422 protein-coding genes, 4 tRNA genes, 1 other RNA gene and 1 pseudogene (2 of these 428 cut by a window edge) are annotated in these 452,472 nt (G+C 64.2%); 205 read left to right on the top strand and 223 right to left on the bottom strand.

All coding sequences use genetic code 11. From position 1 onward, the window contains the following. From dnaJ to QXZ85_RS09005, 7 genes are all read left to right on the top strand, one after another. Nucleotides 1–969: the 3' portion of a molecular chaperone DnaJ gene (gene dnaJ, locus QXZ85_RS08975; protein ID WP_315702228.1), read on the top strand. Its footprint begins 159 nt before the window's first position; only the last 969 of its 1,128 coding nucleotides appear in the window; its start codon lies beyond the left edge, outside the window; the stop codon is at nucleotides 967–969. A 207-nt stretch (nucleotides 970–1,176) separates the two neighbouring features. Further along, entirely contained in the window at nucleotides 1,177–1,779 is a 603-nt protein-coding gene (locus tag QXZ85_RS08980) for a class I SAM-dependent methyltransferase (RefSeq protein ID WP_315702227.1), read from the top strand. 126 nt (nucleotides 1,780–1,905) lie between these two features. Beyond that, a complete protein-coding gene (locus QXZ85_RS08985; RefSeq protein WP_316173964.1) occupies nucleotides 1,906–2,484 on the top strand; it encodes an NAD(P)H-dependent oxidoreductase in 579 nt (192 codons plus the stop codon). A 7-nt stretch (nucleotides 2,485–2,491) separates the two neighbouring features. After that, nucleotides 2,492–3,202 carry an orotidine-5'-phosphate decarboxylase gene (gene pyrF, locus QXZ85_RS08990; RefSeq protein ID WP_315702226.1) on the top strand — a complete coding sequence of 237 codons (711 nt, stop codon included), beginning with the start codon at nucleotides 2,492–2,494 and terminating at the stop codon, nucleotides 3,200–3,202. A gap of 22 nt (nucleotides 3,203–3,224) precedes the next feature. Next, the gene (locus QXZ85_RS08995) at nucleotides 3,225–3,527 is read left to right on the top strand and encodes a DUF1330 domain-containing protein (RefSeq protein WP_315702225.1); all 303 of its coding nucleotides are present in this window, start codon (nucleotides 3,225–3,227) and stop codon (nucleotides 3,525–3,527) included. Between the two features lie 68 nt (nucleotides 3,528–3,595). Further along, entirely contained in the window at nucleotides 3,596–4,414 is an 819-nt protein-coding gene (dapB, locus tag QXZ85_RS09000; RefSeq protein ID WP_315702224.1) for a 4-hydroxy-tetrahydrodipicolinate reductase, read from the top strand. Between the two features lie 21 nt (nucleotides 4,415–4,435). After that, on the top strand, nucleotides 4,436–5,059 hold the full coding sequence (locus QXZ85_RS09005; protein WP_315702223.1) for a 2,3-bisphosphoglycerate-dependent phosphoglycerate mutase: 624 nt from the start codon (nucleotides 4,436–4,438) through the stop codon (nucleotides 5,057–5,059). 54 nt (nucleotides 5,060–5,113) lie between these two features. Here QXZ85_RS09005 and QXZ85_RS09010 read toward each other — a convergent pair whose 3' ends face one another. Further along, complete coding sequence (locus QXZ85_RS09010; protein WP_315767680.1) at nucleotides 5,114–6,013, bottom strand: bifunctional helix-turn-helix domain-containing protein/methylated-DNA--[protein]-cysteine S-methyltransferase; 900 nt, start codon at nucleotides 6,011–6,013, stop codon at nucleotides 5,114–5,116. Nucleotides 6,014–6,070: 57 nt separating this feature from the next. Continuing rightward, nucleotides 6,071–6,604, bottom strand: coding sequence for a DUF2244 domain-containing protein (locus QXZ85_RS09015; RefSeq protein WP_315767679.1), 534 nt, complete (start codon nucleotides 6,602–6,604; stop codon nucleotides 6,071–6,073). Nucleotides 6,605–6,626: 22 nt separating this feature from the next. Between QXZ85_RS09015 and nth the strand changes: the two genes are divergently transcribed. The 4 genes from nth (at nucleotide 6,627) to QXZ85_RS09035 (ending at nucleotide 10,810) form a co-directional block, all read left to right on the top strand. Then, entirely contained in the window at nucleotides 6,627–7,430 is an 804-nt protein-coding gene (gene nth, locus QXZ85_RS09020; protein WP_315702220.1) for an endonuclease III, read from the top strand. Between the two features lie 208 nt (nucleotides 7,431–7,638). Further along, nucleotides 7,639–8,691 carry a type III polyketide synthase gene (locus QXZ85_RS09025; RefSeq protein WP_315702219.1) on the top strand — a complete coding sequence of 351 codons (1,053 nt, stop codon included), beginning with the start codon at nucleotides 7,639–7,641 and terminating at the stop codon, nucleotides 8,689–8,691. Further along, a complete protein-coding gene (locus tag QXZ85_RS09030) occupies nucleotides 8,688–9,191 on the top strand; it encodes an isoprenylcysteine carboxyl methyltransferase family protein (RefSeq protein WP_315702218.1) in 504 nt (167 codons plus the stop codon). The genes QXZ85_RS09025 and QXZ85_RS09030 overlap by 4 nt, the downstream gene beginning before the upstream one ends. Next, complete coding sequence (locus QXZ85_RS09035; RefSeq protein WP_315767677.1) at nucleotides 9,188–10,810, top strand: DHA2 family efflux MFS transporter permease subunit; 1,623 nt, start codon at nucleotides 9,188–9,190, stop codon at nucleotides 10,808–10,810. Before QXZ85_RS09030 ends, QXZ85_RS09035 begins: the two co-directional genes overlap by 4 nt. Here QXZ85_RS09035 and QXZ85_RS09040 read toward each other — a convergent pair. Both QXZ85_RS09040 and QXZ85_RS09045 read right to left on the bottom strand, forming a co-directional pair. Further along, nucleotides 10,739–11,500 carry a sulfate transporter family protein gene (locus tag QXZ85_RS09040; protein WP_315702216.1) on the bottom strand — a complete coding sequence of 254 codons (762 nt, stop codon included), beginning with the start codon at nucleotides 11,498–11,500 and terminating at the stop codon, nucleotides 10,739–10,741. The genes QXZ85_RS09035 and QXZ85_RS09040 overlap by 72 nt on opposite strands. 88 nt (nucleotides 11,501–11,588) lie before the next feature. After that, on the bottom strand, nucleotides 11,589–14,078 hold the full coding sequence (locus QXZ85_RS09045) for a heavy metal translocating P-type ATPase (protein WP_315767676.1): 2,490 nt from the start codon (nucleotides 14,076–14,078) through the stop codon (nucleotides 11,589–11,591). A 53-nt stretch (nucleotides 14,079–14,131) separates the two neighbouring features. Here QXZ85_RS09045 and QXZ85_RS09050 point away from each other — a divergent pair, with 53 nt between their 5' ends. Further along, on the top strand, nucleotides 14,132–14,407 hold the full coding sequence (locus tag QXZ85_RS09050; RefSeq protein WP_315702214.1) for a metal-sensitive transcriptional regulator: 276 nt from the start codon (nucleotides 14,132–14,134) through the stop codon (nucleotides 14,405–14,407). 20 nt (nucleotides 14,408–14,427) lie between these two features. Here QXZ85_RS09050 and QXZ85_RS09055 read toward each other — a convergent pair whose 3' ends face one another. After that, entirely contained in the window at nucleotides 14,428–15,381 is a 954-nt protein-coding gene (locus QXZ85_RS09055; RefSeq protein ID WP_315767674.1) for a YiiX/YebB-like N1pC/P60 family cysteine hydrolase, read from the bottom strand. A gap of 195 nt (nucleotides 15,382–15,576) precedes the next feature. Between QXZ85_RS09055 and QXZ85_RS09060 the strand changes: the two genes are divergently transcribed. Continuing rightward, on the top strand, nucleotides 15,577–16,992 hold the full coding sequence (locus QXZ85_RS09060) for a flavin monoamine oxidase family protein (protein ID WP_315702212.1): 1,416 nt from the start codon (nucleotides 15,577–15,579) through the stop codon (nucleotides 16,990–16,992). 8 nt (nucleotides 16,993–17,000) lie between these two features. Here the strand turns inward: QXZ85_RS09060 and QXZ85_RS09065 are convergent, their stop codons facing one another. The 8 genes from QXZ85_RS09065 to infC all read right to left on the bottom strand — a co-directional run bounded on the left by QXZ85_RS09065 (nucleotide 17,001) and on the right by infC (nucleotide 24,558). After that, complete coding sequence (locus tag QXZ85_RS09065; protein WP_315742543.1) at nucleotides 17,001–17,945, bottom strand: MBL fold metallo-hydrolase; 945 nt, start codon at nucleotides 17,943–17,945, stop codon at nucleotides 17,001–17,003. Between the two features lie 36 nt (nucleotides 17,946–17,981). Further along, the gene (locus tag QXZ85_RS09070; protein WP_315702210.1) at nucleotides 17,982–18,758 is read right to left on the bottom strand and encodes a sulfite exporter TauE/SafE family protein; all 777 of its coding nucleotides are present in this window, start codon (nucleotides 18,756–18,758) and stop codon (nucleotides 17,982–17,984) included. Beyond that, on the bottom strand, nucleotides 18,755–21,163 hold the full coding sequence (gene pheT, locus QXZ85_RS09075) for a phenylalanine--tRNA ligase subunit beta (RefSeq protein WP_315807186.1): 2,409 nt from the start codon (nucleotides 21,161–21,163) through the stop codon (nucleotides 18,755–18,757). Before pheT ends, QXZ85_RS09070 begins: the two co-directional genes overlap by 4 nt. A gap of 18 nt (nucleotides 21,164–21,181) precedes the next feature. Beyond that, entirely contained in the window at nucleotides 21,182–21,601 is a 420-nt protein-coding gene (locus QXZ85_RS09080) for an endonuclease domain-containing protein (RefSeq protein WP_315702208.1), read from the bottom strand. Nucleotides 21,602–21,699: 98 nt separating this feature from the next. Continuing rightward, nucleotides 21,700–22,782 (bottom strand): phenylalanine--tRNA ligase subunit alpha, encoded by a 1,083-nt coding sequence (pheS, locus tag QXZ85_RS09085; protein WP_315761528.1) that lies wholly within the window; start codon nucleotides 22,780–22,782, stop codon nucleotides 21,700–21,702. A gap of 194 nt (nucleotides 22,783–22,976) precedes the next feature. Further along, nucleotides 22,977–23,336, bottom strand: a complete 360-nt coding sequence (rplT, locus tag QXZ85_RS09090) for a 50S ribosomal protein L20 (RefSeq protein ID WP_315702206.1) — start codon at nucleotides 23,334–23,336, stop codon at nucleotides 22,977–22,979. 72 nt (nucleotides 23,337–23,408) lie between these two features. Next, the gene (gene rpmI / locus QXZ85_RS09095; protein ID WP_008539890.1) at nucleotides 23,409–23,609 is read right to left on the bottom strand and encodes a 50S ribosomal protein L35; all 201 of its coding nucleotides are present in this window, start codon (nucleotides 23,607–23,609) and stop codon (nucleotides 23,409–23,411) included. A gap of 409 nt (nucleotides 23,610–24,018) precedes the next feature. After that, complete coding sequence (gene infC / locus QXZ85_RS09100) at nucleotides 24,019–24,558, bottom strand: translation initiation factor IF-3 (protein WP_315703136.1); 540 nt, start codon at nucleotides 24,556–24,558, stop codon at nucleotides 24,019–24,021. Between the two features lie 333 nt (nucleotides 24,559–24,891). Between infC and QXZ85_RS09105 the strand changes: the two genes are divergently transcribed. Then, nucleotides 24,892–25,677, top strand: a complete 786-nt coding sequence (locus tag QXZ85_RS09105) for an alpha/beta hydrolase (protein WP_315807185.1) — start codon at nucleotides 24,892–24,894, stop codon at nucleotides 25,675–25,677. A gap of 7 nt (nucleotides 25,678–25,684) precedes the next feature. On the opposite strand, the gene queG is transcribed toward QXZ85_RS09105, so the two are convergent. Both queG and QXZ85_RS09115 read right to left on the bottom strand, forming a co-directional pair. Continuing rightward, complete coding sequence (gene queG / locus QXZ85_RS09110) at nucleotides 25,685–26,869, bottom strand: tRNA epoxyqueuosine(34) reductase QueG (RefSeq protein WP_315703135.1); 1,185 nt, start codon at nucleotides 26,867–26,869, stop codon at nucleotides 25,685–25,687. Beyond that, nucleotides 26,818–27,510: a glutathione S-transferase family protein gene (locus QXZ85_RS09115; protein WP_315702204.1), complete on the bottom strand. Its 693-nt coding sequence runs from the start codon at nucleotides 27,508–27,510 to the stop codon at nucleotides 26,818–26,820. The genes queG and QXZ85_RS09115 overlap by 52 nt, the downstream gene beginning before the upstream one ends. A 373-nt stretch (nucleotides 27,511–27,883) precedes the next feature. On the opposite strand from QXZ85_RS09115, the gene QXZ85_RS09120 reads away from it, so the two are divergent. After that, nucleotides 27,884–28,690, top strand: coding sequence for an undecaprenyl-diphosphate phosphatase (locus tag QXZ85_RS09120; RefSeq protein ID WP_315702203.1), 807 nt, complete (start codon nucleotides 27,884–27,886; stop codon nucleotides 28,688–28,690). 30 nt (nucleotides 28,691–28,720) lie between these two features. Here the strand turns inward: QXZ85_RS09120 and QXZ85_RS09125 are convergent, their stop codons facing one another. Then, nucleotides 28,721–29,689, bottom strand: a complete 969-nt coding sequence (locus QXZ85_RS09125) for a complex I NDUFA9 subunit family protein (RefSeq protein ID WP_315702202.1) — start codon at nucleotides 29,687–29,689, stop codon at nucleotides 28,721–28,723. Nucleotides 29,690–29,886: 197 nt separating this feature from the next. On the opposite strand from QXZ85_RS09125, the gene QXZ85_RS09130 reads away from it, so the two are divergent. The 9 genes from QXZ85_RS09130 to ptsN all read left to right on the top strand — a co-directional run bounded on the left by QXZ85_RS09130 (nucleotide 29,887) and on the right by ptsN (nucleotide 38,771). Then, nucleotides 29,887–29,973: transfer RNA gene (locus QXZ85_RS09130), tRNA-Leu, on the top strand. Nucleotides 29,974–31,069: 1,096 nt separating this feature from the next. Further along, nucleotides 31,070–31,528: a hypothetical protein gene (locus QXZ85_RS09135; protein WP_316173969.1), complete on the top strand. Its 459-nt coding sequence runs from the start codon at nucleotides 31,070–31,072 to the stop codon at nucleotides 31,526–31,528. A gap of 246 nt (nucleotides 31,529–31,774) precedes the next feature. Continuing rightward, nucleotides 31,775–32,389, top strand: coding sequence for a ribonuclease D (locus QXZ85_RS09140; protein WP_315702200.1), 615 nt, complete (start codon nucleotides 31,775–31,777; stop codon nucleotides 32,387–32,389). A gap of 128 nt (nucleotides 32,390–32,517) precedes the next feature. Next, a complete protein-coding gene (gene lptC, locus QXZ85_RS09145) occupies nucleotides 32,518–33,261 on the top strand; it encodes an LPS export ABC transporter periplasmic protein LptC (protein WP_315742551.1) in 744 nt (247 codons plus the stop codon). Between the two features lie 70 nt (nucleotides 33,262–33,331). Beyond that, complete coding sequence (locus tag QXZ85_RS09150) at nucleotides 33,332–33,985, top strand: LptA/OstA family protein (RefSeq protein WP_315750869.1); 654 nt, start codon at nucleotides 33,332–33,334, stop codon at nucleotides 33,983–33,985. A 329-nt stretch (nucleotides 33,986–34,314) separates the two neighbouring features. Then, on the top strand, nucleotides 34,315–35,304 hold the full coding sequence (lptB, locus tag QXZ85_RS09155) for an LPS export ABC transporter ATP-binding protein (protein ID WP_315750645.1): 990 nt from the start codon (nucleotides 34,315–34,317) through the stop codon (nucleotides 35,302–35,304). A 427-nt stretch (nucleotides 35,305–35,731) separates the two neighbouring features. Continuing rightward, a complete protein-coding gene (rpoN, locus tag QXZ85_RS09160) occupies nucleotides 35,732–37,360 on the top strand; it encodes an RNA polymerase factor sigma-54 (RefSeq protein WP_315742555.1) in 1,629 nt (542 codons plus the stop codon). Nucleotides 37,361–37,457: 97 nt separating this feature from the next. Next, nucleotides 37,458–38,057, top strand: a complete 600-nt coding sequence (hpf, locus tag QXZ85_RS09165; RefSeq protein ID WP_315702195.1) for a ribosome hibernation-promoting factor, HPF/YfiA family — start codon at nucleotides 37,458–37,460, stop codon at nucleotides 38,055–38,057. A 252-nt stretch (nucleotides 38,058–38,309) separates the two neighbouring features. Then, nucleotides 38,310–38,771 (top strand): PTS IIA-like nitrogen regulatory protein PtsN, encoded by a 462-nt coding sequence (ptsN, locus tag QXZ85_RS09170; RefSeq protein WP_315702194.1) that lies wholly within the window; start codon nucleotides 38,310–38,312, stop codon nucleotides 38,769–38,771. 56 nt (nucleotides 38,772–38,827) lie between these two features. Here ptsN and QXZ85_RS09175 read toward each other — a convergent pair whose 3' ends face one another. The 10 genes from QXZ85_RS09175 to QXZ85_RS09220 all read right to left on the bottom strand — a co-directional run bounded on the left by QXZ85_RS09175 (nucleotide 38,828) and on the right by QXZ85_RS09220 (nucleotide 48,062). After that, on the bottom strand, nucleotides 38,828–39,850 hold the full coding sequence (locus tag QXZ85_RS09175; RefSeq protein ID WP_316173973.1) for a hypothetical protein: 1,023 nt from the start codon (nucleotides 39,848–39,850) through the stop codon (nucleotides 38,828–38,830). 308 nt (nucleotides 39,851–40,158) lie between these two features. Further along, the gene (locus QXZ85_RS09180) at nucleotides 40,159–40,644 is read right to left on the bottom strand and encodes a GNAT family N-acetyltransferase (protein ID WP_316173975.1); all 486 of its coding nucleotides are present in this window, start codon (nucleotides 40,642–40,644) and stop codon (nucleotides 40,159–40,161) included. Nucleotides 40,645–40,778: 134 nt separating this feature from the next. Continuing rightward, nucleotides 40,779–41,042: a DUF1150 domain-containing protein gene (locus QXZ85_RS09185; protein WP_315702191.1), complete on the bottom strand. Its 264-nt coding sequence runs from the start codon at nucleotides 41,040–41,042 to the stop codon at nucleotides 40,779–40,781. Nucleotides 41,043–41,103: 61 nt separating this feature from the next. Continuing rightward, entirely contained in the window at nucleotides 41,104–41,529 is a 426-nt protein-coding gene (locus tag QXZ85_RS09190; RefSeq protein WP_315702190.1) for an Hsp20 family protein, read from the bottom strand. Nucleotides 41,530–41,661: 132 nt separating this feature from the next. Next, nucleotides 41,662–42,759: a sn-glycerol-3-phosphate import ATP-binding protein UgpC gene (locus tag QXZ85_RS09195; RefSeq protein ID WP_315702189.1), complete on the bottom strand. Its 1,098-nt coding sequence runs from the start codon at nucleotides 42,757–42,759 to the stop codon at nucleotides 41,662–41,664. Between the two features lie 123 nt (nucleotides 42,760–42,882). Continuing rightward, nucleotides 42,883–43,731: a sn-glycerol-3-phosphate ABC transporter permease UgpE gene (ugpE, locus tag QXZ85_RS09200; protein ID WP_315702188.1), complete on the bottom strand. Its 849-nt coding sequence runs from the start codon at nucleotides 43,729–43,731 to the stop codon at nucleotides 42,883–42,885. Nucleotides 43,732–43,734: 3 nt separating this feature from the next. Continuing rightward, nucleotides 43,735–44,616, bottom strand: coding sequence for a sn-glycerol-3-phosphate ABC transporter permease UgpA (gene ugpA, locus QXZ85_RS09205; RefSeq protein WP_316173977.1), 882 nt, complete (start codon nucleotides 44,614–44,616; stop codon nucleotides 43,735–43,737). A 155-nt stretch (nucleotides 44,617–44,771) separates the two neighbouring features. Continuing rightward, a complete protein-coding gene (ugpB, locus tag QXZ85_RS09210; RefSeq protein WP_315702186.1) occupies nucleotides 44,772–46,094 on the bottom strand; it encodes a sn-glycerol-3-phosphate ABC transporter substrate-binding protein UgpB in 1,323 nt (440 codons plus the stop codon). Between the two features lie 192 nt (nucleotides 46,095–46,286). Further along, complete coding sequence (locus tag QXZ85_RS09215; protein WP_315702185.1) at nucleotides 46,287–47,489, bottom strand: CaiB/BaiF CoA-transferase family protein; 1,203 nt, start codon at nucleotides 47,487–47,489, stop codon at nucleotides 46,287–46,289. A 147-nt stretch (nucleotides 47,490–47,636) separates the two neighbouring features. Further along, complete coding sequence (locus QXZ85_RS09220; RefSeq protein ID WP_315702184.1) at nucleotides 47,637–48,062, bottom strand: organic hydroperoxide resistance protein; 426 nt, start codon at nucleotides 48,060–48,062, stop codon at nucleotides 47,637–47,639. Between the two features lie 165 nt (nucleotides 48,063–48,227). On the opposite strand from QXZ85_RS09220, the gene QXZ85_RS09225 reads away from it, so the two are divergent. Beyond that, a complete protein-coding gene (locus QXZ85_RS09225) occupies nucleotides 48,228–48,686 on the top strand; it encodes a MarR family transcriptional regulator (RefSeq protein ID WP_315767671.1) in 459 nt (152 codons plus the stop codon). Between the two features lie 12 nt (nucleotides 48,687–48,698). On the opposite strand, the gene QXZ85_RS09230 is transcribed toward QXZ85_RS09225, so the two are convergent. The 3 genes from QXZ85_RS09230 to QXZ85_RS09240 all read right to left on the bottom strand — a co-directional run bounded on the left by QXZ85_RS09230 (nucleotide 48,699) and on the right by QXZ85_RS09240 (nucleotide 49,660). Then, the gene (locus tag QXZ85_RS09230) at nucleotides 48,699–48,935 is read right to left on the bottom strand and encodes a GIY-YIG nuclease family protein (RefSeq protein ID WP_315767670.1); all 237 of its coding nucleotides are present in this window, start codon (nucleotides 48,933–48,935) and stop codon (nucleotides 48,699–48,701) included. Nucleotides 48,936–49,107: 172 nt separating this feature from the next. Beyond that, nucleotides 49,108–49,183, bottom strand: a tRNA-Ala gene (locus tag QXZ85_RS09235). 66 nt (nucleotides 49,184–49,249) lie between these two features. After that, nucleotides 49,250–49,660, bottom strand: a complete 411-nt coding sequence (locus QXZ85_RS09240) for a TIGR02300 family protein (RefSeq protein ID WP_315702181.1) — start codon at nucleotides 49,658–49,660, stop codon at nucleotides 49,250–49,252. Between the two features lie 150 nt (nucleotides 49,661–49,810). Here QXZ85_RS09240 and aroA point away from each other — a divergent pair, with 150 nt between their 5' ends. From aroA to QXZ85_RS09295, 11 genes are all read left to right on the top strand, one after another. Further along, complete coding sequence (gene aroA / locus QXZ85_RS09245; RefSeq protein WP_315702180.1) at nucleotides 49,811–51,148, top strand: 3-phosphoshikimate 1-carboxyvinyltransferase; 1,338 nt, start codon at nucleotides 49,811–49,813, stop codon at nucleotides 51,146–51,148. Next, nucleotides 51,145–51,783 (top strand): (d)CMP kinase, encoded by a 639-nt coding sequence (cmk, locus tag QXZ85_RS09250; protein ID WP_316173979.1) that lies wholly within the window; start codon nucleotides 51,145–51,147, stop codon nucleotides 51,781–51,783. Before aroA ends, cmk begins: the two co-directional genes overlap by 4 nt. A 249-nt stretch (nucleotides 51,784–52,032) precedes the next feature. Then, nucleotides 52,033–53,742, top strand: coding sequence for a 30S ribosomal protein S1 (gene rpsA / locus QXZ85_RS09255; protein WP_315742567.1), 1,710 nt, complete (start codon nucleotides 52,033–52,035; stop codon nucleotides 53,740–53,742). Between the two features lie 230 nt (nucleotides 53,743–53,972). Continuing rightward, entirely contained in the window at nucleotides 53,973–54,953 is a 981-nt protein-coding gene (gene sppA, locus QXZ85_RS09260; protein WP_315702177.1) for a signal peptide peptidase SppA, read from the top strand. 170 nt (nucleotides 54,954–55,123) lie between these two features. Then, nucleotides 55,124–55,435 (top strand): integration host factor subunit beta, encoded by a 312-nt coding sequence (locus QXZ85_RS09265; protein WP_315702176.1) that lies wholly within the window; start codon nucleotides 55,124–55,126, stop codon nucleotides 55,433–55,435. A gap of 67 nt (nucleotides 55,436–55,502) precedes the next feature. Further along, nucleotides 55,503–55,898, top strand: coding sequence for a lipopolysaccharide assembly protein LapA domain-containing protein (locus tag QXZ85_RS09270; protein WP_315761512.1), 396 nt, complete (start codon nucleotides 55,503–55,505; stop codon nucleotides 55,896–55,898). A gap of 60 nt (nucleotides 55,899–55,958) precedes the next feature. Further along, the gene (locus tag QXZ85_RS09275; protein ID WP_315702174.1) at nucleotides 55,959–56,618 is read left to right on the top strand and encodes a phosphoribosylanthranilate isomerase; all 660 of its coding nucleotides are present in this window, start codon (nucleotides 55,959–55,961) and stop codon (nucleotides 56,616–56,618) included. Further along, nucleotides 56,615–57,832 carry a tryptophan synthase subunit beta gene (gene trpB, locus QXZ85_RS09280; protein ID WP_315702173.1) on the top strand — a complete coding sequence of 406 codons (1,218 nt, stop codon included), beginning with the start codon at nucleotides 56,615–56,617 and terminating at the stop codon, nucleotides 57,830–57,832. The genes QXZ85_RS09275 and trpB overlap by 4 nt, the downstream gene beginning before the upstream one ends. Continuing rightward, nucleotides 57,829–58,665, top strand: coding sequence for a tryptophan synthase subunit alpha (gene trpA / locus QXZ85_RS09285; protein WP_315702172.1), 837 nt, complete (start codon nucleotides 57,829–57,831; stop codon nucleotides 58,663–58,665). Before trpB ends, trpA begins: the two co-directional genes overlap by 4 nt. Before the next feature lie 93 nt (nucleotides 58,666–58,758). Further along, the gene (gene accD, locus QXZ85_RS09290) at nucleotides 58,759–59,697 is read left to right on the top strand and encodes an acetyl-CoA carboxylase, carboxyltransferase subunit beta (RefSeq protein ID WP_315702171.1); all 939 of its coding nucleotides are present in this window, start codon (nucleotides 58,759–58,761) and stop codon (nucleotides 59,695–59,697) included. Beyond that, on the top strand, nucleotides 59,694–61,037 hold the full coding sequence (locus QXZ85_RS09295; RefSeq protein WP_315702170.1) for a folylpolyglutamate synthase/dihydrofolate synthase family protein: 1,344 nt from the start codon (nucleotides 59,694–59,696) through the stop codon (nucleotides 61,035–61,037). Before accD ends, QXZ85_RS09295 begins: the two co-directional genes overlap by 4 nt. A 2-nt stretch (nucleotides 61,038–61,039) precedes the next feature. Here the strand turns inward: QXZ85_RS09295 and QXZ85_RS09300 are convergent, their stop codons facing one another. The 9 genes from QXZ85_RS09300 to QXZ85_RS09340 all read right to left on the bottom strand — a co-directional run bounded on the left by QXZ85_RS09300 (nucleotide 61,040) and on the right by QXZ85_RS09340 (nucleotide 74,519). Beyond that, nucleotides 61,040–62,104 carry an ATP-dependent DNA ligase gene (locus tag QXZ85_RS09300; RefSeq protein WP_315767669.1) on the bottom strand — a complete coding sequence of 355 codons (1,065 nt, stop codon included), beginning with the start codon at nucleotides 62,102–62,104 and terminating at the stop codon, nucleotides 61,040–61,042. A 97-nt stretch (nucleotides 62,105–62,201) separates the two neighbouring features. Continuing rightward, nucleotides 62,202–62,522: a thioredoxin gene (gene trxA, locus QXZ85_RS09305; protein ID WP_315702168.1), complete on the bottom strand. Its 321-nt coding sequence runs from the start codon at nucleotides 62,520–62,522 to the stop codon at nucleotides 62,202–62,204. Nucleotides 62,523–62,621: 99 nt separating this feature from the next. Continuing rightward, nucleotides 62,622–66,098: a double-strand break repair helicase AddA gene (gene addA / locus QXZ85_RS09310; RefSeq protein ID WP_315750639.1), complete on the bottom strand. Its 3,477-nt coding sequence runs from the start codon at nucleotides 66,096–66,098 to the stop codon at nucleotides 62,622–62,624. Continuing rightward, a complete protein-coding gene (gene addB / locus QXZ85_RS09315) occupies nucleotides 66,092–69,277 on the bottom strand; it encodes a double-strand break repair protein AddB (RefSeq protein ID WP_315750637.1) in 3,186 nt (1,061 codons plus the stop codon). Before addB ends, addA begins: the two co-directional genes overlap by 7 nt. 1,076 nt (nucleotides 69,278–70,353) lie before the next feature. Then, a complete protein-coding gene (locus tag QXZ85_RS09320) occupies nucleotides 70,354–71,076 on the bottom strand; it encodes a nucleotidyltransferase family protein (protein WP_315702165.1) in 723 nt (240 codons plus the stop codon). A gap of 158 nt (nucleotides 71,077–71,234) precedes the next feature. Next, entirely contained in the window at nucleotides 71,235–71,546 is a 312-nt protein-coding gene (locus tag QXZ85_RS09325) for a PilZ domain-containing protein (RefSeq protein WP_315702164.1), read from the bottom strand. A 125-nt stretch (nucleotides 71,547–71,671) separates the two neighbouring features. Continuing rightward, on the bottom strand, nucleotides 71,672–73,153 hold the full coding sequence (locus tag QXZ85_RS09330) for a M20 family peptidase (RefSeq protein ID WP_315742574.1): 1,482 nt from the start codon (nucleotides 73,151–73,153) through the stop codon (nucleotides 71,672–71,674). Nucleotides 73,154–73,288: 135 nt separating this feature from the next. Beyond that, nucleotides 73,289–73,825, bottom strand: coding sequence for an inorganic diphosphatase (ppa, locus tag QXZ85_RS09335; protein ID WP_315702162.1), 537 nt, complete (start codon nucleotides 73,823–73,825; stop codon nucleotides 73,289–73,291). Between the two features lie 184 nt (nucleotides 73,826–74,009). Beyond that, nucleotides 74,010–74,519, bottom strand: coding sequence for a GNAT family N-acetyltransferase (locus QXZ85_RS09340; protein WP_315702161.1), 510 nt, complete (start codon nucleotides 74,517–74,519; stop codon nucleotides 74,010–74,012). A 62-nt stretch (nucleotides 74,520–74,581) separates the two neighbouring features. Between QXZ85_RS09340 and QXZ85_RS09345 the strand changes: the two genes are divergently transcribed. From QXZ85_RS09345 to QXZ85_RS09360, 4 genes are all read left to right on the top strand, one after another. Next, a complete protein-coding gene (locus tag QXZ85_RS09345; protein ID WP_315750886.1) occupies nucleotides 74,582–74,860 on the top strand; it encodes a hypothetical protein in 279 nt (92 codons plus the stop codon). Then, nucleotides 74,860–75,267 carry a thiol-disulfide oxidoreductase DCC family protein gene (locus tag QXZ85_RS09350; protein ID WP_315750635.1) on the top strand — a complete coding sequence of 136 codons (408 nt, stop codon included), beginning with the start codon at nucleotides 74,860–74,862 and terminating at the stop codon, nucleotides 75,265–75,267. Before QXZ85_RS09345 ends, QXZ85_RS09350 begins: the two co-directional genes overlap by 1 nt. 110 nt (nucleotides 75,268–75,377) lie before the next feature. Beyond that, on the top strand, nucleotides 75,378–76,454 hold the full coding sequence (locus tag QXZ85_RS09355; RefSeq protein ID WP_409977688.1) for a YeiH family protein: 1,077 nt from the start codon (nucleotides 75,378–75,380) through the stop codon (nucleotides 76,452–76,454). Between the two features lie 6 nt (nucleotides 76,455–76,460). Continuing rightward, nucleotides 76,461–77,366: a LysR family transcriptional regulator gene (locus QXZ85_RS09360; protein ID WP_315702160.1), complete on the top strand. Its 906-nt coding sequence runs from the start codon at nucleotides 76,461–76,463 to the stop codon at nucleotides 77,364–77,366. 376 nt (nucleotides 77,367–77,742) lie between these two features. On the opposite strand, the gene typA is transcribed toward QXZ85_RS09360, so the two are convergent. Then, nucleotides 77,743–79,569 carry a translational GTPase TypA gene (gene typA / locus QXZ85_RS09365; RefSeq protein ID WP_315702159.1) on the bottom strand — a complete coding sequence of 609 codons (1,827 nt, stop codon included), beginning with the start codon at nucleotides 79,567–79,569 and terminating at the stop codon, nucleotides 77,743–77,745. A 284-nt stretch (nucleotides 79,570–79,853) separates the two neighbouring features. Next, nucleotides 79,854–80,615, bottom strand: a complete 762-nt coding sequence (locus tag QXZ85_RS09370; protein WP_316173982.1) for a Crp/Fnr family transcriptional regulator — start codon at nucleotides 80,613–80,615, stop codon at nucleotides 79,854–79,856. Between the two features lie 175 nt (nucleotides 80,616–80,790). Between QXZ85_RS09370 and QXZ85_RS09375 the strand changes: the two genes are divergently transcribed. After that, nucleotides 80,791–81,165, top strand: coding sequence for a response regulator (locus QXZ85_RS09375; protein WP_315702157.1), 375 nt, complete (start codon nucleotides 80,791–80,793; stop codon nucleotides 81,163–81,165). A gap of 242 nt (nucleotides 81,166–81,407) precedes the next feature. On the opposite strand, the gene QXZ85_RS09380 is transcribed toward QXZ85_RS09375, so the two are convergent. Together QXZ85_RS09380 and QXZ85_RS09385 are read right to left on the bottom strand one after the other, a co-directional pair. After that, a complete protein-coding gene (locus QXZ85_RS09380; RefSeq protein ID WP_315761496.1) occupies nucleotides 81,408–82,982 on the bottom strand; it encodes an alkaline phosphatase D family protein in 1,575 nt (524 codons plus the stop codon). A 195-nt stretch (nucleotides 82,983–83,177) separates the two neighbouring features. Next, complete coding sequence (locus QXZ85_RS09385; protein ID WP_315703132.1) at nucleotides 83,178–84,527, bottom strand: TAXI family TRAP transporter solute-binding subunit; 1,350 nt, start codon at nucleotides 84,525–84,527, stop codon at nucleotides 83,178–83,180. Between the two features lie 355 nt (nucleotides 84,528–84,882). Between QXZ85_RS09385 and QXZ85_RS09390 the strand changes: the two genes are divergently transcribed. After that, the gene (locus QXZ85_RS09390) at nucleotides 84,883–85,185 is read left to right on the top strand and encodes a 4a-hydroxytetrahydrobiopterin dehydratase (protein ID WP_315702155.1); all 303 of its coding nucleotides are present in this window, start codon (nucleotides 84,883–84,885) and stop codon (nucleotides 85,183–85,185) included. A 96-nt stretch (nucleotides 85,186–85,281) separates the two neighbouring features. Next, entirely contained in the window at nucleotides 85,282–85,680 is a 399-nt protein-coding gene (locus tag QXZ85_RS09395) for a YkvA family protein (RefSeq protein ID WP_315765837.1), read from the top strand. Nucleotides 85,681–85,820: 140 nt separating this feature from the next. Here QXZ85_RS09395 and QXZ85_RS09400 read toward each other — a convergent pair whose 3' ends face one another. The 3 genes from QXZ85_RS09400 to QXZ85_RS09410 all read right to left on the bottom strand — a co-directional run bounded on the left by QXZ85_RS09400 (nucleotide 85,821) and on the right by QXZ85_RS09410 (nucleotide 89,573). Continuing rightward, the gene (locus QXZ85_RS09400; protein WP_409977482.1) at nucleotides 85,821–86,966 is read right to left on the bottom strand and encodes a TAXI family TRAP transporter solute-binding subunit; all 1,146 of its coding nucleotides are present in this window, start codon (nucleotides 86,964–86,966) and stop codon (nucleotides 85,821–85,823) included. 68 nt (nucleotides 86,967–87,034) lie between these two features. Further along, nucleotides 87,035–88,054 (bottom strand): hypothetical protein, encoded by a 1,020-nt coding sequence (locus QXZ85_RS09405; protein WP_315702152.1) that lies wholly within the window; start codon nucleotides 88,052–88,054, stop codon nucleotides 87,035–87,037. A gap of 544 nt (nucleotides 88,055–88,598) precedes the next feature. Continuing rightward, a complete protein-coding gene (locus QXZ85_RS09410) occupies nucleotides 88,599–89,573 on the bottom strand; it encodes an NADPH:quinone oxidoreductase family protein (protein WP_315702151.1) in 975 nt (324 codons plus the stop codon). A gap of 447 nt (nucleotides 89,574–90,020) precedes the next feature. Here QXZ85_RS09410 and QXZ85_RS09415 point away from each other — a divergent pair, with 447 nt between their 5' ends. The 6 genes from QXZ85_RS09415 (at nucleotide 90,021) to QXZ85_RS09440 (ending at nucleotide 96,692) form a co-directional block, all read left to right on the top strand. Continuing rightward, a complete protein-coding gene (locus tag QXZ85_RS09415; RefSeq protein WP_315702150.1) occupies nucleotides 90,021–90,632 on the top strand; it encodes an invasion associated locus B family protein in 612 nt (203 codons plus the stop codon). Between the two features lie 126 nt (nucleotides 90,633–90,758). Next, nucleotides 90,759–91,970: a 23S rRNA (adenine(2503)-C(2))-methyltransferase RlmN gene (gene rlmN, locus QXZ85_RS09420; RefSeq protein ID WP_315702149.1), complete on the top strand. Its 1,212-nt coding sequence runs from the start codon at nucleotides 90,759–90,761 to the stop codon at nucleotides 91,968–91,970. Between the two features lie 126 nt (nucleotides 91,971–92,096). Further along, nucleotides 92,097–92,582 (top strand): hypothetical protein, encoded by a 486-nt coding sequence (locus tag QXZ85_RS09425; protein ID WP_315728075.1) that lies wholly within the window; start codon nucleotides 92,097–92,099, stop codon nucleotides 92,580–92,582. A 120-nt stretch (nucleotides 92,583–92,702) separates the two neighbouring features. After that, the gene (locus tag QXZ85_RS09430; RefSeq protein WP_315702147.1) at nucleotides 92,703–93,494 is read left to right on the top strand and encodes a phosphatase PAP2 family protein; all 792 of its coding nucleotides are present in this window, start codon (nucleotides 92,703–92,705) and stop codon (nucleotides 93,492–93,494) included. Nucleotides 93,495–93,608: 114 nt separating this feature from the next. Then, the gene (argG, locus tag QXZ85_RS09435) at nucleotides 93,609–94,946 is read left to right on the top strand and encodes an argininosuccinate synthase (RefSeq protein WP_315702146.1); all 1,338 of its coding nucleotides are present in this window, start codon (nucleotides 93,609–93,611) and stop codon (nucleotides 94,944–94,946) included. 219 nt (nucleotides 94,947–95,165) lie between these two features. Continuing rightward, the gene (locus QXZ85_RS09440; protein ID WP_315728073.1) at nucleotides 95,166–96,692 is read left to right on the top strand and encodes a malonyl-CoA synthase; all 1,527 of its coding nucleotides are present in this window, start codon (nucleotides 95,166–95,168) and stop codon (nucleotides 96,690–96,692) included. 68 nt (nucleotides 96,693–96,760) lie between these two features. On the opposite strand, the gene QXZ85_RS09445 is transcribed toward QXZ85_RS09440, so the two are convergent. After that, nucleotides 96,761–97,621: a sulfite exporter TauE/SafE family protein gene (locus QXZ85_RS09445; protein WP_315728070.1), complete on the bottom strand. Its 861-nt coding sequence runs from the start codon at nucleotides 97,619–97,621 to the stop codon at nucleotides 96,761–96,763. A 127-nt stretch (nucleotides 97,622–97,748) separates the two neighbouring features. Between QXZ85_RS09445 and QXZ85_RS09450 the strand changes: the two genes are divergently transcribed. The 10 genes from QXZ85_RS09450 (at nucleotide 97,749) to QXZ85_RS33735 (ending at nucleotide 109,050) form a co-directional block, all read left to right on the top strand. After that, nucleotides 97,749–98,648 carry a LysR family transcriptional regulator gene (locus QXZ85_RS09450; protein WP_315702143.1) on the top strand — a complete coding sequence of 300 codons (900 nt, stop codon included), beginning with the start codon at nucleotides 97,749–97,751 and terminating at the stop codon, nucleotides 98,646–98,648. A 413-nt stretch (nucleotides 98,649–99,061) separates the two neighbouring features. Further along, the gene (sdhC, locus tag QXZ85_RS09455; RefSeq protein WP_315702142.1) at nucleotides 99,062–99,460 is read left to right on the top strand and encodes a succinate dehydrogenase, cytochrome b556 subunit; all 399 of its coding nucleotides are present in this window, start codon (nucleotides 99,062–99,064) and stop codon (nucleotides 99,458–99,460) included. Between the two features lie 20 nt (nucleotides 99,461–99,480). Next, complete coding sequence (gene sdhD, locus QXZ85_RS09460) at nucleotides 99,481–99,855, top strand: succinate dehydrogenase, hydrophobic membrane anchor protein (RefSeq protein ID WP_315703131.1); 375 nt, start codon at nucleotides 99,481–99,483, stop codon at nucleotides 99,853–99,855. Between the two features lie 3 nt (nucleotides 99,856–99,858). Continuing rightward, complete coding sequence (sdhA, locus tag QXZ85_RS09465; protein WP_316173985.1) at nucleotides 99,859–101,694, top strand: succinate dehydrogenase flavoprotein subunit; 1,836 nt, start codon at nucleotides 99,859–99,861, stop codon at nucleotides 101,692–101,694. 48 nt (nucleotides 101,695–101,742) lie between these two features. Then, on the top strand, nucleotides 101,743–102,525 hold the full coding sequence (locus QXZ85_RS09470; protein ID WP_315702140.1) for a succinate dehydrogenase iron-sulfur subunit: 783 nt from the start codon (nucleotides 101,743–101,745) through the stop codon (nucleotides 102,523–102,525). 140 nt (nucleotides 102,526–102,665) lie between these two features. Then, the gene (locus QXZ85_RS09475) at nucleotides 102,666–104,813 is read left to right on the top strand and encodes an ATP-binding protein (protein ID WP_316173987.1); all 2,148 of its coding nucleotides are present in this window, start codon (nucleotides 102,666–102,668) and stop codon (nucleotides 104,811–104,813) included. A gap of 205 nt (nucleotides 104,814–105,018) precedes the next feature. After that, nucleotides 105,019–105,843 carry an FkbM family methyltransferase gene (locus tag QXZ85_RS09480; RefSeq protein WP_315767753.1) on the top strand — a complete coding sequence of 275 codons (825 nt, stop codon included), beginning with the start codon at nucleotides 105,019–105,021 and terminating at the stop codon, nucleotides 105,841–105,843. An 88-nt stretch (nucleotides 105,844–105,931) separates the two neighbouring features. After that, nucleotides 105,932–106,417 carry a pyridoxamine 5'-phosphate oxidase family protein gene (locus tag QXZ85_RS09485; RefSeq protein WP_315728068.1) on the top strand — a complete coding sequence of 162 codons (486 nt, stop codon included), beginning with the start codon at nucleotides 105,932–105,934 and terminating at the stop codon, nucleotides 106,415–106,417. Further along, nucleotides 106,417–106,635 (top strand): hypothetical protein, encoded by a 219-nt coding sequence (locus QXZ85_RS09490; protein WP_315703129.1) that lies wholly within the window; start codon nucleotides 106,417–106,419, stop codon nucleotides 106,633–106,635. Before QXZ85_RS09485 ends, QXZ85_RS09490 begins: the two co-directional genes overlap by 1 nt. Nucleotides 106,636–108,015: 1,380 nt before the next feature. Next, nucleotides 108,016–109,050 carry an OmpA family protein gene (locus tag QXZ85_RS33735; protein ID WP_409977471.1) on the top strand — a complete coding sequence of 345 codons (1,035 nt, stop codon included), beginning with the start codon at nucleotides 108,016–108,018 and terminating at the stop codon, nucleotides 109,048–109,050. Nucleotides 109,051–109,170: 120 nt separating this feature from the next. Here QXZ85_RS33735 and QXZ85_RS09500 read toward each other — a convergent pair whose 3' ends face one another. Continuing rightward, nucleotides 109,171–109,605 (bottom strand): hypothetical protein, encoded by a 435-nt coding sequence (locus QXZ85_RS09500; RefSeq protein ID WP_315728064.1) that lies wholly within the window; start codon nucleotides 109,603–109,605, stop codon nucleotides 109,171–109,173. Nucleotides 109,606–110,033: 428 nt separating this feature from the next. On the opposite strand from QXZ85_RS09500, the gene QXZ85_RS09505 reads away from it, so the two are divergent. The 3 genes from QXZ85_RS09505 to QXZ85_RS09515 all read left to right on the top strand — a co-directional run bounded on the left by QXZ85_RS09505 (nucleotide 110,034) and on the right by QXZ85_RS09515 (nucleotide 112,313). Beyond that, nucleotides 110,034–110,588, top strand: a complete 555-nt coding sequence (locus tag QXZ85_RS09505) for a fasciclin domain-containing protein (RefSeq protein WP_315702135.1) — start codon at nucleotides 110,034–110,036, stop codon at nucleotides 110,586–110,588. Nucleotides 110,589–110,859: 271 nt separating this feature from the next. After that, nucleotides 110,860–111,504, top strand: a complete 645-nt coding sequence (locus QXZ85_RS09510) for a cytochrome b/b6 domain-containing protein (protein ID WP_315702134.1) — start codon at nucleotides 110,860–110,862, stop codon at nucleotides 111,502–111,504. A 23-nt stretch (nucleotides 111,505–111,527) separates the two neighbouring features. After that, complete coding sequence (locus tag QXZ85_RS09515) at nucleotides 111,528–112,313, top strand: molybdopterin-binding protein (protein ID WP_315702133.1); 786 nt, start codon at nucleotides 111,528–111,530, stop codon at nucleotides 112,311–112,313. Between the two features lie 216 nt (nucleotides 112,314–112,529). Here the strand turns inward: QXZ85_RS09515 and QXZ85_RS09520 are convergent, their stop codons facing one another. Further along, nucleotides 112,530–113,717 (bottom strand): YbfB/YjiJ family MFS transporter, encoded by a 1,188-nt coding sequence (locus QXZ85_RS09520; protein ID WP_316173989.1) that lies wholly within the window; start codon nucleotides 113,715–113,717, stop codon nucleotides 112,530–112,532. A 215-nt stretch (nucleotides 113,718–113,932) separates the two neighbouring features. On the opposite strand from QXZ85_RS09520, the gene leuB reads away from it, so the two are divergent. Then, on the top strand, nucleotides 113,933–115,045 hold the full coding sequence (gene leuB / locus QXZ85_RS09525; protein WP_316173990.1) for a 3-isopropylmalate dehydrogenase: 1,113 nt from the start codon (nucleotides 113,933–113,935) through the stop codon (nucleotides 115,043–115,045). A 251-nt stretch (nucleotides 115,046–115,296) separates the two neighbouring features. Here the strand turns inward: leuB and QXZ85_RS09530 are convergent, their stop codons facing one another. Both QXZ85_RS09530 and QXZ85_RS09535 read right to left on the bottom strand, forming a co-directional pair. Next, nucleotides 115,297–115,668 (bottom strand): hypothetical protein, encoded by a 372-nt coding sequence (locus tag QXZ85_RS09530; protein WP_315702130.1) that lies wholly within the window; start codon nucleotides 115,666–115,668, stop codon nucleotides 115,297–115,299. Between the two features lie 243 nt (nucleotides 115,669–115,911). After that, the gene (locus QXZ85_RS09535) at nucleotides 115,912–116,712 is read right to left on the bottom strand and encodes a hypothetical protein (RefSeq protein ID WP_315702129.1); all 801 of its coding nucleotides are present in this window, start codon (nucleotides 116,710–116,712) and stop codon (nucleotides 115,912–115,914) included. 114 nt (nucleotides 116,713–116,826) lie between these two features. Here QXZ85_RS09535 and QXZ85_RS09540 point away from each other — a divergent pair, with 114 nt between their 5' ends. Then, entirely contained in the window at nucleotides 116,827–117,861 is a 1,035-nt protein-coding gene (locus QXZ85_RS09540) for an aspartate-semialdehyde dehydrogenase (RefSeq protein WP_315742596.1), read from the top strand. A gap of 33 nt (nucleotides 117,862–117,894) precedes the next feature. Beyond that, nucleotides 117,895–118,437 carry a TIGR00645 family protein gene (locus QXZ85_RS09545; protein ID WP_315702127.1) on the top strand — a complete coding sequence of 181 codons (543 nt, stop codon included), beginning with the start codon at nucleotides 117,895–117,897 and terminating at the stop codon, nucleotides 118,435–118,437. 47 nt (nucleotides 118,438–118,484) lie between these two features. Here the strand turns inward: QXZ85_RS09545 and QXZ85_RS09550 are convergent, their stop codons facing one another. Further along, complete coding sequence (locus tag QXZ85_RS09550; protein WP_315729964.1) at nucleotides 118,485–119,129, bottom strand: carbonic anhydrase; 645 nt, start codon at nucleotides 119,127–119,129, stop codon at nucleotides 118,485–118,487. Nucleotides 119,130–119,233: 104 nt separating this feature from the next. Between QXZ85_RS09550 and QXZ85_RS09555 the strand changes: the two genes are divergently transcribed. Next, nucleotides 119,234–120,112 (top strand): CoA ester lyase, encoded by an 879-nt coding sequence (locus QXZ85_RS09555; RefSeq protein ID WP_316173993.1) that lies wholly within the window; start codon nucleotides 119,234–119,236, stop codon nucleotides 120,110–120,112. Nucleotides 120,113–120,130: 18 nt separating this feature from the next. Here the strand turns inward: QXZ85_RS09555 and QXZ85_RS09560 are convergent, their stop codons facing one another. The 5 genes from QXZ85_RS09560 to QXZ85_RS09580 form a co-directional block, all read right to left on the bottom strand. Further along, a complete protein-coding gene (locus QXZ85_RS09560; protein WP_315729963.1) occupies nucleotides 120,131–120,484 on the bottom strand; it encodes a cytochrome c in 354 nt (117 codons plus the stop codon). Nucleotides 120,485–120,522: 38 nt separating this feature from the next. Then, nucleotides 120,523–120,942: a hypothetical protein gene (locus QXZ85_RS09565; protein ID WP_315702123.1), complete on the bottom strand. Its 420-nt coding sequence runs from the start codon at nucleotides 120,940–120,942 to the stop codon at nucleotides 120,523–120,525. Between the two features lie 118 nt (nucleotides 120,943–121,060). Then, on the bottom strand, nucleotides 121,061–121,852 hold the full coding sequence (locus tag QXZ85_RS09570) for a hypothetical protein (protein WP_315702122.1): 792 nt from the start codon (nucleotides 121,850–121,852) through the stop codon (nucleotides 121,061–121,063). A gap of 73 nt (nucleotides 121,853–121,925) precedes the next feature. Next, nucleotides 121,926–122,531: a 3-isopropylmalate dehydratase small subunit gene (gene leuD, locus QXZ85_RS09575; RefSeq protein ID WP_315702121.1), complete on the bottom strand. Its 606-nt coding sequence runs from the start codon at nucleotides 122,529–122,531 to the stop codon at nucleotides 121,926–121,928. Nucleotides 122,532–122,654: 123 nt separating this feature from the next. Then, the gene (locus QXZ85_RS09580) at nucleotides 122,655–123,053 is read right to left on the bottom strand and encodes a metallopeptidase family protein (RefSeq protein ID WP_315702120.1); all 399 of its coding nucleotides are present in this window, start codon (nucleotides 123,051–123,053) and stop codon (nucleotides 122,655–122,657) included. A gap of 129 nt (nucleotides 123,054–123,182) precedes the next feature. Here QXZ85_RS09580 and QXZ85_RS09585 point away from each other — a divergent pair, with 129 nt between their 5' ends. The 3 genes from QXZ85_RS09585 to QXZ85_RS09595 all read left to right on the top strand — a co-directional run bounded on the left by QXZ85_RS09585 (nucleotide 123,183) and on the right by QXZ85_RS09595 (nucleotide 125,054). Then, on the top strand, nucleotides 123,183–123,509 hold the full coding sequence (locus QXZ85_RS09585) for a hypothetical protein (RefSeq protein ID WP_315702119.1): 327 nt from the start codon (nucleotides 123,183–123,185) through the stop codon (nucleotides 123,507–123,509). Between the two features lie 357 nt (nucleotides 123,510–123,866). Then, nucleotides 123,867–124,139, top strand: coding sequence for a hypothetical protein (locus tag QXZ85_RS09590; protein WP_315728062.1), 273 nt, complete (start codon nucleotides 123,867–123,869; stop codon nucleotides 124,137–124,139). 285 nt (nucleotides 124,140–124,424) lie between these two features. Continuing rightward, entirely contained in the window at nucleotides 124,425–125,054 is a 630-nt protein-coding gene (locus QXZ85_RS09595; RefSeq protein WP_315729994.1) for a hypothetical protein, read from the top strand. 90 nt (nucleotides 125,055–125,144) lie between these two features. Here QXZ85_RS09595 and QXZ85_RS09600 read toward each other — a convergent pair whose 3' ends face one another. Both QXZ85_RS09600 and leuC read right to left on the bottom strand, forming a co-directional pair. Next, nucleotides 125,145–125,363: a hypothetical protein gene (locus tag QXZ85_RS09600; RefSeq protein ID WP_315702117.1), complete on the bottom strand. Its 219-nt coding sequence runs from the start codon at nucleotides 125,361–125,363 to the stop codon at nucleotides 125,145–125,147. Between the two features lie 194 nt (nucleotides 125,364–125,557). Then, nucleotides 125,558–126,964 carry a 3-isopropylmalate dehydratase large subunit gene (gene leuC / locus QXZ85_RS09605; RefSeq protein WP_315702116.1) on the bottom strand — a complete coding sequence of 469 codons (1,407 nt, stop codon included), beginning with the start codon at nucleotides 126,962–126,964 and terminating at the stop codon, nucleotides 125,558–125,560. Nucleotides 126,965–127,208: 244 nt separating this feature from the next. Between leuC and QXZ85_RS09610 the strand changes: the two genes are divergently transcribed. Further along, complete coding sequence (locus QXZ85_RS09610) at nucleotides 127,209–127,346, top strand: hypothetical protein (RefSeq protein WP_315702115.1); 138 nt, start codon at nucleotides 127,209–127,211, stop codon at nucleotides 127,344–127,346. Here the strand turns inward: QXZ85_RS09610 and rplS are convergent. The 8 genes from rplS to ffh form a co-directional block, all read right to left on the bottom strand. Next, on the bottom strand, nucleotides 127,336–127,716 hold the full coding sequence (rplS, locus tag QXZ85_RS09615; protein ID WP_315702114.1) for a 50S ribosomal protein L19: 381 nt from the start codon (nucleotides 127,714–127,716) through the stop codon (nucleotides 127,336–127,338). The genes QXZ85_RS09610 and rplS overlap by 11 nt on opposite strands. A gap of 107 nt (nucleotides 127,717–127,823) precedes the next feature. Further along, nucleotides 127,824–128,597 (bottom strand): tRNA (guanosine(37)-N1)-methyltransferase TrmD, encoded by a 774-nt coding sequence (trmD, locus tag QXZ85_RS09620; RefSeq protein WP_315767661.1) that lies wholly within the window; start codon nucleotides 128,595–128,597, stop codon nucleotides 127,824–127,826. Nucleotides 128,598–128,661: 64 nt separating this feature from the next. Then, nucleotides 128,662–129,321, bottom strand: a complete 660-nt coding sequence (locus tag QXZ85_RS09625) for a hypothetical protein (RefSeq protein WP_315702112.1) — start codon at nucleotides 129,319–129,321, stop codon at nucleotides 128,662–128,664. 36 nt (nucleotides 129,322–129,357) lie between these two features. After that, nucleotides 129,358–130,038 carry a hypothetical protein gene (locus QXZ85_RS09630; RefSeq protein ID WP_315702111.1) on the bottom strand — a complete coding sequence of 227 codons (681 nt, stop codon included), beginning with the start codon at nucleotides 130,036–130,038 and terminating at the stop codon, nucleotides 129,358–129,360. Nucleotides 130,039–130,188: 150 nt separating this feature from the next. Then, nucleotides 130,189–131,283 carry a zinc-binding alcohol dehydrogenase family protein gene (locus QXZ85_RS09635; RefSeq protein ID WP_315702110.1) on the bottom strand — a complete coding sequence of 365 codons (1,095 nt, stop codon included), beginning with the start codon at nucleotides 131,281–131,283 and terminating at the stop codon, nucleotides 130,189–130,191. 114 nt (nucleotides 131,284–131,397) lie between these two features. Further along, a complete protein-coding gene (gene rimM, locus QXZ85_RS09640; protein WP_315702109.1) occupies nucleotides 131,398–131,985 on the bottom strand; it encodes a ribosome maturation factor RimM in 588 nt (195 codons plus the stop codon). Between the two features lie 126 nt (nucleotides 131,986–132,111). Further along, complete coding sequence (rpsP, locus tag QXZ85_RS09645; protein WP_315702108.1) at nucleotides 132,112–132,444, bottom strand: 30S ribosomal protein S16; 333 nt, start codon at nucleotides 132,442–132,444, stop codon at nucleotides 132,112–132,114. 168 nt (nucleotides 132,445–132,612) lie between these two features. Continuing rightward, nucleotides 132,613–134,163 (bottom strand): signal recognition particle protein, encoded by a 1,551-nt coding sequence (gene ffh / locus QXZ85_RS09650; RefSeq protein WP_315702107.1) that lies wholly within the window; start codon nucleotides 134,161–134,163, stop codon nucleotides 132,613–132,615. Between the two features lie 413 nt (nucleotides 134,164–134,576). Here ffh and QXZ85_RS09655 point away from each other — a divergent pair, with 413 nt between their 5' ends. Next, the gene (locus tag QXZ85_RS09655) at nucleotides 134,577–135,569 is read left to right on the top strand and encodes an MBL fold metallo-hydrolase (RefSeq protein ID WP_315729957.1); all 993 of its coding nucleotides are present in this window, start codon (nucleotides 134,577–134,579) and stop codon (nucleotides 135,567–135,569) included. Between the two features lie 185 nt (nucleotides 135,570–135,754). Here the strand turns inward: QXZ85_RS09655 and QXZ85_RS09660 are convergent, their stop codons facing one another. Together QXZ85_RS09660 and QXZ85_RS09665 are read right to left on the bottom strand one after the other, a co-directional pair. Next, complete coding sequence (locus tag QXZ85_RS09660) at nucleotides 135,755–136,477, bottom strand: SIMPL domain-containing protein (RefSeq protein WP_315702105.1); 723 nt, start codon at nucleotides 136,475–136,477, stop codon at nucleotides 135,755–135,757. After that, nucleotides 136,474–137,223 (bottom strand): GyrI-like domain-containing protein, encoded by a 750-nt coding sequence (locus QXZ85_RS09665; protein ID WP_315702104.1) that lies wholly within the window; start codon nucleotides 137,221–137,223, stop codon nucleotides 136,474–136,476. The genes QXZ85_RS09660 and QXZ85_RS09665 overlap by 4 nt, the downstream gene beginning before the upstream one ends. Nucleotides 137,224–137,403: 180 nt before the next feature. On the opposite strand from QXZ85_RS09665, the gene dapF reads away from it, so the two are divergent. Then, nucleotides 137,404–138,270 carry a diaminopimelate epimerase gene (gene dapF, locus QXZ85_RS09670; protein WP_315767660.1) on the top strand — a complete coding sequence of 289 codons (867 nt, stop codon included), beginning with the start codon at nucleotides 137,404–137,406 and terminating at the stop codon, nucleotides 138,268–138,270. A gap of 5 nt (nucleotides 138,271–138,275) precedes the next feature. Continuing rightward, a complete protein-coding gene (mtaB, locus tag QXZ85_RS09675; RefSeq protein WP_315702102.1) occupies nucleotides 138,276–139,544 on the top strand; it encodes a tRNA (N(6)-L-threonylcarbamoyladenosine(37)-C(2))-methylthiotransferase MtaB in 1,269 nt (422 codons plus the stop codon). A gap of 161 nt (nucleotides 139,545–139,705) precedes the next feature. Here mtaB and QXZ85_RS09680 read toward each other — a convergent pair whose 3' ends face one another. After that, nucleotides 139,706–140,512, bottom strand: a complete 807-nt coding sequence (locus tag QXZ85_RS09680; RefSeq protein WP_315729956.1) for an RNA pseudouridine synthase — start codon at nucleotides 140,510–140,512, stop codon at nucleotides 139,706–139,708. A gap of 50 nt (nucleotides 140,513–140,562) precedes the next feature. Here QXZ85_RS09680 and ftsY point away from each other — a divergent pair, with 50 nt between their 5' ends. Then, nucleotides 140,563–141,510 carry a signal recognition particle-docking protein FtsY gene (gene ftsY / locus QXZ85_RS09685; protein ID WP_315702100.1) on the top strand — a complete coding sequence of 316 codons (948 nt, stop codon included), beginning with the start codon at nucleotides 140,563–140,565 and terminating at the stop codon, nucleotides 141,508–141,510. Nucleotides 141,511–141,624: 114 nt separating this feature from the next. Beyond that, complete coding sequence (locus QXZ85_RS09690) at nucleotides 141,625–142,227, top strand: septation protein A (RefSeq protein WP_315702099.1); 603 nt, start codon at nucleotides 141,625–141,627, stop codon at nucleotides 142,225–142,227. Between the two features lie 119 nt (nucleotides 142,228–142,346). On the opposite strand, the gene QXZ85_RS09695 is transcribed toward QXZ85_RS09690, so the two are convergent. The 5 genes from QXZ85_RS09695 to ccmA form a co-directional block, all read right to left on the bottom strand. Then, complete coding sequence (locus QXZ85_RS09695) at nucleotides 142,347–142,949, bottom strand: DsbE family thiol:disulfide interchange protein (protein ID WP_315702098.1); 603 nt, start codon at nucleotides 142,947–142,949, stop codon at nucleotides 142,347–142,349. Then, entirely contained in the window at nucleotides 142,946–143,125 is a 180-nt protein-coding gene (ccmD, locus tag QXZ85_RS09700) for a heme exporter protein CcmD (RefSeq protein ID WP_315702097.1), read from the bottom strand. Before ccmD ends, QXZ85_RS09695 begins: the two co-directional genes overlap by 4 nt. Before the next feature lie 4 nt (nucleotides 143,126–143,129). Then, entirely contained in the window at nucleotides 143,130–143,906 is a 777-nt protein-coding gene (locus tag QXZ85_RS09705) for a heme ABC transporter permease (protein WP_315702096.1), read from the bottom strand. Nucleotides 143,907–143,993: 87 nt separating this feature from the next. Then, entirely contained in the window at nucleotides 143,994–144,662 is a 669-nt protein-coding gene (gene ccmB / locus QXZ85_RS09710) for a heme exporter protein CcmB (RefSeq protein ID WP_315729955.1), read from the bottom strand. Nucleotides 144,663–144,786: 124 nt separating this feature from the next. Next, entirely contained in the window at nucleotides 144,787–145,392 is a 606-nt protein-coding gene (gene ccmA / locus QXZ85_RS09715) for a heme ABC exporter ATP-binding protein CcmA (protein WP_315702094.1), read from the bottom strand. Between the two features lie 223 nt (nucleotides 145,393–145,615). Between ccmA and acnA the strand changes: the two genes are divergently transcribed. The 3 genes from acnA to QXZ85_RS09730 all read left to right on the top strand — a co-directional run bounded on the left by acnA (nucleotide 145,616) and on the right by QXZ85_RS09730 (nucleotide 150,278). Continuing rightward, nucleotides 145,616–148,333 carry an aconitate hydratase AcnA gene (acnA, locus tag QXZ85_RS09720; RefSeq protein ID WP_315767658.1) on the top strand — a complete coding sequence of 906 codons (2,718 nt, stop codon included), beginning with the start codon at nucleotides 145,616–145,618 and terminating at the stop codon, nucleotides 148,331–148,333. A gap of 157 nt (nucleotides 148,334–148,490) precedes the next feature. Continuing rightward, nucleotides 148,491–149,255 (top strand): DUF1223 domain-containing protein, encoded by a 765-nt coding sequence (locus tag QXZ85_RS09725; protein WP_315767657.1) that lies wholly within the window; start codon nucleotides 148,491–148,493, stop codon nucleotides 149,253–149,255. Nucleotides 149,256–149,909: 654 nt separating this feature from the next. Continuing rightward, nucleotides 149,910–150,278 (top strand): DUF2794 domain-containing protein, encoded by a 369-nt coding sequence (locus QXZ85_RS09730; protein WP_315702091.1) that lies wholly within the window; start codon nucleotides 149,910–149,912, stop codon nucleotides 150,276–150,278. 62 nt (nucleotides 150,279–150,340) lie between these two features. Here QXZ85_RS09730 and QXZ85_RS09735 read toward each other — a convergent pair whose 3' ends face one another. The 4 genes from QXZ85_RS09735 to QXZ85_RS09750 all read right to left on the bottom strand — a co-directional run bounded on the left by QXZ85_RS09735 (nucleotide 150,341) and on the right by QXZ85_RS09750 (nucleotide 155,438). Further along, a complete protein-coding gene (locus tag QXZ85_RS09735) occupies nucleotides 150,341–150,961 on the bottom strand; it encodes a GNAT family N-acetyltransferase (protein ID WP_315767656.1) in 621 nt (206 codons plus the stop codon). A 122-nt stretch (nucleotides 150,962–151,083) separates the two neighbouring features. Beyond that, nucleotides 151,084–151,875, bottom strand: coding sequence for a Bax inhibitor-1/YccA family protein (locus QXZ85_RS09740; protein WP_315702089.1), 792 nt, complete (start codon nucleotides 151,873–151,875; stop codon nucleotides 151,084–151,086). 258 nt (nucleotides 151,876–152,133) lie between these two features. Further along, nucleotides 152,134–154,704, bottom strand: coding sequence for an ABC transporter permease (locus QXZ85_RS09745; protein ID WP_315702088.1), 2,571 nt, complete (start codon nucleotides 154,702–154,704; stop codon nucleotides 152,134–152,136). Then, entirely contained in the window at nucleotides 154,701–155,438 is a 738-nt protein-coding gene (locus tag QXZ85_RS09750) for an ABC transporter ATP-binding protein (RefSeq protein WP_315702087.1), read from the bottom strand. Before QXZ85_RS09750 ends, QXZ85_RS09745 begins: the two co-directional genes overlap by 4 nt. A gap of 55 nt (nucleotides 155,439–155,493) precedes the next feature. Here QXZ85_RS09750 and QXZ85_RS09755 point away from each other — a divergent pair, with 55 nt between their 5' ends. The 12 genes from QXZ85_RS09755 (at nucleotide 155,494) to QXZ85_RS09810 (ending at nucleotide 169,727) form a co-directional block, all read left to right on the top strand. Continuing rightward, the gene (locus QXZ85_RS09755; RefSeq protein WP_315703128.1) at nucleotides 155,494–156,126 is read left to right on the top strand and encodes an arylesterase; all 633 of its coding nucleotides are present in this window, start codon (nucleotides 155,494–155,496) and stop codon (nucleotides 156,124–156,126) included. A gap of 210 nt (nucleotides 156,127–156,336) precedes the next feature. Beyond that, the gene (gene thpR / locus QXZ85_RS09760; protein WP_315702086.1) at nucleotides 156,337–156,873 is read left to right on the top strand and encodes an RNA 2',3'-cyclic phosphodiesterase; all 537 of its coding nucleotides are present in this window, start codon (nucleotides 156,337–156,339) and stop codon (nucleotides 156,871–156,873) included. 144 nt (nucleotides 156,874–157,017) lie between these two features. Continuing rightward, the gene (zapE, locus tag QXZ85_RS09765) at nucleotides 157,018–158,199 is read left to right on the top strand and encodes a cell division protein ZapE (protein ID WP_315742607.1); all 1,182 of its coding nucleotides are present in this window, start codon (nucleotides 157,018–157,020) and stop codon (nucleotides 158,197–158,199) included. Nucleotides 158,200–158,441: 242 nt separating this feature from the next. Next, nucleotides 158,442–159,410 carry a malate dehydrogenase gene (mdh, locus tag QXZ85_RS09770; protein ID WP_315702084.1) on the top strand — a complete coding sequence of 323 codons (969 nt, stop codon included), beginning with the start codon at nucleotides 158,442–158,444 and terminating at the stop codon, nucleotides 159,408–159,410. 140 nt (nucleotides 159,411–159,550) lie between these two features. Continuing rightward, nucleotides 159,551–160,747: an ADP-forming succinate--CoA ligase subunit beta gene (gene sucC / locus QXZ85_RS09775; RefSeq protein WP_315702083.1), complete on the top strand. Its 1,197-nt coding sequence runs from the start codon at nucleotides 159,551–159,553 to the stop codon at nucleotides 160,745–160,747. Nucleotides 160,748–160,752: 5 nt separating this feature from the next. Next, nucleotides 160,753–161,229 carry a DUF1579 family protein gene (locus tag QXZ85_RS09780; protein ID WP_315702082.1) on the top strand — a complete coding sequence of 159 codons (477 nt, stop codon included), beginning with the start codon at nucleotides 160,753–160,755 and terminating at the stop codon, nucleotides 161,227–161,229. Between the two features lie 228 nt (nucleotides 161,230–161,457). After that, nucleotides 161,458–162,342: a succinate--CoA ligase subunit alpha gene (sucD, locus tag QXZ85_RS09785; protein WP_315702081.1), complete on the top strand. Its 885-nt coding sequence runs from the start codon at nucleotides 161,458–161,460 to the stop codon at nucleotides 162,340–162,342. 137 nt (nucleotides 162,343–162,479) lie between these two features. Further along, a complete protein-coding gene (locus QXZ85_RS09790; RefSeq protein ID WP_315742608.1) occupies nucleotides 162,480–165,437 on the top strand; it encodes a 2-oxoglutarate dehydrogenase E1 component in 2,958 nt (985 codons plus the stop codon). Between the two features lie 130 nt (nucleotides 165,438–165,567). After that, nucleotides 165,568–166,806 carry a 2-oxoglutarate dehydrogenase complex dihydrolipoyllysine-residue succinyltransferase gene (gene odhB / locus QXZ85_RS09795; protein ID WP_315702079.1) on the top strand — a complete coding sequence of 413 codons (1,239 nt, stop codon included), beginning with the start codon at nucleotides 165,568–165,570 and terminating at the stop codon, nucleotides 166,804–166,806. A 65-nt stretch (nucleotides 166,807–166,871) separates the two neighbouring features. Further along, nucleotides 166,872–167,618: an SDR family oxidoreductase gene (locus tag QXZ85_RS09800; RefSeq protein ID WP_315702078.1), complete on the top strand. Its 747-nt coding sequence runs from the start codon at nucleotides 166,872–166,874 to the stop codon at nucleotides 167,616–167,618. Nucleotides 167,619–167,668: 50 nt separating this feature from the next. Beyond that, complete coding sequence (lpdA, locus tag QXZ85_RS09805) at nucleotides 167,669–169,072, top strand: dihydrolipoyl dehydrogenase (protein WP_315728057.1); 1,404 nt, start codon at nucleotides 167,669–167,671, stop codon at nucleotides 169,070–169,072. Between the two features lie 124 nt (nucleotides 169,073–169,196). After that, complete coding sequence (locus QXZ85_RS09810; protein ID WP_315728055.1) at nucleotides 169,197–169,727, top strand: hypothetical protein; 531 nt, start codon at nucleotides 169,197–169,199, stop codon at nucleotides 169,725–169,727. 19 nt (nucleotides 169,728–169,746) lie between these two features. Here QXZ85_RS09810 and QXZ85_RS09815 read toward each other — a convergent pair whose 3' ends face one another. Together QXZ85_RS09815 and QXZ85_RS09820 are read right to left on the bottom strand one after the other, a co-directional pair. Next, complete coding sequence (locus QXZ85_RS09815) at nucleotides 169,747–170,337, bottom strand: DUF4337 domain-containing protein (RefSeq protein ID WP_315702075.1); 591 nt, start codon at nucleotides 170,335–170,337, stop codon at nucleotides 169,747–169,749. Between the two features lie 92 nt (nucleotides 170,338–170,429). Continuing rightward, nucleotides 170,430–171,422, bottom strand: coding sequence for a tyrosine recombinase XerC (locus tag QXZ85_RS09820; protein WP_315761766.1), 993 nt, complete (start codon nucleotides 171,420–171,422; stop codon nucleotides 170,430–170,432). A gap of 111 nt (nucleotides 171,423–171,533) precedes the next feature. Here QXZ85_RS09820 and QXZ85_RS09825 point away from each other — a divergent pair, with 111 nt between their 5' ends. Beyond that, nucleotides 171,534–173,744, top strand: a complete 2,211-nt coding sequence (locus QXZ85_RS09825; protein WP_315767653.1) for a primosomal protein N' — start codon at nucleotides 171,534–171,536, stop codon at nucleotides 173,742–173,744. A gap of 237 nt (nucleotides 173,745–173,981) precedes the next feature. On the opposite strand, the gene QXZ85_RS09830 is transcribed toward QXZ85_RS09825, so the two are convergent. Beyond that, on the bottom strand, nucleotides 173,982–174,518 hold the full coding sequence (locus QXZ85_RS09830; RefSeq protein WP_315702072.1) for a septal ring lytic transglycosylase RlpA family protein: 537 nt from the start codon (nucleotides 174,516–174,518) through the stop codon (nucleotides 173,982–173,984). Between the two features lie 653 nt (nucleotides 174,519–175,171). Here QXZ85_RS09830 and QXZ85_RS09835 point away from each other — a divergent pair. The 5 genes from QXZ85_RS09835 to QXZ85_RS09855 all read left to right on the top strand — a co-directional run bounded on the left by QXZ85_RS09835 (nucleotide 175,172) and on the right by QXZ85_RS09855 (nucleotide 180,328). Continuing rightward, complete coding sequence (locus QXZ85_RS09835; protein ID WP_315702071.1) at nucleotides 175,172–175,732, top strand: F0F1 ATP synthase subunit delta; 561 nt, start codon at nucleotides 175,172–175,174, stop codon at nucleotides 175,730–175,732. Next, nucleotides 175,732–177,261, top strand: a complete 1,530-nt coding sequence (gene atpA, locus QXZ85_RS09840) for a F0F1 ATP synthase subunit alpha (protein WP_315702070.1) — start codon at nucleotides 175,732–175,734, stop codon at nucleotides 177,259–177,261. Before QXZ85_RS09835 ends, atpA begins: the two co-directional genes overlap by 1 nt. A gap of 159 nt (nucleotides 177,262–177,420) precedes the next feature. After that, nucleotides 177,421–178,299 carry a F0F1 ATP synthase subunit gamma gene (locus QXZ85_RS09845; protein WP_315702069.1) on the top strand — a complete coding sequence of 293 codons (879 nt, stop codon included), beginning with the start codon at nucleotides 177,421–177,423 and terminating at the stop codon, nucleotides 178,297–178,299. 96 nt (nucleotides 178,300–178,395) lie between these two features. After that, nucleotides 178,396–179,826, top strand: a complete 1,431-nt coding sequence (atpD, locus tag QXZ85_RS09850; RefSeq protein WP_315702068.1) for a F0F1 ATP synthase subunit beta — start codon at nucleotides 178,396–178,398, stop codon at nucleotides 179,824–179,826. Nucleotides 179,827–179,920: 94 nt separating this feature from the next. Then, nucleotides 179,921–180,328 (top strand): F0F1 ATP synthase subunit epsilon, encoded by a 408-nt coding sequence (locus QXZ85_RS09855; protein ID WP_315729953.1) that lies wholly within the window; start codon nucleotides 179,921–179,923, stop codon nucleotides 180,326–180,328. A gap of 87 nt (nucleotides 180,329–180,415) precedes the next feature. Here QXZ85_RS09855 and QXZ85_RS09860 read toward each other — a convergent pair whose 3' ends face one another. The 11 genes from QXZ85_RS09860 to obgE all read right to left on the bottom strand — a co-directional run bounded on the left by QXZ85_RS09860 (nucleotide 180,416) and on the right by obgE (nucleotide 191,310). Next, nucleotides 180,416–180,922: an RNA pyrophosphohydrolase gene (locus tag QXZ85_RS09860; RefSeq protein ID WP_315742610.1), complete on the bottom strand. Its 507-nt coding sequence runs from the start codon at nucleotides 180,920–180,922 to the stop codon at nucleotides 180,416–180,418. Between the two features lie 61 nt (nucleotides 180,923–180,983). Further along, nucleotides 180,984–181,490: an RNA pyrophosphohydrolase gene (locus tag QXZ85_RS09865; RefSeq protein WP_315729951.1), complete on the bottom strand. Its 507-nt coding sequence runs from the start codon at nucleotides 181,488–181,490 to the stop codon at nucleotides 180,984–180,986. A gap of 78 nt (nucleotides 181,491–181,568) precedes the next feature. After that, a complete protein-coding gene (locus QXZ85_RS09870) occupies nucleotides 181,569–182,783 on the bottom strand; it encodes a divergent polysaccharide deacetylase family protein (protein WP_315767651.1) in 1,215 nt (404 codons plus the stop codon). Between the two features lie 176 nt (nucleotides 182,784–182,959). After that, nucleotides 182,960–184,342: a S41 family peptidase gene (locus QXZ85_RS09875; RefSeq protein WP_315702063.1), complete on the bottom strand. Its 1,383-nt coding sequence runs from the start codon at nucleotides 184,340–184,342 to the stop codon at nucleotides 182,960–182,962. Continuing rightward, a complete protein-coding gene (locus tag QXZ85_RS09880) occupies nucleotides 184,339–185,721 on the bottom strand; it encodes a murein hydrolase activator EnvC family protein (RefSeq protein ID WP_316174000.1) in 1,383 nt (460 codons plus the stop codon). Before QXZ85_RS09880 ends, QXZ85_RS09875 begins: the two co-directional genes overlap by 4 nt. Nucleotides 185,722–185,752: 31 nt before the next feature. Further along, the gene (gene rlmH / locus QXZ85_RS09885) at nucleotides 185,753–186,235 is read right to left on the bottom strand and encodes a 23S rRNA (pseudouridine(1915)-N(3))-methyltransferase RlmH (protein WP_316174002.1); all 483 of its coding nucleotides are present in this window, start codon (nucleotides 186,233–186,235) and stop codon (nucleotides 185,753–185,755) included. A 48-nt stretch (nucleotides 186,236–186,283) separates the two neighbouring features. Beyond that, nucleotides 186,284–186,640, bottom strand: a complete 357-nt coding sequence (gene rsfS / locus QXZ85_RS09890) for a ribosome silencing factor (protein WP_315702060.1) — start codon at nucleotides 186,638–186,640, stop codon at nucleotides 186,284–186,286. A gap of 278 nt (nucleotides 186,641–186,918) precedes the next feature. Beyond that, nucleotides 186,919–187,518 (bottom strand): nicotinate-nucleotide adenylyltransferase, encoded by a 600-nt coding sequence (locus QXZ85_RS09895; RefSeq protein ID WP_315703127.1) that lies wholly within the window; start codon nucleotides 187,516–187,518, stop codon nucleotides 186,919–186,921. A gap of 100 nt (nucleotides 187,519–187,618) precedes the next feature. Further along, nucleotides 187,619–188,908: a glutamate-5-semialdehyde dehydrogenase gene (locus QXZ85_RS09900; RefSeq protein WP_315728046.1), complete on the bottom strand. Its 1,290-nt coding sequence runs from the start codon at nucleotides 188,906–188,908 to the stop codon at nucleotides 187,619–187,621. A gap of 69 nt (nucleotides 188,909–188,977) precedes the next feature. Further along, on the bottom strand, nucleotides 188,978–190,120 hold the full coding sequence (proB, locus tag QXZ85_RS09905) for a glutamate 5-kinase (protein WP_316174004.1): 1,143 nt from the start codon (nucleotides 190,118–190,120) through the stop codon (nucleotides 188,978–188,980). 119 nt (nucleotides 190,121–190,239) lie between these two features. Next, nucleotides 190,240–191,310 (bottom strand): GTPase ObgE, encoded by a 1,071-nt coding sequence (gene obgE, locus QXZ85_RS09910; protein WP_315702057.1) that lies wholly within the window; start codon nucleotides 191,308–191,310, stop codon nucleotides 190,240–190,242. Nucleotides 191,311–191,499: 189 nt separating this feature from the next. On the opposite strand from obgE, the gene QXZ85_RS09915 reads away from it, so the two are divergent. Beyond that, nucleotides 191,500–192,417 carry a DMT family transporter gene (locus tag QXZ85_RS09915; RefSeq protein ID WP_316174006.1) on the top strand — a complete coding sequence of 306 codons (918 nt, stop codon included), beginning with the start codon at nucleotides 191,500–191,502 and terminating at the stop codon, nucleotides 192,415–192,417. 80 nt (nucleotides 192,418–192,497) lie between these two features. Here the strand turns inward: QXZ85_RS09915 and QXZ85_RS09920 are convergent, their stop codons facing one another. Together QXZ85_RS09920 and rpmB are read right to left on the bottom strand one after the other, a co-directional pair. Continuing rightward, nucleotides 192,498–193,757: a DUF2235 domain-containing protein gene (locus QXZ85_RS09920; protein ID WP_315702055.1), complete on the bottom strand. Its 1,260-nt coding sequence runs from the start codon at nucleotides 193,755–193,757 to the stop codon at nucleotides 192,498–192,500. Between the two features lie 590 nt (nucleotides 193,758–194,347). Next, nucleotides 194,348–194,656, bottom strand: a complete 309-nt coding sequence (gene rpmB / locus QXZ85_RS09925; protein WP_315702054.1) for a 50S ribosomal protein L28 — start codon at nucleotides 194,654–194,656, stop codon at nucleotides 194,348–194,350. A 582-nt stretch (nucleotides 194,657–195,238) separates the two neighbouring features. Here rpmB and QXZ85_RS09930 point away from each other — a divergent pair. From QXZ85_RS09930 to QXZ85_RS09950, 5 genes are all read left to right on the top strand, one after another. Next, nucleotides 195,239–196,048, top strand: coding sequence for a DUF3108 domain-containing protein (locus QXZ85_RS09930; protein ID WP_315703126.1), 810 nt, complete (start codon nucleotides 195,239–195,241; stop codon nucleotides 196,046–196,048). Between the two features lie 420 nt (nucleotides 196,049–196,468). Beyond that, on the top strand, nucleotides 196,469–200,017 hold the full coding sequence (locus tag QXZ85_RS09935; protein WP_315761459.1) for a helicase-related protein: 3,549 nt from the start codon (nucleotides 196,469–196,471) through the stop codon (nucleotides 200,015–200,017). 84 nt (nucleotides 200,018–200,101) lie between these two features. Continuing rightward, on the top strand, nucleotides 200,102–200,329 hold the full coding sequence (locus QXZ85_RS09940) for a S4 domain-containing protein (protein ID WP_315702052.1): 228 nt from the start codon (nucleotides 200,102–200,104) through the stop codon (nucleotides 200,327–200,329). Between the two features lie 162 nt (nucleotides 200,330–200,491). Next, a complete protein-coding gene (fdxA, locus tag QXZ85_RS09945) occupies nucleotides 200,492–200,830 on the top strand; it encodes a ferredoxin FdxA (RefSeq protein WP_315702051.1) in 339 nt (112 codons plus the stop codon). A gap of 502 nt (nucleotides 200,831–201,332) precedes the next feature. Continuing rightward, on the top strand, nucleotides 201,333–202,172 hold the full coding sequence (locus QXZ85_RS09950; protein ID WP_315702050.1) for a CarD family transcriptional regulator: 840 nt from the start codon (nucleotides 201,333–201,335) through the stop codon (nucleotides 202,170–202,172). Between the two features lie 128 nt (nucleotides 202,173–202,300). On the opposite strand, the gene QXZ85_RS09955 is transcribed toward QXZ85_RS09950, so the two are convergent. Continuing rightward, nucleotides 202,301–203,191 carry an AraC family transcriptional regulator gene (locus QXZ85_RS09955; protein ID WP_315702049.1) on the bottom strand — a complete coding sequence of 297 codons (891 nt, stop codon included), beginning with the start codon at nucleotides 203,189–203,191 and terminating at the stop codon, nucleotides 202,301–202,303. A 135-nt stretch (nucleotides 203,192–203,326) separates the two neighbouring features. On the opposite strand from QXZ85_RS09955, the gene QXZ85_RS09960 reads away from it, so the two are divergent. Then, complete coding sequence (locus QXZ85_RS09960) at nucleotides 203,327–204,082, top strand: SDR family NAD(P)-dependent oxidoreductase (RefSeq protein ID WP_315702048.1); 756 nt, start codon at nucleotides 203,327–203,329, stop codon at nucleotides 204,080–204,082. A gap of 30 nt (nucleotides 204,083–204,112) precedes the next feature. Further along, nucleotides 204,113–204,907, top strand: a complete 795-nt coding sequence (locus QXZ85_RS09965; protein ID WP_315702047.1) for an N-acyl homoserine lactonase family protein — start codon at nucleotides 204,113–204,115, stop codon at nucleotides 204,905–204,907. A 68-nt stretch (nucleotides 204,908–204,975) separates the two neighbouring features. On the opposite strand, the gene QXZ85_RS09970 is transcribed toward QXZ85_RS09965, so the two are convergent. Both QXZ85_RS09970 and QXZ85_RS09975 read right to left on the bottom strand, forming a co-directional pair. Next, the gene (locus QXZ85_RS09970; RefSeq protein WP_315703125.1) at nucleotides 204,976–206,355 is read right to left on the bottom strand and encodes a M48 family metalloprotease; all 1,380 of its coding nucleotides are present in this window, start codon (nucleotides 206,353–206,355) and stop codon (nucleotides 204,976–204,978) included. A 125-nt stretch (nucleotides 206,356–206,480) separates the two neighbouring features. After that, complete coding sequence (locus tag QXZ85_RS09975; RefSeq protein WP_315702046.1) at nucleotides 206,481–207,263, bottom strand: thermonuclease family protein; 783 nt, start codon at nucleotides 207,261–207,263, stop codon at nucleotides 206,481–206,483. Between the two features lie 198 nt (nucleotides 207,264–207,461). On the opposite strand from QXZ85_RS09975, the gene QXZ85_RS09980 reads away from it, so the two are divergent. The 3 genes from QXZ85_RS09980 to QXZ85_RS09990 all read left to right on the top strand — a co-directional run bounded on the left by QXZ85_RS09980 (nucleotide 207,462) and on the right by QXZ85_RS09990 (nucleotide 210,385). After that, nucleotides 207,462–208,685, top strand: coding sequence for an ABC transporter substrate-binding protein (locus QXZ85_RS09980; RefSeq protein WP_315728042.1), 1,224 nt, complete (start codon nucleotides 207,462–207,464; stop codon nucleotides 208,683–208,685). 80 nt (nucleotides 208,686–208,765) lie between these two features. Further along, on the top strand, nucleotides 208,766–209,560 hold the full coding sequence (locus tag QXZ85_RS09985; RefSeq protein ID WP_315702045.1) for an enoyl-CoA hydratase: 795 nt from the start codon (nucleotides 208,766–208,768) through the stop codon (nucleotides 209,558–209,560). A 63-nt stretch (nucleotides 209,561–209,623) separates the two neighbouring features. Beyond that, the gene (locus QXZ85_RS09990; protein ID WP_315767645.1) at nucleotides 209,624–210,385 is read left to right on the top strand and encodes a VOC family protein; all 762 of its coding nucleotides are present in this window, start codon (nucleotides 209,624–209,626) and stop codon (nucleotides 210,383–210,385) included. 86 nt (nucleotides 210,386–210,471) lie between these two features. Here QXZ85_RS09990 and QXZ85_RS09995 read toward each other — a convergent pair whose 3' ends face one another. The 3 genes from QXZ85_RS09995 to rplU all read right to left on the bottom strand — a co-directional run bounded on the left by QXZ85_RS09995 (nucleotide 210,472) and on the right by rplU (nucleotide 211,979). Continuing rightward, nucleotides 210,472–211,068 (bottom strand): GNAT family N-acetyltransferase, encoded by a 597-nt coding sequence (locus tag QXZ85_RS09995; RefSeq protein ID WP_315702043.1) that lies wholly within the window; start codon nucleotides 211,066–211,068, stop codon nucleotides 210,472–210,474. A 134-nt stretch (nucleotides 211,069–211,202) separates the two neighbouring features. After that, complete coding sequence (gene rpmA, locus QXZ85_RS10000; protein ID WP_315702042.1) at nucleotides 211,203–211,472, bottom strand: 50S ribosomal protein L27; 270 nt, start codon at nucleotides 211,470–211,472, stop codon at nucleotides 211,203–211,205. A gap of 123 nt (nucleotides 211,473–211,595) precedes the next feature. Further along, nucleotides 211,596–211,979, bottom strand: a complete 384-nt coding sequence (rplU, locus tag QXZ85_RS10005; RefSeq protein WP_316174009.1) for a 50S ribosomal protein L21 — start codon at nucleotides 211,977–211,979, stop codon at nucleotides 211,596–211,598. A gap of 304 nt (nucleotides 211,980–212,283) precedes the next feature. Between rplU and QXZ85_RS10010 the strand changes: the two genes are divergently transcribed. The 3 genes from QXZ85_RS10010 to QXZ85_RS10020 all read left to right on the top strand — a co-directional run bounded on the left by QXZ85_RS10010 (nucleotide 212,284) and on the right by QXZ85_RS10020 (nucleotide 214,966). Further along, complete coding sequence (locus QXZ85_RS10010; protein WP_315761455.1) at nucleotides 212,284–213,417, top strand: ROK family protein; 1,134 nt, start codon at nucleotides 212,284–212,286, stop codon at nucleotides 213,415–213,417. A gap of 569 nt (nucleotides 213,418–213,986) precedes the next feature. Further along, nucleotides 213,987–214,646 (top strand): outer membrane protein, encoded by a 660-nt coding sequence (locus tag QXZ85_RS10015; RefSeq protein ID WP_316174011.1) that lies wholly within the window; start codon nucleotides 213,987–213,989, stop codon nucleotides 214,644–214,646. A 230-nt stretch (nucleotides 214,647–214,876) separates the two neighbouring features. Next, nucleotides 214,877–214,966, top strand: a tRNA-Ser gene (locus QXZ85_RS10020). A 143-nt stretch (nucleotides 214,967–215,109) separates the two neighbouring features. Here QXZ85_RS10020 and QXZ85_RS10025 read toward each other — a convergent pair. Beyond that, nucleotides 215,110–215,589: an SRPBCC family protein gene (locus QXZ85_RS10025; protein ID WP_315742625.1), complete on the bottom strand. Its 480-nt coding sequence runs from the start codon at nucleotides 215,587–215,589 to the stop codon at nucleotides 215,110–215,112. Continuing rightward, complete coding sequence (locus tag QXZ85_RS10030; protein WP_315702038.1) at nucleotides 215,573–215,923, bottom strand: metalloregulator ArsR/SmtB family transcription factor; 351 nt, start codon at nucleotides 215,921–215,923, stop codon at nucleotides 215,573–215,575. Before QXZ85_RS10030 ends, QXZ85_RS10025 begins: the two co-directional genes overlap by 17 nt. A 106-nt stretch (nucleotides 215,924–216,029) precedes the next feature. On the opposite strand from QXZ85_RS10030, the gene QXZ85_RS10035 reads away from it, so the two are divergent. The 3 genes from QXZ85_RS10035 (at nucleotide 216,030) to QXZ85_RS10045 (ending at nucleotide 218,532) form a co-directional block, all read left to right on the top strand. Next, nucleotides 216,030–216,671: a dihydrofolate reductase family protein gene (locus QXZ85_RS10035; RefSeq protein WP_315702037.1), complete on the top strand. Its 642-nt coding sequence runs from the start codon at nucleotides 216,030–216,032 to the stop codon at nucleotides 216,669–216,671. Between the two features lie 305 nt (nucleotides 216,672–216,976). After that, nucleotides 216,977–217,696: an AraC family transcriptional regulator gene (locus tag QXZ85_RS10040; protein WP_315702036.1), complete on the top strand. Its 720-nt coding sequence runs from the start codon at nucleotides 216,977–216,979 to the stop codon at nucleotides 217,694–217,696. A gap of 71 nt (nucleotides 217,697–217,767) precedes the next feature. Next, a complete protein-coding gene (locus QXZ85_RS10045; protein WP_315702035.1) occupies nucleotides 217,768–218,532 on the top strand; it encodes a sulfite exporter TauE/SafE family protein in 765 nt (254 codons plus the stop codon). Between the two features lie 101 nt (nucleotides 218,533–218,633). Here the strand turns inward: QXZ85_RS10045 and QXZ85_RS10050 are convergent, their stop codons facing one another. Both QXZ85_RS10050 and QXZ85_RS10055 read right to left on the bottom strand, forming a co-directional pair. Continuing rightward, a complete protein-coding gene (locus QXZ85_RS10050; protein WP_315702034.1) occupies nucleotides 218,634–219,611 on the bottom strand; it encodes a hypothetical protein in 978 nt (325 codons plus the stop codon). A gap of 313 nt (nucleotides 219,612–219,924) precedes the next feature. Beyond that, nucleotides 219,925–220,950: a hypothetical protein gene (locus tag QXZ85_RS10055; protein ID WP_316174013.1), complete on the bottom strand. Its 1,026-nt coding sequence runs from the start codon at nucleotides 220,948–220,950 to the stop codon at nucleotides 219,925–219,927. A gap of 521 nt (nucleotides 220,951–221,471) precedes the next feature. Here QXZ85_RS10055 and QXZ85_RS10060 point away from each other — a divergent pair. Both QXZ85_RS10060 and QXZ85_RS10065 read left to right on the top strand, forming a co-directional pair. Continuing rightward, nucleotides 221,472–221,978 (top strand): YchJ family protein, encoded by a 507-nt coding sequence (locus tag QXZ85_RS10060; protein ID WP_315702032.1) that lies wholly within the window; start codon nucleotides 221,472–221,474, stop codon nucleotides 221,976–221,978. Nucleotides 221,979–222,867: 889 nt separating this feature from the next. Beyond that, nucleotides 222,868–223,068 (top strand): hypothetical protein, encoded by a 201-nt coding sequence (locus QXZ85_RS10065; protein WP_315807161.1) that lies wholly within the window; start codon nucleotides 222,868–222,870, stop codon nucleotides 223,066–223,068. Nucleotides 223,069–223,179: 111 nt separating this feature from the next. Here QXZ85_RS10065 and QXZ85_RS10070 read toward each other — a convergent pair whose 3' ends face one another. The 8 genes from QXZ85_RS10070 to QXZ85_RS33740 form a co-directional block, all read right to left on the bottom strand. After that, the gene (locus QXZ85_RS10070) at nucleotides 223,180–224,421 is read right to left on the bottom strand and encodes an O-antigen ligase family protein (RefSeq protein WP_316174015.1); all 1,242 of its coding nucleotides are present in this window, start codon (nucleotides 224,419–224,421) and stop codon (nucleotides 223,180–223,182) included. 126 nt (nucleotides 224,422–224,547) lie between these two features. Next, the gene (locus QXZ85_RS10075) at nucleotides 224,548–225,522 is read right to left on the bottom strand and encodes a glycosyltransferase family 2 protein (protein ID WP_315702029.1); all 975 of its coding nucleotides are present in this window, start codon (nucleotides 225,520–225,522) and stop codon (nucleotides 224,548–224,550) included. Next, nucleotides 225,519–226,736: a glycoside hydrolase family 16 protein gene (locus QXZ85_RS10080; RefSeq protein WP_316174017.1), complete on the bottom strand. Its 1,218-nt coding sequence runs from the start codon at nucleotides 226,734–226,736 to the stop codon at nucleotides 225,519–225,521. Before QXZ85_RS10080 ends, QXZ85_RS10075 begins: the two co-directional genes overlap by 4 nt. Beyond that, complete coding sequence (locus tag QXZ85_RS10085) at nucleotides 226,733–228,988, bottom strand: glycosyltransferase (protein WP_316174019.1); 2,256 nt, start codon at nucleotides 228,986–228,988, stop codon at nucleotides 226,733–226,735. The genes QXZ85_RS10080 and QXZ85_RS10085 overlap by 4 nt, the downstream gene beginning before the upstream one ends. Next, nucleotides 228,985–230,046, bottom strand: a complete 1,062-nt coding sequence (locus QXZ85_RS10090) for a glycosyltransferase family 2 protein (RefSeq protein ID WP_315761408.1) — start codon at nucleotides 230,044–230,046, stop codon at nucleotides 228,985–228,987. Before QXZ85_RS10090 ends, QXZ85_RS10085 begins: the two co-directional genes overlap by 4 nt. Nucleotides 230,047–230,050: 4 nt before the next feature. Beyond that, nucleotides 230,051–231,172, bottom strand: a complete 1,122-nt coding sequence (locus QXZ85_RS10095) for a glycosyltransferase (protein WP_410052715.1) — start codon at nucleotides 231,170–231,172, stop codon at nucleotides 230,051–230,053. 181 nt (nucleotides 231,173–231,353) lie between these two features. After that, nucleotides 231,354–232,088: an FkbM family methyltransferase gene (locus QXZ85_RS10100; protein ID WP_315702025.1), complete on the bottom strand. Its 735-nt coding sequence runs from the start codon at nucleotides 232,086–232,088 to the stop codon at nucleotides 231,354–231,356. 40 nt (nucleotides 232,089–232,128) lie between these two features. After that, complete coding sequence (locus tag QXZ85_RS33740) at nucleotides 232,129–233,289, bottom strand: glycosyltransferase family 4 protein (RefSeq protein ID WP_315759765.1); 1,161 nt, start codon at nucleotides 233,287–233,289, stop codon at nucleotides 232,129–232,131. A 422-nt stretch (nucleotides 233,290–233,711) separates the two neighbouring features. On the opposite strand from QXZ85_RS33740, the gene QXZ85_RS10115 reads away from it, so the two are divergent. The 3 genes from QXZ85_RS10115 to QXZ85_RS10125 are packed head-to-tail and all read left to right on the top strand — an operon-like array spanning nucleotide 233,712 to nucleotide 237,117. After that, complete coding sequence (locus tag QXZ85_RS10115; RefSeq protein WP_315702023.1) at nucleotides 233,712–235,169, top strand: lipopolysaccharide biosynthesis protein; 1,458 nt, start codon at nucleotides 233,712–233,714, stop codon at nucleotides 235,167–235,169. A gap of 18 nt (nucleotides 235,170–235,187) precedes the next feature. Next, entirely contained in the window at nucleotides 235,188–236,108 is a 921-nt protein-coding gene (locus tag QXZ85_RS10120; protein ID WP_315742638.1) for a glycosyltransferase family 2 protein, read from the top strand. Between the two features lie 7 nt (nucleotides 236,109–236,115). Continuing rightward, entirely contained in the window at nucleotides 236,116–237,117 is a 1,002-nt protein-coding gene (locus tag QXZ85_RS10125) for a glycosyltransferase family A protein (protein ID WP_315702021.1), read from the top strand. Nucleotides 237,118–237,156: 39 nt separating this feature from the next. On the opposite strand, the gene QXZ85_RS10130 is transcribed toward QXZ85_RS10125, so the two are convergent. Then, nucleotides 237,157–238,629 carry a polysaccharide deacetylase family protein gene (locus tag QXZ85_RS10130; RefSeq protein ID WP_315742640.1) on the bottom strand — a complete coding sequence of 491 codons (1,473 nt, stop codon included), beginning with the start codon at nucleotides 238,627–238,629 and terminating at the stop codon, nucleotides 237,157–237,159. A gap of 460 nt (nucleotides 238,630–239,089) precedes the next feature. Between QXZ85_RS10130 and QXZ85_RS10135 the strand changes: the two genes are divergently transcribed. The 3 genes from QXZ85_RS10135 to QXZ85_RS10145 all read left to right on the top strand — a co-directional run bounded on the left by QXZ85_RS10135 (nucleotide 239,090) and on the right by QXZ85_RS10145 (nucleotide 242,954). Then, the gene (locus tag QXZ85_RS10135) at nucleotides 239,090–240,274 is read left to right on the top strand and encodes an acyltransferase (RefSeq protein WP_315742642.1); all 1,185 of its coding nucleotides are present in this window, start codon (nucleotides 239,090–239,092) and stop codon (nucleotides 240,272–240,274) included. Nucleotides 240,275–240,607: 333 nt separating this feature from the next. After that, nucleotides 240,608–241,645 carry an acyltransferase gene (locus QXZ85_RS10140; RefSeq protein WP_315702018.1) on the top strand — a complete coding sequence of 346 codons (1,038 nt, stop codon included), beginning with the start codon at nucleotides 240,608–240,610 and terminating at the stop codon, nucleotides 241,643–241,645. A gap of 193 nt (nucleotides 241,646–241,838) precedes the next feature. Beyond that, the gene (locus tag QXZ85_RS10145; RefSeq protein WP_315702017.1) at nucleotides 241,839–242,954 is read left to right on the top strand and encodes an acyltransferase; all 1,116 of its coding nucleotides are present in this window, start codon (nucleotides 241,839–241,841) and stop codon (nucleotides 242,952–242,954) included. 124 nt (nucleotides 242,955–243,078) lie between these two features. On the opposite strand, the gene QXZ85_RS10150 is transcribed toward QXZ85_RS10145, so the two are convergent. Next, a complete protein-coding gene (locus tag QXZ85_RS10150; protein ID WP_315702016.1) occupies nucleotides 243,079–243,843 on the bottom strand; it encodes a metallophosphoesterase family protein in 765 nt (254 codons plus the stop codon). A gap of 642 nt (nucleotides 243,844–244,485) precedes the next feature. Between QXZ85_RS10150 and QXZ85_RS10155 the strand changes: the two genes are divergently transcribed. From QXZ85_RS10155 to QXZ85_RS10185, 7 genes are all read left to right on the top strand, one after another. Continuing rightward, the gene (locus QXZ85_RS10155) at nucleotides 244,486–245,022 is read left to right on the top strand and encodes a hypothetical protein (protein ID WP_315702015.1); all 537 of its coding nucleotides are present in this window, start codon (nucleotides 244,486–244,488) and stop codon (nucleotides 245,020–245,022) included. A gap of 64 nt (nucleotides 245,023–245,086) precedes the next feature. Next, entirely contained in the window at nucleotides 245,087–247,363 is a 2,277-nt protein-coding gene (locus QXZ85_RS10160) for a polysaccharide biosynthesis tyrosine autokinase (protein WP_315702014.1), read from the top strand. A gap of 8 nt (nucleotides 247,364–247,371) precedes the next feature. Then, nucleotides 247,372–248,094 (top strand): hypothetical protein, encoded by a 723-nt coding sequence (locus QXZ85_RS10165; protein ID WP_315767635.1) that lies wholly within the window; start codon nucleotides 247,372–247,374, stop codon nucleotides 248,092–248,094. A gap of 179 nt (nucleotides 248,095–248,273) precedes the next feature. After that, nucleotides 248,274–248,438, top strand: a complete 165-nt coding sequence (locus QXZ85_RS10170) for a hypothetical protein (protein ID WP_316165443.1) — start codon at nucleotides 248,274–248,276, stop codon at nucleotides 248,436–248,438. A 559-nt stretch (nucleotides 248,439–248,997) separates the two neighbouring features. Then, complete coding sequence (locus QXZ85_RS10175) at nucleotides 248,998–249,603, top strand: sugar transferase (RefSeq protein WP_315702012.1); 606 nt, start codon at nucleotides 248,998–249,000, stop codon at nucleotides 249,601–249,603. Between the two features lie 216 nt (nucleotides 249,604–249,819). Then, nucleotides 249,820–250,038 carry a hypothetical protein gene (locus tag QXZ85_RS10180; protein ID WP_315702011.1) on the top strand — a complete coding sequence of 73 codons (219 nt, stop codon included), beginning with the start codon at nucleotides 249,820–249,822 and terminating at the stop codon, nucleotides 250,036–250,038. A 269-nt stretch (nucleotides 250,039–250,307) separates the two neighbouring features. After that, nucleotides 250,308–251,027, top strand: coding sequence for a transglutaminase-like cysteine peptidase (locus QXZ85_RS10185; RefSeq protein ID WP_315702010.1), 720 nt, complete (start codon nucleotides 250,308–250,310; stop codon nucleotides 251,025–251,027). Nucleotides 251,028–251,345: 318 nt separating this feature from the next. Here the strand turns inward: QXZ85_RS10185 and QXZ85_RS10190 are convergent, their stop codons facing one another. After that, nucleotides 251,346–252,737 carry an O-antigen ligase family protein gene (locus tag QXZ85_RS10190; RefSeq protein ID WP_315767633.1) on the bottom strand — a complete coding sequence of 464 codons (1,392 nt, stop codon included), beginning with the start codon at nucleotides 252,735–252,737 and terminating at the stop codon, nucleotides 251,346–251,348. A 54-nt stretch (nucleotides 252,738–252,791) separates the two neighbouring features. Continuing rightward, nucleotides 252,792–253,901 (bottom strand): polysaccharide biosynthesis/export family protein, encoded by a 1,110-nt coding sequence (locus QXZ85_RS10195; RefSeq protein ID WP_315702008.1) that lies wholly within the window; start codon nucleotides 253,899–253,901, stop codon nucleotides 252,792–252,794. Between the two features lie 770 nt (nucleotides 253,902–254,671). On the opposite strand from QXZ85_RS10195, the gene QXZ85_RS10200 reads away from it, so the two are divergent. Then, entirely contained in the window at nucleotides 254,672–255,043 is a 372-nt protein-coding gene (locus tag QXZ85_RS10200) for a hypothetical protein (RefSeq protein WP_315742647.1), read from the top strand. On the opposite strand, the gene QXZ85_RS10205 is transcribed toward QXZ85_RS10200, so the two are convergent. Continuing rightward, entirely contained in the window at nucleotides 254,955–256,208 is a 1,254-nt protein-coding gene (locus QXZ85_RS10205; RefSeq protein ID WP_315742648.1) for a hypothetical protein, read from the bottom strand. The two genes, QXZ85_RS10200 and QXZ85_RS10205, sit on opposite strands and share 89 nt — an antisense overlap. Nucleotides 256,209–256,434: 226 nt before the next feature. On the opposite strand from QXZ85_RS10205, the gene QXZ85_RS10210 reads away from it, so the two are divergent. The 3 genes from QXZ85_RS10210 to QXZ85_RS10220 all read left to right on the top strand — a co-directional run bounded on the left by QXZ85_RS10210 (nucleotide 256,435) and on the right by QXZ85_RS10220 (nucleotide 258,211). Next, nucleotides 256,435–256,713, top strand: a complete 279-nt coding sequence (locus QXZ85_RS10210; RefSeq protein ID WP_315702005.1) for a hypothetical protein — start codon at nucleotides 256,435–256,437, stop codon at nucleotides 256,711–256,713. A 355-nt stretch (nucleotides 256,714–257,068) separates the two neighbouring features. Continuing rightward, the gene (locus QXZ85_RS10215; RefSeq protein WP_315702004.1) at nucleotides 257,069–257,275 is read left to right on the top strand and encodes a hypothetical protein; all 207 of its coding nucleotides are present in this window, start codon (nucleotides 257,069–257,071) and stop codon (nucleotides 257,273–257,275) included. Between the two features lie 111 nt (nucleotides 257,276–257,386). After that, a complete protein-coding gene (locus tag QXZ85_RS10220) occupies nucleotides 257,387–258,211 on the top strand; it encodes an NAD-dependent protein deacetylase (RefSeq protein ID WP_315702003.1) in 825 nt (274 codons plus the stop codon). 15 nt (nucleotides 258,212–258,226) lie between these two features. Here the strand turns inward: QXZ85_RS10220 and QXZ85_RS10225 are convergent, their stop codons facing one another. Continuing rightward, complete coding sequence (locus QXZ85_RS10225) at nucleotides 258,227–258,400, bottom strand: hypothetical protein (protein WP_315702002.1); 174 nt, start codon at nucleotides 258,398–258,400, stop codon at nucleotides 258,227–258,229. 103 nt (nucleotides 258,401–258,503) lie between these two features. On the opposite strand from QXZ85_RS10225, the gene QXZ85_RS10230 reads away from it, so the two are divergent. From QXZ85_RS10230 to ipdC, 3 genes are all read left to right on the top strand, one after another. Next, on the top strand, nucleotides 258,504–259,196 hold the full coding sequence (locus QXZ85_RS10230; protein WP_315702001.1) for a DUF2848 domain-containing protein: 693 nt from the start codon (nucleotides 258,504–258,506) through the stop codon (nucleotides 259,194–259,196). A 648-nt stretch (nucleotides 259,197–259,844) separates the two neighbouring features. Beyond that, nucleotides 259,845–259,949 (top strand): BA14K family protein, encoded by a 105-nt coding sequence (locus QXZ85_RS33745; RefSeq protein ID WP_409977483.1) that lies wholly within the window; start codon nucleotides 259,845–259,847, stop codon nucleotides 259,947–259,949. A 382-nt stretch (nucleotides 259,950–260,331) separates the two neighbouring features. Continuing rightward, the gene (ipdC, locus tag QXZ85_RS10235) at nucleotides 260,332–261,969 is read left to right on the top strand and encodes an indolepyruvate/phenylpyruvate decarboxylase (protein ID WP_315702000.1); all 1,638 of its coding nucleotides are present in this window, start codon (nucleotides 260,332–260,334) and stop codon (nucleotides 261,967–261,969) included. 59 nt (nucleotides 261,970–262,028) lie between these two features. On the opposite strand, the gene QXZ85_RS10240 is transcribed toward ipdC, so the two are convergent. The 3 genes from QXZ85_RS10240 to QXZ85_RS10250 form a co-directional block, all read right to left on the bottom strand. Beyond that, nucleotides 262,029–262,418, bottom strand: a complete 390-nt coding sequence (locus QXZ85_RS10240; RefSeq protein WP_409977473.1) for a VOC family protein — start codon at nucleotides 262,416–262,418, stop codon at nucleotides 262,029–262,031. A 35-nt stretch (nucleotides 262,419–262,453) separates the two neighbouring features. Continuing rightward, nucleotides 262,454–262,873, bottom strand: a complete 420-nt coding sequence (locus QXZ85_RS10245) for a hypothetical protein (protein WP_315767632.1) — start codon at nucleotides 262,871–262,873, stop codon at nucleotides 262,454–262,456. Between the two features lie 342 nt (nucleotides 262,874–263,215). Then, nucleotides 263,216–264,382 carry a hypothetical protein gene (locus QXZ85_RS10250; RefSeq protein ID WP_315701997.1) on the bottom strand — a complete coding sequence of 389 codons (1,167 nt, stop codon included), beginning with the start codon at nucleotides 264,380–264,382 and terminating at the stop codon, nucleotides 263,216–263,218. Between the two features lie 368 nt (nucleotides 264,383–264,750). On the opposite strand from QXZ85_RS10250, the gene QXZ85_RS10255 reads away from it, so the two are divergent. Continuing rightward, nucleotides 264,751–265,371: a LuxR C-terminal-related transcriptional regulator gene (locus tag QXZ85_RS10255; RefSeq protein WP_315703122.1), complete on the top strand. Its 621-nt coding sequence runs from the start codon at nucleotides 264,751–264,753 to the stop codon at nucleotides 265,369–265,371. A gap of 103 nt (nucleotides 265,372–265,474) precedes the next feature. On the opposite strand, the gene QXZ85_RS10260 is transcribed toward QXZ85_RS10255, so the two are convergent. From QXZ85_RS10260 to QXZ85_RS10270, 3 genes are all read right to left on the bottom strand, one after another. After that, a complete protein-coding gene (locus QXZ85_RS10260; RefSeq protein ID WP_315728035.1) occupies nucleotides 265,475–265,720 on the bottom strand; it encodes a hypothetical protein in 246 nt (81 codons plus the stop codon). A gap of 329 nt (nucleotides 265,721–266,049) precedes the next feature. Further along, a complete protein-coding gene (locus QXZ85_RS10265; protein WP_315701995.1) occupies nucleotides 266,050–266,439 on the bottom strand; it encodes a response regulator in 390 nt (129 codons plus the stop codon). A gap of 443 nt (nucleotides 266,440–266,882) precedes the next feature. Further along, entirely contained in the window at nucleotides 266,883–267,602 is a 720-nt protein-coding gene (locus QXZ85_RS10270) for a Crp/Fnr family transcriptional regulator (protein WP_315728033.1), read from the bottom strand. Between the two features lie 807 nt (nucleotides 267,603–268,409). Here QXZ85_RS10270 and QXZ85_RS10275 point away from each other — a divergent pair. The 8 genes from QXZ85_RS10275 to QXZ85_RS10310 all read left to right on the top strand — a co-directional run bounded on the left by QXZ85_RS10275 (nucleotide 268,410) and on the right by QXZ85_RS10310 (nucleotide 277,457). Then, nucleotides 268,410–269,054, top strand: coding sequence for a histidine kinase (locus tag QXZ85_RS10275; RefSeq protein WP_315701993.1), 645 nt, complete (start codon nucleotides 268,410–268,412; stop codon nucleotides 269,052–269,054). Nucleotides 269,055–269,322: 268 nt separating this feature from the next. After that, on the top strand, nucleotides 269,323–270,855 hold the full coding sequence (locus QXZ85_RS10280) for a flagellin (RefSeq protein ID WP_315742653.1): 1,533 nt from the start codon (nucleotides 269,323–269,325) through the stop codon (nucleotides 270,853–270,855). Nucleotides 270,856–271,331: 476 nt separating this feature from the next. Then, nucleotides 271,332–274,088: a hybrid sensor histidine kinase/response regulator gene (locus QXZ85_RS10285; protein WP_316228788.1), complete on the top strand. Its 2,757-nt coding sequence runs from the start codon at nucleotides 271,332–271,334 to the stop codon at nucleotides 274,086–274,088. Between the two features lie 28 nt (nucleotides 274,089–274,116). Continuing rightward, nucleotides 274,117–274,590, top strand: coding sequence for a chemotaxis protein CheW (locus QXZ85_RS10290; protein ID WP_315732664.1), 474 nt, complete (start codon nucleotides 274,117–274,119; stop codon nucleotides 274,588–274,590). Nucleotides 274,591–274,630: 40 nt separating this feature from the next. Next, entirely contained in the window at nucleotides 274,631–275,011 is a 381-nt protein-coding gene (locus QXZ85_RS10295) for a response regulator (RefSeq protein ID WP_315701990.1), read from the top strand. A 104-nt stretch (nucleotides 275,012–275,115) separates the two neighbouring features. Further along, nucleotides 275,116–275,991, top strand: coding sequence for a protein-glutamate O-methyltransferase CheR (locus QXZ85_RS10300; RefSeq protein ID WP_315701989.1), 876 nt, complete (start codon nucleotides 275,116–275,118; stop codon nucleotides 275,989–275,991). 17 nt (nucleotides 275,992–276,008) lie between these two features. Then, nucleotides 276,009–276,332 (top strand): PilZ domain-containing protein, encoded by a 324-nt coding sequence (locus QXZ85_RS10305; RefSeq protein ID WP_315701988.1) that lies wholly within the window; start codon nucleotides 276,009–276,011, stop codon nucleotides 276,330–276,332. A gap of 489 nt (nucleotides 276,333–276,821) precedes the next feature. After that, entirely contained in the window at nucleotides 276,822–277,457 is a 636-nt protein-coding gene (locus QXZ85_RS10310; RefSeq protein WP_315701987.1) for a response regulator transcription factor, read from the top strand. Between the two features lie 54 nt (nucleotides 277,458–277,511). Here the strand turns inward: QXZ85_RS10310 and QXZ85_RS10315 are convergent, their stop codons facing one another. From QXZ85_RS10315 to QXZ85_RS10325, 3 genes are all read right to left on the bottom strand, one after another. Continuing rightward, complete coding sequence (locus QXZ85_RS10315) at nucleotides 277,512–281,138, bottom strand: PAS domain S-box protein (RefSeq protein ID WP_316174026.1); 3,627 nt, start codon at nucleotides 281,136–281,138, stop codon at nucleotides 277,512–277,514. After that, nucleotides 281,119–281,532, bottom strand: coding sequence for a response regulator (locus QXZ85_RS10320; RefSeq protein ID WP_315765762.1), 414 nt, complete (start codon nucleotides 281,530–281,532; stop codon nucleotides 281,119–281,121). Before QXZ85_RS10320 ends, QXZ85_RS10315 begins: the two co-directional genes overlap by 20 nt. 101 nt (nucleotides 281,533–281,633) lie before the next feature. Next, a complete protein-coding gene (locus QXZ85_RS10325; protein ID WP_316174029.1) occupies nucleotides 281,634–282,404 on the bottom strand; it encodes a GntR family transcriptional regulator in 771 nt (256 codons plus the stop codon). A gap of 106 nt (nucleotides 282,405–282,510) precedes the next feature. On the opposite strand from QXZ85_RS10325, the gene araD reads away from it, so the two are divergent. Both araD and QXZ85_RS10335 read left to right on the top strand, forming a co-directional pair. Continuing rightward, nucleotides 282,511–284,250 carry an L-arabinonate dehydratase gene (gene araD / locus QXZ85_RS10330; protein ID WP_316174031.1) on the top strand — a complete coding sequence of 580 codons (1,740 nt, stop codon included), beginning with the start codon at nucleotides 282,511–282,513 and terminating at the stop codon, nucleotides 284,248–284,250. A 216-nt stretch (nucleotides 284,251–284,466) separates the two neighbouring features. Beyond that, on the top strand, nucleotides 284,467–285,186 hold the full coding sequence (locus QXZ85_RS10335) for a ribonuclease activity regulator RraA (protein WP_315701982.1): 720 nt from the start codon (nucleotides 284,467–284,469) through the stop codon (nucleotides 285,184–285,186). Nucleotides 285,187–285,281: 95 nt separating this feature from the next. Here the strand turns inward: QXZ85_RS10335 and QXZ85_RS10340 are convergent, their stop codons facing one another. The 6 genes from QXZ85_RS10340 to QXZ85_RS10365 form a co-directional block, all read right to left on the bottom strand. Then, the gene (locus tag QXZ85_RS10340) at nucleotides 285,282–285,842 is read right to left on the bottom strand and encodes a flavin reductase family protein (protein WP_316174032.1); all 561 of its coding nucleotides are present in this window, start codon (nucleotides 285,840–285,842) and stop codon (nucleotides 285,282–285,284) included. 44 nt (nucleotides 285,843–285,886) lie between these two features. Then, nucleotides 285,887–286,588: a 2-phosphosulfolactate phosphatase gene (locus QXZ85_RS10345; RefSeq protein ID WP_316174034.1), complete on the bottom strand. Its 702-nt coding sequence runs from the start codon at nucleotides 286,586–286,588 to the stop codon at nucleotides 285,887–285,889. Between the two features lie 14 nt (nucleotides 286,589–286,602). Continuing rightward, complete coding sequence (locus QXZ85_RS10350; protein ID WP_315742661.1) at nucleotides 286,603–288,702, bottom strand: S9 family peptidase; 2,100 nt, start codon at nucleotides 288,700–288,702, stop codon at nucleotides 286,603–286,605. Nucleotides 288,703–288,711: 9 nt separating this feature from the next. Next, on the bottom strand, nucleotides 288,712–289,917 hold the full coding sequence (locus QXZ85_RS10355) for a pyridoxal-phosphate-dependent aminotransferase family protein (protein WP_315742662.1): 1,206 nt from the start codon (nucleotides 289,915–289,917) through the stop codon (nucleotides 288,712–288,714). A gap of 139 nt (nucleotides 289,918–290,056) precedes the next feature. Then, nucleotides 290,057–290,782 carry a thermonuclease family protein gene (locus tag QXZ85_RS10360; protein ID WP_315701977.1) on the bottom strand — a complete coding sequence of 242 codons (726 nt, stop codon included), beginning with the start codon at nucleotides 290,780–290,782 and terminating at the stop codon, nucleotides 290,057–290,059. Between the two features lie 150 nt (nucleotides 290,783–290,932). Further along, nucleotides 290,933–292,657, bottom strand: a complete 1,725-nt coding sequence (locus QXZ85_RS10365; protein WP_316174036.1) for a hypothetical protein — start codon at nucleotides 292,655–292,657, stop codon at nucleotides 290,933–290,935. Nucleotides 292,658–293,095: 438 nt separating this feature from the next. Here QXZ85_RS10365 and QXZ85_RS10370 point away from each other — a divergent pair, with 438 nt between their 5' ends. Next, nucleotides 293,096–293,959, top strand: coding sequence for a caspase family protein (locus tag QXZ85_RS10370; RefSeq protein ID WP_315701975.1), 864 nt, complete (start codon nucleotides 293,096–293,098; stop codon nucleotides 293,957–293,959). 67 nt (nucleotides 293,960–294,026) lie between these two features. Here QXZ85_RS10370 and QXZ85_RS10375 read toward each other — a convergent pair whose 3' ends face one another. Further along, the gene (locus tag QXZ85_RS10375; RefSeq protein ID WP_315701974.1) at nucleotides 294,027–294,944 is read right to left on the bottom strand and encodes an efflux RND transporter periplasmic adaptor subunit; all 918 of its coding nucleotides are present in this window, start codon (nucleotides 294,942–294,944) and stop codon (nucleotides 294,027–294,029) included. A gap of 1,700 nt (nucleotides 294,945–296,644) precedes the next feature. Next, nucleotides 296,645–296,905: a hypothetical protein gene (locus QXZ85_RS10380; RefSeq protein ID WP_315701972.1), complete on the bottom strand. Its 261-nt coding sequence runs from the start codon at nucleotides 296,903–296,905 to the stop codon at nucleotides 296,645–296,647. A 708-nt stretch (nucleotides 296,906–297,613) separates the two neighbouring features. Here QXZ85_RS10380 and QXZ85_RS10385 point away from each other — a divergent pair. The 3 genes from QXZ85_RS10385 to QXZ85_RS10395 all read left to right on the top strand — a co-directional run bounded on the left by QXZ85_RS10385 (nucleotide 297,614) and on the right by QXZ85_RS10395 (nucleotide 299,633). After that, a complete protein-coding gene (locus QXZ85_RS10385; RefSeq protein WP_315767625.1) occupies nucleotides 297,614–298,588 on the top strand; it encodes a L,D-transpeptidase in 975 nt (324 codons plus the stop codon). A gap of 447 nt (nucleotides 298,589–299,035) precedes the next feature. Then, nucleotides 299,036–299,317: a type II toxin-antitoxin system RelE/ParE family toxin gene (locus QXZ85_RS10390; RefSeq protein ID WP_315701970.1), complete on the top strand. Its 282-nt coding sequence runs from the start codon at nucleotides 299,036–299,038 to the stop codon at nucleotides 299,315–299,317. Nucleotides 299,318–299,327: 10 nt separating this feature from the next. Then, nucleotides 299,328–299,633, top strand: a complete 306-nt coding sequence (locus QXZ85_RS10395; RefSeq protein ID WP_315701969.1) for a HigA family addiction module antitoxin — start codon at nucleotides 299,328–299,330, stop codon at nucleotides 299,631–299,633. Nucleotides 299,634–300,424: 791 nt separating this feature from the next. Here the strand turns inward: QXZ85_RS10395 and QXZ85_RS10400 are convergent. The 3 genes from QXZ85_RS10400 to QXZ85_RS10410 form a co-directional block, all read right to left on the bottom strand. Beyond that, complete coding sequence (locus tag QXZ85_RS10400) at nucleotides 300,425–301,249, bottom strand: PhzF family phenazine biosynthesis protein (protein ID WP_315701968.1); 825 nt, start codon at nucleotides 301,247–301,249, stop codon at nucleotides 300,425–300,427. Between the two features lie 739 nt (nucleotides 301,250–301,988). Continuing rightward, entirely contained in the window at nucleotides 301,989–302,897 is a 909-nt protein-coding gene (locus tag QXZ85_RS10405; RefSeq protein WP_409998193.1) for an NAD(P)-dependent oxidoreductase, read from the bottom strand. A gap of 6 nt (nucleotides 302,898–302,903) precedes the next feature. After that, nucleotides 302,904–303,725: an N-acyl homoserine lactonase family protein gene (locus QXZ85_RS10410; protein ID WP_315701966.1), complete on the bottom strand. Its 822-nt coding sequence runs from the start codon at nucleotides 303,723–303,725 to the stop codon at nucleotides 302,904–302,906. Nucleotides 303,726–304,087: 362 nt separating this feature from the next. Here QXZ85_RS10410 and QXZ85_RS10415 point away from each other — a divergent pair, with 362 nt between their 5' ends. The 4 genes from QXZ85_RS10415 to QXZ85_RS10430 all read left to right on the top strand — a co-directional run bounded on the left by QXZ85_RS10415 (nucleotide 304,088) and on the right by QXZ85_RS10430 (nucleotide 310,637). After that, on the top strand, nucleotides 304,088–305,608 hold the full coding sequence (locus tag QXZ85_RS10415) for a caspase family protein (protein WP_316174217.1): 1,521 nt from the start codon (nucleotides 304,088–304,090) through the stop codon (nucleotides 305,606–305,608). Between the two features lie 187 nt (nucleotides 305,609–305,795). Continuing rightward, the gene (locus tag QXZ85_RS10420) at nucleotides 305,796–306,425 is read left to right on the top strand and encodes an OmpA family protein (protein ID WP_315742708.1); all 630 of its coding nucleotides are present in this window, start codon (nucleotides 305,796–305,798) and stop codon (nucleotides 306,423–306,425) included. A gap of 139 nt (nucleotides 306,426–306,564) precedes the next feature. Beyond that, a complete protein-coding gene (locus QXZ85_RS10425; RefSeq protein WP_315767624.1) occupies nucleotides 306,565–307,482 on the top strand; it encodes an efflux RND transporter periplasmic adaptor subunit in 918 nt (305 codons plus the stop codon). Next, on the top strand, nucleotides 307,482–310,637 hold the full coding sequence (locus tag QXZ85_RS10430; RefSeq protein ID WP_315701963.1) for an efflux RND transporter permease subunit: 3,156 nt from the start codon (nucleotides 307,482–307,484) through the stop codon (nucleotides 310,635–310,637). Before QXZ85_RS10425 ends, QXZ85_RS10430 begins: the two co-directional genes overlap by 1 nt. Nucleotides 310,638–310,656: 19 nt before the next feature. Here the strand turns inward: QXZ85_RS10430 and QXZ85_RS10435 are convergent, their stop codons facing one another. Together QXZ85_RS10435 and QXZ85_RS10440 are read right to left on the bottom strand one after the other, a co-directional pair. Next, complete coding sequence (locus QXZ85_RS10435; RefSeq protein ID WP_315701962.1) at nucleotides 310,657–312,153, bottom strand: glycosyltransferase family 39 protein; 1,497 nt, start codon at nucleotides 312,151–312,153, stop codon at nucleotides 310,657–310,659. 483 nt (nucleotides 312,154–312,636) lie between these two features. After that, complete coding sequence (locus QXZ85_RS10440) at nucleotides 312,637–313,311, bottom strand: Crp/Fnr family transcriptional regulator (protein WP_315701961.1); 675 nt, start codon at nucleotides 313,309–313,311, stop codon at nucleotides 312,637–312,639. A 197-nt stretch (nucleotides 313,312–313,508) separates the two neighbouring features. On the opposite strand from QXZ85_RS10440, the gene QXZ85_RS10445 reads away from it, so the two are divergent. Further along, a complete protein-coding gene (locus QXZ85_RS10445; protein ID WP_316174038.1) occupies nucleotides 313,509–315,548 on the top strand; it encodes an AsmA family protein in 2,040 nt (679 codons plus the stop codon). A gap of 186 nt (nucleotides 315,549–315,734) precedes the next feature. Further along, nucleotides 315,735–318,215: an adenylate/guanylate cyclase domain-containing protein gene (locus tag QXZ85_RS10450; RefSeq protein WP_316174039.1), complete on the top strand. Its 2,481-nt coding sequence runs from the start codon at nucleotides 315,735–315,737 to the stop codon at nucleotides 318,213–318,215. 39 nt (nucleotides 318,216–318,254) lie between these two features. Here the strand turns inward: QXZ85_RS10450 and QXZ85_RS10455 are convergent, their stop codons facing one another. Continuing rightward, the gene (locus QXZ85_RS10455; protein WP_409977769.1) at nucleotides 318,255–318,716 is read right to left on the bottom strand and encodes a MarR family winged helix-turn-helix transcriptional regulator; all 462 of its coding nucleotides are present in this window, start codon (nucleotides 318,714–318,716) and stop codon (nucleotides 318,255–318,257) included. A 271-nt stretch (nucleotides 318,717–318,987) separates the two neighbouring features. Between QXZ85_RS10455 and QXZ85_RS10460 the strand changes: the two genes are divergently transcribed. The 5 genes from QXZ85_RS10460 (at nucleotide 318,988) to fahA (ending at nucleotide 324,603) form a co-directional block, all read left to right on the top strand. After that, nucleotides 318,988–320,625 carry an FAD-dependent oxidoreductase gene (locus tag QXZ85_RS10460; protein ID WP_315761755.1) on the top strand — a complete coding sequence of 546 codons (1,638 nt, stop codon included), beginning with the start codon at nucleotides 318,988–318,990 and terminating at the stop codon, nucleotides 320,623–320,625. Nucleotides 320,626–320,634: 9 nt separating this feature from the next. Beyond that, nucleotides 320,635–320,874 (top strand): DUF2783 domain-containing protein, encoded by a 240-nt coding sequence (locus tag QXZ85_RS10465; protein ID WP_315701957.1) that lies wholly within the window; start codon nucleotides 320,635–320,637, stop codon nucleotides 320,872–320,874. A gap of 10 nt (nucleotides 320,875–320,884) precedes the next feature. Next, nucleotides 320,885–321,844 (top strand): MBL fold metallo-hydrolase, encoded by a 960-nt coding sequence (locus QXZ85_RS10470; protein WP_315701956.1) that lies wholly within the window; start codon nucleotides 320,885–320,887, stop codon nucleotides 321,842–321,844. After that, nucleotides 321,841–323,187: a homogentisate 1,2-dioxygenase gene (gene hmgA, locus QXZ85_RS10475; protein ID WP_315731333.1), complete on the top strand. Its 1,347-nt coding sequence runs from the start codon at nucleotides 321,841–321,843 to the stop codon at nucleotides 323,185–323,187. Before QXZ85_RS10470 ends, hmgA begins: the two co-directional genes overlap by 4 nt. Nucleotides 323,188–323,328: 141 nt before the next feature. Further along, nucleotides 323,329–324,603 carry a fumarylacetoacetase gene (gene fahA / locus QXZ85_RS10480; RefSeq protein WP_315731335.1) on the top strand — a complete coding sequence of 425 codons (1,275 nt, stop codon included), beginning with the start codon at nucleotides 323,329–323,331 and terminating at the stop codon, nucleotides 324,601–324,603. A 77-nt stretch (nucleotides 324,604–324,680) separates the two neighbouring features. On the opposite strand, the gene QXZ85_RS10485 is transcribed toward fahA, so the two are convergent. After that, nucleotides 324,681–325,157, bottom strand: a complete 477-nt coding sequence (locus QXZ85_RS10485) for an Lrp/AsnC family transcriptional regulator (protein WP_316174040.1) — start codon at nucleotides 325,155–325,157, stop codon at nucleotides 324,681–324,683. Between the two features lie 121 nt (nucleotides 325,158–325,278). Here QXZ85_RS10485 and hppD point away from each other — a divergent pair, with 121 nt between their 5' ends. Continuing rightward, nucleotides 325,279–326,397, top strand: coding sequence for a 4-hydroxyphenylpyruvate dioxygenase (gene hppD / locus QXZ85_RS10490; protein ID WP_315701952.1), 1,119 nt, complete (start codon nucleotides 325,279–325,281; stop codon nucleotides 326,395–326,397). 30 nt (nucleotides 326,398–326,427) lie between these two features. Here the strand turns inward: hppD and QXZ85_RS10495 are convergent, their stop codons facing one another. The 5 genes from QXZ85_RS10495 to QXZ85_RS10515 all read right to left on the bottom strand — a co-directional run bounded on the left by QXZ85_RS10495 (nucleotide 326,428) and on the right by QXZ85_RS10515 (nucleotide 333,409). Next, nucleotides 326,428–327,741: a hemolysin family protein gene (locus QXZ85_RS10495; protein ID WP_315731339.1), complete on the bottom strand. Its 1,314-nt coding sequence runs from the start codon at nucleotides 327,739–327,741 to the stop codon at nucleotides 326,428–326,430. Nucleotides 327,742–327,904: 163 nt separating this feature from the next. Next, a complete protein-coding gene (locus QXZ85_RS10500) occupies nucleotides 327,905–328,918 on the bottom strand; it encodes an MBL fold metallo-hydrolase (protein ID WP_315701950.1) in 1,014 nt (337 codons plus the stop codon). A gap of 81 nt (nucleotides 328,919–328,999) precedes the next feature. Further along, the gene (locus tag QXZ85_RS10505; RefSeq protein WP_315701949.1) at nucleotides 329,000–330,031 is read right to left on the bottom strand and encodes an amidohydrolase family protein; all 1,032 of its coding nucleotides are present in this window, start codon (nucleotides 330,029–330,031) and stop codon (nucleotides 329,000–329,002) included. A gap of 182 nt (nucleotides 330,032–330,213) precedes the next feature. Next, nucleotides 330,214–332,151: a carbohydrate porin gene (locus tag QXZ85_RS10510; protein ID WP_316174042.1), complete on the bottom strand. Its 1,938-nt coding sequence runs from the start codon at nucleotides 332,149–332,151 to the stop codon at nucleotides 330,214–330,216. Nucleotides 332,152–332,593: 442 nt separating this feature from the next. Beyond that, on the bottom strand, nucleotides 332,594–333,409 hold the full coding sequence (locus tag QXZ85_RS10515) for a creatininase family protein (RefSeq protein WP_315731345.1): 816 nt from the start codon (nucleotides 333,407–333,409) through the stop codon (nucleotides 332,594–332,596). Nucleotides 333,410–333,494: 85 nt separating this feature from the next. On the opposite strand from QXZ85_RS10515, the gene QXZ85_RS10520 reads away from it, so the two are divergent. The 6 genes from QXZ85_RS10520 (at nucleotide 333,495) to QXZ85_RS10545 (ending at nucleotide 338,277) form a co-directional block, all read left to right on the top strand. Continuing rightward, the gene (locus tag QXZ85_RS10520; RefSeq protein WP_315731342.1) at nucleotides 333,495–334,514 is read left to right on the top strand and encodes an ABC transporter substrate-binding protein; all 1,020 of its coding nucleotides are present in this window, start codon (nucleotides 333,495–333,497) and stop codon (nucleotides 334,512–334,514) included. A 25-nt stretch (nucleotides 334,515–334,539) separates the two neighbouring features. Continuing rightward, nucleotides 334,540–335,352: an ABC transporter ATP-binding protein gene (locus QXZ85_RS10525; protein ID WP_409977475.1), complete on the top strand. Its 813-nt coding sequence runs from the start codon at nucleotides 334,540–334,542 to the stop codon at nucleotides 335,350–335,352. Nucleotides 335,353–335,390: 38 nt separating this feature from the next. Further along, nucleotides 335,391–336,176, top strand: a complete 786-nt coding sequence (locus QXZ85_RS10530) for an ABC transporter permease (RefSeq protein ID WP_315701946.1) — start codon at nucleotides 335,391–335,393, stop codon at nucleotides 336,174–336,176. Continuing rightward, nucleotides 336,176–337,159, top strand: coding sequence for a 2-hydroxyacid dehydrogenase (locus QXZ85_RS10535; RefSeq protein ID WP_316165469.1), 984 nt, complete (start codon nucleotides 336,176–336,178; stop codon nucleotides 337,157–337,159). The genes QXZ85_RS10530 and QXZ85_RS10535 overlap by 1 nt, the downstream gene beginning before the upstream one ends. A gap of 95 nt (nucleotides 337,160–337,254) precedes the next feature. Beyond that, nucleotides 337,255–337,851 (top strand): AprI/Inh family metalloprotease inhibitor, encoded by a 597-nt coding sequence (locus tag QXZ85_RS10540; protein ID WP_315703117.1) that lies wholly within the window; start codon nucleotides 337,255–337,257, stop codon nucleotides 337,849–337,851. 108 nt (nucleotides 337,852–337,959) lie between these two features. Then, entirely contained in the window at nucleotides 337,960–338,277 is a 318-nt protein-coding gene (locus QXZ85_RS10545) for a hypothetical protein (RefSeq protein WP_315701944.1), read from the top strand. Nucleotides 338,278–338,321: 44 nt separating this feature from the next. Here the strand turns inward: QXZ85_RS10545 and QXZ85_RS10550 are convergent, their stop codons facing one another. From QXZ85_RS10550 to QXZ85_RS10590, 9 genes are all read right to left on the bottom strand, one after another. Next, on the bottom strand, nucleotides 338,322–339,035 hold the full coding sequence (locus QXZ85_RS10550; RefSeq protein ID WP_315701943.1) for a hypothetical protein: 714 nt from the start codon (nucleotides 339,033–339,035) through the stop codon (nucleotides 338,322–338,324). Nucleotides 339,036–339,194: 159 nt separating this feature from the next. Continuing rightward, on the bottom strand, nucleotides 339,195–341,084 hold the full coding sequence (locus tag QXZ85_RS10555) for a multicopper oxidase domain-containing protein (RefSeq protein ID WP_316174044.1): 1,890 nt from the start codon (nucleotides 341,082–341,084) through the stop codon (nucleotides 339,195–339,197). A gap of 94 nt (nucleotides 341,085–341,178) precedes the next feature. Beyond that, nucleotides 341,179–341,478: a hypothetical protein gene (locus QXZ85_RS10560; protein ID WP_316174046.1), complete on the bottom strand. Its 300-nt coding sequence runs from the start codon at nucleotides 341,476–341,478 to the stop codon at nucleotides 341,179–341,181. A 155-nt stretch (nucleotides 341,479–341,633) separates the two neighbouring features. Then, entirely contained in the window at nucleotides 341,634–342,344 is a 711-nt protein-coding gene (gene radC, locus QXZ85_RS10565) for a RadC family protein (protein WP_315701941.1), read from the bottom strand. Between the two features lie 84 nt (nucleotides 342,345–342,428). Then, nucleotides 342,429–342,956, bottom strand: a complete 528-nt coding sequence (locus QXZ85_RS10570; protein WP_316174048.1) for an alpha/beta hydrolase — start codon at nucleotides 342,954–342,956, stop codon at nucleotides 342,429–342,431. Beyond that, nucleotides 342,905–343,732: a hypothetical protein gene (locus tag QXZ85_RS10575; RefSeq protein ID WP_316174050.1), complete on the bottom strand. Its 828-nt coding sequence runs from the start codon at nucleotides 343,730–343,732 to the stop codon at nucleotides 342,905–342,907. Before QXZ85_RS10575 ends, QXZ85_RS10570 begins: the two co-directional genes overlap by 52 nt. A 439-nt stretch (nucleotides 343,733–344,171) precedes the next feature. Continuing rightward, the gene (locus tag QXZ85_RS10580) at nucleotides 344,172–344,975 is read right to left on the bottom strand and encodes an intradiol ring-cleavage dioxygenase (RefSeq protein WP_315701938.1); all 804 of its coding nucleotides are present in this window, start codon (nucleotides 344,973–344,975) and stop codon (nucleotides 344,172–344,174) included. A gap of 152 nt (nucleotides 344,976–345,127) precedes the next feature. After that, on the bottom strand, nucleotides 345,128–345,952 hold the full coding sequence (gene map, locus QXZ85_RS10585) for a type I methionyl aminopeptidase (protein ID WP_315701937.1): 825 nt from the start codon (nucleotides 345,950–345,952) through the stop codon (nucleotides 345,128–345,130). 88 nt (nucleotides 345,953–346,040) lie between these two features. Further along, nucleotides 346,041–347,360: a mechanosensitive ion channel family protein gene (locus QXZ85_RS10590; RefSeq protein WP_315701936.1), complete on the bottom strand. Its 1,320-nt coding sequence runs from the start codon at nucleotides 347,358–347,360 to the stop codon at nucleotides 346,041–346,043. 220 nt (nucleotides 347,361–347,580) lie between these two features. Here QXZ85_RS10590 and QXZ85_RS10595 point away from each other — a divergent pair, with 220 nt between their 5' ends. Then, nucleotides 347,581–349,374, top strand: coding sequence for a potassium/proton antiporter (locus QXZ85_RS10595; protein ID WP_315701935.1), 1,794 nt, complete (start codon nucleotides 347,581–347,583; stop codon nucleotides 349,372–349,374). Between the two features lie 16 nt (nucleotides 349,375–349,390). Here the strand turns inward: QXZ85_RS10595 and QXZ85_RS10600 are convergent, their stop codons facing one another. Both QXZ85_RS10600 and mepA read right to left on the bottom strand, forming a co-directional pair. Then, a complete protein-coding gene (locus tag QXZ85_RS10600) occupies nucleotides 349,391–349,915 on the bottom strand; it encodes a hypothetical protein (RefSeq protein ID WP_315701934.1) in 525 nt (174 codons plus the stop codon). A gap of 110 nt (nucleotides 349,916–350,025) precedes the next feature. Continuing rightward, nucleotides 350,026–351,024, bottom strand: coding sequence for a penicillin-insensitive murein endopeptidase (gene mepA, locus QXZ85_RS10605; RefSeq protein ID WP_315701933.1), 999 nt, complete (start codon nucleotides 351,022–351,024; stop codon nucleotides 350,026–350,028). 482 nt (nucleotides 351,025–351,506) lie between these two features. Between mepA and QXZ85_RS10610 the strand changes: the two genes are divergently transcribed. Then, the gene (locus QXZ85_RS10610) at nucleotides 351,507–353,732 is read left to right on the top strand and encodes a putative bifunctional diguanylate cyclase/phosphodiesterase (RefSeq protein WP_315729938.1); all 2,226 of its coding nucleotides are present in this window, start codon (nucleotides 351,507–351,509) and stop codon (nucleotides 353,730–353,732) included. Nucleotides 353,733–353,792: 60 nt separating this feature from the next. Here the strand turns inward: QXZ85_RS10610 and lepA are convergent, their stop codons facing one another. After that, complete coding sequence (lepA, locus tag QXZ85_RS10615; protein WP_315701931.1) at nucleotides 353,793–355,604, bottom strand: translation elongation factor 4; 1,812 nt, start codon at nucleotides 355,602–355,604, stop codon at nucleotides 353,793–353,795. 115 nt (nucleotides 355,605–355,719) lie between these two features. Here lepA and QXZ85_RS10620 point away from each other — a divergent pair, with 115 nt between their 5' ends. Beyond that, a complete protein-coding gene (locus QXZ85_RS10620; RefSeq protein ID WP_315761341.1) occupies nucleotides 355,720–357,324 on the top strand; it encodes a glycosyltransferase family 39 protein in 1,605 nt (534 codons plus the stop codon). A gap of 62 nt (nucleotides 357,325–357,386) precedes the next feature. Here QXZ85_RS10620 and QXZ85_RS10625 read toward each other — a convergent pair whose 3' ends face one another. From QXZ85_RS10625 to QXZ85_RS10645, 5 genes are all read right to left on the bottom strand, one after another. After that, nucleotides 357,387–357,716: an HPr family phosphocarrier protein gene (locus QXZ85_RS10625; protein WP_315701929.1), complete on the bottom strand. Its 330-nt coding sequence runs from the start codon at nucleotides 357,714–357,716 to the stop codon at nucleotides 357,387–357,389. Next, on the bottom strand, nucleotides 357,713–358,114 hold the full coding sequence (locus QXZ85_RS10630; RefSeq protein ID WP_006611446.1) for a PTS sugar transporter subunit IIA: 402 nt from the start codon (nucleotides 358,112–358,114) through the stop codon (nucleotides 357,713–357,715). Before QXZ85_RS10630 ends, QXZ85_RS10625 begins: the two co-directional genes overlap by 4 nt. Before the next feature lie 132 nt (nucleotides 358,115–358,246). Next, nucleotides 358,247–358,771, bottom strand: a complete 525-nt coding sequence (locus QXZ85_RS10635; RefSeq protein WP_315761338.1) for an HPr kinase/phosphatase C-terminal domain-containing protein — start codon at nucleotides 358,769–358,771, stop codon at nucleotides 358,247–358,249. After that, entirely contained in the window at nucleotides 358,768–360,576 is a 1,809-nt protein-coding gene (locus QXZ85_RS10640; RefSeq protein WP_315701927.1) for a sensor histidine kinase, read from the bottom strand. Before QXZ85_RS10640 ends, QXZ85_RS10635 begins: the two co-directional genes overlap by 4 nt. Before the next feature lie 114 nt (nucleotides 360,577–360,690). Continuing rightward, nucleotides 360,691–361,392 carry a response regulator transcription factor gene (locus QXZ85_RS10645; RefSeq protein ID WP_008966744.1) on the bottom strand — a complete coding sequence of 234 codons (702 nt, stop codon included), beginning with the start codon at nucleotides 361,390–361,392 and terminating at the stop codon, nucleotides 360,691–360,693. Between the two features lie 214 nt (nucleotides 361,393–361,606). Here QXZ85_RS10645 and QXZ85_RS10650 point away from each other — a divergent pair, with 214 nt between their 5' ends. Together QXZ85_RS10650 and QXZ85_RS10655 are read left to right on the top strand one after the other, a co-directional pair. Next, complete coding sequence (locus QXZ85_RS10650; RefSeq protein WP_315767743.1) at nucleotides 361,607–362,347, top strand: HugZ family protein; 741 nt, start codon at nucleotides 361,607–361,609, stop codon at nucleotides 362,345–362,347. A 400-nt stretch (nucleotides 362,348–362,747) separates the two neighbouring features. Continuing rightward, nucleotides 362,748–364,364 carry a phosphoenolpyruvate carboxykinase gene (locus tag QXZ85_RS10655; protein WP_316174054.1) on the top strand — a complete coding sequence of 539 codons (1,617 nt, stop codon included), beginning with the start codon at nucleotides 362,748–362,750 and terminating at the stop codon, nucleotides 364,362–364,364. A gap of 145 nt (nucleotides 364,365–364,509) precedes the next feature. On the opposite strand, the gene QXZ85_RS10660 is transcribed toward QXZ85_RS10655, so the two are convergent. Then, entirely contained in the window at nucleotides 364,510–365,331 is an 822-nt protein-coding gene (locus QXZ85_RS10660) for a thioesterase family protein (RefSeq protein ID WP_315701925.1), read from the bottom strand. A gap of 98 nt (nucleotides 365,332–365,429) precedes the next feature. Then, nucleotides 365,430–367,943 (bottom strand): glycogen/starch/alpha-glucan phosphorylase, encoded by a 2,514-nt coding sequence (locus QXZ85_RS10665; protein ID WP_315701924.1) that lies wholly within the window; start codon nucleotides 367,941–367,943, stop codon nucleotides 365,430–365,432. 241 nt (nucleotides 367,944–368,184) lie between these two features. Between QXZ85_RS10665 and QXZ85_RS10670 the strand changes: the two genes are divergently transcribed. After that, nucleotides 368,185–368,646, top strand: coding sequence for a GNAT family N-acetyltransferase (locus QXZ85_RS10670; protein WP_315701923.1), 462 nt, complete (start codon nucleotides 368,185–368,187; stop codon nucleotides 368,644–368,646). A 209-nt stretch (nucleotides 368,647–368,855) separates the two neighbouring features. Continuing rightward, a complete protein-coding gene (locus tag QXZ85_RS10675) occupies nucleotides 368,856–369,287 on the top strand; it encodes a hypothetical protein (RefSeq protein ID WP_316174056.1) in 432 nt (143 codons plus the stop codon). A gap of 48 nt (nucleotides 369,288–369,335) precedes the next feature. On the opposite strand, the gene QXZ85_RS10680 is transcribed toward QXZ85_RS10675, so the two are convergent. After that, nucleotides 369,336–370,085, bottom strand: coding sequence for a DUF2865 domain-containing protein (locus QXZ85_RS10680; protein ID WP_315703115.1), 750 nt, complete (start codon nucleotides 370,083–370,085; stop codon nucleotides 369,336–369,338). Nucleotides 370,086–370,338: 253 nt separating this feature from the next. Next, a complete protein-coding gene (gene pyrE / locus QXZ85_RS10685) occupies nucleotides 370,339–370,902 on the bottom strand; it encodes an orotate phosphoribosyltransferase (RefSeq protein WP_315701921.1) in 564 nt (187 codons plus the stop codon). 193 nt (nucleotides 370,903–371,095) lie between these two features. Here pyrE and QXZ85_RS10690 point away from each other — a divergent pair, with 193 nt between their 5' ends. Continuing rightward, on the top strand, nucleotides 371,096–371,722 hold the full coding sequence (locus QXZ85_RS10690) for a glutathione S-transferase family protein (RefSeq protein ID WP_316165494.1): 627 nt from the start codon (nucleotides 371,096–371,098) through the stop codon (nucleotides 371,720–371,722). A 360-nt stretch (nucleotides 371,723–372,082) separates the two neighbouring features. Here QXZ85_RS10690 and QXZ85_RS10695 read toward each other — a convergent pair whose 3' ends face one another. Beyond that, nucleotides 372,083–372,991, bottom strand: coding sequence for an amino acid ABC transporter substrate-binding protein (locus QXZ85_RS10695; RefSeq protein ID WP_316165497.1), 909 nt, complete (start codon nucleotides 372,989–372,991; stop codon nucleotides 372,083–372,085). Between the two features lie 167 nt (nucleotides 372,992–373,158). After that, nucleotides 373,159–374,058: a LysR family transcriptional regulator gene (locus QXZ85_RS10700; protein WP_315701918.1), complete on the bottom strand. Its 900-nt coding sequence runs from the start codon at nucleotides 374,056–374,058 to the stop codon at nucleotides 373,159–373,161. Nucleotides 374,059–374,226: 168 nt separating this feature from the next. Between QXZ85_RS10700 and QXZ85_RS10705 the strand changes: the two genes are divergently transcribed. Next, nucleotides 374,227–374,859: an RraA family protein gene (locus tag QXZ85_RS10705; RefSeq protein WP_315701917.1), complete on the top strand. Its 633-nt coding sequence runs from the start codon at nucleotides 374,227–374,229 to the stop codon at nucleotides 374,857–374,859. Between the two features lie 82 nt (nucleotides 374,860–374,941). On the opposite strand, the gene QXZ85_RS10710 is transcribed toward QXZ85_RS10705, so the two are convergent. The 4 genes from QXZ85_RS10710 to QXZ85_RS10725 all read right to left on the bottom strand — a co-directional run bounded on the left by QXZ85_RS10710 (nucleotide 374,942) and on the right by QXZ85_RS10725 (nucleotide 381,122). Next, on the bottom strand, nucleotides 374,942–375,577 hold the full coding sequence (locus QXZ85_RS10710) for a LysE family translocator (RefSeq protein ID WP_315761330.1): 636 nt from the start codon (nucleotides 375,575–375,577) through the stop codon (nucleotides 374,942–374,944). 969 nt (nucleotides 375,578–376,546) lie between these two features. Next, nucleotides 376,547–377,086, bottom strand: a complete 540-nt coding sequence (locus tag QXZ85_RS10715) for an NADPH-dependent FMN reductase (protein ID WP_315728927.1) — start codon at nucleotides 377,084–377,086, stop codon at nucleotides 376,547–376,549. A 27-nt stretch (nucleotides 377,087–377,113) separates the two neighbouring features. Continuing rightward, on the bottom strand, nucleotides 377,114–380,197 hold the full coding sequence (polA, locus tag QXZ85_RS10720) for a DNA polymerase I (RefSeq protein ID WP_316174058.1): 3,084 nt from the start codon (nucleotides 380,195–380,197) through the stop codon (nucleotides 377,114–377,116). Nucleotides 380,198–380,237: 40 nt separating this feature from the next. Continuing rightward, nucleotides 380,238–381,122 (bottom strand): LysR family transcriptional regulator, encoded by an 885-nt coding sequence (locus tag QXZ85_RS10725; protein WP_315767610.1) that lies wholly within the window; start codon nucleotides 381,120–381,122, stop codon nucleotides 380,238–380,240. A gap of 100 nt (nucleotides 381,123–381,222) precedes the next feature. Here QXZ85_RS10725 and QXZ85_RS10730 point away from each other — a divergent pair, with 100 nt between their 5' ends. Next, on the top strand, nucleotides 381,223–382,191 hold the full coding sequence (locus QXZ85_RS10730; protein ID WP_315767609.1) for a quinone oxidoreductase: 969 nt from the start codon (nucleotides 381,223–381,225) through the stop codon (nucleotides 382,189–382,191). Nucleotides 382,192–382,207: 16 nt separating this feature from the next. On the opposite strand, the gene QXZ85_RS10735 is transcribed toward QXZ85_RS10730, so the two are convergent. Then, nucleotides 382,208–383,260 (bottom strand): acyltransferase family protein, encoded by a 1,053-nt coding sequence (locus QXZ85_RS10735; RefSeq protein WP_315767608.1) that lies wholly within the window; start codon nucleotides 383,258–383,260, stop codon nucleotides 382,208–382,210. A 152-nt stretch (nucleotides 383,261–383,412) separates the two neighbouring features. Here QXZ85_RS10735 and QXZ85_RS10740 point away from each other — a divergent pair, with 152 nt between their 5' ends. The 6 genes from QXZ85_RS10740 (at nucleotide 383,413) to QXZ85_RS10765 (ending at nucleotide 390,300) form a co-directional block, all read left to right on the top strand. Continuing rightward, nucleotides 383,413–384,732, top strand: coding sequence for a UDP-glucose/GDP-mannose dehydrogenase family protein (locus QXZ85_RS10740; RefSeq protein WP_315701910.1), 1,320 nt, complete (start codon nucleotides 383,413–383,415; stop codon nucleotides 384,730–384,732). Nucleotides 384,733–384,849: 117 nt separating this feature from the next. Further along, a complete protein-coding gene (gene hrpB / locus QXZ85_RS10745; protein ID WP_315701909.1) occupies nucleotides 384,850–387,324 on the top strand; it encodes an ATP-dependent helicase HrpB in 2,475 nt (824 codons plus the stop codon). Nucleotides 387,325–387,491: 167 nt separating this feature from the next. Continuing rightward, the gene (locus tag QXZ85_RS10750; protein WP_315703114.1) at nucleotides 387,492–387,989 is read left to right on the top strand and encodes a TIGR02281 family clan AA aspartic protease; all 498 of its coding nucleotides are present in this window, start codon (nucleotides 387,492–387,494) and stop codon (nucleotides 387,987–387,989) included. Between the two features lie 112 nt (nucleotides 387,990–388,101). Further along, the gene (locus tag QXZ85_RS10755; protein ID WP_315701908.1) at nucleotides 388,102–388,350 is read left to right on the top strand and encodes a nucleotidyltransferase family protein; all 249 of its coding nucleotides are present in this window, start codon (nucleotides 388,102–388,104) and stop codon (nucleotides 388,348–388,350) included. Then, the gene (locus QXZ85_RS10760) at nucleotides 388,340–388,699 is read left to right on the top strand and encodes a DUF86 domain-containing protein (protein ID WP_315701907.1); all 360 of its coding nucleotides are present in this window, start codon (nucleotides 388,340–388,342) and stop codon (nucleotides 388,697–388,699) included. Before QXZ85_RS10755 ends, QXZ85_RS10760 begins: the two co-directional genes overlap by 11 nt. A gap of 101 nt (nucleotides 388,700–388,800) precedes the next feature. Further along, nucleotides 388,801–390,300, top strand: coding sequence for a phosphomannomutase/phosphoglucomutase (locus QXZ85_RS10765; RefSeq protein ID WP_315701906.1), 1,500 nt, complete (start codon nucleotides 388,801–388,803; stop codon nucleotides 390,298–390,300). A gap of 21 nt (nucleotides 390,301–390,321) precedes the next feature. Here the strand turns inward: QXZ85_RS10765 and QXZ85_RS10770 are convergent, their stop codons facing one another. From QXZ85_RS10770 to QXZ85_RS10780, 3 genes are all read right to left on the bottom strand, one after another. Then, nucleotides 390,322–390,831: an Lrp/AsnC family transcriptional regulator gene (locus tag QXZ85_RS10770; RefSeq protein ID WP_315701905.1), complete on the bottom strand. Its 510-nt coding sequence runs from the start codon at nucleotides 390,829–390,831 to the stop codon at nucleotides 390,322–390,324. A gap of 189 nt (nucleotides 390,832–391,020) precedes the next feature. Next, nucleotides 391,021–391,956 (bottom strand): NAD(+) diphosphatase, encoded by a 936-nt coding sequence (nudC, locus tag QXZ85_RS10775; RefSeq protein WP_316174062.1) that lies wholly within the window; start codon nucleotides 391,954–391,956, stop codon nucleotides 391,021–391,023. A 3-nt stretch (nucleotides 391,957–391,959) separates the two neighbouring features. After that, nucleotides 391,960–392,379 (bottom strand): HIT family protein, encoded by a 420-nt coding sequence (locus QXZ85_RS10780; protein WP_315742299.1) that lies wholly within the window; start codon nucleotides 392,377–392,379, stop codon nucleotides 391,960–391,962. A gap of 162 nt (nucleotides 392,380–392,541) precedes the next feature. On the opposite strand from QXZ85_RS10780, the gene ffs reads away from it, so the two are divergent. The 6 genes from ffs to QXZ85_RS10810 all read left to right on the top strand — a co-directional run bounded on the left by ffs (nucleotide 392,542) and on the right by QXZ85_RS10810 (nucleotide 396,508). Then, nucleotides 392,542–392,638: signal recognition particle sRNA small type (ffs, locus tag QXZ85_RS10785), an RNA gene on the top strand. 110 nt (nucleotides 392,639–392,748) lie between these two features. After that, nucleotides 392,749–394,650 (top strand): DNA polymerase III subunit gamma/tau, encoded by a 1,902-nt coding sequence (locus tag QXZ85_RS10790; RefSeq protein ID WP_315742301.1) that lies wholly within the window; start codon nucleotides 392,749–392,751, stop codon nucleotides 394,648–394,650. A gap of 13 nt (nucleotides 394,651–394,663) precedes the next feature. Continuing rightward, nucleotides 394,664–394,984 carry a YbaB/EbfC family nucleoid-associated protein gene (locus QXZ85_RS10795; protein WP_315701901.1) on the top strand — a complete coding sequence of 107 codons (321 nt, stop codon included), beginning with the start codon at nucleotides 394,664–394,666 and terminating at the stop codon, nucleotides 394,982–394,984. Nucleotides 394,985–395,011: 27 nt separating this feature from the next. After that, nucleotides 395,012–395,611: a recombination mediator RecR gene (gene recR / locus QXZ85_RS10800; RefSeq protein WP_315701900.1), complete on the top strand. Its 600-nt coding sequence runs from the start codon at nucleotides 395,012–395,014 to the stop codon at nucleotides 395,609–395,611. A gap of 21 nt (nucleotides 395,612–395,632) precedes the next feature. Beyond that, nucleotides 395,633–396,058, top strand: coding sequence for a hypothetical protein (locus QXZ85_RS10805; protein WP_315701899.1), 426 nt, complete (start codon nucleotides 395,633–395,635; stop codon nucleotides 396,056–396,058). 66 nt (nucleotides 396,059–396,124) lie between these two features. After that, the gene (locus tag QXZ85_RS10810; protein WP_315701898.1) at nucleotides 396,125–396,508 is read left to right on the top strand and encodes a hypothetical protein; all 384 of its coding nucleotides are present in this window, start codon (nucleotides 396,125–396,127) and stop codon (nucleotides 396,506–396,508) included. Here the strand turns inward: QXZ85_RS10810 and QXZ85_RS10815 are convergent. The 3 genes from QXZ85_RS10815 to QXZ85_RS10825 form a co-directional block, all read right to left on the bottom strand. Next, nucleotides 396,498–397,892, bottom strand: a complete 1,395-nt coding sequence (locus tag QXZ85_RS10815; protein ID WP_315728924.1) for an AmpG family muropeptide MFS transporter — start codon at nucleotides 397,890–397,892, stop codon at nucleotides 396,498–396,500. The two genes, QXZ85_RS10810 and QXZ85_RS10815, sit on opposite strands and share 11 nt — an antisense overlap. A gap of 148 nt (nucleotides 397,893–398,040) precedes the next feature. After that, on the bottom strand, nucleotides 398,041–398,283 hold the full coding sequence (locus tag QXZ85_RS10820; protein ID WP_315767606.1) for a GIY-YIG nuclease family protein: 243 nt from the start codon (nucleotides 398,281–398,283) through the stop codon (nucleotides 398,041–398,043). Between the two features lie 92 nt (nucleotides 398,284–398,375). Then, complete coding sequence (locus QXZ85_RS10825; RefSeq protein ID WP_315701895.1) at nucleotides 398,376–399,584, bottom strand: DNA recombination protein RmuC; 1,209 nt, start codon at nucleotides 399,582–399,584, stop codon at nucleotides 398,376–398,378. Between the two features lie 179 nt (nucleotides 399,585–399,763). Here QXZ85_RS10825 and def point away from each other — a divergent pair, with 179 nt between their 5' ends. From def to QXZ85_RS10845, 4 genes are all read left to right on the top strand, one after another. Then, complete coding sequence (def, locus tag QXZ85_RS10830) at nucleotides 399,764–400,291, top strand: peptide deformylase (protein WP_315701894.1); 528 nt, start codon at nucleotides 399,764–399,766, stop codon at nucleotides 400,289–400,291. A gap of 176 nt (nucleotides 400,292–400,467) precedes the next feature. Further along, on the top strand, nucleotides 400,468–401,415 hold the full coding sequence (gene fmt, locus QXZ85_RS10835; protein WP_315742307.1) for a methionyl-tRNA formyltransferase: 948 nt from the start codon (nucleotides 400,468–400,470) through the stop codon (nucleotides 401,413–401,415). Between the two features lie 122 nt (nucleotides 401,416–401,537). Beyond that, nucleotides 401,538–402,275, top strand: coding sequence for a tRNA pseudouridine(38-40) synthase TruA (gene truA, locus QXZ85_RS10840; protein ID WP_315763900.1), 738 nt, complete (start codon nucleotides 401,538–401,540; stop codon nucleotides 402,273–402,275). Nucleotides 402,276–402,437: 162 nt separating this feature from the next. Beyond that, nucleotides 402,438–404,495 carry a methyl-accepting chemotaxis protein gene (locus QXZ85_RS10845; protein WP_316174067.1) on the top strand — a complete coding sequence of 686 codons (2,058 nt, stop codon included), beginning with the start codon at nucleotides 402,438–402,440 and terminating at the stop codon, nucleotides 404,493–404,495. A 31-nt stretch (nucleotides 404,496–404,526) separates the two neighbouring features. Here QXZ85_RS10845 and dapE read toward each other — a convergent pair whose 3' ends face one another. From dapE to rpmH, 10 genes are all read right to left on the bottom strand, one after another. Further along, entirely contained in the window at nucleotides 404,527–405,693 is a 1,167-nt protein-coding gene (gene dapE, locus QXZ85_RS10850) for a succinyl-diaminopimelate desuccinylase (RefSeq protein WP_316174068.1), read from the bottom strand. Between the two features lie 65 nt (nucleotides 405,694–405,758). Beyond that, nucleotides 405,759–406,604 (bottom strand): 2,3,4,5-tetrahydropyridine-2,6-dicarboxylate N-succinyltransferase, encoded by an 846-nt coding sequence (dapD, locus tag QXZ85_RS10855; RefSeq protein ID WP_315742312.1) that lies wholly within the window; start codon nucleotides 406,602–406,604, stop codon nucleotides 405,759–405,761. 274 nt (nucleotides 406,605–406,878) lie between these two features. Beyond that, complete coding sequence (locus QXZ85_RS10860) at nucleotides 406,879–407,571, bottom strand: pyrimidine 5'-nucleotidase (protein WP_316174070.1); 693 nt, start codon at nucleotides 407,569–407,571, stop codon at nucleotides 406,879–406,881. Between the two features lie 201 nt (nucleotides 407,572–407,772). Next, on the bottom strand, nucleotides 407,773–408,837 hold the full coding sequence (locus QXZ85_RS10865) for a DUF1036 domain-containing protein (protein ID WP_315701887.1): 1,065 nt from the start codon (nucleotides 408,835–408,837) through the stop codon (nucleotides 407,773–407,775). Nucleotides 408,838–408,917: 80 nt separating this feature from the next. Then, nucleotides 408,918–409,814: an acetylglutamate kinase gene (gene argB / locus QXZ85_RS10870; protein WP_315701886.1), complete on the bottom strand. Its 897-nt coding sequence runs from the start codon at nucleotides 409,812–409,814 to the stop codon at nucleotides 408,918–408,920. A gap of 70 nt (nucleotides 409,815–409,884) precedes the next feature. Next, nucleotides 409,885–410,256 carry a DUF423 domain-containing protein gene (locus QXZ85_RS10875; RefSeq protein WP_315701885.1) on the bottom strand — a complete coding sequence of 124 codons (372 nt, stop codon included), beginning with the start codon at nucleotides 410,254–410,256 and terminating at the stop codon, nucleotides 409,885–409,887. Beyond that, nucleotides 410,253–410,912 carry a ribosome biogenesis GTP-binding protein YihA/YsxC gene (gene yihA / locus QXZ85_RS10880; protein ID WP_315701884.1) on the bottom strand — a complete coding sequence of 220 codons (660 nt, stop codon included), beginning with the start codon at nucleotides 410,910–410,912 and terminating at the stop codon, nucleotides 410,253–410,255. Before yihA ends, QXZ85_RS10875 begins: the two co-directional genes overlap by 4 nt. A gap of 129 nt (nucleotides 410,913–411,041) precedes the next feature. After that, nucleotides 411,042–412,910, bottom strand: a complete 1,869-nt coding sequence (gene yidC, locus QXZ85_RS10885; RefSeq protein ID WP_315701883.1) for a membrane protein insertase YidC — start codon at nucleotides 412,908–412,910, stop codon at nucleotides 411,042–411,044. Between the two features lie 23 nt (nucleotides 412,911–412,933). Continuing rightward, complete coding sequence (gene rnpA / locus QXZ85_RS10890) at nucleotides 412,934–413,317, bottom strand: ribonuclease P protein component (RefSeq protein WP_315701882.1); 384 nt, start codon at nucleotides 413,315–413,317, stop codon at nucleotides 412,934–412,936. A 31-nt stretch (nucleotides 413,318–413,348) separates the two neighbouring features. Beyond that, nucleotides 413,349–413,483: a 50S ribosomal protein L34 gene (gene rpmH / locus QXZ85_RS10895; protein ID WP_006609582.1), complete on the bottom strand. Its 135-nt coding sequence runs from the start codon at nucleotides 413,481–413,483 to the stop codon at nucleotides 413,349–413,351. A gap of 400 nt (nucleotides 413,484–413,883) precedes the next feature. On the opposite strand from rpmH, the gene QXZ85_RS10900 reads away from it, so the two are divergent. The 3 genes from QXZ85_RS10900 (at nucleotide 413,884) to QXZ85_RS10910 (ending at nucleotide 416,470) form a co-directional block, all read left to right on the top strand. Continuing rightward, on the top strand, nucleotides 413,884–415,359 hold the full coding sequence (locus QXZ85_RS10900) for a HAMP domain-containing sensor histidine kinase (protein ID WP_315701881.1): 1,476 nt from the start codon (nucleotides 413,884–413,886) through the stop codon (nucleotides 415,357–415,359). Nucleotides 415,360–415,703: 344 nt separating this feature from the next. Continuing rightward, nucleotides 415,704–415,780: transfer RNA gene (locus QXZ85_RS10905), tRNA-Arg, on the top strand. A gap of 489 nt (nucleotides 415,781–416,269) precedes the next feature. After that, nucleotides 416,270–416,470 (top strand): hypothetical protein, encoded by a 201-nt coding sequence (locus QXZ85_RS10910; RefSeq protein ID WP_315742317.1) that lies wholly within the window; start codon nucleotides 416,270–416,272, stop codon nucleotides 416,468–416,470. A gap of 130 nt (nucleotides 416,471–416,600) precedes the next feature. On the opposite strand, the gene QXZ85_RS10915 is transcribed toward QXZ85_RS10910, so the two are convergent. The 3 genes from QXZ85_RS10915 to hpxZ form a co-directional block, all read right to left on the bottom strand. Beyond that, the gene (locus QXZ85_RS10915) at nucleotides 416,601–417,005 is read right to left on the bottom strand and encodes a recombinase family protein (RefSeq protein ID WP_315742319.1); all 405 of its coding nucleotides are present in this window, start codon (nucleotides 417,003–417,005) and stop codon (nucleotides 416,601–416,603) included. A 101-nt stretch (nucleotides 417,006–417,106) separates the two neighbouring features. Beyond that, complete coding sequence (locus QXZ85_RS10920) at nucleotides 417,107–418,009, bottom strand: DUF3891 family protein (protein WP_315742321.1); 903 nt, start codon at nucleotides 418,007–418,009, stop codon at nucleotides 417,107–417,109. 5 nt (nucleotides 418,010–418,014) lie between these two features. Further along, a complete protein-coding gene (gene hpxZ / locus QXZ85_RS10925; RefSeq protein ID WP_315701843.1) occupies nucleotides 418,015–418,485 on the bottom strand; it encodes an oxalurate catabolism protein HpxZ in 471 nt (156 codons plus the stop codon). Between the two features lie 417 nt (nucleotides 418,486–418,902). Between hpxZ and QXZ85_RS10930 the strand changes: the two genes are divergently transcribed. Continuing rightward, a complete protein-coding gene (locus QXZ85_RS10930; protein ID WP_315701842.1) occupies nucleotides 418,903–419,796 on the top strand; it encodes a LysR family transcriptional regulator in 894 nt (297 codons plus the stop codon). Between the two features lie 187 nt (nucleotides 419,797–419,983). Here QXZ85_RS10930 and QXZ85_RS10935 read toward each other — a convergent pair whose 3' ends face one another. The 19 genes and pseudogenes from QXZ85_RS10935 to QXZ85_RS11025 all read right to left on the bottom strand — a co-directional run bounded on the left by QXZ85_RS10935 (nucleotide 419,984) and on the right by QXZ85_RS11025 (nucleotide 434,552). Continuing rightward, complete coding sequence (locus QXZ85_RS10935) at nucleotides 419,984–422,155, bottom strand: CDC48 family AAA ATPase (RefSeq protein WP_315701841.1); 2,172 nt, start codon at nucleotides 422,153–422,155, stop codon at nucleotides 419,984–419,986. A 24-nt stretch (nucleotides 422,156–422,179) separates the two neighbouring features. Continuing rightward, on the bottom strand, nucleotides 422,180–422,737 hold the full coding sequence (locus QXZ85_RS10940) for a hypothetical protein (RefSeq protein ID WP_315701840.1): 558 nt from the start codon (nucleotides 422,735–422,737) through the stop codon (nucleotides 422,180–422,182). A gap of 40 nt (nucleotides 422,738–422,777) precedes the next feature. Further along, nucleotides 422,778–423,293, bottom strand: a complete 516-nt coding sequence (locus QXZ85_RS10945; RefSeq protein ID WP_315701839.1) for an Hsp20/alpha crystallin family protein — start codon at nucleotides 423,291–423,293, stop codon at nucleotides 422,778–422,780. Then, the gene (locus tag QXZ85_RS10950) at nucleotides 423,290–423,622 is read right to left on the bottom strand and encodes a gas vesicle protein (RefSeq protein WP_315701838.1); all 333 of its coding nucleotides are present in this window, start codon (nucleotides 423,620–423,622) and stop codon (nucleotides 423,290–423,292) included. The genes QXZ85_RS10945 and QXZ85_RS10950 overlap by 4 nt, the downstream gene beginning before the upstream one ends. Nucleotides 423,623–423,634: 12 nt before the next feature. After that, the gene (gene gvpJ / locus QXZ85_RS10955; protein ID WP_315701837.1) at nucleotides 423,635–424,243 is read right to left on the bottom strand and encodes a gas vesicle protein GvpJ; all 609 of its coding nucleotides are present in this window, start codon (nucleotides 424,241–424,243) and stop codon (nucleotides 423,635–423,637) included. Continuing rightward, nucleotides 424,230–424,502 (bottom strand): gas vesicle protein GvpG, encoded by a 273-nt coding sequence (locus QXZ85_RS10960; protein WP_315701836.1) that lies wholly within the window; start codon nucleotides 424,500–424,502, stop codon nucleotides 424,230–424,232. Before QXZ85_RS10960 ends, gvpJ begins: the two co-directional genes overlap by 14 nt. Before the next feature lie 192 nt (nucleotides 424,503–424,694). Next, nucleotides 424,695–425,423, bottom strand: coding sequence for a GvpL/GvpF family gas vesicle protein (locus tag QXZ85_RS10965; RefSeq protein ID WP_315763925.1), 729 nt, complete (start codon nucleotides 425,421–425,423; stop codon nucleotides 424,695–424,697). A gap of 48 nt (nucleotides 425,424–425,471) precedes the next feature. Continuing rightward, the gene (locus QXZ85_RS10970) at nucleotides 425,472–425,831 is read right to left on the bottom strand and encodes a hypothetical protein (RefSeq protein ID WP_315701834.1); all 360 of its coding nucleotides are present in this window, start codon (nucleotides 425,829–425,831) and stop codon (nucleotides 425,472–425,474) included. Between the two features lie 141 nt (nucleotides 425,832–425,972). Further along, complete coding sequence (locus QXZ85_RS10975; RefSeq protein ID WP_315701833.1) at nucleotides 425,973–426,293, bottom strand: hypothetical protein; 321 nt, start codon at nucleotides 426,291–426,293, stop codon at nucleotides 425,973–425,975. 1 nt (nucleotide 426,294) lies between these two features. Continuing rightward, the gene (gvpN, locus tag QXZ85_RS10980) at nucleotides 426,295–427,320 is read right to left on the bottom strand and encodes a gas vesicle protein GvpN (protein ID WP_316174073.1); all 1,026 of its coding nucleotides are present in this window, start codon (nucleotides 427,318–427,320) and stop codon (nucleotides 426,295–426,297) included. Further along, complete coding sequence (locus QXZ85_RS10985) at nucleotides 427,317–427,943, bottom strand: hypothetical protein (protein WP_316228789.1); 627 nt, start codon at nucleotides 427,941–427,943, stop codon at nucleotides 427,317–427,319. Before QXZ85_RS10985 ends, gvpN begins: the two co-directional genes overlap by 4 nt. Before the next feature lie 84 nt (nucleotides 427,944–428,027). Further along, nucleotides 428,028–428,246, bottom strand: a complete 219-nt coding sequence (gene gvpA, locus QXZ85_RS10990; protein WP_123176516.1) for a gas vesicle structural protein GvpA — start codon at nucleotides 428,244–428,246, stop codon at nucleotides 428,028–428,030. A gap of 202 nt (nucleotides 428,247–428,448) precedes the next feature. Next, on the bottom strand, nucleotides 428,449–428,859 hold the full coding sequence (locus tag QXZ85_RS10995) for a response regulator (RefSeq protein WP_315742334.1): 411 nt from the start codon (nucleotides 428,857–428,859) through the stop codon (nucleotides 428,449–428,451). 1 nt (nucleotide 428,860) lies between these two features. Beyond that, a complete protein-coding gene (locus QXZ85_RS11000; protein ID WP_315701829.1) occupies nucleotides 428,861–430,330 on the bottom strand; it encodes a PAS domain S-box protein in 1,470 nt (489 codons plus the stop codon). Nucleotides 430,331–430,427: 97 nt separating this feature from the next. Next, a complete protein-coding gene (locus QXZ85_RS11005) occupies nucleotides 430,428–431,243 on the bottom strand; it encodes a GvpL/GvpF family gas vesicle protein (RefSeq protein ID WP_315765537.1) in 816 nt (271 codons plus the stop codon). Next, nucleotides 431,230–432,633 (bottom strand): sigma-54 dependent transcriptional regulator, encoded by a 1,404-nt coding sequence (locus tag QXZ85_RS11010; RefSeq protein ID WP_315742336.1) that lies wholly within the window; start codon nucleotides 432,631–432,633, stop codon nucleotides 431,230–431,232. The genes QXZ85_RS11005 and QXZ85_RS11010 overlap by 14 nt, the downstream gene beginning before the upstream one ends. A 445-nt stretch (nucleotides 432,634–433,078) precedes the next feature. Continuing rightward, the gene (locus QXZ85_RS11015; protein WP_315701826.1) at nucleotides 433,079–433,762 is read right to left on the bottom strand and encodes a helix-turn-helix domain-containing protein; all 684 of its coding nucleotides are present in this window, start codon (nucleotides 433,760–433,762) and stop codon (nucleotides 433,079–433,081) included. 166 nt (nucleotides 433,763–433,928) lie between these two features. Continuing rightward, entirely contained in the window at nucleotides 433,929–434,252 is a 324-nt protein-coding gene (locus QXZ85_RS11020) for a c-type cytochrome (RefSeq protein ID WP_315728922.1), read from the bottom strand. 88 nt (nucleotides 434,253–434,340) lie between these two features. Next, nucleotides 434,341–434,552 (bottom strand): annotated as a pseudogene (locus tag QXZ85_RS11025) (hypothetical protein). A 161-nt stretch (nucleotides 434,553–434,713) separates the two neighbouring features. Here QXZ85_RS11025 and QXZ85_RS11030 point away from each other — a divergent pair. Together QXZ85_RS11030 and QXZ85_RS11035 are read left to right on the top strand one after the other, a co-directional pair. Then, the gene (locus QXZ85_RS11030) at nucleotides 434,714–435,760 is read left to right on the top strand and encodes a zinc-dependent alcohol dehydrogenase family protein (protein WP_315765535.1); all 1,047 of its coding nucleotides are present in this window, start codon (nucleotides 434,714–434,716) and stop codon (nucleotides 435,758–435,760) included. A gap of 261 nt (nucleotides 435,761–436,021) precedes the next feature. Next, a complete protein-coding gene (locus QXZ85_RS11035; protein WP_315765533.1) occupies nucleotides 436,022–437,272 on the top strand; it encodes a cyclin-dependent kinase inhibitor 3 family protein in 1,251 nt (416 codons plus the stop codon). 20 nt (nucleotides 437,273–437,292) lie between these two features. On the opposite strand, the gene draG is transcribed toward QXZ85_RS11035, so the two are convergent. Both draG and QXZ85_RS11045 read right to left on the bottom strand, forming a co-directional pair. Beyond that, entirely contained in the window at nucleotides 437,293–438,189 is an 897-nt protein-coding gene (gene draG / locus QXZ85_RS11040; protein ID WP_315765532.1) for an ADP-ribosyl-[dinitrogen reductase] hydrolase, read from the bottom strand. Nucleotides 438,190–438,199: 10 nt separating this feature from the next. Next, nucleotides 438,200–439,042, bottom strand: a complete 843-nt coding sequence (locus QXZ85_RS11045; protein WP_316174078.1) for an NAD(+)--dinitrogen-reductase ADP-D-ribosyltransferase — start codon at nucleotides 439,040–439,042, stop codon at nucleotides 438,200–438,202. Between the two features lie 249 nt (nucleotides 439,043–439,291). On the opposite strand from QXZ85_RS11045, the gene QXZ85_RS11050 reads away from it, so the two are divergent. The 3 genes from QXZ85_RS11050 to QXZ85_RS11060 are packed head-to-tail and all read left to right on the top strand — an operon-like array spanning nucleotide 439,292 to nucleotide 440,081. Further along, nucleotides 439,292–439,489: a hypothetical protein gene (locus tag QXZ85_RS11050; RefSeq protein WP_316174080.1), complete on the top strand. Its 198-nt coding sequence runs from the start codon at nucleotides 439,292–439,294 to the stop codon at nucleotides 439,487–439,489. Between the two features lie 50 nt (nucleotides 439,490–439,539). Continuing rightward, nucleotides 439,540–439,788, top strand: coding sequence for a hypothetical protein (locus tag QXZ85_RS11055; protein WP_316174082.1), 249 nt, complete (start codon nucleotides 439,540–439,542; stop codon nucleotides 439,786–439,788). 56 nt (nucleotides 439,789–439,844) lie between these two features. Further along, on the top strand, nucleotides 439,845–440,081 hold the full coding sequence (locus tag QXZ85_RS11060; RefSeq protein ID WP_315701817.1) for a hypothetical protein: 237 nt from the start codon (nucleotides 439,845–439,847) through the stop codon (nucleotides 440,079–440,081). On the opposite strand, the gene QXZ85_RS11065 is transcribed toward QXZ85_RS11060, so the two are convergent. The 4 genes from QXZ85_RS11065 to QXZ85_RS11080 form a co-directional block, all read right to left on the bottom strand. Then, nucleotides 440,066–440,623, bottom strand: coding sequence for a PAS domain-containing protein (locus QXZ85_RS11065; RefSeq protein WP_315701816.1), 558 nt, complete (start codon nucleotides 440,621–440,623; stop codon nucleotides 440,066–440,068). The two genes, QXZ85_RS11060 and QXZ85_RS11065, sit on opposite strands and share 16 nt — an antisense overlap. Nucleotides 440,624–440,946: 323 nt before the next feature. After that, a complete protein-coding gene (locus QXZ85_RS11070) occupies nucleotides 440,947–441,897 on the bottom strand; it encodes an aldo/keto reductase (RefSeq protein WP_316174084.1) in 951 nt (316 codons plus the stop codon). A 237-nt stretch (nucleotides 441,898–442,134) separates the two neighbouring features. Beyond that, on the bottom strand, nucleotides 442,135–443,265 hold the full coding sequence (locus tag QXZ85_RS11075) for a TAXI family TRAP transporter solute-binding subunit (protein WP_409977839.1): 1,131 nt from the start codon (nucleotides 443,263–443,265) through the stop codon (nucleotides 442,135–442,137). A 480-nt stretch (nucleotides 443,266–443,745) separates the two neighbouring features. Then, nucleotides 443,746–446,193, bottom strand: coding sequence for an acyltransferase family protein (locus tag QXZ85_RS11080; protein ID WP_315765529.1), 2,448 nt, complete (start codon nucleotides 446,191–446,193; stop codon nucleotides 443,746–443,748). Between the two features lie 527 nt (nucleotides 446,194–446,720). Between QXZ85_RS11080 and QXZ85_RS11085 the strand changes: the two genes are divergently transcribed. Beyond that, the gene (locus tag QXZ85_RS11085; protein ID WP_315765528.1) at nucleotides 446,721–448,247 is read left to right on the top strand and encodes an FAD-dependent oxidoreductase; all 1,527 of its coding nucleotides are present in this window, start codon (nucleotides 446,721–446,723) and stop codon (nucleotides 448,245–448,247) included. A 152-nt stretch (nucleotides 448,248–448,399) separates the two neighbouring features. Here QXZ85_RS11085 and QXZ85_RS11090 read toward each other — a convergent pair whose 3' ends face one another. The 4 genes from QXZ85_RS11090 to QXZ85_RS11105 form a co-directional block, all read right to left on the bottom strand. Continuing rightward, nucleotides 448,400–450,424 (bottom strand): YgiQ family radical SAM protein, encoded by a 2,025-nt coding sequence (locus QXZ85_RS11090; protein WP_315701811.1) that lies wholly within the window; start codon nucleotides 450,422–450,424, stop codon nucleotides 448,400–448,402. A gap of 84 nt (nucleotides 450,425–450,508) precedes the next feature. Next, the gene (locus QXZ85_RS11095; protein WP_315728918.1) at nucleotides 450,509–451,228 is read right to left on the bottom strand and encodes a hypothetical protein; all 720 of its coding nucleotides are present in this window, start codon (nucleotides 451,226–451,228) and stop codon (nucleotides 450,509–450,511) included. A gap of 180 nt (nucleotides 451,229–451,408) precedes the next feature. After that, complete coding sequence (locus QXZ85_RS11100) at nucleotides 451,409–451,885, bottom strand: J domain-containing protein (protein ID WP_315701809.1); 477 nt, start codon at nucleotides 451,883–451,885, stop codon at nucleotides 451,409–451,411. After that, nucleotides 451,882–452,220: a Rieske (2Fe-2S) protein gene (locus QXZ85_RS11105; RefSeq protein WP_315742354.1), complete on the bottom strand. Its 339-nt coding sequence runs from the start codon at nucleotides 452,218–452,220 to the stop codon at nucleotides 451,882–451,884. The genes QXZ85_RS11100 and QXZ85_RS11105 overlap by 4 nt, the downstream gene beginning before the upstream one ends. Nucleotides 452,221–452,462: 242 nt before the next feature. Here QXZ85_RS11105 and QXZ85_RS11110 point away from each other — a divergent pair, with 242 nt between their 5' ends. Next, nucleotides 452,463–452,472, top strand: partial view of a hypothetical protein gene (locus QXZ85_RS11110; RefSeq protein WP_315728930.1) — the 5' portion only. It continues 821 nt past the right edge of the window; 10 of the gene's 831 nt are visible here — the first part of the coding sequence; it begins with the start codon at nucleotides 452,463–452,465; its stop codon lies beyond the right edge, outside the window.

Genomic DNA, 452,472 nt, shown 5'->3' on the forward strand with positions numbered 1-452,472 from the left:
GCCTACGAGGTGCTGCGCGACGCCGACAAGCGCGCGGCCTACGATCGCTACGGCCACGCTGCATTCGAGCAGGGCGGCATGGGTGGCCCGCACGGTTTCGGTGCCGGTTTCGCCTCGTCATTTTCCGATATTTTCGAGGACCTGTTCGGCATGGCCGGGCAGCGCCGCGGCACCGGGCGCGAGCGCGGCGCCGACCTCCGTTACAATATGGAGATCACGCTCGAGGAGGCCTTCCAGGGCAAGACCGCGCAAATCGAAATTCCCGTGTCGGTCACCTGCGAGTCGTGCTCGGGCACTGGAGCCAAGGCAGGCACCAAGCCCAAGACCTGCGGCATGTGCGGCGGCGCCGGCCGCGTTCGCCAGGCGCAAGGCTTCTTCACCTTGGAGCGGACCTGTCCGGGCTGCCAGGGCCGCGGGCAGATGATCGAGGATCCCTGCCCGTCATGTTCGGGCTCCGGCCGCGTCACGCGCGACCGCACTCTGTCGGTCAATATCCCGCAGGGCGTCGAGGACGGCACGCGAATCAGGCTGGCGGGCGAAGGCGAGGCCGGCGTCCGCGGCGGACCGCCGGGCGACCTCTACATCTTCCTGTCGCTGACACCGCACGAGTTCTTCCAGCGTGACGGCGCCGACCTGCACTGCCGCGTGCCGATCTCCATGGTCACTGCGGCGCTCGGCGGTGAATTCGAGGTGCCGACGATCGACAAGGGCAAGACCAAGGTCAAGATTCCTGCCGGGGCCCAATCGGGTCGTCGCTTCCGCATCGCGGCAAAGGGCATGCCGGTGCTGCGCTCGCGTCAAACCGGCGACATGTACGTCCAGATCGTGGTCGAGACGCCGCAGAATCTCACCAAGAAGCAGCAGGAACTGCTGCTTGAATTCGAGAAACTGTCGTCTGGCGAGACCCACCCGGAGGCTGCCGGCTTCTTCGCCAAAGTGAAGGACTTCTTCGGTACGCGCGCCACTTGAAGCGCGTGCTCATCGGCTCAGTCGTTGCACCGGCAGGTATAGGTGCAGCGCAACCGCTTAGCCGCCTGCAAATAATTTGCAGGGACCCGCGGAGCCGCGCCGCTTGGCCGAGCGTTACGGTTCAGCTTGACCGCCTCGCCTCCGCCCTATACGTCTTTGTGACTCTTTTCTGACATCGCCGTGAAGACGGTCCCGTCTGGTACTGAGATGCCTCTCCCCTCGTCCGTGCGTGCGTCGAAAAAGCCTCTTCGTCTGGACGACGAGGTTCGATTTCTCCGCTCCTGGATCGAAAAACCTCTGCACATGGGTGCAGTCATGCCATCGGGCCGGTTTCTCGCCCGTACGATGGCGCAATACGTTGACCCGCACGCGTCGGGGCCGGTCGTCGAGCTCGGGCCCGGCACGGGCGCGATTACCAATGCGCTGGTCGAGCACGGCATCGATCAAAAGCGCTTGGTGCTGATCGAGTACAATCCCGGTTTTTGTGCCCTGTTGCGCGACCGCTACCCGCAGGCGCGGGTGGTCCAGGGCGACGCCTACACCTTGCGAGACACGCTCTGGAACGTCCTGGCGGCGCCGGCCTCGGCGATCGTGTCCGGGCTGCCGCTGGTGACCAAGCCGATGCTCACCAGGCTGAAGCTGATCCGCGATGCCTTTGCGGCATTGGCGCCGGGCTCGCCCTTCGTCCAGTTCACCTATTCGGTGGTGCCCCCAATCCCGAAATCATTGCCCGGCGTGACCACGGAAGCCTCGGAACGGATCTGGATGAATCTTCCGCCGGCCCGCGTCTGGGTGTATCGCAAGGGCTGACGGACCTATCCGCCGCTGGTGCCTGGTTCTGACATTCGTATCATTCGCGGCGCGCGGTTAGAGTAAAGCAGCGAATGTCAGACGCGCCACACGAGTCGTGGCGGGTCGCTCATGACCCACCCGAACATGACCGCACTGAAAATCCTCATCATTCCCGGCTCGGTGCGATCAGGCTCGCGCAACGTCAAGCTGGCGGCAGCCGCGGCTGATCGGCTCCACCAGGCCGATGTCGATGTGACCCGCATCTCGCTGGCCGACTATCCGCTGCCAATCTACGACGCGGACCTGCAGGGGATGTCAGGCGTGCCGAGGCATGCGCTGAACCTCAAACGCATGATCGCCGCACATGATGGTGTCCTGTTCGTCACCCCCGAATACAACGCATCGATCCCGCCGCTTCTGAAGAATGCGATCGATTGGGTGAGCCGGATTGCAGAACCGCATGAGCGCGGCAGCGGGGTGTTTCGCACACGACCCTTTGCCATCGCCGCAGCATCCGAAGGCGGGCTTGGGGGCGCTCGTGCGCTGGCCGCCTTGCGGCTGATCCTGACGGCATGTCATGCCAGCGTGATCCCCAACCAGCTTGCGCTATCCTTTGCCGATCAGGCCTATAACGAGACCGACCGCTTGAAGCAGCCTCAAGATGTCGATGCGCTCGATGCGCTGGTCCGGCAACTGATCGCGTTTGCACAACAGATGAAGTGAGATGGGCATGGCACACCAGATTGCACCGCGTGACCGACTGATCGTCGCGCTCGACCTGCCTGGGCTGAGTGAGGCAGAGGCCATGATCGCCCGCCTTGGCGACAGCGTGAGCTTCTACAAGGTCGGTTATCAGCTCGCCTTCGCCGGCGGCCTTTCGCTGGTGCCGAAACTCGCCGCAGGCGGCAAGAAGGTGTTCGTTGACCTGAAGCTGCATGACATCGGCAACACGGTGATGCATGGCGTCGAAAGCATCGCCAGGCTCGGTGCGACCTTCCTGACCGTCCATGCCTATCCGCAGACGATGAAGGCCGCGGTCGAGGGCCGTGGCGGATCAGGCCTGAAGATTCTCGCCGTCACCGTCCTGACCTCCTATGACGAGGCCGATCTCGCTGCGGCTGGCTACCGCGCCGGGGTTTCGGAGCTGGTGGAGATGCGCGCGCAGCAGGCGCAGTCGCTCGGCGTCGATGGCCTGGTCTGCGCGGGGGAAGAGGTGAGCGGCTTGCGTAACATTGTCGGCAATCGGCTCTGCCTGGTTACCCCCGGCATCAGGCCGGCTGGCGCCGCCGTCGGCGATCAGAAGCGCGTCATGACGCCCGCGCGCGCCATCGGAGCCGGCAGCGATTACCTCGTCGTCGGCCGTCCCGTGATCGGCGCGTCCGATCCCAAAGCGGCGGCGGAGGCCATTCACGCCGAGATCGCCGAGGCGCTCGGTCGGTAACGACAAATCGAAGGAGAACGAGATGGCGAAGGCCTATTGGATCGCCCGCATCGATGTGCACAACATGGACGGCTACAAGGAGTACGTCGCCCAGAATGGCGCCGTGTTCCACAAATACGGAGCCAAGTTCCTGGTCCGTGGCGGCAAGTATGAAACCAAGGAAGGCACCTCGCGTTCGCGCAATGTGGTGATCGAGTTCAAGGACTACGACACCGCGCTGGCCTGCTACAATTCGCCCGAATATCAGCGTCTGGTTGCGATCCGCGCCCCGCATTCCGAGGGCGATCTCGTGATCATCGAGGGCTATGACGGGCCGCAGCCCTGACCTCGCACCCGGTCGGGTTGCCGCCGCCGCCTGCCACGGGGTATAGCCTTCAGCAGTGAGGAAATGACATGTCCAAGATGCGGTTGATTGTTGCTGGTGCCGGCGGCCGGATGGGCCGCGCGCTGGTGCGTGCGATTGCTGAAACCGACGGCGCGGTGTTGACCGGCGCGCTGGAGGCGCCCGGTTCCGAGCTGATCGGCAAAGACGCCGGCATGCTCGCCGGCCTGCCCGCCAACGGCATTAAGCTGTCCGCCGATCTGTGGGCGCTGTCGGGCGAGGCCGATGGCATCCTCGACTTCACCGTGCCGGCGGCGACCATCGCCAACGTCGCCATCGCGGCCGAGCGCGGCATCGTCCATGTCATCGGCACCACCGGCCTGTCGGCCTCCGACGACGCCGTGATCAAGAGCGTCACCAAGCGCGCCGTGGTCGTGCAGTCCGGCAATATGAGCCTCGGGGTCAATCTGCTCGCCGCGCTGGTCAAGCGCGTCGCGCAGTCGCTCGACGACAGCTTCGACATCGAAATCCTGGAGATGCACCACAAGGCCAAGGTCGATGCGCCTTCGGGCACTGCCTTGATGCTCGGCCGGGCCGCGGCCGCTGGCCGCGGCATCGACCTGGACCAGCATTCAGCACGGGGACGCGACGGTTTCACCGGGGCACGGCGCACCGGCGACATCGGCTTTGCGTCCTTGCGCGGCGGCACCGCCGCCGGCGATCACAGCGTGATCTTCGCAGGCGCCTCGGAGCGGCTGGTGCTGGCGCATCACGCTGAGGATCGGATGATCTTCGCCCACGGCGCGCTGAAGGCGGCGCTCTGGGCCCATGGCAAGCCGCCCGGCCACTACTCGATGGACGACGTGCTCGGCCTCAAGAATCTGTTCTAATCAATATAAGTGGATCGAAGAATGAGCGAACGTCTCCTGGTGCTGGTGCGCCACGGCCAGAGCGAGTGGAATCTGAAGAACCTGTTCACCGGCTGGAAAGATCCGGATCTGACCGAGCAGGGCGTGTCGGAAGCCAAAGAGGCTGGACGCAAGCTCAAGGCTCACGGCCTGACGTTCGACGTCGCCTTCACCTCGGTCCTCCAGCGCGCTCAGCATACGCTCGATCTCATTCTTGCAGAGCTCGGCCAGACCGGGCTCAAGACACAGAAGGACCTCGCGCTGAACGAGCGCGACTATGGCGATCTCTCCGGGCTCAACAAGGACGATGCGCGCAAGAAATGGGGCGAGGAGCAGGTGCACGTCTGGCGCCGCTCCTATGATGTGCCGCCGCCCGGCGGTGAGAGCCTGAAGGACACGCTGGCGCGCGCCCTGCCTTACTATGTGCAGGAGATCCTGCCGGGGGTGCTGCGCGGCGAGCGCACGCTGGTGGCGGCCCACGGCAATTCGCTGCGCGCGCTGATCATGGTGCTGGAGAAACTGTCGCCCGAGGGCATCTTGAAGCGCGAACTCGCGACCGGCGTGCCGATCATTTACCGGCTGAACGCGGACTCGACGGTCGCCTCCAAGCTCGATCTGGCGTCATAGGCGACCGGTTCGATGAGCGCGGCGGCGCGCGGAATTTGCGCGCCGCAGGGAGAATTAGTTGACGCCAACCTGCCCGGCTTCCCAGCCCAGCATCGCCTTCTTTCGTGTGAGACCCCAGTGATAGCCGGTCAGCGCGCCGCTCTTGCCGAGCGCGCGATGGCAGGGGACCACGAAGGAGATCGGGTTCTTGCCGACTGCCGCGCCCACCGCCCGTGACGCCTTCGGCGCCTGCAGCCTGTTGGCGATGTCGGAATAACAAACCGCGCGGCCCATCGGGATCTTCAAGAGCGTCTCCCAGACCCGCACCTCGAAGTCGGTGCCGATCAGGACGACGCGCAGCGGCTGATCCTGCCGCCACAGGCTGGTATCGAAGATTCGCTGCGCCAATGTCGCCGTGCCCGCCGGGTCCTCGACATAACTGGCGCGTGGCCAGCGGCTCTTCATGTCAGCCAGTGCCGAGGCCTCTTCGCCTGGATCGGCAAAGGCGAGCCCGGAAAGACCACGGCCGGTGGCCATCACCAGCGCCGTGCCGAACGGCGAGGGATGAAAGCCGTAACGCATGGCCATGCCGGAGCCACCGCTCTTCCATTCCCCCGGCGACATCGCCTCATGCGTGACGAACAGGTCGTGCAGTCGCCCCGGCCCTGACAGCCCGGAGTCGAGTGCGGCATCCAGCACGCTGGCCGAGCCCTTGAGCAGGCCCTTGGCATGATCGAGCGTCAAAGCCTGCATGAAGGCTTTCGGGGTCAGGCCGGCCCAGCGGCGGAACAAATGGTGCAATTCGTCCGGGGTGACGCCGGCAGCGTCGGCCATGTCCTCGATGGTTGGCTGCCGCCGCCAATGTTCCGAGATGAACGCGATCGCGCGGCGCACGGAGTCATAATCGCGCAGCGCGGCGGGCTGCTGTGGCCCCGGCTTGGCCAGGGCTTGGTCGTGGATCGCAAAGGTCATCATGGCGCTCAATCTAAGGCGGCCAGGGGTCCCGCTCCACCCGATTTCCGATCTTCCCGTTCAGATCGGGTTGTAGACCGGACCCCGCCGTGCCGCCTGCAGGGCGGCGGTCAACGCCTTGGCGAAGCTTGTCTTTTCGTTGGGACCCAAAAAGCTTCCGATCGCGACCCGTTGCCCCCTGGAGACCAGATAGAGGTACTCGACCCCGAACTCCTCATGGACGATCTGGTCGAGCTTGACCCAGAGCGGATTGAACGTCCATTCCATGACGTGGCCGCGATGGCTGACCCGCCGCAGCCGCAGCTCGGAGGGGGTGACCGAGACCTCCTCATAGGCGCGGGCGCGGCGGAAGTTGACCTTGAAGGCCCAATAAATCGCGAGCGCGTCGAGGCCGAAAAAGCCGAGGATGGGCCAGGCTCCCGTCAGCCAGGAGGCGACGCCGCCGACGAAGCTGACGCCGCTGACCACCACCATCAGCACGACGAAGCCGGTTCGGTTGAGCGAGCGGTGCGGGGTCAGCAGCGCCGAGAACAGCTCAGTCTCGGCGGGATCCGGTACCTGCTCCTGGTGCGCAAAGGCATTGCCTGCAGTCATGGCGGATCAGTATACCCAGAACATGGCCAAAATCACCCGTCCCCAACGCGCCAACGCAGTGCCGGTTCGTTCCGCACCCAAGAAGGCCCTCAAAACCGCCGTGAAGGGCACAAAGGCAAAAAAGCCAGCGAAGTTGCCGAAGACGGCGCCGGCTTCCAGGCCCGCGAAAAAGTCCCTGAGAGCGCCGAAACCCTGGACCCCGGCGGAGGTGCGCGAGGCCTTCAGCCGCTTCGCCAACGCAAATCCGGCGCCAAAGGGCGAACTCGAGCACCTCAATCCCTTCACCTTGCTGGTTGCGGTCGTGCTGTCGGCGCAGGCGACGGACGCCGGCGTCAACAAGGCGACGCGGCCGCTCTTTGCCGTGGCCGACACGCCGCAGAAGATGGTCGCGCTCGGTGAAGAGCGGTTGCGCGACTACATCAAAACGGTCGGGCTCTATCGGACCAAGGCCAAGAACGTCATCGCACTATCCGAGAAGTTGATCAGAGATTTCGGCAGCGAGGTGCCGCGCACGCGCGCGGAGATCGAGTCGCTGCCCGGCGCCGGGCGCAAGACGGCCAACGTCGTGCTCAACATGGCGTTCGGCGAGCGGACGATGGCGGTCGATACGCATGTGTTTCGGGTCGCCAACCGCACCGGGCTCGCGCCGGGCAAGACGCCGCTCGAGGTCGAGCTCGGCCTGGAAAAAGCGATCCCGGCCGAGTTCATGCTCCATGCCCATCACTGGCTGATCCTGCACGGCCGCTACACGTGTCTCGCCCGCAAGCCGCGTTGTGAGGTCTGCCTCATCAACGATCTGTGCCGCTGGCCGGAGAAGACCGTTTGAACACGACGGCGCGATCGGAGCGCCACCACAGCCCATGAAACGGTGACTTCAAATCGGCGGCATCGGGCGCTGTCTCACCACGGGCGGGCCACATCGGTGCCCCCATTTGAAATTGAAATGCACTTGCCGATGGACGCGAGTGGCATGTGACATGATCGGCGCCGCCACTCGTTGAGGTTGATCGGAGTTGGAGGAAGGACCCCGTCGCATGAACAACACCGCCGCACTCGTATCACTTGCGACCGCGGTCCCGCCGCATCGATTCCAGCAGCAACAGGTGATGGAAGCCGCGCGCGACGTGCTCGCGCCGCGCTTTCCGCAATTCGATACGCTTGCCAGCCTGTTCTCCAACACCGGAATCCGCCATCGCTTCGGCGTCAAGCCGATCGAATGGTACATGGAGCGGCGTGGTTGGCCGGAGCGGACGCAAGCCTATCTGGAGGGCGCGGAAGCGTTGTTCGTCGACGTCGCGAACAAGGCGCTGATGCAAGCCGATCTTGCGGCGTCCGAGATCGACACGGTCGTGACCGTCAGCTCGACCGGCATCGCCACGCCGACGCTGGAAGCGCGCGTGGCGCGGCAAATGGGCTTCCGCCCCGATATCTCGCGCGTTCCCGTCTTCGGGCTCGGTTGCGCCGGAGGCGTATCCGGTCTGTCGATCGCCTCACGGCTCGCCCAGGCGCGGCCCGGCACCAACGTGCTGCTCGTGACGTTCGAGCTCTGCACGCTTGCGGTCCGCCATGACGAATTGACCAAGGCCAATATCGTCGCGCTCAGCCTGTTCGGTGACGGTGCCGCTGCGGCGGTACTGCGCGCCGGCGACGGCGGCGCCACGCGAGTGGAGGCGACCGGCGAGAAGTTGTGGCCGGATACGCTCGACATCATGGGCTGGAGCGTCGACCCCGAAGGGTTCGGCGTGATCTTCCAGCGCACGATTCCGGATTTCGTGACCGAGAACATGGGTCCGGCCGTCACCGAGATCCTCGAAGGAATGCAGCTTGCGCCTCACGATGTCGATCGCTTCGTCTGCCATCCCGGCGGCTCGAAGGTGATCACCGCGTTGGAACGGGCGCTGTCGCTGGATCAGGGCACGCTGGATCACGAGCGGGACATCATCGCCGACTACGGCAACATGTCGGCCCCCACCGTGCTGTTCGTGCTGGAGCGTGCCCGTAACAGCGGACTGCCGCGACGCTCGCTGCTGACGGCGCTTGGCCCCGGCTTCACCGCCAGTTGCGTCTCGTTACGGCACGCCGCATGACGATCGCCTCCTTCATCCTTGCGCTCGTCACCATGCAGCGGCTCGGCGAGCTCGTGCTGGCCCGCCACAATACGAGCCGTCTGCGTGCACGCGGTGCGATCGAGGTCGGCGCCGGCCACTATCCGTTGCTGGTCTCGATGCACGGAGCCTGGCTGATCTCGTTATGGGTCCTGGGCCATGACCAGCCGGTGGATCCGTTCCTGCTGCTGGCCTTCATCATGCTTCAGGCCATGCGCTGGTGGGTGCTCTCGACCCTGGGTCCGCGCTGGACCACGCGGATCATCGTGCTGCCCGGTGCGCCGCTCGTCACCGGTGGGCCGTACCGATATATGTCGCATCCCAACTACGCCGTCGTCACCGCCGAGATCGCAGTGCTGCCGCTTGCCCTACATCTGCCGTGGCTCGCGCTGATATTCACGCTCTTGAACGCGGCCATGCTGGCGGTTCGGATCCGAGCCGAGCAGCAGGCGCTTGGGGAGATCGGGGGGCGGGTCGCATGAGCAGCCAGTCCGCGTCGCAGCCGACACCGGCCGTTGCCACATGGCTCGGTTTCCTGCTGATGTGCCTGGGCATGTTCATGGCGATCCTGGACATCCAGGTGGTCGCGACCTCGCTGCCGACCATCCAGGATGCGCTCGGCATCTCGCCGGAGGCGATGAGCTGGATCCAGACCGCCTATCTGATCGCGGAAGTGATCGCGATCCCGCTCACGGGCCTGCTGACGCGCGTGTTCAGCCTCCGCTGGCTGTTCGTCGGTGCAGTCGGCCTGTTCACGCTGGCCTCGTTCGGTTGCGCGCTCAGCGCCAGTTTCGGCATGCTGCTGAGCTTCCGCGTGCTGCAGGGCTTCTCCGGTGGCCTCCTGATCCCGGCGGTGTTCTCTGCCGTGTTTCTGCTGTTTCCATCGCGCCTGCATGCGGTCGCCACCACGATCGCCGGCGTCGTCGCGGTCTTGGCGCCGACCATCGGCCCGGTGGTCGGCGGTTACATCACCGACACCTGGTCGTGGCCGTGGCTGTTCCTGATCAATGTCGCGCCAGGCATTGTCGCGGCATCGGCCACGCCGCGCCTGTTGCCGCGCCAACCGACCGATTTTGCCGAATTGTCCAAGCTCGACCTGCCCGCCTTGGCGTTGCTGGCGCTGTCGCTGACGAGCCTCGAGATCGGATTGAAGCAGGCGCCCGAGCGCGGCTGGCTGTCGCCGAACTGCCTCGCATTGCTGGTGCTGAGCGGCTCGAGCCTGGTCCTGCTGGTTCAGCGCACGCTGCTGTCGGAACATCCCATCGTAAGGATCGGGAGTCTGCGGCGGCGCGGCTTTGCGGCCGGGTGCGGCTTGAGCTTCTGCCTGGGCGTCGGGCTGTTCGGATCGGTCTATCTGATGCCGGTGTTCCTCGCCTTCGTGCGTCACCACTCCGCCTTCGAGATCGGCACGATCATGCTGGTGACCGGCGTCGCGCAGCTGCTCGCTGCACCATGTGTGACCCTGCTGGAGAGCCGGGTCGATGCGAGAGTCCTGTCGGCATTCGGCTTCACGCTGTTTGCGGCCGGACTCGCCATGAGTGCGTTTCAGCCGCGTACGGCGGATTACGCCGAGATGTTCGGACCGCAGGTGATCCGCGGCATCGGGATCATGTTCTGCCTGCTGCCGCCGACGCGGATTGCGCTTGGTGACCTGCCGCAAGCGGAGGTCGCCGATGCGAGCGCGCTGTTCAACCTGATGCGAAATCTGGGCGGCGCCATCGGCATCGCGCTGATCGACACGATCATCTATGGCCGCGTCAGCATTCATGCGACCGATCTTCGCGATCGTTTGATCGCCGGCGATGTCACGGCGGCCAAGGCGATCGGATTGCCACCGGAGCTCCTGCTCCACCGCCCTCCGGGACCGCCCGATGCGGCCACCATCGCTTATGTCCGGCCGCTGGTGGAGAAAGCCTCGCTGGCGCTGTGCGTCAACGAGGCCTGGGCCCTGCTCGCGGGCGTATCGCTATTCGCTCTGCTGATCCTGCTATTTGCGCGCGAGCGCGAAGTTGCCGGCGAGGCGCCGGTATCAATCGCGCTGGAATCCCGTCACGCTGCGGCGTCGCGACGGCTCGATCAGCTCGGGTCGCGACCCAGATAGCCGCTTGTGCATGTGGACCATGAAGGCCATGCCGAACAGCGGCGTGGCGAGATTGACGATCGGGATCGAGACGAAGGCGGCAATGATCAGGCCGGCGGTGAACACCGTCGCCGCGTTGTCGCGCCGCATCGCCTTGGCCTCTGCAGGCGGCCGAAATCGCATTGCCGCCAGCTCGAAATATTCGCGGCCGAGCAGCCAGGCGGCGGCAATGAAGAAGATGACGAAGCCCGCGCCCGCCAGGAACACGAAAGGCAGTGCGATCAGATAAACCAGGATGGTGAGGCTTGCGGCCTTCAGCCCCTCTTGGATTGCGAGACCGAACGGCAGCGCGACGCCGGGGCGTTCCGCGGGATAATATTCGCGCTCGACATGCTCGGCCACCTCATCGACGAACAGGCTTGCCACCAGCGAGGTGATCGCCGGCATCAACATGATGCCGCCGAACACGACGCCGAATCCGGCCGCGATCGAAATGATCCAGGCCAGCGCGTCGAGCGAGGTATGCGAATGGGGGCCCAGCATGCCTTCCGCCCAGCCTTCGCCAGCGGTGGCCAGCCAGCTCAGGAGCCGTTGCAGGCCGATCGCCAGCACGGTCACGAGGACAAGCGCAAGCCCGACCGATCGCCACAGGATCGAGCGCATCGGCGGCGACAGCATCTGCGAAAACGCCTTGATGGCAGCATCGATCATGGCGGTTCAACCCCTTCGAAATCCAGCGGAAGAGGTAACGATGCCGGCCTGTTTCGACAAGGCCGGTATCGGTGTCGCCAGCTCCAACTTAGAGCTTCACGCTGCGCAGCCGCAGCGCATTGCCGACCACGCTGACCGAAGACAGCGACATCGCTGCGGCGGCAATGATCGGCGAGAGCAGGATGCCGAAGGCTGGATAGAGAATTCCCGCCGCGATCGGGATGCCGGCTGCGTTGTAGATGAAGGCGAAGAACAGGTTCTGGCGGATGTTGCGCATCGTCGCCGCTGAGAGCTTGCGCGCCCGCGCGATGCCCCCGAGATCGCCTTTCAGCAGCGTGACCCCTGCGCTCTCCATCGCGACATCGGTCCCGGTGCCCATGGCGATGCCGACATCGGCCGCGGCCAGCGCCGGCGCATCGTTGACGCCATCGCCGGCCATGCCCACGATCTTGCCGGCTGCGCGCAGCCGCGCGACCACGGCGCTCTTCTGATTCGGCAGCACCTCCGCTTCCACCTCGGTGATCCCGATCCTGCGCGCGACGGCGGTGGCGGTCGTCCTGTTGTCGCCGGTCAGCATGATCACCTTGATGCCGTCGGCGGCGAGCGCTTTCAGCGCATCCGGCGTCGACGCCTTGATCGGATCTGCAATGGCGAACAGTGCTGCCGGCTTTCCGTCGATCGCCATGACGATGACCGTGGCCCCTTCGCTTCGCAACCGCTTGCTCTCGACGCCGAGCGCATCGCTGACGATCCCAAGCGAGGCGAGATAGGTGGCGTTGCCGAGTACGATCGATTTGCCGTCGACCGAGCCCTGTGCGCCTTTGCCGGTCGGCGCGTCGAAGCCGCTGACCTCGCCGAGCGGCAGGTTGCGCCCCTTTGCATGTCGTACGATCGCATCCGCGAGCGGATGTTCGCTGGCGCGCTCGACGCTGGCGGCGAGCCGCAGCACCTCGCTCTCGTCGAAGCCGGATGCGGTCACGATCGCCGTCACCTTCGGCTTGCCTTCGGTCAAGGTGCCGGTCTTGTCGACCACGAGCGTATTGACCTTCTCCATCCGCTCCAGCGCCTCGGCATTCTTGATCAGAATTCCGGCCTGCGCGCCGCGCCCGACGCCGACCATGATCGACATCGGCGTCGCAAGCCCAAGCGCGCAGGGGCAGGCGATGATCAGCACGCTGACGGCTGCCACGAGGCCGTAAGTGAACCGCGGCTCCGGCCCAAATGCGTACCAGGCGGCGAAGGCGATGATCGCGGCCGCGATCACCATCGGCACGAACCAGCTGGCCACCTGATCGGCGAGCCGCTGGATCGGCGCGCGCGAGCGCTGCGCCTCGGCGACCATCTGGACGATCTGCGACAGCAGCGTGTCCCGGCCAACCTTGTCGGCGCGCATCACGAAGCCGCCGGACTGGTTCATGGTGCCGGCGATGACGTGGGCGCCCTCCTCCTTGGTCACCGGCATCGATTCGCCGGTCACGAGCGATTCGTCGAGCGTCGAGCGGCCGTCGAGAATGGTGCCGTCGACCGGCACCTTCTCGCCCGGGCGTACGCGCAAGCGATCGCCGACCTGCAATTGGTCGATCTCGATCTCGTGGTCCTGACCGTCCTCGCTTACGCGCCGCGCCGTCTTCGGCGCGAGCTGCAGCAGGGCCTTGATCGCGCCCGAGGTGGCTTCGCGCGCGCGCAGTTCCAACACCTGTCCGACAAGCACGAGGACGATGATGACCGCGGCCGCCTCGAAATAGGTCGCAACCGCGCCGCCGTGATCGCGGAACGTCGCCGGGAAGGCTTGCGGCGCCATCGTTGCAATCGCGCTGTAGACATAGGCGACCCCGGTCCCCATCGCGATCAGCGTGAACATGTTGAGGTTGCGCGTCTGCAGCGATTGCCAGCCGCGCACGAAGAACGGCCACCCGGCCCACAACACCACGGGGGTTGCGAAAGCGAACTGGATCCAGTTCGACCAGAGCGGGTCGACCAGGCCGTGGCCGCCGCCGAGCAGATGCCCGCCCATTTCCAGAATGACAACGGGCACGGTCAGCAAGCCGCCGATCCAGAGCCGTCGGGTCATGTCGACGAGCTCGGGATTCGGTGCGCTGTCGAGGCTGACGGTCTCCGGCTCCAGCGCCATGCCGCAGATCGGGCAGCTTCCCGGGCCGACCTGCCTGACCTCAGGGTGCATCGGGCAGGTGTAGATGGTGCCGGCCGGCATCTCCGGCGGAGGCTCTTTCTTCTCGAGGTATTTGGCGGGGTCGGCGGCGAATTTGGCGCGACAGCCGGCGGAACAGAAAAGGAAGGTCTGGCCGCGATGGTCGAAGCGGTGTTTTGACGTCGCAGGGTCGACGGTCATCCCGCAGACCGGATCCAGCGCTTTTGCGTTGGTGTCGGAATGATCATGCCCATGACCGCCACAGCAACCCGCACTGGCAGCCGCCGTTTCAGTCACGGCATGATTGCTGCAGCAGCTCTTGGCGACCGCCTCGGTTTGTACGGTTTCCGGCGCTGGCGCCTTCGATCCGCAGCCGCAGGTCCCGGAAGCGGCAATGGCTCCTGAATGCGTGTGTTCGCTTTCCGACATCGGTGTCCAACTCCGGGCTTGTAACCGCTACCCCGTAGGGGTATATAGGCCGAATGCGGAAGGACATCAAGATATCCTGTCAGAAGCGGTTGAGCCGGATCGAAGGGCAGGTCCGCGGCCTGTCCAAAATGGTCGAGGACGATCGCTACTGCATCGACATCGTTACCCAGATCTCGGCGGTCCGGGCTGCCTTGCGCCGCGTCGAGGAAGAGATCTTGCGTGATCACGTCGCCCACTGCGTCGAGCACGCGATCGCCTCGGGCGACAAGACCGATCAGCGGCAGAAGATCGCGGAATTGATGGATGTCATCAGCCGCTCCGATCGGTAGCGGTGAGGCCACGCCTGAGGCTAGACGACCGCTTTGTGCCGTCCGGTATCCTCGCGGGAATTTGCCCTACGAGCAGGCCATGCACGGTCACGCTCGACCGCCTTCGCGGCCAGGTTTATTTGCTCAGGCGTAGCCGGCGCTTCCGGGTCAAGCGCTTCAGGAACCAGCGACGGCGTTTCGACCATTTCTGGAAACACACCGAATTCGCCCGCTACCTCCGCGAGCGGCTTCTGCTTGTCCGCCCAGTGCAGGGCCGTGTAGTCGAATCCGTTGATGATGGTCGGCTTGACGATCTCGAAATAGGGCGAGATGTCGAAGTCGCGCGGCATATAGAGCGAGGAATCGCGGATGTGCAGGATCTCGCGCTTGGCGCGCCTGGATCCCGCGCGGGTGATCTTCGGCAGGATCGGATAGCGCACGGCATCGAAGGCCTGCGCAATCAGCGCCGAGCAGATCATTTTTGTTGGATCGCCGGAGCCGAGCGCGATCATGCGCCGACGCCAGCGTTGGGGCACCGGCAGCGGAACCAGATAGCGCATCAGGTCGATGATGTTCTTGGTGTCGTAGCCGAAGCCGATGCGATTGATGGCGTAGCGGCACACCGTGTGCCGGTCTTCGAATGTCAGGCCGACCGGCCGGCAGATGCGCGTGTGGTAGGTGACGTATTTCGACAAGGGCGCCGAAATGACGCCTTCATCGACATAGGCCTCGACCAGCACATGCGGTTCGCCATCGGGTTCCGCCGCACCATCGATCGGTCCGACATAAAGCGCCGCATGCGACCAGGTCGACTGCGTCAGATATTTGATGATGCCGGAGATGCGGCTGTTGCCCTCGACGAGCAGCACATCGCCGGGTTGGACGTCCTTGCGCAGATTGTCCGGATCGCTCGGCGTGAACGGCTCGTAGCCCGGCACCTCCTTCTGCAGGTACGCGGCAATCAGCTTGCCGATCTGATCGAGCACGACGCCCATGACGGTCAATCCCCCCGGAAGGCCTCGGTCGGCCGCTTTTCCCTGTGTGTATCATGGTCGACTGCGGTTGCCATTTGGTTCATGTTCAGTGTGACATCAATCATGGTTGATTCACTATGATGGTTGCCGCACCGCGCCTGATGCGGCAGAGTTCTCGCTACAATCCTGTTTTTCCAATCTTTCGGAAACCATGACATGACTTTCACGCGCCGCGGCTTTCTCTCCGCATCCGCGGCGCTCGCGGCGACGCCATGGCTCGACCGCGGCGCTGTCGCCGCGACGCCGCCGCGCGATGCCGATATCGTCGTGATCGGTGCAGGTGCGGCCGGCATCGCTGCGGCGCGGCGGGTGCTGGCGGCCAATCGCAGGGTGCTCGTGCTTGAAGCCGCGAACCAGATCGGTGGGCGCTGCAGTACCGATACCAGGATCTTCGGCGTACCTTTCGATCACGGTGCGCGTTGGCTCTACAATCCTGACGGCAATCCGCTGGCGAAGCTCGGGCGTGCGGCCGGGCTCGACGTGATGGCTGCTCCTGTCGGGCACAAGATCCGCGTGGGCCGCCGCAACGCGCGGGCCGGTGAAACCGAGCAGTTCCTGGCCGCGCTGGTTCGCGCCAAGCACGCGATCGACGAGGCCGGCCGCAGCAAGCTCGATACCTCCTGTGCTACTGCCTTGCCGAAGGATCTCGGTGATTGGACCGCGACGGCGGAGTTCGTCCTTGGACCTGCTACAGCGGCCAAGGACTTGAACGAGCTCTCGGCCATGGACAAGGCGCGGGCGCAGGACCGCAGCGCGGCGCTTGCGTGTCGCCAGGGGCTCGGCACGCTGATCACCAAACTTGGCGAGCAGCTGCCGTTGGCTCTATCGACTCCCGCCACGCGCATCGTATGGACCAATCGCGAGGTCTGGGTGGAGACGCCGTCGGGTCGCGTCACCGCGCGTGCCATCATCCTGACGGTCTCGACCAATGTGCTCACCTCTGGCGCGATCAAGTTCACGCCCGAACTGCCGAAGCGGCAGCTCGATGCCGCCGCCAAGCTCAGTCTCGGCAGTTACGATCGCATCGCGCTGCAGCTTGCGGGCAACCCCCTCGGTCTGTCGCGCGACGATCTCATGATCGAACAGAGCAGCTCGAAGCGAACCGGCCTTTTGTTCGCCAATATCGGTGGCTCGTCGCTCTGCACGATCGATGTCGCCGGATCCTTTGGCCGCGAGCTGTCGGCACAAGGCGCAGCGGCGATGGTCGCCTTTGGCAAGGAGTGGCTGGCGAAGCTGTTCGGCAGCGACGCCGCTGCTGCGGTGCAGGCCTCCGCCGTCACGCGCTGGAATGCCGCGCCAACCATCCTCGGCGCGATGTCGGCGGCTGCACCCGGGGGACAGGGCTCGCGCAAGATCCTGAGCGAGCCGCTGGGTCCGTTGTTTCTGGCCGGTGAAGCTACGCATGAAACGATGTGGGGCACGGTCGATGGCGCCTGGGAGTCCGGCGCGCGTGCCGCCGAAGCCGCTCTGCGCAGGATTGGTGCGCTTAGGGATTCCGAGCCGGCCGAAGCGCCGGAACCAAAGCGGTCACGTCGTCGCGGCTCGATCCGCTCCGCATCGCCACGCAACTAACCGCCCGCTCACACCGGCAGCTTGAGCTCCATGAGGTCCTTGGCCACGATAATACGGCCGGAGAAGCTTGCCTTCACATCGCGCGTCCAATCGTCATCGGTGATGTCGGGGTCATCGCCCGGCACGAGGTGACTCAGCACGAGCGTCTTTACACCGGCTGCGGCGGCGATGCGTCCGACATCGGCGGTGGACGTGTGACTGTCCATCAGATGCTTCTTCAACGTGGCCCCGTTCTTGGTCTTCAGCACCAGACGGTCGACTGCCGGTACGTAGAGACATTCATGGACCAGCACATCGGCGCCCTTGGCGAACTCGGCCAGCTTGGGATTGTAGGCAGTGTCCGAGGAGAACACGATCACCCCATCCGGCGTCTCGAACTTGTAGGCAAAATTGTCCGTAATCGGCGGATGCGGCGTACGAAACGCGGTCACGGTCACATCGTCCGTCTTCAGCACCACACCATCATCGGTGATGTCTTTGGCGATCAGGAGCGGACGCGGATCGGGGCGGCCTTCGTCATCGATCCGGGTCTCGACGTCGAACTTGTTCAGCTCCCAAAAGTTGCGCGTCATCGCTTCAAGTCCCTTCGGCCCGAAGGAGCGGATCGGAGCGGATAGCCCGGCCGCCCACGCATTGTAGAACAAGTTGCCATATTCCAGGTTGTGATCGGAATGGTGATGGCTGATGAGGATATATTTCACCGAAGGAAGCGGGACGCCCGCGGCCACGAGCTGACGGCTGACGCCCATCCCGCAATCGATCACGAACGGCGTGTTGTTGACGACGACGAGATTGGCGGGGTTGGAGGCGCCGATGCCGACGCGCGGTCCGCCTTTGGTGCCGAGGAAGACGATGCGCGTGCGCGGCTTTGTGGTTTGCGCAAGCACCGAAGGCGCCGCCAGCGTACCGGCTGCGCCGAGCGCAAGGGTCAGCACGCCACGCCGATCGATCATGATCTCCTCCTCGGTTTTGTTATGTCGAGGAGAACACTAGCGACGGCCCAGCACCCCGTCGAGAGCCGGCAATCCAAAGACGACCGCCAGCGCGATCAGCGCATAGCAGATGGCGCGAAATGCGCGCTCGCTGGCACGCCCGAACAACGAGGCGCCGAAGAACACGCCGAGCGCATAGATCGGTCCGACCAGGAGCGACAGCTTCAGCGAATCCCAGGTGATCAGCCCGCTCACCGCATAGCTCGCCATCGAGAACAAATCGGAGGCGCCGAAAAACAGCAGGATGTTCGCGCGTGCAGTTTTCGACGCGATCGGCCGCCCGAGCCAGTAGCCGACGATCGGCGGCCCACCGGTCTGCGCGAGCCCGCTGCAGAAGCCGGACACGCTCCCCACCGCGACGGCCAGGGCCGGATGGTCCTTGCCGCGATAGCGCCAGCCCGACAGCAGCAGCGCGAGCAGCGCTACGACGAAGCCGGATATGATCCAGCGCGTCGTGACCGGATCGAGCCGGGTCAGGAAATAGGTGCCGACGGGCACGCCGACCAGGGCGCCCGCGACCATGACGGCCGTCGCCCTGCGGTCGGCATCTTTCCAGGCGTTGGGAACGAGCGGCGCGGCGGATACGAAGTCGATGACGAGCAGCAGCGCGGCAACGAGCTGCGGCCCCGCGACGCTGCTCGCGAGCGGCATGAAGATCAGCGCCGCGCCGAAGCCGGAGAAGCCGCGCGCCGTCGCGGCGATAAGGGCGATGACGCAGAGCGCCAGCGCGGCCGAGGCGCTGACATCGTCAGGGATGAGCCCTGAAAGGCTCATCCGCGCAAGACGCCGCCGGTCTTCTTCGCAACCTCGGCCGTGATCTTGGCGGCCACGGCATCGATCTCCTCGTCCGTCATGGTCTTCTCGCGCGGCTGCATCGTCACAGCGATCGCGATCGACTTCTTGCCGTCCTCGATGCCCTTGCCTTCGTAGACGTCGAACACCGTCACATTCGTGATCAGCTTCTTGTCGACGCCCTGCGCGGCGCGCACGATGTCACCGCCTTTGACGGCGCGATCGACGATGAACGCGAAATCGCGCGACACCGGCTGGAAGGCCGAGAGCTCGAGCACCGGCTTGGCGCGGGTCGGCCTCTGCTTGGCTGCCGGAATACGATCCAGAATGACCTCGAAGCCGACCAGTGGACCATCGGCCTTGAGCGTCTCGAGCGTACGCGGGTGGATCTCGCCGAAGGTGCCGAGCACGTTCTGCGGCCCCATCTGGATGGTGCCGGAACGTCCGGGATGCAGCCAGCTCGGGCCGCCGGGCACGATCTGCAACGCCGCCATCGGCGCGCCGGCGGCGGCTAGCACCGCGAGCGCGTCAGCCTTGGCGTCGAAGGCGCTTGCGGTCTGTGATCCGCTCCAATGCCGTCCAAGCCCTGCGGAGGAGGCGACGCCGCGACGGACGCCGCTCGCCGCCACGAACTGATCCTCGGGCCGATCACCCTTGAAGATCTGTCCGACCTCGAAGATCGCGCTATCGCCGATGCCGCGATCCGCATTGGCCTGCGCGGTCGCGATCAGGCCGGGCATGAGGCTCGGGCGCATGTCGGAGAGATCGGCGGCAATCGGATTGGCGACCGCAAGCTCCGCCTTGCCGCCGCCGAACAGTTCGGCCGCCGGCTTGGAGATGAACGACCAGGTGACGGCCTCGACCATCCCTCTCGTAGCCAGCGCTCGTTTGGCGCGGCGGGTCCGAATCTGGATCGGCGTCAGCACCGGTTTGCGCGGCGCGTCGCCGCGCTCGAACGGCGTCTCCGGGACCTTGTCGACGCCGACCATGCGCACGACCTCTTCGACGATGTCGGCCTTGCCGTGCACGTCACTGCGCCAGGAGGGCACCGCGATCTTCACCACCGGACCCGATCCCGCCAGCATGAAGCCGAGATGGCCGAGGATGCGGCGCATCTCCGTCAGCGGCACGTCGATGCCGGCCAGCCGCTTCACCTCGGTGAGCGGGAAATCGATCACGCGCTCGTCGCCGAAAGGATTGCCGACGACGACGTTGTCCGATGGCGTGCCGCCGCAGAGCTCAAGGACGAGCTTCGTCGCCAATTCCAGCCCCGGCACCATGAAGGCGGGATCGACGCCGCGTTCGAAGCGATAGCGTGCATCCGAATTGATGCCGAGCTTGCGGCCGGTCTGGGCGATGTTGATCTCGTTCCAGAGCGCCGATTCGATCAGCACGTCGGTGGTGGTCTCGTCACAGCCGGAGGCTTCGCCACCCATGATGCCGGCCAGCGACTCGACGCCCGTGTCGTCGGCGATCACGCACATGCCGCTGTCGAGCGTGTAGGTGCGGCCGTCGAGCGCCAAGAGCGTCTCGCCGTCGCGCGCGCGGCGCACGACCAGATTGCCTGTCACCTTCTTGGCGTCGAACACATGCAGCGGACGCGCGCGATCGAAGGTCATGAAATTGGTGATGTCGACCAGCGCGTTGATCGGTCGCAGCCCGATCGAGGTCAGGCGCTGCTGCAGCCATTTCGGCGAGGCGCCGTTCTTGACGCCACGCACCAGCCGCAGCGCGAAGCCGGGGCACAATTTCTCGTCCTCGACCGTGACCTTCACCGGGCAGGGGAATTCGCCCTTGATCGGCTTGATCGCGGGCTCCTTCAGCTTGCCCATGTCGGCCGCGGCGAGGTCGCGCGCGATGCCATGCACGCCGGTGCAGTCCTGCCGGTTCGGCGTCAAATTGATCTCGAGCAGAGGATCGCCGAGCCCGGCCCACTCGGCGTAGGGCTTGCCGATCGGAGCGTCCGCCGGCAGCTCCATGATGCCGTCGTGGTTCTCCGAGATTTCGAGCTCGGCCTCCGAGCACAGCATGCCGCGGCTCTCGACGCCTCTGATGGTGCCGACCGAGAGCGTGATCTTCTTGGCGGGGATATAAGTGCCGGGCGGCGAGAACACCGAGACGAGGCCCGCGCGCGCGTTGGGCGCGCCGCACACGACCTGCACCGGCGCTGCGCCGTTACCGGTATCGACCATGCAGACGCGCAAACGGTCGGCGTTCGGATGCTGCTCGGCGGAGATGACGCGGGCGATCGTGAACGGCGCGAGCAGCTTCGCCTTGTCCTCGAGATGCTCGACCTCGAGCCCGATCATGGTGAGCTTGTCGGCGAGCTTCTCGACCGGCTCATCGGTGTCGAGATGGTCCTTCAGCCAGGACAGCGTGAATTTCATGGCTCTTTTCCCGCGAAGTCAGTCCTGTTCCCTCCCCCGCTTGCGGGGGAGGGTCAGGGTGGGGGCTCTGGCTGCGACGGCAGCCGCGATGGTTTCGAGAACGCCAGCGCGATTGCTCATCACGTCGTTGTTGGCGAAGCGCAGGATCTGAAATCCTTTCGCTTCGATCACTGCGGAGCGTGAGGCGTCGCGCTGTTCGGCTTCGGTCGAGAAGTGCTGTCCGCCGTCAAGCTCGATGACAAGGCGCGCGGCGTGGCAGACGAAGTCGGCGATGTAACGGTCGATCGGAACTTGCCGACGAAAGCCTGCGCCGAGGAGGCGATGATCACGCAGCTCCGACCACAATAGTCGTTCGGCGTCGGTCGAATTTCTGCGGAGTGCCCGTGCATTCGATCGAAGCTTGGGGGATACGGTCCAGATGGGCTTCTCATCATCCATCGACACCTCCGCTGCGGAGATACCCCCACCCCAGCCCTCCCCCGCAAGCGGGAGAGGGAGCCGCAGCGCCCGATTGGAGATATCGAGGCCGCCAACGTTCACGAGCTCAATCCCCCCGCGAGCGTCGGCACCTCGAGCGGCTTGAAGCCGTAATGCGACAGCCAGCGCACGTCGCCTTCGAACAGTTGGCGCAGGTCGCTCATGCCGTATTTCAGCATCGCGATGCGGTCGATGCCCATGCCCCAGGCGAAGCCCTGGTACTCGTCCGGATCGAGCCCGCAGGCCCGCAGCACGTTCGGATGCACCATGCCGCAGCCGAGAATCTCCAGCCAATCCTCGCCCTCGCCGAAGCGGATCTCGCCCTTGTCGCGGCGGCACTGGATGTCGACCTCGAGCGACGGCTCGGTGAACGGGAAGAACGACGGCCGGAAGCGCATGTTGATGTGATCGACCTCGAAGAACGCCTTGCAGAACTCGTGCAGGATCCATTTGAGGTGACCGAGATGCGAGCCCTTGTCGATGACGAGGCCTTCGACCTGGTGGAATTGCGGCGTGTGGGTCGCATCCGAATCGATGCGATAGGTGCGGCCCGGGCAGATCACGCGGATCGGCGGCTTCTGGGTCAGCATCGTCCGCACCTGCACGGGCGAGGTGTGGGTGCGCAGAAGCATGCGCGAGCCGTCCGCCTTCGGATTGAAGAAGAAGGTGTCGTGCATCTCGCGCGCCGGATGGCCTTCCGGGAAGTTCAGTTTGGTGAAGTTGTAGTCGTCGGTCTCAATATCCGGACCTTCGGCGATGGCGAAGCCCATGTCGGCGAAGATCGTGGTGAGTTCGTCCATCACCTGACTGAGCGGATGCACCCTGCCCGCCTCCGCCGGCGCATCCTGCAACGGCAAGGTGACATCGATCGTCTCGGAGGCCAGCCTTGCGTCCAATGCGGCTGATTTCAGCACCTCGCGCCGGGCGGCGAGCGCTTGCGTCACCTTGTCCTTGGCGAGGTTGATCGCCGCACCTTGCGTCTTGCGCTCTTCGGGCGACATCTTTCCGAGCGTCGCCAGCAGCGCCGAGATCGAGCCCTTCTTGCCGAGAGCGGCGACGCGCACCGCTTCGAGCGCAGCTTCGTCGCCGGCTGCGGTAATCTGCTTGAGGATCGAAGTTTCGAGATTGGCAAGATCGGACACAGGTTGATCTCCGCGAAAAAGCGGCTGGTTGTCGCCGCGCGGGCGGCAGGGGTCAAGGTCAATTCGCCGCGTGAATGACGGTCGCGATGCACGCCTGGCGATGCCCGGCGCTCATCGGACTGAGACGGTCACAAGAATGCAAAAAGCGGCCGATCATCTCGGCCGCTTTCAGCGCTACTTCTCACACAGGAGAATCAGGCAGCCAATGCGGCCTTGGCCTTCTCGACGATCGCCTGAAAGGCCACCGGCTCGTTGATCGCGAGATCCGACAGCACCTTGCGATCGACGGTGATGCCGGACTTCGCGAGACCGTCGATGAAACGGCTGTAGGTCAGCTCGAACGGCCGCACGGCGGCGTTCAGGCGCTGGATCCAGAGCGCGCGGAAGGTGCGCTTCTTGCGCTTCCGATCGCGGAACGCGTACTGGCCGGCCTTTTCGACGGCCTGCTTGGCGGTGCGGATCGTGTTCTTGCGGCGGCCGTAATAGCCCTTGGCGGCCTTGAAGACTTTCTTGTGCTTGGCGTGGGCGGTCACACCGCGTTTGACGCGAGACATGACGGAAATCCTTGATCAATAGTGAGTGTGGGCCGCGCCCTGCGCGGCCGGCGGATCGGAAGCAGTTGGCCGTCAGGCGTTCGGCAAGAAGTACTTCTTGACGTTGTCGCCGTCGGTCTTGAACAGCACGCGGGTGCCGCGCAGCTGCCGGATCTGCTTCTTGGTCCGCTTGATCATGCCGTGGCGCTTGCCGCGCTGGGCGTGCATCACTTTGCCGGTGGCCGTCACCTTGAATCGCTTTTTGGCGCCGGATTTGGTCTTCAACTTGGGCATTTGGCTCTCCTTGATGCCAACAGCAAGCCGCCCGCTAAAGCGGCGCCGTCTGGCGAAAATGCTCGTTAGAGCGTTGACCGTGCTCAGGTTTTCGGAAAAAGCCGAAGCCACCCGCACAAAAGCATCGCCACGGCAGCCCTTGATCAGCCGGGCGATGAAGGCTGCGCTTATGGCAGAGACAAGGCCGATTGGCAACGCTGGAGAGCCGGAATCAGCGAATTTGACCCGACGTCGGCTCCGTGCACGGCGAGAGACCATGGTGTCCCCGCACCGCCGTGGTTCGTCTCCGCCTTTGGCATCGACTTGCCCGGACGATGCGAATGCCGCCCGCGATTAACCTCTCGTTAGGCAAAAGCCCGCCAAACGCCGTGGCGGGCTCCTCAAGCTGTCGTGCAGGTGGGCGCCGGCTTTAGCGCGGCGCCAGCACCATCACGACCTGCCGACCTTCGAACTTGGCGTCCTGCTCGACCTTGGCAAAGGCGGCCACGTCCGCTTTGACTTTGTCCAGGAGCTTGGTGCCGATCTCCTGGTGCGCCATTTCGCGACCGCGATAGCGCAGGGTGATCTTGACCTTGTCGCCCTCCTCGAAGAACCGCTGCATGGCGCGCATCTTCACGTCGTAGTCATGGTCGTCGATCATCGGCCGGAGCTTGATCTCCTTGATCTCAACGACTTTCTGCTTCTTGCGGGCTTCCGCAGCCTTCTTCTGCGCCGAATATTTGTACTTCCCGTAGTCCATGATCTTGCAGACGGGAGGGCTGCTGTTCGGCTGAATTTCCACCAGGTCCATGCCGGCTTCGGCGGCCATCTTGATGGCGACCATGGTCTCGACGGTACCGTGGTTTTGGCCGTTCTGATCGATCAACTGGATCTGCGCATTGCGAATCTCATCATTGGTGCGCGGCCCGTCTTTGGTGGCAGCGGGCGGAGCTCTATTGGGACGGCGAATGGGTACTTCTCCGAAGTTGTGGAAGAGGGGCATTACTTTGAAGGAAGAAGCCGTAAGGGGCAAGACAGCTCACGGCTCCGGCGTGAAATTTCGCGCCGAGCGGTGCAGCTTTGCCGCCAAACGAGACCGAACTCGACATCCGCGCCTGCGCGCCGGCGAGGTCGGGCATCTCCCCCCAGAACCGGCCGCCGAATATCCGCAAATTCGGAGACGGTGCTGGTTCCGGTGGCGACATAGAGTGCGAAGTCGCGTTTCGCAAGCAGGACGGTCGCCGCGGCGTTGACGGATGGTTGAGGTTCGCCCACACAAACGCCCGATAGCGGGGTGCGATCCATGACCATCACGGCGGAAGCCAACGAAACGCCTGTCTTCATCGAGGTCGGTACGGGCCAATCGTCGCGCCGGATCGCGGTCCGTGCCCGTGAGGGCAAGGGGCCGGGCCTGTTCTGGCTCGGTGGCTTCCATTCCGACATGAAGGGTACCAAAGCCTTGGCGCTCGACGCCTGGGCAGCCGAGCAGGGCCGCGCCTGTGTGCGCTTCGACTATTCGGGCCACGGCGAATCCGGCGGTCAATTCGTCGATGGGACCATCGGTCGCTGGCTCGAGGAGAGCGTTGCCGTGTTCACCCGGTTCTGCCGGGGTCCCCAGGTCGTGATCGGCTCATCCATGGGCGGCTGGCTCGCGCTTTTGCTCGCCCGCGAACTCGCCAAGCGCGCCGGCGAGCCGACCGTGGCGGGACTGGTGCTGATCGCGCCGGCGCCGGATTTCACCGAGGAGCTGATGTGGAAGGGATTTTCCCAGGCGGTCAGGCAGGAGATCGAGACCAAGGGCGTCTGGCTGCGGCCGTCCGAGTATGGTGACCCCTACCCGATCACGAAGACGCTGATCGAGGAGGGCCGCGACCATCTTCTGCTGGGCAGCGCGATCAATGTCGGCTGTCCAGTGCGGATCCTGCAGGGCGCCCAGGATCCGGATGTGCCCTGGCAGCATGCCTTTGCGCTGGCGCATCGCCTCCCCGCGGACGATGTCGTGCTCACGATGATCCAGGACGGCGATCACCGGCTGTCGCGGCCGCAAGACATCGCGCGCATCCTGGCCGCGGTCGCCGAGATGGGTTGAATCCAGATCACACGGCGAGTCGCCATTCCTGGCGCACGCCCTCGTCGGTCTCGCCAGCAAGTGCCATCGCCGCGTGCCGATCGAAGCTGGTGCGATCGAGCTGGGCCAGGGCCCAGACGGCCGCCCCGCGCACCAGCGGGCTGGCGTCGTTCAGGAGCGCTTCGGCCGTTGCCGCGAGCGCGGCGTCACCGGAATTGCCGATCGCAATCAGGACGTTGCGGATGAAGCGGTCGCGTCCGATCCGCTTGATCGGCGATTTCGTAAAGAGGGCGCGGAACGAGGCGTCATCGAGCGAGGCCAATTCGGCCAGCGCCGGTGCACGCAAGCCGTCGCGGGCGGCCAGCTTGGCCTCGCGCCCTTCCCTGGCGAATTTGTTCCAGGGGCACGCGGCCAGGCAATCGTCGCAGCCGTAGATGCGATTGCCGATGCTCTTGCGGAATTCGCGCGGAATCGGGCCTTTGTTCTCGATGGTGAGATACGAGATGCAGCGCCGCGCATCGAGCCGGTAGGGCGCCGGAAACGCTGCCGTCGGGCAGATGTCGAGGCAGGCGCGGCAGGAGCCGCAATGATCGATCTCCGCCGCGTCGAATGGCAATTCCAAGGTGGAATAGATGGCGCCGAGGAACAGCCAGGAGCCGAAGCTGCGGGAGACCAGGTTGGTGTGCTTGCCCTGCCAGCCGAGTCCGGCGGCCTGGCCGAGCGGCTTTTCCATCACCGGCGCGGTGTCGATGAACACCTTGAGCTCGCAGGGGGCCGTCGCGATCAGCCAGCGGGCCAGCGCCTTCAGCCGCTTCTTGATGATGTCATGATAGTCATCGCCGCGTGCATAGACCGAGATGGCGCCGCGGGAGCGGGCCTGAAGCACGGCAAGCGGATCCTCGTCGGGGCCGTAATTCACGCCGAGCATGATCACGCTGCGCACCTCGGGCCACAGCGTCTGCGGGTCCATCCGCCGCTCGGGGTCACGTGCCAGCCAGTCCATGTCGCCATGGGCCCCGGCGGCGAGGAATTCCTGGAAGCGCCGGGCGCGTTCGGGCGTCGGTTCCGGCCGCGCGATGCCAATGCAGTCGAAGCCAAGCTTGTGAGCCTCGGCCGCAAGCTTCGCCTTGAGATCGCGGCCGGGAGGAGCAGGCGCCGGGTTCAGAAGTCGAGGTCCACATAGGTCCGCGACGCCGGCACGCCCGCCAGCCAGTCGCTCAGCAGCGGACGGAACGACGGGCGGGACTTCACCCGCGCGTACCACGCCTTTGCTGCGTCGTCCTCGATCCATGGCACGTCGCCCAGATAGTCGATCGCCGACAGATGCGCGGCAGCCGCCAGGTCGGCATAGGTCAGCCGGTCGCCGGCGAGAAAATTGCGCCGCTGTGCCAGCCAGCCGATATAGGCCAGATGATAGCGCACATTGGTCTTCGCGGCGCGAATCACGTCGGTCGAAGGCGGCCCGCCGCCATCCTCCTCGCTCATGAAGCGCTTGTAGATGCGCTCGGTGACCAGAAGGTTCGAGGCCTCCTCGAAGAACTTCTCGTTGAACCAGCCCATCAGCCGGCGCACCTCGATGCGTTCGGCCGTGGTGGTCGGCAACAGCCTGCGATCCCCCATCTCCGGCCCGCATGTCTCGTCGAGGAACTCTGCGATGACGCTGACGCCGGGTACCGGCGGCAAGCCCTCGACGGATAATACCGGCGTGGTTCCGGCGGGATTCAGCGTCAAGAAGGCTTCCCGCCGCTCCCAGGCGCGCTCCTCAACCAGCCGCAGGTCGAGACCATATTCACCGAGCACGAGGCGGACGAATCGCGAGTGCGGGCAGAAGGCATGGTGAAAGAGCGTGTACATGGAGCCTTTGACTAGATGGCCGCGCTTAACGAAGCTTCAACCATTCGGCGTTTGCGGCGGGTTCGCTGAGAGGGTCCGAGCTTCGAAACGACGTCCTGCAGATCCGATTCGGAGCATTAGCGCATGGTCGGCAAAAGTGTAAGCAGTTGGGCGGCTGGCCAAAGTGTGACCACAGGGAACGGTGTATCCCCAGGCAAAGCTGGCGGTGCCTGCATGCTCTTGCAGCCGCGCATTTCCGATTCGTGCTCGCGCGCCGGGCTTTTTGGATTGCGAGCGGTGGCCGAATAAGCGAGAAGGACGCGCTTTTCGCGGATCTCGCCGCATTGTCGGCGCATGTCGGCGGCGAGCGAGCCGGCAATGACGGACCAAATTCATGATGTCAGATACGCTGCGGGCGGTGCTTCTCGGGATCGTCGAGGGCGTCACCGAGTTCCTTCCGGTCTCGTCGACCGGCCATCTCCTGCTGGCGGAGCGCTTCTTCGGGCTGGGCGAGGACGGGTTCTGGAAGAGCTTCGCGATCCTGATCCAGCTCGGCGCCATCCTGGCCATCGTCGCGCTGTATTTCTTCAAGCTATCGCGCGTCGCCATCGGCGCCCTGTCGAACGCGGACGATCGCCGCTTCATCATCGGCGTGCTGGTGGCGTTCATGCCGGCCGTCATCATCGGCCTCATCGCCGGCAAATACATCAAGGCGGTGCTGTTCGATCCCTGGGTGGTCTGCTTCACGCTGATCGTCGGCGGTGCAGTCCTGCTGTGGGTCGATCAGATCGATCACAAGCCGCGCGAGCATGACGCCACGCGCTATCCGCTGATGATGTATCTGTGGATCGGCGTCGCGCAGTGTCTCGCCATGATTCCCGGCGTGTCGCGCTCGGGCGCGACCATCGTCGCCGCGATGCTGCTCGGCGGCGACAAGCGCTCGGCCGCTGAATTCTCGTTCTTCCTGGCGATCCCGACCATGATCGGCGCCTTCGTCTACGACTTCTACAAGAGCCGCGCCGAGATGACGACCGACCATATCGGCCTCATCGCGATCGGCTTCGTGGTGTCGTTCATCACCGCGATGATCGTGGTGAAGACGTTCCTCGAATACGTCACCCGTCACGGCTTCGTGCTGTTCGCCTGGTGGCGCGTCATCGTCGGCACGCTCGGACTGATCGCGCTGGCGCTGGGGATGTAAGGCGCTGCGTGGCGGGCTGCCCGCCGCGCCTCAGGCGTTCTTGCGCTGGAACTGGCCGGCGGGACGGAAGCGCCAGAGATATTGCGGGGCGATCGCCTCGAGCGAATCGGGCGTGATGCCGAGGCCCTGCAGGGTGCGCCCCTCAGCCGTGGCGGTTTCCGAGACGACGTTGTCGTGGCGCAACAGCTCGACCTGGTCCGGCGTCAGCTTCAGCGCGCCCGGCGCGAATTGCAGGAAGGCGGCCTGGAGTTTCGCCAGCCCGAACGGCAGCGACACCAGAGCGCGCTTGCGGTCGGTGATGTCGAGGATGATCTCGATGATCTCGCGGAAGCTGAGCACCTCCGGCCCGCCGAGCTCGTAAGTGGTCCCTGCCCTCGCCTTGCCGTCGACGGCATCCGCGATCGCGGTGGCGACATCGCCGACATAGACCGGCTGCATCCGGGTCTGGCCGCCGCCGATCAGCGGAAGGAATGGCGAGATCCGCGCCAGGCCGGCGAAGCGGTTGGTGAAGTCGTCCTCGGGACCGAACACCACCGAGGGCCGCATGATCGTTGCCGTCGGCAGCGCGGTCAGCACCGCCTTCTCGCCGGCGGCCTTGGCGCGCGCGTAAGCGGAGGCGGACGCCTCGTCGGCGCCGATCGCCGAGACATGCACCAGCTGCGCGCCCGCCCCGGCTGCCGCCTTTGCGACTGTCGCCGCCCCCTCCGCCTGCACCGCGTTGAAGGTCTGGGCGCCGCTCTCGGTCAGCACGCCGACCAGGTTGATCACGGCATGCGCGTCGCGCATCGCCGCGTCGACCGAGGCCGGATAACGCAGATTCGCCTGCACGGCGTGGATCTGGCCGACCCGGCCCAAAGGCTGCAGGTGACCGGCCAGCTCGGGGCGGCGCACCGCGACGCGGATGCGGTAATCGCGCTTGGCGAGCGCCCGGACCACGTGGCGGCCGAGAAAGCCCGAACCGCCGAAGACCGTGACGAGGGTGTCGAGATTCGATGCCATGGGAATCGTCCTGGGATGTCCTGCGGAGGGGCGTCATTTGGCGGGCGTAGCGTCCGCCGCTTCGCCGCGCTGTATAGCGTATCGCCGCGGGACGGGAAACGTGGGGCGTGATTTTCCGCGCATCTCGGAAAAATCGTCACAAAAATCGCATCCGCGGTTTGACAAGCGCGCCCCCGATCCGTACTAACCGCCCCCATGCCCAGGTGGCGGAATTGGTAGACGCGCTGGCTTCAGGTGCCAGTGGCTTAACGGCCGTGAAGGTTCGAGTCCTTTCCTGGGCACCACGCTTCGCTCTTCGAGCTACGCGTGGTGCGGCGAAGCTGGATTTTCGCCGGTCGCGAAGCGGCGTCCGTAGCGCCCTAGGCCCAGCGAGCCCCCTACCCCGATTTAACCTGTCAAACAGCTGTTCTTGTCATTCCGGGGCGCCGCGCCAGCGCTGAACCAGGAATCCATGTCGTATCCCGCTCTGTGTCCAATGGATTCCGGGCTCGCGCTGCGCGCCCCGGAATGACATGGCGTTTGTCGAAAGATCATCCCGGACACGGACTCTCGTTCTCGCGGCGCAATCTGCGTCCGAGCTTTGCCAAGCTATCCCCCTCAACGGCGAGAGGGCACAGGGAAGGCCGGATGTTTGGCCAACACCCATGGCCCGCCTGCAAACAAAAAGCAGGCGGCAGTCACCACAGGTGGGCCGCAACAACCGGCCTTCCCTGTGCGATGGTTTTAACGCTTATACGCGCTCTCCCCGGGGACCGGCTGTCTTGCCCCCGTCGCCCATGATGCTCGTCGAGTTGCATCACGCGCTTGGCGTCAGCACCGGGACGCCAGGACCACACGATTTCACGTCCGTCGCCATATCGGTCGTCTTGCGCGAAGCGCGCCCGACATCGCAACGTCCACCGCATCCCGCGCTCAACGTTCGTGACGATCGCGAAGCGCCCCTCTCTCAAGAGCGCGGGACGGCGACTAACATCGTTCTGATTTGCCCGACACGACAAGCCGCACAGCCTGCGACAGAGTGGCACGACGGGCAGTTTGCGGATGGGTGATATGCACGAGCACGACGCGTAGTTACGTATCGGAGGAGGTCATCGCTGCCGCTTTCGACAACTGATTTCATGCGATCATCAATCCCCTGCACATGTTAGCTCGAACTGAGTTCGAGGTGCAATTCGTGACAGAGAAGGAGTTGTTTCCTGTCCTTGAAGAGCTTCGAGGAGATGCGCTTGCTTCGTCGTACGTGACTGCGTGGCGGTGTCGGCGCATGTCAGCGGCGCACAGCGCTGCTCTTGCTCTGTCGAGCTAACAAGAGAAACTTGGATTTGATCTGTGCGAACAATCGTGGTGGGATGAAGCCATAGCTGAACGTGCCGGGCCGGCTTGGAAAGCGGCGTCAAGCCGACCTTCGGCGCAGGCGGCGCCTATGTCGAGACGGTTAGCCGGACGACCTTCACGAGCTTTCGTCACCGGCTGTATCGTAAAGGCAATGCCGGGACGGCGTATCTCGCCATGACCCCGAACTACAAGATCGACGACATGAAGAGGTTCGAAGCAACGATACGGACGATCATGGCAGATCGCTCCGTCATCCTGATCGGCGACAAGACGAAACGGACGTGTCCGCTCCAGCCGGCCGCCCTGGAGAACAACCCGACCGGTGTCCAGGTGTCCGCTCAGATCGTCGGCGCGACAATGGCTGATCTTCAGGCGGCGAAGCGAATCGAGATCTCCTTTGACGGGATTGGACGTGTGGAGCAGGACGTCGCGATGGGATTGCAGTTCGATCTCGCCGGCGACCGGCGCAAGATCGGCATCGCTGCGCGGTCTTGCGTCAGGTGAGCCGCCGATAGATGCTGGCCGGCCGGCCAAGACCGCGGGTTCCGCCGGCGGGCCGTCTCGCCTTGCGACGCGCTCGGGCTTGCGTCCAGTCCGCCGGACTGGCATTCGGAGGCCGGCACGCGGCCAATCCGCGGCGTTTGCCGGATAGTTACCAGTGCCGGGCTTAAGTCCGCGCATCAGCGCTTTTACGCGGCGTCGGTCTGGCTCATCGCGTCCGACATCGATTCGACCGAGGTTTTGAAACACATGACCGTACGCCTGCACCGCGGCGACCTGCCCGATCTGTCCCGTTATACCACCTCGGTTGCGATCGACACCGAGACCATGGGCCTCAACCCGCATCGCGACCGGCTTTGCGTGGTGCAGCTGTCGAACGGGGACGGCACGGCCGACGTGGTGCAGATTCCGAAGGGGCACACCGATGCACCGAATCTGAAGGCGCTGCTCGGCAATCCCAACGTCACGAAAATCTTCCACTTCGCGCGCTTCGACGTCGCGGTGCTCTATCATACCTTCGGCGTGATGCCGCAGCCGCTTTACTGCACCAAGATCGCCTCGCGCCTGGCGCGCACCTATACCGACCGCCACGGCCTGAAGGACCTGGTGCGCGAGCTGCTCAATGTCGACCTGTCGAAGCAGCAGCAGTCGAGCGACTGGGGCGCTGATAGTTTGACCGAGCCGCAGCTTGCCTACGCGGCCTCCGATGTGCTGCATCTGCATGGCTTGCGGGAGCGTCTCGATGCGATGCTGGCCCGCGAGGGGCGGAGCGCGGTGGCGCAAGCCTGTTTCGAGTTCCTGCCGCACCGCGCCAGGCTGGATCTCCAAGGTTTTGAAGCCGAGGATATCTTTGCCCATTCCTGAGGCGGTCGATTCTTAAATTCTCGTAACCAATTGAGCCCTGACGGCCACAGATCGGCCGCCGGTTCCGGCTGCAATGTCCGCCGTCTCCGTGGTAGAATGCGCACGGAACCTCCCGCATTGGAGCCACGGTGAACTCCGTCCACAACCCCGTCTACGATCCCGGACTGGAAGCGCGCTTCGCCGTGGCCTCGCGGCACAGCCGCATGGTCCGCGTGTTGCGCATCGCGGTGCCGGTGGCCGTGGCCTTGGCGATGGCGGCGGTTCTGGGAGTCTCGATCTTCAATCCATTCCGCGTTCTGATGCCGAGCCTGCCGCTCGATTCCGGCAATCTCGTCGTCTCCGGCAGCAAGATCACCATGGAGACGCCGCATCTCACCGGCTTCACGCCGGACCAGCGGCCTTACGATCTCGTCGCCCACAGCGCCGTGCAGGACCTCACCGATCCCGATCATGTCCAGCTCAACATCCTGCGCGCCAAGGTGCTGATGGAAGACCAGTCCACGGTGACGCTGAAGGCGCGCACCGGCATCTTCGATACCAAGCAACAGCTCCTGGATCTGTACAAGGATGTCGTCATGACGACATCGACCGGCTACGAGGCGCATTTGAGCGAGGCGCATGCCGACATGGGCAAGGGCACGGTGAGCTCGGACCAGCACGTCGACGTCAAGCTGACCAATGGCACGCTGACTGCGGATCGCCTGCGAATCACCGACAATGGCGATGTCGTGCGATTCGAGGGCAATGTGGTCATGCATCTGGAAAATCTGGACGGCGGCAATGCCGGGCCGAATGCTCCGGCCGCCGAGCGCGCGGCCGATGCAACGCCCACGCAGCGGACGCGGCCCGTCAAGTCAACGAATGCAAAGTGAATTCATGATTGATCTTATCAGGCCAAGTCGCGTCAGGCTCGGTCGCGCGGGCTTTGCCCTTGCGCGATTCATGGCGGTTGCGGCGCTGCTCGCAGGCGCCAGCGGCGGTGCGTTCGCGCAGAGCGCAACGACGGGCGTGCCCAACGCGCTGCAGGGCTTCTCGCAGAATCGCGATCAGCCGATCCAGATCGAGGCGGCCTCGCTCGAGATGCGCGACAAGGTGAAAGAGGCGACCTTCTCCGGCAATGTGAAGGTGGTGCAGGGCGACACCACGATGACGTCGAAGACGCTGGTGGTGTTCTACGAGGGCGGTTCGAACTCGTCTGGCAATGCCGGCGCCAAGCCGGCGAAGGGTCCGTCGATGCAGGCTGCGACGCCCGGGCCGGGTGGCGCCTCGTCGATCAAGCGGCTGGAGGCGCGCGGCAACGTCGTCGTGACCCAGAAGGACCAGGTCGTCACCGGCGAGACCGCCATCTTCGATCCCAAGAGCAACCAGATCACGATGCAAGGCGGCGTGGTGCTGACCCAGTGCAAGAACGTCATGCGCGGCGACCGGCTGACCGTGGACATGACCACCGGGGTCTCCAGGGTCGAATCCGACAGCGGCCGAGGCGTGCAGGTCTTGCTGCCGCAGGCCTCGGGAGGCGGCAGCGGGCAGGGCTGCGGCTCGTCCGGGCCGACCATCGGATCGCCGTTGTCGTTGGGCGCAAATAGGCCCAAATGACAGGAGAGTGACCCGAGAGTTAGGCTTGGGTTACTCTTGGGTTAACTGGCGGCAGTTGAATGCCGCCGCGCCCGCCTCTATTTACGAATGCGGCCGTTGCCGTCGCAATGAACTCGCCACAACGTCTTGGTGAAGTCCATGGCTGCGGAGCCCATATGAGGGCAGGGCGGTGGCTTGCGGCGATGTGCAGGTGCTGTTCCGGGAGATGTTGGCGAGCCCCGAGGTCGAAGGCGTCCGCTGGGCAGGGTAAATCGTTCGTTCGGACTGGGCGACCGAATCAGGCTGAGCGGGTGGTGAGACACCTTCGAGGGAGTTGAGCAAAGCGGGGAATGGTGGATCTACGCGACATGTTCCGTCGGCAGCCCGCAAAGCGCGGCCAGCAGGGTTTCGTGCGCCCGCGTGAGGACATCACCGCGCTCGACGATCCGTTGGCGGCGCTCGCGGAGACCGTGAACGAGCGGCCCGGGCCGCGGATCAACCCGCGCTCGCCGCAGAACACCGAGACCCTGGCGCGCAGCAACCGCCCGGCCGCGAAAGCGAATAAGGCCGCGGGCAAGTCTGCAAAAGCCGCTGGCGGGCCGCAGCTGTTGCGGCGGCCGGGCTTTCTCGCGGTTCACTCGATCGAGAAGAGCTTCGGCAGCCGCCAGGTGGTGCGCGGCGTCAGCATCTATGTCCGGCGCGGCGAGGCGGTGGGCCTGCTGGGGCCGAACGGCGCCGGCAAGACCACCGTATTCTACATGATCACCGGCCTCATCAAGGCGGATCGCGGCGCCATCGAGCTCGACGGCCACGATGTCACCCGCCTGCCGATGTATCAGCGCGCGCGACTCGGCATCGGCTATCTGCCGCAGGAAGCTTCGATCTTCCGCGGCCTCACGGTCGAGCAGAACATCCGCGCGGTGCTGGAAGTGGTCGAGCCGTCGCGCAAGAAGCGCGAGCGCGAACTCGACGCGTTGCTCGAAGAATTCACCATCACGCGGCTGCGCAAGTCGCCGTCGATCGCGCTGTCCGGCGGCGAGCGCCGCCGCGTCGAGATCGCGCGTGCGCTTGCCACGCGGCCGAACTACATGCTGCTCGACGAGCCGTTCGCCGGCATCGACCCGATCGCGGTCGGCGACATCCAGCAGCTGGTGCGCCACCTCACCAATCGCGGCATCGGCGTTCTGATCACCGACCATAACGTCCGCGAGACGCTCGGCCTGACCGACCGCGCCTATATCGTCTATGCCGGGCAGATCCTGACCGAAGGCAGCCCGGAGGAGATCGTCGCCGATCCCGACGTGCGCAGGCTTTATCTCGGCGAGGAATTCCGCCTGTAGTGTCGCGAATGTTTTGTGGATTTGTCGGCTTTGTCGTCCATGCGACATGCGCGACGACTCTGCCGCAGGCTTGAGCGTCAGAACGAATTGTCGTTCCGGCGTATGACGCGACCTCGGTGCGACTGCCTTGCGCGCGCCGCGATCCGCGGGGGATGCATCAAGAAAACGATAACGGCCAATTGCCCCGCCAAATAACAAGCTGCGGCCAAGAGCGGCCAAGAATCCTGGCCGGAGGCCGGAACAACGGCGGAAATGTCGGCGATTGCGGTCGCGCCTGGCGGGGAGAAAAGGCGGCAGCTGCCTGAGCCGGTAACGGCTTAGTGCGTGCGCGCCATAGTTCGTTTTTCTTATTCGTCAAGCCGTGTACATCCGGCGCAGAGTAGGATAAGCAAGAATTGGACCACTGTTAGGGAATGTTCTTGCCTCCATGGCGCTGACGCAGAGATTGGAATTCCGCCAGTCGCAATCGCTGGTGATGACGCCGCAGCTGATGCAGGCGATCAAGCTGCTGCAGCTGTCAAATCTGGACCTCGCAACGTTCGTCGAAGACGAGCTGGAACGCAATCCGCTGCTGGAGCGCGCGGCCGACGGGCCCGAGGCGCCGGTTGCGGGCGAGCACACGGCGGAGCGCGCCGAGTTCTCCGATGCCGAGGGCGGCAACGACGATTTTGCCGAGGCGAGCGGCAGTGGCGAAAGCTTCGAGCCGGCCCAGGAAGACTGGATGAACCGCGATCTCGGCAGCCGTGCCGAGATCGAGCAGACGCTCGACACCGGCCTCGACAACGTCTTCTCCGAAGAGCCGGCGGAAGCGGCCGCACGCAACGCGCAGGACGCACCGCCCACCACCTACACCGAATGGGGCGGCGGGGCCTCGAGCGACGAGGACTATAATCTCGAGGCCTTCGTCGCCGCCGAGACCACGCTTTCCGATCACCTCGCCGAGCAGGCTGCGGTCGCCTTCACCGCGCCGGCCGACCGCATGATCGGCCAGTACCTGATCGATCTCGTCGACGAGGCCGGCTATCTGCCGGTCGACCTGGGCCAGGCCGCCGAGCGGCTCGGCGCCGAGCAGGCCGATGTCGAGGCGGTGCTCGGGGTCCTGCAGACATTCGATCCGCCCGGCATCTGCGCGCGGAACCTGAGCGAGTGCCTGGCGGCCCAGCTGCGCGAACTCGACCGCTACGATCCGGCGATGCAGGCGTTGATCGAGCATCTCGACCTGTTGGCCAAGCGCGATTTCGCCGCGCTTCGCAAGCTGTGCGGCGTCGACGACGAGGATCTCGTCGACATGATCGGGGAAATCAAAAGGCTCGATCCGAAGCCGGGGCTGAAGTTCGGCACCACGCGCACCCAGACCATGGTGCCCGACGTCTATGTGCGGCCGGGGCCCGACGGCGGCTGGCTGGTCGAGCTCAACAGCGACACGCTGCCGCGCGTGCTCGTGAACCAAGTCTATTATACCGAGCTGTCGAAGAAGATCGGCAAGGACGGCGACAAGTCCTACTTCACCGACTGTCTGCAGAACGCGACGTGGCTGGTGCGTGCGCTGGATCAGCGGGCGCGCACGATCCTGAAAGTGGCGACCGAGATCGTGCGCCAGCAGGACGGCTTCTTCACCCACGGCGTGGCGCATCTGCGGCCCTTGAATCTGAAGGCCGTTGCGGATGCCATTCAGATGCACGAATCGACCGTGTCGCGCGTCACCGCCAACAAATACATGGCGACCAATCGCGGCACGTTCGAGCTCAAATATTTCTTCACTGCGTCGATCGCCTCGGCCGATGGCGGCGAAGCGCATTCCGCGGAAGCCGTCCGCCACCACATCAAGCAGCTGATCGATGCGGAGGAGCCTTCCGCGATTCTCTCCGACGACACCATCGTCGAGAAGCTGCGCGCGGCCGGCATCGACATCGCGCGTCGCACGGTCGCGAAATACCGCGAAGCGATGCGGATACCTTCTTCGGTGCAGCGGCGTCGCGACAAGCAGAGCATGCTCGCGCATGCGCTGTCGAGTTCGCATGCGCCCGATCGTTCCCGGGACACCGCTTCCGCCTGATCGCGCCTGGTTGCGTCCATCGATCGCGCCGGCGCGGATTGCGCCTTGCCCAAATCGGGCTAGTCTTGGCCTCGGTTGACATGAATCGAGGCAGCATATGACCTTACGGATCTCCGGCAAAAGCATCAGCGTCGGCGAGGCGCTGCGTGGGCGCGTCAGCGAACGGACGGCGGAGGTGCTGAGCAAATATTTCGACGGCAACTACTCCGGTCACATCACGCTGTCGAAGGACGGCTTCGGCTTCAAGACCGACTGCGCGCTGCATCTGGATTCCGGAATCACGTTGGAGGCGGAGGGCAACGCGCCGGACGCCTATGCCAGCGCCGACCAGGCTCTGCTGATGATCGAAAAGCGGCTACGCCGCTACAAGAGCCGGCTCAAGGATCGTTCGGCGCGCAAGACGCATGCCGCCAATACGGCGCTTGCCGGCCTCGAGGCGCCGACGGTGGACGCGCCCAGCTACGTCATCGAGGCTCCGGGGGAGGGCGACGAGGAGCTCTCCGGCTACAATCCCGTCATCATCGCCGAGGCCACGACCGCGCTGAAGCGGCTGTCGGTCTCCGAGGCGGTCCTGGAGCTCGACCTGACCGGAGCCTCCTGCCTCGTGTTCCAGCATGGCTCCAGCGGCCGCATCAACGTGATCTATCGCCGTGCCGACGGCAATATCGGCTGGGTGGATCCCCCCGCCACGTCTTGAAGCCGGCCGCCGGGACGCAGCGGATTCGGCCGTGGAACGCGGCAATTGACCGCCTTTTGGACGCCGTTCAACGATCTTAAGGATAGGCCGCCGGAACATGCTTGCGGGAGTTGGCACGGCCGTTGCGTTGGGGTAGAAGCCCCTCGCATCCGACCCGGGCGAGCCCCCGCCCGCGTCGTTCGTCGGCTCCTTGACGCCGCTCGGTCCCGACCTATTTTCGCCCCTGACGGTTCATTCACCTCGGAACGCCCTATGCCGATTACCGATCTGGTCGCACCCGAGGCGATTCTCCCGGCATTGAAGGTCAATAGTAAAAAGCAGGCGCTGCAGGAGCTGGCCGCCCGCGCCGCAGCGCTGACCGGGCAGAACGAACGCGCCATCTTCGAGGTCCTGCTGCAGCGGGAAAAGCTCGGCACCACGGCGGTCGGCTATGGCGTGGCCATCCCGCATGGCAAGCTGCCGAAGCTGGAAAAGCTGTTCGGCCTGTTCGCCCGCCTGGAACGGCCGATCGATTTCGAGGCGATGGACGGCCAGCCCGTCGACCTGATTTTCCTGCTCTTGGCGCCGGAAGGGGCGGGCGCCGATCACCTGAAGGCGCTGGCGCGCATCGCCCGGCTGCTCCGCGATCAGGACGTCGCCAAGAAGCTGCGGGCCTCCCGTGATGCCCAGGCGATTTATTCCGTGCTGGCGCTGCCGCCGGCCTCCGCGGCGTGATGCCGCGCCGTCCTCCAGCGAATTCGTGCGCACTTCGGCTTGAAGAACGCTAGCCACTAGTCCCCCTGCCAGTTCTGGCGCCCTTGCGAGCAGCACCCAGCCTCTGCCGCGGGCCGGCCCGGGCGCGGCAGGGCGAACGTCGTGAGGCGCTTGGCAAGCCTGCGCGCGGCGCCGTAGCCCTTTGCACGCGCCAGCGTGTCCGCAGGGGTCGGATCGTAGCCGAACTCGACGACCAGTTCCTGGAACGCCTCGTCGCGGAGCAGATCGAGATGCTGCGGCATCATCCGATCCTTGTAGACACCGACCTTCTTGGGCCGTCCCGACGACGTCAGGCCGCGCCCCAGGACCTTGAGGTCCGATGGCGCTTTGCGCGGAAGCCCGAGATAGTCGCAGATGCGGTGAAGGACGGGAAACGACGATGTCGTCGTTGCATCGTCAGCGGCGAGTTCGGAATAGAGATCTTCGAACCTCACGGTCAGACAGGCCGGCGAGTCGAGCCAGCTCATGAAATTCCTGATCCCGGATCGGGGAAGCGAGAGGATTGTCGAGGTGATCCGCGACGCATCGTCGGGGTGGGCTGCCGATCCGGCTGCCCGCAGATAGGCGTTCCACTTCCGCATCCGCGGGTAGGCCGCCGAATGGTAGACGAAGTCGACCCAGCTCATGACGATGTCGCGCGGGTCGCGCACGACGAACAGCATCTTGTGCTCGGGTCTGCCGAGCAGATATTGCTCGAGATGCGGACAGTACTCGGTATGCGAGGCGCAGAAGTAGCCGGGAGTGAGTGCGGAGGCCCAGAGCGGCGCCGGAATCGCGCGTCCGTAATCGAATGAACCGTCCGGGTTCACTTTGCTGATCGACGATGTGTAGGTGTGGTAGCCGACGTCGACGTGGCCGCCCAGCGCTCTCACGAGCTCGACCAGGAGGTAGGTCCCCGCCTTGGGTACGCTGTTGCAGATCACGTAGTACGGGCTCGATCCCGGCGCAGGAACGTCCGCGAACACGTGACGGTTCGGCACGGTCCCGAGCGCCAGCTCTCGAAACAGCCCAAGGCTCGACCCAAGGCTCGACGCATGCATCTGCAGTCCCTACACACGATCGTCGTGTTTTTCGATCCCGAAGCACGAGATTGCCGCGACATGACGCGAGCATCGAAAGGCGCGAACATCGGAATCGGAGCACTAGCGGCTGCCGCCGCAGGGACAAACTTAAGGATTGGACAGCTTGGCCCTGAACGGGCTTGATTTATGTCTCGGCGTGAAATTCGGCGCCGCGGAAATGGCCAGAAACAAAATTCTTGAATTATCCGTCTCGTCGATCGGGCTCGGATCGGTTTGCCCGAGCCGTTCGTCATCGCGAGCGTCGGCAGCGTGACGCTGCGCCGGCATCACGACAGAGCTCGTGCGAGATAGCGGACCGTCTTGGCGCCGCCGTGAATGCTGGCCGAGCCGACTTCTGAAAAGCCAAGCGCGGCATGAAACGCGTCGGACTGCGGATTGGGCGGGTCGAGATTGACCTCGCAGACGACGCGATCGTGGCCCGCCTCCGACGCCTTCCGGATCAATGCCTCGTAGAGCCGGCGCGCCAGACCGCGCCCTCGCGCCATGGGCGCGACCACGATGCGATCGACATAGACGAAGCGCGGAAAGCGGTCGTGAAACCATTGGAAGTTCGGATTGTCATAGGAGGCGCGCTCGTCGAGCGCGATCAGGAGCGCGTCGGCATCGCCGATCCGCCAGGCGGCATAGGCCTGCACGACAAGATGCGCGAGCCGCCCGGAGTCCAGCCAGGATAATTCCGTGGCATGCGCGTTGTTCAGCGCCAGCAGCGCCGCGCCGAGCGGCGAGCCGGGCGTCAGCTCCGCGGATGTCATGGATCTCAGGAGCGCGTCCGTCATTGGGCAACAAACATCGGGCCAAAAAAATACGCGGACCTGTCGAGGCGACAGATCCGCGCATGTGTATCACGGCTCCATCGACCGCCACGCGAGGGGCGGCGAGAAATTCGTCAGTGCACGCTCACGGCCTGGAGTTCGTGGCTCCACGCATTCGCAATCGCAGCTTCGCGGCTGTCGGTGAGCATGATCGGCGTGCCGTCGGCGGCATGCAATGCGAACAGCTTCAGGCCTGGCGCGATCTGCGGCGCCTGCGGAAACAGCCCGGGCACATCCTCGGACCGGATCTGCTTCACATAGGCGATATGACCTTCGCCCAAACTGGCCAGCGACTCCAGCGAGACGCCGGATTGAGACGCAACATTACCCTCGTTCATGGTCTCGACTCCTCATCGTAGTCTCAAGCGGTCGAGTCCGCTACTCGTTCCATACCAACTATTATTCGTGTTCATTGATAGCGATTGTCTTAACGATCCGCTCCGGCTCGGGCCGGGCCAGATCGATCGACAACAGCCCGTTCTTCAGATCCGCACCCAGCACGTGCATCCCCTCCGCCAGCACGAAAGTGCGCTGGAAGTGGCGCGCGGCAATGCCGCGATGGATGTATTGCCGGGTCTTGTCGTCCTGCTGCCGCCCGCGGATGACGAGCTGGTTTTCCTCAATGGTGACATCGAGTTGGTCGCGGGTAAAACCCGCCACCGCCAGCGTGATCCTCAAGCGTTCTGGCTGGCCATTGGTGCGTTCGAACCGCTCGATATTATAGGGCGGATAACCGTCGGCACCTTTGACGACGCGGTCGAGCACACGCTCGATCTCGTCGAAGCCCAGCAGGAACGGGCTGGAGAGCGAAGGAACACGAGACATAGTTTACAAAGTCCTCTCGAAGCGACTTTGACGTTTCAGGGCCCTATCGGCACCCCTTGGCAAGCAATATGGGCATGACGCCCGCGCGGTTCAAGCGCCGGGCGACCCTAAACCACCTGTATCTCGAACGGGTTAAAGCACGATCCGGCGGCGGCCGTCGGCCGAGAACAGATGCAGCTGCTCGCGCGGCGCCACCGCGCGAATTTCGGTGCCGATCCCAGGCGCCGCGGTCCCCGGCACCCGTACGATGATGTCGTTGGCGGTCGCCGCCAAAGTGAGGGCGCTGTCCGGATCGATCGGGCCCTGCCGGCGGGCGCCATAGACGAAGGTCTCCGCCCCGACATGCTCGATCGCCTCGACGGTGAGGTCGAGGGCGACGCCGCCGCCGGCGGGCGTTCCCGCGGCGAGCTCGAAATGCTCTGGGCGGATGCCGAGGATGCCGGCCTCGCCCGCGAGCAGGCCGGCGGCTGCGAGCTGGGATTTCAAGCCATCGTCCAGCGTGATCAGGTTCATCGGCGGCGCGCCGATGAAGGTGGCGACGAAGGTGGTCGCCGGGTGGCTGTAGATCTCGAGCGGGCTGCCGATCTGCTCGACGCGCCCGGCATTCATCACGACCAGGATGTCGGCCAGCGTCATGGCCTCGAGCTGATCATGGGTGACGTAGATCGCCGTGGTGTTGAGCCGGCGTTGCAGCTTGCGGATCTCCACCCGCATCGCGATCCGCAGCTTGGCGTCGAGGTTCGAGAGCGGCTCGTCGAACAGGAACACTTTCGGCTGGCGCACGATGGCCCGGCCCATCGCCACGCGCTGTCGCTGGCCGCCGGACAACTGCCCCGGCCTGCGATCGAGCAGCGCGCCGAGTTCGAGGATGCGCGCGGCTTCCTGGACGCGGGCATCGATGTCCTTCGCCGGTGTGCCACGATTGCGCAGGCCGTAAGCCATGTTGTTGTACACGCTCATATGCGGATAGAGCGCGTAGTTCTGGAACACCATCGCGATGTCGCGTTCGGCCGGCTCGACCTGATTGACGATCTGGCCGCCGATGTCGATCTCGCCGGACGTCACGGTCTCCAGCCCCGCCACCATGCGCAGCAGCGTGGACTTGCCGCAGCCGGAGGGGCCGACCAGCACGCAGAACGCGCCATCGCCGATCTCGAAATCGATGCCTTTGATGGCCTCGAAGCCATTCGGATAGGCCTTGCGGATATTGCGGAGAACGACGTTAGCCATGGTTATGCCCGGCGAGTAGCGAATAGGGAGTAGCGAACAGGTGAATTGGATTAGAGAGTCGGGCAAAAGCGAGCGGCTTGGCGAGAGCCCCAATTCGCCATTCGCTACTCGCCATTCGCCTCCTCACTTTTCCGTCTCGATCAGACCCTTCACGAACAGGCGCTGCATCAAGACCACGACGGCGACCGGCGGCAGCATGGCGAGCACGGCGGTCGCCATCGCCACCGACCATTCGGTCAGCGCATCGTGCACGTCGATGATCTTCTTGATGCCGATCACGATCGTCTGCATGTCGTCGCGGGTGGTGATCAGCAGCGGCCAGAGATACTGATTCCAGCCGTAGATGAACAGGATCACGAATAGCGCCGCGATGTTGGTGACCGAGAGCGGCAGCAGCGTATCGAAGAAGAAACGAACAGGTCCGGCACCGTCCATCTTGGAGGCTTCGACCAGCTCCTTCGGCACCGTCATGAAGAACTGCCGGAACAAGAGCGTCGCGGTGGCCGAGGCGACCAGCGGCAGGATCAGCCCGGAATACGAATCCAGCATGTGCAGGTCGGTGGTGATCTTGTAGGTCGGAAAGATGCGCACCTCGACCGGCAGCATCAAGGTGACGAAGATGGTCCAGAACATCGCCATCCGGAACGGAAACGAGAAGAACACGATCGCATAGGCCGAGATGATCGAGATCGCGATCTTGCCCCCCGCAATCCCGAGCGCCATGATCAGGCTCGACAGCATCATGCTGCCGACCGGCTCGTGCGTGGTGCGGCCGCTGCCGGATACGATGGTCTTCCAATAGGTCTCCAGCCCGTGTCCGCCAGGCCAGAGCGTCATCTGGCCGTTGGCGATCACCGCATTGTCGTGCGTCGACGCGATGATGGCGAGGTAGACCGGGAAGGCAACAATGGCGACGCCGGTCAACAGCACCAGGTGCGGAAGCAGATTCCCAAAGCGGCGATGCTCGACCATGATTTAATAGTGAACCTTCTTCTCGACGTAGCGGAATTGGAAGGCGGTCAACACGATCACGATGGCCATCAGGATCACGGACTGGGCTGCCGAGCTGCCGAGATCGGTGCCGGCCTTGCCGTCGAGAAACACCTTGTAGACCAAGGTCTGGGTCGCTCCGTTCGGGCCGCCTTCGGTCGCGGTATCGATGATGCCGAGGGTGTCGAAAAAAGCGTAGGTCGTATTGACGATGATCAGGAAGAAGGTGGTCGGCGACAGCAGTGGAAACACGATGGTCCAGAACCGCCGGAACGGTCGGGCGCCGTCGATCGCAGCCGCCTCGATCACGCTCTTTGGAATGGACTGCAGCCCGGCGAGGAAGAACAGGAAGTTGTAGCTGATCTGGTGCCACACGGCGCCGATCACGATCAGGGTCATGGCCTGCGGGCCGTTCAGCACCGGATTCCAATCGATCCCCGACCGCTGCAGCAGGCGGGCAATCATGCCGAGGCCCGGCTGGAACATGAAGATGAACAGGGTGCTCGCCACGGCCGGCGCGACCGCATAGGGGATGATCAGGAACGTGCGGTAGATCTGCAGCCCCGTGAGTTCGCGGTTGGCCATCACGGCGAGCAGCAGGCCGATGCTCAGCGAAAAAAACGCGACCAGGGCTGAAAACATCAAGGTGACGCCGATCGAGTTGTAATACTCCGGCATCTTCAAGATCGACAGATAGTTCTCGAACCAGACGAACTCGGTGGACAGCCCGAACGCGTCCTGGACCAGGAACGACTGCCAGAGAGCCTGCGCCGCGGGCCAATAGAAGAAGATCAGCGAAATCGCGAGCTGCGGCAGGACCAGCAGAATGGGGAGTGCTTTTCCCGAGAAGATCGCGCGGTTTTCCATGATCCCTATCTATGGCCGGTGGGTACCGGCTCATCCCCAGCTACGGAAAGTGCGGCCTTCGCAGCCTGAGAGCTGCGCAAAGACGTTTAGCGCGAATGAGGAGCCGCGGCGAGCCGGGGACTTAGGAGCCCGAGCCGCCGCGGCGTTGGCTATGACTATTTCGTTGCGGTGCGTTCGAACTGCCGCAGCATCTGGTTGCCGCGGGAGACGGCGGTATCGAGCGCGTCCTTGGCGGACTTCTTGCCGGCAAGCGCCGCCTCGATTTCCTCCGACCAGACGTCTCGCATCTGCACCATGCCGCCGAAGCGCAGGCCGCGCGAATTCTCGGTCGGCGCCTTGTTGGTCAGCTCCTTGAGCGGCACTTCCAGGATCGGATTCTTCTCATAGAAGCCGGAGACCTTGGTCTTCTCATATGCCGCCTTGGTGATCGGCAGATAGCCGGAGACCTGGTGCAGGTTGGCCTGACGGTCGGTGTCGGACAGGAAGGTGAAGAACTTGGCGATGCCCTTGTACTCTTCCTTCGACTTGCCGCCCATCACCCACAGCGAAGCGCCGCCGATGATCGAGTTCTGCGGTGCGCCCTTCGCTTCCGGGAAATACGGCATCGCGACCGCCGTGTAGTTGAACTTGGCGTTCGCCTTCACGTTCGGATAGAACGCCGACGACGTCATGAACATCGCGCATTCGCCCGAGGTGAAGCGGCCTTCGCCGGTGTTGGTGCGACCGGAATAGTCGAAGCTCTTGTCCTTCTGCAGCTCGACCAGGTTCTCGAGCAGCTTGGTTTCCAGCGGCGAGTTGAACTCGAGCACGGTGTCGAAGCCGTCAAGCCCGTTGGCCTTGGTGCCGATCGGCAGGTTGTGCCAGGCGTTGAACTGTTCGATCAGCGCCCAAGTCACCCAGCCCGTGGAGAAACCGCAGGTCGGATTGCCGGCTGCATGCAGCTTCTTGGCGTCTTCGAAGACGTCCGGCCAAGTCTTCGGAGGAGCATCGATGCCGGCCTTCTTCAATGCGTCGAGATTGACCCACATCACCATGCTCGACGAGTTGAAGGGGAACGACAGCATGTCCCCCTTCGAGGTCGAATAATAACCGGTGATCGCCGGCAGATAGGAATTCGGGTCGAACGGTTCGCCCTCCTCCTTCATCAGTTCGGACACCGGCTTGATGGCGCCCTTGGCAGCCATCATGGTCGCGGTGCCGACCTCGAATACCTGCATGATGCCCGGCGCGTTGCCGGCGCGGAACGCGGCGATGCCGGCGTTCAGCGTGTCGGCGTAGCTGCCCTTGAAGCTCGGAACGATCTTGTAGTCGCTCTGCGAGGCGTTGAAGTCGCTGGCGAGCTTGTTCACGACGTCATTGTTCGGGCCGGTCATGGCGTGCCACCACTGGATCTCGGTCACCGCATGCGCGGGCGAGGCGGCGGCAAAGGCCATCATGGCCAGGACCGAAGTCGCGGCGCTAAATTGTCGAACTGACATCAAAAGTACCTCCCATGGGGCGTCATCAACGTTCGTGGCCGTTAGCAGCGGCGGATGACGGTTCAATGAAAGATGTATAGACGGCCGCAGTTGCTGGGGAAAGCACGCCCCACCGCGCCGGTAAAGCGCGCGAACTCCCCCTACATTTGTTGCGGCCGCCCGCCCACGTGGAGCTGAACCGGCGGCTCGCGTTCAGCGCTTGCGTTCGATGCAGACAGCGCCGCTGTCGACCAGGGCCTTGATGGCTTCGTCCGAATAGCCGAACTCGCCCAGCACCTCGCCTGCGTGCTGGCTGAACTTCGGCGGGGTCGAGCGCAGGCTCGGCTTGGTGCGGCCGAGCCGGATCGGTGAGGCAACACCCTTGTACCAGTCCTTCTCGATGACATCGCCGCGATGCAGCGTATGTGCGTTGGTCAGGGCCTGGTCGATCTTCTGCACCGGACCTGCCGGCAGGCCGGCTCCGAGCAGCCGGTCGCAGAGAGGTTCGGCCTCGAACTGGCTGAAGACCGCGGCGAGTTCTGTCCGTAGCGCCGCGCGGTTTGCGACGCGGTCGCGGTTGCGGGCAAAGCGTGGATCGGTGCCGAGCTCCGGCCGGCCGATCTCCTTGCAGAGCTTACGGAACGTGCCGTCATTGCCGACGCCGATGAAGATGTCGTCGGTCTTGGTCGGGAAGATCGCGTAAGGCACGAGGTTCGGATGTTCGTTGCCCGTCAGTGATGGCGGCTTGCCGTGCATGAAGTAGTTCGCCGTATGCGGATGCATGATGGCGAGTCCGGTCTCGTACAGCGTGACTTCGAGGAATTGCCCGAGGCCGGAGCGGTGCCGCTCCGACAGCGCCATCAGGATGCCGATCGCGGCATAGAGCCCGGTGGTGATGTCGACCAGCGGCACGCCGATCCGCATCGGCCCGCTTTCGGGCGAGCCGGTCGCTGCGATCATGCCGGTCATGGCCTGGATGATCGCGTCGTAGCCGGGATTGCCGCCGCGGGGGCCATCGGCACCGAAGCCGCAGATCCGGCAATGCACCAGCTGGGGGAATTTCTCGCGCAGGGCATCGCTGCCGATGCCCCATTTTTCCAGCGTGCCCGGCTTGAAGTTTTCGATCAGCACGTCGGCCGTTTCGAGCATCTTCATCAGCACCGCGCGGCCGCCTTCGGCGGCGAGGTCGAGGCCGATCGAGCGCTTGTTGCGGTTGATGCCGACGAAATAGGCCGCGTCCTCGTCATGGAAGGGCGGGCCCCAGTCGCGCACCTCGTCGCCGGCGGGCGGTTCGACCTTGATCACGTCGGCGCCGTGGTCGGCGAGGATCTGGGTGCAATAGGGTCCGCCGAGCACGCGCGTGAGATCGATCACGCGCAGGCCGGTCATCGCGCCGGGGACGAATTGTGGGGTCATCGAGGGATTCGCGAGGTTGGTGTCAACTCGCGGTCATAAAGCACTGGCGGCGCACCGGCGCAAATCCGAGGGCGCACCGTGCCCATGCACAAAAGGGGCAGGAGACTGCGACCTGCGATCTCCTGCCGTGTCGTGGAATCGCGCCGGTCAGACGACGCTCAGCTTGACGTCGACATTGCCGCGGGTGGCGTTGGAGTAGGGACATACCTGGTGCGCCTTCTCGACCAAGGCTTCTGCGTCGGCCTTGGCGAGGCCGGGGAGCGAGACCGCAAGCTCGACCGTGATGCCGAAGCCGCCCTCCGAACGCGGTCCGATGCCGACCGTGGAGGTGACCGAGGTGTCGGCCGGCACCTTGGGGCCGCCCTGCGAGGCCACGAACTTCATCGCGCCGATGAAGCAGGCCGCATAGCCGGCGGCGAACAGCTGCTCGGGATTGTTGCCGGCACCGCCGGCGCCACCGAGTTCCTTCGGGGTGGCCAGCTTGACGCTCAGCGAGCCGTCGAGGGTCTGTGCTTCGCCGTCGCGGCCGCCGGTGGCCTTGGCGCTGGTCTTGTAGAGCACGTTCACGGACATGGTCGGGTCTCCCGTTCATGAATTTCGATGGACACAATATTGCATACAATTCGATTGTGCACAATATAATTGACCGATAGAAATTTCGTGATCGTAGCGCGGGTCGTTGATCGGCATGCCCGGCCGACCCAAGATGGGGTCACGATCCGAGCTTCCGAGGTCACCATGCCCAGAAAGGCCGCGGCCGACGCGCCGCTTCTGCTCGCCAACCAGCTTTGTTTCGCCGTGTATTCGACGGCGCATGCGTTCAACCGCGTCTATAAGCCCCTGCTCGACCGGCTCGGCCTCACCTATCCGCAATATCTGGTGATGCTGGTGCTGTGGGAACGGGATGGCCTGGCGGTCAAGGAGATCGGTGAGCGGCTGTTCCTGGACTCCGGCACCTTGACGCCGCTCCTGAAGCGACTGGAGACGGCTCACCTCGTCAAGCGGACGCGTTCGGTGGCGGACGAGCGGCAGGTCCTGGTGGCGCTGACCGCGCAGGGCGCGGCGCTGCGCGAGAAGGCCAGGGCGATCATCCCGCCGGCGATTCTCGACGCGACGGGATGCTCGGTTGCGGAACTGGCGACATTGCAGAAGAGCCTGATTGCGCTGCGCGAGCGACTCGATGCGGTGGCGGGCTAGGCACCGTCCAGCCTACAAGTGCTTCTTCGCAAAAGCGCGGCCAGAGCCCGACTTGAGATATCTCTCGAACGCGAACGCGAGCTTCTCGTCGCTGAATGCAACATAAGTTCTAACACGCCGCGGCCTATACTTGGACGTATGCGGGACCGCGCCTGCGTTGTGCTTGATCAGACGCTCCGGCACGTCGTCGGTGATCCCGGCATAGAAGTGCACGCCGTCCCGACTTTCAAGGATATAGACATATTTCATGAGAAGGCCCGGCGCTCAGTCGTATCACTACGATAGCTCGGACAACGTGCCGTTAGCCAAGTCTCATTATCGACAGTCCGCCTTCGCTCTCTAAGCTTCGGCGGGACAGCCTTCGCTTGCTTCGCTACGATAGCGGCGGAGTGTGGCTTGCCCAGCCGAAGCTCGCGAAGGCTGGTGGAGCCAGGCGGGATCGAACCGCCGACCTCTTGCATGCCATGCAAGCGCTCTCCCAGCTGAGCTATGGCCCCTTAACAGCTCCGGCTCGTCTGGGCGACGCGCCGGGATGCACCGTGAAACACGTTTTCAGAATTATCTCAAGTGTCTTCGTCGCCGCCGACGTCACCAATGATGTCGGTGACGTCTTCATCCCCTTCTTCTTCGTCGGCGATGAAGGTCGAATCATCGTCCTCGTCGTCGTCGAGGGTCTCGTCGATCTCGATGTCGTCTTCCGATTCGGGAACGACGGCCTTGACCTTGCCGGTGTTCTCCTCGGCATCGGCCTCCTCGAGCGAGACCAACTCTTCGGCCTCGGCCGGCTCGTGCGCCGTATCGACGGGGGCGGCAGCGCGCGCGGCCTCGCCGCGCATGGCGCGGGCAGGGGCCACCGGGGCGATCGGCACCACCTCGCCGGTGTAGGGCGAAATCACCGGGTTCTTGTTGAGGTCGTAGAACTTTTTGCCCGTGGTCGGGCAAATGCGTTTGGTTCCAAGCTCGGCTTTGGCCACGTGCAGCGTCCTGGGAATGTCTGAAAAGCGGTGCTTCACTTGGCTAGTTGCCGCGCCGCTGTCAATAGCGCTTTACACGAGAATTTCGAGGGCTCGTGACGGCCGGTTGGGCCTGTGATACCTGCGGCTCCGATCTGAGAGGACATGACCTTGTCGACATCTGCAGCCCCGACCCCGCTCGAATCCCGGGCCAGCGGCCCCCTGACGGGCACGATTCGTGTTCCCGGCGACAAGTCGATCTCGCACCGGGCCTTGATTCTGGGCGCGATGGCGGTCGGCGAAACCACGATTTCCGGCCTGCTCGAAGGCGAGGACGTCCTGAACACCGCCAAATCCATGCGCATCCTCGGTGCCAAGGTCGAGCGGACCGGCGATTTCGCCTGGAGCGTCCGCGGGGTCGGTGTCGGCGGCTTCGCCCAGCCTGGCGAGACCCTCGATTTCGGCAATTCCGGCACGGGATGCCGGCTGGTCATGGGCGCGGTGGCGGGCTGCCCGATCACGGCCGTGTTCGACGGCGACGCCTCGCTGCGCAGCCGCCCCATGCGCCGGATACTCGATCCGCTGGCCCTGATGGGCGCCAAGGTCATTGCCGAAGGCGAAGGCGGCAGGCTGCCGCTGACCTTGCAGGGCGCGCGCAATCCGATTCCGATCGAATATCGCACGCCCGTCGCCTCGGCCCAGATCAAGTCGGCGGTGCTGCTGGCGGGGCTCGCCGCCCCCGGCATCACCACCGTCATCGAACAGGAGGCCAGCCGCGACCACACCGAGCTGATGCTCAAGCATTTTGGCGCCGAGATCGTCACGACGGCGGAAGGGCCGCATGGGCGCCGCATCGCCTTGGCCGGCGAGCCGGAATTGCGCGGTGCTGCCGTGATCGTGCCGGGGGATCCGTCCTCGGCCGCGTTCCCGATCGTCGCGGCGCTGATCGTCGAAGGCTCCGACCTGGTGCTCCCGGACGTGATGACCAACCCGCTGCGGACCGGCCTGTTCACCACCTTGCGCGAGATGGGCGCCTCGATCGAGGAAAGCGACGTTCGCGGCGACGCCGGCGAGCCGATGGCCAGGCTGCGGGTCCGCGCCTCGAAGCTGCGCGGCGTCGAAGTCCCGCCGGAACGCGCGCCGTCGATGATCGACGAATATCTGGTGCTGGCGGTGGCAGCCAGCTACGCCGAAGGCACCACGATCATGCGCGGGCTGCAGGAACTGCGGGTCAAGGAATCCGACCGGCTGGAGGCGACCGCGGCGATGCTGCGGGTCAACGGCGTCAAGGTGGAGATCGTTGGCGACGACCTGATCGTGGAGGGCAGGGGCCATGTGCCCGGGGGCGGCCTGGTGGCCACGCACATGGACCACCGTATCGCGATGTCGGCGCTGGTGATGGGACTTGCCTCAGACCAGCCGGTCAAGGTCGACGACACCGCTTTCATTGCGACCAGCTTCCCGGACTTCTTGCCGCTGATGCGCAAAGCCGGCGCGGAGTTCGCATGATTATCGCCATCGACGGCCCGGCGGCGTCGGGCAAGGGCACCCTCGCCAAGCGGCTCGCGGCGCATTACGGCTATCGGCATCTTGATACCGGCGTGATTTATCGCGCCGTGGCCTATGCCATGCTCTCGGCCGGTCATGACCTGAACGACGAAGGCCAAGCGGCACAGATTGCCCTGAAGCTCGAGCCCGAGACCTTCGACAATCCGGCGCTGAAGTCCCAGGCGGTGGGCTCGGCTGCCTCGGTCGTCTCGGCCCTTCCCAAGGTGCGCGAGGCGCTGGTGGCGTTCCAACGTCAGTTTGCATCCAGCCCGCCCGGCGCCGTGCTCGACGGCCGCGATATCGGCACGGTGATCTGCCCGGATGCCGACGTGAAGATCTATGTCGTGGCCGATCCGAAGATCCGGGCCCAGCGCCGCACCCTGGAGGCGCGGGCCCGTGGCGAGGAGGCCGACGAAGCCACCGTCCTGGCCGATATCCTTGCCCGCGACGCGCGCGACCAGAACCGCCCGATTGCTCCTTTAAAGCAAGCACCGGATGCTTACTTGCTAGACAACTCCCATTTGGATATAGAAAGCGGCGTCCGGGCCGCCATCGATATTGTCGAGGCCGTTCGAGCGGGCCGTCAGCGGGTTTGATATTTGCCGCTGGCGTCATTGGAGGAACGCCCGCTCCCGCCCTTGACCGTCGATAGCTCGATTGCGGTTCAATCGGGTTCGATCAGCCGGACATTACTCAACGTATCGCATGTGCAGGCACTGCCGGCCCGCTTCTGCGCGTTTCGCGCACCGAGCGGTCGTTTGGGGTATTTGCGGACCTCCAAGCACTGTGCATCCGATGCGCCGATCAACCCGCTGCCGGCAAGACAGTCCGCATCTGGAGAACCAATGGCTTCGAGTACCACTGCTGCTTCCTACAACCCCAGCCGCGATGATTTTGCCGCGATGCTGGATGAGTCCTTCACGCGCGGTAACCTGCAGGAAAGTTCCGTCGTCAAGGGCAAGGTGGTTGCGATCGAGAAGGACATGGCCGTCATCGACGTCGGCCTGAAGACCGAAGGCCGCGTCGCGCTGCGCGAATTCGCAGGCCCCGGCCGTGAGAACGAATTGAAGGTCGGCGACGAGGTCGAGGTGTTCCTCGACCGGATCGAGAACGCACTCGGCGAAGCCGTGCTGTCGCGCGACAAGGCGCGCCGCGAAGAGAGCTGGGGCAAGCTCGAGAAGGCGTTCCAGAACAACGAGAAGGTCAACGGCGTCATCTTCAACCAGGTCAAGGGCGGCTTCACCGTCGACCTCGACGGCGCGGTGGCCTTCCTGCCGCGTTCGCAGGTGGACATCCGTCCGATCCGCGACGTCGCACCGCTGATGAACAACTCGCAGCCGTTCCAGATCCTCAAGATGGATCGCCGCCGCGGCAACATCGTCGTGTCGCGCCGTACTGTGCTGGAAGAGACCCGCGCCGAGCAGCGCCAGGAGCTGGTGCAGAACCTCGAAGAGGGTCAGGTGATCGACGGCGTCGTCAAGAACATCACCGATTACGGTGCGTTCGTCGACCTCGGCGGCATCGACGGCCTGCTGCACGTCACCGATATCGCCTGGCGGCGTGTCAACCATCCGACTGAGGTGCTCAGCATCGGCCAGACGGTGAAGGTCAAGATCATCAAGATCAACCACGAGACGCACCGCATCTCGCTGGGCATGAAGCAGCTGCTGGACGATCCGTGGCAGGGCATCGAGGCGAAGTATCCGCTGGGTGCGCGCTTCCACGGCCGCGTCACCAACATCACCGACTACGGCGCCTTCGTCGAGCTGGAGCCGGGCATCGAAGGCCTGATCCACGTCTCGGAGATGTCGTGGACCAAGAAGAACATGCATCCGGGCAAGATCGTCTCGACCTCGCAGGAAGTCGAAGTCCAGGTGCTCGAGGTCGATTCGGTCAAGCGCCGCATCTCGCTCGGTCTCAAGCAGACCATGCGCAATCCGTGGGAGGTCTTCGTCGAGAAGCATCCGACGGGTTCGGTGGTCGAGGGCGAGGTCAAGAACAAGACCGAGTTCGGCCTGTTCCTCGGCCTCGAGGGCGATGTCGACGGCATGGTCCACCTGTCCGATCTCGACTGGAAGCTTCCGGGCGAGCAGGTGATCGACAACTACAAGAAGGGCGACATGGTGAAGGCCGTGGTGCTCGACGTCGATGTGGAGAAGGAGCGTATTTCGCTCGGCATCAAGCAGCTCGAAGGCGATCCCTTCGCCGAGCCGGGCGATGTCAAGAAGGGCGCGGTCGTCACCTGCGAGGTGCTCGACGTCAAGGAAGGCGGCATCGACGTCAAGATCGCCGGCACCGACTTCGCCACCTTCATCAAGCGCTCCGAGCTGGCGCGCGACCGCAACGATCAGCGCTCCGAACGCTTCGCGGTCGGTGAGAAGGTCGATGCCCGCGTGATCCAGTTCGACAAGAAGGCCCGCAAGGTGCAGGTCTCGATCAAGGCGCTGGAAGTCGCGGAAGAGAAGGAGGCCATCGCGCAATATGGCTCCTCCGATTCGGGCGCGACGCTCGGCGACATCCTGGGCACCGCGCTCAAGAATCGCGATCAGAAGTAAGCCGTCGTCGATGACGAGCATCAAAGCCCCGGTTTCGGCCGGGGCTTTTTTTATTCGACCGACGTAAGAAGCCGGCCGATCCGGCCTCTGCCTCCAACCGGCATGGCGATCGTTCGGCAGCATCGTGGCGGGCCATGCTTTCTTCATATTGGGTCGCAATTGATGTAATCAGGTAACGTCGGATTCACGCTGCGGATGCAAAACGTGCTGATACTTCCTGGAGATTTTCCATGTCGCTTGATTCGGATGTGATCGTCGATCGGCGCAGGCTGCGCCGCAAGCTGACGTTCTGGCGCGTCGCTGCCGTGCTGATCGCGATCGCGGCTCTTTCGGCGGTCGGCTTCGTGATGTCGCCGCGCGGACGCACCGCGCTGACCACGTCGGGATCGATCGCCCGCGTCAACATCGAAGGCCTGATCCGCAGCGACCAGGATCGCGTCGAGGCGCTGGAGCGGCTGGAGAATTCGTCCGCCGCCGCCGTCGTGCTTCACATCAATTCGCCGGGCGGCACCACCGCGGGATCCGAGCAGCTCTACGATTCTCTGGTCCGCCTAAAGGCGAAGAAGCCGCTGGTGGTCGTCGTCGAAGGGCTTGCGGCCTCCGGCGGCTACATCACGGCGATTGCGGCCGATCACATCGTCGCACAGCAGAGTTCTCTCGTCGGCTCGATCGGTGTGCTGTTCCAATATCCCAATGTCGGCGAGCTCTTGAAGACCATTGGCGTCAAGGTCGAGGAGGTGAAATCCTCGCCGTTGAAGGCTGCGCCCAACGGGTTCGAGCCGACAAGCCCGGAAGCGCGCGAGGCGCTCGACGCGCTGGTGAAGGATTCCTACGCATGGTTCCGTGGACTCGTGAAGGAGCGGCGCGGCATGGATGATGCGCAGCTGGAAAAGGTTGCTGACGGCCGCGTCTTCACCGGACGACAGGCGATCGATCTGAAGCTGATCGACGAACTCGGCGATGAGAAGAAGGCGATTGCCTGGCTGGTTGCGCAAAAGAACGTCAAAAAGGATCTGCCCGTGCGCGACTACAAACTTTCGCCGCGGTTCGGCGATCTCTCCTTCCTGCGTACGGCAACTTCGATCGCGCTCGAGGCTGTCGGTCTGAGCGCCGTCGCGCATCAGATCGAGCATGCGGGCGTGGTGCGCGCAGTGGACGGCTTGGGGTTGGACGGCATGCTGGCGCTGTGGCAGCCGGCGGGCAGCAACTGAACCCGCTAAGACCGGCGTCGCCGTATCTTTCGCGCGGTGCGTGTGGGGCTGGAAAGCGGGATTTCGGCCCTGTCACGCAATTTCGCGTCGCCGATGAATGATTTAGCGTCTTGACAGTCCACGGCATTTTCACGGAAATGGGCGCTGAATTTCCCGGATACACCTTCTCGATGATCAAATCCGAGCTTGTTCAGCGTATCGCCGAGCACAACCCGCATCTCTACCAGCGAGATGTCGAGAACATTGTGAATGCGATCCTTGATGAGATCGTCGCAGCGTTGGCGCGCGGCGATCGGGTGGAGCTGCGTGGTTTCGGCGCCTTCTCCGTCAAGCACCGTCCGGCGCGCGCAGGGCGAAATCCGCGGACCGGAGCCCATGTGCCGGTGGACCAGAAATGCGTGCCGTTCTTCAAGACCGGCAAGGAAATGCGCGAGCGGCTGAACCGCGACCAGCCGCCGGAAGCGGCCGAATCCTCGTCCTGATGCGTCCTGCGCAAGGCGCCGGACGTGTTGAGGCGGATGCGGTCTGGGATGAGCACGAGCGAGCGTTATGCGAAAATTCCTTACCGCGGTGATCGTCATTCCGCTGGCACTGCTCTTCGTCGTGTTTGCAGTCGCGAACCGGCATTTCGTTACCGTATCGTTCAATCCATTTGACACGACCGATGCCGGCGCGGCGGTGTCATTGCCGCTCTTTGCGCTGATCATCGCCGCGACCATCGTGGGCGTCGTTGCTGGCGGCCTCGCGACCTGGATCGGTCAGCGCCGATGGCGGCGAGCGGCGCGTCAGCATCAGGCCGACGCGGACGCTGCACGGGCCGAGCTCGCCCATCTCAAGGCGGCCTCGGCTGCGACGCGGAGTACGCAGGGGCAATTGGTTCCGTCGTCCTCTCCGGCCGGGCTTTTCGGCCCTTATGGGCGAGACAAGCAGGGCGCCGCGTTGTAGAACCCGCGCGAAACCTCGTTACGGGGTGATCCTTTTCGCGCGGAATTGCGTTTTCGACTGATGCCCTTGCTCGTCAAAATCTGCGGCCTGACCACGCCCGAGACGCTCGCGGCGGCCCTGGATGCTGGCGCAGACATGGTGGGGTTCGTGTTCTTTCCGCCGTCGCCGCGCCATCTCGGCCTCCAAGCGGCCCGCGCGCTCGGCGCGCAGGCGAAAGGCCGCGCGTTGAAGGTCGCGCTCACGGTCGATGCCGATGACGCCACGATCGAGAACATCGTCGAGACCTTGAGGCCGGATCTGCTGCAGCTCCATGGCAAGGAGAGCGTGGCGCGGGTTCGCGACATTAAGCAGCGCTTCGGCCTGCCGGTGATGAAGGCGATCCCCGTCGAAACCGCCGCCGACCTGGCGTCGCTGTCCGGCTATGCCGCTGTGTGCGACCGCATTCTGTTCGATGCCCGTGCGCCCAAGGATGCCACGCGTCCCGGCGGGCTGGGCGCCACCTTCGATTGGCATCTGCTTCAAGATCTCAAGCTCGATCTCCCGTTCATGGTGTCGGGCGGCTTGAGTGCCGGCAATGTGCATGAGGCGGTCAGAATCACAGGTGCGGGAGGCGTCGATGTTTCTTCTGGCGTCGAGCGCGCGCCCGGCGTGAAGGATAGCGACATGATCAGAGAATTTGTGCGCGCGGCGCGCGCGATCGAAGAGTTGAGCGTCCGATGACCACTTTGCGTCCCAATTCCTATCGAAGCGGCCCCGACGAGCGCGGCCATTTCGGCATTTTCGGCGGCCGCTTTGTCGCGGAAACGCTGATGCCGCTGATCTTGGACCTGGAGAAAGCCTACGCCGAAGCGAAGGCCGATCCGGCGTTCCAGGCCGAGATGGACGGCTACCTCAAGCACTATGTCGGCCGTCCTTCGCCGCTTTATTTCGCCGAACGGCTGACCGAGCATCTTGGCGGCGCCAAGATCTACTTCAAGCGCGAGGAGCTCAATCACACTGGCTCGCACAAGGTCAACAATGTGCTCGGCCAGATCATGATGGCGCGGCGTATGGGCAAGAAGCGCATCATCGCCGAGACCGGCGCCGGCCAGCATGGCGTCGCGACTGCGACGCTGTGCGCGCGCTTTGGTCTTGAATGCGTGGTCTATATGGGCGCGGTCGATGTCGAGCGGCAGCAGCCGAACGTGATCCGCATGGAGATGCTGGGCGCAAAGGTGGTCCCGGTGCAGTCCGGCGCACGCACCTTGAAGGACGCGATGAACGAGGCGCTGCGCGATTGGGTCACTAACGTCCACAACACGTTCTACTGCATCGGTACGGTCGCGGGGCCGCATCCCTATCCGATGATGGTGCGCGACTTCCAGTCGGTGATCGGCAACGAGACCCGGGTGCAGATGCAGGAGATGGAAGGCCGCCTGCCGGATTCTCTCATCGCCTGCATCGGCGGCGGCTCGAACGCCATGGGCCTGTTTCATCCGTTTCTCGATGACCCCTCGGTGGAGATCTTCGGCGTGGAAGCTGCGGGCCATGGCCTCACGCAGCTGCATGCCGCCTCGATCGCCGGCGGTCGGCCCGGCGTGCTTCATGGCAACCGCACCTATCTGCTGATGGATGAGGACGGCCAGATCCAGGAAGCGCATTCGATCTCGGCAGGTCTCGACTATCCCGGCATCGGGCCGGAGCATTCCTGGCTGCACGAGACAGGCCGCGTGACATACCTCTCCGCGACCGACGAAGAGGCGCTGGCGGCGTTTCAGCTGTTGTCGCGGCTCGAAGGCATCATCCCGGCGCTGGAGCCGGCACACGCGATCGCCAAGGTGATGGAGCTCGCGCCCAAGCGATCGAAGGATCATCTGATGGTCGTCAACCTCTCGGGCCGCGGCGACAAGGACGTCCCGCAGGTCGGCGAGATCCTGCGAGGGAGGAAGTCGTGACCACCCGGATGGACGCGCGGTTCGCGCAATTGAAAAAGCAAGGCCGCTCGGCGTTCGTCACCTTCGTGATGGCCGGCGATCCCGACCCGCAGACGTCGCTTGCGATCGTCAAGGCGCTGCCGCAGGCTGGCGCCGACATCATCGAGCTCGGCATGCCCTTCACCGATCCGATGGCCGATGGCCCCTCGATCCAGGCCGCAGGCCTGCGCGCGCTGAAAGGCGGCATGACCTTGCGCAAGACGCTCGCCCTGGTGCGCAGCTTCCGCGAAAGCGACGATACCACGCCGATCGTGCTGATGGGCTACTACAACCCGATCTACATTTACGGCGTCGAGCCGTTTCTGGCCGACGCGAAAGCGGCGGGCGTGGACGGCTTGATCATCGTGGACCTTCCGCCGGAAGAGGACGATGAATTGTGCGTGCCGGCGCTCAAGGCCGGGCTCAACTTCATTCGCCTCGCGACTCCGACCACCGACGACAAGCGCTTGCCGGCGGTGCTCGCGAACACATCGGGTTTCGTCTACTACGTCTCGATCACCGGCATCACCGGCGCGGCCTCGGCCGATGCGAAGTCGGTCGGTGCCGCCGTGGCCCGGATCAAGGGACATACGGCGCTGCCGGTCTGCGTCGGCTTCGGCATCCGCACCCCTGAAGCGGCGCGGGCGATTGCCCAACATGCCGATGGCGCCGTCGTGGGCACGGCTCTGGTGGATGCGGTGCGCAGCAGCCTGGACGCGGAGGGGCGCGCGACCGCGAAGACGGTGGGCGCCGTGGCCGATCTGGCCGCAGCACTCGCGCAAGGCGTGCACGGCGCGAAACAAGCCGCAGAATAGCTGTTGTCCGGCTGCGCTGCCGCCGTAGGCGGCGGCTTGCCGGGCCAAGAACTCACCGCCATATATGTTTGCGAGCGCCATACGGAGCGACACATGAACTGGCTTACCAATGTGGTCCGGCCGAAGATCCGCAGCATCCTGCGGCGCGAGACGCCGGAGAACCTGTGGATCAAGTGCCCGGATTCCGGACAGCTCGTGTTCTACAAGGACGTCGAGGCCAACCAGTTCGTCATCCCCGGCTCGAACTATCACATGCGCATGGGCGCGGTTGCGCGCCTGAAATCAATCTTCGACAACGAGACCTGGTTCGACGTCGCGCTTCCCGAAGTCACGCCTGACCCGCTGAAATTCCGCGACGAGCGTCGCTATGCCGATCGCATCAAGGATGCACGCGCCCGCACCGGCCTGAACGATGCCGTCAAGGTCGGCTACGGCAAGCTCGAGGGCATGGGTACGGTGATCGCCGTGCAGGATTTCGATTTCATGGGCGGCTCGCTCGGCATGGCCGCGGGCGAAGCCATCGTGCGCGGGCTCGAGCTCGCAGTTGAGAAGAAATCGCCGTTCATCGTGTTCGCGGCTTCCGGCGGTGCTCGCATGCAGGAGGGCATCCTGTCGCTGATGCAGATGCCGCGCACGACCGTGGCCGTGCAGATGCTGCGCGAGGCGCGGCAACCCTACATCGTGGTGCTGACCAATCCGACCACCGGCGGCGTCACGGCTTCCTATGCGATGCTCGGCGACGTTCAGATCGCCGAGCCCGGCGCTCTGATCGGCTTCGCCGGTGCGCGCGTGATCGAGCAGACCATCCGCGAGAAGCTTCCCGAAGGCTTCCAGCGTGCCGAATATCTCCGCGACCACGGCATGGTGGACATGGTCGTGCATCGTCACGACCTGCGCCCGACTTTGGCGCGGCTCTGCCGGCTGCTGACCAAATCGCCGGCCATCGAGCCCACCAAGCCGATGGCGCAGCTGCCACCGCCTGAGAAGACGGTCGTCTCTTCCGAGGCGACCGCGGGCGCGCCGGCTGCGTGAACGATCCGGCGTCCCAGCAGACCTGTTCGCCCGACGAGCTGATCGCGCGGCTCTCGGCTCTGCATCCGAGCCAGATCGATCTCGGGCTGGATCGCATGCATCGGCTGCTGGCGCAGCTTGGCCATCCCGAGCGCAAGCTGCCGCCGGTGATCCATGTCGCCGGCACCAACGGCAAAGGCTCGACCGTCGCCTATCTGCGGGCGATGCTGGAGGCCGCGGGCCTGCGGGTGCACGTCTTCACTTCGCCCTGGCTTGTGCGCATCAACGAAAGCTATCGGCTGGGCCGCGTCGGTGGCGGCGTCCTGGTCGGTGACGATGAATTGCGTGATGCGCTTGAGCAATGCGAGCGGGTCAACGCGGGCGCGCCGATCACCTTTTTCGAGGTGAAGACCGTCGCTGCGTTTGTGCTGTTTGCCAAGCATCCGGCCGACGTCGTGCTGCTCGAGGTCGGTCTTGGCGGCCGGCTCGACTCCACCAATGTGATCGAGCAGCCGGCGGCCAGCGTGCTGACGCCGATCAGCATGGATCATATGGATTTTCTCGGCACCGATCTGGCATCGATCGCCGGCGAGAAGGCTGCGATCATCAAGCGCGGCTGCCCGGTGATCTCGGCCGAGCAGGAGCCGTCGGCGCTGGCCGTGATCGAACAGCAGGCGAAACGCATGCGTGCGCCGCTGTTTGCGGCTGGTGAGGCCTGGCATGTCAATGTCGAGCGCGGCCGGCTGGTCTATCAGGACGATCGTGGCTTGCTCGATCTCCCCGCGCCAAGACTGTTCGGTCGGCACCAGTTCGACAATGCGGGGCTGGCGATCGCGACCTTGCGCGCCATCGACAGGTTCAAGCTTCCGACCAAGGCGTTCGAAGCGGGTATTACCGGGGCCGAGTGGCCGGCGCGGATGCAGCGCCTGTCGACCGGCGCGCTGCCTGTGCTCGGGCCACAGGGCTCCGAGATCTGGCTGGACGGCGGTCACAATGCCGAAGGCGGTCGCGTGGTCGCGGCTGCACTCGGCGATCTCGAGGAGCGGGTGTCGCGACCGCTGGTGGTCATCGTCGGCATGATGGCCAACAAGGACGCGCGTGCTTTTCTGGCCAATTTTGCCGGCCTGACACGCCACATCATTGTCGTGCCGATCCCCGGTCAGGACAAGGCGATGACGCCTTCCGATCTGGCCGATGCCGCGCGCGTGCTCGGCATGCGGGTCGAGATTGCCGCCGGGGTCGAAGCGGCGCTCGCGAGCATCGCGCGCCTCGCCTACGAGGTGCCGCCGCGCATCCTGATCACTGGCTCGCTCTATCTCGCCGGCCATGTGCTGGCGATCAACGGCACGCCTCCCACTTAAGCTCATGCGAGCAGCTTCATCGGATCTGCGGCCTTCTGCTTCAGCTGATCGAAGGTGCATTGTCGCGGGGCCTTGTCGGGGCGCCAGCGCAGGATCGAGGTGCCGTGGCGAAAGCGGTCGCCGGAAAAATGATCGTAGCAAACCTCGATCACGAGCTTCGGCTTCAGCGGGCACCATTGCGTCGATCGCTCGGTGGACCAGCGGCTCGGGCCGCCCGGCGCATTGCCGGTAAAACCCGGTGGTGCGATCAAAGCCTCCAGCTTCGCGGTCAGCGCCGGCTTGTCTTCCTTTTTGATCGCGGAGGTGAAGCCGACGTGGTGCAGCAGCCCTTCGTCGTCGTACAGCCCGAGCAGCAATGAACCGACCACCTTCTGGCCATTGCCGCCCTTGTTGGTCGCGTAGCGGAAGCCGCCGATCACGCAATCGGCGCTGCGGAAGCGCTTGATCTTCTGCATGCCGTCGCGATTGCCGGCCTGATAGGGCTGGTCGATGCGCTTGGCGATCACGCCATCCGAGCCGGCGCCGGAGCGCGCCAGCCATCTCTCGGCGGTGGCGAAGCTGGTCGTGACCGGCGACAGGCGAAAGGTCGCATGGTTTTTGAAATTGGCGTTGGCAAAGGCTTCCAAGGCCGGCCGCCGCTCGTCCAGAGGATGCTCGGCCAGTTCGCCATCCTTGGCCGTGGCCAGCAGATCGAAAGCAATGAACAGCGCGGGCGTCTCCTGCGACAGCTTCGTCACCCGGCTGGCGGCGGGATGGATCCGCTGCAACAGATCGTCGAACGAGAAGGTCTTGCCATGCGGCACGACCAGCTCGCCGTCGAGCACGAATTTCTGCACTTTCAATTCCCGCGCCGCCGCAACCACCTCGGGAAAATAGCGCGTCAGGTCCTCGCCGGCCTTCGACTGCATCGTTACCTCGTCGCCATTGCGCGACAACAGGCAACGGAAGCCGTCCCATTTCGGCTCGTATTGCCACTCCTTCCCGCGCGGGATGGCGTCGACCGAGCGCGCCTCCATGGCCTGCAAATCGGGATGGCGGGAGAGGGATCTGCGGGGGCGGGCGGGCATGGTGGGCAAACGCTCAAAACGCGGCAAACTCCCCCTCTCAACGCAAACGGCCGGCGATTTCGCCGGCCGTTCTCGAAAAATCTTAAACCCGGAGGGCTCAGACCGCGGTCGAGATCCACTGCTGCAGCTTGGCCTTCGGCGCCGCGCCGACCTGGCGGGAGGCCATTTCGCCGCCCTTGAAGATCATCAGGGTCGGGATCGACATCACGCCGTATTTGGAGGCCGTCTTCGGGCTCTCGTCGACGTTCAGCTTCACGATTTTGACCTTGTCGCCCATCGCGCCCGCGATCTCATCCAGCGCCGGGGCGATCATGCGGCAGGGGCCGCACCACTCGGCCCAGAAGTCGACGACCACAGGGCCGTTCGCCTTCAGCACCTCGGTGTCGAAATCGGCATCGGAAACCTTGCCAACGGCCATGGGAATACCTCGTTTGGTTGGAGAACGGCGCGGAGATTCGCGCCCATAATCGTGACAGCAAAGCTATGAACGGTCTGTTGCGGGGTCAAGCTTGCTCACTCAGACGTGGGGGGATAGCAGTTCCGCGTCCAAAGCGGAGGCGGAAAGCTCCATTAATTCAGGGGTTTCGGTCCAGAGCAGGGCGGCGCGGATGGCGCGGTGGGGGTACAGCTGGCGCAGCACGGCGCGGTACAGCGCGAGCTGGCGGACATAGGCGGGCGGCACCTCGGCCAGACCGGCCGGCGGGCTCTGGTTGGTCTTGAAATCGACGATCAGGACCTCGGCATCGGTCACCACCAAGCGGTCGATCTGGCCGGACACCAGGGCCGCGGGCTGGCCCTCCTGGCTCAACCGCCCCACGATCGAGACCTCCGCACGGCTGCCGGCGGCAAACACGGCAGCAAAGCGCGGCTCCTCGATCACCCCGAGCACGCGCGTCGCCAGCTTCTCGCGCTCGTCCTCAGGCCAGTCGGCCGCATTGCGCGCCAGATATTTCAAGGCTGCCTCGCGGCGCCGCGCCGGCGTCACGTCGGGCAAGGATTGCAGCAGCCGGTGCACCAGCGTGCCGCGCTGCATCGCCTCGCTCCGCGCCATGATCGTCTCGGCCGCCTTGACCGGGCGTCCGTCATCGGGCGTCGCGTCAGAGGGCCGCAGCACCACGTCCGCAGCGGGCGCCTCCGCTGCTTCGGTGCGCAGCCAGGATGGCAGCTCAACCGGCCGGTTGGCCTCGCGCCGCTCCTCGGCGCCGCCAGAAATCGCGATATCCTCGGCGCTGAGATAGCGCTTCACCGGTCCGTCCGGGGTTTCGATCGTCTGCACCTGAAGACCTGCCGCCTCCAGCCCGCGCGCCATCAGATCGTACCAGCTGCCGGGGCGGACATTGTTCATGTTGCCGGGCATGCAGCCGCCGATGATGAGCCGGTCGGCGGCGCGGGTCATGGCGACATAGAGCAGGCGGCGATATTCATCCTCGGTGTCCTGCAGCATCTTGGCGCGGGCCGCTGTCACCGGCCTGGGGTCGTCGGCCTTGCGGCCGGCCCAGACCACGATCTCCTTCTCGCCATAGGGCACATGGATCAGGCGCAGCCGCTGGGTGTCCGAGGGCGAGGACGTCGTATCGACCAGGAAGACCACCGAGGCCTCAAGCCCCTTGGCGCCGTGCACCGTCATCACCCGCACCTCGTCGCGCGAGATCTCCATGTCGCGCTTCACCTCGGTGTCGGCGGCGCGCAGCCAGGCCATGAAACCCTGCAGCGAGGCCGGCGCCTTCCGCTCATAGGACAGCGCGAGTTCGAGGAATTCGTCGAGCGCGTCATTGGCCTCATGGCCGAGCCGCGCCAGGATGCGCTTGCGGCCGCCGTCGCCGCCGAGCAGCCAGGCATAGAAGGCGAACGGGGTCTCTTCCCTGGCGCGGCGCTCGCATTGCTGCAACCGCCGCAGAGCGCGCTGCAGGCGTTCGTCCAAGGCCGCATGCGCCGCCAGCGCCTCGCGCAACGATCCCTTGCGCTGCCACGCCAAGGTGAAGAGATCGTCGTCGGTCAGCCCGAACAGCGGGCTCTTCAGCGCAGTCGCCAGCGCCAGATCGTCCTGGGGCAGCAGCAGCGCGTCGGCGAGGTTCATCAGGTCGATGATGGCGATGTGCTCGGTCAGCTTCAGCCGGTCGGCGCCGGCGACCGGAATGCCGGCATGCTTCAGCGCCTGGATCACCGCATCGAAGGCGTTGCCGCGCCGGCGCACCAGGATCAGCATGTCGCCATAGCTCAGGCGACGCCGCGCGCCCTCATGCCCGGTCATGGCGCCATCGCGGATCAGGCGCTTGATCTCGACCTGGATGCGCCTGGCGAGCTTGACCTCGGGGCTCGTCACCGCGACGCCGTCGAACGGCGCCCGCCAGCCCTCGATGTCCTTGGTGTCGTCACGCTCGCACAGGCTCCAGAGCTCGACCAGGCTCGGACCCGCATCCGCCAGCGAGTTATGGATGGGATAGCCGATGTCGGGCGAATGGATGCTGCGATAGACCTGCGGATCGCGGAACACGTGATCGACCGCGTGCAGCACGGTCGCCCCCGAGCGGAACGAATAGGTGAAAGACACCGGATCGAAGGTCAGACCGGCCTCGGTGAAGCGCTGCTGCAGCTGCCGCCGCCGCGCGTCGAACTCATGCGGGGCGGCGCCCTGGAACGAGAAGATCGACTGCTTCTCGTCGCCGACCGCAAAGACGGTGCGGACAAGGCCGTCGCGTGCGCCTTCGCCGGCCGTGAACTCCTCGATGATGTGGGCGACGATCTCCCACTGCCGCGGGCTCGTATCCTGCGCCTCGTCGATCAGAACGTGATCGACGCCGCGGTCGAGCTTGTAATGCACCCAGCCGGCGGAGACGCGGTTGAGCATCGCCAGGGTTTTGTCGATCAGATCGTCGTAGTCGAGAAGGCCGCGCTCCTGCTTCTCGCGCCGGTAGTTCGCGGCAGCCGATGTGGCGATCCGCAGCAGCGCATCCGTGCGGTCGCGCATGACCGCCGCGCGGCGCTTCTCGATCAGGACGTCGAGCCGGCCCGCCTCGGCCTCGAACAGCGCGGCGAGAGCAGGATTGGCATCCGCGAACTTCTTGGTCAGCAGCGATTTGCGTGGCTGCTTCTCATCCGTCAGGAAGACGCAGAGATATTCATCGACCTGGTCGCTGCCGGAGTAGGCGAGCGCTGCGCGCAACTGATCCGCCTGCTTCTGCTCGGTCTTGGCGCCCCCGTCGAGCTGCGCCGCGATTTGCAGCCAATCGGCGCGCGGCAGATTGGGGCCGTCGAGGATGTCGCGCTCGATGTGCTCGATCGTCTCATCGGCGCTGACGCCGAGCGCCTGCGACAACTGCGCCGCGGCGAGATCGACATGGCCTGCGCCATCCGTCCACGCCATGAAATGATCGCGGCTCAGGCACGCCTCGCGCACCACGTCCTTGAAGGTCACGTCGGCGGCGCTCGCCATCGCGACCTGAAGCGCACGGCCGACGGCGCTGTCAGGTGCACGCGCCGCATCGAGCAGCACTTTCAAGTTGGCGCGCTCCATCATCTCGGTCTGGTCGCGCTCGTCGAGCACCGTAAACCGCGCCGGCACGTTCGCCTCGAACGGAAACTGCTGCAGAAGCCGCGTGCACAGCGCGTGGATGGTCTGCACCTTCAGCCCGCCCGGCGTCTCCAGCGCGCTCGCGAACAGTTTGCGGGCGGCGGCACGGAGCTGGGCATTCGGGTGCGGAATGCCGGTGGATTTGATCGCATCGTCGAGCGCGCTGTCGTCGAGCGTTACCCAATGTCCCAGCGTGGAGAACACGCGCTCGGCCATGTTGGCGGCGGCAGCCTTGGTGAAGGTGATGCAGAGGATCTTCTCCGGCGGCACGCCTTCGAGCAGCAGCCGGATCACGCGCTGGACCAGCACATGAGTCTTGCCCGAGCCGGCATTGGCCGACACGAAGGCCGACGCCGCCGGGTTCGAGGCGCGGGTTTGCGCTTCGCGTACGGCAGCAGGAATCGGGCGCGGCGCCTTCACCATTCCTCGATCCCCAATCCGCCGGCCGCCGACCACTCCTTGATGCGCGCAAGATCGTCATAGGCGCCGTAGCGGGTCGCCCACATCGACAGGTTCAACGAGGTGTAGGCTTGGTTCTCGTCCTCGAAGCTGCGGATCAGCGCTTCGAGCTTGTCGCGCGCCTCGCGTGCGGCGGCATCAGGCGGCTGCGGCGCATCGCCCTTGTTGATCTTCAGTTCGAGCACGCGCTCCTCGCCCGGCGGATTGTTGCCGGAGAGCCTGACGTAAGCGAGCTGGCCGACCAGGCTGCCGGCGGGCATCCCCTCGAAGCCGCCCTCGCGCAGGATCGCAGCTTCCAGCGTGAGCTGCGGCGACAGTCCCATGCGGACCTGCTTGCCGGTCGGCGGCTGTCCGGTCTTGTAGTCGAGGATCGCGAACGAGCCGTCGCTGCGGCGCTCGATGCGGTCGGCGCGAGCTGACAGCGTGAAGGTCCTGTCCGGCCCGAGCGGAATCCCGATCTCGCCGCGGATCTCGGCGGTGAGCTGTTCGACGTGCTCGCGCCGCGCGCTTTCCCATGCCGCGAACCAGGTGGCGATGCGCTGGAAGCGCGGCCACCACAGCGCGCGCGCTTCGGGCCGTTCCATCAGCGGGGCGAAATGCTTCTCGCCGATCAGCCGCAGCGTGCGCGCCGGATCCGGCGGCAGCGCCTGCGCAAAGTTCTCCGTGAACTCAGCGATCGCCTGGTGGATCGCCGAGCCGCGATCGGCCGCGGACAGCGGCATGTCGACGGGATCGAGCGGCTGGAGTTTGAGGATGTAGCGCGCGAAGATCGTGTAGGGATCGCGCAGCCAGTCCTCGATCGCGGTGACCGACATGCGCGTGGGTCGCGCCGCCAGCGGCGGCTTCGGCGCCGGCTGCGGGATCGGCCGGACGTCGGCAGGCTGGTCCAGCGCCTCGGCGTAGCGCACATAGATCTCGCCGCGCACTTCGGCCGCGCGCCAATGATCGCCGCCAGCGACCGCCTCCAGCCGGTGCAGGAAGCGCGAAGCGACCGCGGGCGCGCCGCCGGCCTTGGCGGAGTGGGTCAGGATCACCTCGGGGCTGCCCAGCAGTTGCGCGAAGTCGTGCGCCGACAAGCCAATGCGCCGTTCGGGCAGATCAAGGCCGAGCTGATGCCGCATCGGGCGGCTGAGCCAGGGATCGATGCGCGGCGCCGGCGGCCACACGCCCTCGATCAGCCCGCCGATGATGACGCGATCGGCCTGCATCAGCCGCGCCTCTAGCGGGCCGTAGATCTGCAGCTGGGCACCATGTCGTTCCGGGCGGCGCACTGCGCGATCGCTGAATGCGGTCTGGAACACCTCGGGATAGTCGGACAGCGGAAGCATCACGCCGCAGCGCTCGCCCGATTTGAGCAGATCGTCTAAGCACCGTGCGAGGCCGCTGCCGTCGCGCTCGGCGAAGGCGACGCTGAGGCCGAGATCGTCGCGCGACACCGCTACCAGCACCTCGCGATGGCGCGCGGCGAGCTCGGCGAAGTCATAGGGCTTGGGCGAGTTCAGGTTCTCCAGCGGAGCCAGAGCCTTCTGCAGGCGCTCGATCAGACCTTGCGCGCGATCGAGCTGCTGCGGAGACAGCCGTGCACGCTGTTCGGCTGGATGCAGCGAAGACGCCTCGCCTTGGTGCAGCTTGGCATGCTCGTCGCGGAAGCGCGCGAAGTCGCGCGCCAGGCCCGCCGTGCCCGGCTGCGGCCTGGTGCCGCGGAGTACGGCCAATTCCAGCGTCTCGATCGCTCCCCTGAACGCGCCCGAGGCGCTGCCCAGCCGGCACAGCGGATGCTTGAGCAGCGCCAGCAAGGTCGGCGGCTCCAGCCCCTTCGCGGCAGCTTCGGCTGCAAGGCGCGCGAAAATGCCGGCGGGCGTTTCCAGCAGCGCATCGCCGCCGGAATCGTCGAAGGTCAGATGCCAGCGCGACAGTGAAGCCATCACCCGCCGCGCCAGCGCACGGTCCGGCGTCACCAGCGCCGCCGATTTCCCGAGATGCCGCGCCTCACGCATCGCAATCGCGATCGCCAGCGCCTCCATCTCCGGATTCGGCGCAGCGACGACGGCGAGATTATCCATTGCGGAGGCGATGTTCGCGGCGACGTCGAACTGTTGCAGCCGCTCATGCCAGGCCGCCGTCGCTTCCGACGGACGCATGGCCTCCGAGATCAGCACCTCGCGCCCGCCGCGCGCGGGATGGGCGAGCCTGATGACGTCGCGCCGCTCGATGCCGAAGCGGCGCAGCAGCATCTGCATCGCATATTGCGGGTGGTTGAAGGAGGGGTGGGCGCGGACCGCGACGTCCAGCGTCGCATCCTTGCTCGTGTTGTTTGTTGGCTTGTTAGTCGGTTTGGCGCCGCCGATCGCGCGCCAGGCCGCCTCATCGAGATCGGTGTCGAGCCCCGGCAGCACCACCGCGCCATAGGGCAGCTTCGCCACCGCCTGCAGGAACTTCGCAGTTGCCGGCATTGAGCCGGTCGAACCGGCCGCGACGACGGGGCCGTCAGCATTGGCGGTCAGCCGCGCGGCTTCCGCCGCGATCAGAAGATCACGCCGCGCCGCCGGCTCGATGCGCTGGATCTCTTCGAGGTAAGCCGGCCACGCGGTGCGCGCGATGCGCAGGAACTCCAGGGAATGCTGCCAATAGCGATCGAGCTGATCCGGCACCAGGCCGTCGAGCGCATCCCAGGAGATGCCGCGCGTGACCATGTCGTCGATCAGCCGGGCGAGGTCGCCGGCGAGCGCGAGCGTGGAGGCCGGACCGCCGACAACCAGCGGCGCCGAGACCGGCGTCTTGGCCCAGGCCGCAACCAACCGGGCCAGGGTGAGGCGGCGATCGAGCTCGCCGAGCCGGTCCGGAATCTCCAGCGGCGCCGTGCCGGTAAAGGACTCGCCGTCCTCGGCGAAGGCGAGCTCGTCCTCGTCGATGTCGCCGAGCGCGACCAGTCGCGGCAGCACCGCGGCATCGGTCGCAAGTTCCTCGAGGAACACCTCGCGCGCCACGCGCAGGGAGCGCCGGGTCGGCAGGTACAGCGTGGCGCTCGCCAGCCGCGCCGGATCGGTGCGCGCCTCGAAGCCGTCGACCAGCCGGCCGTCGATCAGCGCGGCGATCACGGTGCGCAGGAACGGCGCTGAGATGGGAACGGTATAGACGCGCATGCCGGCCGATTCGTTGTCCTACGCGTCTATATAGGGAGCGATCGGCCCACGGTCATGCGCGGGCTGTGGATGGGTGTTGATAGCCAAGCGCTCGGTACCGCCGTGGCGCGTGGCGGACCGGCCCGTGCGGCCGTCCTTCGAGACGCCCGCCTCCGGCGGGCTCCTCGGGACGAGGGCTGATTCGCGGCAGCATTTCAGACCCTCATGGTGAGGACGCCGCTCGCGGCGCGTCTCCGGACGATGCTACGCATCGCCGGGAGAACCATGAGGCCCGTTGGCTCGCGGCGAGGTTGGATCGAGGTCGCTGCAGCCATTGTTGCATAGATATGCGGTCGCGCTCTCGCGGCGCATGGCGCGTCCGAGCTCTGCTAATTCGTCGCCCTCAGCGGGAGGGCGCAGGGAAGGCCGGGCATCGGCTGATGCCCGTGGCCCCCGTGCGTGAAAAGTGCACGGGGCAGGAACCACAGGTACAGCCGGATAGCACCGGCCTTCCCCGCGCGAATGGGTTACGGCTTATACGCGATCTCCCTGGTGCGCCGGGCTTGTTGGCCACCATATCCGCGCGAAGCGAAAGCTTCGTCGCGTCCGCGACAACGCGCCGAGGCGCGTTGCGCGGGACACCAGCGTCGGGGTGTCAGGACCACGCGATTTCGCCGTCCGCATCGTGGCCGTTCGTCTTCCGGCAGCGACACGTCCATCGCATCCCGCACTCAACGTCCGTGACGACGCGTACGCCCCTCGCTCCGAGTCGGGATGCGAGCAATATAACATCTATTTCTGAAAAACAGAAGTTATATTTTGAGCAGCAAGCCTCATCGGCACGATCGCATTGAACGTGCTTCATGAATTGGCGCTTCTACGCTTATTGATCGGTTCAGATAGGCAGCAAACTGCCGAGCGGCATAGGCAGCGTCTTCTGGAAAAAGGTCGTCATGCCCGGGCATCCACGCCTGCCATGTGGTGCGGTGGCAAAGACGTGGATGGCCGGGACAAGCCCGGCCATGACAGCAATTACCAGCAACTATCTTATGGCTTCGTCCCGTCGGACGGCAGCGGAGCTTGCTGCGGGGCCCGAACTACGCCGCGCTCTCCAGCAGCGCGTCTTCGGCGGCGGCGACCGCGTCAGGTGTGCCGACATGCATCCAGACGCCGTCGAGGCGCAGGCCGAACAGCCGGTCCTGCTCATTGGCCTGGTCGAAACTCCTGGTCAGCGAGAACGCGCCGTCGGGCGCGCCGTCGAAGATCGCGGGCGAGATGATCGCCGCACCAGCATAGACGAAGGGGACGACCTGATGCTCCCGGCGCTTGCGCAGGGCGCCGTCGGGCAGCATCGAATAATCGCCCGGACCGCTATAGCCGATCGAGTTTGCGGTCGGCGCCATCAGCAGCAGGATGTCCATCCGTTCCGGATCGAAGGCGTCGGCAAGCCGGGTCAGGTTGTGTCGCACGCCCTCGACCCACATCGTATCGGAGTTGACGTGAAAGAAGGGCTCGGAGCCGAGCAGCGGCAGCGCCTTCACCACGCCGCCGCCGGTGCCGAGCACCTGATCGCGCTCGTCGGAGATGATGACGCGAGGCGCCTTGCGGGGCGCGACATGATCGATGATCTGGTCGGGCAGATAATGCACGTTCACGACCGCCTCGCTCACGCCGGCATCCGCCAGGCGGTCCAGCACGTGGTCGAGCAACGGCCGGCCGGCGACGCGCACGAGCGGCTTGGGCATGGTGTCCGTCAGCGGGCGCATGCGCAGGCCCAGACCGGCGGCGAGAACCATGGCTTTGTGCGGCTTGACTGGCATCTTTCGGCGTCTCGAAGCAGTAACAACCTTGTAGCGAATCATACCACGTAAGGGCGTGAATCGTCTCGACCCCCGCTGCGATAGCGAGCCGCGATGACGATTATGCGACGGACAAGGGTCCGAGGCCTAGCTGAGTTCGACTGCCAAAGGGCCGGATTTTAGGCGTCCTCGGCCGCGCGGCGGTTCGACTTCTTCTTGCGATCGCCGAGCTTCAGGAAATTGACGCCGATCTGGTCGCCATTGACCCAGGCGAGTTCGCAGCGGCGGTAGGCGAGGCCGGTCGAGGACAACAGCAGGAAGAACTCCTTCAGGTGCAGACCCTCGACCGAACCCTCGACCGTCAGCTTGGCGCCGGTCTCGGAGACGTCCTCGATGGTGCAATTGCGCCGCCAGGTGCCGTCGATGCCCATCATGAAGGCGGGGATACCGCGCTCGAAGACGACGCGCTCGCCCCTTTGACGTTCTGCCATCGGATCCTCCAACGCGCCCGTGCCTCGCGCGCGAATGATCACAACAGCGTAAAGCCGGATGGCTAAGAACCCGTAAACGGCGCCCGAGACGGCGCTTCGTGCCGTCGTTCACGTCCAAGTTTGCATCATCCCGCGCTCGCCTCCAGCAGCCGGCGATAGAAGCGGATCATGTCGGCATATCCGTCGATCGAGAGCCGCTCATTGGTGCCGTGGAAGCGCTTGAGGTCTTCGTTGGTCGCGCGCAGCGGCGAGAAGCGGAAGATGTTGTCGGCGACCCCGCCATAATGCCGCGAGTCGGTGCCGCCGACCATCAGGCCGGGCGCCACGACGGCATCGGAAAAGACCTCGCGGATGGTACGGTTCATCAGCTGATAGGACGGCGACGCGCTCGATGTGACCGGCGGCGGCTCGGTGTTGCTCGGCACCGGGTCGATCGCGATGCGATCATTGGCGATGGTCCGCGTGACATGCTCGATGACGCTGCCCTGCGTATCGCCCGGCAGCAGGCGGAAATTCACCGTGGCGGACGCAACGCCCGGCAGCACGTTATCCTTGTCGCCGGCGTTGAAGATCGTGAGTGCGGTGGTGGTGCGCACCATCGCTTCCGTCACACCGCTCTTTTCGAACTCGCGGAGCAAGAGCGGCCTGAACAGCCAGAGATTGGACAAGGCGACGCGGTTGAACCCGGTCATCTCCGGCGCGAGCGTTGCGAACATCTCGCCGACCGCGCCGTCGATCCGCATCGGCAGACGGTTGGCCTCGAGCTTCGCCAGCGCCGCGCTCATCATCCCGATTGCGGTGTCATGCGGCGGCATCGAGGAATGGCCAGGCGTCGCCTTCGCCTTCAGGAGCAAAGTCGCATAGCCCTTCTCGGCGACGCCGACCAGTGCGGCCGGCTTCGTGAGCCCCTTGATGCCGCCCTCGGAGATCAGGAGGCCTTCGTCGATCAGGAAGTCGAGTCGCACATTGCGCGAGGCCAGCAAGGCGGCGATCGCCTTGGCGCCTCGGGTGCCGCTGACCTCCTCGTCGTGACCGAACGCAAAATAGACCGTGCGCTTCGGCTTGAAGCCGGCCTTCGCCAGCGCTTCCGCCGCTTCGAGCATTGCGTAGAGATTGCCCTTGTCGTCCCAGGCGCCGCGGCCCCAGATGAAGCCGTCCTTGATGCTCCCGGAAAATGGCGGCTCGCTCCAATCGCCTTCCGTGCCCGGCGCGATCGGCACCACGTCCTGATGCGCGAGCAATGCGATCGGCTTGGCGGCGGGATCGCTGCCTTGCCACGTGTAGAGCAGGCTGTGACCCGCGACCACCTCCTGCTTGGCGGCCGCATGAAATGCAGGGAAGCTCGCTTCGATATGCGCCTTCAGCCCTGCAAACGCATTCGCATTCTGCTCGGGATCGTCATAGCTGGAGATGGTGCGAAAGCGGACGGCTGCGGCAAGCCGGTTCGCCGCGGCCTCTCCGTCGATCGAGACTTTCGGCAGCGCCGTCACCTGAAGCTGGCGCGAACCTTGGCGTTGCGTATTGAAGGCGACGATCGCGAGCACGGCGATGATCGCGACCAGCACGAGAAGAACGACGTTTCTGACGATCCTGGGCAGCCGTCGCATCGCGTTTACCCTCAAAGCAAAACGACGCCGCAAGCTTCGCCTGCGGCGTCGTCGACTTTGCTCAAAGCCTGCGGCGAAGTCCATCGCCGTTGCGATCGAAGCGCAACTCACTCACACCGCGAGCGCGCAGAGGGACTACTTCTTCGCAGCCTTCGCCCGGGCGATGCCTTCGGTGATCAGCTGATGCGCATCGTCGGCCGAGCCCCAGCGCAGCACCTTGACCCATTTGCCGGGTTCGAGGTCCTTGTAGTGCTCGTAGAAGTGCTGGATCTGCGCCAGCGTGATGTCCGGCAGGTCGCTATAGGTGCGCACCTTGTCGTAGCGCTGGGTCAGCTTCGACGACGGCACCGCGATGATCTTCTCGTCGCCGCCGGCCTCGTCTTCCATCAGCAACACGCCGACCGGGCGGACGCTCATCACGGCGCCCGGCACGATGGCGCGGGTGTTGGCGATCAGGACGTCGCAGGGGTCGCCGTCGTTCGAGAGCGTGTGCGGGATGAATCCGTAATTTCCCGGATACCGCATCGCCGTGTAGAGGAAGCGATCGACGAACAGCGTGCCAGCGTCCTTGTCGAGCTCGTATTTGATCGGCTCGCCGCCCACCGGGACTTCGATGACGACGTTGACGTCGCGTGGCGGATCTTTCCCGATCGGGATGGCGTCGATGCGCATGAAGGACTCCGTTGGACTGGAACGTAAAGGTCAGGCGTTCAGAGGACGAACGCACTCATTCGCAGTCGCAAAAAATTTGCGGCTCTGCAACAGCAACTTGATGCCGCACAACGCGTCGAGTTCGGCAGCCGCGCTTAAGCTTACTTGATCGAGGCGTAATGGCCTCAGAAACCGAGCCTGGAGCTCAATTGGTCCAGGCGAAGGCAACCTTGTCGAGCGATTTCGGCCCGAACCGCTCCGACGAGCGCGCCACCATCCGGCCGCCCAAGGTGCGGTAAAACTCGGTGGCGGGGTCGTTGTCGGACAACGCCCACACCACCATGCTCTTCAGGCCGCTTTGTGCGAGGTCGCGCTTGGCCGCCGTGAAGAGGCGGCGACCGAACCCCAGCCCCTGAAATTCCGGTCGCAGATAAAGCTCATAAATCTCGCCGTCGAAATGCAGACTGCGGGCGCGGTTGCGGCCGTAATTGGCATAGCCTGCGATCTTGTCGTTGAACACGAGCACGCTGACCCGGCTGCCCTTGCGGATCGCGCTGTCCCACCATTGCGGGCCGCGGCGATTGATCAGCTTTTCCAGCTCGGCGCCGGGGATGATACCCTGATAGGCAGAGCGCCAGGCTTCGTCATGGGCAGACGCCACCGCAGCCGCATCTGCAGCCTTGGCCGGACGGACTTCGATCAGGGTTGTGCTCATGAGGGGATCAAAGCAAGTCGGCGGCGCCGCTTCAAGGTCCAACGTTAAAGATCGGTTAACCTGTGGACTTTCTGCATCACCGGACGAGAAATCTGTGCCGAAAAGGGACGATTCGGCAACAGCCGGGCGATCCGGAGATGCCGGCCGCACCGGTGACGCGGCTTGGCCCTCAAAAAGCTCCGCTGATTCGGTGGGGCGGTTCGGGGTTAGAATGCGCGATGCGTCTCGGCTGCGCGATATTCACGCCCGATCTCTGGCGCGAGCCGCTGGGCGCGCTGGTCAAGACAGGACCCGCGATCGTGCTGATGCTGGTCGCGCTGTCGACACTGGATAATCGATGATGACGCAATGGCCCGATGACGACGTGATCCTCTACGATGGGGTCTGCGTGTTCTGCTCGCGCTGGGTTCGTTTCGTGATCGCGCGCGATCGCGAGGCGCGGTTTCGGTTCACGCCGATCCAGTCGGCCTACGGCACCCGCCTCGCGCAGGCGTTCGGCATCGATCCTGATGATCCCGACACCAATGCCGTCGTGCACGGCGGCAGGGCGCACCTGAAATCCGATGCCGCGCTGACGGTGCTGTCGACCCTGCCCGGCTGGTGCTGGACGCGCGTGCTGTTCGCCGTGCCCAAGCCGCTGCGCGACGTGGTCTACGGCCTGGTCGCCCGCAACCGCTATCGCATCTTCGGCAGATACGAGGCGTGCTTCATCCCGGATGCGGAGCTGCGGGCGCGGGTGCTGGAATAGCAGGTGATAATTAATCGATTGAAACGAACGGTTTATCCGATATAATGCGTTAGATCGATTGATAGGGGTGTGAAATTCTCCTCCCAGCCGCCCACGTGGGAGATTATTTCATGACTGCCCCGTCGCACGAACTCGCCGCCGATGCGCCCACCGCCGTTCCGCATCATGACTTCCGTGTCCACGCGCCCCTTCAGCACGGTATTCCGGCGCTGGTGCCCGGCCTCCTGCTCTCGGCGGCGATCGCCGGCGCCGGCTTTTCCCTGCGCCAGCTTCCAGGCCTGGCGGTGTTCAGTCCGATGATCCTGGCTATCGTCGCCGGCATGGCCTTCCACAACCTGATCGGGACGCCGCATCGGGCCAAGGCCGGCGTCACCTTCTCGCTCCGGCGGGTGCTGCGGCTCGCCATCGTGCTGCTCGGCTTGCAGCTCACCGCCGAGCAGGTGGTGGAGGTCGGCGCGCGCGGGCTTCTCGTGATCGCGCTCAGCCTCACCGGCACCTTCCTGTTCACGGTGTGGATGGGGCGGCTGCTCGGCGTCGAACGCAAGCTGACCGAACTGATCGCGGCCGGCACCTCGATCTGCGGCGCCTCGGCCGTGATCGCCACCAACACGGTCACCCGTGCGCCCGACGAGGACGTCGCCTATGCGGTGGCCTGCGTCACCGTGTTCGGCTCGATCGCGATGTTCAGCTATCCGCTGTTGCCGGCGCTGTTGCACCTCGATGCCCACGCCTATGGTCTGTGGAGCGGCGCCTCGATCCATGAGATCGCACAAGTGGTGGCCGCCGCCTTCCAGCAGGGCCAGCAGGCCGGCGAATTCGGCACCATCGCCAAGCTCGCCCGCGTGATGCTGCTGGCGCCCGTCGTGATCACGCTCGGCCTGCTGGCAGCGCGCCGCGCCCGTCATGGCGGCCATGCTCACGCCAGTGCAAAGGCGCCGCTGCCCTGGTTCATCTTTGGCTTCATCGCGCTGGTCGGCATCAACAGCATCGTCACCATTCCGGCGGAGGCCAGAACCGTCATCGTGACCGCGACCACCTTCCTGCTGTCGATGGCGCTGGCCGCGATGGGATTGGAAACCGATTTCGCCAAGCTGAAGGCCAAGGGCCTGCGGCCGCTCACGCTCGGCCTGCTCGCCTTCGTCTTCATCGCAAGCTTCAGCCTGACGCTGGTGAAGCTCACAAGTTAGGACGTCATGACGCTCGAGCAGCTCAGGATCTTCGTTGCGGTCGCGACCCGCGAGCATGTCACGCAAGCCGCGCGCGACCTCAACCTGACGCAATCGGCCACATCGGCGGCGGTCGCCGCGCTCGAAGCGCGATATCAAACCAAATTGTTCGACCGCGTCGGCCGCCGGATCGTGCTCACCGCCGCCGGCAAGACGTTCCTCGTCGAAGCCAGGAGCATCCTTGCCCGCGTCGCGAGCGCAGAGGCTGTGCTGGACGATCTCGCCGGGCTAAGGCGGGGGCAGCTGTCGCTGGCCGCGAGCCAGACCATCGCCGGCTATTGGCTGCCCGCCTTCATTCACAAGTTCAATGCCGCGCATCCGGCGATCACGCTCTCGCTCGCGATCGGCAACACCGAGCAGGTGGCCGCGCGCGTGCGCGAAGGTTCGGCGGACCTCGGTTTCGTCGAGGGCAATGTCGACGATCCCGTGCTCGCGGCGCAGCCGGTCGCGGATGACGAACTGGTGCTGGTCGGGCCGCCCGATCACCCGCTGTGCCGAGCATCGTCGGTCACGGCCGGCGATCTGAGGTCGGCGCGCTGGGTGCTGCGCGAGGCGGGTTCGGGGACACGGGCGGTGTTCGAGGCTGCGCTCGCTGAGCTCGGCGTCGATCCACGCGAGCTCGATGTCGCGTTCGATCTGCCCTCCAACGAGGCGGTGCGCGGTGCGGTCGAAGCGGGTGCCGGCGTGACCGTGATCTCGCGCCTGGTCGTGGTCCGCGCCTTGAAGGCGGGTCTGCTGGCTGTCGCCAATATCCCGCTGCCCAAACGGCATTTCTTCAGCCTGCGTCACAAGGAGCATCACCAGACGATGGCGGCGCGGGAATTCTTGCGGATGGTGGGGGATGATCGCGAATCGCGCTCAGCGCGAGCGTAGCGACGCGATCCAGGAATCCTCCCACGGCCGCCCTCTGGATTGCTTCGTCGCTTCGCTCCTCGCAATGACGAGGAGAGAGTTGGTCGATCGCCGTCGGCGCTGAAGGTGCCGAGGCGTCGCGGCAATTGCTCCCTCGCCGCGCAAGCGGCAGGGCAATCGCATATGGGTAAATGCGGCCGGACGATCTCGCCCGCGGCCGTCCTTCGAGATGCTCGCCTCCGGCGAGCTCCTCAGGACGAGGCCATCTTTGCGGTGAGATCGTAGCCTCTCATGGTGAGGGCACGGCAAAGCCGCGCGTCTCGAACCATGAGGCCGCGACCCTGCTTGGGCCATATGAGACAGCCCGGCCGCAAGCGGGGAGGGAGCAGGAGCGTGCTTACGCCACCGCTTCCTTGGTCTTTTCGGCGCGCTTGCGCTCGTTCGGGTCGAGATGCTTCTTGCGCAGCCGGATCGATTTCGGCGTCACCTCGACCAGTTCGTCGTCCTCGATATAGGCGAGCGCCTTTTCCAGCGTCATCCTGATCGGCGGCGTCAGCCGGACGGCTTCGTCTTTCGAGGTGGTGCGGATGTTGGTGAGCTGCTTGCCCTTGAGCACGTTGATCTCGAGGTCGTTGTCGCGGGTGTGCTCGCCGACGATCATGCCGCGATAGACCTTCCAACCCGGCTCGATCATCATCGGGCCGCGGTCTTCCAGCTTGAACATCGCGTAGGCCACCGCCTCGCCCTGGTCGTTGGAGATCAGGACGCCATTGCGGCGGCCGGCGATCTCGCCCTTGTACGGGGCGTAGCCGTGGAAGAGGCGGTTCATGATCGCGGTGCCGCGGGTGTCGGTGAGCAGTTCGCCCTGGTAACCGATCAGGCCGCGGGTCGGCGCGTAGAACACCAGCCGCAGCCGGTTGCCGCCGGACGGGCGCATCTCGATCATCTCGGCCTTGCGTTCGCTCATCTTCTGCACGACGACGCCGGAATGCTCTTCGTCGACGTCGATCACGACCTCCTCGATCGGCTCCAGCCACTGGCCGGTGGCCTCGTCCTTTTGCAGAACGACGCGCGGGCGCGACACCGACAGCTCGAAGCCCTCGCGGCGCATGGTCTCGATCAGGATCGCGAGCTGCAATTCGCCGCGGCCGGACACTTCCATGGCGTCCTTGTCGACGGATTCGACGACGCGGAGCGCGACGTTGCCCTCGGCCTCGCGCAGCAGGCGGTCGCGAATCATGCGGCTCGTCACCTTGTCACCCTCGGTGCCCGCCAGCGGCGAGTTGTTGACGATGAAAGACATCGACACCGTGGGCGGATCGATCGGCTGCGCCGGCAGCGGCGTTTCGACGGTGGGGTCGCAGAAGGTGTCGGCGACGGTGCCCTTGCTGAGGCCAGCGATGGCGACGATGTCGCCGGCTTCGGCCTCGTCGAGCGGCACGCGCTCGATACCGCGGAACGCCAGAATCTTGGAGATGCGACCCTGCTCGACAACCTTGCCTTCGGCGTTCAGCACCTTCACGGCCTGGTTCGGCTTGATACTGCCCGAGGTGATGCGCCCGGTGATGATGCGTCCAAGGAAGTTGTTGGCTTCCAGGATGGTGCCGATCATACGGAACGGCCCCTCTTCGACCGATGGTGCCGGCACATGGCGCAGCACCAGGTCGAACAGCGGCTGCATGCCCTGGTCCTTCGGACCGTCCGGGCTGTCGGCCATCCAGCCCTGCTTGGCCGAGCCGTAGAGGATCGGGAAGTCGAGCTGCTCCTCGCTGGCGTCGAGCGCCGCGAACAGATCGAACACCTCGTTGATGACCTCGGTCGGCCGTGCGTCCGGGCGGTCGACCTTGTTGATGACGACGATCGGCTTCAGCCCCACCTTGAGCGCCTTGGAGACCACGAATTTGGTCTGCGGCAGCGGACCCTCGGCGGCGTCGACCAGCACCAGCGCACCGTCCACCATGTTGAGGATGCGCTCGACCTCGCCGCCGAAATCGGCGTGGCCGGGGGTGTCGACGATGTTGATGCGCGTGTCCTTCCACTGCACCGAGGCCGCTTTCGCCAGGATGGTGATGCCGCGCTCGCGCTCCAGGTCGTTGGAGTCCATGGCGCGCTCGGCGACCTTCTGGTTCTCGCGGAAGGTGCCGGATTGCTGCAGCAGGCGATCGACGAGCGTGGTCTTGCCGTGGTCGACGTGGGCGATGATGGCGATGTTGCGAAGGTTCATGACTTGCTTCTTTAAGCTTTCTTAAGCTCGTGCTCTGTCCCCGGCGGCGCGCGCTCCTGCAGGGAAATCAGTTGTTTAGCTATGGAGCGCGCTCGCGAAACTGGTCTGCGGCGGAGAGGGCATCCCGCCCTCAAAAAGGAAGCCCGGCCAAAAGGACCGGGCAAACCTGACGCGTTGCGCCGCAATATAGGCAGAAACTACCAAAAAACAATGACAATCAATGACAATCCTGGTTGGTGCGCCGACGTGCGAAGTCCTGTGCCGGGCTGTCGGTTCCCGCCAGATCAGCCAGCCGCCGCCTGCTCGCTCGGGTAGACGCCGCGGAGTACCTCCTCGAAATGGCCTTTCACGGCCTCGTTGCAGAGGCAGGAGCGCCGCTTCAGGGCTTCCGTATCGCGGACCGTGATCGCGCCACGCCGGGTCTCCAGGATGCCCTCGGCCTTGAAGGTCTGGAGCACGCGGCTGGCATAGCTGCGGCCGACCCCGAGCAAGGTGGCGAGCTGCTCGTGGGTCAACGGTACGGTCGGGTCGCCATCGGTCCGCTCCATGGCTGCGATGATCCATTTCGCCGTGCGCTGCTCGATCGAATGGATCGCGTTGCAGGCGGTGGACTGGAACATCTGGGCCAGCATGCAGTCGGCGTAGCGCGCGAACACGCTGCGCAAGGTCTTCGACTGCAGCTTGGCAGCGTCGAGCTTGGTGACGGGCAGACGAACGAAGGGGCCGGCGAACTTGACGACGATGCGGGTATAGGCGGGCAGAAAGCCCTGGCTGACGATGCCGCCGACCGCGCCTTCGCGCCCCACCAGAATGGTCTCGACGTCGCGCCCATCCTCGTTCGCGACCAGATAGGAGGCAAGGGCCGGTCCGCAGGGAAAGTGCACGATCTGCACGTCGTCGCCGGGGTTGTACAGCAGGTCCCCGGCCGAGGTCTGCTCCTCGGCCAGATGCGGAGAGAGCAGTGCATAGTCGGTCATGCTCAATCGGCGCAGCAAGTTATTGTACGGCCGCTCGCGCGAGAGCGGCGTCACTCCCTGACCCAGCATTGCCATTCTCCGCCCTCTTGGCTCAGTGTTGGCCCTGTCGATTTGTTTCACGCTATGTACAGAAGTGGACCGACAGGGGAACTCTGGTATGGTGGTTTCGTTCCAGGAACCCGCCGGCGTGCTTGTGCGAAGGCGCTGGCTGCGGGGGCCGTCCTTCATCTCTGGAACCCCGCTCATGACCGCTTCGCAACTCGGCTTGCCGGAGCTTTATCAGGACATATTGATCGTCGAGGACGATCCGATCATCGCGCTCGGCCTCGAAGATACGATCCTCGGCTTCGGCGTGCCGACCGTGCGTGTTGCCGCCAACGTCGCGAACGCGCTCGTGATGATCGAGCAGCGCGCGCCGGATTTCGCGCTGCTCGATGTCGGACTGGTGCGCGGCAATAGCTTCGCCGTGGCTGAGCGGCTGGCTGCGCTGCAGATCCCGTTCGCCTTTGCGACCGGTTATGACGCCGACCGCGTGCCCGCGCAATTCTCCGACCGGCCGCGGCTGCAGAAGCCTTGCCCGACGGATGCACTGGAAGCGGCGCTGCGGCGGAAGACGTAGCGAGCGGAGCTGATCGCACCGCTACTAAATTCCCTTTCCCGGCAAGCGGCAGGGCAATCGCATATGACTGTAGCTTCGGGCCTCATGGTTCTCCCGGCGAAGCATCGTCCGGAGACGCGCGGCTTCGCCGCGCCCTCACCATGAGGGTCTGTCATTTTGCCGCAAAACAGGCCCTCGTCCTGAGGAGCTCGCCGGAGGCGAGCGTCTCGAAGGACGGCCGCGGGAGAAATCGTCGGCGGCACTCACTCCAGCTTCGGATCGAGCGTGGTCGACCACAGCGCGATGTCGGCGCGATCGCGCAAGGTCACTGTCATCTGTCCGGTGGCGCCTTCGATCTTGACGTGGCCGAAGAACTGCATGCCCGCCGACGGCGGCAGGTTCTGCTTGTCGAGGCCGGGCGCCTTGATGAAGCGCACCTCGGGGCCGAACGTGTTGTCGAGCTCGTTCGGTCCGAACGTGCCGGCATGCAGCGGCCCCGAGACGAACTCCCAGAACGGCTCGAAGTCCTGGAATTGCGCCTTGTCCGGATTGTAGTAATGCGCGGCGGCGTAGTGGACGTCGGCGGTCAGCCACACCGTGTTCTGGATCGGCGCCGTCTTGATGAAGCGGAGGATCTCGGCGATCTCGAGCTCGCGGCCGCGCGGCGGACCGTCACCTTGCGCGAACGCTTCAGAGCCGCGTTTGTTGGCGGCATCGTCATAGACGATCAGGCTGAGCGGCATGTCGGAAGCGATCACCTTCCAGGTCGCGCGCGAGTTCAACAGTGCCCGCTTCAGCCAGCGCATCTGCTCGGGGCCGAGGAAATAGGCATCGGGACCGTATTCGGTCTGCTGATTCGGGTTGTTCGGACCGCGATAGGAGCGCTCGTCCAGCATGAACACGTCGAGATGCGGACCATAGGAGATGCTGCGATAGACGCGACCGGGCTCGACAATGCTTTCGCGCAGCGGATACATCTCGTGGAAGGCGCGCGCGGCGCGCGCCGCCAGCAGCTGGATGTTGCGCTCCTTGTAGGCGGCTGGAAGATCCTTCGAGGCCGACCAGTTGTTGGTGACCTCGTGATCGTCCCACTGCACGAAGATCGGCACCTCGGCATTGAAGGCGCGGACATTGTCGTCGAGGAAATTGTATTTGTGAGCGGCGCGGAATTCGTCGAGCGTCTCGGCGACCTTGGCCTTCTCCGGGATGGTGAGATTCTTCCAGAGCTTGCCGTCGGAAAGCTTCACCTCGGATGCGATCACGCCGTCGGCGTAGATGGTGTCGCCGGAGTGGATGAAGAAGTCCGGCCGGTGCTTTTTCATGGTCGAGAACGTGAACATGCCCCCGTCGTCCGGGTTGATGCCCCAGCCTTGCCCGGCGACGTCGCCGCCCCAGACGAAGCTGACATCGCGCTTGTCCGAGGGCGCGGTACGGAAGCGGCCGACGACCGGCTCGCTCTCGATGTCGGGATGCGACAAGTCGCGGAATTTGACGCGGTAGAAGATATCCTGGCCGCCGGGCAGGTTCTCGACCAGCATCTTGGCCGTGTAGTCACTTTCCGGCAGCGCTGCGATCGGCGGCAGCGCGCGGGCGTCCTTGAACGTGTCTGATGTGGCGACCTCGACCAGCATCTGCGCGGGTCGGTCGGCGCGCGACCAGATCACGCCGCCGTCGCTGCTCACATCGCCGGACTGCACACCGTGAGTGATCTGCGGCCGGTCGGCGGCGCGGCTGAGGTAAGGCATGGCCAGCGTGCTGACGCCGGCTGCGGCCGCGGTGGACAGGAAGCGGCGGCGGGAGAGCGCATGGAAAGCGCGGCGTGGGATTCGGATCGTCATGAATATCTCCTCCGGGGCGGCGGCGAGTCGCGCCCGAATGTACGACCGAAGAGCTAGGAAAATTCGATGACAGCGCGATTACGCGAAGGCGCCACAGGGGAGGATTTTGCGAGCCGTTCCGATGTCGGTCCACGAAGCTGACGTCGGCTGGCGGTGAAGCGCCAGCGTTGCATCGCGGCTGGACTTGCCTTGGTATCAGGTGCCGGTCGCGCGCAATTGGGGACCGTTGCCGGTGCCGGCGCGCGGCGGGGTCTGCGGCATGCTCATCAGGATCAGCTTGCGGTCGGCGACCGCATTGTGGAACTGCTCGAGCGCGATGTTGAAGGCGGTGAGCGCGGCGTGCTCGATCGCGCCATCCTCGAAACAGGCAAGCGTGTTGCGCAGGATGTCGTCGGCTTCGCTCTGCATGTTGTCGAGCTCTTCGGGGGAATCGCTCTTGCGCGCGATCGTGATCATTTCGAGCAGCCGGTCACGCATCGAACTGTTGATGAACCGCTCGTCCTTCTTCAGATAGCCGGCGAACCAGGCACCGATCGAGCCCATCGCCGAGAGCGCCATCAGGCTCCACCAGATGTAATCGCTGTAGCGGTCGAGGAAGGTCTTCTCCTCGCCGTCGACAAAGGCGGCCGCTCCCGGATGCACTGGGATCGCGGCGTCCTTGTCGGTGTCGGGGGTCTCGATCTTCGCAGCCAACGGGAATTCCGACATCAGCTGCTGGCGCACCGAAAACAGCTGGCGGGCGAAGGCGGAGACGGTCGATTCCGCCAAGCCTTTGCGCGCCACGATGTGGTGGTTGAAGCTGATCGTCTTCACCTCGTCCTCGGGCCGGTCGGGCGAGCCGCCGAAGGCGCCGGCCGGGATGTCGGCCGCTTCATATTCCGGATGATTCTGCGCGATCGCTTCCGCAGAATCGATCGCAAGGAAGGTCGGTGTGCCGCCATCCTTGGTGGAGGCTGCGATCGCCTCCGTCGTGATCTTGCTGTTGACAGGTCCCGCAGCCAGCCAGACGTCGGCTTTCTGACTGCGCACCGCGTCGATGGCCTCGGTGATCGGGAATTGCAGGATATCGACCTTGCCGGGATCGACGCCATATTGCTGCAGGATCACCTTGAGCAGATTGACGTTGGCCGGAGTGCGGCCGATGACGCCGATCTTGCGGCCGGCGAGCTGCGAAATCTTGGTGATCTTCGCGCCCTTCCTCCGGCCCTTGGCCGGCGGCACCCATAGCACCGCGACGTTCTTGCGCAGCGTTGCCACGGCCTGCGCGTTCTTCGGAACGTTGAGGTCGCCGCGGATGATGGCGAGATCGACCTTGCCTTCGGCGAGCGCCTGCGCGCTTTCGGCGGCGCCCTCGGTCTGCACCGGACGCAAGCGGACATAGCCGTGATTTTGCGAAAACGCCTGGGTCAGCGCCTGCACCACCCTGAGATCGTCGCTGTTGGGAGGACCGACGGCGATCTTTAGCGGCACCGGGCGCATCGCAAAGTAATAGCCGCCGATAAGCGCGCCGACGATCGCCAGGATTCCGGCGACGACGATGAACACGACGGGGCGAACCGGCGAGCGCGGTTTTGTCGGGATCTGAGCTTCCACCAGGTCCAATCCTCCCATGATCGCGCTGGCGACAGTCGCCGATGGGTCTGGTTCCGAGCCGCTAGGCCAAACTTGTAGCAAATATCTTGCCTGAAGAGGGTTACATCTGCGTCATGGTTACCGGGATGCGCTGGGCTCGACCGGCGGGATCGGTTCCGCGAACGATGCGAATGCATGGTTTGGGATCGATGTCGGGAAGGTTCCCCTTGCGACGGCGGGCGCGAGGGCGGACAGTATGGCCATACCGGGCAGGCCGATGGCAGGGCGGCGGGTCCGATCAGCGGAACGTTAGCGAGAGGAGGCGATCATGGCGGAGCGATTGTCGGCCGAGGCGCGGGCCGCGGCCCTGGGCGAGCTTTCCGGCTGGACCGAACTGGACGGCCGCGACGCGATCAGGCGAACCTTCACTTTCAAGGATTTCAACGCGGCCTTCGGCTTCATGTGCCGCGTCGCGCTGGTGGCCGAGAAGCGCGACCATCATCCGGAATGGCGCAATGTCTACCGTACCGTCGAGGTGGTGCTGGCGACACACGACGCCGGCGGCGTCACGAAGCTGGATATCGAACTGGCCAAGGCGATGGATGCGATCGCAGCGCAGATGGGCGCATAATGTGCTCTCCTCCCTTATCTGGCTTGCGGGTCGCGGAGCCATCCCCACATCTTGTGGCGGCAGGCCGCTAGGATCGCGGCACGAGGGGAACCAAACGTGGCATCCGACACCACCGACTATACTGTGGGTTTCGAACCGGCCGACCGCCTCGCGCGCGACCGCGATAGTGTGCGCCGCAGGTTCTGGACCAAGTTCAAGCGGGTGATGGCGAAGCTGCCCTTCGCCGAAGACCTGCTCGCCGCCTATTACTGCGCGTTCGACAGTGAGACGCCGCGTCACGTCCAGGCCGCGCTGCTCGGCGCCATCGCCTATTTCATCCTGCCGTTCGATTTCATTCCGGACGTGATGCCGGTGCTCGGCTTCACCGACGATGCGGCCGTGCTCGCCACGGCCATCCGCATGGTCGCCTCGCACATCACCCCCGATCATCGCGCCGCCGCACGCGCCGCGCTAAAGCGCGGGCTGGAGGGGGACGAAGAGGACAAGGCCAATTAGCTGTCCGGTGGCGGCACCAGTGCACGGCACGTGGCGTCCGCCGAGGTCACGCGATGTGCGCGTGAGAATAACGCAAGAGAAAAGCCCCGCGGCATGACCGCGGGGCTTTTGTTTGCTTGAGCAGCTGATCGGCTACAGCCTCAGCGCTGCCGCGTCTGCGTCCGCGGGCTGCCGTTCCGCTCGGCCTCCCAGGCCTGGAACTGCTTGAACAGGGCCTCGCGATCGGCCTCGCTCTGCAGGCCCTTGCCGGCGTCGCTCTGCTTCACGAAATCGTCGAAGCGGTCGCGCGCCGCACCCGAACTTTCGAACGAATGGGTCTCCAGCCACTGCTTGGCATAGGGGAAGCGTTGCCAGCCCGCCAGCGGCGCCGACAGCGAGACCTCCTTCCACTTCGGATGGAAGGGCGGCTTCTGGAAGCTCGGAAACTTGGCGAAGAAGGCGTCGACGAACAGCGACAGTTTGCGATAGCGGTCGGTGTTGGGCGCCCAGTTGTAGGCGGCGAGCACCGCCGGTACGGCGATGGTGTCGACCTTGTCGCCTTCGGCGATCAGGTTCGGATAATCCTTCGACGTGAGCGTTGCCGGCAGGTAGTCGGTTTGCAGCGGTCGGTCATAATCGACGTTCACCAGATGGAAGCGACCGCCGTCGTTGACGAAATTGCTGACCGACTTGTACGGCTTGCCGCCGACCACGATCACCGCATCGAGCTCGCCCTTCTTCAGCTTCTCCATCGCGATGCGCTGTTCGATGTAGCGGAAGTTGGAGGCATTGAGCCCGAGCCGTTCGAACGTGGTCAAGGCGGTGACGAAGGTGCCGCCATCGGGCAGGTCGACGCTGACCCGCTTGCCGTCGAGGTCGCGCAGATTGCGGATCGCGAGCGGCGCGATCACCTGCATCTCTTCATTGTAGAGCTTGGTCACATAGGTGAATTGCTTCTTGATGTCGTGCGCGAAGCCCTTGCGCTCGAGATAGTCGAGCGTGTCGGCACGCACCACGCCGAGATCCACCCCCTGCAGGAACAGAATGTCGGCGACGCTCTGCACCGAGCCGCGGCCGACGATCGGCAGCACGCGCAGCTTGTTGCCGTCGTCGAGCACGGAGGCGAGGTCGGCACCGAACTGCACATAGGTGCCGCCGATGGTACCGGTGATCATCGTCACTGTATTGGCGTTAAGGGCCTGCTTGGTCTGGTTCGAACCGAACTGGAAGACGGCCTTGAGACTGTCGCTGACTTTGGCGGGATCATACTCGTCCGCCGCCTGGGCGCTGAACGCGCCCATCGTCATGATGGCAGCAAGTGCTGCCAGCCTGCTGAAAGGTGTCATGTGTTCCCCTGCCTTGAAAAAATCTGAACTTAATTCTGCAATTGATCGAGCCGCCGCTGCGCCTCGGCCGAGCCGAGCTGCGCTGCACGGCGATACCAGGTGCGCGCTGCCGCCGGATCGGCATTGATGTTGCGCACGTCGCTCGTCCCCAGCACCTGAGCGTCGTAGGTCTGCGCCAACATCAGCGCGGCGCCGGCCTCTTGGGCGTCGGCAGCACGCTCGAGCAGCAGGCGCGCGGCCGGGATGTCGCCGGCCGCCAATAGGCTCTTGGCGCGCTTCATGATGCCGGCGAGTTCGTCAGGATCCATGCGCCGCGCCTTGGGTTGCTGCGACTGCATCGGCGTGGAGATGGATGGCCCGACGATGGCCGGTGCCACGATCGCAGTCGCCGCGCCCGGCGCGGTGATCGAATTGGGCGCGGTGACGGCCGGTGTCGCTGCCGGAGGCGGCGCGGCGGGTGCCGGCTGCGGTGTCGTGACCGCGGGGTCGACAGCGGCGCGGTTCTGCAGCGCGGCCTGGTAGGCGTTGGCGATGTCTTCCCGGCTCGGCGCGACGGAGGCGGTCTGCACCGGGCTGGCGACGGGGGCCGGCGCGGGCGGGACCCTGGCCGGCTCGTTCAGCTGCAGGTCGCGCGCGGTCAATTGCGTGTCAGCGGGCTGCGGCGGTGCGGTCGGATCGGCGGGCGCGCCGATGATCGAGGCCTTGGCGGTGGCGATCAGGTCGCGCGTCGCGTCCGACGTGACCAGCGCGAACACCATCGCCACGCCGGCTGCGGCGACGACCGCAAGCAGGATCCGTGACGATATGGATGGGCGCCGCCGGCGCGCCGGCCAGTGCTCCTCATAGGCGAATTCCGTCCCGTCCTGTTCATTGTCGTAGTCGGACAAGAACATCGGCATCGACTCGTCGGAGGGATAGCTGTCCTGAGTCGATCGTCCGAAACGGTAGACCTGCGAGCGTTCTTGCGCAGCCTCTTCTGGAAAGGGTCTGAAGTCGGGACTACCTGAAACTCCGTCGTGTGACCGACCGTAGCTCCTACGCTCACCCATAGCTGTTCCCCATCATCTTCACGCAACAATTGTGGCCCCGAGTTGTCAGCTCTCAGGGCCAGTCGCATTTTGCCGGAGGCACCCCATTTGCCTTGAACTAATTGACTATCCGAATCAGCCCAAAAGTGGACGGGTTTGGCGTGAATCTGGAGATTTCTTGATTTGGCCGCGGCAAAGGCCAGCAAATCGGCGAGAAGAAGAAGTCGGAATCTTAAGTAGAACAGTAACTAAGTGGCCGAATTAACCGTGCCACAATTTTTTTTGGTTGTAGTTGTTATTGGATGCGCGGTTTTCGATTTTGGTCGGCAAATTGATTTCGGCCCATGTCGATTTATCGGCGGTTGTGGCATTGTTGCACCGTCGGATACATCTCCCGCTTAGCATTATCTACAAGATGCACGCGAAGGTTTTGCGCGGGAGAATGCGGCCCTGCCGAATGTGACGAGGTCGTGGCGCGTGGCGCAAAGTGCGCGCCACGCTGTCGACCAAATTACCGGCGCCCGGGCTCGTGCCGAGAACGCCGCTTCCGCATTCGCCGCCGCCGTCAAGGATGCAGGATGACCTTGCCCATGGCCTGACGGCCGCCGAGCACCTTCAACGCATCGGCCGTCTGCGCTAGCGGGAAGACGCGATCGACATGGGACGACAGCTTGCCGTCAGCGGTCCACTGCGCGAGCTTCTCGAGATTGGCGCGATGCTTGGCAGGGTTGATGCGGGTCCAGGCGCCCCAGAACACGCCGCGGATATCGCAACCCTTCAAGAGCGCGAGGTTGAGCGGCATCTTCGGAATCTCGCCCGCAGCAAAGCCGATCACCAGAAAGCGGCCTTCCCACGCGATCGAGCGCAGCGCGGCTTCGGCGTAGGCGCCTCCGACCGGATCGAAGATGATATCGGCACCCTTGCCGTTGGTCAGGCGGCGCAGGCCTTCTTTCAGATCGTCCTTGGCGTAGTTCAAGGTGAGCTCGGCGCCATGCGCCTTGGCGAAAGCGAGTTTCTCGTCGCTGGAGGCGCACGCAATGACCTTCAAGCCCATCAGCTTGCCGAGTTCGCAGGCGGCAAGCCCGGTGCCGCCGGCGGCGCCGAGCACGGCCAGGGTTTCGCCGGGCTGCGCCCTTGCACGGTCGTCCAGCGCATGCAGTGCCGTGCCGTAGACGATGATGATGCCCGCAGCGCGGTCGAAATCGAGATTGTCGGGAATCTTTACGATCGCTTCCGCCGGCAGCGCGATCTTTTCCCGCGCGCCGTTGTGGCCGCACGACGCCATCACGCGATCGCCGACCTTGAGATCGGTGACGCCTTCGCCGACGCTCTCGATCACGCCCGCGACTTCGGCGCCCGGCGAAAACGGAAAGGGCGGCTTGACCTGATACTTGCCCTGAATCATCAGGATATCGAAGAAATTCAGCGCAGCGGCCTTGATCGCGATCACCGCCTCGCCGGGGCCTGCCACGGGATCAGGAATGTCGGCAAGCACGAGATCGTCCGGCTGGCAGAATTGGGAACAGAGAATGGCTTTCATGAGCGCTCCTGACGTTCTTGTTATTGGATCCTCTTGGTCCGCGCGCCTCCCGCTTTCCGATGCTGACGGCTCGGCGGCAAAGCTGCCGGGCCGCTGTCCGAACAGGGAACTCGCTTGGCAGTGCTCATGCCGGATTTGCTGCCGCGCCACAATCTGAATTCCCCGGCGACGGACTCCCGCTTAGGTTGTGAGTTGCTTGACGTGAACGCGCCGGAGGGGCCATCTTCCAGTCACAATATTGATGGAACCACCGCGGCGCATGACGAATTTGAAGTTCTGATCGCTGCTTCTGCACGCTCGTCATCGGAGCTTCCAGTTCAAAGCCGCAGTTGTTCATGCTTTGCTAGGGCTCTGCTATTTCAGACGTTCGCAAACGAAGACGGCGCGGTATTATATACTATGGTGCGAACTTCGGAGTCGGGGCACCAGGGGGGAAGTACTCTCATCATGTTTTTTGGACGAGGACTGATAGCGCTGGCCGCCGGCGCGCTCGTGTTCGGCGGTCCGAGTCTTGCGGTGGCGCAGAGCGCGGCGCCCAAAGCGCCGAAGGCAGCTCCCAAGGTGGCGCCGAAGCAGGAGGCGAAGACGGCCGTACCCAATGTGGGTGGGGCCGAGCCGACCTTGATCGGCCAGTTCGGAAGCTGGGGCGCCTATACGGCAGCGCCAGCCGGTAAGAAGGTCTGCTTCGCGCTCGCCAAGCCGACCTCATCCAAAACCAGCCCGCCGAACCGGCCGCGCGATCCGGCCTATGCCTTCGTCTCGTCGCGGCCGTCCGAGAAGGTCTTCAACGAGGTCTCGATCATGATCGGCTATGCCGCGAAACCCGGCTCGGATTCCACGCTGGAGGTCGGCGGCGCGTCCTACGCGATGTACACCCAAGGCGACGGGCTATGGATCAAGAACGCGGCGGAAGAGGAGCGCTTGGTGGAAGCGATGCGCCGCGCCCCGGATGCCGTCGTCAAGGCGGTCTCGGCCAAGGGCACCGAGACGGTGGATACCTTCTCGCTGAAGGGGCTCTCACAGGCGCTCGACCGCATCGCGCAGGATTGCAAGCGGTAAAGGTCCATCGAACCTTGCCGGTTCCGGTCGCAATTGCAGCGAAGCTTGCTATATAGGGCCGATATGGGGGGCTCGCGCCTCCGGCCGTCAGCCCGGGGCTGGGGCACAGCATTTGGGTCCATTCTGATGTCATCGACCGCCGAGTTGCGCGGGACCGCCGCGCCCCTCGAAAAAACGCCGCTCGAAACCTACGTGCCGCCGGCCAAGCCGTCGCTGATCGGCCTGTCGCGCGCGGAGCTTGCGGAGCGCCTGGGCGAGATCGGCGTGCCGCCGCGGCAGCAGAAGATGCGGGTGCAGCAGCTCTGGCACTGGATCTACTTCCGCGGAGCGAGGTCGTTCGACGAGATGACCTCCGTGTCCAAGGAGACGCGGACCGGCTTGGCCGAGCGGTTCACGGTCGACCGTCCCGAAGTGGTCGCCGAGCAGATCTCCAACGACGGCACCCGCAAATGGCTGTTGCGGCTGCCGAGCGGCGATGCCTTGCAGAAGGCGCATGAAGTCGAGTGCGTCTACATCCCCGAGACCGACCGCGGCACGCTCTGCGTCTCATCGCAGGTCGGCTGTACCTTGAACTGCGCATTCTGCCACACCGGCACGCAGCGCCTGGTGCGCAATCTCACCGCAGGCGAGATCGTCGGCCAGGTGATGGTGGCGCGCGACCGGCTCAACGATTGGGCCGATCGTGAGACGCCGCACGGCAACAGGCTCGTCACCAATGTCGTGATGATGGGGATGGGCGAGCCGCTCTATAATTTCGACGCGGTGCGCGACGCGCTGCTGATCGTCTCGGACAACGAAGGCATCGGCATCTCTCGTCGCCGCATCACGCTGTCGACCTCCGGCGTGGTGCCCAACATCGCTCGGGCCGGCGAGGAGATCGGCGTCATGCTCGCGATCTCGCTGCACGCGGTGCGCGACGAACTCCGCAACGAACTGGTGCCGCTCAATCGCAAGTACCCGATCGCCGAACTGCTGCAGGCCTGCCGCGACTATCCCGGCGCCTCGAATGCGCGGCGCATCACCTTCGAATATGTGATGCTCAAGGGCGTCAACGATTCGCTCGACGACGCCAAGCTCCTGGTCAAGCTGCTCAAGGGCATCCCGGCCAAGATCAATCTGATCCCGTTCAATCCCTGGCCCGGCTCGCGCTACGAATGCTCGGATTGGGAGCAGATCGAGAAATTCTCGGAGTATGTCTTCAACGCCGGCTATTCCTCGCCGGTGCGCACCCCGCGCGGCCGCGACATTCTCGCCGCCTGCGGCCAGCTGAAATCGGAGACGGAAAAACTGTCGGCGCGCGAACGCCAGGCGCTGCGCGCCATGGCGATGACCGATTAGTGTAAATGTCAGATGCCAAACGTACGTCGTTGCGAGCGAAGCGAAGCAATCCAGGACCGCACGAGTGATGCTGGATTGCTTCGTTGCTGACGCTCCTCGCAATGACTGCGGTTGGGAGGGCCTAACATGGCGCTGATCGGCCGCCTGTTCGTGATCGCGTTCGCCTTCCTGGCCGCGTGCTTCGTTGCGGGGCTGATCGTCGTGATCGCGATCCTGTTTCCGGAGTTCTCCGACCTTGGCGAGGGCCCGATCGACCAGGGTGCGCTGAACGTGATCATCGGCTTCGGCTTCATCTTCGTCTCCGGTTTCGCCCTGCTCCCGGCGATGCTGATCGCGTTGATCACGGAGGCATTCTCGATCCGCAGCGTGCTGGCTTACGCGATCGGCGGCGGCGTGGTCGGTGCGGCCTGCTATCTCGGCCTGGTGCCGTTCGATCCGGACACGTTCCAATTCGAAGGCATCGTGCGGCGGCACCTGGAGATCCTGACCGGCGCCGGCATCGTCGGCGGCCTCGTCTACTGGCTGATCGCCGGTCGCAACGCGGGCGCCTGGCGCGAACCGCCGCGGCAGCTGCCGCCGTCGCCGCCCTTGCCGTCGGGCTCGGTGCGGTGAACATCCGTCATTCCGGGGCATCGAGCCCGAAATCCCGCGATTCCGGGGTCGGCTGTTGGGGTCGTCGCGGAACAACGGTGGAGCTTTCCACCTTTCACGTTGTCGGCTAAACCGCGCGCCATGAACCGGACCGGACTTTTCGTCGCACTGTCGCTCGCGCTCGTCATCGGGATCGTGTTCGGGATCTATCCCGAGCTCGACCTCAAGCTCGCCGCGCTGTTCTATGATCCCGTCACGCACGCATTTCCGCTGAAGCTCAACGGCTATGCGTCGTTCGCGCGTGACGGCGCGATGTGGATCGCCTGGGCGATCGCGCTTCCCTCCATCGTTGCGCTGGTGGTGAAGTTCATCCGGCCCGATCGGCCGCTGCTGGTGAAGGGCCGTACCATCGCGTTCCTGTTGCTGACCTTGTCGCTGTCGGCCATCGTACTCGCCAACGCCACCTTCAAATCCTATTGGGGCCGGCCGCGCCCGGTGGTGGTGACCGAGTTCGGCGGGGACCTGCCCTTCGTGCCATGGTGGGATCCGCGCGGCGGTTGCGGTCGTAATTGCTCGTTCTTCTCCGGCGAGGGCGCGACCGCGTTCTGGACACTGGCGCCGGCCGCCTTGACCCCGCCTGCGGTGCGCCCGATCGCCTACGCCGCGGCGGCCGTGTTCGGGCTCGTCACCTCGGGGCTGCGCATGGCCTTTGGCGGGCATTTCTTCACCGATGTCGCCGCCGCCGGTCTCGTGACCTTCCTCGTGATCTGGCTCTTGCACGGCTACATTTACCGCTGGCCGTCCACGCGCCTGTCCGACGAGGCCATCGATGCGTCGCTGACCCGCCTCGCCTGGCCCGGCTACCGGCTGATGCTGCGGCTGGTGCGCCGCCGTCGCGCCGCCGGGACCAGCCCTGCGGCTCGAGCGGGGTAGCCCGCTATCGGTGCCTGCCCAAAAACCCGTGCCCAAGCTTGGGAAATTTGATATTCGCGGCAACTTGAAGCGCCGCACCAGATGCACCAGCACCTACGACCGATTGGAAGCTCCATGAGTACGATCCTGAAAAGCCTGCCCACAGGGGAAAAAGTCGGCATTGCGTTCTCGGGCGGTCTCGACACCAGTGCGGCGCTGTTGTGGATGAAGCTGAAGGGCGCCCGCTGCTTCGCCTACACCGCCAATCTCGGCCAGCCCGATGAGGCCGATTACGACGAGATCCCGCGCAAGGCGCTCAGCTTCGGCGCCGAGAAGGCCCGGCTCGTGGATTGCCGCACCCAACTGGTCCATGAGGGCATCGCCGCCATTCAATCCGGCGCGTTCCATATCTCGACCGGCGGCCTGACCTATTTCAACACCACGCCGCTCGGCCGCGCCGTCACCGGTACGATGCTGGTCGCGGCCATGAAGGAAGATGGCGTCAACATCTGGGGCGACGGCTCCACCTATAAAGGCAACGACATCGAGCGGTTCTATCGCTACGGCTTGCTGACCAATCCGAATCTGAGGATCTACAAGCCCTGGCTCGATCAGCAGTTCATCGATGAGCTCGGTGGCCGCGCGGAGATGTCGGCGTTCCTGACCGCCAATGGCTTCGCCTACAAGATGAGTGCCGAGAAGGCCTATTCGACCGATAGCAATCTGCTCGGCGCCACGCATGAGGCCAAGGATCTCGAACATCTCGACAGTGGCATCCGGATCGTCAATCCGATCATGGGCGTGCCGTTCTGGCGCGACGATTGCGTCGTCAAGCCCGAGACGGTCACCGTGCGTTTCGAGGAGGGCCAACCGGTCGCGCTGAACGGCCAATCCTTCACCGATCCGGTCGCATTGTTCCTCGAGGCCAATGCCATCGGCGGTCGTCACGGTCTCGGCATGAGCGACCAGATCGAGAACCGGATCATCGAGGCGAAAAGCCGCGGCATCTATGAAGCGCCCGGCATGGCGCTGCTGCACATCGCCTATGAGCGCCTGGTCACCGGCATCCACAACGAGGATACGATCGAGCAGTATCGGATCAGCGGCATGCGTCTCGGCCGGCTGCTCTATCAGGGACGCTGGTTCGACTCGCAAGCCTTGATGCTGCGCGAGACCGCCCAGCGCTGGGTGGCGCGCGCCATCACCGGCGAGGTGACGCTCGAACTGCGCCGGGGCAACGACTATTCGATCCTGAACACCGAAAGCCCCAACCTGACCTATCAGCCCGAGCGGCTGAGCATGGAGAAGGTCGAAGACGCGGCGTTCACGCCGGCCGACCGCATCGGCCAGCTGACCATGCGTAACCTCGACATCGCCGATACCCGCACCAAGCTCAACCTCTACGCAGAGACGGGGCTGATCTCAAACCGAGACGGTTCTCAGATCTTCCAGCTCGAAAGCGATAAGGACTGAGACGACGGATGTGTCGACCCGGCCGGGTGGTCGGATTCGCTTTCGCGACATTTCGGCCGGCCGTCTCCGTTGCCTTCGAAAGGGCGTTTTTGCTATTGCAGCCTCGTCCCGACCGCGAGGCTCGGGGCAGCCATCCCGGCTATCGTCGCTATCGTCGAGCATGATGTTTCCGAGCAACCGGCCGTCGCTGTTCCGGATCGTGCTCCAGGGGAATGTTGCATGAACCAAGCTGCCAACGCCAACCTGTTCTCCCGCCTGTTCGACACACTCGACGATCCGAGCCGGCTTGCGATCGAAACCCAGGACGGCGGCCGGATCACCTATAGCGACCTGATCGCACGCGCCGGTCAGATGGCGAACGTCCTGGCGGCGCGCGGCGTCAAGCCCGGCGACCGGGTCGCGGTCCAGGTCGAGAAGTCCGTCGAGAACCTCGTGCTCTATCTCGCGACCGTGCGCGCCGGCGGCGTCTATTTGCCGCTCAACACCGCCTACACGCTGAACGAGCTCGATTATTTCATCTCTGACGCCGAGCCGACGGTGGTGGTCTGCGATCCGTCGAAGGAAGAGGGCATCGCGTCGCTTGCGGCCAAGGTCGGCGCCAAGGTCGAGACGCTGGATGCGAGCGGCAAGGGCTCGCTGACGGAGGCGGCGGACAAGGCCGACAGCGCGTTCGCAACCGTGCCGCGGACGAACGACGACCTGGCGGCAATCCTCTACACGTCCGGCACCACCGGCCGCTCCAAGGGCGCCATGCTGAGCCATGATAATCTGGCGTCGAACTCGCTCACCCTGGTCGACTACTGGCGCTTCACCAAGGACGACGTGCTGATCCACGCGCTGCCGATCTATCACACTCACGGCCTGTTCGTGGCGAGCAACGTCACGCTGTTTGCGCGGGCCTCGATGATCTTCCTGCCCAAGCTCGATCCCGAACTGATCATCAAGCTGATGGCGCGCTCGACCGTGCTGATGGGCGTGCCGACTTTCTACACCCGCTTGTTGCAGAACCCGCATCTGAACAAAGAGACCACCAGGCATATGCGTCTCTTCGTGTCGGGCTCGGCGCCGCTGCTGGCCGACACCCATCGCGAATGGTTCGCACGCACCGGCCACGCCGTGCTCGAACGCTACGGCATGACCGAAACCAATATGAATACGTCAAATCCTTACGACGGCGAGCGCGTGCCCGGCGCGGTCGGCTTCCCGCTGCCCGGCGTCTCCGTGCGTGTCGCCGATCCCGAAACCGGCAAGGAGCTTGCCCGCGACGAGATCGGCATGATCGAGGTCAAGGGGCCGAACGTCTTCAAGGGCTATTGGCGGATGCCGGAGAAGACCAAGTCGGAATTCCGTGACGACGGCTTCTTCATCACCGGCGATCTCGGCAAGATCGATCCCAAGGGCTACGTCCACATCGTCGGGCGCGGCAAGGACCTCGTGATCTCGGGCGGCTTCAACGTCTATCCGAAGGAGATCGAGAGCGAGATCGATGCCATGCCGGGCGTGGTGGAATCGGCCGTGATCGGCGTGCCGCATCCCGATTTCGGCGAGGGCGTCACCGCGGTGGTGGTGCGCCATGCGGACGCGGATGTGACCGAGGCCAGCGTGCTGAAGGGGCTCGACGGACGGCTCGCCAAGTTCAAGATGCCCAAGCGCGTCTTCATCGTGAACGAGCTGCCGCGCAACACGATGAGCAAGGTGCAGAAGAACGTGCTGCGCGACCAGTACAAGGATATCTATACGAAGTGACATGTCGTCCCGGCGAACGCTCTGCGCGCTACGGAGGACAGGCAAGGCCGGGGCGAGCGCGGAGTTCGTTATTGCCCTGACACCAGGCTGATCACGAACCGGCTGCCGACGATGAACAGATAGCAGCCGAACGCCGCCTCCAGCATGCGTTTGCCCATTGCATGCGCCACGCGTACGCCAACCGGCGCGGTGAACAGGCTGAGCGGCATCACCAGAATCGCGCCGATCAGGGAAACATAGCCGATCGCGAACGGCAGCTGCAGCGCCATCACGTCGGGATAGCGCGCGGCTGCCGGCCAGCCGGCATAGATGTAGCCTAATGCGCCGGGGATCGAGATCAGCACCGCGAGCGCCGACGATGTCGCCACCGCCTGATGAATGGGGCGGCCGTAGAAGGTCATCAGCAGGTTCGAGAACAGGCCGCCGCCGATCCCCATCAAGGTCGACAAGACGCCGACCGCGAGCCCATAAAGCTGCATCAGGCCGCCGCGTGGCAATTTATCGCCGAGTTTCCAGTTCTCGCGGGCCAGGATCAGCCGCGCTGCGGCCGACCATGCGACGGCAACAAAGACGATCTTGAACAGCCGCTCGGGCGCGTAGCGGGCGATGACGCTGCCGCCGATCACGCCAAGGATGATCGGTACCGCCCAGGCGCGGACCACGGCGAGGTCGACTGCGCCGCGCGCATGATGGGCGCGAAAGGAGCGGATTGCGGTTGGAATGATGATGGCCAGCGAGGTGCCGACGCAGAGCGGCATGCGCACTTCGAGCGGGACGCCGGCGATGCGGAAGCATTCGTAGAGCACCGGCACCAGGATCGCGCCGCCGCCGATGCCGAACAGGCCGGCGAGGAATCCGGACAGCGCGCCGACCAGGATGAGAGCGAGCGCGAGCTCGACGAGCCCGCCGATATCGACTGCAACCGGCATGTGCGACGACGTATCCTGGCGCTGGGGACGGATGAGAGAACGCAGGAGCGCGATGTAGACTCTTCCGCATGCAGGGAGTATCCGGCAAATCCGGTCAGCTCTCTTGCAGATTGCGGAAGGATGACGCGTGGATCAGCTTTCGGCGATGGCGACCTTCGTGAATGTCGTGGAGGCCGGCAGCCTGTCCGGCGCGGCCCGCGCCGCTCACGCCTCGCTGACATCGGTCAGCCGACAGGTCGCGTGGCTGGAAGCGCATTACGGCACGCAGCTGTTGCTGCGGACGACGCGACGGCTTGCGCTGACCGATGCCGGGCGGCTGCTCTACGACCGGGTCAAAACGATCCTGAGCGAGGTCCGTGAGATCGACGCGGCGCTCTCATCCAGCCAGCATCAGCTCACGGGACGCTTGCGCATGAGCGCGCCGAGCTTGATGGGACGACTCTTGATCGCGCCCGTGCTGCCGGACTTCCTGCGCCGCCACCCGCAGCTCTCGCTCGACCTGCTGCTGCTCGATCGCCCGGTCGATCTCCTCGCGGAGGATATTCACGTCGCGCTCCGGATCGGACGTCTGCCGGATTCGCAGCTGATAGCGCACCGGCTGGGCGAGCTCACGATGGTGGTCTGCGCCGCGCCGGACTATTTGGACCGGCGCGGCGAGCCGCAATCGCCGCGCGAGCTGGTCCGGCACGATTGCCTGGTATTCTCGGACACGCCGGGCGCCGCCGTTTGGCGCTTCCGCGTGCGGGATGGAGCCGAACAGAAGATCCACGTATCAGGCCGGCTCTGGATCAACAGCCTGGACTCGCTGGTGTTGGCTGCAACAGCGGGACTCGGCCTCGCCCGGGTGCCATCCTGGCAGGTGAAGCACGCCATCGAAACCGGGCGCTTGCGGCGAATCCTGACCGCGTATGAACTGCCGCCCACGCCCGTGCAGTTGGTGTTTCCGGCCGCGCGGCTCGGCGCCCCCAAGACGCGAGCCCTGGTGGATCATCTGGCCGCGTGCTGGCGATCTTCTGGCGAGCTCTGACCTGCTGTTGACTGAGAGCAGGGTTGCGCGAGCATCATCGCAACCTCGTGCATACGGCCGAAACCGATGCGGCAAGCGCGTCCGCGCAAGAAATGAATCTATCGCGCGATGCGGCTTGGCGTGGAGCACTGCGAACCGATCGTTCCACCGAATGCGCGCAAAAGAAGTGAATTCCTGTTGCTCCATGCGATGGTCCCACGCCGTCTGGTATACCACGGAGCGGATTGTCTCTTTTAAGACCCGCTGCGGCGCCCGACCTGCTCGCAGCTGTAGGACTGAACACCGGTTCGGTTTTGGGCCATTTGATCGTTGCGCTGGCTGTTCCGACTCCGTAAATAAAGGCCGCCTTCCACGATCCACGACGGGCTTACAAGCGCGCGCTGCTTGCGGCCCACAAGAATATATCAAGCACAATGAACGCCAGGATCGAACGACCTCTCTCCCCACATCTGCAAACCTACCGCTGGACGTTGACGATGATCTTGTCGATCGTCCACCGCGCCACCGGGGTTGCGCTCTATTTCGGGACCCTGCTGCTCGCTTGGTGGCTGATCGCCGCGGCGTCAGGGCCCAGCGCGTATTCTTACGTGCAGGCCTTTACCTCCAGCATCATCGGCCGGCTGATCGTGTTCGGCTTCACCTGGGCGTTGCTGCACCACCTGCTCTCCGGTATCCGGCATTTCGTCTGGGATCTCGGCTATGGCTTCAAGCCGAACGAGCGCGAGGCGCTGACCTGGGGCGCGCTGATCGGCGGCATCTTCCTGACCGTGCTGGTCTGGATCCTGGCCTATGCGGTGGGAGGCGGCCGATGAGCGACGCACGCACAAAATCGATGCGGACTCCGCTCGGCCGCGTCCGCAATCTCGGTGCGGCTCATTCCGGCACCAGCGATTTCTGGCGCCAGCGCATCACTGCAGTGGCGATGACGCTGCTGATCATTCCGATCGTCGTGATCGTGATCATGCTGCTGGGCCGCAACCAGGCGGGTGCTGCGCAAATTCTCGGCTCGCTGCCGATCGCGATGATCATGCTGCTCTTCATCGTCGCCAGCTGCTGGCACATGAAGATCGGCATGCAGGTGGTGATCGAGGACTACGTCCATAGCGAGCAGCTGAAGCTCGTGGCGATCATGGCCAATAACTTCTTCGCGCTGACCGTGGCCCTGGCCTCGATCTACGCCATCTTCAAACTTTCATCCGGAGTCTAGCCTATGGCCGGCGGTGCAAATGGCAGCGCGAACGGCGCGCCCGCAACGAACGGGAAAGCCTATCCGATCGAGGATCATACCTACGACGTCGTGGTGATCGGCGCCGGCGGCGCCGGCTTGCGCGCCGTGGTCGGCTGCAGCGAGGCGGGCCTGCGCACCGCCTGCATCACCAAGGTGTTCCCGACCCGCTCGCATACGGTGGCGGCACAGGGCGGCATTTCCGCTTCGCTCGGCAACATGCATCCGGACGATTGGCGTTGGCACATGTACGACACCGTCAAGGGGTCGGACTGGCTCGGCGACCAGGATGCGATCGAATACATGGTGCGCAATGCGCCCGAGGCGGTCTACGAGCTCGAACATTGGGGCGTGCCGTTTTCGCGCACCGAGGACGGCAAGATCTATCAGCGCCCGTTCGGCGGCATGACCTTGGATTACGGCAAGGGCCAGGCGCAGCGCACCTGCGCCGCCGCCGACCGCACCGGTCACGCCATGCTGCACACGATGTACGGCCAGGCGCTGCGCCATGCCGCCGAGTTCTACATCGAATTCTTCGCTATCGACCTGATCATGGACGATCAGGGGGCCTGCCGCGGCGTGATCGCGCTCAAGCTCGACGACGGCACTCTGCACCGTTTCCGCGCCCAGACCACCATTCTCGCGACCGGCGGCTATGGCCGCGCCTTTGCCTCCTGCACCTCGGCGCACACCTGCACCGGCGACGGCGGCGCGATGGCGCTGCGTGCCGGCCTGCCGCTGCAGGACATGGAGTTCGTGCAATTCCATCCGACCGGCATTTATGGTTCGGGCTGCTTGGTCACCGAGGGCGCCCGCGGCGAAGGCGGCTACCTCGTCAATGCCGAAGGCGAGCGCTTCATGGAGCGCTATGCGCCGTCGGCCAAGGACCTGGCCTCACGCGACGTGGTGTCGCGGGCGATGACCATCGAGATCCGCGAAGGCCGCGGCGTCGGCAAGAAGAAGGACCACATCTTCCTGCATCTCGACCATCTCGATCCGAAGGTGCTGGCCGAGCGTCTGCCCGGCATCTCCGAATCGGCGAAGATTTTCGCCAATGTCGACGTCACGCGCGAGCCGATCCCGATCGTGCCGACCGTGCACTACAACATGGGCGGCATCCCGACCAACTATCACGCCGAGGTGCTGACCAAGAAGGATGGCGACGACAACGCCGTGGTGCCCGGCCTCATGGCCGTCGGCGAAGCGGCCTGCGTGTCCGTGCACGGTGCCAACCGTCTCGGCTCCAATTCGCTGATCGACCTCGTCGTGTTCGGCCGCGCTGCCGCGCTGCGTCTCGCCGAGAAGCTCACCGCCAACGGCAAGCAGCCGGATCTGCCGAAGGACTCGGCCGACAAGGCGCTCGGGCGCCTCGACCGCTACCGTTATGCCTCCGGCGGCACTCCGACCGCGAAGCTGCGCGAGAGCATGCAGCATGTGATGCAGAACAATTGCGCGGTGTTCCGCACCGGCGAGGTGCTGCAGGAAGGCCATAACCTGATCCATAAGGTCTATGGCGGCATCGGCGACATCGCGATCTCGGACCGCTCGCTGGTCTGGAATTCCGACCTGGTCGAGACCCTGGAGTTCGACAATCTGATCGCGCAGGCGGTGGTGACGATGGACTCGGCGGCCAACCGCACCGAGAGCCGCGGCGCGCATGCGCGCGAGGATTATCCGGACCGCGACGACAAGAACTGGATGAAGCACACCCTGGTGTGGATCGATCGGGACGGCAAGACCACGATCGATTATCGCCCCGTGCACAGCTACACCATGACCAACGATGTGCAGTACATCCCGCCCAAGGCGCGGGTCTATTGATCGCGCGCGTACTGATTACATCCCGGACAACCAAGAAGGCCTTTCGAAATGGCTGAGTTCGCACTTCCGAAGAATTCGCAGATCACCGGCGGCAAGACCTGGCCGAAGCCGGCTGGCGCTACCGAAGTCCGCGAGTTCAAGGTGTATCGCTGGAATCCGGACGACGGCAAAAACCCGAGCATCGACACCTATTACGTCGACGTGAATGATTGCGGCCCGATGGTGCTCGACGGCCTGATCTGGATCAAGAACCACATCGATCCGTCGCTGACCTTCCGCCGCTCCTGCCGCGAGGGCGTGTGCGGCTCCTGCGCCATGAATATCGATGGCCAGAATACGCTCGCCTGCACCAAGTCGATGCACGAGGTGAAGGACAGCGCGGTGAAGGTCAACCCGCTGCCGCATCAGCCGGTGGTGAAGGACCTGGTGCCCGATCTCACCAACTTCTATGCGCAATACGCGTCGATCGAGCCCTGGCTGAAGACGACTACGCCGACGCCGCAGAAGGAATGGCGGCAGAGCCATGAGGACCGCGAGAAGCTCGACGGCCTTTATGAGTGCATCCTCTGCGCCTGCTGCTCGACCTCCTGCCCGAGCTATTGGTGGAACAGCCAGCGCTATCTCGGGCCGGCGGCGCTGCTGCAGGCGAACCGCTGGGTCAAGGACAGCCGCGACGAGGCCACCGGCGAGCGTCTCGACAATCTCGAGGATCCGTTCCGCCTCTATCGCTGCCACACCATCATGAACTGCGCCAAGGCCTGCCCGAAGGGCCTCAACCCGGCCGAAGCGATTGCGGAACTCAAGCTGAAACTGGTCGAGCGGCAGATCTAAGCCGCAGCCCAGACCAGAGCTCCGTCCTCGGAGCCTCATCACACCAGCGCCCTGGCCGATTTACCGGTTCCAGGGCGCTCTCGTCTTTGTGATGAGCTGCGAATTGCGTTAAGCTCCCGCCGTCGGAGGCTGGGGCGACCGTGCAGCTTGCGCAACGCAATTCCTTGAGACTGCTGCGATGGATGATGGCGGCTTCGCTGGCGCTGCCGATTGCGCTGTTCGCCGTTGCATCCCTTGTCTCCTACGACGCGACGCAGAAAGAAGCCGACCGCGAGATCGCGCGTTCGCTCGACGTCGTCCACGAACATGCGCTGAAGGTGTTCGAAACCATCGACCGCAGCCTTGCAGAAACGGACGCGATCATCCGAGACATGCCGGACGCCGAGATCCGGGCACGTGAGCAGGAGCTGTACTTGCGGCTGCGCCGGCTCCCCGAAGCGCTATCGCAGATCAGGTCGGTCTGGGTGTTCGATGCGCAAGGTCGCACCTTGGTCAACAGCCTGGTCTACCCCGCGCCCGCGATCGACTTCTCCGACCGCGACTATTTCAGAGCCCATCTGGGCGCCGACATTGGAACTTTTATCGGAGCGCCGCTGGCGCCGCGTTCGCCGTATCAGGGAGCCCCCTTCTTCGGGGTCAGCCGACGGCGCCACGACGCCAACGGCAACTTCACCGGCGTGATCCTGGCCTCCGTGCTGCCCAACTATTTCGAGCAGTTCTATGCCCGGATCGGACGTGATCCGGGCAGCTATTTTGCGATTCGTCGGGCCGATGGTTCGGCGCTGGTAAGATTTCCGGCCCTGGCCATCAAGCCGGATCCGAGCAATCCGGAAGTTGAGGCGACCGGGAGCCCGTCGGGTCTGATCACGACGACCTCTTCGGCGGACGGCATCGAGCGCCGGATCGGCTATCGGCGGCTGACCGAATATCCAATCTATGTCAGCGCGGGGCTCGAGACTTCGACCATCCGCAGCCGTTGGCTCGGCGCGATCAGCCGCCACCTGATCTTCGGCGTGCCCGCCACCGCGTTCCTGTTCCTGTTCCTCACCTTGGCCTTGCGGCGCACCGAACGGCTGTATGCCGAGGCCGAGCGTCGGCTGGAAGCGGAGCAGGCGCTCAAGCACGGGCAGCGCATGGAGGCGCTGGGGCAACTCACCGGCGGCGTGGCGCACGATTTCAACAATCTGCTCACCGTGATCAGAGCCTCGGCCGACCTGTTGCGCCGGCCCAACCTGCCGGAGGAGCGGCGGCAGCGCTATGTCGATGCGATTTCGGACACGGTCGGGCGGGCCTCGAAGCTGACGGGGCAGCTGCTGGCCTTTGCGCGACGGCAGGCGCTGAAACCCGAGGTCTTCGACATCGGCAGCAGCGTGACGGCGCTGCGCGACATGATCAAGACCCTGGTGGGAACGCGGATCGAGGTCGTCATCGCCCTGGCCGAGGAGCCTTGCTACGTCAGCGCCGACGCCGGCCAGTTCGAGACCGCGCTGATCAACATGGCGGTCAACGCGCGCGATGCGATGGCGGGCCAGGGGCAGCTCACGATCAAAGTCCACGCGGTCGGCGAACTGCCGACACCAGCGGCGCCCCACGAGCGGCCGCCGCTCGGCTACGTCGCCATCGTTGTCAAGGACACCGGCGTCGGCATTCCCGAAGCGCAATTCAGCCGCATCTTCGAGCCGTTCTTCACCACCAAAACCATCGGCCATGGCACCGGTCTCGGCCTCTCGCAGGTGTTCGGCTTCGCAAAACAGTCCGGCGGCGAGATCGCGGTGTCGAGCGAAGTCGGCCGTGGCGCGACCTTCACGCTCTATCTGCCCCGGGCGCCGGCCGCAGTCGGATCGCAGAACGCCCATGCGGGCGAGGGCGCGGCCGTCGGCGGCGATGGCCTCTCGGTGCTGGTGATCGAGGACAATATCGACGTCGGTCGCGCTACGACGGAAGCTCTGTCCGAACTCGGCTATCGCACCATCCTGGTCGACAACGCCAAGGATGCGCTCGAAGAACTGGTCAGTGGCGTGCAGCGGTTCGATGTGGTGTTCACTGACGTCATGATGCCCGGCATGACGGGCCTCGAGCTCGCCGAAGAAGTCCGACGCCTCGATATCGACGTGCCGATCGTACTTGCGACAGGCTACAGCCACATTCTCGCGCAGCAGGGCTTGCATGGTTACGAGCTGCTGCGGAAACCTTATTCGATCGAGGAATTGTCGCGTGTGCTGCACCGTATCGGCTCGCCTTCCAGGCGCCGCGCCGCTCCGACTCCTCCGGCCTCAATGGCGCGCTGAGACCATCCTGCCGAGACATGATTAGGACATCATAGCATCTGAGGATGTCTTCGCGGCTGCGGAGGCCAGGACATCGGAATATCGCTTTCATCAGCGTCTCCGTTTCGCTTTGGGGAAGAACCCGGGAGAGGAAGAGATGACACTGGTGCGGGCACTGGAGTCACGCGCTACTGAGGGCGGCTGGCGTTCGCGCAATGCAACGGCAATGCCGGACGATGATGTGTCCGCACCGCCGTTCGGCGCTTTCGCGCCGAGTTGGGCGCAGGCCGCGGTGATTGCGCTCGCGCACGGCTCCGGGTTGAAGCGTGGCGCGTTTCGTCCGACCTTGTCGCGGCTTCTCAATCTGCTCCGGGCAGGTCCGATCGATGCGAACTACCAGGGCGCATCCTTTCGCTTTCACCACCAGTTCAGCGCGACCGAGCGCGGCGCCCTGTTCAACCCGGACTACGATCGCGCCGAGCTCGACTTTCTGCGTGCGCATGTGCCCGGCGGCGGCGTATTCGTCGATGTCGGTGCCAATATCGGCACCTATGCGCTGACCCTCGCGCGTCACGTCGGCTCGCGTGGTCGCGTCGTCGCGATCGAGGCGCATCCGGTTGCGCATGCGCGCTTGGCGTTCAATGTCGCCGCATCCGGTCTCACCCAGGTGAGACTGGTTGCCGCGGCCGCATCCGACAGCGACGGCGAGCTGATGATTGCGACGGACACGGAGAACCTCGGCGCAAGTCGCATCGTGCCCGCAGCGGTGGCGGACCAGGCGTACAAGGTGCGGGCGCTGCGGCTTGCGCGCATCGTCAACGACGCCGGCCTGACCAAGATCCACGCGCTGAAGATCGATGTCGAAGGTTTCGAGGATCGTGTGCTGACCGGCTTCTTTCGCGACGTCGCGCCGGCGTTGTGGCCGCGCGCGATCGCGATCGAGCATCTGTCGCGAAGCGAATGGCGTCAGGATTGCCTCGTCGACATGATCGGTCGCGGTTATCGCGAGGCCGGCAGGACCCGCAGCAACACGCTGTTGTTGCGGGATTGACCGCTCCTCGTTGATTTCGGCCGACCGGCGGGTGGAACATCGCCTGATGGCCCCCGTTATCGCTTCCGAAAGATCGAGGAGCGAAACCATGGCCACCAATGCCGCGCGCGGTCAGGATCGCGCCTGGGACCTGATGAAGAAGATCGGCTTTGCGATGCTGGTGACCCGCGATGGCGAGAAGCTGCGGGCGCGGCCGATGGCCGCCTATATCGAGCGGGACGAGGGCATGATCTACTTCCTGACCGATGCCCGTCGTCACAAGGAGAAGGAGATCGCGCGCGATCCGCACGTCAATCTCGCTTTCGCCGACGCCGGAAGTCAGAAATACGTCTCGCTGACCGGCACGGCAGCAATCTCCAACGATCGCGCCAAGGTTAGGGAGCTGTTCTCAACCCCCGCGAAGGCCTGGCGGGACAGTGCCGATGATCCCAATATTCGCGTCCTGAAGATCACGCCTGATGATGCGGAGTTCTGGGATTCGCCAGGTACGGTCGTCAGTTATGTGAAGATGGCCGCAGCAGCGGTCACCGGCTCTCGGCCTGACATCGGCGATAACCGCAGGGTTGCGATGTGATCGGAATCGAGCCGCCGGAGATTCCACCGGCAACGCCGGGTCGTCCCGCCGAGCCGCCACCGGAGGATCCGGTCGGCAATCCTCAGCCGGAGGTGCCGCCGCCGGTGCGGGAGCCCGACACGCCAACCCCGCCGGACGAGCTGCCCGGCAGCACGCCTGAGGAGGTGCCGGGGCGGGGACCGGCGAGCCCGACCACCCCGAATCCAGCCACGGATTGAACGCGGTTGCGGCGTACAAACGATGTGCGCGCAAGGCGTGCGTCCGATGTGCGCGCGCTGCAGAGGGGGCTTTGCAACGCATTGAAATCTATCACTGAATGCAACATGAACAGCAGCGGCGCGAGTGCGCTCATGCGGCAAAATAAATCGGTCGGCCTATTTGAACCGCGCCACAATCCGGCCTAACGCATATTCGTTGATCACGCGCCTCTCACAGAGATCATTCCGGGGAATCGATATCACATGAGCAAACTTCGACTTCTGCTGCTTGCGACGACCGCGATGTCGGCGGCGCAAATGGCAAGCTTCGCGTCCCATGCGCAGACCGCGCCGCTGGTCTTGGCCCAGGCGCAGGGCGAAGTCGGGCCGGATGGCAAGCCGAAGCAGCCTCCACACGGCCAGCCGCCCGCGCCAGGCGCGCAGCCCCAGCGACCGGCGCCCGGAGCTCCCGGCGCCGCGCCGCCGCCTGTAGCTCAACCGCATCCCGCAGCTCCGCCGCCGCCGCCGCCCCCGGCGCCGCCTCCGCATGCTGCCCCGCCGCCGCCAGCTCCTGCGCCGCACGTGGCTCCACCTCCACCTCCGCCGCCGCCGGCTCCTGCGCCGCGCGTGGCTCCACCGCCGCCGCCGCCGCCGGCTCCCGCGCCGCACGTGGCTCCGCCGCCTCCGCCGGCACCGGCCCCACATGTCGCTCCGCCGCCCGCAGCTGCGCCGCACGTCGCGCCGCCGGCTCCGAGCGCCGCGCCGCCACAGCATCCGACTCCGCCGGCGCCGCCCGCAGCTGCGCCGCCCGCGCATATGCCGCCGCCGCCGGTGGCCGCCCCGAAGGAGCCGACGCGTCCGGCCGCGCCGCCGCCCCCTCCGCCGGTAGCCGCACCGAGCCATCCGACGCCTCCGTCCCCGCCGCCCGCTGCAGCGCCAAACGCGCCTGGTGGGGCGCCTGTGGCACGTCCCGGCGCGACTCCGACACCCTCGGCGCCGCCCGCTGGCACTACGCCGCCTGCGCATTCGGGGCCGCCCCCGGCAGCAAACCCCCCGCCGCCTGCTCCGCCGGCGGCGGCCGGTGGCCAGCCCCCCGCCCGGCCCGGAGCCGCGCCAGGAATGCCACCCGTAACATCGCCGGGAACGCAGCCGGGAATGCCGCCAGGTACGCCGCCGCGCGGTACGCCGACCCCGCCGGTGGGAACGACAAGCCCGGCTCCGTCGCAGCCGTCGGCTGCTCCCGGCGCGCCGTCTGCCGGACAACCCACGCTGCCGCCGGCCGGTGGTGCGGGATTGGGCGGACATCCTGGATCAGCTCCGGGGGTGCCGCCAGCGCAGCAGGCTCCCGCAGCCCAGCCGCCGGCCGGGCAGAGCGCGTTGCCGCCGGGAGGGCCGCCCGCAATGTCCAATCGTCCGCCGCCGCAGGTCGCCGCTCCCATTCCAGCGCCGCCCCCGCCGACGCCGCAGCAGCTGACGCCGATCGCGCCGGGTGCCCAAGCGCCCGGTCCGCAGCGGCTGGAGGACTTCCGCGCCCAGCGCCGCGAGGTGCAGGAAGGCGGTCGCACCGTGATCTTCGAGCCGGGCCGCGTCATCGTGCGCGATCCGAGCGGTCAGGAGTTCGTGCGGCACGACGAGATCGATCGCTTCCGCTACGGCGCGCGTGACATCCGCGTCCAGGATGTCGGCGGCGAGCGGCGTACCGTCGTCATCCGCCCCGACGGCAGTGAGATCATCACGGTCGCCGCGCCGGACGGCCGGCTGCTGCGCCGCATCCGCCGGGATCCGGGTGGTCGCGAGATCATCATCATCGACAACACCTATCGCGATCCTGACGCGGTCGGCGGCTTCTATGTCGACCTGCCGCCCCCGGTTATCCGCATTCCGAACGACCGCTACATCGTCGACGCGGACGAGGCGTCGCCGGATGTCATCTACGACACGCTGGAGGCTCCGCCGGTGGAGCGCGTTGCGCGGCGCTATTCGCTGGACGAAGTTCGCTACAGCCCGTCGGTGCGGCAGTTGATGCCTTCGATCGACCTCAACACCGTTACTTTCGACACGGGATCGTGGGAGATCAGTCCGGACCAGGTGGCGAAGTTGCAGGTGATCGCGGACGGCCTCAACCGTGCGATCCAGCGCAATCCGCGCGAGGTGTTCCTGATCGAGGGCCACACCGACGCGGTCGGCAACGACACCGACAATCTGTCGCTGTCGGATCGTCGCGCCGAATCCGTTGCAACGCTGCTGACGCAGCAGTTCAACGTGCCGGCGGAGAACCTGACCTCGCAGGGCTATGGCTCGCAATATCTGAAGGAGCAGACCTCCGGCCCCAGTCGGATCAACCGCCGCGTCACCGTGCGCCGCATCACGCCATTGCTGAACGGGGGCCAGGCTTCGCTGCCGCCGCCTCCGCCCGGCATCGCGCCGCCGCGATAGGCGGAAAGAGCGTCATCGCCCCATACGGGTGCATAGGGCGCAAACAAAACGGCCGGGAGCGATCCCGGCCGTTTTCGCTGATGCAAGCTTGCGCGGGCCGCGCCGCAGTGTGGTTCTGAATCAGCCCTGGCAGCGCGGCGCGAGATTTGCGGAAGCCAGGAAGCGCGCGATCGGATCGAGTTGCCGGCATGGCGCGACGGCCATTTTGGCCGGCTCGGACCCGCTCTTGGAACGAGCATGTGCGGCCGCTTTGGCGCGGCCGGCAGGCCGAACCCGACGCGTTGACCCCGCTCGAAATGTTTCAGTCGTCGGCCGTACGACGGTGGAGAGAATCGGCAACCCGCCGGCGTCATCCGTATTGGCCAGCGGCATTGCCGCGTTGCGATCGGCCTCGGTCAGCGTGTCGATCCCCGGAATGGGGATGCGCTCCAGCGATGCGGTCGCATCGAATTGGCTCTCAGACGAGGCCGACACCGCCGCCGACACCACCTTGGTGGCGAGCAGGCCCGCGATCATCAATAGACAAAGACCGGCAATCCAGATTGTTCTGATCACGACGCGACCCCCGTCCACGACGCGCGCCTGACGTTGCGGAAGAACCCCTTCCCGCGAACGGCGCTGACCTGTAATCAACCTTAAGAAAGTGTTACCCGCAACGACGCCGTGCGCTTTGCTCGGGTTTGTCGTCGAACGTAGTTAACGCTCGCAATGAGAGCGGCATCGTCGTCCCGCCGCCGCGCCGCCATGAGTTGGTCGGCCGGATGACGCGGGCGGTATTGTTGCCTTCATGAAGCAACGAGACACGGTCTCACCCGCTATTAGTTTCAGGCATCACATAAAGTTATGCGTCGAAACTGGCTGGAAGCGCCCCCGTAGCTTGGCCCGACACGATGCGGGGAAGTCTCTGCAATGACCGCATCGCCGTCGCAGCCAATCTCATGAACACCGGCGTCGCCGGCTGTTCAAACATTCGGGAGCTATCGATGACCAAGCGCATTGCCTTCTTGTCTGTCGCTGCCTTCAGCGCGCTCGCGCTGACGTCCACGCTCGTCGCGCCGGCGCGTGCCGAACAGAAGACCGTGATGGTCGGCGGTGCCGCGATGTATCCCTCGAAGAATATCATCGAGAACGCGGTCAATTCGAGGGACCACACCATGTTGGTCGCGGCGGTGAAGGCCGCCGGTCTCGTCCACACCCTGGAAGGCAAGGGTCCGTTCACGGTGTTCGCGCCGACCGACGCCGCCTTCGGCAAGTTGCCGGCCGGCGCCGTCGACGCACTCGCCAAGCCGGAGAACAAGGCGGCGCTCACCAAGATTCTTACCTATCACGTGGTCGCCGGCAGATACGACGCCTCGGACCTCACGGACGGCAAGATGCTGAAGACCGTCGAGGGCGAGCAGCTCACCGTCAAGCGGAAAGACGGGAAGATCTGGATCATCGACGCCAAGGGTGACGCCTCGATGGTTTCGATCTCCAACGTCCATCAGTCGAACGGCGTCATCCACGTGGTCGACACGGTGCTGATGCCGGCAACGTAACACCGCTGCCGTCCGTTTCCCCCCGCCTCACGGATGCGCGGTTGGCGAGCCGGGACAGAGTTCCGGCTCGCCCTTTCGTGATCGTTCTTTTTGTCGCCCCGGCGGAAGACGACGCCAAATTGTTCGTCTTACCGATGGTAACGAAGCGCCAGATGCCGGCGTATAATCGCCAGTAGAGCGGATTTACCTTTGCATCCCCATTGCCAGAGGGGAGCGAATGTTGGCGTCGGAGCACCGGGATGACGTCAATGCGAAACGAATGGAGGCCATCATGTCCAGCCTTGCCGTCACCGAGGGCCACGTCAGCGCAGCACCGGCCGACGCGAGCAGGCCAAAGGTGATCCAGCCGGCCTGGGTCCGCGTGATGCACTGGATCAATGCCGTGGCGATGATCCTGATGATCATGTCGGGCTGGCAGATCTACAACGCCTCGCCCCTGTTCAACTTCCGTTTCGACCACAGCATCACGCTCGGCGGCTGGCTCGGCGGTGCCCTGCTGTGGCACTTCGCCGCGATGTGGCTGTTGATGCTCAACGGCCTCGCTTACCTGATCACGGGGGTGGCGACCGGCCGCTTCCGTAGCAAGCTGTTTCCGATCACGCCCGGGGGCGTGTTCGCCGATCTCAAGGCGGCGCTGAGCTTCAGGCTCGCGCACGACGATCTCACCGTCTACAACTCCGTGCAGAAGCTGCTCTATGCCGGCATCATCCTGGTCGGCGTTGTCGTCGTGCTCTCGGGCCTGTCAATCTGGAAGCCGGTGCAGCTGCACTGGCTGGTCACATTGTTCGGCGACTATCCGACCGCGCGCTATGTGCACTTCGTCTGCATGTCGCTGATCTGCGCCTTCCTGATCGTCCATGTCGCGCTCGCCATCCTGGTGCCGAAGAGCCTGCGCGCGATGATCATCGGGCGCTGACACCACTTCCGAGGAGACAGATCATGAGCCGCATGCGCAAGCTTCTCATCCCCGGCGTCGACAAGAAGCTCCTGGTCAAGGACGCCGCCAAGCTGATGCCCGATCTTACCCGCCGCCGCTTCATCTCGGGCGGCGCGAGCCTCGGTGCGCTGACGCTGCTCACCGGCTGCGACGTGCTCGACAGCGACTCGGCCGAGACACTGCTGGCTCAGATCTCCAAGTTCAACGATGCGGTGCAGGCCCGGCTGTTCGACCCGGATGCGCTGGCGCCGACCTTTCCGGAGAGCATGATTACGAAGCCGTTCCCGTTCAACGCCTATTACGATCTCGACGAGGCGCCGGAGGTCGACGGCGAGGATTGGAGCCTCGAGGTGCGCGGCCTCGTTGACAACAAGAAGTCGTGGAGGCTGGAGGAGCTCTACGCGCTGCCGCAGGTCACGCAGGTGACGCGGCACATCTGCGTCGAGGGCTGGAGCGCCATCGGCTCATGGACTGGCACGCCCCTGCGCGATTTCCTCAAACTGATAGGCGCCGACACACGCGCGAAATATGTCTGGTTCCAGTGCGCCGACAAGGACGGTTACAACTCGCCGCTGGATATGCGCACCGCGCTGCATCCGCAGACCCAGATGACCTTCAAGTTCGCCGACCAGATCCTGCCGCGCGCCTATGGCTATCCGATGAAGATCCGCGTGCCCACCAAGCTCGGCTTCAAGAACCCGAAATACGTGCTCTCGATGGAAGTCACCAACGACTACAAGGGCGGCTATTGGGAGGACCAGGGCTACAATTCGTTCAGCGGCAGCTGATGGCGGCTGTGACTTGAGCGGGGGTATGGCTCTTCTTGCAAGCGATGAGCAGAGCTGTGACTACGTTCTCCGCCGTCGTTCCGGCGAACGCTGGGATCCATTACCATAGGTCCCAATTATCGTGCGCGGGCTGGGCCGCGTGCCTGTTTCTAACATCACGCGGTATGGGTCCGGCGTTCGCCGGGACGACAGCGAGGGTGTTGATACGCCTGTGAGTTACACGTCCTTCTTCAATTTGCGCTGCATCGCCGACGCGATCGCGCCCGCCAACAGGGTGGCCGCGGAGATGTTCAACGCGTAGCTCAGGCTGCCCATCGCGTCGGTGATCGCACCGACCACGAAAGGACCCAATGTCTGGCCGATGCCGAATGCGATGGTCATCGCAGCGATCGCCGCAGGCCAGGCGGACGGCGGGTAGTTGAGGCGCACGAAAGCGGTGGTTGAGCCGGCCACCGCGAAAAAGGAGACCCCGAACACGACCGCGGAGATGGCGAGCATGGTCGTGGAATGTCCCAGGATCGGCAGTGCTGCACCAACTGCATTGACGGCAAGGACGATTGCAGTGGCGAGCCCGCCGCGGTCCAGCGCTAATGTGCCGCGCCAGACCCAGGGCGTTGCAAAGCCGGACAATCCGATCAGGCTCCAGAATGCAGCCTGCGCGGTTGCGCCGCCGCCGAGATCGCGGACATAGGCGATCATGAACGTCATGTAGGCGATGTAGCCCGCACCGAACAAGAAATAGCCGAACAGATAGATCGCGACTGGCCAGACCGAGAACGAAGCTGCGTCGGCGGCATTAAGGCCGGCCTTGCTTCGGATCGGCGTGAGCAGCAGTGGAATGGTGAGCAGGCTCGATAGCGCCGTCAGCGCCCACCAGACGATCCACCACGACCCGGGGCCGAAGCCCTGCAGAACGAACGGCGCGACCAGACCCGAGGTCAGAATGCCGAGCCCGGGACCGGCGTAGAACAGGCTGAGCAGGAAGCTCGCCCGTTCGGGACGCGATTGCGCGATCTCGGCCGCCAATGCGCCGCCGGCCACGAAGCAGGCCGCAGCCGCTAAGCCGCCGATCAGGCGCGCAAAGCTCAAGACGACGAAATTGCCGGTGATGGCACACAGCGCCAGCGCCGCGAGATTGACCAGCGTTCCTCCGCGCAGCGCAGCCGACCAGCCCACGCGCCTCACCATCCAGGATGCCAACAAGGCTCCGACGAGATAGCCGGCGGCGTTGATCGTGTTCATGAAGCCGGCCGCCGAATACGACCAATGCAGCGACTCCCGCATGTCCGGCAGGACGAGCGCGTAGGCGAACCGGCCGATGCCGAGGCTGACGGTAGCGCTGAGCGAGAGCGTGAGGATCAGCCGCGCCAGATGGGCGGTCGATGGGGGGGGAGGGCTGTGCAAGGAAATGCTCCGGCGCGCCGATCGCGCGAACGATTGCATGCGTCGACGCTGATGCTGTGGGACGATTATAGCCCGCACGGCCCGCCGTAGAATGCCGGCTGCGGCAATGGTGTCTTGCCAAGGCCGCAACGGCGCTTTAGCACTCCGCCGATTTTCCAGAGAACGCCGTCAGGTCCGGATCGAGCCGGGCATGACACCTAGCGAGGATGACGACCATGGCGACCCATAAACTGCTTCTGCTGCCCGGCGACGGCATCGGCCCCGAAGTGATGGCGGAAGTGAAGCGGCTGATCGGCTGGCTCAACGCCCGCGGGCTCGCCTCGTTCGAGACGGAAGAGGGGCTGGTCGGCGGCGCCGCCTATGACGCGCACAAGGTGTCGATTTCCGAGGGCGACATGGCCAAGGCCAAGGCGGCCGACGCCGTGATCTTCGGTGCGGTCGGCGGCCCGAAATGGGACGGCGTTCCCTACGACGTCCGCCCCGAGGCCGGCCTGCTGCGCCTGCGCAAGGATCTCGGACTGTTCGCCAACCTCCGCCCGGCCGTGTGTTATCCGGCGCTCGCGGACGCCTCCAGCCTGAAGCGCGAGATCGTCGAAGGCCTCGACATCATGATCGTGCGCGAGCTCACCGGCGGCGTCTATTTCGGCGAACCGAAGACCATCACCGATCTCGGCAACGGCCAGAAGCGCGCCGTCGATACCCAGGTCTACGACACCTACGAGATCGAACGTATCGCGCGCGTCGCCTTCGATCTCGCCCGCAAGCGCCGCAACAAGGTCACCTCGATGGAGAAGCGCAACGTCATGAAGACGGGCGTGCTCTGGAACGAGGTCGTGACCGCGGTGCACAGCCGCGAATACAAGGACGTGACGCTCGAGCACCAGCTCGCCGATTCCGGCGGCATGAATCTGGTGAAGTATCCGAAGATGTTCGACGTCATCGTCACCGACAATCTGTTCGGCGACATGCTGTCGGACATCGCGGCGATGCTGACCGGCTCGCTCGGCATGCTGCCGTCAGCCTCGCTCGGCGAGGTCGATGCCAAGACCAAGACGCGCAAGGCGCTGTATGAGCCGGTGCACGGCTCCGCGCCCGACATCGCGGGCAAGGGGCTCGCCAATCCGATCGCGATGGTCTCGTCCTTCGGCATGGCGCTGCGCTATTCCTTCGACATGGGCGCGCTGGCCGACAAGCTGGAAGCTGCGATCGCCGCCGTGCTCGCGAGCGGCCTGCGCACCGCCGACATCAAGTCCGAAGGCACGACGCCGGCATCGACCACGCAGATGGGCGAGGCGATCCTCAAGGAACTGGAGAAGCTGCACGCATAGGGCGTGGCACTCTCGATGCCGCGCGCAAGCGCATCAGCATGAATTGGCGTCGTCCCGGCGGATTGCCGGGACGACGTTTTTTATGTGGCTACCGTGTCGGGTCTGTTGGCCACAGCTCGTCAGCGGTGCCTTGCCGCGCAACTCGCCTTCATTTTCTCGCGCGTCCCGATCCGCAGCGGCGCGTTGCATGCGCTCCACACGCAAAAGGCCGGGCTGGGCCCGGCCTTCGTCATCAGGCGCTATCGCCGACCTCAGTAGGGAATTGGGAAGGTCCGCGGATAGCCGCCGAGATCGGTCGGCGTCATCAGCGGCTGGCGATCGATCGGCCGGTTCAGGTTCTCGCGGCCGAAGCTCGGATAGCCGTATTCGGACGGGAATGCATAGTCGCTGAACTTGCGATCGCCGGGCAGCACCTCGGTGCCGCCGTCGAGCCAGGAGCGCCTGGTGATGTAGATGCGGGTGCGCGGGCCGGACTGGTAGGAATAGTTCGGGCCGCTGCCGGTGGCGACGTAATTGCCGTAGTGCCGACGCTTGGTCTCGGCATTGGCGGATGTGATGGCAAGACCGGTCGCGGCGATCAGCGCCACGGTCATGACCCGGGTCGCGGCAGAAAATCTCGTCATCACGTCCTCTTCCTCGCGCCAAACGGGGCGGGCGCGCGCCATGCAATGATTTGGGCAATACATTATCCGGCTCGGATATGGCGTCACAAGGTCAATCCCGCCATACCGGTCAAGATAAATCCCCGCTGTGGCGGGAAAGTTGCATCAAAATCCGTGGCTTGACGGCCGATCCGGGTGCCGGCGGCGCGGCCGAAAGGTGGCGTGGACGCATTGGGAAACGGCGGGATGTGTTCGGCGCGCCAGTTAGAGCGTGCCGCGCAGCCGTGGCTCGTCGAGCGCCGTGACCCAATCGGACGGTCTCGCTGCTCCCGCGGTCGGGTCGCAGGCCAAGCGCCTGCCGTCGGCACGCGCGAACAGGGCGCTCAGGTCCGCGTCGTGACTGCCCGACAACAGCGTCAGCCGGTTCAGCATGCAGCCGACCATTGCGCGCCTGACGGGTGCGCTGACGCCCTGGCAGGACCATCCCGAGAGCCGCAAGGCAGGCTCGCCGAGCTGTTTGAGAAAGCCGAGGCAGGCGCCCGGCCCATCCGCGGCCCCGGTTTGGCGGAGCAGGCTGACTGAGCCGAACTTGGTGTCGATCACGCCCGCGGCTTCCAGCTCGCTTGTTCCGTCCGGCGCCATGCGCAGGCCCAGTGCGTGAGCGGCGTGTCGCGAGGCGGCGGGTTCGGCTCCTAAGCGATAGATTTCGAGTTCGGCCGCCGGGCGGTCGGCCGGTTCACCCCAGCGGAAGATGTCCTTGCGGCCGCCAAGCGGGTGCCGGAGCACGGTATAGGTTGCCGATTTGTCCGGCTGGTCGGTCAGCCGCAGCGAGAATGCGGGGACAGCGTTATCGACCATGCTCCAGCCCGACCGGGCTGATTCTGCCGCGTCGCCCCCGATCTGGCGCCAGCCCGCCAGGGCCAGGATGGCGATCAGTGCCAGCGCCCCCAGATAAGCGAACAGGCGTGCAAAGGTGGCGCAAACCTCGTCGGCAAGGCTCTCGAGCGCCAGGAGAAAGGCGGCAACGCGGGATGGGGCGGCTGTTCTGGCCGAAACGGGATGCATCAAACGCGAAACGTCATGGTAAGATTGTGTCAGGGACGTTTCTCGCATAGAAGCGCTGCCGCTTCCGTTGCCGCATCCTTGTGCGGCCGGCCATTTTTCGTCGGAGAGTGAACGATGGGTTACAAAGTCGCAGTGGTCGGCGCGACCGGCAATGTCGGGCGGGAAATGCTCAATATCCTCGACGAACGGAAATTCCCGGCCGACGAGGTGGTGGCGCTGGCCTCGCGCCGCAGCATCGGGATCGAGGTTTCCTACGGCGACCGTACGCTCAAGGTCAAAGCGCTGGAGCACTACGATTTTGCCGATGTCGACATCTGCCTGATGTCGGCAGGCGGGGCGGTATCGAAGGAATGGTCGCCGCGGATCGGCGCCGCCGGTGCGGTCGTGATCGACAACTCGTCCGCTTGGCGCATGGACCCGGACGTGCCGTTGATCGTGCCGGAGGTGAACGCGGATGCGACCGCCGGTTTTGCCAAGAAGAACATCATCGCCAATCCGAACTGCTCGACGGCGCAGCTCGTGGTCGCGTTGAAGCCCCTGCACGAGAAGGCGACGATCAAGCGCGTGGTGGTGTCGACCTATCAGTCGGTATCGGGCGCCGGCAAGGATGCGATGGACGAGTTGTTCTCGCAGACCAAGGCCGTCTACACCAATGACGAGCTGATCAATAAGAAGTTTCCGAAGCGCATCGCCTTCAACGTCATTCCGCAGATCGACGTCTTCATGGAGGACGGCTATACCAAGGAAGAGTGGAAGATGATGGCGGAGACCAAGAAGATCTTGGATCCGAAGATCAAGCTGACCGCGACCTGCGTGCGCGTGCCGGTTTTCGTCGGTCACTCGGAAGCGGTCAATGTCGAGTTCGAGAATCCGATCACGGCGGACGAGGCCCGCGATATCCTGCGCCGCGCGCCGGGCTGTCTCGTCATCGACAAGCTGGAGCCGGGTGGATATGTCACGCCCTATGAGGCGGCCGGCGAGGACGCGACCTATATCAGCCGCATCCGTGAGGATGCGACCGTGGAGAACGGTCTCGTCTTCTGGTGCGTGTCGGACAATCTGCGCAAGGGCGCTGCGCTGAACGCGGTGCAGATCGCGGAAGTGCTGATCAACCGCAAGCTGATCACCGCGAAGAAGAAAGCGGCCTGAAGCGGCCGGCATGTTATCCCGATGACGACTCCCATGAGCGAACAGCCGGCGGCATCGGCCCGACAGCACGCGCCAAACGTGGTGGAACGCGGAATCGAAGGCCTTTTGTTCAAGAGCCGCTGGCTGATGGCGCCGTTTTATGTCGGCCTGGTCGTCAGCCTAGCGGTTTTGCTGGTCAAATTCGTGATGCTGCTGTGGGAGTTCGTCCTGCACGTGCCGTCCGCGAAGGAGAGCGACATCATCCTCGGTGTGCTCTCGTTGATCGACGTTTCGTTGACCGGCAATCTGGTGCTGATCGTGGTGTTCTCGGGCTATGAGAACTTCGTCTCGCGGATCGATCCGGGCGGCCATCCGGACTGGCCGGAATGGATGACCAAGGTCGATTTCGCCGGGCTGAAGCAGAAATTGCTGGCCTCGATCGTCGCGATCTCGGCAATCCAGGTGCTGAAGGCTTTCATGAACCTCGATGCCGGCGTTGACTCGATCAAGCTCGGCTGGCTGGTCGGCGTGCATCTGGTATTCGTGGTTTCAACCGTGATGCTGGCATTGTCGGATCGCTGGGGCAGCGATCACTGAAGCGAGTGGCGAATTGGAAAGTTATTCCACTTGCTATCCGCTACGCCCTATTCGTCAATGCGCGCGCTCTTGAACTCCTTGACGGCCTTATCGAGGACGAACAGCGAGCCTTCCTTGACGCCGAAATAGGCGCCGTGCAGTTGCAGCGTGCCAGCCTCGACCTGCTTGTGCACGAACGGAAAGGTCAGCAGGTTCTCCAGGCTGCGGAAGATCGCAGCCTTCTCGATCCTGATGACGAAGTCCTGCATGGTCTCATGGGCGCGCTGCTCGACGATCTCGCCCGGCTTGACGAACATCGCCATCCAGCGGCCGATGAAATCGCTTGGCGACAACGGCTCGATCTTGTCCACGAAGGCGCGGATGCCGCCGCATTGGGCATGACCCAGCACGACGATGTGCTTGATGCGCAGCACGGTGACCGCGTATTCCAGCGCCGCCGAGACGCCGTGAGCGCCGCTGTCCGGTTCGTACACGGGAACCAGATTGGCGACATTGCGGACCACGAATAGCTCGCCCGGGCCGGCGTCGAAGATCACCTCGGGCGAGACGCGCGAGTCGCAGCAACCGATCACCATCACTTCCGGCGACTGGCCACGTTCGGAGAGTTCCCGGTAACGGCTTTGCTCGGTCGGAAGGCGGGTGGTGGCAAAGGCGCGATATCCGTCGAGCAGACGGGGCGGAAAGGTGATCATGGCGGTTACCTAAACAACATATGTCCGGAGCAGGAACAAGCCTTTCAGGACGGGGCTCGAAATGGTATCGCGAGACGCCTGAATAAGCCAAGGGAAACGCCGACATGATCCGCCCGCGCCGCAGCCTCCTGTTCATGCCCGGCTCGAATGCGCGCGCATTGGACAAAGGCCGCAGCCTGCCCGTCGACGGGCTCATTCTCGACCTCGAGGACTCGGTCGCGCCGGATGCCAAGGGATCTGCCCGCGAGCAGATCGCCAAGGCGGTCGCCACCGATGGTTATGGCGGTCGCGAGCTTCTGATCCGCATCAACAGCCTCGATACGCCCTGGTGGAGCGACGACGTCGCAATGGCCGGGCAGGCGGCGCCCGACGGCATCCTGGTTCCCAAGGTTTCGACGGTCGAGGACCTGCAGAAGGTCACTGAGCGTCTTGCCGAGGTCGGCGCTGATCCGACGCTGAAGGTCTGGGCGATGATCGAAACCGCCCGTGCCGTGCTCGATGCGGACAGGTTGGCCGCCACCGTGCGGGAACCAGGGTCACGGCTCGCTGGCTTCGTGTTCGGTCCGAACGACATTTCGCGGGAGACGCGCATCCGCATGCTGCCCGGCCGCTCCACGATGCTGCCGATGATCTCGCACTGCATTCTGGCGACGCGGGCCCATGGCCTGGAAATCCTCGACGGTCCCTACAGCGATTTCGCCAATGCGGACGGATTTGCGCAGGAGTGCATCCAGGCGCGCGATCTCGGTTTCGACGGCAAGACGTTGATCCATCCGAGCCAGATCGATTCCTGCAATGCGATCTTCACCCCGGAGGCTCAAGAGGTCGCCGAGGCTCGCAAGATCCTTGCCGCGTTCGATCTGCCGGAAAATGCCACGCGCGGTGCGATCCAGATCGACGGCCGCATGGTGGAGCGCCTGCACGCCGACATGGCCCGTCGCACCATCGCCATCGCGGACGCCATTGCGGCGCTCACCAAGTAGGTGCGCGAGGCCGCAGCTCTACTTGCGCTTCAAGCTGAGGATGTAGTCGACGAGATCGCCGCGCTGCTCGGGCGTCATCATGATGTTCGGCATGTTGGCGTGGCTGCTCTGCAAGAACACCTTCAGAGAGAGCTCGGTCGTGGATTGCATGTTGGCGACCGCGACGAAATCGGGCGCGCCGCCCTGGGCCGTTCCGTGCCGCGCATCGATGACGTGACACGCCGTGCACCAGGCCTCCGCAAGCTTGTGGCCTGCCGCCACGCTGCTACTCGGGGATTCTGCGCCGTGGGCGTTGTGCAGCCGGATCAGGAACAGTGCGGCGATCGCAAGCAGGATCGCAACGCTGATTTGAAGCAGACGATTGCGGTGCATGTGCGGCCGTCCTCAATGTCCGGCGATCGATGAATGGTTCAAGCGTGCTTGACGAGGTCCGCGCCGAGACGGTCGATCGTCGGCGCATTGGGGCAATATTCCTCGTAGTGCGCGCCGGCCGTACCGGTGGCGAGGTCGCGGTGACAACGTGGCTTGTCCTTGCAGAGGGCGCAGACCCGCTCCATGTCACGCAGCACCATCGGCTCGCTGCGGGCAAGGGCGGCCTCGTCGATGCTCAGCGCCTTCAGCATCTGCGGCAATTCGTCGGCGGCATGTTCGCCGTGCCGGACCAGTTCGTCGAGATCGGCGGGCGAGACCTGGAGGTCCGCCGCGATGCGCTCGAAGTCCTCGCGATCCATCTGGCGAATCTCGCTCAGCTCGCGCCGATGCTTCAGCCACTGCGCAAACGTATCGATCAGGTACTGAACCCTGGGATATGGCGTAGTTTGCGTGGTCATGCGGCACCTCCAATCAGCGGCGCCAATCAACCATCGTCATCGCAACAGCACGTTGCGTTAGATCAAAGTGCAAATACCGTTCTGCTGCGCGCAACGGGGCTGGTTCTCAAGCCACTCATCAGAACCGCTCCGCGGCCCAGCCATACAGGCTTCCCGGCAACGGCGGCTGGCTGCCGCGTCCTTTGGGCGAGATATGCAGGCCGATGATCGCGGGGTCGCTGATCAGGTCCGAGAAGTTCGAGGGCTCGAAGAAGGCCTTGGGCTCGGCGTGAACCGCGTAGAACGACTTCTTGGGCAACGCATGGTGCAGGCTGCGATGCCGGCGGGCGAGCGCGGTCAGCGCCGCCGGACCGAAGACGGCGACACGGATGTCGGAGAGCCGTTTCGAGCCGCCGCGCAGGCGCCGCAAAGCGAACGTCACACGGTGCGATAGCGACAGCCAGTTTGGCGTCAGCTCCTTCTGCTGCATCAGCTGCTCGAATTCGGTGACGATCGGATCGTCCGGCGGCAGATACAGCACGGAGTTGCCGAGTTGCCGCGACCGCTCCCAGGCGAAGTAGGGATTTGCCGGATCAATCTCGATCGGCCTCAGCAGCAAGACATCCGCATCCAGCCACACGCCCGCGCCTTGTGCCATCAGCTTGATGCGGAAGAAGTCGCTGAATTGCAGCGTGGTCCAGTCGCGCCAGCTGCCGTCGGGTTGGGGCGGACGCAGCCGCTCGGAAAAGCGGTAAGGCAGCACGGCTTCGGCGTCGGCGTTGCTGACGCCCTCGGGCAATCCGGGCAGCGGATCGAAACTATAGACCGTGACCTTGTGGCCGGCCGCGAGTTGCGAGCGCAAGCAGGTCTGCCGCAGCCGGTCGAGCGGGCCACGCCAGAAGCTGACGATGTCGGGCAATGAGCGCGTCACCGGCGTCGGCCGCTTGCGAAAAAAAGCCCCGGACGATCATCCAGGGCCCCAAAGGCATCATGGACGGAATGGATCACGCCCAGGCGCGCTCGCTCTTCAGCTTGGTTTCGTAGCTGTCGATTGCGGCCTTCTTCTCCATGGTGAGGCCGATGTCGTCCAGGCCGTTGAGCAGGCAGTGTTTGCGGAACGGGTCGATGTCGAACTTGACCGTGCCGCCGTCCGGTCCGCGGATTTCCTGATTGGCAAGATCGATCGTGAGCGTCGCATTGGCGCCGCGCTCGGCATCGTCGAACAGCTTGTCGAGATCGGCCTGCGAGACGCGGATCGGCAGAATGCCGTTCTTGAAACAGTTGTTGTAGAAGATGTCGCCGAACGAGGTCGAGATCACGCAGCGGATGCCGAAGTCGAGCAGCGCCCAGGGCGCGTGCTCACGGCTCGAGCCGCAGCCGAAATTGTCGCCGGCGACCAGGATCTTGGCATTGCGGTAAGCCGGCTGATTGAGGACGAAATCCGGATTCTCGCTGCCATCGTCCTTGAAGCGCTGTTCCGAGAACAGCCCCTTGCCAAGGCCAGTGCGCTTGATGGTTTTCAGGTACTGCTTGGGGATGATCATGTCGGTATCGACATTGATGATCTTCAAGGGCGCCGCGACGCCTTCCAGCGTGGTGAATTTGTCCATCGTTGCACTTTCCGAAAGTGGGCAGGCTGTTGATGTAGCGCGATTGGCGCTGGCGATAAAGGAAAAATGCCTGGAATTTCAGCCCGCGCCCGTCAATCCGACCTGGATCGATTCCGTGCCCGTTCAATCCGCGCCGGCCTCGATGGCCGCCATGTCGTCGTCCGACAGTCCAAAATGGTGGCCGATCTCATGGATCAGCACGTGACGCACGATGTGGCCGAGCGTCTCATCGTGCTCTGCCCAATAGTCCAGGATCGGCCGCCGGTAGAGCCAGATCATGTTCGGCAGCCGCGGCAGGTCGTCATTGCTGCGGAACGGCAGCCCGGTGCCCTGGAACAGGCCGAGCAGGTCGAATTCGCTTTCCGCCTCCATCTCGTCCAACACCTCCTCGGTCGGAAAGTCGTCGACGCGGATGATGACGCCTTCGCACATGGTGCGGAAGTGGCCGGGCAGGCGCGCGAAGACCTGATGCGCCATGGCTTCCATCTCGGCCAGCGAGGGGGCTTTCAGCTCTGTCCACATTGCCGCCTTGTAGCGCGGGTCTGATGGACACGCACCATTAGAATTCTGACCTCTCCCGGGCCGCGGCGGTTGACGTGGCTTGCGAAAACGGAGACCGTAAAACGCGATTTTGGGGTGGGATTGAGCGCGATGATGCGGACGACGATGGCCTTGATCGGCGCGGCACTGACGGTGGCGGTTCTGGTGTCTCCCGGCGCGAATGCACAGCCGATCGCTGCGCAGAGCCAGGCGCGCCCGGCGCAAAACGGGTTGAACACTGAGGTGTCCGCCCAGCGCCGCCAGCGGCGCCTCCAGATCTATCCGCGTCAGGATGAGCATTGGCAGCCCGACGTGGTGCCCCGCTATAATCCCGGCCCGAACGCCGTGCGGGTTTGCAACGCCCAGTATGTGCAGGAATTCAGGCCCAGCGGCACCGTGATCGTGCCGCATATGAGCTGCTATTGGCGGCGCGGCTGAAGTCTCCGAAATCGCCGTCCGTGCGGACGTTTTGACGATGACTGCGTGTCGGCGCGTGACACGGTTCGAGATGTCGCGCACGGGGACGGAACCGCCATGAAGCGCGCGCAGGGCTCTGTCGCTGCTTAATCCTGGTACCGCTGCGGCTGCGCAGGAGGGCTGCCGCCTCGACGCCCGAAGTCCGCTGGCACCACGGCCATTGGTGGCGTCATTGGCAAGGACGTCGCCAAAGGGACCATTGGCACCGCCATCACCGGGGACCCGGCGATGCCGGCCGTCCCGCTCTGATTGCGTTCAACAGGCCCGTTCGCGGGCCTGTTGTCGTATGGTGAGCTGTCCGAGCAGGGAGGATCCGCCGTGAAGATCCGAATTGGCGTCGTCGTTGTGATCCAACTCGTGGCGCTGTTTGCGTTCTCGTCCGCAGCATCTGCCGCCAGTTCTGCGCCAGAGACGACCACTCATCCGCAGCAACAAGGTAGGACGAAGGCCGCCGCGCATCATCATCAGCGGCACCGCATTGTGCGCCGCCCTACTGACAAGCTGCACTATTACGGCAGACCAGTGCTTTACGCGCCGGCGCCGTATGCCCCATTTCTGCCGTTCATCAGCGATGGCTGGAAACGATACTGAGGAGCGAATGGAACGCGGTCGTAGCGCGAGGCTGGGACGCGATTTCCGTCAGGGTGACTGATTGCGCCGCATCACGAGTGCGGCAATTCGTCTCGTCAATCGTCACATTCGACGCGAAGTTCTCGCTCAGAGTGGTTCCGATTAGTTCGCGTTCCGCGTGCGGCATTCATGCCGCGTTCACGTGCCTATCATTACGTTCATGTCGGGGCGACTTGTGATCGATCGGCGGAGAAACGATACGGCGGGTGCTCTCCGTCGCTTGAAGCGACTTAGGGAGAAGTGACGATGACGAGGACGAGAGATCCGGGAGGTGGCCTCGTTCGCCGCCTCGGTCTTGCTGCGGCCGCGTTACTCGCGTTTGCCGCGGTGCCTGATCATTCAACACAAGCGATGATGCTGATCGGTGCCGGCGCGCGGCCGGCTTCGCAAGAGCCGGCGAATGCGCCGATCATTCAGGTTCAAGCCCGCGGTGCTGGTCCGGGTGGTGGTGGCGGTGCTCACATCGGCGGAGGCGGTGGAGGATTTCGCGGAGGTGGCGGGCCCGTCGGTGGAGCTGCGGCCTTCCATGGTGGTGGAGGCCCAGCTTTCCACGGCGGTGGTTTTCGCGGAGGCCCGGCCTTTCATGGTGGCGGCGTTGCGTTCCATGGCGGAGGCTTTCGCGGCGGACCCGTCTTTCACGGCGGCGGCTTCCGTTATGGCGGATATCACCGTCACTACGCCTATCGGCCGTACTTCCACCACCGGCACCGGTATTTCTACGGCGCCTACTACTATCCCTACTACACCGGATATTACTACTATCCGTACCGGCGTTGCCGGGTGATCTGGACCTATTACGGCCCGCACCGCGTTTGCCATTATCGGCACTGGCATAGGCACCATCGCCATCATCGCCACTGGCGCCATTATTACTAATGGCTGAGCGCATCGGCCGCTTACAAGAAAGGGCGCCACCCGGGCGCCCTTTTTTGATCCGCGATCTGTGGGACGCAGCCGGAGCCGCGTTCAGAACCAATCCTTGAACTGCCAGTTCTTCACCGTCAGTTTCCAGGGCACCAAGGTCGCCAGCCGCCATTTCGCAAAGTGGCCCGGCGGCCAGTTGGAGAGCCGCTTTTCTTCCTTCTCCACGACTTCAGGCCTGGCGATGATCTTGCGCGGTCGCGTGCGACGCCGTTGACGCGTTGCGTCGCGGATCAGATCGACGAATTCCGGCTTGTTGGCCACGACATGCTCCTTGGCACGTTCCTCTTCGGATGCGGCGTGCATCTGGAGGGGGCACTGTGCGAGCGGACCCTTAAGGAGTCCTTGCGGAAGCCTGTCGAGATTGAGCTGAAACGAAAACGCGACGGCCGGTGAGGCCATCGCGCTGTTGATCGTCGGCAATTTGCCGTGTCGTCGTGCTGCGACCGGGAAAGCCGTCAGCGCCAATCTCTCACATCGACGAAATGACCGGCGATCGCCGCTGCCGCGGCCATGGCCGGCGACACCAAATGGGTGCGGCCCTTGAAACCCTGACGGCCCTCGAAGTTGCGGTTCGAGGTCGAGGCGCAGCGCTCCTCCGGCTTCAGCTTATCGGGGTTCATGGCAAGGCACATCGAGCAGCCGGGCTCGCGCCATTCGAAGCCGGCCTTGATGAAGATCTTATCGAGCCCCTCGGCTTCGGCCTGCTGCTTCACCAGGCCAGAGCCGGGAACGACCATCGCGTTGACATGGGCGCTCACCGTCTTGCCTTCGGCGATCTTGGCCGCGGCACGCAGATCCTCGATGCGGCCGTTGGTGCAGGAGCCGATGAACACGCGGTCGAGCTGGATGTCGGTGATCTTCGTTCCGGGAACGAGGCCCATATATTTCAGCGCGCGATGCTTCGACAGACGCTTGGCCTCGTCCGCGATCTTGTCCGGATCGGGCACGATGCCGGTCACCGAGATCACATCTTCCGGCGAGGTGCCCCAGGTCACGATCGGCGGCAGCTTGGCAGCATCCAGCCGGATCTCGTGGTCGAAATGCGCGCCTTCGTCCGAACGCAGCTTTTCCCAGTAGCGCATGGCCGCATCCCAGGCCCCGCCCTTCGGCGCCTTCGGGCGATCGCGCAGGAAGTCGAACGCCTTCTGGTCGGGCGCGACCAGACCGGCGCGCGCGCCGCCCTCGATCGACATGTTGCACACGGTCATGCGGCCCTCCATCGAGAGCGCACGGATTGCCTCGCCGGCATATTCCAGCACGTAGCCGGTGCCGCCCGCCGTTCCGATCTCGCCGATGATGGCGAGGATGATGTCCTTGCCCGTCACGCCCTCCGGCAAAGTGCCGTCGACAGTGACGCGCATGTTCTTGGCCTTCTTCTGGATCAGCGTCTGCGTCGCCAGCACGTGCTCCACTTCGGAGGTGCCGATACCGTGCGCGAGCGCGCCGAACGCGCCATGGGTCGAGGTGTGGCTGTCACCGCAGACAATGGTGGTGCCGGGCAGCGTGAAGCCCTGCTCCGGGCCGATGACGTGGACGATGCCCTGGCGGCGATCGAACTCGTTGTAATATTCGATGCCGAATTCCTTGGCGTTCTCGGCCAGCGCCTTGATCTGCTCGATGCTCTCGGGGTCCGGGTTCGGCTTGGTGCGATCGGTGGTCGGCACGTTGTGGTCGACCACGGCGAGCGTCTTCTCCGGCGCATGCACCTTGCGGCCCGTGGCGCGCAGGCCCTCGAAGGCTTGCGGCGAGGTCACCTCGTGAACCAGATGGCGGTCGATATAGAGCAGACACGTGCCGTCCTCGGCTTCGTGCACCAGATGGTCGTTCCAGATCTTGTCGTACAGCGTGGTGGGTTTGGACATGAGCGGATGCTCCCGGGCTATGGCTTGAACGAGGGACGCGCGAGGCCGCGCGGGGAAGGGAAAAAGAGATCGGCGCTGCGCCTAGAGCGCGCGCATAAGCTCCGACGTCGCCGACGTGGCGAACCGTCCGAAGAAGCGCCCGGGCAGCCGGCTACGATCGTCGATGACGATGCGGCGGCAGGCCATATGAGAGCGATTTAGAACCATTTGAGGGATATATAGCACGCGTGACGCGGAGTGCGAGATGCGTTTGCGTGAGCGGTCCGAGCGCGCTTTCGCCGGAGTCATCCAGGATGATCCGAAGGACGGCGCCGCAAAAACAAAAAAGCGCGGGACCGGCCCGCGCTCTTTCAAAACCGATATTGCCGCGCTTACTCGTTGACGGCGGTCTGGCGGTCCTGCTTCTCGACGATGCGGGCCGACTTGCCGCGCAGGCTGCGCAGATAATACAGCTTGGCGCGACGCACCTTGCCGCGGCGCACGACCTTGATCGAGTCGATCATCGGGGAGAGGATCGGGAACACACGCTCCACGCCCTCACCGTAGGAGATCTTGCGGACAGTGAAGCTCTCGTTGATGCCGCCGCCGGAGCGGCCGATGCAGACGCCTTCATAGGCCTGCACGCGGGTGCGCTCGCCTTCGACGACCTTGACGTTGACGATGACAGTGTCGCCGGGCCCGAAATCCGGAATGTCCTTGGTAGCGGCGAGCTTGTCGTACTGCTCTTTTTCGAGCTGCTGAATCAGGTTCACGGGTAAATCTCCATCGGCGGCGCGCCCAGCCGTTAACCGCGGGCTGCGCTTGTTCCTGCCGTCACTTGCGGAATTGAGCGCTCCTATAAGGCAAAGCGCGAGGCTTGTCACCCGTCTGTCGTGTTTTTTGGCATTTTTTGGCCGGTTCCGCTTTGTTCGCCGACTCCATCCGATTTCTTATCGGATTTCTTGGCCCAAAGGTCGGGACGGCGGCTCTGGGTCAGCGCCTCCGCCTGGGCGCGCCGCCAGGCCGCCACCTTGGCGTGATCTCCCGAGAGCAGGATGTCCGGGATCGGTCGGCCCTCGAACAGCTGGGGTCGCGTGTATTGCGGGTATTCCAGTAAGCCTTCGGAGAAACTCTCGTCGGTGCCGGATTCCAATTTCCCCATCACGCCCGGCAACAGCCGAACGCAGGCATCGATCAGGGCCATCGCGGCGATCTCGCCGCCCGACAGCACGTAATCGCCGATCGACACCTCGATCAGCCCTCGCGCCTCGATCACGCGCTGGTCGATACCTTCGAACCGGCCGCAGACGATCAGCGGCCCCGGTCCTGCAGCGATCTCCTGCACCATCGCCTGGGTCAATGGCCGACCGCGCGGGCTCATCAGAAGACGCGGCCGGTCGGCCGCAGCCTCAGTGGCATCGATCGCGGCGGCCAGCACATCGGCCCGCAGCACCATGCCGGGGCCGCCACCGGCCGGGGTGTCGTCGACGCTGCGGTGCCTATCCGTGGCGGATGCCCGGATGTCGCGCGCCTCCAGCACCCACAGCCCCGAGGCCAGCGCGCGACCGGCGAGGCTGACGCCGAGCGGTCCCGGAAACATCTCCGGGAACAGGGTCAGGACGGTGGCGCGCCAGGGAAGTGCGAGTTGGGTCATAGCGCCGTTGTTACGGCACCAGCGCGGTGAGATCGAGCCCCTGTGTCGGGCCCAACGCCGCCGGTCACTCCTTGCGCCCGTAGGCTACGAGCTCGATCTTCGAGTTGACGCGCAGCATGTTGTCGGTCCGGACGGTATTTGTCCGCAAAACCCAGTGGTCGACAGCGGGCGCGTACCACGTCTGCATGACGGCTTCGGATTTCCGTCCCGGATTGTTGATGGGATAGAAGGTGTAAGTGGTTTCGATCTTGAAGGTCTCGAACGTGCCGGCCTTCGTCGTGATCTTTTCCTCGCCGCTCACCTTGGATTGTCCGGCCCACCTCCAGGTGAAACCCTTTTCCGTGTTGGTTTGTTCGACCTTGATCGGCCAGGTCGAGCCGACTTTCAGCGGTTGGACCACGCCAAGACCGCTGTTGGGAGTATATTTCATGGCGTCGGCCGTCTTCGCATTCCAGTTCCGGTCGTAGACTTGGAATCCGGCTTTATCCCGGTCGTTCGTGTAGCGGATGGCGATCGCAGTCGGGGTCACCTCGGTCACGGTGTCGGTCCGCTTGCTCGTCACCTTACCGGAGATCTCGTCGCGGATCTCATAAGTCCAATGATCGCCCTGACGCGGCTCTTCCATCGCCACAGGCACCGGCGCCTCGGCTGCTGGAGGGGCTGACTGCTGGGCAAATGCCATCGGGCCGCTCAGGCACGCCAACGCGGTCAGGATCATGCGCATGCGGGATTCCAAGGCTCGGAGTAGGAGAGATTGCGGTCAACGACGGCCGTATTCGATCAGCTCCATCGCGCTCTTGTCACGAACTTGCCCGTCGATGCGGGTCTCCGATGAACGCTTCACCCAATGATCGATCTCCGGCGCATACCAGGTGGTCTGGGTGACCTGAATCTTTCGCGAAGGGTCCTTTGTGTTGATCGCTTGGATCGAGGTCTCGATCTTATAGGTGTCGAACGTGCCGGCTGAGGTCGTCAGGCTTTCCTTAGCTGTCACCTTACTGGTGCCAGTTCGCCTGAAGTTGGCGTTGGCCGATATGCTGGTGTCGTTCGACTTGATGGGCCAGGACTTGCCGACTGCGAGCGGCACGCTGACGCCGGTGCCATCGCTCGGGGCATAGCGCCATGTGCCGTTGTTCTTAACGTTCCAGCTGCGATCGAAGGTCAGGAATCCTGTATTTGGGTTGTTGAGCGCAGAAACGCGGATGCTGATGTCGCTTGCCGAGACGTCGGTGATGGTCTGAATCACGGTCGACTTCAGATCGCCAGTGATTTCGTCCCGGACTTCGTACGTCCAGTGGTCTCCGGTCTGGGGCGCCTCCATTGCCTCACCGCTGCTGGCTGGCTGGGGTGCTGAGGGCGTGGTTTCGGCCTGCGGCTGTGCGCTGGCGAGCGGCATCGAGCCCAGCAGGGTGGCTACGATCAAAAATTTACGGCTGAGCATGATCCTCTCCGGCGGTTACCGGGCGAACAAAGGCAGCTATATGCTGATGTTGAGCCAGGGCGAGCTATCCGTTTGCAAGTATGGAACTACCAAATCTGATTGGCCGTGATAAGGTCTCCTGTTATGAAATTTCGACGATGATCGCTCCTGTCACGGCACGACGGCCGTGAGATCGAGCCCCTGCATCAGGGCTGCCGCCTCGATCGCACGTGGGAAGTCGGCGAGCGGAAAGCTCGTCACCACGATCTTGCCGAGGTCGAGCAGGCCCTCGCGGGCCAGCGAGGCGAGTTGGCTGGGAGCGGTCCGCTCATACATGAACTGGCCGACCACCTCCCAATCATTCGCCAGCATCTCGCCGAACGAGAGCTCGAGCGGCGCGGTGGCGCTGCCCATCAGCACCAATCGTCCGCCGCGTTTGAGCGCGCGCAAGCATGACAGCGTGGTCGAGGTGCTTCTGGCCTGGCCGAGCAGATCGAGCGCGACGTCGGCGCCGCCTCCCGCCGCATGGCGGATCGTCGCCGCATCCTTCGCGGCATCGTTGCCTGAGACGACGGCGGGAATGACGCGTGGGCCAAAGGCCTTAGTCAGTCGCTCCAGCGCCTCGCGCTTGCGGCCCACTGCGACGATGCGCGCCGCGCCCATCGCGACCGCCAGGAGCACCGCGCCCGAGCCGAAATAGCCGGTCGCGCCATTGATGATGATGGTCTGGCCGCCGCGCAGGTTCAGCCGCTGCAGGCCGCCGAAGGGCACGATGAGTTTGGCGAGGCCGATCAGTTCGGTGGCGGCGCGGTCCTCGAGGCCGCTGAGCGGCGTGACGCAGGCGGCCGGCCAATGCGCAATCTCCGCAAAGACGCCGTCGCGCCAGTGCGCCTGCAGGGCGAGCGCGGCTTCGGAAGCGCCCATGCTGGTGAGCCCGATCAGGATCTGTGCCGGCTCGGGATCGGGCACATCGGCGCGCAGATGCGGGCTGAGAAAGACCCGGTCGCCGGCCCGGACATGGCCGACGCTCGCGCCGGCCGCGACCACGCGCCCGATCGCATTGGTGCCGGGCACGAACGGCATCGGCGGCAGTGCGTAGGGCAACGCGGCTGCCACGACCTTGTTCGTGTAGGACAGCACCATCGCGGCTTCGATGCTGACGATCACGCCGTCGGGAGCAGGCGCCGGGGTTTCCACCTGTTCGAAGCGAAGATCGTTCGGCGCGTGCAGGCGCCAGGCTTTGTGGTGAGACTTGTGAGTTGCCATCGCCACCACCTCAAATTCAGTGTCGTCCCGGCCTTGCGCCGGGAACCTATATTCCCCGGCAAGCATGGCGAAAGCGAGCTGTTGCTCAAGTCTGCGTCGCATTAAATCCTGTGGTTATGGGTCCCCGCTTTCGCGGGGACGACCCGCAGAGAAGGCGGCCGCAGTTTCATCCTTCCCGTTCTCATGCCCATCGCGCTCCTCGCCCTCGATCTCCGTCGGCAGCTCGATCAGGACGCGGCCGCCCTCGAGGTCGACCGTCGGGACAACGGCATTGGAGAACGGCAGCATCAGCGTGCTGCCCGAAGGCGGGGCGATCTCGATGATGTCGCCGGCGCCGAAATTATGGATGGCGATCACGCGCCCGAGCGGCTCGCCCGCGGTGGTCTCCGCGGCAAGTCCGATCAAGTCGGTGTGATAATATTCGTCGTCCTCGGTCTCGGGCAGCCGGTCGCGCGGCACATAGAGTTCGAGGCCGTTGAGCCGCTCGGCGGCATTGCGATCGGCGACGCCCTTGATGGTCGCGACCAGATGGTCCTTGGCCTCGCGGGCTTTCGCAATTTCGAAGCTGCGATTGCCGTCTTTGGTCTGAAGCGGACCGTAATGCAGCACGGCGAGCGGATCGTCGGTGAAGGTCCACAAGCGAACCTCGCCGCGCACGCCGTGGGCGGCGCCGATCCTGGCGACGCAGATCAGCTTGGACATCAGCGGGCCTCGTATTCCAGGACGCACGCCACGGCGCGCTCCTCAGGACGAGGCGCCAAATCCTCATGCTGAGGAGCACGGCGCAAGCCGTGCGTCTCGAAGCATGAGGCATCGGCCATTGGCGAGTTAGCCCTTCGCGGCGGCTTCGGCCTGCGCCTTGCGCTCCTTGCGCGGCACGGCCTTCTCGGGATTGTTGCGGGCTTCACGCTTCTTGACGCCGGCGGCGTCAAGGAACCGCGCCACGCGATCCGACGGCTGGGCGCCCTTGGCGAGCCAGGCCTTCGTCTTCTCCATGTCGAGCTTCAGCCGCGCCTCGTTGTCCTTCGGCATCAGCGGATTGAAATGGCCAAGGCGCTCGATGAAACGGCCGTCACGCGGAAAGCGCGAGTCGGCGACGACGACGTGGTAGACCGGGCGCTTCTTGGTGCCGGCACGGGCGAGGCGGATGACGACTGACATAAGGTTCTCCTGAGTGTCGTTTGGTCTAGATGATATTGAGAGATGTCGTCATTCCGGGGCAGCGCGAAGCGGTGAGCCCGGAATCCATACTCACGATCGTGGTTATGGATTCCGGGCCCGCGCCTCGCGACGCGTCCCGGAATGACGGGATGAGAGAGGAACGGATCCTCATTTCTTCTTCCCCGGCGGCAGACCGAGGCCGGGCAGCATCGGCTTGCCGGAAAGGCCGGTGAGTCCCGGCAGGTTCGGCAATCCGCCGCGCAGGCCCGCTGGCAGGTCCTTCGGCAGGTTCGGTAGTCCACCTGCGGGTAGTCCGCCCGGCATCTTCTCGGCGAGCGCCTTCAGCTGCTCGGGCGAAGGCGCGGGCATGCCGCCGCCAAAGCCCATCGCCTGGGCGATGCCGGCCAGAGGTCCGCGCTTGCCGGAACTCATGGCCTTCATCATGTCGGCCATGTTCCGGTGCATCTTCAGCAGCTTGTTGACGTGCTCGACGCTCTGGCCGGAGCCGGCGGCGATACGCTTCTTGCGGCTGGCCTTGAGAAGGTCGGGATGCTTGCGCTCGTCGCGCGTCATCGAGTCGATGATCGCGACCTGGCGCTTGATGACCTTGTCGTCGATGCCGGCGGCCGCGATCTGGTTCTTCATCTTGGCGATGCCGGGCATCATGCCCATCAGCCCGCTGATGCCGCCCATCTGCGCCATCTGCATCAGCTGCTCGCGCATGTCGTTGAGGTCGAACTGACCCTTGCGCATCTTCTCTGCGGCGCGCGCGGCCTTTTCGGCATCGATATTCGCCGCCGCCTTCTCGACCAGCGAGACGATGTCGCCCATGCCGAGGATGCGGCCGGCGATGCGCGAGGGATAGAAGTCTTCCAGCGCATCGGTCTTCTCGCCGGTGCCGAGCAGCTTGATCGGCTTGCCGGTGACTGCGCGCATCGACAGCGCAGCGCCGCCGCGACCGTCGCCGTCCACCCTGGTCAGCACGATGCCGGTCAGGCCCACGCGCTCATCGAAGGAGCGCGCCAGATTGACTGCGTCCTGGCCGGTCAGGGAGTCCGCGACCAGCAGCACCTCATGCGGATTGGCGACCGCTTTGATCTCGGCCGCCTCCTTCATCATCTCTTCGTCGAGCGTGGTGCGGCCGGCGGTGTCGAGCAGCACGACGTCGTAACCGCCGAGCTTGCCGGCTTCCAGCGCGCGGCGGGCGATCTGCGCCGGCTTCTGGCCTTCGACGATCGGCAGGGTCGCGATCTCGAGGTCGCGGCCGAGCACGGCGAGCTGTTCCATGGCGGCTGGACGGTAGACGTCGAGCGAAGCCATCAGCACCTTGCGCTTGTCGCGCTGGGTCATGCGCCGGGCGAGCTTGGCCGTGGTGGTGGTCTTGCCCGAGCCCTGCAGGCCGACCATCATGATCGGCACCGGCGGAACGGCATTCAAATCGATGGTCTGGCCGTCCGAGCCGAGCGTATTGACCAGCTCGTCGTGGACGATCTTGACCACCATCTGGCCGGGCGTCACCGATTTGACCACGGTGGCGCCGATCGCCTGTTCGCGCACGCGCTCGGTGAAGCTTCGGACCACTTCGAGCGCGACGTCGGCCTCCAGCAGCGCCCGGCGGACTTCGCGCATCGCGGCGTCGACGTCGGCCTCCGACAGGGACCCTCGCCCCGTCAGCCGATCGAGAATGCCGCCAAGCCTTTCCGACAGATTGTCGAACACTTGCTTCGTCCTTTGTCCTGCACTGCAGGCGCTTGAATTCCTTGATCGTCATGCCCCGCGCATGCGAGGCATCCAGTACGCCGCAGCGTCTCGGCTCCTGCCGAGCTCCCTGGGATACTGGATCACCCGCTTTTCGCGGGTGATGACGGCTGTCGGTTCGGTAGATAGTGCCGAAACCGACAATACAAACAATTTCGCGCCCGAGGGCGCATAGCGCTGTCGGGCGTTGACCTCCGGTCTCCAGGACCGGTCGGTGGCTCGAAAAGATGACACTTTCCGATAAAGAGGCCGCCTTAAACCCTCAAGCCGGCGAAAAGTCAAGGAAACTTGCACTCCGGCGGCCCGTTGTCGGACCTCGGCCGGCCGCTTACCTGTTGCCGAACTTGAGGTTTCCGGCTCCGACGAGGATCACATTGGCGCGCCGTTCCAAGACCTATTCAGGTCCCATCACCGACCATTTCGACGGCAAGCGCTTCTATGATCCCGATGGGGTGCCGCCCAAATCCCTGCCGGAGGTTCTGCGCTGGCAGTTCGGCCGCCGCGAAAAGCCGGCCAAATGGCCCAAATGGGTGCCCAGCCCCCATGCCGATACCCCGCCGGTGCGGGTCGACGGCGATGCGGTTCGGCTCTCTTTCGTGGGGCATGCGAGCTGGCTGATCCAGGGCGGCGGGCTCAACATCCTTATCGATCCCGTATGGTCGGAGCGGGTCTCGCCCGTCTCCTTCGCCGGGCCGAAGCGGCACAACCATCCCGGCATCGCGTTCGATGCTCTTCCGAACATCGACGTCGTGCTGGTGTCCCATGGTCATTACGATCATCTCGATATCAGGACGTTGTCGCGGCTGGACGCGCGTTTTGGGCCGCGTGTCGTGACGCCGCTCGGCAACGATCTCACCATGATGGCAAAGATCCCGAAGATCCGCGCCGAGGCCTACGACTGGCACGATCGCGTCGCGCTCAACGCGGAGATTGCGGTGACGCTGGTGCCGACCCGCCACTGGTCGGCGCGCGGCATCTCCGATCGCAACATGGCGCTGTGGGCAAGCTTCGTGTTGGAGACGCCCGCCGGCAAGATCTACATCGTCTGCGATTCCGGCTATGGCACGGGTGCGCATTTCCGCCGTGTCGCCGAAGCGCATGCGCCGCTCAAGCTCGCGATCCTGCCGATCGGCGCTTATGAGCCGCGCTGGTTCATGCAGGATCAGCACATGAACCCGGCTGACGCGGTACAGGCGCTGCAGGATTGCGGCGCGGAGGCCGCGCTGGCGCATCATCACGGCACCTTCCAGCTCACGGACGAGGCGATCGACGCGCCGGTCCATGCGCTTCACGCGGCGTTGGATGACGCCGGCATTCCGCGCGAGCGCTTCGGTGTGCTCAAGCCGGGGCAGGTGGTGGAGATCTGATAGATGGTCGAGAAGAGATCGTCGTCCCGGGCAAGCCCGGCAACGCGCAGCGTTGGCGGGCGCCGACCCGGGATCCATAAACACCATCGTCAAATGTGACGAAGGTTAGAGCTCCAGCCCGCTCATCAATCTCCGATCGGGATTATGGGTCCCGACTCAAGGCCGGGACGACATCGAGTATGTTGCTACTGCCCCGTCTTGATCGCCCAGGTCACGCTGACGGCGATCGACAGCGTCTCCTCGCCCTGCGCGACCGGGGTCGATGCGGCGGCCATCGGTGCCGCGAGCGTCTTGACCCGGAACATCGGCGTCGGCGTGCCCTCTTCGGATATGCTCAAGGGCGCGCCGAGCGTCACGCCCGCCGCCTTGGCATAGATCTCGGCCTTGCGGCGAGCGTCGGCCACAGCCTTTTCGCGCGCCTGGTCCAGCAGCTTCGACGGTTCGGCGACGGTGAAATAGACATTGCCGACATCGTTGGCGCCGGCGCCGACCACGGTATCGATGAGGCTGGCGACCTTGCTGACGTCGTGCAGCTTGATGGTGACGCGGTTGCTGGCGCGGTAGCCGACCACGGTCGATTGCCCCGGACGGTTCGGCGCATATTGCGGCTGCAGCGACAGGCGCGAGGTCTGATAGTCCTTGTCCTCGATGCCGGCCGCTTTCAACGCCTGCAGCACCTTGGCCATCGCGGTATTGTTGGCCTCTGCGGCCTCGCGCGCGGTCTTGGCGTCCGAGGCCACGCCGGCATCGATCTGTGCGAGATCCGGCGGCGCCGAGACGCTGGCTTCTCCGCTCACGGAGATCGCCGGCGGAAAGTCGGTCGACGCCGGCTGCTGGGCTAGGCCGGGTGTTGCGGCCCCTGCCGCAATGACGAGCGCAAGCGGGATGCGGGCGGTGATCTTCATCATTTCAGCGGCACATAAACGTTGATGACGAGCTTGTCTTCGGCAGTCTTCAAGGGGTCGGTCAGATATTCCTCGATGAAGGTGTCCTTGGCTTCCAGCTTGCGCTCGTCGAGGTGATTGGTGATCGCCTCATAGGTATTGTCCATGTTGTCGTAGGAGCCGCGGTGCACGAATTTCAGCGCCTTGCCCTCGGGCGACTGGCCGATGCTCATGCCCTTGCCGAGGTTCTTCGGCTCCTGGTCGATCGGCATCTCGGCCATGAAGGTAAAGCCGGTGTCGTCGGTCGAGGTGTAGACGATCATGCCGTTGCCGGCCGGCTTGATGCCTTGCTTGTCGAGCAGCGCTGACAATGTCTTGAATGAATCGATGAGGGTATCGAAGGCATTGTCCCAGTTCGCGGTGCCCTTGACGATCAGCACCTTCTTGGCCGCCAGCGTGATCTCCTCGCCGAAGGCTTCCGATGGCTGGGCCTGGGCTGCGGCCGGAGGCGGGGAGGCCGGCGCTGCCGGTGCGGGGCTCGCACTCGCCGCTGGTGCCGGGCTGGCAGCCGGCGCGGGGCTGGCGGAGGCGGCCGGGGCTGGCGTCGCCGATGTCTCGGGCGAGGGGGTGGCGCTCGATGCCGGGGCCGGAGTCGACGAGGCCGCAGGAGCCGGCGACGCGGACGGCGACTGGGCCTGAGCGGCCGCGATTCCGAATGACAGCGCGACCGACGTTACGGCCAGAGCGCGGCGGAAGGTACTTACATTCATCCAATTATTCTCCAGGGCCGTGCGTCGGTGCCCGGTTCGTGCCGGCGAATGGCCCGGTTCCTATCATGTCCGGCCTTGATCGTCCCCTGACAGATGCGTCATGTGGCCATTACGGGTCGGCTGGGCTGGTCAATGTCTCGCCATTCCGCCATATAAGACGGACACAATTTGGATATTTTCATGAGCGCGCTCGCAGGCCACGCCTTTGCCAAGATGAACGGGATCGGGAACGAAATCGTCGTTCTCGACTTGCGTGATTCGAAGCATGTCGTGACGCCGGACGAGGCCCGCGCCATCGCCTCCCGCGTCCCCTACGATCAACTGATGGTGCTGCAGCCGCCCCGGCTGACCGGCACCGAGGCCTTCATCCGCATCTACAACAATGACGGCTCCGAATCCGGCGCCTGCGGCAACGGCATGCGCTGCGTGGTCCGGCGGGTGTTCGAGACCACCGGCGAGACCACGGCAACGTTCGAGAGCCGTGCCGGCTTGTTGAACTGCTGGCAAGGGCCTTCGCCAGATCTCTACACGGTCGACATGGGCGTGCCGAAGTTCGGCTGGCAGGACATTCCGCTCGCCGAGGAGTTCCGCGATACCCGCTACATCGAGCTGCAGATCGGTCCGATCGATGCGCCGATCCTGCATTCGCCCTCGGTGGTCAACATGGGCAATCCGCACGCGATCTTCTGGGTCGATGACGTCGATGCCTATGATCTCGCCCGCGTCGGCCCGCTCTTGGAAAATCATCCGGTGTTCCCGGAACGCGCCAACATCACGCTGGCGCAGATCGTCGATCGCGATCACATCACCATCCGCACCTGGGAGCGCGGCGCCGGCCTCACCAAGGCCTGCGGCTCGGCCGCCTGCGCCACCGCAGTCGCGGCGGCGCGGCTCAAGCGCGCCAACCGCATCGTCAGGGTGACCTTGCCGGGCGGCGATCTCAACATCGAATGGCGCGAGCGCGACGATCACGTGCTGATGACCGGCACGGCGACGTTCGAATATGAAGGTCGCTTCGATCCCGCGCTGTTCGCCTCCGTGGCGTGACGGCCGTGCCGGTCGATGTCGTCAGTTTCGGCTGCCGCCTCAACGCCTTCGAATCCGAACTGATCGCGCGCGAGGCGGATGCCGCCGGCCTTTCCGAGACCATCGTCATCAACAGCTGTGCCGTGACCAACGAGGCGGTGGCACAGGCCCGGCAGTCGATCCGCAAATTGAAGCGCGAACGGCCCGATGCGCGCATCATCGTCACCGGCTGCGCGGCGCAGACGCAAGCGGACATGTTCGCAGCGATGCCCGAGGTCGATCGAGTCGTCGGCAATGACGACAAGCTGCATGCGGCGGCCTGGCGGGCCAGCGCGCAGGCGCTCGAGGCGCCGCGCTTCGGGATCGACGCGACCGAGAAGGTCGCCGTCTCCGACATCATGGCGGTGAAGGAGATGGCGCCGCATCTTCTGGAGGGCTATCAGCGCGGGCTGCCGCGGGTGTTCGTTCAGGTGCAGAACGGTTGCGACCACCGCTGCACGTTCTGCATCATTCCGTTCGGCCGCGGCAATTCACGCTCGGTGCCGATGGGCGCGGTGATCGACCAGGTCCGTGCGCTGGTGGAGCGCGGTCACGCCGAGATCGTGCTGACCGGGGTCGACCTGACGAGCTATGGCGCCGATCTGCCGGGGATGCCGAAGCTTGGCCGTCTGGTGAAGCAGATCTTGCGGCATGTGCCGGAGCTGAGGCGGCTGCGGATTTCCTCGATCGACTCGATCGAGGCGGACGCCGATCTGCTCGATGCGATTGGGAGCGATGCGCGGCTGATGCCGCATCTGCACCTGTCCTTGCAGGCCGGCGATGATCTGATCCTCAAGCGCATGAAGCGGCGGCATCTGCGCCAGGACGCGATCGATTTCTGTGCGCAAGTGCGCCGCCTGCGGCCGGACATCGCGCTCGGCGCCGATCTCATCGCGGGCTTTCCGACCGAGAGCGAGGAGGCGTTCGCCCGTTCGCTCGATCTGGTCGCGGAATGTGCGCTGACCTTCCTGCATGTGTTTCCCTATTCGCCGCGGCCCGGCACGCCGGCGGCGCGAATGCCGCAGCTCGCGAGCAGCATCATCCGCGAGCGAGCGCGGCGCTTGCGGGCGGCGGGCGAGGCGGCGTTGCGGCGGCGGTTGGATGAGGAGATCGGCTGCCGGCGCGAGGTGCTGATCGAGAGCGAGACCCAGGGGCGCACGGAGCATTATCTGCCGGTGGCGGTGAGCGGCGAGCCTCCGGGCGCGGTGCGGCGGCTCGCGATTGCGGGTCATGATGGGGCGAGGCTGCTTCCGTAGTTTCGGTCGTCGTCGCCCGGCTTGACCGGGCGATCCAGTACGCCGCGGCCTCTCGATTGATCGCGACTGTCTCTGGGGTACTGGATCATCCGCCTTCGCGGATGATGACGGCGGAGTGTGCGGTGGTCGCGCGGGTCTCAATCAGTCGTGAGCGGCTCCACTCACTCTCCCTGCCATCCACACGCCTTCAGTCGCTCATGCATATGCGCCGGCGCCGGCGCCACCACATGCACCGGCGGCTTGTTCTTCGACAGCGGGATGCTGATCTCGCGCGCATGCAAATGCAGCCGCGGCTCGCCGAGGCGTGGACCGTTGCCGTAGATATTGTCGCCGACGATCGGCCAGCCCATGGCTGCCGCATGCACGCGCAGCTGGTGGGTGCGGCCGGTGACCGGTTCCATGGCGAGCCAGGTGAGCTTTGTCGATGTACTGCCTGTTGTCGCCTCGGTGTCGGCGCGAGCAGAGTGCGCTCCCTCTCCCCTTTCGGGTTGCGACGAGCTTGGCTCGCGCTGAGAGGGTTGGGGAGGGGAGAACTTCCCCAGCACCCGCCATTTCGTGATCGCCGGCTGTCCCTCGGGATCCGGCTTCTGCCACCAGCCGCGCTCGGCATTGCGCCTGCCGAGCGGCAGTTCGATCGTGCCTTCGTCCTCGTCCGGACCGCCTTCCACCACCGCCCAGTAGGTCTTGGAAATCTTGCCATGCTTGAACAAAAGCCCGAGCGAGGCCGTTGCCTTGCGATGGCGTCCCAGCACCAGGCAGCCCGAGGTTTCCTTGTCCAGCCGATGGGCCAAGACCGGCGGTCGCGGCAGGCCATAGCGCAGCGCGTCGAACGAGGCCTCCAGATTCGGCCCGCCCTTGGGACCCTTGTGCACGGGGATGCCGGCCGGCTTGTCGATCACCAGCATCAGCCCGTCGCGATGGAGCACGCGGGCCAGCATTTCCTCGTCGGTGGGTTGGTCGATATCCATAAATCCGGTCTAGGCTTTCGTTTGCGGGATGGAAGGGCTAACACCACGCCATGAACGATACCACCTCCGAAACACCCAAGCTCAGCTGGTGGCGGCGGCTGTCCGCCGGGCTGAAGCGCACCTCGGGCGCGCTGGGGACCGCTGTTGCGGATCTCGTCACCAAGCGCAAGCTCGACCGCGCGATGCTCGAGGACATCGAGGACGTGCTGCTGCGCGCCGATCTCGGCACGCAAGTGGCTGCCCGGATCGCAGATGCCGTCGGCACCGGCCGTTACGACAAGACGATCAGCGCCGACGAGGTGAAGGCGGTGGTCGCGACCGAGGTAGAGAAGGTGTTGGCGCCGGTGGCGAAGCCGCTCGATGTCGATACCGCTCGTAAACCTTTCGTTATCCTCGTGGTCGGCGTCAACGGTTCCGGCAAGACCACCACGATCGGCAAGCTGGCGGCGAAATTCGTCTCGGAAGGCAAGCAGGTCATGCTGGCCGCCGGCGACACCTTTCGCGCCGCTGCGATCGAGCAGCTCAAGGTCTGGGGCGAGCGGACCAAGGTGCCGGTGATCGCCGGGGCGCAAGGCTCGGATGCCGCAAGCCTCGCCTTCAACGCGATCACGGCGGCCAAGGAGCAGGGCCGGGACATCCTCCTGATCGATACCGCCGGCCGGCTGCAGAACAAGGCCGAGCTGATGAACGAGCTGGAAAAGGTCGTGCGCGTGATCCGCAAGGTCGATGCGTCAGCGCCCCATGCCGTGTTGCTCGTGCTGGACGCCACGGTGGGACAGAATGCGCTGTCGCAGGTCGAGGCATTTCATCGCACCGCAGGCGTTACGGGTCTGGTGATGACGAAGCTCGACGGCACCGCGCGCGGCGGCATCCTGGTGGCGCTGGCGGAGAAATTCAAACTGCCGGTGCACTTTATCGGGGTCGGCGAAGGCGTCGACGATCTCTCGCCATTCGCGGCGAAGGATTTTGCCCGCGCGATTGCCGGCATCGAGGATTAGTTTTCTCTTGCCATGCCCCGCGCCTGCAGGGCATCGAGTGCGCCGCGCCGCCAACATACATCTTAGATACTGGGTCGCCGCTTTTGGCGGTGAGGACAGCTAACAGGACACGACATGGACAAGACCCAGCCGCATCCACTCTTCAAGCTGGCGACCGAGCTCGGTCCGCTGCTCGTGTTCTTCGTGGTCAATGCCAAGTTTCAACTGTTCGCGGCGACCGGCGCATTCATGGTGGCGATCGTCGTGGCGATGATCGCGTCCTACGTGGTGACCAAGCACGTTCCGATCATGGCGCTGGTCACCGGCGTGGTCGTGCTGGTGTTCGGCACGCTTACTTTGGTCTTGCATGACGAGACCTTCATCAAGGTCAAGCCGACCATCATCTACGGTCTGTTCGCCGCGGTGCTCGGTGGCGGCCTCTTGTTCAATCGCTCCTTCATCGCGATCATGTTCGATCAGATGTTCAACCTGACTCCTGCGGGCTGGCGCATCCTCACCTTCCGCTGGGCACTGTTCTTTGCCGCGATGGCGGTCTTGAACGAAGCGGTCTGGCGCACACAGAGCACGGATTTCTGGGTCGGCTTCAAGGCGTTCGGCGTGATCCCGCTGACCACGATCTTCGCCATCGCGCAGATGCCGCTGATCAAGCGCTATCATCTCGAGCCGGTGTCGCTGGAGGCCAGCGAAGCCGATGCGGGCGATGTCAGCAAGGGATAGGCGGTGGTCATTGCGAGGCGCCCATGGGTTTCGCCTCCGGCGAACCCGATGACAGGCCCCGGCGACGAAACAATCCAGAATCCCGTCTGGGTGGCGGCGCTTCGCTCGCAATGACGGAGCTAGCTTCCCGCCTGCAGCGCCTTCTCGATCTCAGGCTTCAACACGGTGGTGATGTTCTCTGCCGTGATCGGGCCGACCAGCTTATAGACGATGGTGCCATCGCGGCCGACGATGAAGGTCTCGGGCACGCCATAGACGCCCCATTCGATGCCGGCGCGACCGTTGCCGTCGACGCCGACGACGTTATAGGGGTTGCCGTAGCGGCCGAGGAAGCGGCGCGCGTTGTCGGCAGCGTCCTTGTAGTTGATGCCGACGATCTGGAACCGCTTGTCGCGTCCGAGCTCGACCAGGAGCGGGGCCTCGTCGTGACAGGGCACGCACCAGGACGCCCAGACGTTGACGATGCTGACCTTGCCCTTGAAGGCGGCAGGGTCGAGCCCCGGCACCGGAGTGCCGTTGTTCGTCAAAGCGACGAGCGGCGGTAGCGTCGTCTGCGGGGCCGGGCGGCCGATCAGGGCGGAGGGAATGCGCGAGGGATCGCCGCTGCCGAGCCGGAACCAGAACAGGGCCGCGAGCCCTAGAAACACGACCAGCGGCAGCAGCATCAGGACGGAGCGGCGGCGCGGCGCGGCCTCGGTGGTCTGGTGGCTCAGTTCGGTCATGACATGTCCGTTGCGGCGCGACCGGAGCGGCGGTTGACGCCGCTCTCTTCGAGCGCGCGCAGTCGCGCCTTCTGGGTACGGTGGTCCACCATGATCCAGGCGATCAGGAGCGCGACGACCAGGGCAGCCGCGAGGTAGGACGAGGCGATGAAGGTCGTATAGGGCCCGAGGTCCATGGGATCACGCCGCTCCTGCGATATGGCTGGGCACGCCGCCGGTCGAAACGTCGCTTGCAACGTTGCGCGCCTGCATCATCTGCAGGCTGCGCACGCGCCGGCGCAGGATCTCGTTGCGCATCGCCGCGACATGCAGCGTCACGAACAGGAACGTGAAGGCGACCGCCATCACCAGGAGCGGGATCAGGAACGCCTTGTCGAGTGCGGGACCGCCCATTCGCATCACCGAGGCCGGCTGATGCAGCGTGTTCCACCAGTCGACGGAGAACTTGATGATCGGCAAATTGATCGCGCCAACCAGGGTCAGGACCGCAGCCGCACGGGCTGCGCGGGTCGGGTCCTCGACCGCGCGCCACAGCGCGATCAGGCCGAGATACATCAGAAACAGGATCAGCACCGAGGTCAGTCGCGCATCCCACTCCCAATAGGTGCCCCACATCGGCCGGCCCCACAGCGAGCCGGTGATCAGCGCCAGGAAGGTGAAGCTCGCGCCGATCGGCGCCGCCGCTTTCGCTGCGACATCGGCCAGCGGATGGCGCCACACCAAGGTGCCGAGTGAGGCGACGCTCATGATCGCCCAGACGAACATCGACAGCCAGGCGTTCGGAACATGGATGAACATGATCTTGACGGTAGCCCCCTGCTGGTAGTCGTCGGGGGCGAGGGCGGACAGATACAGGCCGGCCGCCAGCAGGGCGGCCGTGATCCCCGCCAGCCAAGGTAATAGCCGCGCAGCCAGTGCAAGGAACCGGGTCGGATTGGCGAGGTCGATCAGTGTCATAAGCATCTAGTTAAAGGCCGGAGCGGTTGCAGGCAATCAGCATAGGATCGCTCTAGAAGAGTTGATGCGGGTCAAGCCGGGCGCGGCTCAGTCGAGTCCGTGCCGCAAGCTCGCTGCCGCAGCAAAAGGACCCACCACGAAACTGACCAAAGAAAGTGCGCAAAGAATGGAGAAGGGTGCGCCAAATGGTAGCGGGCCGACGATTGCGGCCTGGGAGGCCGCGACGCCAAAGATCAGCACGGGGATGGACAAAGGCAGCACCAGGACCGCAAGCAACAGGCCCCCGCGATGCATCGTCACGGCGAGTGCCGCGCCAATCATGCCGATGAAGGTCAGCGCCGGCGTGCCGGCCAGCAACGTCAGCGCGATAGCGCCCGTCGCCGTTGCATCCAGGTTGAGGAGCAGACCCAGCACGGGGGTGGCCACGACGAGCGGCAGGCCGGCGGCGATCCAATGTGCCAGGGCCTTGGCGGCGCAGGCGAGCTCCAGGGGCGTACGGCTCATCACGACCAGGTCGAGCGAGCCATCCTCGTGATCGGCGGTGAACAGCCGATCGAGCGTCAGCAGGCTGGCCAGCAGCGCACCGAGCCAGAGGATCGCGGGGCCAAGGCGCTTCAGCAGCGCGAGATCGGGGCCGACCGCAAACGGCATCAGCACGACCACAGTCAGGAAGAACAGGACGCCGATCAGTGCGCCGCCGCCGATGCGCAGCGCAATCCTGATGTCGCGGCGGATCAGGGCATCAAGCGCGGTCATGCGGGGAGCGCCTCGGCGAGAGGCTTAGTACGAGAGCGAGGCTCTCTCCCCGCGCTCGCTGCGCTCCCTCCCCGCAAGGGGGAGGGGAGAACGGCCGCCGTGCACGAAAAACAGCCTCGATCCATCATCCCATCCCCCCGATCCGCAATTCGCGCACGTCGATGCCGAGTGGCCCGTGGGTGGCGGCGACGATCAGTCCACCCGCGGCCAGGTGCGCGCGCATGAGATCGGCAAACATCGCCTGGCCCGCGACATCAAGCGCATTGGTCGGCTCGTCCAGAAGCCACAGCGGACGGTGCACAGCTAGCAGTCGGGCGATCGAGAGCCGCCGTCGCTGGCCGGCGGAGAGATACGCCGCCGGCAGATCGGTCGCGTGCGCAAGCCCCACCGCGGCAAGGCAATCGGCGGTCGCGCGGACCGCGCCGCCGCCGAGGAAATCGGTCCAGAAGGATAGGTTTTCATGCACGCTGAGCGCTGGCTTCAGGGCATCGCGATGACCGAGATAATGTGCCTGTTCGGCGACCGTCAGTTCGTCCTCGCCGCCCTCGATCGCGATCGTGCCGCCGGCCGGCAGCAGCAGCCCGGCAATCAGCCGCAGCAGGGATGTCTTGCCCGAACCGTTGCGCCCGGTGACCGCCACCGCTTCGCCTGCCGCGGCCTGGAAGGTGAGTCCCGCGAACACCTCGCGCCCGCCCCGCACACATCTGACATCGCTTCCCAACAGCTGCATGGTCCGTCCGTTACAGCCCTCTGAATCCGATGGCTAGCACTTCAGAATTTGTGGGTGATGCCACGTCGCGACTTGCTTGTCTCTGTGGCGGCGCAGTTAGAAAGCTTCTATAAGCCCGGATTTGATGCAGCACACAAACCCCCGCTGCAAGCCACCCGGCGCTTTGCGCTGACGGTCCTTGGGTACCCTCTCCGGGTATAACGATCAATTGGGATTTCCACGCATGACCTCGCTCGACAGCTTCAAGAGCCGTAAGACCCTTCGGGTCGGTACGAAGTCTTATGTCTATTACAGCCTTCCCGCCGCAGAGAAGAACGGTCTGAAGGATATCTCCAAGCTGCCGTACTCGATGAAGGTGCTGCTCGAGAACCTGTTGCGCAACGAGGACGGTCGCAGCGTGACCAAGGACGACATTCTCGCCGTCGCCAAATGGCTGAAGAAGAAGACGCTGCAGCATGAAATCGCTTTCCGCCCCGCGCGGGTCTTGATGCAGGATTTCACCGGCGTGCCGGCGGTGGTTGATCTGGCCGCGATGCGCAACGCGATGCAGAAGCTTGGCGGCGATGCCGAGAAGATCAACCCGCTGGTGCCGGTCGATCTCGTCATCGACCACAGCGTCATCGTGAACTTCTTCGGCGACAACAAGGCGTTCGGCAAGAACGTGGCCGAGGAATACAAGCAGAACCAGGAGCGCTACGAATTCCTGAAATGGGGCCAGAAGGCCTTCACCAACTTCTCCGTGGTGCCGCCGGGCACCGGCATCTGCCACCAGGTCAACCTGGAATATCTGGCGCAGACGGTTTGGACCAAGAAGGAGAAGATGACGGTCGGCCGCACCAAGGGCACCTTCGAGGTCGCCTATCCGGACTCGCTGGTCGGCACCGATTCCCACACCACCATGGTGAACGGCCTCGCCGTGCTCGGCTGGGGCGTCGGCGGCATCGAAGCTGAGGCCTGCATGCTCGGCCAGCCGCTCTCGATGCTGCTGCCCGACGTGGTCGGCTTCAAGCTGACCGGCCAACTCAAGGAAGGCGTCACCGCGACCGATCTCGTGCTGACGGTGACCCAGATGCTGCGCAAGCTCGGCGTGGTCGGCAAGTTCGTCGAGTTCTTCGGCCCCGGTCTCGATAATCTTTCCGTGGCCGACAAGGCGACGATCGGCAACATGGCCCCCGAATATGGCGCGACCTGCGGCTTCTTCCCGGTCGATGCCGCGACGATCGATTACCTCAAGGTCTCGGGCCGCAAGTCGGCGCGTGTTGCGCTGGTCGAAGCCTATGCCAAGGCACAGGGCCTGTTCCGTACGGCGAAGTCGGCCGATCCGGTATTCACGCAGACGCTGACGCTCGATCTCGGCGACGTCGTGCCCTCGATGGCCGGTCCGAAGCGGCCCGAAGGCCGCATTGCCCTGCCGGCGGTCGGCGAAGGCTTTTCCACCGCGCTGGCTGGCGAGTACAAGAAGACGGACGCCACCCACCGCTTCCCGGTCGAGGGCCGCGACTTCGATCTCGGTCACGGCGACGTGGTGATCGCGGCGATCACCTCCTGCACCAACACCTCGAACCCGAGCGTCCTGATCGGGGCCGGCCTGCTCGCGCGCAACGCGGTCGCCAAGGGCCTCAAGGCCAAGCCCTGGGTGAAGACCTCGCTCGCCCCGGGCAGCCAGGTCGTGGCGGAATACCTCGCCAATTCCGGCCTGCAGAAGGACCTCGACAAGGTCGGCTTCAACCTGGTCGGGTTCGGCTGCACCACCTGCATCGGCAATTCCGGCCCGCTGCCGGAGGAGATTTCGAAGTCGATCAACGATAACGGCATCGTTGCTGCGGCCGTGCTGTCCGGCAACCGCAACTTCGAGGGTCGCGTCTCGCCGGACGTGCAGGCCAACTATCTGGCGTCACCGCCGCTGGTGGTGGCTTACGCGCTCGCCGGCACTGTGACCAAGGACCTTGCGGTCGAGCCGATCGGCATCGGCAAGGACAAGAAGCCAGTCTACCTGAAGGACATCTGGCCGACGACCAAGGAAATCAACGACTTCATGAAGAAGTACGTGAAGGCGTCGATCTTCAAGAAGCGCTATGCCGACGTGTTCAAGGGCGACACCAACTGGCGCAAGATCAAGACGGTCGAGAGCGAGACCTACCGCTGGAACATGGGCTCGACCTATGTACAGAACCCGCCTTATTTCGAGGGCATGAAGAAGGAGCCGGAGCCGATCAAGGACGTGGTGGAAGCCCGCATCCTGGCGCTGTTCGGCGACAAGATCACCACCGACCACATCTCGCCGGCCGGTTCGATCAAGCTGACCTCGCCCGCCGGCAAATTCCTCAGCGAGCATCAGGTGCGCCCCGCGGACTTCAATCAGTACGGCACCCGCCGCGGCAATCACGAAGTCATGATGCGCGGCACCTTCGCCAATATCCGCATCAAGAACTTCATGCTCAAGGGCGCCGACGGCAGCATCCCCGAGGGCGGTCTCACCAAGCACTGGCCCGACGGCGAGCAGATGCCGATCTACGACGCTGCCATGAAGTACCAGGCCGAGGGCGTGCCGCTGGTGGTGTTCGCCGGCGCCGAATATGGCAACGGCTCGTCGCGCGATTGGGCCGCCAAGGGCACGCGGCTGCTCGGCGTCCGCGCCGTCATCTGCCAGAGCTTCGAGCGTATTCACCGCTCCAACCTGGTCGGCATGGGCGTACTGCCCTTGACCTTCCAGGAGGGTACATCCTGGCAGTCGCTCGGCCTGAAGGGTGACGAGAAGGTCACCATCAGGGGTCTGCAGGGCGATCTCAAGCCTCGCCAAACGCTCACCGCCGAGATCACCTCGGCTGAGGGGGCGACGCAGCAGGTCCCGCTGCTGTGCCGGATCGATACCCTCGACGAACTCGATTACTATCGAAACGGCGGCATTCTCCACTACGTGCTGCGCAAGCTCGCGGCGTGAGGGTGCGACAGATTGGCTCACTCTGAAGTGAGTGGCAGGTGATGCGGGAGGCGGCCTATGACATGGGCCGCCTCTTTTGTGTTCGGTATACCATCGTGCCTCGAGGCGATTTCGGGACGGTGTCAACGCGGCAAGGTGTAACGGGTAGTATGCGACCATGGCAGGGATGATGGGTGGTAGGACGTCTTGGTGGTCGGGCGCGGCGCTCGGGGTCTGTGCGATCATCGCCGTCATTCGACCGGCCCAAGCCGATCCTCGCGCGGTAGTTGAGCTTTTCACATCCCAAGGTTGCTCGTCCTGTCCGCCGGCGGACAAGGTGCTTGGCGAGTTGGCGCAGGATCCCACCGTCATCGCCATGAGCATGCCGATCGATTATTGGGATTATCTCGGCTGGAAGGACACCTTGGCCGATTCCCGGTTCTCAGCCCGCCAGCGGGCCTATTCGCGCATGCGCGGCGACCGCGAGGTCTACACGCCGCAGGCCGTCATCAACGGCTCGGTTCACGTCATCGGTAGCGATCGCGAGGCGATCGAAGGCGCGATCGAAGACACGATGCGCAGCGGCGCCGTAATGTCGGTGCCGGTCAGCCTGGTCCTTCAGGGCGATGAGTTGACCGTGAGCGTCGCGGCCGCAAAGGAGCAGGCTGCGCACAAGCGCGGCGAGGTGTGGCTCTGCTCGATCTCCAAGGCTATCCCGATCTCGATCAGCCGTGGTGAGAACACCGGCCGCGAGTTGACCTATTACAACGTCGTTCGCAATCTCTTGAAGGTCGGCGATTGGAATGGGACGCCGGGACACTGGAATGTGCCCATCGACAAGATCGCCCACGAGGGCGTGGATGGCGCCGTCGTCTACGTGCAGGACGGGACGCGAGACCGTCCCGGCCCCATGCTCGGCGCCGCCTATACCGAACTTCACTGACGTTTGATCCGATCCCACGTCCGGATTCGCACGCACGCTGAGGCGTTGGCGCTTCTCGCGGTCGGCGTTGCGACTGTCGTCGTTCGGAAAATCGCGAGTTCGGGTTCCGCTCAGCAGGTCTGCGCAACCATCTTCGATTCGAAGCCGCGCTGAGATCAAGACTCTGTCGGAGCTCTTCGCACCCGCAGCTCGCAACCAGCTCACCCCCGCTAGATGCGAAGGTCGGACGCGGAGTAGGAATACCCCCAAAAGCAAAAGGACCAACTTTCGTCGGTCCTTCAATGGCATCCTTCGATGTCGGGAGGAGTGAATAGGCCCGATCCTGACGACCCCGGGGGGCTGGGGGCTGAGGAATCCGGAACCGAAAGGACCGGGCCAACGCACACGCAACGTTATGTTAGGTTGGAGGGGCGGACGCTTGGCGGAAGTGGGGCGTCATTATGATTCCGCTAACGATCCCGTGACGGACCCGCATTGCGTGCAGGCTGCACGACACAGGGCGGATCTGGCTCGCCAAGGATCACCAAGAATCGCCGGCGATCATCATGAGTGGCCCAGGGTCGCTTTGAGCGCCTTCGCGGGTCTCCTCAAGAGTCCCTTGCGGTCGTTGAGGGACGGCGCGATCATGTCATGCAGATGACAGGAGGACGCTCAATGAACCTCGTACCGGAGGATGCCGACCCGAGCGAGAACCGCGCGGCGGCCCGCAACGTCGCCGCGGCGATCCCGAATCGGGTGACGTTCAACCGCCTCGAACTCAACCGCATCTTGAATCTGTATGGCCGCATGGTCGCCGACGGCGTGTGGCGGGACTATTCGATCGATTTTCTACGCGACCGCGCGGTCTTTTCAGTGTTCCGGCGCGCCTCGGAAGTTCCCCTCTACCGGATCGAGAAGGACCCGCGGCTCGCCCGCAAGCAGGGCATGTACAGCGTGATCTCGGCCACGGGGCTGATCCTGCGCCGCGGCCACGAACTTGAGCGGGTTCTCCTGGTCATCGATCGCAAGCCGGCGCTGGTGTGACCGCGTCGGCCGCCACGCCGAGGCCGCTGGCCCGCGCACGTTCCGGAATGAGGGGCGGATTTTCAGGTTGCCGGCAGCGTATCGGCGCCTTGGCCAAGCTGGCGCTGCATCATCACCGTGTCGAGCCAGCGTCCGAATTTCAGTCCGACGTTCGGATGTGTGCCGATCATCTGGAAGCCGCATCGGGTGTGCAGGCCGATCGAGGCGGCGTTGGCCGAGTCGCCGATCACCGCGATCATCTGGCGGAAGCCGCGGGCCTCGCATTCCGAGATCAGCCGTTGCATCAGCCGCAAGCCGATCCCGCGCCGATGGCTTGCAGGATCGAGATAGACTGAATTCTCGACCGTGAAGCGGTAGGCCGGGCGCGGCCGATAGGCCCCCGCATAGGCGTAGCCGGCGATACGGCCATCCTGCACCGCGACCAAATAAGGAAAGCCGCCGTCGGTCAACGCACGGAAGCGACGCGTCATCTCAGGCAGATCCGGCGGCTCCAGTTCGAAGGTCGCTGTGCCTTCGCGCACGGCCTGCGCATAGATCGCGGTAATGGCGGCAAGGTCGGCCTCGCTCGTCGGCCGGATTTCGAGTTCTGACATGGACCGGAACCATATCAGGGGCCGGCCCACGTTCAACCGCCTTCCAACATGGCAGGTCTTCTCGGCAAGTCTTCCCGCCAGTTCTTCCATGGGCAAGTGTTCGATGGGGCGGTCTTCGTGCCCTTGATGGGGGCGCAGAGAGCTGCCCGAGGTCCAACAAAAAAAGCCCCGGCCAGAAGCCGGGGCTTTGAACAGGTTGGCCTTCGCCGTTGTTAGTCGCGCTGGCCGAGCAGCTGCAGAAGCAGCGTGAACAGGTTGATGAAGTTCAGGTACAGCGACAGCGCGCCGGTGATCGCTGCGCGCTCAGCGACGTCGCCGCCGGCCGAGGCATAGCCGTAGATGTACTCGTTCTTCAGCCGCTGCGTATCCCAGGCGGTGAGGCCGGCGAACACGAACACGCCGATGATCGACACAAAGAACTGAAGCGCGGAGCTCGCCAGGAACAGGTTGACGAGGCTTGCGATCACGATGCCGATCAGGCCCATGAACAGGAACGAGCCGAACCCGGTCATGTCACGCTTGGTGGTGTAGCCGTAGAGGCTCAGCGCGCCGAAGGTCGCCGCGGTGATGAAGAACACCCGCACGATCGAGGTGTGGGTGTACACCAGGAAGATCGACGACAGCGAAACACCCATCAGCGCCGAGAACACCCAGAACAGGATCTGCGCGGTCGACGGTGCCAAGCGGTTGATGCCGGCCGAGATGGCGAACACCATCGCCAAGGGCGCGAGGATGAACAGCCACTTCAGCGGGCTCACGAACATCGCGTAGCCGAACTGGGTCAGGTAGGCGTTTCCGAAGCGGAAGACGCCGGCCGCCGGATCACCGGTCACGGCCGCCATGTAGACGCCGAGCGCGGCCAAGCCGGTGATGGCGAGGCCAATGCTCATGTAATTGTAGATGCGCAGCATATAGGCGCGCAGACCGGCATCGACGGTCGCGGCATCGGCGCGCCCGGCGACCCGGCCGAAGGGAGAAGCGTAATTGCGGTTTAGATCCGACATGGTCGAATTCCCGTTGTTTGTCCGGCGGTCCGTTTGTGGGCCCGTTCCGCCGGCTCTCGAAACCCTATCTCAGATGTCCCTCGCTCCCGACATTAAATTTCCGTCATCGGCAAATTTACGTCCGGGGGCGGACTCTGAACCCATCATTCAAGTGGGAAACTAGCATATTCGATGCAAGCTTCCACGCGCGGCCGAATGTCGCTCCGCACGTGTTTTTGGCCTTACATCGCGTTAACCGTGCGGCAGAGCGCCGCAATTTCATAAATTCCTCAGGACGGAGGCCGGTTTCTGGTTGAGCGCCAAAAGGGTGCCGACCAGCCCCAATCCGACGGTTACGACCAGGGCTGCCAAAACCACCCAGGCGGCGCTGCCGGCCTGCCAGACAAAACTCAAGGTCATCAGCCGTGTCACGATCAGCCAGGCTGCCACCGAACCGGCGATGACCCCGAATACTGCCGTGGCCAGGCCGATCAACAGATATTCCAACCCATAGGCGCCAAGCAGACGCAGCCGCGTCGCGCCCAGGGTCTTCAGGATCACCGCGTCGTAGACGCGATGGCGATGGCCGGCAGCCAATGCACCGCCCAATACCAGAATTGCAGAGATCAATGTGACAGCGCTCGCGCCGCGGATCGCCAACGCGAGGTTGGACACCACCGCACCGATCGTCTCCATCACTTCCCGCACCCGCACGCTGGTCACCATCGGAAAGGCATCCGCCACCTTCTTGATGACCTGCGCATCGTCGGTGACGTCGGCCCGCGCCTCGGTCAGGGTCGCCACATGGGTGTGTGGCGCGCCCTTGAAGGCGCCAGGCGAGAACACCAGGACGAAATTGATGCCGAGCCCCTGCCAGTCGATGTTGCGCATGTTGCCGATATGAGCGGTGATGTCCCGTCCCAGCACATTGACCACGATCTCGTCGCCGACCTTCAGCCCCATGCCGTCGGCGATCCGTTTCTCGATCGAGACCAGCGGTGGGCCATTGTATTCGGCGCCCCACCATTGGCCTTCGACCACTTTGGAGCCTTTCGGCACCTCGCCCGTATAGGTCAGGCCGCGGTCGCTCTGCAGCACCCATTCGGCGTCCGGCGAAGCTTTGATGTCTTCGGCGCGGACGCCGCGCGCGGAAACGATGCGCCCGCGCAGCATCGGCACCTCCTCGACTTTCGAGTTCGGGGCCAGCTGCTTGAGAAACGTGCCGAAGCGATCGGCTTCGGTCGAAGGGATATCGATGAAGAAGAACGAGGGCGCTTGCTCGGGCAGCTGCGCCAGGAATTGCCGGCGCAGGTTGCCGTCGATCTGAGTGATCGTCACCAGCACCGCCAGTCCAAGGCCGAGCGACAGCACCACCGATGGGGTCAGGGCACCGGGACGATAAATGTTGGTGATCGCGAGCCGGACCAGGGGCAACCGGCTGCGAGGCAGACGGCGGGCGGTCGCCATCACCAGCGCTGCGACGCCGCGCAGCAGCGCAAACACCAGAACCGAGGCCGCCACGAAGATCGCTGCGATCCGCTTGTCGTAGGCGAGCCCGATGACGACGGCGACCAGGAACGCCACCACTACGGCCATCAGCACCAGATAGCGCCAGCGCGGACGGTGAAATTCGGCGATCACCGCTTCACGAAACAGCGCCGCCACCGGCACGTCGTGGACGCGGCCGAGCGGCCACAGGCCGAACGCAAGCGCGGTGAGGAGACCGTAGACGAACGACAGCGCGAGCTCGTCCGGGTGCAGCGCCGGCACTACCGGTAACGGCAACAGCTTGCCTAGGAGGCCGACGATGACGAAGGGCAGTGCCGCGCCGGCGCAAAGTCCGATCACCGAGCCGATGCCGGCCAGTACGATCACCTGTGTGAGGTAAATGCCGAACACATCGCGGCTCGTTGCGCCGAGCGCCTTGAACGCTGCGATCACTTCGGTGCGCCGGTCGATGTGGCTCTTCACGGCATTGGCGACGCCGACGCCACCGACCAATAGCGCTGCCAGTCCGACCAGCGTCAGGAATTGGGTGAAACGGGTGATGTTGCGTTCGAGCTGCGGCGAGGCGTTGCTGCGGGAGCGGATCTCCCAGCCCGCGGAAGGCGAGGCCTCGCGCGCCGCGGCAATGAAGGCGGCGGTGGCATGATCGTCGGCCGCATTGTCGGGCAGGCGGACGCGATAGGTCCAGCGCACCAGGCTGCCGGGCTGCAGCAGCTGCGTGGCACGCAATGCCGCCTCGCTGATCAGAAAGCGCGGGCCGAGCCCGATGCCGCCGGATAGCTTGTCCGGCTCGGCCTCCAACGTGCTGCGGATCTGGAAACGGGCCTTGTCGATCGTGACGGTGTCGCCGACCTTGAGGTCGAGCCGGGCGAGCAGCGCGGGATCGGCGGCGGCCCCGAAAGCGCCGTCGCGCTCGCCGAGCAGATCCCCGAGCGGCATGGCCGGTTTCAGGTCAAGGTGGCCGAGCAGCGGATAGGCGCCGTCGACGGCCTTCGCTTCCACCAGCGCCAGCCGTCCGTCGGCCGCACGCACCATCGCCCGCAACGTCGCCGCCAGCGAGACTTCGCCATGCGTGCGCAGGAAGGCGACTTCCTCAAGCTTGGCCTCGCGCTGAAACAGCGAGAAGGCAACGTCGCCGCCGAGCAGGGTGCGGCCTTCTCGCGTCAGCCCGTCGCTGAGGCTGGCTGACACCGAGCCGACGCCCGCGATCGCCAGCACGCCGAGCGCGATGCAGGCGATGAAAACGTAGAAGCCGCGCAGGCCACCGCGCAGCTCGCGCAGCGCATAGCGGACGGACAGAGCGGTCGTCCGGCCGCCGCCGATCGGTTCGGATATCGTGCTCATGCGGTCCGGACTTGCGGCTTGCTGTGATCGCCTTCGACCCGCCCGGAGCGCAGCCGCACCACGCGGTCGCAGCGATGCGCCAGCGAGCTGTCATGGGTCACCAGCACCAGCGTCATGCCGCGTTCGGCATGCTTGGTGAACAGAAGGTCGACGATCTGCCTGCCGGTGGTTTCGTCCAGATTGCCGGTGGGCTCGTCGGCGACGAGGATCGCGGGATCCGGCGCCAGCGCGCGCGCCAACGCGACCCGCTGCTGCTCACCGCCGGAGAGCTGGGTCGGATAGTGGTGCAGGCGGTGACCGAGTCCGACCGATTCCAGCTCCTGTGCCGCCCGCCGCGCCGCGTCCATGTTTCCTGCCAATTCGAGCGGCACCGCGACATTCTCCAGCGCCGTCATCGTGGGAATGAGGTGGAACGACTGGAACACGATCCCGACCTGACGACCGCGGAACCGGGCCAGGCCATCCTCGTCGAGAGCATTGAAAGCGGTGCCATTGACCACCACCTCTCCGCTATCCGGACGTTCCAACCCCGCCATCACCATCAGCAGCGTGGATTTGCCCGATCCCGAGGGACCGATCAGGCCGATCGTTTCACCCTGACCGACCCGCAGGCTGATATCTTTCAGGATATGGACCCGCGCAGCACCGGTGCCGAGCGAGAGGTTGACGTTGGAGATGGAGATCGTGTCCGGCACAGAGCCGGCCAATTGTGAGGGTTCGATGAGGCTGTCCATGGCTCGGTCATATGGCACTTCCGCAAGCCGGGTCGAGAGTTTCGGGCGGATGGCCGTGCACATACTCGTGTTGATGCTCGGATTGATGACGGCAGGCCCGGCGCTCGCCGGGGCCGACGCCGCGAAGCCGATAAAGGTGGTGGTACTCGGGGATTCCTTGAGTGCAGGACTTGGCCTCGCCGGCAACGAGGCATTTCCGGCCAAGTTACAAAAATCCCTGCAGGACAATGGTATAGCTATCGACATGACGAATGCCGGCGTGTCCGGCGATACTGCGTCCGGTGGCCGTGACCGGCTCGATTGGTCGGTGCCCGACGGCACCGATGCCGTGATCGTCGAGCTCGGGGCCAACGACGCCCTCCGCGGCATCGATCCCGCAGTGACCCGCAAGGCCCTGACCGAGATCGTGACCCGGCTGAAGGCGCGAAAGATTGCGGTGATGTTATGCGGCATGCTCGCGCCGCCGAACTATGGCAGCGAATACGCGGCGAAGTTCAACGCGATCTATCCGGATCTCGCCAAGCAATTCGATGTGCCGCTCTATCCATTCTTTCTCGAAGGCGTTGCGGCTGACCCCAAGCTCAACCAGGCCGATGGGCTTCATCCCACCGCGGCTGGGGTCGACATCATCGTCGCGAAGATGCTGCCTACGGTAGAGGCATTCCTGCGCCCGCTTCGCGGACAATGAGCGGGCTACGAGCTTTGGAAGGCGCGCGTTAACCTGAGATAGAGCGAAACTCCAAGGTTTTCCGCAGGTTTTCGATCGGTTAACGCCCGTTGCTTCGCAGAGTCATATAAGTTCGGTACAAGTGTGTACTGGACGATTCGTCGATCAACTTTGGAGGCTTGATCCCGTTGTCTTGCGGGGGCAGCCTCAAGCATCGGGAGTCCTCAAACGATGCCGCGTCTGTTCACTGGACTGGAAATCCCGGCCGATATCGGCAGCACACTTTCCAGTTTGCGGGGTGGCCTTCCCGGCGCCCGCTGGGTCGATCCCGACAATTATCACGTGACCCTGCGTTTCATCGGCGACATCGATGGCGCCTCCGCCAATGAGATCGCTTCGTTGCTGTGGCGGGTCAACCGCAAGCCCTTCGAGGTCACGGTGCAGGGGCTCTCCAGCTTCGGCGGCCGCAAGCCACGTGCGGTGGTCGCCAATATCGCGCCAAGCCGGCCGCTGATCGAATTGCAGGCCGAGCTCGAGCGCATGATGCAACGGATCGGGCTCGATCCCGAGGGACGCAAGTTCGTCCCGCATGTGACGCTGGCGCGGCTGCATGATGCTTCCAGCCAGGACGTTGCCGATTACCTGTCGGTGCGCGGCTATTTCCCGAGCCGGGTGTTCCTGGCCGAGCGCTTCGTGCTGTTCTCTTCGCGCGCGTCGACCGGAGGCGGACCCTACGTCGTCGAGGATGCCTACCAGCTCTGCGCGTAAATTCGCCGAACCGCCGCCGATTGCTGGTGGAAACGGCAGGTTCTTTGCCTGCCGTATACCAAAGCCGGCGATGATGACCGCATAGCGGCCACGACCAAATGACGGCTTGCAATTTTAGCAAGCCTCATGACCTAGAGTGGGCTCATGTTGTCCACTCCGTCCGACGCGTTTCGCGCCCAGTACCAATCCCTCATCGATTCCGGCGCTATCGAGGCCGATCCCGCGCAGTCGGAGGTCGCCGATGCCTTGGCCGCGCTGGAGCGCCGGCTGTCGACCTACAAGCCCGCGCGCAAGCAGGGCCTTTTGGGCCGGCTGTTTTCCGAGAAGAGCGAGCCGCCGCGCGGCCTCTATGTCCACGGCGAAGTCGGTCGCGGCAAGACCATGCTGATGGACCTGTTCTTTCAGACCTGTCCGGTGGCGCACAAGCGCCGCGCTCATTTCCACGAATTCATGGCCGACGTGCATGAGCGCATCTATGGCTATCGGCAGAACATTGCGCGCGGCGAGCTTGCCGATACCGACGTGATCGGGCTGACCGCAAACGCCATCTTCGACCAGGCATGGCTGCTTTGCTTTGACGAATTCCATGTCACCGACATCGCAGACGCGATGATCCTCGGGCGATTGTTCGCCAAGCTGTTCGAGCTCGGTACGGTCGTCGTCGCCACGTCGAACGTGGCGCCGGAGGATCTGTACAAAGGCGGGCTGAACCGGGCGCTTTTCCTGCCGTTCATCAAACAGATCGAAGACCATATGGAGGTGGCACGGCTCGATGCCCGCACCGACTTCCGGCTCGAGAAGCTAGCCGGCGTCAAGATGTGGCTGGTGCCTGCCGATATCGATGCGCGGGCCGCGCTTGACAAGGCTTGGGCGAAGCTGACCGGCAATGCCAGGTGCAGGCCGCGCGACATTGCGATCAAGGGGCGCACGCTTCACGTGCCGTGTTCGGCGCCGGGAGTCGCCCGCTTTTCCTTCGCCGAATTGTGTGAGAAGCCGCTGGCCGCATCCGACTATCTACGGCTCGCGCACGACTATCACACCATCTTGGTCGACCATATTCCAGTGATGGATTACCCTGAGCGTAACGCTGCGAAGCGGTTTGTGACGCTGATCGATGCGCTCTACGACAATGCCGTGAAGCTGATCGCCTCCGCCGAAGCCAACCCGGTGTCGCTCTATCTCGCGAACGAGGGGATCGAGGCGATGGAGTTCAAGCGCACCGCGTCGCGGCTGATCGAGATGGGTTCGGAATCCTATCTCGCCTTGCCCCACGGCCGAAAGGACTCGACCGCCAGCGGCACGTCGACCGGCCTGGTCGAAACCTGACAGAGCGGCGGTGTCGGAGTGCAATGGGCGGGCAAAGCCTGCCATCGAACACACGGCCGTGAAAACGCCATGCCGGTGCGGCCAATGACGATCCCTGCCGGCTTTTTCAGGGGCTGATCGAAATGAAGGCAGCCCCTCGAATTGGCCATTAGCCTGACTTGAATGGCCTCGGCGAAAGGGATAACCAGCCACCCAGGCTTTTCCACCTCCCTCCACCCGTTCGGGTTCAAAGGACATTTCTCATGGCGCGCGACAAGATTGCTTTGATTGGCTCCGGTCAGATCGGCGGAACGCTGGCTCACCTCATTGGCCTGAAAGAGCTTGGCGACGTCGTTATGTTCGACATTGCGGAAGGCGTGCCGCAGGGCAAGGCGCTCGACATCGCTCAGTCCTCGCCGGTCGATGGCTTCGATGCCCACTACAGCGGCGCCAATTCCTATGAGGCGTTGGACAACGCGAAGGTCTGCATCGTCACCGCGGGCGTGCCGCGCAAGCCCGGTATGAGCCGCGACGATCTGCTCTCGATCAATCTGAAGGTGATGGAGCAGGTCGGCGCCGGCATTAAGAAATACGCGCCCGACGCCTTCGTCATCTGCATCACCAACCCGCTCGACGCGATGGTCTGGGCGCTGCAGAAGGCCTCCGGCCTGCCGGCCAAAAAGGTGGTCGGCATGGCGGGCGTGCTCGACTCCGCGCGCTTCCGCTATTTCCTGGCCGACGAGTTCAACGTCTCGGTCGAGGACGTCACGGCTTTCGTGCTCGGCGGCCATGGCGATACCATGGTGCCGCTGACCAAGTACTCGACCGTGGCCGGCATTCCGCTGCCCGACCTCGTCAAGATGGGGTGGACCTCGCAGGCCCGTATCGACGAGATCGTCGACCGCACCCGCAACGGCGGCGCCGAGATCGTCAACCTGCTGAAAACCGGCTCGGCCTATTACGCGCCGGCGGCCTCAGCGATCGCGATGGCTGAGAGCTACCTGCGCGACAAGAAGCGCGTCCTGCCCTGCGCCGCCTACCTCAACGGCGAGTTCGGCGTGAAAGACATGTATGTCGGCGTTCCCGTCGTGATCGGCTCCAAGGGTGTCGAGCGCGTCGTCGAGATCGAACTCGCCGGCAAGGATCGCGAGGCGTTCGACAAGTCGGTTGCTGCGGTGCAAGGTCTGGTCGACGCCTGCCGGAAGATCGCGCCTGAACTGTTGGGCAAGTAAGCTTGGGCAAGTTTGCGTGACTGCGGGCGGTCTCCTCCGCCCGCAATCATGGGGTTGTCCGACGTTTGGTATATGGTATACCAGACCGTAGAGTTGGAACGTTGCAATTCACCCCAGGCGGGGTCGGGGAGCATGCTCGTATGAACATTCACGAATACCAGGCCAAGGCGCTGCTGCATCAATTCGGTGTGCCGATCTCGAAGGGTGTGCCGGTGTTGCGGCCGGAGGATTCGGATGCCGCAGCCAAGACGCTGGGTGGTCCGATCTGGGTGGTGAAGAGCCAGATCCATGCCGGCGGGCGCGGCAAGGGCAAGTTCAAGGAGGCCTCGGCCGGTGACAAGGGCGGCGTCCGCCTCGCCAAGTCGGTCGAAGAGGTGAATACGTTCGCCAAGCAGATGCTCGGCGCGACCCTGGTCACCGTGCAGACCGGCCCGCAGGGCAAGCAGGTCAACCGCCTCTACATCGAGGAAGGCTCCGACATCGATAAGGAGTTCTACCTCTCGATCCTGGTCGATCGCGAGACCTCGCGGGTCGCCTTCGTCGTGTCCACCGAAGGTGGCGTCAACATCGAGGACGTCGCTCATGAAAGCCCCGAGAAGATCGTCACCTTCTCGGTCGATCCGGCCACCGGCGTCATGCCGCATCACGGCCGCGCCGTGGCCAAGGCGCTGAAATTGTCGGGTGATCTCGCCAAACAGGCCGAGAAGCTGACGATCCAGCTCTACAACGCCTTCGTCGCCAAGGACATGGCGATGCTCGAGATCAATCCGCTGGTCGTCACCAAGCAGGGCCAGCTGCGCGTGCTCGACGCCAAGGTCTCGTTCGACTCCAACTCGCTGTTCCGGCATCCTGACGTCGTCGAACTGCGCGATGAGACCGAGGAGGACGCCAAGGAGATCGAGGCGTCGAAGTACGATCTGAACTACGTCGCGCTCGACGGCACCATCGGCTGCATGGTCAACGGCGCGGGCCTTGCCATGGCGACGATGGACATCATCAAGCTATACGGCATGGAGCCGGCCAACTTCCTCGACGTCGGCGGCGGCGCCAACAAGGAGAAGGTCACCGCGGCCTTCAAGATCATCACCGCGGACCCCAACGTGAAGGGCATCCTGATCAACATCTTTGGCGGCATCATGAAGTGCGACGTCATTGCCGAGGGCGTGGTCGCTGCGGTCAAGGAAGTCGGTCTCAAGGTGCCGCTGGTCGTGCGGCTCGAAGGCACCAATGTCGAATTGGGCAAGAAGATCATCAGCGAGTCCGGCCTGAATGTGCTGCCGGCCGACAATCTCGATGACGCCGCGCAGAAGATCGTCAAGGCGGTGAAGGGAGCCTGAGTCCGATGGCGGACCGTCTCGCCGCACCAATGCCGACGGAGGAGCACCGCAGGCTTGCGGTGTTCGCCGGCGAGTGGCGCGGCGAAGAGACGGTCTACCCGTCACGGTGGGTCGAGGGCGGCGAGGCGACCTCGCAGGTCTCGGCCCGCATGGACCTCAACGGCTTCTATCTGATCCAAGACACCAGGCAGACTCGCGGGGCCGCGGAAAGCTTCGCGACCCACGCGGTCTTCACCTATGACCGCGAGGATCGGCTCTACAAGCTGTTCTGGCACGATTCACTCGGCTATTTCGCGCCGTCGCCGGCGTCAGGCAGCTGGAGCGGAAACGCGCTGGTGCTGGTCCGCGGCTCGCTGCGTGGCAACGCGCGTCACGTCTACGAAGTAATCGACGACGACAGCTATACCGCGAGGATCCAGTTCTCGCCGGATGCCGAGGGCTGGTCCGACGTGATGACTGGCATCTATCGGCGGAGCGCCTGATGCCGATCTCGACCGAAGATTGGGCCTGATATGGATCAGTCGTCCTGGATGCTCGTGATGAGCTGGGTCCCCTTCGTCGTCCTGATGACAGCGTGGCTGCTGATCCGGCGGCCTTGCATGCGATGGGTCGTGGCCCGGTTCGGTCCGGCCGGCGATGGCAACAAATCGAAGTCCTAAGCATCAAAGTTCCCAAGCAATTCAAGGTTCAACCGAAAAGCAGGTCCACGCATGTCCATCCTGATCGACAAGAACACCAAGGTCATCTGCCAAGGCTTCACCGGCAAGAACGGCACATTCCACTCGGAGGCCGCGGTCGCCTACGGCACCAAGATGGTCGGCGGCACCTCGCCGGGCAAAGGCGGCTCGACCCATCTGGGCCTGCCGGTGTTCGACACCGTGCGCGAAGCGCGCGATGCGACAGGCGCCGACGCGTCGGTGATCTACGTTCCGCCGCCGGGTGCAGCCGACGCCATCTGTGAGGCGATCGATGCAGAGATCCCGCTGATCGTGTGCATCACCGAGGGCATCCCGGTGCTCGACATGGTGCGGGTCAAGCGTTCGCTGCAGGGCTCGAAGTCGCGGCTGATCGGGCCGAACTGCCCGGGCGTCATGACCGCCGGCGAGTGCAAGATCGGCATCATGCCGGCCAACATCTTCCGCCCCGGCTCGGTCGGCATCGTCTCCCGTTCGGGTACGCTGACCTATGAAGCCGTGTTCCAGACCAGCCAGGAAGGCCTCGGCCAGACCACGGCAGTCGGCATCGGCGGCGACCCGGTCAAGGGTACCGAGTTCATCGACATGCTGGAAATGTTCCTGGCGGACCCCAAGACGGAGTCGATCATCATGATCGGCGAGATCGGCGGCTCGGCGGAAGAGGACGCCGCGCAGTTCATCAAGGACGAAGCCAAGCGCGGCCGCAAGAAGCCGATGGTCGGCTTCATCGCCGGCGTCACGGCCCCTCCCGGCCGCCGCATGGGCCATGCCGGTGCGATCATCTCCGGCGGCAAGGGCGATGCCGGCTCGAAGACCGCAGCGATGGAAGCGGCCGGTATCACCGTGTCGCCATCGCCCGCCCGTCTCGGCAAAACGCTTGTCGAAAAATTGAAATCCTAATTCAGTGCTTTGTTCTTTTCGGCGCGAATATTTACAATAAATAAGGTAAACGGTCCTAACCGAGCCTGATCCGCGCTAGCGGGTCAGGCTTTGCGCCGCTTTTTGATTGGCGCAGCGAAATTCACCAGGACGACACCATGTCTCGCCAAGATGCGAACGCAGCTTTTGCTCTGTCATCTTTTCTGCAGGGCACCAACGCCACCTACATCGACGAAATCTATGCCCGTTATGAGAAAGACCCCGCCTCGGTCGATGCCGACTGGCAGGCGTTTTTCAAAAGCCTGAAGGATACCCCCACCGACGTCATCAAGAATGCAGAGGGTCCGTCCTGGGAGCGCGCCAACTGGCCGGTTGCTCCGCGGGATGATTTGACCTCGGCGCTCGATGGCAACTGGGCGGAGGTCGAAAAAGCGGTCGGGACCAAGGTCGCAGCGAAGGCGCAGGCCAAGGGCGTCGAACTTTCGGCTGCGGACATCAATCAGGCGACCCGGGACTCGGTGCGGGCATTGATGCTGATCCGCGCCTACCGCATGCGGGGCCATTTCCACGCCAAGCTCGACCCGCTCGGTATCGAGGCACCGCGCAACCGCGAGGAGCTCGATCCACGCTCTTATGGCTTTGCGGAAGCCGACTTCGACCGCAAGATCTTCCTCGATCACGTGCTCGGGCTTGAATACGGCTCGCTGCGCGAGATCGTCGCCATCTGCGAGCGCACCTATTGCCAGACGCTCGGCGTCGAGTTCATGCATATCAGCAATGCGGCGCAGAAGGCCTGGATCCAGGAGCGCATCGAGGGTCCCGACAAGGAGATTTCCTTCACCCGCGAAGGCCGGCGCGCCATCCTGATGAAGCTGGTCGAGGCCGAAGGCTTCGAAAAGTTCTGCGACGTCAAGTTCACGGGCACCAAGCGCTTCGGTCTGGACGGCGGCGAGGCGCTGATCCCGGCGCTGGAGCAGATCATCAAGCGCGGCGGCAATCTCGGCATCAAAGAGGTCGTGGTCGGCATGCCGCATCGCGGCCGGCTCAACGTGCTGACCCAGGTGATGGGCAAGCCGCACCGCGCGCTGTTTCACGAGTTCAAGGGCGGCTCGGCCAATCCGGACGCGGTCGAAGGCTCCGGCGACGTCAAGTACCACCTCGGCGCGTCGTCCGATCGCGAGTTCGACGGCAACCGCATCCATCTGTCGCTGACCGCCAATCCGTCGCATCTGGAGATCGTCGATCCCGTCGTGCTCGGCAAGGTCCGCGCCAAGCAGGATCAGCACGGCGATCCGCCGGACATGCGCATCTCCGTCCTGCCGCTGCTGATGCATGGCGACGCGGCCTTCGCCGGCCAGGGTGTGGTCGCCGAGTGCTTCGCGCTGTCCGACCTGAAGGGCTACCGCACCGGCGGCTCGCTGCACTTCATCGTCAACAACCAGATCGGCTTCACCACCTATCCGCGCTATTCGCGCTCGTCGCCCTATCCGTCGGATGTGGCGAAGATGATCGATGCGCCGATCTTCCACGTGAACGGCGACGATCCGGAAGCCGTGGTGTTCGCGGCCAAGGTCGCAACCGAGTTCCGGCAGAAATTCCACAAGCCCGTCGTGATCGACATGTTCTGCTATCGCAGGCACGGTCACAACGAGGGCGATGAGCCGGCCTTCACCCAGCCGGTGATGTACAAGAAGATCGGCGCCCATCCGAGCACGCTGGAGATCTACTCCAAGCGCCTCGTCGCCGAAGGCGTGATGACCGAGGGCGAGATCGAGAAGGCCAAGGCCGATTGGCGCGCCCGGCTCGATGCCGAGTTCGAGGCCGGTGCCAGCTATCGTCCGAACAAGGCCGACTGGCTCGACGGCAAGTGGGCCGGGCTGAAGTCGGCGGACCAGGAAGAAGAAGCCCGTCGCGGCGTCACCGGCGTCGAAATGGACAGGCTGAAGGAGATCGGCCGCAAGATCACCAAGGTGCCGGACGGTTTTCGCGTCCACCGCACGATCCAGCGCTTCCTCGAGAATCGCGCCAAGGCGATCGACAGCGGCGTCGGGCTCGACTGGGCGACCGGCGAGGCGCTGGCGTTCTGCACGCTGCTCCTGGAAGGCCACAAGGTCCGCCTTTCGGGACAGGATTGCGAGCGCGGCACCTTCTCGCAGCGCCATTCCGTTCTGATCGACCAGGAAGACGAGAGCCGCTACACCCCGTTCAACCATCTGGCGCCGGAACAGGAGCATTTCGAGGTCATCAACTCGCTCCTGTCCGAAGAAGCGGTGCTGGGCTTCGAATACGGCTACTCGCTCGCCGAGCCGAATGCGCTCGCGTGCTGGGAGGCGCAGTTCGGCGACTTCGCCAACGGCGCCCAGGTGGTGTTCGACCAATTCATTTCTTCGGGTGAGCGCAAGTGGCTGCGCATGTCGGGCTTGGTCTGCATGCTGCCGCATGGCTATGAGGGCCAGGGACCGGAGCACTCCTCCGCGCGTCTGGAGCGCTATCTGCAGATGTGCGCCGAGGACAACATGCAGGTGGTCTATCCGACCACGCCGGCGAACTACTTCCACGTCCTGCGTCGCCAGCTGCATCGCGAAATCCGCAAACCCTTGATCCTGATGACGCCGAAGTCGCTGCTGCGCCACAAGCGCGCTGTGTCGCGGCTCGACGAACTCGCCAAGGGCACGACGTTCCACCGCATCCTGTACGATGACGCCCAGATGCAGCCGGACGAGAAGACCAAGCTGGTCTCGGACGATCGGATCCGCCGCATCGTGCTGTGCTCCGGCAAGGTCTATTACGACCTCTACGAGGAGCGCGAGAAGCGTGGTCTCGACGACGTCTACCTGATGCGCATCGAGCAGCTCTATCCGGTGCCGCTGAAGGCGCTGGTCGCCGAGCTGTCGCGCTTCAAGAACGCGGAAGTCGTCTGGTGTCAGGAAGAGCCGCGCAACATGGGTGCCTGGCACTTCATCGAGCCCTATCTGGAGTGGGTGCTGAACCAGGCCGGTGGCAAGAGCAAGCGTCCGCGTTATGCCGGTCGCGCTGCGTCGGCTGCGACCGCCACCGGGTTGATGTCGAAGCATCTCGCCCAGCTCAAGGCGCTGCTTGACGACGCGCTCAACTGATCCATTCCTCGTGGCCCGCGCAGGCGGGCCACTCAGTACGCGTAGCACCATCTGTTCGTACTGGATCGCCCGCGCCCGCGAGCGATGACACTCTTGTTTATGACCGCACGGGGTTATTGAGGACAAAACCATGACTGAAATTCGCGTTCCGACGCTCGGTGAATCCGTCACCGAGGCTACCATCGGCCGCTGGTTCAAGAAGGCTGGAGACGCCGTGGCGGTGGACGAGCCGCTCGTCGAGCTCGAGACCGATAAGGTCACCATCGAGGTGCCATCGCCCACGGCAGGAACGCTCGGCGAGATCGTGGCCAAGGACGGCGAGACGGTCGCCGTCGGTGCACTGCTCGGACAGATCAATGACGGCGCCGTCGCCGCCAAGCCCGCTGCAGCCCCGGCCAAGCCGGTCGCGTCGGCGGCCCCGCCGGCTGCGACAGCGACTGCACCGGCTGCCAAGGCTCCGCCGGCGGATGCGCCGCTGGCGCCGTCGGTGCGCAAGCTTTCCGCCGAGAGCGGCATCGATGCCACCACGGTGCCGGGCTCCGGCAAGGATGGTCGCGTCACCAAGGGCGATATGCTGGCGGCGATCGAACGGGCGGCGTCGGCGCCGACCCCCGTCAATCAGCCCGCCGCGGCCGTCCAGGTTCGTGCGCCGTCGCCGGCTGACGATGCCGCGCGCGAAGAGCGCGTGAAGATGACGCGCCTGCGCCAGACCATCGCGCGCCGCCTCAAGGACGTGCAGAACACCGCGGCGATGCTCACGACCTTCAATGAGGTCGACATGAGCCACGTGATGGCGCTGCGCGCGCAGTACAAGGACGTGTTCGAGAAGAAGCACGGCGCCAAGCTCGGCTTCATGGGCTTCTTCACCAAGGCCGTGGTGCAGGCGCTCAAGGACATCCCGGCGGTCAACGCCGAGATCGACGGCAGTGACCTGATCTACAAGAACTACTATCACATCGGCGTCGCCGTCGGCACCGACAAGGGCCTGGTGGTGCCTGTCGTGCGCGATTGCGACGGCAAGTCGATCGCCGACATCGAGAAGTCGATCGCAGATTTCGGCCGCCGCGCCCGCGATGGCCAGCTCAAGATCGACGAGATGCAGGGCGGCACCTTCACGATCACCAATGGCGGCATCTACGGCTCGTTGATGTCGACGCCGATCCTGAACGCGCCGCAGTCGGGCATTCTCGGCATGCACAAGATCCAGGAGCGGCCGATGGTGGTCGGCGGCAAGATCGAGGTGCGGCCGATGATGTATCTGGCGCTGTCCTACGATCACCGGGTGATCGACGGCAAGGAGGCGGTGACCTTCCTGGTGCGCGTCAAGGAGAGCCTGGAGGATCCGGCACGACTGGTGCTGGATCTCTGAGACCTCATCGTCCGGTTCATATGAGGCGCGCCAAGAGCGCGCCTCATAGCTTAACGGGGGCTACCATGAGCGACAGGGTTGCAGTCATCACCGGCGGCAGTCGCGGCATCGGCCGCGCCACGGCACTCGCGGTCGCCGCACGCGGTTTCAAGGTCGTGATCGGCTATGCCAGCAACGAGGCCGCGGCCAAAAGCGTCGTTGCGGCGATCGAGGCGAAGGGCGGCAAGGCCATCGCGGTCAAATGCGACGTCGGTCATGAGCGCGACATCCTTGCTCTGTTCAAGGCGGCGGACGCGTTCGGTACGCTGGGAGCGCTCATCAACAATGCCGGTATCGTCGGCCCGACCTCGCGCGTCGACGAGATGAGCGCCGAACGCATCGAGCGGCTGATGGCGGTCAACGTCACCGGCAGCATCCTCTGCGCGCGCGAGGCGGTGAAGCGGATGTCGACCCGCCATGGCGGCAAGGGCGGTGTGATCATCAACCTGTCTTCCGTCGCCGCCAAGCTCGGCTCGCCTAATACCTATGTCGATTATGCCGCCTCCAAGGGCGCGATCGATTCTTTTACGGTCGGCCTCGGTCATGAGGTCGCGGGCGAGGGCATCCGCGTCGCAGCCATTCGTCCCGGCCTGATCGATACCGAAATTCATGCATCCGGCGGCGAACCGGATCGTGCGCATCGTCTTGCTCCGATGGTGCCGATGAAGCGCGTCGGCACTGCCGAGGAAATCGCCAACGCCATCGTCTGGCTGGTGTCGGACGAGGCCTCCTACGTCACCTCAGCCATCCTCGACGTGTCCGGCGGCCGCTGACGCTCGCTCTCCAACTCATCCCACGAACTAATCCCACGGAAAATTCGATTATGGCCACTTACGATCTCATTGTCATCGGCACCGGACCCGGAGGTTACGTCTGCGCGATCCGCGCGGCGCAGCTCGGCATGAAGGTGGCGGTGGTTGAGAAAAACGCGACGCTCGGCGGCACCTGTCTCAACGTCGGCTGCATGCCCTCGAAGGCGCTGTTGCATGCCTCCGAGATGTTCGAAGAGGCCGGGCATTCCTTTGCAAAGATGGGCGTCAGCGTCCCGGCGCCGAAGCTCGATCTGCCGTCGATGATGAATTTCAAGCAGCAGGGCATCGACGGCAACGTCAAGGGCGTCGAGTTCCTGATGAAGAAGAACAAGATCGACGTGCTCCACGGCAAGGGCAAGATCTTGGGCTCCGGCAAGGTTCAGGTGACGGGCCAGGATGGTGCCAGCCAGACGGTCGAGACCAAGAACATCGTGATCGCGACCGGTTCCGACGTCGCGCGCCTGAAGGGGATCGAGATCGACGAGAAGCGCATCGTCTCATCGACCGGCGCGCTGTCGCTGGAGAAGGTGCCTTCGAGCCTGCTCGTGGTCGGCGCCGGCGTGATCGGCCTCGAGCTCGGTTCGGTGTGGCGCCGCCTCGGCGCGCAAGTCACCGTGGTCGAATTCCTGGACCGTATTCTCCCGGGAATGGATGGTGAGATCGCCAAACAGTTCCAGCGTATCCTCGAAAAGCAGGGCTTCGCGTTCAAGCTCGGCGCCAAGGTCACGGGCGTGAACACCGCGGGTGCGAAGCTTGCCGCGACCATCGAGCCGGCCGCCGGCGGCAGCGCCGAGACGCTGGAAGCCGACGTCGTGCTGATCGCGATCGGCCGCGTTCCTTACACGGAAGGACTGGGCCTGCAGGAAGCCGGCGTCACGCTCGACAATCGCGGCCGGGTGCAGACCGATCATCACTTCGCGACCAATGTGCCGGGCATCTATGCGATCGGCGACGTCGTCGCCGGCCCCATGCTCGCGCACAAGGCTGAAGACGAAGGCGTCGCGGTCGCCGAGATTCTCGCGGGCCAGGCCGGACACGTGAACTACGACGTGATTCCCGGCGTGGTGTACACGACGCCGGAAGTCTCTGCCGTCGGCAAGACCGAGGACGAGCTGAAGCAGGCCGGTGTCGCTTATACCGTCGGAAAGTTTCCGTTCACTGCGAATGGCCGCTCGAAGGTCAACCAGACCACCGACGGGTTCGTCAAAATTCTGGCGGATGCGAAGACCGATCGCGTGCTCGGCGTGCATATCATCGGCCGTGAGGCCGGCGAATTGATCCACGAAGCTGCCGTATTGATGGAGTTCGGTGGCTCGGCGGAGGATCTGGCGCGCACCTGTCACGCGCATCCGACGCGGTCGGAAGCCATCAAGGAGGCGGCGCTTGCGGTCGGCAAGCGTGCCATCCATATGTGATCGAGGCCCTGAGGCATGATTGCACGACCATGAGTCGCGCGATCATGCTGCCAGCAGGCAACGCGCAGTGCTGCGTCATTTGGCCGTATTGCGCTTGCCTGTTGCGGGGCTGAGATGGAGTTTCATGCTGCGCCGCCTGCTTCAGCCGTTCTGGGTCCTGCTTGCGATCATCTTCCTGATCGAAGCTTGGCTGTGGGACCACCTCGAGCCGATCGTGGCGCGCGTGGTCGCTCTCATTCCGCTCCGCGCCCTCAAGCAATGGCTCGCAGAGCGAGTCGATAGCCTGTCGCCGGCGATGAGCTTGATCGTCTTCATCGTGCCGGTCATTCCGCTCTTTCCGCTCAAGCTGGCCGGCATGTGGCTCCTGATGCACCAGCACTGGACCAGCGCCGTCTTCACGATCCTGTTCGCGAAGTTCCTGGGCGTCGGCATCACCGCTTTCGTGTTCGACGTGACGCGCAACAAGCTGTTGCAGATGGCCTGGTTCGAATGGCTCTATGAAGCGGTCCTGGCGCTCCGCGCCAAGGCGGCCGCGCTCGTCAATCCGATCAAGGCGCGGATCGTCGAGATCATCCGAGGACACCGCGACGGCTGGTCGTCCCGCGTACTGCGGCTGATCATGCGCTTCCGCAAGAGCGTGCAGCAGGCGCGCTGACCTGCCGCCGCGGCGGCTTTCAATGCAAATGCAGCAGATGCGGCTCGAAGATCCCGAGCACGGTCATTCCAATCCCGACCAGCATAAGTCCGCCCGAGATCCAGGCCAGCGCCAGCATGCCGGTGATGATGGTGGCCGAGGCCAGCACGATCGCGATCTGGAAGGCGGCTGATGCCAGTTCGTAGTGATGGTATTTGTCGGTAGCGAGGTTGCGCTCCTCTTCGGCGTGCTTGGCGCGTTCGGCCAGTTGTTCGCTGCCCTCGCCGGTGTCGGGCTCGGAGCGATAGCGCGAGGCGTTCTTCTGCCAGTCGTCGATCTGCTTCTGCAGTGCCGCCTTGGTCGTCTCGTCCGGCAAAGCCGGCAGGTTGAGCTTGCCCTGTTCGGCTGCGGTCTGCACCACGGTGCGGCGGATCGTCTTGGCCTGGAAGAACGCCCAGAGGTTCGAGGCCTCGACATTCTTGCTGATCGATTCGGTCTGTGCGCCCTTACCCAGGGTCTCCGATAGTGCCAGGCACAGCGCGATGACTGAGATCAGCAGCGCGATCTTCTTGTTCTCGCTCGATGCATGCTCGGCGTGTTCGGCATGCTCCATGCTTTCATGTGCGCTCATCTGTTCCCCCTCCGGATGGTCAGAGGACGAATGCCGGAACGGCGAGGGCAGCGCAAGCGAAACGATATGACGGAAACGTGTCGGCGACTAAGTCAGCGCCGCGGATGCGCCGAGGCGTAGACCTCGAGCAGTCGTTCAGAGTCGATGCCGGTATAGATTTGCGTCGTCGACAGAGATGCGTGGCCGAGCAGTTCCTGGATGGCGCGCAAATCGCCGCCGCGCGAGAGCAGGTGCGTCGCGAAGGAATGGCGCAGCGCATGCGGCGTGGCGCTATCGGGCAGGCCCAGCGCGCCGCGCAGCCGCTCCATCGCCAGCTGGATGATGCGCGGGCTCAACGGGCCCCCCTTGGCGCCGACGAAGATCGGGCCCTCCGCCGGTAGCGGGTAGGGACAGAGCGAGGCATATTCATCGATCAGCTGCAGCACGTTCTGCAGCACCGGGACCATGCGGGTCTTGTTGCCCTTGCCGGTCACCACCAGCACGTCGCCTTCGCCGGGACGCGGCACCTCGCGACGCTTCAGGCCGAGCGCTTCCGAGATGCGCAGCCCCGACCCATAGAGCAGCGCCATCACGGCGGCATCTCGCACCAGCACCCAGGTCTCGCGCGTCTCGCCGGCGCGTTCATCGGCATCGGTCACGCGCTTGGCCGCATCCATCGGCAGCGGCTTTGGCAGGCTCTTGGCGATCTTCGGCGCACGGATCGCAGAGAATGCCCCGACCTTGCCCTTGCCTTCCCGCTCCAGGAAGCGGGCAAATGACCGCAGCCCCGCGAGCGCGCGCATCAGCGAGCGCCCGGCGATGTCGTCGGCGCGGCGCATCGCCATGAAGGCGCGGATATCGGTGGCTTCCAGCGCGGCGAAGCGTGCCAGCGTGACTCGCTCACCCCAGTGCTCGCACAGGAACTGTAGGCATTGCCTGAGGTCCCGCGCATAGGCCTCGACCGTCTTCGGCGACAGCCGCCGCTCGCTGCGCAGATGTGCGAGCCAATGCATCATCGCCTGCGACAGGCTGGCGTCGGCACAGACGAGCTCTGGCGGTTCGGGCGTCGTGATCGCTTTCTCTGGCTTGTTCTCTGCCTTGGCCATGGCGTTCTGGACAGCGCTGGTGATCTGACTATATCGCATTGCCTTCGTTTACCATTCGCTAACCGCTCGCGGCCGCGCTAGCCTCGATGGCCACAGGAACCGATTCCGTTCATGGACCGCGCGACGAATCCTCATCCAGGCGCTGCCGCGTCGACCCGCGTGGTCGACGTCCTGGTGCCGGTCGCGCTCGACCACACCTATTCCTATCGTGTGCCGCGCGGCCTGGAGTTGAAGCCGGGCGACGTGGTCGGCGTGCCGCTCGGGCCGCGCGAGGTGCTGGCCGTGGTCTGGGCGGACAACGCCAATCCCGATCCGCGCCTGCACAACCGCCTGAAGGATGTCTCCGAGAAGCTCGAGGTGCCCCCGCTCAAGGAGGAGCTGCGGGCACTGGTCGACTGGGTTGCGAATTACACGCTGTCGCCGCGCGGCATGGTGCTGCGGATGTCGCTGCGCATGGGCGAGCATCTGGGACCTGAACGCATCCGGCTTGGGGTGCGTCTGGTCGGCGAGGCGCCGAAGCGGCTGACGCCGGCGCGACGCCGCGTGATCGAGGCGGTGTCCGATCGCCTCCTGCACGGCAAGTCCGATCTCGCACGCGAGGCAGGCGTGTCGACCGGCGTCATCGACGGTCTCGTCGACGAAGGCACGCTCACCGTCGAAGCCATGCCGCGCGCCTTGCCACCGCCGCCGCCCGATCCTGGTTTTGCGCAACCGGAGTTCTTCCGCGAGCAGCGCGCGGCTGTCGATGCGATGCGCGCGCTCGCCGCCAACGGCACCTTCCATGTCGCGCTGCTCGACGGCGTCACCGGCTCGGGCAAAACGGAAGTGTATTTCGAAGCCGTGGCTGAGACGATCCGCCGGGGCAAGCAGTCGCTGATCCTGATGCCGGAGATCGCGTTAACCGGCCAGTTCCTCGATCGCTTCGCGCGCCGCTTCGGGGTGCGGCCGCTGGAATGGCATTCCGAGCTGACGCCGCGGACGCGCCAGCGCAATTGGGCCGCGATCGCGGCCGGCGAAGCACCGGTCGTGGTCGGCGCGCGCTCGGCGCTGTTTCTGCCCTATGCCGATCTCGGGCTCATCGTCGTCGATGAGGAGCATGACCAGGCCTACAAGCAGGACGAAGGCGCGCATTATCATGCCCGCGATATGGCCGTGGTGCGTGGGCACATCGCCAAGATTCCGGTCGTCCTGGCTTCGGCCACACCCGCAGTCGAGACCGAGGTCAATGCGCGCAAGGGACGCTATCAGCGCGTGGCGCTGCCCTCGCGTTTCGGCGGCCAGCACATGCCGCATATCGAAGCCATCGATCTGCGGCGCGAGCCGCCGCCGCGTGGCCGCTTCGTCTCGCCGCGGCTCGCCGGCGAGATCCGCAACGCGATCGAACGGCGCGAGCAGGCGCTGCTGTTTCTCAACCGCCGCGGCTATGCGCCGCTGACTTTGTGCCGCGCCTGCGGCCATCGCTTCGCCTGCACCATCTGCGACGCTTGGCTGGTCGATCACAGATTTCGTCAGCGCCTGGTCTGCCATCATTGCGGCTTCTCGATGCCGCGTCCGCCCACCTGCCCGCATTGCGCGGCGGAGCAGTCGCTGGTTGCCGTCGGTCCCGGCGTCGAGCGCCTGCAGGAGGAGGCGGCGGCGCTGTTTCCGGAGGCGCGCAGCATGGTGCTGTCGAGCGACCTCATCACCTCGATCGAGACCATGCGCGCCGAACTGACGGAGATTGCGGAGGGCCGCGTCGACATCATTATCGGCACCCAGCTCGTGGCAAAAGGCCATCATTTCCCCCGCCTCAATCTGGTTGGCGTGGTCGATGCCGATTTGGGTTTGAGCAACGGCGATCCGCGCGCGGCAGAGCGCACTTGGCAACTCCTCAACCAGGTGATCGGGCGCGCCGGCCGCGACCAAGGCCGCGGCGTCGGCTATCTGCAGACGCATCAGCCGGAGCATCCGGTGATGAAGGCGCTGGTCGCCTGCGATCGCGAGGCGTTCTATGCGAGCGAGATCGAGGCGCGTGAGCGCACCGGCTATCCGCCGTTCGGCCGGCTGGCGAGTCTGATCATTTCGGCCGGCGACCGGCCCACCGCTGAGGGCTTTGCGCGTCAGCTGGCCACGACGGCGCCGCGCGAAGAGGGGGTAACCTTATTGGGGCCGGCCGAGGCACCGCTCGCCGTCATCAAGGGCCGCTATCGTTTCCGGCTGCTGCTGAAATCGGCGCGCAATTTCGATCTATCGGATTATCTGCGCCATTGGCTGGCGCATGCGCCGAAGCCGAAAGGCAATCTGAAGCTCGAAGTGGACGTCGACCCGCAGAGCTTCTTGTAGCACGTTGCTTGTTGCGCTCCCTCCGCCGCTCATAGCCAGCGGAGCGACTTGTCCGCCGAAGCCCGAAGCAATCCAGGATGGTCCAGGGTGGAAGGCCTGGATTGCTTCGGGGCTTCGCCCCTCGCAATGACGGTGCGAACGGGGCGGCGGTATCGACCTCAGCCTGCAGCCTTCGACCGTCATGCACATCTGGCGCATGGAGCAGACGGCGGTGCTGAGGGAGAAGAGGCCTGCGTCTTACGAAACGACTTCGGCGGTGACGCGGCCGACGCCTGCGCGGGTCAGGCCGATGGCGCGGGCCGCGCCGGTCGAGAGGTCGAGCACCCGGCCACGGATGAACGGGCCGCGATCGTTGACGGTGACGATCACGCTCTGACCGCCATGGGTGACGCGCAGCTTGGTGCCGAACGGCAGCGAGCGATGCGCGCAGGTCATGGCATTGGAGTTCATGCGCTGGCCCGAGGCGGTGCGGCTGCCGGATTCGCTGCCGTAGTAGGAGGCCATGCCCGAGAAGGTCCGGCCGGAGCCCGAGTTCGATCCGATCGAGGCGTTGGCGTTCACCCAAGATCCATTCGACCAGCCGTTCGCGAACGACTCCGACGCCGCCTCGCCGCTGGGGCGGGCCATGTGGTGGTGATGGTGGCGATGATGGTGATGCCTGGTCCGGGCCGACGCCTCGGTGGCGGTGCCGCCGACGATCAGGGTGACGGCGACGGCGAGCGCAGTTCGCGAGCCGGCAATCTTGGCGACCGGCAGCTTCTTCAGTTTCAGCATCTACAACGGTTCCTTTAGGGTAGTATTGCCACGTTCTGTGGTCAGTTGACCCCCGTCAGTTTTGAGCGATCGCCGTTTGGTGGCGCAATGCGGCACGAATGGGGCAGTAGATTTCGTTCCCACGCCGCGGAAATATTCTGTGGCGGCGTACATTGATCCAGGAAAATTCCGTAATCTTGTACGTTAACTGGAAATTAACGACTAAAATACTTTATAATACTGTCAAAGAAAGTCTTTATCGTTTCGGGTAAGTTTTCGCCAAATATTGCGCCTGTAACGCGCGCAGGGCGCCCACGGGTCGAAAATGGCCGGTCAAGGGACTTTGGTCATAACCCCTATGCGCCCAGCGCGTGGAACATCGCGGCGGCGAGTTGGGAAGTTACGGTAACATGGTCTGACGGGCGGCCGGCGCCCGGTGCTGTCCGCTGATGCAGGCTGGCCGCGCTGCGGCGATAAGGCGCCGATTGGGGGGCTGGTCTTGTTGCGGCTGCGCTTACGCTATGTTAGCAAAGCGCCGCTTTTCGTGATCAAGCTGCTTTTGCGGCGATCGAAAATCAAAGTCCGGCTTGAATTCCAAGGGCTTGATCGGTTTGCGCCGCGGCGCGGCGCCGGTTTCCTCCTTGCGGATTTGACATAATAAAAAGAGCACGTCTGTGGCTGCTGAAGATCCGTCCGTATCAGGTGTGTCCGGTCGTTATGCGACCGCCCTGTTTGAGTTGGCCCGCGATGAGAAGTCGATCGATGCGGTCAAGGCCGATCTCGACAAATTCGACGCGCTGGTGACCGAGAGCGCCGATCTCAAGCGGCTCGTCCGCAGCCCGGTCTTCGCCGCGGACGTGCAGCTCAAGGCGCTGACGGCCGTTCTCGACAAGGCCGGCATCTCCGGCATCGCCGCCAACTTCCTGAAAGTGCTGACCGCCAATCGCCGCCTGTTTGCGGTGGCTGACGTGATCCGCGCCTTCAGCGCGCTGGTGGCCAAGTTCAAGGGCGAGGCCAGTGCCGATGTCACGGTGGCCGAGCCTCTGTCCGACAAGAATCTCGACGCTCTGAAGGCCGCCCTGAAGACGGTGACCGGCAAGGACGTCGCTCTCAATGTGAAGGTCGATCCTGCGATCATCGGCGGTCTCGTCGTCAAGCTCGGCAGCCGCATGATCGACAGCTCGCTCCGCACCAAACTCAATTCGATTAAGCACGCGATGAAAGAGGCAGGCTGATGGACATCCGCGCCGCGGAAATTTCCGCGATCCTGAAGGACCAGATCAAGAATTTCGGACAGGAAGCCGAGGTCTCCGAAGTCGGCCAGGTGCTCTCCGTCGGTGACGGTATCGCCCGCGTCTACGGCCTCGACAACGTCCAGGCCGGCGAGATGGTCGAGTTCGAGAACGGCACCCGCGGCATGGCGCTGAACCTCGAAACCGACAATGTCGGCGTCGTCATCTTCGGTGCCGACCGCGAGATCAAGGAAGGCCAGACGGTCAAGCGCACCCGCGCCATCGTCGACACGCCGGTCGGCAAGGGCCTGCTCGGCCGCGTCGTCGACGCGCTCGGCAATCCGATCGACGGCAAGGGGCCGATCCAGGCGACCGAACGCAAGCGCGTCGACGTCAAGGCGCCCGGCATCATTCCGCGCAAGTCGGTGCACGAGCCGATGGCCACCGGTCTCAAGGCGATCGACGCGCTGATCCCGATCGGCCGCGGCCAGCGCGAGCTGATCATCGGCGACCGCCAGACCGGCAAGACCGCGATCGCGCTCGACACCATCCTGAACCAGAAACCCCTGAACGCGCAGAACGACGAGAAGATCAAGCTGTACTGCGTTTACGTGGCGGTCGGTCAGAAGCGTTCGACGGTTGCTCAGTTCGTGAAGGTGCTGGAGGAGCAGGGCGCTCTGGAATATTCGATCGTGGTCGCCGCGACCGCATCCGACCCGGCGCCGATGCAGTATCTCGCGCCGTTCACCGGCTGCACCATGGGCGAGTACTTCCGCGACAACGGCATGCACGCGGTCATCATCTATGACGATCTTTCCAAGCAGGCCGTCGCCTATCGCCAGATGTCGCTCTTGCTGCGCCGTCCGCCGGGCCGCGAAGCCTATCCGGGCGACGTGTTCTATCTGCATTCGCGCCTGCTCGAGCGGGCCGCCAAGCTGAACGACGCGCAGGGGGCGGGATCGCTGACCGCGCTGCCGGTGATCGAAACCCAGGCCAACGACGTGTCGGCCTACATCCCGACCAACGTGATCTCGATCACCGACGGCCAGATCTTCCTGGAGACCGACCTGTTCTTCCAGGGCATCCGTCCCGCGGTGAACGTCGGTCTGTCGGTGTCGCGCGTCGGTTCGTCGGCGCAGACCAAGGCGATGAAGAAGGTCGCCGGCAAGATCAAGGGTGAGCTGGCGCAGTACCGAGAAATGGCGGCGTTCGCGCAGTTTGGCTCCGATCTCGACGCCGCCACTCAGCGCCTGCTCAACCGCGGTTCGCGCCTGACCGAACTCTTGAAGCAGCCGCAGTTCTCGCCGCTGAAGATGGAAGAGCAGGTCTGCGTGATCTGGGCCGGCACCAACGGCTATCTCGACGGTCTGCCGCTCAACAAGGTCGGTGCCTTCGAGGAGGGGCTGCTGTCGACGCTGCGCGGCAAGCATGCCGACCTGCTCAACGCCATCCGCGACAGCCGCGACCTGTCGGACGACAGCGCCTCCAAGTTGAAGGCCGTGGTCGAGGCTTACGCCAAGTCCTTCGCCTGATTGAGCAGGCTATGGCTGGCTGGGTTCGCCCAGCCATCCACGTCGTCGATGTGGGACAACGGGACATGTCATGCCCGGCACGAGGCCGGGCGTGAATCATCTTAAGGGTTGAGCGGTCAAGTCCCAGGGGACCGGCCGCCGGGGTGAGCTAGACGAGCAATGGCGTCACTGAAAGATATGCGGGTCCGCATCGCCTCGACCAAGGCGACGCAGAAGATCACCAAGGCAATGCAGATGGTCGCAGCCTCCAAGCTGCGCCGCGCGCAGACGGCGGCCGAAGCGGCACGTCCCTATGCCGAGAAGATGGACGCGGTGATCTCGAACATTGCGAGTGCCGCGGCAGGTTCGGCCACTGCGCCGAAACTGCTTTCAGGCACCGGCCGCGACCATGTCCATCTGCTCCTGGTCTGTACCGGTGAGCGCGGCCTGTCCGGCGCCTTCAACTCCTCGATCGTGCGTCTGGCGCGCGATCGGGCCCTCGCCTTGATGAACCAGGGCAAGGAGGTCAAGTTCTTCTGCGTCGGCCGCAAGGGTTATGAGCAGCTCCGCCGCCTGTTCGAGAAGCAGATCGTCGAGCATGTCGACCTACGCGCCGTGCGCCAGCTTGGCTTCGTCCACGCCGAGGACATCGCCAAGAAGGTGATTGCACGTTTCGAGGCCGGCGAGTTCGATGTTTGCACGCTGTTCTATTCGCGCTTCAAATCGGTGATCGCGCAGCTCCCGACCGCCCAGCAGATCATCCCGCTGGTCGTCGAAGAGCGGCCGGCCAATGCCGCGCCGGTCGCGCTCTACGAATACGAGCCGGAGGAGGATGAGATCCTCGCAGGTCTCCTGCCGCGCAATGTCGGCGTCCAGATCTTCCGCGCGCTGCTCGAGAACAACGCCTCGTTCTACGGTGCGCAGATGACCGCGATGGACAATGCCACGCGCAATGCCGGCGACATGATCCGCAAGCAGACCCTGGTTTACAACCGGACCCGCCAGGCGATGATCACCAAGGAACTGATTGAAATTATTTCGGGTGCCGAGGCCGTGTAACAGCGGTCACGCAGCACTCATTCGAGGCAATCAAGGTCAATATCCCCGGTCGAGCCGGCCGAGGTCGAGAATTCGGATCGTAAGGAGAGAGATGAGATGGCTACCGCAGCCAACCAGATCGGTCGCATTACCCAGGTCATCGGCGCCGTCGTCGACGTTCAGTTCGAAGGTGAACTTCCGGCGATCCTGAATTCGCTCGAAACCAAGAACGGTGGCAACCGCCTCGTGCTCGAGGTCGCGCAGCATCTCGGTGAGAACACCGTGCGCACCATCGCGATGGATACCACCGAAGGTCTGGTGCGGGGCCAGGAAGTCACCGATACCGGTGAGCCGATCTCGGTACCGGTCGGCGAGGGCACGCTCGGTCGCATCATGAACGTGGTGGGCGATCCCGTCGACGAAGCCGGTCCGGTCAAGGCGGTCGGCAAGCGCGCCATCCATCAGCCGGCTCCTGCCTATACCGAGCAGTCGACCGAAGCCGAGATTCTCGTCACCGGCATCAAGGTCGTCGATCTGCTCGCGCCTTATGCCAAGGGCGGCAAGATCGGCCTGTTCGGTGGCGCCGGCGTCGGCAAGACGGTGCTGATTCAAGAGCTGATCAACAACGTCGCCAAGGCCCATGGCGGCTACTCGGTGTTCGCCGGTGTCGGCGAGCGTACCCGTGAGGGCAACGATCTCTATCACGAGTTCATCGAATCCGGCGTCAACAAGCAGGGCGGCGGCGAAGGATCGAAGTGCGCGCTGGTGTACGGCCAGATGAACGAGCCGCCAGGCGCGCGCGCCCGCGTCGGCCTCACCGGCCTGACCGTCGCCGAATATTTCCGCGATCAGGGGCAGGACGTGCTTTTCTTCGTGGACAACATCTTCCGCTTCACCCAGGCGGGCTCGGAAGTGTCGGCGCTGCTCGGCCGCATTCCGTCGGCGGTGGGCTATCAGCCGACGCTGGCCACCGACATGGGCGCGCTGCAGGAGCGCATCACCACCACCACCAAGGGCTCGATCACCTCGGTGCAGGCGATCTACGTGCCGGCCGACGACTTGACCGACCCGGCACCGGCGACCTCGTTCGCTCACTTGGACGCTACCACCGTGCTGAACCGTGCAATCTCGGAAAAGGGCATCTACCCGGCGGTGGACCCGCTCGACTCGACCTCGCGCATGCTGTCGCCGCTGGTCGTCGGTGAGGAGCACTACACCACTGCGCGCATGGTCCAGCAGATCTTGCAGCGCTACAAGTCGCTGCAGGACATCATCGCCATTCTCGGCATGGACGAGTTGTCGGAAGAGGACAAGCTCACCGTGGCGCGCGCCCGCAAGATCGAGCGCTTCCTTTCGCAGCCGTTCCACGTCGCCGAGATCTTCACCGGCTCGCCCGGCAAGTTCGTCGAGCTCGCGGACACCATCAAGGGCTTCCGCGGCTTGTGCGAAGGCAAGTATGACCACCTGCCGGAGGCTGCCTTCTACATGGTCGGCACCATTGAAGAGGCTGTCGAGAAGGGCAAGAAGCTGGCGGCGGAAGCCGCCTAAGCGAATAGCGAATAGGGAGTAGCGAATAGAACAGACTATTCGCTGCATCCTCTTCACTACTCGCCATTCGCTATTCGCTATTCGCAGGTGTCAAATGGCAACCTTTCATTTCGATCTCGTCTCGCCGGAAAAGATCGCCTTCGCTGGCGAAGTCGATCAGGTCGATATCCCCGGGCTGGAAGGTGACTTCGGCGTCCTGGCCGGACATGCGCCGTTCGTCGCGGCGTTGCGGCCCGGCATCTTGACGGTGACGACCGGCAGCACGCATCAGAAGATCATCGTGCTGGGCGGACTTGCTGAGGTTTCCGACAAGGGGCTGACGGTGCTTGCCGATGTGGCCACCTCGCTGGCTGAGCTCGACCGTGCCGCACTCGCCGGCCAGATCTCCGAGATGGAGGCCAAGCTCGCCGAGAAGGAAGGCAACGAGCTCGACCGCGCCATTGAGCGGCTGGATCACTTCAAGACCATCCAGTACCAGCTCAATACCACCGCCCTTCATTAAGTCGGCGGCGCGCCCGAGAACTCGCAAACCAGCATCGAACGACAAAAAGGCCGGGCTTCGTCCCGGCCATTTTGTTGAGGTGTCCGATCAGATCACCTGTTCGGCAAAGCGCGCGAACTGCCGGGCCACTTGGCGATAGACTTCGCGGCGGAACGGTATGACGAGGTCCGGCACAAGGGCCAAGCGTTCCCAGCGCCAAGCGTCGAACTCGGCCGCCTGCCCATTGCGCAGCGTCAGCGGATCGATATCGGCCTCGTCGCCGGTGAAGCGCATGGCGAACCATTTCTGGCGCTGGCCGCGGAATCGGGCGAGCCGGTGCGAGGGGTCCTCGAAGGGCGGAAATTCATATGTCAGCCAGTCGCTCTCGCCGAGGAAATCGGCGTCACGGATGCCTGTCTCTTCCCAGAGTTCCCGGCGTGCGGCGTCCCGCAGATCCTCGCCTGCGTCGACGCCTCCCTGCGGCATCTGCCATTCCAGCCCCGGCAGAATGATCTCCGGTCCGTCGTCGCGGAAGCGACGGCCGAGGAAGACCTGGCCTTCGGTATTGAACAGAGCGATCCCGACATTCGGACGATAGGGCTTTGTCTCGCTCATGAGATTGCTGACCTGATCCGTCGAGATGCGATGTCGCAAATGCGCGGCGCGCGGCGAGCCATTATCGCTTCACCAGCTTGGTGAATTCCTGCACCACCCGTTCGTAGACCGGGCGCTTGAACGGGACGATCAGCTCGGGCAGATTCTGCATCGGCTCCCACCGCCAGCCGACGAATTCAGCCTTGTGGTGACCGCCGCCGGGATGGGCGACTTCGATCTCGCTATCCTGGCCGGTGAAGCGCATGGCGAACCATTTCTGGCGCTGTCCGCGATACCGTCCTTTCCAGGCGCGTCCGGCCACCGTCCGCGGGATGTCGTAAGTCAGCCAATCGCCGATCTCGGCGAGCTTCTCGACCGAGCGCACGCTGGTCTCCTCATAGAGCTCGCGCTTGGCCGCATCCCACGCGTCCTCGCCAGGATCGACGCCGCCCTGCGGCATCTGCCACACATGGGATTCATCGACATGCTCGATGCCGCCGGCACGACGACCGATGAAGACCAGCCCCTCTTGGTTGATAAGCATGACGCCGACACAGTCTCGGTAGGGCAGGTCTTCGTAACGTGTCATTCCGTCAAAGCCTTCCTGCGGTCGACCTCTATTCACGGGCCGCTCGCCTTACCTGCGCCGGGCTAGGACCGGACGCCGTCAATTGGATTTTGATTTCAGCATCGCGCTTGTCAATGGCACAAGCAAAATGCCTTTGCGCTCCAGCCCTTTGATCCAGGTTCCGATGCGCTCGATCGAGACCGGCAGGGCCGATGCCGTGCCGATTGCGACGCCGCGCTCTTTCGCAAGGCTCTCGAGCTTCGTCAGCGCGTTGTCGATCTCAACGGCGGTCGGCACCGCGTCGATCGCGACGTCGCCCTTGGCGAAGGGCATGGCTTGGCCGGTTGCCAGCGCGCCTGCGACGCTGCGGGGCGCTGCGCCGTCATCGAAGAAGGCGAGCCCCCGCTTGGCGGCTTCCGCGACGATGGGCTGCATCGCGCTCTCGGTCGCGACGAAGCGTGCACCCATGAAATTTGCGACCCCGACATAGCCCTGCAGTCGGCTCAAATGCCAATACAGCCGATCAATATTCTGGTCCGGTCCCAAGGTGGCCAGCAAGGTCTGCGGCCCCGGATCGTTGTCCGGGTAATCATACGGCTCCATCGGGATCTGCAGCAGGATCTCGTGGCGCTGGGCCCGCGCGCGCTCGGCGAGCTTGCCGGGATCGGAGCCGTAGGGTGTGAAGGCCAAGGTCACCGCTGCAGGCAGCTTCATGATGGCGTCGGTGGTCTTGGCGGCCCCGACGCCAAGCCCGCCGATCACGATCGCCACGACCGGCATTTTCGCGGCCTTGGCGCGGTCGGCGTCTGCCGCATAGGCCGTGAACGGCTTCAGCCCATCGGCGGATACCGGGATCATGCCGTAGCGCGATTTTTCAAGCAGCCGCGGGTCCACACCGATCATGGCCGTTGCCGGCGTGGCCTTGCCTGAATCGCCGCCATCGGCCGTGTCGGCGCCGATCGCCACCTCCTGCCGGGTGCCGCTGGAGCCATCGATGATGGTCACCGTCTTCTGGCTGCCGCTCGGCTGCTGCTTCGTCTCCGTAGCACTGCCGTGCTCGGATTTGGCGGCGGGTTTCGCTGTAGCGGCCTCGTCATCGCTCGGCTTGATGCCGCTGCTGATCGCAATCCGCACCACGGGCTCGCCGCCGAGCGGATCGTCATGGAATAGCGCGAAGCCGGCGAACACGACCAAGGTCAGCCCAAGCAGCACGGCCAGCGCTTGCCATCCGGTGAACGGAAGCCGGAGCCGGCGCCTGCGACGTGTCTCCGTCTGTCCCAGCGGGGCGCTCAGCTCGTCGGCCGTTTCTGTCATCGAAATTCCCGAATCAGTCGGGCCGACGATACCACGGCCGAGTGTACCCGCGCAGGGCTCGGGCTTTGGTGACGGTCAAGGAAGAGAGCGGCCCACCTGTCGGCGGTCAGCGCTTGGACGCAAAAAGGGCGGCCCGAAGGCCGCCCTTGCGAAACTTGAATTTCCGAAATTTTGCGTCAGTTCGGCTTCGGCGTCTGCCGCTCGCTGACGGCCGGCTTGTCGGCTGCCGCCTTGTCGGTCGTTGCTGCCGGTGCTGGATTCGCCGAGGAGCTGCTCTTGATGCCGTGCAGCAGGTCATCGGCCATCTTCAGTGCCTTGTCGTCCTTGGCGTCCGGCGGCACGTAGGACTGCGAGCCGGTCTTCTCGTCGCCATCGTTCTTCAGGTGGCCGCGCAACGAAGCCTCGCCCTTGGTGTCCATGCGCGATTTCAGCTCGTCCGGCACGTCCTGCAGCACTTCGATGTCGGGCACGATGCCCTTGGCTTGGATCGACTTGCCCGACGGCGTGTAGTAGCGCGCCGTCGTCAGGCGCAGCGCGCCATTGCCCGCGCCGAGCGGGATGATGGTCTGCACAGATCCCTTGCCGAACGAGCGGGTGCCCACCAGCGTCGCGCGCTTGTGATCCTGCAGAGCACCAGCGACGATTTCGGAGGCCGAGGCCGAGCCGCCATTGATCAGCACGATCACCGGCTTGCCCTTGGTCAGATCGCCCGGATGCGCGGTGCGGCGCTGGGTTTCCTCGGCATTGCGGCCGCGGGTCGAAACGATCTCGCCCCGCTCCAGGAAGGTGTCGGAGACGGTGACGGCCTCTTCGAGCAGGCCGCCCGGATTGTTGCGGAGATCGATGACGTAACCCTTCAGCTTGTCGCCGATCTGGTTCTGCAGATCCGCGATGCTCTTCTTCAGGCCTTCGGTGGTCTGCTCGTTGAAGGTCGTGATGCGGATATAGGCGATGTCGTCGGCCTCGACGCGCGAACGCACCGAGCGAACGCGGATGTTGTCGCGGGTCAGCGTGACGTCGAGCGGATTGTCGGCGCCCTTGCGGACGATCTTGAGCTTGATCTTGGTGCCGACGGGGCCTCGCATCTTCTCGACCGCCTGGTTCAGCGTCAGGCCCTGCACGGCCTCGTCGTCGAGATTGGTGATGATGTCGTTGGCCTGGATTCCGGCCTTCGAGGCCGGCGTGTCGTCGATCGGCGAGACCACCTTGATCAGGCCGTCTTCCATGGTGACCTCGATGCCGAGGCCACCGAACTCGCCGCGGGTCTGCACCTGCATGTCGCGGAAGCTCTTGGCATCCATGTAGCTCGAATGCGGATCGAGGCCCGAGAGCATGCCGCTGATCGCGGATTCCACGAGCTTCGAATCGTCGGGCTTTTCGACATAGTCACTGCGCACGCGCTCGAACACGTCGCCGAACAGGTTGAGCTGGCGATAGGTATCAGCGGTCGCGGCGCGCGCGGTCGATCCCATCAGCACTGCGCGTGGCTGCGTTACCAGCAGGGTCAATGCCGCACCGGTGGCCGCGCTCAGGAGAATTACCGAAGTCTTACGCATCATCCGCGTACCTTTTCGCCTTCATTTGTGGCCCACCATGGGCCTGGATCGATTGGAGTGCCGTCCTTACGAAACTCGATATAGAGCACAGGTTGGCTCGCATTGGTGGCGAGAATGGAGGCGACCTGCGAGGTGTTTCCCATGGTCGCGACCGGCTCTCCCGCCTGAACAAACTGCCCGATAGTGACGGAAATGCGCTCCATCCCGGCGATCAGGACATGATACCCGCCCCCGGCGTTGAGGATCAAGAGTTGTCCGTAGCTGCGGAAGGGCCCGGCATAGACGACCCAGCCATCACACGGCGTTGTGACTTGGGCTCCGGGCCGGGTCGCCAAAGAAATGCCTTTATCGACACTACTGGCACCGTCGGAACCGCCAAAACCGCGAATCTTGGTGCCGTTCACGGGAAGGGCGAGCATTCCTTTGGTCGAGGCAAAGGCGATCGCCGGGCTCTTGCGATTTGAGTTTCGCAGTGCGTTGACGTCAGGTTTGTTGTTGACCGGAACGCCCTGCAGGCTCGCCGTCACCGCGGCCTTGGCTGCGCTCTTGACGTCCTGCTCCATGGTCGCGATCAGGCCTTGCAGATTGTCGATCTGCTGGGCGATCGCGACCGCGCGGGCGCCTTCAGCCTGCATGTCCTTCTCGGCGGCAGCCTGCTGACGCTGGCGTTCCTCGATCAGAGCGGATAGCCGCGTTTGATCGGTTCTGAGCTTATCGCGGTCGAGTGCGAGCTTGTCGCGCTCGGTCGCGATGGTCTTGCGGACGTTGAGCAATTCGCCGAGGTCGCCCGATAGCTTTTCGGCGCGGCTGCGCATCTCCGGCACGACCGAGCCGAGCAGCATCGCGGTCCGCAGCGATTGCAGCGCATCTTCGGGCCGCACCAACAGCGCCGGCGGTGTCCGGCGGCCGGCGCGCTGTAGCGCGGCCAGCACCTCGATGATCTCGGAGCGCCGCGACTCCAGGGAGTCGCGCAGTTCCTGCTCGCGACTGTCCAAACCGCGCAGCCGCGTCTCCGCCTCGCCGATGTGGCCTTCGATACCGCGCACCTGCGCGGCGACATCGATCAATTGCTGATTGAGCTTGCTGCGATCCTGACCGATCGCGGCGATATCCGCCTTCAGCCGCTCCTGGGCGTCTGCCGCGCTCTTTTGCGCCGCGCGGGCGGCCTCGAGCTCCTGTTCGCGCTGCTTCAAGGCGTCGGCGGAGGGCGTCGTCCCGGCCGTGGGTGTCCCGACCGACGGTCGTAGCGGGGTCTGGCTGAACGCGGGCCCAGCGGGCGCCACAAGGATTGCGGATAGGAGCAGGGCTGAGAGCGAGGGGGTGGGAGGCCGGCCGGGGCGGCTGGTGAATGAAGGGAAGCGAGGGGGCCGCGCAGCGGACATCGGACCTTAATGTGCTCGTCTCGGCGCCAATTCAAGCGCGGTGATAGGGATGGCCTGCCAGGATCGTCGCGGCCCGGTAAAGCTGCTCCAGAAGCAGAACGCGGACAATCTGATGCGGCCAGGTCGCGGTCCCGAACGCGATCCTCAGCTTCGCTCTGCGCTGCAATTCGGGCGAAAGTCCGTCAGCCCCGCCGATCACGAAAGCCGTGCTGGGCGCGGCCTCGTCACGCCAGCGGCCGAGCTGACCGGCAAAGCCGGCGCTGTCGATGTTTTGGCCGTGTTCGTCGAGCGTCACCAGCAGGGATTTTTCCGGGATGTGAGTCGCGATCGCCGCCGCTTCCTCGGCGATCCGCGCCGCCGCATCGCGGGCGCGGCTTTCGCTGATCTCATGAATGTCGATGCCGCGGAAGCCGAGCTTGCGGCTGAGATCCTCGAAGCGCTCGCGATAGCGCTCTGCGAGTTCGCGCTCAGGACCCTGCTTCAGGCGGCCGACGGCAATGACAACAATGCGCATGCGATATCGTTAGCATGCGCACGCATGGCATGACACCGCGCCGTCGCGTCAGAGCGTCTTCGCCGGCTTCGGCCCCTGCGTCCACAACCGCTCGAGATTGTAGAACTCGCGGACCTCGGGCCTGAACACGTGCACGATCACGTCGCCGGAATCGATCAGGACCCAATCGCAGTTGGGCAGGCCTTCGATATGCGGCGGTTTGACACCGGATTCCTTCAGGGCTTTAGCGACGTTTTCCGCGATCGAGCCGACGTGCCGGTTGGACCGGCCCGAGGTGACGACCATGTAGTCGGAATATGCCGATTTACCACGAAGATCGATGGTGACCGTCTCTTCCGCCTTCATGTCGTCGAGGCGGGAAAGGATCATGCTCAGGGTCTTGTCGGCGTCGGGTTGCGCCTGCAAGGCCGCTTTCGGGGTCGATGTTTTACGCGTCGACTTGACGGTCTTCGGTAAAACCGACTGGGACAATACAGATGTGGTCAGGGACCATTCCTTTCACTGTATCGCAGGCCGAATCTCTTCGCCTGCTGACCATACTACGCATGTGGGGTTAACGAGTTCAATATTCCAGTACCCCACTTTCCCGGCACTTTTCCGAGGCTCGATAACCAGATTCGGTCTCCGGAACCTCGCTCGCGCGTCTCGATGTCGCACCCGCTCTTCGGGTGCGGTCTTGCATTTCATTCCGACTTCCAGCTGCCGTCCGGGTTCCTAAGGCCGGTCGACGACAGGTTCAATTTGAGGCCGGTGAGGAACACCCAGGCGGGGGCGTGGCGATCGGCGAGCCGGCCGGCCTCGTTCTCCGGGATTCGGTAACGCGCCAGCGCGCGGGCTGCGGGCGCGGTCAGGGCGCGAAAGCTCTGAGGCGGCCGATCGATGATGGCCATCGGCACTTGGGCAGCGATGCGCTGCCAGTTCTGCCAACGATGGAACTGCGCGAGATTGTCGGCGCCCATGATCCAGACAAAGCGCAGGCGCGAAGCACGCCTACGCAAGTAGTTGATCGTATCAGCAGTGTAGCGGGTCCCGATGACGGCTTCGAGACAGCTGATCTCGATCCTGGGGTCGGCAGCCATTTTCTGCGCCGCGGCCGCACGCTCGGCGAGCGCGTGCAGGCCGTCATTGTCTTTCAGCGGATTGCCCGGCGTGACCAGCCACCAGACGCGATCGAGTTGCAGTCGCTTCAGCGCGAACAGGCTGATAGCGCGATGCGCCTGATGCGGCGGGTTGAAGGAGCCGCCGAGCAGGCCGATGCGCATGCCATCGCTATGAGGCGGCAGCCCTTGGAGGAACGCGGGCGCGGTGGCGGAGATATCGTTCAAGGACGTCTCCGCTGCAGGCCCTGGCAGCTCTGCCGATGCTTCACGCCAACGCTCGCTGTTACGGACGGGTCTGCCCGGTACCGTGGATGCGGTACTTGAAGCTGGTCAACTGCTCCACGCCAACGGGCCCGCGTGCGTGGAACTTGCCGGTGGCGATGCCGATCTCCGCGCCGAAGCCGAACTCGCCACCGTCGGCGAATTGCGTCGAAGCGTTGTGCAGCACGATCGCCGAATCCACCTCGTTGAGGAACTTGTCGGCCGCTTTGGTATCCTCGGTCACGATCGCATCGGTGTGATGCGAACCGTGCTCGTGGATATGAGCGATGGCGCCCTGCACGCCATCCACCACCTTGGCGGCGATGATCGCGTCGAGATATTCGGTGTCCCAGTCCTCCTCGCTCGCCGGCTTCACGCGCGAGTCGGCACGCTGGACTGTTTCATCGCCCCGCACTTCGCAGCCGGCGTCGATCAACATATCGAGCAGCGGCTTGAGCATGGTGCCGGCCGTCCGATCCACCAGCAGGGTTTCGGCGGCGCCGCAGACGCCGGTGCGACGCATCTTCGCGTTCAGCACGATCGATTTCGCCATCTCCAAGTCGGCAGCGCCATCGACATACACGTGGTTGACGCCTTCGAGATGGGCGAACACCGGCACGCGCGCTTCAGCCTCGACCCGCGCCACCAGGCTCTTGCCGCCGCGCGGCACGATCACATCGACGCCGCCGTTCAAGCCGCTCAGCAGCAGCCCCACCGCGGCCCGGTCGCGGGTCGGCACCAATGTGATCGATGCTTCAGGCAGGCCCGCTTCGCGCAAGCCCTGCACCAGGCAATCGTGGATCGCGCGGCAGGACCGGAAGCTGTCGGAGCCGCCGCGCAGGATCACCGCGTTGCCGGATTTCAGGCAGAGTGCGCCAGCGTCGGCAGCGACGTTCGGCCGGCTCTCGAAGATCACGGCGATGACGCCGAGCGGCACGCGCACGCGCTCGATGGTCATGCCGTTCGGGCGTTGCCAGCTTTCGGTGACGACGCCGACCGGATCGGAAATCGCGCGCACGGCGGCGATCCCGTCCGCCATGGCGGCGATGCGCGCCGGCGTCAGCGTCAGGCGGTCGATGAAGGCGCTGGTGATCCCGGCAGCCTTGGCCTCGGCGACGTCCTCAGCATTGGTAGCGAGGATGGCATCGGCGCGCGCACGGATCAAACGCTCCATCGCTTCCAGCGCGCGGTTCTTTTGCTCAGCCGGCGCCAGCGACAGCACCCGCGCGGCCGCGCGGGCCTGTGCGGCAAGCTCGTTCATCAGCGCGGGCAGATCGGCGCTGCCGTCGATGGCTTTGAGGGAAGCTGTCATGACGTTCCAACCTTGAATTTCGATCAATTCCTAGCATGAAAGCGACGTCGGAGCGAATTCGCCGCCCATCTACGCCGTCGGTCCGGCGCCGGCCGGTCCGATCACCAGGTCATCGCGATGGATCATCTCGGCCCGGCCGGGCACGCCCAGGATGGTGGCGACATCCGGCGAGGAGCGGCCTTTGATCCTGTCCGCATCGTCGGCGTCATAGGCCACCAGTCCGCGACCGATTTCATGCATGTCGGGCCCGCGCACCACCACCGCGTCGCCGCGGGCGAACTGGCCCTCCACGCGGACGACGCCGGCGGGCAGCAGGCTCTTGCCGGAGCGCAGCGCCGTCACTGCACCGGCATCGATCACCAGCATGCCCTTCGGCTCCAGCGAGCCTGCGATCCAGCGCTTGCGCGCGGTGACGGGGTTGGCGGGCGTCAGGAACCAGGTGCAGCGGCCACCTTCGGCGATCGCGGTCAGCGGATGCTCGATCTTCCCGGAGGCGATCAGCATGTGGGTGCCGCCGGTGGTCGCGATCTTGGCCGCCTCGATCTTGGTGTGCATGCCGCCGCGCGACAGCTCGGACGCGGCGCTGCCGGCCATCCCCTCGATCTCGGCGGTGACGGTTTCGACCACGGGAATGAGCCGCGCGTTCGGGTCCTGGGCCGGCGGCGCCGTGTAGAGCCCATCGATGTCGGAGAGCAGAATCAGCAGATCGGCGCTGGCCATGGTCGCAACACGTGCGGCCAGCCGATCATTGTCGCCGTAGCGGATTTCGGCGGTCGCGACCGTGTCGTTCTCGTTGATCACGGGCACCGCGCGCCATTCCAGGAGCTTGGCGATGGTCGAGCGGGCGTTGAGATAGCGTCGCCGCTCCTCGGTATCCTGCAGAGTGACCAGGATCTGCCCGGCATCGATGCCGTGTGCACCCAGCACCTCCGACCAGATCCGGGCCAGCGCGATCTGGCCGACGGCGGCCGCGGCCTGACTTTCCTCCAGCTTCAGAGGACCGCGCGGCAACTTCAAGCGGCTGCGGCCGAGCGCGATCGAGCCCGAGGACACCACCAGCACCTCGCAGCCGGCGTCATGCAGCTTGGCGATATCGGCAGCGAGCGCGGTGAGCCACGACGTCCGTACGTCTCCGGCCTCGGCATCGACCAGAAGCGAGGAGCCGACCTTGACCACGATACGGCGGAAATTCTCGAGTTTGGGATCGGCCATGATGAGCTGCGAGGTCGGTTCGAATGCCTCGCATGGATGGAGGCACGGGGCGTCGCGAGAGCGATTGTTCAGGGATTGTCGCAAGCCGCCGCAGGGGAGGCAAGCTGGGCGACGGGCGCTCAGCCTTGCGGAGGCGGCGGCGCCGCCCACGGCTCCTCGGTCGCGGCGTTCTCGATCGCGTTCTTTGCCTTGGCGGACACCGGCTGCTCGCCGATCACCTCGGAGAGCTTGCGCAGGGCTTCCTTGACGCCGTCCCCGGTCGCGCCGGAGAGCAGTAGCGGCGTCTTCTTGGCTGCGCGCTTCAGGCGGTCCTTCTGCTTTTTCAGCTCATCGGCATCGACCGCATCGATCTTGTTCAGCGCGACGATCTCGACTTTGTCGGCAAGCTGCCCGCCATAGGCTTCGAGTTCGTGCCGGACCGTCTTGTAGGCCTTGCCGGCATGCTCGCAGGTCGCATCGACCAGATGCAGCAACACGCGGCAGCGTTCGACATGGCCCAAGAAGCGGTCACCGAGGCCGGCGCCCTCATGCGCGCCCTCGATCAGGCCGGGAATGTCGGCGAGCACGAATTCGCGGCCATCGGCATTCACCACCCCGAGCTGCGGATGCAAGGTGGTGAAAGGATAGTCCGCGATCTTGGGCTTGGCGGCGCTGACCTTGGACAGGAAGGTCGATTTGCCGGCGTTGGGCAGGCCGACCAGGCCGGCATCCGCAATCAGCTTCAGCCGCAGCCAGATCCAGCGCTCCTCGCCCGGCTGGCCGGGATTGGCGTGGCGCGGGGCGCGGTTGGTCGGCGACTTGAAATGCGCATTGCCGAAGCCGCCATTGCCGCCATGAGCCAGCACGAAGCGCTCGCCCCGGGTGGCGAAATCGTGGATCAAGGTCTCCTTGTCCTCGTCGAAGATCTGGGTGCCGACGGGGACCTTGAGCACGATCGGCTTGCCGCCGGCGCCGTGGCGGTCCTTGCCCATGCCGTTTTCGCCCTTTTGGGCCTTGAAATGCTGCTGGTAGCGGTAGTCGATCAGCGTGTTCAGCCCATCGACGGCCTCGATGACCACATCGCCGCCACGGCCGCCATTGCCGCCGGACGGGCCGCCGAACTCGATGAACTTCTCGCGCCGGAACGCAACGCAACCGTTGCCGCCGTCGCCGGAGCGCACATAGACCTTGGCTTCATCGAGGAATTTCATGGGTCTTAGGTAGGCGAGGCGGGCCGCCACGGCAACCGCGGAGTTCGGCCTTTTCGGCCGAAACGCTTAATTCATGGGCTTGGAATTGAACTCGGAATCGAGCATTGCGTGGCGGTTGCGGCAGGATCGCGCCGCACGCGTAGCGGAACGCTGGAGCCGAAGCAGATGGCTTGGTAAGGCTGCACCATCATGAGCGTGCTCTCTCGACTCTCCACGTCCAACGATGAACGCGCCGCCCGGCTCGCCGGCATCGCCTTGATGCTGCTGTCGATCTTCATGTTCTCGTTCGGTGACGCCACCGGTAAATTCCTGGTCGGCACCTATTCGGTCGGGCAGCTCCTGGTCTTGCGCGCCTGTGCCGCCTTGCTGGTGCTCTCGCCGGTGATCTGGCGTCACCGCGCGCAGTTCCTCAAGCTGGAGCGGCCGTGGCTGCAGCTCGTCCGCGTGATCCTCTCGACGCTGGAGGTGGCGGCGTTCTTCCTTGCCACCGTCTACCTGCCGCTCGCGGACGTCATCACGTATTATCTGGCCGGGCCCATCTTCGTCACCGCGCTGTCGGCGCTGGTCTTGCGCGAGCATGTCGGCTGGCGGCGCTGGAGCGCGATCCTGATCGGTTTCTGCGGCGTTGTGATCGCGCTGCGTCCGTCGGCGCAGACATTCAGCCTGCCGGCGCTGATCGCGCTCGGCGGCAGCCTTTCCTTCGCCGTGCTGATGCTGATCACCCGCTCACTGCGCGCCACCCCCGACATCGTGATGGCGTCCTCGCAATTCGTGGGCACCTTTTTGCTCGGTGCGGTCATGGCACCGTTCGGCTGGGTGACGCCGACGCCGGGAAGCCTGATGCTGTTCGCTGCGGCGGGCCTCATCTCGGTCACGGCGTTGTTCTGCGTCAACCGCTCCTTGAAGCTCGCGCCTGCATCGGTGGTCGTGCCCTATCAATATTCGATGATCGTGTGGGCGGTGATCTTCGGTTTCGTGGTGTTCGGCGATGTGCCGCATCCGGCGACGATCGCCGGTGCAGCGATCATCATCGGCGCCGGGCTTTACATCTATTTGCGCGAGCGCAGCCTCGGCAAGGACGAGGGTGCGGTCAATCCGCCGGTCTGAACCAACTCATCCTATCCAGGGAAGAAGCAGCTCATAGATCGCATCTGACCCGACGTCCGTTCTGAAGGCGCAGAGGAAGCTTAGCCCACTTGCCCCTTCGCCGAGAGCGGCACACGCTCGTAAGCCATGGGCAGGTTTACCGGTCGATAGTTGGGTATCTCGGCGATCCGCATCAACGCGCTCTCGTGGATGAAGGCGCCGTCGGGGATGAAGCGCGGTTCGCAGTCCGGAATGTAGAAGCCGAGATGCGATTTGCGCGCCGGCCATTCCTTGTATTTGTCCTTCTTCGGCAAGTATTCGAGCAGTCGCCAGGGGAGTGTCATCGAATCGTGGAGTTGGCCGCGAATGTCCGGCGCGACATAGGAAAACGGGCTGCCTTTGCGCTGCACGCCCCAGGCGAGCTGGTTCACCGTGCTCGGGTTGACGCTCAACCCCGCCGCGACGGCCTCGTCGATCATCCACAGCAGCGGAAATTTCGACAGCGCGGAATCCTTCTCCGGATAGCCGCCGCCGATGTCGCTATGCACGCCGGCGAACCACACCTGCTTGGAATCCTGCGGGCCGGAATGGACGTCGTTGAAGCGGACCGGCTTGTAGCTCTGCGGCTCGTCCCACTTCTTCAACCGGAACATGTAGCGGCGCTCGTCCATCGCGATCGCCTGCCGGAAGATCTTGACGCTCGGGTTCTGGATCGTGAAGGCGAGCTCCTCGAGGCTCGGCCAATAGAGGCGGTCCGGCCGCGGCACGATCACGCTTGCCACGGTGTCCCACACGCCGATGAAATGGATCGAGGGTGCGCGGGTCGACAAGATGCGGGCGAACTGCGCGGCGTGGTCGTTGCGGTTCTGCGGCAATGGGCCGTCCTCGTCGGCGGTTTCCGCCTTCGCCGTGACGCCGCGGCCAGCCTTCGGGTTGTCGCTCGAATATTTCTTGTAGGCGATCAGCCCGGATCCGGCGAGGTTCACCTGGTTTGGTGAGATCAGCCCGATCTTGTGGATCAGCCCGGCCAGCATGCGCACGGCGTAGGCGCCGCGGGAAAAGCCGAACAGGAAGACCCGGTCGCCCTCCTCGTAATGCTGCACCAGGAAGGCGTAGGCCGCGATGACGTTGTCGTCGAGCCCGTAACCGGTCATCAGCCCCAGCACCATGTTGAAATTGGCCTTGATGCGATGCCAAGTGTCCGGCTGCGACAAGGTGCCGACGCCGGGATCATAGAACACCGCCTGGTGCGGCGTGGTCCTGTCGGTCTTGCGCAGGCAGCGATAGAGCTTCAGCACGTTGGAGATATTTTCGCTGATCTCGTTGCCTGTGCCGTCACAGCAGATGACGATGTTCTTCATTGCGATTGTGGGCCTCCAGAATACGACCTTTGCGAGTGTAATGCATCTGGCGGAGTTTGAGGAGATTGGTTTTTGTGACAGTTGTACAGGTGCCAGAAACCGACGATTGTGCTGGTATAAGGAATTCAGAGGCGGTAGTCGGCGCGAACGACCGCCGGGAAGTTCGTTTTTTGCGAGCTGCGAGGGTCAGAGCTGTCTTAGTCCGTCGCCCTCATTCTGATATTCAATCGAAGTTCTGCACGAGAGTTTCTGCGTCTGCTGGGCCTCTCGGCGGGCGTGACAACAAAAACCTGCGGTGCTCCGTGCGCGCTATTGAATTAAATGATCGATTTCGGCCCACGCTGCGCTTGGTCTCCGCAACGCGCTCGTCCATCAGTACAGCTGCGGCTGAACGGAATGATCACCATATGCGAACCGCGAAACCGCATCGGACGGGAGTTGGATAAGGTAACTCCGCTGCGAAGCCGACAGGCAGCCGACGATGCGTTTTCCAGCATCAAACAGATAAGGCCGGGTCGTTCGACCCGGCCTTATCTGTTTGCTCAGGTTCCGTGAGCAGCCGGGCTCGGCCGCTGCTCTAAATCTCGTAGTCAGCTCGCCTTCGCGACGGGAGCGGCCTCGGCGGCCTTCTTTTCGATCTGGCGCTTCAGCTCCAGCGCACGCGGCGACAGCGTCGCGGCATTGGCCTTGAGCAGATACGCATCCAGTCCGCCATTGTGGTCGACGCTTTTGATCGCGTTGGTCGAGACGCGCAGACGCACGTTGCGGCCCAGCGCATCCGAGATGAAGGTCACGTTGCAAAGGTTCGGCAGGAAGCGCCGCTTGGTCTTGATGTTGGAGTGGCTCACCTTGTGGCCGACCTGGGGGCCCTTGGCCGTCAGTTCACAGCGCCGCGACATCGTTGCAAATCCTCTTTCATCCCCGCACCCGTAATCGCCGCTTTTGGCGCGCGGCGCGGGGGTCCAAAATTCGTCCAGTTCTCTCTGGGAGACGCGGACGTATAGGGGCGATGGGCGAATACGTCAAGTTTTTGAAGGCGGGTAACTGGCGCCTTTCGAGATGCGGTGGCTCCCGCCCTTTGCGCGACGCGGGTCAGGGGGTAGCCGTCAAAGTTCCGTTTTTCCAGGGCGGCGCCCGCAATCACCTACAAGTCAGAAATCTGACGCAAAATCAACACTGTAGACTCTGGCCGGTCACCATATAAAGAGCATAATCGGGGCGGTACGATAGGCTGGATGCCGTTGGCGCGGCCCAATAGACTTTCGGCCCCGCAAGGGACCCGGCGCGGGAAATGCCGCGCCGACGCCGAGTTGCGTTGTGCGTTGGATTTTTTCGCTTAAGTAACGAGGCGATCGCGCAGAGGTGCGCGAGCAGGCGTTTTGGCAGGACGGCCCTTTGAAGTGACCCATCGCGCAGCTCCCTTGATCGTCGCGCCCTCCTGTGGTCGCGGCGTTGCCCGCGGCGTCGCACGTGGCGCGACCATCGCGGTCGCGCTTGTCCTGGTGCTGTTCGCCGCCGTTCCACAAGCTTCCGCGCAGGGCCGCCTCGATGCCGTATATGAGGCGACGCTCGCCGGCATCCCGATCGGCAAAGGCACCTGGGCCATCGAGATCGGCGAGGATCAGTATGGCGCGGCCGCGCAAGGCGGCACCGCGGGGTTGCTGAAGAGCTTCTCGCAAGGTTCGGGCCAGGGCTCGGCACAGGGGCGGATCGTCAACGGGGCGCTGGTCGGCCAGAGCTACCAAGCCTCGACCACTGCGGGGAAGAAGTCCGAACAGATCCGCATCACGCTTACGAATGGTAACGTGAAGGAGTTCAGCATCGATCCGACGCCGCCGGTCGATCCCGACCGCATTCCGGTGACGGAGGCGCATAAGCGCGGCGTGTACGATCCGATGACCGCCTCGCTGTTGCGCGTCCCCGGCAATGGCGATCTGCTGACGCCGGAGGCCTGCCACGCCGGCGCGCCGGTGTTCGACGGCCGCATGCGCTACGAGCTCAAGCTCGATTTCAAGCGCCTGGAAAATGTGCGGGCCGAAAAGGGCTATCGCGGGCCGGCGTTGGTCTGTGCCATCTACTTCACGCCGGTGGCGGGCTATATTCCAGACCGGCCCGTGATCAAATATCTGGCCAGCGCGCGCAATCTCGAGATCTATTTCGTGCCGATCGCGGGGACCCGCATCCTGGTGCCGTTCAGGCTGGTGATTCCGACCCCGTTTGGAACCGGCGTGCTGGAGGCGACCAGCTTCGTCACCCAGGCCACCCCGCCGCGTGTGGCGAAAACGCAGTAGCGGCTCGCCCGCCGACTTTCCGCCAAAGGGAGACGGTCCCTCTGGATCGTCCGTTGTCGCAATTCCCGCGTGAATCCGTTTGACTCTTGCTCGAATCTGATTCGACTCGCGCTCCGAAAAAGCCGCGCCGAATCCGTCGCAAAACCGTTGCTTGTGGTTGCTCCAAAAACTTGATCTAGTGCGGTCTTTCACCTCACGCGCGAGATGTTGCGGTGAACGAAGCCGGAAAGCCGCCGGAGTCAGCGATTCGGGCGCGATTCGTTCTCCGGGCGTTCCGAAGCTTAAGGTGCGACACTATATGCGTAGCAAATTGACACAGCCGGGTGCGGTCGCGACCTTCTGAAATCGCTTCAAAACTCGGTTCCATCGCGTGTAACAGCACACGCGCACATCACGCCGGCAAAGACCTAAAATTAACGAATGGCCTTCTCGTCCTCTTCGGCTGCCTCGCCCTTCGAGCGCACGCCTGATCGTGCTCCGGGCTCCGGCGTCACCGCCGTGCTCGGTCCGACCAACACCGGCAAGACGCATCTCGCCATCGAGCGCATGCTTGCGCATTCGTCGGGGATCATCGGCCTGCCGCTGCGCCTGTTGGCGCGCGAGGTCTACAACAAGATCGTCGATCGCACCGGCTCCGACGCAGTCGCGCTGATCACCGGCGAAGAGAAGATCAAGCCGAAAAATCCGCGCTATTGGGTCTCGACGGTCGAAGCGATGCCGCGCGATCTCGACGTGTCGTTCCTTGCCGTCGATGAGATCCAGATCGCAGCCGATCTCGAGCGCGGCCATGTTTTCACCGACCGCATTCTCAACCGGCGCGGCCGCGACGAGACGTTGTTGTTGGGGGCTGCAACGATGCGGCCGATCATCGAGCGGCTGCTGCCGGGCGCTTCGATGGTGACGCGGCCACGGCTGTCGCAGCTCGAATTCGCCGGCGACCGCAAGATCACGCGCCAGCCGAGGCGGACCGCGATCGTCGCCTTCTCGGCCGACGAGGTTTATGCGATTGCCGAACTGATCCGACGCCAGCATGGCGGCGCGGCGGTGGTGCTGGGCTCGCTATCTCCGCGCACGCGGAACGCGCAGGTGGCGATGTTCCAGAACGGAGATGTCGACTATCTCGTCGCCACCGACGCGGTCGGCATGGGCCTCAATCTCGACGTCGATCACGTCGCCTTTGCCTCCGACCGCAAATACGATGGCTATCAGTTCCGTCGTTTGACGCCCGCGGAATTCGCCCAGATCGCCGGCCGCGCCGGCCGGGCTACGCGAAATGGCACCTTCGGCACGACCGGACGTTGCGCGCCCTTCGAGCCCGAACTCGTCAATGTGCTGCAGAACCACACCTTCGATTCCGTGAAGGTGCTGCAATGGCGCAATGCGCGGCTGGATTTTTCGTCTTTGGGCGCGCTGCAGGTGTCGCTGGCTTTGCCGCCGGCGCATGAGGCGCTGACGCGGGCGCCCGTTGCCGAAGATTTGCGCGTGCTGGATCACGCGGCGCGCGACGCGGATGTGCGGGATTTGGCGCATGGCGCGGCGGCGGTCGAGCGGTTGTGGGAAGCCTGCCAGATCCCGGACTACCGCAAGCTGTCGCCGGCGGCCCACGCCGAACTCGTCACCACGGTGTTCGGCTTTTTGATGCAAAAAGGGCGGATTCCGGACGCGTGGTATGCCGCTCAGGTCGACCAGGCCGACCGCATCGACGGCGATATCGACACGCTATCGGGCCGGATTGCACAAATTCGCACCTGGACCTTCGTCGCCAACCGGCCGGATTGGCTGGCCGATCCCGATTATTGGCAGGGAATTACCCGCGATGTTGAAAATAAATTGTCAGACGCCCTGCATGAACGGCTCACGGAGCGTTTCGTTGATCGTCGTACCAGTGTATTGATGCGGCGCCTGCGGGAGAACAGTGTTTTGAATACGGAAATCGGCAAGACTGGCGAAGTGATCGTCGAAGGGCATGCGATCGGCCGGCTGGATGGATTCACCTTCGCGCCCGACGCCGCCGAGGCCGGCTCCGAAGCCAAGGCCCTGCAGGCTGCGGCCCAGAAGGCTTTGGCCGGCGAGATCGAGGCCCGCGCTGAAAAGCTCTCCAACGCGCCCGATGAGCATTTCGTGCTCACCGCCGACGGTACGGTCCGTTGGACCGGGGATGCGGTCGCCAAGCTGGTGGCGGCTGACGACGCGCTGCATCCGCGCCTGCGCATCATCGCTGACGAGCGTCTTACCGGCGCTGCGCGCGACAAGGTCCAGGCGCGCCTCGATCTGTGGCTGAAGACGCATATCGAGAAGCTGCTGGGCCCGCTGTTCGAACTGTCCAAGGCGGAGGACATCACCGGCATTGCGCGCGGCATCGCCTTCCAGCTCGTCGAGGCGCTCGGCGTCATCGAACGCAGCAAAATCGCGAGCGAGATGAAGGATCTCGATCAGCCCTCGCGCGCAACCTTGCGCAAATACGGCGTGCGCTTCGGCGCCTATCACATCTACCTGCCGGCGCTGCTCAAGCCTGCGGCGCGCGCCCTCGCGGCGCTGCTGTGGGCGGAGAAGCAGGGCAATGTCGACATGTCCGCGCTGACCGGCGCGCAGCATCTGGCAAGCTCGGGGCGTACCTCTTTTCCCGTCGACAAGGCGCTGCCGCGGGACGCCTATCGCGTGCTTGGCTACAAGCAGGCCGGCGAACGTGCCGTGCGCGTCGACATTCTCGAGCGGCTGGCCGATCTGATCCGGCCTGCGCTGGCCTGGCGGGAAAATGCTCCTGGCGAGAAGCCTGCAGGCGCTTTCGACGGCCGCGGCTTCGTGGTGACGCAGGCGATGACCTCGCTGACGGGATCGGCCGGTGAGGATTTTGCCTCGATCCTGCGCGCGCTTGGCTATCGCATGGAGAAGCGCCCGCCGTTGCCGCCCAAGGGCGTTGAAAAGCCGACGGAAGCTCCGGCCGGCGAAGCGATGGCTGCTGACGCCGCCGCGAGCGAGGGGGCGGCGGTGGAAACCGCCGGCGCCGACGCTGCAGCACCGGCCATCGGCGACGATGCCGCCGCGGCGCCTGCGACCGAGGAGATGGTTCCGACGGTGGCTGAGGCCGCAGTGGCGCCGGTGGTCGAACAGGTCGTCGCTGTGCCGGAGCCGGTCGAGACGTCCGAACAGGCCGAACCGATCGCGACGGCGGCCTCCTTGCCAATGGTCGACTTCGCTCCGCCACCCGCGGAAGAGGCGGTGACGCCCACGTCGGAGCCGACCGTCGCCGAGTCCATTGTCGTCGAGTCCGAGCCCTCCGACGCAGCGCAGGCCGAAATCTCCGCCGAGCCGGAGGTCGTGAGCCCAGCAGCACCGGCGGAAGCCGCGTCCCCCGAAGCGACCGCAACTCCGGCGGCAGAGCCCGCCGAACCGCAGCTGGTCGAAGTCTGGCGTCCCGGCGGCCGTTCCGAGGAGCGACGCCCGCGCCATGAGCATCAGCGCCCCCGCCATCAGCGGCCGCATCAGGATCGCGGCCAACAGCCGGCCGGCGAGCATGCTGCAGGCGGGGCTGCCCCGGCCGAGGGCGAGTCTCGCGGCGAGCGTCGCCATGGTCAGGGGCATGGCCGCCGCGACCGCGTAAAGGAATTTGGCAAGGACTTTCGGAAGGGGCCGCGTCAGGGCACTGAAGGCCAGCCTCAAGGTCAAGCGCAGGGCGAAGGCGTGCAGGCGCGTGAGGACCGGGCCCCCCGCCGCGAGCACGACAGCAAGGGACGTGATCGCGACCGCGATCGTAACAAGGGCGGCAAGTTCGGCGGCGAGCGCGAGGGGCGCGGCGGCCGGGACTTCGGTAAGGGCGGCCGCGACAAGCGCGACGGCGGCCCGGCGCTCCGGCCCTACGCGTCGAGCGCCGGTTCGCGCGACCGCGATCGGCCGATCGATCCGAATTCGCCGTTTGCCAAGCTCGCTGCGCTGAAGGAGCAGCTCGCCGCGAACAACCGGAAGGACTGACGCGCGATCAGCAGGAAGGACGAGGCCAAGCCGGAAATCCCGTCAGAGCGCCAGCGCCTCGACAAATGGCTGTGGCATGCGCGCGTGGTGAAAGCCCGCGCAAGCGCCGCTGCTCTCGTCACCTCCGGCCATGTCCGCGTCAACGGCGTCCGCGAGACCTCGCCGGGCCACGGCATCAAGCCCGGCGACGTGCTGACCATCGCGCTCGACCGCAGCGTCCGGATCCTGAAGGTGGTGGCGTTTGCGGAGCGACGGGGCGATGCGACCTCTGCGCGCGTGCTCTACGATGACTTGGCGGGCGGTTCGCAATAGCGTTTGCTGCACGACAAACCCGTTTCAGTTCTTTGCCCCGTTCACTTGCGGCCCACCACGTCCTGCGCTAGTGGTCCGACGCCAGCATTTGCTCCCCATCCGGGAAAGCACGTTTGCAAATGTGCAGGCCAGCTGATTTCTAGACCCGTTCCGGAGCCCTGGATGACTTACGTCGTCACTGAGAACTGCATCAAATGCAAATATACGGATTGCGTTGAAGTCTGCCCGGTAGACTGCTTCTACGAGGGCGACAATATGCTGGTCATCCATCCTGACGAATGCATCGATTGCGGTGTCTGCGAACCGGAATGCCCGGCGGACGCGATCAAGCCGGACACCGAGCCGGGGCTGGAAAAGTGGCTCGGGGTGAATGCCGAATATGCCAAGGCCTGGCCCAACATCACCCAGAAAAAGGATCCTCCCGGCGACGCCAAGGAACATGACGGCGAGGATGGGAAGTTCGAAAAATATTTTTCGCCCAATCCCGGAACTGGGGATTGAGCGCCTCCTCTCGGCTGAGGTCTGAGCTGCCGCGGGAGTGACGGCCGGTCCGTCGCCCGGCAAATTTGCCGGCTGCGAATCATTCCGCGGAAACAAGGATGTAAGACGATTTGGTGACGGCCCGAATGCTGCAATTGTCGGCACCGGGCGACTCGCCGTTTAACCCTAAGCACGCGGATCCGTCACAGAACCGCCCTTCCGCCTCTAAATCATTGATTTTTGCGGGAAATGTGCTATATATGGCACATTCTCAGAGCCGAACCCGGCCATGCGTAATTTTGGCCGCCCTTTTAGGTTCCCGCAACATCAAACAGGGGCGTGGCAGTTCCGCGCGCAGGCTGTGTCACAGAAAACGCGTAAAAAAAGTGCTTCCAAGAGTACCAAGAAGCCCGCCGCGGCCAGCCGCAGCGTTTCCAAGGGCCGTGCCCGGGCTCCTGTAAAGGAAGTTCGGGCTGCCGCAAAGGCCTCGGCTGCCAAATCCTCGAAGAACAAAAGAAGCGCAATGCCTGAAAAGACTGCCAAGACTGCCGCGAAAGCCACTGCTGCCAAGACTTCTGCCGTCAAGGCTTCTGCTGTCAAGAGTTCTGCCGCGAAGGTTGCCGCCAAGCCTGCCGTTGCCGCTCCTAAGCCCGCTGCCGCCCCCAAGGCGGCCGTTGCGGCGCCTGCGCCTGCCAAGACCGTGGCCGCCAAGCCGGCCGCGCCTGCTCCGCGCGTCGAGGAAAAGAAGCTGCCCACCCAGCGTCAGGGCTTCAAGACCAACGAATTCGTGGTCTATCCGGCGCATGGCGTTGGCCAGATCCTGGCCATCGAGGAGCAGGAGATTGCGGGCGCCAAGCTCGAACTGTTCGTCATCAACTTCATCAAGGACAAGATGACCTTGCGCGTTCCGACCGCCAAGGTCGCCAATGTCGGCATGCGCAAGCTGTCCGATCCGGCGCTGGTCAAGAAGGCGCTGGAGACGTTGAAGGGCCGCGCGCGTGTCAAGCGCACGATGTGGTCGCGCCGCGCCCAGGAGTATGAAGCGAAGATCAACTCGGGCGACATCGTTGCGATCGCGGAAGTGGTGCGCGATCTCTACCGTTCCGAGTCGCAGCCTGAGCAGTCCTACAGCGAACGTCAGCTCTATGAAGCGGCACTGGACCGGCTGTCGCGCGAGATCGCCGTCGTGCAGCACTCGACCGAGACCGAAGCGGTCAAGGAGATCGAGGGCCAGCTCGCCAAGAGCCCGCGTCGCGGCGCCAAGACGGAAGCCGATGCGGTTGCCGAGGGTGAAGGCGACGCCGAGGGCGATATCGATGATATCGACGGCGACGATACCGCTGTGGCCGACGAGGCGGCGTAACGCGTCACCCGCTCAATCGAATACGAAAGCCCGGCCCGCAAGGCCGGGCTTTTTGCTTGGGCAGCCATCGTCCTGAGCTTACTCGAACGTCCCTGGTCCGGCGGGTACGCCGCCGCGTCTGGCGTTGCTCAGGCCACGGCCTCCAGCTTGCTCCGCGCGGCCCTGATGTCCCGCACCGGCGGCAGGCCGAACAGCCGGCCATATTCGCGTGTGAACTGCGGCACGCTCTCATAGCCCACCGCGAACGCGGCGCTGCTTGCATTCATGCCCTCTGCGAGCATCAGCCGCCGCGCCTCGATCAGCCGCAGCTGCTTCTGGAATTGCAGCGGCGACAGCGAGGTATGCTTGCGGAAATACTGGTGGAAGGAGGATGGGCTCATGCCGGCAACGGCAGCGAGCTGCTGGACCGGCAGCGCCTGCGTGAATTCGGCGCGCAGCAACGCCACCGTGCGCGCGATACGTTGCGCATGGCTGTCGGGGCCGCCGAGCCTGCGGATTGCCGCGCCATGCCGGCCTGCCAGCAGCCAATAATGCATCTCGCGCACGAGCTGCGCCTGCAGCACGGGCAATGCGGCGGGCCGATCGAGCAGGCGCACCAGCCGCACCGCGGCGTCGGCGGCTTCCGCATCGGTCGGCTCAACCCGAACGGCGTGGCCATCGGCTTCTGCCGTGCCGTTCATCTGCGCAATCAGCTCGGCAACGAGCGCAGGATCAAGCTCCAGCACCAGGGAGAGGTACGGCGCGGCGATGCTGGCCCGCGTGATCTGGCTGACAGTGGGCACGTCGGCCGTGATGATCAGTGAAGCGCCGGCAGAAAACGCAACCCTCTGCTTCCCCATCGCGACATGCTTATCGCCCTGCACGACCAGGCAAACCAGCGGTCGAGAGATCGCATACACGAGCTCGCTGGGCGCGGTTGCACGCACCATCGTGAGCCCCGGGATCAGGGTCTTGGCGAGACCTGTGGCACCGGCATGGATAGCCGTGTAGCGGCTCACGGTGCTGAGCAGACTGGTCATGCAACGAGCCTAAACCGGCGCCGCCGGCGATGCATCCTCCTTCGGAGGATCGGGCAAGAAACGGCGAGCTTCTGGCAACCGCGGACGGCGCTGCGGCCCGATATCGGGGTGGTCAAATCCCGACTGGAGGCAGACATGACCAAGATCGCGCTCGTCACCGGCGCCAGCCGCGGGCTCGGCCGGGCCACTGCATTGCATATCGCCCGCCGCGGCGGCGATGTCATCCTCACCTATCAGCGCCACGCGGAGGAGGCGCAGGCCGTAGTCGCCGAGATCGAAGCGATGGGCCGCAAGGCGCTGGCATTTCAGCTCGACAGCGGCGACGTCGCGGCGTTTGCGCCATTCGCCGAGACGCTGCGTGCCGCGCTGCGCCGGAGCTGGCAGCGCGACACCTTCGACCACCTCGTCAACAATGCCGGCCATGGCGATTACGCGCTGATCGCCGACACGACCGAGGCGCAGTTCGATCGGCTGATCGACGTGCACTTCAAGGGCGTCTATTTCCTCACTCAGGCGCTGCTGCCGCTGCTTGCGGATGGCGGCCGCATCGTCAACCTGTCCTCCGGACTGACGCGGACCTCGTTCCCCGGTTATGCCGCCTATGCGGCCGCTAAGGGGGCGGTGGAGGTGCTCTCGACCTACCTGGCCAAGGAGCTCGGCGGCCGTGGCATTGCCGTGAACACGGTGGCGCCGGGGGCGATCGAAACCGATTTTGGCGGGGGCGCCGTGCGCGACGACCCCGAGATCAACAAGGTGTTCGCCGGCATGACCGCGTTGGGCCGGGTCGGCCTGCCCGACGACATCGGTCCGATGATCGCAAGCCTGCTGTCGGAAGACAATCGTTGGGTCAACGCCCAGCGGATCGAGGTCTCCGGCGGTCAGGCGATCTGACCGGAACAGCAGCCAGACAGGAGATTGGCCATGAGCGCGAACGGCCGACATCTGGGAACGCTCGATCGTCTCTACGTGCTCGATGGCGGCGCTGCGATTGCTCCTGACCGGTCCGTCTATACGCCTGGGAAATGGTGCGGCGAACCGGTGACGCTGAGCTGCAACGCCTATTTGATGCGGCGGAACGGCGAATGGGTCCTCTGGGACACCGGGATCGACGAAGCCTTGGCCGAAGAGCCGCGGGGCAGGATCATCGCGCACGGCATCAGGGGCATCGTCGCCAGGCCCATCACGGCTCAGCTCGCCGATATCGGTCTCGCCGCGGCCGATATCGGGATGGTGCTGCTGTCCCATGCGCACTTCGACCACATCGGCAATGCCGGCCTGTTCGAGCGCGCGACCTGGTACATCCAGCGCCGCGAGCACGAAGCCATGTTCGGTGCTGATTATCGCCAGCATGGCTACACTCCGGCGCTCTATGAGGGTCTGGGGCAGGCCAAGGTCGAACTGATCGATGGTGATCTCGATCTGTTCGGTGACGACTCGGTTCGCGTGATCTCCACACCCGGCCACACACCCGGGCATTGCTCGCTACTGGTCCGTCTCGCCAACACCGGGCCGGTCTTGCTCTCGGGGGACGTCGCGCATGACGCTTACAACATGGCACATCGGCAGGTGCCGACTATGAATGCGAGCCGCGAGCTGTCGCTGGCCTCGATGGAACGCATCGCTGCGATCGTCGATGCCGAGGGCGCGCAGCTCTGGTTGAACCATGATACCGCCCAGTCGGCGACGCTTGCGCATGCGCCGGCGTATTTCGACTAGACGAGTGCCGGCTTGTCGTCGTCGCGACAACGAGGACGCAAATCGAAAGGCCTGCCCTGCTTGGCCGGTCACTCCACCACGATCTTGACGCGGTCGCGCACCTTGACCTGGGCATGGGCATCGAGCCCGTTGAGAACACGGAATCGCTCGACCGGGTGATCGAGGCCGGCCATGCGGTGCGCCAGCGAGTCCACCGTGTCGCCGGGCTGCACGGTGATGACCTTGATGCGCAGCGGCCGGGCCGACTGGATCTCGTCGAGGCTCAGGCGGCGGAACGAATTGACCGTCTCGCGCGCGTTGCGCTCGCTCTCCGTCGTCCGTTGCCGCATGGCAAAGATGAAGCGATAGACGTCGGTTCCGACGCGCAGCGCGTAGACCTTGAACTGCCAGGCATCGCCGCTCGCCGTCGTCGCGGCCGCTGGGAACCCGTTGATCGTGAGCTCCTCGGTCGCGGACTTGTCGACATTCTCCATCCAGCCCGAATTCAGGTAATCGCCGAGCGTCTGCTCGGCGGGCACCCGCACCACGTCGAAGCGCATCGCCTGGGCGCCGCCCTCGCGCACGCCGATCACCGCCTGTGCGGTGTTGTCGAGCGTGAAGTTCTCCGGCGCTTGGAAGGTGAAGCCGAGCTTGGGATGCAGGAAGCGCCGGCCGCGTACGAATCCCTCGCTGGGGTCCTCGCCATAGACAATGTTGTCGATGGCCCCGAGATAGGTCTCGCGATCGTGCTCCCTGGGGTCGGCAGAGGCATATTGCTTGGCGACCGCCTCGGCATTCTGCACCCGCTCCGGCGTTGCCGGATGCGAGGACAGGAAGTCCTGCGCCCGCGGATCGAACCCGATCTTGCCGGCCTTCAGCTCCGCGTTGCGCTCCATCGAGCTGAGGAACCGTGCCGCGCCAAACGGATCGAAATGCGCCTTGGCCGAGATGCCGACGCCGATGCCGTCAGCTTCGAATTCCTGGGCGCGCGAGAAGCTCGCCATCGTCAGCTTGGTCTTCGCCAGTGCCAGCGCGGTCAGATCGGGATCGTCGGAGCCGACGCGCGTCACGACGGCAACCTGGCGGGCCTGATCTTCACGGATCGCCGCATGGTGGGCGAGGACATGCGCCATCTCGTGGCTCAGCACCGAAGAGAGCTCGGAGGTGTCGTTGGCAAGCGCGATCAGGCCGCGGGTGACGTAAAGCTGGCCGGTCGGCAAGGCGAAGGCGTTGACCGCACCGGAATTCAGGATGGTCACCTTGTAGCTCTGCTCGGGATGGTCGGAGGCCGCCACCAGCCGGTCAACGATCTTGCCGATCAGGGATTCAAGCTGCGGGTCGTCGTACGAGCCACCATAGGTTGCGAGTATTCTTTCGTGTTCGCGATCGCTGGCGGGCGTCGTCTGGACGATGGCGGGCTTGGGGCGCGGTGTCGGCGTCGGTGCGGTCGTGGTCTGCAGCTTGCCCATGTAGCTGCAGCCGGCGAGCGCGAAGCCGAGGCATAGCAAAGCGGGCGCGACCCGAAGGCCGCTCCTCGTCGCTCTTCCACGCCAGTGCGCAAACCCTTTCACGTGGCTCCCCGGTAGCTTCGTCGTCAGTTGCTGTTCAAGACTTCGATCTGGGTCACCCTGGCCGCGTCGATGCGCGGTCCCGAGTTCGGCCCGGAATGCGCCTCTACCCAGCCGCGCACCCGAATCCGTCGTTGTTCCAAGGACTTTACGGCAAGGCCGGCCGACTCGAAGACCGGCAGCGCGCGCCTTGAAATAGTCACAGCGAAACCCCGTGTCCAGTTACGTGCGAAATTGAGGTACGTCGTCGCCCCTGCCTGTCGTACGGACAAGACCTTGCCTTCGACAACTGTAAATCGTCCGACCCGAGACAAAATATCGTCTGGACTTTCCGCGCTTTTTATGACGATGGCGTCTGCCCAGATGCCGCGTTTGTCGGCGCGGGCCTCGGATTCGGCGGCGGCGAGCGCCGCTGCGCAGTCCCTGTCGGCGATGTCGGTGGCCAGAAGCGCCTGCCCTCGCGCGAGCAACTCGCGCTGAGCGAGCACATCCGAGCCTGCGATCGACACGAAAGCGCTCTGTCGCCCATAGCGGTCCGGCGCATCGTCGCTCCCGTACAGGACGACCTCGCGGCCATCGATCAGTTCGGCCAATCCATTGCTCGGGTTGCCGGTTGCAGTCGCCAGCTCAACGCCGGCGAGCTTGATTTCGCGACCATCGGATAAACGAAAGCTTCGCGCATCTACAACCTCGGTCACGCGTCCGTCGCCGAGCGATTCGAACGCGCACGGCGAGGCATCGCTTGCTGCCGGACCGGCAATCGCGAGCATAGTTGTGAAGATAAGAAAAAACGCGCTTTGCGTGTTCATCCTCGCAGCCGTCACCGGATTCGACGTCGGACGATCATCCCATACTTTCTCCATTCCACCGAATGGAAAACTGCAGCACGTCGCGATCTGAGCAGCACCGGCCGCTGCCCTTGCTGCTTGGCAAGCGCTGCGGCATGATCCGGCCAATCAATGATAAGGGCCGCCGCGATGACGGCGTCCGCCAGGGAGGTGATTTTAATGACGCGGATATTGTCGGGCGCGTTGGCGCCGTTGTTTGCATTGGCGTCCGTTCTCTCGCTCACGTCAGGTGCTGTGCATGCACAGGAGAAGCCGCCGCTGAAGATCGGCGGCGTCCTGGACATGTCCAGCCTTTACGCCGACATCACGGGCGTAGGCAGCGAGACGGCAGCCAAGATGGCGGTGGAGGATTTCGGCGGCGAGGTCCTTGGGCGCAAGATCGAAGTGTTGGCCGCCGACCATCTCAACAAGGCCGATCTTGCCGCCAACATCGCCCGCGACATGATCGACAATCAAGGCGTCGAGATGATCTACGACGTAGCAGCATCCGCCACCGCGCTCGCAGCGGGCGAGATCGCAAAAGCGCGCAACAAGATCATCATCTTCAACGGCCCGGGTTCGGTGCGGCTCACCAACGAGGCCTGCGGTCCTTATACCGTGCACTACGTGTTCGACACGTTTGCGCAGGCCAACGTCACCGGGCTTGCAGCGGTGAAATCCGGGCTCGACACCTGGTTCTTTCTCACCGCCGACTATGCCTTCGGCCAGGATCTGGAAAAAGACACCACCAATGTGATCGTGAAGTCCGGCGGCAAGGTGCTTGGCAGCGTGCGCCATCCGCTCAATACGTCCGATTTCTCATCCTTCCTGCTGCAGGCGCAGGCATCGAAAGCGAAGGTCATCGGCCTTGCCAATGCCGGCGGCGACACCATCAACGCGATCAAGCAGGCCGCCGAATTCGGCCTGACCAAGAGCGGCCAGAAGCTGTCTCCGCTCCTCGCTTTCGTCTCCGACATCGACAGCGTCGGGCTCGAGACCGCGCAGGGGCTTCTCCTCGCCGAGGCCTGGTACTGGGACCTCAACGACGAGACCCGTGCCTTCACCAAGCGCTTCATGGCGCGCACCAAGCGCGTGCCGACTTCGGCGCAGGCCGGCGTCTATTCGTCGGTGCTGCATTATCTCAATGCGGTAAAGGCGGCCGGCACGACCGATCCGGCCGCCGTGATGAAGGTGATGAAGGCAACCCCGATCAACGACATGTTCGCCAAAGGCGGCCACATCCGCGAGGACGGCCGCATGGTGCACGACATGTATCTGTTCGAGGTGAAGAAGCCATCCGAATCCAAAGGCCGCTCCGATGACTACAAGCTGCTGGCGACGGTGCCAGGCGACCAGGCATTCCAGCCGCTGGAAGCCTCGCGCTGCGCGCTGGTGAAGAAATAGTCCGCCGTTGCGAGCGAGGCGGCTTCGCTGCTCGCAATGACGAACTGCGATCCCTGCAATGACAACGGAAAGTAAATCCGATGACCGCCAACGACACCGTCCTGCAGCACCTCGAGTCCGGCTTGCTCACGATTACGATGAACCGTCCCGAGCGGCGCAATGCGCTGAACGCCGAGATGACCACCGGTCTCGTTGCCGCCGCCCGCCGCGCCATGGAGGACCATGATGTGCGGGCGGTCCTGATCAAGGGCGCCGGCGGCACCTTCTGTGTCGGCGGCGACGTCAAGGCGATGGCCGAGGGCAAGGCGCCTCCGCCGTTCGAGAGCAAGGTTGCCATCCTGCGCGACCGCATGGAAGTCTCGCGCCTGCTGCACCAAATGCCCAAGCCTGTCGTGGCGCAGATCGATGGCGCTGCCGCGGGCGCGGGGCTCTCGATTGCGCTGGCCTGCGATCTCCGCGTCGCCGGCGCCTCCGCCAAGATCACCACCGCCTTCGCCAAGGTCGGATTGTCAGGCGATTTCGGCGGCACCTATTTTCTCACCCAGCTGCTCGGCAGCGCCAAAGCGCGTGAGCTCTATTTGACCTCGCCGCTCTTGAGCGCCCAGGAGGCTTACGCGCTCGGCATGGTGACGAAGGTCGTGCCGGACGCGGAGGTCGAGGCGGCCGCGCGCGAACTTGCGATGTCGTTGGCGCACGGGCCGACGGTGACGCTCGGCTATATCAAGCGCAACATCAACAACGCGGAGACATTGTCGCTCGAACACTGCTTCGATGCGGAGGCGATGCATCACTCTCGTTGCAGCGAGACCGCCGACCACATGGAGGCTGCGAAAGCCTTTGTCGAGAAGCGGCCGCCGGTGTTCCAGGGCAAATAGGTGCAACGTCGTCGTTGCGAAGCGCGAAGCGACGAAGCAATCCAGACCTCTTAGGTGTGTATCATGAGCTACCTGCATCTGCGCCAGGTCTGCCTGGTCGCACCGCGGCTCGAGCCCGTTGTGTCCGACATTGCGGAGATCATGGGACTCGAGGTCTGTTACCGCGATCCGCATGTCGGCAAATACGGCCTGGAGAATGCACTGCTGCCGGTCGATACGATCCTGCTGGAGATCGTCGCGCCGATCCGCGCCGGCACAGCGGCGGGGCGTTTCCTGGAGAAGACCGGCGGGCAGGGCGGCTATATGGCGATCTTCGCCTGCGATGATCCGGACGCGCGTGGCGAGAGGGCCAATGCGCTCGGCGTGCGGACGGCGAACGTGATCGATCATCCGCCCTATCACGGCGTGCAGCTGCATCCGCGCGACTGCCGCGCCGCCTTCATCGAGTTCAATCACACCACAGGCAGTGACGATATCCTTGGGTGTTATCCGCCGGCCGGACCCGACTGGCAGCGCGCGATCCGCAAGAACGTGACGATGGCGCTGACCGCGGTCGAGCTGCAGAGCCCCGATCCGTCGGGCCTCGCTGCGCATTGGGGCCGCATCCTCGAGATCGCGCCAACCGTCGAGGCCGGCGAGACGCCGCAGATCGATCTGCCAAACGCCCGCTTTCGCTTCGTGGAGGGTGACCGCGAGATCGTGAGTGGGCTGACGTTTCGCGCGGCCGATGCGAGGGGAATCTGTGCCGCTGCGCAGGCGCGCGGGCATTCGGTCGTGAACGGTGGTTTCTCGCTGGGTGGGGTGACGTTCAGGCTGCAGGCGTGACGTGGCCCTGTGGCCGGACCATAGGGCCGCATCGGTTGGCCTCTGCCCTCCAGGGAGCCTCTCTGGAGGGGGATGAGGCGAGGCGCCTAAATCGCCCGGCGCGCGGCGCTGGCCCAGTTCTTCAGCGAGGCCCAGACGTTGCGGGAGAGGCGGAACGCATCTACCGGCGCCGAGGAGGCCAGCACTTCGAAACGGTGCAGCTCGACCCCGGTCCACTGGAAGCCGCACTTCTCGAGGATGTTGCGCGAGGCGGGATTGGAGACGCGCGCATAGGCGAGCAGCGCGTCGTGCCCGTGCGCATCGAAGAAGTAGTCGATGATTGCGCGCGCGGCTTCGGTGCCGTAGCCGCGGCCCCAATAGGCGATGCCGAGCCAGTAACCGAGGGCAGGCAGGTCCGGCGCGCGCCAGTTCACGCCGACGATGCCGATCGGCTGGCGATCGGTCTCGATCAGGAAGGCCGTTTCCTTGCCGCCATCGGCGAGCCCGCGCACGAAGCTGACGGCGTCATCGGGCGTATAAGGATGCGGCAGGCGACGGGTGTTCTCGGCGATGCGGCGGTCATCGGCGAGACGGGCGATGGCTTTCACGTCCGCGAGCGTCGGCTGACGCAAGATCAGCCGCTCGGTCTCGAGGACGCAAGGTCTCGCCTCGCGAAAGGTCGATGTCGGGATCTCCTGCAGCATGTCGGGCTCCATCAACACGGCGACGGCAATATGACGCACGCAACGAAAAGGGGAGGCCGGTGTCCCGCCTCCCCTGGAGCCTTTTTGCGCTCCGCCGGTTCATCAGGACCCGGCGGACGTAATTTGATCCACCGTTATTCGGCCGCCTCTGCAGCCACCGGACGCACCGAAATGAAGGTGCGGTTGGACCGGTCATGAAATTCTACGACGCCCTCGACCTTGGCGAACAGCGTATGGTCGGTGCCCATGCCAACATTAAGGCCAGGGTGCCAGGTCGTGCCGCGCTGACGCGCAATGATGTTACCGGGAATCACGCGCTCGCCACCGAACGTCTTGATGCCAAGGCGTTTGCCTTTGGAATCACGGCCGTTGCGCGATGAACCGCCTGCTTTTTTATGAGCCATGGCTCGTCTCCGATCTCGCTTCTCTCTAGCTCAATTTGGCTGGAGAATCATTCACATTTGCGATGTGCGGACGTGAGGTCCGCGCGAATTGTCTGTCGATGTGGCGCGCTTGCGCCGCAATCCTTACTCGGCCGCGTCTGCCGCCGGCGTCGCAGCCTTGGCCTTCTTCGGCCGCGGGCCGATGGTCGGCTTGGCGTTGTCGGTCAAGATCTCGGTCACGCGCAGCACCGTCAGCTCGTCGCGGTAGCCGCGCTTGCGGCGCGAATTCTTGCGGCGACGCTTCTTGAACGCGACCACCTTGGGGCCGCGCTTGTGCTGCAGCACCTCGGCCGCGACCGTGGCGCCGGCCACGGTGGGGACGCCCAGCACCGGCGTGTCGCCGCCGACCACCAGCACTTCGGGAAGCTGCACGATCGTGCCGACTTCGCCTTCGATCTTGCCAATCTCGAGCACATCATCCGGAGCGACACGGTATTGCCGGCCGCCGGTCTTGATGACTGCGAACATCGTTCTATTCCTTCGTGTTCGATCCCGGCCTCGAGTCGAAACTGCGGGCCGGCTTCTTGTTCAGTCGTTATGGTTCGGTTTGGTCGTACCTCGACCGGTACGATCCTGCGCAGTTTCCAAGGGCAGAAAGCCCGCCAAATCCGCGCAAAAACAAGCGGCGCGGGAGGGCCCACGCCGGATGAAGCGGCATTTATAGCCGCAAGGGTCGGTGAGTCAAGGTAAATGGCCGCCGGCCGCCTTCAACGAAACCAAACGGTTCCCTCCGCCGTTGTGTCCACCCAACACGCGAAAAGGGCAGGGACCAATGGCTGAGGACGTCATGACCTCCACCGGCATCGCCCGGCACGGCGCCACGCGACTGCCGTCGGTGGACATCGACAGCTTCAATATCGAGATCAAGGACGAGGACGGCTTTGTCGGCGACCGCGCCTCCAAGGGCGCCTTCCGCAAGATCTTCGAGCGCTGGCGCAAGCCGTTGCGTAAATCCGGCAAGGACCCGTTCGGCAAGGAGTCGTCCGACGAGATCAGCAAGAAGGTGCTCGACGAGATCCTGATCGGCGAGGACACCGAGGCGTCTGCGGTGGTGCATTCGGCGATCGAGGACTTCGCCCAGGAGCTCGCTTACGTCACCCGGCGTTTCCTGCGCACCAAGGCCTGGGCCGACACCGGATGCATCGTGGTCGGCGGCGGCTTTCGCGCCTCCCGGCTCGGCGAGCTTGCGATTGCACGCGCCGAAATCATCCTCAGGGACGAAGGTTTCGAGGTCGACCTGGTGCCGATCCGCTACGACCCGGATGATGCCGGGCTGATCGGCGCGCTGCATCTGGCGCCTTCCTGGATCTTCGAAGCCCATGACAGCATCCTGGCGGTCGATATCGGCGGCACCAATATCCGCTGCGGCGTGGTCGAGACTGGCGCCAAGAAGGCACCGGACCTCTCGAAAGCCTCGGTGTGGAAGTCCGACCTGTGGCGCCACGCCGACGACGAGCCGACCCGCGAAGGTGCAGTGAAGCGGCTGGTCAAGATGCTGAAGGGGTTGATCGAGAAGGCCGAGGCTGAGGGCTTCAAGCTCGCGCCCTTCATCGGCATCGCCTGTCCCGGCGTGATCGATGCGGACGGATCGATCGAGAAGGGCGCCCAGAACCTGCCGGGCAATTGGGAGAGCAGCAAGTTCAATCTGCCGAGCAGCCTGATCGAGGCGATTCCTATGATCGGCGGCCACGACACCGCGCTGCTGATGCACAATGACGGAGTGGTGCAGGGCCTGTCGGAGGTGCCGTTCATGCAGGGAATGGAGCACTGGGGCGTGCTCACCATCGGCACCGGGCTAGGCAACGCCCGCTTCACCAACCGTCACAAGGAGAACGGCAAGAAGGATAAGGACAAAGCGGACGACAAATCCGACGACAAGAAAGCCAAGAAGAAGAGCAAGGATTAGCTGCTCGGTATCGATATGCGCCCGTCCCCCTCTCATATTGTTGCGATGCAGCATAGAAGCGCGTGAAGGGTTGCTGCAAACAATCGTGGATTGCGCCAGGGCCTCAGTCGGCGCTTGTTGAAAAATATCTTGCAATCAATAGGATAGGGATAGTGCGCGGCCGCCGCCGGTAACCTTTACCGGTTAGGTTAAAGATCGCTTTTTAGACGTTAAGGATGAGTTTGCATTGCAGCGATCCGGCCTATGCCGCAAGGCTGCCTTGTCGCTCAGGCCAGCCGGATTGACCCCCGTCTCTTTCGGTTGGTTTCCCCAAGATGAAGCGACACGGGACCGCCATTGTGTGTCAGCGTATGGCGGTCCCACATTTTTTCCGCATCTCTCCTCCCAAGTCCCTTCTCCCAGCTCCCTTCGCTTTCGCGCCGCTTCGCTGTTCGGTTGCGATCCTTCGCAGGAACTGCCGGTGTGACGGATTGGCTTATTTACAAACCATCTAGACGGTTTTTATATGACGCAACCCAATTCGGGGTGGGACGTGCGCGGCGTCAAGCCGCCAACTGGAGACTGAGGACATGAAGATCAAAGCCGCCGGATATGGGCTGACGGCGCTGCTTGCGACGCTGCCCTGCGCAGGCGCAAATGCCGCCGATCTGCCGGCCAACACGTACAAGGCGCCGGCCTACATGCAGCCCGCGCCGGCCCCGTTTTCCTGGACGGGATTCTACGTCGGCGCCAATGTCGGCGGCGGCTTCACTGGCGCCAACGCGTACAGCAATTTCGGCGGAGGGGCCGGCGGTAAGCTCTCCGGCGCGATCGGCGGGCTGCAGGCCGGCTACAATTACCAGCTGTCGCCGATGTTCGTGGTCGGTATCGAGAACGACCTTGCGTTCGGCAATCTGTCTCACAAGGCCGATCTGGTGAGCCCGGAGATCAGTGTGCCCTGGCTGAGCACCGGCCGCGCCCGCGCCGGCATCGCGGTGCTCGATTCGCGGCTGCTACTTTACAGCACCGCCGGCCTTGCCGCCGGCGAATTGAAGGACGGCCCTGTCCATAAGATGAAGATGGGCTGGGTCGCCGGCGGCGGCGCCGAATGGGCGTTCGCGCCGAAATGGTCGGCCAAGCTCGAATATCTCTACATCGACCTCAAGCACGACAATCTGCCGGACCGGAACGCGGCCAAGATCCACACCGTCAGCGTCGGCGTGAACTACCATTTCGATCTCTTCCGCTGAGATAACGCGCTCCGGGGCCGCCACGTCCAACGTTTGGCCCCCGTGCGGCGGCTCGCTTGTCCGGTCGAACCCGCCGCACGCGCGGTCCGCCTGCCCCGGCGGACCGCGTCGGCGGCTTGTCCGCATCTGCCAGCGTGCGGGCAAATTTTCGCCCTCGCTGCCTTGTCACCCCCGCCATCGTGCCCTAGAACACGGCCCAACCACGGGGGCCATGCCCCTGATTTGCGCCCGGAGAGGTGGCAGAGTGGTTGAATGCACCGCACTCGAAATGCGGCATAGGTGCAAGCCTATCGGGGGTTCGAATCCCTCCCTCTCCGCCATTTGCCGCCGATTGTACGCTACAGCCCGAAATATCTTGAAGATCAGCGACGGCATTCCGGTCGTTGGGATTGGGCCGTAAGGCCCCAAAAGCAGTCGATCATGGCGCTAGGGCAGCGACCGGAACCCCCAAGATGCGCAGCGTTCAACGATCTAGCCAAGCGGTCAGACCATCAAGCGTTTGCAGGCCATACTCCACCGCGCCGAAACCGACGACCACCTGACGCCGTTCGCGGCTTGGGTGAAGCTGGCGCAAGGTCAATACGGTCTTGCCGTCGGTCTGCTCATCGAAGGTAACCGTCATGTAGAAGCGCTCAGGGTCGTTGAGGTCCGGGGTACCATAGTCCACCACGATCAGTTCGTTGGGCACGATCTTCAAGAAGCGCATGAGGTTGGGAAAGCGCTGCTCTTGGCCCTCGAATACGCCCACCATGTCGAAGCGCCATTGCCCTCCCTCGCGGATATCGGCCTCGTGGTTCTCGATGCTGAGGCCAGCCGGGCCGTACCATTGCGCCAGCGCTTCCGGATCCATCCAAGCGGCGAAAACCTTATGTCGCGGGTGCTTCAGCACCTTGACGACCACGATCTCACGGTCGAGCGACCAGGTCTCAAATAGTTTTTCCATCGTCGTTCTCTTCCGTCCCGTCCAAATAGGCTTCCAACCGGTCGAGCCGCGCGGCCCAGCGTCGACGCTCCGCTTCCATCCAATTGGCCGCCTCCTCGAAGCGCGCTCGTTCCAGTCGGCACCAGCGACTGCGTCCGCGCTTCTCGCTGGCGATCAATCCGCAATCTTCCAGCACCTTGAGATGCTGAGCGAAGGAGGGCAGCGCCATATCGAAGGGCTCCGCGAGGGCGCTGACCGGCAACTCTCCCTCGGCCAGACGCGACACCACCGCCCGGCGTGTCGGGTCACTGAGAGCATGGAAGGCAAGGTCGAGTGGGGCCGAATGATAAGGCATGCGCGACGGTAAGGCGGATCGTCCACATGCGTCAACAATAATAAGGCACTTGCCTTTGTATCTCATTTCATTAATAAGGTATGTACCTTACTATTAGGAGAGGCCAATGGCAGTACGTGTCGACCTTCTTATCTCGCTCGACGGTTTCGCAACGACGACCGACCAGACACCCGAAAACCCGTTCGGCCCCGATTGGACGCGCCTTGTTGCAGCATATGTGGCCACAAGGACGTTTCGAGAGCGCGTGCTCAAAGACACCAGCGGCAAAGGCACCACCGGCCTCGACGATGAGTATGCGAAAGATTATTTCACCAACATTGGCGCCGAGATCATGGGGGCCGGCAAGTTCGGCCTGCACAACTTTCCCGATGATCCGGACTGGAAGGGCTGGTGGGGCGACGAGCCGCCATTTCACTGCCCGGTCTTCGTCCTGACGCACACGCCGCGGCCTTCCATCGAGATGGCCGGAGGCACCACGTTCCACTTCCTCGCGGCCGATCCGGTTGATGCGCTGCAGCGCGCCGAGAGAGCCGCAAACGGCAAGGATGTTCGGATAGGCGGCGGACCCACCATGGTCCGCGCCTATCTCAAGGCTGGACTTGTGGACCGCATCCATGTCGCCATTGCTCCAATTCTGCTGGGGCGGGGCATACGCCTCTGGGACGAGTTGCGCGGATTGGAGGCCGGCTACACCACCAAGACCGAAACGGCCGAGAGCGGGACCGTCCACCTCACGTTCCAGCGCTAGCCATCGGCCATCGACTTACGGCGGTCATCGGCTATCCAAACTTGGCCCTTGGCTGCCTTCTTCTTTCTACCCTCGAACGAGCTCCAACTCTTCCTGGTTTCATAACCGTACGCAGACCGACCGTTTCCCACCGATATTCATCGGTCACCCGTGGTTCAATTTAAGAGGGCTATGGCGTAAACGTAGTTCTCCGTTTCGTCGTTCTCGGTCCGCCATACAACGCAATCCGATGGTATCCGGCCGTTGTTGTTAGTCCGCTGTGGCCCCCCACCGCTCGGAAGCGATCATTGACTCCGTATTCTTCGATGCTCCGCTCTGCCTCTGAATCCCGCTGGAGCTATTGCCAGGCGAACATCGCCGGTATCGTCGAGCTTGGCTCATGGCGCGGCCGCGGCTCTCCCGGTCTCAGGCCCCATTTTCATGACGAGACCCAGATCGTGATGGTTCTGTCGGGATCCCGGGTGTTTCTTATCGACGGCACGACGGTGACGGTGGCGGCGGGACAGGCCGCCTGCATTCCGGCGGGGATGCTGCACGTCCCGCTCGCGACCACGGAAGACGAAACGATTTGCCTTAACGCCTACATTCCAGCGGGCGGTTCCGCGCAATCTTTGGAGGTCTTCGACATCCAGTATGGCCGGTCGAGCGCAGGCCGGACCTCCGGAGACGAATTCCTGCGGGTCCGGGATAAAATCGCATCCCACGTGGCCCTTCGTCCAACCGTGAAAGCTGACCAAGAGAAGCTCCGCGCGACTTTGACGAACAGCTTCGGGCGGATCGGAGAAATCGCCGCAAGTCTCGGCCAAAGCCGTGAAGGATTCAGCCGGCTGGTGACGCGCGAACTTGGCATCGCCCCCCATGCTTTCAGAGTCCTCACGCGGTTGAACATGGCGCGACGCTTGTTGCGAGAAGGCCAGCCGATAGCTGCCGCGGCAGCCGACACCGGCTTCGCTGATCAAAGCCATCTGACACGATTGTTTCGTCGAACATTCGGAACCACACCGGGTCTCTACTGGCACGGCTGAATCCGGTCACAAACGTTCCAGACTCGCCGACTCGCGAACGGATACCCCTCTCGTGATCGGAGAGAGCGAGCATGCACTTCACTACGGGCGCGGCTTTAATGGTGGCCGGCGTGGCCGGCGGCCTCATCAATGCGCTGGCCGGCGGCGCGACGCTCATTACATTTCCGGCGATGTTGGCGGCAGGATTGCCAGCCATTGCCGCTAATGCGTCCAACGCGGTTGCAATTTCACCTGGTCATTTGATCGCGGCTCTCGCCGATCGCGCGAAGCTGCCGGTCTTGACGAGTCGCGCGGTGTCGTTTGTCGCTGTCGCCGTCCTGGGAGGAGCGACCGGGGCGATCGTCTTGTCGCTCCTGCCCGAGCGCCTCTTCACCTTGCCGGTCCCAGCCCTGATCGCGTTGTCAACGCTGCTCTTTGCCTTCGCGCCGCAAATCCAGGCGTCGACCGTCCGTCACTACAGCACCGGCAGTTCGGTGCCGGGTGGTCTCAGCGCGGCGTTCATCGGGACAGCTTGCATCTACGGGGGATTCTTCGGCGCCGGTCTGGGCGTCATCCTGACGGCCGTCTTGTCGATCACCGAACCGAACGACATCCGTGCGATAAAGGCCCTGAAGAATCTGCTCGCAACCTGTGTGGCATTCGCCGCGACCGTCATCTTCATCGTCCAGGGAGCCGTGCGGTGGCCGGAGACAACTGTTATGCTTTTTGGAGCGATGATTGGCGGATATGGCGGCGGTTACCTGATTCGCGTTCTTCCGGCGAACTACGTGAGACGATTCGTAATCGTCGCGGGGGCGGCAATGACCGTGATTTATGCAAGACGATACTGGCTGTAGCCGTGCATTAGGTAGCAATGGCGCAGATATCGTTCTCATCCTCATCTCGCACGACCCGCCATAAAAGCGAGAAGTGTAACCCATGTGTTCGGTACGCAATTTCACCTATCTCTCGGGTCGCTCAACGACGCCGTCGCCGGCAGCTTTGAGAGCGTGTCCGGCCCGCGCTCGCGAGGGCGTGGTGGAATTCGCCGGCCGCCAATGGTGATCGCGATTCCGAGTTTCCAGACCGATTTTGCGAGTAACTTAAGCGCCAGATAGGCGCCGCTAAAGATGGGCCAATAGGTCGCCTGCTTCAATCCATCTCCGACATACGCCAGATCGCGGGGGCCGGACCAGCCGGGATCGGGTGGAATCGTGCACAGAGTTGCTTCCGTGAGGGTGTTGAGATCCAGGCTGCAGATATCGTACCCACGCAGGAAGTATAAAGTCTGCGGACTGCGGTAACAGAGGCCAGAAATGGGGCCGTTGCCAAGATAGATCCGCTGCACGTTGCCCGTCACCGTGTTCGGGAGCGCTCCATCGACCCTGTAGATGCCCGCTTTTACAACTATTCCATTTTTGCCACCCAAGTCACCGGTCGACAAATAGAGTGTGTCGCCGTCGCCGAATGTGAAGTCGCCGCTCATATAGGCGGGTATCTCCTGACTGGGCTTGCATGGGTTGGGAATGGTCAGTTGCGAAGGATAGATCGTGACGTAAGGAACCGCAGAACCATTTTCGAGGAAAGAGATTTGAAAGATCTGCTCTCCTATCTGTTGAGCGCCCTGGCTCGTATCATAGGAGCTGAAGTAGACGCGCTCCTGCCCGAAGCCGATCATTCGCACCCTGACTTTGGAAAGATACACCTGGTAGGCCAGCGGTTCGACGTAGATGAGTACGTCGGTTTTCGGGCCCTGGGTCTTGTGGATCTCAGCATCGCTTGGGCCGCAGACCAGCTCGAATTCTTTGTCGGCAGTGAATGCCAGGCTCTGCACGTTTCCGCTGCCGGTATGAACTGGATATGGCGGCAGAGTTGGATTATCTGCGTCGATCTGCCATACGACATCGCTCCAATCGCAAACCGCAAATTTTGCCAAGTCCGAACCCTCCTGATCCTTTTGAGAAATAAAGTTCGGAACTGCCGAAGAGTCGTTGACCTGGATCAGGCAACGTCGTTGACCAATCCGTCCTGCGCGTAGCGGCGCCCAGGCAGGCGACGACTATCCCCCGTGGCCGCCGACTTCCGGTCGATTTCCGCCGCGCACCAACCATCGCGGCAAATGCAGAATCCGGCCTGAAGTCTCCATGCCGGCACTTAGAGGATTATGGCGTAGACACACTGCTCATCCTCATCGTTCGTGGTCCGCCATGCTTGACCGCGTCATGGCCGTTCGGACAGGCTGACGCGCCTCACGCCCGCCGCCCGACCATCAGCAGGATGCCGCCGAACTGCGGCAGCAGCGCCAGCAGCACCAGGCGCAGCATGGCGAAATCATCCGCCGCCGGCTTCACCAGGCCATGGGAGACCCAGGCGACCAGCTTGATCGCGGCCTCGGTCTGCGGATCGGCGGTCTGCGTCACCGACTGCAGCGCGGCGTCCAGCGCGCGCCGGCGCTCGGCCACCTCGGCTTCGCGCTCCCTGCAGAACTTGCCGACGCCGCTCTTGCATTCGCGGTCGCGCGCGATGGTGGCGTCGGCGAGCTGCGCCTGCGCGGCCCCGATCGCCGGCGTCGTCCGCGAGGAGCGTGCGAACGCGACCTCGCTGATATTGGTGGAGGCGAAGCCGATTCCTGCGGTAACTGCGAACACGAAGGTCATCGACCACACCGTCCAACCCGCGAGCGCGGTGGCGCGGTGGCGCTCGTGCCAGAGCCTGGCGGCGCAGGTCGGCATCACCAGCGCGACCAGGTCGGCGGCGACGCCGATCGCCAGAAACATCCAGCCCGCGACATGGCTCGAGCCGAGCGACTGCGCGAACCAGCCGTTCATGGCCATGCCGACGAGAGCGAGCGCGAACGCGGCCGCCTGCAGCAGATAGGGCGCAAGGTTGCGCCGCGCGGCTGCGCTGGCCGGTGCTGCGGCTGGCGTCGTCGCAGGCGAAGCCGAGGCGGCGATTTGCCCGGCCCCGGCCCACGCGCTTGCGGTTTCTTCGATCCGCGCGCGGTCGGCGATCGACGGCCGCTTCGCCTCAGCCTCGACCAGCTCCAGGAAATCCGGCGCGATCAGCGAGTCCGCGGCGTAGAGATCGTCGTCCGCATCACTGGCGGCCTTCAGCCTGGCCTGGGCCTTGTTCGCTTCGGTCTTGCTGGTCTGGGGCTTGTTGGTTGAAGTCTTGGCTCGCTTGCGCGGCTTGGTCGCGGGCGAGCGTTTGGCGCGGGTCGCCGGCTTCTTGGGCTGGTGCCAGGGAATGATTGACGCAACTGACTCGTCGGCCATCGGAGCCGCTCCATTCGGTCGCGATGCGGCGGCGCGCGGGCGTGCAGGCAAGCACGCTGTCGCGCCGGCATCAGGTTGATGTGAGACCGGGAGCTAGGCCTTGGGCCCGTCCAGGGCGGGCCTCTTGATCGATTTACGGCTTGGCCGGCATCGCGCGAAAAAATTGGCGTAGCGATCGCGCGCCATGGCCGCTGATGATGCGGGCGGGCTCGCGGAATGCGAACGCGACGTAATGAGGTCGGCGTCCGAAAAAGGTTCTGCTCCGCGCGGGGCCGGGCCGGTCAGCCGAACGCCCAACACCCACTCTTAACGAATGGTTAACACGGATTCGCCGGTGGCGAAACGGCGCGGCGTGGTTGTCGGCGCGGTCAGCGACACTAGGCGGCAAAGGTGCGGCTTTGGGGACACAGGGTTGATCGCTGCGCTGGCGCGCGACTCTTTTCCCCCAGGTATTCAAGAATATCAGAATCGATTCGCTCGGGTGGCGTTCTGGAGCGCTACCCGCATGATAATATTCCTGGATGCCATGCCCTTGCGGTTCAGATCTGGATTTTGAGCGGTGTTGCGGTCCGTTCTTGAGCGGGGATGAGAACCCCCCGACGGCCGAAGCGTTGATGCGCTCGCGCTACACTGCCTACGCGAGAGGCAACATCGACTACATCGCGCAAACGCTCGCGCCGGAGAAACGCGGAACATTGGACGCCGAAGCCGCCACGGCGTGGGCTACGCAGGCCAAATGGCTCGGCCTGAAAATCCTGTTTGTTGAAGGCGGCCAGCAGGCAGATGCGACGGGCGTAGTGTCCTTCATTGCGACTTACCAACAGGGCGGTCAAACCATTGCGCATCACGAAGTCTCGCAGTTTGGTCGGCGAGACGGCGACACGTGGCGATTCGTCGAGGGCAATGCGAGCGCGCGCGTCATTGACGGGCGGCGGGAAGGCACGATGCGGAGCGCGGCAAAAGTCGGCCGCAACGGTCCCTGCCCGTGCGGGAGCGGCAAGAAATACAAAAAATGCTGCGGAGCTTAGGTCGGCGCATTCGGGTGCGCGCGCGTCTGCAGCATCTCCTGAGGGCACCGGACGCGATATCGAGACTCGTTCACGAGTCGCGGTCCATCGTTCGTGCGTGAGGCCGAGTGCCTGTCAGGCAGATCGCGTTCATGTTGAAACGAATGACCGCTGCGGAACGACCACAACCACGCCGGCTCTCTTCAGTTCTGAGTCAAAATTTCTATTTCGCTTTTTCGGAAATCGTGTTATCTCTTCGCTATCCCGCCTCGATGCGAGGGGCGTATCGCGATCGTCACGAACGCGAGGCGGGGAGCGGTGGCCGCGACGGTGTTGCCCGACGAGCAGCATCGGTCGGTGCGCGCGTGAGGCTTTCGGCGGGGCAGGTACCAAGCCCGTCGTCTCCGGCCTTGTGCGAGGCACCTTCGCGGACGGCCAAGCCGTGTGGTCCTGGCGCCCCGGTGCTGGCGCCAAGTTCGTGATGCTTTGACGAGCACGCGAGCGACAGGGGCAAGACAGCCGGTCCCTGGGGAGAGCACGGAGCAACCGGTTAAACCATCGCGCAGGGAAGGCCGGGATGTCTCAGCCGAACCTGTGGTGACTGCCGCCTGCTTTCTTTTCTGCAGGCGGGCCATGGGGGCGGCGAGCTCCCGGCCTTCCCTGCGCCCTCGCATTCTCGAGAGGGCGGACGAAGCCAAGCCTCGGGTGCCTGCGCGGCCCGCGAGAACGCCTGCGGCTACCCGTTGTTTGACATCGCCGTCGCGCGCCGACCCCACGCAAGCGGGCGTGAGGTTGCGGTCGCGGCGCTTCAACTCATTGTCAGGGCAAGTGATCCTGCGGGCCGAAACCCGGCGGGTATCCAAAATCTTAACCTTTTCGAGCTTCGATGGGGGGTGCAAAGGACCCTGATATGGCAGTCGGAATTCAGCAACATTTCCTTCCCCGGTCGGCCAAAGCCGTCGCGTTCGACAGGACGGCACCGCTGAAGGGGAGCGCGGTGCGGATGAGCCCCGCGCTGCGCTATTCCTCGCCGCGGCCTTGGCTGCTGGCGGCCTCGATCAGCGGCGCCATGTGGGCCGGCATCATCTGGGCGGTCTGGCGCATCCTCTGATCGTCCAGTTTTCAGCGACTTAAGATAGGCTCCGGCTTCACGTTGCCAGCAGCCTTGCGCTCGCCGCGTGTGCGGCATCGGGCATTCGTATCAGCTTGGGGGAAGGCGCGATCAGCGCATCGCGCGCGGCTTGATCGCGGCGCTCTGCCCGGCGCGATCCCATGCGGTATTGGCTTCGCGCGCGTAGTAATAGGCGCCCATGAAGATGATCGGCATCAGCGCGAACTGGATGAACAGCTCGACCTCGCCGATCGTCCTCAGCGTCACGAAAGCGATGAAGCCCAGGAAGAAGCAGCCCTCGGGCTGCGGATCGCGCAGCACCCAGCGCACGACGTTGAACACCACCGTGATGACGGTGGCGGCGGCCAGGAAGATTCCGGTCAGCCCCAGCTCGACGCCGATCTCCAGCCAGAGATCGTGAAAGTGGAAGCCGGACCGGGTGTAGATGTAGAAGAACGCCCAGAACTGTTCGGCCGCCCGGTTGCCCTCCACCCAGAACGCCTGCAGGCCGACCCCGCCGAGCGGATGGTTGGCGATCACGTCGGTCGCATAGGACCAGAGCAGGGTGCGCCCGGTCAGGCTGGTATCCTTGCCGATCGACAGCAGCAGCACCTCGAACAGATTGTCGACCGAGAGAAACGCGATGCCGAGCCCGGCCAGCACCACGACGGCCGCGATCAGGATGGTCGAGATCCGCGCATTCGCGGACATCTGCCGCAGCAGGAACGGGATGAAGGATGCGAACAGCGCCACGCCGGCGCCAAGCAACGCGCCTTCCGACCCCGCTGCGATCAGCAGCGACGGGGCGCCGAACAGCGCGCCGAGCGCAACGAACCGCGTGATTTTCGGCTGCTTGCTGTCGAGCATCACCCAGCAGCTCGCCAGCATCGCCAGCGCGACCGCGAGGCCAAAGCTGTTCTTGGCGCCGAAGATGCCGGTCTCGTATTGGCTCGCCACCACCGAGGCCAGGAAGGCGTACATCAGGTTGGCGATGTAGCGGTAGGCCGGCAGGCTCTGCGCAAACAGGATCGCGATGTAGATCGTGATCGCGATCTGCGCGGCGGCACGGGCCGACAGCGCCGGCTGATCCGACCACACCATCGACAGCGCGCCGAACAGCGGCAGCATCCAGGGCAGGAAATTCCAGAAGATCACCCGCTGGGCCTGCAGCGGATAGAGCCCGCTGTAGAGCAGGGCGGAGCCGAGCATGATGACGGCCGGAATGGTCGGGACGGCCTGGATGAAGGCCAGCGACACCGCGCAACAAAGCCAGGCCGCCCAGGCGATATGGCGTTGCCAGTTCGCGCTGCGCTGCACATCGTTTCTCGCCGGATTCCTCGCCAGCAGGCTCATCCTGATCCAATCACATGCACCGCGCGTCCCGCGCGGCGGTTCAAAGCAGGCGATATAGCAGGCGGAGGCCTGCGCGCCTATATTCATCGTGCCGGGTAGGCCACCCCTCCCGACAGGCCGGGTTAGTTACGTCATGCCGAGCAGCCTGCGGCTGCGCAGCACCACCTGCTCCAAGAGGCGGCTCACCAGAAAACTGCAGGTGCTCCAGCGGATCAGGAACGGGGCCAGAAACGCGCCGACGTCGCGCGCCTTCACCGCGTCGATGACGTTGAGCCACTGCACCCGCGCATCGATCGATTCATAGTGCTGGCGGATCAGCCGGCGCTCGTCCGCCGTCAGTGTGGTCAGGCGCAGCAGGCTCTTGTCGCTGTCGCGCAGCCGCTCGAGGTCGCGCTTGGTGTGGTTGCCGCTCAGGGAGCCCGCGCGGACGACGGAGACATAAGTGGCGGACGGGATCACCCGGAACACAGCGCCGGCCGCGAGCGCACGCGCGTAGAGCGCGAAATCCTCGCCGAGGCGCAGCTCCTCGTCGTAACGCAGGCCGTGCTGGACCAGGAACGCCCGCCGCAGCATCGGTTTGAGAAAGCCGTATTCCTTGCGCAGCCGCCCGGCCTGGCTGATGTTGCCGGCGACAAAGGTCGCGAGGTCGAGCGTGACGGTTTGATCGAGGCCGAGCAGCGGACTGCCGTTCGCTGTCTCAGCGCCTTCCCTGACCTGCAGCAGGTCGTCCGCGACGAGGTCCGCCCCGTCGGAGACCGATAACAGGCCGCGGAGGCGGTCCGGCGCGAAGTAGTCGTCACCGTCCAGGATGGTGACCCAGGGCGCATCGGACAAGGCCAGCGCGCGATTGCGCGCCGCGGCAGGGCCGCCATTGCGCTCCATCCGTTCCAGATGCAGCCGGGCCCCGAACTCGTCGATCAGAGCTGCGACAACCGCTGCCGTGTCGTCGGTCGAGCGGTCGTCGACCACGATCACGCGATTCACCTCCGGCGCTGCGAGCGCGGAGCGCACCGCTCGCGCGATCGTGCCGGCGTTGTTCCAGACGGCGATGATGACGTCGACTGAGGCCGGCAATATCCGCTCCGATCGCTCCGCGGTCATTCACTTGCTCCTGACCGCTCCGTCGGCAGGGGACGCGTATAGGCCCGCACCCAGTCGATCGAATAGAGGGCCGGAAACTTGGTCCACGCATTCGGGGCCCCGGGCCAGCCGCCGCCGACCGCCAGGTTGATCAGCATGTACATCGGCTGGTGCAGGTCCTGCGGCGTCGACGCGCTCGCGACTTCTATATCGTCGAAGAACCAGTTGATCGTGTCCTTGGTCCACTCGACCGAATAGGTGTGAAAGTCGGCCGAGGCATCGGGAATATCGATCGGCTTGGTTTCGAACGAATGCTTGCCGCCGGCATTGCTGTGCCAGGACATGTAGACCTTGCTCGGATTGTCACCGAGGATTTCCAGCACGTCGAGTTCGGGCGGCCAGGCGCCGTTCGCGGGCAGGAGCCAGAAGGCCGGCCACAATCCCTTGCCGCGCGGCACCTTAGCCCGGATTTCGAACACCCCATATTGCTGCGAGAAGGATGCCTTCGTGGTCAAAAGTCCCGATGCGTAGGAACGTCCCCAGGCGACGCTGCGCACCTTCTCGTCCAGCGGCTCGGCGACGATGTCGAGTTTGCCGCTTCCTGTCCGGAACGGATTGAGGTTCAGGCTGGTCGATCCGGTCCCGGCGAATTTGGGATCGACATAGACTTCGAGCTCGCCATTGTTCACCAGGGTTCTGCTGTGGACCGAGGTCGGGCCGCCATAGCCGAAATTGGTCCGCCACCGTCCGGGCGACGAGGCACCGTCCTCCAGGTCGAGGCTCAGCTGGTCGAACTCGTCGGCGAAGCTGGGCACGAGACCGCTGCGATCCAACTCGATCTGAACCGAGCCAAGAACGTCCTTGTCCGCACCGACGACCGTCAACTCCTGGCCGCCACCGAGATCGATCACAATATCCGGTCCGGCAGTGGTAGCACGAGCTCGCAACTGATCGAGGCTCAGCGCGGTGAAGCCGACCAGCCTGATCTTCTGCCCGGCAGCTGGGTGGAATTCCTCGATCCGCTTGCTGCCTTGGCCCTTGCCGATGACGAACACGTGTCCGCGTTCGGCGCTGGTCAATACCTCGGCGCTGGCACCTGGTCGCTCATCGGCATGCGCGGTTGCGCCGGACATGATCCCGGCGATCGCAACGACAAACAGCCAGGCGCGCGGCCGCAGCGGCATCCTCGCGCGGTTGGCGGAGCGGGGCGTTGCTGGTCGAGTATTGCGTTTCATGATGCCGTCCGCCGCAGACCTGCGTCTGCCTGTTGCGTTGCCGTCGCCTTGATTGCAGCAACAATGCCGGCATACGCCTGCTCGGCCGAAAAATGCTGCTTTACCGTCTTCAGCCCGTCCGCTCCCAGGCGCTTGCGCCGCTCCGCGTCGCCGAGGAGAGCGATCACCGCAGAGGCAAAACCGGGCGCGGTGTCTTCGACGAAAACGCAGCCGCTCACGATGTCGCTGACGCCCTGCAGCGTGGTCGATGTCACCACCATGGCCTTGCCCTTTGACAAGCCCTCGATCAGCTTGATCTTGAGGCCGGATCCGGCGCGGAGCGGCGAAATCACGACCGATGCTTCAGCATAGAGGCTTTCGAGATCGTCCACGACGCCCAAGAGCCTGGTTGCGACGGGCGTGCCGGAGACCGCGTTGCAGACGCTCCCCGCTATCAGGAGTGATGCGTTCGGCCGTTCGCGGCGAATCCGCGGCCAGCAGGTCTCGATGAACCAGTTGATCCCGTCGCTGTTCGGCGCGGTCGAGCTGCCGACGAACAGCAGGATGTCAGCTGCGCCCGGCTGCGGTTCGCTAACGGGATCGGCGGCAATCGGCGCGAGGACGATCTCATGACGAGGCAACTCCCGCTGCAGCATCGCAGCCTCGTCGCGCTGAATCGCAACCACGATTTCAGCAGCGGCAAGCATGCGGAGTTCCTGGTCGAGGGAGAGCGAGGCGACGGTATCAGCGGCATTCAAGCGTGCAAATTGCGAGGTCCGACTCGAAAACAGATCGTGCATGATGACGACGCGCCGCGCATCGGGGCGCAGCGCATAGGGGAAGGCGTCGGTGAGGAAGCAGTAGTCCGCGATCTGGACGTCCGAGATCGAGGGCGCCTCGCGCGCGACAAAGATCTGATCTTGCCGTGTCATCGGCTGGGCTATCGCGTAAGCCGCCGGCCGCGTGAGAGGGCGCGAAAGCATGCCGCTGCGAAGAAGCAGGCGGTCGAAGACCGCCACAGACGCCTTGATCGCCAGCCGCGGGTCGCGCGCGATCACATAACGTCCCAGACGAAACGTCCCTCGGACCTTGATGGTCTTGAAGACGTCCATGTCGGCGGAGAATTTGAGAAACGGCCATCGCCCCATCATCACCGGCGAGGGGACCCGCAAATGAGCGTCGTATCCCTTCGCTGCAAGGAAGCCGGCGATCTCAAGGAGGTAGCGCGAGCTTCCGTTGTTGCGTGCCGTGATGCGCTGCCGGCTCAAGATGCAGATCTGCTGTCGCCGCGGCTTTTCGATCGGCTTCGATCGAGGGATACGCCGAACCAAGGCATCCTTCAGCGGAATCCTGAGCAGCGCCGCGGCAGCGGGATTGCGGACCGCAATCCGGACCGCTTCGCCCAGCTTTCGACCCTTGAGGGCCCGCACCAATTCGTCGAAGGCGATGGCGCGCTCCACTGAACGCGCGCGTGCCTCGAACAGCGGCTGCAATTCCGCGGACGGCCACCGCCTGGCCCAGTCCTGCTCGACCTCACGTATCCGCATCAGCGCAAGTGTATTCAAGCGATGGGACAGGGAGGCGCCGTGGCGTCGATAGAAGTAGCCGAGTTGCGGCACGATCCAGAACCGCGCGCCAGCCAGCAACAGCCGGATCACCAGATTGTAGTCCTCGGCGATGATCAGCCGCTCGTCATAGCGAATGGCGTGCTTGGCCAGGAGCGAGGCACGAATGATCGGCTTGAGATAGCCGAAGGCGGGTCCGCCGCCATAAAGATTGTTGGCCGCGAGATAGTCGCGGGTGGAGAGCTGACGAGGCTCCGTCGCCCACGCTCCGTTCAGGAGCGTTTGCGGCGTCGCCCGGCGTTCGCTGTCGAACAGCAGCAGGTCATCGGCGACCATGTCGGCGCCGGTGGTGTCGCAGGCCCGAAGCAGCGACCGTAGACGATCAGGATGCATCAAATCGTCGCTGTCCATGATCGCAATCCAGCGGCCCCGGGCAACATCGATGGCCCGATTGCGCGCGGCAGCGGCTCCGCTGTTGGTCTTGGATTCAACGAGCCTGATCCGGGGATCGTCGGCCATCAGGCGCCTGACGATGGAAACGCTGGCGTCGGAGGACGCGTCGTCGGAGACGATCACTTCAATGTCGTCTAGAGTTTGCCCGCATGCCGACCGGATCGCATCGGCCAGGAACGCCGCGCCGTTGTAGTTCGCGACGATGACGCTGACCTCGACGTCAGCGCCGGAACGTTCCTGTGCAGTCGCGGTCATGGCTTGTCCGCCGCTCCCAAAGCTGCGGGATAGGTGCTGCGCCCGCCCTGCCGTTGTCGTACGCGTGAAGCTTGGCGCAGGACCTCGACGATGAACCCAAACGAGAAGCCGAGATGCATCAGCATCGCTGCAAAGCCCGCCGCGCCTGCGCAGAGATTGCGTTGCCGGAGTCCTTCGATCGCGCCGAGGCTCAGGCTTGCTGCCGCCCACAACAGCGCGGGAACGGCAAAGACCGGTGAAACCGGCGCCAACAGCGACAGGCACACGGCCGGTCCCACCATGACCGGGATCAGCTGACGCAGCTTGGGCCGGCTCCGATGCTTCAGGATGTTCATCGCGCGCCCGCGCCCGAAATTGCGGTACTGCCGGAACAGCGACACCGGGCCTTTCCGTGGGTAATAGGTGATGTCGGCGCCGGCACACAGATAGATGCGAGCTCCGGCTGCACTCAGGCGAGCGTCGAGCTCGGCATCCTCGTTGTGCGAGAATGCCTCGTCATATCCGCCGACGGCGCGAAACGCCTTGACCTCCATCAGCGCATGATGGCCGTGATCGACAAATCGCCCTTCGGCTGCCTTGCGATGCGCCGATCCGCCGTTGCCGAGCCGGGAGTTCTGCGCGGCGGCGGCGGCCGTTTGAAAGCAGGTCGTGCCCGCGGCGATCATGCTGACGACGACCGATTGCGCCCCGGTCTCGGCCTGCGCCCGCAACAGACTGGTGCAATAGCCTGCCGGATAACCGGCATGTGCATCGACACGAACCAGATACGGCGCGAGGTCGCCATATTGTTCGACGGCCCGGTTGACGCCGCTGCTTTGAATTCGGCGTTCGTTGTGAACGATCGTGATGCGATCGTCACGTTGCGCGCACGCCGTCACGATCCCCAAGGTGCTGTCCGTGCTGCCGCCATCGGCAATGACGATCCTGCGCACAGTCTCCGGCGGCTCGGCCATGAAGGTTGCGAGCGTGTTCTCGATGTAGCGCTCCTCGTTGAGGCAAGGGATCACGACAATTGCTGCAGACGGCGCGTTGTGATCGGCTGAGGCTACATTCGACATGAGGTTAAACTCCTGCCCGAGCGAGACTTCCGAGCGTCTCGAACGATTTGAGAAGTTCGCCGCAGCTCTGTCGGGTCGCCGCCAAATCGGGACTTGGGACGTTGCGCAGCGCCGCCGTCAGCTCCTCATAGCGCGCATCCGTCAAGTCTCGGATGAACTCGGACAGAGATGCCGTGGGATCACCGTCGAGGACGGCGCCGATGCCCCTCTGCTGCAGCCAGCGCGCAGTTTCCACGCCCTGCAATGCGATCGGAATCGCCCCGAAGAACGAACTCTCATAGACCCGGTTCGGCAGCAGCCAAGACGAGTTCAGCCCTTCTTCGAAGAAGTCGATCGCCCAGCTGAAGTGCACGTCGCCATAAAGCTTGGGCAGATCCTCGAAGCGATAGGATCCCAAGAAGCTGAGGTGGGGGCACGCGGCGACCTGCGCCTCGAAATCGGGAAACTCCTTCGGCGACGGACGGCCGGCGATCCTGACCTCAAGGAGGCCGTTCATCGCCTGTGCAGCGGCACCGAGGATCTCAAGGCTTCGGCGGCAGCGGATCATGCCGAACCAGCCGATCTTCCAGGGCGGACCGCTCGGCCGCGACATCTGGCGATCCATCTCGCGATCGACGAGGAGAACCTTGTTTTCCAGAATCGTGATTGGCCGGTCGAAGCCTCTGGGAGCAAAATATTCGGACACGAAACGCGGAGAACTGGTCAGGATGTGGTCCACATCCCGCATCAGCCGCTTCTCCATCGCGCGCAACAGCCGGTTTGGCAGAGCCCTGCCGAGCAGCAGGCGATGAATATCGAGACACTCGTAGATCAGCGGTGCGGACGGTGCATAACGCCGTCGAGCCTTTGCCGCCACGTACAGCATCTCGAGGTTTCGCGCGAGCACCACCTGGCTGCCGCGGACCAACTGATCGAGCCGACCCAGGTTCAGGCCAGCCGCGGCCACCGAGCCGATCCTGGCCAGGAAGGCTCCGTCCCTGGTCTGACCAAGGTCGACAAACTCACATCCGCTGATCTCATGAGGCACAGCGGCCGTGCGTCGGAATCCGGCAAGCTGCACGTCCGCGCCGCCTGCCGTCAGCATCCTGACGCGGCGGTGAATGGCAGGATCCGAGAGGTCATGCACGAGGTAGGCGATCTTCAGCTTGGTCTCCTGTTCGATCTGATCTCGTGCGTCACGGAAGGATTCGCCATGGTTGCGCCGCGGCTTTTGCTCGGAGGATTAGACGATGTCGCGCCAGTCGGCATCGACAGGAAGCCGTTAAGGCTAACGTCGCGCAGGGCAAACGCGCGGATCGACTGTGTTCTCACGGCGTTTGCTGCAGGAAGAAGAAGTTGTTGACATATCGATCGCCTGATCCGGCCTGCTGCAATGTGACCGCCGTCTCGGCGCTGATCGGCGACAGCCGATCGCTCTCGAGCACAAAGGCGCGATAGCCGAGCTGGGAGAGGTGCTGGAAAACGCGCTGGATCGAGCCGGCGTTGTGGCGCTCCTCGATTTCGATCATCAGATTCGGTCGATCGCGTTCAAGAATCCCCTGCGCGCCGCGCAACACCGCTTCCTCATGTCCTTCGACGTCGATCTTGATCAATCCGACCCTCGCCAGGCCCATGCCGTCAAGCCGACGGGCTGTGACCGGGACCGACTGGAAGGCCGCGCCGGACAGGCTGTTGCTCGGTGCGAGCGTGCCCAAGGCCGCCTCGCCGCCGCCAGCCCCTTCCACCGGTACGCGCAGCTGTAGCGTCGCATCCTCGTCCGACAATGCAACGTTCTCAATCCTGACATTGGCAGGCAGCATGCGGGCAGCTTCCCGCGCGCTCACCGGATTAGCCTCGAAAGAGAGTACCTGAGCTGCGAATCGCGCAAAATGGCGCGAATAGAAGCCAAGGTGGACACCAACGTCGATCACGAGCAAATCTTGCGGTATTATTTTGTGGATGTATCTGATCTCGGGCTCACCAGCCTTCGTATGTAGGTATTGCTGATATTTCAGCCAGTGCCAGAAGCTCGGAGAAAAATCGTGAAGGAATTGAGACAGCATCTCTGCTCCAGTCGGCGCGCAACGCACACACAATGATGAATCAGTTTGAACTCAGGACCTCTTCATAAATCCGCTCCAGGCGATCGACCGTATTGTCCCAGGACATCTTGACCGCCGTTTGCCGCGCTTCTGCGCCGAGCCGCTCCCGCAGGGTGCGGTCGAGCAGCAGACGGCGCATCGCGCGGCAGAGGCCATCTACATCGCCCTGATCGACGAGCAGACCGTTTCTTTCGTTCTCGACCAATTCGGGAACGCCACCCGATCGTGCTCCAATCACGGGAATTCCGGCGGCGAAGGCTTCAAGGATCACCAGTCCGAACGTCTCCTGGAACATGGAGGGCAGCACAAACACGTCGGCTGCCGCATAATAGGAGGGGAGCGCCGTTGGAGAGATGACGCCAAGCATTGACGCGCGCCGGCGCGCCACGGCATTCGTCAGGATCGCGCGAACCTGTTGTTCCGTCGTTTCCTGCGGACCATCGCCGTCGATCCAAAGCTTGCTGCCGCCGGCAATTGCGAGGAATGCATTATCATGCTCCTCCGACAATTTCGAGAACGCCTGCGCAAGCTGAATCACGCCCTTTTCCGGCCGGACTGCGCCTGCAAACATGAACAGCACATCGGAATCCGTGAGGCCGAGTTCGTGCCGCACGCGTTTGCGCGCCTCCCGCCGCTCGTCGCATGACAGCGCGTCGGCGTCGACACCGCTCTGGTTCACGACGATATTTGAGGCTGGCGCCATTTCGCCCGCGCGCTCATGAGACAGTCGCAGGCGACCGGCAACGAAGGAGCTGACGGCAATCTGCGCGCCGGCACTGCCGAGATCCCGCCAATAGCCAGGGGCTGCCGCGGCAAGCGTCGCATCGGCCAGCCCATCGAGCGGGTTATTGTGAAAATGCATGACCTTCGGCTGCTTCCCCAAGAAGCGCGTTCTGCGGTATTCATGCAGGTGGACCAGGTCGAACCGGCCCAATCGAACGAACTTGGTCAGGCTGAGATGCTCGCGAAGGTCCTTCACCTTGCCGCCATAGCTGATCTTCGCCCATGAATAGGGGCGAAGGTGGCGGAGGTTCACGCCCTCCCAGGCCCCGCGCCACGCCGTGGGCGCTATCGACGCGATTGTCACATCGGCGCCGCGCTGGGCCTGAATCCGCGCGATTTCGAGGGCGACGCGCTCGGTCCCACCGGTCGCATCGATCATCGGCCGTTTGGGAACTCGACCGATGCCAAGGAAATGCAGGACTCTCACCGCGCTATCCCGAGCCGATCCGCAAGGCGCCGCCCTTCGTCACCTGCGACGGTCTATCTTCGCCCGCGCCGGCGAAACCCGGTAGCGTCCACTGGAAATGCTTCATCTACTGGTCTACTTTGTCGATCTCAATATCGATATTTACATCTGGACGGAACAATCGAGCGTCCATGATCCATACCAAGCTGCGCGGGGATGGATCGATAATTTTCGGTCTTGTTCGAGTGTCTGAATTTACTGTGTCTGAATTTACTATGAATCGACGATGATATGCGGCTTATATCTTCAAGCGTGTCTTCTGTACTATTTAGGACCGGAAGTCGAGCGCATCCTTGCGTCGATCGATTTCAGCGCAAAGTGGTAGGATCATAGTAGTGTCGCTCCGACGGATCGTCACCGGTACGGCGTTTGTGTCGTCGGCCAGCGTCATTCGCATCCTTGCCCAGTTCATCGCGCTTCCGATCCTGTCGCGGCTGCTGAGTTCGACGGACTATGGTCTGGTCGCGATCGCGTCACCGTTCATCGCCTTCGCGATGCTGATCACGGACGCCGGCCTCGGCATGTCGCTGGTTCGATCGACGCCGCTCGAGGACGATACGGCGTGGTCGACGAGCTTCTGGGTCATCTTCTCGCTCGGCGGAACTCTCGCGGCGATCCTGCTGCTGTTGTCGCCACTTGCGGCCTATGCGTTCGGCGAGCCGCGGCTGCATTTGATCGTGTTCATCCTCTCCTTCACCATCGCGGCGCAAGCCGCGGCTGTCATTCCCGGCGCCGCCCTGCAGCAGTCGCGCCGCTTTTCCGCGGTCGCGGTGATCGAGATCAGCTCGACCCTGCTCGGGATCGCCACGGCCGTGACCGCGGCGTTGCTGGGAGCCGGCGTATGGTCCCTTGTCGCCCAGCAGATCGTGTTTTTCGCGGTCCGGCTTGTCTTGACCTTTGCCTGGTCGCCCTTCCGTCCCCGCCTCGTGTTCAATGTTGCCGCGATCAGGCACCATCTGATCTTCGGCCGCGATATCCTGAGCACGAATCTCATCGCCCATGTGTCGGGATCGATCGACAATCTCGCCATCGGCGGCGTACTCGGCCCGACCGCGGTCGGCTACTACAACATGGCGATGCAGTTCATCCGGCTCCCGACCACGGTCATCACCGGTCCGCTGCAATTCGTGCTCTACTCGCATTTGGCGACCATCAAGGACAATCTGCCGGCGATCCGGCGGACCTTCCTGCTGATCACCCGTATCCTCGCCATTCTCGTCATTCCTTCGCTCGGCATGGTCGCAGCCGCTCATTATCCGGTCTTCAAGATCGTCTTGTCCGAGAAATGGTCTCAGTCCGGCACGCTCTTCATGATCCTGGCCGGGGCCGGCGCAGTGCAGGCCATGATGGCGCTGGGTGGCGACATCATGTTGGTGCTTGGCCGCTCCGATCTGCGTCTGCGTACGACGATCGAGTTCAGCTTGATCTGGTTTGTCGCGCTGCTGCTCTCGCTTGCGATATCTCGCGACATCCACTGGGTGGCCGTGGCCTATAATTGCGCGGTCGTGCTCTACATGCCGCGCACGCTGAGCATCGTCCTCTCCCTGATCAAATGTCCCATCACGCAATATCTGGAGGCCATGGCGGTTCCGGCCCTCGTGACGCCTGCGACCATCTTTCTTTACGCCGAGATCGTCCGGCTTTGCGCACCTTCGCTCTATGCCGACGTCGTGATCGCGGCTGCCCTGACCCTTGCCACGATGGCCGTCTGCATCTTGATTCAGTTGCGTCCGCTGCGGGATGAAAGCGTGGGGGTCGCGCTGCCGTTTCGCTCGAACCCCGTTACGCAATGAGCTGAGCCGGCCGCCGCCATGAAGCTCTCCGTCGTCATCTGCACCAGGAATCGCGCCCATGCGATCGTTCATTGCCTGGAGTCGATCGACGTCGCGGCGCGCCGTGCCGCGCTTACCGACGCCGAGATCGTCATCACGGACAATGGATCGAGCGATGGTACTCCGGAGGTGGTGCGGAACTGGGCGGCCGGAGCCTCGATCGCAGTCCGCCTCGAGCATGAACCTCGAACCGGGATCACGATCGCCAAGAACCGCGGCCTACGTGCGGCCCGCGGCGAGCTTCTGGTCCTGACGGATGACGATTGCCGGCTGCAGTCCGACTATTTCGTCCAGTTGCTGCGGCTTCATACAGCCGATCCGACCCCGGCACTCCGGGGCGGACGTGTCGAACTCGGCGATGCCACCGACCTGCCGCTGACGATCAAGACCGATATGGCGCCGCGCCGCTGGCATATCGACGATCGCTCGGCGTATTATGAGAACCTCGGCAACTGCTTTCTCGGATGCAACCTGTTCATGACGCGAGCCGTCTATGAGCGTCTCGGGCCTTTCGATGAGCGCTTTGGCGTCGGAGCGATTCCCTCGGGCGAAGACACCGACTATATCTTTCGCGCCTACATCGCCGGGCTCCGGCTCGAATACGTCCCTGAGATCGTCGTCTATCATCATCATGGACGAAAGCGGCCCGAGGCTGCGCGCCGATTATGGCAGAACTACATGATCGGTTCGGGAGCGCTCTATGCCAAATACATCCTGGCCTGCCCGTCATTGTGCCGGCAGCTGCGTTGGGACCTGAAGGATTTCGCGCGCGAGATCATAACGCGCAAAAATCTGTTCCTGCCTGAATACGACTTCTCCTACGCCGACAAGATGCGCTGCTACGCTGCCGGCGCCAGGCACTTCCTTGCCAGCTCGCCGCCACGCGCGCCAGTTGGATAGCGCGCAGATGACCGTCGTCGCCGTCGTCATTCCCTATTATCAGAAGAAGCTCGGCATTCTGCGCCGCGCTCTGCAATCGGTCCTCGGTCAGGTCGTCCCGCCGTCGGTCACGGTCAGGATCATCGTGACCGACGACGGATCTCCCGTCCCGCCGGATGGCGAGCTTGACGGATTGCTCATCACGCCGCCGTTCGAGCTGCAACTGGTCCGGCAGGCCAATGCGGGCGCGGCAGCTGCAAGAAATGGCTGCCTTGCGGCGGTCGCCGACGACACCAGCTACATCGCATTCCTCGACTCCGACGATCTTTGGGAGCCGGCGCACCTTGCCACCGCGCTTGCGGCACTGGATCGCGGATACGATTACTATTTCTGCAACAACCGCCGGGTCGGCGGTCATGAGTCCTATTTTGCGCAGACCGGATTCGACCGTTACCTTGCCGCGCAGGGGGCGCCGCTGGCCGATGGCCTCTATGCGCTCGATCCGGCGAATTTCATCTCCTTTTCGCTGCGAGCCTGGACCTCGCTCACGCCGACGGTTGTCTTCCGTCGCTCCATTGCGCCGGATCTCCGTTTCGATGCGTCACTCCGGGCCGCCGGCGAGGACTGCCTGTTCCTGCTGCAGCTGATGGGCCGTGCATCCCGAATCTGCTGCGCGACGGCGCTCAATGTGACCTGCGCCGAAGGTGTGAACATCTTCTACTCGACCTACAATTGGGATGATCCGGGGCACCTTCCGCGCCAGATCGGACAGCTCCTGAAGTCCTATCGCTTTCTCCAAACGTTGCCGCTCGCGCAAGCCGACCGCGACTATGTTCAGGCATGCATCACGCAGGAGCGTCGCAACATTGCATTCTTCTTCCTGCGCGCGGTGGCGAAAAAGCGGCTGAATGCGCTCGCAGATATCCATCGCCTGATGCGTGACGACCCGAGCTTTTGGCGCTGGTTTCCATTCAGCGCGGCCTCGGTCGCGGTGCTGTTTCCGTTGCGGCGCTTCTCGCCGAAGGATTGAGCGATACGCGGTCGAGCAGCTGGGAAGCGCGGCTCTGCCTTAGCCGGCGCAGGCTTCCAACTTGGCCGCGAAGCTCTGAACATCATCAGAGCCCATGATCTCTATGCGCGGCAGCCGCAGCGGATTGTCCTGCAGCGTGGCTGCGGCGGGATCGCATGTAAACGCGAACTCGTAGCCGCAGGTCGGCAGCACCCGCTCGACGAGCCGGTCATAAACGCCATAGGGGTAGCAGAACGCGATCGGTCGCCGTCCCAGCGCGCGGCCGATGATCTCGGCCGACATCCGCATGTCCTCGTGCGACTCGCGGACGTCCAGCCGCGAAAACCGACGGTGCATCAGCGAATGACTGCCGATCGCCACTCCCGCTGCCGAAATCTCCGATAGCTGCTGCCAATTCATCAGCGGCTCGGAGCGGCCGAGTGTCTGGTCCCAGTCCGAACGGCCGCCGACCTTGCCGGCAACGACGAACATCACGCTCGGAAATGCGAACGTCCGGAGCACGGGCCAGGCATGATCGTAAAAATCGCTGTAGCCGTCGTCGAACGTGATCAGCACAGGCCGGCGCGGCAATGGACCACTACCCTTGCTCGCAGTCTTCAGGACATCGAGCGAAAGCGGCGTGAAGCCCTTCTGCTTCAGCCATCCCATGTGTTGTTCGAACTGTGCCGGCGTGACGCGGTAGCGCGAAAGCTCGGGATCACCGTCGTCGGCAACACGATGATACATCAGGACCGGAATGGGCGTGTCGGGGAGAACGCCAGCAACGTCGGTCGCCTCGGGTGCGCCGGAACGGCGCAGCTGTTGCGCCAGGCATGCACGGACGCCAGCCGACAAGGCGGCCTTCGCGTCGCCCTTCAAATGCTTGAGCAGATCGCCGAGCGATCGCCGGTGCAGCCGGGACATGGCGCTGCCGATGGTGGCGGTCCAAAATCGTCCGCGCCCAACCAGGTGACGTAGCGACGCCGATAACGGCAGGTCGCCGGCCTGATCGAGGATGGCTTGCCCGAAAGAGATACGGGCCGCGCCTTCATATCCCGTCAGAAAGACGAGGCCGAGATGATGGCCGCCAAAGTTCAACTGCACGGCGCTCGGACCGCTCACGCTGAAGCCGCTCTCGCGCGGCTTGCGGAGGTCGACCTCCAACTCCGCAAGCAGGTCGGCTGACGTGTCGCGGGTGCGGCCAAACTCCAGGCCCAGCCCGTGCTTGGCTGCGGCCAGCGCGGTCGCCCTGACGCGGTCGCCTCCTGGCCAATCCAGCACTTGTGCGATCAAGGCTTGAATCGCCGGCCGCCACCGTTCCCACGTGTCCCCGTTGATCGGTCCACGCTCCGGCTCATCGCGCATCGCTGCGGCGATGACCTCGCCGAGATAGTCCGGCCGATATTCGGGCAATGACCGCGGAAACGTAAGGAAGCCATCCTCGACGGGGCGTGAATGGACAATGCCCCGCGCCGCCTGCCGGATGCGCTCGAGGTACTCGTCCCAGCTTGATGCCGCGGCGGTGCCGGCCATCTGAGTGTCCTCATCAGGAAGAGATTGAAGCATGGCGAGTGCGACGTCTGATAATCAAGGATCGCGTCTCCACCCTGACACGGTCGGACCGGAAGCACGACGCGGCAGAGGGATCAAGCTTAATCGGCCGACTAGAATACCATTTTCGGGTCTTCAGATTGTCCTCGCGCCGAAGCGGTCGGCCGTGCTGACGGGATTCATACCTCTCCTGCAAACGCAGCTTGACGTGAAGGTCAACCTCCAAGCTCTATCAGAATCAATACGTTATCCGAACCCCGATATTCGTACGAGCAGTTGCGGCGCCATGATGCGACCGCCGATGTCGCTCCGCGCGTTTAACCAATCTATCCGGATTTCTCCGCATTGCTGGCATCTTTCTATCAGTTGAGTAATGTCCGGATATCATCCAAAGATGCAGGTGGTTCGGGTAATTGTCGTGAGGGGATGACCGGAGGTGGCCTTGGCTGCGAGTTCTCAGTCCCGACTTGATCATCTCGATTCCATCAGAGGGATCGCGTCGGTCATCGTTCTCATTGCGCACGTCTGGGGCATGAACGCCGATGCGTTCCGCTCGTCACATCACCAGCTCGGCCATGCGACCGGCTCGTTCTCTGACTTCCTCCTCTATTGCCTGTCGCGGCTGGAGGAGGGAGGCCGTTCGGCGGTCATCCTGTTCTTCGTTCTCAGCGGCTTCGTTCTGGCCCATTCGCTCAAGAGCAATCCGGTTCCTTATGGCGGCTATGTCGTCAAGCGCGTCTTCCGCATCTATCCGGCCTTCTTCGTCGCGATCCTGATTAGTTTCCTGTTCCACAGCCTGATCGGCATCCGGCACGTATCGGACTCCGAGTGGGCACGGACCGGGGTCGATACGGCGGATACGTCGCTGCCGATGCTGCTGAAGACATTGCTGTTATGGGGCACCACCGCGACGCACGGACTTGACGGCGTCGACTGGTCGCTGGTTCACGAAATGCGCGTGTCGCTGATCTTCCCGCTGCTTTTGCTGATCGTCGCCCGATACAGATGGTTGGCCGTTGCCGGCTTCCTGCTGCTGTCCGTCGTCTGTACCGAAGCAACCTTCCTGCATCGCGGGCTGGTGCTGACGGGATTCCAGGAATCGACGCTGCCCAAAACCCTGATCGACACCAGCTATTTCATTGTGTTCTTCGCGGCCGGAGCCTGTCTCGCGCTCGACCGGGAGAAGGTCACGGAGCTCTCGACCATGCTGCCGGGCGTGGTCAAGGCAATGTTGGTCGCGGGAGCTGCGTTCACATTCCTAAAGACGGACGCGAATTTGCACACCGCGGCCGGATGCGTTCTCGATTATCTGCGTGGAATTGGCTCGCTGGTGGTTATTGGTCTGTCGCTTGGTGCGGGCTCCTTCCAGCGCGCGCTGCAACACCGCGGCCCGGTCTGGCTCGGGCGAATTTCATACAGCCTCTATCTCGTTCACCTCCCGATCATCTACCTCGCGGATCAATTCGCCTTCGATTGGCCCATGCTCGTGAAGGGGCCGCTGGTGATCATGCTGTCCATCGGCGCAGCCTTCGCGCTGGCGGAGCTGGTCGAGTTTCCCTCCATCAAGTTGGGCAAGAGGTTTGCCGTGCGGCAGCAGCCGCACCTGGCTCCGGTGGCCCCAGCCTGAGATATTCGGACCGGTTCGCGAGCTGCTGGGATGAGGACTAGCCAGGAAGGGACATGGGCGCCGGCAACGGCTCCAGGTCTCGATCGGATCTCATCCATTGGGCGATGATGGCAAACAAAACAACTTAGGGTGTGTAGCGCGATATGGCAGTCGACCCTAGTGATCGAACGGCGTTGAAGACGAGGCAGGCCCAACGTATTGTTACATAACTTGGCTATTTGCCAGCCGACAGACTGAAACCGTTTTCGCGCGCCGGATGCAGGACGGCGCTCATATGGATGTTTTCGCCCGTGCATGTGACAGCGTCACGGGCAAAATTTTGAGTTGAGAGCGATGGCTGTAAAGAAGCAGGAGCTACTGACGATCCAGTATTTGCGCGGGATCGCCTCTCTCTTCATACTTGGATACCACCTGACCCTCCGTTACGGCGGCACGATCGCGGTCGGCGGCTTTCGGACCGATTTGTTCTTCGTCATCAGCGGTTTCATCATGTGGGTCATCACGGTCGATCGCACGATCGATCCCGGGACCTTCATGCTTCGCCGCGTCATTCGCCTGGTGCCGAACTATTGGCTCGCCACGATGGCCACGGCCCTCCTGATCCTGGTCAAGCCCAATTTTACCTACGGTCACGAGCTTGATCCGTCGCGCTTTGTAGGCTCGCTGTTCTTCCTGCCGACCTTGTCGCATGATCGTATTCTGCCGGTGGTGCTGCAGGGCTGGACGCTGGTCTATGAGATGATGTTCTACGTCCTCATTGCCGCGTCGCTGCTCGTTGCGCAGCGCTATAGGCCGCTCTTCCTTGCGGCGGCTCTCGGCGCGCTGGTGATTATTCACGCGCTGCTGCCGGAGGCCCATTTCCTGTCCCTCACCAACCCGAACATTCTGCTCGAGTTTCTTGCCGGCGTGCTGCTCGGGGTCATTTGGAAGAAGTCGAGCCTCGGCATCGGATGGGCGTTGCTGTTTCTTGTGGCCGGTCCGATCGGATTTGCGCTGTCCGAATATTATCGCCCGGACGTTCTTCCGATCCTCAAATTCGGCATTCCGTCCGTTCTGATGGTTGCGGGTGCGGTGTACTACGAGAAGAGCAGGGGAGTGCCCGATATCGGCTTCCTGCGCTTCCTCGGCGATGCCTCATATTCGATCTTCATCTGGCACGTCTTCGTTTCGATCATCATCGATGGCTTGCTGCTGCATTTGCATCTGCCGATCGGCATCCAATTCGCGCTGGAGATATCAAGCACGGTCGTCCTCAGTTGCCTGATCTATGTCTGGATGGAACGTCCGATGACGGACTATCTGCGTGCCCTGATCGACCGCAAGCCGTTGCCGCCGGTCCGGCCGGCCGCCATGCAGCGGCAGATTTCCTGACGATTATTTCGTCGTGACCTGTCCGTGGTCACGCCGGTGCGCGCTGCCTCCCGGGAGTTTGGCGGCGCGCTCCCTCGCCGGATCGAGAAGGCGAAGCGACCTCGAACCGGCATTACCGAGCGCCAAGTCAGAATTCGCTACATCATTTTGTCGCATTCGCGATCCGGAAACATCAAGACACAAACAATGCTAGATGCTAGGTTTCGCACCTAGCGTGATTGTTTCTGACGCCCTGCAATTTGAGGGAGCGACGAACACGCGAGCGTACGAGTTCGGGAAGCGTTGTTTGGCAAGCAAAGAAATCTATACAATCCAATATCTCCGCGCGGTTGCTGCACTTTTCGTGCTTTACTATCATTTGGCGCTCCGTTATGGCGGCCCGATCCCCATTGGCACGTTTCCCCTGGATCTCTTCTTCGTCATCAGCGGGTTCATCACCTGGGTGATCTCGGTCGATCGTCCGATCGGTCCCTCGGCTTTCATGCTCCGCCGCATCGTTCGGCTCGTGCCGAATTATTGGCTGGCGACCTTTGCCACCGCGGTCCTGATCCTGGTCAAGCCCAATTTCACTTACGGGCACGAGCTTGACCTCTCTCGCTTCGTGGGCTCGCTGTTTTTCTGGCCGACCCTCTCGGGTGATCGCATCCTGCCCATCGTTCTGCAGGGCTGGACCCTGATCTACGAGATGATGTTTTACATTCTTGTCGCCGTATCGCTGCTCGTCGCGCAGCGCTATCGCCCTCTCTTCCTTGCTGCGGCGGTCGGCACATTGGCCGTTCTTCACGAGTGGATTCCCGATGCTCATTTTGTCTCGCTGACCAGCCCGAACATCCTGCTCGAATTTCTGGCCGGGGTGCTGCTCGGTGTCGTCTGGAAGAATGTGAGCCTCAGCATCGGCTGGGCACTGCTGTTTCTTGCTGCGGGCCCGATCGGCCTTGCTCTATCCGAATATTATCGCCCGGATGGTCTCTCCCTGCTGGCGCTGGTGGTCCCGCCGGTGCTGGTCGTCGCAGGGGCAGCCTATTACGAGAAGAGCAGGGGGCTGCCCGATATCCGTCTCCTGCGTTTTCTTGGCGATGCCTCATATTCGATCTTTATCTGGCATGTTTTCGTTTCGATCATTTTGGAGGGGCTGCTGCTCCACCTGAAGCTCCCGGTCAATTTGCACTTTGCGCTGGTGGTCTTGGCCACGGTCGGACTGACCTGCCTGATCTATCTCTGGGTGGAGCGGCCCATGACGGATTATGTGCGGGGTCTCGTCGCCCGTAAGCCGCTGCGGCCGCTGCCTGTACAGCGGCAGGCCTGCTGATGCCGCGGATGCTCCGTTCTCGTCCGCTTGCTTGGTATCGTTGATGCTGGCGTCAAGCGCCGTTGGCACGTATCGCAGCTGACGAGGCCTCGGAGAGGTGGGAGCGACTGCGAACGCCCGACCGTCAAGCCTGTCCGGTGTCGATCAGGGACAGCGAGCAGCCCTCGATGACGAGACATGTCAGGCAGCCGGTCGCGAATGCCCCGGTGTCGATATCGATCCGATTGGATTCCACCTGCACGGCCCGTGCGGGCGTATGACCATGAACCACGACCTTCCCGAAATCCTCGGCGGAGGCCAGGAATTCCTGCCGGATCCAGAGCAGGTCGCTTTCCTTCTGATTGGACAGGTCAATGCCCGGCCTGACCCCAGCATGGGCGAAGAAGAAATCGCCACAGTCAAAGCTCGGCCGCAGCTCCCGGAAAAAGCGCAGATGAGAGGGCGACAGCGCGGCGTGGAAAGCCGCCTGCAATTCTGCGATCGCCCGCGGCTGTTGCGCGTTCGGCGCGATCCCGAATGAGACCAGCGTCTGGAGGCCGCCCAGGCGCATCCACTGCTCGAACAGGTTGGGATCCGTCAGGCAACGGATCGCGACCTGCTCGTGATTTCCCTTGAGAAAGATCGACTCGCTCGTTTGTCCGTGCTCGATCAGCCGGTCGATCGTTTCCCGGGAGGAAGGCCCCCGATCGATGTAGTCGCCGAGAAAGACATGGAGCGGGCGATCGACCGGACGCTGCCGCGTGTCGGCGCTTGTTTGCGCCAGCAGGTCCTCGAGGAGGTCGAGTCGGCCGTGGATGTCGCCGATCGCATAGATCCTGGTGCCGTCGGGAAGCGCAGGTGTCCGCCCTGACAGCCGCAAGCGCTCAATACCGGGCAAGGATGACAGCACGCATTCCCCTGATACCGCCACGCGTCGCTGGATCAGGACGATGCCCAGTCCGCGCGCAGTGACGTCATTGATATCGCAACAGGTTAAGGCCGCGCCAATCAGCGGCGCTCTGACCGGAGTGGACCCATACTCACTCCTCCATAGGATCGGAATGGTATAAGCCTAGGAATGGTAAAGGGCCGCAAGTCGCCTAATGTTATTTAGTCGCACCCCCTAAAATTGCAAAGCGTTAACTTGCTAAACTGATAGTAAGTCTTATTTAACGTTTCGCCGCCCGCCTGTCGGAACGCCGAGCTGCGAATCTCAATTCCAAAGCTGCACTGCCGGCAATGAGTTAGCCAGTGGTCCTTTTGCCGCCAAGATTTACGAGCGTACTTCTGGGCGGGATGCGACGGGGTCCAGATGTCAGCGCCGGCACGCGGAGCTGCAGTTTCATACCGGCGAGCCGGAAACCATAGCGCGCGAGCGTGGTTGATGGGCTCTTAAGGGTGATGTATCTTAGAAGATATATTTTTTTACCACTCGCAAGGGGTTGGAGTCGTATCGATGCGTATCGGTTTGATCGTAAAGTCGCTATGCGCACAAATTTTTCTTGCACTCCTTATTACTCCCGTCCTCGCCAAATCTTGCATTGCGCCGCCGGTGTCCGAGTCGGACATCAATCGGTTCAAGTCGAATCCCGAGGATCTGCTGGCGCCCACCGCGGATACCCGCGCCATCGAAACCTCGGTGCGCGATCTCGCCGGGACCGATGCGTCGCTTGCGGCGGAGTTCGTGCGTCTGGCTCTGGCCGCTTCTCCGCGCTTCCGGACTGCAATCGCTGCGGGTCTCGCGCAAGCAGCTGTTGCTTGCGAGACGGCCGATCAGCAAGCCGCGCTCCTGATCCAGCAGGCGGTCGCAGGCTTCGAGGATGGCGAATTCCAGAACGCTTTCGCCGCTGTTGCAGGCGATCTCTCGACTGCAGCGGCGGAGGCCGCGACCACCGCCGCGACCGGCTCGGTCGGCAGTGTCATCGTGACCAATCCCAATCGCGGGACGCCGCTCAGCACGGCGCCCGGCGGCGGTGGGACCACCACGATATTTCAAATTTCTTCTACCGGGGTAGCTACCCGCCCCTCGACCACCAGCAACAGCAGCGGCACAGCCACCGCGGCAAGCCCGGTGAGCGCAACACGCTGATTTCTTCGGTCGTCGCGCCGGCCCAACAGGACCGCGGTCGTCAGGCCGATGTCGAGGATGTGATATGAATATTGCTGGTCCATTTCCGCCATATCGCGCGACAGAGGAGCTCGATCGCGCCGCTGCGGTGGCCCCGCTGCTACAGGCGCGCGATTTCCTTCTGAGACAGTGGCGTCTGATCGCACTGGTCACCGCGCTCGCGATTACGGTCGGTGTCGCGAACCTCGCGATCATGCCGTCCAAATATACCGCCAGCACCGACATGATCATCGACACGAAGAAGATCGTGTGGATGCAGTCCGAGATGGCGACGGAAAATCGCGTGGTCGACGACGCTTCGGTGGAAAGCGAAATCGAGACCACCATGTCCGAGAACGTTGCAGGCTCCGTGGCGCGCCGGCTTCATTTGGACGAAGATCCTGAATTCATCGGCACTGGAGCGAGCCTGAGGTCGCGGTTGTTCGCGCTGTTCAAGAGCAAGGCCGCGCCTGCCCAGGAGATTACGCAGGAAGAGCGGATGCAGGGCGTTCTCGCCGTGCTTCGTGGAAACCTGCGTGTCGCTCGTGTCGGACGCAGCTATATCGAGCGGATTTCCTATACGTCGCTTGATCCCGTGAAGGCCGCGACGATCGCGAATGCGTTTGCGGATGCCTATATCGAGGACCAGCTGAACGCAAAATTCGAAGCGACTCACCGCGCCAGCGTCTGGCTGGAAGAGCGGATCGGGGAATTGCGCAAGCAGGCCACCGAAGCCTACAAAGCGGTCCAAGATTTCAAGTCGCAGAACAGCATCATCATCGGCGTCGACGGCAAGCTGGCGAGCGAGGTTGAACTCGATCAACTGGGCGTGTCTCTCGCCAAGGCGCGCGCCGACACCAGCCAGGCCAAAGCCAAGCTCGAGCGCATCGAGCGCGTTCTGGAGCAGCGGCCCGCGGCCAACTCCCCTGACAAGGAAACCTTCGATATTCCTGATCCCATCGTGACCGACGCGCTCAACAATCCGGTCATCACCAAGCTTCGGCAGCAGTTTCTGGACGACCAGAGCAAGGAGTCGGAGTGGAGCACGCGCTACGGTCACGATCACCAGGCGGCGCGAAACCTGCGCGCCGAAATGGCGGCGCTCCAGCGCGCCATCTGGGACGAGATCACGCGGATCGCGGAGAGCTACAAGAGCGAATTGCAGATCGCCAAGGCGCAGGAAGAGTCGATCGACAAGCGCATGACCGAAGTCTTCCAGCAGTCCGCCTCGACCCGTCAGGCCCAGGTCCGGCTGCGCGATCTTGAGACGGCGGCCAACACCTATCGAAACGTCTACGAGACGTTCCTGTCGCGCTTCACGCAATCGGTGCAGCAGCAGTCGTTCCCGTCGACGGAGGCGCGGGTCGTCACCCCGGCGACGCCGCCGCATGGGCGCAGCTCGCCCAAGACCAGCCTGACCCTGGCGCTCGCAGGACTTTGCGGAATCGGTATCGGCGTGATGCTGGCGTTTGCCCGGGAGCAGATGAACCGCCAAATTCACACCCGCGCCCAGATCGAGAGCCTTCTCGGCATAAACTGTCTGGCCGTGCTGCCTGCCCTCGCCGAGCGGAAGGGGCGGCGGCGGCGCCGCGCGGGCAGTGCCGAATCCGGGGTCATCCACCAGATCAGCGAGGTCGCCCCGTTTTCGGCGACAGCCGAAGCGCTGCGCTACATCAAGGTCGCAATCGACCTTCATCCCTCCGGCGGCAAGGTGGTGGGAATCGTTTCGGCTCTCCCCGGTGAGGGCAAGACGACGCTCACGACCGGCTTCGCTGCTTTTCTCGCCAAGAACGGCAGCCGCACGCTGGTCATCGATGCCGACCTGCGCAATCCCTCGATGACCACCAAGCTCGGTCATGCCGATTCCCCGGGCCTGCTCGACATGGTCGCCGACAAGTCGCCATTCAACGAGCTGCTGATCAAGGATTCCAACTTCAAGTTCGATTTCCTGCCGGCGGCTTCGACCCGGATCAAGCCATCCAACAGTTCCGATATCCTGAACTCGTCGGCGGTGAAGCAGGCCCTGAAGACGGCCAAGAGCGAGTACGATTATGTGCTGATCGATCTGCCTCCAATCCTGCCGGTGGTGGACGTCAAGGCGGTCGCGCATCTCTTCGATGCATTCGTACTGGTCGTCGAGTGGGGCTCAACCAAGCGGGATGAAATCCTCAAGGCGGTCGCGGCCTCGCCCATTCTCTCCGAACGACTGCTCGGCACCGTTCTTAACAAGGCCGACGAGAACGTGATGCGTCGCTTCGAGGGCTATTCGGACCGTCACTACGGCTATTACAACAACGACAAGATTCCTGCTCAAATCGTCTAGCCAGGTTCGTGCAACTGAAGCCAACAGCTGCTTCGCAGCACCAAGCCCTGCGCGTCCTGACCATCGTTGTCGGTTGTCTGGGCATGGCGTGGGGAATCGCCGGCTTCGCGCGTAGCGCGGCGGTGGATTATTTCGAGGACGTCGAGGCCCGCCTGCTGCGGTTCGGCTCGTACAGCACCCAATCGGCGACCGGGATGCTCGATAGCTCGACCACGCAGGACCTGAGCGATTGCGATAATCACGCCCAGAGATCGCTGCTGCTGCTGGAATTGCCCCTCGCCGACGCCGCGCTCCGGACAGGCGCAACGCGTGATTTCGACCGTCACGTCGAATCGATCGAGGCGCGCGCCAAACGAGTTCTCGCCTGTGCGCCGCGCGATCCGCTGTTCTGGCTCGTGTTGTTCGGACTTGAGGTCGAGCACGGACGGCGTGACCGTCACGCCTTCGACTTGCTCGCGACCTCCTACGAAATCTCACCCCATGAAGGTTGGCTCGGGCTGCGCCGAATGATGGTGACGATTCCCATCATCCAGACCGTTCCTGAGCCACTACGGGAGCAGGTTCTGACCGAATTCCAGAACCTGATCCGCGACAAGCTCCCCGAGATTCCTGCGCGCCTGTATCTGGGCGCATCGGGCTCCACGCGAGCCCTGCTCCAGGTGCGGATCGACCAGCTCGATGTGAAGAGCAGAGAAGCCTTCGCCGCGATGCTCCAGCAGCTTCAGCGCTGACAGGACAGCTGACGGGTCACTTGCCGCGCTGCCGATGGCAAGCTCCACCCGTGAAGCAATTCGAACCTTCGGCCAGGGATGACGTGGCGACGGATGATGTGGCGACAGCCGCCGGGCGTCATCGTCCTCACCAGTCGCAACGCCCCGCACGCGCCATGCCGTGCGCTGCAGTCCTCAGAATGAAGCCGCCGATCCGGGCGTGCCGCATTGGAGCGGCCGGCGGATTACAGCGGGCCATGACCGATATCGATGCCCTCGCGCAGCGGACCATCGTCGCTTCCTTCTGCGGCCGGTCGGACGGTATCAGCATGCTTTTCGTTGCCGAGCTCGCGCGGCGGACCTGACATTCGTTCAGAGGGACCCCGCGTGCTCCACAACCAATAACAGGTCCAAAGCTGTACTAGACTACTGATTCCGCTAGTGCATTCGACCCGACTTTCGCAAACGGGGCTAACCGCAACTGATACGAATGTGCAACCCCGGGACCGTACGAGGTGTTCGTCGCGCCTCAGTTGCGAGATATGGTTAAAAGATTCCGAAAGCGAAAACTTTTTGGTCGGCCTTATGACATATTTGAAAGCTGAGAATGCACGGCAACGTGATTTGCGACCGTATCAGGGAGGCAAGATGGGATCCGCTCGATAGCCAAAAGCATCGTACGGTTAGCTGTTTAGCTTAACAGCATTCGGTATTTGGGTCGCATCTCTGCTGATTGTGCGTTGCCAGAGGTTTTGATAAACAATCAGTAAAAGAAGATGAAAAAGAAAATCTAAATTGCGATCCGGAGGATGTGTGTTCGAATCGTACCGGAGTACCGGAATGGATATATTTGCCGATACACGAAATGCTTTTGATATTACTCGTACGAAGACTCGCCGGCCGCAGGGTAAGCAGCCGGTAGGGATGGCCTACAAGAGGGTGCTGGACGTCGTCATTGCCCTGTCCGGCATCGTCCTGCTTGCGCCGCTTCTGCTGCTTTGTTTCGTTCTGACGATCGCCACCTCGCCTGGGCCGGCCCTGTTTCGGCATCGGCGTGTGGGGTTCGGCGGCAAGACGTTCGAATGCTTGAAATTCCGCACCATGGCGGTCGATGCCTCGGAGCGGCTACGCCACCTATTGGCGACTGATCCTCGGGCCGCAGCGGAATGGGCGTCGACACGCAAGTTGCGCAACGACCCGCGGGTCACCGTCTTCGGAGCGATCATGCGCAAGTCGAGCCTCGACGAGCTGCCGCAGCTGTTCAATGTGCTGAAGGGCGAAATGAGCATCGTCGGTCCGCGACCGGTGACCGAGGAAGAGCTCGAGCGCTATGCGAGCTCGATCGGTGCGTATCTCGCCTGTCGGCCCGGAATTACCGGACTATGGCAGGTGAGTGGCCGCAGCTCGACCACTTACGACAAACGCGTCGCCTACGACACGTTCTATGCGCAGAACTGGTCGGTCGCGCTCGATGCCAAGATCATCATCGTGACCATTCCCGCCGTTCTGTTTGCCGAAAATGCCTGCTGATCCGATCCGGCCGTGATCTTTGATTGCCGCCGGATCATGTTTGCTGAGCCCCGAGACCACCAATATGCGGTGACGTCGGGGTGCGGGATCAAGCCCCGTCCAGACTCGAAGCTTCCTACTTCCGACGACCGGAGATGCCGGCTTGAAGCCCTCGCTGGCTTCCAGCCTGTGCGCCGTCCTGTGATGCTTTTTGGCCGAATGTCTTGAGCACCGCCAATGACACCCATGATCGATTTCGATCCGATCGGCACGGAGAATGAGGACAAGCCGTTCTTCCCGGATGTTCCGCCCGGCCGACGCGTCGCTGTCGTACTGACCATTCTGCTCATCCTCGCGACGATCGGCGCGTGGTTCATATTTCTGGGATGGGGCGTCGTCGAGATCACTCACTCTGCATTTCTGGGTATCAAAACGCTTTGGAGTGAGATCCTCTAGCCGCGCGGTGAGGCTGCGGATCCGAGATCGCTCCAACAGTGCTGGTCTGAGGTCTGCTTCGGCTGCGAACACCAGTCACTCTCGACCAGCCTATATTTTCTACGTATTTCCCCCATTGATATACCGGCCCGATTCGATACAACCTGTTGCTCTCCCATCAAAAAAAGCGTTAACTGCTACAAATAGCGAAGATTTAACCCGCGAAGGACAGAATTTGCCGCAGTAGCGAACCCTCCGAGGCTCGCGTATCTCCGACTAGGTAGTGTGACATGGCGCGACGATCGGCGTTCTTGATCTCTGTGCTTGCCGCGTGCGGGCTCGCCGCAACTGCGGCAAATGCTCGTGATCGATGGGTTGGCGAACCGATTGCGCCGTCTGCGATCGAGCAAGGCGCGCCCACGCTGGCTCCATTCCAGCATGTTCGTTTCTGCCTGCGCTATCCCTCGGAGTGCCGCTCCGATCCGTCCGGCGAAGAGCGTATCGGGTTGAATGCCGAGAAGACGGAGCTTCTCGACCGCGTCAATCGCACCGTGAACGCGGAGATTTCGCCGACCGTCAAGCGCTACGGATCGGACCTGCAAAGCGCTTGGAGCATTGCGCCGGTGTTCGGCGATTGCAACGACTACGCGGTGACCAAGCGACACGACTTGGCACAGAACGGATTGTCGACGAGGGCGTTGCGACTGGCCGTCGTCAAGACTCCTGAAGGTCTCGGTCATCTCGTGCTCGTCGTGGCAACGACCAGCGGCGACATGGTCCTCGACAACCTCACACGAGCAATCCTGCCTTGGCAGCGGACTCGTTACCGATGGTTGAAGATCCAGTCAGCCGACGATCCTCGCTTCTGGTATGCAGTCAAGTCTCCGATGGTGGCGCGTAGCGAACACAAGACGCGTGTGGCGAGGCTCGTGCCGCGCACCCGAAGCTCGCTTCATCCGCAGCGATCTTCTCAAGGGTCGTTCGAATCCGAAGAATACCAGGACCTTTGATGCGAGCAGGCTTCGGTTCACACGCTTGATGAACCTGGCTCGCGGGACCGAAGCCAATTTCCGAACCACGACACGCGCATGCTGAGTCCGTCAGTTCGCATCGTTCTTTGCTGCGGCCGACGCGCGTGAGCGGCGAACTCTCCCCATCGGCAGTTACGAGCCAACCGAACTAGTTCTCTGCGCTTGAATCGGATCGCCTGCGATCGGAACGGCGCCGATTTGCGGCAAATCGCGAGCGTGCACGGTGTACGAAAGCGCTCCCGCCGCAGGCGGTGTCGTTGACCGCGGTCAACAGTGCAGTTGGGGGCGTGACCGCCGCTAACGCAGGGCGGGCTCTACAGCTGACGTCAGGCTCTTGATGCGATGCTCTGCGGTCGCTTGTGCAAGCCCGCAGCCAAGCAGGATCCCGAACACGATCGCATAGCCCGGTATCTGGAGTGAAAAGTCGATCATCGCATGCAGATAGGTCAGAACCGCAATTCCGGCCAGGGTGGCGAACGAGCTGCGGCGCCGGTCGACCGAGCGAAGTGCGGCGCGCGCCAGCACGAGCACAGAGGCCAAGGCAGCAAGTACGAACGCCAGCGCCAGAGGAATCCCCATCTCGAAAGCAATCTCGAGAATGGTCGAGTGTGCAAAATCCCAAACGCCCCAACTCTCGAAGTCGGTGGTGCGCAACGAAGGGAAGAGATCGGCGAAGGTGCCGAGGCCTGCGCCCAGAAGCGGCCGCTGGCGAATAACCTCCAAGGATATCTCGTAGACGGCCCATCGTCCCACGTCGAATGCGCCCTGGCTTCCGATCCGGCCTGTGCCGCTCAGCCAGGCGAATGTGACGGTCAGGGCGGCGATGATCGAGCCGGCCACAACCCAGGACCGGGCTCTGAACTGGTGTGGCACCATCAGGCCGAGCGCGACAAGAAGGCCGAGGCTGGAGCAAATCAGGCCGCCGCGTGAGCCGGTCAGCAGCAGCGCAAACAAACAGATCAGCGCTGCCGACGCACGGAGGACCAGTTCGAATGCCACGGCTTCATTAGCCGGGGTCAACAGCAGAACCCTGAGGGAGGACCATTGCAGCGATTGCAGCGTCAGGAAGGCTGCACAGGAGCACAGGATCATTCCGGCGCCGATAAACGTTGCAGCGGTGTTGTGGTTGACGAAGGTGGCAGTCAGGCTGCCCCGATAGGCGACCTTTGGCGCCCATAGCAGCAGGTCTGGGGTCAAGGCGAGCGCGGCCAGGCCGTAGATCGCATAGAGCAGAATGGAATAGCGCGCTGCGATGATCAGCTTGTCTGTCTTGCGCCGAGAGGTCCCGACGAAGAAGCCGCAGAGCAAGGACGTCACCGCAAGGAGGAAATGACCGATCGCGATCGGCGGAATCTCCGCCCGGCTGGAGATCCGCGGCGCAACATCCAGCCCGAGCAGGTCCTTGGTCCGCAGCCAGATCGGGTCGTCAAGACCGCTCAGCAGCCCAGGGATCACCTGGATGACTGCAACCAAGACATAGGCGGCAGCGATCAGGGACAACACCAGAAGCACGCGGCGCTGACCGGCGCTCAACGGGGCGGCTGCGACGCCGCAGATCGTGCCGAACGACAGCACGACCGTCCACACCGATACCCAGACGCGGTCGACCGATCCGAAGAACAGCGGTGCGAGGGTCAGCGCGCCAATCGTGACCCAAAGCTGGACGGAACCGATCGCCTTCACCGTCATCCCCAATCAAGCAGCGCCGAGCCGCCCCGACTCAGATCGGCTGCTAGATTGAGGTTACCACTTCGTCTTCACCGCCGTGTTGACGTTGGTCACTGCATTCGCCGTGTTCGACGTCGTGTTTGCCGTGGAGTTGATCAGGGTCAGGAGCTTGTAGTAGTCGACCACCTTCGCGTTGGCGACGTACATCACGTCCTTGCTCCGCACCTGGAAGCCTGCCGCCAGCAACATGCCCGACGGGTCGCGCAGATTGACGTGATAGATCGTCGGAATGCGATCGTAGGTGAACCGGGTGGTATCGATGCCCAGCTTCTGCAGGAGCGAACGGTCCTCGTAGCGATAAACGAAGACTTCGGCGGGATCCGACTGTTGATCGTTCAGACCGCCCGCCTTGCCGATCGCCTGCGACAGCGTGAGGGTCTCGGTGTCGAAGGCAATCTCGGAGTTGAAGCCGAAAACGTTCTGATTGAGGGCGCCGAGTGCCGTGAAGGTCGGAGCCTCGCGGGTAAGGAAGATCACGTCATTCGGACGGATGAAGATGTTCTCGTTGGGATCGTGCACCACGCGGCTCAACAGCACCCGCACGCGCTTCCCGTCGCGCTGCAGCGTAACGTAGCTCTCGATCGCCTCGTATTTCGGGCCGCCGGCCCGCGCAATGACGGCCAGGAGTCGCTCGCCGACGCTGTTCAACGCCAGCACGCCGGGCGTGTTGACGTCGCCGAGAACGCTGACCACGCTGGAATGCTGCTGGTTCAGGCTGACCACGACCTGCGGCTCGATTGCGCGATTGCGCAGCCGCGCAACGATCGCCTGCTGAATTTCGGGCAAGGTCCGCGAGGCGGCCGGAATCTCGCCGGCATAAGGAACGGTGATGTTGCCCTTCTGGTCGACCGCCTGTGCGGGCAGGTCGACGAAGTTGCCGGGACGAGCACCCGCGGCCGTTGCGGGCGTGAACAAGCCGCCGGGCGCGGCTTCGAAGATCGAGATGTTCAAGATGTCGCCGACGCCGGCCACCTGCTCGGGCTTTGGCCGTTTGTCGGGGAAGATGCCTTGGAACGAGATCAGGTTCGGCTGCGACAGAAACCCGATGGTTTCAGCGCTGACGTCGACCAGCGCATAGGGCAGCGCGGTGTTCGACCGGACGCTTGCCGTCGGGTTGCTATTCACTGCGTCGCTGTTCGGACCCGTTCCGGGAAGCAGCGAGCAGCCCGGCAGCAATGCCAACAGCGCCAGGACGATGAGCGAGCGCGAGCCTCCGCACAGGTGCCGCAATCGGTTCGGAGTGCTGTTGCGGGTAGCATCCCCGCTAACGTTGGCCGCTCCACGCGTCGAACGCGGATTGATAAGGATTCTCAAAACCCACCCTCGGATGCGATAAAAATAATTTGTTTTCCCCGCGCCGCGTCCTCACGAACGGAGGAAAACGGCGGTTCCATCCGGCTATGAACCTACTTGGCGACTTACCTAGGTAAAAGATCGTACTGCTCCGCCATCTCTGCTTTTGCAACGTCGTGGTAATTCAGTCACACTCTGGCCTACCAAGGTACCAATCATTGCCTGACCGGCCGCACGGTGTTGCGGCTCGGACTGCCTTGGCGGGCCGAGGAAACTGTTTGTGACAATGGAAGCACAAGGCCGTTGAGCGACGGTTACTTGGAAGTGTTCGGCGGAATTTTGCCACAAAATCGCAATCGCAAGTAGATGCTCCGGGCGATTACGCGTTGACGTTTTTTTTGAGCCGATTAACTTAAGAAGCTGTAATCTGATTGGCCGACGCTACGATTCGTGGTTCGGCTCAGCAGGTTGCTTGGGATGACGAGTGTGGCGGGAGTGTTGCTGATTCGGATCTCTGGGTATCTCTCATATGAGGCGGCATCGCGGCGACGTGCGCCGCATGTGTGAAGTTCGAATCACGGCGAACGGGAGGGACGTTGCTTATGGGGTACGCGGCCCTTGTATTGGCGATCTTGGGACTCGCCGCCGGACTCACGTCCCGACTGAAGATTCTTTTAGTGCACGTCGCGATTGTGTTCCTGCTGTCGATCGGTTTTTCCCTGCAGGCCGGCTTCACCTTCCTTTGGACCGCTGCGATCGTCATGATCGCGCAGACGATCCTGCAAAGCAGCTATCTCGCGGGCTTGGTGATTCGCGCCGTCCTGCGTCCGGCGCAGTTTCCGGCCTTCGATGACGCCTCGGACGCGCCGGCAGGCGAGCGTTCGGTTAAGGCTTTTGACAGGCTGAGTAAAACACCCCGTTCGCAGCGTCCGTTCGCTCAAGGCATTGTGCGGGGTCAGTTATGGCCCCGCTGATGGTGAAGTCGTAGCCGCGGTCCTTCAGAACGAGCGCGTAGCGTCCTGCAGGCAGGACGAAGTCAGGTTTCTCCGGCTGCACCAGCAGCATCTCGGGTTTTCCCGGCACCGGCCTGACCCGATACTCATAAGCGATACTGCGGATATTCCATGCGTCGGTGACGGCGGAGAAGACCGGCTTGCCCTTCGCATCGAACGAGAGCGCCCGCACCACCCGACCGACCACCCGCACATCCATCCGGTCCGGCGCGGTGTCGGCCATGTCTCGCCGATAGACGATGAATTTGGCCCGCCCGTCGGCGAGCGTGGTGTGGCTTGGCTGAGTGACCGGCGTCGATATCGCGATCCGCTTGTCGGGGACTCGCTCGGTGAGCTGTTGCAGCTCGACCAGCTCATCGTTGATCAGGGCGTAGACGCCGTAATCAGTGGGAACGGGAAACGGGGGCTGCGGCACGGCTGGTACTACGGGTGCAGCAGGCGCCAGCGAGGCGGCTGACGGTGCAGCAGGCGCGTTATTGGCCGCTGGCGCCGGAGGCGTGCCGGGTTCGGCGATCGGCCGGACTGGCGCATGGAAGAGAGCCAGGCGGTCGCCCAAGGCTGTCAACTGGTGGCGAAAGGACATCAATAGGACGCCACCTGCCAGCACCAGCAGGCCGGCGATGCCCGCGCGCGCGAGCCGCGCCGACCGTGATGGCCTGCGAACCTCCCGCACCGGAGCGTCCCGGTAGACCGACACCCGTTCCGGGACCAGGATGTCCTGGATCGGCGGATCGATGGGCACCATGGAGGTTTCGGTCAGCTCCACGGTCTCAATGCCCGTCGATGTCGTTGGCAGCAGTTTGTCGCCCTGGCTCTCGGCAGCGGCGGGCAGGCGCAGGAGGTCATCGTCGCGGAGCGAGAACCGCTCGACCCCTTTGATCGCGGTTTCCAGCGCCTCCGCCATCCGCCCGCGCTCGGCATCGGTGGTGTCGGCTGCGTCGATCTTCAGCCGGGCCCGCGCGAACTCGTAGATCGCCAGCCGCATCTGCGCCGGATCATCCTTCACCACGTTGATCATCTTCTGGAGAATCAGGGCGAACTCGATCTCCTGGCCGAACGGCGAGATGGCGCCCTTTTCGTCCTGTTTCGGAGTGTCACTGGTCATGTCGGTGGTCGGCCGATCCATCGGTCCTTCGCCGGAAGTCGCATCATGATTGAAATACCGGACATTGAAATATCTGGCTTGCTGCGCCGGTCATTGTGAGAGCGGTGCTGAAGGCACTGCCCCTGCCGAGGTAGGACGGATCGCAGCAAGGCGTTGTGGTCGAAATCGAGGAGCAGGTTGGCGAACCCTATTGTTCCAGTCTATGGTGCTTTAGCAATCGTTGAAACTCTGGGCGAGGGACTACCCGATGTCGAACGTCACCAGGATCGCCGCTGTCGCCATCGCGGCGTTGGCAGCTCTGTCGAGCCAGGCATCCGCGCGAGGCCTCTATCCGCTCACGGAATGCGGCCCCGATCTCAGCCAGCTGTGTCGGCTCCATGGGTCGTTCGCGGCTACTCCGTTCCACTATAATCTCGCGATCTACCCCGGTTGCATCAAGCGCGTCGCAGTCGAGACGCCACGGGGCGTGCGCTACCGCCGCGCGGTGGTTTGCGGCGCCCCGGACCGGCCGATGATCTGGTGGTGAGGGGCCCGCGTCCGCGCGCCGTTTTCACGTTGATCGGCCGCCCAACCACGTCGTGCTCAGCGCCGTTCGATTGTCCGGCGATTGGCGATGGACGGCCGGGCCGGCGCATTCCTGATTGAACAATTGTTCGCTGATCCCTGATTGACACCTGCGGGTGAATATGACCCGGTGTCGCGCACCAGATTGCCTGATGCATCGCGGCGGGCAGACACCCCGGATTGGACCAGCGCGGGCAGGCTGAGCCTACGACCAAGAGCTCCGCCACTTTCAATTGCATTCTTCACCCATGTTCGCGAGCCGGGCCTCGAGCCTAGCGAATTAGCATTTCGATTTGAACCGTTGACTGGAGCTTCTGATGGAATGGGTCCTTTTCGTTTCGCTGCAATGGATCGTCTATGGCAGTCCAACCCAGCCGACCACGCAGCAGATCCAGACCTTCTCCACCGAGCAGCTCTGCAATAAGGCCGCCGAGGCCCTCAGGCACGAAATCGAGACGCCGATCGCAGCCGGCAGGGTGCAAACGCTCGGCCGCGTCGTATGCCTCCTGCGCAAGGACAAGTAACCGGGCTGAACCAGTCCCGTCGATGGCGGAGGGAAGACATCCCTTGCGGCCGTCGGGACATCTCCTGTTACCGCCCTGGCAATCGTGCGAAAGCCGCCTAGATCATGCGACATGGTCGAACAGCGTGCACTCGAGGATTTCATCGGTCGGCATCCGAACCTGTTCGTGCTGACCGGAGCAGGGTGCAGCACCAATTCCGGCATCCCCGATTATCGTGACCGGCTGGGCAACTGGAAGCGGACGCAGCCCGTCAGCTTCCAGGCCTTCATCGGCGAGCAGTTGACCCGGCAGCGTTATTGGGCGCGGAGCCTGATCGGCTGGCAGCGCTTCGGCTTGGCGCGGCCGAACTCTACTCACCACGCGCTGGCGCGGCTGGAGGCGCAGGGCAGCTGCCGCCTGCTCGTCACCCAGAATGTCGACCGCCTGCATCAGGCCGCAGGCCACCGCGCGGTGATCGACCTGCATGGCCGGCTTGATCGTGTCAGGTGCATGGGCTGCGGTGCGCTGACGTCACGCCAGGATTTCCAAACCACGCTCGCGGGGGCCAATCCGGATTGGCTCGCGCTGGACGCCGCCGCTGCGCCGGACGGCGATGCCGACTTGGAGCGCGCGGATTTTTCCTGCTTCGTTGTGCCGGCGTGCGCGGCCTGCGGCGGCGTGCTCAAGCCGGATGTCGTGTTCTTCGGCGAAAACGTGCCGCGCGATGTCGTCGCCACGGCGCTGGCGCAACTCGATGACGCCGATGCCATGCTGATCGTCGGCTCCTCGCTGATGGTCTATTCCGGCTTTCGCTTCGTGCAGGCTGCGGCCAGGCGCGGCGTTCCGATCGCTGCCGTCAATCTCGGCCGCACCCGCGCCGACGATCTCCTCGCGCTCAAGGTCGAGGCGCCCTGCGAGGACGCCCTTGCCTTTCTCCTCGAAGGCGAGCGTGCCTGAACCGGCTATTCGAACCTAACGGCCGTGGGGCTCGTCGCGATTCTCGATCCGATCGCGGTTGTTGGCGCGCTCGGTTTCCGGCTTGACGATGTCGGCGACCTTGCCCGACTGGTTGCCCGGATTGTAGTGATACTTTCCGGCATCCTTCTCGCCCGGCTGTTTCTGCTTCGGATCCCTGTTGTCGGCCATCGCAACGCTCCTTCTGTCCTTTGCGACAACGGCGGCGCGCGAGCCGGGTTCCCGCGGCCAGGACGGAGAGACCGGGCTTAGAGGCAAGTGGAAAGGCGATGCGATGAGCGGGACGACGATCGAGTTCACGGTTCACCAGGATAAGAGCGCGTCGAAACGGCGCATTGCGGTCGATCGCCTGGTGATCGCCGGCTGGACCGGACGGGATCCTGTCGCGCGCGATAAGCATATCGCGGAGCTCGAGGCACTCGGCATCCCGCGGCCCGCATCCACGCCGATCTACTATGAAGTCGCAGCGAGCCGCCTGACCACGGCTGATACGATCCAGGTGAGCGGTGGCGACTCGAGCGGCGAGGTCGAATTCGTGCTGCTTCGTTCCGGCGGCACGCTCTATGTCGGCGTCGGCTCCGATCACACCGACCGCAAGGTCGAGACCTACAACATCACGGTGTCGAAGCAGATGTGCGACAAGCCTGTCGCGCCGGAGCTGTGGCGTTACGACGAGATTTCAGCGCATTGGGACCGCATCCTGCTGCGCGCATACGCGACCATCGATGGCACGCGGGAGCTCTATCAGGAGGGCCGGCTCGACGCCATGCTGGCGCCGGAGGACCTGATTGCCCGACGCTATGGCGATGCCGGCTTGCCTGAGGGCGCCGCGATGTTCGGCGGCACCTTTGCCGCCAAGGGTGGCATTCGCCCGGCCGAGCGTTTCGACTTCGAGATCATCGATCCGGTGCTCGACCGCACGATCCGGCATGGCTATGCGGTCGCAACCCTCGATATCGCAGGCTGACGCGGCAAACGATAAAGCCCGATCGGTTTGTCCGCGCATGCGTCGGCGGTCGGCATCAATTTCGGATCGGAGCACGCGCAGAGCGGGCATCGGTGCGGCGTCCCGCCTTTCTCGATGCGAATTCCGGCGGGTGGAAGAGATCGTTTTGCCACAAAGAGGTGCCAAAATTTCGGCGACAGGGTAGGAAGGTCCGCCATCCCTTTTCCGGGTGGCAAGTAGAGTACCGCGTGGGGCGTTGATTTGTTTTTCAAGACAAAGGTTTGCGTTGGCATTGCCTGCCAGCTGCTTCTGATCGTGAGCCATGGGGCTGCCCAGACCACTGGCTCGGTCAATAATGGCGCTGCCGGTGGTCCCGGCGCCGCGCTTGGGGAGCCGCCACCGGGAGGATGCATGCCGATCGGAGTCACCGCGGCGGGGAATATGGTGTTTCCCTTTGCGTGCAAGGACCTGATCGCACGTCACAGAGGGACGGAGGAGGCGTCCGCGCCATCAGAATCGAAAGCTCCGCCTGCTTCGAGCGCGGCTGTGGCTGCTTCTCCGGGGAAGGATGCGCTCAAGGCGTCGCAAGCTGCGACGGTCCAGCCGCAACAGACAGGTCCGGAAAACAAGCGCACGGACATGCCGCAACAGAACGACATGGGATCGCGCATGAGCCGCCGCGACCGGCCCGGCTGCCTTCACTTCCGCAGTTACGATCCCAAAAGCGAGACCTATCTCGACTATAGCGGACGTCGCCAGCCATGCCGGTCATGAGATCGCGCGCGGTGTGCAGGAAGCTTCGACCGGCCAGTTGAGTGACGGCACGGCCGTGCCATGCCTATAGCCCCGGAAGATGGCGTCGCACGCAATCCTGGCACGGATGCCGTTGTCTCTCATGCAACGCTGCATCCTAATCGTCTTTCGCGAGGTGGGCGCGGGGAGCGGTCGGCGGGTTGCCGTCCGCGGGTGCGAGTTGCTCGCTTGCTACTCATGGTCGGATCCTCCGGAGCAACAAGACCTGTTCGACCGTTTGGTTCAGTCGTGCCATGCGGATGCGAGGGCTGGGCGCTTCTGCCGGCCGGTCGCGGCTCTTGCGCGTCGGCCGTGAGCGGCGCATCGTGGAGCACCGTCGCAACGAGCTATCTCAGGACATTCGATGCCTGCTCTTTCCTACGCGCTTCTCTCGGCTCTGAAGGATCACGGTGCCCGCGAGATCTTCGGCATTCCCGGCGATTTTGTTCTGCCGCTGTTCAAGGTGATCGAGGAAAGCAACATCCTGCCGAGCTTCACCTTGAGTCATGAGCCGGCGGTCGGTTTCGCCGCGGACGCATCCGCGCGTTATCATGGTGGTCTCGGCGTCGCCGTCGTGACCTATGGCGCTGGCGCCTTCAATCTGGTGAATTCGATCGCGGGTGCCTACGCCGAGCGATCGCCTGTGGTGGTGATTGCCGGCGCGCCCGGCGCGCGTGAGCGGGTCTCCGGCTTCCTCTTGCATCACCAGGCGCGCACCATCGACACCCAGCTCGCCGTGTTCAAGGAGATCACCTGCGATCAGGCGGTGCTGAACGATCCCGCGACCGCGCCGGCGCAGATCGCGCGGGTCCTGCGGAGTGCTCGGGAAATGTCCTTGCCGGTCTATCTGGAGTTTCCGCGCGACATGGTCGATGCCGAGGTCGAGACGGTGGTGCCGCTGCCGGCCCGGCGGGCCGATCTCGAGGCGCTCCGCGAATGCGTCGAGGAGATCCTTGCACGTGTCGAACGTGCGTCGGCGCCGGTCATCGTGGTCGATGTCGAGATCCGCCGTTATGGCGTCGAAGACAAGATCGCGTCGCTGGCGCGCAAGCTCAACGTTCCCCTGGTGACGACCTTCATGGGGCGTGGTCTGCTCGATCAGGCCGACGACGTCGTCGCCGGCACCTATCTTGGCGCCGCGGGCGATCCAGCGATCACGCGCGTGGTGGAGGAGGCCGATCTCGTCCTGATGCTCGGGGTCATCCTCTCCGACACCAATTTCGCGCTGTCGAACCGGGCGCCGGACCCGCGCCGAACCATCATGGCCTCGAGCCGCGAGGTGCAGATCGGCCATCATGTCTATCGCGACATGCCGCTTGCCGATCTGATCGCCGCGCTGGAGAGCCACGCTACGCCGCAGCCTCCGCGCACCGGCCTGCCGCGGCAGCGTTCGGTCTATCCGCGCAACTTGCCCCACGACGATCAGCTGCTCGCGCCGTCCGACGTCGCGACCGCAATCAACGACCTGTTCGACCGCTACGGCAAGATGCCGATGACGTCGGATATCGGCGATTGCCTGTTCACGGCGATGGAGATCGACAACACCGCGCTGGCCGCGCCCGGCTATTATGCCGGCATGGGTTTCGGCGTGCCCGCCGGCCTCGGTGTTGCCGCCACGGGGCTGCGGCCGCTGATCCTGGTTGGCGACGGCGCCTTCCAGATGACCGGCTGGGAGCTTGGCAATTGCCGCCGCTATGGCCTCGACCCCATTGTGGTGCTGTTCAACAATTGCAGCTGGGAAATGCTGCGGGTGTTCCAGCCGGAATCGCGCTTCAACAATCTCGATGATTGGCATTTTGCGGAGGTCGCCAACGCGATCGGCGGGGTTGGCGAGCGTGTGGCGACGCGCGGTGAGCTTGCCGTGGCGCTGGATCGGGCCGTGCAACGGCGCGGCCAGTTTTCTCTGATCGAAGTGATGCTGCCGCGAGGCAAGACGTCGGAGACGCTGGCGCGCTTCGTCGCCGGCTTCAAATCGGCGCGCGAGCGGATGGTCAAGGATTAGCGGCGACGAGAGGCTCGGCCGATCTCATCCACTGGATCGACGTGTGATTGCCGAACGCATCACGCCGTTCGATCCGAAAGTCGCTGCGGCCGTCCGACTCGCACCAGCGTTTGATCCGGATCCGACAACGAGAATTCGTACATACCCCAGGGCTTGTTTTCCGCGCCGTTCGGCTCGACCGTCTCGCCGCGGAATTCGGCCGCCAGCGCGTCGACGTCATCGACATAAAGATAAAGCCCGAAGGGATTGCGGCCCGGGATCAGCCATTCCGGTTCGGCCCGGGTGAGATGCAGCGACGCGCCTTTGCCGTCCGACAACATACGGTACTCGTCGGCCATCCCATCGCGAGGTTGATCGGCCCGGGTGAAACCCAGCCGCCGATAGAACCTCTCGGACGCGTCGAGATCGTTACAGGGAAGGATTGCGCACAGTGAATGAGGAGGGGACATCGCATGTCACGCCGGGCTGGTTGCAATAACGGCGGCTATTGCGCGGCCTTGTCATGCGCCGCGAGCCCGACCGCCTTGTAGTCATAGGTCGGATAGAATTCGGTGCGATAGGCACCCCAGGCGGTACTTTCCAGGATGCGGTTGACTTCGCGCAGCCGGGATGCCGGCAGTCGCAACGTTACCACCTGACCGATTCCCATCATCACATACCAACTCACGACCTCGACGCCCGGAGGCGGGAACGCCTTGTAGAAGCCCTGCTTCTCCAGCTGCGCATTCAGCTCGCTTAAGGGGCGCGACTGGTCGTGCTTGAAGAACACCGTCAGCAGCACGGCATTGTCCGGCGTCGGCGTGGCGGTGCTGGCCGGCGGCGCCTGTGCGATGCTGCTGGAACTGAAAATTGGGCCCGATATCAGCACGGCGAGCGCGGTCAGAAAAGCTGTGGTCGGTCTCATCTCATGCCTCCGGATGTCGCAGTCGCAAGCCGGCCGCCCGCGATCTTCGATGCGAGGCGCCGGCCCGTAAACCGCAAAGGTTGGCCGACCGGGCGCCTCTCCGGCAAATGTGAAGCAACTCACACGCGATCGTTGCGCGCTGCGATATCGATGAGGCGCCCGACGTGGCGACGAGGTTGACCTGATGACGACACGACGATTGGCCTATTGGTGGCTCAGATTCGTGTTTTCCGGGCGGTTCCTGGACACGTTTCTAGGGTGGCGACGGCGCTCGTGATCGCGTTTCGGAGCGGATCGATCGGTGATCGGGTCCGGACTGCACCGGCAAAGCCTCCGTTGCAGTTAGGAGTGTTGACCGATCAACCGCTTGCAGAAGGTGGCTCCGTCCTGAATCGCATCACGTCCCTTGTAGGCGAGATAGGTCAGCCGGCCGCCGAGCGAACGGTAGCTGCGGAGCCGCCGCGATCCCAGCACATGACCGACCTCCTCCGGGAACCGGCTCACCTCGGCTGCAACCATGGTCTCGATCGCCTGCATGATGCTCTGCAGCCGCCTGCCCCAGTCGGAATCCTCGATCCGATCGATCCGCACCTGCATGGCATATTCGGTGTTGTAGATGTCGGTCAGGATCTCCTTGGCCACGACCACGCGGTTGTTCTTCAAGGCCATCCGAAGTGCCAGCCGTTTGCCCTCCAGCTGGTCGAGCGCCATCGATACCGCGATCGCATAGGGGGTCGCGGCGACATCGGCCGCGTTCTTGCTCGGGGCTGCCTTGGTGGCAAGGCGCAATAACTGCCAAGGCTCCTTCAATCGCTTGGCGACCAGCGCGAGCGCGAACGGGACCGCCTCCGGGCTTTTCTTGCGAAAGCCGTCCAGCAGGTTGGTCATCTTCTTGATCTGCGGATCATCGAATTCGACGATCCGCTCGGGCAGTGTGTCGTTGAACCTCGCCAGTTCCTCGCGCGCCTGGAGGACCCGCATCAGCTTCGTCACATCGTTGAACACGGAGGGAGCGGCCGTATAGGCTTTGAGCTTGCTGCGCACCTGCTCGGCTCCATCGGGCCGCGCCAGCACGCCCTCCAAGGATTTCGTCACCTTGGTCTGGAACGCATTGGCGACCTGGCGAAGCTCGCGCTGCTTGTCGTACGCGATCAGATCCTTCATCTGGGCGTTGTAGTCGCGGGCCATGGTCGGCAGCAGGTCGCGGCTGATCCATTCCCAGATCGGCGCCAGCGAGCTGCGCGCGATGCGCCCCGAATTGGCGTGCTCGGGCGAGCCGTCGACCAGGAGCGGCTCGAGCGGCATAAAGAAGTATCGCGACGGGTTCGAGGTCCGATGTTGGGTGGTTCCGTCCTTGCGGAACTCCGCGCGCAGGCGGGCCTGGATGTCGGCTGAGCCCGGCATCTCTACCCCGTTCATCTCCAGGCGCTCGAGTTCGCTGAGCAGACAGCTACGTGTCAGCGGCGATAGCCGCTGCAGAAACTCCCAGATCCGGTCGATCGGTCCCATTGAGGTCTGGATTGGTTCGGAACGGCTGGCAGGCTCGCCTCCGGGGCGAGAATGGCTGATACGATCACAAAATTGTTCGCGCTCGATTAATCCAAGCGCGTAGATGGACCTCGTCCAAGGCTCATCGATCTCCGCGCTCATTGCTCTGAAGGGCTCATCGACCTGGAGGCATTGACCCGGATCGCACCGATGAGCGCGGAAGGTCGCAGCTGTCCTACGGCATTGCGATCTCGCGGGTGGGAGTGGCGGCGAACCGCAACCAGGGCGCGAAAATATCCATGAATTTGCAGGGGTTTGCGGGAGGACCCGTAGTAATACGGAGCGGCAAGTTAACGCTCGTTAAGCATGTTTTCGCGCACAGTGCGGACATGTCGCAACCGAGCAAGAGCATCGTCGACGAACGTCCCGTGCCGGCTCTGTCTGAGCAGCCGGCTGACCGCAGCCCTTTGGGCGGGAGCCGGAACTGCTCGGACGACAACGTAACTGCGCTGCCCCATCTGTCGAGCGGCGAGCTGAGCGCCGCTGCGCTTGCACGTCAGCTCAATGGCTCGCTGATGGCGCTCATGCTGTATATGGGCGAGATCAAGCAGCAAAGCGAGAAGATCGCACATACTCGCACCGAGCGGCGCTACCTGCAGACGATCGTGGACAATGCGGTCGAACAGACCGAGCGAGTTTGTGCGTTGGTTCGCCAGATCTCCGGCTCTCCCGCGCCGGCCCTAGCGGGAGCGCCGCAGGTTGCCGATCGCAACTGCGCACCGCCGCATGGCGGCGCGATCTCGTCTCCACGCCAGCAGAAGCCGCTGACGCCGCGCGAACGTGAAGTGCTGAAGCTCATCAGCGAAGGCCATTCCAACAAGCAGGGTGCGCTGCGCATGAGAATCAGCCCGCGAACGTTCGAGAGCCATCGGGCCGAAGCGATGCGCAAGCTCGGCGCACGCAACACTGCCGAACTGGTCCGTGCCGCCTTGCTCTATCCCTTGGACTGAGGCGGGCGTTATTTGGTTCTGACCTTCGTAAACAGGCGCGTTGCAAGATGATACGAACGCCAGAACCGAGGCTAGCGTCCCGCTAGAGGACTCCGGCGCCGCACTAGAAATAGTCCTCCGCGAAGGGGCGAACGCGCGAGGTGGGGCGCAGCGGAGCTTCCCGCTTGGGCGGCATCGGAATGATGGTAATGGTCCAGCGCGGCGGGATGCTGGCTTCGTTCTCCATCACCGATCGCACATGGCCCGTGATGGTCACGCCGCCGGACTTAACAGTCGCCGGTCTGCCGTTGAACTGCGCGATGCGAAAACGCCTGACTTCCTTCTGGTCAGCTGTTTCGAATGTAAACATGGACACATCTCCTATGTGTTCGCGGGAGTGTCGCAAGTCATGATTAGCCGTTTATGAAAATCGAGAGCCGTATAAGTACGGCAGGGTTTTGAACGTCAGGACGAGCGCGCCGACCGTTAGGTTGGAGCCGGTTGTCGCGGCTCCTGCACGCGTCCGGCACGGTGGGCCCCGTCGATGCGGCCCGGCAGCGCCGCATAATTCTGTTTCGCGAACCGTCTCGCGCGTCTCTGCAGAACCGGGGCGAAGCCTCCGAGGTAGCCGAATGTTCCGGTGCTCTTTAGCGAATATGCCTCCCGTCCGATCCGGATGCGCTCCCGCTTCAGCGGGAGCTATTCGGCCGGGCCGAACACGGCTTCCATCTTGGTCTTGAGCGTCGCCGCATTGAACGGCTTGACGATGTAATTGCTCACGCCGGCTTTTTTGGCGGCGATGACGTTCTCGGTCTTGGATTCCGCGGTGATCATGATGAACGGCGTCTTCGATAGCTCGGGGCTGGCGCGAACCTCCCGCAGGAGGTCGTAGCCCGTCATCGGTTCCATGTTCCAGTCGGAGATCACCAGCCCGTATTTCTTGGCCTGCATCTTGGAAAGTGCGGCCGATCCATCGTTGGCATCGTCGACATTCTCGAATCCCAGCTGCTTCAGCAGGTTGCGGATGATACGGATCATCGTGGCGTAGTCGTCCACCACCAAGATCGGCATCGACAGATCAAAAGCCATGTGAATCCACTCCGCTCGCTTCGCCAAAGCCGAACACGGGCGAGATACTCAGCACGAAGAGGGTACGTCACCCTTCGGACTCGCGCTCGTCAGCAGACGACAATTATCATTGCCCATTGAACAGCGCGTTAATGCCGTCTCCGACAATTGTTTGGATCTCTCGTGCGGTGAATTTGAAGTTGCGATCAAATCCTCCGCGCATTCGTCATCGGTACGTCGTCGAAGCCGCGCCAGCTTCAATGATTTTCTATGCGCTTGGCGCTCCGAACTTTACAAATGAAGCGTGACAGGACGCGAGCGTCGGAATCGGAGCGCCACTGCGGACTTTGGAATTGGTCCGCAAAGTAGTTGCTAGGAGCTGAAGCGCGTTTCGGAACTGGTCCGCCAGCGTGCCGTAATTATACGGATGTGCAGCGGGAGGGAAGCGAGCCTTCGCTGTGCCTTCAGGACCGGTCACGCCGCCGTACCAGACGGTCGTACTGCATCTTGACTGCCGCGTAACACTCGCAGGCGGTCTTCTTCAGGCCTTCCAGATCGATGATATCGATGTGGCCTCGGCTGTAGTGAATGAAGTTCGCCTGCTGCAATGTGCTCGCGACCAGCGATACGCTGTTGCGACGGGCGCCGATCATATGCGCGAGTGATTCCTGAGTCAGATAGAGCTTGCTGCCGCCGGACAGGTCGTAGGTTTGCACGAGACAGCGCGCCAGGCGAGACTCGACCGTATGCGCCGCGTTGCAGCCCGCGGTCTGCTGACTTTGCACATAGATCGCGAGTGCATGTCTGGCGAGCAGGTTGCGGAAGGTGCGGCTTTGATCCGCCGCGGCGCGGAGGCGGTCGATATCGAGCGCGCTCGCGACGCCCGGAACCGTCACGACGGCGCTGTTGAGTGCAAGGGGCTCGTCGGTGAGCGCCGACACCGAACCGAAGATGCTGTCGCGCCCGATCATCGCGACCTGCACGCGCTCCCCGCGTGAGAGATTGACCACGAGCGAAATCACGCCGCGATGGGGGAAATAGGCGCGTTCGACCGTTTCGCCGACTTCGGCCAGAGTCGAATCCTGGAGCAGATCGACCACCCGCAAATGGGGGCGGATCAACTCGAAATCATCCTCAGTCAGCGCCGACAGAAAGCCATTCGGAGAGCGCGAGCCCGTGTCCAAAATCAGATCTCCTGCTTAGCTGGTACCGCGGCTCCGGACCGCCGACAATGCACGCTGACCGCCCCACAGAATGAATCCTGGACGTTGTTCTGACAAGAGAAAATCGGCCGGAAAAGACCGGTTGGGACCTGGTGGAAAGCCGTTCCGAACTGGCTGGAGCTATTGTGCAGTTGCTCAGAGGCGGTCCGGCAGGGCTCCCCGTCGAGCCTTGATGGGCGTGGTCCGGCGCGATCATCATTCGCGTACGGAGGAGCGACTGCGGTCAACAGCCGGTGCCTCGGCATGAAAGCGATCCGGGGCGGCGCAGCCATGGTGCGGACGTCGAGATTCATGGTCGTAGAGGCTGCATCTTGCCGAGCGAGTCACTTCGTCTGCGGTGTATTTGACAGAGTGAGGCGTCGCGTCCGAGAGTAAACGGGCGTGCTGATTCGTTGCTGGTCGCTGAGCAGGTCGCGCCCCGCATGTCGGGCGGCGCAGCCGATCTCGGTAATGAGGCCGGTCCCGCCGCGCCGTGACCGCGTGATGTGAGTGCGACATCTCGCGCGCGGATGTGGTCCCCGCCTTCGGGCGTTTGCGAATGAATGACGGCCGCGCGTATTGAGTCTCGTTCGCGTTCGATTTGGAGTTCCTTGGGATCAATCCGCAGCCTGCGCTGCAGGGAATTTCCCGTTGTGTCGTTGGTTCGTCGAGTCCAAGAAGGTCATGCGAACAATGGCGATATCGTCTCAGCAACAGACATCCGATCGGCTTTCGCCCCGTGGCGGTGCGGATGCCGGCGCGCCGACGCCGATGAGTCAGAGCGAAGGCATGGCGCTCGTCGGACAGGTCGCTGGCGGCATTCTTCACGACTTCAACAATGTCCTGACGGTCATTACCGGAACGATCGACATACTCGCGCACGCCGTGGCGGACCGGCCCGAGCTTGCAGCTGTCGCTCGGTTGATCGACGAGGCCGCGAGTCGCGGTGCAAGACTGACGTCGCAGCTCTTGGCTTTTGCTCAGGGCCGGCCGCCTCAACCGTGCCGGGTTGATATCGACGAGCTTCTGACAGACGCCGGCCGGCTGCTTCGCCCCACGCTGGGAACGCAGATCGAGATCACGACGCAGGTGGCGACCGAGACGCCAGCGGCTTTTGCCGATGCAGGCCAGCTTCTGGCGGCGCTGTTGTGTCTCGGCATCGCCGCGGGGAAGAGCATGCCGGAGGGCGGCTCGCTTCGCTTCGAGGCGGGGCGTTCGGAGACGATCGCCGCGGGCCGGCGCGCAAGCAATTGCGTGGTGATATCGCTGAGGGCCGATGCTGCCGGGGTCTCCTCCCGGTTCGTTTCACAAATCGGAATGGTCGATGACTTCGTCAGACGATCGAATGGGGGCCTGACAGTCGAGGAGCCTGCGGGGCCGGAGACGCGGGTCGAGATTTCGTTGCCGCGCGCCGATACCGGTTTGCATGGTTAGCGGCGCGCTAACAAGCAACTCAACAACACTAAGGAATTGATCGTCTCATTCTGCCGCGAAGCTGAGCTTCGGCGCGTCCAACGCGCGTGAACCAAATTGGATCGAACCGATTAGGCGGCAGTTAGGGATAACGACGGCAGCCCCCCCTTCTCTTCGGATATGCGGAACTCCGTTTAACGAACGGGTAGGAGTCCGCGGACCAGTCTGGCGCATCGCCGACAGAACTGTGCGGCGGTATTCAACTGTGTTCATCCAGAAGGGAATGACAATGTCAGGTATCGTACTCTCGGCGTCGGTGCGCCAGAATCTGCTCTCGCTGCAGTCGACGGCTCAGCTTCTCGCCACCACCCAGAACAACCTTGCTACCGGTAACAAGGTCAACTCGGCTCTCGACAATCCGACCAACTTCTTCACCGCGCAGGGCCTCAACAACCGGGCCAGCGACATCTCCAATCTGCTCGATGGTATCGGCAACGGCGTGCAGGTGCTGCAGGCCGCCAACACCGGCATCACCTCGCTGCAGAAGCTGGTCGATAGCGCCAAGTCGATCGCCAACCAGGTGCTGCAGACCTCGGTCGGCTACTCCACCAAGTCGACCGTGACCACGGCCGCGCTGACCGGCGCGACTGCCAGCACCCTGCTCGGGGCTTCCACCAGCGCCGTCACCGGCACGAACGTCCTCAACGACAATACGACCCCGGCTGCGATCACCAGCTCCACCAAGCTGTCGGGCACCGCCAGCAGCACCTCGAACGACCTCGCCACCGGCTTTACCACCACCGACACGCTGACCGTGAACGGCACCACCTTCACGTTCATTGCGGGCTCGACCTCGTCCGGCACCTCGATCGGTGTCGGCGACACCGTCGGCAACCTGCTGTCGGCAATCCAGACGTCGACCGGCGTCTCCGCCTCGATCAGCGCAACGGGCGCCATCACCCTGACGCCTCCGGCCTCCGGTCTCACGCTGTCAGGCTCGACCGGCGCTCTGGCGAAGCTCGGCCTCACCCAGGTCGGCGATGGCTTGGCCGGCCAGACGCTCAGTATCGCAGCTACGGGCGGTGGCACACCGACCAGTATCACCTTCGGTATCGGGACGGGCAAGGTCAACTCGTTGAACGACCTCAACACGGCCCTTGCCGCCAACAACCTGCAGGCCTCGGTCGACTCGACGGGCAAGATCTCGATCACCACGACCAACGACGCGGCGTCCTTCACGATCGGCGCGGTCAGCGGCGGTACGGCCTTCACCGGTTTGACCGCGAACGCCCCGGTTGCCGATCCGACCTCGCAGGCTACTCGCTCCAGCTTGGTCGCGCAGTACAACAACGTGCTGGCGCAGATCAACACGACCGCAGCCGACGCCTCCTTCAACGGCATCAACCTGTTGAACGGCGACACGCTGAAGCTGACGTTCAACGAGACCGGCAAGTCGACGCTGTCGATCACCGGCGTGAACTTCAACAGCACCGGCCTTGGCTTGAGCAACCTGACTTCGGGCACCGACTTCCTCGACAACTCGTCGGCGAACAAGGTTCTCAACGTCCTCAACAACGCCAGCTCGTCGTTGCGGTCGGAGGCCTCAACGCTCGGTTCGAACCTGTCGATCGTGCAGGTCCGTCAGGACTTCAACAAGAACCTGATCAACGTGCTGCAGACCGGCTCGTCCAACCTGACGCTGGCCGACACCAACCAGGAAGCGGCCAACAGCCAGGCGCTGTCGACCCGCCAGTCGATCGCGGTGTCCGCGCTCTCGCTCGCCAACCAGTCGCAGGCGAGCGTGCTGCAGCTGCTGCGCTAAGCAGCGCTGTCAGGCTGATGCAAAACCAGGCGGCGGGGGCAACCCCGCCGCCTTCGGCCTGATGAGACGGCCATCGTCCGGCTGATCCCTCTGCGGCCAATTCTCCTCGAACCCTTGATCCGGATTCCTGAGACCTGACTCTTGGGCCGTAGTGAAGTCGGTATCGCGCTTCTGAGAGGGCCGGTGGAGCGAGGCGCACCGAACGCGACGTTCAGGACCGATCGGTCCGGCGCGTTGGTCACAACGACTACCGACGGAGCGAGCCTCCGTAGTTGAACGGATCACGAAATTAACGGGACAGAGAAAGCGAAAGCCTAACGCTTGCAAGCAGGGAAGCCCGTTGAGCTCAGCCAAGCGGCAGCCGCGACGGCTCACCCATCCCGGCCTGATGAGAGCGCGGGGCATGCTGCCGGACATGCCAACAGAATAGCGATTGCTCGGTAGCCGCAACGCCATTTCTTGGAAGGCACAGTCTGATGGATGATCTGTTGCGTGAGTTTTTGACGGAGACCAGCGAAAGCCTGGATACTGTCGACAATCAGCTGGTGCGGTTCGAGCAGGAGCCGAACAACGCCAAGATCCTGGATAACATTTTCCGTTTGGTGCACACGATCAAGGGGACCTGCGGCTTCCTCGGCCTGCCGCGGCTGGAAGCGCTGGCGCACGCCGCCGAGACCTTGATGGGCAAGTTCCGCGACGGCATGCCGGTGACCGGCGAGGCCGTGACCTTGATCCTGACCACGATCGACCGGATCAAGGACATTCTGGGACAGCTCGAGGCGACCGAGGCCGAGCCCGAAGGCGCCGATCGCGACCTCATCGATGAGCTCGAGGCGATGGTCGAGCGCGGCATGGCGGCCATGGCGGCGGGCGGAGCGCCAGCCGAGGCGGCGGCACCCGAACCGGCGGTTGCGAAGGGCACGCTGATCGATCAGACCTTGGAGCGGCCGCTGCGTCCGGGCGAAGTCTCGCTCGACGAATTGGAGCGCGCCTTCCGCGAGACCGCGATCGAAGTGCCGGCCGCGCATGAGCAGGCGAAGCCCGCCGCCCCGGCACCCGCCGCCAAGACCGAGGCAAAGACCGAGGCCGCCAAGGCCGAGCCGAAGAAGGACGCCAAGCCCTCGCGGCTCAGCAAGGCCGCCGCCGAAACCGAGGTTCAGGAGAGCGACAAGGTCGCCAACCAGTCGATCCGCGTCAATGTCGACACGCTCGAACATCTGATGACGATGGTCTCCGAGCTGGTCCTGACCCGCAACCAATTGCTCGAGATCGCCCGCCGCAACGAGGACACCGAGTTCAAGGTGCCGCTGCAGCGGCTGTCCAACGTCACCGCCGAGCTGCAGGAAGGCGTCATGAAGACGCGCATGCAGCCGATCGGCAATGCCTGGCAGAAGCTGCCGCGCATCGTGCGCGACCTCGCCACCGAGCTCGGCAAGCAGATCGAGCTCGAGATGCACGGCGCCGACACCGAGCTCGACCGCCAGGTGCTCGACCTGATCAAGGATCCGCTCACCCACATGGTGCGCAACTCCGCCGACCATGGCCTGGAGACCACCGCCGAGCGTGCCGCCGCGGGCAAGCCGGAGCAGGGCACGATCCGCCTCTCCGCCTATCATGAAGGCGGCCACATCATCATCTGCATCGCCGACAATGGCCGCGGGCTCAACACCGAGCGGATCAAGGCCAAGGCGCTCGGCAACGGCCTCGTCAGCGAGGCCGAGCTCGAGAAGATGACGGAAGCCCAGATCCACAAATTCATCTTCGAGCCGGGCTTCTCGACCGCCGCCGCCATCACCTCGGTGTCGGGCCGCGGCGTCGGCATGGACGTGGTGCGCACCAATATCGACCAGATCGGCGGCACCATCGACATCAAGTCGGTGGCCGGCGAGGGCACCTCGGTCACCATCAAGATCCCGCTGACGCTCGCGATCGTCTCGGCGCTGATCGTCGAGGCCGGCGGCGACCGTTTCGCGATCCCGCAATTGGCGGTGGTCGAACTGGTGCGGGCGCGCGCCAATTCCGAGCACCGCATCGAGCGCATCAAGGACACCGCGGTCTTGCGCCTGCGCAACAAGCTGCTGCCCTTGATGCACCTGAAGAAGCTGCTGCGGATCGACGACGGCTCGTCCTCGGATCCGGAGAACGGCTTCATCGTGGTGACCCAGGTCGGCAGCCAGACCTTCGGCATCGTGGTCGACGGCGTGTTCCACACCGAGGAGATCGTGGTCAAGCCGATGTCGACCAAGCTGCGCCACATCGACATGTTCTCCGGCAACACCATCCTCGGCGACGGCGCCGTGATCATGATCATCGATCCGAACGGCATTGCGAAAGCGCTCGGCGCCGCCGGCTCGGCCTCGCAAGGCGTCGCCGACGAGCATGCGCTGCATCACGCCACCACCGGCGAGCAGCTCACCTCGCTGTTGGTGTTCCGCGCCGGCACGGCGCAGCCCAAGGCGGTGCCGCTGGCGCTGGTCACGCGCCTGGAAGAGATCGCGGCCGACAAGATCGAGATCAGTAACGGCCGCTACATGGTGCAGTACCGCGATCAGCTGATGCCGCTGGTGCAGATGGAGGGCGTCTCGGTCCAGACCTCGGGCTCGCAGCCGATCCTGGTGTTCGCCGACGAGACCCGCGCCATGGGCCTCGTGGTCGACGAGATCATCGACATCGTCGAGGAGCGCCTCCACATCCAGGTCTCCGGCTCCCGCGACGGCATTCTCGGCTCCGCGGTGATCAAGGGCCAGGCCACCGAAGTGATCGACGTCGGCCACTTCCTGCCGATGGCGTTCGCCGACTGGTTCATCCGCAAGGAGATGGCGACCGAGGCGCAGACGCAGTCGGTGCTCTTGGTCGACGACTCGCCGTTCTTCCGCAACATGCTGGCGCCGGTGCTGAAGTCGGCGGGCTACAAGGTGCGCACCGCAAGCTCGGCGATCGAGGGGCTGGCGGCGCTGCGCTCGGGCCAGAGCTACAACATCGTCGTGACCGACATCGAGATGCCGGAGATGAACGGCTTCGAGTTCGCCGAGACCATCCGCGCCGATCAGCACCTGCACCATCTGCCTGTGATCGCGGTGTCCTCGCTGGTGTCGCCGGCGGCGATCGAGCGCGGCCGCCAGGCCGGGTTCTACGACTACATCGCCAAGTTCGACCGTCCGGGGCTGATCGCGGCGCTGAAGGAACAGGTCGAAGAGCAGGCCCGCGCCGAAGCCGCCAAGCAGGCCGCCTAACCGCAGCCGTTTCAGGAGTAGCGTTAAGATGAGCATCAAGACCGAAACCAGCGACGGCGCGGTTGCCGAATATGTCACCGCCGTGATCGGCGGCCAGCTGTTCGGATTGCCGATCTCGCGGGTGCAGGACGTGTTCATGCCGGAACGGCTGACGCGGGTGCCGCTGTCCTCGGTGGAGATCGCGGGCGTCCTGAACCTGCGCGGCCGCATCGTCACCGTGATCGACATGCGCGCGCGGCTCGGCCTTGCCAAGGCCGACGACGGCAAGCCGCCGATGGCGGTCGGCGTCGACCTGCGCGGCGAGTCCTATGGCCTCCTGATCGACCAGATCGGCGAGGTGCTGCGGCTGCCCGAGGATGGCCGCGAGGAGAACCCGGTCAATCTCGATCCGCGCATGGCCAAGCTCGCCGGCGGCGTCCATCGCCTCGACGGCCAGCTCATGGTCATCCTCGACGTCGATCGCGTGCTCGATATGCTGCCGAAGGCGGCGCTCGCCGCCTGATCGATTCGCCAGTCATTGTCCCAGCGGGGAGTAGAAAGTGATGAGAACGTGCTTGGTTGTCGATGACTCCAGCGTCGTGCGCAAGATCGCCCGGCGCATTCTGGAAGAGATGGGGTTCGAGGTCGTCGAGGCCGAAGACGGCGAGCAGGCACTGGAGCTCTGCAAGAGCCGCCTGCCCGACGCCGTCCTGCTCGACTGGAACATGCCGGTGATGGATGGCTACGACTTCCTGGGCAAATTGCGGCTCCTGCCGGGAGGCGAGCAGCCCAAAGTGGTGTTCTGCACCACCGAGAACGACATCGATCATATCTCGCGCGCGCTGAATGCCGGCGCCAATGAGTACATCATGAAGCCGTTCGACAAGGACATCGTCTCCGCCAAGTTCGAGGAGGTCGGCCTGTTTCAGGCCATGTCCAGCTAGCGGTTCGATTGCAATGTTCGCACGCCGTCTGGGAGGCAGGTTGCGAACATCAGATCCGCTCCAGCCATCCGCGTGATTCCCGATTTGCCCAGAAGAGGCCACCCGTGAACCAGCCCGATTATGATTTCCTGCGCAAGTTGCTCCGGGACAAATCCGGTCTCGATCTATCTGCCGACAAGCAGTACCTGATCGAGAGCCGTCTGCTTCCTCTGGCGCGCAAAGCCGGACTGCCCGGCATCGCCGAGCTAGTCCACAAACTGAAGGACGGACCGAGCAGCCTGATCAATCAGGTGGTCGAGGCCATGACCACCAACGAGACCTTCTTCTTTCGCGACAAGGTGCCGTTCGATCATTTCCGCGAAGTGATCGTGCCCGAGCTCCTGCGTGCGCGTACCAGCCGCAAGTCTCTGCGGATCTGGTGCGCGGCGGGGTCGACCGGTCAGGAGCCGTATTCGCTGGCAATGTGCCTGAAGGAGATGGGAGCCGCCGTCAGCGGCTGGCGGATCGAGATCCTCTCCACCGACCTTTCCCAGGAGGTGCTGGAGAAGTCCAGGGCCGGTCTCTACAGTCAGTTCGAGGTGCAGCGCGGCCTGCCGATCCAGCTTCTGGTCAAATATTTCAAGCAGGTCAGCGAGCTCTGGCAGATCAATCCCGAGATCCGCGCCATGGTCCAGCACCGCCAGTTCAACTTGTTGAACGATTTCTCCCAGCTCGGCACGTTCGACGTGATCTTCTGCCGCAACGTTCTGATCTATTTCGACCAGGATACCAAGATCAACATCTTCGGCCGGCTGGCCAAATCGATGGAGCCGGACGGATTCCTGGTGCTGGGCGCGGCGGAAACCGTGGTCGGGCTGACGGACGTCTTCAAACCGCTCGCGGAACGGCGCGGGCTGTATCGGCCGAACCTCGCTGCGTCCGCCAAGAGCGCGGCCGGATTGGGCGGGCTGCAGAAAATGGCCAGCTTCGCAGGACACTGAAAGGTCAGGACACGACGATGTCTGACGAAAACAAAGGTACGGAGCGCGTCACCTTCAGCCGGGGTTATGACGTCTGCATCATGGGTATCGACGGCACGTGGCGGCGCGACTGCCAGCTGAATGCCATATCCGACAACGATGCTGTGCTGACGGTCGAAGGCTCGATCCAGGGGCTCAATCTCAAGGAATTCTTCCTGCTCCTATCGTCGACCGGGCTTGCCTACCGCCGCTGCGAACTCGTGCGCGTGAACGGCGCGGAGATGGACATCCAGTTCATCAAGGGCAAGAACAAGAAGAAGCGCTCGAGCGCGTCCGCCGCCCAGGACGCGATGAGCGGCTGAGCGCGGCGTTTCCTATCTTGCGATTTGCGGGCCGTGGTCGCGAACCGCGCGTCCCGATTGGGCCGCGGAGATTTGCTTCGGCACGATCGCCGTGCCGCTCATCTTTGTGCGGGATCACTCGGCATCGAGCTGCAGACTCTTTCCAAGCCGGCGATCTCGCAGCGCCATGCATTCAGCCAGCCGATCGCGGCAAGGCTGCACTCGGCCGGTCGCGCCGACGACACGGATGCTGGCGCGAACGCGTCGGATCAGGGGGCTGCACGTCGGAGGTTGCGGAATTGGAACTTCGGTTCTCGCAAGGCAGCATCACGACACCCGGCACCGCCGGTTCCGATATTCCCCTCTCCCTGGGGCATTCGTCGGCCGCCCGCTACTACTTGTGGGCTATGGTTCTGAGCCGTACGAATACGGATGCACAAAACGCCATTGGAGTATGGTATCATAAAACGTGTTTCTATGATTTCTGCTCTCTATGCCGAGTGATCGCACATGGCTGAACAAACAACTTCCAGGGGTGAGATTTTTGTCGTCGATGACGACCCTGCCGTGCGTGATACCCTGTCGATGGTCTTGTCGGCCGGCGGCTATGACGTGATCTGCTTTGCGGACGGCGCTGCGTTGTTGGCGGTTGCTAGAACCAGGACGCCGGCCTGCATCCTGCTCGATGTGCATATCCCGGGAAAATCCGGGCTCGATATTCTCAAGGAACTCCATGGCGAGGATTATCCGGCGCCGATCTTCATGATCTCCGGGCAGGGCGACATCGCCATGGCGGTGAATGCCATCAAGAACGGCGCGCTCGACTTCATCGAGAAGCCGTTCCGCGGCAGTGAAATTGTCGAGCGGCTGAACGAGGCGATCGGCGCCTTTGCCCGCCGGCAAAAGGAGAATGCGAATCCAAAGATCGGCTCGCTGCATTTCCCCGGGCGGGAGCCGCTGACCCGGCGCGAGCGCGAAGTGCTGGAACAGTTTACCGCCGGCGCCTCGAACAAGGAAGCCGGCCGCACGCTCGGTATCAGCCCGCGGACGATCGAGGATCACCGCGCCAACATCATGAAGAAGCTCGGCGCGCGGAATGCGGCGGACCTGATCCGCATCGTCATGACGGCCTCGCGCGCCTCCTGAGCCGGAGCCAAGCCTCCGGCACGCCAACGTGCGTCGGCTCTCCCAGGTCGGCTCCTACGTCTCGACTCTCGCCTCTGCAGCCAGCGCCTTGCGAATCATCCTGGCAAGTTCCGACTTGCGATAAGGCTTGGCGAGCAGCAGGATCCCGGAGTCTAACCGGCCGTGATGCACCACGGCATTCTCGGTGTAGCCGGAGGTGAACAGCACCTTCTGGCCCGGCCGGAGCTGCTGAATCTCGGACGCCAGCTGACGTCCGTTCATGGAGCCGGGCATGATGATGTCGGTGAACAGCAGATCGAACGGCTCGCCGGAGCGCGCGATCGACAGCGCTTCGGTCGCATTCGCAGCCTCCAGGGTGGCGTAACCGAGCGAATGCAGTTGCGCGAGCACGTAGCCGCGCACCAGGCGGTCATCCTCGACCACGAGGATCGTTTCGTTGCCGCCCTCGATCGGCAGCGAGGTTGCCTTCGCGGCAGCGGCGACACCACTGCGGCCGGGCGGCAGATACATCCTGATCGTGGTGCCGTGGCCTTCCTCGCTGTAGATCCTGATATGCCCGGCGGATTGCTTGACGAAACCGTAGACCATCGAAAGTCCGAGGCCGGTTCCCTTGCCCGGGCCCTTGGAGGTGAAGAACGGGTTGAACACCTTGTCGAGGATGGCCGATGGAATTCCGGTGCCGCTGTCGCTGACGGCGATCATCGCATAGCGGCCCGGCCGGACGTCGTCGTACAGGCTGGCATAGGCCTCGTCGAGGTCGGCCCAGCCGGTCTCCAGGATCAGCTTGCCGCCGTTGGGCATCGCGTCGCGGGCGTTGAGCGCCAGGTTGATGATGGCGGTCGCGAGCTGGTTGGGGTCGACATGGGCGACGCAGCTCTCGTCCTGGAACACCGATTCGATTTCGATCTGCTCGCCCAAGGTCGGCCGGAGCAGCTTGGCGGTATCGATCACCAGCGTGTTGATGTCGATCTCGCGCGGTTGCAACGGCTGCCGTCGCGCAAAGGCCAGCAATTGCTGGGTCAGGGCGGCGCCCCGTCCCGCCGCCTCGTCGATCATCTTGGTGATCGCGGCGAGCTGCGGCTCCTTGGCGACGGCGCCGGCGAGGATCTCGATCGTGCCGGTGATGACAGTCAGGATGTTGTTGAAGTCGTGGGCGATGCCGCCGGTGAGCTGGCCGATCGCCTCCATCTTCTCCGATTGGCGGATGCGCTCTTCCGCGGCGATCTTGTCGGTGAGGTCGCGGAAGAATCCGTTGAACACGAACCCGCTGCGGGTCTTCAGGGCCGTGACGCTCAATTCGGCCTTGAATTCCCGGCCGTCGCGCCGGCGCACCATGATCTCTCGGCGGCGGCCGCCGACGAGCCCGTCGCTGCCGCCGGTCAGCAGCACCCGCCCGAGTGCCGCTCGGAGTTCATCGCGGTCCTGATCGACGGAGATCAGGTCGAAGACGTCCTTGCCCAGGATCTCCGCGCGTGGCCAGCCGAAGATCTTCTCGGCCTGTGAATTCCAGTTGAGAACACTGCCTCTGTCGTCGATCTGGACGAAGGCGTCGAGCGCGGTCTCGACGATATTGCGGGCCAGTTGCTCGCTCTCGCGCAGGGTCTCCTGCGCAAGCCGGCTTTCGGTCATGTCGCGGCCGATGAAGAAATGCCGCTGCACCGGTTCGGACCAGCTCGCCGTCCAGGACAGCGTCACGACCCGGCCGTCCTTGTGCATGTAGCGGGAGTCAGAGCCTCGCGCGCGTTGGCCCCGGCGCGAGGCGCGCATCTCACCGCGCGCCTTCTTGAGATCGTCGGGATGAAGAAAATCGGCGGCGCTCCGACCGATCATCTCCGCCGGAGTATAGCCCAGGATGGTTTCCGCGCTCGGGCTCACCTGGACCAGCATGCCCTTGCGGTCGGTAATCAGGATGAGGTCCTGCGAGCTCTCGAAGATGCGGCGCCGTTCTTCGGTCTGCTGGCGCAGTGCCTGTTCGGTCCTGCGGCTCTCGGTGATGTCGCGGGCGATCATCGACGCGCCGGTGATCTGCCCGGACGGTGATTTGATCGGCGCGATGCTGAGCGAAACCTGGATCGGCGAGCCGTCTTTGCGGAGCCGAATCGTCTCGTATTGCTGGATGCGCTCGCCGCGGCCGACCCGCGCCAGAATGTCCCGGCCCTCGCAGATCCGGTCGGCAGGCAGGATCAAGTCGATGTTGCGTCCGACGGCTTGCTGGGCCGAGTAGCCGAACACCTGCTCGGCAGCCGGGTTCCAGCCGGTGATGGTGCCGTCGAGCGATTCGGTGAGGATCGCATCGCTGGAGGATTCGACAGCCGCGCTGTAGAGGCGCTCGCGCTCCGCGAAATGGTCGCGGGCGGCCTCGGTCAGGTAATGCTCCTGCACCTCGCGCTCGAGCTCGGCGGTCTTGGCCCGGACCTCCTCCATGACGCGGGCGAAGGCGCGCGCCAGCACGCCGGTTTCGCCGCCGGCCTCGACGGGAATGGTCACGGCCTCGCCACGGCCGATGCCCTCGATCGCCGCGGTCAGCTGATTGATGGGCCGCGTCAGCGAGCGCGCGACGAGGAACGCCAGCGCGGCCGCGCAGAGCATGGCGATGAGACCGACGCCGAGAGCGGTTTTGCGAATGGCAACGGCCGGACCCATGAAGGTGGTGTTTGGAATGGTTTCGATGACGGCCACCCATTCCTGGCCTGCGAGCAAGGCGGGCGCGAAGGCGATCCCGTCCGGTCTGCCGTGCGCGTCATGGATAATGCGCGCAAACGTCTCTGTCGTGCCGGTTGCGGCAGCGAGCGAGGGAAAGTCATCCTGCCATTTCGTGGAGTTGCCGCGCTTGGAGGCAAACTCGCGGTCCGAATCCGGATGGAAGAGATAGTCGCCGCGCGCGTTGACCACATAGAGCTGCGCTCCCGGGCGGGCGGCCGCCCGCAGATGCGCAAAGATCGGACGCATGTCGACGTCGATCATGAGAACGCCGAACGGCTTGCCATCCGGCGCGAAGACGGGCGTTCCGACGCAGAGCATCGGAACGCCGGTCTTCGGGTCGGTCGTGTTGCCGTCCAAGATCACCGGCGAGATGCGGATCTGCCCGGGCGCGAGGCGCAGCGTCTCATTGATGTAAGGACGGTCGCCGCGTTCGATCAGCTCGCCCTCCGGAACGATCCGGACGCTGTGGTTCGGCCCGAGACGGTCGACACGGATGAGTTCACGCCGGTTGTTCTCCAGGCCGACCAGGCGGAACATGGCGTAGGTGGGCTCGGCCTGCAGTTCGGAAAAAAAGCGTAGCGCCACCCGTTCGCGCCAGGACTGGGCCGAGAGCCCTTCGCGCGGATCGAGGCCGCCAGCCATCATGGTGCGGATCAGCGTCGCTATGCTCGGGTCGGCGCGATAGCTCGCAAGATCGTTGCGCGCGCCGCCGACATAGGATTCCAGCTCGGTGGCCATCAGCCGTGCATGTGCTTCGACGCGATCCAGCGCGCGCGGCAACAATCCCTGCTCCAGGCTGCGATAGCCCAACCAGCCAACGGCGAACACGGCAATCGCCACCAGGAGGATCATCGCGACGGCGAGCCGGGTCGTCAGGGCCATCCGCTGCCAAGCCGCAACGACGCCTGGACGGTGCGTCCCTGGCGTCGACGGCTGGTCCCGCGAGCTGCTCTGGGCGTCAGGAATTCGGAAGAGCATCGTGACCCGGCTTGCAATTGCCAGCGGGGCTGGCGGAGGCGAGGCCGTCGGCAATCAGTGCCAGTAGCGTCGCCGGTTTGAACTGTTTTGGCAGAGCGGATACGGCAGCGAGCTTCATGACCATGGTACGATAATCCGCCTCCGGGAGCGAGTCCGCTGTGTGCCGCCGGCCGGAGGTCATGATGATCGGGACATCGGGGCGTCGTTTCACGATTCGTCGCACCATTTGATGCCCGTCCATGAACCTATCCACGAACGTGTCGAGCGCCAGCAGATCGAAGTCCTCAGTTCGAAATCCGGACAATGCCTTTTGGCCGTCTTCGCCAACCCGTAACGGCATGCCCCGCCTGCTCCGGCGCCCGCCGGATCGTCGGCGGAATGACCAGGTCGTCATCTACGACCAGTATCTTTGCCACGGCCCCTCATCCCGATTCGGCTGGTACACCAACGGGCAGTTGCAAAAGCTTTGCCCAAATCGTGGCGAGCTGCAAGCATTTAGCCGTCCGCGGGACCGCCTTGCGAGCGACTCGCAGCGGGGGGTGATCCCGCGAGGTAATTGGGGTGAAGGTCGCGGATCCTGGCGAGGTCGCTCAGCGTGCCGGAGAGATGGGCCCTCAGATGCATCTGCGCCTCGTCTGGTCTGCCTTCGCCGATCGATCGGGCGATCAGGCGGTGGTGGCGCAGGATGTCCTGCGCCTTGCCGGACGACGGCAGATGCAGCCGCCGCAATCGGTCGATATGGCCGCTGCGGCTGCGCACCAGCACCCAAAGCTCGCGCTTGTCGGCTGCGGCATAGAGTGCGGCGTGGAATTCGTTATCCGCGGCCATGAAGGATTCGAGGTCGCCGTTCTTGGCAAAGCCCCGCTGCCGCGCGATCAGGTCGTACAGGTAAGCCACGAGGTCGGCATCCGGCGAGAGCGCGAGCAGCCGCACGATCTCGAGCTCCAGCGCCTGCCTGAGAAAGTGCGCCTGCTCGGCCGAGCGGACGTCGATCCGGCTCACCAGCGTCGCATGCTGCGGAAACACGTCCACCAGGCCTTCCTCGGCCAGCCGCATCAGGGCGTCGCGGATCGGGGTCGAACTCAAGCCGAACTCCGCGGCAAGTTCCGCGCGCGACAGCGGCGTGCCCGGCGGCAGGGTCAAACTCGTGATCAGGTCGCGCAACCGCTCGAACACTTGCGGCGCCGCCCGGCGGCTGCGGTCGAGCCGGTTGTTGCTCGATCTTGATGGGATGGCAGGGCGTGGTGCCGCCGATGGAGGGGCCATGGTCCGATGCTTCGCCGCGGTGCTTGCCATATATGTACTAATGCATTAGTGCATCTGTGGCTCGGCCGTCAAGAAGCAGCCGGGATGACAGGGGAGGACGTCCATCATGAGCGGCTCACGCAAGCGTCCCGAGGAACTGCGCAGCGCGCGCTGGTTCGCACCCGACGACCTTCGATCCTTCGGCCACCGCTCGCGCGTGATGCAGATGGGTTATGCGCAGGAGGAGTGGAAACGCCGTCCGCTGATCGCGATCATCAACACCTGGTCCGATGCGCAGCCCTGCCACATGCATTTCAAGTCGCGGGTCGACGACGTCAAGCGCGGAGTATTGATGGCGGGCGGCCTGCCGATTGAGCTGCCGGCGCTATCGCTCTCGGAATCGCTGCTGAAGCCGACCACCATGCTCTATCGCAACATGCTGGCGATGGATGTCGAGGAGCTGCTGCGCAGCCATCCGATCGACGGTGTCGTGCTGATGGGCGGCTGCGACAAGACCACGCCGGCGCTCCTGCTCGGCGCCACCAGCATGAACCTGCCCGCGATCTATCTGCCGGCCGGGCCGATGTTGCGCGGCAATTGGAAGGGCAGGACGCTCGGATCGGGCTCGGATGCCTGGAAATATTGGGACGAGCGGCGGGCAGGGAAATTGTCCGAAAGAGACTGGGACACGATGGAGGCGGGCATCGCGCGCAGCCACGGCACCTGCATGACCATGGGCACCGCCTCCACCATGACCGCGATCGCGGAGGCGATCGGCATGACCCTGCCGGGCGCGTCCTCGATTCCGGCCGCGGATGCCGAGCACATCCGGATGAGTTCGGCGTGCGGCCGCCGCATCGTCGAGATGGTGTGGGAGGATCTGACGCCTGCGAAGATCCAGACCCGTGCGGCGTTCGAGAACGCGATCGCGGTGGCGATGGCGATGGGCTGCTCGACCAATGCCATCATCCATGTCATCGCGCAGGCGCGCCGCGCCGGCGCCGACATCGGGCTCGACGATTTCGAGACGGCAAGCCGCAAGGTGCCGGTGCTCGCCAATGTCCGGCCGAGCGGCGACGCCTATCTGATGGAAGATTTCTACTATGCGGGTGGCTTGCGCGCATTGATGAGCCGCATCGTCGAGCACCTTCATCTCGATTGCTTGACCGTGAACGGGCAGACGCTCGGCGAGAACATCGCCGATGCCGAAGTCTATAATGACGACGTCATCCGTCCGGCCTCGAATCCGATCTACCGCGAAGGTGCGCTCGCGGTGCTCAAGGGCAACCTCGCGCCCGATGGCTGCGTCATCAAGCCGTCAGCCTGCGATCCGCGCTTCCTCAAGCATACCGGGCCGGCGCTGGTGTTCGACGATTATCCGTCGATGAAGAAGGCGATCGACGATCCCGATCTCGATGTCACGCCTGACCATGTGCTGATCCTGCGCAATGCGGGGCCGCAAGGCGGTCCCGGCATGCCTGAATGGGGCATGCTGCCGATCCCGACCAAGCTGGTGAAGCAGGGCGTGCGCGACATGGTGCGTCTGTCGGACGCGCGCATGAGCGGCACCAGCTACGGCGCCTGCATCCTGCATGTCGCGCCGGAGGCCTATGTCGGTGGGCCGCTTGCCTTGGTGAGGAACGGCGATTTAATCAACCTCGACGTTGCCGCGCGCACCATCGATCTCGATGTGTCCGAGGAAGAACTTGCGCGTCGGCGGGCCGAATGGACCCCGCCGGCGCCGCGCTTCGAACGTGGCTATGGCTGGATGTTCGCCCGCCACATCAAGCAGGCCAATGACGGCTGCGATTTCGACTTCCTCGAGACCGGCTTCGGCTCGCCCGTGGGCGAGCCGGCGATTTATTAGTTCGTTGCGCGGCGAGGCAGTGTTCTCGCCCCAACCGCGGTGCGCTCCCTCCCCCCTTGTGGGGGAGGGCTGGGGAGGGGGTAGCCCCAGGCGACACCACCGATGTGGCCCCCCACCCATAGCCGAAGCTCTGCTTCGGCGTCTCCTAACGAAGCCGGCCGCGAACGCGGCCGGTTGCCCTCCCCGCAAGGGGGAGGGGAGTGCAGCGAGCAGGACATGACCAAACTTAGCGACGTCACCCGCAACAAGCTCAAGACCGTTTCCACCGCCACCGTCGCGACCGCGCTGTTCAAGCGCGGCCTGCGCATCCAATGCGTCCAGAACGTTCATCCCCTGAACCCGGAGCAGCCCACTATGGTCGGTGAGGCCTTCACGCTGCGCTACATCCCGGCGCGCGAGGACCTCAACACCATCGAGGTGTTTCGCGACCGCAGCCATCCGCAGCGGAAGGCCGTGGAGGATTGCCCGCCCGGCGCGGTGCTGGTGATGGACAGCCGCAAGGATCCGCGGGCGGCCTCGGCGGGTGCGATCCTGGTGAGCCGGCTCAAGCAGCGCGGCGTCGCCGGCGTCGTCACCGACGGCGGTTTTCGCGATGCGGCCGATATCGCCAAGCTCGGCATTCCCGCCTTCCATCAGCGGCCGAGCGCGCCGACCAATCTCACCCTGCATCATGCGATCGAGATCAACGGGCCGATCGCCTGCGGCGATGCGCCGGTGTTCCCCGGCGACGTGATCCTGGGCGATGCCGATGGCGTCATCGTCATTCCGGCCCATCTCGCCGACGAGATCGCCGATGAGACCTTCGAGATGACCGCGTTCGAAGATTTCGTCGCGGAGGAGGTGGCGAAGGGCCGCTCGATTCTCGGGCTTTATCCTGCCACGGATACGCAAACGCCGACTGACTTTGCAGCCTGGCGGAAGAGGAACGGGCGATAGCCATTCACTCCGTCGTCGTCCCGGGCAAGCGCGTCAGCGCGCCGACCCGGGACGACAGCGGTGCTGGTGCTGGCTTGATCGCGCCTTAGTAGAGCTCACAACATCTCCGGCCGAAACAGCTTCCTGAACTTCCGGGTCTCCTCACCCGAGATCATGAACTCACCGTCGCCGCGATAGTGGATCGTCTTCGGCGCCTTCGGCCTGGACGCGACGTGTGCCTTCACCACCTCGAACACGAAGACGTTGTACTTCGTGACCCAGCTCGTATCGGCCAGCCGGCATTCGAAATTGGCGTAGCATTCCGCGATCAGCGGCGCTGCGACCATCTCGGCGGGTGCGGTCGTGAGGCCGAACGCGGTGAACTTGTCGATGTCGCGGCCGGACGAATTACCGATGCGGATGACCTTGTCGGCGAGATCGACCGTGGGCAAGTTGATCACGCATTGCCGGCTCTTCCGTATCAGCTCGAAGCTATGATTGGCCGATGAGATGCAGCAGCCGATCAGGGCCGGCTGAAACTCCATCATCATGTGCCAGGCCATGGTCATGATGTTGGTCTGGCCCTTATGGGCGGAACTGACCAGCACGACCGGGCCGGGCTCGAGGAAGCGCCGGACATTGCGAACCGGGAAATCGGCTTTGCGATAGGTCGGCATGCGATCTGCTTCCGCGCCTCGATGCTCCGCGGGCGATGAAACTGTCAGGCTGCAAGGTGTGAAAGGTCTCTCCGCGCCACCAGCCGGCCGTCTTCCTTCGAAATGCGCACAGCGAAGTCGTAGCGGTCAATGTCGATGGCGATATCCAGATCTTCGGGATGCAGATGCGGCTTGGCTGGATCGCGAAAATCTGGGATCTGAGGGCCCGCCAGAATGACGTTGCGCGTGCCAGCAATGCAGCCTGGTCTGCCCTGCAGCAGATTGCGCAGGTGGATGGCGCAGAGTTCGTCTTCGTCGGTCCGGATCTCGCCGTTCATACCCATTGCCACCAGCGAGACCCGAGCAGGCGCATGTCTTGTGACGGCTTGCGCGGTTGCCTTCGCCGTCACCAGCGATCCTGCATACAGCTGCGTCGCCTGCTTGGCCGCGACGATGCCTCGGGTGCCGGCGCTAGTGCGCTGGATGACGGTGATCCCGTCGAGCAGCGCCTGTGAGGCGTCGAACGGTGAATTGCCGAGATCGAAGCCGTTGGGCTTATGGCCGCCGACTTCGCCCATGCAGATCTGGCCGACGCCGGCGGCGCGTAACCTGAGCGCTTCCTCGACGGTGTCGATCATGATGATCTTCGTAGCGCCTCGCGCGAGCGCCACGGCGGCCGTGGTGAACGCGCGGAACACATCGATGATAACGACCGCGCCTTGCGCGCGTTCCGCGCCGGTAATCAGGCTATCGAGGCGGATGTCCATGGTCTCTCCGCCCATCAGGCGTTCTTGTCCGCCAGCCCCACCGCCCACAACGCAAACGCATAGACGATCGCGACCTCGTCGAGCCGGTTGAAGCGCCCCGAGGCGCCGCCATGGCCGGCGCCCATATTGGTTCGCAACAGCACCGGGCCGCCGGAGGTCATGGTGGCGCGCAGCCGCGCGATCCATTTGGCCGGCTCCCAATAGGTGACGCGGGGATCGGTCAGTCCGGCCATTGCGAGAATGGCGGGATAGGGCTTTGCCGCCACGTTGTCGTAGGGCGAGTAGGACAGGATGGCACGGAAGTCCGTCTCGCTCTCGATCGGATTGCCCCATTCCGGCCATTCCGGCGGGGTGAGCGGCAGCGTGTCGTCGAGCATGGTGTTGAGCACGTCGACGAACGGCACTTCGGCGACGATGCCGGCGAACAATGCGCCGGCGCGGTTGGCGACCGCGCCCATCAGCATGCCGCCGGCGCTGCCGCCATGGCCGACGATGCGCTTCTCGCTGGTGTAGTTGGCCGCGATCAGCGCGCGGGCGCAGGATATGAAATCCTCGAAGCTGTTGGGCTTCTTCTCGCGCTTGCCGTCGAGATACCAGCCCCAGCCCTTGTCGGTGCCGCCGCGGATATGCGCGATCGCATAGACGAAGCCGCGATCGACCAGCGACAGCCGGTTGACGTTGAACGAGGCCGGGATCGCGTGACCGTAGGAGCCGTAGCCATAGAGCAGCAGCGGCGCCTTGCCGTCCTGCACGAAGTCGCGCCGGCGCAGGAGCGAGATCGGCACCTCGGCGCCGTCATGCGCTTTGGCCATGATGCGGGTCGTGACGTAGTCGGCCGGGTTGTGGCCGGATGGAATCTCCTGCCGCTTGCGCAAGGTCTTGGTGCGCGTGACCATGTCGTAGTCGTAGACCTCCGACGGCGTCGTCATCGACGAGTAGGAGAAGCGCAGCGTCGTCGTGTCGAACTCGTAGGAGCCCATCGCATCGAGCGAGTAGGCGGCCTCGTCGAACGCGATCGCGTGCTCCTCGCCGCTGGTGAGGTCGCGGATCACGATCGACGGCAGCGCGTTGGCGCGCTCCAGCCGCACCAGATGACCCGCATAGAGATCGTGGTCGAGCACATAGACGCCGGCGCGGTGTGGGATGAGGTCGCGCCAATTGGCGCGCTCGGGCGAAGCCAGCGGTGCCGTCACGATCTTGAAGTCGATTGCGTCGTCGGCATTGGTCAGGATGAGCAGTTCGTCGCCGCGATCGGCGATCGAATATTGCACGCCGCTCTGGCGCGCTGCGACCAGCCGCGGCGGCGCGTCGGGATTGGCGAGATCGATCAGCCGCTGCTCGGAGGTCTCGTGATCGCCGCCGGCAATCACGCAGAACCGGCCGGAGGTCGATTCGTGCACATGGGTGAACCAGCCGGTGTCGTGCTCCTCATAGACCAGCACGTCGTCGGCCTGCGCCGTGCCGAGCCGGTGGCGCCACACCTGCATGGGACGGTGATTGTCGTCGAGCTTGACGTAGAAGAAGCTCTTGCAGTCGAGCGTCCAGACCACGCCGCCGTCGGTCTCCTCGACGAGGTCGTCATGGTCCTTGCAGCTCTCCCAGTCGCGCACCCGGATCGAAAAATATTCCGAGCCGTTGATATCGGCGCTCCAGGCCACGAGCTTGTGGTCATACGAATGACGGCTGCCGCCGAACTTGAAGTAGTCGTGGCCCTTGGCCAGCTCGTCGCCGTCGAGCGCGATCTGCTCGGCGCCGCCGTTGCGCGGCATGCGGCCGAACATCTCATGCTGGCCGCCCTCGCGGAATTTGCGGAAATAGGCGTAAGGGCCGTCCGGCGAGGGCACCGAGGAATCGTCCTCCTTGATACGCCCGCGCATTTCCGCCACCAGCTTCTTCTGCAGCGGCGCGGTGTGGCCGAGCACGCTGTCCGCATAGGTGTTCTCCGCCTCGAGATAGCGGCGGATGTCGGCATCGAGCTGCGACGGATCGTGCAGCACCTCCTGCCAGTTCGCATCCTTCAGCCAGGCGTAGTCGTCCGCCACGGTGATGCCGTGGCGGGTGAAGGAATGCGGGCGGCGCGGCGCCACCGGCGCCTGTTCGGAGGTCTTGCTCATCTGTTCCCTTTACAACGGGCTTTCGCCGGTGGGGCTGACATTCGCGCCGAGCCATTGGATGGCGGCATCGAGGCCGCCTCTGCCATGCGGGATCTTCAACGCTATCAGCGCCATTTCGATCACGCCGAGCGTGCCCAACACCATCGGCGCGTTGACGTGGCCCATATGGGCGATTCGGAAGGCCTGGCCCTGCAGGTCGCCGATGCCGACGCCGAGCACGACGCCGCACTGCTCCTTGCAATAGCGCTTCAAGATCTCCGGGTCATAGCCGCCGCCTACCAGCACGGTGGTCACCGTGTTGGAGCGTTCCGGCGGCTCGGCAATGTTGAAGCCCAGCACCTGGCCTTCGCTCCACACATTGACGGCGCGCCGTACGGCCTCGCCGAGCAGGCGGTGGCGCCGGAACGCATGTTCGAGTCCTTCGGCGAACAGCATGTCGATGGCCTGGCGCAGCGCGAACAACAGATGCACCGGCGCGGTGCCGCCATATTTGCGGTAGTGCTCGGCGCCTTCGCGCTCGCTCCAGTCCCAATAGGGCGTGCGCAGATTGGCCTTCTTATGCACCTCGAGCGCGCGCGCATTGGCGGCGACGAAGCCGAGGCCGGGCGGCGTCATCAGGCCCTTCTGCGAGCCGGACATCGCGACGTCGATGCCCCAGCCATCCATCTGGAACGGCATGCAGCCCAGCGAAGCCACCGTATCGACCATATACAGCGCCGGATGGCCGGCCGCCTTGATCGCCTTGCCGATCGCCTCGATGTCGTTGACCACGCCCGAGGCGGTGTCGACCTGCGCGACCACGATCGCCTTGATGCTGTGGTCCTTGTCGGCGCGCAGCCGCTGCTCCACCTCGGCCGGGCGCACCGCGCGACGCCAGTCGCCCTTGAGCACCTCGACCTCGGCGCCCATCGCGCGCGCCGCATGGCCCCAGCCGACCGCAAAGCGTCCGCTTTCGAGCACCAAGAGCTTGTCGCCGCGTGACAGCACGTTGGAGAGCACGGCTTCCCAGGCGCCATGACCGTTGGCGATGTAGATGTAGGTCTTGCCCTTGGTCGCGAACAGCTTGCCGAGATCGGCCATCAGGCTGTCGGTCAGATTGACCATCTGCTCCGAATAGATGTCGAGCGCCGGCCGGTGCATGGCCTGCAGCACCTCGTCGGGCATCGTGGTGGGTCCGGGGATGGCCAGAAATTCCCGGCCCGCGCGAACGGTCATTGCGATTGTCCTTGCAAGTTTCAGGTGACGGGGCCCGCATAACCCGGATCGGGCCGCGCTGGTTTTACGCGTCGCGGTCGCTCAAGAAAAGCCGGAGTTGACGAGGGGCTGGCATTCGCGCGCCGCGTCGCCGCCGAGGTCAGCGCCGCGTCTCACGGCATCCTGCGGCTTCCGCCTCTTCCACCGAGCAGAACCAGCGGGTGCCCTTGGCGATCCGCATCTTGATCTGCGCATACCAGCGGCTCGACGGCGTGTGATAAATGCATTCGCCGGCGCCGTTGACATTGCCCTTGATGGTGCAATCGGGCGAGGGCGCGACCGGTCCGGAGGCGGAGGCGAGCAGCACGGCGCTGGCATTGTCCGGCGGCTTGGTGGCGCCGAGAATGGCGGTCTTCTTGTTGCGCACGCGCCAATCCCAGGGCGCGATGAACGCGCCTTGCCACATGCCGGCCTTGGCTTCGCGCGCCGCATGCTCGTCGGGTTCGTAGTCCTTGGACACGTGCGTATAGGCCAGCGCCCAGCCGTTGGCGACCAGCCATTTCTGGATGTCCTCGCCGTCGACCTCGCAGCGCGCGATCTGGCGCCCGCGGCGGTCGACCTGGCGGGGATGGCAGGTCCAGCTCTTGCCGTCGACGTGCTTGATCAGCTCGTCGCGCGCGGCGATCCCGCAGGTCCAGCGTTCGCTCTTGTTGCTGATGCAGAGCTGGTCGGTCGATGGCGCGTCGATGCCGCCGAGCCGGATGCGCGCATTGCCGATCTGGACCAGATCGGCCTGGCGGATCTTGGGTATGCCGCTGATGTCGGCGGCGGAGGCCAGCGAGGGCAGCAGAACGAGCAATAGCGTAGGAGCAATCTTCATCAACATGAACCGGGCCGTGCATCCGAAATGGTGACGCGGACTGGGATTGTGCTGCGGTTCCAGCCCTCGCGCCAGTTCCTTGTGAGGACTCTCCCTCAACTTCGCGCGATGCCAGCCCCCGGCTTCAGCGCAGCGTAAAGGGTTCTTTAAGCGCGATCACCGTGCCATCGCCCGCCGCGCCAAAGCGAGGCCCATCAGCACGAAGGCCGAGGTCACCTCGGGGCCGCCGACCAGGATACGGGTCGGCGTCTTCATCTTGTTCCATTCATAGGCCCGGTAGGGATGGCGACGGCCGCCTTCGCCGAACCGGGTGACGATGCAATGCAGGGCGGGCACGAAGCTCGCGGTCGCGCCGCCGAGATGGCCGAGCGCAATCAGCGCCAGCGCCGCGTCGAACACGTTCATCTCGCGGCCGATCAGGTCGTCCTCGACATAGGCGAGCACGCGCGCGCGGATCAGGCCGAAGGCGCCGTCCGGATCGATCGCTTGTCGCGCCGGCGCGGGCAGCGCCATGAAGGCGGCGTAGCAGCGGCCGAAATAGGCGCAATAGAGCTCCGGCAGATAGTAGATGTGCGAGCGCGGATCGGCGAAGTCGCCGCTGACCACGAGGCGGAGCTGGAAGGCGACGATCCGCTTGACCGTCTCGAGCCGCTCGAGCGTCTCCAGGATCTTCCAGCGCGCCAGATTGCGGAACGAGACTTCGAGCACATCGAGATTGAGGGTAGGGTCGAGATCGTTGCCGAACGGCCGCTCGCCGGCGAGGCTGTCGATCCAGGTGGCGATGCCGCCGTCATAATCGATATCGTCGTTGATCGGCACTGTGACGCGCGGCTCGTTGCTGCCCGCGCGCACCTGATAGCCGGCGTAGAAATCGACCAGCGGCTGCTCGAGCATCGGATCATCGGCGCCGGCCTGCGTCGCTGCCGAAATCGAGCACGCCGTGGTGTCGCAATCCGGCACATAGATGCCGAAGCCGAGATCCTGCTTGATCTGGGCGAAGAAGCGCGAGAAGCGCGGATGCGGCGCCGGCGCGAGCGCGGTGACGACGTCGTAGCTCGTGCCATCGGCGCCGCGCACCTGTTCGCGGCTGGTCTTCAGGCAGAACTCCACCATCGCCGCGATGGCGCCGCGCGCAGAGGCGATCTGCGCGGCGGATGGCAATCCGGTCTCGACGAAGGCGAGCAGGGCCTCGGTGAAGAACGCATCGTAATAGGCCGAGCGATGCCGGATCTGCACCGGCGCCCACATCGGTTCGGCGATGCCGCGCCATGACGGATTGACGATGCCTGCGGCCGGCGAGCGCGCGATGAAGACGCGGGCGAGGTTGAAGAGCAGCGTCGAGTTCTTGTAGCCGCGCGAGTTGAGGCCGGTCAGCGCCATCAGGAATTCGCGGCCCTTGAGGTCGGGGTCGCCGATCAGGTTGAAGGCGGCATAGGTCGGGATGAAGCCGTTGCGGGCAAAGGAGCCGAGCAGATCGGCGCCGCAGGCGCGGATCACGCGCTCGATTTCACCGGCGGCGGGCAGCTTGCAGGCTTCGCTTGCGGCCGGCGGCTGCGGATGGCGCAGCTCGAAACTGTCGATCAGGGCGGCGACCGGCAGGCCGACCGTCTCCCAATCCGGCTGTTCGTCGTCGCGGGCCTGAACCAAAGCCTGGCGCAGCGCGTTGACTCGGCTGGAATCCTTCAGCTCGGCCAGGCCGCTGCGTCGCAGCAGCGTGCGCAGCGCCGGATTGCCGATGGCCGTGCGGTAGAAATTCGCGATGTGCGGATCGCCGCTGCGCGGATGGTTCAACACCGGGTCGCAGACGTCATAGAGCGACGGGCCGTCCTTGCGGGCCGTCAGGGCGCGATAGGCGGCACCGGCGAAGGCGTGCAGGTTCATCGGGCTGTCTTCTTGGGATGGCCGTCCGGCGGACACCGCCATCCGCGTAACCGCTGCGTCAGCCGTGCGCTCTTGGCGCAAGCTTGGCATGGCGTCCGAGGAAAGACAAATGTGACCGACATCACAATTGGAACGCGAGGTTTAACGGCAATATGACACCCTCGAAATCTAAGGGAGTCGGCTCAAGAGAACGCCAGGATGGTTAAATTCTTATGAATTTTCAAATGCTTGTAAAATCAACGGGAATTGCAGGTTGCCCGGCCGGGCCGATCGAGCTAAGGCTGTGCGCGTTGCGGCGCCGCAAATTGCGGACAATCCGACGACACATCGTCCCGCAACTCCTCAAAGCTCCGCAGCCTGGGCGCGACCAATGCGTGCGCACCATTGGTACTGACGGATTTTTGCCTCCGGGCAACCGGCTCTGACAGGATTGACGTGATGACAGCAAGGCAGACTTCCTTCTCTCGCCGTTCGGTCGCGATCGCCGCCGTCCTCTTCGGCACGGTGTCGCTGGCGATCGGCGCGCATGCTGCCTTGAACAAGCGTCCGCTCGAAGCTGCCAATGCGGCGACCACCGAGCGTGTGGAGCCCGCCAACAACGGCATGCGGCTCGCGCTGGTGATCGGCAACGGCCATTATCCGGATGCCAATGCGCCGTTGACGCAGCCGATCAACGATGCGCGTGCGCTCACCCTCGCCCTGCGCCGCGACGGTTTCGATGTCGACGTGATCGAGGATGCCAGCAAGGACGATCTGGGCCGTGCCGTCGAGCGGCTGAAGGCGAAGGTCAAGCCGAACGCGGTGGTGATGCTGTTCTTCGGCGGCTACGCCATCCAGGCGGGCCGCGAGAGCTACATGATCCCGGTCGATGCCAAGATCTGGAACGAGCGCGACGTGCGCCGCGACGGCGTCAGCATCGAGGCCTTGCTCGACACCATGGCGCAGCAGGGCGCGCGCGCCAAGCTGGCGGTGATCGATGCCTCCCGCCGCAATCCCTATGAGCGGCGCTTCCGCGCCTACTCGCACGGTCTTGCCCCGATCAACGCGCCGGCCAATGCGCTGGTGCTGTCCTCGGCGACGCCGGGCAAGGTGGTCGACGACTCCAAGGGGCAGAACAGCGTGCTCGTCACCGAGTTGCTCGCCAATCTCGACGGCAAGTCCGCGCCCGCGGAAGCCGTGTTCAACAAGACCCGCGTTGCGGTCTCCCGCGCCTCGGAAGGCGAGCAGGTGCCTTCGGTCTCCTCCTCGCTGCAGGAAGAGGTCCGCTTCGGATCCGAGACGAACGCCAACGCCGGCACCTGATTAGTCGATCTGAATTCGTCGATCAGCGACACTCGAGTGTCCGCCGCCGCGTGACCATCGACCGCGCCTATTTCGACGCCGCTGCCTCCGCACCCGCCATGATCGGCCTCACCGGATCGCCTTCGCGCAACAGCGCGCCGGCGCGCGCCACCACCACGTCGCCTTCGTTGAGCCCGCTGCGGATCTCGACCTGGCCGCCGGCCATCAGCCCGACCTCGACCACTTTGGTCTCCACGCGCTGCTGCTTCACCACCTGCACCACGGTGCCTGCGGGATCGTAGAGCACCGCGGTCAGCGGCACCGCGATGCCGCAGCTCTGTCCGATCTTGATCACGGCACGGCCGAACGAATTGATCAGCAGCCTTTGGTCGCTGTTGATGCCGATGAAGGCCTGGCCGAGCTGGCTGTTGGGCTCGATGGTCGGTGCCACGCGGCGGATGCTGCCGTCGAAGTCGCCGGCGCCGACGATGTGGAGCCTGGCGCTCTGGTTGGCCGCGACCTTGCCGATCTCGGCGCTCGGCACCAGGCCGACCAGGTCATATTCGTTGCGGGCGATGATCGTGAACAACGCCTCGCCGCGGCCTGAAGCGAAGGCGCCGATCGTCGCGCTGGAGGTGGCGATGGTGCCGGCCACGGGCGCCTGGATCATGGTCGAGCCGCCGTCGGGCGCGGTGAGCCGGGCGAGATTCTGCCCTGCCTTGACCGTATCGCCGGGGTCCACCAGCACCTCGGCGACCTTCAGGGCCGGCCGGTCCGGCCGCACCGCGGTCTCGTCGCGGGCCAGCACCAGGCCGGAGACCTCGACCGTATCGTCGAAGCAGGATTTCGCGGCTTTCAGCACGGTGACGGCTGCGCCCTTCGGCGCATCTCGCTCCTCAGCGGCGGCGGCTGCTTGGACCAGACTGAAGAGGCTGGCGGCCGCAAGCGCTGAAAACTTGAGCGCCGAAAATCTGCGCGAGGCGGCGGCAAACGCGGAATGTCCCATACGAGCCTGGTCCTGTCGGCGAGGAGCGTCGACCGATAGCAGACGCGCGCGCCATCGGCCACCCGACCCGATCCGTCGCTATTGGTCGCAGCAAGAGGCCATGACGTTCACGCAGGCGTCATTGCGAGCGTAGCGACCTCTCCGCCGTCCGGATCGCTCGATCCGCCGCGCCCGGCAGCAACCCGCCCGCGTCCGATGTGATCGCGCTTCCGTCGAAGCCCGCGCCCACCATGCGACCTTCGACCGCTTCAAATTCAAACATATCCGCGGCACATTCCGTCGCCGTCGGGGCTCTCCTTGGATCACGGCAAAGTCGTTGCGCCACAATAAGTTTTACTGATTCCGGAGCCCCGATATGCTCGAACCTGTGAGATATCCAGGCCAGCCGTCATGACTATCGGCTTCTTCCTTTTTGATGGCCGATGAGGCCAAGGTTGCGGACCTGATGCGGCACAGGGAGAGCGCGCCATGCGCTTCGCACAAGGTTCTTTGGAGGCGGGAAACGACATGTTCGCGTGGCTGGCCGGCGCCGCCAAGGCTCCCGCCGGACGATCGAAGCATGTGAATGGGTCCTCATCAGAGAACGGAGTTCAATGAACGGTCAGCGGATCAAGCAAAGCAGCAATTGTACCGGAGATCGATGCAGAAATCGCAAGAACACCAGTTCCGTCATGCTCGGCATCATCGAAGGCATGGTGCTGACACGCAGAAGAGCGCAATCGCCGAGCCTCATGTCTTGAATGGATAGACCGGTTCACAGTCGATCCCGAGGACTGAGAACATGGATATGTTCAAGATCAAGATCGCCCGTATCGAGATGATCTCGCCGAACGAACGAACGAACGAGGCGAGGACGTCAGCTTGACGTTTCAATTCGATGGCCGTCAGACCACGTTTACCTCACCGATATTTCTTAGTTCGCGCGAATTCGACGACACCGAAATCGTCGAGGTAGCTCGAAGCAAGTTATACGATGTTCTCTGGCAGCTTTGCAGTCAGTGCAAGAATTGGCGGCTGACGGACGAAGAACGCCGTGCACTCGCAAGGATCAGCCAGCGGCCTGCCTAGAATCTTGTGCGTGCAGGCAGCGCTCCCCTCCAGGAGCCTTGCTGACGACTGGCACTCGTTCTATTCGTTCGCTTGAACGATGCGTGAAGATTGCGTGCTCAGGGCGTTCGTGGCGACTTTGTTCCATGGACAGGATCGTCGGAAATGGTACTGCAATCTCACAGAAGGCCTCAATGTCCGTTGCAGATGATATTCTCGACTTGTTGAGGCGGAAGCGCCGGCTAAAGCTGACCGCAAGCGACATCGCTGAAATGCTGTATTGGGAGGATCGAACCTACTACGAGCATCGCGTGCGGGCCGATTGTCTGAGCTTGTACGACCAAGGCAAGCTCCTTCGTGATGGCAAGGGCAGTCTTACCGATCCCTACATGTATAGCATGACTCCACGCGAGCGGAGGTGGCCATAGCCGTCCGACAATGCATCAGATAATGGTGCAAGCCATTTTCATTTTTTGATGGCCGAGGCGAAGCTTGGCTGCAAGGCAGCGGCCTTTCGACCGGGCGCCGCGGCAATTGCCTTGATCTTTTCCTTTCTCGGCTTCGTGGCTTCCCGATGGCCTCTGCCGACCGTTTGCCACGTAGGCTGTCTTCGGGATTGAGATGACCGAAGCTGAATGCAAAATCGGCCGAAGTCAGAACAGATCGTCAGCCGATGAAAGGCGAGGCGAGCGCAGATCGTATCTGGACCTGAGCGTCGCGATGAGATCGAGCGTGCGGCTGCGATAGAAATCGTCCAACTCGGAAACCGGCCGGCTGATGCTCGCGCTCCACCCATAGGCGTCGTCAAATATGAACAGCGTCATTCCTGCAGGCCACGGACCGTGAAGGATGCTCGCGCGTTCGACGATCATGTCCGCGAGCTCATACGCCGTCTTGAAGGGTTTTGCGTTCATTGCCGACCTTGCGCCATTGCTACCGTGGCCTGCTGCATTCGCCATCCGTCGAGCTGATCGAACTCATCAGAAAGCAGGATCCGGACCTCGCGGCATGCATATTCTCACCCCCGCGCGGGCCTGTTCCGGGAGCTCTCCCGCTTTCTTCAGGGCCGCCGCTGCCGTGGGGCAACCGAATTTGACCGAGCCCGATTGATCGCTTCGACTGACCAGGGGCGGCCGTTTCGTCGTGTTAGCCATGTCAGGCGGCCGCTGCGATAACCGAAAGCAGAAGGGCCGGCGGGACAACCACTGGCGGCACGATCCATTCGATCAAGCGAAACCGAGACAATAGACGCTCCCCTTCCTTGGCGGGAGCGCACGCCACGCTCAGTCACTGACGGATGCCCGTTGGAATCCGGTGATGCCAAAGCCTACGCTTCCGCGGTGGGAATAGCGAGCGGCAAAGCGTGGAACAAATTCGAAAGCCAAGCTGGAGCGCAGGCCGGCCGGTTCCCTGACGACGCCTTGCGAGAAACAGATAGCTAACAGAGCGCTGAACGTGACAGCCGGCACGCGCGACAGATCAGGACCGGACAGGGCAGCTGGCCCGGCCCGCGCGCGTCTGCTATCGGTCGCGGGACACCCGGTGGGACGACGTTACGAACTTTCCGGTCGTGATGACGTTGATGCCGCGATGGCGGCTTGGTTCTTCTTCGGGTGTCTCTGATGGTGCGGCTTTGGATTGCGGTTCTCTTCGCTGTGTTGGCCGCCGTGCCGGCCGGCGCCGCCACCTTGAAGCCGGATGACGTCAATACCGCCGAATTGCGCAAGCGCGGCCCGGGCGAAGAGAAGATGGATCCGGCCGCGATCCGCGCGCAGGTCATCCTCGACCGCACCCATGTCTCGCCGGGCGAGATCGACGGCAGGTTCGGCGACAACGCCAAGAAGGCGCTCGCCGCCTTTGCCGCGTCGAAAGGGCTCGACAGCGGCGCCAAGCTGACGCCGGAGCTGTGGGCCGCGCTGATGCAGCAGGACCAGGCGCCGGCCATCGTGAGCTATCAGATCACCAAGCAGGATCTGAAGGGGCCGTTCGTCCGTTCGCTGCCGAAGATGGAGCGGATGAAGCGCCTGCCCTCGCTCGGCTACACCTCGCCGCGCGAAGATCTGGCCGAAAAATTTCACATGAGCCAGGATCTGCTGGCCGCGCTCAACCCGGGCAAATCCTTCGACAAAGCGGGCGAGGAGATCTTCGTCGCCAATGTGCTGAAGCCGGACGAGAAGGTGCCGCAGGTGACCAAGCTCGCGGTCGACAAGAATGCAGGCGCGGTGCAGGCCTATGATGCGGACAGTCACCTGTTCGGGTTCTTCCCCGCGACCGTCGGCAGCGAGGACAAGCCGACCCCGGTCGGCAACTACAAGGTGACCTCGGCCGATCCCAACCCGACCTATCGATACAATCCGAACTACAAGTTCAAGGGCGTGAAGGCGCGCAAGCCCTTCACCATCGAGCCCGGGCCGAACAATCCGGTCGGCTCCTATTGGATCGGGCTCTCCGTCGGCCAGGGCTACGGCATCCACGGCACCGCCGATCCCTCCAAGGTCGGCAAGACCGAATCCCACGGCTGCATCCGCCTGACCAATTGGGACGCCCAATTCCTCGGCGCCCACGTGAAGAAGGGCGCCGCAGTCGAGCTCCGTTGAGCGGCGGCCGCTCGCATCGCTCCCCGTCATTCGCAGAGCTATCGCATATGGCCGGAAATAGCTTCGGGCAGTCTTCTTTGCGGCCATCCATCGAGACGCCCGCCTGCGGCGGGCTCCTCACGATGAGGGCATTTTCCGCGGTGAAATCGTAGACCCTCATGGTGAGGGCGCGGCACGCCCGAGCAGGCCGAGCGATAGCGAGGCCGTCGCGAACGGCGCAAATGCTGCCGCGCGTCTCCAGACGATGCTACGCATCGTCGGGAGAACCATGAGGCCCCGCCCCTGCTTGACGCCATATGCGATAGCCCTGCGTCATTCCGGGGCGGTCGCACTCGTCCCGCAGCCGCTCGAAGAGCGGAGGCGCCAAGCGCCGTGCCCACCGTCGTCGGAGATGCTCCCTAGGACGTTCACTTGACGACATGTATCATCAAATGATACATTGACGATATGATCAGAAGCTTCCGGGACAAAGTCACTGAAGCCGTCTTCAACGGCGAGAGTCCAAAGGGCTTTCCATCCGATCTGGTCAAGGTGGCGCGCCGAAAGCTCCGCTACCTCAATGCTGCGGCCGATCTCGCCGATTTGAGATCGCCTCCCGGCAATCGGCTCGAGCCGCTGGCGGGGGATCGCCAGGGACAACATTCGATCCGCATCAACGACCAATTCCGGGTGTGCTTTGTTTGGACGGCCGAAGGGCCCGCGGAGGTCGAAGTGGTGGATTATCATTAGGAGGGACGCAATGACCAACAAGCTCAAGCCCATGCATCCCGGTGAAGTTCTGCGGGAAGAGTTCCTCGTTCCGCTCGGGATGTCGGCGGGTGCTCTCGCCAAGGTGTGCGGCTTGCCTCGGACCCGGATCGAGCGGATTGCCAGTGAGCAGACCGGCATTACGGCAGACACCGCGCTTCGGCTCGCCAAGGCGCTCGACACGACGGCTCAGCTTTGGCTCAATCTGCAGACGGACTACGACATTCAGGTCGCGAAGCGCGATCTCGGCAAGATTCTCGACCGCATCGAGACGGTGAACAAGCCGAGAGCTGCCTGATCGGCGGATGTGCCTGATACGGCGCTGAAGCGAGCGCCGGCGCAGCCATGAGTAAAGGCGAACGCCTAGTCGCGTGCGCAACTCCAGCATATTCAGATCGTAGGGTGGGTTAGCGGCCGCGCCAAGCATTTTGATGGCGGCCCGGAGTGTCGTTCGCGATCGCCTAACCCACCACGCTGTTCGCACGGGATTGGCGGGTTACGCTCCGCTAACCCGCCCTACGAGCTCACGTGAAGAAGGGCGCCGCGGTCGAGCTGCGTTGAGCCGCAGATTCTCACCTCCCCCGTCATTCCGGGGCGGTCGCAACGCGCCGAACCCGGAAATCCCGAGGTTGCGAGATGAGACCGCGCCTCCTTCGTCATTGCGAGCGCAAGCGGAGCAATCCAGGAATCCGAACGCCGCTGTCGTCCCCGCCTAGCGCGCAATTGCGCGCGGAGCGGGGATCCATAACCACCGACCTTTGTTGCTGCTACGATGAGTTCGGCAGCTCGCGCATCACAAGCGCCTCTGGAACATGAGTCCGACTCAAGGCCGGGACGATAGCGGTGGAAGTGGCGAAGCGGATTGCAGTGACTACGTTCGGCCGCGGTCCTGTATGGTGGGCAAAGGCGCGAAGCGCCGTGCCCACCATATCGCCCAACGATCAATGGAGGGATCAATGCAATGATCAATGGTGGGCACGCTATCGCTTTGCCCACCCTACGGTCTGGTCGCGGTCGTGTAACCCGCCACGTTACTCGCACGCGATTTGCGGAGTGCGCTGGGTCTCACTGTGATCAGCGCTTCGCCGGCTACATCTGCCGAGCTGCTCCTGACACCCGGATGCTCGCACCGGGTTCAGAGGTGATCTCGGCTTGTAGCCGCGACGGCATACCCATGTCCTCCCCCTGTAGGATTTCGATCCTACCACCATGAGGCCATCCAAGATCGCGAAGATATCCCGCGAGGGCCGCCGCTGCGGCTCCCGTCGCCGGGTCTTCGTAGACGCCTCCCGCTGCGAATGGATTGCGGGCACGGAAGAGCGTATCGGTTTCTGCATGGACGAGACTGATGGTAACGATCCCCGCTGCAATCATGAGCCGCCGTCCTTGCTCTAGGTCATAGTGCATCGCGGCCAGCTTCTGGCGGCTCGTCAGGCCTAGCACGAGATGCCGAGCACCAGCCTCAGCGATTGCGGGAGGCAGCCGTGGGTCGAGATCAGCAACGGTATACGAGAAAAGGCTGAGTGCGGTCTCGACCAACTCCTTCGGCGCCTGTTCGCTGCGCGTGCGCGGTGATTGCAAGGCCGCCATAAGCTCGGGATTCTGCCATCCCGTTACCGTGATCCGCGTGTTGTTGAGTTGAAGCGCGAAGGTTCCGTCGCCATGGGCAAGAGCAAGCGCGGCCCCAAGCGCGATTGTTGCGTGCCCGCAGAACGGCACCTCGATCTCAGGAGCAAAGTAGCGTACCCGCCAGCCGTCCTCGTTCGGTGCGGCGAACACTGTCTCCGAGTACCCCACCTCTGCGGCGACCGCCAGCATCCGGTCGGCAGGAGGGAGGGCTTTGCAGAGCACGACACCTGCGGGGTTGCCCCCGTTCGTTCCTTGGGAAAAGGCGGCAATCCGCTGCACGTTCATTCGTCTCTCCAATGTCAAGATCACGGAACATAAGCTTACCGTTTTTCGTGCGCGTGACGCACCACCTTACTCGCACGGGACCAGCGGACGACGCTCCGCTAATCCGCTCTCGAGCTCACATCCCCCAACCCGATGGGCAATTCCGCATTCCCGTCATGCCCAAACTGCCCGTCGTGCCAGTTTGCCGCACGCTCCTGGCCTTGCCGTGTCGGGCAAATCACAACGATGATCTCGCTTATCCCGCGGCGATGAAGAGGGGCGTTTCGGCCGATCGTCACGAGGCGTAGCGGCGGGGAGCGGTGGACGCATTGGACTTGAGGCTCTGCATTGGCGAGCCGGCGAGCAAGTTCGACGCGGACGGTCAAGTCGCGTGGTCCTGATACCCCGACGCTGGTATCAAGTTCGCGACGATGCGCCTTGCGCATCGCGTGGATGACGGTGGCCAACAAGCCCGGCGCACCGGGGAGATCGCGAAGCAGCCGTTAAAACCATCGCGCGGGGAAGGCCGGGTCGTCCGGCTGGACCTGTGGTACCTGCCGCCTGCATTTTTTCCGCAGGCGGGCCACGGGCCTCAGTCGAGGTCCGGCCTTCCCTGCGCCCTCTCGTTTTCGAGGGCGATGTCGGCAGCATGACTCGGACGTATCTGCGTCGCGGGAAGGCGTTGTCACGTCAGCCTGGGCTGTTTGACACATGAATCAGACATCGGATCGCGTGGGTGCAGGCACTTAGTCCCGGGTCCTTAGTCCAGAGAGCGATCGATCAGCTTCGCAATGACCGGGAAGTACGCCTTGCCGGTGCCGGCATCGATCGCCTCCTGCAGGATGGTGCCGGTGAGCTCCGCGCCGCGCAGCGCCACGCCGGCATCGGCTGCGAGTTCGAGCGCATAGGACAAATCCTTCAGCGCATATTCGGTCGAGAAGGCGCGTTCCGGAAATGCGCCGGGCACGATCGCCTTCAGGCCATGGTTGCGGAGCGCGAAGCTGTCGGCCGAGCCCTTCGACAGCGTCTGCAGCAGGAGCTCGGGATCGACGCCGCTGCGGCGCGCCACGGCGACGGCTTCGGCCAGCGCGGTCACCGTCTCGAACAGCACCATGTTGTTGAGGATCTTGGTGACCTGCCCTGCGCCGACCTCGCCGCAAAGGGTGACGTCGGTGGCAAAGCAGCGGATGAGGGGCTCGATCGCCGCGAACAGCTCGGGCGAAGCGCCGACCATCACGCTCAGCGTGCCGTCCTGCGCCGCCTGCCGCGTGCGCGCGATCGGCGCGTCCACCCAGGCGGCGCCTTTGATCTGCAGCTGCGCGGCGAAGTCGCGGGTCTGCTTGACCGAGGAGGTGCCGAGATCGACCACGATCTGTTGCGGCCTGATATGGGCGAGAATGCCGTCGCCCTCGAATGCTGCGCGCACATGCGTGGCGCTCGGCAGGCACAGGAAGATCAATTCGCTCTGCCTGACGACATCGGCGACGGAAGCCGCGATCGCGGCGCCTGCCGACTCGATCCGCTCGAGCGGCTCGCGCGCGAGATCAAAGGTGATCACGCCGGCGTTGCTCTTGGTCACGAGGTTGCGGCAGATCGGCTCGCCCATGACGCCGAGACCGATGAAGCCAAGCCTCTTGTATGAAGAAAGCATCTTGTATGATGAGGTCATCGCGGCTCACTCTTTCACGAATGAGCGCGATGGCGCCTGATGCAGAGCGAACACGTCCACCGTCTCGCTCGCCCGCGGATAGATCTCGGCGACGATCGGATCATGTCCGGGGATGATGCGATCGGGATGGCCGGCGAGCCGCTCGACGATTTCCCAGCCGTGGGCCATGTCGCCGAGATTGTAGATGATCGGGTAGGGGCTGCGCCTGTGCAGATTGGCGAAGTAATGCGCGGCATCGGAGGCGAGCACGACCGGACCCCGCGCGGTCTCCACCCGCACCGCCTGCAGCCCGTCGGAATGACCGCCGACCCGGTGTACGGTGATGCCGGGCGCGATCTCGCCATCGCCGCAGTGGAAGACGACGCGCTCGCGATAGACATGCCGCACCATCGCCGTGACGTGCTCGACGGAGAACGGATGCCGCAGCAGGCCGTTGCACATGCAGCGGCCGGTCGCGTAAGCCATCTCGCGCTCCTGCAGATGGAAGCGCGCATTCGGGAAGCGGTCGAGATTGCCGGCGTGGTCATAATGCAGATGCGTGACGACCACCTCCCGGATCTGCGCCGGCGCCACGCCGAAGGCGGCCAGCGCCTCGACCGGATCGCAGGTGAGCTTGCGGTTGCGCAGCCGCGCCTCCTCGGCGTTGAAGCCGGTGTCGACCAGGATGTCGCGCCCCGGCCCACGGATCAGCCAGACGAAATAGTCGAGGTCCTGCGCCGTGCTCTCATGCGGGTCCGGCTGCAGATGGTTCATCTGCGGCGTGCGCCCCGACATCGTCGCATAGCGCAGCGCATAGATCTCATAGGCGATCTCATGGGCGTTCCCCATCCGGTCGTCTCTCCCCGTCGTTGTGGTCTCGTTCGGAATGCAGCAAGCCACTCCCGATCGTCGCGGTCAATGAGACCGAGAGCAGCTCGGTCGCCGCTGGCCTCATGTGCGGCCGGTCACATTCGCAAGCCGTCCAAGACGGGCATGCTCCGACGTCGAAGATCGTGCTGCAGAGAGAGGAGGCGAGAGGCGGTGCGATGCGTCGCGATTGTGACGCTTCTGCCGAGGTTCCCAGCGGTTGACGTCGGGTCACCGCGATTTGATAATGCCTGGTGCGGGGGGTAAGGTCGCTGCGGCGCAAGCGCGATCGGCGCCTTCTGTTGCTGACCTCTGGACCGCCCAAAGTCTGGACCGCCATCGTGATGACGCTTCGCCTGCTCCTCCTGCTCGGTTTGATCGTCCCTGCCGTTGCATCCGTACCCTGCTTCGCCGCCGCCGATCGCGTCGCGCTGGTGATCGGCAACGCCAAATATCCCGATGCCGACGCGCCGCTGACGGAGCCGGTGAACGACGCGCGCGACCTCGCCGATGAGCTGAAGCGCGACGGCTTCAACGTCGATGTTCTGGAGAATGCGGGCGGCGAGGCGATGCGCCACGCGCTCGATCGCCTGTACGGGAAGATCAAGCCCGGCACGGTGGCGCTGGTGTTCTTCTCCGGCTACGGCATCCAGTCCAACCGGCAGAGCTACCTGATCCCGGTCGATGCGCAGATCTGGCAGGAGGCCGATGTGCGGCGCGACGGCTTCAGCCTGGAGACGGTGCTGGGCGAGATCAACGGCCGTGGCGCCGGCGTCAAGATCGCACTGATCGACGCCTCGCGCCGCAATCCATACGAGCGGCGATTCCGGACCGCCTCGGCCGGGCTCGCACCGGTGATCGCGCCGACGGGGACGTTGGTGATGTATTCGGCCGCGCTGTCCGCGGTGGTCTCCGACAGCGGACGCGATCACAGTCTGTTCGTGCAGGAGCTGTTGAAGGAGATCCGCGTCCCTGATCTCTCGGCGGAAGAGACCTTGAACCACACCCGCGTCGGCGTCACCCGCGCCTCGCGCAATGAGCAGGTGCCGTGGATCTCCTCTTCGCTCGCTGAGGACTTCACCTTCGTCACGGGGCCGGCTGGCAACCGCCCGGCCGGCGGCGCCGCGGAGACGAACGTCACGCCGCTGCCCGCCCCGACACCGAGCCCGACGCAGGTCGTGGTGGCGCCGCCCGCTCCGCCTCCTGCGCCACCGATGCCGAGCCCGGCGCCTAGCCCGGTGCAGAAGGCCGACACGCCGCCGCCGGCACCGGCGCCGACAGCGACGCCTGCACCTGTGCCGCCTGCGGCCAGCAATTCGCCCAGTCCCGAGCCCAACGTGGCCCCGACGAGCACCCAGGTGGCGCTCGCCGATGATCCGACCATCAAGAGCCTGTCCGCCAAGATCGCTGCCAATCCGGATGATGTCAGCGCGCTGTATCGCCGCGGCCAGGTCTACGCCAGCAAGGGCGCCTATGATCTTGCGATCAAGGATTTCGACGACACCATCCGTATCAATCCGAAGGACGTCGAGGCGCTGAACAACCGCTGCTGGGCGCGCACCGTGATCGGCGAATTGCAGACCGCGTTGCGGGACTGCAACGAGGCGCTGCGGCTGCGGCCGAATTTCGTCGACGCGCTGGACAGTCGCGGGCTGCTCAACCTGAAGAGCGGCGCCAACAAGAATGCGATCGCCGATTTCGACGCGGCGCTCAAGATCAATCCGCGGCTGACGTCCTCGCTCTATGGCCGAGGTCTCGCCAGGCAGCGCAGCGGGGCGGCCCAGGAGGGGGCGCTCGACATCGCCAATGCCAAGGCGATGGACCCCAACGTCGTGCAGGAATTCGAAAGCTACGGCGTTCGCTGAGCAATTTTGCGATCGCAGCAACCGGCGCCGTTCGAACCCCAGGACGGCCCGGAATGACAAAAGGGCGAACAGCCACGGGAAACAGCGAAGGGACGCGGGCGGGCCTTGCCGTCGCTCGATCGGTGAGGACCCGCGCTCTCCGCACAGGAGGAACTGCCAGATGACGAGACCAACTCTCCCCGCCACGATGCTCGCGACGATTGCGATCGGAACGGCGCTGTCGCTCGGCGCGGCCAGGGCCCTCGCCGCCGAGGACGTGACCGAGGATCAGATCGTTCGCGCGCTGGCCGGGCCGAAGAAGCCGCTGACGCGGGGCCTGTCGATGGCGCCATCGGCGGAGGAGACGCCGGCCGTCTCGCCCGAACAGGACAAGTTCCTGCAGAGCGTGCGCGGCCGTACCGCACGCTCGCTGTCGTCGGCCGAGCGCGAGGAGATCGCCGCGATCGCCAAGGCCAGGCCGAACATCGACCTCGAGATCACCTTCGAGTACAATTCGGCCAACATCAGCCAGAAGTCGCTGGCGTCAGTGCAGGCGCTTGGCCGCGCGCTGACCAGCCCGGACCTGAAGGGATCGACCTTCCTGGTCGCCGGTTACACCGATGCCGCCGGCAGCGATGCCTACAACCAGGACCTCTCGGAGCGGCGCGCCGATTCCATCAAGCGCTATCTGGTCGAGAAATACGGCATCGCCGGCGCCGATCTCGTGACCGTCGGCTATGGCAAGAGCAAGCTGAAGGACCCAAGCCACCCGCTGTCGGAAGTGAACCGCCGCGTGCAGGTCGTGAACACGCAGAGCAAGACGGCGGCCGCGAAATAGTGTCTGCAGGGATCGAATTTGCGCCTCGCATGCGACTGAGGATCGGCCTGGGCGTTCCTCTCGCAGCATTGCGGGGCGCATATCCGTCACAGGCGGGCGTCCGCCGTCTCCGCCGCGAAGCTCTGGGATCAAGCCATCGATGAAGCTCACCGAGACCATCAAACCCGCCGCCGGCGCAGTGCTCGTCGCGGCCCTGCTGGGCGGCTATTACTGGTTCGAGCATCGCTCGCGGCGGGTGGAAGACGAGCCGCGAATGCAGGCGCAGGTGGTCGTCACCAAAGCGGTGAGCGCCTGCTTTTCCGATCTGGTGCGGGTCACCGGCTTCGTCGTGCCGCGCCGCGAAGCCGTGGTCGGCGCCGATCAGGAGGGCTCGCGGGTCACCGACGTGCTGGTCAAGGAAGGCGATGTTGTCACCGAGAATCAGGAGCTCGCCCGCCTCACGCCGCAGCCGGGCGCACCGGCCGCAGCCGCCGGGCGGGCAGTGTCGCTGCGGGCGCCCGCGGCCGGCCTCGTCACCGAGGTCCGCACCATGGTCGGCGCGCCGGCCTCACCGCAGGCCGGACCGATGTTCCGCATCGCCGTCAACAACGAGCTGGAGCTCGATGCCGAGGTGCCGAGCGTGCATCTGCTGAAACTCAATCCCGGCGCATCCGTCCGGATCAGCCGCGACGAGCAACCGGACATCATCGGGCGTGTACGGGTGGTTTCGCCGCAGATCGATCGTTCCACCCAGCTCGGCCATGTCAGGATCGCGCTCTCCGGCAATCCTGCCGTCAAGCCGGGAACGTTCGCGCGCGCCAGCATCGACGCCAAGCGCAGCTGCGGCGTCGCGGTTCCCAACACCGCGATCGATCATCTCACCATCCAGGTGGTCAAGGGCGACACCATCGAGACCCGCAGGGTCCGCGTCGGATTGGTATCGGACACCTCGACGGAGATCCTGGAAGGTCTCGACGTCGGCGAGGTCGTCGTGGCCGACGCCGGCAGCTCGCTGCATGATGGCGACCAGATCAAGACCATGTTCGCCGAAGACCTCGATCGCACCCGGGTACGCTGATGGCACTCAATATCTCGGCATGGTCGATCCGGCACCCGCTGCCGCCGGTGGTTTTCTCCATCATCCTCTTGCTGCTCGGCTGGATCAGCTTCACCAAGCTCGCGGTGACCCGGCTGCCAAATGCCGACATTCCGGTGATCTCGGTTGCGGTGTCGCAGTTCGGCGCGGCGCCGGCCGAGCTCGAATCCCAGGTCGCCAAGACGATCGAGGACGGCGTCTCCGGCGTCGAAGGCGTGCGTCATATCTCCTCCTCGATCACCGACGGCCTGTCGGTGACCACGATCCAGTTCGCGCTGGAAACCAATTCCGACCGCGCGCTCAACGACATCAAGGATGCGGTGACGCGCGTGCGCGCCAATCTGCCGCAGAATGTCACCGAGCCCTTAATCCAGCGCGTCGACGTGATCGGATTGCCGATCGTGACCTATGCCGCGATCTCGCCGGGCAAGACGCCGGAGCAGCTGTCGTTCTTCGTGGATGACGTCGTCAAGCGCGCGCTGCAGGGCGTGCGCGGCGTGAGCCAGGTCGAGCGCATCGGCGGCGTCCAGCGCGAAATCCTGGTCTCGCTCAATCCCGACCGGCTGCAGGCGATGGGCCTGACCGCCGTCAATGTCAGCCAGAGCCTGCGTGGCACCAATGTCGATTTGGCCGGTGGCCGCGCCGAAATCGGCAAGAACGACCAGGCGATCCGCACGCTGGCCGGCGCCAAGACATTGAACGATCTCGCGGGCACCATGATCCCGCTGTTCGGCGGCGGCGAGGTCCGGCTCGACGATCTCGGCACCGTTACGGACACGATCGCGGATCGCCGGACCTTCGCCCGCTTCAACGGCGATCCCGTGGTCGCGCTTGGCATCAAGCGCGCCAAGGGAGCGAGCGACGTGGTGGTCGCCGCGGCCGTACAGAAGCGCATCGATGCGCTGAAGGTCGCCTATCCCGACGTCGATCTGAGGCTGATCGATACCTCGGTCGATTTCACCAAGGGCAATTACGAGGCCGCGATCTCGACCCTGTTCGAGGGGGCGATCCTGGCCGTGATCATCGTGCTGCTGTTCCTGCGCGACATCAGGGCCACCGTGATCGCGGCCATTTCGCTGCCGCTGTCCATCTTCCCGGCCTTCTGGGCGATGGACATCCTCGGCTTCTCGCTCAACCTGGTCTCGTTCCTCGCGATCACGCTGTCGACCGGCATTCTGGTCGACGATGCCATCGTCGAGATCGAGAACATCGTCCGCCACATGCGGATGGGCAAGTCGCCTTATCGCGCCGCGCTCGAAGCGGCCGACGAGATCGGGCTGGCCGTGATCGCGATCAGCCTCACGATCATCGCGATCTTCACGCCCGCAAGCTTCATGTCGGGCGTTGCGGGACAGTTCTTCAAGCAGTTCGGCATCACCGTGTCGGTGCAGGTGTTTTTCTCGCTGCTCGCCGCACGCTTCGTGACCCCGATGTTGGCCGCCTATTTCCTGAAGCACCAGGCGCATGAGGAGCCGCCGTCCGGCCGCATCTTGCGCGGCTATCATGCCGTCGTAAGCTGGTCGGTGAAGCACTACTTCATCACGGTTGTCATCGGTTTTGCGATTTTCGCGGCTTCGATCCTGAGCATCAAGCTGCTGCCGCAAGGCTTCCTGCCGGCTCAGGACACCGCGCGTTCGCTGCTTGCAATGGAGCTGCCGCCCGGCTCGCAGCTTGCCTTCACGGAGCAGGTCACGGAGGGCATCGTGGCGCGGCTGCGCAAACGGCCGGAGGTGCGGAGTGTGTTCGTGGACGGCGGCCGCTCGCCGCCCGGCATCATGGAGGTGCGCCGCGCGGCGCTGATCATCAACTACACCCCGAAATCGGAGCGGAAGGTCACCCAGAAGGAGCTCGAACGCGAGATCGGCGAGGAGCTCAACAACGTCCCTGACATTCGCTTCTGGTTCCTGGATGAAAACGGCCTGCGCGCGATCTCGCTGGTGGTGACCGGTTCGGACAGCAAGATCGTCGACAATGTCGCAAGTGAACTCGCTTCGCAGATGAAGCGGATTCCGATCATCTCGAACGTGGTCTCGGAGACGGCGCTCGACCGGCCCGAATTGCGGATCCAGCCGCGGGCCGATCTCGCCGCCCGGCTCGGCGTATCGACCGAGAGTTTGTCTCAGACCATCCGCGTCGCCACCATCGGCGATGTCGGACCGGCGTTGGCAAAATTTGATGCCGGCGGCCGCCTGATCCCGATTCGGGTTCAGCTCGAGGACGCCGCGCGCGGCAACGTGCAGACGCTGGAGCAGCTGCGCGTCCCGCTTGGCATGCACGGCGAAAAGGGCGGCGTGCCGCTCTCGGTGGTCGCCGACATCAAGCTCGATCAGGGGCCGACCAGCATCAATCGCTACGACCGCGAGCGCCAGGCGACGGTGGCGGCCGACCTCGTCGGCTTCGCCGCGCTCGGCGATGCCACCCGGCAGATCAACGAGCTGCCGGTCATGAAGACGCTGCCGAAGATCGTCAGGGTCAGCCCTTCCGGCGATGCCGAAAGCCTGAATGAGCTGTCCGAAGGGTTCGCCACGGCGATCACATCCGGACTGATGATGGTCTATGCGGTGCTGGTCTTGTTGTTCGGCACTTTCCTGCAGCCGATCACGATCCTGTTCTCGCTGCCTTTGTCGATCGGCGGTGCGATCGCTGCACTGCTCCTGACCGGCAAGCAGCTGACCACGCCGGTCTGGATCGGCATCCTGATGCTGATGGGCATCGTCACCAAGAACGCGATCATGCTGGTCGAATTCGCCATCGAATCGATTCGTGCGGGCCAGCCGCGGGAGGCGGCGATGATCGACGCCGGCCTGAAGCGGGCGCGGCCGATCGTGATGACGACGATTGCCATGGTCGCCGGTATGATACCGAGTGCGCTCGCGGTCGGCGCCGGCGGCGAGTTCCGCTCGCCGATGGCGCTGGCGGTGATCGGCGGGTTGTTGTTCTCGACCGTTCTGTCGCTGGTCTTCGTGCCGGCGATGTTCATGGTGATGGATGACATCGGCGCGCTGTTCGGGCGCCTTGGCCGACGCCTGATCGTCTCGTCCGCTGCGGATGAGGCCGCCGATCAAGCTGCGGCTTCACCGCAAAAGGATGCGCAGGAGAAAAAGCCGCCGACGAGGATCTCGCCGGCTGCGGAGTAACTGAACGCCGTGCAGCCACTCAGTTGAGCATGGGCGGGCTTCGACGCTGGGCGCTGAAATCCTGAGCGATGCCGTTGCTCGGCGATGGCTTTGGCGCCTCATCGGTCGCAGGCGGCACGATCAGCGCGACGAAGCCCTGGCTCGCGCCCTCCAAGCCGAACAGGCTGGTGGTCAGCGAGAACGAGCTGCGAACGGCGCGATTCGTCCGCGCAGCGGCACTGTCCATGCCCGCCACGCAGGAGATATCGGTGTCGTAACACAGAGCTGCCCATCCCTGTGTGAAGGCATCATCCGGCAGCTGAAGCTCATGCGGATGCACCAGGCCGGTGTCAAAGACCGGATGATCGGGACTGTAGAACGCGGCCGCGAAGGCCAATCCTTCATCGCCGCCGACCGCTGGCAGCGCCGTGTCCGACAATGCGTGCCATTGACGCGTCAGCTCCGCGACCGCCGGCTGATAGAAGTTGCGCCCCTCATGCAGCGGAAAATAGTTGCGGTAGAGCGCGTGCAGCGGCGCGGCCACGAACGCGGCGAGGACCGCGACGCCGACGGCGGCGACAAGGAGATTGGCCGTCCGCTCGCGGGGAGCTTGATAGCTCGCGCCGCACACGATCACCACGACGAACAGGAACACGCCTTGCAGCCCCCAAAGCGGCGGCATATCCGTGCCGAACACTGCTGAAACCAACGCCGGAAGGACAATGGTTCCGATGCTGATGCTCGACAGCAACTGCAATCCGGGATCAAGCTTGAATATGTCGTCCAGCAATCGGCTCAAGCGAGGCCGCGCCATCACCAGCCAGATCAGGCCCGGGATTGCGATCAAACCGCCCATGGCGAGAAGGAATCCGGTCGCCTCGATCAGCGCCGGTCCAAGCGCCTTGCCGGAATGCCGCTCGATGGCGTAGGCAAATGGCTGAGCTCCGGTCGTTGCCAACCAATAGATGTGTGGAGCGAGGGCTGCGAGCCCGGTCGCGGAAGCGATCCATGGCGCCGAAGACGTATAGTAAGCTCGCCGCTCGCGATGCAGGAGGGCGGCGATCGCAAAGCTGCCGATCAGAAAGACCGAATAGTATTTGCCGAGCATTGCCAGAGCGCCTGCGGCGCCGGCGGCCATCGCCCAGCCTGGAGCACGGGTCTCGAACGAGCGCAGAAAACAATAGGTCGCAAGCGGCCACGTCGACAGCAGAATGGCGTTGGCGTTGAAGCGTTGTGCATGGAGCTGATAGACCGGCAACAGCATCAGCAGCAGCAGCACGATCAGGCGCTTGTCGCCACGCGCGAAACGGTGGGTGATCAGATCGACCGCCCATAATCCGACTGCCGAATTGGTCAGCGCCAGCAGGTTGAACGACCAGTTGGTGAGCGGAAAGACGATGGTCCAGGCCCGTGCGGTCCACGCCATCAGCGGCGGATGTTTCGATGAGCCCCAATCGAAGCTGCGGCCGAGCGACCAAGTTTCCAACACGTCCTGGTGAAGATCGCCGCCGATATAGGCAAGCGAAAAATAGATCATCCACAATGCGACGAAGCCTGTGAGGAGAAGCGGAATGGTCCATCCTTGTTCGACCCCGCGAGCCAAGCTCGAGACGGTCGCTCGCCAATCCCAGGACCAAGGCGCCGAAGAGCTTTCCTTACGCGCAGCCACCAACACCGCGAGACACATCGGGACTGATACTCACTGCTCTTGGAGCGTGCAAAGCCTTGCCCACGCGTACGAACGCGCGGGATGAATGGTCATCGCCGCTGCCGGATTACTTGTTTAGAACCATTAAAAAGCGTTCATGTCGCAAATTGTGAGGAGTGGTGGCCCAATTGCGATCATGTTTAGTCAGCGCAGATATGAAACGATGCGCGCCGCCCGATTTGCGTCACGCTTGCAGCCTGGAAAGGACAAGTTTGAGCTTGGGCGTGACAATAAAGTGCTTTGTCTGTGTGCTGCCTTGTCAAAGCCACGAAAAAGCACCGTGGGATTGGCCCGCATCAACGCGGCGTGCCGCTAATCGCTATGTGCGATCGCGCTGAGCGTGGTCAGGTCTTGAAGCAGGATGCGACCCCGCTGCAGTTCGAGAATCCCGTCCTTGCGCCAGGTCTGCAGTTGCCGATTGACGCTTTCGCGCGCTGCGCCGACGAAGATGCCAAGCTGCTCCTGGGAGATGTGGACCTCGGAACCGAAATCGTCGGCCAATGCGCACAGCCGCCGGGCAAGCCGGATCGGAAGCGGCTGCAGCACGGATTCTTCCATCCGTTCGCTTTGCCAGCGGATGCGTTGGCAGAGCAGCTGGATGATCTTGATCGCGACTTTCGGTTCGCGTTCCAGGAAGTCGAGAAACTCCTCACGCCGGAGCACGAACAGCTCGGTCGCTTGGCTTGCTGTGGCGTCCGCGGTGCGCTCCTGGCCGTCCAGTACGGCGACCTCGCCAAAGAGGTCGCCTGGCCCCATGAAGTTCAGAGTCAGCCGGGTGCCATCGGTTGCACCGGTCTCGATGCGGATTTGGCCGCGCCGGACTCCGAACAAGGCGTCACCAGGATCGCCTTTCTGGAACAGCACCTCACCCGCAGCGATATGCTGGGTATGACACAGGGTGGAGAGACGCTGCAGTTCGTCGTTTCCGAGGTCCGCGAACATCGGGTTCATTTTCAGAATGACCGCAAACTCGGCCTGCGTGCTCATCACTATGCCCTTAGGAACAGTTTGAAACCGTCAGTTACGGAAGCCGCTCTGGCAGAAGTGTGTCATACGTCACATAAAGTTGCGAGCTGCGCTGATTATTTTTGGCGCGTTGGAGCGATCGGTTGTCTGCGGGGCCGGTTGGCTCTGCTTGGGTCGCAGCGACTTGTCCGGCTCGCGCATCCGATTGGAACGTCGATATGAAAGCAGTGAGATACGCGGGCGCTGTGGTCGGTGTCGTCCTGGTGGTCTTCGTGGGGCTGCTGGCCTTTGGTGCGCCTGCAAGCCTGCTGGTCGCTGCGACCCAGGACCGGATCGAGCGCGGCACCGGCTACCGTTTGAGTATCGCAGGTGCCGCGAATATCGGACTGTTGCCGACACTCAACGCCACATTCGGCGATGTTACGCTGCAGGATCCCAAAGATCGCGACGGCAGCCGTCGGCTGACCATCGGCAAGGTGAGAGCCGAGCTGAGATGGTCGAGCCTGTGGTCGGGCCGCCCGGAGATCACCGCTCTCACCATCGAAAAGCCGGCGCTCTATCTGCCCTTGCTTCGGGAGCGGCGGCGCGATGAGTCCGCGCGCGATGCCGGATCTGCGGGATTCGGTACGATTGCTTCGGTCTCGATCGATCATGTCACGGTCACGGAAGGTGCCGTCATTCTGTCCAACCCCCGCGACCACGTGGAGCAGCGCATCGATGCCATTGCTGCGAGCGCCGCGCTATTGCCCGACAACACGACCAAGATCATCGGCAGCGCGCGGACCGGCGAGCGTCCGCTCGCATTCGACATCACGGCGGATGTTTCTTCGATGCAGCGGGCAGTTCCGATCGAGTTCAAGATCGACATGCCGGATACTCTGCGTTCGCCATTGTCCGGCCGCGCCGAGCTGCGGTGGAACGGAAAGCTGATCGCCATCAACAATCTCGGCGGAATGCTTGATGATGGTGCTTTCAACGGCTGGGCCTCCGTCGACATTGCGAGCAAGCCGCTGTTGAAGCTCGATCTGGACCTGCGGCGGCTTGCGGTCGGGAGCTCAAATGCTCCATCTGCTGGCCAGCGGCAGGGATGGAGCACGGCCTCGATCGACCTCCGCGCCTTGAACTATATCGACCTCCAGGCGAAGCTCTCCGCTGCCGAGTTCGATTTCGCCGGTGCACAACTCGGACCGGCCACGCTCGACGCATCGCTGGCCGGGGGTGTGCTGAAGACGGCCGTCGGCAATCTCCATCTCTACGACGGACAAGCCAGCGGTGAACTCATCGTCGATGCATCCGGGGGAAATCCAGCCTATGCGATGCATTGCGATATCGTCGGCGTGCGGGCGCTGCCGTTGCTGCAGGGTCTCGCCGATTTCGACAAAATCGACGCCAAGATGCAGGGGAAGCTCGCACTGCGCTCAAGCGGCGCCAGCGAACAGGCCATCATGTCCAATCTCAACGGTTCGGCGTTCCTGCTTTTCCAGGATGGTGCGATCCGCGGCATCAATGTCGCCCGGATGATCCGCTCCCTGACCTCCGCTCCTCTTTCGGGCTGGCAGGACTCGAAGGAGTTGTCGACCGATCTTAATCAGCTTTCTGCTTCGTTCCGCCTTGAACGTGGACAGGCGGTCACCGACGATCTCGATCTGATCGGGCCGCTGGTCAAGATGACGGGCGGCGGCACGGTCGACGTCGGCAACAAGACCTTGGCGTTGCGGGTCGAACCCAAGCTCGTCATGACCACCGAGGGACAGGGGCGCAGGTCGGACCCCATCGGCCTCGGCATTCCCGTGATGATCGAGGGGGCCTGGAGCGAGCCGCGGATCTATCCGGATGTCGCGGGCGCTTTGAGCGATCCGGATACCGCCTATGCCAAGCTGAAGCAGATGGGCCAGGGCCTGTTCGGCAAGGATGCGGCCGGATTGAGCGACCTGATCAATGGCATCGGTGGCTTGATCGGCAACGGCACCTCCAATCCGCCGGGCGGAAACTCCGGCGCAACTCCGCAAACTACGCCATCGGCTCCGCTCGGAGGCGATCTCGGTGCCGCGATCGGCAATCTGATCCAGCAGGGTCTGCAGCAGGGGCAGAATGGCCGCAAGCGCGCCATCGTGCCGCCTTCGAGCCCCGATCCGTCGGTTCAACCTCCAGCGGCACAGGTCCCTGATCGGCAGGGGGCTCCGCCCGACACGTCACGTGACGGTGCGCAGGAGAGCCAGCCCATGAACGACATGTTGCGGCGCCTCTTCAACCGCTGACATCCGGCGCCTCCCGCGACGGACAACGCCCGCGGCTCCTGCCACGATTGTGTGCTAGACAGCGTTCGGCGGTCTTCTCGCGCAGTCGGCCACTCGGACGTATGCTGCCGTGACGGCTGCCGACGGGTTTAGTCTGTCATGGGGCACGGATGCGCGAGCCCTTGAAGGACAGCGCACGAGGATCGGATGAACGGGGTTGAGCACTGCGGCACGGCATTGCGCCAAAGCCTGTTCTCAAAACAAGGCCTGTTCGCCAAATATGTGGTTGCGCTGGTCGGCCTCGTCGTATTCGTGCTCGCGGTCAATGGCGTTACCGAGACCTGGATCAGCTATCGTGCCATCAAGGCCAGGCTGGTCGGCGCGATGTCCGAGAAAGCCGATGCTGCGGCAATCCGGATCGAGCAGGCGCTGTCTGACCTCCAGCGTCAGGTCAGTTGGGTCACGCGGGCGAGCGCCACCAAATTGGAGGATCGCCAGGCCGACTATATGCAGCTGCTGACGCAGGTGCCGGCTGTCACCCAGCTCTATCAGATCAATGGCGAGGGCCGCGAGCAGCTTCGAGTCTCGCGCACCGCGATCCTCAAATCGGCCGGTACGGATTTTTCGCGTGATCCGCGCTTCACTGAAACTGTCACCCGCGGGATGAGCTTTTCGTCCATCACGTTCCAGGGCACGCAGCCTGTCATGTCGGTCGCGGTTGCGCATTCCGGCTTCAATGCCGGCGTCACGGTAGCCGACATCGATCTCGGCTTTCTCGAAGATTTCGTGACCGATGCCCAGGTCGGCAAGGTCGCCGTTGCCTATGTGGTCGATCCACGCGGTCGGGTGTTGGCGAGCTCTACGAACGGGCCTGCTGTCGGGCAGGATGTCGCCAAGCTGCAGCAGGTGGCGGCGGCGATCGGCCCGCGCGGACACCCGGTCGCGTCAGGAGCCGATGCCGACGGCCGGGCTGTGCTCACCGCAGCGTCGGTGCTGCCGAAGCTCGGTTGGGTCGTGCTATTCGAGCAGCCGACGATGGTTGCATTGGTGCCGGTCCGCGATCAGCTCCTGCGCGGCGCGCTCTTGATCGGGCTTGGCCTCGTGGTGGCCATGCTGGCCGGCACCGTGCTGGCGAGGCGCATGCTGGTACCGGTCACGGCGTTGCGCGCCGGCGCGCGCCGGCTCGGCGCCGGGGACTTCAGCCATCGCATCGAAGTGCATACCCGCGATGAGCTGGAGGAGCTCGCCGAGCAGTTCAACGGTATGGCGGCTCAGCTCGCCGAGTCCTATTCCGAGCTTGAGGCGAAGGTGGAGGAGCGCACGCGCGAGCTTGCGCAATCGATCAACGAGCTGAAAGTGCTTGAAGAGGTCGGCCGAGCGGTGGCGTCCTCGCTCGACGTCAACGCAGTGCTGCCCACCATTGCCAGCCGCGCGCTCGAGATCACCCATGCCGATGCGATCCTGATCTATTCCTATGATGCCGCGAAACGTCAATTCGAGCTGGTGGAAGCGACGGGCATAGACGAGGTGCAATGGGCTGAACATCCCGTTTTGGCCGAGGATGACGCCCTGCTGGGCGATGCCGTGCGGACCGGCGAGCCGATTGCGATCGCCGATCTGGCGGCTGGGCCGGATCGGCCGCTCCGTGATGTTGCGCTCACGGCTGGTTTCCATGCGGTGCTGTTCACGCCCCTGGTCGATCAGCAGGGTGTGGTCGGCGCACTGGTTGTCTTACGGCGCGCCGCTGGCCCGTTTGCGCCGAACCTGATCGGCCTGGTACGCACCTTCGCGCACCAGGCCGTGCTCGCCATGCGCAACGCGCGGCTGTTCAGCGAGGTCGATCAGAAGGGCCGCGAGCTCGCGCTCGCCCACGCTACAGTGCAAGAGCAGGCCGCCAAATTGCAGGAGCAGACCGCGCAACTGCGCGAGTGGAATAGGTCTCTGGAAGAGCGCGTCGAGAAGCAGCTCGGTGAGATCGAGCGCATCCGGCGGCTCGAGCGCTTCCTGGCGCCGCAGGTCGCCCAGATCATTGCGTCATCCGATGGCCACCATGCTCTGCTCGAAAGCCACCGCCGCGAGGTGACGGTGGTGTTCTGCGACCTGCGCGGCTTTACCGCCTTTACCGAAACCACCGAGCCGGAAGAGGCGATGGATGTGCTGCGGGACTATCACGCTGCGCTCGGACAACTGATCTTCCGCTACGAGGGCACACTGGACCGCTACGCCGGCGATGGCGTCATGATCCTGTTCAACGCGCCGATCCCGTTCGAGGATCACACCAAGCGCGCGGTCAGGATGGCCGTCGAGATGCGAGACGAGATCGGCCGTCTCACCGAGCGTTGGCGCAATCGCGGCCACAGTCTCGGCTTTGGTGTCGGCATTGCGCTCGGCTATGCGACGCTGGGTCAGGTCGGCTTCGAACATCGTTTGGAATATGCCGCGATCGGCAGCGTGACCAATCTTGCCTCGCGCCTGTGCGACGAGGCGAAGGCCGGGCAAATCATCGCATCCCGGCGTGTCTATGGCATGGTCGAACCCTGGGTCGAAGCGGTGCCGATCGACGATCTGCAGCTCAAGGGCTTCAATCACCCGGTGCTGGCGATGGAGATCTTGCGCTGGCGCAACGAGGTGGAGAACGTGATCGACGTCTCCGCTGCGGCGACGGCGCGGCGGAAACCGTCGTCATAAACGCCTACGTCGCTCCGCTCTGCGTCATGACGGCGCCGGTCAATACGCTTCCTTTGCGTCGGCTTCTTCGCTGGTCTGGATCAGGTCGAGGCTCTCCTCGACCTTTCCGATCAGGCTATCGAAAATCTTGCGCTCCTGATCCGACAGGCAGGACATGATCTCGCGTTCTCTCCGCTGCAAACGGGGGATCAGTTCCTCGTACAGTGTCTTGCCCTTGCGGGTGAGGCGAAGCCGGAACTCGCGGCGATCATCGGCATTTTCGACCCGTTCGATCAGCCGCCGCTCCAGCAGCGTCGTGACAGCGCGGCTGATGGTGGATTTGTGCGTGCGCGTGCAATGGGCGACATATTGCGCACTGCAGGCATCGCGGCGGAAGCCCAGCGTTGCCAGCACCCGCCATTCCGGAATGTCGAGACCGTAACGCTCGCGATATTCGCAGGCGAGCGCCGCGCTGACTTCGGCGGCGAGCCGATTGAGCCGGAACGGCGTGAATTTGAACAGATCGAGCCGCTCCGATCGCTGTGGCGTCGCGACATCGCGTGTTGCCTCGGTGGTCTTCGCCTGTTGCCGGGCGGGGCTCACGGACGATTTAGCCAAGACGTGCTCCAATTTTTTGAGTTGACGCGGCCGAGGCCGTCGGGTGTAAGATAGTTGCAGATGCGACTATATGGCAAGATGCCGGTTGCGCATCGTTGGAAACGTCAAAAACCACTTCGATAAGAACGCCGGCGACAACGGCGGTCGCAAGACAGGCGAGCAGGGCACGCGAGCTATGGTGCAGGCCAATTCGGCAGAGACCACGAGCAAGGCCAAGGTTCAATTCGGCTATCGGCGCCATCCGGACCAGGATAGCGGCGAGCCGGCCGAACATCCGGTCGTGGTGGTCGGCGCCGGTCCGGTCGGCCTCTCCTTTGCGATCGACTTGGCGCAGCGTGGCCACGCGGTGGTGCTGTTGGACGACGCCGACCGCATCGGCGAGGGATCGCGTGCGATCTGCTTTTCCAAGCGGGCGCTGGAATATTGGGATCGGCTCGGCGTCGGCGACCGCATGGTCGATAAGGGCGTGGTGTGGAACGTTGGTCGGATCTTCCACGGTCCTGCAGAGCTCTATCAGTTCAACCTGCTGCCCGAACCGGGCCACAAGCGTCCGGCGTTCATCAATCTGCAGCAGTTCTATGCCGAGGCCTATCTGGTCGATCGCGTCAACGAACTGCCGGCCATCTCGCTGCGCTGGCGCAACAAGGTCACCGCGCTCGAGCAGAGGAACGATCATGTGCTGCTGACGGTCGAGACGCCGGATGGGCCGTATCGGCTCTCGGCGCAGTATGTCATCGCCTGCGACGGCGCGCGCTCGACGCTGCGCCAGATGGTCGGCGCCGACTTTTCCGGCAAGGTGTTCGAGGACCAGTTCCTGATCGCCGACGTCAAGATGGCGGCCGATTTTCCGACCGAGCGCTGGTTCTGGTTCGATCCGCCGTTTCATGCCGGACGCTCGGCGCTCTTGCATCGGCAGCCGGACGACGTCTGGCGCATCGACCTGCAGCTCAGCCGTTATGCCGACCCTAACGTCGAGAAGCAGCCCGAGAACGTGCGGCCTCGGATCGCGCGGATGCTGGGCCACGATGCGTTCGAGTTCGAATGGATCTCGCTCTACAAATTCCAGTGCCGACGGATGGAGCGGTTCATCCATGGCCGCGTCATTTTCGCAGGCGATGCCGCGCACCAGGTCTCACCGTTCGGCGCGCGCGGCGCCAATTCGGGACTGGAGGACGCAGAGAACCTGGCCTGGAAGCTCGATCGTGTGCTGCGCGGCTTCTCACCGGCAACTCTGCTCGAGACCTATCACCTGGAGCGGAGCGCGGCAGCCGACGAGAATATCCGAGAGTCTACGCGCGCGACCGATTTCATGGCGCCGAACTCGCATCAGGAGGCGCGCCTGCGCAAGATGGTGTTGGCGCTCGCCAAGGAGACCGAGTTCGCCAAGCGCATGGTCAACGGCGGCCGGCTCTCGGTGCCCTCGGTCTATGACACGCCGCTTTCGACGGCTGATGCCGAGTTCTGGCAGGGCGGATCCTGCCCCGGCACGTCCATGGCGGATGCGCCGCTGCGCGATTCCGAGGGTCGTCCGCTGTTCCTGACCGACGCGTTCAGCTCAGCGGGGCGGGGCTTCACGCTGCTCTCCTTCGAAAACGGTTGTGCCGCCGATGACCTGCCGGACGACATGGGCGCGATCAGGATCGGCGGCGCACGCGGCTTGATCGACGCGGAAGGCTTGGCTCGCACGCGCTACGGCGCCGATCCCGGAACGTCCTATCTGCTGCGGCCGGACGGCTACGTCGCCGCGCGCTTCCGGCATCCGACGCGCTCCGCGATCGAGGCCGCGGTGGCGCGTGCAGCGGGATTGAATTGAGGTGGGCGCATGACGCTTTCGACCAGCTCCAATTTCAGCAAACCAGACGACGCCTTCCGTGCCATCGTCGAGGCGCATCGCGGCCTGTCGGACATCGAGAGCGCCGATCTCGATGCCGCGCTGGTTCTCATTCTGGCCAACCACATCGGCGACATCGGCGTGTTGCGCGAGGCGATCACGCTCGCCAAGCGGCGCACGATGGAAGCCGGTCAGCAACAACAGGCAGCCGCACCGGAGCTGCAGAGATAGGGAATCCATGATGGCGAAAGGCTTTGCATCCACCGGGGACCTCGCGGAGAAAAAGGTCACCTTTTCCGAGATCGGTCCTGATCTCTACGCGTTCACCGCCGAAGGCGACCCGAACTCGGCGGTGATCGTCGGCGACGACGGCTGCATCGTGTTCGATGCGCAGGCGACGCCGGCAATGGCGAACAAGGTGATCGAGCGTGTCAGGAAGGTCACCGACAAGCCGATCAAATATGTCGTGCTCTCGCACTATCACGCCGTCCGCGTGCTCGGCGCCTCGGCCTACCACGCGCAAGGCATCGTTGCCTCGCAGGAGACCTATCGGCTGATCGCCGAGCGCGGTCAGCAGGATTGGGATTCCGAATATGGCCGCTTTCCCCGGCTGTTCCAGGACGCGGAGAGCATTCCCGGCCTGACCTGGCCGACGCTGACCTTCGAAGGCGAAATGTCGATCTATCTCGGCAAGCGCGAGGTGCAGCTGATCCAGATCGGAGCCGGACACACCTCGGGCGATATCGTCGCCTGGGTGCCGGACGCCGAGGTGATGTTCTCCGGCGACCTGATCGAATATCACTCCGCCTGCTATTGCGGCGACGCTTACTTGCGCGAATGGCCTTCGACCTTGAACGAGGTGCTGGGCTTCAACCCCAAGGCTATCGCGCCCGGTCGTGGTGACGCGCTGAAGGGCACCGCGACCGTACGCGAGGCGATCGCGATGACCCGTGACTTCGTCGGTTCACTCTATGGTGCAGCGGAGATGTCCGTCGCCAAGGGCCGCAGCCTGAAGGAGTCGATGGCGGCGACGCGCGAGGTGATGGATCCGAAATTCTCGAGCTTCGCAATCTACGAGCATTGCCTGCCATTCAACGTGTCGCGCGCCTTTGATGAGGCGAGTGGCATCGAAGAGCCCGTGATCTGGACGGCGGAGCGCGATCGCGAAATGTGGGCCCGCCTGCAAGGAGACGCGTCATGAACATCAACACCGCGCCTGGCAAACTGAACCAGGCTTCGTCGCAGATCACGCCGGGCTATATGTCCGGCTTCGGCAATTCGTTCGAAACCGAGGCGTTGCCGGGGGCCTTGCCGATCGGGCGCAACTCGCCGCAGCGCTGCGCCTACGGCCTCTATGCCGAACAGCTCTCCGGCTCGCCATTCACAGCGCCGCGGGGGGCCAATGAGCGCTCGTGGCTGTATCGCATTCGTCCCTCGGTCAAGCACTCCGGCCGCTTCGCCCGCGTCGAGGCCGGGCTTTGGCGCACGGCCCCCTGCCACGAGCAGGAGATCACGGTGCAGCAATTGCGCTGGGATCCGACGCCGATTCCCGCAGGCGAGGTGACGTTCCTGCAGGGCGTGCAGACCATGACGACCGCGGGCGACGCCGCAACGCAGGCCGGCATGGCGGCGCATGTCTATGTCATCACCAAGTCGATGGTCGATCAGCATTTCTACAATGCCGACGGAGAGCTGATGTTCGTGCTGCAGCAGGGTAATCTGCTGTTCGTCACCGAGTTCGGCCGCATCGACGCGGAGCCGGGCGAGATCGTGGTGATCCCGCGCGGGGTCAAGTTCCGGGTCGAGCTGCCGGCGGGCGCTGCACGCGGCTACCTCTGCGAGAATTATGGCGGCGCCTTCACCTTGCCTGAACGCGGACCGATCGGTGCCAATTGTCTCGCCAACGCACGCGACTTCCTGACTCCGGTGGCGTCGTACGAAGACAAGGACACGCCGACCGAGCTCTATGTCAAATGGGGCGGCGCGCTGTTCAGGACCGAGCTGCCGCATTCGCCGATCGACGTGGTCGCCTGGCACGGCAACTACGCGCCCTACAAATACGACCTGCGCACCTTCTCGCCGGTGGGCGCGATCGGTTTCGACCATCCCGATCCATCGATCTTCACCGTGCTGACCTCGCCGTCGGAGACGGCGGGCACCGCCAACATCGATTTCGTGATCTTCCCGGAGCGCTGGATGGTGGCGGAAAATACGTTCCGCCCGCCCTGGTATCACATGAACATCATGTCGGAGTTTATGGGCCTGATCTATGGCGTCTATGATGCCAAGCCGCAGGGCTTCGTACCCGGCGGCATGAGCTTGCACAATTGCATGTTGCCGCATGGCCCGGATCGCGAGGCGTTTGATCATGCCAGCAATGGTGAATTGAAACCGGTCAAGCTCACCGGCACCATGGCCTTCATGTTCGAGACGCGGTTTCCGCAACGGATCACCAGGCATGCCGCGGAGTCCGGCACGATGCAGGAGGACTATGCCGATTGCTGGAACGGTCTGGAGAAGCGGTTCGATCCAACCAGGCCGTAGCCATAAATCTCGTCGTCATTCTCGGAGCGCCGCGTTATCAGCGAGCCCGGAATCCATAACCACGGTCGTGCGTATGGATTCCGGGGCCGGCCCTGTCGGGCCATGCCGGAATGACGAGAGAGAGTCAGTAGGATTATGACATTGCCCCATCCCAACGATCCCTCGCTCCGTTCTTTCATCCCGGTCGATCCGGCCTCCGACTTCCCGATCCAGAACCTGCCCTATGGCGTGTTCTCGGCGGCCGACTCGCCGCAACGTCGTATCGGCGTTGCCATCGGCGATTTCGTGCTCGACCTCGCCGTGCTCGAGAGCGAAGGATTGATCGACCTTGCGCCGGCTTATGACGTGTTTGCGCAGGACTCGCTAAATCCATTCATGTCGCTCGGGCCCGCGGTCTGGTCGAAGACGCGGGCACGGATCAGCGAGCTGTTGCGCCATGACAATCCGGAGCTGCGCGACAACAAGGCGCTGCGCAGCCGCGCGGTGCTCGCCCGCGCCGGCGTGACGATGCACCTGCCGTTTCACGTGTCCGGCTACACCGATTTCTATTCGTCGAAGGAACACGCCACCAATGTCGGCGTGATGTTCCGCGGCAAGGACAACGCGCTGCAGCCGAACTGGCTGCACATGCCGATCGGATATAACGGTCGCGCCTCGACCGTTGTCGTGTCGGGCACCAAGGTGCAGCGTCCGCGCGGACAGCTCAAGCCGCCCAACGTGGACGTACCGAGCTTCGGTCCCTGCAAGCGGCTCGATTTCGAACTGGAAATGGGCGTCGTCATCGGCCAGTCCTCGAGCATGGGCGAGATGCTGAGCGAGTTGCAAGCCGAAGCCATGATCTTCGGCTTCGTGCTGCTCAACGACTGGAGCGCGCGCGATATCCAGCAATGGGAATATGTGCCGCTCGGGCCCTTCCAGGCCAAGGCATTCGCGACATCGATCAGCCCGTGGGTGGTGACGCGGGAGGCGCTGGAGCCGTTCCGCGTGGCGGGGCCGAACCAAGAACCGACGCCGCTGCCCTACCTGCAGCAGAAGGGCGCGCAGAACTACGATCTCGAGCTCGACGTCTCCTTGCGCGCTCCCGGCATGAAGGCGGCGCAGACGATCTGCCGCACCAATTTCAAATACATGTACTGGTCCAGCGTGCAGCAGCTGATGCATCATGCATCGAGCGGCTGCGCCATGAGCATCGGCGACCTGTTAGGAAGCGGCACCATCTCCGGTCCCGAGAAGCATCAGCGCGGCAGCCTGCTGGAGATCAGCTGGAACGGCACGGAGCCGGTTGAGCTTGCTGATGGCATCAAGCGCTCGTTCCTGGAGGACGGCGACTCGCTCGCCATTCGCGGCTGGTGTCAGGGCGACGGCTATCGCATCGGATTCGGCGAGGTTGAGGGGACGGTCGCAGCGGCCGGATGAGCCCCGTCATTCCGGGTTCGCTCATTTCATTCGCGCCCCGGAATGACGGTTGCAGTATGAACCGTTACTGGATGACCTCAACGCGCGATCGCCCGCAGGGGCAGCTTCGCGCTTTCCTTCAACCGGTCGAGCACGATCGACGAGCGCACATGGGCGACGCTCTGGTGCGGCATCAGCACGTTGTTGACGATGTCGGACAGGCTCTTGAGGTCGCGCAGCACAGCCTTGAGCAGGTAATCGGCATCGCCGGTCAGCGCATAGGCTTCCTGGATCTCCTCGACCCGATTGACGAGTGAGCGGAATCTCTTGGCATTGTCCGGCGAATGGGTCGCGAGCGTGATCTGGATGAAGGCGATCAGCTCGAAGCCGAGCGCCGCACCCGCAAGTTCGGCGCGATAGCCGGATATCACGCCCTCCTCCTCCAGCCGCATCCGCCGCCGCGAGCACTGCGAGGCGGAGAGCCCGGCGATGTCGGCCAGCTCCTGGTTGGTGAGGCGGCCGTCGTCCTGTAGGGCGGCCAGGATCTTGAGATCGAAGGCGTCGACTGAAATCATGCATCAATCCTGCATCCAATGCACGGATCGTGCACATCCGGCCGAAAATGGCAATCGTTTGCACGCCCCGTGCAGGTCCCGTGAGCCAGGATGCCTGATCGACATTTGGGAGAATCCGCCGATGGGTCCGTTTCCGCACGATGCGCCGCCTGCCACGATCTCGGCCGACAATCCGATGGGCACGGACGGGTTCGAGTTCGTGGAATATGCGCATCCGGAGCCCCCGCAACTGCACGCCCTGTTCAAGCTGATGGGGTTTGTGCCGGTTGCCCGCCACAAGACCAAGGCGATCACGTTGTATCGCCAGGGCGACATCAACTATCTGGTCAATGAGGAGCCGGGCAGCCATGGCTGCAGCTTCGTCGCCGAACACGGCCCCTGCGCGCCGTCGATGGCGTTCCGGGTGGTCGATGCGAGGGCCGCTTATGATCGCGCAGTCGCGCTCGGCGCGGAGCCGGCCGATGTGTTACCTGCGCAGAAGACGCTGGATGTGCCGGCCATCAAAGGCATCGGCGGCAGCCTTCTGTATTTTGTCGATCGCTACGGCGCCAAAGGCTCGGCCTATGATTACGAATTCGATTGGCTCGGCGCGCGCAATCCAAGCCCGACCGGCGCGGGCCTCTATTATATCGACCACCTGACCCACAACGTGCATCGTGGCCGCATGAATGTGTGGGCCGGCTTCTATGAGAAGCTGTTCAACTTCCGCCAGATCCGCTTCTTCGATATCGAAGGCCGCGCCTCAGGCCTGTTTTCGCGGGCCCTGACGAGTCCCGACGGCAAGATCCGGATTCCGATCAATGAGGACGCCGGCGATTCCGGGCAGATCGAGGAATATCTGAAGCTCTATCGCGGCGAGGGCATTCAGCACATCGCCTGTGGGGCGCGCGACATCTATGCGACGGTAGAGGGGCTGCGGGCCGCCAGCCTGCCGTTCATGCCGTCGCCGCCCGCCACCTATTTCGAAAAGATCGATAGCCGGCTGCCGAAACATGGCGAGGATGTCGCCCGCCTCAAAGCGAACGGCATCCTGATCGACGGCGAGGGCGTCGTGGACGGCGGGCACACCAAGGTGCTGCTGCAGATCTTCTCGGCGAACGCGATCGGACCTATCTTCTTCGAGTTCATCCAGCGCAAGGGCGACGACGGCTTCGGCGAGGGCAATTTCAAGGCATTGTTCGAGTCGATCGAGGAGGATCAGATCCGTCGCGGCGTGTTGAAGGTCGAGGCGGCGGAGTAGATCTCGATCAAAACCGACCCCGCCGCAAATCTACGCTGCCGGCGGCGTACCGTTCTCATCCTGCGGAAGCCGCATCGCCAGGATCTTGTCGATGCGGCGGCCATCGAGATCGACGATCTCGAAGCGCCAGCCGTTGAGATCGAAGCTCTGGCCCACGTGGGGAACGCTGCCGAAATGCTGCAAAACGAGGCCCGCTATCGTGTGGTAGCCGCGATGTGGCGGCACCTCGATCGACAATAGGTCGGAGAATTCATCGAGCGGCATCCAGCCCGAGATCAGGTATGAATCGTCTGCCCGCCGAACATAGGCGGGTTCGGGTGGCCCCTCTTCGGAGGTGAAGGCGCCGACGATCGATTCGAGAATATCCGCGGCCGTGACCACCCCGTCGAAGGCTCCGTATTCATCATGTACGAGCCCCATATGCACGGGCGAGCCCTTGAGAATCGCGATCACATCGCGGGCATCGACGCTCGAGGGAATGATCGGCACCTCGCGCACCAGGCTGCGCAGATCGGGTGTTTCGTCGCGCAAATAGGCCGCGAGCAGGTCCTTCGCCTGTAGCACGCCGATCGGACGGTCGCGCTCGCCATCGGATACCGGCAGGCGCGAATGCGGGCTCTTCGCCAGCAATTCGCGGATTGCCTTGGGATCATCGTTGAGATCGATGACGTCGACCTCGGGCCGCGGCGTCATGATGGCGCCGACGGGACGATCGCCGAGCCGCATCACACCGGCGATCATCTCCTTCTCGCCGGGTTCCAGCACGCCTGCCGTTTCCGCTTCGCGCACCAAATGATGGATCTCCTCCTCGGACACTTTGTCGTCGGAAACGCCGCTGCGGCCGAGCAACTTCAGGATCAGCTTGCCGGAAACATCGAGCAGCACGACCAGCGGCAGCGAGACTTTTGCGAGCAGCTGCATCGCCGGCGCGACCCTGACGGCAACGGCTTCGGGATCGCGCAGCGCAAGCTGTTTTGGCACCAGTTCGCCGACGATCAAAGTCGCATAGGTGATGCTGGTCACGACAAGGCCGACCCCGGCGATGTCTGCGAGCGACGGCGACAGGCCAAGGTCGAGCAACCACTGTGTCAGGCGCTGGCCGAGCGTGGCTCCGGAAAACGCGCCCGAGAGCACGCCGACCAGTGTGATCCCGATCTGGACCGTCGACAGGAACTTGCCGGGATCGGAGGCCAGTGTCAGAGCGCTCCGTGCGCCTCGGATGTTCTTCTCGGCCAGCAGCGCCAATCGCGCCGGACGCGACGAGACGATCGCCAGCTCCGACATCGACAGCAGGCCGTTGATCACAATCAGGACGATGACGATCGCAAGTTCAACCGAGAGCATGGGAGCCTTCGTTGCGCCGATACGGCGGGAATCGATCCTGGCTCCCTTATATAGGATCGCGGCCGCCGTTTCGCGCCCGAATGCCGGCTGGCGACCGCATCAAGCGAACCTCGGAAGCGGAGCACGAGGAGATTCCAAGTTTCGATCAACTCCCCCGACCGTTTCACACGACCATCAGGTCCTTTGCGACGATGATCTTGCCCTTGAAGTATTTTGCCGCCCCCTCGCGCCAAGTGTCGTCGGCAATGCTGTCGAGCGGGGGCGTGAGATGCGACATGATCAGCGTTTTGACGCCCGCTTCCTGCGCGATACGACCGACGTCCTCCGATGGCGTGTGATCGGCTTTCATATGCGCCATGAAGTCATCGAACTTGACCGGCTGCCCTTTGGCGATTTCCGCTTTGACGTAATTCTCCACGGCTGGAACGTACATGGTCTCATGCACGAGCACGTCGGCGCCCTTGGCCATCACCGCGATCGCCTCCAGCGGCGCAGTGTCGCCGGAAAAGGCGATCGAGCGGTCCTTGAAATCGAAACGATAGCCGAGCGCCGGCTTTACCGGCGGATGCTCGACCACGATCGAAGAGACCTTGACGTTATCGTCCTGCATCACCGGGCCGGCGCCGGAGATTTCCTTCACACTGATTTCAGTTAGCGGCTTCGCGTGGAAGTCCTCAGCCCAGAAATCGACAGTCTGCCTGTAGGCGCGCAGGAAGTCCTCCGTCATCTGCTTGAGCGGTGGCGGACCGTAGGCGCGAACGTCGGGCGACAGACCGTGTATCCAACCGACGATCAGTAACGGGCCGTATTCGATATTGTGATCGGCATGGTGGTGGGTGATGAAGATAGACCGAAGCGCACTGAACGGGATACCGGTGTGTGCGTATTGATCCGTGACCCCCATGCCGCAATCGAGCACATAGGCCGAGCCGTTGCTAAGCATGACGTGCGAGGTCATCCGCCGAGAGCGGCCGGGCACCGGACCGGCGCCGGTGCCGAGCAGCACCAGCTTGGTGCCTTTGGCGCCTTTCAATGCGGCCTGGGCCTGTTGCGGTGTCCAGCGCGGTCCAGCTGTCTGTGCGGCCGCCGGGGAGGCCGTGCTCAAGGCAGGCGCCGCGGCGAGCCCGGCAAGGACATGACGGCGCGAAAGCCCAGGCAGGCGTGAGGTGTTGGTCACGATTTCTCTCCTTGCAGGCCTGACGTTTGCTGTTCTCTCTGCTCTGGTTGGTCGATGCGGCTCCGATCGATTGAAGCGGGGCTATAGGCGCAAGATCTTCTCGGCGTTGCCGTGGCACACCTTAGCGCGCGCGATTTCGCTGATCGGCGCGGATTCGATGAAGGCTCCGGCGGTCGTCGAATCCTCATAAGGATAGTCGACCGAGAACATCACACTGTCTTCGCCGAGCGCGGCAATCGCGCCGACCAGCGCATTCGGATCGCAGACGCCGGACGTGGTGATCATGATGTTGCGCCGGATGATGGTGGAGGGCAGATCGTCGCGCGGAAGCTTTTCGCCCAGCTCCATCTCCCAGCGGCTATCCAGGCGCCAGAGCAGGTGAGGCAGTGTCTCTCCCATATGGCCGAGGATGATCTTCAACCGCGGAAAGCGCTTGAAAGTACCGGCGAAAACGAGCCGCAGCGCGTGCGCCGCGGTGTCGGCGGTCCAGGCCCATACCGGTCCGTCGAGCTCAGGCCGGCCCGCAAACATCGCAGGTTGGTCGGCGAGTTGGCCGGGATGGAGGTACACCGGGACATCGAGGTCGTGCACGCGCTCCCAGAACGGCAGGTACATGTCGGCGTCGAGATAGTGCCCGGCGGTCTGCCCGTTGATGAGCGCGCCTTTGAAGCCGAGCTCCCTGACCGCGCGCTCCAATTCAGCTCCGGCGGCGACGCCATCCTGTGTGGGAAGATGGGCAAAGCCCGCGTATCTGTGCGGTCGCTTCTGTACTTGCCGCGCCAGCACGTCGTTGGCCTCGCGCGCGAGGCGAATTGCCAGATCAGTATCCGCGACCGCCTGAACGCCCGGCGTGGTAACCGACAGCACGGAAAGTTCGATGCCCGCGGCGTCCATCGCCTCCAGCCGCAGCTGGTCGAAGTCGGCGAGGCGGCGTTCGATGTCCGCGAATAGCGTGTCGCTCCGAGTCGGCCTCGCGACGTATGTCTTGGCAAGTTCGGGGGTCGAATAGTGCTCTTCGAGGGCGATCTTACGGATGGGTCGCGTAGCCTTGGTCTCGGCGCTGAGCCCCTCGGTCACCGCAATTCGCCCATCGCTCCGGCGGAGGTCGATCATGAGCAGGTGGCCCCGTCATCCGCGAGCCCGCCGCAGTGAGTGCCGTTTGTCGATGACGTCATCTCGGCTGGCCTTGCTGCATCAAGATCTGCAAAGGCTGCCACGTCCCTCCCTCGCGGCGTTGATCTGGATCAACGGTGAATCCGAGACGGACGCCCACCCAGATGAGGCTTCAGAGACGATCAGAACTCGGCGTGCAGGCGGGCCGAGACAATCGAGACCGGCCCGCGGTCGGCATTGTAGGCGGGATTGGCGATGAACTGGTAGTCGGCCGTGGCCGTGAAGTTCTTGGTGACCTGATAGGCGTAATAGGCTTCGAAAATCTGCTCAGGCCGGTAGTTGAGCCTGCTGTCACCGATCAGGAGCCCGGTGCCGCCAGCCGCGAGGAAATCGCGATGCGCCGCCGACAGGCCGTTGATGGCGCCGCCGATGCCGATCGTATCGTTCGCCCGGCCCCAGAAGCTGCCCTTGATCGAGACGCCGCCGGAGAGACTGCGGTCGATGTCGGTGAATGACAGGATCTCGTTCTGGCCGTCATTCCAACTCACGCGCGCGAACACGCCGACATCGGGAATGACCTGCTGCTCGAGATTGGCATAGAAGCCGTATTTCGGATTCACGTGGCGGATGCTCGCCATCACGTTGTTGATGTCTAGCGTCGGATCGCCGGCCTCGATCGCCAGCGCCTGGCGATAATTGCCGGTCACGCCCTGATTGCCGAATACGCCGAGCCTTAGCTTGCCCGGTTGCGTGAAGATGTTGTGGCGCTCCTCGAACTCGACGACCGCTCCGCCACCGGAGAGGCTGAGCTTGTCGCTGTTCGGCTGTGACGGCACCTGCAGCACTGCGCCGCGGATCGCCCAATCCTTGCGGTTGAGCTCGACCATCGCGCCTCGCGTATAGCCCGGAAGATCGGCCGGGAAATCATAGGCACCGGCTTCCCACAGCGCCCAGTTCATGAAGTCGGCGCGCGGATCGTGCGCGTAGGCGTTGTTGTCGAAGAAATCGCCGACCGCAAAGCGGCCGACGACCAGGGTCACGCGGTCGATGTCGCGCTTGCCGGCGAGCTGGTTGGGGCCGTCGGCGACGTCTTCCTGCTCGCCACCGAGGCCGAAGGTCTGCTTGATGTAATAGCGCTGCGCACGAATGCGCGGATAGGCCGCGCCGGCCTTCTGGGCCTCGCCATTCGGGAAGCCGGCAACGCCGAGCGTTCCGTCGAGGCCGAAGCCCTGCGCAATTTCAGGGTTGAAATAGAATTCGCCGCCGTCCCACAGCCGGACGCCGAGAAAGGCGGTCGTGGTCCAGGTGGACTGGAGCTGACCACGGCCGGGCAGGCTGTTCGGACCGCTATAGGGGGATGAGAAGCTGGGATAGCCTTGCGGCAGGAAGGTCGTCTGCGCGTGGACGTTCCAGTTGTCGGACTCGGGCAGCTTGGGATTTTCGGAGGCCTTCGGTGACCAAAGGCTGTCACCGAACTGATAGTTGAGGCCGACCTTGACCAGATGCAGTTGCGGATCGACCGTCACCGGCGCCAGGCCGAAGCGGTCAAGATTGTAGCTGCGGCGCGCCAAGTCGATATAGTCGTATTCGAGCTTGGCGGTCCAATTGCCGCTCACGGCAAATTCGAGACCCGCACCCGCCGCCCAGCCCAGCTGGGTTTGCCCAACCATGGCGCCGCTGCCGTCATTGACCTCGACATGCGGATGACCCCAGGCAAAACCGCCGGTCACATAAGGCATCCAGTGATCGAAGGTATAGCCGACGCGGCCGCGCAACGTTCCGACATAATCGAGCATCGTGTTGAACGGCGTCGGGGTGAGCCGTGCAACCGCGATCTGATCGACGGGGCTCGGAAATGACGCATCCGTCTCGATCCCGAGCACGACCCGGTTGGCCAATTGATAGTTGTAGCCGATCTGATAGCCACCGATCAGGCCGGTCACACTATGTGGAAACAGCACGCCCTGCATGGGAATGGGATTGGTGCCCGCCCCGAGGCTGCCGCCGCCATAACCAAAATGGCCGCCGAGATAAAAGCCGGTCCAGTCATAAGCGGGCTTGAGGGGCGATGCCTTGGCCTTGAGCGGCAGATCGGTCGCGCCGGCTGGGTCAGCCAACATCACCGCGGCACCCAGCGCAGCGCAAGCGAAGGTAAACTCTTGAGGGTAGAGACGGATCATTGAGCGGGCTGGTCCAAGCAAGGCATCACGCGGCAGCGATTACAATTGCGGGTTCAGTCAGACCTGATTTGCCCGTACCCTGTCACCAGGAAAACGAGCCGCACTCGCTCCTCTGCCGGATAATGCACAAATGGCCCAGCAGCATGTTACGCGTAACGGAACCATTATTGCGAATCATTCGCAAGTTCAACGCGCACAATGCCGCAGGTGCTTCGTTGGCACGGTTCTGTGACGCCCGTGCAACGCTATGCCGACGCGATGCGGGCTGCTCGCGGTGGCCGCCAGCCCGCTTGGAGTCCATCTGTTCGGACGCGGTCCGAATCGAGGGCTGGGCGTGTGGTGGTAAAAAATCGCTTTTATGTAGCAAGCGGTTAGCTTGCCCTCAGCCGCGAGCGCCGGGGCCACTGCCGAGCGTCTTCACGTCGAATTTATCGACGTCATCAAGCAGCTCGCAGAACGCGTGCGCACCGTGCGCGATCAGGCGTTCGCCCTTTTCGGCGCTCGCTTGCGCCGCATCGCCGACCGCGCCGCTCGCATTGAGATCCTGTGTCTGCCAAGCCATTGGCGCCGGCCGTTGTGTCGACAGCCGGCGATAGCGCGCCTCCATCGCGGTCCCCGCGGACGGAAAATTGGCGATCGCATCCATGCGGACGAGATCGGGATGTCGCGCCAGCATGATCGCGGTCTCGACCGCGCCGCCATGAATGCCGTAACGCAACTCGTCCTCCGCAAACAAACCATCCGGCGCGCCGAAGCGCGACCACGACGTGGTGACCGCGAGCATGCCGAACGCTGCGCGCAGATCCTGCGCCACCAGCGTCATGGCCGCGCTGTTGCCGCCATGGCTGGTGACCATCACCAGCTTCTTGAGGCCGGCCCGGGCCACGCTTTCGCCGATCGCAAACCAGCTCTTCAGCGCGACCTCGGTCGGTAAGGTCAGCGTGCCCGGAAAATCGATGTGCTCGGTGGAAATTCCGACCGGTTGCAGCGGCAGAAACGTCACCGGCAGTTTGTCCGATAAGAGATCGCGAACCGCAGCGAGATAGGCTTCTGCGATCAAGATATCGGTACCGAGAGGCAGATGCGGCCCATGCTGCTCGGTGGCGGCCAGCGGCAGCACTGCGATCCAGCCCGCGACATCGGACGTCTCCAGCTCGGGCCAATGAATGGCGGTCCAGTCGCGGGGCGGGAAGGGCATGGGAAGCATTGTTTCTTTCGTCGGTCGGCCGGGTTAGTACTCCACCAACCCCATCATGGGCCAGAATGAACCGGAGAGTCCAATCATGGCGCAGGCGCTTCTGTTCCGAATGTTAACGGCGGCTTGGCTGGCCGTGGCGGTGACGTTTGCGCCTGCGGCGGCCGAGACCCTGGACAAGGTCTCCTTCGGTACCAATTGGGTGGCCGAAGCCGAGCATGGCGGCTTCTTCCAGGCGCTCGCCGACGGCACCTATAAGCGATATGGCCTCGACGTCACCATCGTGCCGGGCGGGCCGAACGACAACAATCGCATGCTCCTGATCGCAGGCAAGCTCGATTTCTTCATGGCCGCGAACACGCTGATGTCGTTCGACGCGGTCGCCAACAACGTTCCGGTGGTGTCGATCGCCGCGATGTTTCAGAAGGACCCCCAGGTGTTTCTGACCCACCCGGAATCGAAGGTCAGCAAGCTCGAGGACCTGAAGCCGCTGACTTTATTCGTCTCCAAGGAGGGGATCTCGAGCTACTATCAATGGCTGAAATCCGAATACGGATTCTCCGAGAAGAACGTCCGTCCTTACACATTCAACTCGCAGCCCTTCATCGCCACCCCGCAGAGCGCGATGCAGGGCTATGTGACGTCCGAGCCGTTTGCCGTGGAGCGCGCCGCCGGCTTCAAGCCGGGCGTGATCCTGCTCGCCGATTACGGCTTCAACACCTATTCGACCCTGATCGAGACGCGCTGGGACATGGTCGAGAAGAAGCCGGATCTGGTGCAGCGCTTCGTCGATGCCTCGATCGTCGGCTGGTATCACTATCTCTACGGCGACAATTCCGCCGGAAACGCGATGATCAAGAAGCTCAATCCCGAAATGACCGACGATCTGCTGGCCTATTCGGTCGCCAAGATGAAGGAATATGGCATCGTCGATTCCGGCGATTCCTTACGCGACGGGATCGGCGCGATGAACGACGAGCGGGTTACCAGCTTCTTCGACAAGATGGTGCGGGCCGGCGTGGTCAAGCCCACTATCGATTATCGCAAGTCCTATACGCTGCGCTTCGTCAACAAGGGCGTCGGCCTCGATCTGCGGCCGAAGAATTGATCCCGCGCGAAACGCCGCACACGCGATGGCTGACCTGTCTCCGTCTGTTCCTTCCCGCATCGCTCCAGCGCCGGCCGTGAGGCTGAGCAGCGTCACCAAGACCTATGATAGCGGGGTGATGGCGCTCGGGCCGCTGGACCTCGATGTCGCGCGGGGCGAATTCATCTCGCTGCTTGGGCCCTCGGGCTGCGGCAAGTCGACCGCCTTGCGGTTGATCGCCGGGCTTGCCGCGCCGACCACCGGCAGCGTCATGTTGGCAGAGGGCGCAAGCGCTTCACGGCCGGATCACAGCATCGGCTTCGTGTTCCAGGAACCGACCTTGATGCCGTGGACCAGCGTGCGCGAGAACGTCGGATTGCCGCTGAAGCTTGCGCATATGCCTGCGGTGGAGGCGCGGCCGAAGATCGAGGCGGCGCTTGAACAAGTCGGTCTGGCCGACTTTGCCGGGCGATTTCCGCGCGAGTTGTCCGGCGGCATGAAGATGCGGGTGTCGCTGGCGCGTGCATTGGTCACCAGTCCTGAGATTCTCTTGATGGACGAGCCGTTCGCGGCGCTCGATGAAATCACCCGCTTCCGCCTCAACAACGATCTGTTGGCATTGTGGCGGAGCTTGCGCATGACGGTGATCTTCGTCACCCATTCGGTGTTCGAATCCGTCTATCTGTCGCAGCGCGTCCTGGTGATGACGGCGCGGCCGGGCCGCTTGGGCGCGGAGATCCGCATCGCAGCCGAAGAGCCGCGCGGCGACGACTTCAGGACCTCCGTCGCCTATGCCGATCATTGCCGCCGCGTATCGGAGGCGCTGGCGCCGGCCTATTCGGGAGCGTCGGCCCTGTGAGCCCGCTCCCCAAACAGACGCCGGACGCGTCCGCGGGAATGGCATTGCGGCCTGCGCTCGGCCTCGTCCTGCCGGTGTTGGTGCTGGCTTTGGGCCTGGGCATGTGGGAGTTCGTGGTTCGGTTCAACGGCATCCCGCCTTACGTGCTGCCCGGCCCGGTGCTGGTGCTGCAAACGCTGGTTTCAGATTGGAACGTGCTGTCGCAATCGCTGCTGACGACGCTGATCACGACCGCGGAGGGTTTTGCCGCAGCGGCGATCGGTGGCATTGGGCTGGCATTGCTATTCAACCAATCGAAATGGCTGGAATACGCGCTGTTCCCTTACGCCATCGTGCTGCAGGTCACGCCGGTGATCGCGATCGCGCCGCTGCTTCTGATCTATCTGCCGCAGCAGACTGCGGTCGTCGTCTGCGCCTGGATCGTCGGCTTCTTTCCGGTGCTGTCGAACACGGCGTTGGGCTTGAACTCGGTCGATCGCAATCTGCTTGGTCTGTTCCAGCTCTATCGCGCCTCGAAGCTGCAGACCTTGCGTTACCTGAAGCTGCCGGCGGCGCTGCCCTACATTCTGGGCGGCCTGCGCATTGCCGGCGGGCTGTCGCTGATCGGCGCCGTGGTCGCGGAGATCGCGGCCGGCAGTGCCGGCGCCGGCTCCGGCCTCGCCTATCGCATTGCGGAATCCGGCTACCGTCTCAACATTCCACGCATGTTCGCAGCGCTGGTCCTGTTGTCGGTAGCCGGGATTGTCATCTACGCCGCGCTGGCGCTATTTTCGCACCTGGTTTTGCGGCGCTGGCATGAAAGTGCGCTTGGAAAGGACATGTGATGGCGGCTGTTCCGTCTGACAAGATCGACCTTCTGATCTACGGGCCGCTGCGGCCGATCCTCGAAAAAGGCTTTCCGGACAATTTCAATCTGCATTTCGCCGAGACGCGCGGCGATCTCGAACGGCTCCCGGCCGGCGCGATCGAGTCGATCCGCGGCATCGCCATGACCTTCCATACGGTTACGGCCGATGCCGCGACCATGGCGCGCTTTCCGAAGCTCGAGATCATCGCAAGCTTCGGCGTCGGCTACGACAACATCGCCGCGGCGCATGCCGGCCAGAACGGCATCGTCGTTACCAACACGCCGGACGTGTTGACCGAAGAGGTTGCCGACGTCGCGTTGGGGCTTCTGATCGCCACCTTGCGTGAGTTCATCAAGGCGGATCGTTACGTGCGGTCCGGCCTCTGGCTGGCTCAGCCTTATCCGCTCTCCGTCGGCTCGCTGCGCAACCGCACGGTGGGGATGGTGGGCATGGGGCGGATCGGCCAAGCGATCGCGCGGCGCCTCGATGCCTCCAAGGTGCCGGTGGTCTATCACTCGCGGAAACCCGCGGCCGGGGTCGCCTATCAGCACTATCCGGACCTGATCGAGATGGCCAAGGCGGTGGATACGCTCGTGGTCATCGTGCCCGGCGGCGCCGGCACCAACAAGATGATCAATGCCGAGGTGTTGAAGGCGCTCGGGCCGAGCGGCGTCGTCATCAACGTTGCGCGCGGTTCCGTCATCGACGAGCAGGCGCTGATCGCCGCCCTGCAGTCGGGCGGCATCCTGGCTGCGGGCCTCGACGTGTTCGAGAAGGAGCCGAACGTTCCGGACGAGCTGAAGAGCATGCAAAATGTCGTGCTGCTGCCACATATCGGTTCAGCCGCGGTGGTAACACGCAATGCCATGGACCAGCTGGTGGTCGACAATCTCAAGGCTTGGTTTGCCGGCAAGCCGCCGCTGACGCCGGTGGCGGAAACGCCGGTGAAAGGTCGCTGATGCTTCGCCTTCTCCCGTTGCTTTTCGCGCTGCTGCTCGGCTGCGTGCATCCTGCGCCGGTCGCGGCGCAGGATGCCGCGGGCTTGAAGAAGGCGATGATCGGGCAATGGGAGCTCGCGACGACCGAGCGCAGCAAGACCTGCGTCGTGACATTGAAGCCGGATTCGTCGCCGCGTGGATTAAAGCTCGAGCTCGAGCCGAATTGCGCCGCGGCGCTGCCCTTCACCAAGGACATCGTCGGCTGGAACGTGAGGGGGCTCGACATCGTGCGGCTGCAGGATGCGACCGGTGAAGCCGTGATCGATTTCACCGAAGTCGAGACCGGAATCTTCGAGGGCGTGCGCCAAGGCGAGGGTGTCTACATCCTGCAGAACCTGGCGGCGGCGCGTTCACTGGCGAAGTCGATGGACCAGATGATCGGCGACTGGGCCATGGTGCGCGGCAATGGCGACACGATCTGCGGGCTCACGCTCACCAACAACGACGCAGGCAACGACAATTTCCAGGTGTTTCTCAAACCGAAATGCGATGCCGCCGTCGCGGCCTTTGCGCCGACGCAATGGCGGCTCGAGCACGGTCAGATGATCCTGATGTCCGACCGAGGCGAGACCTGGCGCTTCGAGGCCGATGACAACGCCCAGTGGCGGCTGGTGCCCGACAGCGCCAATCCGCTGATGATGCTGCGACAGTGATCATCACGTCAACTTTGCGATCGGTGCCTTGACCGTGCCTTGATCTACGCCAAAGAGCCGTAGCCACGAATGGTGTAAGCAATTTCGAATTGAAATGGAGGGGTTAACATGATCCGACATATCGCGACGCGCTTCGGGACGTTGGCCGTGCTCGGGCTCGCGCTTGCCGCGCCGCTTCATGAGGCTGCAGCGCAAGATGCGTTGGGCGGTGCCATCCTGGGTGGCGCCGGTGGTGCGATCATCGGCGGCGCGATCGGCGGTGGCCGCGGCGCGGCGATCGGCGCGGTGCTCGGTGCCGGCACTGGTGCTGCAATCGCCGCCGAAGGCGAGCGCCGCCGTGGCGGCTATTACTACTATCAGAGAGGCTGCTACCTGCAGCGCCCGGACGGCGCCTATGTCCGGGTGCATCCGCGCTATTGCTATTGAGCCTCGCGGGCCTGCGGCGCGACGGCTCTTGATGGTCGCATCTGTTACTTGCGGTGGTAAAGCCCGGTAAATGTGACGCCGGCGCCACCGCAATCGTTGTTGTCTTCGACCAGCAGCCACAGGCCGATCCGCTGCATGCGGACGCGGCATTCGTCGCCCTGATTCGGGCGCTCGAACGGCGTGCTGCCGTCGTCCACGAATGCAAGCATGCCGTCCTTCGGCGCGGCTTGCGCGCCGATCGCGCCATTGTGGAAGTCGCGCGCGGTCGGCACGACCTGCACGCCGTCGATCCTGAGCTTGCCGCCTTCGCCCTTGGCGATCGTGATGCCGCCGCCCGGATGCTCCCAGCTGCCGAGCCAGTCCGAAAGCGTCGGAGTGGTCATCGGTGCGACAGTGGTCAGCGCTGCGTTCGGCAGCCAACCCCTGCTCCAGGTCTGCTTTTTCGCCGTCGGCGATTGATAGGTGATGCAGGTGAATTCGCCGGAGACCTTGCCTACGAGCACGAGATCATTGGTCACGAGATAGGCCGCTCTCCGGCAGGCCTCCGTGGCGGCGGGGCAGGTCGAAGCCTTGAAGTCGTCATCATAAGGGCTCTTGATGAAGTTGACCCGCGGCTGCGCCGTGACCTTCGCGACCGTCAGGGGACGCGTGTCGTCCCAGTCGATTCCGAGGCAGTCGTTCGGGTTCGCGGTCTCGGCCAGGGCCGAACTCACCGAGAGCGCGGCGCCGAGGACCACGCCGATCAGCCTTGCCTGCATTCGAAATCTCCATGCGCGGAAAGCGTTACGGAACTGAGTTGGCGCAGCAGCCTCCCCGGTTCAAATCCGCGCTGCGCGCTCGAACCGGCAGCACGGGACAGCAGGGCCGATCGCAACGGATTCGCCTCTGCGGCTGCCCCCGCCCGCCTAACCGCGCCTTCACGGCGAAGGCGGCACGACGCTGATCTTGGCCATCATGCCCCCGTCTTCATGTTCGAGGATGTGGCAGTGGAAGACAAAGTCGCCGGCCTCTTTGAAGGTGATATCGACCACCACCCGGCTCGGACGGCAACTGCCTCGCTTCCATGCCCCGACCGTCCCGTCACAGCCGGTCCCGCTGGGCAGCGGGATGTTGTCATGCAGGACAATGGGCTCTGCGTCAGGAGGAGACGATTGGCCGTTCGCCGGTCGATCGGTGTTGCCGGGCAGTTGCGTCGCGACGACCGAAAACCGGCTTTGGTGGATGTGGAAATTGTGGTCTTCAGCGGCGATGTTGATGAGCTCCCAGCGCTCGGTCACGCCCTTCCCGCCCGCTGCAAGCGGCAGGCAAACGGCAGGCGCCGCCGCATGATCAAACACCTTGATCGCCAAATCGCCGGTCGGCGCCGTCAGCGCTTGATCTCTCCCGACCTCGCGATAGCCCAATCCGAATGAGAGGCTGCTCGGGTCTTCGTTCGGGAGTCCGAAAATCACCTGCCGCACCCGGTCCGGCGCAAGCGCGGAACAGGGCGCATATTTCCGGGGAGCGTTGAGCTCGGCCAGTCTCGCCGCGAATGCCGCATGTTGCGATGGGCCAACGCGCGCCTGCGACGGCGCGGCGAGGCGTGAAATCGGCGTCGGTTCTTCCAGCCCACTGACGCGCGTCTTGGCAACCTGTCCGAGCGCGCCTTGAGGTCCGAACATCGTCTTGGCCTGCGCCTCGATGCCGAGATAGGAGAGCGGCTTTTGCGCGGCCAGGGCAGGAGCAAAATCGACACGCGCCAGCTCGATGCCGGGCCAGGTGTCGCCAGCGCTGCCGGTATTGAAATTGTAGCTGCGTAGTGCGGCACTGGCCTTTCCGTCCGCGACTCCGGCGCTCTTGCGCGAAACCCAGACGTCGACGCGCGAGCTCGGCATCATCCGGATCCGATCGGCGCATACCGGCTTGCTCCGCCCGGCCGCAGTGGGCGCCCCGGCCGAGGCAACGCATTCGGAAATGTTCAGCTTGTCCGCAAACAGCGCTTGCAGACGCGCGGTCGGTATCTGTGATCCGACATCCGGGCTGACACCGTCGATTGACAGCACCTGGAACTGGAGGTCGCGTCCGCTCGCGTCGTCCTGCAATGCGAGCGAGTAGGTTGCACTCCCCGACGTGTTTGCGATGCGCCAGATCTCTCCTGCGGAATCGACCGACAATGTCGGGTCGATGGCGCCGTTGATGGTGAAGAGCCACTTGCCTTGCGAGTAATCGGTCGGCTGTTGCGCGCCCGGACATAAGCCTTTGCCGAGAACGGCGGTGCCTTGCGGCTCAAGCTCGCCGCAGAACTTCGGATCTTCCTGCAGCTTCAACGTGCCGTCGGCGCGAAGCTGGGTGTCCTTCAGCACCAGATGCCGGACTTTCACTTTATCGGGTTCGCAAGGCTTGGCGCCGCAGCGATATTGCGAAACGCTGCCGACGGTGATGATACCGGCGAGGCCGGCCGTGATCTGGTTGAGCGCCAGCCCATGGGCATGCGGGTGAAACCAGAACAGTCCCTCGGGATGATCGACGAGGTCGATATCGTAGTTGATCACCCCGTCGGGCGTGATGTCGAATTGGCTGGCATGATCGCCGCCATGGTGCATCGCCGAACCCGCCGGATCAGCCCTGTGCGCAAGCTGGCTCGGCGGATCATTGGCCGGATTGATGCCGAGCACGAAGATGTAGTCGCCGTAGCTGTCGCCCGGATCGTCGGCTCGACGTGGCTCGACGATGAGCCCATGGGTGTGCAGGTTGGTTGGATTGTAATGCAGCAAGGTCTCGCCGTTCTCGCCGACGTGCTTGAACTCGCCTTGCGGCACGTCCTTCATGACCGCCGGGAGGCAATTGACGAGGCGAACCTTGAGCCGTTGCGTTCGTGCAAGCTGTAGCCGGACGCCGCCATAAGGGCTTACCGCTTCGTCCTCAACGGTTGGACAGGTGGTTCTCTTGCCGGAGGATCCTTTTCTTGCCAGGGCAGCGTCGCGCATCCGGACCCGCATCCTTCTGGAGGCATGCCTCGTAGACCCAGCCGACCGGAGAGCCTGGCAGCTCTGCCAGTCTCTGCTCGCGGGCAACCAGCAGAATCTCGAGCGGTCCTTTCTTGGCCTGGAGAACCGGCGGAATCGGTAGTTCATCGGCAGCCGGCGAATGCGTGCCCGCCAGGAGGACGGAGATGAACGGAGCTAGAAAAGCGAAGGCATGAAAAATGCTGCTGCGGCGCATGACAATTCTCTTGCATTATATCTCTTGCAATATCGGCGTGCGCCGGTGAGAGGGCGCACGGTCGCCTTCGACAAATAAATTTTGTTACATCTTGAGATTGTATAGCGTCGCCGCGTTCAGCTGACAACCGGTCCGAAAGGGAAACGAGGCGGCATTTAGATCAGCTGCAGGCCTCTCAGGCTGGAATGCCCGTTTTTGCCGACGATGATGTGATCGTGCACGGCGATGCCGAGCGGCTTGGCGATATCCACGATCGCCTTCGTCATGCGGATATCGGCTTGCGACGGCGTCGGATCGCCGGATGGATGATTGTGCACCAGGATGATCGCGGTGGCGGAGAGTTCGAGCGCGCGCTTGATCACTTCGCGCGGGTAGACGGGCGTGTGATCGACGGTACCGGTCTGCTGCACCTCGTCGGCGATCAGGTGGTTGCGCTTGTCCAGGAACAGGAGCCGGAACTGCTCCTTCTCGGCGAAGGCCATGCTGGTGCGGCAATAGGTGATGACCTCCTGCCACGATGACAAAGCGTGGCGCTGCTTCAACTCGCCTTTAGCGATCCGGCTGGCGGCGGCTGCGATCAGCTTGAGCTGCGTGACGACGGCCTCGCCGACGCCCTCGACTTCGCGCAGCAGCGGTCCAGGTGCGTGAATAACTTCGGCGAAGGAGCCGAACTTCTTCAACAGCGCCTTCGCAAGCGGCTTCATGTCGCGTCGCGGCTGCGCCGCGAACAGCACCATCTCGAGCAGCTCATAGTCGCTCAGCGCGTCGGCGCCGGCCGCATGGAAGCGCTCGCGCAACCGCTGCCGATGGCCGTGATAATGCGGCGGCTCGGCGCTCTCGGTGGGATGTTTGGGCTCGCTGGACATCGGAGGGGGAGCATGCCTTGCGGCGAGGAATTTGCAACCGCCAAGTGTAACTGGCGCGCCGCCCGCGGACGCTCTCACATCGCGTCAGGGGGCGCGCGGCCTCATCCCCACCGCCAGGAAACGCTCGATCATCGCATTGACCTGGTCGGCCACCTCGATCGTATTGAAATGACCGGCCAGCATCGTCTTGGCGACGACGAGCTGCGGACACAGCTGCTGCAGGCGGTCGAGGTCGCGCGCCATGTTGACCATCGGCACATCGGCGGAGATGTAGGCCATGGGCAGCCGGCAGGTCGCGGCCGCCGGTTCGGGGTCGTGTGACAGGGCGTTGACGAAGGCCGAGACGGCGACATACTGCGGCGTGGCCTCGCAGGGCGGACGGATATACGCGTCGAAGATCGCCTTACGCCGGGCCGGATCGTCATAGTCGCAGCCGATCTCCCAGGCATTCGCCCGCGAGGTGGCCAGATAATTCGGTCCGCTGATGCCTTCGACCAATTGGCGAATGGCAGGCGCCTCCCGGAGGTGGCTCGGAGGCGGCACGATCGAGTCGATCATGATCAGGCCGCTCGCGAGGTCCGGATGGCGGCCGCAGAGCTCGAGCGAGAGCATGCCGCACTGCGTAGCAGGTGGACGTTATTCGGCGCCTTCAGGCTTGCGACATCGACATTGGGGCCGGCGGTCGTGACCGCCTCGACCTCGATGAGGCCCATGGCATCGATGATCCGCTGCACCAGCTCGCCTTGGCCCTGCGCGCCGGTGCTGCAGCTGATCAGCACGCGCGGCTGCTTGACGGTCGCCTTCCACGGGGCGCGCCAAGGCTCCGACCAGCTGGGCTGGTCGAGCAGCGGCCCGACATATCTGACGTTGGTGGGAAGCCAGTCGGCCTCGAAGTCGAACGCGCGGCTCGTCGCCAACAACACGCGAGCCGGCCGGTCGAACAGGTCCATGACATGGCTGACGCCGGCAACGCCGAGATGCGCACAGCTTTCGTTGAGATCCGGCAGGAACTCGTTCATGAAATCCGAGAACCGTTGGTTGGCAGCATCGATTTCGGCGCGTTGCTGCAGGGTCTTCGCCGCGCCTAAGCCGCTGGTGGCGGGCGGCTGGCCGGCCAGAGGTCGAATGCCGATGTGCGGCGAGAGCATTGCTGCGGGGGCGCCGGCGGCTTCGGCTCCGAGCACGATATCCAGGCTTAGAACGGCGTCGGTTTCAGCCCTGCCGAGTTCGTCGCGGATGTCGGCTGCATAGCGCGTCGCCGGCTCGAATACCGTACGTTTGATCAAGTCTCCCATATTGGCGAAGTCGGTCGGGTCTGCGTCGTTGCCGACCGGAGCGCGATCCCAACTCACGAAATCGAATGCAGCGGCCAGGACCTCGTCAGGCATCGCCGGGTCGGCCATCACCCTGACGAGGTGCCCCCTCTGCCGAAGCTGGCGGCCGGCCGTGAGCAGAGGATTGAGGTTGCCGGATGTGCCTCATGATGCGAGCAGGAAATTGTACGACACGATGCGAGCCTCCATGATTGTCCGACGGATCCGTTCAGGTGTCGGCGAAGGCGGGCCAGCGCTCGGCTGGACGCCGACGAACGGCCTGATGCGGCACGCCTCGGCAATGTCGGCTACGGGAGAATGTCGCGTCGAAATGCGATGGTTACGCGTGTAATGGTCCGGTTACGGTGTGTAGCTGGCGGACTCGGGCCGCCATATCTCGGCCATGACAGGGCCTCTACCGGACAAGTTTGTTCGTCGTCGCCGATGCGGCACGATCGGGCGTCGCGCGCAGCCGCGCCTGCGGCTGCCGGCGCAACTAAGAACGGAGCGGCAGTCAGAACGGGCTGCGCCTCAGGCCCGGCACCAGCGCGGCCAGGCGATCCTTGATCCACGGCGCGCGGGTGGGCGGACCGCTCGGCATGATGTCGGCGCTCGGCCTCGCATTGCGATCGACCGCCAGCGTCAGCAGCGCGACATAGCGGTCGCGCTCCTCCTTCACCGCACAATAGGCGCGGTGGTCGGGATCGGCTTGTGTGGCGACCCGATCATTGGCGTTGATCACCAGGCGCTGTTTCGGCCGTCCCGTGTAGTCGGGCACATTGTTGTAGATGAATTCGTTCAGTGCTTCCGGGAAGAAGGTCTGTCCCGTCAACGCGGTATGCTCATCCAGGAACACCTTGAAATGGACATGCGTGGCACGTCCCGCATACCAGCCTGGATAGATGGTGCTGAACGCGGCCCAGCCCGCGGCATCGGCAAGCTGCGTGCCGCGCAAGAATGTCTTGCCGGTCTGGTCGATATTGTGCCCGTCGCCTTGGTCGCGAAACGCCGAATAGAGCCCGTGCGCGTCGCAATGCCAGATATCGACCCGCGCGCCCGCGATCGGCGTACATGATCCGGCTTCGATCACGCGCAGCTGCAATGATAAGGGCACGCCGGGCCGGCCTTCGGTGATATCGGCGCGCACCAGCTTCGGGTCGAGGTAATAGGGCCCTTCTTCGGATTGCGGCGTCAGGATGCAGGAGTCGTCGACAGCGGAAGCGGTCGCCTCCGCGGCGCGCCCAGGACCGGCCGGCAACAGGCTTGCTGCTCCGGCAGAGGCGAGGCCCAGAAATCCCCGGCGTGTTGCGTGTGTCAAGCATGCCTCCTCTCGCGCGATGGAGGTTGCACTCCATCAGCGCGGGATGGCAACAATCGGACCGCCGCACGAGGCGGCCAAAGCCGACGGGAGGCGTCGCCCAGATTTCGACGACGGACTTAGATGTCAGGCTTACACGTCAGACTTACATGTCAGACTTGGACGAAAGGCTTCTCGCCGTGACGCTCGGACAGCGTGAAAATCTCGACACCGTCATTGGTCACGCCGACCGAATGCTCGAACTGCGCCGACAACGAACGGTCGCGGGTCACCGCGGTCCAGCCGTCCGAGAGGATCTTCACATGCGGCTTGCCGAGATTGATCATCGGCTCGATCGTGAAGAACATGCCGGGCTTGAGCGGCACGCCTTCGCCGGGTCGCCCGACATGGATGATGTTCGGCTCGTCGTGGAACAGGCGGCCAAGGCCATGGCCGCAGAAGTCACGCACCACGCTCATCCCCTGCGGCTCGACGAAGCTCTGGATCGCATGTCCGATGTCACCGGTGGTGGCACCGGGTCTGACCGCGGCGATGCCGCGCATCATCGATTCATAGGTCACTTCGATCAGCCGCTCCGACTTGCGCGAGATCGCGCCCACCGCGTACATCCGGCTGGAGTCGCCGTACCAGCCGTCGACGATGAAGGTGACGTCGATGTTGACGATGTCGCCTTCCTTCAACGGGCGATCGCTCGGCATGCCGTGGCAGACGACGTGATTGATCGAGACGCAGGTGGAATAGCGATAGCCGCGATACATCAGCGTGGCCGGATAGGCGCCATGGCTGAAGGCGAACTCGCGGACGAATTCGTCGATTCGCGAGGTCGGGATACCGGGTTTGACGAGGTCGGTGAGTTCGTCGAGGCACTTGGACACCAGCCGGCCGGCCTTGCGCATGCCGGCAAAGCCGGCCGCTCCGTGCAGCTTGATTTGGCCGGTCTTGCGCAATGCGTTGTCGGTGGCTTCGATGTAGCTCATGGGCGCGGTTTGTTCCCGAGAATTCGCTGGTTTAAGGGTCTAATTTAATGATCGTAGCGCCCCGCGCAAGCGCGGGGAGCACCGGAGCCTAGCCCGTCGGCACTTCCACCGTGGTTTCCACGGGGAGCGCCCCGCCACGGACGCGGATTTCGCGCACGGGATAGGGCACGCGGATGCCCTCGCGCTTGAAGGCGTCCCAGAGCGACAGCATGATCTCGCTCTTGATGCTGTCCATGTCGCCGGGATCGGAAATCCAGGCCGTCAGCGAGAATTTCATCCCGGCTTCGGTGAATTCGGTGAGCAGGCAGTTCGGCGGCTTGGATTTCAGGGTCCGCGGCGTGGCCGCGGCGATTCCGATCGCGAGCTTGCAAACGAGCCTGGGATCGGCGTCGTAATTGGTGCCGAAATTGACCTTCACCAGCGTGTTCTTGTCGGTGTAGGTCCAATTGGTCACCTTCTGGGTCACGAGGTCTTCATTGGGGATCAGGAATTCGCGGCCATCGCCCGCGGCGACCGAGATGTAGCGGGTGTTCATGGCGCTGATGCGCCCGGAACTGTCGCCGATGGTGACGAGATCGCCCGGCTTCACCGATTTGTCGGCGAGCAGGATGATGCCGCTGATGAAATTGGCGACGATCTTCTGCAGGCCGAAACCGATGCCGACGCCCGCGGCGCCCGAGAAGATCGCCAGCGCCGAGAGATTGATGCCCACCGCGCTCAAGGCGATCGCGACCGCCAGGATCAGCAGCCCCATGCGCACCATCTTGATCAGGAGCACCTGGATCGACGGCGTGAGATCGGTAGAGCGGGTGATGCGGCCTTCGACGAAATTGCTGGCGATGTTGGTCAGCCACAGGGCTGCGATCAGCAGCACGCCGAGCTTGATGACCAGGAGCGGCGTCAGTCGCAGGCCGCCCAGCACCACCGACACCGAATCGAGGGCGTCGAGCACGGCGTCGAGCTGGCCGATGATGCTGAGCGCGGCGACGAGCCAGGCCGAGATCGACACCACCCGCACCAGCAGCGTGTTGCGGATCACCGAGGTGACGAGCCGAATCACGAGCCAGGCGAGCGCAAGCTTCAATGCGACTGCGAGCAGATAGCTGCGGCTCGGCCAGGTCCACAGCACCATGACCGTGCGAGCGATCCGCATCAGGATCACGAAAACCACCGTCGTCAGGCTTTCGACCAGGACGCGCAGGAACTGCCTGAGCGGCCCCGGCCAGCCCATCGCCAGCGAGGTCAGATCGATGCGGGAGCGGATCGCCGCGCCCGCGGCAAAGGCCAATCCGGCCCCGGCCAGCAGCAGGCCGAACTGCAGGTAGAACCAGGGCGAGGTGACCTCGGCGCCAACCGACCGGGCGGCCGTCTGCAGGGCGGTCAGAACGTCGTTGAGGTCGAAGTCCATCGGGATTCTCGGATTGGAGCGGAGCCCCGAATCGATGTGGTGATTCGGGGAATTGGCGGGTCTTCCGCACGAGTGGGCCGCGCGGACGCCCATATACCAGTATACAGGCGATGCGCGTAACCGCCCAAAATGGACATATCGCCGCGATTTGCGCAAATCCGGTTGGCGGGCGAGTATGGCGCCGATAAGACTGTAACAGTCGGATTCAGTTGCACTTTTGATGTCCTCTCTCGACGCCGTCAGTATTGCCATTCTTCTGGGCGCGGTCCTCGTCATGGCCGGCATCCTGTCGAGCCTGCTCGCGCTGCGGTTCGGGGCCCCCCTGCTTCTGGCGTTTCTGGTGATCGGCATGCTGGCCGGGGACTCCGGCCCAGGCCATATCGAATTCCAGGACGTGCGGACCACCTATCTGGTGGGATCGGTCGCGCTCGCGCTGATCCTGTTCGACGGCGGCTTGCGGACCCGCTTTCAAAGCATCCGCGCCGTGCTGGCGCCATCGATGGTGCTGGCCACGATTGGTGTGCTGCTGACCGCGTTCATCACTGCACCGGTCGCCAAATACGCGCTGGATTTGAATTGGACCGAGGGGCTCCTGGTGGGCGCTGTGGTCGCGTCGACCGATGCGGCCGCCGTCTTCCTGTTGGTCCATGCGCAGGGGCTGCGGCTACGTCCCCGCGTCGGCGCGACGCTCGAAGCGGAGTCCGGCAGCAACGATCCCTTTGCGGTGTTTCTCACGCTGACCTTGGTCGAGTTGATCTCGGTCGGTCACGGCTCGTTCGGCCATTTCATGGCCGAGCTTGCACGTGAGGCCATCCTGGGCGTTTTGTTCGGCGTCGTCGGGGGACGCTGCGTGGTGATCGCGCTGAATAAAGTGGCGCTGCCGCAGGGCCTGCACGCCCCCTTCGTCACGACGGCAGCCCTCGTCATTTTCGGCGCGGCGCAGATTGCCCACGCCTCCGGCTTTCTCGCCGTCTATCTGGCCGGCATCATCATCGGCAACCGGCCGACCCGCGCCCACAATTCGATCGTGACGTTTCTCGATGCCGCGACCTGGCTCGCGCAGATCGTGATGTTCGTGCTGCTCGGGCTTCTGGTCTCGCCGTTGCGGCTGCTCGACAGCATCGTGCCGGCGGTCGCCGTTGCGCTGGTGCTGATGCTGGTGGCGCGGCCGCTTGCGGTGTTCGTGTGCCTGATGCCGTTTCGCTTCAACTGGCGCGAGAAGCTGTTCATGGCCTGGACCGGCCTGCGCGGCGCGGTCGCGATCTTCCTGGCCTCGATCCCGATGCTGGTCGGCCTGTCCAAGGCCTATCTCTATTTCGATGTCGCCTTCGTCGTGGTCATCATCTCACTGGTCGCCCAGGGCTGGACGCTCGGTACGGCGGCGCGGCGCTTGCAGGTGGCGCTCCCGCGCACCGATCGCGGTCCCCGCCGCGTCGAGCTCGATCTGCCTGGCCAGCTGGAGCAGCAGCTGGTCGGCTATCCGATCCGCGCCAAGAGCCTGTTCTTTCGACGCGGCCTCATCCCGTCCTGGTCGAAGCCGACGCTGGTGATTCGCAACGAGCAGATCCTTTCGCCGGTCGAAGCCGACCCGATCGCGCCCGGCGACTATCTGTATCTGCTGGCGCCGCCCGAGAAGGCCGAGTCGCTGGACCGCTTCTTCGTCGACATGCCGCCGTCCTCGGCACCTGATCCGCATCTGCTCGGTGATTTCATGGTGTCGGCCGAGCACACGCTCGAGGAGCTCGCGGAGATCTACGGCGTCAAGGTGGCCGAAGGCGAGGCCAAGCTCACGCTCGCCGACTATTTCGATGTCCATCTCGATCACGCGCCGAAGGAGGGAGCGACGCTCGCACTCGACGCCATCGTGCTGGTGGCGCGCTCGATCTCGGGCGGGAGGGTCAATGTCGTCGGCCTGCGCCTGCCGGAGGAGGAAGAGGCTGCCCCGGTCGCGACGCGCACCGAGCAGCTCAAGCGCAAACTGGCCGATGTCTGGGCCTCGGTAGCGGGGGTTTAGATGTCAAGAAGCGTCATCATTCCGCGGGCAGGATCGCGATCGAAATCGCGTCCTCCTTGGTGCCGCTGATCTGCAGCACGAGGGGCTTGGCCGCGAGTTCGTATTTCATGGTTTTGCGAATCCCGCCGCAGTCGGTGGCGCCGCTGAAGGCGATCGGCTTGATGAAATGTCCGTCCTGCAGCACGTCGATCCAGCCGCCGCTGGAGAGGCTGATGGTGTAGATGCCGGGCTTCGGTGCGGTCGTGATCCGCGCAAAGCCGGCGAAGGTGCCGTCCTTCGGCGCGCGTTCCGGCGCGGAGGGCAGCTTCGCCTCGGCTGGTGGGACCAGGCCGAGTGTGAAGCCCGATTGGGGGATGGCGGCGAATTCGTTGCCCGAGGCGAGCCGCGCGCGATCAGGGGCCGTCAACGCGGCGCGTTCGCGGTCGATGGGCCATTTGAACTTATCGCAGCCGCTCGGCTCTTCTGCCGCAAGGGCGGTGGTGGCGCCGATCAGGGTCAGTGCAAGCGCAAAAGAGGCAGATGAAGGCCGAGAGATGGACATGACGACACCAGGCAATCCGCCGCGGCAGGGCGGGGACTTTTGATCAAGAGAGCTGCGGGCGGGACCGTCATCCCGGATGATGAAAGCGCTTACGGCGCTTCGGTATGATATTAGCGGATGTTCCCCGCTTTGGTGATCCCAATCCCGTTAGCCATCCCGGCATTCGTCTTTGCATCCGGCGCATGCAACACGGCGCGGCACTCCGGCGGCAATTGCGCCATCGTGATCGGAGGCACCGGCTTGGGCGGCTCCTTGGGCGGCGGCGGATGCAGCACCGAGTCCTGAAACCAAAAGGCCAGATCGGCGGCGCTGCAACCATCGCCGCCCTCCTGCTCCTTCTGGCCGTGACACTCCTTGTCGCCCGGCGGGCAAGTGATCCGGATATGGAAATGATAGTCGTGGCCCCACCAGGGCCGCACCTTCCTCAGCCAGCTGCGGTCGCCCTTGGCGTCGCGGCACAGCGCCTTCTTGATCGCGGCGTTGACGAAGATGCGCTGAACCGCCGGCTCCCGCGCGGCGTCGCGGATGACGGCAAGATGTCCCGGCGTAAAGACGCGCGGATCGACGTCGAGCCGATCCTCCCGCACCATCATGACCGCTGACGTCTCCTCGCGCTCCTCCCGCGACAGGCGGTGATCGGGCATCGGCGTCAGCCAGATGTCGGCATCGAGCCCGATCTGATGGCTGGCATGGCCGCTCAGAGCCGGGCCGCCGCGCGGCTGGCTGATATCGCCGACCAGAATGCCGGGCCAGCCGGCGTCCTTGTGCGCCTTGGCCGCCAGCCGCTTCAGCAGCGCGATCAGTTGCGGGTGTCCCCAGTTGCGGTTTCGTGACAGCCGCATCACCTGCCAGGCGTCGCCGTTGATCGGCATCGGCTCGGCGCCCGCAAGACAGCCGCGATTGTAAGTCCCGATCACCTTGGTCGGCAGCGCCGCAGACAGCAGCTTGCGCGCGAACAGTTCCTTTGCAGGCGTGTCGGGATCGTCCGGGTGCTCCAGCGGAGGCAGCGGCTTCGGATCGACGCTGCCCTTGTCCTGCGCCGAGGCAGGCCACGCGGTCAACGTGGCGATGATGGCGAGAAGCGCGATCAGAGGAGGGCGAGCTTGCATCGGATCACTCTGTTCTGTCGACCATACCACAGGTCGTCGCTTCTGCCCATTTTGCCGCGCCGGGTCCCGCGCTCAGCCAGGTGCTCGGACGGTCCTCGTTCCTGGAGCCGCCGCCGATCGGCGGATGGAACGCAGCTCGACGGGCGGAGGCATGTGAGATGCACCGCGCCATTAAGCGCTTGGCAACCTTGATCCCAACTCGGCGGTTTCCCGCGTCGGCCGTGGAACACACGCCTTGGGTGTGCCTCTGCGCGCGTTCATTTCTCTCCATTACTCGGTATGCGGGATTATTACCACCCGGCGTTTCGTCCTGCTTATCGTCGGTTGTGGACCGCTTGTGATCCGCTTGTGCGACGGGGGCTCGCGCTGTTTTCAAGGCATCGCCTTCAGGTTGCATAGCAAAACCGTCGGCGGAACGAGATACCATTTTTTCAGACCTTGGCCGACAACATCGTGATTGAGTAAGTTGAGTGAGGCGGTGCATGCGGCCCATCAGGCCAATGAAGCGAAAGAAACCGATGCGGGTGCCGCAGGCACGCGCGCAGTTCCGTCCCGTCAAACCCAATCCATTGCTCCCGACGCTGGCGGCCTCGCCGCCGATTGAAGCGGAGGAGATCGCACGCACCCGCGCCGAAGCTGCGGCCGCCATTGCCGACGCCCAAAAGGCGCACGAACGCCTGGTCGAGGCGATCGATATTCTGCCGCAAGGCATCGTCTTCCTCGATGCGGAAGGCCGTTACATCCTCTGGAACAAGAAATACGCCGAGATCTACAATCGCAGCTCGGACCAGTTCCAGCCGGGTGCGCGGCTGCAGGATACGATCCGGGTCGGCATTGCGCGCGGCGATTACCCCGAAGCGATCGGGCGGGAAGACGAATGGGTCTCCGATCGGCTCGACAAGCTGTTTCATCCGTGCGGGCCTCACGAACAGAAATTGTCGGACGGCCGTGTCATCCTGATCGAGGAGCGTCTGACCGACGATGGCGGCATTATCGGGCTGCGCGTCGATATCACCGCGTTGAAGCAGCGCGAGGAGTCCTTTCGCCTCCTGTTCGACGGCAATCCTGTTCCGATGATCGTCTGTGCGCAGGACGATGGGCAGGTCCTTGGCGTCAATGACGCGGCCGCAGAGCACTACGGCTACAGCCGGGCCGAGTTCAAGCAACTCGGCATCCGCAACCTGCAGGCCTTCGAGAGCGATCCGCCCTGGGCCAATGAGCGCCCGAGCGAAGAGCAGGCTGCGCGGACCTGGAAGCATGTGCGCGCCGACGGCGCCCTGATCGATCTCGCCATCTATTCGCGGCACCTCGTCTATGAGGAGAGGCCCGCGGTTCTGCTGGCGCTGATGGACATCACCGAACGCAAGCGGGCGGAGGCGCGGCTTGCGTTCCTGGCCCAGCACGATGCGATGACCGGCCTGCCCAACCGCAACCTGCTGCGTCAGCAGATGGACGACATGCTGGCGCAGACGCGGCGCGGCTCCGACAAGATGGCGGTGCTGGTGCTCGGGCTCGACAGTTTCAAGTCCGTCAACGACACGCTGGGCCACGGCGTGGGCGACAAGTTGTTGCGCGCGGTCGCCAAGCGGCTGCGGTCGGTTCTGCGCGAAAAGGACATCGTGGCGCGGCTCAATTCGGATGAGTTCGCGGTGGTCCAGGGTGGCCTGAGCCGCCCGGAGGATGCCGCGCAGCTGTGCCGGCGGCTGTTGCAGGCGCTCGCCGATCCTTATTTGCTCGACGGTCATTCCATCGTGATCGGGGCCACGGTCGGCATCGCCATGGCGCCCAGCGACGGCGACGACGCCGAGAAGCTGCTGAAGAACGCCGATATGGCGCTGTCACGCGCCAAGAGCGAGACGCGCGGCACGTTCAGCTATTTCGAGGCGGGCATGGATGCGCGCGCCCAAAGCCGCCGCAAGATGGAAATCGAATTGCGCGATGCGATCCGGCGCGAAGTCCTGCAGGCTTACTATCAGCCGCTGATCGACCTCTCGAGCGGGCGCATCACCGGCTTCGAGGCGCTGGTGCGCTGGCCGCATCCGGAGCGCGGCATGATCCCGCCCTCGGAGTTCATTCCGATCGCCGAGGAAACCGGGTTGATCTCCGCCCTCGGTCGGCTGATGCTGCGCCAGGCCTGCTTTGATGCGGCGAGTTGGCCCGACGACGTTCGTGTCGCCGTCAATCTGTCGCCGCTGCAGTTTCGGGTCGGCAATGTGCTGTCGCAGGTGATGGACGTGCTGAAGCAGTCCGGCCTGCCGCCGACGCGGCTCGAGCTCGAGATCACCGAGACCCTGGTGTTGGAAAAGAGCGGCCAGGTGCTCGCGACGTTGCATGCGTTGCGCGCGCTCGGGGTGCGGATCTCGATGGACGATTTCGGCACCGGCTATTCCAGCTTGAGCTATCTGCGCAGCTTTCCGTTCGACAAGATCAAGGTCGACCAGTCGTTCATTCGCGATCTCGCGGCCAACCGCGAGGCCCAGGCGATCGTCCGCTCGATCGTCAGCCTTGGCAAGGGGCTTGGCGTGACCATCACCGCCGAGGGCGTCGAAACCGAGGCCGAGCTGCGCTGCCTGCGCGCCGAGGGCTGCCACGAAGGACAGGGCTTCCTGTTCAGCCGGCCACGCCCCAATGCCGAGATCGTCGGACTGTTGCAGGCGCAATGCGATGCGGATCAAAGGTCGTCCGGCCCGAGGGTGCTGGTGGCCTAGCTCAAGCAGACCTTTACCGCGCTTGCCGAGCCGCCCCAGGCGCGACCCATCGAGGCTGCCTCAGCTATCCACCTTGAGCGCGGCGATGAAGGCTTCCTGCGGAATGTCGACCTTGCCGAACTGCCGCATCTTCTTCTTGCCTTCCTTCTGCTTCTCCAGAAGTTTTCGTTTACGCGTGATGTCGCCGCCGTAGCATTTCGCAGTGACGTCCTTGCGCAGCGCGCGTACGGTCTCGCGCGCGATCACCTTGCCGCCGATCGCCGCCTGGATCGGGATCTGGAACATGTGCGGCGGGATCAGCTCCTTCATCTTCTCGACCATGGCGCGGCCGCGCCCTTCGGCACGGGTCCGATGCACCAGCATCGACAGCGCGTCCACCGGCTCGTTGTTGACGAGGATCTGCATCTTGACCAGATCGGCCGGCTTGTAGTCGGTCAGGTGATAGTCGAACGACGCATAGCCCTTGGAGACGGATTTCAAGCGGTCGTAGAAGTCGAACACCACTTCGTTCAGCGGCAGATCGTATTTCACCATCGCGCGGGTGCCGACGTAGGTCAGCTCCTTCTGGCTGCCGCGGCGGTCCTGGCAGAGCTTCAATACGCTGCCGAGATATTCGTCCGGCGTCAGGATCGTGGCCTCGATCCAGGGCTCCTGGATCTCGGCGATCTTGACCACGTCGGGCATGTCGACCGGGTTGTGGATCTCGATCTCGGTGCCGTCCGTCAGTTTCATCTTGTAGATGACCGAAGGCGCGGTCGCGATCAGGTTGAGGTCGAATTCGCGGCTGAGCCGTTCCTGGATGATCTCGAGGTGCAGCAGCCCGAGGAAGCCGCAGCGGAAGCCGAAGCCCAGCGCGGCCGAGGTCTCCATCTCGAAGGAGAAGCTGGCGTCGTTGAGGCGCAATTTGCCCATCGCGGCGCGCAGCGTTTCGAAATCGTCCGCATCGACCGGGAACAGGCCGCAGAACACGACCGGGATCGCCGGCTTGAAGCCCGGCAGCATTTCCGACACGGGCTTGCGATCGTCGGTGATGGTGTCGCCGACGCGCGTGTCGGCCACTTCCTTGATCGCGGCGGTGATGAAGCCGATCTCGCCGGGGCCGAGCTCGTCGACCTGCTGCATCTTCGGCGTGAAGAAGCCGACGCGCTCGACGTCATAGGCGGCACCGGTGCCCATCATCCGGATGCGCTGGCCCTTCTTCATGACGCCGTCGACGATGCGCACCAGCACGACGACGCCGAGATAGACGTCGTACCAGCTGTCGACCAGCAGAGCCTTCAAGGTCGCCTCGCGGTCGCCCTTCGGCGGCGGCAGCCGGGTGACGATCGCCTCCAGCACGTCCGGAACGCCCAACCCCGTCTTGGCTGAGATCATCACCGCGTCCGAGGCGTCGATGCCGATCACGTCTTCGATCTGCTGCTTGATCTTGTCGGGCTCGGCGGCCGGCAGATCGATCTTGTTGAGGACCGGGACGATCTCGTGGTTGTTGTCGAGCGCCTGATAGACGTTGGCGAGGGTTTGCGCCTCAACGCCCTGGCTGGCGTCGACCACCAGGAGCGAGCCTTCGCAGGCCGCCAGCGACCGCGAGACCTCGTAGGCGAAGTCGACGTGGCCGGGCGTGTCCATCAGGTTGAAGATGTAATCCTTGCCGTCCTTGGCCCGGTAGTGCAGGCGCACCGTCTGCGCCTTGATGGTGATGCCGCGCTCGCGCTCGATGTCCATCGAATCGAGCACCTGCTCCTTGCCCGCCATCTCGCGGTCCGACAGGCCGCCTGTCATCTGGATCAGGCGGTCGGCCAAGGTCGACTTTCCATGGTCGATATGGGCGACGATGGAGAAGTTGCGGATGTTGGGAATGGGGACGGTCGTCATGCGCCGCGCAGATAGCATTCAGGCCCCAAAGCAGCAACCATATTGCTGAATTTGAAGGAGCTTTCTTCACGGCAAGCTGATTCCATCGGGCCGGAAAACGCGGTACCGAGAGGCCATGTCGAGCACGTCTTTTCTTCCCGCGACGGCGCGTGCGCGCGGCCGAGCCCCTCTCGCCCGGATGTCGGCCTGGATCGCGGCGCGCGCCAGCGATCCCGCAACCGGCCTGTGGCTGGTGGTCACGTTTGCGGTCCTGCACGCGGTGCTCTGGACCGTGATCCTGACCAATCTGAAGGCGGCGCAGGACATCCATATGGATGTCGCGGAGGCCTATGCCTGGGGCAGCAAGTTCCAGCTCGGCTATGGCAAGCATCCGCCGCTGTCGGGCTGGATCGCCGGCCTCTGGTTCATGGTCTTTCCGGTCAAGGATTGGGCGACTTACGCGCTGGCCATGACCACCGTCAGTGTCGGCCTCGTCATCTGCTGGTTCATCAGCCTCAAGGTGGTTGATCGGCGCCGGGCGTTCTTCGTCGTGGTCATGCTCGCGCTCTATCCGATCTTCAATTTCAAGGGCTTCAAATACAATCCCGACCTGCTGCAGCTGGTCACGCTGCCGCTCGTGATGCTGGCCTATCTCAACGCCTTCAAGAAGCGCAGCGTCGTTTCCGGCATCTGGCTCGGCCTTGCCGGCGCGGCTGCCCTGATGACGAAATATTGGGTGCTGACGATGATCGGCGCGATCGGGCTGGCTGCGCTGATCCATCCCGAGCGGCTTAGATTCCTGGCCTCGCCCGCGCCCTGGGTCGGCATCGCCACGATGATCGTCGCGATGATTCCGCACCTCGTGTGGCTGTGGGACGTCGATTTCGTGCCGCTGACCTACGCGGGTGACGTCTACACGCTGTCGGATCGGGGGAGGGCCGCGCAGCTCGTGCTCGGCTATGTCGGCCATAATCTGGCGCTGCTCGCGCTCCCGATTGCGCTCGCCGCCCTGGTTCTGGCGTGGCCGCCGCGCTGGGCTTTCCGCAATTGGCGCTCTGGTCCAAATCCCGGCGTCAATGTCAGCCAGGCGCTCAATGTCTGGATGGTGCAGGCGATCGTGGCGATCGGGCCGCCGCTCGGTGGGCTTGCCTTCACGATCTATATGAAGACCGACTGGGGCATCTCGCTGTTCTTCCTGGTGCCGCTGGCGCTGGTCGCCATTCCCGCTCTGCGTATCCGCCAAGCGGTGGTGGTTCGTTTGACCACGCTGTGGCTCGTGCTCTCGCTGCTGACCCTGGTGGCCTCGCCCTCGATCGCGCTGCGCGAGATGAAGGCGAGCCCAAATGGCTCGACGAGTTATGCGGCCCGGTCGCAATTGGCCCGTGAGCTGACCGACGCCTGGCATGCCCGCTTCGGCTCGCCCTGGCCGCTCGTCGCCGGCTATTCGGAGATGAACACGCCGATGACGTTCTACAGTCCCGACCACCCGCGGCCGTTCACGGTGCCGTTCATGGCGGACGAGACCTGGGGATCGGGCTTGACCTCGCTGGAGGATCTCAACCGCGAAGGCTTCATCGGGATCTGCGACACGACCGATAACCGGATCGCCGCCTGCGAAGCCTGGATGGCGCAGCAGGCGCCCAAGGCCGAGAAGCTCGTGATGACCACACAGCGCTTCTTCCGCGGTCAGCCGGGTCCTGCGATCGAATGGAAGATCTTTATTCAGCCGCCGGGGAAGTAGCCCGGAGCGCGTGATTCCGAGACGCCGCGTCACGACCGCCAGGAATGACGGCAAGGGCCGGCTTACACCCCTTCTTCGTGAAACTTGTCGTTGACGAGCTCGGTAATCGCCTGGAGGGCGGCTTCGGCCTCAGGTCCGGCGGCGGAGACCAGGATCGTGGTCCCAGGGGCGGCGGCCAGCATCATCAGGCCCATGATCGAGCGCCCGCCCACGGTTTCGCCGCCGCGGGTCACCCAGACTTCGGCCTGAAACTGCTCGACCGTCTGGACGAATTTGGCCGAGGCGCGGGCGTGCAAGCCGCGCTTGTTGGTGATCAGGAGCTCCCGGGATAACGCATCTGCGGGCACCGCTGGCCCGGCGACGTGGTTCTGGGGAGCGTCCTCGTCACTCATTTGCCGGCGAGCACACGGCTGGCGATCGTCACATATTTGCGGCCGGCTTCCTGGGCCATGGCGATCGCGTCCGGCAAGGAACGCTCCTCGCGGACCTTGGCCAGCTTCACCAGCATCGGCAGGTTGATTCCGGCGAGCACCTCGACCTTAGGTCGGCTCATGCAGGAAATCGCGAGGTTCGACGGCGTGCCGCCGAACATGTCGGTCAGAATGGCAACGCCATCGCCGGTATCGACGCGGTTCACGGCTTCGATGATATCGCTGCGACAGAGATCGGAGTCATCGTCCGCGCCGATTGTCACGGCTTCGATTTGTTTTTGAGGACCCATGACATGCTCGAGCGCCGCTCTGAACTCGTCGGCGAGGCGCCCATGGGTCACCAGTACCAGGCCAATCATTGGATACTCCTCGCGGGCGCCTTGGGTGCACCGCACGAACGCGCCACTTTGACCATCCAGAGCCCCTGCGCAAGAGGGGATGTGTAGCAGTCTCCCGGAATCTGACTTGCGGAAGGGGAGGCAGTGCGCGGTCTATTCGGGCGCGATAGTGCCGGTGATATGGTTACCAATTCCCTTCACACAATCGGCCGAAAGGTTACTGGAACATGAAGTTTGAGTAGTAGTCAGTTCGGCTACAACCAATGGGAGGGGTGAAAACCCGCGTCCCACCGGGATTCTCGGTAAAGAAGCACCATAGAGTTCGCACCGGAGGGATTCCGGCGCGGGCAACCGCGCCGCATCGTCTGCCATCAAATCGACAACGAGTCCGACCCTGGCCTCGGACACGAAGTCGCAGGCTCGGATTCCGAGGCCGCGAATCTCGATCAGGCCAGCCAAGGCCGGGGCCGGGCTGACCCATATTTCTTTGCCGGCTGTGGCGAGATGAACACGGTCGTCGCCCACGAGGATCGTGGGGGAAATCTGTCCCGCGCGGCCCGCCAGAATGAGCTCGAAGGCGAGGCGGGATTTGCCGGAACCGGAAGGCCCCCGGATCAGCACGGCACGGTCGCCGACTTTGACGGCGGAGGCGTGGACGCTGGCGCCCACCGCACTCATGGCGCGGGTAGCCGGACGATAAAGCGGGCGCCGGCGGCCGTAGGCATTCCATCGGCGTCCACCGGACCGGGGCGGTTCTCGGCCCAGATGCGTCCGCCATGGGCCTCGATGATCTGCTTGGAGATCGAGAGCCCGAGCCCCGAATTCTGGCCAAAGCCCTGGTGCGGCCGGTCGGTATAGAAGCGCTCGAAGATCCGCTGCAGGGCGTCCTCGCGAATGCCGGGGCCGTCATCGTCGACCACGATCTCGATCTCGGAGCGCACGCGGCGGCAGGTGATGCGGACCTTGCCTCCGGGAGCGGAGAAGGATTGCGCGTTCGACAACAGGTTCGAGATCACCTGGCCGAGCCGCGAATCGTGGCCGGGAACGGAGAAGGTGTCGTTGACGCCGCGCCCCTCGAACCGGACCTCGACGCCGACGTCATGGCCGAGCTTGGTCTCGTTGGCGACCGAGGTCAGCGTCGTCAGCAGCCGCCGCACGTCGACCAGGGTCATGTCCTGGCGCTGCAGCTCGGCGTCGAGCCGGCTCGCATCGGAAATGTCCGAAATCAGGCGGTCGAGCCGCTTCACGTCATGCTCGATCACTGCGAGCAGCCGGCTGCGGCTGTTGTCGTTGCGCGCCAGCGGCAGCGTTTCGACGGCCGAGCGCAATGAGGTCAAGGGATTCTTCAGCTCGTGCGCGACATCGGCGGCAAACATCTCGATCGCCTCGATGCGGTTATAGAGTGCTTCCGTCATGTCGCGCAGCGCACCGGACAGATGACCGATCTCGTCGCGGCGACGGGTGAAGTCAGGGATCTCGACACGGGTCTTGATTCGGCGGCGGACGCGCTCGGCGCTGTCGGCAAGTCTCCGCACCGGCCCTGCGATCGTGCTGGCCAGCAGCAGCGAAAGCACGATCATGACGGCGGAGGCGACGCCGCCGACCTTCAGAATCGCAAGCCGTTCGGCCGTCACCATCTGGTCGATATCGTCGCCCTGCGTCGACAGCATCAAGGCGCCGTGGATCGTTCGCGAGCGTTGCACGGGAACGGCGACCGAGACGATCACCTCGCCCCGCACATTGACCCGCACCATGCTGCGCTTCTGGCCGCGCAGCGCATCGGCAACTTCCTCATAGGCGTTGCCGTTTTCGGGTCCATGTTCGCGATAGAGCGGCAGATCGCCGCGATTGAGCCAGGTGCGCACCGAGATCAGAGCGCGCTCGGCCAGTCCGGGCTTTTCCGAAGCCGGCGGCGGCAGATCGAAGCGCAGCACGTTTTCGAGATTGCGGCTGTCGAGCAGGATCCCGCCATTGGGATCGTAGATGCGCGCCCGCGTCTTGGTCGGTGAGATGAGCGTGCGCAGGACGGGAGCGACGCGCTCCGGATTGATGGGGAAGTCGAGTGGCGAATATTCATCGGGCGCGCCGTAGCTTTCGCCCGGCTTGAGGTCGAGCAGCCGTTCCGGATCGATGGTGATGGTGTTGGTCTGCACGGTCGCGGAGGCGGCGATCGCGCCCGCGATGATTTCGGCCTGCACGAGCAGGCTCTGCGCACGGGCATCGATCAGGCCGGCGCGGAACTGCGAGAGGTAAAGAATGCTCGCGACCAGCGCCAGCAGGCCCGCGATGTTCAGCGAGACGATCCGCCGGGTCAGGCTGGAGAACGAGAGCGCGAACAGGAATTGCCCGGCGCGCCGCAGCCAGCTCAGCGGCCGCTGCCAACCCGAGACGGCAGGCGTCTCTTCCGGGGCGTTGTCGATCACGACAGCCGCCGATGTGCCTTCCGCATTCAGGCCGTGGTCAGGATGCGTTCGATCGAGCAATGGGTGGTGCCCCGTTTTCGGCGTTGCTGCGCCCGGCAGTCCGCCTCGACGCAGTCTACCCCAATGAGGTCACGCCGTCAGCGCGCGAACCGCGCGCTGCGACCCGCAGCGGCCTCAGGTTTCCTTGAAGCGATAGCCGACACCGTAAAGGGTTTCGATCATCTCGAAATCCTCGTCGACCATCTTGAACTTCTTGCGCAGCCGCTTGATGTGGCTGTCGATCGTGCGGTCGTCAACATAGACCTGATCGTCATAAGCCGCATCCATCAGCGCGTTGCGGCTCTTGACGACGCCGGGACGCTGGGCCAGCGCCTGCAGGATCAGAAACTCCGTGACCGTCAAGGTCACCGGCTCGTTCTTCCAGGTGCAGGTGTGCCGCTCCGGATCCATCCGCAACAGGCCGCGATCGAGCGCCTTGGCGTCATTCTCCTTCGGCAGCGCCGTCGGATCCTTCGGCTGCGAGCGCCGCAACACCGCCTTGACGCGCTCGACCAGGAGACGCTGCGAGAACGGTTTGCGGATGAAATCGTCGGCACCCATCTTGAGGCCGAACAATTCGTCGATCTCTTCGTCCTTGGAGGTCAGGAAGATCACCGGCAGATCGGATTTCTGCCGCAGCCGACGCAAGGTCTCCATGCCGTCCATGCGCGGCATCTTGATGTCGAGGATAGCGAGATCGGGCTGGCTGGTGCGGAAGCCGTCGAGGGCCGATGCCCCGTCGGTGTAGGTCATGATGCGATAGCCTTCGGCCTCGAGTGCGATCGAGACGGAGGTCAGGATGTTGCGGTCGTCATCGACCAAGGCGATTGTGGGCATGAGCCTGCTTTCACAGTCTGGTTAGCTGAAACGGCGAGCAATCCAGCTAGGCGCCGCATAAATGGCTTCGAACGTGGTCAACGAGCAATGCAAGCTGGGCTGAAGTGTGACCGAGTTCCACAAAACGCGTGACGAAGCGCGCGTCGCAGTCCGAAACAAGGCCCCTTTAGCCGAAAAAACACCCTCATTGCAACAGGATGGGCGAGAGATAACCATGCAGCCGACTTCTGATTTTAATCCGTCCCACCTTGCCAAATCGCTACTGCGCCGGAGCCGGCAGGGGGCATTGGCGACGTTGATGGTCGACTCCGGCGATCCCTATTGCTCGCTAGTGAACGTCGCGAGCTCGCCTGATGGCTCGCCGATCCTCTTGATTTCAAGGCTCGCCGTGCACACCAAGAACGTCTTGGCCGATCCGCGGGTCTCGCTGATGCTGGACGAGCGCGCGCCGGGCGACCCGCTGGAGGGCGCGCGGATCATGCTGCTGGGTCGCGCGGAACAGGTCGGCGCCGAGCAACGCGATACCTTGCGAAGACGGTATCTGAATGCTCACCCGTCGGCAGAAAATTATGCCGATTTTGCTGATTTCTCGTTTTTTCTGATTCGCCCGTCGGGACTGCACCTGGTGGCCGGATTCGGGCGCATCCTTGATCTGAAGCCGGCGCAATTCCTGACCGACACGTCGGATGCTGCCGGTTTGCTCGAAGCAGAACAGGGCGCCGTCGACCACATGAACGCCGATCACCGCGAGGCGCTCAGCCTTTACGCCACTCGGCTGCTCGGAGCCGAACAGGCCGACTGGCGCTGCACGGGATGCGATCCCGAGGGCCTCGATCTCGTAGCTGATGGCAAGGTGCTGCGGCTGGATTTTCCGGAGCGCGTGACCTCGCCCGGCGAGTTGCGCAAGATGCTTGTGAGGCTGGCCGAGGAGGCGCGCGCAAAGCGGCTTGCTTGAACGCTGCCGTCGTTAGTCGCGACTTGAGCGTCCGCAGACGAGAACAATGTGCGGTCGGGATGGTCGCGACAGCCGCGCCGGCAAGGGTCGCGCGCTGTTGCGCGTCGCGCAAGCGATGGCGGCCAAGTCCAGCTCATTAGTATGATGATTACTGCGACGCAGCATCGGCTGTTCCGCATCGCGTCGCTTTGTCACTGCGCCTAACACTTGTTGATGTGCATCGGGCCGGCAGCGGTGCAATAAGCAATTGGCGCGGATCGTCTTGGCAAGCCCGGCGTTGGTTAGTATTAGGTCCAAGCCCGAGCCATGACAGGCAATGCGTAACGGTAACGGTCAACGCGCAACAAGCGCTTTCAATCGATCGCGCAGTATAGACGCGGACTCTCAGGAGGGGACTTTCGTGCAAGAGACGGGTATTCGCAACGGCGCCTTCGGTGCTGATAAGTTCGGCTTGAAGAATCTGAAGCAGGTGCATTGGAATCTCGGTGCGCCGCAGCTCTACCAATATTCGCTCGCGGCGGGCGAAGCGGTGCTGTCCGCGGATGGTGCCTTGTGCGCGGACACCGGCGAATTCACCGGGCGCAGCCCCAAGGACAAGTTCACGGTCCGCGATGCTTCCACCGACAAGAAGATGTGGTGGGCGGGCAATCAGTCGATCACTTCGGAGCAGTTCGAAACGCTCTATCAGGATTTTCTCAAGCACGCCGAGGGCAAGCGGCTGTTCGCGCAGGATCTCTATGGCGGCGCCGATCCGAGCTTCCGGATCAAGACGCGCGTCTTCACCGAGCTCGCCTGGCACTCGCTGTTCATCCGCACGCTCCTGATCCGCCCTGAACGGATCGAGCTCGACACCTTCGTGCCGGAGCTCACCATCATCGACATGCCGAGCTTCCGCGCGGACCCGAAACGTCACGGCGTGCGCTCGGAGAACGTCGTTGCGATCGATTTCGCCCGCAAGATCGTCCTGATCGGCGGGTCTTATTATGCGGGCGAGATGAAGAAGAGCGTGTTCACCACGCTGAACTATTATCTGCCGGAAAAGGGTGTGATGCCGATGCATTGCTCGGCCAATGTCGGGCCGAACGGCGACACTGCGGTCTTCTTCGGTCTCTCCGGTACCGGCAAGACCACGCTCTCGGCCGATCCGAACCGCACGCTGATCGGCGACGACGAGCACGGCTGGGGCGGCGACGGCGTGTTCAACTTTGAGGGCGGCTGCTATGCCAAGTGCATCAAGCTGTCCAAGGAGGCCGAGCCGCAGATCTACGCCGCAAGCAAGCGCTTCGGTGCGGTGCTCGAGAACGTCGTGCTCGATGAGGACAGCCGCGAGGTCGACTTCAACGACGGCTCCAAGACCGAGAACACGCGCTCTGCCTATCCGTTGGATTTCATTCCCAACGCCTCGCGCACCGGACGCGCGCCGCATCCGAAGAACGTGGTGATGCTGGCCGCCGATGCCTTCGGCGTGCTGCCGCCGATCGCCAAGCTTTCGCCGGCCCAGGCGATGTACCACTTCCTGTCCGGCTACACCGCCAAGGTCGCGGGCACCGAGCGCGGGCTCGGCAAAGAGCCGCAGCCGGAATTCTCGACCTGCTTCGGCTCGCCGTTCCTGCCGCTCGATCCGGCAGTCTACGGCAACATGCTGCGGCAGCTGATCGCCGAGCACAATGTCGACTGCTGGCTGGTCAACACCGGCTGGACCGGCGGCAAATATGGCGTCGGCAGCCGCATGCCGATCAAGGTGACGCGCGCGCTGCTGACGGCGGCGCTCGATGGTTCGCTGCGCAATGTCGAATTCCGCACCGACAGGTATTTCGGCTTTGCGGTGCCGACCGCGCTGCCGGGCGTGCCCAGCGAGATCCTCGATCCCGTCAACACCTGGAGGGACAAGGCCGAGTTCGATGAGACCGCGCGTGCGCTGGTCGGCATGTTCCAGAAGAACTTTGCCAAGTTCGAGGCCCAGGTCGACGCCGAGGTCCGCGCGGCGGCGCCGGATCTGAAGCTGGCAGCGGAGTAGTTCGCCGCCCTGTTCTGGAATACTGGATCGCCCGGTCAAGCCGGGCGATGACAGTTGTAGGGGCGGCGTCTTTCTCGACGCAAACGCGATGCGGTGTTTATGAGCTTCGCCGGGACGACGCCGAGCGCGCCGAGGCGTGGTGGCCTCACGCCTTGAAATAGGCGATCTGTGTCGTGGTCGCGAGCAGGCGTCCCGACGGCGACCACAATTCGCCGTGCTGGTCCTGATAGCTTCTGTTGAAGACCTTGGCGTCGGCGACCGCGAGCACATGGGTGATGTCTTCGGCCGCGAGGTCGTCGCGGCCGACATGGAAATAGGTCGTCAGCGATACCGTGCCGAACGGCACCAATTCGCCGCGCGCGTGGAAGACGCGGCCGAAGAACGCGTCCGACATCGACATGAGCGACAGCATGTCGAGCCTGCGCGGCTTGCGGTCGGAGATCCAGAGCTTGGAATAGGCGCTCTGCGGCTCTGCCTTGGCGCCGCCAGCGAGATCGGGCTGGCCCTCGACGAAGCGAAAATCATACTGCCGGGTCCACGACATTCCTGTATCGGCATGCCGCTTCACCTGATCGAAAGGCGGGGCGTCCGGCCTTTGCGCCGGCTGGTGCGACCAGGACGGGCGACGCTCGGCAAACACAGCGGTGGCGACGGTGGCCGGATCGGCATCGCCCTGGCTCAGTTCGACATACCAATGCTGCGAGGAGCGGTTGGCCTTGACCAGGCGGACGTCGAGATCGAACGGGCCTTCCGCGATCGGCGCGCAATAATTCACCGTCAGCGCCAGCGGATCTCCCGCAGCGTGCGGATGCTCGATCAGCGCGCGCAAGACGGTGGCCGCGGTGACGCCGCCGAACGGGCCGACAAAGGCCCAGTAATCCGGGCAGGTCCTGCCCTGCCAGCGGCTATCACCGGCGGTGACGCGGGTGGCCTGGTCGAAGAGGTGGTCCATCATTGTGCCGGGCATGCGTTTCTCTCTGACGCTCATCGTATGATGAGCATCAGGTCAAAGGCAATGACGTCCGACGTCATTGCCGGCATGCGCGCCGTGCTCTGTGTGAGCTGTCAGCCCCGCTGAGCCTGCGGCTCGATCGCCCCGATCGGCCCCACCGGCACGTTCCAGATATCGTCGGCATATTCGCGGATGGTGCGGTCGGAGGAGAACCACGCCATCCGTGCGACGTTGAGGATCGAGGCGCGCGTCCAGGCCGGCATCACCTGCCAGCGCGCGTCGATGCCGCGCTGCGCCTCGTAATAGGAATCGAAATCGGCTGAGACCATGTAGTGGTCGAGATGGCGCAGCGCGTGCGCGATCGGCTGGAACCGGGATAGGTCATCGGGCGAGAACTCACCTGATCCGATTGCATTGATCGCGCGCGCAAGCCGCGGCGAGCGCTGGATGATGTCGCTGGCATCGAGCCCCTGCTGCCGCCGTGCCACCACTTCCATCGCCTCCATGCCGAAGATCGCGATGTTCTCCGCGCCGACATTGTCGCGAATTTCGATATTGGCGCCGTCCAGCGTGCCGATGGTGATGGCGCCGTTCAGCGCGAGTTTCATGTTGCCGGTGCCGGAGGCCTCCATGCCGGCCGTCGAGATCTGCTCCGAGAGGTCGGCGGCGGGAATGATGGATTCCGCCAGGCTGACATTGTAGTCGGCGAGGAACACGATCTTGAGCCGGCCGCCGATGGCCGGATCGTTGTTGACGACCTCGGCAACGTCGTTGATCAGCTTGATGACGAGCTTGGCATAGCGATAGCTGGCCGCGGCCTTGCCGGCGAAGATCTTTACCCGCGGCACCCAGTCGCGCTGCGGCTCGTCCTTCATCGCCTGATAGAGCGCGATCGCCTCCAGAATGTTGAGCAGCTGGCGCTTGTATTCGTGGATGCGCTTGATCTGCACGTCGAACAGCGCGGCCGGATCGAGCCGGACGTTCATGCGCTCCCCGACCAGCCGCGCCAGCTGGATCTTGTTGTGATGCTTCACCGCGCGGAATTTCTGGTGGAAGCCGCTGTCGCTGACATAGTCCTCGAGCCCTGCGAGCAGCGTGGGATCATCGACGACGGCGTCGCCGCAGGATTCGCGGAGCAGATCGGTCAGCTTCGGATTGGCCAGCATCAACCACCGACGGAAGGTGATGCCGTTGGTCTTGTTGGTGATGCGGCCGGGATAGAGATGGTTGAGATCGTGGAACACGGTCTCCTTCATCAGGTCGGAGTGCATCGCCGAGACGCCGTTGATCCGGTGCGAGCCGACGAAGGCGAGCTGGCCCATGCGCACGCGGCGGCCGCTCTTCTCGTCGATCAGCGAGACTGAGGCGCGGTAATCGATATCGCCGGGCGCGCGCTCCTCTGCGAGCGCCAGATGTTGCGCATTGATGCGGTAGATGATTTCGAGATGCCGCGGCAACAGCCGTTCGAACAGCTCGACCGGCCAGGTTTCGAGCGCCTCCGGCAGCAGCGTGTGGTTGGTGTAGGACAGGGTGGCGACCGTGATCTTCCAGGCCTCGTCCCAGCGGAAATTGTGCAGATCGACCAGGATGCGCATCAGCTCGGCCACCGCGAGCGAGGGATGCGTATCGTTGAGTTGCACCGCGGCCTTCTGCGGCAGGCTGCGGAGGTGGCCGTCGGACGCGAGATGCCGCTTGACGAGATCCTGCAGCGAGGCGGACACGAAGAAATATTCCTGCCGCAGCCTGAGCTCGCGTCCCGCAGGACTCTCGTCGTTCGGATACAGGAACTTGCAGATCGCCTCGGCGCGCGCTTCCTCGGCGGAGGCGCCGAGATAATCGCCGGCGTTGAAGACGTCGAGTTTGAGCGGATCGGGCGAGCGCGCGGACCACAGCCTGAGCGCATTCACGTGATGGCCGCGCCAGCCGACGATCGGCGTGTCATAGGCCACCGCCTGGACCGTCTCGCCGGGATGCCAGATGGCGCGGTCGCGCCCCCCCTTCTCATCCACATGCTCGACACCGCCGCCGAAATGGACGTGGTAGACGATCTCCGGCCGCTGGAACTCCCAAGGGTTACCGAACGAGAGCCACACGTCCGGATATTCCTGCTGCCAGCCGTCGACGATGACTTGCCGGAACAGGCCGTAATCATAGCGGATGCCGTAGCCGATCGCCGGGATCTGCAGGGTCGACATGCTCTCCATGAAGCAGGCCGCGAGCCGGCCGAGGCCGCCATTGCCCAGCGCGGCATCCGGTTCGGATTTGCGAAGATCGGAGAGGCCGACGCCGAGATCGCCGAGTGCGGTCTCGAACACCTTCATCAGGCCCATGTTGTTGAGCGCGTCGGTGAAGAGCCGGCCGATCAGGAACTCGAGGCTGAGATAATAGACCCGCTTGCGGCCGGCGTCGTAGCTCTCCTTGTCGGCGGTCAGCCAGCGGTGCACGATGCGGTCGCGCAATGTCAGCGCCGCGGCGTAGTACCAGTCGTGCTGGGTCGCCTGACTCGCCTCCTTGCCGATCGCAAGGCGCAGCTTGGCCAGAATGTCGCTCTTGATCTCCGCCACCGCCAGTTCGTCGACGGGCTGGCCGGTGCTTACAAAGCTGCGCTGGGGCGGTTGGTTTGTCACCGTGGAACCTGTGATGCTGATGTCAGTCCAGTGAAGAGCATACGACGGATGCGCCGCCTTCGGAAACCCGGAGCGGTCCGGGGCAGTGGGAATGCTGACAAGTTATGCAAGGTTCAGGCCGAGTTCCTGCTGTTGCAACCGAGCGGAATCGATGATGTCGCGAACGTGCGACGCAATAGGTGGGCGCACTGACGACGCGGCGTGATCAAACTGCAGTGAGCGACGGTGGGGAGTGGAGCAGATGCCGGAAGCAAGGTTGGCGCGGCCAGATGACCTGGATGGCGTGATTGCGCTTTTCCAGGCGTCCGAGGTCAGCGCCGTTGTTGGCCCACGCGAGCGTGCGGCTCATGTGTGGGAACGGATCCTGTCGCGCGAAGGTGTGGCGGTTTTCGTTTCGGAGATCGATGGAGCGGTCGTCGCAACCTGCATGCTGATCACCGTGCCCAATCTCTTGCGCTCCGGCCGCCAGCACGGGTTTCTCGAAAATGTCGTAACGCATCCCGAGCATCGCGGCCGTGGTCACGGCCACGCCGTGGTTGCTGCGGCTCTGGACGAAGCGTGGCGGCAGGACTGCCATCATGTGCTGCTGCAAAGCGGCCGAACCGACCCGCGCGTGCGCCGCTTCTACGAGAGCTGCGGCTTCAGGTCAGATGTGCGGACGGCCTACGTGGCGCAGCGCTCGCAGGACCTCTGCCATCCGTGAAGTCGCGCTGCAAACTCATAAGCGCGGCCAGCTGGGCAACAGGCCCGATAGCTCGTTTCCTGCGCTTGGCTTTCGCCAGGACGACGATAAATCAGCTCTTCACAAGTGCGCAAGAACAAATTAAGAACATCTGTGATAGGAGCTGTAGACGCTTTGATTCGGTGCCCCCGGCGCCATCACACCTCATCCGCGCATCCAGCGAGGACACCATGTCCAGTATCGCCTTCGATCCCCTGGCTCTCACCCGCATTGCCGATTTCGCCCGGACCTTGTCGCGGCTGCACCGGACGGCGCGCCGCCGCCCGGTCGATGACGACCAGATCGACCGCGAGTTCAATGCAGTCTGCCTGTCGATCTGGGGCTATACGACCGACGACATTTCCGACGACCTGTTCTCCGCCACCGATCACACCTTCCTCGATGGGCTGGACGAGGCGGGGGCGCGCATCTTTGCCGCCGAGCAGGGTTATGACCTCGTCGATGACGACGGCATGCTGACCGACTGGTGGGGATTTTGCTGGATGATCCTGGCCGAGAAGCGCGGCCTGTTGACGCCGGAGAACCGCGCCGCGGCGCGGGTTGCGATCGAGGAGAAATATCTCACCGCGCCGAACGTGATCGGCGTGATCGTGGGGCGGTGAGCCGGCAAGTCCTTGCGCGGCATTGCGCCCTGCGCGAGCGCTGACCGATCAGTCCATTTCCGCGCGCTTGTCGCGGCCGGGCACGGCTTTCGGCGCGATACTCAAAGGCGGCGCCACGCTGGCGGTGATATCGGCAGATGCCGGGTCGGTCGCTGCTATGTCAGCACGCACCGGCGCGACCTTCAGCTCGGTCAGGCGGGCGCGGACCTCGTTCGTCAATCCCGGATAGGATGCCACCGGCGTGAAGTCGGCAGCTTGTGCCGTGCCGCCGCGCGGTCCGGTATAGGCAACCAATCCCTCGGTGGTGGCGACGACATCGCCCGGACGCAGCGAATTGTCGAGCGCCAGATCGACCGGCGCGAGGCCGGCGGGATCGCGGCCGTTGCAGGTGCAGTCCGCGCGGAGCGCCTTGCGATAAGCGAAGGCATTCTCGCTGTCCGCATAGCGCTCGCCGTTCGCCGCCGCGGCGTAATCGATGCTGGAGCCGAAATAGACCTTGGTTGCACTGGCTGGGCAGAAGGCCTGGCACATCTGCGCCGGCGAGGCGAGGCCGCGCATCAGCGGGAAATAGCGTCCATCGCAGGTCCGCACGCAGAAGGCGGGTCCCGAGCCGGAGGCCGCCGTGCGCGGCTGCGGCTGGGCTTGCGGATTGTTGCCGAAGGGGTCGAAGCCATTTCCCTGTTGCTGTCGCTGCGGCTTGGTGAAACCGCCGAACAGGAAATCGAACAGGTTCTCGGCTGCTGCTCGCTGCGGCATCATGGCGATCGATCCGGCCAGCGCCAGCGCGACGATCGGCATGATGTGCCGCCGCCACGGGTGCAAAGACGAGAATTCGTTACGCAACGCCCACTCCCATCCGCAACAGCCACAATCCAGGCGCGCCGCTGCCCGAGATCATGAGACCTCAAACACGCCATCCTTGTGGCGCGGCCTGTCAGCTTTGCGGTAACCTTAACGGAGGATGGTAAATGAGCGGTATGCGTTGCTGCTCGCCCGGCGGATTTGAAGTCGTGATCGGCTCATCCGCGCACTCTTGGTCGGCATCGGACCACTAGGCCGAGAGGAACTCGCTGGCCTTGTACAGCGCGCGGAACGGCAGGCCGGCCTGTGCAAAGGTTTCCGCCGCGCCCTCCTCACGATCCACCATGGTGAACACCAGCGCCACGTCGGCGCCGGCCTCGCGCAGGGCTTCCACCGCCTTCATGGCCGAGCCGCCGGTGGTGGTGACGTCCTCAACCACGACGATGCGCTTGCCGGCCAGGGTCTCGTCCTTGGCGAGCCCTTCGATGGCGAGCCGTGCGCCATGCTCCTTCGGCTTCTTGCGCACGAAAAAGGCCGCGATCGGATGGCCCTTGATCCAGGAGATCTGCGCGATGGCGCCGGCAAGGGGCACCGCGCCCATCTCGAGCCCGCCGATATAGTCGAAATGCTCGTCCTTCAGCGCCTCATAGGTGAGCTCGGCAAGCAGCGTGGCTCCCTCCGGGTCCATCATGGTCGGCTTCAGGTTGAAATAGAAATCGCTCTTGCGGCCCGAGGCCAGCGTGACTTCGCCACGGCCGAACGAGCGCCTGCGAATGATCTCGAAGAGGCGGGCGCGGGAGGCGGATTTGGACACGGTCATCGATCCCCGTTTGGCTTGGCAGGGGTTGGCAATTATCAGCGGCCCGGCGCTCATGCCACCGGACGAGCCAGCCCGTCAACAGCGGCGAGGCGGCGCCGGCCGGCTTCGCACAGGCGGTGGGGGCGCTTTGGCCGCCGAGACCTCCGATGCTACAGACATCGCCTGAACAAGAGCTGAAGAGGCGCGGATGACCATCGAGCTTTACACCTGGAACACGCCGAACGGCCGCAAGATCTCGGTCGCCCTGGAGGAGATGGGCCTGTCCTACAAGGTCGTTCCGGTCGACATCACCAAGGGTGAGCAGATGGCGCCCGCCTTCCTCGCCATCAGCCCGAACAACAAGATCCCGGCGATCGTCGATCCCGAGGGGCCCGAGGGCAAGCCGGTGTCGATCTTCGAATCCGGCGCGATCCTGCTCTATCTCGGCGAGAAGACCGGCAAGTTCCTGCCGCAATCGTTGGCGGAACGGATTCCGGTCTATGAATGGCTGATGTGGCAGATGGGCGGCTTCGGCCCGATGCCGGGCCAGGTGCACCATTTCATCGCGCTCGACAACGAGCAGGACCGCGCCTATGGGCTGAAGCGCTACATGGCCGAGACCCGCCGGCTCTATGGGGTGCTGGACCGCCGGCTGGCCGCGCATGAGTTCGTTGCGGGGGCGCTGTCGGTGGCCGATTTCGCCATTCTCGGCTGGGCCTGGCGCCATCCCCGCCACAAGGTTGATCTGGCCGACTTCCCCAACGTCAAGCGCTGGTATGAGACGCTGATGGCCCGGCCGGCCGTCAAGCGCGGCATGGAGGCGAAGCTGGATTGAGGGGCGATTGCCGCGTCCTCCGCGGAGGCAGGCTCGACCGCCGCATCCGCGTGTGCTTGCTCCCTCTCCCGCTTGCGGGGCCGACGATCGCATTTGGATTCGGACGGCCGTGATCGTACTGGGGCCTCATGGTTCGAGACGGCGCTACGCGCCTCCTCACCATGAGGGTTTAGGATTTCACCGCAGAAAAGGCCCTCATCCTGAGGGACCGCCGAAGGCGGTCGTCTCGAAGGGTGGCCGCGAAAAGACCGGCCGCCCCAGCTTCTTCCTTATATGCGATGGCCCTGCGCTTGCGGGGGAGGGCCAGAGAGGGGGCCGGACGACGAAGGCTTTCGGTTTAGAACGAAGAATGCCCCGGCATCAGTTCTGCACGTAGGTGTCCGGATCGGGGCTGCTGCTGGGCGTCTTGAATGCGGCCCGCAACGCGGCCGGCATCGGATAGTTGAAATTGATCCCGGTCGGCGGAACCGGCGATTCGAACCACTTCCTGTAGAGCGCTTCGATGTCCGAGCTCTGATAGATCTCGGCAGTGACACGGTCGGCAAGAGCCTTGAACTGCGCATCGTCCTTGCGGAACATGATGCCGTAAGGCTCCGGCTTCGAGAAGGAGTCGTTGCTGATCATGTACGCCGCCGGGTCCTTGGACCGCGCGATCGCGACCGCGAGCTGGACGTCGTCAAGCACATAGGCCTGCGCGCGGTCGGTCTCCAGCATGAGGAATGCCTCGGCCTGGTCCTTGGCCGGAACGATGTTGATGCCGAGCTTGCGCTCCAAATTGACCTTGTGCAGCTGTGCGATGTTGGTCGATCCGGCAATCGCGACGGCCGTCTTGCCTTTCAGGTCGTCAATCGTCTCGATCGACAGCGACTTCTTGGCTGCAAAGCGCGTGGCGCTGAGAAAGTGCGTGTTGGCAAACGCCACGAGCTTCTGGCGTTCGGCGTTGTTGGTGGTGGATGCGCACAGCAGGTCGATCGTGCCGTTCGTCATCAGCGGAATGCGGTTGGACGACGTCACCGGAATGGTTTCGATCGTGAGGTTGGGCAGCCCAAGCTCCTTCTTCACGGCGTCCGCGATCCGCGCGCAGATATCGAGCGCATAACCGACCGGCTTCTGGTTGCCGTCCAGGTAGCTGAACGGCACCGACGACTCCTGGAAACCGATCGAAATCTTGTTGCTCTCCTTGATCTTCTGCAGCGTGCCCGTCAGTTCCTCGGCGCTCGCGGCGTTTGCGGCGAGCGCTGCCGTCAGCAAAAATCCCCATATGCGCATTGAAGCCTCTCCTCGCACCAATCCTACTCGCACGCCGCAGGTGCCGCACGTGCCCGATGACAGCCTCGCTTTGGCATGCAACGATGAAAAGGGATAAAAACGCTTCACGTCTCATTCCAAAAGGAGATCATTGGGCGCGGCAGGCTTCCGTCGGCGCAGGCACCGCGCTAGCCCTGGAGCTGGCGACCGAAGTCGCAGGTCCTGCGTGCCAGCTGGGCTACGGCGGCCGTGAAGGCCGAGGGCCTGTCGTTGCGATACATGGCCGCATAGGGCACTGCGGGCAGCGCCGGCTTAACGGGCACGATGGCGAGCTTTCTCTCCTCGAAGAGGGGACGGAAACAGCGTTGCGGTAGATAGCTGATGCCGAGGCCGGCCACGGCGAGTCCGACCAGGGCAGTCAGATTGTCGACTGAAATCGCGCGCTTGAAGGAGACGCCGTTCGCTGTGAGCCATTTGTTGAAGAAGAGGCCGGAGCCTGAGCGGCGGCCCTGCATCAGGATCGTATGGTCGCCGAGCTCGTTGAATCCGAGAGCCCGACGCGATTGGACCAGGCCGGGGCGCGCCGTCCAGACGTTCTGGACTTCGGCCAGCCTGACCGATGTCACCTCCGGATCCGAAAACACATCCGGGATCACGATGAGGTCGATGCTGCCTTCGATGAGCCGATCGTACAGGCTGCGGCTGGTGTCCACCTCGGGCTCGATCATCACGGCCGGATGAGCTTCGCGAATAGCCGATACGAGACGCGGCAGCCATGTCAGCGCCGACAGTTCTGTTGCGCCGAGGCGGAGACGGTGGGCCGGTGCCTGCCGTCCGTCCTTCAGCTCCAGGATCTGATCCTGCAACGCCAGCATCTGCCGGCCCAGGGCAAGGATCTGCTCGCCCCTCTCAGTCAGGCGAGCGCCGCGCTGGCTGCGGTCGAACAGCGGAACGCGTGCGGAGGCCTCGAGCTCCTGGATGCGCTTCGAGATGGCCGATTGCGTCGTGTTGAGCTTTGCGGCCGCGCGCTCGAACGTGCCGAGTTCCGCGATCCAGTTCAAGGCCTCAAGCTGCTTTAGAGTGACCATGCGACATGCGAAAAAGAGATAGGTTAATATCTCTATTTATCTGTTTTTCGAATTCATGGCGAGTCCTACACAGTCGAACCATGCCCTTCAAAGGAGCGACATCTTCATATGCGGTGTCGCGATGGTGCGGGAGAGCCCATGGACGGTGCGAGAGAGCGATCAGCGAGAATGGAACACGGCGAACCGCAAGCTGGTGCGCCGATCGATCCCGCAATCATAGCCGCATTCAAGACTGTCGCCACGGCCGTGATTAGCGACAATCTGCAGCGGTTGCCCGGTGCGACGAACTTGCGGCCGTTCTATGCGGGCTCGCCCATGGCCGGGGTCGCGCTGACCGTGAACACGGCGCCGGGAGATAACCTCTTCATTCATCGGGCGCTCGATCTCGTAAAGCCCGGCGATGTCATCGTCGTCAATGGCGGGGGCGACGAGACGCGCGCATTGGTCGGCGAGATCATCGCTGCCATCGCCAGGCAACGTGGCGCGGCCGGAATCATCGTCGATGGCGCCGTCAGGGATTCCAACGTGCTCATGAACTCCGACTTCCCAGTGTTCGCACGTGCAGTCAATCACCGCGGCCCTTACAAGAATGGTCCTGGCGCGATCAACGTGCCGGTGTCGATTGGCGGCATGATCGTCGCGCCCGGAGACGTGGTGGTCGCGGACGCCGACGGTGTCGTTGCTTTCGCGCCGGCGATCGCCTCTGAGCTGCTGGAGGCCGTGCGCGGCCAGGAGCAGCGCGAAGCGGAGATCATGGCCAGCATTCGCGCGGGGCGCTATCGCGGCGCCTATGCCGAATAGCGGATGAGTGCAATCGGGCGGCGAATGGACGCCGGGGCACTTGTCCGCCTTGTGGTCATTCCGGTCGGCGGGGTGGGAGTACTCACCCCCGCCGCGCCTCGACCGCGATCCGCACCGCCATCCCCGCCAGCACCGTGCCCATCAGATAGCGCTGCAGCAGCGCCCAGCTCGGTCGCGTCGCGAGGAACAGCGCGATGGTGCCGGCCGCCATCGCAATGAGGGCATTTACGCTGACGCTGATCGCGATCTGGATCGCGCCCAGCGCCACCGACTGCGTCAGCACGCTGCCTGCCGCGGGGTCGATGAACTGCGGCAGCAGCGCCAGATACAGCATTGCGATCTTCGGGTTCAAAAGATTGGTGACGAAGCCCATCACGAACAGCTTGCGCGGGCTGTCGACCGCGAGCTTCTTCACCTGAAACGGCGAGCGTCCGCCCGGCTTCACCGCCTGCCAGGCGAGGTAGAGCAAATAGGCGGCACCGGCGAGCCGGAGCGCGTCATAGGCGAAGGGCACCGCGAGCAGAAGGGCGGTGATGCCGAACGCCGCCGACAACATGTAGACCACGAAGCCGAGCGCGACGCCGCCGAGCGAGATGATTCCGGCCGTGCGTCCCTGCGTGATCGAGCGCGAGACCAGGTAGAGCATGTTCGGCCCGGGTGTCAGCACCATTCCGAACGAGACGAGGGCGAAAGCGAGCAGAGACGAGGTGTGCGGCATCGGTAGCTCGAAGAGAAGGGCTGATGCCGGTTTCTAACTGGTCTCCTCGCGCGAGGTCATTGTCTAAATTGCTCTGAGTGCAATTGAGTAAGCCGCGGCCGAATACTGGATCGCGTCGGTGATATGTTGGCGACGAGACGCATGCGTCCCATGCGCGAATTGCCCGTCGGGTTACTTTGTCGCAGGCCGATGACGTTGCGCCGTCGGGCAAATCAGGCAGAGATTCTCGCACGTCCCGCCGCTGCATGAGGGGCGTTTCGCGAACGTCACGGACCGTTGGCAGTGGGATGCGATGGGTGTGTCTTGCTGCAGCATGGTTTCATCATGCGGACGAACAGCGAGGCATGCACGGTCAAGTCGCGTCGTCCTGATACCCCGATGCTGGTATCAAGCGGGTGATGATGCCTGAGCGCGTCACGCTCGTGATGGTGGCCAACAAGCCCGGCGCACCAGGGAGAACGCGAAGCAGCTGTTAAAACCATCGCGCAGGGAAGGCCGGGTCGTCTCGGCTGAGCCTGTGGTACCTGCCGCCTGCATTTTTTTGTTGCAGGCGGGCCGCGGGCGCCAGCCGGCGCCCGGCCTTCCCTGCGCCCTCATCGAGTTCAGAGGGCGGTTCGCTAGCAGAGCTCGGGCCGATCGTGCCGCGAGATCGCGATCGCATGTCCTCGCGCTGTTTGAGATGTGAATCGAAAATGCCGCGAGCCCTCCGTGCGCGGCGCGAGGTAGCAATCGAACCACGCGCAGTGGGCACGCCGACGCTTTGCCCATCTATGTGCTGGTCATGGGTGCCGTCATTGCGAGGAGCGAAGCGACGAAGCAATCTAGACCGTTTTCCGGGCTCTGGATTGCTTCCGCCGTGGCCCTTCGGGTTATCGCGGACAAGTCGCTTCGCTCACAATGACGACATATATCGATGCCGCTTCATCGCAACTATTCGCCGCGCGCGCATCGAAATGGAGCGGCCCGACCTCATGCGTCGGCCTGGTATCGGGAGATCGCGGCGGCGAAGCGGGCGATCGCATCCCGGAGCGGGTCGGCGAGCGCGTTGTCGGCAAGGATGGAGGCTGCATCGTTCGCCGTCCCTAGCAAAGGCAAGGTAATCGATGCGTCCTTGACCAGCCGGGCCGACATCGTCTCGAGCGTCAGCGTCAGCGCGGCCAGCGCATGGATCGCACGCGGGGATGTATTGATCAGCGCCACCGGCTTGTCCGGAAATTCGAAGCTGCCGACCAGCCAGTCCAGCGCGTTCTTCAGCACGCCGGCGACACCGCGCGCATATTCCGGACTGGAAATCACGATCCCATCAGCTTCCCCGATCTCGGTCCGAAACGCCGCGACCGGCGCGGGAAGCAGGTCGCCGTCGAGATCGGGGTTGAAGAACGGCAGTCTGGCGATGCCGTCGAACAGCACGATGTCGACGCCTCTGGGTGCAAGACGTGCCGCGGCGCGCAGCACCGCGGTGTTGCTCGAGGCCGCACGCAAGCTGCCGGAGATCGCGAGTATCCTCATAAGATCATCCGATCGAAGCGCGTCAGCTCAATGCGCCTCGTCCCAATTGTCGGCGGCGCGGGCGTCGACGTGGAGCGGCACCGACAGCAGCACGGCCGGGAACGGAGCGTCCTGCATCACGTGCTGAACCACCGGAAGCGTCGCCTCGACCTCTTCATTCGGCACCTCGAAGATCAGTTCGTCATGCACCTGCAAGAGCATCTGCGCCGAGAGCTTCTTCTGCGCCAGCGCCTCTTCCACCCGCGTCATGGCGCGGCGGATGATGTCGGCCGCCGTACCCTGGAGTCGTGCGTTGATCGCCGCGCGCTCGTTGAAGGCGCGCACCGAGGCGTTGGAGGCCTTGATCTCCGGGTAGTGGCACTTGCGGCCGAACAGGGTGGTGACATAGCCGTTCTTGCGGCAGAATTCCTTGGTCGCATCCATGTAGTCGCGGATGCCGGGGAAGCGCTCGAAGTAGCGCTTGATGTAGGCCGAGGCTTCCTCGCGCGCGATGCCGAGCTGGTTGGCGAGACCGAATGCCGAGATGCCGTAGATGATGCCGAAATTGATCGCCTTGGCGCGACGCCGCACCTCGCTCGGCATGTCCTTGATCGGCACGCCGAACATCTCGGAGGCCGTCATGGCGTGAATGTCGAGCCCGTCCTTGAACGCCTGTTTCAGTACCGGAATGTCGGCGATCTCGGCGAGCAGCCTGAGCTCGATCTGGGAATAGTCCGCCGACACCAGCTTGTGGCCGGGCGTCGCGATGAAGGCGCGGCGGATCTTGCGACCGTCCTCGGTGCGCACCGGGATGTTCTGCAGGTTCGGCTCGTTGGACGACAGCCGGCCCGTGGTGGTCGCGGCCAGCGCGTAGGTGGTGTGCACGCGATGGGTCTGCGGGTGGACGTAAGTCGGCAGCGCGTCGGTGTAGGTCGATTTCAGCTTGGAGACCTGGCGCCATTCCAGGATCTTCTTGGCGAAATCGTTGCCCTGTTCGGCCAGATCGTCGAGGATCGACGCGGAGGTCGACCAGGCGCCGGTCTTGGTCTTGGTGCCGCCGGGGATGCCCATCTTGCCGAACAGGATGTCGCCGATCTGCTTGGGGCTGCCGACATTGATCGGCTCGCCGGCCAGCTCCTGCAGCTCGGCCTCGACCCTCGCGGCAGTCTGAGCGAAATCGCCCGAGAGCCGCGACAGCACCTGGCGATCGATCGAGATGCCGCGGCGCTCCATGCGGGCCAGCACCGAGACCAGCGGCCGCTCCAGGGTCTCATAGACGGCGGTCATGCGTTCGGCCACCAGGCGGGGCTTGAGCACACGCCACACCCTCAAGATCACGTCGGCATCCTCAGCCGAATAGGCGGTGGCGCGGTCGATCGGCACCTGCTCGAAGCTGAGCTTGTTCTTGCCGCTGCCGATCAGTTCGCCATGGCTGATGATGGCATGGCCGAGGATGTGTTCAGAAAGCGAGTCGAGCTTGTGCGAGCCGCGCCCGGCATCGAGCGCGTAGGACATCAGCTGCACGTCGTCATAATTTCTCAAGGTGATGCCGGCCTGCGCCAGCATCACCGCGGCGAACTTGATGTTGAAGCCGACCTTGAGAAGGCCCGGGGATTCCAGGATCGGCTTCAGCGCGTCCAGGGCGTCGCGCTCCTTGATCTGGTCCGGCGCGAGGCCGGCATCGAACAGTCCGCCGCCGTCGCCGGCCTGGCGATGCGCGAGCGGGATGTAGCAGGCGTCGTTGACGGAGCGGGCGAGCGCGATGCCGCAGAACTCTGCCTGCATCGGATCGATCGAGCTGGCCTTGGCTTCAACGGCGACATGACCGACATCATGGATGCGTGCGAGCCAGGCGTCGAGCTCATCGCGGCTGCGGATGGTCTGGTATGTCGCCCGGTCGATCCGCGCCGCCTTCGCGGCCTCCGCACGTGCGGCGACCAGCGCGACCGGCGTGCCCTTGCTGCTGGCGCTCTTGTCGGTGCGGGGATCGCCCCGCTTGCTCTGAGGGCTCCCTCCTCCCTTGAGGGCTGGGGAGGGGGATAAACCCGAGGCACCATTTGCGTGCGACGCCCCTGCCTGCTCCTCCCCCACAAGGGGGGAGGGAACGGAAGTAGCGGTGGTCCCGCCGCTCTTCAAATGCTCGTCAGCGGCGACATCGGCCGGATCGATTTGCGAATAGTCCGCGACCCGGCGCGTGAGCGTGGAGAACTCCATCGCCTTCAGGAACGAGACCAGCTTGCGCGGATCGGGCTCGTGCACCGCGAGCTCGTCGAGCGGCACCTCGAGCTGGACGTGATCGTCGAGCAACACGAGCTGGCGTGAAATCCGCGCTTTCTCGGCATTCTCGATCAGCGCCTCGCGCCGCTTCGGTTGCTTGATCTCGCCGGCGCGCGTCAGCAGTCCCTCCAGGTCGCCATATTCGGTGATCAGCTGTGCGGCGGTCTTGACGCCGATACCGGGCACGCCCGGCACGTTGTCGGTGGAATCGCCGGCCAGCGCCTGCACCTCCACCACCTTCTCCGGAGGCACGCCGAACTTCTCGATCACCTCGGCAATGCCGATGCGGCGGTCCTTCATGGTGTCGTACATCGTCACGCAGTCGGTGACGAGCTGCATCAGGTCCTTGTCGGACGAGACGATGGTGGTGGTCGCGCCGCGCTCGCAGGCGATGCGGGCATAGGTCGCGATCAGGTCGTCGGCTTCGAAGCCGCTTTGCTCCAGGCAGGGCAGGTCGAAGGCGCGCACCGCCTCGCGGATCAGCGCGAATTGCGGGATCAGGTCGTCGGGCGCGGGCGGCCGGTGGGCCTTGTACTCGGGATAGATATGGTTGCGGAAGGTGACCTCCGACTTGTCGAAGACGATCGCGAGGTGGGTTGGCCGGTTGTCCTCGGGCATGTCGCGGAGCAGCTTCCACAGCATGTTGCAGAAGCCGAGCACGGCGTTGACCTGCAGTCCGTCGGACTTGCGGTTGAGCGGCGGCAGCGCGTGGTAGGCGCGGAAGATGTAGGACGAGCCGTCGACCAGGAACACATGGTCGCCCTTTTGGGCGCCTCTGGCAGCCGCCGCCGGCTTGGCGGTCGGCGCAGCGGTATCGGGCGTGGTGGCGTCGGCTTTCTGGGGGGCTTTGGGCATGCGGCCAATTTAGGAATTTTTCGTCCCGATTGACAGCCATTCAAAGCGGCGTGCGCACCGGATTTTTCTCCGGCCGTTCCGGCTTGACGCAGTTCACCAGGAACTGCATGACCGCCCGGACCAGCGGTGTGCGGCTGAGGTCGCGGTGGACCACGAGCCAGATCTCGCGGCTGACCTCGCTGCGCCCGGAATCATAACGCACCAGTTGCGGATCGGGATCGCCGAGAAAATGCGGCAGCGCCGCCAAGCCGATGCCGGCGCGTGCGGCGGCCGCCTGGTTCTCCAGATCGCTGGTCAAGAGGACGATCGCGCGCTGGCCGGCAATCGATTTCAGCCATTGCTGCTGCGGCGCCTCGTCCATGCTGGCGTCATAGGCGATGAAGCTGAGTGCCGATGGCGGCGTTTCGCGCAAATAGCCCGGCGCGCCATAGAGGCTGAAGCCGAACGATCCGATCCGGCGCGCGACTAAAGCTGCGTCCGCCGGACGCGACAGCCTCAAGGCCACGTCAGCCTCGCGGCGGTTCAGCGATGCGGTCCGCTTCTCGCCGATCAGCTTGATCGTGATGCCCGGATGTTGGCGTCGCAGGTCGATCAGCTTTGGCGCGATCATCGCGTTGGCGAGCGAGGGCGGCGCGCTGATCGAGACCTCGCCCACAAGCCCCGGACGCGTCGCCTTGATGGCGCGTTCGACCGCATAGGCCGCATCCTCCATCGGCCCGGCCGCGGCGGCAAGGCGGCGGCCATCCTCGGTCAGCACGTAGAGCCGGGCGCGCCGGTCGACCAGCTTCAGCCGCGTCGCCCGTTCCAGCGCCGCAATGCGGCGGGCCACCGTAACGTGATCGACGCCGAGCACGCGGGCGGCCGCCGAGAGCGTGCCTTCGCGGGCCAAGGTTATGAAATGGCACAGATCGGTCCAGTCCAGCATGTGCAAAATCGAACATTAGGAGCGCAAGCTTGGACAGTTTCGCATATCGCGAGCAGCGTTCACAGTAGTCTCGTCAAACACAAACAGATGTGAGGTCGACATGGCCACTGTGGTTCGCGTGAAGGTGCCCGGAGGTGCCGAGAATTTGGAGCTCACTGGGGTCGAGCTGGCCGCGCCCGCGCCTGATGAGATCCGGCTGCGGCAGACCGCTATCGGCGTCAACTTCATCGACATTTATCAGCGCAGCGGGCTTTATCCGCTGCCAGGCAGGATTCCGGGCGTGGAGGCAGTGGGGATCGTGACTGCGGCGGGTGCCGACGTGACCGACGTCGCGGTCGGCGACCGCATCGCCTATGCGGGCGCGCCGGTGGGAGCCTATGCGTCGGAGCGCAATCTGCCGGCTTGGCGCGCGATCAAGCTTCAGCCGGCGCTGTCGGACGAAAGCGTGGCATCCGTGTTCGTCAAGGGCATCACGGCGTTCATGCTGCTCAACCGCGTCTATCCCGTGCAGGCCGGGAGCAAGGTGCTGGTGCATAGCGCGGCAGGGGGCCTCGGCCAGATCCTGACCCGGTGGGCCAGCCGACGTGGTGCAAGCGTGATCGGTACGGTTGGATCGGATGCCAAGGCGGAGCTGGCCCGCGCCGCCGGCGCGCACCACGTCATTGTCGGTCGCGACGCCGATTTCGCTCAGGCCGTCGCTCGACTGACGGACAGCCGCGGTGTCGACGTGGCGTATGATGGCATCGGCGGGACCACGCTGGCGAAGACGCTCGACTGTGTGCGGCCGTTCGGTGTCGTTGCCAGCATAGGACAGTCGGCCGGGCCGATCCCGAAGCTCTATGTCGAGGAGATAGGGCCACGGCGCAGCCTGAGCTTGGCGCGGCCGAGCGTGATGGCTTTCATGAATGAGCGGGAGGACTACCAGCGCGCCGCTGCCGCCGTGCTAACTGCACTTGCCAAGCGTGAATTGGTCGGCGTGGGCACGGTCTACGCGTTAGCCGACGCCGCGCAAGCCCATCGTGATCTCGAGAACGGGCGCAGCCGCGGTGCGCTATACCTCGTTCCCTAGGCTCAGCCGGTGCACTCTACTGAGCCGCCTGCAGCGCCGGGCTTGGCCTCCTCGGCGCGATCCAGAATGGATCGGGCCGCTCGAACAGGAAATCCGCGTTCAGCCGTAAGGCCAAGCGCCAGATCACCAGTGCCCCGACCACGCCGGCAACGGTGACCAGCAGCGACACCGTGCCGATGTCGGCAATGAGGCCGGTCTTGAGCAGCGCGCTGCGTGTCGCCGCCATCGGCAGGAAGAAGGCGAGATAGATCACGATCGAATGTTCGCCGCAGAAGCGCAAGCCGTTGAGGAGTTGGGCACGCGCCAGCAGGGTGCCGCAAACGATGATGGCACAGGCGCCAGCAAATCCGAGCCCCAGTGAGATCAACGGCCATTCGCTGGCACTGACTGCAACCAGCGTCGCATCGATCGCGGCCCAGCCGATCAATCCCGCGATCGCCAGAGCGGGGCGTGCCCGTGCGCGCTCCGACAGGGCAAACATCTGGTCGGCGAACAGATAGCCGGAATAGATGTAGACGAACCGGGCACAGAACTCGTCGATCACGGTCCAGCCCGTGGCGATCTGCGCCATCTCCAAGCCTGCGGCGATCCCCCAGAGGAACGAGGGGGGCATACGGCGCGTCAGCTTGATGACGACGAAAAAGATCGGCAGCAGGTAGATGAACCATAGCGTGCCGAATGGCTCGATGAAGGATTCCAGATACAAATAGCCGGCGTGAGTCCAGCTGGTCTCGGCGGCAAAGCCAGGGGCCTTGAAGCCGAACTGGATCGTGACCCAGAGGACGTAGAAATAAGCGAAGTGCACGACCTTGCGGTCGAGATAGGTGCGCCAGTCGCGGTCGATGACGAGGGGCAGGAACAGCCCTGAGATCAGGAAGAAATCCGGCATCCGGAATGGTTTTGCAAAGGCGACCACGAGGTGCATGAAGCCGGTCTTGCCGGCCGCCAGCTCGACGCCCAGCACCGAATGCATCATCACCACCATGACGATGCAGATGCCCTTGGCGTAATCGACCCAGTCGATCCGCGTCCCGGTTCCCGCGGCTGCCGATGTGCCGTTTGCGGTCATGCTGTTCCTCTTTGACGCGGAGCCGGCGCATCTTTGGTCAGAGCTGTTGCAAAGTCCTTATTGTCATCCAAATGTCATGCCGTTTTCTAAATTCCCCTTGGCCCGCAAATGCTCTATGAGGCGGGCGCATTAACCATCGAGGGCGGGTTTTCATGCGAATTGCCATGATCGGCACGGGTTATGTGGGGCTGGTTTCCGGCGCCTGCTTTGCGGATTTCGGCCATCAGGTCACGTGTGTGGACAAGGATGTCGGCAAGATCGCCGCGCTGCAGCGGGGGGAAATCCCGATCTTCGAGCCCGGCCTGGATGCTCTCGTGGCTTCCAATGTGAAGGCCAAGCGGCTCGATTTCACTACTGATCTGAAGGGGCCTGTCGGCGAGGCCGACGCCGTGTTCATCGCGGTCGGCACCCCCTCGCGCCGCGGCGATGGCCATGCCGACCTGTCCTATGTCTATGCCGCCGCACGCGAGATCGCATCCGCGCTGAAGGGATTTACCGTCGTCGTGACCAAGTCGACCGTGCCGGTGGGCACCGGCGACGAGGTCGAGCGCATCATTCGCGAGGCCAATCCGTCGGCCGACGTGGTGGTTGCTTCCAATCCGGAGTTCTTGCGCGAAGGTGCGGCGATCCGCGATTTCAAATGGCCCGATCGCATCGTGGTCGGCACCTCCGATGAGCGCGGCCGCAAGGTGCTGGGCGACATCTACCGCCCGCTGTCGTTGAACCAGGCGCCGATGATGTACACGGCGCGGCGCACCGCGGAGCTGATCAAATACGCGGCCAACGCGTTTCTCGCCACCAAGATCACCTTCATCAACGAGGTCGCGGATCTCGCCGAAAAGGTCGGCGCTGACGTGCAGGAGGTTGCACGCGGCATCGGGCTCGACAACCGCATCGGCTCGAAATTCCTGCATGCCGGTCCTGGCTTCGGCGGCTCCTGCTTCCCGAAGGATACCCGCGCGCTGATCAAGATCGCGCAGGATTACGACACCCAGCTGCGCATCGTCGAGGCCGTGCTCGCCGTCAACGACAACCGCAAGCGCGCCATGGCGCGCAAGGTCGCCGCTGCGCTCGGCGGCAATCTGCGCGGCAAGACGGTCGCCGTCCTCGGGCTGACTTTCAAGCCTGAGACCGACGACATGCGGGAGGCACCGTCGATCCCGCTGGTGACCGGCCTGTTGGACATGGGCGCGAAGGTCCGCGCGCATGATCCGGTCGGCATCGAGCAGGCCAAGAAGGAACTGCCCGAAATCGAATATTGCGATGATCCTTACGTCTGCGCCACGGGTGCGGATGCGATCGTGCTGGTCACGGAATGGGTCCAGTACCGCGCGATGGACCTGGATCAGTTGAAGAAGGTGATGGCGCAGCCGGTCGTGGTCGACCTGCGCAATGTGTATCGCCCCGAGGACATGGCGGCTCACGGTTTCACTTACGAGAGCGTTGGTCGTCCCTCGGTGAGCGGGGCGTGATCCGGACCGATTGTCATACCCCGTGCACGCGGGGTATCCAGAACGCTCGATCTTCGTGATCCGCGAGATCTGAGTTTACTGGATCGCCCGCCTCGCGGGCGATGACGGGTTCCGATATTGTCCCTCCGCTTCGACACGCCTTTGCCCATCGATGCCGTGCTCGACGAGCTGTCGCGCACGCTCGAGCGCAGCAGCTCCGCGGTGCTGGTGGCGCCGCCCGGCGCCGGCAAGACCACCCGGGTGCCGCTGGCGCTGCTCGATGCGCCCTGGGCGAAGAATAAGAAGATCATCGTCCTGGAGCCGCGCCGGATCGCGGCGCGGGCCAGCGCCGAGCGGATGGCCAAGACGCTCGGCGAACGAGCCGGGGATACCGTTGGTTACCGCGTCCGGTTCGGTTCGAAAGTGTCACGCGCGACCCGGATCGAGGTCGTGACCGAAGGCATCTTCTCGCGCCAGATCCTGGATGATCCCGAGCTCAACGGCGTCGCCGCGGTGCTGTTTGACGAATTCCACGAGCGCTCGCTGGATGCCGATCTCGGCCTGGCGCTGGCGCGCGACGCGCAACAGGGGCTGCGCGAGGACCTTCGTATTCTCGTGATGTCGGCGACGCTCGATGGCGCGAGGGTCGCCAAGCTGCTTGGCGACGCGCCGGTGGTCGAAAGCGAAGGTCGCGCTTTTCCGGTCGAGACCCGCTATCTCGGCCGCAAGGTCGATGTCCCGATCGAGCGTCAGATGGCGGAGGCGATCGCAACGAGCCTGCGCGCCGAGTCCGGCTCGGTGCTGGCCTTCCTGCCAGGGGCGGCCGAGATCCGGCGCACGCAGACCCTGCTCGCCGAGCGCGTTCACGATGCCTCCACCGAGATCGTGCCGCTGTTCGGTGCGCTCGATGCCGCCGTGCAGGACCGTGCGATCTCCCCCGCGCCCAAGGGCCAGCGCAAGGTGGTGCTGGCGACCTCGATCGCCGAGACCTCGCTGACGATCGAAGGCGTCCGCATCGTGGTCGATTCGGGGCTGGCGCGCGTGCCGCGCTATGAGCCGGACATCGGTCTGACGCGGCTTGAAACCGTGCGTGCCTCCCGCGCCGCAGTCGACCAGCGTCGTGGCCGTGCCGGCCGCACTGAGCCCGGCGTATGCTACCGGCTGTGGGACGAGCCGCAGACGGCCTCGCTCCCCGCTTACACCCAGCCGGAAATCCTGAGTGCCGACCTCTCCTCGCTGCTGCTCGATTGCGCCCAATGGGGCGTCAGCGATCCCGCAAGCTTGAGCTTCCTCGATCCGCCGCCTCAGCCCGCGCTGAAAGAGGCGCGCGAGCTGCTCCGTGAACTCGGTGCGCTCGATGGCGATGGCCGCATCACCGAGGAGGGCAAGCGGCTGCGGGCATTGGCGCTGCCGCCCAGGCTTGCCCGCATGATCGTGGATTCGGCGCGCTATGGCGCCGCTCAGGACGCTGCCGAAACTGCCGCCATCCTCACGGAGCGCGGGCTCGGCGGCGACAGCGTCGATCTCGAGGTGCGCCGCGACCAGTTCCGGCGCGACCGCTCGCAGCGCGCCCAGAGCGCGCGAGAGATGGCGCGGCGCTGGGCCGCGCAGGTGAGTTCTTCTGCACCGGCAGAAGGGGAAGGGGGACTCAGCGTGGGCGTCATGCTCGCCTTTGCCTTCCCCGATCGCGTGGCGCGTAATCGCGGCAACGGCAGCTTCGTGCTCGCCAATGGGCGCGGCGCGGCGGTCGAGCAGACCTCCTCGCTGGCCCGCGCGCCTTACATTGCTGTCGGTGAGCTCACGGGCACCGCGGCCAGCGGCCGCATCCTGCTGGCCGCCCCGCTCGCTGGCGAGGATATCGAGCGGCATTTCGCCGACCAGATCGAGACCAAGGACGAGATTATCTTCGATCGCAATGCAATGGCGCTGCGCGGTCGCCGCAAGCGCAGCCTGCACGCGATTACCCTGTCCGAAGCGCCCCTCGCGCTCGCGCCATCCGATGAGACCGCGCGCATCCTTGCCGCCGGCGTTTGCGACGTGGGCATCGACAAGCTGCCGTGGTCGAAAGCTGCCAAGCAGTGGCGCGACCGCGCGATGTTCCTGCGCAAGGCCGAAGGCGAGACGTGGCCCGATCTTTCGGACGATGGGCTGGTGGCCAAGCGAGAGGAATGGCTCGTGCCGATGCTGGCCGACAAGATCGGCCTCAAGGACATCTCTCCCGGTGATCTCTCCGACGCGATCATGGCGCTGCTGCCGTGGGATCTGCGCGCCCGGCTCGATCGCGAGGCGCCGACGCACTTCGAGGCACCGACCGGGACCATGCTCGCGATCGATTATGAGGCCGAGCAGGGCCCGACCATTGCCGTGCGCTTGCAGGAACTGTTCGGCCTCAACGTTCATCCGTCAATTGCGAAAGGCAAGGTGCCGCTGGTGCTCGAGCTGTTGTCGCCAGCGCAGCGGCCAGTCCAGGTCACGCGCGACCTGCCGGGTTTCTGGCGCGGCAGCTATGCGGCGGTGCGCACCGATCTGCGCGGGCGCTACCCGCGCCATCCCTGGCCCGACGACCCGGCCAATGCGCAGCCGACCCGGCGCGCCAAGCCGCGCGGAACCTAATCAAATCTCGACAACCCGCTACGCTATTAACGCTTCGCTCACCCTTTTCGCCAAAATGGCGGCGGCAGCCTTTCGCCTTCGGTCGCACGCCGGCGTCTTTGATGGTGAGATCGGCTGCGGGGCGAGGCAATCCAAGCATCAGTCGAGCGTTGCGTATGCGTAACATCATGATCTTCGCGGCCGTTCTGGTCGGTCTCGGCACCTTCATGGCGCAACTGGCCGATCGCCTGGCGCCCGCGCCTGCCTCCGCCACAACGGCCAAGCTCGCCGTGGTCGAACCGGTCGCGGCCGGCCAGCGCAGTCTCAGCATTCCCTCTGATACGCGGGGGCATTTCCGGGCCGAGGGCCGCATCGATGGCCAGCGCATCAATTTCATGGTCGATACCGGCGCCTCGATGGTGGCTCTGAACGAGAGTTCGGCGGCGCGCTTCGGCCTGCGTCCGGCCCGCGGCGCGTATAATGCGACCGTCACCACGGCCAATGGCACCGTGAAAGCCGCGCGTACCCGGCTGCCGATGGTGGAGCTCGGCGAGATCACCGTGCGCGATGTCGACGCGCTCGTTCTGCCCGATGAGGCGCTATCGGAAAATCTGCTCGGCCTGTCGTTCCTGTCGCGGCTCAGGCGCTTCGCCTATTCCAATGGCGAGATGGTGCTGGAGCAATAGGGAGCGGATCGCTCACCAGGCCGCATCTCTCCCCAAGATGGTCGCGCCGTGCTATATTGGGCGCATGAACAGCACAGAGGCCATCGAAACCCTACGGCGATCCGAGCGAGCTTTGCGCGCCCGCGGCGTGAAACATGCGGCCTTGTTCGGTTCGGTGGCGCGCGCGCAAGCCACTGATGACAGCGACATCGACATCATGGTCGAGATCGATCCTGATGTATCCTTGACCGTCTTCGACTATGTCGAACTGAAGGAGTATATTGCGGCACTCTTCGATCGCCCGGTTGACGTCGTGAATCGCAGCGCACTCAAGCCTTATGTCCGACCGACGGCGACGGCGGATGCCATCTATGCCTTCTGATAAAGTCGGCGGAACTCTTCAGGACATCCTGCATCACATCGATTTGGCAACCTCGTTGCTCCGAGGCTTCGATCGGACTGCCTTCGAAAGCGACATTCGTACTATTTATGCGGTGACGCGCTGCCTCGAGATCATCTCCGAGGCGTCGCGCCGGTTACCCGATGAGCTGAAGGCGAGGCATCCGGCGATTGCCTGGAAGCAGATGGCTGCGGCAGGCAACGTCTATCGGCACAACTACGAAGACGTCGCAGCCCGATTCGTCTGGGAAACAGTGTGCAAATCTCTTCCGTCCCTGCGACTTGCGGTCCAGATGGAGTTAGATGGTCTGCATTCGCCACCCCAGCACTGAGGTCGCCTCGTGCCAAGAAATTCAGCCCTCGGCCTTTCGATTACCCGCCGATTTCGCTAAGGCTGCTCGGAAGTTGAGTATTTTCTCGAGGTCTCATTCGCATGTTTCCCAAGCCCAAAGCCGTCCTGTTTCCCAATACCTACGCCTTTGAATCCGAGCCGATGGTGAAGCCGACCGGCTTTCGCGAGTACGACGCGCGCTGGCTGTTCAACAAGGAAATCAACCTGATGGGCGTTCAGGCACTGGGCATGGGGCTCGGCGCGCTGATTGCCGAAATGGGTGTGAAACAGGAGATCGTGACCGGCCACGATTTCCGCGGCTATTCCGCCTCGATCAAATACGCGCTGATCTCGGGGCTGATGGCGTCCGGGTGCAAGGTGCACGACATCGGACTTGCGGTGACGCCGATGGCCTATTTCGCGCAGTTCGACCTCGATGTTCCCTGCGTCGCCATGGTGACCGCCTCGCACAACGACAATGGTTGGACCGGCGTCAAGATGGGCGCCAATCGTCCGCTGACCTTCGGGCCCGACGAGATGGGCCGGCTGAAAGAGATCGTGCTGAACGCAGCATTCGGTAACAGGAGCGGGGGCTCCTATCAGTTCCACGAGAATTTCCCGGCGCGCTATATCGCCGATCTCACCAATCGTCCGAAGCTGAAGCGGAAGCTGAAGGTGGTGGCGGCCTGCGGCAACGGCACCGCGGGCGCCTTTGCACCTCAGGTGCTGGAAGCGATCGGCTGCGAGGTCATTCCGCTCGATACCGAGCTCGATTATACATTTCCGAAATACAATCCGAATCCCGAAGACATGGAGATGCTGCACGCGATCCGCGATGCGGTGCTCGCGCACAAGGCCGATGTCGGCCTCGGCTTTGACGGTGACGGTGACCGCTGCGGTGTGGTCGACAATACCGGCGAGGAAATCTTCGCCGACAAGGTCGGCGTGATGCTGGCGCGCGACATGTCGGCGATCCACAAGGATGCGCAGTTCGTGGTCGACGTGAAATCGACCGGTCTCTTCATCACCGATCCGGTGCTGCAGGCGCAGGGCGCCAAGACCGTCTATTGGAAGACCGGCCATTCCTACATGAAGCGCCGCACCAACGAACTTAACGCGCTCGCCGGTTTCGAGAAGTCGGGCCATTTCTTCTTCAACAAGCCGTTCGGCCGCGGCTATGACGATGGCCTGGTCTCGGCGATTGCGATCTGTGAGATGCTCGACCGCGCGCCGGGCAAGTCGATGTCCGATCTGAAGGACGCGCTGCCCAAGACCTGGTCCTCCCCGACGATGTCCCCGCATTGCGCCGACGAGGCCAAGTACGGCGTCGTCGATGCGGTCGTGAAGCATTTCGAAGCGCTGCAGAAGCAGGGCGGCCAGGTGGCAGGACAGCCGATCCGCGATCTCGTCACTGTCAACGGCGTGCGTGTGACGGTGGCGGACGGGAGCTGGGGACTGGTGCGCGCGTCATCGAACAAGCCGGAGCTGGTTGTCGTGGTCGAAAGCCCCGTGTCCGAACGGCGCATGCGCGACATGTTCGAGGCAATGGACTCCGTGCTGCGCACCCATCCCGAAGTGGGTGAGTACAATCAGAAGATCTGACCGTTCTCCCGCAGCCTCTGCTCAGGCCGCCGCGGCCGGCGGCACCGGCAGCGCGGTGACCGACTTGATCTTCTCCATCGCAAAGCGCGAGGTGACGTTCTTCAGCGGCACTGAGGCGATCAGCTTCTTGTAGAAGACATCATAGCTCTGCATGTCGGCGACGACGACGCGCAGCATGTAGTCGACGTCGCCGGCCATCCGGTAGAATTCCATCACCTCCGGCATGGAGCTGACGGCTTCGGCAAATTTCCTCAGCCAGGCGTCGGAATGATCGGGGCTCTCGACCGAGACGAACACGGTGAGACCGAGACCGATCTTGTTCTGGTCGACCAGCGCGACCCGGCGCAGGATCACGCCATCGGCTTCCAGTCGCTGGATGCGTTTCCAACAGGGGGTAGACGAGAGGCCCACCCGGTCTCCAATCTCGGCAACCGACAGCGAGGCATCGTCCTGGAGCACCATCAGGATCTTCCGGTCGATGGCGTCCAGCCGGCGGTTGGATTCCGGGAGTTGCGCGGCAATGTCGGTCATGGGAAGAATTTTGTTCCATATGAGGTCATTGAAACCCTCATATAGAGAAAAACATTCCAAATCAAGGCGGCACGCTGCCGCGGCGGGATCGGCGAAGGCGCGATCCAGAAAAGCGCAGCGCCTTCAGCGCCTTGCAGGTCTTTTTGACACTCGCGCGCCGTCGGAAGGAGAGATCGTGCTGGCGATGGCCTATCCCGCTTTGAGCCATTCGCCGACCAGATGGTGGGCGATGGCGAAAGGATGTGGCCCGGTCAGTCCGTCCGGATGCTGGCGCGTGAGCATCAGCCGAGCCTCCTCGCGGCTGAACCAGCGCGCGTCCTCAAGCTCGGTGCGGTCCACCACAATATCTTCGTTCAGCGCTTTGGCGCGGCAGCCGATCATCAGTGACGACGGATAAGGCCAGGGCTGGGTCATATAATAAGTGACATCGGTGCAGCGGATGCCGGATTCTTCGAACACCTCGCGGCACACCGCGTCCTCGATGGTCTCGGCAGCCTCGACGAAGCCGGCGAGGCAGGAATACATGCCGGACGGAAAGCGCTGCTGGCGACCGAGCAGGCATCTGTCGCCGTGGGCGACCAGCGAGATGACGACCGGATCGGTGCGCGGGAAATGCTCGGTCTTGCAATTCGGGCATTCGCGCTTCCAGCCGCCCTCGCGCATCGCGGTGCGGGTGCCGCAATTGGCGCAGAATCCGTGGCGCTGATGCCAGGACACCATGGACTTCGCCATCGCGATTCCCGCGAGTTGGTCCGGCGGGATACCGCCCTGCATCGCCAAGCCGCGCAGTTCGGTGATCGCAACGTCGTCGCGTCCTGAGAGCGCCTCGGCGGCGCCCTGCGATATGCCCATGCCGAACAGCGCGGCACCATCGCGCAGGCCGAGGAAGATCGTGCCCGGATTGGCCCCGAGCCCCAGCGCCTCGTCGACCGACAGCCGTGCGCGCATGGCTTCGCCATCGCGCTTCAGCAGGATCGAATCGCGATGCACGACATAGGCGCGGGCCGACGGACTGCGCTCCAGCGCGATCAGCCTGTCGTCATGGAAGCGCAGATGCGCGGCACGGTCGATGGTGTTGTGGACGAAAGCGGGCTGTCCGAGCGGAAACAGGTCGAATGGGGACATCGTTCACCCTAGCCAGATCTTGCGGCGGATCGCGCCGATGAAATGCTGCACCTCTTCCGCATCATGCGGCAGCGCCGGCGCGACGCCCCAGACCGGGCGCGGCCAGGCGGCGTCGCTGGTGCGGCGCGCGATGACGTGGATATGGAGCTGCGGCACCATGTTGCCGAGCGCTGCGACGTTGAGCTTGTCGCATTTGGTGATCTCTTTGAGGGCGCGGGAGACGCGCGCGATCTCGGTCATGAGCTGGGCCTGCGCCACCTCGTCGAGATCGATGATTTCGACCGCGCCCTCGCGGCGCGGCACCAGCAGCATCCAGGGATAGTTCGCGTCCTTGATCACCAGCACCCGGGACAGTGGCAGATCGCCGATGTTGATCGTGTCCTTCGCAAGCTGCGGGTGCAGCGACCAGGTAGCGTCGGGCATCGGGGTTCCTGGCAGGGTGATTCGGTGGACTCTTGCGGGCGGAAGGGGTCTTGATGTCACCTAATGCCTTTCGCCGCGCTGGCACAAGCCCACTTGCGAGAGGGCGGCTCCCCGTGAAGCTCACGCTTGCTTTCCGGTCCGTTTGGCCCCAAATAGGGATCGGGAGATTGGCGGTGGACGAGCCACTCGCCAACCGGGTCAGGTCCGGAAGGAAGCAGCCCTAACGAGGTCCGGATCGGGTCGCTCGTCAGTCTCCTACCTGTTTTCTCGAGCGAATCGCGCATCACTAGCGGAGACCCCGCACCGGCGGGCGCTCGCTCCCATTCGGCCGCTGTGTCGGCTGGAAGACGTGCAATTGCGGATCGATCGATGACCGAGGCCGGCGCTTCTCCATCCACGCCCGACAGCGCCGCGCAGGCCGGCCTCGACAGCATAACATCCGCCGCCAAGCCCTATCGGGTGCTGGCGCGCAAATACCGCCCCTCCAGTTTCGAAGATTTGATCGGCCAGGAAGCCGTCGTGCGCACCGTCTCGAACGCCTTCGAGACGGGCCGCATCCCGCAAGCCTGGATCCTGACCGGCGTCCGCGGGGTCGGCAAGACCACCACCGCCCGTATCCTGGCTCGCGCGTTGAACTATGAGTTGCCGGATGGATCGGTGAAGGGGCCGACCATTCACATGCCGGTGCTCGGCACGCATTGCCAGGCGATCATGGAAAGCCGGCACATGGACGTGCTGGAAATGGACGCGGCCTCGCATACCGGTGTCGATGATGTCCGGCAGATCAATGACAGCGTGCGCTATGCGCCCGCCAGCGCGCGCTACAAGGTCTACATCATCGATGAAGTCCACATGCTGTCGACGGCGGCGTTCAACGCCTTCCTGAAGACGCTGGAGGAGCCGCCGGAGCACGCCAAATTCGTGTTCGCCACCACCGAGATCCGCAAGGTCCCGGTCACCGTGCTTTCCCGCTGCCAGCGCTTCGACCTGCGCCGGGTCGAGGCTGACGTGCTGATGAAGCACCTCGCCAATGTCGCGGCCAAGGAGGGCGTGGGCATCGAGCCGGAAGCGCTCGGCATCATCGCCCGCGCGGCCGAAGGCTCGGTGCGCGATTCGCTGTCGCTGCTCGATCAGGCGATCGCCCATGCGGCCGGCGAAGTGCGCGCCGACGAGGTCCGGCAGATGCTGGGGCTCGCCGACCGCACCCGCGTCATCGACCTGTTTCAGCATCTGGCGAGCGGGGATATCGCCGCGGCGTTCCAGGAATTCCGCGACCAGTATGACGTTGGCGCCGATCCGGTGGTGGTGCTGTCCGATCTTGCCGAATTCGTGAACTTCGTCACCCGCGTCAAGTTCGTGCCGGCCACGGCCGACAATGTCGCTTTCAGCGAGACCGAGCGGCTGCGGGGGCGCGATTTCGCCACCAAGCTGTCGATCCGTGTGTTGTCGCGGATGTGGCAGATGCTCTTGAAGGGTATCGCCGAAACCCAGACTGCGACCAGGCCCGCAGCGGCGGCCGAAATGGTGCTGGTGCGGATCGCCTACGCCGCCGATCTGCCGACGCCCGATGAAGCGATCCGGATGATCGAGCAGAATGGCGGCGCCGCACCTGGGGTCTCTTCGGCTGCGGTCCAGCGCAGCGCCCCGGCGCCGACCATGACGACGGCCGGCCTGTCCTCCTCGTCGATGCCGGCGGGCATGGCGCCGCAGCGCGCCCAAGCTCCGAGCCAAGGCTTGAGCCAAGGCCCGACCCTCGCGGCCGTCGGCAGCCCGATGCGGCCGCAGATGGCGAGCCCGCCGCCAGCATCGCAGGACGCAGCCCCCGCGCTTCGGCTTCGTAGTTTCCAGGAACTCGTCGCGCTCGCCGGCAAGAGCCGCGATGTGATGACCAAGAGCGCGCTGGAGGCCGATGTCCGGCTGGTCCGCTTCGAGGACGGGCGTCTGGAGATTGCGCTGGAACGCAGCGCCCCGCGCGCGCTTGTCACCGATCTCGGGCGCAAGCTGGAGGATTGGACCGGCCGGCGCTGGACGGTCGTCGTCTCCAACGAGCCGGGACAGCCGACCTTGCGCGAGCAGAACCTGCGCGCGAAAAGCGAGCGGGAGCGCGCGGCGGAAGCCGATCCGCGGGTTCAGGAGGTGCTGGCCCGCTTCCCTGGCGCCAAGGTGGTCGAGGTGCGCAAGCTTGCCGCCGAGCCGCCGGAATCGGAAGTTAGCAGCGCTGTCGAGCCGGTCGACGAGTCCGACAGCGACGACGATCTGGAATCGTTTTGAGAGGACGTAAGCCATGGCCGACTTTCTCGGCATGATGAAGCAGGCGGCGCAGCTGCAGTCGAAGATGCAGGAAATGCAGCAGGAACTCGGCAATCTCGAAGTCGAGGGTACCTCCGGCGGTGGCTTGGTCGCGGTCCGCATGACCGCGAAGATGGATGTGAAGGGCATCAAGATCGATCCGTCGCTGATGAAGCCCGAAGAGACCGAGATCCTCGAGGATCTCGTGGTGACCGCGTGCAATGACGCGCGCCGCAAGGCGGAAGCCGCGATGCAGGAGAAGATGCAGGCCATCACCGGCAAGCTCGGCCTGCCTCCTGGATTCGGCTTCGGCTAGTTTGCACGTCATGAAGTCCTTGAACTGATGGCCGTCGCCGGTCCCGAGATCGAACGCCTGATCCAGCTGCTCGCGCGCCTGCCCGGGCTTGGGCCGCGCTCGGCGCGCCGCGCCGCGCTGCACCTGATCAAGAAGCGCGAAGCGCTGATGACGCCGCTCACCTCGGCGCTGCAGGTCGCCATCGAGCGTATCCAGGTCTGCAAGACCTGCGGCAACATCGACACGCAAAACCCTTGCACGGTCTGCACCGATCCGCGCCGCGACGGGGCGATGATCGTCGTGGTCGCTGACGTCGCCGATCTCTGGGCGCTGGAGCGCGCGAAAGCCAGCAACGGCCGCTATCACGTGCTCGGCGGCACGCTGTCGCCGCTCGACGGCGTCGGTCCGCAGGATCTGACCATCGATGCGCTGGTGCAGCGCGCGCACGCGCCGGAGGTCCAGGAGATCATCCTGGCGCTGAATGCGACGGTCGACGGCCAGACCACCGCGCATTACATCACCGACCTCCTGCAGGAGGCGAACGTCAAGGTCACGCGGCTGGCGCATGGCGTGCCGGTCGGCGGCGAGCTTGACTATCTCGACGAAGGCACGTTGTCGGCGGCGATGCGGCAGCGAACTCTGTTCTAAGCACACATACGGAAGTTCATGATGACGAAACCCGGATTCGGCAAACGCTTGGCTTTGGGCGCGATTCTGGCGACGACGGTAGCCTCGCTTGCTGTGGCGCAGCAGAGCGATGAGCCGCTCAAGGCTGGCAAGCCGATCAATGCCGGCGACGTGCTGTCGGGCGAATTGAACATGCTGAAGGTCCGCGGAGCCAAGCCTGGCGAGCCGGCCATGGCCTATCAGATCGCCAGCGAACCGCGCCGGCTGCCGCCACCGAACGGGCTCTGCAATCTCGAGACCGGACCCGAGACGTTCCAACTCATGATCGAGAACAAGGCGCAGGCCGCGCAGCTGAAGGGCCTGCTCGGCAAGCAGATCGCGGTGAAGGTCGATCAAGTCTCCTGCGCGCAGGACGCCGGTCAGCTGAGCGAGGCGGTCGTGACGAAATGGAGCTTGGTGAAACGTTGATTCCTGGCTAGGTTGTGTCACGATGACGACGCGCCATATTCGCGCGTCATTGGGGAGGCGGCGGGAGTGAAAGTGCTATACGCGCTTGCGCTTGCGATAGCGCTGGGATCGGGAGCGGCGGCTGCATCCAACAACGAGGTTCAGGCTGACCTCGGTTATCCCACGGTTGCCTCGGCCTTGGAGTCACTACGCGCCAAGCCGGGGACCAGGAGTTCAATGCAATCTGGCTGGACCGTCATCGAGGACAAAGCGGCCCTCAGCGTCTGGTCATTTGCGCCGTCGGGTCATCCAGCCTATCCCACCGCAATTCGGCGCCATGTGGTCCAGGATGGCGATCATCTCTTCATCAAAATGGACGTTCTTTGCGAGGCCGCAAAGCCAGCCTGCGATACGGTTGTCGCGGAGTTCGAGCGGCTCAATGGAATCGTGCGCGATGACCTCAAGCGTTAGCTGAGATCTGCGTCTGCAGTGCGTCGAAATGTCCGCGCCGCTGCAGCCAGCCGAGCAGGATCAGGCTTGGGATCGCCACCAGCACGCAGATGGCGAAGAACAGCGGCCAGCCGGTCGCCTTCGCCACGTAGCCCGCGCCTGACGAGAGATAAGTCCGTCCCACCGCTGCGAGCGCCGTGAGCAAGGCATATTGAGTCGCAGTGTGCAGCGGGTTCTGGCACAGCGCGGAAAGATAGGCGACGAAGATCACGGTGCCGACGGCGCTGGTGAAATTCTCCGCTGAGATGGCGAGCGCCAGCGCCCATTGGTTGACGCCGGTGATCGCGAGCCAGGAGAAGGAGAGATTGGCCAGCGCCTGCACCGCACCGCCGATCCACAGGCTGGTCGCGAGCGAATAACGCCGCGCCACGAAGCCCCCGGCAAAGCCGCCCGCGAGCGTGGCGGCAAGCCCAACGCCTTTGACGATCGCGGCATAATCGACCTTGCTGAAGCCGAGATCGATCACGAACGGCGCCGTCATCGTGCCCGAAAACGCATCGGTGAACTTGAACAGCACCACGAAGGCCAGCGCGGCCAGCGCATCCTTGCGGCTGAGGAATTCGGAGAAGGCGCCGATCGCGGCATGGATCACGCGCGTCATTGCCGTGTCCGCGGCCGTCGCTGCCTCAGCCGTCTTGGATTGCGCCGGCTCGGTCGCGAGGAGAGCTGTGACAGTGCCGATCAGCACCAGCGCGGCCATGACGACGTAGCCCCACATCCACGATGAAGCTCGCGGCAGCCCGCGGCTTTCGAACGCCGAGACGACGACAAGTGTGCCGGCCGTCGAAATCAGCATGCCGATGCGGTAGGCGGCGACATAAGCGGCCATGCCGGCGGCTTGCTCGCTTTCGGGCAGACTTTCGACGCGGAACGCGTCGACCACGATGTCCTGGGTCGATGAGGTTGCTGCGACCAGGAGCGCGGCCAGTGCCACCATGAACGGCGCCCGCGCAGGATCAGTCAGCGCGAGCAGGATGATCGCGGCAATCAGCAGCAATTGCGCGAAGACCAGCCAGCCGCGGCGGCGGCCGAAGGCGGCCGTGAACAGCGGCACGTGCAGCGCATCGACCAAAGGCGCCCACAGGAATTTCAGCGTGTAGGGCGTGCCGACCAGGGCGAACAGGCCGATCGTTCCGAGATCGACGCCGAGCTCGCGCATCCAGATCTGCAATGTCGAGCCGGACAGCGCCAGCGGCAGGCCGGAGGAAAATCCCAGGAACAGCACCACCAGCACGCGGGGCTGCAGGTAGACGGCGATACTCTCGCGCCAGGTGGGGGCGGGGGCATCGGCCTCGTGCGAGCCGTTATCGGCGCTGATGTCGGATGCGGCGTCGGGTGCGGTCATGGAAGGCGTGTAGCAGATTTAGTCGCCTCCACCAAAACACTCGTCGTCGCCCGGCTTGACCGGGCGACCCAGTATTCCAGAGGCAGTAATTATAGAGCTCCGGCAATTTGCGGATAGAGGTCAATCCAGTTCGGGCTTTCTCTTTCGATCAGAGAAGTTTCCAATCGCGTGGCCACTTCTTCAGTCGTTTTTCGCGCTGGATCGCTGGTTCAACCTGATCGAAGACTTCGAAATAAACGAGGCGAGCAACGTCGTATCGCTTAGTGAAGCCCTCGGCCACTTTCATCCCATGTTCCGCAACCCGCCGCATCAGATCGTTGGTGACACCAATATACAGTGTGCCGCCGATACGCTTTGCGAGAATGTAAACGTAGAAGCTGCGTGCGCCCATCTACGGTCTCTGGGATACTGGATCGCCCGGTCAAGCCGGGCGATGACGACTTTTGCTGAGTAGGCTTCGTCCCCCAAATGCAGCAAGCCAACTCACTCTCCCGCCTGCATCCGGCCTGAGAGAGGGAACAAGTCCGGCGCCGCGGCCGGGGTGATCCGCGGGGAATCGACTGATGCGTCGGGCTTGCTGAAATCGAGCTCCTCGATGCGGCCGGCGCGCTTCTCGATCTTGTCGGCGGAGATCAGGATCTGCCTGACATCCTCGTTCACGTCACCGAAATGCTTCTGCAGCTTGAGCACGCGCTCGCGCAGACGGCCGAGATCGTCGCCGAGGTGCATGACCTCGTTGCGGATCTGGTCGGCGGCGTCGCGGATGCGCGCGTCCTTCATGATCTGCTGCATCACCTGGATCGCGAGCATCAGCAGCGACGGCGATACCAGCACGATTCGGGCGCGATAGGCCTTCTGGATCACGTCGTCGAAGCCGTCATGGATCTCCGCATAGACCGATTCCGAGGGGACGAACATCAGCGCGGTGTCCTGGGTCTCGCCGGTGATCAGGTATTTCTCGGCGATGTCGTTGACGTGCTTGAGCACGTCGGCACGCAGCCGCTGGCAGGCGAATCGCTTCTCCTCGTCGCTGCGCGCATCATGCAGTGCGGTGACGGCTTCCAGCGGAAATTTCGCATCGATGCACAGCGGACGCTGATCGGGCAGGAATACGACGCAGTCCGGCCGTTTGCCGCTGGTCAGCGTGTATTGGAATGCGTAGCTGCCTTTCGGCAGTCCATCCTGGACGATCGCCTCCATTCGCGCCTGGCCGAAGGCGCCGCGCGCCTGCTTGTTGGCGAGCACGTCGCGCAAGGTCGTGACCTGTGTTGTCAGCTCGGTCAGGTCCTTGTGCGCGTTGTCGATGATGCCGAGCCGCTCGTGCAGCACGCGCAAGGAATCCATCGTGTGGCGCGTCGTCTGCTCCATCGACTGGCCGACGCGATGCGTCACCGAATCCAGCCGCTCGTTGACGGCGCGCGCGAGCTCCGCCTGGCGGCCGGCGAGCACCTGCGTCATCGCATCGACGCGGCCGGAGGCCTCGTTCTGAACCCGCAGCATTTCGGACAGGCGCAGCTCCAGCTCGTCGGCGCGCATGGCCTGCATCATTGCAAGCGCTGCGCCGCGCCGCCCGGACCGGGCCACCGCCACCGTGATGGCAACAAGGAGCAACAGCACTAGCGCGCCGAAGCCGAGCAGTGCGTCAGAGGCCCGGACCGGCAGATCGCCGATCGCGAAGACGACAGGGTTCACGGAGGTCATCGGACCCCTATACCAGATTCCTGAGTAAATAGGAACAAAATAAGAACATTTATGGTTAACCGCGGGTTAAAACTCTTGGTTAACGAGGTTCTAAAAAACACGGTTCGCGATGTCTTAAGCGTCGGCGGTTCAGATTGACCGCGTGCCGTCCGGCGCTTAAATCGCCCGCCATGGCCTTACGAGAAATCATCATCCTGCCCGACAAGCAGTTGCGGCTGGTGTCCAAACCTGTCGAAAAGCTGACGCCGGAGATCCGGCAGCTGGTCGACGACATGTTCCAGACCATGTACGACGCGCCCGGGATCGGGCTCGCTGCGATCCAGGTCGCGCAACCCTTGCGCCTCATCACCATGGATCTGTCCAAGCGGGACGAGAATGGCGAGGGCAATCCGGAGCCGCGCGTCTTCATCAACCCGGAGATATTGTCCAGGTCGGACGAAATGTCGGTCTATCAGGAGGGCTGCCTCTCGATCCCCGAATATTACGAGGAGGTCGAGCGGCCCGCGAAGGTACGGGTCCGTTTCACCGATCTGGACGGCAAGGTGCATGAGGAGGACGCCGAAGGTCTCTATGCCACCTGCATCCAGCATGAGATCGACCACCTCAACGGGGTGCTCTTCATCGACTATTTGTCGAAACTGAAGCGCGACCGCGTCATGAAGAAGTTCGCCAAAGCCGCCAAGCGCGCGGCGGAATGATCGACGTCTCTCTCCGTCATGGCCGGGCAAAAGCGCGAAGCGCGTCTTAGCACGACAAGCCAAGCGACCCCGGCCATCCACGCTGCGGCCTTGAACGACCAAAGACGTGGATGCCCGCGACAAGTGCGGGCGTGACGAGCGCAGGGAGGCTGACCTCGCAAGACGAGATTGCGCCAATGCCCCTTCGCCTGATCTTCATGGGTACGCCGGATTTCGCCGTGCCGACCTTGCGCGAGCTCGCCGCCGACGGCCACGAGATCGCGGCCGTCTATACCCGCGCACCGAAGCCCGGCGGCCGCCGCGGGCTTGCGCTGCAGCCGACACCGGTGGAGCAGGAGGCGCGGCGGCTCGGGATCCCCGTGTTCACGCCGAAGACGCTGAAGACCGAGGCCGCGCTCGCGGAGTTTCGCGCCCACAATGCCGACGCGGCCGTGGTCGTGGCCTATGGCATGATCCTCCCCCAGTCCATCCTCGATGCGCCACGGCTCGGTTGCTACAATCTGCATGCCTCGCTGCTGCCGCGCTGGCGTGGCGCCGCGCCGATCAATCGCGCCATCATGGCAGGCGACGCCGAGAGCGGCGCCATGGTGATGAAAATGGATGCCGGCCTCGACACCGGCGATATCGCGATGGGTGAACGCATTGCGATATCGGATGCGATGACCGCGTCCGATCTGCACGATCAGCTCGCCGCGATCGGCGCCGGTCTGATGGTGCGTGCGATGGCAGCGCTGGCGCATGGCGACCTCACATTGACGAAGCAGCCGGCGGACGGCGTCACTTACGCGGCCAAGATCGACAAGGCGGAAGCGCGGATCGACTGGAACAAGCCGGCGCACGCGGTGCTGCGTCACATCCATGGGCTGTCGCCATTTCCGGGCGCCTGGAGCGAGGTCGAGGTGGACGGCGAAGCGGTTCGCGTCAAGATTCTCCGCTGCGAGCTTGCCTCCGGTTCCGGCGCGGTTCATGCCGATCCTGGCGCGGTGCTCGACGATCACCTTACCATTGCCTGCGGCGAGGGTGCGATCCGCATCATCGAGCTGCAGCGCGCCGGCAAGGCACCGATGCAGGCTGCGGATTTCCTGCGCGGCACGCCACTGAAGCGCGGTGCCCGCTTTTCCTGAGGCTGTCATACCCCGCGGAAGCGGGGTATCCAGTACGCCGAGGCGTTCATTTGTCGAACCGAGATGTCGGTGGATACTGGATCGCCCGCCTGCCCGGGCGATGACGGCAACAACAGAACCACATGCCCCGTTACAAGCTCACCATCGAATATGACGGCGCACCGTTCTGCGGCTGGCAGCTGCAGGCGAGCCTGCCCTCCGTGCAGGGCGCGCTTGAGGCGGCGGCGCAGGCCACCTGCGGCGTCGCCACCCGCGTCCACGGCTCGGGACGGACGGATGCCGGCGTTCATGCGACGGGACAGGTCGCGCATTGCGACATCGAAAAGGACTTCCGGCCGGATCGCCTGCGCGATGCGCTGAATGCCCATCTGCGTCCCAACCCGATCGCGGTGCTCTCTGCGGAGATCGTGCCCGACACCTTCGAAGCGCGCTTCTCGGCGCGCAAGCGTCACTACCGCTATCGCATCATGAACCGGCGCGCCAATCTCGCGCTCGATGTGGGGCGGGTCTGGCGCGTGCCGCAGCGGCTCGATTCGGACGCGATGCATGAAGCTGCGCAGCGGCTGATCGGCAAGCACGATTTCACCACCTTCCGCGACACCGAGTGCCAGGCCAGGTCGCCCGAGAAGACGCTGGACCAACTCGACGTCATCAGAGACGGCGATGCCGTGACGGTGCTCACCTCCGCGCGCTCGTTCCTGCACAGCCAGGTGCGCTCGATGGTGGGCTCACTGGTATGGGTCGGGCAGGGGCGGTGGAGTGCGGATGATCTCTCCGCCGCGCTCGCCGCGCGCAGCCGCGCCGCCTGCGGCGTTGTCGCCCCGCCCGAGGGCTTGTATCTGGTGAAGGTGGAGTATTGAGGTAATCCTCACCGGCGGCGCCGAACAGATCGCGTGCGTCGGCTGCAAATGCTTTTCCTTATTGGCTTACGGATCTGCATTGCAGGGCCGAGTTTCTTAACTCCAAATTGAAGTCCTCGCAGCTATCCGGGGAGCCTAGGCTCCTCTTCGGCGAGGTCGATCGTGCGCATTCGTCAAGTCTTCCTGCTCTCGCTCCTACTCGGTGCGGTCATCGGTCTGCTCGCAACCATGTGGTTCGCCTGGCAGCAGTTGACGGCGCTACAGGCTGCCAAGGCAGCAGGCGGTGATGCGCAACTGCTGTCTGCCATGTTGCGGCTGCCGGAGAAGCTGAATCTCGAGCGCGCCATGGTCAATCCACGCCTGGCCTCGCCCAACCCTGCGACCGCGGACGAGCTTGCAACGCTGCAGAAGGTCATTCAGGGGTCTGATGATGCGTTCGCCAAGGCCCGCAGTCTCGCGTGGCTGAGCGAAGACACTGCTGCGCTGGATTCGATCCAGCAGAAGCTTCGCGCGGTCCGTGGGGCCGCGCTCGAGGCCGTCGCGCAGCCGAAGGCGGCGCGGTCCGAATCGTTCGTCCGCGATTACGTGCCGCGGATGTTCACGATTCAGGAGACGACGGGCAGCCATGTCGATGTGATCGTTCGCCGGATCAATTCGGCGAACGCGGCGGTCGGCCAGGCGGCCCGTCTCGCCGTGCTCGGCTGGGATTTGCGTGACTGGGCCGGCCGCGCCACCACGACACTCGTCCGGGCCATCGCGACGAAGCAGGCGATGACGGGTGAACCGGCCGAGGCGCTTGCCATGTTCAAGGGGCGCATCGAGCGGATTTGGTCGTCGGCCAAGCTGGCTGCTGCCGAGATCGATCAGAAGCCGATCTTCGTCGCGCTGACCGAGGTCGAGAACGGCTATTGGGCACGCGGTGGCGAGTTCTACACCTCGCAGGTTGCGCCCAATCGCGGCAAGGTGCTCGACCTCGATCCCGATCAGTTCCTGCGTTCGGTGTTCCCGATCCTCGACACGATCCTGCCGCTGCGCGATGCGGCGATCGCGGAGGCTTTGCGCCAGAGCGAAGTGGCGATCGCCGACTCCCAGACCCGTTTCATCCTGGCGCTGGCCCTGCTGCTGATCAATATCGGGGCGGCCGCACTCGGAACGATCTGGTTCAATGCCCGCGTCATCAAGCCGCTCTCCAATCTGACCGAGCTGATCCGCCGCATCGCAGGCGGCGAGCGCGACGTGCAGATCGCCTATCGCGACCGGACCGACGAAGTCGGCACGCTCGCCAACGCCATCGGCGTGCTGCAGGACAAGTCCGCAGAGGCGGACCGGCTGGCGCTGCAGGGCGCCGACGCCGAAGCGCGGCGCGATGCGCGCCGGCAGAAGATCGAGGCGCTCACCCGTCGCTTCGGCGAGGTCATCGACACGCTCTGCGGCCGCCTGAGCGACGCCGCGAGCGGCCTGAAGCAGTCGGCCGAGGCGCTCGATGGCTCCGCCGGCGCCACCGCGTCCCGCGCGACCGCCGTCGCCGATGCAGCGGCGCAAGCGACATCCGGCGTGACCACGGTGGCCGCGGCCTCCGAGGAGCTGGATCATTCGATGAAGGAGATCACCCGGCAGATCTCGGAAGCGGCCTCGGAGTCCTCGAACGCAACCAGCCAGGCGCTCGACACCACCGACAAGGTCCGCACCCTGGCGGGCAGTGCCACCCGCATCGGCGACGTCGTCCAATTGATCCGCGCCATTGCGTCGCAGACCAATCTGCTCGCCCTCAACGCCACGATCGAATCGGCGCGCGCCGGCGAGGCCGGCAAGGGTTTTGCGGTGGTCGCGTCCGAGGTGAAGAGTCTCGCCGCTCAGACCAGCAAAGCGACCGAGGAGATCGAAAGCCAGATCGTGGCGATTCAGAACGAGACGGGCAGCACGGTCGCCGCGATCGAGAAGATCGCCGCCGTGGTCAACAGCATCAGCGGCGTGACCGGATCCGTTGCGACCGCCGTGGCCGAGCAGAGCGCGACCACGCGGGAAATCGCGCGCAGTGTGCAGCAGACCGCAAGCGGCACGCGCGAGGTGTCGTCGTCGATCGCATTGGTCAGCGCGGCCGCGGCCGAAACCCGCGGCTCGGCGCGCTCCCTGCTGGATTCGGCTGCGAGCCTCGCCGGCCAGGCCACCGACCTGCGCCGCGAGGTCGATCAGTTCCTCGCCGAAGTGAAGGTCGCCTGATCCGACAGGTCGCTGGCGTAGTCCGCACCGATCACGCGAAATACTGATCGAGGATGCCGCGATAGATCTTCGTCAGCGTCTCCATGTCGGCCACCGCCGCGCGCTCGTCGATCTGATGCATGGTCTGGCCGACCAGGCCAAACTCGATGACCGGGCAGTAGCTCGAGATGAAGCGGGCATCGGAGGTGCCGCCTGATGTCGACAGCTCCGGCTTGCGCCCCGTCGCCTCTTCGATTGCCGCAACGGCAAGTTCGGTGAACGAACCGGGCTTGGTCAGGAATACGTTGGCGTTGGACGGCAGCCATTCGATATGGGCGCGGATGCGGTTGCCGCAGGCCGTCCTCAGCCGCTCCTCGACCAGTGCTCGCAGCGATTCCTGCGTATGGCAGTCATTGTAGCGGATGTTGAATTTCGCCCGTGCCGTCCCCGGGATCACGTTGCTCGCGGAATTGCCGACATCGACCGAGGTGAATTCGAGGTTGGACGGCTGGAATTGCGCGCTGCCCTGATCGAGCGGCTCGTCGGAGAGCGCGACGATCAGCCGCGAAATGTCCGGCACCGGGTTGGCGGCGCGGTGCGGATAGGCGACGTGGCCCTGCTTGCCTTCGACGACCAGCGTGCCGGATTGCGAGCCGCGGCGGCCGATCTTGATGCAGTCGCCCATCACCTCCTGGTTGGAAGGCTCGCCGAGCACGCAATGATCGAATATCTCGCCGCGCTCCGCCGCCCATTTCAGCAGCTTCACGGTGCCGTTGACCGAGACGTCTTCCTCATCGCCGGTGATCAGGAACGAGATCGAGCCGTTGCCGTCTTCACGCGGCTTTCCATCATGCTCGCGCAAGTAATCCAGCACCGCGGCGACGCTGCAGGCGATGCCACCCTTCATGTCGACCGCACCGCGGCCGTAGAGATAGCCATCCTTCACCTCGCCCGAAAACGCACCCAGGCTCCAGGCGCTCTCGTCTCCGGGCGGCACCACGTCGGTGTGGCCGGCGAAGGTAAGGTGAGGCCCCTCACTGCCGATCCGCGCATAGAGATTGTCGATATCAGCGGTGCCGGGTTCGGAGAAGGTGACGCGCTGCACCTCGAAGCCGGCGTCCTTCAAGAGCGCTGCAAGCACGCCGAGCGCACCGGCATCGGCCGGGGTGACGGATGGGCAGCGGATCAGGTCACGGGCAATGGCGAGGGCATCGGTCATGCCCTCGCTTAACACGCTCTCTCCGGCTGCCGCTAGTAGGGCCTCGGCGGGCCGGAACGTTCGCCTCAATCCCGCAGCAGCTCGTTGATCGAGGTTTTCGACCGGGTGCGCTCGTCGACGCGCTTGACGATCACGGCGCAGGCGGTCGAGGGCCCGATCTCGCCATTCTTCATCGGTTTGCCCGGCAGCGCCCCCGGCACCACGACTGCATACTCCGGCACCTCGCCGACGAACACCTCACCGGTCTCGCGATCGACGATCTTGGTCGAGGCGCCCAGGAACACGCCCATCGAGAGCACGGCGCCCTTGCGCACGATCACGCCCTCGGCCACTTCCGAGCGGGCCCCGATGAAGCAGTCGTCCTCGATGATCACGGGGCCGGCCTGCAGCGGCTCCAGCACGCCACCGATCCCGGCGCCCCCGGAGATGTGCACGCGCTTGCCGATCTGGGCACAGGAGCCGACCGTGGCCCAGGTGTCCACCATCGTCGCTTCATCGACATGGGCGCCGAGATTGACGAAGGACGGCATCAGCACGACGCCCTTGGCGATGAAGGCGGAGCGACGCACGATTGCGCCGGGCACGGCGCGGAAGCCGGCGTCGCGAAAGCGGTTCTCGCCCCAGCCCTCGAATTTGGAGGGCACCTTGTCCCACCAAGTGGCCTGGCCGGGGCCGCCCGGAATCACGCGCATGTCGTTGAGGCGGAAGGACAACAGCACCGCCTTCTTCAGCCATTGATTGACGGTCCATTTGCCGTCGGTGCCCCGCGCGGCGACCCGCGCCTCGCCCTTGTCCAGCAATTCGAGCGCGCTTTCCACGGCGTCGCGCACCTCGCCCTTGGTCGCGGTCGAGATGCCGTCACGCGCCTCGAAGGCGTTGTTGATGGTGGATTCCAGGGCGGAGAGGGACATCGATCGATCCTTGGATTGGCGGGCGGCGCGCGGTGCATTCAGCAAAACGAGCTAGCTTTTTCTGAATTTGGGGAAGGAGAGTCAAGGATGCTCGTCGGCTCAATCGCGGACGAGGTCCTGGTCCGGTGAGAATGGCGGGACGTTGTTTGGTCCGTCATTTCGGGGCGATGCGAAGCATCGAACCCCGAATCTCGAGAATTCCCGATGCGCAATTACGCATCTGGGGTCTGGTCCTTCGGACCATCCGGGAATGGCGAACTCACGACGAGCGGCGTTACCGCGCCAGCCCTCGCAAGAACCCGGTCAGATCGTCGGTGACATAGTCGACATGAGGATCGTCCCGACCTTCGAGCTCCCAGTCCTCGCGCACCACCTCCTTGGTGCCGTCGGGCACCACCAGCACCGTGGTCATGCCGAAGGCGTGCGGCACCTCCAAATTGCGCGCGAGGTCCTCGAACATCGCAGCCCGCGTCGGGTCGACTTCGTGGAGCTTGAGGAAGCGGTCATAGGTCTGGCGCGCCGGCTTCGGCGTCAGCTCGGCCGCGATGATGTCGAACACGCCGTGGAAGTGTGAGGCGATGCCGAGCCGATCTAGCACCGCATCGACATGATCGATGGAGCCGTTGGTCAGGATCAGCTTGCGCCCGGGCAGGCGTTCGATTGCGGCCCCCATCGCGGGATTCGGTTCAAGCGGCGAATGGTCGATCTTGTGCACATAGGCCAGGAAGTCGTCGGCATGCACGCCGTGCTCGGTCATCATGCCGCGCATCGTGGTCCCGTAGCGGCGGTAGTAGTCCTTCTGGATGCGACGTGCTTCCTCGGCCGAGACGTTCAGCCAATTGGCGACGAACTCGCCGATGCGCGCGTCGACCTGCTGCCACAGATTGACGTGGTGCGGATACAGGGTGTTGTCGAGATCGAACACCCAGGTCTCGACGTGGTCGAAGGTGCGGGAGGATTTCGTCATATCTCTTTCAGCCTGTGATCCGCGGAAGGCTGCCGCAAATTCCACCGTCATCCCCGCGAAAGCGGCGATCCATACCGCGGAATTTATCTGTAACGCACCGCCGATCGTTGTCGTTCTTCGTACCAACGCCGCCGGTGGTTATGGGTCCCCGCTTCCGAGGGGACGACAGCATCGTGTGTGGCGGCACTGCACGCACGCTCATCACGGCAGCGCAAACCGTAACGTCTTGCCGCTGCGGGCGACGTCGACCGCGGTGAAGCCGGTCGCCGCAAAGCCGCGGCTCGGGCAGTCGCCCTGTTCCGAGGTCTCGAACTTGCTCTCGCGGGTGCAGAGTTGCGTCAGCCCGCCCCAGCGCAGCGGCTTGTCCTTGACCTTGATGCTGCGGTTGTCGGCATCGATGGCTTCGGCATAGCTGTACACCTTCTTCGGCTGGCCCGTGATGTCCGGATGCAGGCATTTGCCGGGATCGATGCGATACCAGCCGCGGCTGATCACGGTCCTGCCGTCGTCAGTCGCCACCGCCGCCATCACCTTGTGCGGCGTGTCGTTGCACCAGGTCAGCCCCGTCGGCGAGGGCGCCTGCACCGCATCGACCATGGTGGAAAAGAAATTCGGCTGCGAGACCACATCGGAAGCGAGGCCGCGGCTTTTCAGGAAGGCAGCAAGGGCGGCCTGTGTCTTGGGTCCGTCGACGCCGTCGATCGGCGAAGCGTCGTAGCCGGCAATGCCGAGCAGCCGCTGGATGGCCGCGAGGCGCGCCTGTTCGTCGTCATATTCGGCACTCTCGGCGAGATAGGCGACCAGGTTGCCGTCCTCGGTCTTGGTCGGCGTGATCTGGGTGAAGGGTGCCGGGGTCTGTCCGCTCCGGCACTGCCGTGCGGCGGCGATCACGAAATTGTCCTGCGCCACGCACAGCGTGTCGTTGCCGTTCTCCGCGATCGGCGAGGCGCCGTAGAGGCTGAGCGCGCGCGCATGCAACAGGATGCGGTCGGCGCTGAGCTCGCCCTGCAACACGACGCGGCAGGCCGCGGGATCGATCCGAAACCAGCCGCGCGTCGCGGTGGCCGATTTCTCGTCGACGCCGATCGCGGCCTCGACGACATAGCTCATGCGGTTGCAGAGTTTCAGGTCGGCGGCCGCGGGGCTGGTGGAGACGACAAGGGCGAGAAGAGTAGCGGATAGAGCGAGCGCGCTGCGAGTCCATAGGGACGTAGCGCGCCCGAGTATCTCCACATCGTCATGCCCGGGCTTGACCCGGGCATCCACGTCTTTGTTCCCACGACCGGAGCAAGACGTGGATGGCCGGAACAAGTCCGGCCATGACGGAGAGAGATGGCGGGGTGTTCTCACTTGTGGATCAGCGTGCCGGTGCCCTGGTTGGTGAAGAGTTCGAGCAGCACCGCGTGCGGGACCTTGCCATCCAGGATCACGACGCCCTGCACGCCCTGTTCGAGCGCGTAGATGCAGGTCTCGACCTTCGGAATCATGCCGCCGGAAATGGTGCCGTCGGCGATCAGTTTGCGCGCGTCGGCGACCGAGAGTTCGGGGATCAGCTTCTTCGACTTGTCGAGCACGCCCGGCACGTCGGTCAGAAGCAACAGCCGCTTGGCTTTCAGGGCGCCGGCCACGGCCCCGGCAAAGGTATCGGCATTGACGTTGAAGGTCTGGCCCTCCTTGGAGGTCGCCAGCGGCGCCAGCACCGGGATCAGTTCATAGCCGATCAACTGGTTGAGCAGCGTCAGATCGACTTTTTCCGGCTCGCCCACGAAGCCGAGATCGACCACCTTTTCGATGTGCGAATCCGGATCGACCATGGTGCGCGTCGCCTTGACCGCGCGCACCATGTTGCCGTCCTTGCCGCACAGGCCGACGGCCTTGCCACCGGCTTCGTTGATGTAGCCGACCAGCTGCTTGTTGATCGAGCCAGCCAGCACCATCTCGACGATCTCGATGGTGGCGGCATCGGTGATGCGAAGACCGGCGGCGAATTCCGAGACGATGCCGAGGCGCTTGAGCATGGTCGCGATCTGCGGACCGCCGCCATGAACCACCACCGGATTGATCGCGGTCTGCTCGAGCAGCACGATGTCGCGGGCGAAGGCCTTCGCCGTCTCGTCGTCGCCCATGGCATGGCCGCCATATTTGATGACGATGGTTTCTTCGTCATATTCTTGCATATGCGGCAGCGCTTCGGACAGGATGCGGGCCTGATCGAGCGGGCTGATATGGGTCGCGTCGGTCATGAGAGACAATCTCGCTGGCGGGGAAGTCGCCGCCTTCTAGCCGATTGCCGCATGCTGCGCAAAGCGGCCTTTACCCGCGGCGGGGCCACAATGCCGCGATGCCGAGCACCAGCCAGCTCGCGATCAATAGCGTGCCGCCGGTCGGCGCGGCGAACGGAAACAGGCGGTCGCCGGTGAACTGCCGCATGACGAGATCGCCGGAGAACAGCGCGGCCGCAACAACGAAGCCGCCAGCTGCGATCAGGCCGATGCGGGGGTGGATCACGCGCCGATCGGACAGTGCGCAAGCGCCGAGCACGGCGCAGGCGTGGAACAGCAGCATGGCGGAGGCCGGCAACAGCCGGCTGGCATCGGTCGCATGTGCGGCCATCGCTGCGAGCGCGACGCCCGAGGCGCCCATCAATCCGGCGAGCGCGATCAGGATGCGAACGGCCCGGATCATGCGCCGCGCTCGTTCAACAGGCGCGCGATCGCGGCGCGCAATTCCGCCATGCCGATGCCGGCGCGCGAGGAGGTCGCGAGCACCTGCGGGAAGGCGGCCGGATGTTTGGCCAGCGTGGTCTCGGTCTCGGCGATACGGGCGGCGAGCTCGGCGGGCTTGACCTGGTCGGCCTTGGTCAGGACGAGCTGATAGCTCACCGCCGACTTGTCCAGCGTCGTCAGCACCTCCTGGTCGACATCCTTCAGCCCGTGCCGAGAGTCGATCAGGACATAGACGCGGGCGAGGCTGGTGCGCCCGAGCAGGAACTGGTGGATCAGCGTGGTCCAGGATGCGACCTTGGTCTTCGGCGCGGAGGCATAGCCGTAACCGGGCATGTCGACCAAACGCAGCGGCGTGTTTTCCGGCCCCTCGAAGAAGATCAGCTCCTGGGTGCGGCCCGGCGTATGCGAGGTCCGTGCCAGCGTGGTCTGGCCGGCCAGCGCGTTGATCAGGCTGGACTTGCCGACATTGGAGCGGCCGGCAAAAGCAATCTCAAGCGGGCCCATCGGCGGCAGCGCCTCGATCGAGGGCGAGGCCCAGACGAAGCGCCACTGACCCGCGAACAGCTTTCGCCCCCGTTCGATCAGCTCGGCCTCGTCGGTGGTGCTGGTAGTCATTTGAGAGCAGTCTCACTCTGCGTCATTGCGAGGCGCGAAGCGACGAAGCAATCCAGAACCTTCGTTTCGATGCAGGATTGCTTGGCTTCGCTCGCGATGACGTTGGCCTTGTATCGCGCCGGCCGGGTGTCACGCCGCCCTTTTTTTGAAGAACACGCCCCGGATGTTGTCGAACAATTCCACCTTCACGCCATTGCGGCGCATGATGACGCTCTGCTGCAGCACCGACAAGGTGTTGTTCCAGGCCCAGTAGATGACGAGCCCGGCCGGGAAGCCCGCAAGCATGAAGGTGAAGATCAGCGGCATCCAGTTGAAGATGATGGCCTGCGTCGGATCCGGCGGCGTCGGATTCAGCTTCATCTGGAACCACATCGTGATGCCCATGATGATCGGCCAGATGCCGAGCGCGAGATAATGGCCGAACATCGGCAGCTGCGTCGGGTCGTAGTGCAACAGCCCGAACAGCGTGAACAGGTTGGTCGGGTCGGGCGCCGAGAGGTCGTGGATCCAGCCGTAGAACGGCGCGTGCCGCATCTCGATGGTGACGAACAGGACCTTGTAGAGCGAGAAGAACACCGGGATCTGCAGCAGCACCGGCAGACAGCCTGCGACCGGGTTGATCTTCTCCTTCTTGTAGATCTCCATCATTTCCTGCTGCTGCTTCATCCGGTCGTCCGGATAGCGCTCCTTGAGCGCAGCGAGCTGCGGCTGGATCGACTTCATCTTCGCCATGGAGGCATAGGACTTGTTGGCGAGCGGGAAGAAGATGAGCTTCACCAGCACGGTCACCAGCAGGATCGAGATGCCGAAATTGCCGAAGAACCGGTAGAAGAAGTCCAGCGCCAGGAACATCGGCTTGGTCAGGAAGTAAAACCAGCCCCAGTCGATCAGCAGATCGAAATGGTTGAGTCCGAGTGCCTGATTGTAGCCGCCGAGACCACCGATCGGGAAGTTGATGCCGACGACGCCCGCTTCCTTGGCGCCTGCGAACAGGCGGCTGGAGACGGTGGTGGTCGCTCCGGCCGCGACCGTCTGCGCATCCTCCAGATAATCGGTCTGGTAGCGGCGGACGTTGTCGACCAGATTCGACGAATAGCGCGCCTGCAGCTGGGCATTGGTCTCGGGCAGCAGCGCCGCAGCCCAATATTTATCGGTGATGCCGAGCCAGGCGTCGGTGGCCTTGAAGTTCAGGGCCTTCTCGTCGTCGATCTTCTTGTAGCTGTATTCCTGCAGGCCATGGTCGCCGAGATAGCCGATCAGGCCTTCGTGCAGGATGTAATAGCCGGAGACCTGCGGCGTGCCGTGGCGCGAGATCAGGCCGAACGGATAGAGCGTCACCGGTGCAGTGCCGCCGTTGGTGACCTCATCCTTGATCGTGAACAGATAATGCTCGTCGACCGAAATGGTGCGATGGAAGGTCAGCCCCTCGCCATTGTCGTAAGTCAGCGTGACCGGCGTCGACGGCGTCAGCGTGCCCGAGCCCTGCTGCTGCCAGACCGTGTTCTGGTTGGGAACGCGCACGTTCGAGCCGGCGCCGCCGACCCAGCCGAATTCGGCATAGTAGGGATGGGCGGTGCTCGACGGCGAGAACAGGACGATCGCGGGCGACTTCGGATCGACCGTTTCCCGATATTGCACCAGTGCGAGGTCATCGATCCGCGCGCCCTTCAGCGAGATGCTGCCGGCGAGGCGCGGCGTATCGATCTTGACACGGGGGGTAGCTTCGATCGCGGTCTCGCGCGGCATCACGCCGGTTCCGGAGGGGGCGTTCGCCGAAGGCGCGCTGGGCGCGCCCGAGCTGCCCGGCTGCGGCGCCGAGCTCGAACCCGCCGGGGTGTTGGACGCCTCCGGCTGCGGTGCGGATTTCTTGGCGAGCTCCGCCTGCGCCTGCTGCGCGCGCTGCCGCTCCATCTGCGGCATGTTGTAGAAATATTGCCAGGCGATCAGGACCAGCCCGGACAGGACGACGGCGAGGATGGTGTTGCGATTGTCGGTCATCGTTCTTCTTGTCGTCCGGTCATTCAAACTGGTTGGCGGGGTTTGGCCTGGGACCGCTTTGGATGCGGCCCGGCCTGACGCTGCGGCCGATCGAGCCTCTGCAGCGCGGTCTTGAGATCGTCGAACATGGTCGAGAAGTCGCGCGTGAGCGCGTCGCGTCGGCCGACCAGCACATAGTCACTGTGTGGCCGCATCGACAGAGGATCGAGCCGTTGCACCAACGCGCGCAACCGCCTGCGGATGCGGTTGCGCTCCGTGGCGGTGCCGTTCTTCTTGGTGACCGTGAAACCGATCCGGATCGAGCCCTGGTCCTGGCGTTCCCGCCGCTGGACCACGAAGGCAGGGCTGCTCGCCCGCACGCCATCGGCAACGGCGAGGAAGTCCGCCCGCTGCCGCAGCCGATCCATGATGGAAATCTCCGGGAGAGACGTCCTGGCTTCAGGCGCTCAGACGCTTGCGGCCGCGCGCACGGCGGGCAGCGAGAACCTTGCGGCCGCCGGTGGTGGCGAGGCGCGCGCGGAAGCCGTGACGGCGCTTGCGCACCAGTTTGCTGGGTTGATAGGTCCGCTTCACGGGTCAATCTCCGCTGACGGGCAAGTTGCCAGAGGGCAATATGCCTGTTTAAATTGTCGAGGATGTCCGGTGACGCGGTCAGGCCCAAGAAAGGCCGCTGCCGGCCCAGAAATCGAGCCGCCCCCGGGCAAGCCGGGCCGTCGCGGACAGTTGGCGCGGCTTATACGGGAGCGACCTGTTTTCGTCAATCGCGCGGCAGGCAGTCTGCAGAAAGCCTCCGGAGGTCGCGCTTGGCGTTGGATAGAACGATTCTACCGGGTTCCGGGCGGGATGGCATCGATCCGCCCCGAACATAGGTAATCGAAACCGGAACATGAGCGATCCGTAATTTGACGGGGCTTGGGGCCGGGCTTCATGTTGCGGGGCGGTAAGGGTTGGGATGCCTCGTGAAGGGCGACACGTGTCAGAAACCGACGACCAACCGATTATAGAGCGCCTGCGGCCGAAGCGGTCGCGCCGGCTCGGGTTGTCCGGCAAGCTGCTCTTATTGACCATTCCGCTCGTCATGATCGCGGAAGTGCTGATCTATGTCCCCGCGATCGCCAATTTCTGGACCAACCGGCTCAACGATCGGCTGGCCGCAGCCAACACCGCAGCGCTGGTGCTCGATGCGGCGCCCTCAGGGATGGTGCCGGATTCGCTTGCCCGCCAGATCCTGACCTCGATCGGCGCGCGTGCAGTTGCCATCAAGATGGGCCAGCAACGGCGCCTGCTCGCCAGCGCTGATCTGCCGGCCTCGATCGACCACGATTTCGACATGCGCGACATGACGGCGTGGTCCTCGATCGTCAATTCGCTCAAGATGATGACCGAGACCGGGGATCACGTGATGCGCGTGGTCGGGCCGGCGCCGGGCCGCGCCCAGTTCATCGAGGTCGTGACCGACGAGAAGCCGCTGCGGCGGGCGATGTACCGCTTCTCCCGCAATCTGCTGGTCGTGTCGCTCCTCATTGCCGTGCTGACGGCAGCCCTGGTCTACCTCGCGCTCCATTATCTCTTTGTGCGGCCGATGCGACGATTGACCGCAAGCCTGGTCGGGTTCCATGAGAACCCCGAAAGCGCCGCGCGGATCATCGTGCCGAGCCAGCGCAGCGATGAGATCGGGGTGGCCGAGCGCGAGCTTGCCGACATGCAGCGCGATCTGGTCTCCATGCTGCATCAGAAGAGCCGGCTTGCCGCGCTGGGGCTGGCGGTCTCCAAGATCAATCACGACCTGCGTAACCTGTTGGCCTCGGCGCAGCTGCTATCCGACCAGCTCGCCAGCGTGCCCGATCCGCGCGTGCAGCGCTTTGCGCCGAAGCTGATGCGTTCGCTCGAGCGCGCGATCGATTTCTGCCAGTCGACGCTGTCTTACGGCAGGGTCCAGGAGCCGGCGCCGGATCGTCGCATGGTCTCGCTGGAGTCGGTCGTGGCGGAGGTCCGGGAGACCGCGGGCCTGTCGCCGGATGCGTCGATCACATGGGTCGCGGCGGTCGAGCGCGGCCTCGAGGTCGATGCCGATCCGGACCAGCTGTTCCGGGTTCTGCTCAATCTGGTGCGCAACGCTGCGCAGGCGCTGGAGAGCCGGCCGGGCAATTCCGGCATCCGCCAGATCCGGATCACCGGCCGCCGCGAGGGGGCGGTTGCGATCCTGGAGGTCTCCGACACCGGGCCCGGCGTCCCGGCCAAGGTGCGGGAGCACCTGTTCGAAGCGTTCCGCGGCGCCGGCCGGCCCGGCGGCAGCGGGCTCGGGCTTGCGATCGCGGCCGAACTGGTCCGCGCCCACGACGGCGAGATCCAGCTGGTCGAGGGGACGCTCGGGGCGACCTTCCGCATCACCATTCCCGACCGTCCGGTCGAGCTGCAGAGCATCCGCAAGGAGCGCGCCAGGGCGTGAGCGGGGGGCTGCGGCCGATGCCCGCGCCAATTGCTCCAAGATTTGGGGGGGCCAGGCGTACCCCTCCCGGCGCGGGCGCCCGCCCGATCTCCCGCGTTCAGGCCTTTCAGGAGAAGGGAACGCAGCGTCCGTTTCGAGCGACCGTACGCGGTAGCCCTCTCTGCCCTTTTTTACGGGAGGTGATCAGCGCCTGCGCCTCATCTCGGCGCAAAAATTGGCGGCAAAATCTGCTCCTGCCACCTTGCCAAGCGTGCCTGGAGCCGTTAGTCAGTGGCCCTTCGCAGGGCCCTCCGCTCGCCGGACCGGCCTTTTGGGGCATTAGCCCGAGACCACACGCGAAAAACGCGCCCGTAGCTCAGCTGGATAGAGCATCAGACTACGAATCTGAGGGTCGGACGTTCGAATCGTTCCGGGCGCGCCAATCTTTTCAATGGCTTGGAGCCATTTCCCAAATTCCTGGCCATTCTTAGCCACCAGCTAGCAACCACGAGCCCCAACATTTGGCCGTGGCACAATCAAATCCGATTGTATGAAGTTATCCCGTTGCGCCAACATTGAACGTCAATATTTTGCTTTACAGATTTTTCGGTACGCCTACCGTACGCACAATGCGAAAGACGAATCGTCCTAGCAAAGACAAACGGCCCGCCGGATTTCTCCAACGAGCCGTTTGCCCCTCGGGGCGCAACCCCCGAGCTTGGGCGCGCCACGGAGGACGCGGGGCCGGACGAACTTCCCGGTTGGTCGGCCCTGCTCCTCACGATACGACTCAATCGGAACCGAGTCGCGCCCGGACTGTCAGGCGAATCATTCGATTCCGCAAGGGACATGCGCCTCCATTTCCAAGGTTTTAGCGGAATATTGGGCGGGATTTGTGTGTCTTTTCTGCTTTGACAGGGCAGGTAGCCAAATGAGCGACGATGGGCAGCAACGCCCGCTGTATCCGGAAGGCGAGCCCGCAAAGCCCTGGGTCGTCTGGCGGGTCGGCACGGAAGGTCAGCGGATCGAACGCGTTGCGGAGGCGGACACGCGCGAAGAACTCGCGGCCCGATACAAACGTCGCCTCGATTGGCGCTACAAGATCTATCACCAAGGCAAGCCGGTCGATTAGTACGGCCCAAATTCTGGAATTTTCTATTCGGTTGAGTGGGGGGGATAGCCCCAGGCCGCGAGGCGACTTTTTGCCCCGCCCCCCGCCCGAGGTCGATGGCGGAGGGAAGGGGCGGCGAGGGCCGCGCGCCTCAGCCTTGCAGCGCGCGCCAGATGGTGGCTTCGCCGACTTCGTATTCTTGCGCTAGCGCGGCCATGGTCTCCCCGGAGGCGTAGCGCTCCGCGATGCGTCGGCGCAGGCCAGCATCAAGCGCAGATGGCCGGCCGAACTTGGTGCCCTTGCGCTTGGCCCGGGCGATGCCCTCTTCGCAGCGCCTGCGGATAAGGCCGCGTTCGAACTCGGCGATCCCGCCCATGATGGTGAGCATCAGGCGGCCCACGTCCGTTGTGGTGTCGCACCATGCCTCGCCAAGTGAGACAAAGCCGCACTCGCGTGCGGCGAGGTCGTGCATGATGTTGTGAAGGTCGCGGGAGGAGCGGGCCAAGCGGTCCAGCTTCGTCACTACGACGGTGTCGCCCGGGGCCAGCGCCTTCATCAGCTTTCCGAACTCAGGGCGGCCCCAGTGCTGCGCCCGGACGCCTTCTCACTGAAGATGCGTTCGCACCCGGCCGTCTTTGCGCTTCCCGAAAACCTGGCTTACCGGACGATTTCAAATCGAACGGTCCGTCTTTCGATTCCGGGCCAGCGACGATTGAAGTCGCTGCGAGAGCCGAAGCCTGTCGAGACACGGATCGAAACCAGAACCGGAAGCGGGCTGATGTCGAACGGGTACGGATCGAATCGCAGCCCGCGCTCGCCGACCGGATGCACCTTGATCGTCACCCGCTCCGAGGCGCTCGACCGCGGCACGCGAAGAATATTCCAGGCATACTTCTGGAAGCCTTCGACCGGCTCGTCACTCATGCCCGGCATGAGGCTCGACGACAGATAGATCGCGATGGCATCGAGCACCTGAATGAGGCGTCCGTTATGGGCGACGTTGTCACTGTCGGCCCAGTGCGCCGTCTCGCTGCGTTCGCCGAGCCGGCCGAGCAGCCTCGCCTTGAGGCGCGACATCTCGCCGACGAACTCGGCGACGTCCGCGCGGTCGCGATCGGCCACGGGCGGCAGGTGCTTCCAGAACAGCGGGTGAATATCGTTCTCGTTCGGCGCATCGTCGAGGCGAGGCTTGTAGAGATTGAGGGCATGGTGGGCGATTAGCGCGCTCCCGAAAGGGTTGCTGCGCTCGAACCGCACCGCGCCGATGCGCCAGCGTCCGAACGCGTCCGGCAGATCCGTCATCACGTCGGTGAGGTCAACCGGCAGGTGCCCGACTGGGTCGAGCCGCGGTTCTGCCTCCCACTCCCACCATCCATTGTCATGGATGGCCACCGACCGGGCCGCATTCAAGCGCAGCTCGGACTGGTCATCGTCTCCGAACGGGGCGCCCATCGCCATGAACTCGTGATTGCCCCAGTGCGCCGCCAGATATCCAGCCACTTCCATGTGGTCTGGATGCGTGACCATCCAGTACTCATCGCCCACCTGCGTCCTGAACATTTTGCCTATTCCTCCCTTGCCGTCCGATGCGGGCCGTCGGCCCGGCCGGAGCCGGTCGCTTCCCTGTTTTCCTGAGAGACCGCAGGCGGCTCTTCCAGGTAGGACACGTGCGCCGAGACGATCTTCCATCCGTCCTCAAGACGGACCCAAGTCTGTGTCTGTCGTCCGAGCGTCGGTCGTCCCGGCAGTCTGAACTCGACGTGGGCGACGCCGAGGTCCTGTCCGTAAGTGGTCACGAAGCGGCCGACGACCGTTCTTGGGCGTGGGCCGGACGGGCGGGCGGCGCGGAAGGCCGCGATCTCGCCCGCGCCGTGGAGATTTTCCTGCGGCCCGTAGCGAATGACATGTTCATTGGCCGCAAAAAGGTCGGCCAAGCGCGGAAGATCGTTCGACGTCAGGGCAATCTCGTAAGCGTCGACGGCGCGGCAAACGTCCTGAAACACTTCAGGAATGTCGACTGACGTCCGCGTTATCATTGCTTCGCCTCATCGAGGGGGCGGCGCACATGAGGGCGCTTCGCTGCCGGTTCATGCATGACGGTGTGCTCGTTTGATCAGAACCTCAGAGACCTTGCGCACCGCGAGCGAGACAATCTGGGCAAATTGACCCATCGGAATCGCATGGTTCGCCGACACGGAGGCGATGGCGCCGCCCTTGATCTCGCTCTTTGCACGTTCGCCCTGATCTCGTCGATCTTTCCAAAGCTATTCGATCCGATCCGGACCAAAAACCGGAGCTCAGCGAATTGTCTATTCGCTCGCAGCGAATAATGCTGCTATCACTCCCGTGAGACAGTGACCGAATGATTCATGTCCGAGCGCTGGGCAGGCCTGTAGGCCTATATGCGTGGCGAGATCGCTCGGCGATAGCGGCAAACTCTTCTGAGACGCTTCATGGATCGCCTCGACGCAATGCGATCTTTCCGCCGGGTGGTCGAACTCGGCAGCTTTGCCAAAGCCGCAGAGGACTTATGCCTTTCGCCGGCTGGCCTCAGCAAGCAGATCAAATTGTTGGAAGATCATCTTGGTGTCGTGCTGCTGCACAGGACCACGAGGACGATGAGCCTGTCCGAGACAGGTTCGAACTATTTCGCGGAGTGTTGCAGGATCCTCGACGAGGTTGATGAACTTGAGAGGAGCGTGTCCGACGATGCGGCGGAATTGATCGGCCGCCTGCGGGTGAACGCACCGCTCTCTTTCGGAATTACCGTTCTGTCGCCAATCCTGCCGAAGTTCGCCGCGGCTCATCCCAGGCTGGCGATGGATCTGACATTGGACGACAAGCTGCTCGATCCGATCAACGCCGGCTTCGATGTTTCCATACGCGTGCGGGTGGACCTGGCGGATTCATCGATGATCACGCGCAGGATCGCAGATGTGGACCAAATCATTTGCGCGGCTCCGGCCTATCTGCAGGTTCATGGAGAACCGGTCACGGTCGGAGACCTGCATGGACATGCCTGCCTATCCTATTCGCTGGCCGACCAGCCGGGCATCTGGAGGCTGAACGGCCCGAACGGGGTGGCGTCCGTCGCCATCGCGACGCGGCTGACCGCTAACAGCAGCATCATCCTGCGCGACATGCTTGTCGCCGGACTCGGCATCGGTGCACTTCCGGAGTTCCTTGCGAATCCGCTCATCGAAAGCGGCGCTCTCGTCCGGTTGCTTGAGGATTATCGGTTTCCGGTGCGCCATGTATTCGCCCTTTACCCCACGGGCCGGCACCTGCAGCGCAAGGTCCGTGCTTTCATCGATTTTCTTGCCGAAGAATTGCAGGGCGATGCGTGAGCGATCGTTCGCAGATATGAATGTTGCATCATAGCGCCACGGCGAAACGATAGTGCCTATTTTCATCGGACGTGGCGCGCCATTTGCTTGAGAAAACCACGACTATTCGTTCTCGATCTGGTTACCGGCGATGGCGACGCCGCAAAGTGGCGGCGCAGCGACAAGGTTTACGGACCGGTGAACCTCACTACAAGCTCGCCGCGCCGTCCGAGGCCTGCTGCGCCGCGACTGCATCGTCGAAATCTCGTTGCTCGATCCGGACCGCGGCAGCCTCGATCGGCTTTCCGCCGGAGGCAGGGATGATGCGCCGGATCGCGTTGAGAGCCGCACGGTCGCAGACGAACCGGATCTCGGCAGCCGACATGCCGTCGGTCAGCTCGGCCAGAACTGCAACATCGACGTCCTTGTTCACCGGCTTCTTGCGGAGGTGAACGGCGAGGATGGCCTTGCGTCCTGTCAGATCCGGCTTCGAGACTTCGAGATGGAAGTCGAGCCGGCCGGGGCGCAGCAGCGCATCGTCCATCATGTCGAGGCGGTTGGTCGCCGCGATGATCCAGACGTCTCTTAAGGACTCGATGCCATCGAGCTCGGTGAGCAACTGGCTGACGACCCTGTCTGTGACCGGCGAACGATCCTGGCCGCGTTTGGGGGCCAAGGCGTCGACCTCGTCCAGGAAGACGATGCAGGGCGCTGCGTGACGGGCCCGGGCAAAGAGCTCACGCACACCCTGCTCGGACTCGCCGACATATTTCGACAGCAACGCCGGCCCCTTGACCGAGATGAAATTGAGGTTCGACTGCGAGGCAAGCGCCTTCACGATCAGGGTCTTGCCGTTGCCGGGCGGCCCGTAGAGCAGGATGCCGCGCGGCGGCTGCAAGCCGATCTGCTCGAACAGTGCGGGTTGACTCAGCGGCCAGGCGATCGATTCGGTCAACGTGGTCTTGATCGCCTCGAGGCCTCCGACATCTTCCCACCGCACATTGGGGACTTCGACCGCGACCTCGCGCAGGCCGGACGGCGCCACTTCGCCCAGCCCGTCATGGAAGTCGGCCATTTGCACATTCATCGTCATCAGCGCTTCGTAAGGTATCGGCCCGGTGCCGAGCGACAGATCGGGCAGTTGCCGGCGCAGTGCCGCCATCGCGGCTTCCCGGCAAAGCGCGTTGAGATCGGCCCCGGTGAAGCCATGGGTCAATTCGGCGAGGTGGTCGAGATCGACATCGGCATCGAGCGGCATACCGCGTGCGTAGATCGCGAGGATCTCCCGGCGCGCATGTTCGTTCGGAATCCCGATGGCGATCTCACGGTCGAAGCGTCCCGGGCGTCGCAACGCCGGATCGAGGCTGTTCGGCCGATTGGTCGCGGCCATCACGATCACATCGCCGCGGCTCTTCAGTCCGTCCATCAGGGACAGCAGCTGGGCGACGACGCGCTTCTCGACCTCTCCCTCCACGCGTTCGCGCTTCGGAGCGAGCGAGTCGATCTCGTCGAAGAAGATGATGCAGGGCGCGCGGCGCTGCGCATCGTCGAAGATCTTGCGCAGGCGCGCCTCGCTCTCGCCGTAGAACTTCTGGATGATCTCGGGGCCGCTGACATAGATGAAGGCCGCCTCGGATTCGTGGGCCACGGCGCGGGCCAGCAACGTCTTGCCGCAGCCCGGCAGACCGTGGAGCAGAACGCCCTTGGGCGGCGTCATGCCGAGACGCTCGAAGATCTCCGGATGCGTCAACGGCAACTCGATCATCTCCCGGACCTTGGCAACCTCCTGCTCCAATCCGCCGAGATCGTCATAGGTCACGATGTCTTCGGACTCGGTGGCGCGCTGGCCGGCGGTCCCCTCGCGCGGCCGCTCGACGGCGAGGAGGGTGTCGGGATGGATCATCACCGGGCCATCGGGCTCGGTACGGACCACATGGAAATCGCGGTGATTGCCCCCGAACAGGGCAATCCGCACGCGGTCGCCCGCCTTGACGGCGATCCCGTCCAGACGGCGCGCCGTATGCTCGATCTCATCCTCGTGCAGCGCGCCGCTTCCGAGCGGAGCTACGACGACGCGGCGCGCAACCGAATGGCTGACCTTGCGCACCGTCGCCTTCTGCCCCAACGCGATGCCGGCATTGGTGCGTCCGACGCCGTCGATCTGAATGACATGTTCGCCCCGCTGCTCCTTGAAGGTCGGCATCGCCTTGGCGACCGTCTTGCTCCGCCCCTCGATTTCGAGCACGTCGCCGGGCCCCGCACCGATGCGGCGAAGCGCCTCCGGATCGATCCGGACGATGCCGCGGCCGACATCCTCCCGGCGAGCCTCGATGACCGTCAGCAGGAGCTGGCCTTCCGGTTCCGGCGCTTTGCTCGACATGGAACTTCCCCTGTATCGTTAGGCTCATCGTCGGGTCGTCGGCGAGATCACCTCGACCTTGATGCGCGGCGGCAGAAAGCTGGTCACCTTGTGAAGGGCGCCCATGAACAGGATTCCGGTCTCGTCCTCACCGAGAGTCTCATCGATCCGCTTGGCGATGAACCGATCGCGGGCAGCGAGAAGTGCGGCGGCTTTCGCGTCGGTGCGCTCGGCTGATTGCAACAGAGCGTATTCGTCGAGAAGCAGCGCAGGCGATTCGGTCCCCACGATCGTCGCGCCGGCCTTCATGAGGCTCTCCAGGATGCGATGGTTCGGACTCCCCTTGGCCGCAAGCTCCGAGACGATCCGCGCTTCCTGGCCGCAGACCGGAAGGCTGTCCTGGTAGAGTTTGACGTGCGGCAGATCGAGCTTGAGCGCGTTGAGCATCTCGGCGATGAGGCGCCAAATGGCCTCGAATTCCGCCGTCCGTTCCGTCCACTTGCGCTCGCCATAGCGCGCGATGAAGGCGGCCTGATACGCAGGCGCTACCGAGCCCATCTCGGCGACGCTGTGCACAACCGGAACGTAGATCAACCGTGCCATCTCACCATCCGTTCCGCCGCCCGCGCGATGCGCGGGGACGTCACTTCGACTTGGTCAGCCGGACCTCCAGGACGCCGTTGCGCAGACTGATCTGCGGCGTGCCGCCAGCCAGCTTCTCCTCGATGAGCATTTCCTTGCGGTAGAGCCGTTCGCCTGTCCGCGCCTCGAGCAGCAGGATGTCGCCGTCCAGGAGGCAACGGACATCCTTGCGTTCGACGCCCGGCAGCTCGAACAGGATGACGATTTCGTCGGCCTCGTGGAAAATATCCGTGACGGGTTCGAGGAGATCCAGAGAACTCGGCTTCGGCGCTCGACGTCGTGGAGCTTCCGCACGCTGGGGCTCCTCCTCGGGCTCGGAGCGTTCGCCTGCCGCCTCGCGAAGCGTGCGGGTGTTGAACGAATATTCCATCACGCGCCCGTCCTTCTCGTGACGGCCGCGCCGCGGCAGCTGATCGAACTCGGACAGCACGTTGAAGAGGTCCGAGAGACCGCGCGCGATCTTGGTCAGGCCGGCCACGCCCGTCGTGTCGTCGCCGCTCTGTCTATCCTTGGTCATTCTGCCGCACTCCTCTGTTCCGCCGGCACTGCACCGGCACCAAGCGCGCGTTCGATTCGCTCCAACCGTTCGTCCATGGCCGCAAGCGCGAGTCGTTCGCCGGTCGGAAGGCGATCCGCACCACCGTTGTGATTCCACCAATCGAGGCCGAGCTCTCGCGCCCGATCGACCGAGCAGATGACAAGACGGATCTGGATGGTCAGAAGTTCGACCTCGACGAGCTTGACGGTGATATCCCCCGCGATGACGACGCCCTTGTCCAGGATGCGTTCGAGCAGGTCTGCGATATTCGTGCTTTCGACCGAGTGGGTCATGGAGTGGGCGGACATCGTGGCCATCCTTTATGGCGCTCCTTCCTGGAGCGCTAAATCGAGCGAAAGATCCTGGTCTGAGAAGCCGAACTGCCGCTGCAGAAGCAGAATCTCTTCGGCCTGAGCGAACAGCGCCGTCCCCACATTCTCGACCTGCGTGTCGGTCAGGCGTCCGGATTCCATGCGCCGCAGTGCTTGCCGCTCGATCACCTCGTGCAGCAGCTTGACGAGGGTGAGCACGAGACGGACGAGGCCCTGCGCGGTCGATGATCTTCCCTCGGTGCCGCTCGTGTCCCGGAGGCGCGGTGTGCCCAGTCCCATCGCTGCGGCTGCTTCATTGCCGGTCTCGCCCGAGGGGACCGGCGGCGGCGCCGGCGCGGTGTCCGGAGGCGCGAGGCCAGGCGGCTGCGGCCGCCTGACCCCGCTCGCGGTCGGACGCCCCTCCGGCCAGATCGTGTCGATGGAGCCAAGAAGCAGACGGAGATCGAGGAACAGCAATTCGACGTCGGCGACCCCGATCGTCAGATTTCCCTGAGCCGAAACGCCGCAGTGGAGAATCCGGTCGAGCGCTTCCGCCAGATCGAGACGCTGACCGTTCGACCGCGTGGTGCCGGCACGATCCGGCTCAGGAGCGATCATCACCGTTCTCATCTCCTTCACCCTCGACCTGCGCCTGCGCATGCAGCCGATCGAGGCGATCCAGCAGCTTGACCTCTCGCGCGTCGAACTCGGCCTCGGTGATCCTGCCCTCTTCGAGCGCGCGATGAAGCGCGGTCAGGTCAGCCATCGCCGATCGTTCCTGCGCCTCGAGCTCCTTCTGAACTGCCTCGTTCACCTTCTCCAGTACGAACATCAGCCCGCGCGCCGGCGCCGCCAGGAGATCGTCGATGAGAAACATGATCCTGTCCTCCGTCTGCCGTCGTCGTCCGGTCTCGATCCAGCGCCGCGGGGCGTGCCGCGCTGGATCGCTTGACGCTCACGATCTTGCTGAGAACGTGAGCCACGAGGCGAAGCGGTGCGGCCAGCAGATCATCAACGATGAACATCGTCAGGAACTCCGGGCCACCGTCTCGCGAACGAACCTCTCCGCCTATCCGTCGAGCCGCACGAAATTGTGCGGCGGCCAAGGCCCGCCGACGCTGACGACGATGTCGTCGTCGATCTGCGCCGCCGAGGCCTGGACGGTCTCTTCGAACTTGTCGATCGCCGCGCGAGGCACCAGCGCCGCGAGATTGGCGATTTCCCTGTCGCCGCGAACCGGCAACGCGATCACCTCGGCGCAGGACGAGGCCAGCGCGGCCAGGACTCGATTGGTTCGATCCTCGCGGTATTGACCCAAGGCCTCATCGACCATCTGGCCGAGCCGCACCTTTGCGTCGTGCGAAGGCGGCCGGCCGCCGCGAAAAGTTCGATCGCGCGCGACCTGCAGGGCCGGCGTCTGCGCGACCAGCCAGGCGACGGGGTCATCGACCTGAAGGGTCAAGCGCAGCCCCATTTCGACGGCCCCCGAGATCCGCTGCAACTGGGTCGACAGGCTTTCGCAGTGTTGGTCCAGGAAGGAGCGAAGGGCGGCCTCCGACTTCGTGATGGTGCCGAACGCCATCGGCAGGACGTCGAAGCGCGCATTGAGAGCGGCGAGCACGCGCTGTGCTGCGCCGATATGCCGACGCTCGGGGCGGATTGTATCGCGCCCATAGTCGCTCACGACCGCGCTCAACGAATCCGTCCCGTATCGATAGACAGGCTGGTCGAGCACGCCGGGAAGCGGCGGCGGTTCGACCGCTCCGGTGCGGCCGATGGCATAGACAAACAGGCCCATGAGCTACTCCAGTCAGCTACTCGAGTTCACTTCGGCGTGCCGGGTCACTTAATCCGGCAGCTCTTCCCTGTGCTCGTACGATCTCACGGTGAGGTCGCTGTCGAGCTCGACCGTGTAATGTTCGCGTTCGAGGACCTCTTGGGTCAGCGGCAGACCGAGCATTTTGACTTCGAGGTTCAGTACCAGGATCTCGGCTTCCGCCGTCCATCCGGTGTCGGCATGATCGTGCGGAACGATCTTGGTGATACGAACCTCCCGCGCATCGAGCTCGTGAACCAGGAAGTCCCGGATCGCGGCTCTGGCCGCGCCGAGCCTGCTGGTGGGCCTCGCCATCTCCGGGCCGAGCGGCATCTGCACCGGCGCTTTCGGCTGCTGCGGCTCAGCCGCACCGTCGATCTTGGTTGCCATCGGCTCTATCCCTCCCGTCTGCATGGATGTCCGGCGCCTCCGTTGGCGCCGCTACGCAAATGAATTGGCCGGGCTCCGGCACCCTCCCGTCGGCGGGAAGACGAGACGGAGCCCTGCTTGCGGTCGTGCATCGCCGGCGCCTCAATAGGAAAGCCGGAATTTGCGCTCGGCCCGCCGCAACCCCACGGGCGCGGGACGCGGACCTTGGACCGGCCGGGCGCGAGGCGCTGTCCCGCGCAGGTTGGCCAGGATGTCTGCGATCTCGCCGTCGATCTCGCGAAAGCGAGCGTCGATGACGTCGACCCTGCCGCGCGCAGTCCGCATCTCCTGCAGCTTGCGAGCGCGCTCCAGCTCGAGAAAGCTGATGCGCAGATAGGCCTTGTGAGCGGGGATGCCCGTATCCGATCGCCCCGTCAGGGTGCGGAGATCGGAGACGCCGCGAGGTCTTGCATGCACGGGCATGTCACCCTCCGCCATTCGATTTGGCCGCCTTGCGCTCGCGGCGCGCCTCGGCCGGCGTGGGCCCGCCGGCGTTGGCGTCGGCATCCAGGCGTCGCAGCAGCCGATCGACCAGGGCTGATGACAATCCGCCTTCGCCCCGTCCAGAAACGGCTTGGCCGAGAATGTCCCGGCAGGCTCCCGCAAAGATCGGATTCTTCGCATCGGCTTCGCCGCCATGCGAAGCCAGGACGCGGGCGAGCGCAATCGAACCACGCAAGGTCGGAAAGCTATGATCCTGTCCTTCGGAGCGGCACAACCTCACGAGATCGACAATCTTCTCTGAGCGGCGGGTATCGAGGCCGGACTTGCTCGCCGTGATCGCGATCTCGGTGTCGCGGTCGCAGTAATTTACATGGATCGTGATCATGCGATCGAGCAAGGCATCCTGGGCGCGGAAGACGCCGGCATATTCAGCCGGATTGGAGGTGAAGATCGCGCGAAACAGCGGATGCACATTGAGGTATCCCTCGCCCCTGCCATGCAGCTTCGGCAGGTTGAGGACGCCTTCCGACAGGATGCTCAGGAGCGGGTTGTTCGCCTCCGGCTTGCTTCGGTTGAACTCGTCATAGATGATCGTATGACCGAGCCGGCACGCAGCCGTGATCCGATTGTCCATCCACAGCGCGCGTCCTTCCTCCTCGAGCTTGACCACCGAGGCGATGTAATTGTCGACGACGCGCGACTTGTGATAGCCGCTCTCGCGCCCGATCAGGTCGGAGCTGCCGAACTCGTGATCGCCGTGAATGAGCACCGTCGGGCGGCTCAGCTGGGTCGCGACGTGGAAGGCGAGAGTCGTCTTCCCCGTGCCGGCCGGCCCGCAGAAGTGCACGGCGTAGCCCGCGGCGAGATAGGCCAGGGCTCGCTGCGTGATGTCCTGGACCATGGGCGAGTTCACGAATGCGTCGCTTGGCCCCATCGAGATGGAGGCGTCCCCGCCGCTGAATGCCTGACGTCCTTCGTCGAGGTCGGAGAGAAGGGCGACGTTCATGCCGTCTCTCCTTCGCTACGAAGTTCGTGCGAGCCGAACTGGCCGTAACCGCGCGAATGCGGAGCCAGGATTCCACGCCATGCGACGATCGCCGCGCGGCGCTCGCGCGCATAGCCGGCTAGCCGCTCCCGTATGGCGGCAGCACGACGGCGATCGTCCTTGGCGAAGCCGCCGAGCATGGTCGCCACCCCGTTGGTGAGATCCCGCATGAATTCCGCGGCGGCCGCGCGCTGGGCGCTCGCCCGCTCGCGACGATATTGCCGCCGCGCAGTCATCGCTCGCCGGCAACGCGCCAGAAGCGACTTGATCTCGTTGCTGCGCAGCTTGATCGTCGCCACGGCCTCGTGACTTCGCTCGCGCCCGGCCCTGGTCCGCGATGAGTTCATTCCGGCGAGCAGGGAGTGTATCTCGCGATGGCGCGTTTTCGTGACGTCGTCGATGGTTGCCGCCAGCTCGCGGGCCGCGTTAGTTCGGGTTGCTTTCGCTCGCGCCAGCATCGAGCGTACCTCGGTGCGCCGGTCGCGGGTCTGCCGCTTGATTTCGGTTGCCAGCTCTGCGCGTTGCCGGCGGCCCGCCACGATGTTGGTGGCCACGCGGGGAATGTCGTCCGCTACCTTCGCCATCTTTCGTCCTCCGTTTCGAACGCATGTGGTTGCCGGGAGTGCGGCTCGGGAGGAAACGCCCTCCCGGCATCCGTGACGCCCGCGTTAAGCAGGCGCTGCCGCAGAGGCGGTGAGTCCAACCGCTTCGGCGTATTTGAGGTAGGTTTCGACCGACGCCACGACGACGCGGGCTTCGATCGTGATCAGCTCGATGCCGACCAGCGAGACCTTGACCCAGGCGTCAATCACGATGCCCTTGTCGAGGATGCGGTCGACGACTTCAGCAAGGCTCGACGAGTCCGTCGATTTCTGTACGCGTGCCATTGAAGCTTCTCCTTACAGTGGCGGCCGAAAGAGAGCCAAAGCTCGCCGGCCGTGAACTCCCAATCGCAAATGCGGTGCCAGACTCTGTTGCTTTGCCAAAAAAATAATTCGCTTATCGATCAAGTACTTATCGTCCCGCCGCAGAGTTGAATGACAGTTATTCGCGCTTGCAGGGGTGGTGACGCCCGGGCGGCAGCGGGCGTCATCCCCTCTTGCCCGGGCTTTTGCTGGCGCTCGACAAGGCCGCAGCGATCCCTTCAATCCGGAATGGTTTGGCGAGGAAGCCGTCGATCTCCGCGGCTTGCGCGGCTTCGGATATCGGCACGTCGTCCTCGAAATAATATCCGGACACCATGATGATCCGGATGGCCGGCTGCAGTTCCCGCAGCACCTTGATCAGCCGGAGCCCGTCCATATCCGGCAGGCGCGCGTCGATGAATCCGATGGAGAAGGCCTGCTCGGCCACCAGCGCAAGAGCCTCTTGCGCCGAGCTGACGGTCGTCACGTCGCAGCCTAAATCTGCAAGCGCGACATTGAGGACCCAGCACATGTCCTGATCGTCGTCGACGACGAGCACCGTCTTCAGGGATGCGTCCTTTATCTGCTGCGCCATCTCAGCGATCCCCCTCTGCCCGATAGACCGGCAGCCGTACCGTAAACGTCGTGCCGACTCCGGCGGCTGTCCGCACCGACACGCTGCCGCCGTGCTGGCGCACGATGGAATGGGACACCGACAGCCCGAGGCCCGATCGCCGGCTGCCGCCCCGCATCGTGAAGAACGGATCGAATATCTTGGTCAGATGGGATTCCGGAATTCCCTGCCCAGTGTCCCCGATTTCAACGATCACCTCGCGCGATATCCGTCGAATACCGATCGTCAGCTGGCCGCCGTCGGGCATCGCCTGGAATGCGTTCAGCAGCAGGTTGATGACGACCAGTTCGAGCAGGTTCTGAACGCCTTCGGCGTAGATGCCGTTGGCCGGCGGCGGCGGATCCCACTCGACATTGGTTCTCGCTGCGGCCTCGCCCGACGCGAACATCAACGCATTTTTCGCCACCTCGACCATATTGACCCGGGTCGTTTCCTTGATCGGTCCCGGCCGGGCGAAGCGCAGCAGGCTTTCGACGATGACGGAGGCGCGGTCGATGCCGCCGATGACTTTTGTGACGCATTCTTCGAGCAGGGCCGGCGAGGTGATCCCGCGTCGCAGCAGTTGGGCCGCCGCCGAGCTGACGCCGAGGGGATTGCGGATTTCGTGGGCGATGCCGCCAATGACCATGCCGAGGGCGGCGAGCTTCTCGCCCTGGCGCACCTGCTCCTCCATGGCCCGCTGCTCGACGAGATTTCGCCCGACGACGACGACGGCGGAGACCTCGCCGGTGTCGTTGGTCATTCGCGACAGCCGCCAGGAGACGGGAATCGACGTTCCGCTCCGGCAGCGCATGGGCCACTCGACCGGCTGGTTTTCGGCGATCTCGGCGATGTTGCGGAAGCAGGCCTCCACTTCGCTATTTTCCGGCTCGTCGATGTGCTCGGCCAGCCGCGTACCGCGCACTTCCGCCGCCGCGTAGCCCGTCGACTTCTCGGCCGCGGCATTCCAGGTCATGATCGCGCCCTTCGGGTCGGTCGAGATGATCAGGTCTCCGGCGCTTTCGACGATGCGGGCGAGATGCGTCTGCATCCGGCGTACTTCTTCGCTTAGTTTCAAGAGGTCCGTCACATCATCCATCACGAGAATGGCGCCGCGCGCATCGTCCTGCAGCCGCAATGGACAGATGCTGTACGAATAGATCCGCAGCGGAACACCGGGGGCACGATAGCTCATCCGCTGACGGTGCAGCGTATTGCCGGACGCGACGACTTTGCGGATTTGGGCTTCCAGCGCCGTGTCTTCGAACGCCGACGGGAAGATTTCCTGCAACCGGCGCCCCAAGATCGAATTCAGGGTTGCGCGCGATTTCTCGAGGAAATTGTGGTTCACGGTCACGACCGCAAGTCGCTCGTCGAGGATCAGGATCGACGACGGGATCGTCGCCATGAGGGCGTGGAACAGGGTCTCGTAATGCAGCGTCACGAGATTCATCTGTCATCCTCGGCATTATGCGACCGGCCACGACATGGATGTCGTAGCTCCCGGTGCTTGGCCCGGGGCGCTCGCGCGCTCCAGGCAACGGATCACTTCACCTGAGGTCCGGCCGAAAGCTGAAGGGCGGCCACGGACCGGAGAGGCTGAGATTGAGCAGTTGGTTCGGAGCGCAGCCGTTCAGCGCATGGGTGCGGGCCTGCAAGGTTTGAATGTTTTCCGTGGGGACGAGAAGCGCCCAGCGGGCAACCAACTCGTTCCCGCCGCTGTCACGACCGCGCCTGGCCTCGTGCATATCGGTCGTCAGAGCCTGAATGGTCCCGACAGCGCCACGCGCCATTTCAAGCGCCTTGGCGCGTCCCAGTTCATGCAGCTTGGCGCGGTCCCGGCAGATGCGCATATAGCGCGTGCCCTTGGGCAATTCCTGCCAGCCCGGCCATGCATCGCGGGCCAACTCGTCGAGCACGCCGGGATCGGCGAGGGACGCCTTCGCCTGCAGCTCCCACTCCTGCTTGCCGGCAGTCATTTCGAGAAAACGCATGATGGTCGCTTCATGCGCATGCACGAACGCGGACAGACCATCGAGGCTCGAATAGAGCGTACCGAAGGGTACAGGAAAGACCGCAGACCATGTCATGGTCCAGCTGACCAACTCGGCGTGTTGCCGTACGCGTGGCGCGAGCCAGGCGGCGTCGGCCAGATGCTCCGCAGCCGCGGCGCCGCAGTAGTCCTCGGCAGGAACGAGGCCTGCCACCGCCGCGACTTGTCCTGCGCGGTGAAGCAGGAGGCCCTCGCGCTCCAGCGGCGGAGCCCGGACCATGTCGGCCGCCCTGGCGAAGGCAAACAGCGTGACCACGGTCGCCGGTGGCGAGCGATCTGTGATGGCCTCGACAGGCCGCTCAAGGGCGCTCATCAAGAGCTGCCCCTTGGCGTTCCGTCAGCTTCTTCAGCTTCACGCGATACGTCTTGTAGTCCACGCCGAGGATCCGTGCCGCTTCGGCCTTGTTTCCTCCGGCGCGTTCGAGAGCGTCGAACACCGCGTCGCGTTCGATTACGTCGACTTCACTGCGGATGCGCTGGCGCAGCGATGCCGAGGATGCGGTCATGCGCTGCTGGGAGCCGGCGCGAGCGGAACAGTCCCGGCCAAGGCTGCAGGCAAGATGACTCGGCATCACGTCGTCGGTGGCGAGGAGGACAGCCCGCTTGATCACATTGCGCAGCTCGCGCACATTCCCCGGCCAGCGGTGGGACTGGAGCAGATCGATCGCCGCAGGCGAGATGTCGATCGGCGGACGATTGAGCGCCTCGCAGGCCTGCTTCAGGAATCGCTTCGATAGATAGGGAATGTCTTCCGGCCTCGTGCGGAGCGGCGGCAGGGTGATGACATACTCGGCCAGACGGAAGAAGAGATCCTCCCGAAAGCTCCCGGCTCGAGCGCGCTCCTCCAGATCGTCGTTGCTTGCGGCAATGACGCGCATGTCGACGTGGATCGGCCGCGTGCCTCCGACGCGGAAGATCGTATGCTCTTCGAGGGCTCGCAGCACGGCCTTCTGTCCGCTCAGGCCGAGATTGCCGATTTCGTCCAGGAAGATCGTTCCGCGGTCCGCGGCTTCTTCGAACCAGCCATGGCGACGCTCGTGAGCGCCCGTATAGGCGCCCTTCTCGTGACCGAACAATTCGCTGTTGGTGAGCGTTTCGCCGATCGTCCCGCAGTCGACGACAACGAGCGGCTGCTCGGCCCGGCGACCATGCTGATGAAGGCAGCGCGCGACGATCTCCTTTCCCGTGCCGGTCTCGCCCTGGATCACGACCGAATAATCCGTCGAGACGACCGCCTGGACCTGGCAGATCAGATCCTCGATCGCCTGGCTCCGCCCCATGGCTTCGGTGAGAGTCGCGGCGACGCCGCTCCGACGCCTGCGATCGGCGCTGCTCCAGCCCTTGAGCGCCCGGCGGACGATGTCCATCAGATGTTCGTTACGGAACGGCTTTGTGATGTATTCGAATGCGCCGCCTTGCATGGCGCTCACGGCGCCCGGAATGCTGCCGTGGCCTGTGACGATGATCACAGGGAGATCCGGCGCGAGACGTCTTAGCTGTCGCAGCACTTCGTCGCCACCAAGTCCAGGCATGCGCATGTCGAGCAGTACGGCATCCGGCATCCGGAGCGAGGCGGCTGCCAAGCCTGCTCCACCTGCGTCAGCTTCCGCGACCGTAAAGCCGGCGCCGACAAGGATGTTGCGCATCACCCACCGCATATCCTCATCGTCGTCGATCAGAAGAACCGTGGGCTGCTGCGGCATCAGGTAGCTCCGTCGTTGCGACGGGAGGGTCGGTAAAATTGAGGATAACGTATGTTATATTCGTGGTTGTATCGTGTCAACGAGAGTCATCAGGAGTCGTGGATTAATTTATTTCACGGACGTGACTCGCTCATCTTATGGAGCTACGGGGACACTACTGGCTTCTAGGACTTTTTGACAGTATACAAGCTCTGCGTCGCCGCTAAGCGGCGTGCGAGTTCTGCTCAATTCTCGATATTCTATTACGATCTATAGTTTGATATAGATAAATATTCTACTTAAAAGGGCTGAGACGCTCGGGACGAACCTCGCCACGGACAAGCCTCAGCAAATTGATGGCTCTTCAGCGTCGCCGCCTATTCGCCATGAATATGTCCGCCCTCCCTCTGGGGTTGGCCACTTGACGAGTGGTGGCCAACCGTCGGCGGCGTCGGCCATGCGCGGCTCACGCATCCATGTCGCGCAGGTGCTGACGATTGCGCAGCACGATCTGCCGGGCACCGGAAAACCCGAGAACGCCCTCGGCATGGAGCTGAGACAGCGCGCGGGAGATCGTCTCCAGCGTCAGGCCGAGATAGTCGCCGATATCGCGCCGGCACATCGGCAGCGCCAGCATGCCGGCCCCGGCGAGCCGCCGGTCCATCTCCAGAAGGAATGCCGCGACCTTTTCCATCGCGTTCTTGCGACCGAGCAGCAGCATATGGTCTTCGGCATGCTTGAGCTCGGCGGCTGTCATGCTCCACAATTTGCGCGCCACCTGGACCTCGGTGGTGGCTGCCTTTTCGAGGCTCGAGCGCTTCACCAGGCGTACGGTTGTGTCGACAATGGCTTCGGCCGTCAGGCGGTGGGCCGTGCCGGCTTCGAGACCGAACACGTCGCCCGGCACGTGGAAGGAGCCGATCTGGCGCCGTCCGTCCGACAGCAGCTTGTAGGTCCGGACCGAGCCCGAGACCACCTGATAGACATATTCGGCGGTCTCGCCTTCCCCGAAGATCTCCTCATCCTTCTTGTAGGAGAACTCGCTTGCGACCAGGCCTGCGATCGCTGCGAACTGATCGGAAACGCGGGACACGGACGGCACCGGCTTGTGGGTGACGAGCGGACGGACGTTGAGGGCGGCGGTGAGCATGGCAATCTCCTGTTGATGGAGATCAATTACGCGAGCCCCGCCCGCGTGGAAATTTAGGCAGAATTCTTAAGGTGGTCTCCCTACGTAGATGTCCTGAGCCCAACCGCGGCCGAATGTGCCTGCAAGGGCTTGATTCCGCAGCGCCCGGGCACCCGCCGCGGCGCGCTCATTTGACCGAGCGGATGTAGTCCGCCAGATCTGCGACATCTGCCTGATTGAGCGAGACCTTCGGCATGTTCGGATGCGGCAGGAGCAGCAGGAAGGCCAGCCTGTTCTGATCGAACTCCGGAATTGTCGCCAGATAGCTGAACGGCGGCGCCCGATCGGTTGCACTCGTCTGCCCGCTTTCGACGAGATGGCAGCTCGCGCACCAGCGTTTTGCGATGTCTTTGCCATGGGCTGCATCTGCGGCCGCACAGGGTGCGGCAATCGCGAAGACGCAACATGCGACGGACAAGAGGACGGTCGAGAGTCTGAAGGCTTCTGTCATACCGAGGGTTCCATGCGTTTGATGCCTGACCTCAACGGAAGCGGCGATCAGTCTGTCGGCCAACCGAATGGCGTGCACGAGGCTGGAACTACGACGGGAAATCGCCCGGAGCCACCTTCACACGATCTGCATGGAGAGACCAGTCATGGGTGCCGTGGATCCGGCAGAATCGTTCCTTGGCTTTCTGTTCGGCCTCGCGTTCGCTTCCCGCATCGAGCTCGACGGCATTCTCGCAGATCTCGCAGACTTGGCCGTTTCGCCGAGGATGTCCTTCATGAATCGAACGATGAAGCGTGGCATGCGCAACCTCCTGTTCACAAACAGGTGTGATCGGCGATCGCCGTCATCAAGCCGGTCACGGCCGTCAATTGATCGCAGTATGAATAGGTAAGAGCAAGGTGACGGACAGGCGAGCGCCTGGCGGCGCGGCCCGCGAGGTGTCGTCGAAGCAGGAGCTGCACATGAAAGCACTTGTCTATCTCGGACCCGGAACCAAAAAAGTCGAGGAGCGGCCGAAGCCGGCCGTGGTCGACGCGACGGATGCGGTCGTCAGGATCACGAAAACGACGATCTGCGGGACGGACCTTCATATCCTCAAGGGAGACGTTCCGACCTGCGCTCCAGGACGTATCCTCGGCCATGAAGGGGTTGGCGTCGTCGACGCGGTCGGCGCGGCCGTGACTGGCTTCAAGCCGGGCGACCACGTCCTGGTTTCCTGCATCTCGTCCTGCGGCAAGTGCGACTACTGCCGGCGGGGGATGTACTCCCACTGCGTGACCGGCGGCTGGATTCTGGGCAACAGGATCGACGGGACGCAGGCCGAGTTCGTCAGGATCCCGCATGCGGACACCAGCCTGTACCACATTCCGCCCGGGACGGACGAGGAAGCGCTGGTGATGCTCAGCGACATCCTTCCGACCGGCTTCGAATGCGGCGTGCTCAACGGCAAGGTGCAGCCCGGTTCGACGGTCGCAATCGTCGGCGCCGGGCCGATTGGGCTTGCCGCTCTGTTGACCGCGCAATTCTATTCGCCCGCGCGGATCATCATGGTGGACATGGACGACAATCGGCTCGAGGTCGCGTCACGTTTCGGCGCGACGGATGTCATCAACAATGTCGGCGGCAAGGCCGCCGACAGGATCATGGAGATGACCGCTGGCCGCGGTGTGGACACCGCGATCGAGGCGGTCGGCGTTCCCGCCAGTTTCATCACCTGCGAGGACATCGTCGTGCCGGGCGGGGTGATCGCGAATGTGGGCGTGCATGGCGTCAAGGTCGACCTCCATCTGGAGAAGCTCTGGGACCGCAACATCGCCATCACCACCAGATTGGTCGACACCGCGACGACGCCCATGTTGCTCAAGACGGTTCAGTCCGGGAAATTGGATCCGACGCGGCTGATCACCCATCGCTTCAAGATGGAGCAGATGATCGAGGCCTACGATACCTTTGCCAACGCCGCCAGGAACAACGCGCTGAAGGTGGTGATCGAAGCCCAGTCTGGCTGACATTCGAACTGAGCCCGGATGGTCCTGCCCTGGACGCTTGATCGCGTCCCGGTCGACGCTTTTCCTTCGTCGGTTCGAACGCGCGGCGGGTCTTGCCAACGCGCGTCGTCGTGAAGGCGAGCGGGGAGGCGTGGATCCGCCGCAGCGGGAACGCTGGTTGGGAGTTGAGCGGAAAAGGATTATGGTCGGCAGCTTCAGAGCGGAGCGCGTCGCCGCGGTGGCTACGCTGTTCAATCCAGTAGGGTTTGCGAAAGCGGCTGCATGGTTGGAGCGCGGACGAGCCAGACCCATCCTCTGGAGATCGCGGAGGTGCGGGCGAGCCCCTCGCATGGGCGGATCGGGATCACCTTCTGTCCCGGCAAGCATGACAGCGTCGCGTACACCGGGGCCTGGGCGCGCGAACTCGCCGCCGATCTCGACGTCATCGCTGCCTGGGGCGCGCGCGCGGTGCTGACGCTGGTCGAGCCGGCCGAGCTCGCGGCGCTCAAGGTGCCAAATCTCGGCGCGGAGGTCCGTGCCCGCGGGCTCGACTGGCGGCATCTGCCGATCCCGGACTATTCGGTGCCGCCCCCAGGCTTCGAGGCGCAGTGGCAGAGCCATGGCCGCGAGATCCGCGCGCTTCTGCGCCAGGGCGAAGATATCGTCGTGCATTGCAAGGGCGGGCTCGGCCGCGCCGGCATGATCGCTGCCCGGCTGCTGGTCGAGCTGGGCATGCCGCCCGAGCAGGCCATTCGCGAGGTTCGCCGCGTCCGTCCGGGCGCGATCGAAACCCCGGCGCAGCTCGCTTTGGTGAAGCGGACGAAAGCCATCGACGATGCCGATGAGGAGGTCCTCGACACCGCCTCGATGCAGAAGATCGGCCGCGGCATGGGCAGTCATCCCGCCGGCATCTATCAAGACGCGGCGGGCCGGCGGTTCTATGTGAAGTCGCTGGAGTCGGCCGCGCATGCGCGCAACGAGATCATCGCGGCCAGGCTCTATCGGCTCGCCGGCGCTCCGACGCTCACTTACATCAAGACCAAGGCGCCGGATCAGGTCGCGACCGTGTTGGTCGCGCTCGCGAAGCACCATGTGTCGGCGCTCAGCGCGGACGAGCGCAGAGCGGCGCAGCGCTGGTTCGGTGTGCACGCCTGGACGGCCAACTGGGATGCGGCCGGATTCGACGGCGACAACCAGGGCGTCGTGAACGGCGTGGTCACGACGCTCGATGTCGGCGGCGCGCTCGAGTTTCGCGCGCAGGGGGACCCGAAAGGCAAGGCATTCGGTCCACGCGTTGGCGAACTCGACACATTGCGCGCAGATCCCGACAATCCGCATGCGGTCAGGCTGTTCGGCGACATGAGCCCCGCTGCGATCGAAGATGCCATCGCCGTGGTCACCCGCATTCCCGACGATGCGATCCGGACGGTGGTGACCGCGCATGGCGGCAGCATTGGACTGGCCGAGAAGCTGATCGCACGCAAGGCCGACATGGCGGCGCGGGCGAGCGCAGCAGGCCGGCACGTCGGTTGATCGGGAGCGTTCCGGGTTGATCAGCCTTCCGGGCCGGCCGCCCGCGACATCGCCAGCAGTCGCACCGCCTGCGCGCGGATCGTTGCGGCGACGTCCTGGTCGAGCGCCGCGAGCCAGCGCCCAGGGATGGCCTCCAGCCCGTAGGTTGCGCCGGCCAGCATCCCGGCGATCGCGCCGGCGGTGTCGGCGTCGCCGCCCTGGTTGACGGTTTGCACGACGATCTCGGCGAAGGAGTCCGCGCCGAAGTAATGATGCAGCACGGTCTGCATGGTGTCGACGATGAAGGCGGAGCATTGCCCCGGATAGGGCGTGAAGCGAAACGCGCGGTGCTTGCCGACAAGGGCCTCGGCCTCGTGCCGCACCGCGTCTTTTCCGCCGCCCTGCAGCAGGCCGTGCGTCATGCGCACCAGCGCAAGGCATGCGTCGTCGGAAAGCGGATGATGATGCGTGGCACGCGCCTGCGCCAGCGTCCACTCCTGGGCCTTGCCGGGCGCGCCCAAGGTCGCGAGCGCCACGGGCAGCACGCGCATGGCCGCGCCGTTGCCGGCGTCGCCCTCGGAGAAGGCGCCTTCGACTGTGCCGTGCGCGACATAACGGCGGATGCCGCGCCGGCAGGTGTTGCCGACATCCGCCGGCCCGCTCATCAGCCAGCTTGCAAATTCCTCGCAGACGTCACGGGCATCGAAACCAGCCTTGCGGATCAGGGAGCGGCCCAGGGCGAGCGACATGTCGGTGTCGTCGGTCACCTCTCCCGGCGCAAGCTTCAGCCAGCCGCCGCCGATGATCTCGCGATGCACGCCGTACTGCGCGGCGATCTCGCTTCTGGTCATGAACTCGACGGTGGCCCCGAGCGCATCGCCGATCGCAAAGCCGAGATAGGCTGCGAGCGCGCGATCCTCGAGGTCAGTCGCGGTCATGCGGGCTTTCTCAGACATAGTCCACGCCGACGCGGAATTCGCCGCCGATCACCAGATACTCGCCTTCGCCCTTGAGCGGATGCGACGACAGCAGGCTGTTGAAGAACAGGATCTTGCACAACGGCACGCGCGCGGTGAGGATGGTGTCGCCGAAGCAGCCGGCAGTGTCGCGGTCGGACGAGAACGAGACCAGATTGTTCAGCCGTACCACCGCCTCGCGCCGCCCCGTCCGCTCCACGATCCAATGCTCGTCGAACGCGTTGACGCCGCGATACAGCGTCAGATGCGTCTGGCCCGGGAAAGCGAAGCGTCGGATCGCCCATTGACAGAACTCGAACAGCAGATCCAGCTGCACCCAGATCGCGTTGTTGTGGAAGCGGCTCGACATCTTCTCTTCGACATAGCGCGTCCAGGCGCGGCTCGACACCCGCTCGATGATCTCATTGTGGAAGGAGGGACAGATGCCGAACCTGCTCTCGACCCAGCCCTTCAGCACGGCGCCCTCCGCCCCATTGCTGTCGAAGCTCCAGCCCTGGATCAGCCGCAAGAACGACGAACGAAAGCGCCGCTTGTCGGCGGCGGTCGCCGGGCGCTGCTCGGGATCGAGGCCGAACATCGCCATCATGTAGGCGGAGAACGCCTCGCCGGCTTCAGCGAGGTCGTCGGCCTGCGCCAGCATCGTAAACAGGTTCGCGTTCATCTCGACGACGCCCCAGATGTGCAGCGGCACCGGCGCGTCGTTGAAGGCACAACTCGCCAGCCACTCGGAGGGGCGTCCCACGAGATTGGTCGAATGGCCGATGGTGCGCCGCGGGCGCTGTCCTGCGTCGTTCATGACGTTCATGGAGACCATGATGAGGCTTCGCGCGGCGCCAGGAAAGCCCTGCGCCGCCTGTTCGCGCGCCCAATCCTGCGCGATACCGTCAGCTTTGGCGGTGCGGCTGCCGCCGGCTGCTTCCGCGCCCCACCGCTGCTGCGGCGTTCCGCACCCGGCGAGGGATGAGACCGCAGCTCCGGCGAACTACGTAAGGAACGCCCCCGAATGGCCCCTGGGCGCCGGTTTGCGTAAGTTTCGACTGCGGACAACGGCTTCGGTGCTCCGATGAACCATTCGATTTACACCGCCGATCGAGCGACCCATCTGAAGATCGTGATCATGGCTTTGGTGGCGGCAACTGCCGTTGCAGCCGTCAGTATCTCGTTTCGCTCGGCGGACCTCGCAGGCCGCGAGAGCGTTGCCGTCGTCGTGGCGGCGAAGGCGCCGGTGATGGCCAGCGCCGTTGCCGGCATCGCGCGCTGAGCCAAGCCGGAGCAGCGACAATTGATGGCGTCTGATCGGGAGCACTGGCAATGGATCGCACGGTCGAGTTGAAGCATTTGATCGACGCCGACAAGCGGGTTGCGCAAGGCGCGCATCACATGGCTCGTCAGGAGCAGATCGTTGCGGAGTTGGATAGTCATGGCCACGACGCCACGTCGGCGCTGGCGCTGTTGGATACGTTTCGCCGCTGCCAGGCCGGGCATGTGGCGCACCGCGACTCCATCTTGAGGGGATTGCAGCAACATGCACCGCAGCCCGCGCGCTCTACGATGCAGTAGCGCTGCCCGGGATTGACGCAGCGCAACCACGCCGACACAGGGACGGCCTATCAGCCATGGACCGCAATATCGTCTACAAGTGCCCGAGAACGGGGATGAACGTGCAGCATTGGCTCACGGACCTCCCGCCGGACCTCCCGCTGTGCGAGAGCGACCAGGCCTATGTTTCGATGCCGTGCCCAGCCTGCGGATCCCTGCATTTCGTCAATGGCAGCACCGGCAAGCTGCTGGTGCAAAGCGAACCATCCGGTCGCGGTCCGGCGCGGCCGCGTCGTTCTCAGCGCACCACCTGATCGGTGACGTCTTCCACGTGATGCAGCAGGAAAACCAGCCGTCCTTCATCGTCGTGGATGGGCGTGTTCACCGGCTGCCAGTGTTTTTCGACGAACGCGCCGGCCGGACCGCGCACGTCGTAGCGCTGGATGGCCATCGCATGCGGGCGGCCGGTCTGGGCGACCGTCTTCAGTGACGTGTAGAGGTTGCTGACGCCGTCGGCGAGGGGCTCGTCCGGATTGTCCGGGAAGACCTCGAACAGCGATTTTCCGGCGATGTCCTCGCGCGTCGTGAAGGTCGCGGCGGCGTAGGCGGCGTTGATATCGACGATCTGCAGGCGCGGTCCGGGATCGAGCAGCATGTAGGGATGCGGCGAGCCGTCGAAGTCCGCGAGGAATTGCCGCCGGATCGAGGCTGCGTCGCCGGGCTCGGTCGGGCGTTGCCCGTGCAGCGATGGGGCCGCCCCGTCCTGATCCGCGTCGAGCAGCGCCAGCTCGCGCTTGGCGGTCGCCAGCAGCCGTCCCAGCGTCCCTTGCAGGGTCGGCTCGCTGGTTTCGCTCAAAAGCCGCTGAAAATGAGCGACGTTCTGCTCACAGATGAATCGTTTCATGATCCTGTAAAGCAAATGGCGCGGATGCGCTTACCGCGCTCCAACCCAATTCTATGCCAGGGCGGACCGTGTGGGAAGCCCGCCGGGTGCTTCAGAATGTCCGGATAGCGCGGCTCAGGTCTCCTTGACGGCCGATAAACCCATCCTCGCCCGAGCGAGCCAGATGCTGAGATCGGCCTTCGCGGGGGCTCTTTGCGGATGCGGCGGGCTAGGCGGCGCGCCGGTGGCTGGGTGCCGACCAGATCGGCGGGGCCGGACTTCCGTCGGTTCGCGGCTCACGCGCTCGCTGCGTCGAGCCGCGCGACCTGGTCCTTGCTGAGCGCGAGCTTGGTTGCCGCGACCAGCGTGTCGACATGCTCCGGCTTGGTGGCGCTCGCGATCGGGGCAGTAACCGACGGCTTGGCCAAGAGCCAAGCCAGCGCGATCGAAGCTGGCTCGGCGCCGGTCTCCTTGGCGACCTCGTCGAGGCCGGCCAGGATGCGCATGCCGCGCGGGTTCATGTATTTGGCAACGCTACGCTCGCCGCGCGGGCTCTTGCCGAAATCGGCTTCCGAGCGATACTTGCCGGTCAGGAAGCCCGCAGCGAGTGAGAAGAAGGTGATGACGCCGACCCCGTTCTGTTCGCAGACGCGCTGCAGCGCGCCTTCGTAGGACGAGCGTTCGGCGAGGCTGTATTCCGGCTGCAGGCTTTCATAGCGCGGCAGGCCGTCGTTCTTGGCAATGTCGAGCGCGGCCTGCAGCCGCTCCGCGGAGAAGTTCGAGGCGCCGATCGCGCGCACCTTGCCGGCCTTGATCAGCTTGTCATAGGCCGCCAGGGTGTCTTCCTGCGGCGTCGTCTCGTCGTCCTTGTGCGACTGATAGAGATCGATCACGTCGGTCTGCAGCCGGCGCAGGCTATCCTCGACCGCGCGGGCGATGTAGTCGGCCTTCAGCCCGACCTTGCCGTCGCCCATGTCCATGCCGACCTTGGTGGCGAGGATGATACGATCGCGGTTGCCGCGTAGCTTCATCCATTTGCCGATGATGGTCTCGGACTCGCCGCCGCTATGGCCCGGCACCCAGCGCGAATAGACGTCGGCGGTGTCCAGGAAGTTCAGCCCCGAGTCCAGCACCTTGTCGAGCAGGCGGAACGAGGCGGCCTCATCCACGGTCCAGCCGAACACGTTGCAGCCGAAGCAGAGGGGCGGAACGGTGAGGCCGGAACGGCCGAGCGGACGAAGCTTCATGGGCGCACTCGATTTCTGGCGTGGCGGGTGGGCGACGACGACGGGTCACAATGACCTTGTTCAAAAGGGCTGACCACCCCGGCAACGGCATGGCGGGACATCGCGGGACGTTGATCTGACGGGGGTGCGGACGGTTTCGCCACCCGCCTACGGAGGCGATACGAATCCGGGTGTCGGTGCTGTGTCGTCCTCTTCGGTTTCAAGGCACGCCGGTCACGTGTCGCGCGGTGGCCCGCCTTACCGCGCCTCCTTGGTCCGCTGCCGTCTTAGGAAATCGCTGTAGAGCTGCGCGGCCTGTTCGGGCGTGAGATTGACCTGAGCCTTGCGCTCCTGGAGGAACTTGCGGAATTCCGCCGGAGATCCTTGGATCTGCGGCGGCGATGGCTCCGTTCGCGCGCCGTCCAGCCATTCCTGCGCCGCCTTGAAGCGTATCAGTCCGGGGACTGTGGCCGACAGCACGGTGTCGCGCCATTTGGGATTGCGTGGCGGCGACTGCAGAATCTGGATCTTGTCGAACAGCGCGTTCACGAAACGCGCCGTGCGCCGGTAACGCTCGCTCTGCTCGGGCCAATTATAGACCATGAGCACGGTGGGCGCCGCGACGGTCTCGATCTTGATGCCCGGCGGCACCAGGTTCGGATATTGGTCGGACGTGAAGTTCGAGGGGAAGTAGATGTCCTGCAGCGAGCGGTCGTAGGGAACCGAAAGCAGATGCAGTCGGCCGCCGTCGTTCTTGACGCTCTTGATGATGGGCGCATCTCTCGACACGGAGGCGATCCAGGCGTCTCCCTGGCCGTCGATGAGCTTCTGCAGACCGCCGGTCGGATCGGTTTGCGAGTCGATGTCGGCCCGAATGCCGAAGCGTCTGAAGATCGCGCGCGCCGCCGGCAGGCCGATACTGCGTTCGGCGAACACGCGCTTTCCCTCGAGATCCTGCAGGCTGCGGATTTCCGGCCGCGCGATGATATGAACCTCGTTGTAGAACAGCTTTGCGATGTAGCGCACGCGCTGGCCGAGGTCCGGGATGTTGTATTCGTTCTTCACATAGTCCAGTGCGTCGGTCGTGACGAAGCCCATGTCGATGTTCTTCAACATGACGATGTCGATGAGATTTTGCGCCGGGCCCCTGCCCAGGATCGGCAGCACGCGCAGATTCTCGCCGTCGTCGAGGACGGCGGCCATGTCGGAGCCCATCACCGACATCGGACCGCCGATCGGAGCGGTGATCACCGTCACGGTCCCGGAATTCAGCGCTTCCCGGTCGGGCAAGGAGCCCATGGAAGGACCCACCGCTGGGGCGGCGGGGGCGACAGCGGCTGCGGGCGCGCGCTGCCGCAGTTGCTGGGCTCTGGCGCTGCCGGCCGGCATCGCAACGACGGTCGAGATGAGTGCGCAAACAACTACGCGCGCCGCACAATGCACCGAACGCTCCCCCAATTTTTCTTACTATGCACGCATGGTTCCATTGGAACCGGGCTGAAGTTTGGCTCAGGTTTGGCGAAGCCCGGATAGCGCCAAGCCCATGGCGGTATTGCGATGGTGGGGGTGCGGCGGCAGCGGTGTAATTGTGGGGCAGCGTAGCGAGCTGAAGTTGGGCGGGACCCCGATCCTTCCGTTGCTCCGGCCGTTCGCGTGCCGGCCTCGGCTTGCGCTATCAACTGCAGCAGATCGTGGGCGGGGTAGCGACCGCGCCCAAACACGTCCGAATTTGTCCGGAGTTCGTCCGCGGCCGCGTAACCCGCCATGTTCTTAATGAGATGGCGGGCTGCGCCTTGCTGGACTAACCAGGCTTACGAGCCGGGCGCGAGGGAAGCCAAGGCGTCGTCATCGTAATTCCCTCCCTCCTGGTCACTTCGCGACAGCGCTCCCCCGCGCGTCGGCCGGTGGCTGGACGTCGCGCTGGATCAACGGCGTAAGCAGGTGCTCAGCAAGGTAAAGGGACGCTCGAGGCCGCAGGTGCGCATTGTCGAAGCTCACGAGGCCTTCGCGCCGGTTGCGGTCGAGATAGATGAGGCAGCCTTCTGCGTTGCAGAAGAAGTCGAACAGGTTCTGGTATTCGAAAGGCTCGTTCGCCTGGAGCTCGCTTCGGAATGCCTTATCGATGTCGAGCGCGTGCTGGTCGAGATGCGTCGAGATTCGTGATGGGGTGAGCTCCCAATAATGCTGCATGACCACCTTGAAGAGAACCGGCTCCCAGTGAGGTACCAGTCCGAGAACGATCACCCTCTTCACGCCGAGCTGTCTGATCTCGCGCGACACCTGCCGCAGATATTCCGCGTCGAAGGAGTTGTTGAAGGAGATGACCACGACATCGGGGACGACCTGCCGTATCGTCGATAGCGCAAACGCGTTGGACTTTTCGCAGTAGTCCGTTTCCAGCTTCGTCACGTCGATCGGGTGTGGGCGGCACCCCGAAGCATAGGTCAGCAGCAAGGATACGTCGGACGGCAGCGTTTTCCGCAGGCCGTAAAACAGATGTGCCGAATGGGAGTCGCCCCACAGGAGCACCGTTCTGTGGGAGTGGCTGGTGTAGCAATCCGGGCTGATCGCGGCGCGGGGAACCCGCGTCGGCAGCGGACTCTCGAAGTTGTAGAAGTTGCACTGGTTTTGGTTGACCTCCACCATCTCTTCGCGAGCCGGCGATGCGCCGGTGCGAAATGAATCGAAATAGGCTGCGTAGCTGTCGATATCGCCTGGATGAATGGTCCAGCCATAGATCATGGCCAGGGCGCCGACTCCCGCGAGCGTCGCCAACGTACCGCCCAGCAAGGGGACCGATCGCAAGGCGGATCGACCAGAACGAATCGGCTGTTCCAGAAACCTGTACGTGATCCAAGCCAATCCCACGCTGAGCACGACGACGCCGGAACGGACCGGCGCGGAGCCCGCCCCGCCGAGCCAGGCGCGAGTAAAGACGAGCAGAGGCCAGTGCCAGAGATAGAGCGGGTAGCTGATCAGCCCGACTCCGACCAGAATGGGATGCGCAAGAACGTGCCGGGCCACCCAGCTGTACGGTCCGGCGCCGACAAGCATGCAGGTGCCGATGACAGGCATCAATGCAGCCCAGCCCGGAAACGGAGTATTTTTTGAAATCAGGATCAGGCTCGCCGCCAATAGAACCAGCCCTGAAATTGCGAGCAGATCGGAAACGGGCATTCGAAGGCGGGCGTCAGGGATAAAGCCGAATGGCCGTTTGGTGTGTTGGGACGATGCGATCGCCACCAAGCCGCCTGCGAACAGCTCCCATGCTCGCGTGAGCGGCGAGTAGAACGCCTCTGCCGGGCTGAGACTCGTCGCTCTGATGTTAAGCAGAAACGATGCGATGAACAGCAGCCCCACGAGGTACGGCAGAGCGCGCTTCTTTGTCCGCCAACACAGCCATAAGAGCGCCGGCCAAACGATGTAATATTGCTCTTCGATACCCAGCGACCACAGGTGCAGCAACGGCTTCGTTTCCGCAGCCACGTCGAAATAGTTCGCCTCCTTCCAGAACAACAGGTTCGCGGCAAATCCGGCGCTCGCAACGACCTGCTTGCCAAGCTCCTTGTATTCGTCGGTGTATAGAAACACGTAGCCGAGCAAGAGTGCCGTGAAGAGAACCAGGATCAGGGCCGGGAAAATGCGCCTGACGCGACGAGCGTAAAATGTCGAAAGATGGAACGATCCGTTGGCGAGGTCCGCGACGATGATCGAGGTGATCAGAAATCCGGATATGACAAAGAAGATGTCGACCCCGACGAATCCGCTGCGAAGCGCATGAGGGAAGGCGTGGAACCCGACGACCGAGATGACGGCAACGGCTCTAAGTCCGTCGATATCCGGCCTGTACGCCGTGCCATGGATCAGACTCGGTTTCGAATCGGCAACTGGCGCGTGCATGTGCTTTTCCCCCACGATCCGGCCGTGGTTTAGCTTTTGCTCGCCCCGTCGGCAATCAATGCGCGAGGTTTTTTGCCGTTCGATCGGGAGGGGGCAGCCAAAGCAATCAGGGAGGATGGCCGCTTCGGAGCGACGTGGCGGCCCGCGGTGTTGCGATCCGCAACCCGTGCAATCATCCGCCCGACGGGCATGTTCCGCATGACCTCCCTGCGCAAACTGCCCGTCGTGCCAGTCTGTCGCACGTCCCTGGCCTTGCCATGTCGGGCAAATCACGACGATGATCTCGCTTATCCCGCCGCGATGAAGAGGGACGTTTCGGCCGATCGTCACGAGGCGTAGCAGCGGGGAGCGGTGGACGCATCGGATTTGGGGCTTTGCATTTGCGGGCCGGCGAGCAAGTTCGATGCGGACGGTCAAGTCGCGTGGTCCTGACCTCCCGACGCTGAGGTCGCGCTGATGCGAAAGCAGCATGCGCAAACGGTGGCCAACAAGCCCGGCGCACCGGGGAGATCGCGAAGCAGCCGTTAAAACCATCGCGCAGGGAAGGCCGGGCTCGTCCGGCTGGACCTGTGGTACCTGCCGCCTGCATTTTTTCCGCAGGCGGGCCACGGGCCTCAGTCGAGGTCCGGCCTTCCCTGCGCCCTCTCGCATTTTCGAGGGCAGACGAACTGCACAACCCCGGGCGCTGATGCGCCGCGGGACCGCGCTTGTGCGCGTGTGCAGAGTTCGAGCGGCGCGTTGTCAGCACGGCCTTTTGAACCGGAGGAACCGATTGTCCGATTGTGGCTTGGTGGCAAGGCAGCTCTGATCTGCCGGAGCCGACGCGGGAGTGGGGACGGGATCGCGTCGAAGCGCCGTCACGCTCTAGGTTTGAATGAGCATGATCTTTTCGGAAAACGCTTCGCACCGTTCCGGATCATGCTCCAGCGAAGGAGGCATCCGCCATGTCCGACGACGAAGGCAAGCTGGAAGGTCCGGATCTCGCGCTCGGCGTGTCGTTGAGCGATTTCAAGAACGGCATGCTGCTCGGTCACGTGGACAAGGAGGCCGTGCTGCTGGTGCGCACGGGCTCCGACACTTTCGCGATCGACGCATTCTGCAGCCACTATCACGGCCCGCTCGCCGACGGCCTCGTCGTCGACGCCAGCGTCCGCTGCCCCTGGCATCACGCCTGCTTCGATTTGCGCACCGGCGAGGCGATGCGTGCCCCTGCGCTCTCGTCGCTGTCCGTCTGGCAGGTCGAACAGGCGGCCGACCGCGTTGTCGTGCGGTGTAAGCGCGATCACACAGGTCCGGCCAGGACGCCGCCGGCCGACGCACCGCGTCGCATCGTCATCATCGGCGGGGGCGCTGCAGGCTTTGCCGCGGCAGAGATGCTGCGCCGCGACGGTTACGGCGGCGAGATCACCATGCTCAGCAACGATGAGGCGCCGCCGGTGGATCGCCCGAACCTGTCCAAGGATTATCTGGCCGGCAAGGCGCCCGAGGATTGGGTGCCGCTCCGGCCGGATGATTTCTATTCCGAATTGAACATCGGTCTTCGGCTGCGCACACGGGTCGCGGCCATCGACGGGAAAGCGCGGCATGTGGTGCTTGGTGACGGCAAGACCGTGCCGTTTGACCGGCTGCTGCTCGCGACCGGCGCCGAGCCGGTCAAGCTGAAGATCCCGGGCGCGGACCAGCCGCATGTTCACACGTTGCGCACGCTGGCCGACTGTCGCGCGATCATCGCGGGCGCAGCGACGGCAAAGCGCGCCGTTGTGATCGGCGCGAGTTTCATCGGTCTCGAAGTTGCCGCCGCGCTGCGCGAACGTGACATCGAGGTGCATGTGGTCGCGCCTGAGCGGCGGCCAATGGAGCGCATCCTAGGGCCTGACATGGGCGATTTCGTGCGTGCGCTCCACGAGGAGCATGGCGTCGTCTTTCATCTGCAGGATGGCGTGACGGAGATCGACGGCAGGAAGGTCAGCCTCAAGGGCGGAAGCACGCTCGAAGCCGACCTCGTCGTGGTCGGCATCGGCGTGAAGCCTCGCCTCGATCTGGCCGAGCAGGCCGGCCTCAAGGTCGATCGCGGCGTCATCGTCACCGCGAATCTCGAAACCAGTCTGCCGGGCATCTTTGCAGCGGGTGATATCGCACGCTGGCCCGACCGATATTCCGGCGACAGCATCCGCGTCGAACATTGGGTAGTTGCCGAACGGCAGGGCCAGACCGCTGCTCGCAATATGCTCGGACTGAACGAGCCCTTCGACGCGGTGCCGTTCTTCTGGAGTCAGCATTACGACGTGCCGATCAACTATGTCGGTCATGCCGAGACATGGGACGAGATCGCGGTCGAGGGTGAGATCAAGGCGAAGGACTGCGTGCTGCGCTACAAGCGCGCGGGCCGCGTGCTCGCGGTCGCCTCGATCTACCGCGACATCGACAGCCTCAAGGCCGAGCTGGAGATGGAGCAAAATCCGATACGGTAAATGGGGGCAAATGTGTGCGTGCCAATGCGCCAATGCGGAGGCTGCCGGTTGCCTCGGAAAAAGCTGGCTGGAAAGATCAAGCCTCAAGCCCGGGACGACAGCGGAGAATGCGATGCGCTCTTTCGGCGAGGCCGCCAGCCGTGACCCCAGCGCTACTTCCTGACTCGCACGCCCTTGGTCGTGAAGCGCTGTGGGCGCGGTTCAGGGCGCACGGGCCGTCGCGTGCCGGCGGCCTTGCCGGTGCCGGGCGGCTGGTGCGCGGGCACGAGTTGGTCGGGACGCGAGCCGATCAAGTCGCTGCGGCCCATCGCCTTCAGCGCCTCGCGCAGCACCGGCCAGTTGTCCGGGTCGTGATAGCGCAAGAAGGCCTTGTGAAGCCGCCGTTGCCGCAGGCCCTTGATCGCCTCGACCTTCTCGCTGCCGCCGCGCCGCACGCCGCGCAGCGGATTGACGCCGGTGTGATACATCGCGGTTGCCGTCGCCATCGGCGAGGGCAGGAAGGTCTGCACCTGGTCGGCGCGGTAGCGGTTCTTCTTGAGCCACAGCGCGAGGTTCATCATGTCCTCGTCGCTGGTGCCGGGATGCGCGGCGATGAAGTAGGGAATGAGATAATACTTCTTACCCGCCTGCTCTGCTGCGGCATCGAACATCCGCTTGAAGCGGTGATAGGCGCCGATGCCGGGCTTCATCATCTTGTCGAGCGGGCCGCGCTCGGTATGTTCCGGCGCGATTTTCAGATAGCCGCCGACGTGATGCGTCACCAGCTCCTTGATGTAGGCGGGGCTCTCGACCGCGAGATCGTAGCGCACGCCGGAGGCGACCATCACGCGCTTGACGCCCTTGACTTCGCGCACCTTGCGATAGAGCCGGATCAGGTCGTCATGCGAGGTGTTGAGGTTCGGGCAGATCTCGGGAAAGACGCAGCTTGGCCGCCGGCATGCGGCCTCGACCTTCGGGTCCTTGCACGCCATCCGGTACATGTTCGCGGTGGGGCCGCCGATGTCGGAGATGACGCCGGTGAAGCCCGGCGTCTTGTCGCGGATGCGTTCGATCTCCTGCAGGATGGAGCCTTCCGAGCGGCTCTGGATGATGCGGCCCTCATGCTCGGTGATGGAGCAGAAGGTGCAGCCGCCGAAGCAGCCGCGCATGATCGTCACCGAGAACCGGATCATCTCCCAGGCCGGGATCTTGGCATCGCCGTAGGACGGATGCGGCGCGCGGGCGTAGGGCAGATCGTAGACGGAGTCCATCTCCGCCATGGTCAGCGGGATCGGCGGTGGATTGAGCCACAAATCGCGATCGCCGTGGCGCTGGACCAGCGGCCGCGCATTGTGCGGATTGCTCTCCCGGTGCAGCACGCGCGAGGCGCGCGCATAGGCTTCGCGATCGGTTTCGACCTGCTGGCAGGACGGCAGCCGGATCACGACCTCGCCCTTCTGGCGCGCGGCGCCTTCGTCGGCGGAATCCAGATCGTCGGCATGCAGCTCGGTGGTATTTTCGGGCACGCGGCGGAACAGCGCGACGCCGCGGATATCGTTCAGCTCGCGCGGCGCTTCGCCGGCAGCGAGCCGGTGGGCCACCTCGACCACGGCGCGTTCGGCATTGCCGTAGAGCAGGAGATCCGCCTTGGCGTCGGCCAGCACCGAGCGGCGCACCTTGTCGGACCAGTAGTCGTAATGCGCGATCCGGCGCAGCGAAGCCTCGATGCCGCCGAGGATGATCGGCACATCCTTGAACGCCTCGCGGCAGCGCTGGGCGTAGACCAGCGTGCAGCGGTCCGGCCGCTTGCCGCCCTCGCCGTTCGGCGTATAGGCGTCGTCATGGCGCAGCCGTCGGTCCGCGGTGTAGCGGTTGACCATGGAGTCCATGTTGCCGCCGGTGACGCCGAAGAACACGCGGGGGCGGCCCAGCGCCTTGAACGGTTCGGCCGATTGCCAGTCCGGCTGGGCTATGATGCCGACGCGGAAGCCCTGCGCTTCGAGCAGGCGGCCGATGATCGCCATGCCGAAGGAGGGGTGGTCGATATAGGCATCGCCCGTCACCAGCACGATGTCGCAGGCGTCCCAGCCGAGCGCGTCCATCTCGGCGCGGCTCATCGGCAGGAACGGCGCCGGCTTCTTGGGGGCCGTCCGGTGGCGGGGCCAGGAACTCAGGGGGGCTGCGGTGAGGCTTTCCATTGTCCATGGATAAGACTCCGCACCTGCAAGTTCAACCGCGCGAGACGCCGCTTCGAAGGCCGCCGCGGCCGGAATGATCCGGCCTCAGTGCATCGCGTTCGCGGTCTGGGTCCTGTCCCTGAACCAACCCCAGGCCAGGAAGGCCACGAAGGCGCTCAGCGCGAGCGCCAGCGACACCGGAAAACGGGTCTCCTGGTCGCTTTCGGCGGTCGTGTCGGTCGCCTGCGGTGCAGAGGCGGCATCCGTCGCCGAGACTGCCCCGCTTTCCGGAAGGTCGCTGCGGGCGCTGTCGGCGGCTGGGGCGCTCACGAGCGCCTGGACCGGAAGCGCTCGAGTCGCAAGCGCCTGGGCCGGAAAGCGGTCGGCGATCGGATTGGCCGGCGCCGGGGACGCAGCTTCGACGCGCGGCGTCTCCGTGGATTGCGGCGCTACATCGCGCGGATTCGCATCGTTCGGCTTGGGAATTTGCGCGAACGAATTCAGGCCCAACCGGCGTGCCGCAGCCGCATGATGAAGCTTCCGCTCCAGCTTGCGCTCATGAACGGCAGTCCGCGCTTGCGATTGAGGCTGGGCTCGCGCCTGCGACCGCAACTGGGGATGGGGCGGAAGGAATTTCGCCATCATCCGATCGGACCAGGACATATACGCCTTGCAGAGCTCGTTGCATGGCAATCCGTTGACAGTGGTCATCCCGGACGCATTCGGGGTCGCCGCATGCGAGGCGCCAAGTCCGGCGAGGGACACTGCGCAGCCGAGCAGCATGGTCACAGCGAGCCTTTGCGTCATCGATTGCAGGTGGCTCATCATCGCAATTCCCCCTTCGGTCGCTTCTCGCTTGTGGGAATAACGACAGCAGCACAGGTCGATTCTTGGATCAGATCGCGTCAATATCCGGATCAGATGCGGTCAAATTTTCGGAGCGGCCAGGGGCTACAGCGTCTGTTCAGCGATCTATTGCAGTGCAAGTCGAGGTCCGGCCGGAGATCAGATCGGCGCTTTCTCGCACTGGCTGAGCAAGGCATCGCGAGCTGCCGTGATGCGGCGGTAAAGCGCGCTGCTGCCGCCGCCATCCGGATGCGCCGTCTTGGCCTTCTGCCGAAACGCAGCCTTGATCTCAGAGGCTGTCAGCACGCCCTCGAGCGGCAGCGCCAGCGCTTCGCGGAATTCGCTGTCGTCATCGCCATTGGCCCGCTGCAGAAGCGCACGGCGCGCCTTCCGGGCCTCGCTGCGCAAGCCGGCCTGGTCCTCCCGCCACCGCTGGCGCGACATGACCAGGCAGGCGCCGAAGGCGATGCGGCCCTCCGTATCGAGTTCGTCGAGACTGAACGGCCCGACCACATCATAGGGCGGCGCGAGCCAGGCGCGCCGGCCATTTTCGCCGTGCTCGATCCGGCCGATCGTCGCCATGTCCACGACACCGAGCGAGCCGTTCCAGACCACCCATTGTGCCGTGTCGGTCACGCCGGCGCGCGGGCTGGCTTGGCCGGCCCGAGATCGACCTGGATCTCATCGCCTTCGATGCGGAGCTCGTAGGGATGCAGCACGTTGCGGACGATATGGGTGACGCATTTGCCGCTTCTGCCGTCGAAGCCCCAATGATGAATCGGGCAGGTGACGGTGGTGCCGTCGAAGCTCGCATCCGTCAGAGGCATGTCCGCGTGCGGGCAGCGTCCGCGATAGGCCTTGAGCTCGCCGCCAGCCGGCCAGACCAGCAGCACGCTCTTGCGGCCGACCTGAAACAGGCTCATGCCGCCTTCGCCCACGGCATTGGCAGGACAGACAGAGGTGAACGCCATCGCGTCGCCTTTCGACAGTTAAGCCTCTCGAACCGGTCATCACGCAAGTTTCGGACCAGCGAAAAAGCACGCCTTGCGGCGCTTCCTCGCGCCACAATGTCGGAAATGCGACGAGCCGGACGATGCGATATGCGCGGGAGCGCGAGGCGGCTTGTTCGGATCGCGATGGCGTGGGATGGAAGCGTGCGCTGCGCGTGCCGGATGCGTGGGCGTTCTTCACCCCGCATGAGGTCACGTTGACCATGTCCGTAT

It is taken from the genome of Bradyrhizobium sp. SZCCHNGR1005 (assembly GCF_032489995.1).
Taxonomy (GTDB): domain Bacteria; phylum Pseudomonadota; class Alphaproteobacteria; order Rhizobiales; family Xanthobacteraceae; genus Bradyrhizobium.

Coding starts and splice junctions, on each gene's coding strand:
- QXZ85_RS10255 (WP_315703122.1), top strand. CDS start 264,751: ATGTCGCAACCGAGCAAGAGCATCGTCGACGAACGTCCCGTGCCGGCT.
- QXZ85_RS10385 (WP_315767625.1), top strand. CDS start 297,614: ATGGTGCGGCTTTGGATTGCGGTTCTCTTCGCTGTGTTGGCCGCCGTG.
- QXZ85_RS09815 (WP_315702075.1), bottom strand. CDS start 170,337: ATGAGCGCACATGAAAGCATGGAGCATGCCGAACACGCCGAGCATGCA.
- QXZ85_RS10350 (WP_315742661.1), bottom strand. CDS start 288,702: ATGAGCAAGACCTCCGAACAGGCGCCGGTGGCGCCGCGCCGCCCGCAT.
- sdhC (WP_315702142.1), top strand. CDS start 99,062: ATGAACGCCAGGATCGAACGACCTCTCTCCCCACATCTGCAAACCTAC.
- QXZ85_RS10210 (WP_315702005.1), top strand. CDS start 256,435: ATGTCGAACGTCACCAGGATCGCCGCTGTCGCCATCGCGGCGTTGGCA.
- QXZ85_RS10465 (WP_315701957.1), top strand. CDS start 320,635: ATGACGCTTTCGACCAGCTCCAATTTCAGCAAACCAGACGACGCCTTC.
- QXZ85_RS09190 (WP_315702190.1), bottom strand. CDS start 41,529: ATGTCTCGTGTTCCTTCGCTCTCCAGCCCGTTCCTGCTGGGCTTCGAC.
- QXZ85_RS10635 (WP_315761338.1), bottom strand. CDS start 358,771: ATGAGTGCGGTGGGCGCCAGCGTCCACGCCTCCGCCGTCAAAGTCGGC.
- QXZ85_RS10450 (WP_316174039.1), top strand. CDS start 315,735: ATGAACGGGGTTGAGCACTGCGGCACGGCATTGCGCCAAAGCCTGTTC.
- QXZ85_RS09485 (WP_315728068.1), top strand. CDS start 105,932: ATGGCCACCAATGCCGCGCGCGGTCAGGATCGCGCCTGGGACCTGATG.
- QXZ85_RS09880 (WP_316174000.1), bottom strand. CDS start 185,721: ATGTCCGCTGCGCGGCCCCCTCGCTTCCCTTCATTCACCAGCCGCCCC.
- sdhA (WP_316173985.1), top strand. CDS start 99,859: ATGGCCGGCGGTGCAAATGGCAGCGCGAACGGCGCGCCCGCAACGAAC.
- draG (WP_315765532.1), bottom strand. CDS start 438,189: ATGACCGCGACTGACCTCGAGGATCGCGCGCTCGCAGCCTATCTCGGC.
- QXZ85_RS10180 (WP_315702011.1), top strand. CDS start 249,820: ATGACACCCATGATCGATTTCGATCCGATCGGCACGGAGAATGAGGAC.
- QXZ85_RS09470 (WP_315702140.1), top strand. CDS start 101,743: ATGGCTGAGTTCGCACTTCCGAAGAATTCGCAGATCACCGGCGGCAAG.
- QXZ85_RS10590 (WP_315701936.1), bottom strand. CDS start 347,360: ATGGACTTCGACCTCAACGACGTTCTGACCGCCCTGCAGACGGCCGCC.
- QXZ85_RS10290 (WP_315732664.1), top strand. CDS start 274,117: ATGAGCATCAAGACCGAAACCAGCGACGGCGCGGTTGCCGAATATGTC.
- QXZ85_RS09705 (WP_315702096.1), bottom strand. CDS start 143,906: ATGACACTGATCGACCTCGCCAATCCGACCCGGTTCCTTGCACTGGCT.
- QXZ85_RS10380 (WP_315701972.1), bottom strand. CDS start 296,905: ATGAACGCAAAACCCTTCAAGACGGCGTATGAGCTCGCGGACATGATC.
- QXZ85_RS10425 (WP_315767624.1), top strand. CDS start 306,565: ATGAAGCTCACCGAGACCATCAAACCCGCCGCCGGCGCAGTGCTCGTC.
- QXZ85_RS08995 (WP_315702225.1), top strand. CDS start 3,225: ATGGCGAAGGCCTATTGGATCGCCCGCATCGATGTGCACAACATGGAC.
- QXZ85_RS10750 (WP_315703114.1), top strand. CDS start 387,492: ATGATCTTCGCGGCCGTTCTGGTCGGTCTCGGCACCTTCATGGCGCAA.
- QXZ85_RS10780 (WP_315742299.1), bottom strand. CDS start 392,379: ATGCCCGACGCTACCTGGTCGCTGCACCCGCAGCTTGCGAAGGACACG.
- lepA (WP_315701931.1), bottom strand. CDS start 355,604: ATGACGACCGTCCCCATTCCCAACATCCGCAACTTCTCCATCGTCGCC.
- QXZ85_RS10495 (WP_315731339.1), bottom strand. CDS start 327,741: ATGCTCTCGGTTGAACTTGCGATCGTCATCGTCCTGATTGTGATCAAC.
- QXZ85_RS10060 (WP_315702032.1), top strand. CDS start 221,472: ATGCCATGCCCTTGCGGTTCAGATCTGGATTTTGAGCGGTGTTGCGGT.
- QXZ85_RS11070 (WP_316174084.1), bottom strand. CDS start 441,897: ATGAAGCTTCGTCCGCTCGGCCGTTCCGGCCTCACCGTTCCGCCCCTC.
- QXZ85_RS10695 (WP_316165497.1), bottom strand. CDS start 372,991: ATGCGCATATGGGGATTTTTGCTGACGGCAGCGCTCGCCGCAAACGCC.
- QXZ85_RS09660 (WP_315702105.1), bottom strand. CDS start 136,477: ATGATGAAGATCACCGCCCGCATCCCGCTTGCGCTCGTCATTGCGGCA.
- QXZ85_RS10315 (WP_316174026.1), bottom strand. CDS start 281,138: ATGCTCTTCCGAATTCCTGACGCCCAGAGCAGCTCGCGGGACCAGCCG.
- QXZ85_RS09005 (WP_315702223.1), top strand. CDS start 4,436: ATGAGCGAACGTCTCCTGGTGCTGGTGCGCCACGGCCAGAGCGAGTGG.
- QXZ85_RS10995 (WP_315742334.1), bottom strand. CDS start 428,859: ATGGCGCAGCAGATAAAGGACGCATCCCTGAAGACGGTGCTCGTCGTC.
- QXZ85_RS09560 (WP_315729963.1), bottom strand. CDS start 120,484: ATGCACCGCAATCGTCTGCTTCAAATCAGCGTTGCGATCCTGCTTGCG.
- QXZ85_RS10225 (WP_315702002.1), bottom strand. CDS start 258,400: ATGGCCGACAACAGGGATCCGAAGCAGAAACAGCCGGGCGAGAAGGAT.
- QXZ85_RS09740 (WP_315702089.1), bottom strand. CDS start 151,875: ATGTCGGATCTAAACCGCAATTACGCTTCTCCCTTCGGCCGGGTCGCC.
- QXZ85_RS10625 (WP_315701929.1), bottom strand. CDS start 357,716: ATGAGTGACGAGGACGCTCCCCAGAACCACGTCGCCGGGCCAGCGGTG.
- QXZ85_RS10390 (WP_315701970.1), top strand. CDS start 299,036: ATGATCAGAAGCTTCCGGGACAAAGTCACTGAAGCCGTCTTCAACGGC.
- QXZ85_RS09370 (WP_316173982.1), bottom strand. CDS start 80,615: ATGCTGGGTCAGGGAGTGACGCCGCTCTCGCGCGAGCGGCCGTACAAT.
- QXZ85_RS09340 (WP_315702161.1), bottom strand. CDS start 74,519: ATGAGCACAACCCTGATCGAAGTCCGTCCGGCCAAGGCTGCAGATGCG.
- QXZ85_RS08980 (WP_315702227.1), top strand. CDS start 1,177: ATGCCTCTCCCCTCGTCCGTGCGTGCGTCGAAAAAGCCTCTTCGTCTG.
- QXZ85_RS33735 (WP_409977471.1), top strand. CDS start 108,016: ATGTCCAATCGTCCGCCGCCGCAGGTCGCCGCTCCCATTCCAGCGCCG.
- QXZ85_RS10160 (WP_315702014.1), top strand. CDS start 245,087: ATGAATATTGCTGGTCCATTTCCGCCATATCGCGCGACAGAGGAGCTC.
- QXZ85_RS10770 (WP_315701905.1), bottom strand. CDS start 390,831: ATGACCGACATTGCCGCGCAACTCCCGGAATCCAACCGCCGGCTGGAC.
- hmgA (WP_315731333.1), top strand. CDS start 321,841: ATGAACATCAACACCGCGCCTGGCAAACTGAACCAGGCTTCGTCGCAG.
- QXZ85_RS10015 (WP_316174011.1), top strand. CDS start 213,987: ATGAAGATCAAAGCCGCCGGATATGGGCTGACGGCGCTGCTTGCGACG.
- QXZ85_RS09025 (WP_315702219.1), top strand. CDS start 7,639: ATGAACAACACCGCCGCACTCGTATCACTTGCGACCGCGGTCCCGCCG.
- QXZ85_RS10525 (WP_409977475.1), top strand. CDS start 334,540: ATGGCTGACCTGTCTCCGTCTGTTCCTTCCCGCATCGCTCCAGCGCCG.
- QXZ85_RS10245 (WP_315767632.1), bottom strand. CDS start 262,873: ATGAGACCGACCACAGCTTTTCTGACCGCGCTCGCCGTGCTGATATCG.
- QXZ85_RS10570 (WP_316174048.1), bottom strand. CDS start 342,956: ATGCTCTCGCTCGAGCTCTGCGGCCGCCATCCGGACCTCGCGAGCGGC.
- QXZ85_RS10965 (WP_315763925.1), bottom strand. CDS start 425,423: ATGGGCCTGTTTGTCTATGCCATCGGCCGCACCGGAGCGGTCGAACCG.
- recR (WP_315701900.1), top strand. CDS start 395,012: ATGGCCGTCGCCGGTCCCGAGATCGAACGCCTGATCCAGCTGCTCGCG.
- QXZ85_RS09010 (WP_315767680.1), bottom strand. CDS start 6,013: ATGATGACCTTTGCGATCCACGACCAAGCCCTGGCCAAGCCGGGGCCA.
- QXZ85_RS10220 (WP_315702003.1), top strand. CDS start 257,387: ATGGTCGAACAGCGTGCACTCGAGGATTTCATCGGTCGGCATCCGAAC.
- QXZ85_RS09870 (WP_315767651.1), bottom strand. CDS start 182,783: ATGACAGAAACGGCCGACGAGCTGAGCGCCCCGCTGGGACAGACGGAG.
- QXZ85_RS09865 (WP_315729951.1), bottom strand. CDS start 181,490: ATGACACGTTACGAAGACCTGCCCTACCGAGACTGTGTCGGCGTCATG.
- QXZ85_RS09320 (WP_315702165.1), bottom strand. CDS start 71,076: ATGCCAGTCAAGCCGCACAAAGCCATGGTTCTCGCCGCCGGTCTGGGC.
- argG (WP_315702146.1), top strand. CDS start 93,609: ATGAGTACGATCCTGAAAAGCCTGCCCACAGGGGAAAAAGTCGGCATT.
- rlmH (WP_316174002.1), bottom strand. CDS start 186,235: ATGCGCATTGTTGTCATTGCCGTCGGCCGCCTGAAGCAGGGTCCTGAG.
- rpmI (WP_008539890.1), bottom strand. CDS start 23,609: ATGCCCAAGTTGAAGACCAAATCCGGCGCCAAAAAGCGATTCAAGGTG.
- QXZ85_RS10795 (WP_315701901.1), top strand. CDS start 394,664: ATGGCCGACTTTCTCGGCATGATGAAGCAGGCGGCGCAGCTGCAGTCG.
- argB (WP_315701886.1), bottom strand. CDS start 409,814: ATGACCGACGCGACCCATATCAGCCCGCTCGATCAGGCCCGCATCCTG.
- QXZ85_RS11035 (WP_315765533.1), top strand. CDS start 436,022: ATGGTTGGAGCGCGGACGAGCCAGACCCATCCTCTGGAGATCGCGGAG.
- QXZ85_RS10555 (WP_316174044.1), bottom strand. CDS start 341,084: ATGAAGGACGTGCCGCAAGGCGAGTTCAAGCACGTCGGCGAGAACGGC.
- QXZ85_RS10045 (WP_315702035.1), top strand. CDS start 217,768: ATGCACTTCACTACGGGCGCGGCTTTAATGGTGGCCGGCGTGGCCGGC.
- rpmA (WP_315702042.1), bottom strand. CDS start 211,472: ATGGCTCATAAAAAAGCAGGCGGTTCATCGCGCAACGGCCGTGATTCC.
- QXZ85_RS10860 (WP_316174070.1), bottom strand. CDS start 407,571: ATGACGAAATCCTCCCGCACCTTCGACCACGTCGAGACCTGGGTGTTC.
- ugpE (WP_315702188.1), bottom strand. CDS start 43,731: ATGGTCGAGCATCGCCGCTTTGGGAATCTGCTTCCGCACCTGGTGCTG.
- QXZ85_RS09410 (WP_315702151.1), bottom strand. CDS start 89,573: ATGAAAGCCATTCTCTGTTCCCAATTCTGCCAGCCGGACGATCTCGTG.
- QXZ85_RS10790 (WP_315742301.1), top strand. CDS start 392,749: ATGACCGAGGCCGGCGCTTCTCCATCCACGCCCGACAGCGCCGCGCAG.
- lptB (WP_315750645.1), top strand. CDS start 34,315: ATGGTGGATCTACGCGACATGTTCCGTCGGCAGCCCGCAAAGCGCGGC.
- QXZ85_RS10285 (WP_316228788.1), top strand. CDS start 271,332: ATGGATGATCTGTTGCGTGAGTTTTTGACGGAGACCAGCGAAAGCCTG.
- QXZ85_RS10470 (WP_315701956.1), top strand. CDS start 320,885: ATGGCGAAAGGCTTTGCATCCACCGGGGACCTCGCGGAGAAAAAGGTC.
- zapE (WP_315742607.1), top strand. CDS start 157,018: ATGTTGTCCACTCCGTCCGACGCGTTTCGCGCCCAGTACCAATCCCTC.
- QXZ85_RS09665 (WP_315702104.1), bottom strand. CDS start 137,223: ATGAATGTAAGTACCTTCCGCCGCGCTCTGGCCGTAACGTCGGTCGCG.
- QXZ85_RS09625 (WP_315702112.1), bottom strand. CDS start 129,321: ATGCGCATGATCCTGACCGCGTTGGCGTGCCTGAGCGGCCCGATGGCA.
- QXZ85_RS09300 (WP_315767669.1), bottom strand. CDS start 62,104: ATGCCCGCCCGCCCCCGCAGATCCCTCTCCCGCCATCCCGATTTGCAG.
- QXZ85_RS09070 (WP_315702210.1), bottom strand. CDS start 18,758: ATGAGCCTTTCAGGGCTCATCCCTGACGATGTCAGCGCCTCGGCCGCG.
- QXZ85_RS09875 (WP_315702063.1), bottom strand. CDS start 184,342: ATGATGCGTAAGACTTCGGTAATTCTCCTGAGCGCGGCCACCGGTGCG.
- QXZ85_RS09265 (WP_315702176.1), top strand. CDS start 55,124: ATGATCAAATCCGAGCTTGTTCAGCGTATCGCCGAGCACAACCCGCAT.
- QXZ85_RS10175 (WP_315702012.1), top strand. CDS start 248,998: ATGGCCTACAAGAGGGTGCTGGACGTCGTCATTGCCCTGTCCGGCATC.
- obgE (WP_315702057.1), bottom strand. CDS start 191,310: ATGAAATTCCTCGATGAAGCCAAGGTCTATGTGCGCTCCGGCGACGGC.
- QXZ85_RS10190 (WP_315767633.1), bottom strand. CDS start 252,737: ATGACGGTGAAGGCGATCGGTTCCGTCCAGCTTTGGGTCACGATTGGC.
- QXZ85_RS10915 (WP_315742319.1), bottom strand. CDS start 417,005: ATGAAGGCGCTGGCCCCGGGCGACACCGTCGTAGTGACGAAGCTGGAC.
- QXZ85_RS09055 (WP_315767674.1), bottom strand. CDS start 15,381: ATGGGCGTCGTGCTCGATCAGATCGGCAAGCTGATTGCCGCGTACCTG.
- QXZ85_RS10985 (WP_316228789.1), bottom strand. CDS start 427,943: ATGGCGAAGGTAGCGGACGACATTCCCCGCGTGGCCACCAACATCGTG.
- QXZ85_RS09050 (WP_315702214.1), top strand. CDS start 14,132: ATGCGGAAGGACATCAAGATATCCTGTCAGAAGCGGTTGAGCCGGATC.
- QXZ85_RS10485 (WP_316174040.1), bottom strand. CDS start 325,157: ATGATTTCAGTCGACGCCTTCGATCTCAAGATCCTGGCCGCCCTACAG.
- QXZ85_RS11010 (WP_315742336.1), bottom strand. CDS start 432,633: ATGCCGCAGCAGCCCACGGTTCTTCTGATCGACGACGATGAGGATATG.
- QXZ85_RS09480 (WP_315767753.1), top strand. CDS start 105,019: ATGCCGGACGATGATGTGTCCGCACCGCCGTTCGGCGCTTTCGCGCCG.
- QXZ85_RS09535 (WP_315702129.1), bottom strand. CDS start 116,712: ATGCATCCCGTTTCGGCCAGAACAGCCGCCCCATCCCGCGTTGCCGCC.
- QXZ85_RS09995 (WP_315702043.1), bottom strand. CDS start 211,068: ATGCTGCAGGAGATCCCGACATCGACCTTTCGCGAGGCGAGACCTTGC.
- QXZ85_RS11050 (WP_316174080.1), top strand. CDS start 439,292: ATGAACCATTCGATTTACACCGCCGATCGAGCGACCCATCTGAAGATC.
- QXZ85_RS10085 (WP_316174019.1), bottom strand. CDS start 228,988: ATGACCGCGACTGCACAGGAACGTTCCGGCGCTGACGTCGAGGTCAGC.
- QXZ85_RS10575 (WP_316174050.1), bottom strand. CDS start 343,732: ATGCCTGACGAGGTCCTGGCCGCTGCATTCGATTTCGTGAGTTGGGAT.
- QXZ85_RS09115 (WP_315702204.1), bottom strand. CDS start 27,510: ATGTACACGCTCTTTCACCATGCCTTCTGCCCGCACTCGCGATTCGTC.
- QXZ85_RS09065 (WP_315742543.1), bottom strand. CDS start 17,945: ATGATCGATCGGCGTGGCGTGCTGACCCTTGCGCTCGGCGCAGCCGGT.
- QXZ85_RS09360 (WP_315702160.1), top strand. CDS start 76,461: ATGACGCTCGAGCAGCTCAGGATCTTCGTTGCGGTCGCGACCCGCGAG.
- QXZ85_RS11085 (WP_315765528.1), top strand. CDS start 446,721: ATGTCCGACGACGAAGGCAAGCTGGAAGGTCCGGATCTCGCGCTCGGC.
- QXZ85_RS09680 (WP_315729956.1), bottom strand. CDS start 140,512: ATGGATATCGACCAACCCACCGACGAGGAAATGCTGGCCCGCGTGCTC.
- QXZ85_RS10295 (WP_315701990.1), top strand. CDS start 274,631: ATGAGAACGTGCTTGGTTGTCGATGACTCCAGCGTCGTGCGCAAGATC.
- atpD (WP_315702068.1), top strand. CDS start 178,396: ATGGCTACCGCAGCCAACCAGATCGGTCGCATTACCCAGGTCATCGGC.
- rplU (WP_316174009.1), bottom strand. CDS start 211,979: ATGTTCGCAGTCATCAAGACCGGCGGCCGGCAATACCGTGTCGCTCCG.
- QXZ85_RS09540 (WP_315742596.1), top strand. CDS start 116,827: ATGGGTTACAAAGTCGCAGTGGTCGGCGCGACCGGCAATGTCGGGCGG.
- QXZ85_RS10055 (WP_316174013.1), bottom strand. CDS start 220,950: ATGGCCGACGAGTCAGTTGCGTCAATCATTCCCTGGCACCAGCCCAAG.
- QXZ85_RS10440 (WP_315701961.1), bottom strand. CDS start 313,311: ATGAGCACGCAGGCCGAGTTTGCGGTCATTCTGAAAATGAACCCGATG.
- QXZ85_RS09780 (WP_315702082.1), top strand. CDS start 160,753: ATGGCGGACCGTCTCGCCGCACCAATGCCGACGGAGGAGCACCGCAGG.
- atpA (WP_315702070.1), top strand. CDS start 175,732: ATGGACATCCGCGCCGCGGAAATTTCCGCGATCCTGAAGGACCAGATC.
- QXZ85_RS10230 (WP_315702001.1), top strand. CDS start 258,504: ATGAGCGGGACGACGATCGAGTTCACGGTTCACCAGGATAAGAGCGCG.
- QXZ85_RS09445 (WP_315728070.1), bottom strand. CDS start 97,621: ATGCCGGTTGCAGTCGATATCGGCGGGCTCGTCGAGCTCGCGCTCGCT.
- QXZ85_RS10130 (WP_315742640.1), bottom strand. CDS start 238,629: ATGGCCGGCACCGCCGCGGCATCAAGCTGGGACGAGTACCTCGAGCGC.
- QXZ85_RS09215 (WP_315702185.1), bottom strand. CDS start 47,489: ATGACCCCACAATTCGTCCCCGGCGCGATGACCGGCCTGCGCGTGATC.
- QXZ85_RS10310 (WP_315701987.1), top strand. CDS start 276,822: ATGGCTGAACAAACAACTTCCAGGGGTGAGATTTTTGTCGTCGATGAC.
- mdh (WP_315702084.1), top strand. CDS start 158,442: ATGGCGCGCGACAAGATTGCTTTGATTGGCTCCGGTCAGATCGGCGGA.
- QXZ85_RS09425 (WP_315728075.1), top strand. CDS start 92,097: ATGGCGCTGATCGGCCGCCTGTTCGTGATCGCGTTCGCCTTCCTGGCC.
- QXZ85_RS09630 (WP_315702111.1), bottom strand. CDS start 130,038: ATGCTCAGCCGTAAATTTTTGATCGTAGCCACCCTGCTGGGCTCGATG.
- QXZ85_RS09175 (WP_316173973.1), bottom strand. CDS start 39,850: ATGCATGCGTCGAGCCTTGGGTCGAGCCTTGGGCTGTTTCGAGAGCTG.
- QXZ85_RS10610 (WP_315729938.1), top strand. CDS start 351,507: ATGCGGCCCATCAGGCCAATGAAGCGAAAGAAACCGATGCGGGTGCCG.
- hppD (WP_315701952.1), top strand. CDS start 325,279: ATGGGTCCGTTTCCGCACGATGCGCCGCCTGCCACGATCTCGGCCGAC.
- QXZ85_RS33745 (WP_409977483.1), top strand. CDS start 259,845: ATGAGCCGCCGCGACCGGCCCGGCTGCCTTCACTTCCGCAGTTACGAT.
- QXZ85_RS11005 (WP_315765537.1), bottom strand. CDS start 431,243: ATGAGCGCCCTTGAGCGGCCTGTCGAGGCCATCACAGATCGCTCGCCA.
- QXZ85_RS10375 (WP_315701974.1), bottom strand. CDS start 294,944: ATGGGACATTCCGCGTTTGCCGCCGCCTCGCGCAGATTTTCGGCGCTC.
- QXZ85_RS10920 (WP_315742321.1), bottom strand. CDS start 418,009: ATGTTCAGGACGCAGGTGGGCGATGAGTACTGGATGGTCACGCATCCA.
- QXZ85_RS10680 (WP_315703115.1), bottom strand. CDS start 370,085: ATGCCGATCGTCGCGCTGGCGCTGGCCGGATCGATCGCCATGATGCCG.
- cmk (WP_316173979.1), top strand. CDS start 51,145: ATGATTATCGCCATCGACGGCCCGGCGGCGTCGGGCAAGGGCACCCTC.
- QXZ85_RS09610 (WP_315702115.1), top strand. CDS start 127,209: ATGCGTTTGCGTGAGCGGTCCGAGCGCGCTTTCGCCGGAGTCATCCAG.
- dapF (WP_315767660.1), top strand. CDS start 137,404: ATGAGCGCGCTCGCAGGCCACGCCTTTGCCAAGATGAACGGGATCGGG.
- odhB (WP_315702079.1), top strand. CDS start 165,568: ATGACTGAAATTCGCGTTCCGACGCTCGGTGAATCCGTCACCGAGGCT.
- fdxA (WP_315702051.1), top strand. CDS start 200,492: ATGACTTACGTCGTCACTGAGAACTGCATCAAATGCAAATATACGGAT.
- QXZ85_RS11030 (WP_315765535.1), top strand. CDS start 434,714: ATGAAAGCACTTGTCTATCTCGGACCCGGAACCAAAAAAGTCGAGGAG.
- QXZ85_RS10010 (WP_315761455.1), top strand. CDS start 212,284: ATGGCTGAGGACGTCATGACCTCCACCGGCATCGCCCGGCACGGCGCC.
- QXZ85_RS10975 (WP_315701833.1), bottom strand. CDS start 426,293: ATGCCCGTGCATGCAAGACCTCGCGGCGTCTCCGATCTCCGCACCCTG.
- QXZ85_RS10460 (WP_315761755.1), top strand. CDS start 318,988: ATGGTGCAGGCCAATTCGGCAGAGACCACGAGCAAGGCCAAGGTTCAA.
- rpsA (WP_315742567.1), top strand. CDS start 52,033: ATGGCTTCGAGTACCACTGCTGCTTCCTACAACCCCAGCCGCGATGAT.
- QXZ85_RS09970 (WP_315703125.1), bottom strand. CDS start 206,355: ATGGGCAAGCTGCAGACCACGACCGCACCGACGCCGACACCGCGCCCC.
- QXZ85_RS11045 (WP_316174078.1), bottom strand. CDS start 439,042: ATGGTCTCCATGAACGTCATGAACGACGCAGGACAGCGCCCGCGGCGC.
- QXZ85_RS09950 (WP_315702050.1), top strand. CDS start 201,333: ATGCCTGAAAAGACTGCCAAGACTGCCGCGAAAGCCACTGCTGCCAAG.
- QXZ85_RS09325 (WP_315702164.1), bottom strand. CDS start 71,546: ATGGCAGAACGTCAAAGGGGCGAGCGCGTCGTCTTCGAGCGCGGTATC.
- lpdA (WP_315728057.1), top strand. CDS start 167,669: ATGGCCACTTACGATCTCATTGTCATCGGCACCGGACCCGGAGGTTAC.
- QXZ85_RS09330 (WP_315742574.1), bottom strand. CDS start 73,153: ATGCGACGGCTGCCCAGGATCGTCAGAAACGTCGTTCTTCTCGTGCTG.
- thpR (WP_315702086.1), top strand. CDS start 156,337: ATGCCGCGTCTGTTCACTGGACTGGAAATCCCGGCCGATATCGGCAGC.
- QXZ85_RS09375 (WP_315702157.1), top strand. CDS start 80,791: ATGACCGCTTCGCAACTCGGCTTGCCGGAGCTTTATCAGGACATATTG.
- rlmN (WP_315702149.1), top strand. CDS start 90,759: ATGTCATCGACCGCCGAGTTGCGCGGGACCGCCGCGCCCCTCGAAAAA.
- QXZ85_RS10280 (WP_315742653.1), top strand. CDS start 269,323: ATGTCAGGTATCGTACTCTCGGCGTCGGTGCGCCAGAATCTGCTCTCG.
- QXZ85_RS09820 (WP_315761766.1), bottom strand. CDS start 171,422: ATGGCCAAGGCAGAGAACAAGCCAGAGAAAGCGATCACGACGCCCGAA.
- QXZ85_RS11060 (WP_315701817.1), top strand. CDS start 439,845: ATGGACCGCAATATCGTCTACAAGTGCCCGAGAACGGGGATGAACGTG.
- QXZ85_RS09180 (WP_316173975.1), bottom strand. CDS start 40,644: ATGACATCCGCGGAGCTGACGCCCGGCTCGCCGCTCGGCGCGGCGCTG.
- QXZ85_RS10875 (WP_315701885.1), bottom strand. CDS start 410,256: ATGATCCGGGCCGTTCGCATCCTGATCGCGCTCGCCGGATTGATGGGC.
- QXZ85_RS09860 (WP_315742610.1), bottom strand. CDS start 180,922: ATGAGCGAGACAAAGCCCTATCGTCCGAATGTCGGGATCGCTCTGTTC.
- QXZ85_RS09810 (WP_315728055.1), top strand. CDS start 169,197: ATGCTGCGCCGCCTGCTTCAGCCGTTCTGGGTCCTGCTTGCGATCATC.
- radC (WP_315701941.1), bottom strand. CDS start 342,344: ATGTCCAGCGAGCCCAAACATCCCACCGAGAGCGCCGAGCCGCCGCAT.
- dapE (WP_316174068.1), bottom strand. CDS start 405,693: ATGACCGATGCCCTCGCCATTGCCCGTGACCTGATCCGCTGCCCATCC.
- QXZ85_RS10185 (WP_315702010.1), top strand. CDS start 250,308: ATGGCGCGACGATCGGCGTTCTTGATCTCTGTGCTTGCCGCGTGCGGG.
- QXZ85_RS10540 (WP_315703117.1), top strand. CDS start 337,255: ATGATCGGGCAATGGGAGCTCGCGACGACCGAGCGCAGCAAGACCTGC.
- ptsN (WP_315702194.1), top strand. CDS start 38,310: ATGCCGATTACCGATCTGGTCGCACCCGAGGCGATTCTCCCGGCATTG.
- QXZ85_RS10275 (WP_315701993.1), top strand. CDS start 268,410: ATGGCGCTCGTCGGACAGGTCGCTGGCGGCATTCTTCACGACTTCAAC.
- QXZ85_RS09505 (WP_315702135.1), top strand. CDS start 110,034: ATGACCAAGCGCATTGCCTTCTTGTCTGTCGCTGCCTTCAGCGCGCTC.
- QXZ85_RS10355 (WP_315742662.1), bottom strand. CDS start 289,917: ATGACCGTTCGCGCGGGCCGGGAATTTCTGGCCATCCCCGGACCCACC.
- QXZ85_RS10365 (WP_316174036.1), bottom strand. CDS start 292,657: ATGAACCTGCACGCCTTCGCCGGTGCCGCCTATCGCGCCCTGACGGCC.
- QXZ85_RS09120 (WP_315702203.1), top strand. CDS start 27,884: ATGATGTCAGATACGCTGCGGGCGGTGCTTCTCGGGATCGTCGAGGGC.
- leuD (WP_315702121.1), bottom strand. CDS start 122,531: ATGGACAAATTCACCACGCTGGAAGGCGTCGCGGCGCCCTTGAAGATC.
- QXZ85_RS10660 (WP_315701925.1), bottom strand. CDS start 365,331: ATGCCCGGCACAATGATGGACCACCTCTTCGACCAGGCCACCCGCGTC.
- QXZ85_RS09690 (WP_315702099.1), top strand. CDS start 141,625: ATGGACAAGACCCAGCCGCATCCACTCTTCAAGCTGGCGACCGAGCTC.
- QXZ85_RS09555 (WP_316173993.1), top strand. CDS start 119,234: ATGATCCGCCCGCGCCGCAGCCTCCTGTTCATGCCCGGCTCGAATGCG.
- QXZ85_RS09595 (WP_315729994.1), top strand. CDS start 124,425: ATGACGAGGACGAGAGATCCGGGAGGTGGCCTCGTTCGCCGCCTCGGT.
- QXZ85_RS09225 (WP_315767671.1), top strand. CDS start 48,228: ATGCCCAGAAAGGCCGCGGCCGACGCGCCGCTTCTGCTCGCCAACCAG.
- pyrF (WP_315702226.1), top strand. CDS start 2,492: ATGGCACACCAGATTGCACCGCGTGACCGACTGATCGTCGCGCTCGAC.
- QXZ85_RS09545 (WP_315702127.1), top strand. CDS start 117,895: ATGAGCGAACAGCCGGCGGCATCGGCCCGACAGCACGCGCCAAACGTG.
- QXZ85_RS09040 (WP_315702216.1), bottom strand. CDS start 11,500: ATGATCGATGCTGCCATCAAGGCGTTTTCGCAGATGCTGTCGCCGCCG.
- QXZ85_RS10075 (WP_315702029.1), bottom strand. CDS start 225,522: ATGACCGCGGAGCGATCGGAGCGGATATTGCCGGCCTCAGTCGACGTC.
- QXZ85_RS10035 (WP_315702037.1), top strand. CDS start 216,030: ATGGCAGTACGTGTCGACCTTCTTATCTCGCTCGACGGTTTCGCAACG.
- QXZ85_RS09980 (WP_315728042.1), top strand. CDS start 207,462: ATGACGCGGATATTGTCGGGCGCGTTGGCGCCGTTGTTTGCATTGGCG.
- gvpJ (WP_315701837.1), bottom strand. CDS start 424,243: ATGATCGCTCCTGAGCCGGATCGTGCCGGCACCACGCGGTCGAACGGT.
- QXZ85_RS11015 (WP_315701826.1), bottom strand. CDS start 433,762: ATGCTCACCGCCGCCCTCAACGTCCGTCCGCTCGTCACCCACAAGCCG.
- dapD (WP_315742312.1), bottom strand. CDS start 406,604: ATGTCCCTCTCCGCCCTGGAATCCACCATCAACAACGCCTTCGAGGCG.
- yidC (WP_315701883.1), bottom strand. CDS start 412,910: ATGACCGACAATCGCAACACCATCCTCGCCGTCGTCCTGTCCGGGCTG.
- QXZ85_RS10025 (WP_315742625.1), bottom strand. CDS start 215,589: ATGGAAAAACTATTTGAGACCTGGTCGCTCGACCGTGAGATCGTGGTC.
- QXZ85_RS09750 (WP_315702087.1), bottom strand. CDS start 155,438: ATGGACAGCCTCATCGAACCCTCACAATTGGCCGGCTCTGTGCCGGAC.
- QXZ85_RS10170 (WP_316165443.1), top strand. CDS start 248,274: ATGAAGCCGCCGATCCGGGCGTGCCGCATTGGAGCGGCCGGCGGATTA.
- QXZ85_RS10765 (WP_315701906.1), top strand. CDS start 388,801: ATGTTTCCCAAGCCCAAAGCCGTCCTGTTTCCCAATACCTACGCCTTT.
- ccmD (WP_315702097.1), bottom strand. CDS start 143,125: ATGGACCTCGGGCCCTATACGACCTTCATCGCCTCGTCCTACCTCGCG.
- QXZ85_RS09355 (WP_409977688.1), top strand. CDS start 75,378: ATGACTGCCCCGTCGCACGAACTCGCCGCCGATGCGCCCACCGCCGTT.
- leuC (WP_315702116.1), bottom strand. CDS start 126,964: ATGTCCAAACCCACCACGCTGTACGACAAGATCTGGAACGACCATCTG.
- QXZ85_RS10740 (WP_315701910.1), top strand. CDS start 383,413: ATGCGAATTGCCATGATCGGCACGGGTTATGTGGGGCTGGTTTCCGGC.
- QXZ85_RS10690 (WP_316165494.1), top strand. CDS start 371,096: ATGACCATCGAGCTTTACACCTGGAACACGCCGAACGGCCGCAAGATC.
- QXZ85_RS09015 (WP_315767679.1), bottom strand. CDS start 6,604: ATGACTGCAGGCAATGCCTTTGCGCACCAGGAGCAGGTACCGGATCCC.
- QXZ85_RS10645 (WP_008966744.1), bottom strand. CDS start 361,392: ATGCCCACAATCGCCTTGGTCGATGACGACCGCAACATCCTGACCTCC.
- QXZ85_RS09920 (WP_315702055.1), bottom strand. CDS start 193,757: ATGAAGAACATCGTCATCTGCTGTGACGGCACAGGCAACGAGATCAGC.
- QXZ85_RS10730 (WP_315767609.1), top strand. CDS start 381,223: ATGGCCACTGTGGTTCGCGTGAAGGTGCCCGGAGGTGCCGAGAATTTG.
- QXZ85_RS09695 (WP_315702098.1), bottom strand. CDS start 142,949: ATGACCGAACTGAGCCACCAGACCACCGAGGCCGCGCCGCGCCGCCGC.
- QXZ85_RS09585 (WP_315702119.1), top strand. CDS start 123,183: ATGATGCGGACGACGATGGCCTTGATCGGCGCGGCACTGACGGTGGCG.
- QXZ85_RS10420 (WP_315742708.1), top strand. CDS start 305,796: ATGCTCGCGACGATTGCGATCGGAACGGCGCTGTCGCTCGGCGCGGCC.
- QXZ85_RS10410 (WP_315701966.1), bottom strand. CDS start 303,725: ATGGGGAACGCCCATGAGATCGCCTATGAGATCTATGCGCTGCGCTAT.
- QXZ85_RS10700 (WP_315701918.1), bottom strand. CDS start 374,058: ATGGTCACTCTAAAGCAGCTTGAGGCCTTGAACTGGATCGCGGAACTC.
- rpoN (WP_315742555.1), top strand. CDS start 35,732: ATGGCGCTGACGCAGAGATTGGAATTCCGCCAGTCGCAATCGCTGGTG.
- polA (WP_316174058.1), bottom strand. CDS start 380,197: ATGCCCAAAGCCCCCCAGAAAGCCGACGCCACCACGCCCGATACCGCT.
- map (WP_315701937.1), bottom strand. CDS start 345,952: ATGAGCTACATCGAAGCCACCGACAACGCATTGCGCAAGACCGGCCAA.
- QXZ85_RS10250 (WP_315701997.1), bottom strand. CDS start 264,382: ATGGGACCGATCGACCGGATCTGGGAGTTTCTGCAGCGGCTATCGCCG.
- QXZ85_RS10125 (WP_315702021.1), top strand. CDS start 236,116: ATGACCGTCGTCGCCGTCGTCATTCCCTATTATCAGAAGAAGCTCGGC.
- QXZ85_RS09060 (WP_315702212.1), top strand. CDS start 15,577: ATGACTTTCACGCGCCGCGGCTTTCTCTCCGCATCCGCGGCGCTCGCG.
- QXZ85_RS09220 (WP_315702184.1), bottom strand. CDS start 48,062: ATGTCCGTGAACGTGCTCTACAAGACCAGCGCCAAGGCCACCGGCGGC.
- ppa (WP_315702162.1), bottom strand. CDS start 73,825: ATGCGCATCGACGCCATCCCGATCGGGAAAGATCCGCCACGCGACGTC.
- QXZ85_RS09030 (WP_315702218.1), top strand. CDS start 8,688: ATGACGATCGCCTCCTTCATCCTTGCGCTCGTCACCATGCAGCGGCTC.
- QXZ85_RS09745 (WP_315702088.1), bottom strand. CDS start 154,704: ATGAGCACGATATCCGAACCGATCGGCGGCGGCCGGACGACCGCTCTG.
- ftsY (WP_315702100.1), top strand. CDS start 140,563: ATGAACGATACCACCTCCGAAACACCCAAGCTCAGCTGGTGGCGGCGG.
- rpsP (WP_315702108.1), bottom strand. CDS start 132,444: ATGTCAGTCGTCATCCGCCTCGCCCGTGCCGGCACCAAGAAGCGCCCG.
- trxA (WP_315702168.1), bottom strand. CDS start 62,522: ATGGCCGTTGGCAAGGTTTCCGATGCCGATTTCGACACCGAGGTGCTG.
- ccmB (WP_315729955.1), bottom strand. CDS start 144,662: ATGACCGCGCTTGATGCCCTGATCCGCCGCGACATCAGGATTGCGCTG.
- QXZ85_RS10630 (WP_006611446.1), bottom strand. CDS start 358,114: ATGATTGGCCTGGTACTGGTGACCCATGGGCGCCTCGCCGACGAGTTC.
- ipdC (WP_315702000.1), top strand. CDS start 260,332: ATGCCTGCTCTTTCCTACGCGCTTCTCTCGGCTCTGAAGGATCACGGT.
- rpmB (WP_315702054.1), bottom strand. CDS start 194,656: ATGTCGCGGCGCTGTGAACTGACGGCCAAGGGCCCCCAGGTCGGCCAC.
- addB (WP_315750637.1), bottom strand. CDS start 69,277: ATGCGCGTCTATACCGTTCCCATCTCAGCGCCGTTCCTGCGCACCGTG.
- QXZ85_RS09900 (WP_315728046.1), bottom strand. CDS start 188,908: ATGACAGCTTCCCTCAAAGCCATCGACGGCAGCGCCGATCTGCCCGCG.
- QXZ85_RS09830 (WP_315702072.1), bottom strand. CDS start 174,518: ATGCTGAAACTGAAGAAGCTGCCGGTCGCCAAGATTGCCGGCTCGCGA.
- QXZ85_RS10080 (WP_316174017.1), bottom strand. CDS start 226,736: ATGAAACGCAATACTCGACCAGCAACGCCCCGCTCCGCCAACCGCGCG.
- accD (WP_315702171.1), top strand. CDS start 58,759: ATGAACTGGCTTACCAATGTGGTCCGGCCGAAGATCCGCAGCATCCTG.
- QXZ85_RS10970 (WP_315701834.1), bottom strand. CDS start 425,831: ATGGCAACCAAGATCGACGGTGCGGCTGAGCCGCAGCAGCCGAAAGCG.
- QXZ85_RS10305 (WP_315701988.1), top strand. CDS start 276,009: ATGTCTGACGAAAACAAAGGTACGGAGCGCGTCACCTTCAGCCGGGGT.
- QXZ85_RS10400 (WP_315701968.1), bottom strand. CDS start 301,249: ATGAACGTGCAGCGGATTGCCGCCTTTTCCCAAGGAACGAACGGGGGC.
- QXZ85_RS10815 (WP_315728924.1), bottom strand. CDS start 397,892: ATGACCGCACCCGACGCCGCATCCGACATCAGCGCCGATAACGGCTCG.
- QXZ85_RS09380 (WP_315761496.1), bottom strand. CDS start 82,982: ATGACGATCCGAATCCCACGCCGCGCTTTCCATGCGCTCTCCCGCCGC.
- QXZ85_RS09975 (WP_315702046.1), bottom strand. CDS start 207,263: ATGAACACGCAAAGCGCGTTTTTTCTTATCTTCACAACTATGCTCGCG.
- QXZ85_RS10515 (WP_315731345.1), bottom strand. CDS start 333,409: ATGCCCTTCCCGCCCCGCGACTGGACCGCCATTCATTGGCCCGAGCTG.
- pheT (WP_315807186.1), bottom strand. CDS start 21,163: ATGAAATTCACGCTGTCCTGGCTGAAGGACCATCTCGACACCGATGAG.
- QXZ85_RS09080 (WP_315702208.1), bottom strand. CDS start 21,601: ATGGATGATGAGAAGCCCATCTGGACCGTATCCCCCAAGCTTCGATCG.
- sdhD (WP_315703131.1), top strand. CDS start 99,481: ATGCGGACTCCGCTCGGCCGCGTCCGCAATCTCGGTGCGGCTCATTCC.
- QXZ85_RS09275 (WP_315702174.1), top strand. CDS start 55,959: ATGCCCTTGCTCGTCAAAATCTGCGGCCTGACCACGCCCGAGACGCTC.
- QXZ85_RS09550 (WP_315729964.1), bottom strand. CDS start 119,129: ATGATCACCTTTCCGCCCCGTCTGCTCGACGGATATCGCGCCTTTGCC.
- QXZ85_RS10405 (WP_409998193.1), bottom strand. CDS start 302,897: ATGACCTCATCATACAAGATGCTTTCTTCATACAAGAGGCTTGGCTTC.
- QXZ85_RS10725 (WP_315767610.1), bottom strand. CDS start 381,122: ATGCTGGACTGGACCGATCTGTGCCATTTCATAACCTTGGCCCGCGAA.
- QXZ85_RS10215 (WP_315702004.1), top strand. CDS start 257,069: ATGGAATGGGTCCTTTTCGTTTCGCTGCAATGGATCGTCTATGGCAGT.
- QXZ85_RS10200 (WP_315742647.1), top strand. CDS start 254,672: ATGGGGTACGCGGCCCTTGTATTGGCGATCTTGGGACTCGCCGCCGGA.
- QXZ85_RS10100 (WP_315702025.1), bottom strand. CDS start 232,088: ATGCTGTCTCAATTCCTTCACGATTTTTCTCCGAGCTTCTGGCACTGG.
- QXZ85_RS10550 (WP_315701943.1), bottom strand. CDS start 339,035: ATGCAGGCAAGGCTGATCGGCGTGGTCCTCGGCGCCGCGCTCTCGGTG.
- QXZ85_RS11105 (WP_315742354.1), bottom strand. CDS start 452,220: ATGGCGTTCACCTCTGTCTGTCCTGCCAATGCCGTGGGCGAAGGCGGC.
- QXZ85_RS09960 (WP_315702048.1), top strand. CDS start 203,327: ATGACCAAGATCGCGCTCGTCACCGGCGCCAGCCGCGGGCTCGGCCGG.
- QXZ85_RS09430 (WP_315702147.1), top strand. CDS start 92,703: ATGAACCGGACCGGACTTTTCGTCGCACTGTCGCTCGCGCTCGTCATC.
- QXZ85_RS10030 (WP_315702038.1), bottom strand. CDS start 215,923: ATGCCTTATCATTCGGCCCCACTCGACCTTGCCTTCCATGCTCTCAGT.
- leuB (WP_316173990.1), top strand. CDS start 113,933: ATGGCGACCCATAAACTGCTTCTGCTGCCCGGCGACGGCATCGGCCCC.
- QXZ85_RS09730 (WP_315702091.1), top strand. CDS start 149,910: ATGAACCTCGTACCGGAGGATGCCGACCCGAGCGAGAACCGCGCGGCG.
- QXZ85_RS09230 (WP_315767670.1), bottom strand. CDS start 48,935: ATGAAATATGTCTATATCCTTGAAAGTCGGGACGGCGTGCACTTCTAT.
- QXZ85_RS10710 (WP_315761330.1), bottom strand. CDS start 375,577: ATGCCGCACACCTCGTCTCTGCTCGCTTTCGCCCTCGTCTCGTTCGGA.
- typA (WP_315702159.1), bottom strand. CDS start 79,569: ATGAACCTTCGCAACATCGCCATCATCGCCCACGTCGACCACGGCAAG.
- QXZ85_RS11055 (WP_316174082.1), top strand. CDS start 439,540: ATGGATCGCACGGTCGAGTTGAAGCATTTGATCGACGCCGACAAGCGG.
- mepA (WP_315701933.1), bottom strand. CDS start 351,024: ATGCAAGCTCGCCCTCCTCTGATCGCGCTTCTCGCCATCATCGCCACG.
- QXZ85_RS10265 (WP_315701995.1), bottom strand. CDS start 266,439: ATGGCTTTTGATCTGTCGATGCCGATCTTGGTGGTGGACGACTACGCC.
- QXZ85_RS10560 (WP_316174046.1), bottom strand. CDS start 341,478: ATGCGCCGCAGCAGCATTTTTCATGCCTTCGCTTTTCTAGCTCCGTTC.
- QXZ85_RS10600 (WP_315701934.1), bottom strand. CDS start 349,915: ATGTCCATCTCTCGGCCTTCATCTGCCTCTTTTGCGCTTGCACTGACC.
- truA (WP_315763900.1), top strand. CDS start 401,538: ATGCCCCGTTACAAGCTCACCATCGAATATGACGGCGCACCGTTCTGC.
- trpB (WP_315702173.1), top strand. CDS start 56,615: ATGACCACTTTGCGTCCCAATTCCTATCGAAGCGGCCCCGACGAGCGC.
- QXZ85_RS33740 (WP_315759765.1), bottom strand. CDS start 233,289: ATGATCGATGCGACCGGTGGGACCGAGCGCGTCGCCCTCGAAATCGCG.
- QXZ85_RS10205 (WP_315742648.1), bottom strand. CDS start 256,208: ATGGATCGGCCGACCACCGACATGACCAGTGACACTCCGAAACAGGAC.
- QXZ85_RS10545 (WP_315701944.1), top strand. CDS start 337,960: ATGATCCGACATATCGCGACGCGCTTCGGGACGTTGGCCGTGCTCGGG.
- QXZ85_RS10240 (WP_409977473.1), bottom strand. CDS start 262,418: ATGTCCCCTCCTCATTCACTGTGCGCAATCCTTCCCTGTAACGATCTC.
- QXZ85_RS11000 (WP_315701829.1), bottom strand. CDS start 430,330: ATGAATCTCGTGACGCTGCATTACGAGACCCTGTTCCACGCCCTCATG.
- QXZ85_RS10715 (WP_315728927.1), bottom strand. CDS start 377,086: ATGAGGATACTCGCGATCTCCGGCAGCTTGCGTGCGGCCTCGAGCAAC.
- QXZ85_RS10530 (WP_315701946.1), top strand. CDS start 335,391: ATGGCATTGCGGCCTGCGCTCGGCCTCGTCCTGCCGGTGTTGGTGCTG.
- QXZ85_RS09790 (WP_315742608.1), top strand. CDS start 162,480: ATGTCTCGCCAAGATGCGAACGCAGCTTTTGCTCTGTCATCTTTTCTG.
- QXZ85_RS10935 (WP_315701841.1), bottom strand. CDS start 422,155: ATGTCGAGCAAAGCGCCGGAACCGGAAGGCCAGCTCCTGCTGACGGTC.
- QXZ85_RS09440 (WP_315728073.1), top strand. CDS start 95,166: ATGAACCAAGCTGCCAACGCCAACCTGTTCTCCCGCCTGTTCGACACA.
- araD (WP_316174031.1), top strand. CDS start 282,511: ATGAGCGGCTCACGCAAGCGTCCCGAGGAACTGCGCAGCGCGCGCTGG.
- trmD (WP_315767661.1), bottom strand. CDS start 128,597: ATGACCCAACTCGCACTTCCCTGGCGCGCCACCGTCCTGACCCTGTTC.
- QXZ85_RS09415 (WP_315702150.1), top strand. CDS start 90,021: ATGTTTTTTGGACGAGGACTGATAGCGCTGGCCGCCGGCGCGCTCGTG.
- QXZ85_RS09400 (WP_409977482.1), bottom strand. CDS start 86,966: ATGACGATGGGCGCGTTCAGCGCCCAGGCGGCGGACGAGTATGATCCC.
- rimM (WP_315702109.1), bottom strand. CDS start 131,985: ATGTCCAAGCTGATCTGCGTCGCCAGGATCGGCGCCGCCCACGGCGTG.
- QXZ85_RS09390 (WP_315702155.1), top strand. CDS start 84,883: ATGGCGGAGCGATTGTCGGCCGAGGCGCGGGCCGCGGCCCTGGGCGAG.
- QXZ85_RS11075 (WP_409977839.1), bottom strand. CDS start 443,265: ATGCCGGCCGGCAGCGCCAGAGCCCAGCAACTGCGGCAGCGCGCGCCC.
- QXZ85_RS09150 (WP_315750869.1), top strand. CDS start 33,332: ATGGCGGTTGCGGCGCTGCTCGCAGGCGCCAGCGGCGGTGCGTTCGCG.
- def (WP_315701894.1), top strand. CDS start 399,764: ATGGCCTTACGAGAAATCATCATCCTGCCCGACAAGCAGTTGCGGCTG.
- QXZ85_RS10620 (WP_315761341.1), top strand. CDS start 355,720: ATGTCGAGCACGTCTTTTCTTCCCGCGACGGCGCGTGCGCGCGGCCGA.
- ugpA (WP_316173977.1), bottom strand. CDS start 44,616: ATGGAAAACCGCGCGATCTTCTCGGGAAAAGCACTCCCCATTCTGCTG.
- QXZ85_RS09140 (WP_315702200.1), top strand. CDS start 31,775: ATGACCGTACGCCTGCACCGCGGCGACCTGCCCGATCTGTCCCGTTAT.
- QXZ85_RS10325 (WP_316174029.1), bottom strand. CDS start 282,404: ATGGCCCCTCCATCGGCGGCACCACGCCCTGCCATCCCATCAAGATCG.
- QXZ85_RS09735 (WP_315767656.1), bottom strand. CDS start 150,961: ATGGAAGAACTGGCGGGAAGACTTGCCGAGAAGACCTGCCATGTTGGA.
- dapB (WP_315702224.1), top strand. CDS start 3,596: ATGTCCAAGATGCGGTTGATTGTTGCTGGTGCCGGCGGCCGGATGGGC.
- acnA (WP_315767658.1), top strand. CDS start 145,616: ATGACCTCGCTCGACAGCTTCAAGAGCCGTAAGACCCTTCGGGTCGGT.
- QXZ85_RS10065 (WP_315807161.1), top strand. CDS start 222,868: ATGGCAGTCGGAATTCAGCAACATTTCCTTCCCCGGTCGGCCAAAGCC.
- QXZ85_RS10360 (WP_315701977.1), bottom strand. CDS start 290,782: ATGTTGATGAAGATTGCTCCTACGCTATTGCTCGTTCTGCTGCCCTCG.
- QXZ85_RS10940 (WP_315701840.1), bottom strand. CDS start 422,737: ATGGCACGGTTGATCTACGTTCCGGTTGTGCACAGCGTCGCCGAGATG.
- QXZ85_RS10650 (WP_315767743.1), top strand. CDS start 361,607: ATGCAGCCGACTTCTGATTTTAATCCGTCCCACCTTGCCAAATCGCTA.
- QXZ85_RS09515 (WP_315702133.1), top strand. CDS start 111,528: ATGAGCCGCATGCGCAAGCTTCTCATCCCCGGCGTCGACAAGAAGCTC.
- QXZ85_RS10670 (WP_315701923.1), top strand. CDS start 368,185: ATGCCGGAAGCAAGGTTGGCGCGGCCAGATGACCTGGATGGCGTGATT.
- QXZ85_RS09195 (WP_315702189.1), bottom strand. CDS start 42,759: ATGGCTAACGTCGTTCTCCGCAATATCCGCAAGGCCTATCCGAATGGC.
- QXZ85_RS10910 (WP_315742317.1), top strand. CDS start 416,270: ATGAGCGACGATGGGCAGCAACGCCCGCTGTATCCGGAAGGCGAGCCC.
- sppA (WP_315702177.1), top strand. CDS start 53,973: ATGTCGCTTGATTCGGATGTGATCGTCGATCGGCGCAGGCTGCGCCGC.
- QXZ85_RS10705 (WP_315701917.1), top strand. CDS start 374,227: ATGGAACACGGCGAACCGCAAGCTGGTGCGCCGATCGATCCCGCAATC.
- QXZ85_RS10370 (WP_315701975.1), top strand. CDS start 293,096: ATGACAGCAAGGCAGACTTCCTTCTCTCGCCGTTCGGTCGCGATCGCC.
- QXZ85_RS09565 (WP_315702123.1), bottom strand. CDS start 120,942: ATGACCACGCAAACTACGCCATATCCCAGGGTTCAGTACCTGATCGAT.
- QXZ85_RS10260 (WP_315728035.1), bottom strand. CDS start 265,720: ATGTTTACATTCGAAACAGCTGACCAGAAGGAAGTCAGGCGTTTTCGC.
- QXZ85_RS10760 (WP_315701907.1), top strand. CDS start 388,340: ATGCCTTCTGATAAAGTCGGCGGAACTCTTCAGGACATCCTGCATCAC.
- QXZ85_RS10805 (WP_315701899.1), top strand. CDS start 395,633: ATGACGAAACCCGGATTCGGCAAACGCTTGGCTTTGGGCGCGATTCTG.
- QXZ85_RS09915 (WP_316174006.1), top strand. CDS start 191,500: ATGAGCGTGCTCTCTCGACTCTCCACGTCCAACGATGAACGCGCCGCC.
- QXZ85_RS10820 (WP_315767606.1), bottom strand. CDS start 398,283: ATGGGCGCACGCAGCTTCTACGTTTACATTCTCGCAAAGCGTATCGGC.
- QXZ85_RS11095 (WP_315728918.1), bottom strand. CDS start 451,228: ATGAGCCACCTGCAATCGATGACGCAAAGGCTCGCTGTGACCATGCTG.
- QXZ85_RS10430 (WP_315701963.1), top strand. CDS start 307,482: ATGGCACTCAATATCTCGGCATGGTCGATCCGGCACCCGCTGCCGCCG.
- QXZ85_RS10090 (WP_315761408.1), bottom strand. CDS start 230,046: ATGTCGAATGTAGCCTCAGCCGATCACAACGCGCCGTCTGCAGCAATT.
- gvpA (WP_123176516.1), bottom strand. CDS start 428,246: ATGGCACGCGTACAGAAATCGACGGACTCGTCGAGCCTTGCTGAAGTC.
- QXZ85_RS09580 (WP_315702120.1), bottom strand. CDS start 123,053: ATGTGGACAGAGCTGAAAGCCCCCTCGCTGGCCGAGATGGAAGCCATG.
- QXZ85_RS09270 (WP_315761512.1), top strand. CDS start 55,503: ATGCGAAAATTCCTTACCGCGGTGATCGTCATTCCGCTGGCACTGCTC.
- QXZ85_RS09855 (WP_315729953.1), top strand. CDS start 179,921: ATGGCAACCTTTCATTTCGATCTCGTCTCGCCGGAAAAGATCGCCTTC.
- QXZ85_RS10520 (WP_315731342.1), top strand. CDS start 333,495: ATGGCGCAGGCGCTTCTGTTCCGAATGTTAACGGCGGCTTGGCTGGCC.
- QXZ85_RS09350 (WP_315750635.1), top strand. CDS start 74,860: ATGACGCAATGGCCCGATGACGACGTGATCCTCTACGATGGGGTCTGC.
- QXZ85_RS10950 (WP_315701838.1), bottom strand. CDS start 423,622: ATGTCCGCCCACTCCATGACCCACTCGGTCGAAAGCACGAATATCGCA.
- QXZ85_RS10595 (WP_315701935.1), top strand. CDS start 347,581: ATGTCCTCTCTCGACGCCGTCAGTATTGCCATTCTTCTGGGCGCGGTC.
- QXZ85_RS09185 (WP_315702191.1), bottom strand. CDS start 41,042: ATGAACGAGGGTAATGTTGCGTCTCAATCCGGCGTCTCGCTGGAGTCG.
- QXZ85_RS09035 (WP_315767677.1), top strand. CDS start 9,188: ATGAGCAGCCAGTCCGCGTCGCAGCCGACACCGGCCGTTGCCACATGG.
- ugpB (WP_315702186.1), bottom strand. CDS start 46,094: ATGTCAGTTCGACAATTTAGCGCCGCGACTTCGGTCCTGGCCATGATG.
- nth (WP_315702220.1), top strand. CDS start 6,627: ATGGCCAAAATCACCCGTCCCCAACGCGCCAACGCAGTGCCGGTTCGT.
- fmt (WP_315742307.1), top strand. CDS start 400,468: ATGCCCCTTCGCCTGATCTTCATGGGTACGCCGGATTTCGCCGTGCCG.
- QXZ85_RS09985 (WP_315702045.1), top strand. CDS start 208,766: ATGACCGCCAACGACACCGTCCTGCAGCACCTCGAGTCCGGCTTGCTC.
- QXZ85_RS09125 (WP_315702202.1), bottom strand. CDS start 29,689: ATGGCATCGAATCTCGACACCCTCGTCACGGTCTTCGGCGGTTCGGGC.
- QXZ85_RS10945 (WP_315701839.1), bottom strand. CDS start 423,293: ATGACCAAGGATAGACAGAGCGGCGACGACACGACGGGCGTGGCCGGC.
- QXZ85_RS09045 (WP_315767676.1), bottom strand. CDS start 14,078: ATGTCGGAAAGCGAACACACGCATTCAGGAGCCATTGCCGCTTCCGGG.
- QXZ85_RS10930 (WP_315701842.1), top strand. CDS start 418,903: ATGGATCGCCTCGACGCAATGCGATCTTTCCGCCGGGTGGTCGAACTC.
- rnpA (WP_315701882.1), bottom strand. CDS start 413,317: ATGGATCGGCTGCGGCAGCGGGCGGACTTCCTCGCCGTTGCCGATGGC.
- QXZ85_RS10070 (WP_316174015.1), bottom strand. CDS start 224,421: ATGAGCCTGCTGGCGAGGAATCCGGCGAGAAACGATGTGCAGCGCAGC.
- sucC (WP_315702083.1), top strand. CDS start 159,551: ATGAACATTCACGAATACCAGGCCAAGGCGCTGCTGCATCAATTCGGT.
- QXZ85_RS11090 (WP_315701811.1), bottom strand. CDS start 450,424: ATGGAAAGCCTCACCGCAGCCCCCCTGAGTTCCTGGCCCCGCCACCGG.
- QXZ85_RS09935 (WP_315761459.1), top strand. CDS start 196,469: ATGGCCTTCTCGTCCTCTTCGGCTGCCTCGCCCTTCGAGCGCACGCCT.
- QXZ85_RS10735 (WP_315767608.1), bottom strand. CDS start 383,260: ATGACCGCAAACGGCACATCGGCAGCCGCGGGAACCGGGACGCGGATC.
- sucD (WP_315702081.1), top strand. CDS start 161,458: ATGTCCATCCTGATCGACAAGAACACCAAGGTCATCTGCCAAGGCTTC.
- QXZ85_RS09955 (WP_315702049.1), bottom strand. CDS start 203,191: ATGACCAGTCTGCTCAGCACCGTGAGCCGCTACACGGCTATCCATGCC.
- QXZ85_RS09405 (WP_315702152.1), bottom strand. CDS start 88,054: ATGGGTGAGCGTAGGAGCTACGGTCGGTCACACGACGGAGTTTCAGGT.
- QXZ85_RS10395 (WP_315701969.1), top strand. CDS start 299,328: ATGACCAACAAGCTCAAGCCCATGCATCCCGGTGAAGTTCTGCGGGAA.
- gvpN (WP_316174073.1), bottom strand. CDS start 427,320: ATGAACGTCGCCCTTCTCTCCGACCTCGACGAAGGACGTCAGGCATTC.
- QXZ85_RS10510 (WP_316174042.1), bottom strand. CDS start 332,151: ATGTTGGCTGACCCAGCCGGCGCGACCGATCTGCCGCTCAAGGCCAAG.
- QXZ85_RS09825 (WP_315767653.1), top strand. CDS start 171,534: ATGGACCGCGCGACGAATCCTCATCCAGGCGCTGCCGCGTCGACCCGC.
- QXZ85_RS09990 (WP_315767645.1), top strand. CDS start 209,624: ATGAGCTACCTGCATCTGCGCCAGGTCTGCCTGGTCGCACCGCGGCTC.
- QXZ85_RS10120 (WP_315742638.1), top strand. CDS start 235,188: ATGAAGCTCTCCGTCGTCATCTGCACCAGGAATCGCGCCCATGCGATC.
- QXZ85_RS10335 (WP_315701982.1), top strand. CDS start 284,467: ATGACCAAACTTAGCGACGTCACCCGCAACAAGCTCAAGACCGTTTCC.
- QXZ85_RS10140 (WP_315702018.1), top strand. CDS start 240,608: ATGGCTGTAAAGAAGCAGGAGCTACTGACGATCCAGTATTTGCGCGGG.
- QXZ85_RS08985 (WP_316173964.1), top strand. CDS start 1,906: ATGACCGCACTGAAAATCCTCATCATTCCCGGCTCGGTGCGATCAGGC.
- hpf (WP_315702195.1), top strand. CDS start 37,458: ATGACCTTACGGATCTCCGGCAAAAGCATCAGCGTCGGCGAGGCGCTG.
- QXZ85_RS10040 (WP_315702036.1), top strand. CDS start 216,977: ATGCTCCGCTCTGCCTCTGAATCCCGCTGGAGCTATTGCCAGGCGAAC.
- QXZ85_RS09845 (WP_315702069.1), top strand. CDS start 177,421: ATGGCGTCACTGAAAGATATGCGGGTCCGCATCGCCTCGACCAAGGCG.
- rplT (WP_315702206.1), bottom strand. CDS start 23,336: ATGTCTCGCGTCAAACGCGGTGTGACCGCCCACGCCAAGCACAAGAAA.
- QXZ85_RS09725 (WP_315767657.1), top strand. CDS start 148,491: ATGGCAGGGATGATGGGTGGTAGGACGTCTTGGTGGTCGGGCGCGGCG.
- QXZ85_RS09800 (WP_315702078.1), top strand. CDS start 166,872: ATGAGCGACAGGGTTGCAGTCATCACCGGCGGCAGTCGCGGCATCGGC.
- QXZ85_RS10445 (WP_316174038.1), top strand. CDS start 313,509: ATGAAAGCAGTGAGATACGCGGGCGCTGTGGTCGGTGTCGTCCTGGTG.
- QXZ85_RS10340 (WP_316174032.1), bottom strand. CDS start 285,842: ATGCCGACCTATCGCAAAGCCGATTTCCCGGTTCGCAATGTCCGGCGC.
- QXZ85_RS09965 (WP_315702047.1), top strand. CDS start 204,113: ATGAGCGCGAACGGCCGACATCTGGGAACGCTCGATCGTCTCTACGTG.
- QXZ85_RS10960 (WP_315701836.1), bottom strand. CDS start 424,502: ATGTTTCTCATCGACGATCTCCTGGCGGCGCCGGCGCGCGGGCTGATG.
- QXZ85_RS10435 (WP_315701962.1), bottom strand. CDS start 312,153: ATGATCTATTTTTCGCTTGCCTATATCGGCGGCGATCTTCACCAGGAC.
- QXZ85_RS09510 (WP_315702134.1), top strand. CDS start 110,860: ATGTCCAGCCTTGCCGTCACCGAGGGCCACGTCAGCGCAGCACCGGCC.
- QXZ85_RS10505 (WP_315701949.1), bottom strand. CDS start 330,031: ATGATCGACCTCCGCCGGAGCGATGGGCGAATTGCGGTGACCGAGGGG.
- QXZ85_RS10320 (WP_315765762.1), bottom strand. CDS start 281,532: ATGACGACCTGGTCATTCCGCCGACGATCCGGCGGGCGCCGGAGCAGG.
- QXZ85_RS11020 (WP_315728922.1), bottom strand. CDS start 434,252: ATGACAGAAGCCTTCAGACTCTCGACCGTCCTCTTGTCCGTCGCATGT.
- hpxZ (WP_315701843.1), bottom strand. CDS start 418,485: ATGATAACGCGGACGTCAGTCGACATTCCTGAAGTGTTTCAGGACGTT.
- ccmA (WP_315702094.1), bottom strand. CDS start 145,392: ATGCAGCTGTTGGGAAGCGATGTCAGATGTGTGCGGGGCGGGCGCGAG.
- QXZ85_RS10145 (WP_315702017.1), top strand. CDS start 241,839: ATGCTAGGTTTCGCACCTAGCGTGATTGTTTCTGACGCCCTGCAATTT.
- yihA (WP_315701884.1), bottom strand. CDS start 410,912: ATGACTACCAGCACCACCGACGAGGCCGAGCTGATCGAACGGGGGCGA.
- QXZ85_RS09105 (WP_315807185.1), top strand. CDS start 24,892: ATGACCATCACGGCGGAAGCCAACGAAACGCCTGTCTTCATCGAGGTC.
- QXZ85_RS09635 (WP_315702110.1), bottom strand. CDS start 131,283: ATGGCAACTCACAAGTCTCACCACAAAGCCTGGCGCCTGCACGCGCCG.
- QXZ85_RS10535 (WP_316165469.1), top strand. CDS start 336,176: ATGGCGGCTGTTCCGTCTGACAAGATCGACCTTCTGATCTACGGGCCG.
- addA (WP_315750639.1), bottom strand. CDS start 66,098: ATGGTGAAGGCGCCGCGCCCGATTCCTGCTGCCGTACGCGAAGCGCAA.
- proB (WP_316174004.1), bottom strand. CDS start 190,120: ATGGCCGATCCCAAACTCGAGAATTTCCGCCGTATCGTGGTCAAGGTC.
- QXZ85_RS09530 (WP_315702130.1), bottom strand. CDS start 115,668: ATGACGAGATTTTCTGCCGCGACCCGGGTCATGACCGTGGCGCTGATC.
- QXZ85_RS10675 (WP_316174056.1), top strand. CDS start 368,856: ATGTCCAGTATCGCCTTCGATCCCCTGGCTCTCACCCGCATTGCCGAT.
- QXZ85_RS10415 (WP_316174217.1), top strand. CDS start 304,088: ATGACGCTTCGCCTGCTCCTCCTGCTCGGTTTGATCGTCCCTGCCGTT.
- QXZ85_RS10345 (WP_316174034.1), bottom strand. CDS start 286,588: ATGGACATCCGCCTCGATAGCCTGATTACCGGCGCGGAACGCGCGCAA.
- nudC (WP_316174062.1), bottom strand. CDS start 391,956: ATGTCCCCATTCGACCTGTTTCCGCTCGGACAGCCCGCTTTCGTCCAC.